Origin of the sequence: Cylindrospermopsis curvispora GIHE-G1, from assembly GCF_014489415.1 — a bacterium.
GTDB lineage: Bacteria > Cyanobacteriota > Cyanobacteriia > Cyanobacteriales > Nostocaceae > Raphidiopsis > Raphidiopsis curvispora_A.
On record NZ_CP060822.1, the window covers coordinates 2,484,213 to 2,945,585 of the forward strand.

409 protein-coding genes, 5 tRNA genes, 8 pseudogenes, 1 CRISPR repeat array and 1 riboswitch (2 of these 424 running past the window's edge) are annotated in these 461,373 nt (G+C 40.0%); of the genes and pseudogenes, 210 read left to right on the top strand and 212 right to left on the bottom strand.

Translation table 11 applies throughout. From position 1 onward, the window contains the following. Positions 1-351: the beginning of an amino acid ABC transporter ATP-binding protein gene (locus IAR63_RS11030; protein WP_057177448.1), read on the bottom strand. Its footprint begins 390 nt before the window's first position; 351 of the gene's 741 nt are visible here — the first part of the coding sequence; it begins with the start codon at positions 349-351; its stop codon lies beyond the left edge, outside the window. Between the two features lie 275 nt (positions 352-626). On the opposite strand from IAR63_RS11030, the gene IAR63_RS11035 reads away from it, so the two are divergent. Continuing rightward, positions 627-4,010, top strand: a complete 3,384-nt coding sequence (locus IAR63_RS11035) for an alkaline phosphatase (protein WP_187705305.1) — start codon at positions 627-629, stop codon at positions 4,008-4,010. Between the two features lie 73 nt (positions 4,011-4,083). Here the strand turns inward: IAR63_RS11035 and IAR63_RS11040 are convergent, their stop codons facing one another. The 3 genes from IAR63_RS11040 to IAR63_RS11050 are packed head-to-tail and all read right to left on the bottom strand — an operon-like array spanning position 4,084 to position 7,174. Then, on the bottom strand, positions 4,084-5,106 hold the full coding sequence (locus IAR63_RS11040; protein ID WP_187705306.1) for an amino acid ABC transporter permease: 1,023 nt from the start codon (positions 5,104-5,106) through the stop codon (positions 4,084-4,086). A 38-nt stretch (positions 5,107-5,144) separates the two neighbouring features. Beyond that, positions 5,145-6,086, bottom strand: a complete 942-nt coding sequence (locus tag IAR63_RS11045) for an amino acid ABC transporter permease (RefSeq protein WP_187705307.1) — start codon at positions 6,084-6,086, stop codon at positions 5,145-5,147. A 32-nt stretch (positions 6,087-6,118) separates the two neighbouring features. Then, entirely contained in the window at positions 6,119-7,174 is a 1,056-nt protein-coding gene (locus IAR63_RS11050; RefSeq protein WP_187705308.1) for an amino acid ABC transporter substrate-binding protein, read from the bottom strand. 381 nt (positions 7,175-7,555) lie between these two features. Between IAR63_RS11050 and IAR63_RS11055 the strand changes: the two genes are divergently transcribed. From IAR63_RS11055 to IAR63_RS11070, 4 genes are all read left to right on the top strand, one after another. Further along, on the top strand, positions 7,556-8,209 hold the full coding sequence (locus IAR63_RS11055; protein WP_096544477.1) for a DUF3318 domain-containing protein: 654 nt from the start codon (positions 7,556-7,558) through the stop codon (positions 8,207-8,209). 349 nt (positions 8,210-8,558) lie between these two features. Beyond that, positions 8,559-9,581: an anti-sigma factor antagonist gene (locus tag IAR63_RS11060; protein ID WP_407927137.1), complete on the top strand. Its 1,023-nt coding sequence runs from the start codon at positions 8,559-8,561 to the stop codon at positions 9,579-9,581. A gap of 219 nt (positions 9,582-9,800) precedes the next feature. After that, positions 9,801-10,610, top strand: coding sequence for a PhzF family phenazine biosynthesis protein (locus IAR63_RS11065; protein WP_187705310.1), 810 nt, complete (start codon positions 9,801-9,803; stop codon positions 10,608-10,610). A 213-nt stretch (positions 10,611-10,823) separates the two neighbouring features. Further along, positions 10,824-13,499: a DEAD/DEAH box helicase gene (locus IAR63_RS11070; protein WP_187705311.1), complete on the top strand. Its 2,676-nt coding sequence runs from the start codon at positions 10,824-10,826 to the stop codon at positions 13,497-13,499. Here IAR63_RS11070 and IAR63_RS11075 read toward each other — a convergent pair. Continuing rightward, the gene (locus tag IAR63_RS11075) at positions 13,461-14,348 is read right to left on the bottom strand and encodes a glutaredoxin family protein (protein WP_187705312.1); all 888 of its coding nucleotides are present in this window, start codon (positions 14,346-14,348) and stop codon (positions 13,461-13,463) included. The two genes, IAR63_RS11070 and IAR63_RS11075, sit on opposite strands and share 39 nt — an antisense overlap. Before the next feature lie 46 nt (positions 14,349-14,394). Here IAR63_RS11075 and IAR63_RS11080 point away from each other — a divergent pair, with 46 nt between their 5' ends. The 7 genes from IAR63_RS11080 to nblS all read left to right on the top strand — a co-directional run bounded on the left by IAR63_RS11080 (position 14,395) and on the right by nblS (position 24,102). Beyond that, positions 14,395-16,857: a hypothetical protein gene (locus IAR63_RS11080; RefSeq protein ID WP_187705313.1), complete on the top strand. Its 2,463-nt coding sequence runs from the start codon at positions 14,395-14,397 to the stop codon at positions 16,855-16,857. A 5-nt stretch (positions 16,858-16,862) separates the two neighbouring features. After that, positions 16,863-17,138, top strand: coding sequence for a type II toxin-antitoxin system RelE family toxin (locus IAR63_RS11085; RefSeq protein WP_187705314.1), 276 nt, complete (start codon positions 16,863-16,865; stop codon positions 17,136-17,138). A gap of 145 nt (positions 17,139-17,283) precedes the next feature. Continuing rightward, positions 17,284-17,523 carry a hypothetical protein gene (locus IAR63_RS11090; RefSeq protein WP_057177100.1) on the top strand — a complete coding sequence of 80 codons (240 nt, stop codon included), beginning with the start codon at positions 17,284-17,286 and terminating at the stop codon, positions 17,521-17,523. A 456-nt stretch (positions 17,524-17,979) separates the two neighbouring features. Continuing rightward, positions 17,980-19,893 carry a hypothetical protein gene (locus IAR63_RS11095; RefSeq protein ID WP_187705315.1) on the top strand — a complete coding sequence of 638 codons (1,914 nt, stop codon included), beginning with the start codon at positions 17,980-17,982 and terminating at the stop codon, positions 19,891-19,893. A gap of 169 nt (positions 19,894-20,062) precedes the next feature. Next, positions 20,063-20,542 carry a DUF29 domain-containing protein gene (locus IAR63_RS11100; protein WP_006276888.1) on the top strand — a complete coding sequence of 160 codons (480 nt, stop codon included), beginning with the start codon at positions 20,063-20,065 and terminating at the stop codon, positions 20,540-20,542. Positions 20,543-20,815: 273 nt separating this feature from the next. Further along, positions 20,816-22,102, top strand: coding sequence for a phosphoribosylamine--glycine ligase (gene purD / locus IAR63_RS11105; RefSeq protein WP_187707444.1), 1,287 nt, complete (start codon positions 20,816-20,818; stop codon positions 22,100-22,102). A gap of 83 nt (positions 22,103-22,185) precedes the next feature. Then, complete coding sequence (gene nblS, locus IAR63_RS11110) at positions 22,186-24,102, top strand: two-component system sensor histidine kinase NblS (RefSeq protein ID WP_187705316.1); 1,917 nt, start codon at positions 22,186-22,188, stop codon at positions 24,100-24,102. Here the strand turns inward: nblS and IAR63_RS11115 are convergent. After that, positions 24,099-25,235, bottom strand: coding sequence for a cob(I)yrinic acid a,c-diamide adenosyltransferase (locus IAR63_RS11115; protein ID WP_187705317.1), 1,137 nt, complete (start codon positions 25,233-25,235; stop codon positions 24,099-24,101). The genes nblS and IAR63_RS11115 overlap by 4 nt on opposite strands. Before the next feature lie 82 nt (positions 25,236-25,317). On the opposite strand from IAR63_RS11115, the gene fraC reads away from it, so the two are divergent. From fraC to IAR63_RS11135, 4 genes are all read left to right on the top strand, one after another. Continuing rightward, positions 25,318-25,863: a filament integrity protein FraC gene (gene fraC, locus IAR63_RS11120; protein ID WP_187705318.1), complete on the top strand. Its 546-nt coding sequence runs from the start codon at positions 25,318-25,320 to the stop codon at positions 25,861-25,863. 28 nt (positions 25,864-25,891) lie between these two features. Next, positions 25,892-26,902: a septal junction protein FraD gene (fraD, locus tag IAR63_RS11125; protein WP_187705319.1), complete on the top strand. Its 1,011-nt coding sequence runs from the start codon at positions 25,892-25,894 to the stop codon at positions 26,900-26,902. A gap of 52 nt (positions 26,903-26,954) precedes the next feature. After that, entirely contained in the window at positions 26,955-27,734 is a 780-nt protein-coding gene (locus tag IAR63_RS11130; RefSeq protein ID WP_187705320.1) for an ABC transporter permease, read from the top strand. Positions 27,735-27,797: 63 nt separating this feature from the next. Then, positions 27,798-28,886 carry a PD-(D/E)XK nuclease family protein gene (locus IAR63_RS11135; protein WP_187705321.1) on the top strand — a complete coding sequence of 363 codons (1,089 nt, stop codon included), beginning with the start codon at positions 27,798-27,800 and terminating at the stop codon, positions 28,884-28,886. Here the strand turns inward: IAR63_RS11135 and IAR63_RS11140 are convergent. After that, the gene (locus IAR63_RS11140) at positions 28,863-29,750 is read right to left on the bottom strand and encodes a carbohydrate ABC transporter permease (RefSeq protein WP_057177104.1); all 888 of its coding nucleotides are present in this window, start codon (positions 29,748-29,750) and stop codon (positions 28,863-28,865) included. The genes IAR63_RS11135 and IAR63_RS11140 overlap by 24 nt on opposite strands. A 36-nt stretch (positions 29,751-29,786) precedes the next feature. Between IAR63_RS11140 and purN the strand changes: the two genes are divergently transcribed. The 3 genes from purN to rdgB are packed head-to-tail and all read left to right on the top strand — an operon-like array spanning position 29,787 to position 32,530. After that, on the top strand, positions 29,787-30,437 hold the full coding sequence (gene purN / locus IAR63_RS11145) for a phosphoribosylglycinamide formyltransferase (protein WP_057177091.1): 651 nt from the start codon (positions 29,787-29,789) through the stop codon (positions 30,435-30,437). A 26-nt stretch (positions 30,438-30,463) separates the two neighbouring features. Beyond that, complete coding sequence (locus tag IAR63_RS11150) at positions 30,464-31,930, top strand: phosphoglucomutase/phosphomannomutase family protein (protein WP_057177090.1); 1,467 nt, start codon at positions 30,464-30,466, stop codon at positions 31,928-31,930. Positions 31,931-31,954: 24 nt separating this feature from the next. Next, entirely contained in the window at positions 31,955-32,530 is a 576-nt protein-coding gene (rdgB, locus tag IAR63_RS11155) for an RdgB/HAM1 family non-canonical purine NTP pyrophosphatase (RefSeq protein ID WP_187705322.1), read from the top strand. 18 nt (positions 32,531-32,548) lie between these two features. On the opposite strand, the gene IAR63_RS11160 is transcribed toward rdgB, so the two are convergent. Further along, positions 32,549-33,319 carry a DUF4231 domain-containing protein gene (locus tag IAR63_RS11160; protein WP_187705323.1) on the bottom strand — a complete coding sequence of 257 codons (771 nt, stop codon included), beginning with the start codon at positions 33,317-33,319 and terminating at the stop codon, positions 32,549-32,551. Between the two features lie 543 nt (positions 33,320-33,862). Here IAR63_RS11160 and IAR63_RS11165 point away from each other — a divergent pair. The 5 genes from IAR63_RS11165 to gatC all read left to right on the top strand — a co-directional run bounded on the left by IAR63_RS11165 (position 33,863) and on the right by gatC (position 37,957). Further along, entirely contained in the window at positions 33,863-35,029 is a 1,167-nt protein-coding gene (locus IAR63_RS11165) for a pyridoxal phosphate-dependent aminotransferase (protein ID WP_187705324.1), read from the top strand. Positions 35,030-35,137: 108 nt separating this feature from the next. Continuing rightward, the gene (locus IAR63_RS11170) at positions 35,138-35,461 is read left to right on the top strand and encodes a glutaredoxin family protein (RefSeq protein WP_187707445.1); all 324 of its coding nucleotides are present in this window, start codon (positions 35,138-35,140) and stop codon (positions 35,459-35,461) included. A gap of 122 nt (positions 35,462-35,583) precedes the next feature. Beyond that, on the top strand, positions 35,584-37,071 hold the full coding sequence (locus IAR63_RS11175) for a UDP-N-acetylmuramoyl-L-alanyl-D-glutamate--2,6-diaminopimelate ligase (protein ID WP_187705325.1): 1,488 nt from the start codon (positions 35,584-35,586) through the stop codon (positions 37,069-37,071). Between the two features lie 30 nt (positions 37,072-37,101). Then, on the top strand, positions 37,102-37,623 hold the full coding sequence (locus tag IAR63_RS11180; RefSeq protein ID WP_187705326.1) for a photosystem I assembly protein Ycf3: 522 nt from the start codon (positions 37,102-37,104) through the stop codon (positions 37,621-37,623). Positions 37,624-37,666: 43 nt separating this feature from the next. Further along, positions 37,667-37,957 (top strand): Asp-tRNA(Asn)/Glu-tRNA(Gln) amidotransferase subunit GatC, encoded by a 291-nt coding sequence (gene gatC, locus IAR63_RS11185; protein WP_187705327.1) that lies wholly within the window; start codon positions 37,667-37,669, stop codon positions 37,955-37,957. 99 nt (positions 37,958-38,056) lie between these two features. Here gatC and pirA read toward each other — a convergent pair whose 3' ends face one another. After that, the gene (pirA, locus tag IAR63_RS11190) at positions 38,057-38,212 is read right to left on the bottom strand and encodes an arginine synthesis PII-interacting regulator PirA (protein WP_187705328.1); all 156 of its coding nucleotides are present in this window, start codon (positions 38,210-38,212) and stop codon (positions 38,057-38,059) included. A gap of 328 nt (positions 38,213-38,540) precedes the next feature. Here pirA and IAR63_RS11195 point away from each other — a divergent pair, with 328 nt between their 5' ends. The 6 genes from IAR63_RS11195 (at position 38,541) to IAR63_RS11220 (ending at position 45,777) form a co-directional block, all read left to right on the top strand. Then, positions 38,541-40,814 (top strand): IMS domain-containing protein, encoded by a 2,274-nt coding sequence (locus tag IAR63_RS11195; protein WP_187705329.1) that lies wholly within the window; start codon positions 38,541-38,543, stop codon positions 40,812-40,814. 98 nt (positions 40,815-40,912) lie between these two features. After that, positions 40,913-42,670, top strand: a complete 1,758-nt coding sequence (gene argS / locus IAR63_RS11200) for an arginine--tRNA ligase (protein WP_187705330.1) — start codon at positions 40,913-40,915, stop codon at positions 42,668-42,670. 22 nt (positions 42,671-42,692) lie between these two features. Then, positions 42,693-43,079, top strand: a complete 387-nt coding sequence (locus IAR63_RS11205; protein WP_187705331.1) for a hypothetical protein — start codon at positions 42,693-42,695, stop codon at positions 43,077-43,079. A 98-nt stretch (positions 43,080-43,177) separates the two neighbouring features. Then, positions 43,178-43,906, top strand: a complete 729-nt coding sequence (locus IAR63_RS11210; protein WP_187705332.1) for an SDR family oxidoreductase — start codon at positions 43,178-43,180, stop codon at positions 43,904-43,906. A 75-nt stretch (positions 43,907-43,981) separates the two neighbouring features. Further along, a complete protein-coding gene (gene hppD, locus IAR63_RS11215) occupies positions 43,982-45,025 on the top strand; it encodes a 4-hydroxyphenylpyruvate dioxygenase (RefSeq protein ID WP_187705333.1) in 1,044 nt (347 codons plus the stop codon). A 71-nt stretch (positions 45,026-45,096) separates the two neighbouring features. Next, on the top strand, positions 45,097-45,777 hold the full coding sequence (locus IAR63_RS11220; protein ID WP_187705334.1) for an HAD family hydrolase: 681 nt from the start codon (positions 45,097-45,099) through the stop codon (positions 45,775-45,777). 19 nt (positions 45,778-45,796) lie between these two features. Here the strand turns inward: IAR63_RS11220 and IAR63_RS11225 are convergent, their stop codons facing one another. From IAR63_RS11225 to IAR63_RS11250, 6 genes are all read right to left on the bottom strand, one after another. Beyond that, a complete protein-coding gene (locus tag IAR63_RS11225) occupies positions 45,797-46,126 on the bottom strand; it encodes a hypothetical protein (RefSeq protein ID WP_187705335.1) in 330 nt (109 codons plus the stop codon). Positions 46,127-46,234: 108 nt separating this feature from the next. Further along, entirely contained in the window at positions 46,235-46,717 is a 483-nt protein-coding gene (locus IAR63_RS11230; protein WP_187705336.1) for a hypothetical protein, read from the bottom strand. 108 nt (positions 46,718-46,825) lie between these two features. After that, positions 46,826-48,259: a glutamate--tRNA ligase gene (gene gltX / locus IAR63_RS11235; protein ID WP_187705337.1), complete on the bottom strand. Its 1,434-nt coding sequence runs from the start codon at positions 48,257-48,259 to the stop codon at positions 46,826-46,828. Between the two features lie 105 nt (positions 48,260-48,364). Beyond that, a tRNA-Asp gene (locus IAR63_RS11240) sits at positions 48,365-48,438 on the bottom strand. Positions 48,439-48,542: 104 nt separating this feature from the next. After that, entirely contained in the window at positions 48,543-50,612 is a 2,070-nt protein-coding gene (locus tag IAR63_RS11245) for a thioredoxin domain-containing protein (RefSeq protein WP_187705338.1), read from the bottom strand. A 67-nt stretch (positions 50,613-50,679) separates the two neighbouring features. Further along, positions 50,680-52,119, bottom strand: a complete 1,440-nt coding sequence (locus IAR63_RS11250; RefSeq protein ID WP_187705339.1) for an FAD-binding domain-containing protein — start codon at positions 52,117-52,119, stop codon at positions 50,680-50,682. 204 nt (positions 52,120-52,323) lie between these two features. Here IAR63_RS11250 and IAR63_RS11255 point away from each other — a divergent pair, with 204 nt between their 5' ends. Continuing rightward, positions 52,324-52,710 (top strand): transposase, encoded by a 387-nt coding sequence (locus IAR63_RS11255; RefSeq protein WP_235678248.1) that lies wholly within the window; start codon positions 52,324-52,326, stop codon positions 52,708-52,710. A gap of 16 nt (positions 52,711-52,726) precedes the next feature. Here IAR63_RS11255 and IAR63_RS11260 read toward each other — a convergent pair whose 3' ends face one another. Continuing rightward, positions 52,727-53,890 (bottom strand): HhoA/HhoB/HtrA family serine endopeptidase, encoded by a 1,164-nt coding sequence (locus IAR63_RS11260; RefSeq protein WP_096544537.1) that lies wholly within the window; start codon positions 53,888-53,890, stop codon positions 52,727-52,729. A gap of 102 nt (positions 53,891-53,992) precedes the next feature. Here IAR63_RS11260 and IAR63_RS11265 point away from each other — a divergent pair, with 102 nt between their 5' ends. After that, positions 53,993-54,385: a metal-sensing transcriptional repressor gene (locus tag IAR63_RS11265; RefSeq protein ID WP_096544539.1), complete on the top strand. Its 393-nt coding sequence runs from the start codon at positions 53,993-53,995 to the stop codon at positions 54,383-54,385. Here IAR63_RS11265 and IAR63_RS11270 read toward each other — a convergent pair. Next, positions 54,382-55,380, bottom strand: a complete 999-nt coding sequence (locus tag IAR63_RS11270) for a DMT family transporter (RefSeq protein WP_187705340.1) — start codon at positions 55,378-55,380, stop codon at positions 54,382-54,384. The two genes, IAR63_RS11265 and IAR63_RS11270, sit on opposite strands and share 4 nt — an antisense overlap. A 111-nt stretch (positions 55,381-55,491) precedes the next feature. Between IAR63_RS11270 and IAR63_RS11275 the strand changes: the two genes are divergently transcribed. Together IAR63_RS11275 and IAR63_RS11280 are read left to right on the top strand one after the other, a co-directional pair. Then, complete coding sequence (locus tag IAR63_RS11275; RefSeq protein ID WP_187705341.1) at positions 55,492-56,604, top strand: ABC transporter ATP-binding protein; 1,113 nt, start codon at positions 55,492-55,494, stop codon at positions 56,602-56,604. Between the two features lie 115 nt (positions 56,605-56,719). Then, entirely contained in the window at positions 56,720-59,377 is a 2,658-nt protein-coding gene (locus tag IAR63_RS11280) for a DNA polymerase III subunit alpha (RefSeq protein ID WP_187705342.1), read from the top strand. A gap of 163 nt (positions 59,378-59,540) precedes the next feature. Here IAR63_RS11280 and IAR63_RS11285 read toward each other — a convergent pair whose 3' ends face one another. Continuing rightward, complete coding sequence (locus IAR63_RS11285; protein WP_187705343.1) at positions 59,541-60,713, bottom strand: helix-turn-helix domain-containing protein; 1,173 nt, start codon at positions 60,711-60,713, stop codon at positions 59,541-59,543. A 608-nt stretch (positions 60,714-61,321) separates the two neighbouring features. Between IAR63_RS11285 and IAR63_RS18875 the strand changes: the two are divergent. From IAR63_RS18875 to bioU, 3 genes and pseudogenes are all read left to right on the top strand, one after another. Beyond that, positions 61,322-61,468: pseudogene (locus IAR63_RS18875) on the top strand (IS607 family transposase); the annotation flags it as partial. Between the two features lie 110 nt (positions 61,469-61,578). After that, positions 61,579-61,788, top strand: coding sequence for a hypothetical protein (locus IAR63_RS11290; protein ID WP_235678250.1), 210 nt, complete (start codon positions 61,579-61,581; stop codon positions 61,786-61,788). A 59-nt stretch (positions 61,789-61,847) separates the two neighbouring features. Next, the gene (gene bioU, locus IAR63_RS11295) at positions 61,848-62,852 is read left to right on the top strand and encodes a (S)-8-amino-7-oxononanoate synthase BioU (RefSeq protein WP_187707447.1); all 1,005 of its coding nucleotides are present in this window, start codon (positions 61,848-61,850) and stop codon (positions 62,850-62,852) included. Positions 62,853-62,880: 28 nt separating this feature from the next. On the opposite strand, the gene IAR63_RS11300 is transcribed toward bioU, so the two are convergent. From IAR63_RS11300 to IAR63_RS11310, 3 genes are read right to left on the bottom strand one after another with little or no spacing between them, the layout of a single operon-like run. Then, on the bottom strand, positions 62,881-64,140 hold the full coding sequence (locus IAR63_RS11300; RefSeq protein WP_187705344.1) for a type II secretion system F family protein: 1,260 nt from the start codon (positions 64,138-64,140) through the stop codon (positions 62,881-62,883). A gap of 28 nt (positions 64,141-64,168) precedes the next feature. Next, positions 64,169-65,245 (bottom strand): type IV pilus twitching motility protein PilT, encoded by a 1,077-nt coding sequence (locus IAR63_RS11305; protein WP_187705345.1) that lies wholly within the window; start codon positions 65,243-65,245, stop codon positions 64,169-64,171. A 17-nt stretch (positions 65,246-65,262) separates the two neighbouring features. Next, positions 65,263-67,254 carry a GspE/PulE family protein gene (locus tag IAR63_RS11310; protein ID WP_187705346.1) on the bottom strand — a complete coding sequence of 664 codons (1,992 nt, stop codon included), beginning with the start codon at positions 67,252-67,254 and terminating at the stop codon, positions 65,263-65,265. A gap of 129 nt (positions 67,255-67,383) precedes the next feature. Between IAR63_RS11310 and IAR63_RS11315 the strand changes: the two genes are divergently transcribed. From IAR63_RS11315 to rsgA, 5 genes are all read left to right on the top strand, one after another. Further along, a complete protein-coding gene (locus IAR63_RS11315; RefSeq protein WP_187705347.1) occupies positions 67,384-67,569 on the top strand; it encodes a hypothetical protein in 186 nt (61 codons plus the stop codon). A gap of 240 nt (positions 67,570-67,809) precedes the next feature. Further along, positions 67,810-68,505 (top strand): nucleotide exchange factor GrpE, encoded by a 696-nt coding sequence (grpE, locus tag IAR63_RS11320; RefSeq protein ID WP_407927138.1) that lies wholly within the window; start codon positions 67,810-67,812, stop codon positions 68,503-68,505. A 296-nt stretch (positions 68,506-68,801) separates the two neighbouring features. Continuing rightward, positions 68,802-69,932 carry a molecular chaperone DnaJ gene (gene dnaJ, locus IAR63_RS11325; RefSeq protein WP_187705349.1) on the top strand — a complete coding sequence of 377 codons (1,131 nt, stop codon included), beginning with the start codon at positions 68,802-68,804 and terminating at the stop codon, positions 69,930-69,932. Positions 69,933-69,942: 10 nt separating this feature from the next. Next, a complete protein-coding gene (locus IAR63_RS11330) occupies positions 69,943-70,194 on the top strand; it encodes a sulfurtransferase TusA family protein (protein ID WP_187705350.1) in 252 nt (83 codons plus the stop codon). Positions 70,195-70,219: 25 nt separating this feature from the next. Further along, positions 70,220-71,278, top strand: coding sequence for a small ribosomal subunit biogenesis GTPase RsgA (gene rsgA / locus IAR63_RS11335; protein WP_187705351.1), 1,059 nt, complete (start codon positions 70,220-70,222; stop codon positions 71,276-71,278). Here rsgA and IAR63_RS11340 read toward each other — a convergent pair. From IAR63_RS11340 to IAR63_RS11355, 4 genes are all read right to left on the bottom strand, one after another. Next, a tRNA-Asn gene (locus IAR63_RS11340) sits at positions 71,279-71,350 on the bottom strand. A gap of 120 nt (positions 71,351-71,470) precedes the next feature. After that, positions 71,471-72,019, bottom strand: a complete 549-nt coding sequence (locus IAR63_RS11345) for an NYN domain-containing protein (RefSeq protein ID WP_061546595.1) — start codon at positions 72,017-72,019, stop codon at positions 71,471-71,473. Positions 72,020-72,133: 114 nt separating this feature from the next. Further along, positions 72,134-72,799, bottom strand: coding sequence for an energy-coupling factor ABC transporter ATP-binding protein (locus tag IAR63_RS11350; protein ID WP_096546615.1), 666 nt, complete (start codon positions 72,797-72,799; stop codon positions 72,134-72,136). 1 nt (position 72,800) lies between these two features. After that, positions 72,801-73,088 (bottom strand): UPF0367 protein family, encoded by a 288-nt coding sequence (locus IAR63_RS11355; protein ID WP_096546613.1) that lies wholly within the window; start codon positions 73,086-73,088, stop codon positions 72,801-72,803. Between the two features lie 303 nt (positions 73,089-73,391). Here IAR63_RS11355 and psbD point away from each other — a divergent pair, with 303 nt between their 5' ends. Then, positions 73,392-74,447: a photosystem II D2 protein (photosystem q(a) protein) gene (psbD, locus tag IAR63_RS11360; protein ID WP_006276274.1), complete on the top strand. Its 1,056-nt coding sequence runs from the start codon at positions 73,392-73,394 to the stop codon at positions 74,445-74,447. Between the two features lie 73 nt (positions 74,448-74,520). Here psbD and IAR63_RS11365 read toward each other — a convergent pair whose 3' ends face one another. Next, positions 74,521-75,954, bottom strand: a complete 1,434-nt coding sequence (locus IAR63_RS11365; protein WP_187705352.1) for a phospholipase D-like domain-containing protein — start codon at positions 75,952-75,954, stop codon at positions 74,521-74,523. 134 nt (positions 75,955-76,088) lie between these two features. On the opposite strand from IAR63_RS11365, the gene IAR63_RS11370 reads away from it, so the two are divergent. The 6 genes from IAR63_RS11370 (at position 76,089) to IAR63_RS11395 (ending at position 80,525) form a co-directional block, all read left to right on the top strand. Further along, positions 76,089-77,237, top strand: a complete 1,149-nt coding sequence (locus tag IAR63_RS11370) for a cysteine desulfurase family protein (protein ID WP_187705353.1) — start codon at positions 76,089-76,091, stop codon at positions 77,235-77,237. Positions 77,238-77,356: 119 nt separating this feature from the next. Then, positions 77,357-77,593 carry a hypothetical protein gene (locus tag IAR63_RS11375; protein WP_235678251.1) on the top strand — a complete coding sequence of 79 codons (237 nt, stop codon included), beginning with the start codon at positions 77,357-77,359 and terminating at the stop codon, positions 77,591-77,593. Positions 77,594-77,708: 115 nt separating this feature from the next. Beyond that, a complete protein-coding gene (gene petP, locus IAR63_RS11380) occupies positions 77,709-77,903 on the top strand; it encodes a cytochrome b6f subunit PetP (protein WP_187705355.1) in 195 nt (64 codons plus the stop codon). Positions 77,904-77,977: 74 nt separating this feature from the next. Continuing rightward, positions 77,978-79,078 carry a Get3/ArsA fold putative tail anchor-mediating ATPase NosAFP gene (locus tag IAR63_RS11385; protein ID WP_187705356.1) on the top strand — a complete coding sequence of 367 codons (1,101 nt, stop codon included), beginning with the start codon at positions 77,978-77,980 and terminating at the stop codon, positions 79,076-79,078. Positions 79,079-79,096: 18 nt separating this feature from the next. Next, entirely contained in the window at positions 79,097-80,143 is a 1,047-nt protein-coding gene (chlG, locus tag IAR63_RS11390; RefSeq protein WP_187705357.1) for a chlorophyll synthase ChlG, read from the top strand. Positions 80,144-80,246: 103 nt separating this feature from the next. Next, positions 80,247-80,525: a hypothetical protein gene (locus IAR63_RS11395; protein WP_187705358.1), complete on the top strand. Its 279-nt coding sequence runs from the start codon at positions 80,247-80,249 to the stop codon at positions 80,523-80,525. Between the two features lie 20 nt (positions 80,526-80,545). Here the strand turns inward: IAR63_RS11395 and IAR63_RS11400 are convergent, their stop codons facing one another. The 4 genes and pseudogenes from IAR63_RS11400 to IAR63_RS11410 all read right to left on the bottom strand — a co-directional run. Continuing rightward, positions 80,546-81,841 (bottom strand): vWA domain-containing protein, encoded by a 1,296-nt coding sequence (locus IAR63_RS11400; RefSeq protein ID WP_187705359.1) that lies wholly within the window; start codon positions 81,839-81,841, stop codon positions 80,546-80,548. Between the two features lie 108 nt (positions 81,842-81,949). Continuing rightward, on the bottom strand, positions 81,950-83,071 hold the full coding sequence (locus IAR63_RS11405) for a hypothetical protein (RefSeq protein ID WP_187705360.1): 1,122 nt from the start codon (positions 83,069-83,071) through the stop codon (positions 81,950-81,952). Positions 83,072-83,176: 105 nt separating this feature from the next. Further along, a pseudogene (locus IAR63_RS18445) lies at positions 83,177-83,332 on the bottom strand (cytochrome d ubiquinol oxidase subunit II); the annotation flags it as partial. After that, positions 83,331-83,829: pseudogene (locus tag IAR63_RS11410) on the bottom strand (cytochrome ubiquinol oxidase subunit I); the annotation flags it as partial. The pseudogenes IAR63_RS18445 and IAR63_RS11410, both read right to left, overlap by 2 nt. A 193-nt stretch (positions 83,830-84,022) precedes the next feature. Here IAR63_RS11410 and IAR63_RS11415 point away from each other — a divergent pair. Together IAR63_RS11415 and IAR63_RS11420 are read left to right on the top strand one after the other, a co-directional pair. After that, positions 84,023-85,414 carry an IctB family putative bicarbonate transporter gene (locus IAR63_RS11415; RefSeq protein WP_187705361.1) on the top strand — a complete coding sequence of 464 codons (1,392 nt, stop codon included), beginning with the start codon at positions 84,023-84,025 and terminating at the stop codon, positions 85,412-85,414. A gap of 17 nt (positions 85,415-85,431) precedes the next feature. Continuing rightward, complete coding sequence (locus IAR63_RS11420; protein ID WP_187705362.1) at positions 85,432-85,893, top strand: DUF29 domain-containing protein; 462 nt, start codon at positions 85,432-85,434, stop codon at positions 85,891-85,893. Positions 85,894-85,932: 39 nt separating this feature from the next. Here the strand turns inward: IAR63_RS11420 and smpB are convergent, their stop codons facing one another. Continuing rightward, positions 85,933-86,400 (bottom strand): SsrA-binding protein SmpB, encoded by a 468-nt coding sequence (smpB, locus tag IAR63_RS11425; protein ID WP_096546657.1) that lies wholly within the window; start codon positions 86,398-86,400, stop codon positions 85,933-85,935. 302 nt (positions 86,401-86,702) lie between these two features. Between smpB and IAR63_RS11430 the strand changes: the two genes are divergently transcribed. Then, positions 86,703-87,398 carry a response regulator transcription factor gene (locus IAR63_RS11430; protein WP_096546655.1) on the top strand — a complete coding sequence of 232 codons (696 nt, stop codon included), beginning with the start codon at positions 86,703-86,705 and terminating at the stop codon, positions 87,396-87,398. A gap of 13 nt (positions 87,399-87,411) precedes the next feature. Here IAR63_RS11430 and IAR63_RS11435 read toward each other — a convergent pair whose 3' ends face one another. Together IAR63_RS11435 and IAR63_RS11440 are read right to left on the bottom strand one after the other, a co-directional pair. Next, the gene (locus tag IAR63_RS11435; RefSeq protein WP_096546653.1) at positions 87,412-87,885 is read right to left on the bottom strand and encodes a low molecular weight protein-tyrosine-phosphatase; all 474 of its coding nucleotides are present in this window, start codon (positions 87,883-87,885) and stop codon (positions 87,412-87,414) included. A gap of 60 nt (positions 87,886-87,945) precedes the next feature. Continuing rightward, complete coding sequence (locus tag IAR63_RS11440; protein ID WP_187705363.1) at positions 87,946-88,884, bottom strand: putative bifunctional lysylphosphatidylglycerol flippase/synthetase; 939 nt, start codon at positions 88,882-88,884, stop codon at positions 87,946-87,948. A 110-nt stretch (positions 88,885-88,994) separates the two neighbouring features. On the opposite strand from IAR63_RS11440, the gene IAR63_RS11445 reads away from it, so the two are divergent. The 3 genes from IAR63_RS11445 (at position 88,995) to IAR63_RS11455 (ending at position 93,788) form a co-directional block, all read left to right on the top strand. Beyond that, positions 88,995-91,247, top strand: a complete 2,253-nt coding sequence (locus IAR63_RS11445; protein WP_115539054.1) for an FdhF/YdeP family oxidoreductase — start codon at positions 88,995-88,997, stop codon at positions 91,245-91,247. A 280-nt stretch (positions 91,248-91,527) separates the two neighbouring features. Continuing rightward, positions 91,528-93,237 (top strand): ABC1 kinase family protein, encoded by a 1,710-nt coding sequence (locus IAR63_RS11450; protein ID WP_187705364.1) that lies wholly within the window; start codon positions 91,528-91,530, stop codon positions 93,235-93,237. A gap of 176 nt (positions 93,238-93,413) precedes the next feature. Continuing rightward, positions 93,414-93,788 carry a hypothetical protein gene (locus IAR63_RS11455; protein WP_006277756.1) on the top strand — a complete coding sequence of 125 codons (375 nt, stop codon included), beginning with the start codon at positions 93,414-93,416 and terminating at the stop codon, positions 93,786-93,788. Positions 93,789-94,003: 215 nt separating this feature from the next. Here IAR63_RS11455 and IAR63_RS11460 read toward each other — a convergent pair whose 3' ends face one another. Beyond that, positions 94,004-95,203 carry an IS4 family transposase gene (locus IAR63_RS11460; RefSeq protein ID WP_187705365.1) on the bottom strand — a complete coding sequence of 400 codons (1,200 nt, stop codon included), beginning with the start codon at positions 95,201-95,203 and terminating at the stop codon, positions 94,004-94,006. A 116-nt stretch (positions 95,204-95,319) separates the two neighbouring features. On the opposite strand from IAR63_RS11460, the gene gloB reads away from it, so the two are divergent. Further along, positions 95,320-96,093 carry a hydroxyacylglutathione hydrolase gene (gene gloB, locus IAR63_RS11465; RefSeq protein WP_187705366.1) on the top strand — a complete coding sequence of 258 codons (774 nt, stop codon included), beginning with the start codon at positions 95,320-95,322 and terminating at the stop codon, positions 96,091-96,093. On the opposite strand, the gene menD is transcribed toward gloB, so the two are convergent. Then, positions 96,090-97,832, bottom strand: a complete 1,743-nt coding sequence (gene menD, locus IAR63_RS11470; RefSeq protein WP_187705367.1) for a 2-succinyl-5-enolpyruvyl-6-hydroxy-3-cyclohexene-1-carboxylic-acid synthase — start codon at positions 97,830-97,832, stop codon at positions 96,090-96,092. The two genes, gloB and menD, sit on opposite strands and share 4 nt — an antisense overlap. A gap of 29 nt (positions 97,833-97,861) precedes the next feature. Here menD and folB point away from each other — a divergent pair, with 29 nt between their 5' ends. Beyond that, positions 97,862-98,236 carry a dihydroneopterin aldolase gene (gene folB, locus IAR63_RS11475; protein WP_057177857.1) on the top strand — a complete coding sequence of 125 codons (375 nt, stop codon included), beginning with the start codon at positions 97,862-97,864 and terminating at the stop codon, positions 98,234-98,236. Beyond that, a complete protein-coding gene (locus tag IAR63_RS11480; protein ID WP_006277760.1) occupies positions 98,237-98,674 on the top strand; it encodes a DUF29 domain-containing protein in 438 nt (145 codons plus the stop codon). 133 nt (positions 98,675-98,807) lie between these two features. On the opposite strand, the gene leuS is transcribed toward IAR63_RS11480, so the two are convergent. Both leuS and IAR63_RS11490 read right to left on the bottom strand, forming a co-directional pair. After that, positions 98,808-101,390 (bottom strand): leucine--tRNA ligase, encoded by a 2,583-nt coding sequence (gene leuS / locus IAR63_RS11485; RefSeq protein WP_187705368.1) that lies wholly within the window; start codon positions 101,388-101,390, stop codon positions 98,808-98,810. 208 nt (positions 101,391-101,598) lie between these two features. Next, complete coding sequence (locus IAR63_RS11490; RefSeq protein WP_057177872.1) at positions 101,599-102,729, bottom strand: TRAP transporter substrate-binding protein; 1,131 nt, start codon at positions 102,727-102,729, stop codon at positions 101,599-101,601. Between the two features lie 194 nt (positions 102,730-102,923). Between IAR63_RS11490 and IAR63_RS11495 the strand changes: the two genes are divergently transcribed. Next, entirely contained in the window at positions 102,924-103,562 is a 639-nt protein-coding gene (locus IAR63_RS11495) for a TRAP transporter small permease subunit (protein WP_235678252.1), read from the top strand. 47 nt (positions 103,563-103,609) lie between these two features. Beyond that, positions 103,610-104,944 carry a TRAP transporter large permease gene (locus IAR63_RS11500; protein ID WP_187705369.1) on the top strand — a complete coding sequence of 445 codons (1,335 nt, stop codon included), beginning with the start codon at positions 103,610-103,612 and terminating at the stop codon, positions 104,942-104,944. 195 nt (positions 104,945-105,139) lie between these two features. On the opposite strand, the gene IAR63_RS11505 is transcribed toward IAR63_RS11500, so the two are convergent. The 6 genes from IAR63_RS11505 to IAR63_RS11530 form a co-directional block, all read right to left on the bottom strand. Then, the gene (locus tag IAR63_RS11505) at positions 105,140-106,396 is read right to left on the bottom strand and encodes a glycosyltransferase family 4 protein (RefSeq protein WP_187705370.1); all 1,257 of its coding nucleotides are present in this window, start codon (positions 106,394-106,396) and stop codon (positions 105,140-105,142) included. A gap of 130 nt (positions 106,397-106,526) precedes the next feature. Then, positions 106,527-107,780 (bottom strand): glycosyltransferase family 2 protein, encoded by a 1,254-nt coding sequence (locus IAR63_RS11510; protein ID WP_187705371.1) that lies wholly within the window; start codon positions 107,778-107,780, stop codon positions 106,527-106,529. Positions 107,781-107,869: 89 nt separating this feature from the next. Next, entirely contained in the window at positions 107,870-108,379 is a 510-nt protein-coding gene (locus IAR63_RS11515; RefSeq protein ID WP_187707449.1) for a DUF2141 domain-containing protein, read from the bottom strand. 66 nt (positions 108,380-108,445) lie between these two features. Continuing rightward, positions 108,446-109,462, bottom strand: a complete 1,017-nt coding sequence (locus IAR63_RS11520; RefSeq protein WP_187707450.1) for an NAD-dependent epimerase/dehydratase family protein — start codon at positions 109,460-109,462, stop codon at positions 108,446-108,448. An 82-nt stretch (positions 109,463-109,544) separates the two neighbouring features. Continuing rightward, positions 109,545-110,723, bottom strand: a complete 1,179-nt coding sequence (gene devC, locus IAR63_RS11525; RefSeq protein WP_187705372.1) for an ABC transporter permease DevC — start codon at positions 110,721-110,723, stop codon at positions 109,545-109,547. Between the two features lie 3 nt (positions 110,724-110,726). Then, positions 110,727-111,935 (bottom strand): ABC exporter membrane fusion protein, encoded by a 1,209-nt coding sequence (locus IAR63_RS11530; protein ID WP_187705373.1) that lies wholly within the window; start codon positions 111,933-111,935, stop codon positions 110,727-110,729. 1,214 nt (positions 111,936-113,149) lie between these two features. Here IAR63_RS11530 and IAR63_RS11535 point away from each other — a divergent pair. The 6 genes from IAR63_RS11535 to IAR63_RS11560 all read left to right on the top strand — a co-directional run bounded on the left by IAR63_RS11535 (position 113,150) and on the right by IAR63_RS11560 (position 128,632). Continuing rightward, the gene (locus IAR63_RS11535; protein ID WP_187707451.1) at positions 113,150-118,459 is read left to right on the top strand and encodes a type I polyketide synthase; all 5,310 of its coding nucleotides are present in this window, start codon (positions 113,150-113,152) and stop codon (positions 118,457-118,459) included. Between the two features lie 184 nt (positions 118,460-118,643). Beyond that, positions 118,644-120,401: an SDR family NAD(P)-dependent oxidoreductase gene (locus tag IAR63_RS11540; protein WP_187705374.1), complete on the top strand. Its 1,758-nt coding sequence runs from the start codon at positions 118,644-118,646 to the stop codon at positions 120,399-120,401. 285 nt (positions 120,402-120,686) lie between these two features. Continuing rightward, positions 120,687-122,048: a beta-ketoacyl [acyl carrier protein] synthase domain-containing protein gene (locus tag IAR63_RS11545; protein WP_187705375.1), complete on the top strand. Its 1,362-nt coding sequence runs from the start codon at positions 120,687-120,689 to the stop codon at positions 122,046-122,048. Beyond that, complete coding sequence (locus IAR63_RS11550; protein ID WP_187705376.1) at positions 122,045-125,353, top strand: PfaB family protein; 3,309 nt, start codon at positions 122,045-122,047, stop codon at positions 125,351-125,353. The genes IAR63_RS11545 and IAR63_RS11550 overlap by 4 nt, the downstream gene beginning before the upstream one ends. 94 nt (positions 125,354-125,447) lie before the next feature. Next, complete coding sequence (locus tag IAR63_RS11555; RefSeq protein ID WP_187705377.1) at positions 125,448-127,124, top strand: PfaD family polyunsaturated fatty acid/polyketide biosynthesis protein; 1,677 nt, start codon at positions 125,448-125,450, stop codon at positions 127,122-127,124. After that, the gene (locus tag IAR63_RS11560) at positions 127,121-128,632 is read left to right on the top strand and encodes a thioester reductase domain-containing protein (protein WP_187705378.1); all 1,512 of its coding nucleotides are present in this window, start codon (positions 127,121-127,123) and stop codon (positions 128,630-128,632) included. The genes IAR63_RS11555 and IAR63_RS11560 overlap by 4 nt, the downstream gene beginning before the upstream one ends. Positions 128,633-128,722: 90 nt before the next feature. On the opposite strand, the gene IAR63_RS11565 is transcribed toward IAR63_RS11560, so the two are convergent. Then, entirely contained in the window at positions 128,723-128,875 is a 153-nt protein-coding gene (locus IAR63_RS11565; RefSeq protein WP_187705379.1) for a hypothetical protein, read from the bottom strand. Positions 128,876-128,901: 26 nt separating this feature from the next. Here IAR63_RS11565 and rpsO point away from each other — a divergent pair, with 26 nt between their 5' ends. From rpsO to aroF, 3 genes are all read left to right on the top strand, one after another. Continuing rightward, positions 128,902-129,171: a 30S ribosomal protein S15 gene (gene rpsO / locus IAR63_RS11570; protein WP_061545324.1), complete on the top strand. Its 270-nt coding sequence runs from the start codon at positions 128,902-128,904 to the stop codon at positions 129,169-129,171. Between the two features lie 12 nt (positions 129,172-129,183). Beyond that, entirely contained in the window at positions 129,184-129,654 is a 471-nt protein-coding gene (locus tag IAR63_RS11575) for a PAM68 family protein (protein ID WP_187705380.1), read from the top strand. 112 nt (positions 129,655-129,766) lie between these two features. Continuing rightward, positions 129,767-130,825, top strand: coding sequence for a 3-deoxy-7-phosphoheptulonate synthase (gene aroF, locus IAR63_RS11580; protein WP_006277782.1), 1,059 nt, complete (start codon positions 129,767-129,769; stop codon positions 130,823-130,825). A 38-nt stretch (positions 130,826-130,863) separates the two neighbouring features. Here aroF and IAR63_RS11585 read toward each other — a convergent pair whose 3' ends face one another. Next, positions 130,864-133,551: a DUF3536 domain-containing protein gene (locus IAR63_RS11585; RefSeq protein ID WP_187705381.1), complete on the bottom strand. Its 2,688-nt coding sequence runs from the start codon at positions 133,549-133,551 to the stop codon at positions 130,864-130,866. Positions 133,552-133,778: 227 nt separating this feature from the next. Between IAR63_RS11585 and cax the strand changes: the two genes are divergently transcribed. Beyond that, the gene (cax, locus tag IAR63_RS11590) at positions 133,779-134,849 is read left to right on the top strand and encodes a calcium/proton exchanger (protein WP_187705382.1); all 1,071 of its coding nucleotides are present in this window, start codon (positions 133,779-133,781) and stop codon (positions 134,847-134,849) included. A 116-nt stretch (positions 134,850-134,965) separates the two neighbouring features. Beyond that, complete coding sequence (locus IAR63_RS11595; RefSeq protein WP_057177844.1) at positions 134,966-135,571, top strand: peptidoglycan-binding domain-containing protein; 606 nt, start codon at positions 134,966-134,968, stop codon at positions 135,569-135,571. A 78-nt stretch (positions 135,572-135,649) separates the two neighbouring features. On the opposite strand, the gene IAR63_RS11600 is transcribed toward IAR63_RS11595, so the two are convergent. Continuing rightward, a complete protein-coding gene (locus tag IAR63_RS11600; protein WP_115539053.1) occupies positions 135,650-136,405 on the bottom strand; it encodes an SIMPL domain-containing protein in 756 nt (251 codons plus the stop codon). Between the two features lie 340 nt (positions 136,406-136,745). Beyond that, positions 136,746-137,101 (bottom strand): annotated as a pseudogene (gene tnpA / locus IAR63_RS11605) (IS200/IS605 family transposase). Positions 137,102-137,180: 79 nt separating this feature from the next. On the opposite strand from tnpA, the gene IAR63_RS11610 reads away from it, so the two are divergent. From IAR63_RS11610 to IAR63_RS11620, 3 genes are read left to right on the top strand one after another with little or no spacing between them, the layout of a single operon-like run. Continuing rightward, positions 137,181-138,452 carry an RNA-guided endonuclease InsQ/TnpB family protein gene (locus tag IAR63_RS11610; RefSeq protein WP_141303381.1) on the top strand — a complete coding sequence of 424 codons (1,272 nt, stop codon included), beginning with the start codon at positions 137,181-137,183 and terminating at the stop codon, positions 138,450-138,452. A gap of 48 nt (positions 138,453-138,500) precedes the next feature. Next, positions 138,501-140,123, top strand: a complete 1,623-nt coding sequence (locus IAR63_RS11615) for an alpha-keto acid decarboxylase family protein (RefSeq protein WP_006277789.1) — start codon at positions 138,501-138,503, stop codon at positions 140,121-140,123. A 27-nt stretch (positions 140,124-140,150) separates the two neighbouring features. Further along, positions 140,151-141,200, top strand: a complete 1,050-nt coding sequence (locus IAR63_RS11620) for a Glu/Leu/Phe/Val dehydrogenase dimerization domain-containing protein (protein ID WP_006277791.1) — start codon at positions 140,151-140,153, stop codon at positions 141,198-141,200. Between the two features lie 9 nt (positions 141,201-141,209). Here the strand turns inward: IAR63_RS11620 and IAR63_RS11625 are convergent, their stop codons facing one another. From IAR63_RS11625 to IAR63_RS11695, 15 genes and pseudogenes are all read right to left on the bottom strand, one after another. After that, positions 141,210-142,760: an AAA-like domain-containing protein gene (locus tag IAR63_RS11625; protein WP_187705383.1), complete on the bottom strand. Its 1,551-nt coding sequence runs from the start codon at positions 142,758-142,760 to the stop codon at positions 141,210-141,212. Between the two features lie 201 nt (positions 142,761-142,961). After that, on the bottom strand, positions 142,962-143,201 hold the full coding sequence (locus IAR63_RS11630; RefSeq protein ID WP_006277793.1) for a ssr2422 family thylakoid membrane protein: 240 nt from the start codon (positions 143,199-143,201) through the stop codon (positions 142,962-142,964). 424 nt (positions 143,202-143,625) lie between these two features. Next, positions 143,626-144,282 (bottom strand): hypothetical protein, encoded by a 657-nt coding sequence (locus IAR63_RS11635; RefSeq protein WP_187705384.1) that lies wholly within the window; start codon positions 144,280-144,282, stop codon positions 143,626-143,628. Positions 144,283-144,724: 442 nt separating this feature from the next. Beyond that, positions 144,725-145,483 carry a hypothetical protein gene (locus IAR63_RS11640; protein WP_187705385.1) on the bottom strand — a complete coding sequence of 253 codons (759 nt, stop codon included), beginning with the start codon at positions 145,481-145,483 and terminating at the stop codon, positions 144,725-144,727. Between the two features lie 56 nt (positions 145,484-145,539). Beyond that, positions 145,540-146,628, bottom strand: a complete 1,089-nt coding sequence (locus IAR63_RS11645) for a hypothetical protein (RefSeq protein WP_187705386.1) — start codon at positions 146,626-146,628, stop codon at positions 145,540-145,542. Between the two features lie 200 nt (positions 146,629-146,828). Further along, positions 146,829-147,395 carry a (2Fe-2S) ferredoxin domain-containing protein gene (locus IAR63_RS11650; protein ID WP_187707452.1) on the bottom strand — a complete coding sequence of 189 codons (567 nt, stop codon included), beginning with the start codon at positions 147,393-147,395 and terminating at the stop codon, positions 146,829-146,831. Between the two features lie 77 nt (positions 147,396-147,472). Continuing rightward, a complete protein-coding gene (gene nifT, locus IAR63_RS11655; RefSeq protein ID WP_006277798.1) occupies positions 147,473-147,676 on the bottom strand; it encodes a putative nitrogen fixation protein NifT in 204 nt (67 codons plus the stop codon). After that, positions 147,651-147,941 carry a nitrogen fixation protein NifZ gene (locus IAR63_RS11660; protein ID WP_187705387.1) on the bottom strand — a complete coding sequence of 97 codons (291 nt, stop codon included), beginning with the start codon at positions 147,939-147,941 and terminating at the stop codon, positions 147,651-147,653. Before IAR63_RS11660 ends, nifT begins: the two co-directional genes overlap by 26 nt. Positions 147,942-148,054: 113 nt before the next feature. Further along, positions 148,055-148,990 (bottom strand): annotated as a pseudogene (gene aksA / locus IAR63_RS11665) (homoaconitate hydratase); the annotation flags it as partial. 292 nt (positions 148,991-149,282) lie between these two features. Next, complete coding sequence (locus IAR63_RS11670; protein WP_187705389.1) at positions 149,283-149,480, bottom strand: DUF2949 domain-containing protein; 198 nt, start codon at positions 149,478-149,480, stop codon at positions 149,283-149,285. Positions 149,481-149,536: 56 nt separating this feature from the next. Continuing rightward, the gene (locus IAR63_RS11675; protein WP_187705390.1) at positions 149,537-149,794 is read right to left on the bottom strand and encodes an Asr1405/Asl0597 family protein; all 258 of its coding nucleotides are present in this window, start codon (positions 149,792-149,794) and stop codon (positions 149,537-149,539) included. 466 nt (positions 149,795-150,260) lie between these two features. Next, positions 150,261-150,671 carry a hypothetical protein gene (locus IAR63_RS11680; RefSeq protein WP_187705391.1) on the bottom strand — a complete coding sequence of 137 codons (411 nt, stop codon included), beginning with the start codon at positions 150,669-150,671 and terminating at the stop codon, positions 150,261-150,263. Positions 150,672-150,985: 314 nt separating this feature from the next. Continuing rightward, on the bottom strand, positions 150,986-151,261 hold the full coding sequence (locus IAR63_RS11685) for a muconolactone Delta-isomerase (RefSeq protein ID WP_235678253.1): 276 nt from the start codon (positions 151,259-151,261) through the stop codon (positions 150,986-150,988). A gap of 385 nt (positions 151,262-151,646) precedes the next feature. Continuing rightward, positions 151,647-154,646 carry a UPF0182 family protein gene (locus tag IAR63_RS11690; RefSeq protein ID WP_187705392.1) on the bottom strand — a complete coding sequence of 1,000 codons (3,000 nt, stop codon included), beginning with the start codon at positions 154,644-154,646 and terminating at the stop codon, positions 151,647-151,649. A 27-nt stretch (positions 154,647-154,673) separates the two neighbouring features. Next, positions 154,674-156,113, bottom strand: coding sequence for a cobyrinic acid a,c-diamide synthase CobB (locus IAR63_RS11695; RefSeq protein ID WP_187705393.1), 1,440 nt, complete (start codon positions 156,111-156,113; stop codon positions 154,674-154,676). Positions 156,114-156,199: 86 nt separating this feature from the next. Between IAR63_RS11695 and sixA the strand changes: the two genes are divergently transcribed. The 7 genes from sixA to IAR63_RS11730 all read left to right on the top strand — a co-directional run bounded on the left by sixA (position 156,200) and on the right by IAR63_RS11730 (position 161,861). After that, the gene (gene sixA, locus IAR63_RS11700) at positions 156,200-156,706 is read left to right on the top strand and encodes a phosphohistidine phosphatase SixA (protein ID WP_187705394.1); all 507 of its coding nucleotides are present in this window, start codon (positions 156,200-156,202) and stop codon (positions 156,704-156,706) included. A gap of 115 nt (positions 156,707-156,821) precedes the next feature. After that, positions 156,822-157,958: a citrate synthase gene (locus tag IAR63_RS11705; protein ID WP_187707453.1), complete on the top strand. Its 1,137-nt coding sequence runs from the start codon at positions 156,822-156,824 to the stop codon at positions 157,956-157,958. Positions 157,959-158,200: 242 nt separating this feature from the next. Next, positions 158,201-159,319 (top strand): NADH-quinone oxidoreductase subunit NuoH, encoded by a 1,119-nt coding sequence (nuoH, locus tag IAR63_RS11710; RefSeq protein WP_187705395.1) that lies wholly within the window; start codon positions 158,201-158,203, stop codon positions 159,317-159,319. A gap of 55 nt (positions 159,320-159,374) precedes the next feature. Beyond that, positions 159,375-159,959, top strand: a complete 585-nt coding sequence (gene ndhI, locus IAR63_RS11715; protein WP_187705396.1) for an NAD(P)H-quinone oxidoreductase subunit I — start codon at positions 159,375-159,377, stop codon at positions 159,957-159,959. A gap of 36 nt (positions 159,960-159,995) precedes the next feature. After that, positions 159,996-160,604 (top strand): NADH-quinone oxidoreductase subunit J, encoded by a 609-nt coding sequence (locus IAR63_RS11720; RefSeq protein WP_187705397.1) that lies wholly within the window; start codon positions 159,996-159,998, stop codon positions 160,602-160,604. 24 nt (positions 160,605-160,628) lie between these two features. Then, on the top strand, positions 160,629-160,934 hold the full coding sequence (nuoK, locus tag IAR63_RS11725; protein WP_006277812.1) for an NADH-quinone oxidoreductase subunit NuoK: 306 nt from the start codon (positions 160,629-160,631) through the stop codon (positions 160,932-160,934). A 6-nt stretch (positions 160,935-160,940) separates the two neighbouring features. Continuing rightward, entirely contained in the window at positions 160,941-161,861 is a 921-nt protein-coding gene (locus IAR63_RS11730; RefSeq protein ID WP_187705398.1) for an NAD(+) kinase, read from the top strand. 26 nt (positions 161,862-161,887) lie between these two features. On the opposite strand, the gene IAR63_RS11735 is transcribed toward IAR63_RS11730, so the two are convergent. Next, complete coding sequence (locus tag IAR63_RS11735) at positions 161,888-162,874, bottom strand: GntR family transcriptional regulator (RefSeq protein WP_057178971.1); 987 nt, start codon at positions 162,872-162,874, stop codon at positions 161,888-161,890. A gap of 160 nt (positions 162,875-163,034) precedes the next feature. On the opposite strand from IAR63_RS11735, the gene IAR63_RS11740 reads away from it, so the two are divergent. Then, positions 163,035-163,799, top strand: a complete 765-nt coding sequence (locus IAR63_RS11740) for a dienelactone hydrolase family protein (RefSeq protein ID WP_187705399.1) — start codon at positions 163,035-163,037, stop codon at positions 163,797-163,799. Positions 163,800-163,869: 70 nt separating this feature from the next. Beyond that, positions 163,870-164,769 carry a S1 RNA-binding domain-containing protein gene (locus tag IAR63_RS11745; protein ID WP_187705400.1) on the top strand — a complete coding sequence of 300 codons (900 nt, stop codon included), beginning with the start codon at positions 163,870-163,872 and terminating at the stop codon, positions 164,767-164,769. A gap of 1 nt (position 164,770) precedes the next feature. On the opposite strand, the gene rimM is transcribed toward IAR63_RS11745, so the two are convergent. From rimM to IAR63_RS11790, 9 genes are all read right to left on the bottom strand, one after another. Continuing rightward, on the bottom strand, positions 164,771-165,406 hold the full coding sequence (rimM, locus tag IAR63_RS11750; protein ID WP_187705401.1) for a ribosome maturation factor RimM: 636 nt from the start codon (positions 165,404-165,406) through the stop codon (positions 164,771-164,773). A 22-nt stretch (positions 165,407-165,428) separates the two neighbouring features. Further along, positions 165,429-166,697: a valine--pyruvate transaminase gene (locus IAR63_RS11755; protein ID WP_187707454.1), complete on the bottom strand. Its 1,269-nt coding sequence runs from the start codon at positions 166,695-166,697 to the stop codon at positions 165,429-165,431. A 151-nt stretch (positions 166,698-166,848) separates the two neighbouring features. Further along, positions 166,849-168,495 (bottom strand): mechanosensitive ion channel family protein, encoded by a 1,647-nt coding sequence (locus IAR63_RS11760; RefSeq protein ID WP_187705402.1) that lies wholly within the window; start codon positions 168,493-168,495, stop codon positions 166,849-166,851. A 325-nt stretch (positions 168,496-168,820) separates the two neighbouring features. After that, a complete protein-coding gene (locus IAR63_RS11765) occupies positions 168,821-169,573 on the bottom strand; it encodes an ABC transporter ATP-binding protein (RefSeq protein ID WP_187705403.1) in 753 nt (250 codons plus the stop codon). Between the two features lie 49 nt (positions 169,574-169,622). Next, on the bottom strand, positions 169,623-170,414 hold the full coding sequence (locus IAR63_RS11770; RefSeq protein WP_187705404.1) for an ABC transporter permease: 792 nt from the start codon (positions 170,412-170,414) through the stop codon (positions 169,623-169,625). A 51-nt stretch (positions 170,415-170,465) separates the two neighbouring features. Next, on the bottom strand, positions 170,466-171,461 hold the full coding sequence (locus IAR63_RS11775) for an ABC transporter substrate-binding protein (RefSeq protein WP_187705405.1): 996 nt from the start codon (positions 171,459-171,461) through the stop codon (positions 170,466-170,468). Beyond that, the gene (hypB, locus tag IAR63_RS11780) at positions 171,462-172,163 is read right to left on the bottom strand and encodes a hydrogenase nickel incorporation protein HypB (RefSeq protein WP_187705406.1); all 702 of its coding nucleotides are present in this window, start codon (positions 172,161-172,163) and stop codon (positions 171,462-171,464) included. Between the two features lie 8 nt (positions 172,164-172,171). After that, positions 172,172-172,513, bottom strand: a complete 342-nt coding sequence (hypA, locus tag IAR63_RS11785; RefSeq protein ID WP_197704917.1) for a hydrogenase maturation nickel metallochaperone HypA — start codon at positions 172,511-172,513, stop codon at positions 172,172-172,174. Positions 172,514-172,531: 18 nt separating this feature from the next. Next, positions 172,532-173,704, bottom strand: a complete 1,173-nt coding sequence (locus IAR63_RS11790; protein WP_040009335.1) for an agmatinase family protein — start codon at positions 173,702-173,704, stop codon at positions 172,532-172,534. 123 nt (positions 173,705-173,827) lie between these two features. Next, positions 173,828-173,946, bottom strand: a riboswitch (guanidine-I (ykkC/yxkD leader). A gap of 158 nt (positions 173,947-174,104) precedes the next feature. Here IAR63_RS11790 and IAR63_RS11795 point away from each other — a divergent pair. From IAR63_RS11795 to psb28, 3 genes are all read left to right on the top strand, one after another. Next, positions 174,105-174,842 (top strand): RNA methyltransferase, encoded by a 738-nt coding sequence (locus IAR63_RS11795; RefSeq protein ID WP_187705407.1) that lies wholly within the window; start codon positions 174,105-174,107, stop codon positions 174,840-174,842. 119 nt (positions 174,843-174,961) lie between these two features. Beyond that, complete coding sequence (locus IAR63_RS11800) at positions 174,962-176,524, top strand: serine hydrolase (protein ID WP_235678399.1); 1,563 nt, start codon at positions 174,962-174,964, stop codon at positions 176,522-176,524. A gap of 9 nt (positions 176,525-176,533) precedes the next feature. Beyond that, positions 176,534-176,896: a photosystem II reaction center protein Psb28 gene (psb28, locus tag IAR63_RS11805; protein ID WP_057178961.1), complete on the top strand. Its 363-nt coding sequence runs from the start codon at positions 176,534-176,536 to the stop codon at positions 176,894-176,896. Positions 176,897-176,906: 10 nt separating this feature from the next. Here psb28 and dprA read toward each other — a convergent pair whose 3' ends face one another. The 5 genes from dprA to IAR63_RS11830 form a co-directional block, all read right to left on the bottom strand. Then, complete coding sequence (dprA, locus tag IAR63_RS11810; protein WP_235678254.1) at positions 176,907-178,034, bottom strand: DNA-processing protein DprA; 1,128 nt, start codon at positions 178,032-178,034, stop codon at positions 176,907-176,909. A gap of 30 nt (positions 178,035-178,064) precedes the next feature. Next, a complete protein-coding gene (locus IAR63_RS11815) occupies positions 178,065-178,511 on the bottom strand; it encodes a ferredoxin (RefSeq protein WP_187705409.1) in 447 nt (148 codons plus the stop codon). Then, complete coding sequence (locus IAR63_RS11820) at positions 178,511-178,897, bottom strand: DUF1257 domain-containing protein (protein WP_187705410.1); 387 nt, start codon at positions 178,895-178,897, stop codon at positions 178,511-178,513. Before IAR63_RS11820 ends, IAR63_RS11815 begins: the two co-directional genes overlap by 1 nt. Before the next feature lie 36 nt (positions 178,898-178,933). After that, positions 178,934-179,146, bottom strand: coding sequence for a DUF2997 domain-containing protein (locus IAR63_RS11825; protein ID WP_187705411.1), 213 nt, complete (start codon positions 179,144-179,146; stop codon positions 178,934-178,936). A 400-nt stretch (positions 179,147-179,546) separates the two neighbouring features. Beyond that, positions 179,547-179,855, bottom strand: coding sequence for a DUF3067 family protein (locus IAR63_RS11830; protein WP_187705412.1), 309 nt, complete (start codon positions 179,853-179,855; stop codon positions 179,547-179,549). A gap of 532 nt (positions 179,856-180,387) precedes the next feature. Here IAR63_RS11830 and IAR63_RS18450 point away from each other — a divergent pair. Further along, positions 180,388-180,672, top strand: coding sequence for a hypothetical protein (locus tag IAR63_RS18450; RefSeq protein WP_235678255.1), 285 nt, complete (start codon positions 180,388-180,390; stop codon positions 180,670-180,672). Between the two features lie 43 nt (positions 180,673-180,715). Here IAR63_RS18450 and IAR63_RS11840 read toward each other — a convergent pair whose 3' ends face one another. From IAR63_RS11840 to IAR63_RS11860, 5 genes are all read right to left on the bottom strand, one after another. Continuing rightward, the gene (locus IAR63_RS11840) at positions 180,716-181,243 is read right to left on the bottom strand and encodes a YdcF family protein (RefSeq protein ID WP_187705414.1); all 528 of its coding nucleotides are present in this window, start codon (positions 181,241-181,243) and stop codon (positions 180,716-180,718) included. Between the two features lie 208 nt (positions 181,244-181,451). Then, positions 181,452-182,672 carry a DUF790 family protein gene (locus IAR63_RS11845; RefSeq protein ID WP_187705415.1) on the bottom strand — a complete coding sequence of 407 codons (1,221 nt, stop codon included), beginning with the start codon at positions 182,670-182,672 and terminating at the stop codon, positions 181,452-181,454. Next, positions 182,659-184,200: a DEAD/DEAH box helicase family protein gene (locus IAR63_RS11850; protein WP_187705416.1), complete on the bottom strand. Its 1,542-nt coding sequence runs from the start codon at positions 184,198-184,200 to the stop codon at positions 182,659-182,661. The genes IAR63_RS11845 and IAR63_RS11850 overlap by 14 nt, the downstream gene beginning before the upstream one ends. Positions 184,201-184,217: 17 nt before the next feature. Beyond that, on the bottom strand, positions 184,218-184,883 hold the full coding sequence (gene msrA / locus IAR63_RS11855) for a peptide-methionine (S)-S-oxide reductase MsrA (RefSeq protein ID WP_187705417.1): 666 nt from the start codon (positions 184,881-184,883) through the stop codon (positions 184,218-184,220). 165 nt (positions 184,884-185,048) lie between these two features. Then, positions 185,049-187,244 (bottom strand): P-loop NTPase family protein, encoded by a 2,196-nt coding sequence (locus IAR63_RS11860; RefSeq protein ID WP_187705418.1) that lies wholly within the window; start codon positions 187,242-187,244, stop codon positions 185,049-185,051. An 80-nt stretch (positions 187,245-187,324) separates the two neighbouring features. Here IAR63_RS11860 and IAR63_RS11865 point away from each other — a divergent pair, with 80 nt between their 5' ends. After that, positions 187,325-188,635, top strand: coding sequence for a proton extrusion protein PcxA (locus tag IAR63_RS11865; protein WP_187705419.1), 1,311 nt, complete (start codon positions 187,325-187,327; stop codon positions 188,633-188,635). 52 nt (positions 188,636-188,687) lie between these two features. After that, positions 188,688-189,974, top strand: coding sequence for a murein transglycosylase A (gene mltA, locus IAR63_RS11870; RefSeq protein WP_187705420.1), 1,287 nt, complete (start codon positions 188,688-188,690; stop codon positions 189,972-189,974). On the opposite strand, the gene modB is transcribed toward mltA, so the two are convergent. Together modB and IAR63_RS11880 are read right to left on the bottom strand one after the other, a co-directional pair. Further along, positions 189,975-191,876 (bottom strand): molybdate ABC transporter permease subunit, encoded by a 1,902-nt coding sequence (gene modB / locus IAR63_RS11875; protein ID WP_187705421.1) that lies wholly within the window; start codon positions 191,874-191,876, stop codon positions 189,975-189,977. Positions 191,877-192,004: 128 nt separating this feature from the next. Next, positions 192,005-192,262 carry a hypothetical protein gene (locus tag IAR63_RS11880; protein WP_057179095.1) on the bottom strand — a complete coding sequence of 86 codons (258 nt, stop codon included), beginning with the start codon at positions 192,260-192,262 and terminating at the stop codon, positions 192,005-192,007. 563 nt (positions 192,263-192,825) lie between these two features. Here IAR63_RS11880 and IAR63_RS11885 point away from each other — a divergent pair. Then, complete coding sequence (locus IAR63_RS11885; protein ID WP_187705422.1) at positions 192,826-193,467, top strand: hypothetical protein; 642 nt, start codon at positions 192,826-192,828, stop codon at positions 193,465-193,467. Positions 193,468-193,493: 26 nt separating this feature from the next. Here IAR63_RS11885 and IAR63_RS11890 read toward each other — a convergent pair whose 3' ends face one another. From IAR63_RS11890 to ruvC, 4 genes are read right to left on the bottom strand one after another with little or no spacing between them, the layout of a single operon-like run. Next, positions 193,494-194,924, bottom strand: coding sequence for a bifunctional orotidine-5'-phosphate decarboxylase/orotate phosphoribosyltransferase (locus IAR63_RS11890; protein WP_115538061.1), 1,431 nt, complete (start codon positions 194,922-194,924; stop codon positions 193,494-193,496). 39 nt (positions 194,925-194,963) lie between these two features. Then, on the bottom strand, positions 194,964-195,713 hold the full coding sequence (locus IAR63_RS11895; protein ID WP_187705423.1) for a molybdopterin-dependent oxidoreductase: 750 nt from the start codon (positions 195,711-195,713) through the stop codon (positions 194,964-194,966). A gap of 41 nt (positions 195,714-195,754) precedes the next feature. Next, entirely contained in the window at positions 195,755-196,360 is a 606-nt protein-coding gene (locus IAR63_RS11900) for a cytochrome b/b6 domain-containing protein (protein WP_187705424.1), read from the bottom strand. A gap of 28 nt (positions 196,361-196,388) precedes the next feature. Continuing rightward, positions 196,389-196,889 (bottom strand): crossover junction endodeoxyribonuclease RuvC, encoded by a 501-nt coding sequence (gene ruvC / locus IAR63_RS11905; protein ID WP_181406992.1) that lies wholly within the window; start codon positions 196,887-196,889, stop codon positions 196,389-196,391. A gap of 148 nt (positions 196,890-197,037) precedes the next feature. Here ruvC and IAR63_RS11910 point away from each other — a divergent pair, with 148 nt between their 5' ends. Together IAR63_RS11910 and tsaE are read left to right on the top strand one after the other, a co-directional pair. Then, positions 197,038-198,408 carry a gluconeogenesis factor YvcK family protein gene (locus IAR63_RS11910; RefSeq protein WP_187705425.1) on the top strand — a complete coding sequence of 457 codons (1,371 nt, stop codon included), beginning with the start codon at positions 197,038-197,040 and terminating at the stop codon, positions 198,406-198,408. 18 nt (positions 198,409-198,426) lie between these two features. Continuing rightward, on the top strand, positions 198,427-198,867 hold the full coding sequence (tsaE, locus tag IAR63_RS11915; RefSeq protein ID WP_096543796.1) for a tRNA (adenosine(37)-N6)-threonylcarbamoyltransferase complex ATPase subunit type 1 TsaE: 441 nt from the start codon (positions 198,427-198,429) through the stop codon (positions 198,865-198,867). On the opposite strand, the gene prmC is transcribed toward tsaE, so the two are convergent. The 5 genes from prmC to IAR63_RS11940 form a co-directional block, all read right to left on the bottom strand. Next, positions 198,852-199,745 carry a peptide chain release factor N(5)-glutamine methyltransferase gene (gene prmC, locus IAR63_RS11920; RefSeq protein WP_187705426.1) on the bottom strand — a complete coding sequence of 298 codons (894 nt, stop codon included), beginning with the start codon at positions 199,743-199,745 and terminating at the stop codon, positions 198,852-198,854. The genes tsaE and prmC overlap by 16 nt on opposite strands. Further along, positions 199,742-200,560, bottom strand: coding sequence for a Tic22 family protein (locus tag IAR63_RS11925; RefSeq protein WP_187705427.1), 819 nt, complete (start codon positions 200,558-200,560; stop codon positions 199,742-199,744). The genes prmC and IAR63_RS11925 overlap by 4 nt, the downstream gene beginning before the upstream one ends. A 128-nt stretch (positions 200,561-200,688) precedes the next feature. Next, entirely contained in the window at positions 200,689-202,737 is a 2,049-nt protein-coding gene (locus IAR63_RS11930) for an NAD(P)H-quinone oxidoreductase subunit 5 (protein ID WP_187707456.1), read from the bottom strand. Between the two features lie 233 nt (positions 202,738-202,970). Continuing rightward, positions 202,971-203,354 (bottom strand): thioredoxin family protein, encoded by a 384-nt coding sequence (locus IAR63_RS11935; protein WP_187707457.1) that lies wholly within the window; start codon positions 203,352-203,354, stop codon positions 202,971-202,973. A gap of 419 nt (positions 203,355-203,773) precedes the next feature. Then, positions 203,774-204,490 carry an NnrU family protein gene (locus IAR63_RS11940; RefSeq protein WP_187705428.1) on the bottom strand — a complete coding sequence of 239 codons (717 nt, stop codon included), beginning with the start codon at positions 204,488-204,490 and terminating at the stop codon, positions 203,774-203,776. A gap of 185 nt (positions 204,491-204,675) precedes the next feature. Between IAR63_RS11940 and IAR63_RS11945 the strand changes: the two genes are divergently transcribed. The 3 genes from IAR63_RS11945 to psaI all read left to right on the top strand — a co-directional run bounded on the left by IAR63_RS11945 (position 204,676) and on the right by psaI (position 207,799). Further along, positions 204,676-205,683 (top strand): LysR family transcriptional regulator, encoded by a 1,008-nt coding sequence (locus IAR63_RS11945; protein WP_187705429.1) that lies wholly within the window; start codon positions 204,676-204,678, stop codon positions 205,681-205,683. A gap of 51 nt (positions 205,684-205,734) precedes the next feature. Beyond that, positions 205,735-207,579 carry a hypothetical protein gene (locus tag IAR63_RS11950; protein WP_187705430.1) on the top strand — a complete coding sequence of 615 codons (1,845 nt, stop codon included), beginning with the start codon at positions 205,735-205,737 and terminating at the stop codon, positions 207,577-207,579. A gap of 79 nt (positions 207,580-207,658) precedes the next feature. After that, a complete protein-coding gene (gene psaI, locus IAR63_RS11955) occupies positions 207,659-207,799 on the top strand; it encodes a photosystem I reaction center subunit VIII (protein WP_071985125.1) in 141 nt (46 codons plus the stop codon). Between the two features lie 51 nt (positions 207,800-207,850). Here the strand turns inward: psaI and IAR63_RS11960 are convergent. After that, positions 207,851-207,935: transfer RNA gene (locus tag IAR63_RS11960), tRNA-Ser, on the bottom strand. A 62-nt stretch (positions 207,936-207,997) separates the two neighbouring features. Then, on the bottom strand, positions 207,998-208,825 hold the full coding sequence (locus IAR63_RS11965; protein ID WP_187705431.1) for a carbohydrate ABC transporter permease: 828 nt from the start codon (positions 208,823-208,825) through the stop codon (positions 207,998-208,000). Between the two features lie 144 nt (positions 208,826-208,969). On the opposite strand from IAR63_RS11965, the gene IAR63_RS11970 reads away from it, so the two are divergent. The 5 genes from IAR63_RS11970 to folE all read left to right on the top strand — a co-directional run bounded on the left by IAR63_RS11970 (position 208,970) and on the right by folE (position 213,808). Then, positions 208,970-209,674: an aldehyde oxygenase (deformylating) gene (locus IAR63_RS11970; protein WP_187705432.1), complete on the top strand. Its 705-nt coding sequence runs from the start codon at positions 208,970-208,972 to the stop codon at positions 209,672-209,674. A 265-nt stretch (positions 209,675-209,939) separates the two neighbouring features. Continuing rightward, complete coding sequence (locus tag IAR63_RS11975) at positions 209,940-210,959, top strand: long-chain acyl-[acyl-carrier-protein] reductase (RefSeq protein ID WP_187705433.1); 1,020 nt, start codon at positions 209,940-209,942, stop codon at positions 210,957-210,959. A 54-nt stretch (positions 210,960-211,013) separates the two neighbouring features. Beyond that, the gene (locus IAR63_RS11980) at positions 211,014-211,994 is read left to right on the top strand and encodes an acetyl-CoA carboxylase carboxyltransferase subunit alpha (RefSeq protein WP_187705434.1); all 981 of its coding nucleotides are present in this window, start codon (positions 211,014-211,016) and stop codon (positions 211,992-211,994) included. A 341-nt stretch (positions 211,995-212,335) separates the two neighbouring features. Further along, entirely contained in the window at positions 212,336-213,061 is a 726-nt protein-coding gene (locus IAR63_RS11985; protein ID WP_187705435.1) for an SDR family oxidoreductase, read from the top strand. A 39-nt stretch (positions 213,062-213,100) separates the two neighbouring features. Continuing rightward, positions 213,101-213,808, top strand: a complete 708-nt coding sequence (gene folE, locus IAR63_RS11990) for a GTP cyclohydrolase I FolE (protein ID WP_187705436.1) — start codon at positions 213,101-213,103, stop codon at positions 213,806-213,808. Between the two features lie 45 nt (positions 213,809-213,853). On the opposite strand, the gene IAR63_RS11995 is transcribed toward folE, so the two are convergent. The 4 genes from IAR63_RS11995 to IAR63_RS18645 form a co-directional block, all read right to left on the bottom strand. Then, a tRNA-Arg gene (locus IAR63_RS11995) sits at positions 213,854-213,927 on the bottom strand. A 38-nt stretch (positions 213,928-213,965) separates the two neighbouring features. Continuing rightward, entirely contained in the window at positions 213,966-215,054 is a 1,089-nt protein-coding gene (locus IAR63_RS12000; RefSeq protein WP_187705437.1) for a tocopherol cyclase family protein, read from the bottom strand. An 80-nt stretch (positions 215,055-215,134) separates the two neighbouring features. Then, on the bottom strand, positions 215,135-215,596 hold the full coding sequence (locus IAR63_RS12005) for a DUF29 domain-containing protein (protein WP_187705438.1): 462 nt from the start codon (positions 215,594-215,596) through the stop codon (positions 215,135-215,137). A gap of 139 nt (positions 215,597-215,735) precedes the next feature. Further along, positions 215,736-215,864, bottom strand: a complete 129-nt coding sequence (locus IAR63_RS18645; RefSeq protein WP_268905657.1) for a hypothetical protein — start codon at positions 215,862-215,864, stop codon at positions 215,736-215,738. Between the two features lie 43 nt (positions 215,865-215,907). Here IAR63_RS18645 and IAR63_RS12010 point away from each other — a divergent pair, with 43 nt between their 5' ends. The 5 genes from IAR63_RS12010 (at position 215,908) to menB (ending at position 222,301) form a co-directional block, all read left to right on the top strand. Further along, positions 215,908-216,159, top strand: coding sequence for a hypothetical protein (locus IAR63_RS12010; protein ID WP_187705439.1), 252 nt, complete (start codon positions 215,908-215,910; stop codon positions 216,157-216,159). Next, positions 216,152-218,365 carry a CHASE2 domain-containing serine/threonine-protein kinase gene (locus IAR63_RS12015; RefSeq protein ID WP_187705440.1) on the top strand — a complete coding sequence of 738 codons (2,214 nt, stop codon included), beginning with the start codon at positions 216,152-216,154 and terminating at the stop codon, positions 218,363-218,365. Before IAR63_RS12010 ends, IAR63_RS12015 begins: the two co-directional genes overlap by 8 nt. Positions 218,366-218,565: 200 nt before the next feature. Further along, entirely contained in the window at positions 218,566-219,957 is a 1,392-nt protein-coding gene (locus IAR63_RS12020; RefSeq protein ID WP_187705441.1) for an ammonium transporter, read from the top strand. Between the two features lie 146 nt (positions 219,958-220,103). Continuing rightward, complete coding sequence (locus tag IAR63_RS12025; protein ID WP_141303675.1) at positions 220,104-221,309, top strand: 4-hydroxy-3-methylbut-2-enyl diphosphate reductase; 1,206 nt, start codon at positions 220,104-220,106, stop codon at positions 221,307-221,309. 158 nt (positions 221,310-221,467) lie between these two features. Further along, complete coding sequence (gene menB / locus IAR63_RS12030; RefSeq protein WP_057177232.1) at positions 221,468-222,301, top strand: 1,4-dihydroxy-2-naphthoyl-CoA synthase; 834 nt, start codon at positions 221,468-221,470, stop codon at positions 222,299-222,301. On the opposite strand, the gene IAR63_RS12035 is transcribed toward menB, so the two are convergent. Then, complete coding sequence (locus IAR63_RS12035) at positions 222,298-222,621, bottom strand: hypothetical protein (protein WP_057177231.1); 324 nt, start codon at positions 222,619-222,621, stop codon at positions 222,298-222,300. The two genes, menB and IAR63_RS12035, sit on opposite strands and share 4 nt — an antisense overlap. A gap of 318 nt (positions 222,622-222,939) precedes the next feature. On the opposite strand from IAR63_RS12035, the gene IAR63_RS12040 reads away from it, so the two are divergent. Further along, entirely contained in the window at positions 222,940-224,013 is a 1,074-nt protein-coding gene (locus IAR63_RS12040; RefSeq protein WP_187705442.1) for a S66 peptidase family protein, read from the top strand. A 48-nt stretch (positions 224,014-224,061) separates the two neighbouring features. On the opposite strand, the gene pstB is transcribed toward IAR63_RS12040, so the two are convergent. The 4 genes from pstB to pstS all read right to left on the bottom strand — a co-directional run bounded on the left by pstB (position 224,062) and on the right by pstS (position 228,073). Beyond that, a complete protein-coding gene (gene pstB, locus IAR63_RS12045) occupies positions 224,062-224,841 on the bottom strand; it encodes a phosphate ABC transporter ATP-binding protein PstB (RefSeq protein ID WP_096543510.1) in 780 nt (259 codons plus the stop codon). Positions 224,842-224,944: 103 nt separating this feature from the next. After that, positions 224,945-225,814 carry a phosphate ABC transporter permease PstA gene (gene pstA, locus IAR63_RS12050; RefSeq protein WP_187705443.1) on the bottom strand — a complete coding sequence of 290 codons (870 nt, stop codon included), beginning with the start codon at positions 225,812-225,814 and terminating at the stop codon, positions 224,945-224,947. A 97-nt stretch (positions 225,815-225,911) separates the two neighbouring features. Further along, positions 225,912-226,910 (bottom strand): phosphate ABC transporter permease subunit PstC, encoded by a 999-nt coding sequence (gene pstC, locus IAR63_RS12055; protein ID WP_187705444.1) that lies wholly within the window; start codon positions 226,908-226,910, stop codon positions 225,912-225,914. A 125-nt stretch (positions 226,911-227,035) separates the two neighbouring features. Then, a complete protein-coding gene (gene pstS / locus IAR63_RS12060; protein WP_187705445.1) occupies positions 227,036-228,073 on the bottom strand; it encodes a phosphate ABC transporter substrate-binding protein PstS in 1,038 nt (345 codons plus the stop codon). A 254-nt stretch (positions 228,074-228,327) separates the two neighbouring features. On the opposite strand from pstS, the gene IAR63_RS12065 reads away from it, so the two are divergent. The 5 genes from IAR63_RS12065 (at position 228,328) to IAR63_RS12085 (ending at position 234,292) form a co-directional block, all read left to right on the top strand. Beyond that, positions 228,328-229,632: an FAD-dependent hydroxylase gene (locus tag IAR63_RS12065; RefSeq protein WP_187705446.1), complete on the top strand. Its 1,305-nt coding sequence runs from the start codon at positions 228,328-228,330 to the stop codon at positions 229,630-229,632. Positions 229,633-229,752: 120 nt separating this feature from the next. Next, a complete protein-coding gene (locus IAR63_RS12070; protein WP_187705447.1) occupies positions 229,753-230,358 on the top strand; it encodes a hypothetical protein in 606 nt (201 codons plus the stop codon). Positions 230,359-230,463: 105 nt separating this feature from the next. Beyond that, positions 230,464-232,638 carry a lytic transglycosylase domain-containing protein gene (locus IAR63_RS12075; protein ID WP_187705448.1) on the top strand — a complete coding sequence of 725 codons (2,175 nt, stop codon included), beginning with the start codon at positions 230,464-230,466 and terminating at the stop codon, positions 232,636-232,638. Positions 232,639-232,698: 60 nt separating this feature from the next. Continuing rightward, positions 232,699-233,487, top strand: coding sequence for a twin-arginine translocase subunit TatC (gene tatC / locus IAR63_RS12080; protein WP_096543523.1), 789 nt, complete (start codon positions 232,699-232,701; stop codon positions 233,485-233,487). A 46-nt stretch (positions 233,488-233,533) separates the two neighbouring features. After that, complete coding sequence (locus tag IAR63_RS12085; protein ID WP_187705449.1) at positions 233,534-234,292, top strand: YebC/PmpR family DNA-binding transcriptional regulator; 759 nt, start codon at positions 233,534-233,536, stop codon at positions 234,290-234,292. Between the two features lie 7 nt (positions 234,293-234,299). On the opposite strand, the gene bioD is transcribed toward IAR63_RS12085, so the two are convergent. Then, entirely contained in the window at positions 234,300-234,992 is a 693-nt protein-coding gene (bioD, locus tag IAR63_RS12090; RefSeq protein WP_187705450.1) for a dethiobiotin synthase, read from the bottom strand. A gap of 254 nt (positions 234,993-235,246) precedes the next feature. Between bioD and IAR63_RS12095 the strand changes: the two genes are divergently transcribed. The 7 genes from IAR63_RS12095 (at position 235,247) to panD (ending at position 241,325) form a co-directional block, all read left to right on the top strand. Next, entirely contained in the window at positions 235,247-236,656 is a 1,410-nt protein-coding gene (locus IAR63_RS12095; RefSeq protein WP_096543529.1) for an aspartate ammonia-lyase, read from the top strand. Positions 236,657-236,744: 88 nt separating this feature from the next. Next, on the top strand, positions 236,745-237,731 hold the full coding sequence (locus tag IAR63_RS12100; RefSeq protein ID WP_187705451.1) for an Npun_F2552 family protein: 987 nt from the start codon (positions 236,745-236,747) through the stop codon (positions 237,729-237,731). A gap of 129 nt (positions 237,732-237,860) precedes the next feature. Continuing rightward, complete coding sequence (locus tag IAR63_RS12105; protein WP_187705452.1) at positions 237,861-238,832, top strand: S1 family peptidase; 972 nt, start codon at positions 237,861-237,863, stop codon at positions 238,830-238,832. 37 nt (positions 238,833-238,869) lie between these two features. Continuing rightward, positions 238,870-239,649, top strand: a complete 780-nt coding sequence (locus IAR63_RS12110; RefSeq protein ID WP_187705453.1) for a hypothetical protein — start codon at positions 238,870-238,872, stop codon at positions 239,647-239,649. Positions 239,650-239,947: 298 nt separating this feature from the next. Then, positions 239,948-240,136 carry a TLTLP motif-containing protein gene (locus IAR63_RS12115; protein WP_057177247.1) on the top strand — a complete coding sequence of 63 codons (189 nt, stop codon included), beginning with the start codon at positions 239,948-239,950 and terminating at the stop codon, positions 240,134-240,136. A gap of 127 nt (positions 240,137-240,263) precedes the next feature. Beyond that, the gene (locus IAR63_RS12120; protein WP_057177217.1) at positions 240,264-240,773 is read left to right on the top strand and encodes an inorganic diphosphatase; all 510 of its coding nucleotides are present in this window, start codon (positions 240,264-240,266) and stop codon (positions 240,771-240,773) included. 147 nt (positions 240,774-240,920) lie between these two features. Beyond that, on the top strand, positions 240,921-241,325 hold the full coding sequence (gene panD / locus IAR63_RS12125; protein ID WP_187705454.1) for an aspartate 1-decarboxylase: 405 nt from the start codon (positions 240,921-240,923) through the stop codon (positions 241,323-241,325). On the opposite strand, the gene IAR63_RS12130 is transcribed toward panD, so the two are convergent. Then, positions 241,294-242,328, bottom strand: a complete 1,035-nt coding sequence (locus IAR63_RS12130; protein ID WP_187705455.1) for an anthranilate phosphoribosyltransferase family protein — start codon at positions 242,326-242,328, stop codon at positions 241,294-241,296. The genes panD and IAR63_RS12130 overlap by 32 nt on opposite strands. 27 nt (positions 242,329-242,355) lie before the next feature. Beyond that, positions 242,356-243,297 (bottom strand): LysR family transcriptional regulator, encoded by a 942-nt coding sequence (locus tag IAR63_RS12135; RefSeq protein ID WP_141303687.1) that lies wholly within the window; start codon positions 243,295-243,297, stop codon positions 242,356-242,358. A gap of 336 nt (positions 243,298-243,633) precedes the next feature. On the opposite strand from IAR63_RS12135, the gene IAR63_RS12140 reads away from it, so the two are divergent. Further along, the gene (locus IAR63_RS12140; protein ID WP_187705456.1) at positions 243,634-244,131 is read left to right on the top strand and encodes an ureidoglycolate lyase; all 498 of its coding nucleotides are present in this window, start codon (positions 243,634-243,636) and stop codon (positions 244,129-244,131) included. 187 nt (positions 244,132-244,318) lie between these two features. On the opposite strand, the gene IAR63_RS12145 is transcribed toward IAR63_RS12140, so the two are convergent. The 3 genes from IAR63_RS12145 to IAR63_RS12155 form a co-directional block, all read right to left on the bottom strand. Beyond that, a complete protein-coding gene (locus tag IAR63_RS12145) occupies positions 244,319-246,214 on the bottom strand; it encodes an ABC transporter ATP-binding protein (protein ID WP_187705457.1) in 1,896 nt (631 codons plus the stop codon). A gap of 20 nt (positions 246,215-246,234) precedes the next feature. Continuing rightward, a complete protein-coding gene (gor, locus tag IAR63_RS12150) occupies positions 246,235-247,587 on the bottom strand; it encodes a glutathione-disulfide reductase (RefSeq protein WP_187705458.1) in 1,353 nt (450 codons plus the stop codon). 142 nt (positions 247,588-247,729) lie between these two features. Beyond that, entirely contained in the window at positions 247,730-248,263 is a 534-nt protein-coding gene (locus IAR63_RS12155) for a peroxiredoxin (RefSeq protein WP_187705459.1), read from the bottom strand. A gap of 185 nt (positions 248,264-248,448) precedes the next feature. Here IAR63_RS12155 and IAR63_RS12160 point away from each other — a divergent pair, with 185 nt between their 5' ends. Next, positions 248,449-248,868 (top strand): Fur family transcriptional regulator, encoded by a 420-nt coding sequence (locus tag IAR63_RS12160; RefSeq protein ID WP_096543550.1) that lies wholly within the window; start codon positions 248,449-248,451, stop codon positions 248,866-248,868. A 10-nt stretch (positions 248,869-248,878) separates the two neighbouring features. Here IAR63_RS12160 and hisG read toward each other — a convergent pair whose 3' ends face one another. After that, positions 248,879-249,517, bottom strand: coding sequence for an ATP phosphoribosyltransferase (gene hisG, locus IAR63_RS12165; RefSeq protein ID WP_096543552.1), 639 nt, complete (start codon positions 249,515-249,517; stop codon positions 248,879-248,881). 49 nt (positions 249,518-249,566) lie between these two features. Between hisG and rppA the strand changes: the two genes are divergently transcribed. Continuing rightward, entirely contained in the window at positions 249,567-250,277 is a 711-nt protein-coding gene (gene rppA / locus IAR63_RS12170; RefSeq protein WP_096547609.1) for a two-component system response regulator RppA, read from the top strand. A 132-nt stretch (positions 250,278-250,409) separates the two neighbouring features. Here rppA and psaM read toward each other — a convergent pair whose 3' ends face one another. Continuing rightward, on the bottom strand, positions 250,410-250,505 hold the full coding sequence (psaM, locus tag IAR63_RS12175; protein WP_015141228.1) for a photosystem I reaction center subunit XII: 96 nt from the start codon (positions 250,503-250,505) through the stop codon (positions 250,410-250,412). 104 nt (positions 250,506-250,609) lie between these two features. Between psaM and IAR63_RS12180 the strand changes: the two genes are divergently transcribed. Further along, on the top strand, positions 250,610-251,017 hold the full coding sequence (locus tag IAR63_RS12180; RefSeq protein ID WP_235678256.1) for an FGGY family carbohydrate kinase: 408 nt from the start codon (positions 250,610-250,612) through the stop codon (positions 251,015-251,017). A 32-nt stretch (positions 251,018-251,049) separates the two neighbouring features. Here the strand turns inward: IAR63_RS12180 and IAR63_RS12185 are convergent, their stop codons facing one another. Together IAR63_RS12185 and fdxB are read right to left on the bottom strand one after the other, a co-directional pair. Further along, positions 251,050-252,576 carry a sensor histidine kinase gene (locus IAR63_RS12185; protein WP_187705460.1) on the bottom strand — a complete coding sequence of 509 codons (1,527 nt, stop codon included), beginning with the start codon at positions 252,574-252,576 and terminating at the stop codon, positions 251,050-251,052. 325 nt (positions 252,577-252,901) lie between these two features. After that, on the bottom strand, positions 252,902-253,195 hold the full coding sequence (fdxB, locus tag IAR63_RS12190) for a ferredoxin III, nif-specific (RefSeq protein WP_187705461.1): 294 nt from the start codon (positions 253,193-253,195) through the stop codon (positions 252,902-252,904). A gap of 430 nt (positions 253,196-253,625) precedes the next feature. Between fdxB and IAR63_RS12195 the strand changes: the two genes are divergently transcribed. Then, positions 253,626-255,212, top strand: coding sequence for a helix-turn-helix domain-containing protein (locus tag IAR63_RS12195; protein ID WP_187705462.1), 1,587 nt, complete (start codon positions 253,626-253,628; stop codon positions 255,210-255,212). Positions 255,213-255,252: 40 nt separating this feature from the next. Here IAR63_RS12195 and IAR63_RS12200 read toward each other — a convergent pair whose 3' ends face one another. Next, the gene (locus IAR63_RS12200) at positions 255,253-255,612 is read right to left on the bottom strand and encodes a four-helix bundle copper-binding protein (RefSeq protein ID WP_187705463.1); all 360 of its coding nucleotides are present in this window, start codon (positions 255,610-255,612) and stop codon (positions 255,253-255,255) included. Between the two features lie 186 nt (positions 255,613-255,798). On the opposite strand from IAR63_RS12200, the gene IAR63_RS12205 reads away from it, so the two are divergent. Further along, entirely contained in the window at positions 255,799-256,170 is a 372-nt protein-coding gene (locus IAR63_RS12205; protein ID WP_096547610.1) for an NINE protein, read from the top strand. An 18-nt stretch (positions 256,171-256,188) separates the two neighbouring features. After that, complete coding sequence (locus IAR63_RS12210; protein WP_187705464.1) at positions 256,189-256,722, top strand: ComEA family DNA-binding protein; 534 nt, start codon at positions 256,189-256,191, stop codon at positions 256,720-256,722. Positions 256,723-256,735: 13 nt separating this feature from the next. Here the strand turns inward: IAR63_RS12210 and lepB are convergent, their stop codons facing one another. Next, complete coding sequence (lepB, locus tag IAR63_RS12215; RefSeq protein WP_096543560.1) at positions 256,736-257,323, bottom strand: signal peptidase I; 588 nt, start codon at positions 257,321-257,323, stop codon at positions 256,736-256,738. A gap of 119 nt (positions 257,324-257,442) precedes the next feature. After that, positions 257,443-258,609, bottom strand: a complete 1,167-nt coding sequence (gene hemW, locus IAR63_RS12220) for a radical SAM family heme chaperone HemW (protein ID WP_096543562.1) — start codon at positions 258,607-258,609, stop codon at positions 257,443-257,445. 276 nt (positions 258,610-258,885) lie between these two features. Here hemW and IAR63_RS12225 point away from each other — a divergent pair, with 276 nt between their 5' ends. Both IAR63_RS12225 and IAR63_RS12230 read left to right on the top strand, forming a co-directional pair. Beyond that, positions 258,886-259,962 (top strand): PIN/TRAM domain-containing protein, encoded by a 1,077-nt coding sequence (locus IAR63_RS12225; RefSeq protein WP_096543564.1) that lies wholly within the window; start codon positions 258,886-258,888, stop codon positions 259,960-259,962. A gap of 115 nt (positions 259,963-260,077) precedes the next feature. Further along, positions 260,078-262,291, top strand: coding sequence for a phosphoketolase family protein (locus IAR63_RS12230; RefSeq protein ID WP_187705465.1), 2,214 nt, complete (start codon positions 260,078-260,080; stop codon positions 262,289-262,291). A 59-nt stretch (positions 262,292-262,350) separates the two neighbouring features. Here IAR63_RS12230 and IAR63_RS12235 read toward each other — a convergent pair whose 3' ends face one another. The 4 genes from IAR63_RS12235 to IAR63_RS12250 form a co-directional block, all read right to left on the bottom strand. Then, positions 262,351-262,941, bottom strand: coding sequence for a 2OG-Fe(II) oxygenase (locus IAR63_RS12235; protein WP_115538349.1), 591 nt, complete (start codon positions 262,939-262,941; stop codon positions 262,351-262,353). 44 nt (positions 262,942-262,985) lie between these two features. Continuing rightward, positions 262,986-263,858 carry a fructosamine kinase family protein gene (locus tag IAR63_RS12240; RefSeq protein ID WP_187705466.1) on the bottom strand — a complete coding sequence of 291 codons (873 nt, stop codon included), beginning with the start codon at positions 263,856-263,858 and terminating at the stop codon, positions 262,986-262,988. Positions 263,859-263,915: 57 nt separating this feature from the next. Then, positions 263,916-265,205 (bottom strand): M16 family metallopeptidase, encoded by a 1,290-nt coding sequence (locus tag IAR63_RS12245; RefSeq protein WP_187707458.1) that lies wholly within the window; start codon positions 265,203-265,205, stop codon positions 263,916-263,918. A 152-nt stretch (positions 265,206-265,357) separates the two neighbouring features. Continuing rightward, positions 265,358-266,077, bottom strand: a complete 720-nt coding sequence (locus IAR63_RS12250; protein WP_057177201.1) for a hypothetical protein — start codon at positions 266,075-266,077, stop codon at positions 265,358-265,360. A 213-nt stretch (positions 266,078-266,290) separates the two neighbouring features. Between IAR63_RS12250 and crtD the strand changes: the two genes are divergently transcribed. After that, on the top strand, positions 266,291-267,820 hold the full coding sequence (gene crtD / locus IAR63_RS12255; protein WP_187705467.1) for a C-3',4' desaturase CrtD: 1,530 nt from the start codon (positions 266,291-266,293) through the stop codon (positions 267,818-267,820). Here crtD and IAR63_RS12260 read toward each other — a convergent pair. Beyond that, entirely contained in the window at positions 267,797-269,866 is a 2,070-nt protein-coding gene (locus IAR63_RS12260) for an AAA family ATPase (RefSeq protein ID WP_187705468.1), read from the bottom strand. The genes crtD and IAR63_RS12260 overlap by 24 nt on opposite strands. A 187-nt stretch (positions 269,867-270,053) precedes the next feature. Continuing rightward, positions 270,054-270,950 (bottom strand): Hsp33 family molecular chaperone HslO, encoded by an 897-nt coding sequence (gene hslO, locus IAR63_RS12265; protein WP_187705469.1) that lies wholly within the window; start codon positions 270,948-270,950, stop codon positions 270,054-270,056. 239 nt (positions 270,951-271,189) lie between these two features. Between hslO and IAR63_RS12270 the strand changes: the two genes are divergently transcribed. Beyond that, positions 271,190-271,570, top strand: a complete 381-nt coding sequence (locus tag IAR63_RS12270; protein ID WP_187705470.1) for a hypothetical protein — start codon at positions 271,190-271,192, stop codon at positions 271,568-271,570. On the opposite strand, the gene IAR63_RS12275 is transcribed toward IAR63_RS12270, so the two are convergent. Next, positions 271,571-271,996, bottom strand: coding sequence for a universal stress protein (locus IAR63_RS12275; protein ID WP_187705471.1), 426 nt, complete (start codon positions 271,994-271,996; stop codon positions 271,571-271,573). 146 nt (positions 271,997-272,142) lie between these two features. Beyond that, on the bottom strand, positions 272,143-273,444 hold the full coding sequence (gene hisD / locus IAR63_RS12280) for a histidinol dehydrogenase (protein WP_187705472.1): 1,302 nt from the start codon (positions 273,442-273,444) through the stop codon (positions 272,143-272,145). Between the two features lie 499 nt (positions 273,445-273,943). Here hisD and rpsT point away from each other — a divergent pair, with 499 nt between their 5' ends. The 11 genes and pseudogenes from rpsT (at position 273,944) to IAR63_RS12330 (ending at position 292,642) form a co-directional block, all read left to right on the top strand. Then, positions 273,944-274,237: a 30S ribosomal protein S20 gene (gene rpsT, locus IAR63_RS12285; RefSeq protein ID WP_006277458.1), complete on the top strand. Its 294-nt coding sequence runs from the start codon at positions 273,944-273,946 to the stop codon at positions 274,235-274,237. A gap of 169 nt (positions 274,238-274,406) precedes the next feature. Next, on the top strand, positions 274,407-275,234 hold the full coding sequence (locus tag IAR63_RS12290; RefSeq protein ID WP_187705473.1) for a TatD family hydrolase: 828 nt from the start codon (positions 274,407-274,409) through the stop codon (positions 275,232-275,234). Positions 275,235-275,480: 246 nt separating this feature from the next. Next, on the top strand, positions 275,481-278,822 hold the full coding sequence (gene rpoB / locus IAR63_RS12295) for a DNA-directed RNA polymerase subunit beta (protein ID WP_187705474.1): 3,342 nt from the start codon (positions 275,481-275,483) through the stop codon (positions 278,820-278,822). 103 nt (positions 278,823-278,925) lie between these two features. Beyond that, complete coding sequence (locus IAR63_RS18715) at positions 278,926-280,803, top strand: DNA-directed RNA polymerase subunit gamma (protein WP_187705475.1); 1,878 nt, start codon at positions 278,926-278,928, stop codon at positions 280,801-280,803. 42 nt (positions 280,804-280,845) lie between these two features. Further along, positions 280,846-284,988 carry a DNA-directed RNA polymerase subunit beta' gene (locus IAR63_RS12305; RefSeq protein WP_187705476.1) on the top strand — a complete coding sequence of 1,381 codons (4,143 nt, stop codon included), beginning with the start codon at positions 280,846-280,848 and terminating at the stop codon, positions 284,986-284,988. Between the two features lie 73 nt (positions 284,989-285,061). After that, positions 285,062-285,592 carry a GIY-YIG nuclease family protein gene (locus IAR63_RS12310; protein WP_187705477.1) on the top strand — a complete coding sequence of 177 codons (531 nt, stop codon included), beginning with the start codon at positions 285,062-285,064 and terminating at the stop codon, positions 285,590-285,592. Positions 285,593-285,714: 122 nt separating this feature from the next. Continuing rightward, positions 285,715-287,676: a molecular chaperone HtpG gene (gene htpG / locus IAR63_RS12315; protein ID WP_187705478.1), complete on the top strand. Its 1,962-nt coding sequence runs from the start codon at positions 285,715-285,717 to the stop codon at positions 287,674-287,676. A gap of 287 nt (positions 287,677-287,963) precedes the next feature. After that, entirely contained in the window at positions 287,964-289,694 is a 1,731-nt protein-coding gene (locus tag IAR63_RS12320; protein WP_187705479.1) for a hypothetical protein, read from the top strand. A 222-nt stretch (positions 289,695-289,916) separates the two neighbouring features. Next, positions 289,917-290,798 (top strand): annotated as a pseudogene (locus IAR63_RS18880) (DMT family transporter); the annotation flags it as partial. Positions 290,799-290,924: 126 nt separating this feature from the next. Continuing rightward, positions 290,925-292,019, top strand: a complete 1,095-nt coding sequence (gene psbA, locus IAR63_RS18460; RefSeq protein ID WP_235678400.1) for a photosystem II q(b) protein — start codon at positions 290,925-290,927, stop codon at positions 292,017-292,019. A gap of 146 nt (positions 292,020-292,165) precedes the next feature. After that, complete coding sequence (locus IAR63_RS12330) at positions 292,166-292,642, top strand: GUN4 domain-containing protein (protein ID WP_235678257.1); 477 nt, start codon at positions 292,166-292,168, stop codon at positions 292,640-292,642. 58 nt (positions 292,643-292,700) lie between these two features. Here the strand turns inward: IAR63_RS12330 and IAR63_RS12335 are convergent, their stop codons facing one another. The 3 genes from IAR63_RS12335 to IAR63_RS12345 form a co-directional block, all read right to left on the bottom strand. Continuing rightward, positions 292,701-293,300: a hypothetical protein gene (locus IAR63_RS12335; protein WP_187705481.1), complete on the bottom strand. Its 600-nt coding sequence runs from the start codon at positions 293,298-293,300 to the stop codon at positions 292,701-292,703. A gap of 15 nt (positions 293,301-293,315) precedes the next feature. After that, positions 293,316-294,542, bottom strand: coding sequence for an urease accessory protein UreH domain-containing protein (locus IAR63_RS12340; RefSeq protein ID WP_187705482.1), 1,227 nt, complete (start codon positions 294,540-294,542; stop codon positions 293,316-293,318). Between the two features lie 125 nt (positions 294,543-294,667). Further along, positions 294,668-295,102 (bottom strand): hypothetical protein, encoded by a 435-nt coding sequence (locus tag IAR63_RS12345; RefSeq protein ID WP_187705483.1) that lies wholly within the window; start codon positions 295,100-295,102, stop codon positions 294,668-294,670. Positions 295,103-295,297: 195 nt separating this feature from the next. Between IAR63_RS12345 and IAR63_RS12350 the strand changes: the two genes are divergently transcribed. Continuing rightward, positions 295,298-296,923, top strand: coding sequence for an alpha/beta hydrolase (locus tag IAR63_RS12350; protein WP_187705484.1), 1,626 nt, complete (start codon positions 295,298-295,300; stop codon positions 296,921-296,923). On the opposite strand, the gene IAR63_RS12355 is transcribed toward IAR63_RS12350, so the two are convergent. Both IAR63_RS12355 and der read right to left on the bottom strand, forming a co-directional pair. Beyond that, positions 296,920-297,873, bottom strand: a complete 954-nt coding sequence (locus IAR63_RS12355) for an energy-coupling factor transporter transmembrane component T family protein (protein WP_187705485.1) — start codon at positions 297,871-297,873, stop codon at positions 296,920-296,922. The genes IAR63_RS12350 and IAR63_RS12355 overlap by 4 nt on opposite strands. A 45-nt stretch (positions 297,874-297,918) precedes the next feature. Further along, positions 297,919-299,280 carry a ribosome biogenesis GTPase Der gene (gene der / locus IAR63_RS12360; protein ID WP_187705486.1) on the bottom strand — a complete coding sequence of 454 codons (1,362 nt, stop codon included), beginning with the start codon at positions 299,278-299,280 and terminating at the stop codon, positions 297,919-297,921. Positions 299,281-299,447: 167 nt separating this feature from the next. Between der and rlmN the strand changes: the two genes are divergently transcribed. Further along, on the top strand, positions 299,448-300,500 hold the full coding sequence (rlmN, locus tag IAR63_RS12365) for a dual-specificity RNA methyltransferase RlmN (RefSeq protein ID WP_187705487.1): 1,053 nt from the start codon (positions 299,448-299,450) through the stop codon (positions 300,498-300,500). Between the two features lie 24 nt (positions 300,501-300,524). Here rlmN and IAR63_RS12370 read toward each other — a convergent pair whose 3' ends face one another. The 3 genes from IAR63_RS12370 to cofH all read right to left on the bottom strand — a co-directional run bounded on the left by IAR63_RS12370 (position 300,525) and on the right by cofH (position 302,859). Beyond that, entirely contained in the window at positions 300,525-300,716 is a 192-nt protein-coding gene (locus tag IAR63_RS12370) for a pyruvate formate lyase-activating protein (protein WP_187705488.1), read from the bottom strand. A 508-nt stretch (positions 300,717-301,224) separates the two neighbouring features. Next, positions 301,225-301,623 (bottom strand): photosystem II protein Psb27, encoded by a 399-nt coding sequence (psb27, locus tag IAR63_RS12375; RefSeq protein WP_187705489.1) that lies wholly within the window; start codon positions 301,621-301,623, stop codon positions 301,225-301,227. A 36-nt stretch (positions 301,624-301,659) separates the two neighbouring features. Next, entirely contained in the window at positions 301,660-302,859 is a 1,200-nt protein-coding gene (gene cofH, locus IAR63_RS12380; protein ID WP_187705490.1) for a 7,8-didemethyl-8-hydroxy-5-deazariboflavin synthase subunit CofH, read from the bottom strand. 166 nt (positions 302,860-303,025) lie between these two features. Between cofH and IAR63_RS12385 the strand changes: the two genes are divergently transcribed. Continuing rightward, positions 303,026-304,264: a glycosyltransferase gene (locus IAR63_RS12385; RefSeq protein WP_187705491.1), complete on the top strand. Its 1,239-nt coding sequence runs from the start codon at positions 303,026-303,028 to the stop codon at positions 304,262-304,264. Here the strand turns inward: IAR63_RS12385 and IAR63_RS12390 are convergent. Both IAR63_RS12390 and IAR63_RS12395 read right to left on the bottom strand, forming a co-directional pair. Continuing rightward, complete coding sequence (locus IAR63_RS12390; RefSeq protein WP_187705492.1) at positions 304,235-306,169, bottom strand: ATP-binding protein; 1,935 nt, start codon at positions 306,167-306,169, stop codon at positions 304,235-304,237. The genes IAR63_RS12385 and IAR63_RS12390 overlap by 30 nt on opposite strands. A gap of 566 nt (positions 306,170-306,735) precedes the next feature. Continuing rightward, on the bottom strand, positions 306,736-307,458 hold the full coding sequence (locus tag IAR63_RS12395) for a 4'-phosphopantetheinyl transferase family protein (protein WP_187705493.1): 723 nt from the start codon (positions 307,456-307,458) through the stop codon (positions 306,736-306,738). Between the two features lie 509 nt (positions 307,459-307,967). On the opposite strand from IAR63_RS12395, the gene IAR63_RS12400 reads away from it, so the two are divergent. Then, positions 307,968-308,711 (top strand): response regulator transcription factor, encoded by a 744-nt coding sequence (locus IAR63_RS12400; protein ID WP_096547518.1) that lies wholly within the window; start codon positions 307,968-307,970, stop codon positions 308,709-308,711. A gap of 59 nt (positions 308,712-308,770) precedes the next feature. Here the strand turns inward: IAR63_RS12400 and IAR63_RS12405 are convergent, their stop codons facing one another. The 7 genes from IAR63_RS12405 to IAR63_RS18790 form a co-directional block, all read right to left on the bottom strand. After that, positions 308,771-309,592: an ABC transporter ATP-binding protein gene (locus tag IAR63_RS12405; protein WP_187705494.1), complete on the bottom strand. Its 822-nt coding sequence runs from the start codon at positions 309,590-309,592 to the stop codon at positions 308,771-308,773. 58 nt (positions 309,593-309,650) lie between these two features. Beyond that, entirely contained in the window at positions 309,651-311,045 is a 1,395-nt protein-coding gene (locus IAR63_RS12410; protein WP_187705495.1) for a CmpA/NrtA family ABC transporter substrate-binding protein, read from the bottom strand. A gap of 18 nt (positions 311,046-311,063) precedes the next feature. Next, entirely contained in the window at positions 311,064-311,888 is an 825-nt protein-coding gene (ntrB, locus tag IAR63_RS12415; RefSeq protein WP_187705496.1) for a nitrate ABC transporter permease, read from the bottom strand. A gap of 242 nt (positions 311,889-312,130) precedes the next feature. Beyond that, on the bottom strand, positions 312,131-312,313 hold the full coding sequence (locus tag IAR63_RS18465) for a hypothetical protein (protein ID WP_235678258.1): 183 nt from the start codon (positions 312,311-312,313) through the stop codon (positions 312,131-312,133). Between the two features lie 2 nt (positions 312,314-312,315). Beyond that, the gene (locus IAR63_RS18885) at positions 312,316-312,411 is read right to left on the bottom strand and encodes a hypothetical protein (RefSeq protein ID WP_456318770.1); all 96 of its coding nucleotides are present in this window, start codon (positions 312,409-312,411) and stop codon (positions 312,316-312,318) included. 30 nt (positions 312,412-312,441) lie between these two features. Next, positions 312,442-312,714: a transposase gene (locus IAR63_RS18470; RefSeq protein ID WP_235678259.1), complete on the bottom strand. Its 273-nt coding sequence runs from the start codon at positions 312,712-312,714 to the stop codon at positions 312,442-312,444. Next, on the bottom strand, positions 312,677-312,832 hold the full coding sequence (locus IAR63_RS18790; RefSeq protein ID WP_235678260.1) for a helix-turn-helix domain-containing protein: 156 nt from the start codon (positions 312,830-312,832) through the stop codon (positions 312,677-312,679). Before IAR63_RS18790 ends, IAR63_RS18470 begins: the two co-directional genes overlap by 38 nt. A 90-nt stretch (positions 312,833-312,922) precedes the next feature. Here IAR63_RS18790 and IAR63_RS12430 point away from each other — a divergent pair, with 90 nt between their 5' ends. Then, complete coding sequence (locus tag IAR63_RS12430; RefSeq protein ID WP_223007659.1) at positions 312,923-313,162, top strand: hypothetical protein; 240 nt, start codon at positions 312,923-312,925, stop codon at positions 313,160-313,162. 280 nt (positions 313,163-313,442) lie between these two features. Here the strand turns inward: IAR63_RS12430 and IAR63_RS12435 are convergent, their stop codons facing one another. Then, positions 313,443-316,874: a helicase-related protein gene (locus IAR63_RS12435; protein ID WP_223007660.1), complete on the bottom strand. Its 3,432-nt coding sequence runs from the start codon at positions 316,872-316,874 to the stop codon at positions 313,443-313,445. Between the two features lie 251 nt (positions 316,875-317,125). Further along, positions 317,126-320,053 (bottom strand): DUF1156 domain-containing protein, encoded by a 2,928-nt coding sequence (locus IAR63_RS12445; RefSeq protein ID WP_187705497.1) that lies wholly within the window; start codon positions 320,051-320,053, stop codon positions 317,126-317,128. A 245-nt stretch (positions 320,054-320,298) separates the two neighbouring features. On the opposite strand from IAR63_RS12445, the gene IAR63_RS12450 reads away from it, so the two are divergent. The 4 genes from IAR63_RS12450 to IAR63_RS12465 all read left to right on the top strand — a co-directional run bounded on the left by IAR63_RS12450 (position 320,299) and on the right by IAR63_RS12465 (position 323,340). After that, a complete protein-coding gene (locus IAR63_RS12450) occupies positions 320,299-320,667 on the top strand; it encodes a helix-turn-helix domain-containing protein (RefSeq protein ID WP_096547519.1) in 369 nt (122 codons plus the stop codon). Next, positions 320,642-321,247, top strand: coding sequence for an IS630 family transposase (locus IAR63_RS12455; protein WP_187707460.1), 606 nt, complete (start codon positions 320,642-320,644; stop codon positions 321,245-321,247). Before IAR63_RS12450 ends, IAR63_RS12455 begins: the two co-directional genes overlap by 26 nt. 226 nt (positions 321,248-321,473) lie before the next feature. Next, positions 321,474-322,442, top strand: coding sequence for a hypothetical protein (locus IAR63_RS18245; RefSeq protein ID WP_223007661.1), 969 nt, complete (start codon positions 321,474-321,476; stop codon positions 322,440-322,442). Continuing rightward, a complete protein-coding gene (locus IAR63_RS12465) occupies positions 322,435-323,340 on the top strand; it encodes a DNA-methyltransferase (RefSeq protein WP_096547523.1) in 906 nt (301 codons plus the stop codon). Before IAR63_RS18245 ends, IAR63_RS12465 begins: the two co-directional genes overlap by 8 nt. Before the next feature lie 628 nt (positions 323,341-323,968). Here IAR63_RS12465 and IAR63_RS12475 read toward each other — a convergent pair. From IAR63_RS12475 to IAR63_RS12500, 7 genes are all read right to left on the bottom strand, one after another. Next, positions 323,969-324,472, bottom strand: coding sequence for a DUF7680 family protein (locus tag IAR63_RS12475; RefSeq protein ID WP_197704906.1), 504 nt, complete (start codon positions 324,470-324,472; stop codon positions 323,969-323,971). Positions 324,473-324,475: 3 nt separating this feature from the next. Next, positions 324,476-327,574: an ATP-binding protein gene (locus IAR63_RS12480; protein WP_187705498.1), complete on the bottom strand. Its 3,099-nt coding sequence runs from the start codon at positions 327,572-327,574 to the stop codon at positions 324,476-324,478. Positions 327,575-328,395: 821 nt separating this feature from the next. Beyond that, positions 328,396-329,385: a CRISPR direct-repeat array (repeat unit 36 nt; unit sequence GTCTTGACCTTCGCAAGAAGGAATAGGTATTGCGAC). Positions 329,386-329,416: 31 nt separating this feature from the next. Beyond that, complete coding sequence (locus tag IAR63_RS18795) at positions 329,417-329,665, bottom strand: phage integrase N-terminal SAM-like domain-containing protein (protein ID WP_407927160.1); 249 nt, start codon at positions 329,663-329,665, stop codon at positions 329,417-329,419. Beyond that, on the bottom strand, positions 329,638-329,763 hold the full coding sequence (locus IAR63_RS18650; RefSeq protein ID WP_268905658.1) for a hypothetical protein: 126 nt from the start codon (positions 329,761-329,763) through the stop codon (positions 329,638-329,640). The genes IAR63_RS18795 and IAR63_RS18650 overlap by 28 nt, the downstream gene beginning before the upstream one ends. 29 nt (positions 329,764-329,792) lie before the next feature. Continuing rightward, on the bottom strand, positions 329,793-330,278 hold the full coding sequence (locus IAR63_RS12490) for a pentapeptide repeat-containing protein (RefSeq protein ID WP_187705499.1): 486 nt from the start codon (positions 330,276-330,278) through the stop codon (positions 329,793-329,795). A gap of 188 nt (positions 330,279-330,466) precedes the next feature. Then, positions 330,467-332,023, bottom strand: coding sequence for an AAA-like domain-containing protein (locus IAR63_RS12495; RefSeq protein WP_096547526.1), 1,557 nt, complete (start codon positions 332,021-332,023; stop codon positions 330,467-330,469). A 326-nt stretch (positions 332,024-332,349) separates the two neighbouring features. Next, the gene (locus IAR63_RS12500; protein WP_096547527.1) at positions 332,350-333,132 is read right to left on the bottom strand and encodes an ABC transporter permease; all 783 of its coding nucleotides are present in this window, start codon (positions 333,130-333,132) and stop codon (positions 332,350-332,352) included. A 36-nt stretch (positions 333,133-333,168) separates the two neighbouring features. Between IAR63_RS12500 and IAR63_RS12505 the strand changes: the two genes are divergently transcribed. Next, complete coding sequence (locus IAR63_RS12505; protein WP_187705500.1) at positions 333,169-334,914, top strand: ABC transporter ATP-binding protein; 1,746 nt, start codon at positions 333,169-333,171, stop codon at positions 334,912-334,914. Positions 334,915-335,199: 285 nt separating this feature from the next. Continuing rightward, on the top strand, positions 335,200-336,273 hold the full coding sequence (gene fba, locus IAR63_RS12510) for a class II fructose-bisphosphate aldolase (protein ID WP_006277166.1): 1,074 nt from the start codon (positions 335,200-335,202) through the stop codon (positions 336,271-336,273). A gap of 98 nt (positions 336,274-336,371) precedes the next feature. Here the strand turns inward: fba and IAR63_RS12515 are convergent, their stop codons facing one another. The 7 genes from IAR63_RS12515 to IAR63_RS12545 all read right to left on the bottom strand — a co-directional run bounded on the left by IAR63_RS12515 (position 336,372) and on the right by IAR63_RS12545 (position 346,042). Further along, complete coding sequence (locus IAR63_RS12515) at positions 336,372-337,184, bottom strand: carbon-nitrogen hydrolase family protein (protein WP_187705501.1); 813 nt, start codon at positions 337,182-337,184, stop codon at positions 336,372-336,374. A 156-nt stretch (positions 337,185-337,340) separates the two neighbouring features. After that, complete coding sequence (locus IAR63_RS12520; protein ID WP_187705502.1) at positions 337,341-338,324, bottom strand: DMT family transporter; 984 nt, start codon at positions 338,322-338,324, stop codon at positions 337,341-337,343. Positions 338,325-338,361: 37 nt separating this feature from the next. Beyond that, positions 338,362-339,006 carry an HAD-IA family hydrolase gene (locus IAR63_RS12525; protein WP_187705503.1) on the bottom strand — a complete coding sequence of 215 codons (645 nt, stop codon included), beginning with the start codon at positions 339,004-339,006 and terminating at the stop codon, positions 338,362-338,364. Between the two features lie 327 nt (positions 339,007-339,333). Next, a complete protein-coding gene (locus IAR63_RS12530; protein WP_057178471.1) occupies positions 339,334-342,387 on the bottom strand; it encodes a helicase-related protein in 3,054 nt (1,017 codons plus the stop codon). Positions 342,388-343,070: 683 nt separating this feature from the next. Further along, positions 343,071-343,319: a hypothetical protein gene (locus IAR63_RS12535; protein WP_187705504.1), complete on the bottom strand. Its 249-nt coding sequence runs from the start codon at positions 343,317-343,319 to the stop codon at positions 343,071-343,073. A 51-nt stretch (positions 343,320-343,370) separates the two neighbouring features. Next, positions 343,371-344,624 carry an AAA family ATPase gene (locus IAR63_RS12540; protein WP_057178468.1) on the bottom strand — a complete coding sequence of 418 codons (1,254 nt, stop codon included), beginning with the start codon at positions 344,622-344,624 and terminating at the stop codon, positions 343,371-343,373. Positions 344,625-344,800: 176 nt separating this feature from the next. Then, positions 344,801-346,042: an NAD(P)/FAD-dependent oxidoreductase gene (locus IAR63_RS12545; protein ID WP_187705505.1), complete on the bottom strand. Its 1,242-nt coding sequence runs from the start codon at positions 346,040-346,042 to the stop codon at positions 344,801-344,803. Between the two features lie 99 nt (positions 346,043-346,141). On the opposite strand from IAR63_RS12545, the gene IAR63_RS12550 reads away from it, so the two are divergent. From IAR63_RS12550 to IAR63_RS12570, 5 genes are all read left to right on the top strand, one after another. Then, the gene (locus IAR63_RS12550) at positions 346,142-347,440 is read left to right on the top strand and encodes an ABC exporter membrane fusion protein (RefSeq protein ID WP_187705506.1); all 1,299 of its coding nucleotides are present in this window, start codon (positions 346,142-346,144) and stop codon (positions 347,438-347,440) included. After that, positions 347,437-348,618: an ABC transporter permease DevC gene (gene devC / locus IAR63_RS12555; protein WP_187705507.1), complete on the top strand. Its 1,182-nt coding sequence runs from the start codon at positions 347,437-347,439 to the stop codon at positions 348,616-348,618. Before IAR63_RS12550 ends, devC (IAR63_RS12555) begins: the two co-directional genes overlap by 4 nt. Positions 348,619-348,675: 57 nt before the next feature. Then, positions 348,676-349,383 (top strand): DevA family ABC transporter ATP-binding protein, encoded by a 708-nt coding sequence (locus IAR63_RS12560; protein ID WP_072149132.1) that lies wholly within the window; start codon positions 348,676-348,678, stop codon positions 349,381-349,383. Positions 349,384-349,708: 325 nt separating this feature from the next. Next, positions 349,709-349,855, top strand: a complete 147-nt coding sequence (locus IAR63_RS12565; RefSeq protein WP_161489525.1) for a hypothetical protein — start codon at positions 349,709-349,711, stop codon at positions 349,853-349,855. Between the two features lie 248 nt (positions 349,856-350,103). Beyond that, positions 350,104-350,562 carry a Panacea domain-containing protein gene (locus tag IAR63_RS12570; RefSeq protein ID WP_057178464.1) on the top strand — a complete coding sequence of 153 codons (459 nt, stop codon included), beginning with the start codon at positions 350,104-350,106 and terminating at the stop codon, positions 350,560-350,562. Positions 350,563-351,013: 451 nt separating this feature from the next. Here the strand turns inward: IAR63_RS12570 and IAR63_RS12575 are convergent, their stop codons facing one another. Then, positions 351,014-352,582 carry an AAA-like domain-containing protein gene (locus IAR63_RS12575; protein ID WP_187705508.1) on the bottom strand — a complete coding sequence of 523 codons (1,569 nt, stop codon included), beginning with the start codon at positions 352,580-352,582 and terminating at the stop codon, positions 351,014-351,016. 331 nt (positions 352,583-352,913) lie between these two features. On the opposite strand from IAR63_RS12575, the gene IAR63_RS12580 reads away from it, so the two are divergent. Together IAR63_RS12580 and IAR63_RS12585 are read left to right on the top strand one after the other, a co-directional pair. Next, positions 352,914-353,165 (top strand): hypothetical protein, encoded by a 252-nt coding sequence (locus tag IAR63_RS12580; RefSeq protein ID WP_006277258.1) that lies wholly within the window; start codon positions 352,914-352,916, stop codon positions 353,163-353,165. Positions 353,166-353,369: 204 nt separating this feature from the next. Then, positions 353,370-356,390, top strand: coding sequence for a tetratricopeptide repeat protein (locus IAR63_RS12585; protein WP_235678261.1), 3,021 nt, complete (start codon positions 353,370-353,372; stop codon positions 356,388-356,390). On the opposite strand, the gene IAR63_RS12590 is transcribed toward IAR63_RS12585, so the two are convergent. The 7 genes from IAR63_RS12590 to IAR63_RS12620 form a co-directional block, all read right to left on the bottom strand. Continuing rightward, a complete protein-coding gene (locus IAR63_RS12590; RefSeq protein WP_187705509.1) occupies positions 356,387-357,361 on the bottom strand; it encodes a cysteine synthase A in 975 nt (324 codons plus the stop codon). The genes IAR63_RS12585 and IAR63_RS12590 overlap by 4 nt on opposite strands. A gap of 125 nt (positions 357,362-357,486) precedes the next feature. Then, the gene (locus tag IAR63_RS12595) at positions 357,487-358,125 is read right to left on the bottom strand and encodes a peroxiredoxin (RefSeq protein WP_009342104.1); all 639 of its coding nucleotides are present in this window, start codon (positions 358,123-358,125) and stop codon (positions 357,487-357,489) included. A gap of 230 nt (positions 358,126-358,355) precedes the next feature. Further along, entirely contained in the window at positions 358,356-358,814 is a 459-nt protein-coding gene (locus IAR63_RS12600; RefSeq protein WP_096545113.1) for a DUF2214 family protein, read from the bottom strand. 56 nt (positions 358,815-358,870) lie between these two features. Continuing rightward, complete coding sequence (gene ygfZ, locus IAR63_RS12605) at positions 358,871-359,854, bottom strand: CAF17-like 4Fe-4S cluster assembly/insertion protein YgfZ (RefSeq protein ID WP_187705510.1); 984 nt, start codon at positions 359,852-359,854, stop codon at positions 358,871-358,873. Between the two features lie 63 nt (positions 359,855-359,917). Beyond that, entirely contained in the window at positions 359,918-360,286 is a 369-nt protein-coding gene (locus tag IAR63_RS12610) for a hypothetical protein (protein ID WP_187705511.1), read from the bottom strand. Between the two features lie 33 nt (positions 360,287-360,319). Then, positions 360,320-361,198: an ABC transporter permease gene (locus tag IAR63_RS12615; RefSeq protein ID WP_096545119.1), complete on the bottom strand. Its 879-nt coding sequence runs from the start codon at positions 361,196-361,198 to the stop codon at positions 360,320-360,322. An 82-nt stretch (positions 361,199-361,280) separates the two neighbouring features. After that, positions 361,281-362,300 (bottom strand): ABC transporter ATP-binding protein, encoded by a 1,020-nt coding sequence (locus IAR63_RS12620; RefSeq protein ID WP_187705512.1) that lies wholly within the window; start codon positions 362,298-362,300, stop codon positions 361,281-361,283. 266 nt (positions 362,301-362,566) lie between these two features. Between IAR63_RS12620 and phnC the strand changes: the two genes are divergently transcribed. The 3 genes and pseudogenes from phnC (at position 362,567) to phnE (ending at position 365,366) form a co-directional block, all read left to right on the top strand. Then, positions 362,567-363,307, top strand: coding sequence for a phosphonate ABC transporter ATP-binding protein (gene phnC, locus IAR63_RS12625; RefSeq protein ID WP_231922759.1), 741 nt, complete (start codon positions 362,567-362,569; stop codon positions 363,305-363,307). 82 nt (positions 363,308-363,389) lie between these two features. Continuing rightward, positions 363,390-364,401: pseudogene (gene phnD / locus IAR63_RS12630) on the top strand (phosphonate ABC transporter substrate-binding protein). 143 nt (positions 364,402-364,544) lie between these two features. After that, a complete protein-coding gene (gene phnE / locus IAR63_RS12635; protein ID WP_187705513.1) occupies positions 364,545-365,366 on the top strand; it encodes a phosphonate ABC transporter, permease protein PhnE in 822 nt (273 codons plus the stop codon). Here phnE and IAR63_RS12640 read toward each other — a convergent pair. The 3 genes from IAR63_RS12640 to IAR63_RS12650 form a co-directional block, all read right to left on the bottom strand. Further along, positions 365,358-366,194, bottom strand: coding sequence for an alpha/beta fold hydrolase (locus IAR63_RS12640; protein WP_187705514.1), 837 nt, complete (start codon positions 366,192-366,194; stop codon positions 365,358-365,360). The two genes, phnE and IAR63_RS12640, sit on opposite strands and share 9 nt — an antisense overlap. Before the next feature lie 12 nt (positions 366,195-366,206). Continuing rightward, positions 366,207-367,451 (bottom strand): glycosyltransferase, encoded by a 1,245-nt coding sequence (locus IAR63_RS12645; protein ID WP_235678262.1) that lies wholly within the window; start codon positions 367,449-367,451, stop codon positions 366,207-366,209. A gap of 70 nt (positions 367,452-367,521) precedes the next feature. Next, positions 367,522-367,866 (bottom strand): hypothetical protein, encoded by a 345-nt coding sequence (locus IAR63_RS12650; protein WP_187705516.1) that lies wholly within the window; start codon positions 367,864-367,866, stop codon positions 367,522-367,524. A 257-nt stretch (positions 367,867-368,123) separates the two neighbouring features. On the opposite strand from IAR63_RS12650, the gene IAR63_RS12655 reads away from it, so the two are divergent. Beyond that, a complete protein-coding gene (locus IAR63_RS12655; RefSeq protein ID WP_006277706.1) occupies positions 368,124-368,768 on the top strand; it encodes a DUF8196 domain-containing protein in 645 nt (214 codons plus the stop codon). A gap of 10 nt (positions 368,769-368,778) precedes the next feature. On the opposite strand, the gene IAR63_RS12660 is transcribed toward IAR63_RS12655, so the two are convergent. Beyond that, complete coding sequence (locus IAR63_RS12660; RefSeq protein ID WP_187705517.1) at positions 368,779-369,858, bottom strand: Gfo/Idh/MocA family protein; 1,080 nt, start codon at positions 369,856-369,858, stop codon at positions 368,779-368,781. A 52-nt stretch (positions 369,859-369,910) separates the two neighbouring features. Continuing rightward, the gene (locus IAR63_RS12665; RefSeq protein ID WP_187705518.1) at positions 369,911-370,501 is read right to left on the bottom strand and encodes a thioredoxin family protein; all 591 of its coding nucleotides are present in this window, start codon (positions 370,499-370,501) and stop codon (positions 369,911-369,913) included. Between the two features lie 81 nt (positions 370,502-370,582). Here IAR63_RS12665 and IAR63_RS12670 point away from each other — a divergent pair, with 81 nt between their 5' ends. Further along, on the top strand, positions 370,583-370,987 hold the full coding sequence (locus IAR63_RS12670) for an NIL domain-containing protein (protein WP_006277702.1): 405 nt from the start codon (positions 370,583-370,585) through the stop codon (positions 370,985-370,987). Next, on the top strand, positions 370,984-371,964 hold the full coding sequence (locus IAR63_RS12675; RefSeq protein WP_187705519.1) for a CHAD domain-containing protein: 981 nt from the start codon (positions 370,984-370,986) through the stop codon (positions 371,962-371,964). Before IAR63_RS12670 ends, IAR63_RS12675 begins: the two co-directional genes overlap by 4 nt. A 40-nt stretch (positions 371,965-372,004) precedes the next feature. Here the strand turns inward: IAR63_RS12675 and IAR63_RS12680 are convergent, their stop codons facing one another. The 3 genes from IAR63_RS12680 to lepA all read right to left on the bottom strand — a co-directional run bounded on the left by IAR63_RS12680 (position 372,005) and on the right by lepA (position 376,468). Beyond that, on the bottom strand, positions 372,005-373,039 hold the full coding sequence (locus IAR63_RS12680) for a cyanophycinase (RefSeq protein WP_187705520.1): 1,035 nt from the start codon (positions 373,037-373,039) through the stop codon (positions 372,005-372,007). 121 nt (positions 373,040-373,160) lie between these two features. Next, entirely contained in the window at positions 373,161-374,345 is a 1,185-nt protein-coding gene (locus IAR63_RS12685; protein ID WP_187705521.1) for a glycosyltransferase family 4 protein, read from the bottom strand. A gap of 311 nt (positions 374,346-374,656) precedes the next feature. Beyond that, positions 374,657-376,468, bottom strand: coding sequence for a translation elongation factor 4 (lepA, locus tag IAR63_RS12690; protein WP_187705522.1), 1,812 nt, complete (start codon positions 376,466-376,468; stop codon positions 374,657-374,659). Positions 376,469-376,695: 227 nt separating this feature from the next. Here lepA and IAR63_RS12695 point away from each other — a divergent pair, with 227 nt between their 5' ends. After that, a complete protein-coding gene (locus IAR63_RS12695; RefSeq protein ID WP_168730143.1) occupies positions 376,696-376,932 on the top strand; it encodes a hypothetical protein in 237 nt (78 codons plus the stop codon). A 79-nt stretch (positions 376,933-377,011) separates the two neighbouring features. Next, positions 377,012-377,242, top strand: coding sequence for a NifU family protein (locus IAR63_RS12700; protein ID WP_187705523.1), 231 nt, complete (start codon positions 377,012-377,014; stop codon positions 377,240-377,242). A gap of 83 nt (positions 377,243-377,325) precedes the next feature. Here IAR63_RS12700 and IAR63_RS12705 read toward each other — a convergent pair whose 3' ends face one another. Beyond that, positions 377,326-377,763 carry a SufE family protein gene (locus IAR63_RS12705; RefSeq protein ID WP_187705524.1) on the bottom strand — a complete coding sequence of 146 codons (438 nt, stop codon included), beginning with the start codon at positions 377,761-377,763 and terminating at the stop codon, positions 377,326-377,328. Between the two features lie 142 nt (positions 377,764-377,905). On the opposite strand from IAR63_RS12705, the gene psaK reads away from it, so the two are divergent. Then, on the top strand, positions 377,906-378,169 hold the full coding sequence (gene psaK, locus IAR63_RS12710; RefSeq protein WP_061546427.1) for a photosystem I reaction center subunit PsaK: 264 nt from the start codon (positions 377,906-377,908) through the stop codon (positions 378,167-378,169). A gap of 127 nt (positions 378,170-378,296) precedes the next feature. Here the strand turns inward: psaK and apcD are convergent, their stop codons facing one another. After that, positions 378,297-378,782 (bottom strand): allophycocyanin subunit alpha-B, encoded by a 486-nt coding sequence (apcD, locus tag IAR63_RS12715; protein ID WP_006277680.1) that lies wholly within the window; start codon positions 378,780-378,782, stop codon positions 378,297-378,299. A 410-nt stretch (positions 378,783-379,192) separates the two neighbouring features. Here apcD and rlmD point away from each other — a divergent pair, with 410 nt between their 5' ends. Further along, positions 379,193-380,560, top strand: a complete 1,368-nt coding sequence (gene rlmD, locus IAR63_RS12720) for a 23S rRNA (uracil(1939)-C(5))-methyltransferase RlmD (RefSeq protein WP_187705525.1) — start codon at positions 379,193-379,195, stop codon at positions 380,558-380,560. On the opposite strand, the gene IAR63_RS12725 is transcribed toward rlmD, so the two are convergent. Further along, positions 380,557-381,069 (bottom strand): IS200/IS605 family accessory protein TnpB-related protein, encoded by a 513-nt coding sequence (locus IAR63_RS12725; RefSeq protein ID WP_258316307.1) that lies wholly within the window; start codon positions 381,067-381,069, stop codon positions 380,557-380,559. The two genes, rlmD and IAR63_RS12725, sit on opposite strands and share 4 nt — an antisense overlap. A 450-nt stretch (positions 381,070-381,519) precedes the next feature. Between IAR63_RS12725 and IAR63_RS12730 the strand changes: the two genes are divergently transcribed. After that, the gene (locus IAR63_RS12730; protein WP_187705526.1) at positions 381,520-381,984 is read left to right on the top strand and encodes an ATP-binding protein; all 465 of its coding nucleotides are present in this window, start codon (positions 381,520-381,522) and stop codon (positions 381,982-381,984) included. Here the strand turns inward: IAR63_RS12730 and IAR63_RS12735 are convergent. Continuing rightward, positions 381,975-382,232: a DUF6439 family protein gene (locus tag IAR63_RS12735; RefSeq protein ID WP_187705527.1), complete on the bottom strand. Its 258-nt coding sequence runs from the start codon at positions 382,230-382,232 to the stop codon at positions 381,975-381,977. The two genes, IAR63_RS12730 and IAR63_RS12735, sit on opposite strands and share 10 nt — an antisense overlap. 84 nt (positions 382,233-382,316) lie before the next feature. On the opposite strand from IAR63_RS12735, the gene IAR63_RS12740 reads away from it, so the two are divergent. Continuing rightward, positions 382,317-382,658: a sll0565 family protein gene (locus tag IAR63_RS12740; RefSeq protein ID WP_187705528.1), complete on the top strand. Its 342-nt coding sequence runs from the start codon at positions 382,317-382,319 to the stop codon at positions 382,656-382,658. Positions 382,659-382,720: 62 nt separating this feature from the next. Continuing rightward, positions 382,721-384,112, top strand: coding sequence for an asparagine--tRNA ligase (gene asnS, locus IAR63_RS12745; RefSeq protein ID WP_187705529.1), 1,392 nt, complete (start codon positions 382,721-382,723; stop codon positions 384,110-384,112). A gap of 67 nt (positions 384,113-384,179) precedes the next feature. Here asnS and IAR63_RS12750 read toward each other — a convergent pair whose 3' ends face one another. Next, the gene (locus tag IAR63_RS12750; protein WP_187705530.1) at positions 384,180-384,689 is read right to left on the bottom strand and encodes a YraN family protein; all 510 of its coding nucleotides are present in this window, start codon (positions 384,687-384,689) and stop codon (positions 384,180-384,182) included. A gap of 34 nt (positions 384,690-384,723) precedes the next feature. On the opposite strand from IAR63_RS12750, the gene IAR63_RS12755 reads away from it, so the two are divergent. The 3 genes from IAR63_RS12755 (at position 384,724) to IAR63_RS12765 (ending at position 388,099) form a co-directional block, all read left to right on the top strand. After that, a complete protein-coding gene (locus IAR63_RS12755) occupies positions 384,724-385,239 on the top strand; it encodes a pentapeptide repeat-containing protein (RefSeq protein WP_115538466.1) in 516 nt (171 codons plus the stop codon). A 216-nt stretch (positions 385,240-385,455) separates the two neighbouring features. Further along, a complete protein-coding gene (locus IAR63_RS12760; protein ID WP_187705531.1) occupies positions 385,456-386,424 on the top strand; it encodes a Tll0287-like domain-containing protein in 969 nt (322 codons plus the stop codon). A gap of 43 nt (positions 386,425-386,467) precedes the next feature. Beyond that, positions 386,468-388,099: a mechanosensitive ion channel domain-containing protein gene (locus IAR63_RS12765; RefSeq protein ID WP_187705532.1), complete on the top strand. Its 1,632-nt coding sequence runs from the start codon at positions 386,468-386,470 to the stop codon at positions 388,097-388,099. A 63-nt stretch (positions 388,100-388,162) separates the two neighbouring features. Here IAR63_RS12765 and IAR63_RS12770 read toward each other — a convergent pair whose 3' ends face one another. Beyond that, positions 388,163-388,525, bottom strand: coding sequence for a hypothetical protein (locus IAR63_RS12770; protein ID WP_187705533.1), 363 nt, complete (start codon positions 388,523-388,525; stop codon positions 388,163-388,165). A 167-nt stretch (positions 388,526-388,692) separates the two neighbouring features. Continuing rightward, positions 388,693-389,679, bottom strand: a complete 987-nt coding sequence (locus IAR63_RS12775) for a cyanophycin synthetase (protein WP_057178030.1) — start codon at positions 389,677-389,679, stop codon at positions 388,693-388,695. A gap of 184 nt (positions 389,680-389,863) precedes the next feature. Here IAR63_RS12775 and IAR63_RS12780 point away from each other — a divergent pair, with 184 nt between their 5' ends. Further along, positions 389,864-390,100, top strand: a complete 237-nt coding sequence (locus IAR63_RS12780; protein WP_057178029.1) for a hypothetical protein — start codon at positions 389,864-389,866, stop codon at positions 390,098-390,100. Between the two features lie 52 nt (positions 390,101-390,152). Here the strand turns inward: IAR63_RS12780 and IAR63_RS12785 are convergent, their stop codons facing one another. From IAR63_RS12785 to IAR63_RS12835, 11 genes are all read right to left on the bottom strand, one after another. After that, complete coding sequence (locus IAR63_RS12785; protein WP_187705534.1) at positions 390,153-390,848, bottom strand: phosphorylase family protein; 696 nt, start codon at positions 390,846-390,848, stop codon at positions 390,153-390,155. A 194-nt stretch (positions 390,849-391,042) separates the two neighbouring features. Next, entirely contained in the window at positions 391,043-391,804 is a 762-nt protein-coding gene (locus IAR63_RS12790) for a phycobilisome rod-core linker polypeptide (protein WP_187705535.1), read from the bottom strand. Between the two features lie 69 nt (positions 391,805-391,873). Then, positions 391,874-392,617 carry a phycobilisome rod-core linker polypeptide gene (locus IAR63_RS12795; protein ID WP_057178026.1) on the bottom strand — a complete coding sequence of 248 codons (744 nt, stop codon included), beginning with the start codon at positions 392,615-392,617 and terminating at the stop codon, positions 391,874-391,876. 33 nt (positions 392,618-392,650) lie between these two features. Further along, positions 392,651-393,490, bottom strand: coding sequence for a phycobilisome rod-core linker polypeptide (locus IAR63_RS12800; protein WP_057178025.1), 840 nt, complete (start codon positions 393,488-393,490; stop codon positions 392,651-392,653). Between the two features lie 22 nt (positions 393,491-393,512). Continuing rightward, a complete protein-coding gene (locus IAR63_RS12805; RefSeq protein WP_187705536.1) occupies positions 393,513-394,163 on the bottom strand; it encodes a HEAT repeat domain-containing protein in 651 nt (216 codons plus the stop codon). Between the two features lie 157 nt (positions 394,164-394,320). Then, on the bottom strand, positions 394,321-395,145 hold the full coding sequence (locus IAR63_RS12810) for a HEAT repeat domain-containing protein (RefSeq protein WP_006277659.1): 825 nt from the start codon (positions 395,143-395,145) through the stop codon (positions 394,321-394,323). 10 nt (positions 395,146-395,155) lie between these two features. Next, on the bottom strand, positions 395,156-395,398 hold the full coding sequence (locus IAR63_RS12815; protein ID WP_006277658.1) for a phycobilisome linker polypeptide: 243 nt from the start codon (positions 395,396-395,398) through the stop codon (positions 395,156-395,158). Between the two features lie 43 nt (positions 395,399-395,441). Further along, entirely contained in the window at positions 395,442-396,302 is an 861-nt protein-coding gene (locus IAR63_RS12820) for a phycobilisome linker polypeptide (RefSeq protein WP_006277657.1), read from the bottom strand. Between the two features lie 170 nt (positions 396,303-396,472). Further along, complete coding sequence (gene cpcA, locus IAR63_RS12825; protein WP_187705537.1) at positions 396,473-396,961, bottom strand: phycocyanin subunit alpha; 489 nt, start codon at positions 396,959-396,961, stop codon at positions 396,473-396,475. Positions 396,962-397,065: 104 nt separating this feature from the next. Next, complete coding sequence (locus tag IAR63_RS12830) at positions 397,066-397,587, bottom strand: phycocyanin subunit beta (RefSeq protein ID WP_187705538.1); 522 nt, start codon at positions 397,585-397,587, stop codon at positions 397,066-397,068. A 573-nt stretch (positions 397,588-398,160) separates the two neighbouring features. After that, positions 398,161-399,141, bottom strand: coding sequence for an RluA family pseudouridine synthase (locus IAR63_RS12835; protein WP_187705539.1), 981 nt, complete (start codon positions 399,139-399,141; stop codon positions 398,161-398,163). 103 nt (positions 399,142-399,244) lie between these two features. On the opposite strand from IAR63_RS12835, the gene IAR63_RS12840 reads away from it, so the two are divergent. Continuing rightward, a complete protein-coding gene (locus IAR63_RS12840) occupies positions 399,245-400,171 on the top strand; it encodes a DUF4388 domain-containing protein (RefSeq protein WP_187705540.1) in 927 nt (308 codons plus the stop codon). Positions 400,172-400,180: 9 nt separating this feature from the next. On the opposite strand, the gene cobA is transcribed toward IAR63_RS12840, so the two are convergent. Together cobA and IAR63_RS12850 are read right to left on the bottom strand one after the other, a co-directional pair. Beyond that, positions 400,181-400,942: a uroporphyrinogen-III C-methyltransferase gene (gene cobA / locus IAR63_RS12845; RefSeq protein WP_187705541.1), complete on the bottom strand. Its 762-nt coding sequence runs from the start codon at positions 400,940-400,942 to the stop codon at positions 400,181-400,183. 4 nt (positions 400,943-400,946) lie between these two features. Then, positions 400,947-401,678, bottom strand: coding sequence for a sirohydrochlorin chelatase (locus IAR63_RS12850; protein ID WP_187705542.1), 732 nt, complete (start codon positions 401,676-401,678; stop codon positions 400,947-400,949). 37 nt (positions 401,679-401,715) lie between these two features. Here IAR63_RS12850 and IAR63_RS12855 point away from each other — a divergent pair, with 37 nt between their 5' ends. Continuing rightward, complete coding sequence (locus tag IAR63_RS12855) at positions 401,716-401,904, top strand: hypothetical protein (protein WP_187705543.1); 189 nt, start codon at positions 401,716-401,718, stop codon at positions 401,902-401,904. Between the two features lie 11 nt (positions 401,905-401,915). Here IAR63_RS12855 and IAR63_RS12860 read toward each other — a convergent pair whose 3' ends face one another. After that, positions 401,916-402,284: a DUF4359 domain-containing protein gene (locus IAR63_RS12860; protein ID WP_235678263.1), complete on the bottom strand. Its 369-nt coding sequence runs from the start codon at positions 402,282-402,284 to the stop codon at positions 401,916-401,918. Positions 402,285-402,401: 117 nt separating this feature from the next. Here IAR63_RS12860 and IAR63_RS12865 point away from each other — a divergent pair. Then, a tRNA-His gene (locus IAR63_RS12865) sits at positions 402,402-402,474 on the top strand. A gap of 74 nt (positions 402,475-402,548) precedes the next feature. On the opposite strand, the pseudogene ssb reads toward IAR63_RS12865, so the two are convergent. After that, positions 402,549-402,848 (bottom strand): annotated as a pseudogene (gene ssb, locus IAR63_RS12870) (single-stranded DNA-binding protein); the annotation flags it as partial. A 1,208-nt stretch (positions 402,849-404,056) separates the two neighbouring features. Between ssb and IAR63_RS12875 the strand changes: the two are divergent. From IAR63_RS12875 to clpB, 5 genes are all read left to right on the top strand, one after another. Next, on the top strand, positions 404,057-405,064 hold the full coding sequence (locus IAR63_RS12875; protein ID WP_187705546.1) for a rod shape-determining protein: 1,008 nt from the start codon (positions 404,057-404,059) through the stop codon (positions 405,062-405,064). 182 nt (positions 405,065-405,246) lie between these two features. Next, complete coding sequence (gene mreC / locus IAR63_RS12880) at positions 405,247-406,053, top strand: rod shape-determining protein MreC (protein ID WP_187705547.1); 807 nt, start codon at positions 405,247-405,249, stop codon at positions 406,051-406,053. A gap of 49 nt (positions 406,054-406,102) precedes the next feature. After that, positions 406,103-406,738: a rod shape-determining protein MreD gene (gene mreD, locus IAR63_RS12885; protein ID WP_187705548.1), complete on the top strand. Its 636-nt coding sequence runs from the start codon at positions 406,103-406,105 to the stop codon at positions 406,736-406,738. Positions 406,739-406,781: 43 nt separating this feature from the next. Further along, positions 406,782-407,939 (top strand): bifunctional diaminohydroxyphosphoribosylaminopyrimidine deaminase/5-amino-6-(5-phosphoribosylamino)uracil reductase RibD, encoded by a 1,158-nt coding sequence (ribD, locus tag IAR63_RS12890; protein ID WP_187705549.1) that lies wholly within the window; start codon positions 406,782-406,784, stop codon positions 407,937-407,939. A gap of 171 nt (positions 407,940-408,110) precedes the next feature. Beyond that, positions 408,111-410,726: an ATP-dependent chaperone ClpB gene (gene clpB, locus IAR63_RS12895; RefSeq protein WP_187705550.1), complete on the top strand. Its 2,616-nt coding sequence runs from the start codon at positions 408,111-408,113 to the stop codon at positions 410,724-410,726. A 13-nt stretch (positions 410,727-410,739) separates the two neighbouring features. Here the strand turns inward: clpB and IAR63_RS12900 are convergent, their stop codons facing one another. Beyond that, positions 410,740-411,267: an SRPBCC family protein gene (locus tag IAR63_RS12900; RefSeq protein ID WP_187705551.1), complete on the bottom strand. Its 528-nt coding sequence runs from the start codon at positions 411,265-411,267 to the stop codon at positions 410,740-410,742. Between the two features lie 110 nt (positions 411,268-411,377). On the opposite strand from IAR63_RS12900, the gene IAR63_RS12905 reads away from it, so the two are divergent. Further along, the gene (locus tag IAR63_RS12905) at positions 411,378-411,572 is read left to right on the top strand and encodes a hypothetical protein (RefSeq protein ID WP_006277638.1); all 195 of its coding nucleotides are present in this window, start codon (positions 411,378-411,380) and stop codon (positions 411,570-411,572) included. 77 nt (positions 411,573-411,649) lie between these two features. Here the strand turns inward: IAR63_RS12905 and rpsU (IAR63_RS12910) are convergent, their stop codons facing one another. Then, the gene (gene rpsU, locus IAR63_RS12910) at positions 411,650-411,829 is read right to left on the bottom strand and encodes a 30S ribosomal protein S21 (RefSeq protein WP_008226419.1); all 180 of its coding nucleotides are present in this window, start codon (positions 411,827-411,829) and stop codon (positions 411,650-411,652) included. A gap of 79 nt (positions 411,830-411,908) precedes the next feature. Next, positions 411,909-412,766 (bottom strand): 16S rRNA (cytidine(1402)-2'-O)-methyltransferase, encoded by an 858-nt coding sequence (gene rsmI / locus IAR63_RS12915; protein ID WP_187707462.1) that lies wholly within the window; start codon positions 412,764-412,766, stop codon positions 411,909-411,911. Positions 412,767-412,855: 89 nt separating this feature from the next. Between rsmI and IAR63_RS12920 the strand changes: the two genes are divergently transcribed. From IAR63_RS12920 to rpsU (IAR63_RS12935), 4 genes are all read left to right on the top strand, one after another. Beyond that, positions 412,856-413,722, top strand: coding sequence for a sugar kinase (locus IAR63_RS12920; protein ID WP_187705552.1), 867 nt, complete (start codon positions 412,856-412,858; stop codon positions 413,720-413,722). Then, the gene (locus IAR63_RS12925) at positions 413,719-414,570 is read left to right on the top strand and encodes a 3'(2'),5'-bisphosphate nucleotidase CysQ family protein (protein WP_187705553.1); all 852 of its coding nucleotides are present in this window, start codon (positions 413,719-413,721) and stop codon (positions 414,568-414,570) included. Before IAR63_RS12920 ends, IAR63_RS12925 begins: the two co-directional genes overlap by 4 nt. A 176-nt stretch (positions 414,571-414,746) precedes the next feature. After that, entirely contained in the window at positions 414,747-415,058 is a 312-nt protein-coding gene (locus tag IAR63_RS12930) for an RNA recognition motif domain-containing protein (RefSeq protein WP_006277633.1), read from the top strand. A 138-nt stretch (positions 415,059-415,196) separates the two neighbouring features. Continuing rightward, positions 415,197-415,391, top strand: a complete 195-nt coding sequence (gene rpsU, locus IAR63_RS12935; protein ID WP_006277632.1) for a 30S ribosomal protein S21 — start codon at positions 415,197-415,199, stop codon at positions 415,389-415,391. Between the two features lie 86 nt (positions 415,392-415,477). Here the strand turns inward: rpsU (IAR63_RS12935) and IAR63_RS12940 are convergent, their stop codons facing one another. Genes IAR63_RS12940 through IAR63_RS12955 form a run of 4 tightly spaced genes read right to left on the bottom strand, consistent with a single transcriptional unit; the run spans position 415,478 to position 418,760 of the window. Continuing rightward, on the bottom strand, positions 415,478-416,692 hold the full coding sequence (locus IAR63_RS12940; protein WP_187705554.1) for a geranylgeranyl reductase family protein: 1,215 nt from the start codon (positions 416,690-416,692) through the stop codon (positions 415,478-415,480). Positions 416,693-416,738: 46 nt separating this feature from the next. Then, complete coding sequence (locus tag IAR63_RS12945) at positions 416,739-417,323, bottom strand: ATP-dependent Clp protease proteolytic subunit (protein WP_187705555.1); 585 nt, start codon at positions 417,321-417,323, stop codon at positions 416,739-416,741. Positions 417,324-417,370: 47 nt separating this feature from the next. Beyond that, positions 417,371-418,015, bottom strand: coding sequence for an ATP-dependent Clp protease proteolytic subunit (locus tag IAR63_RS12950; RefSeq protein WP_096546095.1), 645 nt, complete (start codon positions 418,013-418,015; stop codon positions 417,371-417,373). A gap of 55 nt (positions 418,016-418,070) precedes the next feature. After that, complete coding sequence (locus tag IAR63_RS12955) at positions 418,071-418,760, bottom strand: ATP-dependent Clp protease proteolytic subunit (protein ID WP_006277627.1); 690 nt, start codon at positions 418,758-418,760, stop codon at positions 418,071-418,073. Between the two features lie 246 nt (positions 418,761-419,006). Here IAR63_RS12955 and IAR63_RS12960 point away from each other — a divergent pair, with 246 nt between their 5' ends. The 8 genes from IAR63_RS12960 (at position 419,007) to IAR63_RS12995 (ending at position 429,135) form a co-directional block, all read left to right on the top strand. Beyond that, complete coding sequence (locus IAR63_RS12960; RefSeq protein ID WP_187705556.1) at positions 419,007-420,263, top strand: vWA domain-containing protein; 1,257 nt, start codon at positions 419,007-419,009, stop codon at positions 420,261-420,263. A 7-nt stretch (positions 420,264-420,270) separates the two neighbouring features. Then, complete coding sequence (locus IAR63_RS12965) at positions 420,271-421,551, top strand: vWA domain-containing protein (protein ID WP_187705557.1); 1,281 nt, start codon at positions 420,271-420,273, stop codon at positions 421,549-421,551. 105 nt (positions 421,552-421,656) lie between these two features. Beyond that, positions 421,657-423,138, top strand: a complete 1,482-nt coding sequence (gene glgA, locus IAR63_RS12970) for a glycogen synthase GlgA (protein ID WP_187705558.1) — start codon at positions 421,657-421,659, stop codon at positions 423,136-423,138. A gap of 241 nt (positions 423,139-423,379) precedes the next feature. Further along, a complete protein-coding gene (crtO, locus tag IAR63_RS12975) occupies positions 423,380-425,083 on the top strand; it encodes a beta-carotene ketolase CrtO (RefSeq protein ID WP_187705559.1) in 1,704 nt (567 codons plus the stop codon). Between the two features lie 105 nt (positions 425,084-425,188). Further along, the gene (gene dnaK, locus IAR63_RS12980) at positions 425,189-427,258 is read left to right on the top strand and encodes a molecular chaperone DnaK (protein WP_187705560.1); all 2,070 of its coding nucleotides are present in this window, start codon (positions 425,189-425,191) and stop codon (positions 427,256-427,258) included. 56 nt (positions 427,259-427,314) lie between these two features. Then, on the top strand, positions 427,315-428,292 hold the full coding sequence (locus tag IAR63_RS12985; RefSeq protein WP_187705561.1) for a DnaJ C-terminal domain-containing protein: 978 nt from the start codon (positions 427,315-427,317) through the stop codon (positions 428,290-428,292). Between the two features lie 84 nt (positions 428,293-428,376). Next, a complete protein-coding gene (locus tag IAR63_RS12990) occupies positions 428,377-428,844 on the top strand; it encodes a J domain-containing protein (protein WP_187705562.1) in 468 nt (155 codons plus the stop codon). Positions 428,845-428,868: 24 nt separating this feature from the next. Beyond that, complete coding sequence (locus IAR63_RS12995; protein WP_006277619.1) at positions 428,869-429,135, top strand: DUF3143 domain-containing protein; 267 nt, start codon at positions 428,869-428,871, stop codon at positions 429,133-429,135. 2 nt (positions 429,136-429,137) lie between these two features. Here IAR63_RS12995 and IAR63_RS13000 read toward each other — a convergent pair whose 3' ends face one another. The 3 genes from IAR63_RS13000 to lysA form a co-directional block, all read right to left on the bottom strand. Then, entirely contained in the window at positions 429,138-429,887 is a 750-nt protein-coding gene (locus tag IAR63_RS13000; RefSeq protein ID WP_187705563.1) for an isoprenyl transferase, read from the bottom strand. Beyond that, positions 429,884-430,819: a diadenylate cyclase CdaA gene (cdaA, locus tag IAR63_RS13005; protein ID WP_187705564.1), complete on the bottom strand. Its 936-nt coding sequence runs from the start codon at positions 430,817-430,819 to the stop codon at positions 429,884-429,886. The genes IAR63_RS13000 and cdaA overlap by 4 nt, the downstream gene beginning before the upstream one ends. Positions 430,820-430,917: 98 nt before the next feature. Further along, a complete protein-coding gene (gene lysA / locus IAR63_RS13010; RefSeq protein WP_187705565.1) occupies positions 430,918-432,324 on the bottom strand; it encodes a diaminopimelate decarboxylase in 1,407 nt (468 codons plus the stop codon). A 144-nt stretch (positions 432,325-432,468) separates the two neighbouring features. Here lysA and rimI point away from each other — a divergent pair, with 144 nt between their 5' ends. Next, positions 432,469-433,029, top strand: a complete 561-nt coding sequence (gene rimI, locus IAR63_RS13015) for a ribosomal protein S18-alanine N-acetyltransferase (RefSeq protein ID WP_187705566.1) — start codon at positions 432,469-432,471, stop codon at positions 433,027-433,029. A 363-nt stretch (positions 433,030-433,392) separates the two neighbouring features. Continuing rightward, complete coding sequence (locus IAR63_RS13020; protein ID WP_006277610.1) at positions 433,393-435,864, top strand: ATP-dependent Clp protease ATP-binding subunit; 2,472 nt, start codon at positions 433,393-433,395, stop codon at positions 435,862-435,864. A gap of 72 nt (positions 435,865-435,936) precedes the next feature. Here IAR63_RS13020 and IAR63_RS13025 read toward each other — a convergent pair whose 3' ends face one another. Then, positions 435,937-438,150 (bottom strand): glycoside hydrolase family 57 protein, encoded by a 2,214-nt coding sequence (locus IAR63_RS13025; RefSeq protein ID WP_187705567.1) that lies wholly within the window; start codon positions 438,148-438,150, stop codon positions 435,937-435,939. A 296-nt stretch (positions 438,151-438,446) separates the two neighbouring features. Here IAR63_RS13025 and IAR63_RS13030 point away from each other — a divergent pair, with 296 nt between their 5' ends. The 3 genes from IAR63_RS13030 to IAR63_RS13040 all read left to right on the top strand — a co-directional run bounded on the left by IAR63_RS13030 (position 438,447) and on the right by IAR63_RS13040 (position 441,659). After that, on the top strand, positions 438,447-439,418 hold the full coding sequence (locus IAR63_RS13030) for a CobW family GTP-binding protein (RefSeq protein WP_187705568.1): 972 nt from the start codon (positions 438,447-438,449) through the stop codon (positions 439,416-439,418). Positions 439,419-439,461: 43 nt separating this feature from the next. Next, positions 439,462-440,535, top strand: coding sequence for a WD40 repeat domain-containing protein (locus tag IAR63_RS13035; RefSeq protein WP_141303646.1), 1,074 nt, complete (start codon positions 439,462-439,464; stop codon positions 440,533-440,535). Between the two features lie 251 nt (positions 440,536-440,786). Continuing rightward, on the top strand, positions 440,787-441,659 hold the full coding sequence (locus tag IAR63_RS13040) for a metal ABC transporter solute-binding protein, Zn/Mn family (protein WP_235678264.1): 873 nt from the start codon (positions 440,787-440,789) through the stop codon (positions 441,657-441,659). Here the strand turns inward: IAR63_RS13040 and IAR63_RS13045 are convergent. Then, a complete protein-coding gene (locus IAR63_RS13045; RefSeq protein ID WP_187707463.1) occupies positions 441,630-443,027 on the bottom strand; it encodes a cytochrome P450 in 1,398 nt (465 codons plus the stop codon). The genes IAR63_RS13040 and IAR63_RS13045 overlap by 30 nt on opposite strands. 222 nt (positions 443,028-443,249) lie before the next feature. On the opposite strand from IAR63_RS13045, the gene IAR63_RS13050 reads away from it, so the two are divergent. The 3 genes from IAR63_RS13050 (at position 443,250) to IAR63_RS13060 (ending at position 444,950) form a co-directional block, all read left to right on the top strand. Then, positions 443,250-444,092, top strand: coding sequence for a tetratricopeptide repeat protein (locus tag IAR63_RS13050; RefSeq protein WP_187705569.1), 843 nt, complete (start codon positions 443,250-443,252; stop codon positions 444,090-444,092). A gap of 78 nt (positions 444,093-444,170) precedes the next feature. Next, positions 444,171-444,683 (top strand): DUF192 domain-containing protein, encoded by a 513-nt coding sequence (locus tag IAR63_RS13055; protein WP_187705570.1) that lies wholly within the window; start codon positions 444,171-444,173, stop codon positions 444,681-444,683. Between the two features lie 75 nt (positions 444,684-444,758). Further along, a complete protein-coding gene (locus tag IAR63_RS13060; RefSeq protein WP_006276502.1) occupies positions 444,759-444,950 on the top strand; it encodes a DUF2949 domain-containing protein in 192 nt (63 codons plus the stop codon). A 121-nt stretch (positions 444,951-445,071) separates the two neighbouring features. Here IAR63_RS13060 and IAR63_RS13065 read toward each other — a convergent pair whose 3' ends face one another. Next, positions 445,072-446,568: an LCP family protein gene (locus IAR63_RS13065; protein WP_187705571.1), complete on the bottom strand. Its 1,497-nt coding sequence runs from the start codon at positions 446,566-446,568 to the stop codon at positions 445,072-445,074. A 288-nt stretch (positions 446,569-446,856) separates the two neighbouring features. Here IAR63_RS13065 and IAR63_RS13070 point away from each other — a divergent pair, with 288 nt between their 5' ends. The 3 genes from IAR63_RS13070 to IAR63_RS13080 are packed head-to-tail and all read left to right on the top strand — an operon-like array spanning position 446,857 to position 449,770. After that, positions 446,857-447,921: a mannose-1-phosphate guanylyltransferase gene (locus tag IAR63_RS13070; RefSeq protein WP_187705572.1), complete on the top strand. Its 1,065-nt coding sequence runs from the start codon at positions 446,857-446,859 to the stop codon at positions 447,919-447,921. A gap of 36 nt (positions 447,922-447,957) precedes the next feature. Beyond that, positions 447,958-448,953 carry an ABC transporter ATP-binding protein gene (locus tag IAR63_RS13075; RefSeq protein ID WP_187705573.1) on the top strand — a complete coding sequence of 332 codons (996 nt, stop codon included), beginning with the start codon at positions 447,958-447,960 and terminating at the stop codon, positions 448,951-448,953. Between the two features lie 28 nt (positions 448,954-448,981). Continuing rightward, positions 448,982-449,770 (top strand): ABC transporter permease, encoded by a 789-nt coding sequence (locus IAR63_RS13080; RefSeq protein WP_187705574.1) that lies wholly within the window; start codon positions 448,982-448,984, stop codon positions 449,768-449,770. Here the strand turns inward: IAR63_RS13080 and IAR63_RS13085 are convergent. Beyond that, positions 449,767-451,923 carry a Tex family protein gene (locus IAR63_RS13085; protein WP_187705575.1) on the bottom strand — a complete coding sequence of 719 codons (2,157 nt, stop codon included), beginning with the start codon at positions 451,921-451,923 and terminating at the stop codon, positions 449,767-449,769. The two genes, IAR63_RS13080 and IAR63_RS13085, sit on opposite strands and share 4 nt — an antisense overlap. A 535-nt stretch (positions 451,924-452,458) precedes the next feature. Here IAR63_RS13085 and IAR63_RS13090 point away from each other — a divergent pair. Both IAR63_RS13090 and IAR63_RS13095 read left to right on the top strand, forming a co-directional pair. Next, the gene (locus IAR63_RS13090; protein ID WP_231922536.1) at positions 452,459-452,689 is read left to right on the top strand and encodes a hypothetical protein; all 231 of its coding nucleotides are present in this window, start codon (positions 452,459-452,461) and stop codon (positions 452,687-452,689) included. Between the two features lie 3,627 nt (positions 452,690-456,316). Continuing rightward, complete coding sequence (locus IAR63_RS13095; protein WP_096546047.1) at positions 456,317-456,538, top strand: hypothetical protein; 222 nt, start codon at positions 456,317-456,319, stop codon at positions 456,536-456,538. Positions 456,539-456,549: 11 nt separating this feature from the next. On the opposite strand, the gene IAR63_RS13100 is transcribed toward IAR63_RS13095, so the two are convergent. Further along, on the bottom strand, positions 456,550-459,153 hold the full coding sequence (locus tag IAR63_RS13100; protein WP_187705576.1) for a chloride channel protein: 2,604 nt from the start codon (positions 459,151-459,153) through the stop codon (positions 456,550-456,552). A gap of 19 nt (positions 459,154-459,172) precedes the next feature. After that, positions 459,173-460,501, bottom strand: coding sequence for a TldD/PmbA family protein (locus tag IAR63_RS13105; protein ID WP_057176812.1), 1,329 nt, complete (start codon positions 460,499-460,501; stop codon positions 459,173-459,175). A gap of 328 nt (positions 460,502-460,829) precedes the next feature. Here IAR63_RS13105 and IAR63_RS13110 point away from each other — a divergent pair, with 328 nt between their 5' ends. Further along, positions 460,830-461,373 carry the 5' portion of a DUF1788 domain-containing protein gene (locus tag IAR63_RS13110; RefSeq protein WP_006277879.1) on the top strand. Its footprint extends 68 nt past the window's final position, so only the first 544 of its 612 coding nucleotides appear in the window; the start codon lies at positions 460,830-460,832; its stop codon lies off the right edge, out of view.

Sequence of the window (461,373 nt, forward strand, 5' to 3'; positions counted from 1 at the left end):
AACTTTTGGCAATTTACGCACCCAAATGGGTGCTAGTGTGATGTTTTGTAAGACGGTTAAATGGGGAAATAAGTTAAACTGTTGAAATACCATTCCTGTTTCTGAGCGGATGGCCTCAATATTTTTTAAATCCCTACTCAAGGTAATACCATCAATAATTATTCTCCCCTGTTGATATGCTTCTAGTGCGTTAAATGTACGTATGAAGGTTGACTTTCCTGACCCTGATGGGCCCATTAAGACTACTACCTGTCCTCGATCTACTCTTAAACTCACCCCTTTAAGGACATGGAATTTACCATACCATTTATGTACGTCTTCCGCAATAATAACTGCCTTTGGTGTTTTCATGCCTGATATTTTACATTAATCTCACCTAATTATAGCTGATTTATGGTTAAACAATTAGTATTATTTCCCAACAACTCTAATAGACTTTTATCTATGATATATATCATCTTTATGTTATGGTTATAGGAGAGTTGCTATTTTTTAACCTTTAGTTCATTTACTCTTAATCTAAAAATAAACGCGATTTAACAATAATTCATCAAGGTAGATATGGGTTAAAAATTTATTCGGTTAAATCTTTTAGACTCTATTTGATTAGGAGTTGATCTAAAAATATGGCTGGAAACCACGTTATTTTCATTCACCCGGATGGAACTAGTCCTTCTCACTTCGCTTTTGCTCGCTTTGTAGACAAAGGTCCTGATGGAAGATTAAACTGGGACAACCTAGAAAAGACCGGAGTATATCTTGGTCACATGGAAGATCAACTGGGTGGAACCTCCAATTCAGGAGCAGTCACCCATGCAACAGGAGCCAAGGCCTATGCAGAGTCCTTTGGTTTTGAAGCGGGAAACACTCCGATTGTTTCTCTGGATGGTAGTAATAAAACCATTGTAGAAGCAGCTCGGGATGCTGGTAAGGTAACTGCTCTAGTTCAATCTGGTGCCATTTATGAACCGGGAACTGCGGCCTTTGTCGCCAAAACAAAGGAAATTGTTAATCCTGATGGTTCCCGCATAGTACCCCGGGCTCAAGCTGCAGAAATCGCTAAACAGGTAATTGACTCCGGTGTGGATTTCATTATGGGTGGTGGGGAATTAAACCTATTACCCGTGGGAACCAATGGATTTCATGGTACTGCGGCACAGCTTGATGCTGTAAGTACAAATTCTTTACAGCGCCCCACGGAAAACCTGATAGAGAAAGCTAAAACTCTGGGCTATACGGTTGTTTACAACAAAGACCAACTTAACGCTTTACTTACTCAACCCACACCCCCGACTAAGGTATTAGGTGTTTTCGCAATCGTTCACACTTTCAATGACCGACCTGAAGAAGTATTAGCAGGACAGAACCTCCCCTTATATTCACCAACAGCTCCTACCATTGGGGAGATGTTGGATGTAACCCAAAAGTTGATGGAACGTCATCCCAACTTCAGTAAGGGATCCATTACCATTCTGGAAGAGGAAGGAACAGACAACTTTGGTAATAATAACAATGCTTCTGGAACCCTGGAAGCTCTGCGTCGTACTGATGCGGCTATTGGGGTGGCTATGGACTTTGTTAAAAAGTATGAAAATACGCTGATTATTACCGCTGCAGATAGTGATGCCGGTGGTCTGCAAATCCGTGATCCTCTGGGAACTGGTAATGTGGGTACTATTAACAATAACCCCACCACTGTATCACGAAATGTGCCAACGGATGGTCAAACAGGAGTAGCTAGTCCTCCATTTGTGTCCGCTCCTGATGCTGATGGTGATCGTTTTAACTTTGGTGTGGCCTGGGCGGGTCTTCCTGACTTTAGTGGTTCCATTATCTCCAAAGCCCATGGTCTAAATGCAGATAGGTTACCGCCCACTTTAGATAACACCAAAATCTATGAGTTGATGTACGAGACCTTGTTTGAAAAAGAACTGACGGCTCGTAATCCTGCTGATAATAACTTGGCCGCTCCTGCTGCTACAAAACCAACGGGGAATGTGATATTTATTCATCCGGATGGTACTAGCCCTTCTCACTTCATGGCCCTGCGAAACGTTGATTTGGGACCAGATGGCAGACTCAACTGGGATAAAATGTCCCACGCTGGAGTTTACCTCGGTCACATGGAAAACCAACTCACGGGAACCTCTAATGCAGGAGCTGTTACCCATGCTAATGGTGTCAAGGTGTTTAATGAGTCCTTTGGACTAAATGAAGATAATTCCATTGTTACCCCGGCTTCTGGTAAAGTTGGCTACACCATCCTAGAAGAGGCGATCGCCTCTGGTAAAGCAACAGCCCTCATTCAGTCTGGTCACATTGGTGAGCCTGGAACTGCGGCTTTTGCAGCTGCTACAACCAACCGAGATGGGAACAATATTCGCGCTCGGGATAAAACAGCGGAAATTGCGGAGCAGGTGATTCGCTCTGGTACTCAAATAATCATGGCTGGGGGCGAGGTTTATTTATTACCCAAGGGTACTACTGGTTTCCATGTTACTGCTGCCATTGATGCGGAATACACTGATGCAGCTGATCGTCCAGCAATTAACCTAATCGACCTAGCTAAATCCCTCGGCTACACCGTGGTTTACACGGAGGAGGAAATGAATGCAGCAGTTGCTAATGCTACTGCTAACACCAAGCTCCTAGGGGTTTTTGCCGCCAACCACACCTTTGATGATCGTCGGGAAGAGTCTCTAGGACTGAACACCAACAGTCCTTTACCTCTGTATGTGAGTACAGCTCCCACAGTGGCGGAAATGTTAACAGCATCATTAAAAATTCTTCGTCAAGACCCCCAGGGATTCTTTGTGGTCATAGAAGAGGAAGGAACTGATAACTTTGCCAATAATAACAACGCGGTAGGAACCATAGAAGCTCTACGCCGAACTGATGCGGCTATAGGCGTAGCTATGAACTATGTTAAACAAGACCCTAATACTCTGGTAATAACAGCAGCAGACAGTGATGCTGGTGGGATGCAGGTGTTTCAATTTGCTCCTTACAACCGTCCCAGTGGTAACTTTGATGCTAATAAACCGAATTTAGCTAATAGCCAACCTGAAGTACCATTCATTGGAGTTAACCCGACAACTACCAACAATAACCGGGCATTTTTGGATGGTCCCAAAGGTAGTACTGGTACTGCTGCGGAACCCTGGATTCCCTTTGCTGCTAAGAATAGTATTGATGGACCCATGGGTAATTTTGGGATTGCTTGGGTGGGAACTCCTGATTTTCCTGGTAGTATTGTTTCCAAGGCCTACGGAATGAATGCTGATAAGCTACCCGGTACTGTAGATAATACTCAAATTTATGATCTAATGTATCAAACTCTGTTCGGTGTAACACCAGAATTTGCTGCTACCCAACAGGAAGTAAAATTAGTTTCTGGTACTTCAGGTAATGATGAATTGGTTGCGGGTGCTAACTCCAGTCCTAGGTCCTTTGACGGTATTAATGACCTGGTATTTACTGGTGCGGGCGCTGATACGGTGGATGCTTCTACCGCAGCTTCTGCTATTGCCGGAAATAATAGCGTCTTTACCGGTAGTGGTGGAGATGAAATATATCTCAACAATAGCGATCGCATTTTTGGCGGTAGTGGTAATGATATATTTTATGCCACAGATGCCAGTGGCTACCGTATATCCGGTGGTACTGGGAATGACACATTCCACCTAGGTGCTAATGGTCGTGGTTTAGGTGGTGATGGTGATGACCGGTTCTTTGTGGGTGAAGGTGGAGGTAATGTAATCTCCGGTGGTGCTGGTGTAGATCAGTTTTGGATTCTCACAGATGACCCCACTCTGTTGAAAACTCCCAATACAATTGTTGACTACACAATTGGTACTGACGTAATTGGCATTAGTAACCAGTTTGCCGACTCTGTAAGCGACTTGACCTTTAGTGGTAGTAATATCAGCATCAACGGTGTGTTAGTTGCTACTTTAAATGGTGTAAATGCTGCAAGTGCAACTTTCGTTTTTGCTAGTCCTAACATTTAATTACGAATTAAGTTAGAGCAATCTTGGTTGTGCGTTCCCTGGGTCTTTTACGAAGATCCAGGGAACTTCCATTCTAGGTTTCTAACCTACGTGCAGCTAGGGACATGGAATAACAAAATAGCCAATACACTGCGCCAATAAATATATAAACCTCCATGTATGTACCCAGAAATTGTGGTTGTGCTAAAATAGAGCGGGCAATTCCGGTTAATTCCACTAAACCCACTAGGGACAGTAATGAGGTATCCTTGAATAAACCAATAAACTGTCCTACAATTGTAGGGATTACCACTCGTAAAGCTTGAGGTAATATAACCAGTATCAGGAGTAAAAAGGTATTTAAACCCAATGCTCTTGCTGCTTCAAATTGTCCTCTGGGTATGGATTGCAGTCCCCCGCGCACATTTTCAGCCATATAAGCAGCACTAAATAAAACTAGCCCCGCAACACCCCTGACTAATCTATCTAAACGCCAGTCGGCGGGTAGAAATAGAGGTAACATCACCTGGGCAATAAACAAAATTCCTATGAGCGGTAAACCTCTAACTAGCTCAATGTAGAGAATAGAAAACCAGCGAATTACAGGCAATTCACTGTTTCTTCCCAATGCTAATAGTACACCCAGAGGAAAGGAAAGTGCTATACTAACGAATGCCATTAACAAGGTTAATAAAAGTCCATTCCAGAGATTTGTAGGAACAGATTGTAACCCAAAACCGCCACCAAGTAACCAAATAGTAATGATAAAAGTTAATAACCATATAGGTGCTAACAGAGGTCTAATTAACTGATAAGCTTTTTGAAGTAATTGGTTTTTAGGCAAATGGTATTTTTGCATCAACCCATGCCAAGTTATCAACCCTATAATAGAATTGATTGCCAAAGCTAGCCAGATTCGCCAATATAAAGCCCGGGGGAATCTCCCAACCAGAAATAAATGGATATTTGCCTTGACAACTTGCCATTTGGCTTGATTAAATATCCAAAATAATATGCCTTTACCTAGGAAAAATAAAGCAATTACACAAACTATAGTTAATACCCCATTGTACCAGTTATTAAATAGATTTTTTCTAAGCCAAATTAGCTGATCCATAATTTAGTTATCCATAACTAGTTTGAGCAAAGTGATTATTATCTTTCTTTAATTTGAACAGTGCGATTGACTATATTCATTAATATAGAAATAGTTAAGCTTAAAGTTAAATAGGTGATCATCAATAAAATCATGACTTCCACAGCTTTTCCTGTTTGGTTAAAGGTGGTAGAAGCGACAAAATAAATATCTGGATAACCAATAGCGATGGCTAAACTAGAATTTTTCATCAAATTCAAATATTGACTGGTAAGTGGGGGAACAATCAGCTTTAAAGCCTGGGGAAAGATTATCAACCTCATTAACAAACCAGGTCTTAACCCTAGAGATAATCCCGCTTCCCGCTGTCCCTGGGAGACTGACTTTATACCCGCTCTGACAATTTCTGCAATAAAAGCACCGGTGTAAAATGTCAGACCTAATAACAGGGTACAAAATTCTGGAGTTAGGTTAACTCCCTCATAGGTGAGGGCGGGTAAATCTATGCCATTTCGACTCAGGTAACCTAAACCAAAAAGAGAAATTTTATTTTCTGGTTTTGGTAGAGATAGAAAAACTCCAAAATACCAAAATAACAACTGCAATAATAAAGGGGTGTTTCTAAAAATCTCCACGTAAACTAAACTGATATTTCTTACTAACCAATTATCAGATAAACGCCCTATACCAGCAGTTATTCCCACAACCGTAGCGAACAAAATTCCTAAAGTTGCTACTCGCAAGGAATTAACTAGTCCCACAGCTAAAGCTCGCCCATAGGAGTCTGTGGGATGATACTTAACTAGGGTTTCGCCAATGTCAAAAGATGCTTGTTGCCCAAGAAAATCCCACCCCAAACTAATACCCAACTGTCGTAAATTATGGCTGGCATTGTTCCACAGGATATTCACTACACCAAAAGCTAGAATTATGGCTAAAACCTGTATGGCAACTTGCCAAAAACGATAATTACGCCATATTGGTGGTTGGGAATTAGTCATTGGTTATCTTCTCCAATATCACTGGTTGGGAACTAACGAAATGGTGGAGAATAGAGTAAGCCACCTTTGCTATAAAGTTCATTTTGTCCACGAGGGAGATTCAGTTTGGTTTTAGACCCTAAATTGCGATCGTAAATTTCCCCGTAGTTACCAACATGCTTAATTATTCGAGCGGCAAAATCATTGGTTAAACCTATACCTTGACCTAGGTTACCTTCTGTGCCTAAAAAACGTTTAATTTCCGGATCCTTACTATTAGCAAATTGGGATATATTTTGAGAGTTAATGCCTAACTCTTCAGCCTTGATTAGAGCGTAAACACTCCATTTAACAATGTTATGCCATTGGGGGTCTCCCTGAGCAACTGCAGGAGCTAAAGGTTCTGAAGAAAGTAATTCATTCAGAATAATATTATCCTCAGGTTTGGGTAAGGTAGTACGTCGGGAAATTAAGGCTGAACGATCAGCTGTTATGGCATCACAACGACCTTCCGAATAGGTGGCAAAGGTAACGTTAATTTCTTCAAAAACTACGGGTTTATAACTAATACCCCGCTTCCGCATTTGGTCAGCTAAATTTTGTTCCGTGGTTGTACCTGTTTGGGTGCAGATGGCCTTATTTTTTAAATCAGCTAAGGAATTAATCCCACTATTTTTACGGACCATAATCCCCTGACCATCGTATAGTACCACAGGTGAGAAGTATATACCAATAGAGGTGTCACGACTAAAAGTCCATGTGGTGTTGCGACTGAGTAAGTCTATTTCACCAGTTTGTAAAGCAGTAAATCTTTCTTTGGCACTAAGATTACGAAACTCTACTTTGTCCGGATTGTCAAATAGGGCAGCTGCAACAGCGCGACAAACATCTACGTCAATACCAGCGTATTTACCATCAGTTTGCACAAAGCTGAATCCAGGTAGCTCACCACTAACACCACAAACTAAACGGAGATTGGTTTTAACTTTACCAGTGGTATTGCGTGGTTGTACTGTTTCTGTAGGCGTGCTGCTACTAGGACTGCTATTGCAACCTAAAAGGGCAAAAATAAGAGGAGCAACTACTAAAAACAAAGATGATTTTGCCATAAATAATTATGCTACAGTTAGGAGTATCAGGATAAACTCGGAGCAAATTATAGTAAATTTTCCTAAGTCCTGTCAATAGTTTCAACGATATAATCTTAGCTTTACCAGAATAAATCCTATGGTGTTAAACAGCAGTTGTAGCCATTCTCACATTTTTTAAATTAATGGTTGATGCTCAAACTAGATCCAATTATGTAAGTTTTGAAACTAAACCCAAAATAGTAGGATTCGACCACTTCACTTTCTATTAAAAATATCCATAGCAAGTTAAGATAGTTGTGGTAGAGTTTCCAAATTCTCTCCCCGGTCATGATACCACCATGACTATCCACATAGTCGTTTTTTAGTAAATATTAACAAACTGATATCGCTTGAATTTTTATGACATCATACACAACTTCCTCTGCTAAGGCAGAAATGAGCGAACTTAGACGATTAAAGAGTCTACTTCCACCAGAATTACAAAGTTGGGTAATTGTGGAAGGAACAACAGAGGTCACTCCTCCTTTGATTCGTTCTGAAGAAATTGGTAAAGACCAAGTGGAGATTCAAATTGATTTAATTAAGTGGGATGCCTTAGCTATGGACCAGCGTAACCTCCTGTTTTGGCATGAGGTGGGACGTATTCAAAATGATACTATTCCTAAAGATGGTTGGGAAATGGCTGCGTTGGCTATTGGTTTAGGTGGTGCTGTAGGTGAATTGTGGGTGCAGGATGGATTATTATTAGTTTTAGCTTTAGCTCTTTGTGGAGTTTCTGGCTGGCGACTATATCAAAAAAATAATGGCGCAAAGCAAATAAAAGAGTTAATTGATGCTGATGAAAAAGCAATTACTTTAGCTACGCGATTTGGTTATACTTTACCCAATGCCTATAAAAGTTTAGGTAGTGCTCTTAAAACCTTAATTGATACTACCCCGAGTAAGCGTCAGCGTTCCCGTTACGAAGCTAGGCTTTCTGCTCTCAAACGTAGTGCTAATAAAGCTAAATCTAGATCTAGCAATTCTAACAATGTAGTAGATGAAAACTACTAATTCAAATATAAAGTTTTGTGTTGTTCTAGTGGAAAAAATGAAAGTTTATTGACATTTCCAAAAAAGGTAAGCATGATACTTTTCGTCAAGATAGGGAAATTTATCATAGGATCAAACAGTCTAAACTGTTTTCTACTCGCAAAGTAGCCACTAGCATCTATCCTTGGAAAGACAATTATCAGTTGAAACTAGTTGAGAACCTCTACCCCTTGGGTAGGGGATAAAAACAGGGGGAAAGATTTACCCTGTAGATGTTTATTTTCTTTCTAGCCAAAACTAAACATTGTGGTTGGGTGAGCGTGGCGGAATCTTAGCTTAATCTTAGATGGTAACCCAAGTTGATAGCTTCATGACTGGAAAATTCGCAGAAATAGATCTTCCGGTTCATTATCTGGAAGGTATGATGGTAGTGCAGGCTTCAAATCGTCTGAGCGTAAATGAAGCCACTTGCTTTAAAAAGACCTGCCGAGATCTAATTGAGTCTAACCTGGATTCTAAAGTTCTATTGATAGACTTTAATAACACAACTTTTATGGATAGTAGTGGGCTAGGGGCTTTAGTCAGTAGTTTTAAGTCCGCTCAAGAAAAGGAGATAGAATTTATACTTGATAATGTAACCCCACAAGTGATGGCAGTCCTGAATTTAACGGGATTAGATCAGGTATTTATAATTAAATCTTCTGTAGGCAATAAAGCCTCAGGATTGACTAACTCCGGAAACAGTCGCGCCAGTAATTGTAGTCTAGAAGACCTACCAGCAACTCATCCTTGCGTAAAATCTCGGATGAAAAGAATTATTGATATAGTTGGGTCTCTAGTAGGGTTAGTAATTACAGCATGTTTATTGATTCCCATTGGGATTGCCATCAGCATCAATGATCCAGGTCCGATTTTTTTTAAACAGATCCGTTGTGGGTGGATGGGTAAACGTTTTTATATTTGGAAGTTTCGTTCCATGTGTGTAGATGCGGAAGCCAAAAAGTCCCAGGTAGAAAATCAAGTAGCTGGGGCATTTTTTAAAAATGATCATGACCCTAGAATCACCAAGGTAGGAAGTTTTTTGCGTCGCACCAGTCTGGATGAACTGCCACAATTTTGGAACGTGTTAAAAGGGGAAATGAGTTTAGTTGGTACTCGTCCACCCACCCCTGATGAGGTGGAACTATACGAAGTACCAGAATGGCAACGCTTAGACGTGAAACCAGGGATGACTGGGGAATGGCAAGTAAATGGTCGCTCCAAAGTACGCAATTTTGAGGATGTTATTCGTTTAGACCTACAGTATCAGAAAAATTGGAGTTTAGTTTACGATTTGCAATTAATTGTTAAAACTATATCCATTTTATTTAATAAAAACAGTGGTGCTGTTTAAATCGTTGGACAAATCCTGAAAATAGTCTGTTATGGTTAGTTTCTGGATCCTCTGGCATATCTTTAAAGACGTTCATGGGAGCGTCTTTAAAATTGAGGGCAATTGTAAGTAAGTAGGTGGGTGGAATTAAATATAATATGAACTTAGGTTGAGTTTAATACTAAAATACTAAACCCATCCTAAAAATAATTGTGCCTCCCTACTTATTATAACAATAACATGAGAACCACTAACCAAAAAATTATCCAGGTTGACGCTTTTACCAACAAACCATTCCAAGGTAACCCTGCTGCAGTTTGCGTCTTGACCAATTCTCAATCTGACGAGTGGATGCAGCAAGTAGCTCAAGAAATGAATTTATCAGAAACAGCTTTTTTGCTAGCAGAAAATGACGGTTTCAATTTACGGTGGTTCACGCCAACCACAGAAGTTCCCCTGTGCGGTCATGCTACCTTAGCTAGTGCTTATGTTCTCTGGTCAGAAGGATATTTATCACCCGAACAAACAGCTCGATTTTACACTAAAAGTGGCCTATTAATTGCCAAAAAACAAGATGATTGGATTGAATTAGATTTTCCCGTTAATCATTCCCAAATTGTGGAACCACCACCTTTATTAAATGAGGTTTTAGGAGTTGATTACAAATCAGTTTATTTGAACTCCCTTGGTTATTTAGTGGAATTGGCCTCCCCACAATTAGTCCGACAAATACAGCCAGATTTGCAACAAATGAGACTGTTACCAGTCAGGAACGTGATTGTTACCAGTACTGGTGATCTGGAATATGATTTTGTATCTCGTTTTTTTGCCCCCGGTTTTGGTATTGACGAAGATCCAGTAACTGGTGCTGCACATTGTTGTTTAGCGCCCTTTTGGCGACATAAACTGCAAAAAGATAGTTTTTTAGCTTATCAAGCTTCTCAACGGGGCGGAATAGTGAAAGTGACCTATTCAGGAGGAAATCGGGTTTTTTTAAGCGGACAGGCTATTACCATCATCCGTGGTGAATTATTAAGTGGGACTTACTGAAAACCCCCCATCCTCCACCATATCCATTTATAATGGTGGGAAGTACAGTTCCTCCAGTATGTGCAGGGGGCACACAGTCACCCACAAATATTGTTCAACAATCCGCAAATTCAGGATGGTTACAGTTATGAATTTTCAGGTGGCGAATCAATTCGCCCAGATGTTACTTCCAGGTCTTGTGATAGCATCATCCTCCTCAGAGTGGAGGTTCTAGTGAACAATCACACTCCATCCCCTTTAGAAATTGACCTACAGTCAATTTTTCCCTTTGAACTCGATCAATTTCAACTAGATGCGATCGCATCTTTAAATGATGGAAGATCAGTAGTTGTCTGTGCTCCGACAGGATCTGGTAAGACCTTAATTGGTGAATATGCCATTTATCGGGCTTTATCTCGTGGTAAAAGGGTATTTTACACTACTCCCCTAAAAGCCTTATCCAATCAAAAGTTACGGGACTTTCGAGAAAAATTTGGTTTTGAGCAGGTGGGACTGCTCACGGGAGATGCTTCTGTAAACCGGGAAGCACCGATTATTGTGATGACCACGGAAATTTTCCGTAATATGCTTTATGGTACCCCTATAGGACAAATTGGGGTATCTTTGACCAATGTTGAGGCTGTGGTCTTAGATGAATGCCACTACATGAATGATCAGCAGCGAGGTACGGTTTGGGAGGAATCCATAATTTACTGTCCCCAGGAGGTCCAGTTGGTTGCTCTTTCTGCTACTGTGGAAAATAGCGACCAACTAACGGATTGGTTAAATCGGGTTCATGGTCAGACAGATTTAATTTACTCTGATTTTCGTCCCGTTCCCCTGGAGTTTCACTTCTGCAACCCCAAAGGTTTATTTCCCCTACTCAATGAGAGTAAGACCAAAATTAATTCCAGGTTAATCAAACGGGGTAAAAAAGGAATTGGGGAAAGAGGTTATGGTAATCGTCCTGAACCACCAACCATAGTTTATACCCTCAATCAATTATTCGAGAGGGATATGTTACCAGCAATTTTCTTTATTTTCAGCCGTCGTGGTTGTGATAAAGCCGTTTCAGAAGTTAGCGACCTATGGCTGGTCAATAATGAAGAATCCCAAATATTACGAGTACAAATTGATGAATTTTTAACCCGCAATCCGGAAGCTGGACGTTCTGGACAAATTGCTCCCCTGTATAAAGGTATTGCAGCACACCATGCAGGCATATTACCAGCTTGGAAGTTACTAGTTGAAGAGCTATTTCAGCAGGGTCTAATTAAAGTTGTATTTGCCACAGAGACTTTAGCGGCAGGTATTAACATGCCTGCGCGAACCACAGTAATATCAACTCTTTCCAAACGAACTGATAATGGACATCGACTATTGAAGGCTTCTGAGTTTTTACAGATGTCCGGTCGTGCAGGTAGAAGAGGAATGGATAAACAGGGTCACGTAGTAACCCTACAAACACCCTTTGAGGGAGCAAGAGAAGCTGCATATTTAGCCACATCCCCTGCGGATCCCCTAGTGAGTCAGTTTACCCCCAGTTATGGCATGGTGTTAAACCTGTTGCAAACCCATACATTAGAACAAGCTAAGGAACTAATAGAGCGCAGTTTTGGTCAGTACATGGCGACTTTATATTTAAAGCCAGAATACGACGAAATTGAGGAAATTAAGGCAGAACTGGCAAAAATTGAGGAAGAATTAAGTGCCATAGACGAAAATGAAATTACCCTTTATGAAAAGTTGAAACAGATTTTAAAGGTAGAGCTACATATATTTAGAACCTTACAGGAGCAACTAAGGGAAGAAAGAGAGTCTGAATTGTATATGATGCTAGAATTTGCCGTCAAAGGTACCCTTTTGAGCTTGAGAGATAAAAACACGACAGCTACCCTACCAATGACAGCCATATTATATAGTAAAGTGCCAGAAACTGGTCCAAGTTCCTTCATTATTTGCTTGGGCAAGAATAATCGTTGGTATTCAGCTACAAACTCAGATGTAATTGAAGTACATGCTCACATATCTAGGGTAGAAGTGCCAGAAAGTATTATACCCCCTATAGAGCTAGGATTAAAAAAGGGTTATTCTTGGCGAGGAGATGCACAGACAGCACAAATAGCGGATCTTATTCCAGATACGACAGAGTTTTTGTACATGACACCGGAGTTAGCAAATCAACTCAATCGGGTAGTGTCTATACAGTCACAAATGGAAAAGAATTCCGTACATCAGTCGGGGAAAATTGGGCATATATTTAAGCAGAAAGCCGAGTTTGTGGAATTAAAATCATATCTGGAGGGTTTAGAGAAGAAGGTAAAACGAAACTCTGAGGAACATTGGGAGCAGTTTCTGAACTTGATTAGGATTCTACAACATTTTGATGCCCTAGACAATTTGGCACCCACACACTTGGGACAAATGGCGTCCACCATTAGGGGTGAGAATGAATTATGGTTAGGATTAGCTATAGATAGTGGTGAACTAGATAATTTAGATCCCCATCACTTAGCAGCAGCAGTAGCAGCACTAGTCACGGAAACACCACGACCTGATAGTAGGGTAAGTTTTAATTTGAGTAATGAGGTAGGGAGTGCCCTGTCAAAGTTGCGTAATATTAGACGTAAGTTATTTCAGATTCAACATCGTTATCATGTTGCTCTACCTATATGGTTAGAATTTGAACTGATTGCTATTGTGGAACAATGGGCACTGGGAACCAAATGGTTACAACTTTGTGCTATGACCACTTTAGATGAGGGTGATGTGGTTAGGTTATTAAGGCGAACTCTTGATTTGTTATCACAAATTCCTCATGCTCCCTTTGTGAGCGAGTCTTTGCGGAAAAATGCTGGAAGGGCGATGCAGTTAATCGACCGTTTTCCTGTAAATGAGGTGATGGATTGACGCTCGCTCGATAAATCGGGGGATGAATCGCGGTTTAGGATAAATTGGATATACTAATTTTTGTGGTTGGTGATAACCAATTTCCGGTGAAACAGTGTTGGGGGAAACCATAGATTTTATGGACTGGGGACTGAGCGATGAAAAAATTAGCATAGCACCCATAATCGTCATAATGCCATTTTCTGCAAAGCTGACAATTCCCAAGGGCGCTTTGGAATTTCCACCAATACAGGCACAGTTCAATGCCATTTTGTCTATATATACCGCCTTGAAAACAGACACAACACCACTCATGCCCAATATTAATGAGCCAACTCCGGTAAATAGCGGCGCTATATTCGATAGAAATCCCAAACCAATGGCCAGCTCCGCAAAGGGATAGAGTTTGCCATAGTGGTGGAACCGCTGGGTAATTAGGTCATACTTCTTAAAGCTGGTGGTAAAGCTATCAATATCCATCAATTTCAAGGAGGCCAGCATGGAAAGGGAAATACCCATAAATCCAGTTAGTCCCAAGGAGGTAGAAAGTGCTACTAATCCTGCAGTGGAAAATAGAGCAATCACCGGTGTGTAGGAGTACTCAGGAGTGATTGCTTGCACGGAAAAATACTTGGCAAGATCTGAATATCCACCTAAGCGCCGATCTCCAATAAAGATTTGGGGGGTGGTAGAAACTCCGTATTGTGCCTTAAAAGCATCAACTTCTATCTGTGAACGCAGCAGAATATCCTCAAAGGGAATGCCATGCTCAGTCAGCAATTTAATTGCCCGTAGTCCCCAAGGACACTGATGTTCAGGGGTTGACATTCGGTAGACTTTCACTGGTGCATTGAATAAAACATTAGTCATTTATGTTAGTGTATATATTGTCCTCCATACAATATACAATAAACTAATGGCACAAGTAAAAATTGTCAAGAGAGCATTCAAGGAAATGCAGAAGCTATACCATGAAGATCTAGAAACTGTTAGGAACATAATTAAGGGTTTTAGTGAAGATCTTCCTGGTGATTGTAAACAACTAGAAGGTTATGGAAACTTATGTCGTACCAGGCAAAATGACATCAGAGTAATCTGGAGACGAGATGAAAATAATGATTTTCTGGTTGTTAAGGTGGGAAGAAGAGACAAGGTTTATCAACAAATCAACAGGAATCGAAACCTAGATAATCCCCTAGCTTGGTCAGATATTCTTGATCTACCAGAAGACAGAGTAGAGAGTATTCCCACATATAAGGTATCCGATCAAAATTACTCATCCTGGTATCAGTTTGTTTATGGTGGCTATCTTTATTCACCAATTCTCACCCCAGAACAACATAGAACAATTTATAGTCACCTAAACACATTGACTAACAATTTGAGGGAAAGGAGGGACGAAATAATTCCCAGCTTGTTGTTGCAGAGTGCACCAGGTACGGGTAAAACAGTTTGTGCTGCACTATTCGCTTGTAACCAATACACACAACCACAACAAGGTTGGAACATCATCCTAATTCTACCACCTGCTCTCTGTGAGGAAGTGAAACAATTTACCTGTATTAAAGAACTTGATCTAAAAGATGATCAATTTTTCTTTGTTGGTACTTTTCAAGAATGGCATAGAAGTGTAAATTCTGAACTACATAATCAGGTTGCCACCAATGAAGAAGAATTAGATGCTCTTACTAAAGAGGCCAGAAGGATCCATGTTATTAGTAATAATGAGTATCTGTCAGACCACGACTTGACACTATACAGAAGCTTTGTTTATGAAAGAGATAGTATAAACGTAAAAAATCCCATTTATAGAAACAACGAACTGAGAGTTAAAAAATTAATAAAAATTAAGCAAGGTAGGGAAGGATACAAGAAACATCTCAACAACAAACTAGTTTGGTTAGACGCTTTGAGAAAAACAACTCAAGAACTCAATCTCACAGATATAATGACCCCCGAACAGATAACAAGACAGACCCTGTTCATTTTTGATGAAGCACAGGATTATTTACTTAGAGAATTAGATGACGTTATACAAATGCTCACAAGGTGGCGGAACCAATTTTTACCACCTATAATTTGGTTACTAGGTGATCTGAATCAACGGATTAAACCGGTTGATTTTGATTGGGGAAGTCTACATCTTAACCAACGAATTCATCTTAAATACAACTACCGCAACACCCAAAAAATACTGGAATTTGCTGAAATATTGCACAATTTTGCCAAGAGCGCCAATGCTGGTGGTAGACACCTTCCTGATCCTTCCAATCCAGAACATGCTTTTGAAATAGGTGAAAAAGTTGCCATATTAGAAGTTGACTCCATGGATGATGCTAGAAATTTTCTCCAGCAGTTAAGTGACAACATTAGTGCTTCAACCCAGCAAGATGACAGATATTTACTGCGTAAGTTATCGCGCCAAGTTCATTTAATTTATAAACATAATCATGAGCTTGTGGCAAACTGCTTACCTGGAATTAGTTATCTGAAAGCTGAGGAAGCCAAGGGAAGAGAATTTGATGCTTGCATTGGTTTTTTGATATTTCAAGGTGAAGGTCACCCCTCCTTTGAAGAGGCTAATATTTGGTACACCATCGCCACCCGGGCAAAATCTAGACTGTTAATCATAGCAACCCCTGGGGAATTGGAAAGGTTAGGAGGAAGAGATAAATTTACCAACTGTGATTGGTATACCTCCATGGATGGTAACTTTTTGATTAGTTGGATTTCCGAGTTATCTGGTGCTGAAGATTTCTCAGAAGATGTGGATGCAGTTGACCGGTTAATTAATGATGCTGTAAATTCTGATCCCCCCCTAATACATTGGGATATGTATACCGTTCTTCGCACAGCTGCAGATGATAGAATCAATGAAATTGAATCTAAGTTAATAGCAAGATTATCCCAGTGTAACCCAGATTTTTTGGACAGGGAATTGAAGCAAGCTGATAACAATATTACCGATTTTTATAATAGGATTGCCATAAAGTGTTTACTTCTGAGAAGTTCCCGCCGATTTTGGGATGCTATTACTCAAGCAAATGAATTAAAGAGAACCATGGCCAATGCTTATAACCGTATTATTAATGCCATAGCTCAAGATCTTGAGGATAGGTTTTTACCCTACGAAGCAGCTCGTGTAAGAATGAATTTAGGTCAGCAGTTTCCCGCAGACTATCCATTTAGCAGTCTAATATCAAACAATAATTTCCATAATTTGTCCCCAGTGTCTAATTTATGTCAGATGGCGATCGAAAGTATCTCAGAAAGTGAGCTTTTGCTAGAATCACTTGATGAGATTCAAGCTGCTTATAATGATTATCAAGTAGGAAACTTTATAACTTTTGATGAATACAAGTCACAACGATTACATTAATCACCATGTCCCACATTAATAAAATTTACACTATAGTTGTACCTAGACGTGTGCAAAGACAGCTAGATGCTTTGCCAAGAGATGTCTATGATCGGATCGCTCCCAGAATTGAAGGACTTAGGCAAGATCCTCGTCCCCATGGAGTCATGACAATGAGAGGACATGAAAATGAATATCGTATTCGCATTGGTGATTATCGCGTTCGCTACGAAATTGATGATAGAAAATTAATTATTCTTCTGGTTCAATGTAGGCATAGAATAGATGTGTATACAGTATAGATCTACATTCTACAATATTTATAGATGTGGAAAATTACAGCATATATGTCCATGAGGTTTAAGTCTCAATCTTTGGGAGTCTATGTCTATATAGTACATTAGTGCCAAATAAATTTAGATAGAATCAAAGTGGAGGTAAGTTTTAATGGCCGAAAATACTGTGAAAGTAGATGTCCTATTCCCAGCATTGTTAAAAGCAATTTCCTCACTAGGAATTGATGAAAAACATCAACTTTGGGAATTGTTGGAAGCTGAGTTATTCCCTGATGATGAAGACTCCCCGGAAGATCTTGATGACATTCAAGCTGCTCGTAGTGATTACCAAGCAGGAAACTTTATGACTTTCGATGAATATCAGATTTATCGCAATAATCTCCCGAATTGACCATCAAACACATCACGGTAACCACCTGTGACGCGTAGTTTAAGCATCATTGGTTGGGGTTGAGGGACGAAACCCCAGGAACGCCAACAAAAAGAAAAACTAGCTGCTTATCTACGTTCCCTTGGTATTGACCCGGAGAAAATATAAAATCCTGCCAACTCCATATCCTGTGCCTTTTGGCTCCAGCACATTAAGCCTTATCTAGGCGTTGCTAAACGACAGAATGATTTAACCAACATCACAATAGCATATAAGGTATCAATTATGCCGATAACGTGCAGATGATTAGCCCCTAACCAGCGTTATTGGCGATCGCACGGTGAGTGGGAAAGATTATAGAAATGGGATCTGGGGAGTGCTTAGACATCGCCCGTTTTTAAAAACATTCTATCCTAATTGCTGATATACTCTATCTATCAGCTGAAACTTGTTCTCACTATAGGAATATAAAAATAGATGAATGTTCAACATAAAACAGATTTAGATGTTGCTAGAGATCTTAAAAAATTATGTGACGTGATAAATGAGGCAATTGAAGATGCAAGAGATGTCCTAAAAGATGCAAGAGATATTTTACAAAATGCACAAGTAGTGAAAAGTGACCTGGAAGAGATTGAAACCCGTAGTCTTGCTAATTATGATCACGCTGAAAAGATTAATTCAGAACTACAGAGCTTAAGGGACTTGCCAAATCAAATTAGTGAACTAGGTGTTACCCCTGATTTATGGACGAATATTCAACAAGTCCTGGCTAGTATCAAAGAGCTTGAAGAATATCATAAGATTTATACACAAATTGAAACTAAATATATAGAAGTCAGTCAAGCAAATAAAAATATTGAATCTAACTTAGGTCAAATTAATCAAATTCTGTTAGATATAGGAGGAATGGAAAATTTAAGACAGCTCCTAGATCAGTCCATAACGGCACAAACTTCATTGGATGGAACCAAACAAGAGGCGATCGCACTTCATGACCAAATTAGTCAAATTCTTTTAGAGATCGGGGGCGTAGAAAATTTAAGACAGCTCCTAGACCAGTCCACAACGGTACAAACTTCACTGGATAGAACTAGACAGGAGGCGATCGCATTTCAAAATCAAATTATTGAACTAGGTATTACCTCTGATTTCTGGGCAAATATCCAACAATTTTTAAGTAAGATTCAACAACTAGATAGTTCTTCCCAACTCACCTATCAGGATATACAAAATATTCAACAAAACTTACAATCTATTGAAGCAGTAGTACAAAGTAGATCACAGGAACTAGCTAGTCAATATAATCAATTACAAACCTATATTAGCCAATCGGAAACCAGGTTGGAAAATTTGATTCAAACCTACGGGAGGATTTCCACGGAAATTGAAACTAATTATGGATATATTAATCAAGCCAATGAGAATATTGAGTCCAACCTAGGTCAAATTAATCAAATTTTGTTGGAAACAGGAGGAATAGAAAATTTAAGACAGCTGCTGGATCAATCTAGAAGTGTACAGACTTCATTAGATATAAGCAAACAAGGGGCGATCGCCGTTCATAATCAAATTAGTCAAATTTTGTTGGAAACAGGAGGGACAGAAAATTTAAGACAGTTGCTGGATCAGTCTAGAAATATACAAACTTCGTTGGACAGAATTAAACAAGAGGCGATCGCCGTTTATAATCAAATTAGTCAACTGGGTATTACTCCTAACTTATGGGCAGATATTCAACAAGTCTTGACTAATATCCAACAAGCCGAGAATTCTTCCCAACTTACTTACCGAAACATACAACATATTCAACAAAACTTACAATCTATCGAAGCAGCAGCACAAACTAGATCACAGGAAGTAGCTAGTCAATATAATCAGTTACAAACCTATCTTAGCCAATCGGAAACCAGGTTGGAAAATTTGATTCAAACCTACGGGGGGATTTCCACGGAAATTGCAACCCACTATAGATATATTAATCAGGCCAATCAAAATATTGAGTCCAACCTAGGTCAAATTAATCAAATTTTGTTGGAAACAGGAGGAATAGAAAATTTAAGACAGCTGCTGGATCAATCTAGAAGTGTACAGACTTCATTAGATATAAGCAAACAAGGGGCGATCGCCGTTCATAATCAAATTAGTCAAATTTTGTTGGAAACAGGGGGGGTAGAAAATTTAAGACAGCTCCTAGATCAGTACACAAGGGTACAAAATTCACTGGATAGAAACAGACAAGAAGCGATCGCCGTTCGCAGTCTTGATGCGTATTTGATGGAATTCCGCAAACATAGGAACCATAGAGAACTAAGAAAGTTTTTGTGGAATGAGTTAGGATTTGTAGGACTAATAATCTATTTCCTCAGATTAATAACTCCAAGAAAATAATACGACAAAACAAATTGAAATCTCTATATATGAATGCAGGGTCCTTCATCCTTTGATTTTTGGTAAAGAAATGTAAACTAAACGCCATATCCCCTTGACCTATACAACAAATCTGATATACTGTCGGTGTTGAGGTAACTAGTGCTGACAGTAAAATCGGTAATTTTTTATGCCTGACTCTTCCTTGTATATCACGGATTTCTTAACCTGGTTAAATCACCAGGTTTCAGCGTTGAAGCATAGAAATGGCGATGTTTTAGATTGGGATAATTTGGCTGAAGAATTAACGTTAATGGGCATTAGTGAAAAAAATGAGTTAAAGAGTCGTTTAATTGTTCTACTCTCCCATTTACTCAAGTGGCAATATCAAGCTGATAAGCGGTCTATCAGTTGGTTTACCACAATTGCTAACCAACGAGACGATCTTCAAGATTTGTTAGAAGAAAATCCTGGTTTAGGAAAGTATATTCCTGACTTGGTAAGTAAAGCTTACCGAAATGCTCGTCGAGAAGCAGCAGCAGAAACAGGAATGGAGTTGGCTATATTCCCTGATGTTTGTTGTTACAAAATTGAGCAAATTTTAAATCCACAATTTATCTGTAATACGACTAAAGATTTTCAAAAAGCAATCATCGAGGCCCAACAATAAGTGGGTCAGTGGAATTAAATATAAGATGAACGTAGGTTGGGTTGAAGTATGAAACCCAACACCCCCATGGGTTACCCTACAGCTAACCCATCCTACAAATAATTGTGCCTCTCTACTTAAATCTGAAATTGTCACCGAAAAAAAATAAATGGTGCTGTGAGGTGCTATAATTTAGTCCAGCTTGTGGAGTAGAGAGTTTTTTGTTGCCAAATAATAGCTCTAGTACATCCACTCTAACTTTTATCTATTTTTGTGGCAAAGGTATTAGAACAGGTGAAGGTTTTAGTTATTGGTAATGGGGGAAGAGAACACGCTCTAGCGTGGAAACTGCTACAGTCTGAGCGGGTTAATCAGGTGGTTTGCGTACCCGGAAATGGTGGTACTGCAAATCTCAAGGGTTGTCAAAACCTACCCCTATCAGTAAACGACTTTCCTGCTATAGGCAAATTCGCCCTAGAACATAACATTTCCTTGGTGGTCGTTGGTCCAGAAGTCCCCTTGGCAAATGGCATCACTGACTACTTACAAAAACTAGGACTCATGGTATTTGGTCCTAATCGCAAAGGGGCGCAAATTGAGGCAAGTAAGTCCTGGGCTAAATCGTTAATGCAAGAAGCAGGGGTGCCTACAGCTAAAGCTGCTGTATTTGACCAAGCTCATCCAGCAAAGGTCTATGTTCAACAGCAGGGAATACCCATAGTCATTAAAGCTGATGGTTTAGCTGCTGGTAAGGGTGTGACCGTGGCTGAAACTCTCACACAAGCTGAAATGGCTATAGATGCTATTTTTCAAGGACAGTTTGGTAGTGCGGGTAATTCTGTGGTCATTGAGGAATACCTCCCAGGTCAAGAAGTATCTGTCTTAGCCATTACAGACGGAGTGACTATTAGACCCCTCTTACCTGCACAAGACCATAAACGTATAGGTGAAGGTGATACGGGAGAAAATACTGGCGGTATGGGAGCATATGCACCAACTCCTATCGCTACACCAGACCTAATGTCACGAGTGCAAACGGAAGTTTTAGAAAATACTATTTCGGCTTTAAATCAAAGAGGGATTGACTATCGTGGGATTTTGTACGCTGGCCTAATGGTTGCAGATAATGGTGACTTCCGTGTTTTAGAGTTTAACTGTCGCTTTGGCGACCCTGAAACCCAAGTGATTCTACCTCTATTAGAAACCCCTTTAGATGAACTGATCCTAGCTTGTGTTCACCAGCGTTTGGCACACATACCACCCTTAGTGTGGAAATCGGGTGCAGCAGCTACCATTGTCGCAGCTTCCGCTGGCTATCCCGGTAATTACCAAACAGGTGAGCTGATTGCTGGTATTCCAAATGCAGAAACATCCTTTACAAAAGTGTTTCATGCTGGCACTAAATTAAATGCCCAAAGGGAAATTATCTCCGACGGTGGTAGAGTGTTAAATGTTACTGGATGGGGAGAAAATTTTCAGCAGGCGATCGCCCAAGCATACCATGGAATTCAACAGATTGAATTTTCTGGAATGTACTACCGTCGGGATATTGGTCATCGTGTCCTCAAGTTTATTGGCTAATCCCCGCTAGTCAATAAATTTGATGATGTCAATAAATTTGATGATAGGCTAAGAATGTAATCAAACATATTGGTGGTCGAACAATGTTAATTGTAACAATTCGTAATGTGATTAATCATTGGTGGTATGAGTTTACCCTACAAACTAAGCTCCTAGCAGTTGCTACCTTAGTGGTTTCCCTATTTATGAGTGGATTAACCTTTTGGGCGGTTAATACAATTCAACAAGATGAATGGTTAAATGACACAAGATTTGGCAGAGACTTGGGACTGCTGTTAGCTTCTAACGTTACACCACTAGTTGCAGAAAAAAACTTCACGGAGGTGGCACAGTTTTCCCAGCGCTTTTACAGTAGCACATCTAGCGTGCGCTATATGCTGTATGCTGATGAAACGGGGGAAATCTTTTTTGGCATTCCCTTCTGGGATCCCCAGGTAGAAAGTTCCTTGACGATTAAACAAGAAATGTTACCACCAGAAGACTATCTTGATGATGAACAAAAACCAATAGTTCGTCAACATAATACGCCTGATGGTTTGGTCACAGATGTATTTATCCCTTTGATGGCAAATAAGCGATATTTGGGTATGCTGGCCATTGGCATTAATCCCAATCCCAAAGCGGTAATTTCCTCCAATTTTACCCGTGATGTGACTATTGCGGTTTTTATCACAATTTGGGTCATGGTAATTTTGGCGGGAGTAATTAACGCTTTGACCATTACCAAACCAATTAAAGAATTACTAGCAGGGGTAAAGCAAATAGCAGCGGGAAATTTTAAACAGCGCATAGATTTACCCTTGGGAGGAGAATTAGGGGAACTAATTTTCAGCTTTAATGATATGGCCGAAAGACTAGAAAGGTATGAGGAACAAAATATAGAGGAATTAACTGCGGAAAAAGCTAAATTGGAAACTTTAGTTTCTACTATTGCTGATGGTGCAGTACTAATTGATAATAACATGCAGGTAATTTTGGTTAATCCCACAGCCAGACGTATTTTTGCCTGGGAAGGAACAGATGTGGTGGGTCAAAATCTTTTGAATTACCTACCACATAGTGTACAAATGGAAATAACTCGCACTTTGTATGAAATGGCCAGTGGTGAGAGTGAAAGTGCGGAATTTCGCATCCCCCTCCCAGAACCAACTAAACGTACCATTCGCATTCTTTTGACTACCGTTCTTGACTCCCAAAGAGAAAGCATTAAGGGTATTGCTATTACTGTGCAAGATATCACCCGGGAAGTGGAATTAAATGAAGCTAAAAGTCAATTTATTAGTAATATTTCCCACGAGTTGCGCACTCCCCTGTTTAATATTAAAACCTATATTGAAACTCTTCATGATTATGGTGATGACCTAGGTGCCAAAGAGCGTCAAGAATTTTTGGCAACCGTAAATCATGAAACTGATAGACTTACCCGCTTAGTTAATGATGTTTTGGATTTATCAAAACTAGAGTCTGGTCGAACCTATCATTTTGATGGTGTTGACTTAGCACAAGCATTAGAACAAACATTGAGAACTTATCAACTTAATGCTAAGGAAAAGGGTATTAACCTGGTTCAGGAACTAACACCTAATTTACCACTGGTGATAGGTAATTATGATTTATTGCTGCAAGTGTTCGGCAATTTAATCGGTAATGCTTTGAAATTTACACCATCAGGAGGCATAGTAGCCATTCGTGCCTACAGAGTAGATGCAAATAGGTCTGGTCACAATTCTCCATTAGTTCGCATTGAGATTAGTGATACGGGTATAGGTATTGCTCCAGAAGACCAACAGGCAATTTTTGATCGCTTTTTCCGGGTGGAAAATCGGGTTCATACCCTAGAGGGTACTGGATTGGGTTTATCTATTGTCAGAAATATCATGGAAAGACACCATAGTCAAGTGCATTTGGTTAGTGAAGTTGGAGTAGGTACTACCTTTTGGTTTGATTTGGCTTTGTTTGATGAAGAAAAACCCATGGTCAACCTAACTCCCCTCCCTTAAAAATCTACCCCTCTTTTTAATTCGATTCCTCGGTTGGCGTAATGTTTATGACAATAAACTTCAGAATGAATACTTGCCAAATCAAAATAGGCTGGTTGATTTTGACAACGCCCGGTAATAATGATTTCCGTACCTTTAGGTTTACGCAATAGGGCTTGTAGGATAGGCTCTACGGAGAGTAACTCAAGGTCAACCGTGGGATTTAGTTCATCAAGAATGATAGTTTTATACACCCCAGATGCGATCGCAGTTTTGGCAATTTCCCAACCTCGTTCTGCTTCCACATAGTCCAAATGTTGTCGGGAATTGCGCCACACGATCGCATCCCGACCGCAGCGTAAGTGATCTACCACATCGGGATAGGATTGCTGTAAAGCGGCGATCGCTGCATCTTCAGTATATCCAGTACCACCTTTCAACCATTGCATAATCAATACACGAGCAGATCCGGGGTGATTAATTCCCCTACCGATGGATTTTAGAGCCTTACCCAAAGCACTAGTAGACTTACCTTTTCCTGAACCAGTATAAATTTCTATACCATCCAAGAGTAATTCTGCTGCTTGAGGATGATGGTGGGGTTTCATTTCCGAGTGCAGGTCAGCAATATCCAGTAATTGTTGTGGAGCTGCTCGACCGGTAGTAATAATTTCCAGTTCTTGAGGTTTAGATTTTAAGGTTTCTACGACCTCTTGAACTGGGAGCAGTCCCAAATCTAAAACCGGGTTAATTTCATCCAGAACCACCACGGAATAAAGATCAGAAGCAAGAGCCCCCTTAGCCACATCCCAACCCCTTGCTGCTTCTGCTCGGTCAAAGGGAGTAATTTGATCATGTCCGAAATACTCAGCCCTACCCGTACGCACCTGGTCAATCAAATGAGGAAAACCCCTTTGTAAAGCTGCGATCGCTCCATCTTCGTCATAATCTCTTCCTGGTCCTTTCAAAAAACGTAATAGCAAAACGCGATTACAATTGCTCTTAGTATTGATACCCAGGCCAATAGAGCGCAAGACCACCCCCAGAGCAGCTTGAGATTTACCCTTTCCTGCACCATCATAAACGTGAATTTGACCTGTCAGTCGTTCTGAACGTGCTTGTGCTGTCAGAATACCGATTCCATTTCTTGTCATCTTCTTTTCTAGCCATTTTCTCCCAAGTTATGTATATTCTATTATATTGAATGGTTGTTCCATGAGTTTTTAACCCCACCTTATGCTTGATGAATTATCACTACCCAAAGTCCTCCCTGTGGGTACGATTGTCTTTCAAACTTTATTTTTGCTGGTTGCTATTCCTATAGAGTCCTATATTCTCCATAAGGCAATCAAATTTGACAAAAAGACCAGTATTTTTTATGCTATAGCGATTAACGTTCTCTCTACTGTTCTTGGGTGGAACGTCTTTTTCCTTTTGGAACCAATCCTACCCGTCAAGGCGAAATCAGAATTAATGAGCTATGTATTCTTTAACACTTTTCAAGATAATCTCAAAACCAATCTGTTTCTCATAGGGTTTGTGATTTTCCTGGGGACTTTTGTAATCGAGGTCCTGTTTTTAAAAATACTAATGATTATTTTGCGTGAGGGTAGGAATCAGTTAGACTTGGCGGAAATGACCCAAAGAGAGAAGAGTCTGGCGAAACAAAAGCTGAAAATGCAAAATAATAACCTGATTACCACCATGCTCATCGCTAATACAATCAGCTATAGTGCCATTAGCCTACTTATTTTAGCACGGGACTTTCTTAAAAGAAGTTAAAATCTACCACTCTCCCTAGGTAAAAATTATGAACTTTCCATTATTGAAAGAAATCATCCAGTTATTCACATTTATTAAAGATCTGTTTGTAGGCATTCAAAAACTATTAATGCCCCCCAGATCTTTTTCTTGGCAGACGTTTATATATCTAAGTGTTTTCTCCTGGGGAATTTCATCTCTAGCCACCGGTATAATCAAAGATATTATTGCTTTCACGGGTTGGATATTTTTATTCACCGGAACCGCCTGGTATACAACAGATTCTCCCGTAAGAATCCCAGGAACTTTTATGCCTGTGGGTGCTTTGTTGACAGGATTTATATTTAGTGTATTTGCCTTTGGAAATGGAGAAAACCCAATCACAGTCAGAACCATAGTTTTGTGGCCCACAATTGCTGCCCTAATTACAGCACTACCACAGTTTTTTACGGGGGATGGCATATCGCCAAAAGCAACTCTCCCTAAGTTGGAAGTCAGACAAAAAATCATTTTGCTGCTAAGTTGGTCAATGTTAATTAGTTGCTGGTTGCAATTTAACTTTGTCACAGATAAATGGCTAAAAGAATATCCCAGTTTATCTGCACAGAGTTTTCAACGCAGCAATTTTGTAATTAAATTTGAACCAAAAGCAAGCAAACCAGAACCGGGCAATGTAATTTTAAATAGAATTGAACCACTAATTCTACAGCAAATCACTAATAGACCTTGGTCAGAAGTAGAAAGGTGGCTATTGGAGGCTAATCAACAAGTGGGTAACTTAGGAAAAATAATGATTAATAAAAACCTGCGAGAATTTGAAGAGAAGGGACTATGGAAAATCGAACCTCGTGTGGTTAATATCAAATCAGGTTACCGATTAGATCTTCTCAGTATTTGGCAAGGACCGACTGATAGTAAAAAGGGGTTTTATTTACGCAAATCTTGTTACATTGAACCAATTGCTTCCGAGTACACCACCGATAATAAAAATGTGAAGGCAAAAATTAAATGCGATCCCAAAACGAAATTTTTTAGAGGTTCGCCACCAGCACAACAGTAGGCAAAGATACTTCATAATTACCATCTATTAACAGGTGACAACTATCTCCAAGATGAACATTATTACAACTCTTGTTATAGCCAAAAATCTACTCCAACAAGTAGTAAGAGATCGCCTTCTATATATCCTAGTTTTTTACGCAGTTATTCTTGCCCTTGCTAATCGAGTGATTTTTCAATTTGCAGCAGCAACCCAAGACAAAATCTTTTTGGATGTAGGTTTGGGGATAATGAACATTATAGGTTTGATTGTAGCAGTATTTATCGGTACTAGCATGATGAATCAGGAAATAGAAAAAAGGACAATCCTGACCATTCTTGCTAAACCAATTAGCCGTGGTCAATTGATTATCAGTAAATACTTAGGTTTATGTGGGGTATTGCTGTTGCTTCTGACATGTATGACAATCATCTACCTAGGATTTTTGCAATTTCAGAAAATTACCTACAATCCATATACAATCATTTTGGCGGTGATATTCTTATTTTTGCAGTTAAGTTTAATCACCACCGTTGCCATAACTTTGGGAGTATTCACTAGTACCTTACTAGCTACTTTCCTTTCAATTGCTATCTACTTAATAGGTAACACTACTACCGACCTAGTCAACCTGGTACGTGCGGGTGAAAACCCGTTTATTGTAAATATTGTTACTATTTTATATCTAACTCTGCCGGATTTGTCCCGCCTGGATCTAAAAAATGATGTCGTTTATGGATGGGAAGCCATACCTGACACTATCACCTTATTCAGTAATGCAGGTTATGGATTAACCTATAGTTTGATGCTATTGGCGATCGCCATTTTCATCTTTTCTCGAAAAGAATTTTAGAAGGAGTATCAAATCTGTGGACCTGTGGTATAATGGTACTGTAGTTAATGATGTGTACATATCATGACCATAAATGATATGGATTTTAAACAGCTCCTAAAACAACAGTTACCTGCATTAATACAAGAGGATGTGGAAGTGCGGGATTTGCTGGTGAGGGCAATTTCCAGCTATTTTGCTGGAAGCTTGGAGACGGAAAGTCACTTTGATTTAGTATTGGGGGAAATACGACGGGATAGGGAAGAGCAGTCTCGCAAGTGGGATGAAAACAAACGGGAACTGGAACTTGACCGTCAGGAACAAGCTCGTAAGTGGGATGAAAACAAACAGGAACTGGAACTTGACCGTCAGGAACAAGCTCGCAAATGGGGTGAAAACAAACAGGAATTTGACCGAGTATTCGCCCAAATGGAACTTGACCGTCAGGAACAAGCTCGCAAATGGGATGAAAACAAACAGGAATTTGACCGAGTATTCGCCCAAATGGAACTTGACCGTCAGGAACAAGCTCGCAAATGGGATGAAAACAGACGAGAATTTGACCAGGTCATCACCCAAATGGAACTTGATCGTCAGGAACAAGCTCGTAAGTGGGATGAAAACAAACGGGAACTGGAACTTGACCGTCAGGAACAAGCTCGTAAGTGGGATGAGCAAACTGGTAAATGGAATGAAAACAGACAGGAATTTGACCGAGTTATCGCAGCAATAGATCGCATGAGTCGTAAGCATGACATTGCTATTAGCGGACTCGGTTCACGGTGGGGCCTATGTTCTGAGTCCTCGTTTCGTAATGGTCTAAAAGCAATCTTAGAAGAGTCTTTTGGCGTAGAAGTTTTGAATATAGTGGAGTATGATGATCAAGGAATAGTATTTGGTAGACCAGACCAAGTGGAACTGGATTTGATTATCAGAAATGGGGAACTAATCATTTGTGAGATCAAATCATCCGTAAGCAAAGCTGACTTGTACACGTTTTACCGGAAAGTAGACTTTTATCAGCAACAACATCAAAGACAAGCTACGAGAAAGATTGTAATTTCACCCATGGTTCACCCCAGTGCCAATTCCATAGCTTCTAAATTAGGAATTGAAATTTACAGCTCTAGTGAAGATGTTTCCGCAGAATTACCCCCTTCCCCAAGTTTGTAATTGAAAGTAAACTAGTAGGAGGGTTATTACTAATAAAACACTAGCAACTGCAGCAGCATAACCGAAATCAAATTGGGCAAAAGCTTCTTGATAGGTGTAGTAAACCAACAAATTAGTAGAATTTAAAGGACCGCCACCAGTAATTACATAAACAGGCTCAAAACTGCGAAATGTGAAAATAGAAGTGGTGACAGTAGCAAAAATTAAAGTTGGTCTTAGTCCTGGCAAAGTAATATGCCAAAACTGTTGCCAGTCACCTGCTCCGTCCAGCTCTGCTGCTTCGTAAAGAGTTGATGAAATGGCTTGTAAACCAGCTAAAAAAACCACCATGTTGAAACCAATTTGCTTCCAAATACTAAACAAAATTAAAACTGGCATGGCCCAAAAAGTATCACCTAACCAAGATATGGGAGGAAACCCAAAAAACTCCAACATTCCATTTACAGGACCAGTATTCTGAAACAACCAACGAAAACCTAAACCAGCAGCAACCAAAGAAATAATAGAAGGTAAAAAATAGAAACTACGTAAAATTCCCCGCCAAGGTAGCACACGATTTAATAATACTGCTAACCCTAGGGGAATTACTAAACTGGGAATCACCGTACCCAAAGTGAAATAGGCAGTGTTAAATAAGACCTGCCAAAAATCCGAATTTAATAACAGACGCCAGTAGTTCTTCAAACCTACCCAATAAATACCCTTAGACGTAAAACTACCAGCAGTGAAACTCAGATAAAATAAATAGACAATTGGCCAAATTATAAACAAACCTAATAATACCAGCGCCGGAGCTAGAAAAGTCCAAGCAGCAATGGTATGATTATCTAAGAGTTGACTGAGGGAAAACCGCCATCTTTTCATGATAATCTTGTTGACCGGGAGAATATCAGTAACTTTATGATTCAATCTTACTCCATGAATAGCACCTCTAGTCTAATTTCCCCTGATGTTTCAGGTTACCAGTCCCATGACATAAAACCTGTAAAATTAGGAGTCATGGCCTCTGGGAATGGGAGCAATTTTGAGGTGGTTGCTCAAGCAATCAAATCGGGGGATCTTAATGCCCAAATTCAAGTTTTAATTTATAATAATCCCCTAGCAAAAGCAGCAGAAAGGGCTCTCAATCATGGAGTAGAAGCAATATTGCTCAATCATCGTCATTACCAAAAGCGAGAAGATTTGGATCGGGAAATTGTCAGCACTCTACGCCAATATCAAGTTGATTTAGTAGTTATGGCCGGTTGGATGCGTTTAGTTACCCAAGAACTAATAGATGCTTTTCCGAATCACATTATTAATATCCACCCCAGTTTATTACCTAGTTTTAAAGGTGTTAGAGCTGTAGAGCAAGCCTTAGAAGCAGGTGTAAAAATAACAGGTTGTACAGTTCACCTGCTGAGATTAGAAATGGACAGCGGTCCAATTTTGATGCAAGCTGCAGTTCCAGTATTGCCAAACGATACAGCAGAAACCCTACATGCGAGAATCCAAGTTCAGGAACACCGGATCTTACCATTGGCCATTGCTCAGGTAGCTGATAAAATCTAAAAGATTAGAAATTATAGCTTATATCCATGCCCATATTAACCAATATGCTTCTTAGTCCTATCAAGTTTGGTACTGATGGATGGCGAGGAGTAATCGCTGATGAGTTTACTTTTGAACGTCTGACTTTAGTTGCTTCCGTAGCAGCTAAAGTGTTATATAATACATATTATTCCCTGACCGGTAGCCGTACCATTGTAGTCGGATATGACCGTCGCTTTATGGCGGAAAATTTTGCCCGCGTTGTGGCTGATGCTATTAAAGCTTTAGGATTTGATGTTCTATTTAGTCAGGACTATGCACCAACACCTGCTTTTAGTTGGGCTGCTAAAGATTTTAATGCTTTGGGAGCTTTAGTGATCACAGCTAGTCATAACCCTGGCTCCTATTTGGGGTTAAAAGTCAAGAGTGCTTTTGGGGGTTCAGTCCCTCCAGAAGTTACTCAGGAAATAGAAAGATTATTAACTGTAGAATTTTCCCCAGTAGGTAATCTAGGAAAAGAAGAGACGTTTGATCCCTGGATAAGTTATTGTCAAGCATTGGCAAAGAAAGTGAATATTGAGGCAATTCAGGAAGCAATATCCTCGGATAAATTAACACTATTTGTTGATGTGATGCATGGTGCAGCAGCTAGTGGTTTGGGGAGGCTATTAGGGCAAAAAGTGAAAGAAATTAATGGCAATCGAGATCCCCTATTTGGCGGAAAACCACCAGAACCTTTGCCTAAATATATTTCTGAAATTTCAGCTGAAATTAAAAATTATACAGAAATTCATCACCAACAAAATCGGTCAACATTAACGGTTGGTTTAGTATTTGATGGAGATGGCGATCGCATTGCGGCGTTGGATAGAAATGGCAATTTTCTAAGTTCTCAGATATTGATTCCAATTTTGATAGATCACCTAAAAACCAGACGCAATTTTACCGGAGAAATTGTCAAAACCGTCAGTGGGTCTGACTTAATTCCCAGTGTAGCCAGATCCCTAGGTTTATCAATATTTGAAACTGCTGTTGGTTATAAATACATTGCTGATAGAATGTTGATGACAGAAGTTTTATTAGGTGGTGAAGAATCCGGGGGGATTGGTTATGGTAGCCACATTCCTGAGCGGGATGCTCTATTATCTGCATTGTACGTATTAGAAGCAGTTGTGGATTCTGGTTTAGATTTGGGTGAATATTATCAGCAATTACAGGAAAAGAATAATTTCTTCTCTGCTTATGATCGGATAGATTTACCATTGGCAAGTATGCAGATCCGCGATAGATTACTACAACAACTAAAAACTCAGAAATTAACAGAAATTGCCGGTAAAAAAGTCATTGATTGTCAGACCATAGATGGTTATAAATTTCGTCTTGCGGATGAAAGTTGGTTGATGATTCGATTTAGTGGCACTGAACCAGTTTTAAGACTTTACTGTGAAGCATCTACCATAGAACAAGTTCACCAAACATTAAATTGGGCAAAAACCTGGGCAGAATCAAATTAACATTTACCAACATTTACTAGTACAATGAAAAAAACACTTGTGGTAGGGACGGGAAATCTGGGAAAATTAAGGGAAATGGAGGCTTATTTATCCGATTCTGGTTGGGAACTAACTCCCAAACCCCCTGATTTAGATGTGGATGAAACTGGAACCACCTTTGCTGAAAACGCCTGCTTGAAAGCTGTTGAGGTTGCAAAATATACATCTCAATGGGCGATCGCTGATGATTCTGGCTTGTGGGTAGACTCGTTAAATGGTGCGCCTGGTGTATATTCTGCCCGGTATGGAAACACGGACGAAGAAAGGATTGGAAGGTTACTACGGGAACTAGCAAACACGGAAACCCGGCAAGCCAAATTTATCTGTGCCATAGCTGTTGCTAACCCCCAGGGAGAAATTATTTTCCAGTCTGAGGGTAGTTGTGGGGGGGAAATTCTGTATGAAGTGAGGGGAGAGGGAGGTTTTGGTTACGATCCGATTTTTTATGTACCGGAAAAAAAATTGACCTTTGCTCAAATGTCACCGGAGTTGAAAAAAAGCATTAGTCACCGGGGTCATGCTCTCAGAAAGATAATTCCCCAGTTGCTTGGAGTTGACTAATTTCCCATTTCCCGGAATCTAATTTAACGCAGGATCTTGAGTCTTAGTTTCTTCTTTCCTTTTGTCGGACTGCTGTTCAGTTGCTTGTTGAACTTGTTGCAAGTGAATACTATTAACTTGGTTGATGAATAGTTCTACAGCTTGACTGGCTTTTTGTTGTTGTTCTTGGTCACCAAAAACATCATAACAACGGTATGCGGGTGTAATTCCTAAAATGAATTTTTCTTGTTCTGCTTCTAATAACTCTACAATTGTATTGGCTGTAACCCAATTCTTTTGAAAGGGAAAAGATGTAACAATGCTAGCGACAATAGATGCTACTGCAGGACAAATGACAGGTAGCCACTTCAACCAGGGTTGTCCAGTTTCTAGTTTATCAACCAGGACTAAAATTGGTGTGACACCTGAGAGAATTACAGTGGAAATTTGCAAGACATAGTAAAGAGATCTAGCTATATTCCTGGTTTTTTTATAGTCATTGATCAAATCTTGACAATATTCCAGGGCTTTTGCTCTTGCAGGGATAATAGTGTTATGTTCCAAGGAATTGCTATTCTGTAACAGGGATGTGTAAAGTTCAGCTTTTTTGGTGAATTCGTTTTTCTTGGCTTGTTTTTCCGCTGCGCCTACTGAGTTTCTGTTGATAAGGAACAGCAAAATGGCTACTGCGGAAGCTCCAATTCCAGCTAGCAAGTAGGGCTGATTATTAGAGTCGAAATAAATGATCAACGCTGCACCAATAAAAATAGCAGCTAATAGATAATCAATCAGTTTTAAAAACAACAACATTTTTGCAAAAGGTTAGGAAAATAAATTGGATGTAGATAATTATGACTCAACTTATCATTGGGTCGATTTGGGGGAAAACACGGTTTTTCCGCAACAATTACACCATGTTAACCTAGTCTTTGCCAATATGTCCATTTTTAACCTGATATTTAACAATAAATAATATATGGTCTTATGTCATCAATTATTTAAAAAAAGTTTAAAAAAAGTATTTTTAAAAAAAGTTAAATTCAATTAACACATAATTGAATATGTTACGATGAAACTCTTACAGCAATTTCAAATGACGAACTGCTCCTATTATAGAGTCAGTTACAGCTCATCTGGTGCATAAATGGCGTGGGTAAATCCACTATTGTTGATGTCTTGAGAGTTGCAATGTCACAATTACCTAAGTAGCAGTACAAGCGTTGGGAAGCTATTCATAGACAATCATCAAGTACATAGGCTATCTACTCTCAACTTACCAGAAAGAAAATACAAATTTCAACCGAATTTCTGAGATATCCTTATATATGATAGAGATTGACTCAGAAAAGTAGAATGAAACTGGCAGCAAGAGTAGGTCAGGTAACACCCTCCATTACCCTGGCTATTACAGCTAAAGCTAAGGGTATGAGAACAGAGGGTATAGATGTTTGTAGCTTCAGCGCTGGAGAGCCGGATTTTGATACTCCAGCCCACGTTAGAGATGCAGCTATAAAAGCTTTAAAAGAAGGCAAAACCAAATACGGTCCGGCCGGTGGTGAGCTAAAGCTAAGAGAAGCTATTGCTAACAAGCTAAAAAGCGATAATGGTTTAGACTATAAACCAGAAAACGTCTTGGTTACTAATGGGGGTAAACATTCCCTATATAATCTCATGATGGCATTAATTGAACCAGGAGATGAGGTAATTATCCCTGCTCCCTATTGGTTGAGTTATCCAGAAATGGTTACTTTAGCAGGTGGTAGGTCAGTAATTGTACCAACCTATGCTGACAATGGCTATAAAATTAGTGCCCAACAGCTCAAACAAGCTATTACCTCAAAAACTAAGTTATTTGTCCTTAATTCCCCTTCTAACCCCACTGGGATGGTGTACACATTAGAAGAAATTCGGGATCTAGCTCAGGTGATTGTGGAGGCGGATATTTTCGTGGTTTCTGATGAAATTTACGAAAAGATTCTCTATGATGGCTCACAACATGTTAGTATTGGTTCCCTAAATGAGGAAATTTTTTCCAGGACCTTAATTAGTAATGGATTTGCTAAGGGTTATTCCATGACTGGTTGGCGTTTGGGTTATTTGGCAGGACCTTTAGAAATTATTAAAGCTGCTACTACTATTCAAGGACATAGCACTTCTAATGTCTGTACTTTTGCTCAATATGGTGCGATCGCTGCTCTGGAAGGTTCACAAGACTGTGTGGAGGAAATGCGTCAAGCCTTTGCCGAACGTCGTCAGGTTATGTATGATGGAATCAACTCCATTCCTGGGTTGACTTGTGCGCGACCTGATGGGGCTTTTTATTTATTTCCTGACATCAGTAAAACCGGTTTAAAGTCTCTGGAGTTTTGCGATGCTTTATTAGAATCCCATCAAGTTGCTGTTATTCCAGGGGTAGCTTTCGGAGCTGATAACAACATTCGTTTTTCCTATGCTACAGATATGACTACAATTAAGAAGGGAGTGGAACGACTAGACAAGTTTGTTCGTTCCCTGTCTTAAAAATATAGCCCTAGCCACCTGCAAGGGATGGACCCCGTCCTGAGCGCTGGCTAAAGCTATAAATCCATAGATTTGTAGAGAGAGCCAATAACTAATATGATTCACATAATGCAAATTATCCTGTATGGTAAACCTGGTTGTCATCTTTGTGAAGGGTTAATAGAAAAGTTAGAACAAATCACTGATAATAAAGACAGTAATAAAAGTGCTAATATTAGTTTTACCTTAGAGGTCCGTGATATTACCACCCGTGAAGATTGGTTTGCCGCCTATCAGTATGAAATTCCCGTGTTGTTTCTATGGGATTCCAGTAAAGGAACAGAGTATTTGCAATCTTTACCCCGTCCTTCTCCCCGTGCAAGTGTTCAGCAATTAGAGAACTTATTATTTACCACAGCTACTAAGTTGTTGATGTTACCAGATCAGGGATGAATAGTCCAATAAAACACAGGAGATGGAATTGCCAGTTGCCAATTTGTTAGGTACTGTGGTTAAAATCGTGCAAAATAGACACAAGATATCTGCCAGATCTTTTCGCGATGAGGTATAAGATAATGAATTTAAGAGAATTATTGGCTGTTATTGATGGCGTGGAATACCAGGGTGAAGATGTGGAAGTTCGCGGGATCAAAACCAATTCCCACGCTTGTGGTGAGGGGGATTTATTTATTGGCATACCTGGAAGCAGAGTTGATGGAGGTGAGTTCTGGCCCGGTGCTTTAGCTGCTGGTGCGGTTGCGGCTATTATCTCCCCACAAGCAGCATCCAAAACTCCCCCCACCTCAGATGCTCTCTTAATTACTGCTACCAACCTTAATAAAGTCTGTGCCCAGGTTTGTGCAGCTTTTTATGGCTATCCAGCGGAAAAACTGCAAATCGTTGGCGTAACTGGGACTAATGGCAAAACTACTACTACTCATTTAATTGAGTATTTTCTCAATCAAGCTAATTTGCCAGCGGCTTTACTCGGTACTCTTTATACTCGCTGGCCTGGTTTTTCTCAAGTTGCTAACCATACCACTCCCTTTGCAATTGACTTACAGCATAATTTAGCTCAAGCTGTTGACGCTGGTTGTCAGTTGGGGGTTATGGAGGTTAGTTCCCACTCCTTAGCCCAAGATAGGGTTTTTGGCTGTCACTTTGAGGTTTCTGTATTTACTAATCTCACTCAAGATCATCTTGATTATCACCAGGATATGGAAGATTATTTTCGAGCGAAGGCTTTGTTATTTACTCCTGACTATCTCCAAGGAAGAGCTGTTATTAATATTGATGATCAATATGGACAACGTTTAACTATTGGTTTGGATAAACAGCAGCTTTGGACATACAGCATTAATAATACTAGTGCTGATTTCTGGGTGAGTGATCTGAATTATCAACCTCATGGTGTCAGTGGTATTTTACATACTCCTGAGGGTAATTCCCCTTTTAGCTCTCCCCTGGTGGGACAGTATAACTTAGAAAATCTTTTGGCAGCTGTAGCTGCAGTCCTACATCTGGGGTTGGATTTGGAAACTGTGGTAGATTGTATACCTAATTTTTCAGGCGTCCCTGGCAGAATGGAACGAATTCAAATCAATCCTCACCAGGATATTAGCGTTATTGTGGATTATGCTCATACCCCTGATAGTCTGGAAAATTTACTTAAAGCTGCTCGTCCATTTATACCAGGAAGAATGATTTGCGTCTTTGGGTGTGGAGGAGATAGGGATAAAACAAAACGTCCAAAAATGGGTAGAATTGCGGCGGATTTGGCAGATGTGGTCGTGATAACCTCGGATAATCCACGCACTGAAAACCCAGATGCAATATTAGAAGATATCTTGACTGGTATACCAGAGGATGTGTCAAGACTGGTAATTGGCGATCGCGCTAGAGCTATTCATACTGCTATACTGGAAGCTCAACCAGGTGATGGTGTATTATTAGCAGGTAAAGGTCACGAAGATTATCAAATTCTCGGCACCGAAAAAATCCATTTTGATGATAGAGAACAAGCTCGTGATGCCTTACATTTAAGAGCAGCTCAGAATAGCTAAATTTGCAATGATGTTACTTTAGGGGTAAATATGCCAAGAACACAGAAAAACGATAATTTTGTTGACAAGTCTTTTACCGTTATGGCAGATTTAATCCTGAAACTTCTGCCAACTAATAAAAAGGCTAAAGAGGCCTTTGTCTACTATCGAGATGGTATGTCAGCACAGGCTGAAGGGGAATACGCCGAAGCCCTAGAATATTACGAAGAGGCTCTATCTTTGGAAGAGGATACTAATGATAGAAGTTTTATCTTGTACAACATGGGACTGATACATGCCAGCAATGGGGATCATGATCGGGCGCTGGATTTCTATCATAAAGCCATTGATTTGAATCCTCGGTTACCTCAAGCCTTAAATAACATCGCTGTGATTTATCACTATAAGGGCGAAAAAGCAAAGGAAGAAGGTGACAACGATGGGGGAGAAGCACTATTTGACCAGGCCGCAGACTATTGGATTAGGGCAATTCGTCTAGCTCCTAATAACTACATTGAAGCTCAAAACTGGTTAAAAACTACCGGGCGATCGCAAATTGATGTATTCTTTTAACCAATAACCAAATTTTAAATAACCAATTATTTATTGCTAAAACATGATTGATCGCGAACAGGTCCGCAAAGTAGCCAACCTAGCTCGGCTAGAATTAACAGCAGAGGAGGAGGAACAATTTACCTTCCAGCTAGGAAGCATTTTGGAGTATGTGGAACAACTGGGGGAACTTGATGTGAGCAACGTCCTTCCTACCACCAGAGCCATTGACTTGAGCAATGTAACCAGGGAAGACAAACTAAAACCCTACCCGGAAAGGGAGGCTATACTTAGGGGTGCTCCCCAACAGGAGGGTGACTTTTTCAAAGTTCCCAAAATCCTCAATGCGGAGTAAAGACCAGGACACCTAAAAAAATTGCCGAAGGACAACACCTGAACTGGGACAGGAAGTACCAACGGCGGTTTTATTGTTCTTAAAAAGACTAGAACCAGTCTACTGATAAGAGGACTGCTCGGCTTCTAATTGGCGAATTAGACTCTCGTCACCTTTTATTCTTGCCGCTTCCAGTCGGTGCTCAAGATTTTTGAGTATATTTTGTCTGTGTACTTGTTCAGCCTTTTTAGCTGCTTGTGATCTAGAACTAATCATTTCTGTAACCTCTTGTCTTCAATTCAGATGGTAGACCTTAACCACTCAAACCCAATGTTCCGTAACCTAAGTTACAGAAAAATAATATAATATCTGAAACTGAGGGTCAAGATATATTAGGTAAAGAAATGTTGCAGACCATTCTTGGGTTGGGATCCCCACCCCAGGAATAAAATTTAGTTCAGGCGCTGGGCGGTTAAACTGGCATTGCTTAATAGAAATAGTTGTCGTAAAATTAAGTAGTCCTTTCCGTTAGAGACGGCTTTTTAGTACAATATTGTGTGCAAATAGTCCAGGTTAAATATCTCTAGAATGGGGATTAAACACGGTGCAGGGGAAGCAAGCTGTGCAAATCGCGCTCGATTATTACCGAATTTTAGGACTCCCATTGGCTGCAACCGAGGAGCAACTGCGTCAGGCCTATAATGATCGCATTCTGCAACTGCCACAACGGGAATATTCTACCTTGGCAATAGCTGCTCGCAAGCGAATCCTGGAACAAGCCTATATGGTTCTCTCAGATCCGAAAGAGCGTAGCAAATACGATCAAGCATATCTAGCATACGCATACGATCAGACAAAAATAGAGATCGGACCGGAATTGGAGGGGAATGGGGAAACAGCTAACCAAAATCATAATCCTCAACCTCTAACTATAGACGTTGCTAAAGAAAACTTAGTTGGTGCATTAGTACTCCTTCAAGAGTTGGGTGAATATGAGTTGGTACTAAGATTAGGTCAGCCATACTTGACGAATAGGTCCCCAGGTAAGTCTGATCGTGAATCTAAAAGGCGTACGTTAACCAATGCTGATGAGTTGCCAGACGTTATTCTAACAGTTGCTTTGTCTTGTCTGGAATTAGGACGGGAACAATGGCAACAAGGTAATTATGAGAACGCCGCCATCTCCCTGGAAACAGGGGAAGAACTGCTGCTGCGGGAGAGAATGTTTACTAGTGTACAGTCGGAAATTACAGCGGATGTATGTAGACTCAGACCTTATAGAATTTTAGATCTATTAGCTCTACCGATGGAGCGGACCAAGGATCGTCATCAGGGTTGGGAATTACTACAAAACATTCTCGACCAAAGAGGTGGCATTGATGGTGTGGGGAATGATCAGACAGGTTTGAATGTGGACGATTTTCTCCGGTTTATTCAACAGCTACGACACCACTTAACAGTATCGGAACAACATAAACTTTTTGAATCTGAAAGTAAAAGACCTTCTACCGTAGCAACCTACCTATTTGTTTACACACTAATTGCTAAAGGATTTTGCCAAAGGCAACCAGCTTTGATTCGTCAAGCTAAACAAATTTTGCTTCGTTTGGCCAAACGTCAAGATGTACATCTAGAACAAGCTCTGTGTGCTTTACTACTGGGACAAACGGAAGAAGCAACCCGTGTTTTAGAACTAAGTCAGGAATATGAACAATTGACTATAATCAGACAGCAGTCTCAAGATTCACCAGATTTGTTACCAGGACTGTGTTTGTACTGCGAGCAATGGTTAGAGCAAGAGGTATTTCCCCATTTTCGAGACTTAACTAAACAGCAAGCTTCCTTAAAAGATTATTTTGCTGATAAACAGGTACAAGCATACTTGGAGCAATTACCAGCCGATCCATATACAACTGAGGAACTAAGGACAGTCAACAGTCAGGTTGGTTCAGGGATTGGCATTCCCCATACTAGCTTTAGAGAAGATGAACACCTACCCGTTGTGAGTCCCGTAGCAACCAGCTCCCAAAACCTAGAGGAATGGAAGGAATCTAAGGTGGAGGTAGCTTCTCAAATTTCCACTCCTCATCAACACCAGAGAGCAAGACAGTGGAAGATCTCGGGATATGGTCACGAATCTCATAGTTCCTTCACAGAGGAGGGAACAAAGCAATCCAGTAAGTATAAACATCGTAGACGAGGTTCAACTAGTCTTCAAGAAGAACAGATAGAAGAGAAACATTCACATACTCATTTACATAATAAGTATAGACAAAGTTTTACTCGTAAATTTCCTGCTCTAACTCGATTAAATACATTTTTCCTGATAGGAGGTATATTAGGGATGTGGATTTTAATACCTACGATTTGGGGGAGGTTAAACAGTACAATGGTAGACGAGCCAAATTTACAGGGAGGAAAACTTGTCGTACAGTTGAATCAACCAACCGTTGTTATACCTACACTCCCTCGTCAACCAGGATCACCATCCGGTCAACTCACAAAGGCGATCGCTCAAACACTAATTGAAACCTGGTTGTCGACGAAAGCAGCAGCAATGGGTCCCAATCATGAGATAAAACGATTAGACAAGATTTTAATAGATCCAGCCTTATCCCAATGGCAATCTATAGTTAGACAGGATATGGCTATAAAGCGCTATCGTAAGTATGAACATGAAGTGAAAATAGAACTTGTTCGTCATGAGGGGAATACCTCGAACAATGCGTTAGTGGAAGCTACAGTTAAAGAAATTACCCATTTTTACCGAGGGGGAAATCTCCAGACATCTGGTCGAGAAGCATTGCGAGTTAGATATGATTTAAACCGCCAGCAAAACTCTTGGCGCATCCGCAATATGACCATAGTGGAATCCTAAACATAAAATTGTGAGCGATCCGTTAAAATAGTTAGATAGCAGTGAACCAAAATCAACCGGGTTTTAGATTTTTCCACACCAATAGACTTGATTAAAATATGAACGCTACACAACAAAAACTGAAACTGAAACTACAGCAAGCATTAGTGGCTAGATTTGGCGAAGAGTATATACAGGTAGATCCCATTTTAGTAGCAGCAAGTAATCCTAAATTTGGTGATTTTCAGGCCAATGTGGCATTATCCCTGAGTAAAAAATTGGGAATGCAGCCCAGGGCTATTGCTACAGCTATAGTAGAGGAATTAGACGTATCAGATCTATGTGAAGTACCAGAAATTGCCGGACCTGGATTCATTAATCTAAAATTACAAACATCCTATTTAGAATCACAACTGAATGCCATTAAAACAGATCCCCGTTTAGGAGTTCCTAGGGCCGATCAACCTGAAAAGCAGATAGTTGATTTTTCCAGTCCAAACATAGCTAAAGAAATGCACGTTGGACATTTGCGTTCCACAATTATTGGTGATTGTATTGCCAGAATTTTAGAGTTTCGTGGTCATCAGGTATTAAGACTAAATCATGTAGGTGATTGGGGGACACAATTTGGCATGTTGATTGCCTATTTACGTGAGGTATACCCGCAAGCGCTCACCACTGCCAATGTTCTAAATATAGGAGATTTGGTCAGTTTTTATCGTCAAGCCAAGCAGAGATTTGATGCAGATACAACTTTTCAAGAAACAGCACGTCAAGAGGTGGTTAGGCTACAAACGGGAGCAGAAGATACAACTCATGCCTGGAATTTATTGTGTGCACAATCACGTAAAGAATTTCAGACAATTTACGACCTGTTAAATATTAAAATAATTGAAAGAGGAGAATCATTTTATAATCCCTTTCTATCAAAAATAGTGGAAGATTTAGAAAAAGCAGGACTAGTCGAAGAAAATCAAGGAGCAAAATGTGTTTTCTTAGAGGGATTTACTAATAGAGAGGGAGAAGCACTACCATTAATCGTGCAGAAATCAGATGGTGGTTATAACTACGCAACAACAGATTTAGCAGCATTACTTTACCGTATTCGGGAAGACCAGGCTAAACGGATAATTTACGTTACCGATGCAGGACAAGCAAATCACTTTGCCCAATTTTTTCAAGTTGCTCAAAAAGCTGGATGGATACCCGATGATGTGGAATTGGTTCACATTCCCTTTGGGTTAGTCTTGGGTGAAGATGGCAAAAAATTCAAAACTCGTTCTGGAGACACGGTAAGATTAAAGGACCTATTGGATGAAGCAGTTTTACGCGCTCGCGCAGATTTAGAAGCTAGATTACAACAAGAAGGTAGACAAGAAACCCCGGAATTTATACAGAATGTGGCTCAAACAGTTGGCATAAGCGCAGTCAAATATGCGGATTTGAGTCAAAATCGTACTAGTAGCTATGTTTTTAGTTATGATAAGATGCTTTCTCTAAAAGGCAATACAGCACCATATATGCTATATGCTTATGTCCGAACTCAGGGTATTAGTCGGGAAGGTAAAATTGATTTTGAAAACTTGGCTCCCGATGCCAAAATTATTCTTCAAGAAGAGACGGAACTAAATCTAGCCAAGCATTTGTTACAATTAGATGAGATCCTTTATCAGGTAGAACAGGATCTATTACCCAATCGTCTATGTGAGTATTTGTATAGTCTCAGCGAGAAATTTAATAAATTCTATGACAGGTGTCCAGTACTTAAAACAGAAGACCCCATTCGAACTTCTAGATTGATGTTATGTTATGTAACAGCAAGAACACTGCGATTAGGACTGGATTTATTAGGTATTAAGGTGGTTGAAAGAATCTAGACAATTTACACACAGAGGAAAAATGAAACTATTAGTTATCAAAACGCTCATTACATCTATAGGGTTGCTAGGGTTATTTAACCCCAATCAAGCATCAGCACAACTGATTCCCGAACCTTGGGTAGCGGTAGGGTCTAAGGATAGCGCCATCACCTACGCAGGGGGGGTCAAGGTTTTTGGTTTTGGTTTAGAAGTGGGAACTGGTAAAGATGGTGTGACGGGTACGGATGTTCTTAAATTCATTAATCTACCATTTATATCGCCATATATTGGAGTGGGGTATTATTCAACTAAGCAAGAAGTATCACTTTCTGGTGGCATACACGTAGAAACAAGTAAACACATTTTTATTGGAGCTGGATATAATTCTGTTCGGGGATTTAACGGACAAATAGGGATCAAACTTTAACTCAACTTGATCCAATGGCGGTTTTCTTGAGTTCACTTGTTGAGCAGAACCTATATCTGTTATACTACCTCGAGTAGTTTGACCTCGTTATAACTCTCATGCAGGATCAAGTTCAGAACCGACTCAAGGATCAAGTTATAGTCATCGTTGGTGCTACTGGTGGCATTGGTTCAGCTTTAACCCGTAAATTAGCACCCACGGGAGCAAGGTTGGTGCTATCTAGTAGGGATGGGATAAGGTTACAAAACCTGGTGAGCGATTTATCATCGGAATCGCTGGTAGTGCCAACAGATATTACTCAACCAGAACAGGTAGAAGCACTAATACAAACAACCATAGCCAATTTTGGTAAAGTTGATGTTTTGGTCAATGCAGCAGGAATGGGAATTCTTAAAGCATATAATAACATAAACCCGGAAGAATTAAATCGAATTCTAGATTTGAACCTAAAGGGTTGTTTTTATACTTGTCAAGCAGCTGCTAAAGAAATGCAAAAACGTAAATCTGGTCATATTTGTAATGTAGTGGGTATATTAGGTAAACATTCAATGCCTATGGCAGCAGCTTACTCTGCTTCTAAATTTGGTGTAGTAGGATTTAGCAAGTCCATGGCAGAAGAATTAAAACGGTTTGGCGTCAAGTTTACATTGTTTTATTTTGGTGGAATAGATTCCCCTTTCTGGGATCATGTCAGCATGAAGGTAGATAGAACAAAAATGTTAAGTTGTGAAACCGCAGCCAATGCAATTTTTTATGCTTTATCATTAGAACCTCAAGCAGTACCAATGGAAATTAATATTCAACCCGATAGTCATTTATTTTTTTAGGGGGATTTTTTACAAAATTAGGTGATCTTAAATAGTTACGTACTGAGCAAAAGTATTTAATCAATAAAAACTAATATGCTGCAAATTGATCATGTTCACTTTTATGTAGAAAATGCCCACAGGTGGCGAGATTGGTTTGTCAACAATTTAGGTTTTGAAAGAGTTCCCCATCAGGGGATTTCTTCCAGTTTGATAAATCACAAAAAATTGGCTGATACTGATACCCAAGTGGTGAGAAGTGGTAATGTTTGTTTTTTAATTTCTTCACCATTATTGGAGACTAGTCCTGTGGCAAATTTTTTATTTCATCATCCCCCTGGTGTAGCAGACGTAGCTTTTCGCGTAGAGAATATAGAAACAGTTACAGCAAGAGTCATCAGTTATGGTGGCATAGTTTTACAACCTATTCAAAAAACCCAATCTGGTAAATATTGCCAAATAAAAGGTTGGGGAAATCTGAGTCATTCATTAATTGAGTTACCCGGGGGAGCAATTATTGAAGAAGATAATTTTTTGGATATGGATCATGTGGTGCTAAATGTTGAATCTGGAGATTTAATAAAAGCAGCTCAATGGTATGAAAATATTTTGGAATTTAAGCCTCAACAAAGTTTTAATATTCACACGGGAATCTCAGGACTAAACAGTCAGGTTATGATCTCTGGTAACGGTAAAGTTAAATTGCCTATTAATCAACCAACATCTAATAATTCTCAAATCCAGGAGTTTTTACATTTCAATCGTGGTTCCGGTGTGCAACATATCGCCCTAGGTACTAAAAATATTGTCCAGGCGATCGCCCGCTTTCGTGCTGCTGGTGTGACCTTTCTTTCCATACCTCAAAGTTATTACTCACAACTAGATCAGCGGTTCCAATCTGTTTTGTCTCCCTCAGAATTTCAGGCGATCGCCCAGCAAGAAATTTTGGTTGATTCTCAGGGATCTACAAATGGCTTATTGTTGCAGATCTTTACCCAGCCAATTTTTAAGGAACCGACGTTTTTTCTGGAATTTATTGAACGTCGTTCCCATCCTTCTGGTTTTGGTGAAGGTAATTTTCGCGCCCTATTCACAGCTATGGAAAGCGAGCAGATTAAACGTGGTTTCGTGAGCAGTTAAAGGTTTTTAAAAACCTTTGGTTGTTGTTCCAATTTCTGGGATAATGATGAAAAAATTAATTTGAATAGCCAATGCTGAGACTAATTACTGATTTTGACGGACCCATTATGGATGTGTCTGAACGATACTATCAAGTCTATTTGTTGTGTTTACAAAAAACCAAGTACCCATCCCAGGTCATCCATAAACTAACAAAAGAAGAATTTTGGCAATTCAAGCGATCGCATACTGCTGAAAAACAAATAGCCTTTAAATCAGGACTGGATGCGGAACAAGCACAGGAGTTCGCTAAAATTCGCAAAGAAACCGTACATACAGAGCCTTATTTTGACTATGATGTAATGGTTCCTGGAGCTTTAGAAGCTTTAGTTAAGGTAAAGGAAGCAGGAATTGACTTAGTAGTGATGACCATGCGACGGGTAAGGGAATTAAACTATGCTTTTGACAAGTTTAATTTAGACAAATTTTTTCCAAAAGATCGCCGTTATTGTCTGAGTAATGACTATATAAAAACCCGTGATATTGAAGATAAGCCATTGTTAATGGCTAAAGCGATCAAAGAACTTCCTCCTGCTACTGAAATATGGATGGTGGGGGATACAGAAGCAGACATTACAGCAGCTAAGAAACATGGTGTCAAGATGATTGGGGTAGAGAGTGGAATTCGAGATCGGACTCAATTAGAACTCTATGAACCAGATTTCATCTTGGAAGATTTAAAAGCTGCTGTTAATTTCATTAATCGGTTTTGACCTCTTCCGGGGTGAATATCTAATGAGGAGATGGAGTGCCATATCTAAAATTGACCCGCCAAACTATTGCTCCCAAGTTAGTCAGTAGACAAGTAGTTCCTAAACTCAGTAAAATATAGGTCGGGGGCATAATTACACCAATACTAAACCAAGTATACACATGCCACACCATGAAAAAACTAAACACAGATGCAATTCCAGCGGATTGAAATACTTGCCATCTTGGTCTATTAACAAATGTCAGGAAAAGTGTCATTACAGTTGCTAGTATGTTAGCAGGAACTAGAAAAGCACAAATCCCCACACAATTTGACCGAGAAAATTCAGATAAGCTGTGGAATTCTAACATTGGTAACTCTAGGGTTTAGTTTGTATAATGTGGACTCTGCTGCAGACCAGCTTAACATAAAAGTAAGTAATCACATTGAGTATTTTACAAAACTTAATCAAAACTCAATTACTTAACTTCCGTAATTTTTAAAGTATAGGGAAAATATTTTCCTTGTTGATAGGATCCAACCCAAATTTTATAAGTACCTTGTAACCATTCACCACTAATCCCCGGATTCTTGCCATCCAAATCATCATTACACCAGGTTCCACCCACTCCACTAATCATAATGGTTGTATCTTCTGGACTCTCCACTTGTAGCTTTAAGTAATCAAACTTACTAGTTAATTTCAGAATATGGTCTGGTGTTTCATCCACAAATCCACTACAAGGACCAGTGGGAGTATTATCCATACGATTAACTTCACCTGCTGGAACTAAACCACCACTCATTCCTCTTACCAGCAATGGATCCGGGGAGAATTGATGGCTAATCTGTACATCTCCAAACATAGTTGGCATTTGTTGACCATTGGCAAAATCATCATTTACGAATGTCACTCCTAGACCAACTGTGACTATTAATATTCTAATTGATCTAATTGGCATATTCAGACTTTTTTTCCATTGTATTTCTACTTTGATCTTTACTGAGATTATTTCCAAGACGAAAATTCTGGACTCTCAGTTCCCAACCACCCATTTCCCCTTCTCCTTCTATATTATGGCTTGACTCAGTCTTGGTTTATCCAAACCAATCTTATTTAACAGTACCCAGGATTCAATTAAGTCTGGACCATGCACATCCCCTGTTAAAGCTACTCTCAAGGAACGCATGACTAAACCCTTTTTTACTCCCTGTTCTTTGACTACTTGCTTGAGGATATTTTGGGCTGTGTCCCCTGTTACCGTATTAATATCTAAAGCCACCAAAATTGCTTTCAGTAAGGCTTTTACCCCTTCTTGATCCAGTTGTTGTCTCCCTTCTTCTGTCAACTCTACTCCATTAGTAAAAAAGATCTTGGTCATAGGTAGAGCATCCACCAAGCGGGTTAGACTGGGTGCTATTAAACTCACTAACTGCTCTAACCATGGACGATCCCTACCATCGGTCAAGCTATACCCTGCATCTTGCCAAAAGGGTATTAATAAATCCGTTAGTTTTTCTATTGGCATATTATGAATGTACTGACTATTAATCCAGTCCAGTTTATCCCAGTCGAATTTTGCTCCCGCTTTGTTCACCCTGTCAAAGGTAAATTCCCTTGCTGCTTCTTCTAAGGTAAATATTTCCTGGGTTGAATCCGGTGCTGACCATCCCAATAAAGTCATATAATTGACTAGTGCTGGTGCAGTAAAACCCATCTTCTGGAAGTCTGAAATGGAGGTTACCCCATCTCGTTTTGATAGTTTTCTCCCCTCTTGGTTTAAAATTAGGGGTGTGTGGGCAAAGTCGGGAATGTTTGCTCCCAGTGCTTGATACAACAAAATTTGTTTAGCTGTATTAGCAATATGGTCTTCTCCACGAATAACATGGGTGATTTCCATATCAATGTCATCTACTACAACCACGAAGTTATATAGGGGTTGACCAATCCCATTATCACTAGCACGAGCAATCACCATATCACCACCTAGGTCACTACCACGCCAACACACTTCTCCCCTCACTAGGTCATTCCAGAGGATTTGTCGCTGGTCGTCTATTTTAAACCTAATTACGTGTGAACGTCCTTGTTTGACAAATTCTGCTTCCTGTTCTTTGGTCAAGTCGCGGTGACGGTTATCATATCTGGGCGCTTCATTTCTCGCCTTTTGCAGTTCCCTGAGAGCTTCTAATTCTTCCGTTGTGGTATAACAACGATAGGCTAAACCTTGGTCTAATAGTTTCTTCACTGCTAACTGGTATAGTTCTAACCTTTGAGACTGGAAAAAGGGACCTTCATCCCAATTTAATCCTAACCAGCTTAGTCCTTGTAAAATGTTATCAGTGTATTCGGGACGAGACCTCTCTAAGTCTGTATCCTCAATGCGTAAAATGAACTTTCCACCTTGGTGATGGGCAAACAAATAGTTAAATACAGCCGTTCTGGCTGTACCAATGTGCAAATTCCCAGTGGGACTGGGCGCAATACGAACTCTCACAGACACGCTTAATTCTCTCTTTCTAATTAATATACAACTTTAACCTAGATTGCTCTAGGATTTATCTCCCTATTACCCCGTGAGAATCCTAGCACTATCTCACATCCAGAACGGGACTGACGGGGCTCGAACCCGCAACTTCCGCCGTGACAGGGCGGTGCTCTAACCAATTGAACTACAGTCCCATAAGGTTTTTGTTGTTTTCACCAACTCCTAATATTATTACTAAATATTTTTTCCCTGTCAAGTGGTTAGGGGCAAAATTTTCTGAAAAACTTTCTGCCCCCTCTCAACTCAATCTATTGTGACTCCTTTGTACTTGAGCTAATAGTTCATCAAGATTTGCCGGTGCTGGTAAACATTTTAAACCTTGACACACTAGTCCTATAGTATTACTTGGTAATTTTGATATGACATCAAAAACCGTTGTTGGTAAGTATTTGCTGGCTAGTATTTTTATATTATCAATATTACTGCGAACTAAAGTCGAATTTCTATACCAATCACTAGCTATCAACAAACTAGGACAAGATTGGGGAGACTTTTCTATTATGGTGCTGAATGCTTTTAAAGCTGACTCGGCTAAATCCAAATAGTATAAGTTGTCTGTCAGTAAAGATAATTTAATCAAATTGGCGATCGCCACTCCATTAGCTGAAGGTGTGGCATTATCAACGAAGTTTCTCTCCCGAATAATTAAATCTTGACTATTATCACTGGATGTGTTGAAATATCCTCCCAATTCCACGCTCAAGAGAAATTCGTTAAATTCATCTTGAAGAGCGATCGCCTGTTCTAACCAGTTAGAACTACCAGGGTCAGCTTGGTGTAGATCTAGTAGGGCCTTAATAAATAAAGCATAGTCCTCAGACTGAGCTAAAACAGTAGGTTCACCATCATAGTTAAGCCTATGAAAACGTCCGTTTACAAACTGATGGTCTAAAATAAAGCGAGTAGCCTTCACAGCCAATTGTAAATAACTAGGTTGTTGAAAAACCTGACTAGCTCTAGCCAAACCAGAGATCATTAAACTATTCCAGGCCACAATCATCTTAGTATCCGTAACAGGTGGAATACGACCATGCCAAGGATTAGTTTTTGCGTCATGATTATTTCGTGCTGGGGGGAAAATTGTCAAATTTTCAGCAGTCTGACCATAACGGGAAAGAAATAATCTCCCCAAGATCAATTCCAAACTTGAACTTAGTTCTCCTCCAGATAAACGCTGTAAAACATTCTTACCCTCAAAGTTACCTTCCAAACTTAAAGAGAAATGCTCCTTTAGTTCCAGTAACTCTTGGTCACTTAACAGCTCTTGTAATTCCCGATAACTCCACACATAGAAAGCACCTTCTTCCGGTTCCATATCAGTGGAACAGTTAAAACTATCCGCATCCTGAGCAGCATAAAAATAACCTGTAGGGGATATCATTTCCCGTTCTAACCAACTTACTGTGCCAGCCACTGCACGTTTAAAAGCTGATTCTTCCACCCCTGCACTCCACAAATTAGCCAAATATTCAACAATTTGACCATTGTCATAAAGCATCTTTTCAAAATGGGGCACAGTCCAGGTAGCATCAACCGTATAGCGATGGAAACCACCACCTACATGGTCATAAATTCCCCCCAGGGCCAGATCCAGACCTCGTTGGGTAGCCATTTGCAGTCCATCATTTGCAGATGGGTAGTTAAAGCGAGTACCTTGTAAAACCAACTGACAATAGGGAATCATCGGAAAACTATTACCCATTTGTTTGGGAGTAATCACCCCCATAGCAGTTTCCCAACCTTGTTTTAAAAACCTGTGGAATTGACTATGGGCAAATTGAGCTGGATCATGGTTTTGCAACACAGTAGAACTGAGCAAAGCTTCTAAAATAGATGCTTTGCGCTGACGAAAGTCCTCTTTTTGATGATCATAATAATGACGGATAGCTTGTAGTACTTCCAGGAAACCCGGACGACCATAACGGGGAGCAACAGGAAAATAGGTCCCAGCATAAAAGGGGATTAAATCATCAGGAGAGAGAAAAGCATTCAGTGGCCAACCACCCTGTCCAGTCATCATCTGTAGACTCTGCATATAGATACTATCAATATCAGGTCTTTCTTCCCTGTCCACCTTAATGGGAATAAAATTGGCATTCATATATTCGGCAATTGCCAAATCAGAAAATGCTTCTCCCTCCATAACTGTGCACCAATGGCAACTAGAATAGCCAATGGAAAGGAAAATTGGTTTATCTTCAGTTTGAGCCATTGACAATGCTTCATTACACCAAGGCCACCAATCAATGGGGTTATCAGCATGTTTTCTCAAGTAAAGACTTCTAGTTGCAGCTAAACGGTTGGTCATAAGACAGTTTATAATTAAATATGGTATAGTATGGCTTCTTCTGGGTGGGTTATGGTATGAAAATAATCTAACCAAAACCCACTTTCTGCTGTTGATACAATTGTTTAAATAGAGCTTGCTGTTTTTTATGGTCTACAATAGGTGGGGGATAACCAACACTTTGGCGTTCCAAGGGTGTTATATTACCACCAATTAAATATTCCGTATCCACAGATGCCAATTCCCCTACCCAGTGTCTAATATATTCCCCATCGCTATCAAATTTTTGTGCTTGGCTAGACGGGTTAAAAATTCTTAATGGTTTAGGATCCATTCCGCTAGATGCGCTCCATTGCCATCCTCCATTATTAGCAGATAAATCACCATCAATGAGTTTCTGCATAAAATACTTCTCCCCCCACTGAGGATTAATAATTAAATCCTTAGTTAAAAAACTGGCTACTATCATTCTACACCTATTGTGCATCCAACCAGTCTCATTTAATTGTCGCATAGCAGCATCCACAATCGGATAACCAGTTTTTCCTTCATACCAAGCCTGAAAATGCTCTTGGTTATCAGACCAGGGAAAGTTTTTAAAAACATCCCTATAGACGCCTTCAGCTAATTCAGGAAAGTGGTACATGGCATGCTGATAAAATTCCCGCCAGGCTAATTCTTTTTGCCAAGTGATAATACCATTACTAAACTCTTGACTGTTGCTTATGGCTAATAACTCCTGAGTTTTTTGCCAGATAGTCCTAATTCCAATTACCCCAAATTTCAGGGCGGGACTTAACAAAGATGTGCCATCAATAGCCGGATAGTTTCTCTTTTCTTCATATTCATCAATAGCACAATCCAGAAAATCTGTTAGTCTTTCCCAAGCTGCTACTTCCCCCGGTTCAAGTATTAGTTCCCCACTCCAGATAAAACCTAAATCTCTGGCAGTGGGCAATTTAATTACCCCTGATTTTTCAGCTATTTCCTCTTCTCTAGCTGTTAAGTTCTCACAGTTGGCTAAGATTTCTATTGGTTCCACTTTTGGTTGACTATGCCACTTTTTCCAAAAGGGAGTATAAACTGTATAGGGTGTCCCCGCACCACTGAGAATTGTGTCCGGTGAATGCAGTAATTGATCCCAATTTTTCTCTAAGGTTTCAATACCTCTGGTTTTTAGTGCCAGAGTTACATCCCGATCTCGTATTTGTGCATAGGGTTCCACATCCCAATTCCAAAAAACTGCCTTCGCTTCCAGGGCTTCAGCTAAATTGGGAATGGCTCTCACCGGATTATCATGTAAAATTAGTAACTGGCTGCCAGCTTGTAAATATAGACTCTCTAATGATTTCAAACAGCCAATCATGTAGGTTATTCTAGCAGGTGCTATATCATCCTGTCCTAATATGTTAGGGTCTAAGCAGAAAACACCTACTACTTTTTTGGTTTTTTCCCTGGCAACTCCTAGTCCCGTATTGTCAGAAGTACGTAAGTCTCGGCGATGCCAAAATAAAATTAAATCTGACATGGTCAAATAACCTATGTGAAAGGACTTGCAAGCGTTTTCCTCGCGGAAAAACTAAGTGTGGCCTACTTATCTTTGAAGAGGTGCACAACGCTAACTGTAACATATATTTTTGACAAAGTTGAGTAACTCGGCAAAATATTTCCCATAAACCCAGCACTAAATTCATCCCCGGATTTCACGGGAGATGAAAAAGATAGTATTGATTTGGGGTCTAAAAACAATCAGAAGTTTGTCCAAATTCCCACAGCAAGATTAAAAGACCGTATTGCTCAATTATGTAAACAATACGGAATAGATTTTATTGAAACAGAAGAATCATACACTTCTCAATCATCGTTTTTTGATTGCGACAATATACCTAAATTCGGTGAAAAACCCCAAGGGTGGGAAGCAAGCGGGAAACGAGTTAGTCGTGGAGTATATGAAACTTCTGATGGGTTCAAAATTAATGCGGACTGTAATGGTGCTGCTAATATTTTGAAAAAAGTAGCGGTGATGCTAGGAATTGATCTTAGCGGAATCAGTAGAGGCTGTTTAAGCCAGCCTCAGAAAGTTCGTTTATGGACTCTTCAGAAATCTCCGTGTCTTTAGACCGGAGAAGCTTAATCTAGGAAATATTTTGCAATTCAGCGGTTGTCACCGAAAGATTTTGGGTTTTATTACCTCTTTGGACTTTCACTCGCAAAATCTGACCTAGACGACTATCCTCAACCACCTGTTGTAGTTGTTCAGCATTACTTATGGGTTGGTCATCAATCGCCACAATCACATCCCCACGTCGAACTCCACCCTCAGCAGCAGGGGAGTTAGGTACAACTCTCATTACTAATACCCCATTTACTTCTGGTAGTTCAAAGGTAGAGTTGGGATCGGTGTTATTTTGTCTAGCTAATTGGGGTGTTAAGGTAATCATCTGCACTCCTAAATAAGGATGGGCAACCTTACCGTTCTTTTGTAATTCGGCCGCAATTACTTTGGCTTTATCAATAGGTATGGCAAAACCTATACCCATAGCATCAGCACGAATAGCTGTATTAATACCAATTACTTCGCCCTCCGCATTTAATAATGGACCACCAGAGTTACCAGGATTAATTGCTGCGTCAGTTTGAATGAAGTCTAGTCTTTTATCACTGATTCCTACCTGGGCGCTGGAACGTTTTAAGGTACTAACAATTCCTAATGTGACTGTATTATCAAATCCTAAAGGATTTCCTACTGCGATCGCCCAATCTCCTACTTGTACATTATTAGAAGAACCTAATGCAGCTACTGGTAAGTCTTTACCTGCATTGACTTTAACTACTGCTAAGTCTGTTACTTCATCAATGCCTTGGACTTTGCCTTCAAAAGTTCTACCATCTTTTAATCTCACCGTCACTTTATCCGCTTGATCCACCACGTGGGCATTGGTCAATACTAAGCCGCTCTTATCAATAATGAAACCAGAACCTAAACCTCTTAACTGCTCTGTTGGTGACATGGGTGGGAAGGTATCACCAAAAAAGCGTCGGAAGAATGGATCTTCCATAATGGGGTCAACGGGACGAGAAATGGTTTTTTCGGTGTCAATTCTCACTACAGCAGGCCCGACGCGATTAACTGCGGCAGTCACAAAACTGCTTTTACCAATTGCATCAGTTACAGCAGGTATCGATTGTGCTTGGGAGGGTGAAACTAACAGACTGGAAACTATTAACATCACACCCATGAACATTGCTACCACACGAGAGGTAATTGGGGAATGACGAACTTCAGGAAATCGCATCATTAAAACCTAATCTACAATTTTTATCTTGTTCTACTTACCAATTTAGCTAAAGTTATTATTGAGGTGGAAGCTCAAAAATTCAAGTTCAGCAGTTTATAATCTATGAATCCGTCAAATACTTTAGCTGATGATTTTTCCCAGGATGTACATACTCACCATCATAACCATGACCATCAACAACATCCAGGTCACAATTCGGGGTTGGTGGGACCAGGTCATCCTCATGTTCATACGGAAGAATCACTAAGACGAATTGTCAACCGAATATCCCGCATAGAGGGACACATTCGCGGTATTAAAACCATGGTGCAACAGAATAGCCCCTGTCCGGAGGTATTATTACAAATAGCTGCGGTTCGAGGTGCATTAGATAAAGTTGCTCGCATCGTCCTGGATGAACATTTAACCGAATGTATTAGCCGAGCTGCCCAAAATGGTAACATTGATGCGGAAATGGAGCAACTAAAAGCTGCTTTAGACCGCTTCTTTCATTAGCCATTAATGGTCTCCACTTTCCGGTCTTCCTGTCCTGGTAGATTTTCTCTTTGATTAATTAAATAGATGCTAATCAGTGTGATCATAACTCCTATCCATTGGATCCCAGTCAAAACCTCTCCCAGTAAAATACGACCAAATATTAATGCAAATACCGGGGTGAGAAAGGTTAAAGAACTTAAACTTGTTAGGTTGCCAGTGGAGGCAAAGTAAAAGAATAAACCGTATGCGATCGCACTGCCTAATACGGTAGCATAAGTTAATGCCACCCAATCAGCGGGTAGTATATTTTGCCATTGGTCAACTTCTAGGAAAGAAGAAATTCCCCAAAGTGGTATTCCTCCCAAAATCATGTGCCATCCGGTAGCTATTACAGGGTCAGTATATTTACTAACAAAACGAATTAATATTGTTCCCAGTGCCATGGATAAAGCTGCCAGTAACATTAACCATTCGCCACTAGCAAATAAGGGTAATGAATTATCAAACAAATTATTGTTGGTACTATTGGTCACCACACCTGGGTGAATAAAATGCCAGATCCACTCCTGGGGTAACCCAATTAAACTGATACCAATCACTCCTAATGCCAGTCCTAACCATCCCCATAGACCAATACGTTCTTGAAACAACCACCATGATAATAGAGCAACAGCTAAAGGTTGGGAATCAATCATTACAGAACCCAAACCCGCACTGGTTCTAGCTAACCCCTCCGCCAGAAAACCTTGGAATAGGGTGCCATCAACCACGGCAAATAATCCAATCCATAACCATGCTAACCATCCTTTAGGTTGATGTCTACCCATAAATGCACCGACTATTAAAATAAGCACTCCTGCTGGCACTAAACGCACACCTGCCATAAATAGAGGTGTGGTATGGGGAATTACTCCTTTCATAGCTACCATTGCCGTACCCCAAAGGAAAAATGGGGCAATTAATAATAAAGAAGAAGCTAGTATAGATCTGGATTCTCTTATTTGGAATTGCATTAAATTAATTAGATATTAAAATTTGAGATTTGGATGTTGGTGGTCAATTTTGCCATCCATCGGTTAGGTACATATAATATCATAGAAAATATAAAGTGAGGAAATGAAGGCATGGCTAAAGTTGTTTTGGATGATGTCAAACGGAAATTTGACAAAGTTACAGCAATTGAGAATATTTCCTTTGAAGTTCCAGATGGTGAGTTCTGGGTGTTGGTTGGTCCTTCAGGATGTGGCAAATCCACCATTCTGAGAACTATTGCAGGCCTAGAAACCATAACTTCAGGTAGTTTATATATAGGCGATCGCCTGGTTAATAATATACCAGCTAGATCCCGGGATGTGGCGATGGTGTTTCAAAATTACGCCCTTTATCCTCATAAAACCGTTGCTGAGAATATAGCTTTCGGTCTGGAAATGCGCCAGGTTGACCGCAAAACTATTCAATCTAGGATCATGTCCGTTGCTAAGGCCCTCTCCTTAGAACATCTTCTAGACAGAAAACCAAAGCAATTATCCGGGGGTCAACAACAAAGAGTAGCATTAGGCAGGGCGATCGCCCGTCAACCTCAAGTATTTTTACTGGATGAACCCTTGTCTAATCTGGATACACAGTTACGGGATGATACAAGAACTGAGTTAAAACAACTACATCAAAAACTGAATATTACCACTATTTATGTTACCCATGACCAGGTGGAAGCAATGACCTTAGCGGACAAAATTGTAGTCTTAAATGGGGGCAAAATTCAACAAATTGGGGATCCTCAGAGCATATATGGCCTACCCGCAAATCGGATGGTAGCGACTTTTTTGGGTAATCCACCTATGAACATTATACCTGCTACGGTGAAAGAGGATATGTTTGATGTGGGTGGAGAGTTATTAGCTATTCCCAATCAGATTGCAGCTGTTAGCGCAGTTTATCCTGGACAAAATTATCACTTAGGTATTCGTCCAGAGCATATTCGTATAAGTTGTCAAGGAGCAGATTCCCAGAATATACTGAGAGAACAAGGAGAACTATGGGTAGAAGTGAAAGTTGTAGAGCCTTTAGGAAAGGAAATATTAGTTCGTGTGGAGTTACCTAGTTGTCCAGGATTGATTAACATGCAGGTAGAGAGAGATAGACATTTACACCCCGGAGAAAAATTAAAAATATGTTTGGATTTAAACAACCTGTTTGTCTTTGAAACCAGTGATGGTGTGCGCATCTTCCCCCTATAGTTGAGTTTTTTTAGTTTTTTACCGGGTGGCAATAATTGTGAAAAAGGCTATAATAGAAGCCTCAATAATTAACTTTAACCAAGTTAAACTAACTTCAACCAGTAAAAATTAGTTTATGTCCTTTGTACCTTTACACCTTCATAGTGACTACAGTTTACTAGACGGCGCTAGTCAAATACCAGAGTTAGTAGAGCAGGCGATCGCCCTAGGGATGAACAGTTTAGCATTGACAGACCATGGCGTAATGTATGGAGCGATAGAGCTAATTAAAATCTGTCGTAGCAAACCAGGATTTAAGCCAATAATAGGTAACGAGATGTATATCATCAATGGAGACATTGAAAAACAAGAACGTCGTGCGAGATACCATCAAGTTGTGTTGGCAAAAAACACCAAAGGTTATAAAAACCTGGTCAAACTAACCACCATTTCTCATCTAAAAGGAACCCAGGGAAAAGGAATTTTTTCTCGTCCTTGTATTAATAAAGACTTGCTCAAAGAACATAAAGAAGGTCTAATAGTAACGAGCGCTTGTTTAGCAGGAGAAATTCCCCAAGCAGTACTGGGAGGGAAATTAGAGAAAGCAAGAAAAGTTGCCACCTGGTATAAAGAAGTATTTGGAGAAGACTTTTATTTAGAAATTCAAGATCATGGCTCTCAGGAAGATAGAATTGTCAATGTAGAACTTGTAAAAATTGCCCGAGAACTAGACATTAAATTTATTGCCACCAATGATTCCCATTACATATCCTGTTTTGACGTAGAAGCCCATGATGCCCTACTTTGTATTCAAACTGGTAAACTAATTGCAGATGATAAGCGAATGCGGTATAGCGGTACTGAGTACCTAAAATCCACTCAAGAAATGCAGTTACTATTTCGAGATCACCTAACAGATGATGTAATTGCTGAAGCCATTGCTACCACAATAGAAGTAGCAGAGAAAGTGGAAGCCTATAATATTATGGACGAACCCAAAATTCCCGCACCACCCATTCCCACAGGACACACACCGGATACTTATACAGAAGAAGTAGCTTGGCAAGGACTATTAAAAAGATTAAATCGTAAATCTCGTAACGAGGTGGATACTGTATACAAAGAAAGACTAGAATATGAACTAAAAATGATTGAGCAAATGGGTTTTTCCAGCTACTTTTTAGTGGTTTGGGACTACATTAAATTTGCCCGAGATCATAACATTCCTGTAGGTCCAGGTCGAGGGTCAGCAGCTGGTTCATTGGTGGCTTATGCTATGGGAATTACCAATATTGATCCCGTACATCACGGACTACTATTTGAGCGATTTTTGAACCCAGAGCGCAAATCTATGCCTGATATTGATACAGACTTTTGTATTGAAAAACGGGATGAAGTCATTAGTTATGTAACAGAAAAATATGGTGCGGATAAGGTCGCCCAAATCATTACCTTTAACCGTTTAACATCAAAAGCAGTCCTTAAAGATGTAGCTAGGGTATTAGATATACCCTATGGTGAAGCAGACAAAATGGCCAAGATGATTCCCGTAGTTAGAGGAAAACCCACAAAACTCAAGGTAATGATTTCCGATGAAACTCCAGAACCAGAATTCAAGGCCAAATATGATAACGAACAGCATGTTCGTCGTTGGATAGATATGGCCATGCGGATTGAGGGAACTAACAAAACCTTCGGTGTTCATGCAGCAGGAGTGGTAATTTCCTCTGAGCCATTAGATGAAATTGTGCCATTGCAGAAGAACAATGATGGTTCGGTTATTACTCAATATTTTATGGAGGATTTGGAGTCTCTAGGCTTGTTGAAAATGGACTTTTTGGGTCTGAGAAATCTGACCCTAATTCAAAAAACTATAGATTTAATTGAACAAAACCGAGGTTATACAATAGATCCAGATGATATTACCCGTCAAGAAAGAAAAGCTCAAAAGATCCTAGCTAAAGGTGAATATAGCACCTTACCTAAAGATGTAGCTCAAGCCTATTCTCTGCTGGAATCAGGAGATTTAGAGGGTGTATTTCAATTAGAATCTTCGGGAATGAAACAAATTGTTAGAGATCTAAAACCCTCCAATATTGAAGATATCTCTTCAATTTTAGCTCTATATAGACCCGGTCCCCTAGATGCTGGGTTGATTCCTAAGTTTATTAATCGTAAACATGGTCGGGAATCTATTGATTACGAATCCCAGATTTTACAGCCCATACTAAATGAAACCTACGGAATTATGGTCTATCAAGAGCAGATTATGAAAATTGCTCAAGATATGGCTGGTTACTCTCTCGGACAAGCGGATCTGCTACGTCGGGCCATGGGGAAAAAGAAGGTAGCAGAAATGCAAAAACAGCAGGAAAAATTTATTGATGGAGCAACAAAAAACGGGGTCAAAAAACAAGTTGCTGAACAATTATTTGCGGATATGTTAAAATTTGCTGAGTATTGTTTAAGTTATGAAACGGAAGTTTTAACTCTGGAGTATGGATTTTTGCCCATTGGAGAAATTGTGGATAAGCAAATGGTCTGTACAGTATTTAGTCTGAACGATAGTGGTAACGTCTACACCCAACCTATCGGTCAATGGCATGATAGAGGAGTGCAGGATTTATACGAATACTGTTTAGACGATGGTTCAACAATCAGAGCAACGAAGGATCACAAATTTATGACCACCCAAGGGGAAATGGTATCGATTGACGAAATATTTCATCAAGGTTGGGAGCTAGTTCAGGTTTCTGGAATAAGTAAGTTGGCGCGAAAAGACCAAACTAAGTAGGGAGACACAATATTTATTTTTGATTTTTTTCCAATGGTGGGGGTTGACTATTGATCCTTGAACGTTATACGCTTATCTCGTTAGTTTGTTGGGTTTCGTATTAAACTCAACCCACGAAAATCTATTGCTACGTCCCGTGGGTGATTGTTGACAACGCTACCTTTCATCGTGGTGGACTGCAAATTATAATATGCTTATTAGCATCGTACTTTATTTTTCCCTGTTTCTGTAGTTTGTTGAGTAAGCGAGTAATGGTTACTCTTGTGGAATTACAAGCAGTGGCAATATCCTCGTGAGTTAGGCGAAAAAGTAACCTTGTTCCTTCTACTACTGGTTCGCCAAGTTCTAATTTTAACATTTCTAATAAACTGCTTAATCTATCCTCCACATTATAATGACTAATGATAAATAAAAAAGACTCTGTTTGTTGTAATCGCTGTTTAATTTTTGGTAAGAGCATTTGATTCAAATTAGGAATAGCTCGCATTTCCGATACATAAATTAGGACTAGCTCAACATCAGAAATAGCTGTAGCTTCGTAAAGTGGTAGATTGGTCATAGTGGAACCAAAAACCATTCCTGAGGTTGCCAAACCTATGAGAATTTCTGTACCTGTTTGACTTAATGTACTCAGTTTCACCAAACCCTGTATAACATATCCAAAGAATGTATTATCTAAGGCAATATTATCCCCCTTAGAATATTTATGTATTTGGCGATCTTGCAATATTTCTTCGTCCATATCAATTGTTGTCATGCCCACAATTTGTGATGTAGATGATTTTTGAATTAGCCAGTATAAATTGCTTTTATTTATATGGAAATTAAAGGAAGATCTAACTATCAAAGAGGCATTAAAAGGACCATTATAGCGCGGTTTCAAAACTAAAAATAATTGTCTAACTTGATCGGACTTAGATAATTCAATAAGTTCACGACAAAAATACTGTTGGCATTCCTGAACAATAAAACTAATCAGGGGTTTACCAACTAAAAATTTTGGACTAATGTTTAATAATCTTCCTGCTTCTTGATTAGCATCTTCAATTATTCCCTGGAGGTTAGTGTGTAAATAACCTACTGGTAAATACTCAAATAATTCCTGATAGTGTTGACGTTCTATTTCTACTAAATTGCGAGTTTGTACAAATTCTTCATTTTGTTGATGAAGTTCATCTATAGCTGCAAGCAGCATTTTTAGTGTGGTATGTAGCTCTTTAAAAGTTTGTGGTAATAAATCGGAAGGGATCCATGGCAAGGCTATAGTAGTTTGATATAAATTTAATAAATGTTGCCGCATAACTCCCGTTCGCTGAAATAATCCTTCTATATTCACTTAATCACTCCCGTTTTATTACAATATATCTGCCGTAAATTCATTATTTTGCCTTTATAAAAAATGCAAACTACTTGTCAAGTCTATTTACATCACTTGACAAGGTGAGTTAATAAAAATTGACTTATTTAAAGGTTTGTACTTTTTACGTTTTTAAGTTTGATATTTTTTGTTGTAACCGCTGTTGCATATAGTTGTTTTGTAATTCAAGCCACTCACCTATACAGTAATTTGACCAACAAAAGCAGTATTCATTCCAGCAGAAGTCGCACAGACTAGAATTTTTGATTTGTCCATTACTAGTATAAATTGTTAAAGGGTTTTTAGGACAGGGGTAGTAATTGCTCATGGATCTTCAAAGTGGTAGATATGTACTAAGTATCTGTCTGTAGAATCACACATCTTAAAGGTGTGGTGATTGTTGACACTTTACGATAACTTACTAGGCAGAGTTACAACAATTAAAGAGACATCTCCGGAAAAATGGAAAAATATTTATGAATAAGTGGGGGGATAGAAATGAAACTTTGGGCTAGAAGCTGAAAGAAAATTTCTACCCAGATATTGACAAATCTACCAAAATATCTACATACTAAAATGTATTGTGTATTATCGTTGAGTTCAATGAAGAAATCAATTTTGAACAAGAACTTGTGCAAGACATGATAGACTTGATTCAAGTGTTTTACAGTCGCCTTTATGGCGCTGGAAGTCACAAAAACAAAAAGTTGATTGAGGAGCAGTTAATGAGGTGAAATAATGCTACTGGGTAACTCACTTATGATCTCGCTAAAAACCACAGCGTTATCAAAATTGAGGACTTGAGTATCAAAGCATTTTTAACGAGTTTACGTTTGTCCTGAATGTGGACACACCCAAGACAGAGATCGCGGCAAAAAATCTAGAACGATGGTTTGAAGGAATTCAGATTCCGATTCGTTCGGATCAAACGGTAAGCTCTACCGAGATAGCTTGTGGAGTAGACAAACCTCTCAAGAATCATCTTGAGACTACGATGAAACAGGAAGTAGGTTCTAAAGTCCAGATCTGTAAAGGTTTGGGTATCTTTGGGTAGATCCTATAGAGCGGTAAAATGAAGCATAATTAACCATGATCCAAGATACAAAAACCACAATGAATACAGGAATCACTAGTCAACCTCTTCGCATTGGAGTATTGGGCTTTGGTGGACTCGGACAAGCAGCAGCTAAAGTTCTATCTGGAAAACGGGAAATGCTTCTAGTAGCAGTTGCAGATCAAAAAGGCTACGCCTACTCAACAGTTGGTTTAAACACAAACTTCGCCATTACCACTTATCAACAACAGGGATCCGTTGGTTACTTGCAGTCCCATGGTAATTTAAGTAATCACAGCATTAAGGATTTAATTGCTAATGCTCCAGGGGTGGATGCCTATTTTCTGGCTTTACCTAACCTTCCTAATGACTTTATCCCCAAAGTTACCCAACAATTTATCACTGCTGGTTGGCAAGGTGTGTTGGTGGATGCTATTAAACGCACGAGCGCAGTAGAGCAGCTTCTTGCCATGAAAAAAGAACTGGAGATGGCGCAAATTACCTATATGACCGGTTGTGGAGCAACTCCTGGACTTTTAACTGCTGCTGCTGCTTTAGCAGCTCAAAGCTATGCTGAAATTCATAAAGTAGAAATTACTTTTGGTGTAGGTATTGCTAATTGGGAAGCTTATCGTGCTACTATTAGGGAGGACATTGCGCACATACCTGGTTATAACGTAGAAATTGCCAGAGCAATGACCGACGAGGAAGTAGAAGTACTACTGGACAAAACTAATGGAGTGTTGACCCTGGAAAATATGGAACATGCTGATGATGTAATGCTAGAAATTGCCGGTATATGTCCACGGGATAGGGTAACAGTGGGTGGTGTGGTTGATACGCGTAACTCGAAAAAGCCCCTTAGTACTAATGTCAAAATTACTGGACGCACTTTTGAAGGCAGAATTTCTACTCATACCTTTACATTAGGAGATGAGACTAGTATGGCTGCTAATGTATCTGGACCCGCTTTTGGTTACTTGAAAGCAGGTTATCAATTCCACAAAAAAGGTATTTACGGTTTGTTTACCGCAGCAGAAGTTATGCCTCAATTTGTTCGTTAGAAAGTGGAAGTGGGGAGATGGGTACTGGCTATCCTATGTTTTCAAACATTCTAAACATTGGCAAGTACATAGCAAGTAAAATTGTCGCTACCATCCCTCCCAAGAGTACAATCATGATTGGTTCCAATATACTGAGAATTGATTTTATAGTTTGCTCCACTTCATGTTCATAAAAATCCGCAATTTTCATTAGCATTTCATCTAGTTCCCCGGTTTCTTCCCCAATGATCATCATTTGAATTGCCATTTGTGGAAACACCCCGCTTTTATTCAGAGATTGACTGAGCATACCTCCTTTTTCTAGGTCTTTCCTAGCATAATCAATAGCATTAGCAATGACCTGATTTCCCGATGTATTTTTGACTATTACTAAACTGGTGATCATGGGTACTCCAGAACGAATCAAGGAGGCAAAGGTTCTGCTGAATTTAGCTACAAAAGACTTTTGCATTAGTTTTCCCAGTAGGGGAATTTTTAAAAATAGCCAATCAATCTTTAGTTTGCCCCCATTGGTTTTATAATATTGTTGAATAGCAACTAATCCCATAGTTATTAGTGCAATTATTACCAGAAAAACCCAGCTATTCAAAGTTTGACTAAAACTGATTAAAATTTTTGTGATTATTGGTAATTCTACTCCCATGTTTTTAAAAATATTGGCGAAAATGGGGATGATAAAAATTGTCATTGCCAAAGCAATAGCTATGGCGAAACAACCTACAAATATAGGATAGGAGAGAGCAGATTTAATTTGATTTTGCAGTTTAGCTAGGTCTTCTAATAATTTGGCCAACCGATGTAAAACATCATCAAGTACTCCTCCTGCTTCTCCAGCTTGCACCATACTAATATATAAATTATCGAAACAATCGGGGTGCTTTTTCATGGAATCGGAAAGATTTATTCCCGTTTTAATATCCGTAGATATTTGATTTAGGGCTTTTTTCAATTTGGGGTTAGAACACTGTGGAGAAATAATATCCAGAGATTTTATGATTGTCACCCCTGAATTAACTAAGGTAGCAAATTGCCGAGAAAAAATCGCCTTATCTTGGACGGTTACCCTCACGAAATAATGGGAAAAATCGTCCTGTAACTTTTGCCAATATAAATGTGAGTTTAATCTATGAGATTTTTTTATGGATGGTTTTGAGTATTTATTGAGAGCTTTCACCATTAGTCCCCGACTGCGGAGTTTATTTTGTGCTTCAGTTAGGGAATTAGCCATTAATTTTTGGGTTTGGGTTTTACCTTGAGAGTTTTGAACAACAGCAATGTAAATATCCATAGTTTTCTAGGTAGGAGATTTTTAGTAATTACAAAATACCAATTAACCGTTGCACTTCATCCGGTCTAGAAGTCCTAGAAAGTGCTAGTTCTTGAGAAATAAGACCAGCTTTAAATAGCTCACATAGGGCTTTTTCTAAGGTTTGCATTCCCAATTTACCTCCTGTTTGAATAAATGAATATATCTGGGCTATTTTTCCCTCCCTTATTAAGTTAGCAATTGCTGGAGTAACTATCATAATTTCCTGTGCCATCACCCGACTAGATCCACCTGGTTTAACGTTTTTTCTAGGTACTAGGATTTGACTGAAAACTGCCAACAGGGAGTTAGATAATTGTACTCTAATTTGCATTTGTCGTTCCGCTGGAAAAACATCAATGATTCTATCAATGGTCTGTGCTGCTGAATTAGTATGTAATGTGGCTAAGACCAAATGACCTGTTTCTGCAGCAGAAATAGCTAGAGAAATCGTTTCTAGGTCTCGCATTTCCCCCACGAGAATAATATCTGGATCTTCCCGTAAAGCTGCTTTTAAGGCATTGGCAAAACTCCGTGTATCTTCACCTAATTGTCGTTGGTGGATTAAACTTTTAATTGGCTCATGCACAAATTCTATTGGGTCTTCTATGGTTAGAATATGTTCAGCTCGATTTTGGTTGATTAAATCAATCATTGCAGCTAGGGTAGTGGTTTTACCAGAACCGGTTGGACCTGTAACAAGAATTAGTCCTCTGGGTTTTTCTGCTATTTCTCGAATAATCTTGGGTAAACCTAACTCTTCAAAATTGGGAATTTTATAACTTAAAACCCGTAAACAAGCTGCATAATTGCCCCTTTCTTTATAGACGTTAACTCGAAAACGTGCTAGACCTTTGATTTCATAAGAACAATCTAACTCCCAGGTTTTTTCTAACCTGTGACGCTGGTCCTTATTCAACATACTAAAAATCAGTTTTTCACATTCATCTGGTGTTAATATCTCATTACCTAAGGGAGTGAGTTTTCCACCAATGCGAAAATAGGGTCTTAAACCTGCAGATAGATGCAGGTCTGAACCACCCATATCTACTAAATTTTGCAGCAGTTCTTTAATTGTGTATTCCATATGTAATAGGGAATTTCTCAATTAATTAATCTAGGGGTCAAACAATAAGGACAATCTAACCACTCTGGTTTTAGGGTAGCATCACAACATTGACATGTGAGACTCTTCTGTCGTGAGACTTTTAATTCCCTTATCAATTCCCTATCTGTATATACCACCCGCTCCACTTCTTCTAAGGTCGTTATGCCTTGACGAACTAGATTGAGACTATAACCCAATAGGGTTATCATTCCCTCTTCTAAAGCTGCTTCTTTAATTTTTTCTGTGTCAGCTTCTTGATTAATTAAATTTTGTAGTTTTTGCGTAACTGCCATAACTTCATACACTCCACAACGCCCTTTGTAGCCAGTACCATAACAGTTAGGACAAACTTTGATTTTATTCGGGCTTTTTCCTATAAGTTCTGATGATATGGTATTAGCTTTATAGAAAATGACATTGCCTTCTTGCACTAGGGATAAACCATATCTCCCTAGTTCTTGAACTGTAGGATTATAGGGAATTCGACATGTGGGACACAGTCTACGCACTAACCTCTGGGCTAATACACCAATTAGAGAACTAGAAATCATAAATGGTTCAATACCCATTTCCAGTAAGCGGGCGATCGCTCCTGCAGCATCTATAGTATGCAAGGTAGTGAATACTAGATGTCCGGTTAGTGCTGCTTCAATTGCGGTTTTCGCAGTTTCCCCATCTCGTGTTTCTCCCACCAATAACACGTCTGGGTCTTGTCGCAGAAAAGCTCGCAGAACTGTGGCAAAGTCTAATCCCTTTTCTCGAATTACCTGCACTTGAGTCAGTCCCGGTAAACTGTATTCTACGGGATCTTCAACTGTACTAATATTAATTCCCGGATCATTTAATTCTGCTAGAGCAGAATATAAGGAGGTAGTTTTTCCAGAACCGGTTGGACCTGTGACTAAAATTAAACCTAGGGGTTTATGAATAATATTTTTAAATACCTGCAAAGTATGGGGATCAGTAATTATTTGATCTAGGGGTAATTTAGTGGAGGAATTGTCTAAAATCCTCAGACAGATTTTTTCTCCGTAGCGGTTGGGTAAGGTGCTGACTCGGATATCTACCTTTTTACCATCAAATACTCTGCGAATTCTGCCATCTTGGGGCAATCTCTTTTCGGCAATATCTAGATTAGAGATAATTTTAATTCGCGCAGTAACTGCAGGAATAATATGTTTGGGAATGGGGGGAATAGATTCCGACTCCCGCAGTACTCCATCGTTGCGAAACCGAATTCGTAAATATTCTTCTTGAGGTTCAACGTGAATATCAGAAGCACCATCTCGCAGAGCTAAAAAGAGAATTTTATTCACAAGATTAATAATCGGCTCATCCTGAGCTTCTTTCATGGCTACTGTCAAATCTACATCTCCTTCTTCTAGTCTCTGCTCCATAACCTCAAGACTTAAACTTTCTAGATCTTGGCTAATATCTGTGAATTGAGTTTGCTCTTTTGTGTATTGATTAATTAATATTTCGTAATCTTCCGCAGCAATTACTAGACGTTTAAATTGCCAGTTTGGCGGTTGTAATATCCTATTAAGGTAATCACATGCCGCTAAATTATCTGGCTCAACCATTGCTACTAACACCTGGGGTGGATTCTGATTTTCTTCCTTTCCTAATGGTAATAATCCATAACTACGACAAATATCTATTGGTATTAAACTCTCGATCAATTCTCTGATAATATTCCAGTTCATTTGATTGACTTCTGGATCTATATATTCTACACCATATAGTATTTTTAATTCAAATAAATGCTGTTTTTTACATTCTCTGATTAACTGAGGATCTAACTTCCCTCTGGCTATAGATTGTAAAACATCTGTTAATACTTTCCCAGATTCAAGACTTTCCATCACGGCTAGCTTCATCTGTTCCCTATGAATATGACCAGATTTAACTAGTTTGTTTAGTACAGGAAGAGTGTTAACTTGAATAGCACTAGTTTTATCTAAACGTTTTTTAACTGAGTAAATCATAGCAAGGTATATTAAGTTATGTTTTTACTGTTTTTAGCTTTTTTACCGAAACAAGGGATTCTACTTTAGAAACATTATATACTACATTTATAACAGTGTAGTTTTTATTATCCTTCAAATACTCTACCTTTGATTAAAACACGTAAAAAGTCTGTAAGGTTGGTAGCCCTTAGCTTTCAAGCAGGGGCGGAAAACCGACTCAAGCGGATTTATCCGCAGTCAAGTATTGACACCTATCAGTCAGGATGGTATGGTAAAGAAAAATATGGACAATATTTGGAGTTGATTCAAGTGGAGTCAGTAAGGCGTTTTTGACTGCGCCAATTAGAGCACGCTTGTAAAACAAAAACGGTTCTAATGAACCTCCGTCTCTTTAGAGCGTAGAGAAGTCAATTGCCATATATAAACACCAATTGTATAATGTTCAAGTGGTGGTTGTTGAACAGGCTCCTCCCGCAAAATATACAAATAGTCAAAACGGGCAAAATCATCGTGTCGTCGAGACCTGAGGTTTTTGTCCGATTTTTAGGTAAATTAAGTAAACCATATTAGTTAGTGATTGGAAGAACCAATAGAGGTAAAGCAATGACAGGCGACTACCCAACCGGGATCAATTCTCAAGAATCTGACAGCACCGTGAGTGACCATCAACCTCCGGATGCGAATTTGTCGGAACAATCTACCGTCGGCGAGGAAAATGGTGTCGCTGCAGTGGAAGAAGTAGTAGATAGGGATCTAATTACTCAACTAACTCAACAAAATCAGTCTCTAAAGGCTCAACTTGAGGAGCGTAGTTCTCAGTACATGCGAATTGCAGCAGATTTTGAGAACTATCGCAGACGGGTCTCCAAAGAAAAAGAAGACACAGAAACACAGGTGAAAAGAAACACAATTATGGAGTTGTTACCTGTGGTGGATAACTTTGAGCGAGCAAGGGCACACCTTAAACCACAAGATGATGGTGAAATGACAATCCATAAGAGTTATCAAGGAGTTTATAAACAGTTGGTAGATTCCTTGAAGAAAATGGGAGTGTCACCTATGCGTCCTGAAGGTCAGGAATTTGACCCAAATCTCCATGAAGCAGTTATGCGAGAACAGACAAGCGAACATCCCGAAGGAACTGTTTTAGAAGAGTTGGTTCGCGGCTATTTTTTGGGCGATCGCGTGCTGCGTCATGCCATGGTGAAGGTAGCTGCTGCCATAGAGGATACATCTACGGAAGAAAAAGGCCAGTCAGATCAGGATTAGACACAGCAAGTCAACCCGGAGATTACCATTTATCTCCGGGTTGATAAGTTCGGGAACAGATGACGGATTTCCACACCTACTGGTACGGTTACTTCCTGTAAGAGGTGGGCTGGTTTTTGTCACGGTAGGTAGCACAATTATAATATAGAAGGTTTAATGTTGCACCTATCAATAACTTTCGTGAAAGACCGATTATAGGTTATGGTTAAGGTGTAATAAGTTCATTAACAAAAATTAACTATTGTCCGTCTGAATTCCAATTTTGCTCTCTTAGTTCTTACTCTTAAGCATAGTATATGGCCCGCGACTATTATGAAATCCTAGGTGTCTCCCGTGATGCCGACAAAGAACAAATTAAACAAGCTTATCGCCGTCAAGCCCGGAAGTATCACCCAGATGTGAATAAAGAACCGGGGGCGGAAGAAAAGTTCAAAGAGATTAACCGTGCTTATGAAGTGTTATCAGAAGCGGACACGCGAGAGCGCTATAACCGATTTGGGGAAGCTGGAGTATCGGGTGCTGCTGGATTCCAGGACATGGGGGATGCTGGGGGGTTTGCCGACATATTTGAAAGCATTTTTAGTGGTTTTGCTGGGGGAATGGGGGGACCTACTCAACAGCAAAGGCGAAGAGGTGGACCGGTTCGTGGTGATGATCTCCGATTAGACCTGAAGTTGGAATTTCGGGAAGCGGTATTTGGTGGGGAAAAGGAAATTCGTATTGCCCATCAGGAGACCTGTGAGGTGTGTGGTGGAACGGGGGCCAAACCAGGAACCCGTCCCCGCACCTGTGGTACATGTAGCGGATCTGGTCAGGTGCGCCGCGTGACTAGGACACCCTTTGGCAGTTTTACTCAAGTTTCTACTTGTCCTACCTGTAATGGAACAGGCTCAGTTATAGAAGATAAGTGTGAGTCCTGTGATGGTAAGGGAATGAAGCAGGTAACTAAGAAGCTGAAAGTGACAATTCCCGCAGGTGTGGATAACGGAACCCGTCTGCGCATTTCTCAAGAAGGAGATTCCGGTCAGCGGGGTGGTCCAGCAGGGGACTTATATGTTTATCTGTTTGTTAATGATGATGAGGAATTTCAACGGGATGGAATTAACATTCTTTCGGAGTTGAAAATTAGCTATCTACAAGCAATTTTGGGTTGTCGAATAGATGTGAATACTGTGGATGGTCCGGTGGAGTTAACTATCCCCCCTGGGACTCAACCCAACACAGTGATGAAACTGGAAAATCGGGGAGTACCTCGGTTGGGTAATGCGGTAAGTCGAGGGGATCATCTGCTGACAGTGTTAATTGATATTCCTACCAAGGTCACTCCCGAGGAACGAGAACTACTGGAAAAATTGGCTAAGATTAAGGGAGACCGCACCGGTAAGGGTGGTTTGGAAGGTTTCTTAGGTAATCTATTTAAAGCATGAGTGTGTGAACATGAGCTTGTCCTTTCTGATGACCCCTGATGACCAATTGGATTTACGTGGGACCCCTTGTCCTATTAATTTTGTACGGACGAAGTTGCGCCTGGAACAAATGTCTGATGGCAGTTTACTCGAGGTATGGCTGGATCCAGGTGAACCAATTGAGCAGGTTCCCGACAGCCTGACTATGGCTGGGTTTCAGGTAGAAAATATTACTGACAAATGTGAGTATTTTTCCTTATTAGTACGTCGTCCCCCAGCCTGATGATATCATTAAACTTTATGAGATTATGACAGGACATAGGATTGCTACCAATCAAGAGTTGGTGGGTACGGTCTTGGCTGTGCAGGCCAATTTTTATCGTGTGCAGTTACAGGGGGGACTAATTCCCACTCTCCTGTGCACTCGCAGAACCAGATTGAAGAAAATTGGTCAGCAGGTAATGGTGGGGGATCAGGTACTGGTGGAAGAACCTGACTGGATGGGGGGAAGAGGTGCGATCGCTGATGTTTTACCGCGAAAAACTGAATTGGATAGACCAGCGATCGCCAATGTAAATCAAATTCTATTAGTTTTTGCACTTGCGGATCCCCCTTTGGAACCTCTACAGTTAAGTAGATTTTTAATTAAGGGCGAGTCTACTGGTATAGATCTTCGGTTATGTTTAAATAAATGTGACTTAATCCAAGAGGATGAAAGAAGGGCAATTGGCGATCGCTTAGAGAGTTGGGGATACAAGCCAATTTTTTTGAGCGTCCAAGAGGGTATGAATATTGAGGAAGCTAGGGAATATTTAAAAAATAAAATCACGGTAATTGCTGGTCCTTCCGGTGTGGGGAAGTCCAGTTTGATTAACCAATTAATTCCTCAGGGAAACTTGAGGGTGGGAAAGGTTTCTGGTAAGTTGGCCCGTGGTCGTCATACCACTCGTCATGTAGAATTATTCGAGTTACCCAATGGTGGTTTGTTAGCGGACACCCCGGGGTTTAATCAACCAGATTTGGGTTTCATTCCAGAAGAGTTAATCTACTATTTTCCCGAAGGTAGAAAATTGCTAGAGAAGGGGAGTTGTAGATTTAGTGATTGTTTACATCGAGACGAACCAGGTTGTATAGTCACTAGCGATTGGGAAAGATATGAACACTACCTGGAATTTTTGCAAGAGGCGATGGCCTACCAAACCTTTTGTCAACAGCAGTCTGACCCTGAGTCAACCCTGAAATTAAAGACTAAAGGTCAGGGTGAGAATCATTACGAGCCAAAACTGGAAAGCAAGAAATATCGACGGGTTTCCCGTAGGGTGCAGGTACAAAACCTCCACCATTGGTATACAGAAAACCAGGAATAACTCCCCAGGCCGGATTCGAACCAGCGACCAATCGATTAACAGTCGATCGCTCTACCGCTGAGCTACTGAGGAAAACTCATCATGTTTAATAATACTAAACCAACATTCAGACAATGTCAAGTACCTCGGCGAAAATTTTTTCATTGATTTGCCAATTTTGTTTTTCAGCGATGGACTCACACAGAACCAAGCCTACAGACCCATTCTTAGACGAATTAACTTTTGTCTAGCTTCATCATTTATAGAATGGGACAAAAATCTACCTTTAGATTTTTTTCGTGATTGGTGTTGATTACGCATCTGACAAACCTTTGCTTCTACCTGGTTACATAATTGTCTGGCTGATAACCACTCCGCACCATAGCCCTGAACTACTAACTGTTGGGCCCGGTCTGAAGTGGCCACAATCACACGAGAAACTAAACATTGTGCAACTTGGTGACGTAGACCCGCACAGACCTTTTCGATATAGGTATCAGCAGTCTGTCCAAACTCTGTATAGTGGACGGTGAGGAAATCAGTAATCATTTCCCTATTGCTGGGGGTATTCTGATAATGGGCGTCAAAAACTATATGAGACTCGTATCCTTCAAACGCGCTATAGTTGGTGATTAGTTCCACCAAATGGTCGCGAGCTGCTTCCAAGCTGGAATCATCACGGGTTTTTTTGAGACAAGGCCATGAGCCTATAATGTTGTAGCCATCCACCAGCAGAATGGATGGAATAGTAGAAGGGGGCATGGTTTCTAATCACAATTACTAAAATAGACAAAAATCATCCATAAGATTCATAGTAATTGAAGAATTGAAGCAATGCTGATTACACCATGCTACAGAGAACAAAAAAATCTGCTTTCATTGGGATCCGGTTAACCGCTGTTTCAGGAGTTCTGGATCCCCAGCTGCTACTAAAACCCCCTGTTCTAATAAAAAAGCACCATCACAATAATTCAACTCCTCTAGTCTATGGGTAACCCACAAAGTAGCAATAGACCGAGCTTTCACCAATTGACGCACAGTCGTCACTAATTCTAATTGACTATCAGGGTCTAATAAAGCGGTGGGTTCATCCAATAATAAGACTTCACAATGACGAGCGATCGCTCCAGCAATAGCCACACGCTGTTTCTGTCCACCAGAAAGGGCATAAATGGGTCGGCGTTCCACAGAGAGCAAATTAACCGCTTGCAAAGCGTCCTCTACTCTGGCCCTAACCATAGGAGTAGAAAGTTTTTCCCCGACCAGTCCAAAAGCCACATCAGCTCCCACAGTAGGCATAACTAACTGGTGATCGGGATTTTGGAAGACAAAACCCAGAGGAGATAGAACATCAATCCTACCGGATTGTGGAACTAATAAACCGGCAATTAACCTCAAAAGAGTTGACTTCCCACTACCATTAGTCCCTAAAAGCATCCAAAATTCACCTTTAGGGACAGTAAGAGAGCAAGATTTAATTGCCTGCTCTCCATTAGGCCAAAAGAAGTTTAAATGTTCAACTTCGATGCCTGATGATGTCATCTTATACCTGAGTTTCCTCCTTAACGGTAAAGGCGGCAAAACCAGGAAGTTTGCCACTACTACTAGCAACACCATCCTTCTGGATGATTTGTACTCCCGAAATTTCACTGGCTAGGACAGCAATTTTCTTTTCAGTTTTGCCCTCACACTTAAGTTCCACAATAGCAGGACTGCCAGATCCCATAGCCGCCAAAATCAGTTGGTAAACAGCCTCGGCATCTTCCGCTGATTTACGCTGTACTGACATAGAGAAGGCGGTGTTTCTAATGCTTATGTCGATAGTAAACATTTACAAATAATTAAATTTGACTGATCGTAGGAACTATTCTAACCTGTTCATAGCCATCCTACCGCTGTTCTGTCAGGGGAAAAAATTAAAAAAAATTAAGGAAAATTAAAAAAAACCAAAAAAAAATTTATTACCCCTAGAAAAATTAGAGATTTGCACTTATGATAATTTACAGACAGTAAAAAATTGTAAACTGGATTATACAGTCCAGTTGAAAGTCCGCTTGGGGAAGGTCGTATTATAACCATCTACAACCGTCCACACGCTTTCTAGAATCGTAATTATAAGATACGGAGATTTTCCATGACTATTGCAGTTGGACGCGCCCCTTCCAGAGGGTGGTTTGACGTGTTAGATGACTGGTTAAAACGCGATCGCTTTGTATTTGTAGGTTGGTCAGGAGTATTACTATTTCCCTGTGCCTTTCTAGCTTTAGGCGGTTGGTTAACCGGTACTACTTTCGTTACATCTTGGTACACCCATGGTTTAGCTTCCTCCTACTTAGAAGGAGCTAACTTCTTAACAGTAGCAGTATCCACCCCTGCAGACAGTATGGGACACTCCCTATTATTCCTGTGGGGTCCAGAAGCTCAGGGTGATTTTACCCGCTGGTGTCAACTGGGTGGTTTATGGCCCTTTGTTGCTTTACATGGTGCCTTTGGATTAATTGGCTTCATGTTGCGTCAATTTGAAATTGCTAGACTAGTAGGTATTCGTCCTTATAACGCCCTGGCATTTTCTGGTCCGATTGCCGTATTTGTTAGCGTTTTCTTGATGTACCCCTTGGGACAATCCAGCTGGTTCTTTGCACCTAGTTTTGGCGTAGCAGCCATATTCCGCTTCCTATTATTCCTCCAAGGTTTCCACAACTGGACCTTAAACCCCTTCCACATGATGGGTGTAGCAGGAATCTTAGGTGGAGCTTTACTATGTGCTATCCATGGTGCAACAGTAGAAAACACCCTATTTGAAGATGGAGAAGGTTCCAACACCTTCCCCGCATTCAATCCTACCCAATCAGAAGAAACCTACTCCATGGTGACAGCAAACCGTTTCTGGTCACAGATTTTCGGGATTGCTTTTTCCAACAAGCGCTGGTTACACTTCTTCATGTTGTTTGTACCCGTTACCGGATTGTGGATGAGTGCTGTAGGGATTGTAGGTTTAGCATTAAACCTGCGAGCTTATGACTTCGTATCCCAAGAACTACGGGCAGCAGAAGACCCAGAGTTTGAAACATTCTATACCAAAAACATTTTATTAAACGAGGGTATCCGAGCTTGGATGGCGCCCCAAGACCAACCTCATGAACAGTTTGTGTTCCCCGAGGAAGTATTGCCACGTGGTAATGCTCTGTAAGATGTTCACAATTCAATAAGGTATTCAATAAACTCCATCTCTATCTTTATCAACAAGATAGAGATTTTTTTTGTTAAAGATTTTCTCTTTGTGTTTCTACTGGCAAACATTCTTGTATTTCCTGGTCTATTTTAGCTTTGATTGCAGAAGGTAATTCTGGTTTAATAGTTTGGTAAAGACGATGGAATTCCCTTTGAAAATGTGCTGCTACCGTGGGATTTTCCACAATAATTAAACTTTCATCATTGTTATGATTTGCAGCTTCTGACCAGTTATGAGAACCAGTAATTACTATTTGCTGGTCAATAACTGCAAACTTATGATGTAGTACATCCCCTGGTAATAAACTGGGTACTCCTACCGTGGTAATAGGATTTTGCCAGGGGCGATTATCCTTTTCATATTTACAGTTATCACTAATAGATATACCCATCATATCTAAACCTTCACTGTAGTAGCGGTAAGCAAATTGAGCATCTATTAAAGCTCGGATATTAACATTTTGATTATGGCGATTTTCCAAGATGTTGGCAATTTTTTGGTCAGAAAACACAAATAATGCCATATCTATATTTTCAATTGCCATATTAAGAGTTCTACCGATTAATCCATTAGTAGACTTGCTCCAGATTTGGGTACGGGAAAGAGGGGAAAACTTTACGGTTATTTGGCTATTACCTACGGTAATCTTTTGCCACGAACGCTGAGGTTTTTTCAGTCCGAATTTGCTATCTAATTTACCTCCTGGTCCATCACCCCACATAATGTTAAATTCTTGGGTGAATAAATTGGCCAGTTCTGGACTGTTAATTTTCACTAAGTTATTAGCATTGCCGAAACTATGGGGATTATTCACATCTCCAAAAGTATCACTAGGGGTGAAATTGGCAGAACTAATAATCACGAATTTACCATCTATAACCATAAACTTATGGTGCATTAAACCACTACCTTTAGAACCATCAGCAGTATCATCTATCCAGGGAATTTGGCTATTCTGAATCATGGCTATGGCATCTCGTTGTTTAATTTCCTCAGAGGTAATTTTCTCGTCTTTATTAATATCTATAAGGGATCTCAATGTTTGGTGTTGGTTCTTCTCTCTCCAAGGTAACTTTTGTACTGCCCGAGAGTTTAAATCTTGCCAAGGAAAAGAATACTGGTTTTCTAAGATTAACCTAATTTGCACACCAGCCCGTTGTTTTTCTATTAATGATTCGGCAATTTTTGGTAATCTTAATTCCTGCACAGCTACATCTATGGTGGATTCTGCTTGTAAAATGCTATGGATGATTTGTTTTTCTAAATCATCCCCTAAACGGGTTTGCAAACGGTAGCTTTCTTGATACTCTGAAGATTGGGCATGATTGAAGTAAACTTGAATCAATGGATCCTGGGGTAGGGGTGGTAGAAGCTGACGGGAGGATGGGATTTTTTGACAACCACTGATGGTGGAAACAAATAAGAGGATATAAAAGGAATTTTTCAACTTAGATGGTATGGACATAGTCAGCTGATAAAATTTTTAAAAAACATTCCTAAAGCCATTTTTAAAAACAAGTATCACCGTTATACAATATGTTATTATAGGGCAATACAGCACTTCTGGCCACCTTTCCCCCCACTATTAATGCTAATGCTATGCAAATTTATTTAGATTACAGTGCAACTACTCCAACCCGTCCAGAAGCCATTGCCATAATGGAATCAGTGTTAAAAGAACAATGGGGTAACCCCTCCAGCTTGCACCAATGGGGTAATCGTGCAGCATTAATTTTGGAAACTGCCAGAATACAAGTAGCAGGGTTAATCAATGCTGTTCCAGAATCCATCATTTTCACTTCGGGGGGAACTGAATCAGACAATTTAGCAGTTATGGGCGTGGCACAATATTATCACCAACCTCAACATATCATTATCTCCAGTGTGGAACACTCGGCAATTTCGGCACCCATAAGCATGCTGGAAAGTTGGGGTTGGCAGATTACCCGGTTACAAGTGGATAGAAAAGCTAGGGTTAATCCGGAAGATCTAAAATTAGCCTTTAGGGATAACACTGTTCTAGTATCTATCATTTATGGACAAAGTGAAGTGGGTACGGTGCAACCCATATTGGACCTGGCTAAAATAACTAAGTCAAACAATGTTTTATTTCATACTGATGCCGTACAAGTTGGCGGAAGATTACCATTAGATGTCAATAGTCTACCAGTAGATCTATTAAGCTTATCTAGTCATAAAATTTATGGTCCTTTGGGTGCAGGTGCTTTATATGTTCGTCCAGGGGTGGAGTTAATACCCCTACTAGGTGGAGGAGGTCAAGAGAATAATCTCCGCTCTGGTACACAAGCACTACCAGCTATAGCAGGTTTTGGGGTAGCTGCAAAATTGGCAGGTCAAGAACTGGAAATAGAAAGACCACGATTAATTCAGTTGCGCGATCGCCTGTTTAGTAAGTTAGCAGATATTCCGGGTTTAATTCCCACGGGGGACATGGTGGAAAGATTGCCACACCATGTTAGTTTTTGTATAGAGTATGCGGACGGAGAAAAAATCAGTGGTAAGACTCTAGTACGTCAGTTAAATTTAGCTGGTATTGGTATTAGTGCGGGTGCAGCTTGTAACAGCGGTAAATTAACTCCCAGTCCAGTGTTAGTGGCCATGGGTTACGGTGAGAGATTGGCTTTAGGAGGAATTAGATTAACCATAGGGAAAGAAACCACAGTAGCGGATATTGATTGGACTGCTGCAGTCTTGCAGCAAATCTTACATAGATTGTTGAGATATTAACCAACCAGCATTTTCTGGATCATGGGTAAATGGTTGATTTTTGTGGTTCATATTTTAGTTCAAGAATTAAGTATTTGATATATTATGGTTTTATTAATACCAAAGAAAAGGTTGAATCTATGACAGCCAAAGACTTGTTCAACAATCATGAGGACATTACTGATCCCCGCCACAAAAAAAACCATCAGTTTACTATCAGCGCTAAAGCTGAGAGTGGAGAACTCTACACTGACTTAGATCATGATCAGTGGAAAGCATCCATGGAGGCAATGTATCAACACAAGAATACTAAAATTGTCTTTGAAATGAGTGAAAAAAGCATGACTGCAACAATACAAGGGAGTTGGGAATGGTGATTTACATAGTTGGGTTCTGGAACCTCTGTTCCCGAAAAATTTTCACGAAAATGCTGTCTGTAAATAAGGTACTAGATTCAGGTAAAATAAAATTTGGACTATTGGAGTGTCACCTATGAAAGTTGGACAGGAAGTAAAAGTGTTTCGTTTGCGCGATCGCGTATCCTCTGATATAGCTGGAAAATTAGGGAAGGTTGGTGTCATCGAGGATTATAAAATAACCGATGGTAGTGGTGTGGGTTTTGTAGTTACATTTGAGGATAAGACCAGCACTTGGTTTTTTGAGGATGAACTCAAACCAGTCTCCTAAATATACTTCAAAGCATAAGCTAAAATCTCCTAGTTAGTGTTAAATTGGAGTTGACAGTATTTGGAACTTACGCGATGGCATTGATACTAACATTTTTAGGTAAAAATGGTATTGGTCGCAGCAAAATAGCGATCGCTGCGGCCCGGTTTTTGGCAAATCAGGGAAAACGGGTACTTCTAGCAGGACTAGCGGATCCCACACTACCGATTTTATTAGGAACTAGTCTATCTGTGGACCCTGAACAAATTGCTCCTAATTTAGAAGCAGTGCAGTTTCAGGTCTCTGTTATGCTAGAGCGAAATTGGGAAGAGGTAAAAAAGCTAGAGGCACAATATCTACGTACGCCCATTATTCAAGACGTGTACGGACAGGAATTGGTAGTATTGCCAGGTATGGACAATGCTCTAGCGCTCAATGCTATTCGTGAATATGATGCCAGTGGCAAATATGACGTAATTATCTATGATGGTACTGGCGATATTTTTACCTTGAGGATGCTGGGAATGCCTGAATCTCTTAGCTGGTATATTCGACGTTTTCGTCAGTTGTTAGCGAATTCTGATTTAGGTAGGGCAATTTCTGAGTCACCACTGATTCAACCGGTAATTACTAGCCTGTTTAATGTGAATTGGACTGCTGAAAACTTTGCTCAGCCAGCTAACCAAATCAATAACTTTCTTGATCAGGGGAAAGCAGCCTTAGCTGATCCTACTCGTGTCTGTGGCTTTTTAGTGACAACAGCAGACTCTATTGATGTAGCCAATGCCCGTTATCTTTGGGGGACTGCCCAACAAGTTGGTTTAACTGTTGGGGGAATAATTCTCTTATCTGCCGATACAAGCAATAATTTATCCACAGAGTTTGCTCCCTTACCCGTTAGTATGGTTCCCGATATATGCTCGGGAAACTGGCAACCAATGATTGATGCTTTACCAAACTTTGTTGAACAAGCAGCTAAGGCTCCTAAGCCGATAGAAATAGACGTACATAATAAACAGGTACGACTGTTTTTACCAGGATTTGACAAAAAACAGGTGAAACTAACTCAATCTGGTCCGGAGGTGACCATAGAAGCAGGAGACCATCGCCGCAATATCTTTTTACCCCCAGCACTTAGTGGTAAACCCATTACCGGAGCTAAGTTTCAAAATAGTTATTTGATTATTTCTTTTTAAAAAGATTAAGTAGGTCTTATGTCTGAATCCGCCCCTGTAAATCACAATTCTCAGCCCCCAACAGTGGAATCCATAAATCAAGAATCCATAGATACAGAAAATTCAGGAGAACGCACATCTAAAACTCGTCAACTTTTAGGAATGAAAGGTGCAGCATCCGGAGAAACATCCATCTGGAAAATTCGGTTACAGTTGATGAAACCTATTACCTGGATTCCCTTAATTTGGGGCGTGGTCTGTGGTGCAGCTTCTTCTGGTAACTACAGCTGGAGCTTAGAAAATGTTTTGAAAGCAGCACTTTGTATGTTACTTTCAGGTCCCTTACTAACTGGTTACACCCAAACCATTAATGATTATTATGACCGAGAAATAGATGCTATCAATGAACCTTACCGCCCGATTCCTTCCGGAGCAATTTCTGAAAAACAAGTAGTTAGTCAGTTTGTAATTTTATTATTATTGGGTTATGGAGTTGCTTATATTTTAGATATATGGGCAGGTCACACATTTCCTAATGTTTTGATGCTGTCGGTTTTTGGCTCTTTCGTTGCCTATATTTATTCAGCTCCTCCATTGAAGTTAAAACAAAATGGTTGGTTGGGTAACTATGCTTTGGGTGCTAGTTATATTGCCTTACCTTGGTGGGCGGGTCATGCTTTATTTGGTGAATTAAATTGGAAAATTGTGGTTCTTACCCTATTTTACAGTTTGGCTGGTTTGGGTATTGCTATTGTCAATGACTTTAAAAGTGTGGAAGGCGATCGCCAGTTAGGTTTAAATTCATTACCTGTGATGTTTGGCATTCAAACTGCGGCCCTAATTTGTGTGGTAATGATAGATTTATTCCAAGGTTTAGTAGCAGGTTATCTAGTCAGCATTCATGAAAATCTATATGCGGCAATTTTGGCATTATTAATCATTCCCCAAATTACTTTCCAGGATATGTATTTCCTGAGAGATCCTATCGCTAATGATGTCAAATATCAGGCCAGTGCCCAACCGTTTCTAGTTTTGGGAATGCTAGTTACCGGTCTAGCACTGGGCCATGGGGGAGGTGTTATGTGATATTAGTCCTTGGTTATTAACTGAATATTCTCCGAGGTATAAAGCTGACGGAAGATAAAACGCCAGATTAACCCCACAATGCTACCTTACTGGACTTGTTACCATGTTAAATTTATTTTCTGCTCTGATTCAGATAATTGACATTCTACAACCATTGTTAATCCCTATTTGCTTTGTGATGGCATGGAGTATAATAGCCCTACTGTTAGTAAATTTGTGGACTGCAACTAAGGATACCGTAGAAATCGCCCAAAAAATGCACCAGATCCCTTGTCCCAATTGTCAGTTCTTTACCAATAATTATCGTCTCAAATGCACGGTTAATCCTTACACAGCTAATACCGAAGCAGCTATTGGTTGTAAGGACTATACTGGCAATTAGGAACAACAACTAAACTAGCACTAATTCGCTTGTGCCTCCCGCTTGAGATATTCTCCCCAGTAATAAAAGGGAATTATTCCCCCAACTACTACAATAAACAATATGGATATGACCATAAATAAACGGTTTGCAAAAGGGAGCGATCGCCCAAATACGGGCATAATATATTCAATTGACTTTGAGTCACCTTGACTATTGCCATCTTTCACTCGTACCTGGACTTTATGTAAAGTTCCTCGTTCTGCATTGGGTTGGATATAGCTAATTTGGTATTCTCCTAATAGGGCGTTGAGAAACAATTGTAAATTCTCTGCTATTGCTTTCTCGTCTCCAGAAAACTCTGAAATTCCACCGGTCAACTTAGCAATTTCTGCCAATCTTGTTTGATCGACAAATTCTGCTTCAGGAACCTTACCTGCATTAACATCTTGACGGGTAGCTGGTCGATTGAGTCCATATTTTGCCCCCAATTGTTCTGGTGTTAATCCATATCCTAAAGTGTGTACAGTAATATTTTCATAATCTTTCAAAAGGGATTTTAATTCACTAAAATCTCGATATTCATTCATGGCATTGTGATAGCCATCGGATAACAGAATGATTGATAGTCTTGGTGGGGAAGCTGATGAATTTTCTGGTAGGGTAAACCGGGGGTCTTCTGGATTACCTAAAAACTGCAAGGCCTTCTTTAAAGGTTGATATAAATTGGTAGATCCACAAGGGTTCAAACTAGATAAATATTCCAAACTATTTTGCAGTTTAAAATCACTAGCTGATATAAATTTGTCCAACGTATCCTTATCTACAGGATATTCTGGACAATTTTTCCCCGCTTCACCAAAGGGAACTATGGAGATTTGTGTATCTCCTCCCCTCTCACTAGAAACTTTAGCAAATTGCCCAATTGCATTAATTGCACCTGTGATTTTCTTACTACCACCACTATCTGTCTGATTCATGCTACCACTAAAATCTAGTAAAACAATAATCCAAGCGGGGGGCGGTACTGTTTCTTCTGGACTTTTCCAGTCCTTGGGTTTAAATTTGAGTTTTTTGCCATCCAGTTTTAACTCAAAATTATTTCTCTGTAAACCCATCACTGGCCTACTTTCTTCTCCTAACACTTTGATTTTAATGGTAACCCTATCATCTTTAATAGTAGGACTATCCACAATCTCAGCCTTTTTAATTCCCGCTAAGGTGGGACTAATTAAACTGCTGATTAAAAACAAAGATAGAGTCAAAGATTTGCCAATTAAACAAGTTTTTAACCGGAAATAACTCCATATGTAATTTTTTTTAACTAGATTCAACATTTCTACCTCCTAATATTGGGTTAGTCCTTATTCTTCCTCATATTGACTTTGAATTTCAATATGAATTAACACCCACATTTCTTCCCCATTAACTTGGGTACAGCTATATTATGCCTGGGGATCAAGAAAACGATTGTAGTAGACAAAACGATAATATTTCTCTTGCTTGACACCTGCTTGATTAACTGTGTATAAAGTCAATAGGTAATTATGCCTTAAAGAAACTTGGCGATTGTGCCTGAGGGTAACCCCATTAACTGCGATCGCCTGGAAAAATTCACTATCAGGAATCAAATTAGCAGCTCTTTTTTGTATTTCAATATCGGCAATGTGGGGAGGTAATCCAGGAATGGTAATATCTGTATTCATGCTATCAGATCCTATTCTGATTCTTCCCCTAGCAGGTAGTTGAATAGATAAACCTTCTTGAATCTCATTGGACTTAATATCATTAGTTTCTTCATTTTCTTCCACATTGTTAACAAATGACAGTTGATGGCTATTACTATTAATCAATGGATAGGAAAAATAAGATTGATCTTCTGTTAGAACATCTTGGGTATCTTCTCTAAAGTCTTTATACTCAAAACCTTTACCTGCTCGTAAAGCTGCAATATAACTAGGAGAATTAGTCACACTAAAAACCGCACCCAATAATAGGCCTAGAATGCTGAAACCAATGATGTCTTCTATACTCTTCAAATCTGGTGGCATTTTACCCATAGCCAAACGGACTATTTCAAATAAAACTGCTGCGATTAAACTTGCTCCACTTGCAGCAATAACACTAATTTTCAGTCTTTGTTGCAGGCGTTTTTTCCCTGATGCTTCCATGCTGTGCCAACGCCAAGTTAAGCCCTCCGCTAAACCAACGGAAACCCCGATTAATAACCATCCTAGGGTTCTAACAATAGGAGTAGGTACGCGAATCACTGGCCAAAACAGAATTTGCGATATAATACCAGCCACTAAGCCAGAAATAATACCTAATCCCGTGGCAATTAATAGAGGTGGTTTAGCAGTCTCAAAACTGCGTTTCACCCTAGTAGGATTACTGATGAATATTTCGTTGAGCACCATACTACAGGAAAGGGAAACTGCTATACAGGGAAACAGAGTAATTTCTGGATATTGGGGAAACAAACCTAGGTCAGTGATGAAAAACTGTCCTATATTCCAACCCAGCAGAGCGGAACTGATACCAGCTAAAAGATAAAGGTAAAGTTTCATAATACGTGTAATCGCAGTAGTTTACCGCTATTATTGCCTAAGCTTTTTGTGCTCATCAAATAGACTACTCTAGTTTGCAGATCTATATGATGAGCAATTATATCACTACTCCTGGTTAATAATTTTGCCTCGAAATACTACGTAGTTATAAGTGTTATAAAACAAAACTACGGGAATAAGAAAACTGATAAGTGTCAACATAAATACCAAAGAACTTGGTGCTGCTGCTGCTTAATAAATGGTCACACTGGGAGGAATGATTGGCGATCGCTTGGAAGTAGTCTTTAACAACAAACTTACCGGAGAAGCTTAACGCCTGCTGGGGTCTGTAGCCAAGAATTTGCTGATAGAATCCAGAAGGTAGAGAGATTAGCTCCAAAAGCCACTAGAATGGTGGATATCCAATGAATAACTGGTGGGACTCGATCCCAGCCAAATAGCATAAATGCCATTGTGCCTTCAAAACCCAGGACGGTACCAAAAAAATCTCCCACTTACTCGGAAAAGGGTGCCCAAGAACAAATTGGAATGCCATCGTTAACCCAGATGCAACACCAATGCCAAAGTTGAGAACATATAATTTAGACCAGAAGCGGGCGTGGTGGTAGTATTCTAGGCTGCGAGTTTTTAACCACAATCCCTCGATTACCACTAAGTATATGGCCATTTGTTAGCACTGGCCAGAGCATGTGGAATATTGCGGTTAGTGTAAACTGTATGCGTGACAATGTTACCGTGTTCGAGATGAGTTCTTCCATTGCTGTAGTTAAAATGATGTTAGTTACTGTCAGTCTGTATTGTTTAGTGTTATAGCTAAAGCTATAATTACAATTAGAACTATTACCACCATAGTTTTAGTTTATGCAAGCGACACCATGTCAAAATTCATAGAAATTACAGATTTTCTTTGGGATCGTCAGTTTTAACCTAATTTTGTGGGTATCACCATTTATGAATTTACTTTGGGAAAGATTTACACTATCCTCCTTACCCCTAAAAGAATATGTCAATACTAGCTATCTACATAAGTTGGTGGGTATTCTAAGTCCTTGGCGTCAAACCAGCTGGCTGATGCAATGGGGAGATATGCTCTCTGCTGCTTTAATCAGCCTAATTTACGGATTGTCACCTTTTGTGTCTAGCACTTTAACTGGAATATTGCTACTAGCAGCTGCAGCATTATGGTTAATATTAACTATATCAGATGAAACTAATCTATCTAAAATTTCCTTTACCCCAATTCATCTGGTGGTTCTGCTCTATTGGTTTATCACCGTGGTCTCAGCGGGTTTATCCCCTGTCAAAAAGGCAGCTTTTAGCGATTTGGCAACTTTAACACTCTATTTACTGCTTTTTGCCCTGTGTGCTAGATCCCTGAGAATTCACCGCGTTCGCACCTGGTTAATTACCCTGTATTTACATGTATCCCTCCTTGTTAGTGTATATGGCATTCGACAATGGTTTTTCGGGGCTAAGGCCTTGGCTACCTGGGTTGATCCAGAATCAACTTTATCTAAAACCACTAGGGTTTACAGTTATCTAGGTAATCCCAATTTATTGGCTGGGTATCTCATCCCCGCAGTGGCTTTAAGTTTAGTGGCCATTTTCGCCTGGCACGGTTGGATTAGAAAGTCTCTAGCCGTAATTATGTTAGCCGCAAATGCTTCTTGCTTGGTTTTGACCTTTAGTCGCGGTGGCTGGATCGGTATGCTAATCGCTATTTTGGCTGCTATGCTGTTGTTAGCTTATTGGTGGAGTGTACAACTGTCTCCATTTTGGCGCACTTGGTTATTGCCAATTCTACTGGGAACTTTTATCGGCGCTCTTCTGCTGGCAGTAATTTTTGTTGAACCAGTTAGACTGCGATTGGTTAGTATTTTTGCTGACCGTCAGGATAGTAGTAATAATTTTCGCCGTAATGTCTGGGATGCAGTTTTGGAAATGATTCGCGATCGCCCAATTATTGGTATTGGTCCAGGACATAATTCTTTTAATAAAATCTATCCCCTTTACCAACGTCCCCGCTATAGTGCTTTGAGTGCCTATTCAATTTTCCTAGAAACAGCTGTAGAAAGTGGTTTTGTTGGTTTGTCTTGTTTTATCTGGTTGATTATTGTCATTATCAACTCAGGACTGGTTCAAATGCGCCAGTTTCTCAAGGTGAGAAATCAGGATGGACTTTGGTTAATAGGAGCGATCGCGGCTATATTTGGTATGCTAGGTCATGGTACTGTAGATACGGTATGGTATCGTCCAGAGGTGAATACTCTTTGGTGGTTAATGGTGGCCATAGTGGCTAGCTACTGGAATCCCTTGACCGAAAACCGTGGAGAAATAAATTAGGACGGAGCATATCGCCTATGAACTCTGAAGTTCCTCCCCAATACGAACAAGACTTTTATGGTTGGATTCAATGGCAACTCAGAGCAATTTCCCAAAGACAAGTATCTCAACTGGACTGGGAAAATTTGCAGACGGAGTTAGAAGGGTTGGGAAGACAGGAATATCGGGAACTAGTTAGTCGTCTTACGGTTTTGTTGGGACACCTGCTCAAGTGGGAATACCAACCGGAGAATCGTTGTCGCAGTTGGTTTCTAACTATTAGAGAACAGCGCCGTGCTATCCACCGTCATTTTCAACGTAATCCCACCTTAAAATCCCGCATCCCCCACGCTTTGGAGGATGCTTTTGAAGGGGGAGTTGATTTAGCTCTACGAGAAACTAACCTACCATTGAGAACTTTTCCCCAAGTTTGTCCCTACCAGTTTGAACAAGCGATTTCCCATGGATTTATGTGCGATACTAGTCAAGACTGGCAATAAGAAAAACAAGGTGGAAAACTATCCACTCGATTAGTGCAATTAGTAATTCTTCATCGCCCGCTGAATATCACGCTGATCTTGACGACGCTTTAAATCTTCCCGTTTATCATGGACTTTCTTCCCTCTGCATAAACCAATGCTGATCTTTACCCAGCCCCTTTTGAAGTACATTTTTAATGGGATCAAGGTTAAACCTTGTTGTTCCACTTTGCCTATCAGCTTACGAATTTCTAGTCGGTGTAGGAGCAGTTTTCGGGTGCGTCTCGGCTCATGATTGAAATATTGTCCACTGGCTGTATAAGGAGAAATATGAGCATTGATTAGCCATGCTTCTCCATTGCGCAGCAAGGCGTATCCATCCTGTAGGTTGACTTTACCCGCTCGTATTGATTTCACTTCCGTACCAGTTAGCTGAATTCCTGCTTCGTAGGTTTCTAGGATTTCATACAAATAACGGGCCTGTCTATTATCACTAATAATCTTGTAACCTTCGTTTTTATCACTCATTGAAAATTTTACTTCTGTACTGTAAAGAAAATATACCTGACAAGTACGTGTAAATACTCGTCATTTTATTTGCCTAATTTGCCTGCTAAGACCAATATGAGTTCAGAGCAACACTATAACATTATATTCTTAAATAGTGTTGGTATGAAGTAACTATATCTTTGACTATACTAGTAAATCATCTTTCTGGGGAATGGCGTTAATTTCCTAAAAGTGGTAAGTGTGCTAAGTTTAGATATATATTCTTGTTCAATTATTATCTTTAAATATTCCGTAATAAAAATGCTGGGGATCCGGTTTTAATGCCTTTAAAAATCCTTGTGGTCGATGATGACATTGGCACTAGTCTCTCGATTAGTGATTATTTGGAACTGTGTGGGTATTCCGTACTGACAGCTGATAATGGTGAAAACGCCCTATCCATTATAAAACAAGAACATCTGGATTTGATGGTGACAGATATTATTATGCCACGTATGAATGGTTATGAATTGGTTCGTCAAGTACGTCAAAACATTGAGTTTCGTCTGTTACCTGTTATTCTCTTGACTGCTAGAACCAAAACTCAAGAGAGAATTCTCGGTTATCAGTCGGGATGTGATTTATATTTACCTAAGCCTTTTGAGTTGGAGGAGTTGGCCGCTGCTATTCGTAATCTGTTAGGGCGATCGCAAATTATTCAATCGGAATATTGTTTATCCAGTCAGATCCCTGGCAGTTTTTCCCCTGATGATAAAACCAGAGCTGTTTCCCCATCTATTCCTATGATTGAGACTTTAAATCATCCGGACTCTCACATACTCATGTCCATAAGTACCAGAGAACGAGAGGTTTTGGAGTTGTTGACTCATGGGCTATCTAATGCAGAAATTGGCAGTAAATTATATTTGAGTCCACGTACAGTAGAGAAATATGTCAGTAGTTTATTGAGAAAAACTTCTAGTAATAACAGAGCTGAACTGGTAAGATTTGCTATAAAGCATGGTATAGTAGATTAGTTGAGGAATGGGATTATTGATTTTTTATATGTTTTAACAGTCCATTACAAGCATCCATAAGTAAATCTATTACTTGATTAAATCCCTCCGGTCCTCCATAATAGGGGTCAGGGACTTCCTGGAAACTATGTTCAGAGCAAAAGTCGCACATAAGACGGACTTTGTGATGATACCTTCCTGAAGGGTCTAGAGAAAGAATATCTCCATAGTTATGTTTATCCATAGCCAAAATCAGGTCAAAATCCTCAAAGTCAGATCTTTGGAACTGACGGGCTTTTCCAAGTAGGTCAATACCCAATTTAGCAGATGCTGCCGCGCTCATTCTTCTATCGGGTGGACTGCCAATGTGATAGTTGGAAGTACCAGCTGAATCGCAATGAATTTCATTACTTAGACCTGCTTTATCGATCAGATAATTCATAATATTCTCCGCTGATGGAGAACGACAAATATTGCCAAGACAGACAAAAAGTAACTTAGATGACATGATTTAGGAGTTTAGCAACAGCACCATAGTACCACCGGATGGGCAAATTTAGCAAAAAAACTAGATTAGGTAGCCAATACCAGCACCAATTGTTTCCGCTAAAATGCTGATAAGACGATACAATGCGATCGCGCTAAGTAGGATAGCAGGTGGGAAAACATCGTCTAGAACCAGAATAGCAGTGGCTTCAAATACACCTATACCGCCTGGAGCACCAGGGATGATTAGACCCAAAACCCAGGACAGACTAAAAGAACCCATTAATACAGGGATTTGACTCATATCCACATTACTGACAGCAGAAATAGTTAAAATAAACCCTGTTCCCCGTAAGTATACAAATATCAATTCACCCATTAAAGGTAATAAAGGATAGTGCTCAAGAATTAAATTATTAATGGGCTGAATCGAGGAATTTACTGGAAGGGGAGTTTTCTTAGGTAACTTAATTTTACTCTTTATCTGATATAGTATGCCCAGTGCGGGATTTAGGACCGCTGGATGTATGGCACCTAGCAGTAGACATAAACTGATAAATTGCAGAATTTGGGGTGGAATATGATTAAAAGTAAGAGATATAAAAGATAATTTATTAGGGAGTAAAATAATATTAAATAAAGCTGCTGTAGCCATGAGTAGGGGTTCTAACAGGACACTCAAGGTGGCTACCAGTGTGGGAATATTGGTATTTTTAGCTGTTAGTATTCTTCCATAATAATGCCAAACATTTCCAGGCAAATATTTAGCGACATTAGTTTTTAAATACACTCGGATAAATAGACCAGTAGGTACAGACTGATTTAAATCTTTCAGAATCCATGTCCATACCCACCCCGCCCAAGTGTGTGCAAGTAATGTCACTATGGTGGCTAGAATCAAAGTTTTCCACTTAATTGTAACTAGACTCAGAGAGTTCACTTCCAACCAATGATTTTGGAGAGTTTTGGCTAAAAAAAGCAAAGTCACTCCAAAAACAACCCAGCGCGAGAATTTCGCCATAATCCTAATATTATCTACAATCTTCTTTTGCAGTTACTTGTTAGTCAACGGAATTCAACTTAATGTCCTATACTATAAGGTACTTAGGTCAAGAAATTGAGTTAGATTTTATGGATGATTTAACCGCAAATTCAAAATCTCCCTCCGGAGGAGGAATACCTGTAATTCAATACTGGGTAGAAAAAACCCTCACCCCCCAAGGACCTAAATTATGGCAAACCCTGAATCATAAAAGTGCCTGTTTATCCTGCGCCTGGGGAACTGGTGGACAAAAAGGCGGATTTGTTAATGAGTCGGGAGAATACTTACAACGTTGTGCTAAAAGTGTAGAGGCGATCGCTGCTGAATTGCAACCGGGAATCAAACTAGAATTTTTTGAGCAGTACACTATTAACGAATTACAACAACTTACTTCCCAACAATGCGACAAATTGGGTAGATTAACCTATCCACTTATTCTCAGATCTGGAGCATCCCACTATCAACCTATCAGCTGGTCAGAGGTTTATCAAATTGCTCGAAAATCTTTCAGTATCACACCACAGAGAATTGCCAGTTACAGCTCTGGGCGTTCTTCTAACGAAGCAGCTTACCTGTTGCAATTATTCATGCGATCGCTGGGGAGTAATAATTTAGCTGACTGTTCAGATTTGTGTCACGCTCCTTCAACCGTGGGGTTAAAGCAAGTTTTTGGTTCTGGCACTTCCATGGTCAGTTTAGAGAGCTTAAAACACAGTGACTGCATAGTTTTAGTTGGATCTAATGCGCCTGCTAATCATCCAAGATTAATGAACGAGTTAATCAAATTACGGGACAGGGGAGGTAAGATAATTATTATCAATCCCCAGATAGAAGTTGGCTTGGTCAAATTTGGTTCTCCTGCTTTTCCCATCAAATTACTACTCACTGGTGGTTCGGATATATCAACTTTATATTTACAGCCTATTCCTGGTAGTGATGTTGCCCTATTTGTTGGTTTGCAAAAATCCCTAATTGAGCAAAATTTAATTCAAAATAACTACCTACAATCTCACACAAAAAATTGGCAAGAAATCCTAGATTATGCCCAACACACATCTTGGGAAGAAATTACTAAAACCTGCGGATTATCTCAGGAAGAAATTAGTGCAGCAGCTTATTTAATTGGTAAATCAAAAAACGTAGTTTTTGCCTGGGCAATGGGTATAACCCAACATAAGAACGCAGTCGAGAACATATTCAGCATTGCAAATACTGCCTTGATGACAGGTAATGCTGGTAAAATCGGAGCGGGAACAATGCCCATTCGGGGCCATTCCAATGTTCAAGGATTTGGCTCTATGGGTGTAACTGTAAACTTGCGGGAAGAAGTTAGGGAAGCACTATCCCAATTGCTGGGAAAACCCCTCAATAATACCCCTGGCTATCATACCCGTGATTTAATCACAGCAGCAGAAAAAGGTCGGGTAGATACCCTGTTTTGTTTGGGAGGCAATTTATATGCAGCTAATCCAGATTTACAACAGGCTAAAAAGGCATTATCTGAAATAGAAACTATATTTTATGTGGGGACAAAACCCAATCTAGGACATTTTCATGGATTGGCAAAGGTTCAGACCCTAATCTTACCAGTTTTTAACAGATTTGAAAATCCCCACCAGACCACTACGGAATCGGGAAACAATTTTGTGCGATTAAATGATGCAGGTAGAACACATCTATCTTCCCGGGAGTCTGATTTAATTTCAGAAGTAGAGTTAATTACAGAAATTGCCCATATTTCCCATCAAGAAGGTCCAATCAATTGGCGTAAATTGCAAGATCCAATCTATATCAGAGAACTTATCGCCAAAACCATTCCCGGTTATCAAAAAATTGGGCAGATTGACCAAACTCAAGAAGAATTTACCATTGATGGGCGAGTCTTTTCAGAACCAAAATTTAATACTCCCGATGGTAAAGCACAAATGTTTGTCACAACCCTACCACAATTATCTTTACCAAATAAATCCTATTTTGGAGTTCCAGAAAATCATCCGGGAACTGTTTTAATACTGGGAACTGGACGCAGTTATGGTCAGCATAATACCGTGGTATATCGTGATGAAGATAAGTATAGAAATATGCCCCATCGCCATTGTATTTTGATGAATGCTGAGGATATTGCCGCAGCAGGATTCAAAGAAAATGATCGGGTCACAGTTAAAGGTAATGCGGGGGAACTAAATAGCATTGAAGTTATTTGTGGTAGAATTCGTCAAGGCGTGGCATTTATGTTTTATCCAGAGGCAAATCTGTTATTTAAAGCAGAAATTGATATAAATAGCGGTACACCTGCATATAAAAGAGTGCCTGTGCTAGTTTATGGTGCTTATCGCTCTTAACAGATGGCTACGTCTACACGTAAGGTAAAATCAGGTAATAGTTAAGAAAAGATAAAATACCCTTGCTATCAGACCAAAGTTTGTAGTTTTATAAAGTATAATTAACAAAAAGATAAACTAACCTAGGTAATAAAAACCGCCCTATGATGGCTAATATTGCCTGGAAATGGGTGATTGGCAATTATTTTATGGGATATCTAAATCCCATGAAAGGGGGCAATATACCCACGTAAACAGTTAGTAAATAAAAGCTCAAATTCCCAGTTGTAGAGGCAAAGACGTGGGTCATTACCAACCTGCTCAATTAAAGCAGTACAATCCAGAAGCGATCGCAAGTTACTATCGTTACCGTCCCTGGTTAGCTTTAGTAAGACTGCTGAGAATCCTGTTTTCTTTTGCGGTCTTTATATTCAGCCTTAAGTGGGATGAATGGCGAAATCAGGTTGAGCAAAATAGGGGAAAAAGAGCCACCCAGTTGCGAAAACTGTTAACCAACTTAGGTCCAACATTTATCAAAGTTGGTCAAGCTCTATCCACTCGACCAGATTTAATCCGTAAGGACTTTTTGGAGGAACTGGTAAAACTGCAAGACCAGTTACCACCGTTTGATCACGATATAGCCCTAAGTATTATAGAAACTGATCTCAATAGGTCCATTGATGAGATATTTACCAAACTATCACCCCAACCAGTAGCAGCAGCTAGTTTGGGCCAGGTATATAGGGGAACTTTAGTAACAGGTGAAGAAATCGCTGTAAAGGTACAACGCCCTAACCTGAGACCAATCATTACAAAAGACCTATACTTAATGCGGTGGGCAGCTACTTGGTTAAGTCCATGGTTACCTCTCAATCTTGGTCATGACCTAACACTAATTGTCGATGAATTTGGCACCAAATTATTTGAAGAAATAGACTACATGAATGAAGGGCGTAATGCAGAGAAATTCGCCCATAATTTTCGCAACAACCCCCAAGTAAAAGTACCAGTTATTTACTGGAGTTATAGTAGTCATCGAGTTTTAACCCTGGAATGGATTAACGGTTATAAACTGACGGATACAGAAAGGATTCGTCAAGCTGGTTTAAATCCTGAAGGTATTATTCAAATTGGGGTGACTTCTGGTTTACAACAGCTATTAGAATATGGCTTTTTCCATGCAGATCCCCATCCGGGTAATTTATTTGCGGTGGATGATGGTCGCATGGCCTACATTGACTTTGGCATGATGGATCAGTTGGAGGAAACTACTAAGGAAACCTTGGTGGATGCGCTGGTGCATCTTGTGAATAAGGATTACGCCGACCTAGCTGAAGATTTTGTCAGTTTGGGTTTTTTAGCCCCCGGGACAAATATTAGTCCTATTGTTCCAGCGTTAGAAGCGGTTTTGGGGAATGCGATTGGTAAGAATGTTGGGGATTTTAACTTTAAAACTATCACTGATGAGTTTTCGGAATTAATGTATGATTACCCCTTCCGAGTTCCCGCCAAATTTGCTTTAATTATTCGTTCCCTGGTAACCCAGGAAGGGATTGCGTTGAGTCTTAACCGCAATTTTAAAATTGTGGAAGTTGGCTATCCATACATAGCACGTCGTCTACTGACTGGTGAATCACCTGCTTTAAGAAGACGGTTGTTGAACGTACTATTTAAAAATGGTAAGTTCCAATGGCAAAGGTTAGAGAATTTGATTTCCATTGCTCGTACAGATGGGGAGTTTGATGTAGTTCCCACGGCGAAAATGGGTCTACAGTATTTACTTTCTGAAGAAGGTAAATTCTTGCGTCGTCAATTGGTTTTAGCGTTGACTGAAGACGACCGTTTGCATACTGATGAGGTACAAAGATTATGGGAGTTAGTCAAAGATGATTTACCCCCCAATCGTTTATTCAACGTAGCTCTCAATATGTTGACCGAGTTCTCGCGGGAAAGTGTAGCAGCTATTTTACCCAGAGCAAGTTCTTTTCTTTCCTCTGTCATCGCTGAATAATAAGTAGGGAGGTAGGGAGGCACAATTATTTGTAGGATGAGTTAGCGGTAGCGTAACCGGTGCGGGTGTTGGGTTTCATACTTCAAACCAACCTACGTTCATCTTATATTTAATTCCACCCACCCACTTAGTCCAGTTCGTTTTTGTTGGTTAGTTTTTAAAAATCAGGAGTTTTCATGTATTACTATCCTCTCCAACCACCTTATATTTTACTACTGGTAGGTTTTCTGGCCGCATTAACTTCTGGTTTTGCTTTATCTGGTACCTTAAAGGTAATTGTACAGAAGTGGCCAGCTAATCAGATAGAACCCATTAAATCATCCGGTTCTTTAAAACAATTGTTATTGCCATTTATAGGAATTACAGGGGGCGTTTGTTTATTTATGTCTTCTGGATTGGAAATATTTGGTTTTCCCTCCCCCCTCGCTTTGGGTATAGGTCTACCATTGAGTCTGGCAACTTGTTTGTTTGTCTGGTTCCAACTGGGTAGTTTACTAGAGTTTGTTAGTAATCGTGGGATGCAATCTCTTGATTTAGATTCTTGGTCTTGAAGGTAAGTAGGGAGGCACAATTATTTGTAGGATGGCTTAGTGGTAGGGTAACCCGTGGGGGCGTTGGGTTTCGTTCCTCAACCCAACCTACCTTCATCTTATGTTTAATTCCACTCACCGACTTACTCAAGAATCTTTGTTAAATCTCTCTTCTTAAAGTAGAGAGATTTGATAATTTTTATTTATATAAATGAGCTTACCGGGTGACAAAGTGGTCAAACAGCTTGTTTCATAAGGGATAGAGCCTGAAAGCCACGCTTGAAAAAGCGGCGTTTATGAGGTTTAAGACTAATTAAGCTTAGAGCTAAATCAGCCCATAGTTCCATGCCATAAATCCATAATTGTCCGTAAACAGCAAAGCTAAAATCACTCTGACGTGGGTAATTGTCCTGATGTTGTTGAATCCGTCCGGCATAAGTCTCTATCCCTAATTTTTTCATCCGTTGACCGTACATAGTGGCTAAACTATAAGCAATCACAATTAATAAAACTAAGGCTAAAAAACGAGTTTCATTTACTTTAGTATCCTCTAGATTATAACCACCTGTTTTACAATCTTTGAAAAATTGTTCAATTCCCCATCGACATCTATAGAGGCATAAAGTTTGTTTGAGATTTGGTAGATTCGTTAAGATATACCAAGGTTCTTTTGGTCCTTTATGACGATATTTTCTCTTCCAATAAACAGCGATATTAAATAACCCTAATTCATCTCCTTTACCACATTTAACTCCCTGATAAAACTTTGACATCCCCGGCTTAAATCCTTGGTTTTTAAGAACTTGATATTCAAGTCCTATTTCTTCTTGAAAATGAAGGTCTTTTTTCTGACGTAAAGCAAAGTAAACTCCTTGCTCATCAAGCCACTTAGCCAGTTTTGCACTATGAAATTCTCTATCTGCCAACACCACAATTCGACATTTTTTCAACAACTTTATTGCTGTCTTTATCAATCTTTTTTGGGTTGATAAGTTACTATTTCCTACATGATTTAATGTTTCCCAATATAGTGGTAAGGCATGAGTACCCCATACCAATGTCACCATAAATATATTCCGTCCTTTCCACTGTGTTCTATCCAGTGCTACCATCCAGTAACCATATTTTTGATATTGTTTTTTATGAAAAAAGCGGCGCTGTTCTCGATTCAATTGTTGTGGTGTTAACGATTGTCTAATCCAATATTTTATCAAGGGAAACCATAATAATTTTACGCAGAGTTTATTTATTCCTAAAAATCTTTGTAAATTACGTTTCCTGCTTTCATATTTAATTGGTTGGGGAAACAAACTCGCCAATTTTGACAGTTTTACTTGGCGATAAGCTTGTATCAATAATAACAATATCTCCAGTGTCAAATACTGCTGTTCACTCAAATGCTTTCGGAAAATTTTGTGATATGATTGTGGTAACATTTTGTTGTTTTGGGGCTCCCTTGCCCCTATTTTTTTACCCCCTTATTTTCTCAAATTATTGCCACATCTCATCTTCAACGCCCTTGTCACCCGGTAAGATAAATGAGGTAAAAATAATGCAAATCATTCAATTATCAGCACTGTCTGATAACTATATATTTCTCCTCTACGATTCATATCATAATATTGCTGCTGTTGTCGATCCCGCCCAACCAGAACCGGTTATGGAAAAACTTACAGAATTACAGTGCAATTTGGTCGCTATTTTTAATACCCATCATCATCATGACCATGTGGGAGGTAATCAGAAATTAATTGAAAAATTTCCCCAGGTGACCATATATGGTGGTATTCAAGACCGAGGAAGAATTCCTGGACAGCAGGTGTTTCTACAAGCAAATGATATTGTTAAATTTGGCGATCGCCAGGCAATAGTATTATTTATACCTGGTCATACTCGTGCTCATATTGCCTATTATTTCCCCCCTGTCACACCCGGTGACACAGGAGAGTTATTTTGTGGTGACACTCTTTTTGCTGGTGGTTGTGGTCGTCTATTTGAAGGTACACCAGCACAAATGGTGGAGTCTTTGACTCAACTGAGAGCTTTACCTGATAACACCCGGGTTTGGTGCGCCCATGAGTACACCTGGAATAACCTACGCTTTGCGCTAACAGTAGATAGTGAAAACCAAGAATTACAAAAACGTTTTACAGAAGTAACAGCTCTTCGTCAACTTCAACAACCTACAGTTCCCTCTCTCCTGGGTACAGAAAAATTAACAAATCCCTTTTTACGTTGGGATCAACCCTCATTACAATTAGCAGTCAAAAGTAGTGACCCCATACAAACCTTTGCCAAAATTCGGGGAATGAAAGATAAATACTAAAGCAAGGACATTTTTCCTAAACACTGCTTTCTCCATTGAGCATCCCTTTTTCTGTTGGTGGGAATTTCTAAAACCCTAATTCCCTGACTGGGCAAAATTCTCAATCTTTCTTCTAACTGATGCCAAGAACTAATTAGCTCATAGTCCACACCATAGGTAACACATAGATCAGCAAAGTTAATATTTTGGGGGGTGGCAAAAAAATCTTCAAAGGGCGGATCAAAATTGGCAATAGGCAACATTTCAAAAATACCACCACCATTATTATTGATTAACACAATGGTCAGATGTCCCAGGAACTTATTTCTGAGCAAAAAACCATTGGTGTCATGTAATAGAGCTAGGTCTCCTGTGAGCATTACACCACCAAGACTTGTGTGATGTTGATGGACTATTCCCAAAGCGGTGGAAAGACTACCGTCAATACCATTAGCACCTCGATTAAAGTAGGGTTTGATTCTTAAACTATTGGGTTTCCAAAAGAATTCTACATCCCTTACTGGCATACTATTAGCAATAAATAATGGAGTGTTTTCTGGGAGTAGCTGAGAAATTAACCAAGCAGCTTTACTTTCGGTTAACTCTTCAGTTTTTAAAAACATATCATCAATATTTTTTCTCACTGCTGCTTCCATGGCACACCATTGTTGTAAATACTCTTGTAAACATAAACTCGCCATGCTATCCCACACTCCTTCTCCCCCAAAGTCTAAATCCTCTACAGATATTTTCAGGTGTACCGTTTTTCCATGCAGGGGGTCTATATTTTCAAAAGAATTATCAATGACAAAACGCTGAGCATTGACCTCCACTAACCAATGGCGTAATTCTTTGCTAGTGGGCATTTCCCCAATTTGAATTATTATTTGTGGAGTTAATTCCTGACGCAGTTGTGGATTACGTAAAATCAGATCGTATGTGGAAATTAAATAAGGACATAAATCCGCATAATTCCTCACCGGAGAAAGTCCTTCTGCGAGAACTGGCCATTGTAAGGTTTGAGAAAGACAAGAAATAGCCTGACAATATTTTTCCGGGTCTTGAGGTTGTGCTACCCCTGCAATAATAATACCCCGTTCATATTTTTTCCATTCTAAGGTTAATGGATAATTGACAGTTGGTAAGGGGGTGGGAATGATTCCCCTGAAAAATTCTTCCGTGTCCAATATAAAATCAGTTCCATCAGCAACTGGTGCAAGAGGATCACGAAAGGGTATATTCAAGTGTACAACTCCTCCCCTAGGAAACTGACAACGTTTCCAAGCATGAATTATGGTTTGTCGCAAATAACTTAACATCTGTATTTCAGCAAGGGGAGTTGCTAACTCCGTTTGCCAATTGGGATAATTACCGTATAATTTCACCTGGTCAATAGTTTGTCCAGAATGACAATCTCGTAATTCTGGTGGTCTATCAGTGGTTAGGATTAACAGGGGTACATGACTTTCCTTAGCTTCGATTACTGCAGGGTAAAAATTTGCCCCCGCTGTTCCAGAAGTACACACTAGCACTACGGGTTTTCCCGTAGCTTTCGCCCTTCCCAGGGCAAAAAAAGCCCCTGAACGTTCGTCCAGAATTGGTATAGGTTCAATATCTGATCCTTCTTGACAAAATGCCAAAGTTAAGGGAGTGGAACGGGAACCAGGACATAAAATGGCAAAATCCAACCCCAAATGCTTTAGGGTGGAGACTACCACATAGGACCACAACTGATTGACATTTTTAAAAACCAAGTGCATTAAAGGAATTCTAGAACCGGAAGATTTTTATGGACTGTATTAATTTAACAGGTATTCGCAGTTATGGCTATATTGGGTACTTACCAGAAGAAAAGATTTTAGGACAATGGTTTGAGGTGGATTTAAAATTGTGGATGGATCTTTCCCAAGCTGCGGTTACTGATAATATACATCATACTGTGGACTACCGCAGTGTGATTGATTTGGTACAAAATTTGGTAAAAGCGTCTAGTTTTGATTTGTTGGAGCGTTTAGCGGGAGCTATTGCTCATGAGATTCTTGAGTACAATGATATGATTAGTCAGGTGCAAGTTACGGTTATTAAACCTACAGCACCTATTCCTGACTTTAGTGGTAGAATCAGCGTACAAATTACTAAGTGTAAGGACGAAAAAGGATTATAAATGACTATTCAAACCCTCTATGAAAAAGACTTTCATCTTTGGATAGAACAAACTATCAATTCCCTTCAAAATGGAGACCTAACCAACCTAGACCGAGAAAACTTAATCGAAGAAATCAAATCCATGGGGAATAGTGAAAAACGGGAAACGTTCAGTCGTTTGAAAATATTAGTCCTGCACCTATTAAAGTGGAAATATCAGCCCCAAAAAAGAACTTCTAGCTGGTTGAATACTATTGATGAACAAAGAGAACAATTGGAATTAATTCTGAAAGATAGTCCCAGTTTAAAACCTTACTTGCAAACAATTTTGTCCGATTGTTATCAAAAAGCTGTTCGGGCCACTGTTAATGAAACTAATCTTTCCCATAACACTTTTCCCTGTGAATGTCCCTTTACCCCAGAACAAATCCTAGATGCTGACTATTTTCCCAATTAAGTAGGGAGGCACAATTATTTGTAGGATGGGTTAGTGGTGGCTTAACCCATGCAGGTGTTGGGTTTCATACTTCAACCCAACCTACGTTCATATTATGTTTAATTCCACCCACCCAATTAAAAGGTGACCCCAGCTATTCCTTCTGGTCTAGGACAAAATTCACCAGCTTACCGGGAACAACAATGACCTTTTTGACTTCTTTCCCCTCAATATAACGTTTTGCCACCTCTGATTCCCGCGCATATTTTTCCAAGGCCATTTTATCTATTTGGGAAGGAACTTGAATTGCACCACGGGTTTTCCCCATAATTTGAATTACTAGGGTAATTTCATCAGCTATCAAAGCTGCTGGGTCAAAACTTGGCCAACCTTGCTGATGTACTGAACCCTTATTCCCCAGTGAACTCCATAACTCATCAGCAATATGGGGTGCAAAAGGAGCTAACATAATCACTAAATTTTTAATCCCTTCTGCATAAATTGGTGAATTATGACATTTTCCATCAGTGAGAGCATTGCTCAATTTCATGAGTTCTGAAATTGCTGTGTTAAACTGATATTCGTCTTCTACATCTTCCGTAATTGCTTTAATAGCTAAGTGAGTTGTCCTTCTTAAATCTTTCTCTTCCTTTGTCAATTTCTCTAAATCAACTTTTTTTCCACAGACTCCCATATTGGCATAATCATTCACCAATCTCCAAACACGATTTAAAAATCGAAATTGTCCTTCAACATCAGCTTCATCCCATTCCAAATCTTTCTCAGGTGGTGCTTTGAATAAAATAAACATCCGCGCTGTGTCAACACCATACTTAGAAATTACGTCTTCTGGTGCTACCCCATTACCTTTTGATTTAGACATGGTTGCATAAACACGTTGTAAAGGTTCCCTTGTTTGAGGATCCACAGGATGATTAGCATCAACTAAATGGGAAGGAACCCATTTGTCTTTACCACTTTTGTTGGGGTTCATATATGTTAAACCCTGTACCATTCCCTGGGTTAATAACCTTTGAAATGGTTCATCAAAATTCAATAAACCCCTATCTCTTAACACCTTGGTGAAGAAACGAGAATACAACAAATGCAAAATGGCATGCTCAATACCACCCACATATTGATCCACTGGCATCCAATCATTTACCCGACTGCTATCAAAAATTTGTTGGGCATTTTTGGCATCAGTATAACGTAAGAAATACCAAGAAGAATCGATAAAAGTATCCATAGTGTCCGTCTCTCTTTTGGCTGGAGTACCACAATTAGGACAGGGTACATTCAACCAACTTTCTAACTGAGCTAAGGGCGATCCACCACGACCGGTAAATTCCACTTCTTCTGGTAATTCTACGGGTAAATCCGCTTCTGGTACTGGAACCATACCACATTCAGGACAATGAATCACTGGAATAGGCGCACCCCAATAACGTTGACGAGAAATTAACCAATCTCGTAGGCGATATTGAACTTTCTGGCTACCAAAACCCTGCTCTTGAGCATATTCAATAATTGCCTTTTTGCCGTCTGCTGAATTCATGCCATTAAACTGACCGGAGTTAACTAAAACTCCCCCTTCTGTATAGGCTTTAGTTAGGGTTTCCTGATTACCAATTTCTGGTACAATTACTACCTTAATCTCTAAATTTTGCTCCCGGGCAAATTTGAAATCCCGTGCATCATGAGCAGGTACACCCATCACCGCACCAGTCCCATACTCATAAAGTACGTAGTCGGCAATCCAGATGGGTACTTCCTGTTGGGTGAAAGGGTTGATAGCCTTCCCACCAGTAGGAATACCCCGCTTAGGTTTGTCCTCTGCAGTCCTTTCTAACTCACTTTGACTACTTACTTCTGCAATAAACGCTTCCACCGCTGCTTTTTGTTCCGCATTGGTTACCATTTTAGTTAAGGGGTGCTCGGGAGCTAATACAATATAACTCACTCCATAAACCGTATCGGGACGAGTGGTATAAACACCAATTTTTTCCCTTAACCCCACAATAGGAAATTCTAAATATGCACCTGTAGATTTGCCAATCCAGTTGGCCTGCATTATCTTTACCCGTTCGGGCCAACCGGGTAAATGTTCTAGATCATTTAATAGTTCCTCCGCATAGGCTGTAATTTTGAGAAACCATTGACGCAACATCTTACGTTCTACGATCGCACCACTACGCCAAGATCTTCCTTCAGCATCTACTTGTTCATTAGCTAATACAGTTTGGTCTATAGGATCCCAATTAACAGCCGCCTCTTTTTGATAGGCTAAACCAGCTGCTAAAAATTGCAGAAAAATCCATTGTGTCCAGCGATAATAATCGGATGAGCAAGTAGCAACTTCAGCTTCCCAGTCTAAGGATAAACCCAGACGTTTCAATTGTTGTCTCATCTGGTCAATATTTTGGTATGTCCACTTCGCTGGAGGAACACCCCTATCAATAGCTGCATTTTCTGCTGGCAATCCAAAGGCATCCCAACCCATTGGATGTAATACACGATACCCTTGCATTCTTTTCAGGCGAGCGATCACATCTGTAATCGTGTAGTTACGCACATGACCCATGTGCAAGCTACCTGAAGGGTAGGGGAACATAGAAAGGGCGTAGAATTTTGGTTGGTTTTTGTCTTGAGGTGTTTTATCCAAACCTAGTTCTGACCATAACTGTTGCCATTTTTCTTCAATTGCTGCTGGGTCGTATAATGTTTTGGACTCCACAAATAAAACTCCTAATGTTTTTTTTTCGCTATTGTGGCATAATCCAGACTTGTGCAATTTTACAGCTAATCAAAAGGATTAAAATTGATTAACCATCCCATCGGTCAATTCTGGTAAGCCAGAAAGCACGATTGTATCATAGCTTCCGGCAAAGCTACCCAAAGATGAAAGAAAATATCGTGCATATCTTAACACTAATTACTGTTGATTAGCTTTTAAGCTTACTATAAACATAACGACTAAAACTGCCCTCATTTAAATTGTTCCAAGCATAAACTCGATCCCTAAAAGGCTTCCACTCGTCATAAATGGCCTTGAAATCCGCATCTTTGGCAGCAAATTCATCATACAGGGCAAAAGATTCTTTTTCCGCAACTGCTAAAATCTCCTGACTGTAAGCACGAACCTCCGTACCACCCTTTAACAATCTTTCTAGTGCTTGATTATTTTTGGCATCGTAACGAGCCAACATTGTTAGGTTGGATTGATATGCTGCGGTTTCTAAAGCTGCTTGATATTGAGGTGGTAATTTCTTCCACTCATCTAAATTAATTTGCACTTCTAAAGTTGGACCTGGTTCCCACCAACCGGGATAATAGTAATACTTAGCAACTTTATTTAAACCCAACTTCTCGTCGTCGTAGGGTCCTACCCACTCAGCAGCATCAATAGCACCAGTTTGTAATGCCTGAAATATCTCCCCCCCAGGAACATTTTGTACTGTCACCCCCAGTTTAGCCATTACCTGTCCACCTAAACCAGGAATACGCATTTTCAATCCTTTTAGATCATTAATGGTTTTGATTTCTCGGCGAAACCACCCCCCCATCTGTGTACCTGTGTTACCAGCAGGAAATTGAATGACATTGAATTTACGGGCGTAAAGCTCTTGTAATTTAGCTAGACCGCCACCTTCGTATAACCAGGCATTTTGCTGTTGTGCATTCAATCCAAAAGGTACTGATGTACCAAAAGCTAGGGCTGGGGTTTTGCCAATATAGTAGTAGGATCCCGTATGTCCTGACTGTACCGCACCCTGGGAAACCACGTTCAACACTTCCAAACCAGGAGCTATGTCTCCAGCGGGACGAGGTTCTATGATAAATTTCCCATTAGTAAGGGCTTTTACCCTATCAGCTAAAACCTGTGCTCCACCAAAAATAATTTCTAAGGACAAAGGCCAACTGGTGGCCATTTGCCACTTTACCGTTGGTAGTTTATCTGTATTAAATCCACTTGCTTCTTGGTTTTGAGCTTTTTGACAACCTCCAACAATTGCTACCCCTGTAGCGCCAATGGCACTTTGAGATAATCTCGTAACAAGGTCTCGACGTTTCATAAATAAAACCTGACTTGGATAATTTTTGGATAATTTTTAAAAAGTATTTGCCATTGAGCTGAAAATACCACCACACTCTACCATATTGTTTAGGGAAAAAATATGAATAATTAAAAATAAGTATAAAGAAGTATAACGAAATTTCCATAATATCTTCTATCAGTCTTAGTTTAGTGTAGTGTGGGAAATTATTTGTGAGTGAAATCATGATGCACGAATCCAGAAAATGGCTATTTGTTAGCAGATTATTAAGGATTTCCGAGTTTATTGATAAATATACGGATAAATTGGGATGGTTTTGCAATTGGCTGGTTTTAATCACCATTGGAGTAGGTTTTTTTAACGTTGTTGCTCGCTATTTAGGACGCTTTTTAGGACTACAATTATCTTCGAACGCGCTTTTAGAACTACAATGGTATTTATTTTCTATGACGTTTTTACTTGGCTTTGCCTATATTTTACGTCATGGAGACAATGTTAGAGTAGATTTTTTGTATACTAATATGAATGAGAAGAAACGAGCATTGATTGATTTTTGGGGAACAATATTATTTTTAATTCCCTTTTGTTTAATTGGTATTTGGGTAACATTTAATCCCGTCTTACAGTCCTGGGGTAGATTAAGTGATGGTAATTGGGGAAGTTGGGAAGTTTCTTCCGATGCTAATGGTTTACCTCGTGCACCCATTAAAACAATACTTCCCTTGGGATTATTATTTCTCCTTTTACAGAGTATTTCTCAAGCCATTAAATATTTGGCCATACTCCTAGGCTATGAACAGGTATCAGAAAAAGTTCGACTGGAAACTTCAGAAAATATCAAAATTGAATAGTCAATCTTAAATAATTATTAAACTGTTAGTAATTTATCAGGTGATTTATGGGTTTTGAATGGTTATCTATTTTGATGTTTCTGGGCTTTTTTCTAATTTTAATGACTGGATACCCGGTTGCATTTTCTTTTGCGGGAACAGCAATTGTTTTTGGCATCATCGGTATGACAGTCGGAGCATTTAATCCTGCACGTTTGTTATCCTTGCCAAATATTTGGTTTGGCACCATGTCCAATTTCACCCTCCTGGCTATTCCCTTTTTTGTGTTTCTAGGTGCTATTTTAGAAAAGTCAGGTTTAGCCGAGGAATTATTAGAAACTGTAGGTATTTTATTCAGTCGTATACGAGGTGGTTTAGCCCTAGCAGTTGTCTTAGTAGGAACTATTCTAGCAGCGACTACAGGAGTTGTAGCTGCTACAGTAATTGTCATGGGAATGTTATCCTTACCGGTGATGATTCGCTATGGTTATGACAAGAAACTAGCTGCTGGAGTAATTATTGCATCGGGTACTTTAGCTCAGCTAATTCCCCCCAGTTTAGTACTCGTAATTCTCAGTGACCAAATTGGTGTGTCGGTAGGAGATTTATTTTTAGGGGCTTTAATTCCAGGTTTAATGTTATCTGGTTCTTATATTCTCTATATTCTGGCACTAGCTTTTTTTCAGCCAGACAAAGTTCCGAATATTCCTGCTAATGTGGAAATTCTTACAGGTACTAAGTTACTCAAAAAAGTCATCAAGGCTGTTATCCCCCCAATTTTATTGATTTTTGCTGTTTTAGGGAGTATTTTCTTTGGCATTGCTACGCCTACAGAAGCTGGTGCTGTTGGTGCTGTTGGTGCTTCTTTGCTGGCCGCTTTCAATAAACGGTTAACACCTCAATTAGTTCGTGATTCTGCTCACTCCACGGCAGTTATTACCGCTTTAGTGGTGATGATTTTATTTGCTTCATCCATGTTTAGTTTAGTATTTGATGCTCTGGGGGGTAAAACTTTAATTACTGAACTTCTAACCAGTTTACCTGGAGGTTATTGGGGATTTTTAATTGTCAGTAATTTGGCAATTTTTGCTCTGGGAGTCTTCCTAGAATTCATGGAAATTTGCTTTATTGCCATGCCATTATTTGTGCCTGCAGCCCAAGCTTTAAATATTGATATGGTATGGTTTGGTGTGGTCATGGCGATTAATTTACAAACCGCCTTTATTTCCCCTCCTGTAGGATTTTCTTTGTTTTATTTACAAAGTGTAGCACCTAAAGAAGTTAGCACTTTCGATATTCATAAAAGTGCCATTCCTTTTATGGTGTTACAGTTTGTGGTGTTGTTAATTGTCATTATTTTCCCCCAGACTGTACGCTGGTTAATTGATATTTCCGCTGTTTAATTTCATTTGATTTAATAGAGTGATCTAGATTTCTTACAGGAAACCCCTGATCACCCTACTACCATACCTGTACTCCCCAGCTAAGTAGGGAGGCACAATTATTTGTAGGATGGGTCGAGTAACGAGACCCGTGGTGTTGGGTTTCATACTTCAACCCAACCTACGTTGATCTTATATTTAATTCCACTCACCCACTTAGAAGAATTCCATCTCATTTACATTTACTAACTCATATAATTTATCCTCAAACTTCTGACTGCAATTTGACCAGTCAAATTGTAAAATTGAGGAACGAGCTTGGCTAGACAATTGGTTTTTGAGATCGGGATTTTGCAGGATTGTTACTATTTTGTCGGCAAAATCTTTAGGGTTATTAGGTTGTGCAAGTAGTCCATTATAACCAACAATTACTTGTTCAGCAGTAGAGGGAGCCATTACTGCTACTACTGGTGTTCCAGAAGCTAAAGCTTCGTTATTAGTGGTGCAGAAATTTTCTGTAACTGAGGGGTTAATAAAAACATCTGCTCTGGCAAACCATCCTAAAAGTTCTGTGCCATGAGATTCACCCCAAATTGTCACACCATCAGCAAATTTTTGGGCGCGATGGCGAATTTCTTGGTCTAGGGGACCGCTACCAACTATGACTAAATGCACCTGGGGAATTTTAGCTGCAATTAAGGGATAGGCTTCTAAAATTTGAGTAACATTCTTTTCTGCAGTGATACGTCCTACAAATAAAATAGTCGGTCTTTTATCATTGGGAATTGGGTCATGACAAATGTTGCGAGGATGAAATTTTTCACAGTTAATTCCCTGATAGGGGACATATTCACATCTTTGACATTGCAGTTTTTGGTACTTTGTCAGTTGCTCTCTGGAAGGAAATATGTTGAGGGTATATTGATCGCTAAATTGTCTGACTAGTAGAGGAATTATGGGACTCGTTAGTCTGAATAAAATGTCGCCTAAATAATATTTAATATAGGCAACTATATCCGTGTGAAAAACGGAGATAATAGGGGTTTTAGTACGTTTGGCATAGTCAACTCCTACCGCCCTACCATAACCTTGTAGAAAAATAGAATATAGCCCTCTCATCTGGGCTGCTTCCTCCACAACAATAATATCAGGTTGAAAGTTTTCTAAAAGTTTAGTATCGTTCCAATGACGATAATTTAAAGGTTGCGGTAGGGATTTATAAAAAATTAGTGGTTGGGTAGGAAAAGCATAGGAAGAGAAGTTAGAAAAAATTTGTAGTTCTGATAATCCTAACATGGGACGATTGCCCACTTGTTGACTATACTGCTTATTAATTTGTGGATGGATCAGAAAAACTTCATGCCCTTGTTCTAGTAACCAATGAACTCGTTGGTGTACAGCAACAGATACTCCCGTTAAAAAAGGAGCATATAAACCAGTGAATAAGGCAATGCGCAAGGGTTTCTTTTCCATGTTTAATTCCTCTGTTTGGGTAAGAAAGTTGAATTAATTAGGATTTACGCATTGACAGACCTCAGTTAATCCAGCGGATAATTAACACAATTACCCAACAAGGATACTAGAAATAAGAAAATCAATAAAATTAGAGAGACATTTTTGGATCGGTCGGTTGATCTAACCATTGATAAGGATGATATGCAACTAAGTTAATATTTCCCTTATCATTGATTTTATAAGTGATTCCACGCCAGGTTAGGGTTGATGTGGATATGGAAGATAGGATTGCTAAACCATAAAGTAACTGGGTTAAAGGAATGGCAATCAACATTTTAACAATGGTGGTTAGTGAAATTTCAGTAATTGGTTGTTGCTGCTGATAAATTATTTTTTCAACCCTCCTCTGTGTGACTAAAATCAGCAGGAGCAGTCCCAGGATATAAAGGCTATAGGATTGCAGTAAAGACAATACTTTTTCTCCTTCAGTTACTAGTAACATTCCTAGAGTTAATAAAAGTGTCAGCCCAGGAAAAACTATGCTAGAAACAGCTTCACAGATTAATGCTAACCACTTAGGGTGATAAAGTCGAGAACAAAGTATTAGACGTTGTAGAGAGGGAAGTAACTCAGATAAGTTAATTTCTTCTCGGTTGATAATTAGCGCAGAAGGAATAAATTTAATTTTCCATCCCTGTTTTTGGAGAATTTTATGCATTGGTATGTCATCACTAAGTGCTTGTCCCCATTTCTCTATCAGTTGGGTTTCTTCAATAACACTTTTTTTGATTGCTAAACTACCACCCCAAGGAATTTGAAAGAGAAACATTTGTATGACGGTAGAAATATTCCCTGTGTAACGTACTAGGGAACCCCAATATTTTCCTGTGGGTACATACCAACGGTTTCCTGTGGTTACTCCTGTTGTTCCATCCATCAGCGGAATGACCAATTCTTTTAACCAGTTACTATGAACTATGGTGTCAGCATCTACTAATGCCACTACCTGATATGATTCATCTAAATCTGAAACCCCCTGTATTAAAGCACTACATTTAAGACTACAGTTATGACGCACTGTCTTCAAAATGCTAACTTCAATATTTTTTGCCCCTGTTTCATTAATTACTTCTTGAACAATTTTAAACGCTGGATCTTCCCTACTATCTATAATTAACTTCAGGTCATACTCGGGATAGTTTTGATTCAATAGCGATCGCACGCAGTGAGGTAAAAAAGGATCAGCACCACGTAAGCATAAAATTACTGCCGTTTTTGGTAGTTCACTATCCGATGGTTGTTGGTAGGTTTCTAGATACCATAAAAATATTAGAGTTAAACCTACTTGAATGATTAACCAAACCATCAGGGACTCAGATAAAAATTTAGTCAGGTCTGACATGATTAGGTTACCACTTAGTACTGGTGATAAAAGGAAAAAAATTAGAATTCGTCATTTACCATTCCCACGTCCCCATCTAATTACTTTGCCTAGGGGTCTAAAGAATATTTCATAGTGATATCAATGGTGGTATTCTGGGTCATTTTAAAACTAGCGCGACGAAATTTTGGCATACCAGTTCGGATAGAAACTATGGGATCTCGAGAAATGCCAAATCCTTCTGTGGGAATGCCAAAAAAGTCCCTGTTCAGTTTCCTGTCCCCATTTTGATCGTCCATTACTGCTACTGCATAGGTTCCCGGTTTTAATCCAGAGAATACGGTTTTTACAGAACTACCAGTAATTTTTGTACAGCCACTTTTCACTTCACTAGAACCATTCGTAAGGAAGCCAACTTCTGAGTTATAAACTCTTAGACAAATATCACCAGTTTTGTTAAGTATTCCGTTCACTATTATGGTCAGTTCTGTGGTTGATGGGGTTGATACTGGAGGATTTATTTGCAATATTGTTCCAGGTGTTGCTCCCACTGGATGAGGAAAACTCAAACTTAATAGGGTGGTTACCAGTAAATGAGAAATTCTCAAAATCTTAGACATTGTTGACATAAGCTCCTGAATGACATTGGTTAGTTAACTGCTTGAATTCTGATTTTTTAGCAATCCCTATTTAATAAGTTTTTGAATATCAGTTGTCTGTAACCATTGATGGGTAGTATTCATACCTGCTTCCAGACTAATTTTTGGTTGATAGTTCAATATACTCCTAGCCTTAGCAATTGAATAAGAATATGGACGGCTCATAAAATCAACAGATTCTGGGAGAATATCCACCTTCTTTCTAAACAATTTTTGTCCCTGATTACGTACTTTTAAAAATAACCTCATTTCTTCCTTGGGAAGAGACATAGGAATAGGTAAACCTTCCATAGCTGCCAGGTGAATAAAATATTCTTTCCATGAGGTATTTTCCCCATCTGTAATATTAAAAATTTCTCCATATGGTTGTTGTACCATTGCTAAAAATATGGCATCAATTAAGTTATCAACATATAGGTGATTCATCACTCCTTTACCATCATTAGGATAGGCAAATAACTTTTGTCTCATCATCAGAACTGGGCGAACAATCCAAGGAACACTACCTGGCCCATACACATCTCCTGCACGAATAATAGTCACCCCAAAATCCGGAGGTGAGTTAAGTTTTAAAATCTCTATTTCCGCTTCTATTTTAGTTTGACAATAGGGATTGTTCTCCCCAGATAATATCCCAGTTTCCGCCACATTATCGGTGTAATTGAATCCATAAACTAAGGCACTGGAAAGGTGTATAAATGTTTTCACTTTTGCCTGTTTTGCTGCTTGGGCAATATTACAAGTTCCACCAACATTAATTTCTCGGAATTTTTTTATGTCTCCCCCCTCCTCCGTTAGTTGACTAGTATGTAAAACTATATCTACTCCCTGGCAAACTTTTGTAGCTATCCCTGGATCATTGATGCTACCAATTATAATCTCTACTCCCAACTTTTCTAGACTTTCACCTACAGCTCTATCTAGAAATGGGGAACCCTGTAAAGCTCTTACCTTCAAACCTTGACCTACTGCTAACTCTGCTGCGCGGGAGCCAATAAATTCATCTGTACCTGTAATAAGAATAGTTTTGTTGTTGAGATTCATCATATTGATCTGGTAGGATTTAATGTTATGGGAGTTATTAGAATTATTGGAAATAAAATTTTCCAAATCAGTTGGTCATAAGTTAGAAAATATCCGCAGGGTCAGCAGATCGCAGTTTATTAATTGCTAATGCTCCTGACGTCATAGAAATTAACACTGTAGAAGTTAAAACAATTATGGCATTATTAGAAGTCATGATAATTGGTAATTGGGTAGCTTTCATTGCAAAATCATATAGACCCACAGAAATCAAAAATCCAGGTATATATGCTAGTAATGCCAATATCAGGGCTTGTTGAAAAACCACATTCAACAAATAACCATTAGCGTAGCCAATGGCTTTTAACGTGGCATAGGCGATAAATTGGGTGGCAATATTACTATAGAGAATCTGATAGACAATGACCACACCTACTACCGAAGCCATAGTTAACATCAAATTGAGAATAAATCCAATGGGTGTTCTTGCTGCCCAATATTGCTTTTCAAAATCAATGAATTGTTGTTTGGTAAAAATCTGCACATCATGGGGTAAATTAACCCGTAAGTTTTTTAAAACTTGATTTGGGTCAGCTTCTGGTTTTAGTTTAATAATACCAACATCTATTTTTTCAGAAGGACGAAGTAGGGGATTAATTCTCACGAAGGTGGAGTCACTAACAATCAAGTTACCATCCACCCCAAAGGAGGGACCTAAACTAAATAACCCCCCCACTCTAACTCGATAGCCCTGCAGAGAATCAAAAGAGAAAATTTCAATTGTTTGTTCTGTTTTCCCTTGGTCAAATCTTTTAGCGATTGGACCAAATTCCGGTCGGGAATCTCTGTCAAATAACATCATATCGGGAATTTTCAGTTTATCCAGATTCTCTTCAACCTCTGGAATATTCATTAAGGATTTTGCCGGATCAAATCCAATTACATAAATTGAGTATTTTTCTCCGGTTTCTGGGTTTTTTAATTTGGCAAATTGTAAGTACATGGGATTGACTGATTCTACACCATTAAATCCCAAAGTTTGGTATAAACGACTGCGAGAAAAACTTTGATTTGAGGTCAAAGATTTATATTGGGAACTGACTATAAATAAATCTCCCTTGAGATTTTGATGTACTGCTGTTGCACTGGAATATAGTGCATCTTGAAAACCCAGTTGAATGAACATTAAAAGTACGATAAAAGCAATCCCAGCTATAGCTACAACAAAACGTAGTTTTTGCTGGGCTAACTGTAGCCACGCTAAAGGAATTTTTAGATTCATAAACTAAATTTCAATGGCAACATCTACCTGTAAATTGGTTAGTCGATATACTTTTTGGCTATCATCTGGAGAATCAATGACTAATCTAACATGAACAATTCTCCGATCTGTATCTGAACTTGGGTTAATACTAAAGATGCTTTGTTTGTCAACTTGCCAACCAATCTCTTTCACTGTTGCTCGTATTTTATCAGAAAATGCTCCACTAGTAATAACCGCTTTTTGTCCAATTCTCACTTTTTGAATATCGGTCTGATAAACTTCAGCAATGACATTCATTGGCGAAGTTTTTCCTAGCTCTGCAAATCCAGAAGTACCTATAATTTCTCCATTTTTGGCATGAATTTTTAAAATTCTGGCATCTATGGGTGATTTAATATAAGTTAAATCATGATCTGCTTTTGCCTGCTCAATAGCAGTTTCTGCACTCTCAACCTCGCTCTGTGCTAAAGCTATATCTACATTTCTTACCTCTTTAATACTGTCTAATCTGGCCTTAGCTTCTTGAATTTGATTTTCTAATGTATTCTTACTACTTTCTAGTGTAGCTTTAGCTTCCATTAATTTTTGTTGTGATGTCTTCAATTGTAGCACTTTAGTATCTAAAACAGCAGCAGAAATTGCCCCATCTTGGTATAACTTTTGATAGCGCTCACTCTCTTTGGTAGCATTTTCCACTTCAGCTTGAATACGATTTATTGTCGCTGTTTGTGTGGTCACTTCACCTTCTAACTGTGAGTATAATCTGGTCACCACTGCTTTTTGAGAATTCACATCTCCTGCTTTTGCTCCTGCTTTAACTTGTGCTAGTCTTGATTTAACAATTAGTAGTTTATTGAATGCTTGTTTTACTGCAGCTTTTGATCGTTCATAATTCTCTAGATATGCTAAAGTTTCCCCAGCTTGTACTTCCTTACCCTCTTCCACTAATAGCTTTTCTACGCGCACACCGTTAATAGAATTGGGAGCAGATAAATAGGTAATTTCTCCCTGTGGTTGTAGTCTTCCTAAAGCGGTGACATAAAATTTCACTTTGGGCGCTTTTTGGGTTTTTACTTGGGAAGAGTTGATAGGAAAGTTAGGTTTTAGTTTTAACTGAGAAAAGCTAGAGAAAGATGCTAAACCAGCAGCTATAGCAAGGGAAGCAGCAATGATTATTTTCCACTTCTTAGCAGCATGTATTAATAATTGATTTTGTTTGCTCGTTACCATACTTGCTCCTGTTCTTTTCTACTGAGGTGTAATTTCAATGTTTTCTTTTCACAAACTCCTAATAAGCGAAAATTTAATTGTAAATAGACGTTAAACCAACTTCTAATTACACTTATTTCTATCTTGAATTAGAGTACAACAAAGTAACCATAAATACGAATCGCTAAAAAAAGATCTGAGTTACAGAGATGACTAAATCATGAGATTAATTTTTCATAATCTCTCAAAAATAGTTGATCACACTAATTGAGAACAAATAAAAACTCTACTTCTTATTCTGCCAAAGGCTCAGAATTTTGTCAATCTATTAAATTAAGTAAATTAACTCATTTATGATGAGTTCTCTACATAATTACCGAATGTTAACTAGAATCTATTTCCATTGAAATATATAATCATTTCATCACAATGTCAGTCTATTACTATTAATAGTTAATTACATTCACAAGTTAAGATTTGCTCACTAAATAACTATCGAAAGCCAAGATGTGAGATATATTATGAATTCATCAAATATCAAAGATAAATTATCATGTTTTTTTGATAAAATATGAGCAAGTTTATCTGGAACAGGAGTGTATTTGCTAATTCGTAAGTTAGATTACAGATATGATCAAAGCATTGATATCTCAATTTTCTATAGGGGAGAAAGGGTTGAATTTACTCACATAATCAGATAGATTTTAGTTCAGGAGTATACTGTCAAATGCAACAGGGAAATACAAATCATTACCTCAAGTAGAAATATTTATCCCAATTCAGTGTAAGCAAACTATTGAATTTCTTTAAATTGTGCTATTCTTTAAATTAATTCAACAGGCGAAAGTAGGAAATGAATCATTCTCTTAATTTCTCTAAGTTCCGAGTCAGACCCCTGGACAATAAATATTATTTCTGTAGCAGATGTAGCGGGTTATATTCCCAGAATGTCATAAAATAGATTATCCGAACTTGCTTGCTAAGTCAATGCCAGCATAAAGTTGAGAAAGCTACGGTAATTATGAAATCCGCTAATTAATCACTGATAATGTTTCTAAACAAACAAGAAAAGGAAAGGCAATAGTGTATAGTATTATTTCATGTGATTCCCAAATTTGATTTCTTTCCGGGATCAATTATCCCATTAAGAAAACATGATTGCTTGATTAATATCCCCGCTATAGAAATTACTGTAGCTGAAAAGTTACCATTCCCCAAAATTACCCTATGCCATGATGTCTGCTGATTCAATAAATACCGCCTTAGCAGAGTTAGAGAAGCTAATTAACAGTTGTGAAAATGATTTGATTAGATTTATAGAGGCAAGAAAAATGAATTCAGGAAACGAAATCTCAACTAAGAAAGTTAACAGACAACTGCAACAGAACCCCATTGCTATTGTGGGGATGGCTTCTCTACTACCACAGTCGAGAAATTTAAGACAATATTGGCAAAATATTGTGAGTAAAGCTGATTGTATTACTGATGTTCCAGAGAGCCACTGGAGTGTTAAAGATTACTACGATCCCAATCCTAGAACACCGGAGGATAAAACCTATTGTAAGCGGGGTGGATTTATTCCTGAAGTTGATTTTAACCCCATGGAATTTGGCATTCCTCCTAGCATTTTAGAAGTTACTGATGTATCGCAACTCTTGAGTTTAATAGTTGCCAAAGAAGCAATGGAAGATGCTGGTTATGGTGAAGCTCGTGAATTTGATCGAGAGAGTGTGGGGGTAATCCTAGGGGTAGCAATGGCTAAACAATTAGGTATGCCATTATCAGCTAGATTAGAGTATCCCGTATGGGAAAAAGTGCTTACAAGTAGTGGTTTATCACCGGAAGATACTGAAAAAATAGTCGAAAAAATCAAAAGTGCCTACATTAAGTGGGATGAAAATGCTTTTCCCGGAATGTTAGCAAATGTTGTAGCAGGACGTATTGCCAACCGATTGAATTTTGGTGGTATGAACTGTGTTGTTGATGCTGCTTGTGCCAGTTCCTTTGGTGCTTTAAAAATGGCTATTAGTGAACTGGTAGAATATCGGAGCGATATGATGTTAACCGGTGGTGTAGATACAGATAACACCATCATGGCTTACATTTCTTTTAGTAAAACTCCTGCGGTTTCTCCTGGTGAAAATGTTAAACCGTTTGATGCTAAATCCGATGGGATGATGTTGGGTGAAGGTATCGCCATGTTAGTTCTCAAAAGGCTAGAAGATGCACAAAAAGATGGTGATAGAATTTATGCTGTAATTAAGGGTATTGGAACTTCCAGTGATGGACGCTATAAGAGCATTTATGCTCCCAGAAAGGAAGGACAAGTGAAAGCTTTGGAACGAGCTTATAATGATGCTGGCTTTTCTCCTGCCACATTAGGACTAATGGAAGCACATGGTACAGGAACTATGGCTGGAGATCCGACGGAGTTCGCTTCCTTGCAAAGCTTCTTCAGTAAACATGATGAAAGAAAGCAATATATTGCCCTAGGTAGTGTCAAATCCCAAATTGGGCATACGAAAGCAGCAGCAGGTGCAGCAAGTTTAGTGAAAACAGCTTTGGCACTATATCATAAGATATTACCGCCGACTATCAATATTACCGAACCTAATCCTAAGTTAGATATTGAAAATTCCTGCTTTTATTTGAACACTGAAACTCGACCTTGGATACGTGGAGAGAGTGAATCACCCAGAAGAGCGGGAGTTAGCTCCTTTGGTTTTGGTGGTACCAATTATCATTTGGTTTTGGAAGAATATCAACAGGAACAACAACAACCTTATCGTCTACATGATGTGGCCAGTCAAATTTTATTTTTTGCTCCCAATCCCAGTGAGCTAATTAAAAATTTAGAGACAAGTTTACAGAATTTACAAGCTGGGGATAGTGACAGATACTATTCTCAGTTAGTTGAGGAATGCAGGAATATTCAGATTCCTCAAAATGCGGCAAGAATTGGCTTTGTAGCTGGGAATAAAGCGGATACTTGTAAATTGTTAGCTCTGAGCATTGATCTATTAAAAAATAAACAATCTACCTTGAACTGGGAACATCCTCAAGGAATTTATTATCGAGCTTCTGGTATTAACTTAAGGGGGAAAGTAGTAGCCCTATTTTCAGGTCAAGGTTCTCAATATTTAGAGATGGGTAAAGAAGTTGTGATGAACTTCCCAACTTTACGTCGCCTATATGGATTAATGGATAGCCTGTTAATTGAGGATAATTTACAGCCAATTTCCCAAGTAGTTTTTCCCCATCCTACCTTTAACCAAACAGAGAAAGCTGACCAAATTGCCACTTTACAAAGAACTGAATATGCACAACCTGCTATAGGTGTTTTTAGTGCTGGTCTATATTCTATTTTTCAGCAAGCTGGGTTTAAATCTGATTTCACTGCTGGTCATAGTTTTGGGGAATTGACTGCTTTACTAGCAGCAGGAGTTTTGAGTGAATCAGATTATTTATACTTAGTAAAAGCTCGGGGAAAGGCAATGGCTGCACCCAAAGATCCTGACCATGATGCAGGTAGTATGTTAGCAGTCAAGGAAGAAATTAGCAAGGTAGAATTAGTACTGAAAAATTTCCCAAAAATTACGATTGCTAATTTTAACTCTCCTAACCAAGTTGTTTTAGCTGGTCCTAGCCATGAAATTCAAAAAATTCATCAGAAATTTCAAGATTTAGGCTATGGTGCTGTACTCCTACCTGTTGCTGCTGCTTTCCACACTCCCCTAATTGCATTTGCCCAAAAATCCTTTGCTATTGCTACTAAATCTGTTAAATTACTCAATCCTAAGATTCCCGTTTTTAGCAATGTTACAGCTCAACAGTATCCTCAAGAATCGGATAAGATTCAACGGATATTAGAAAGTCATCTGGCCAGTTCAGTTAATTTTACACAACAAATAGAAAATATCTATGCTGCTGGTGGTTATTGCTTTGTGGAATTTGGACCAAAGCGGATTCTGACTAACCTAGTTAAGGATATTTTGGGAGAACGTCCACATATTACTATATCTTTGAATCCTAGCACTCATAAAAGTAGTGATATCTCCGTTAGAGAAGCAGCGGTCCAACTACAGGTTCTGGGTATGGAATTAGGTAATATTGACCCATATCAATTACCAGAAACATTCTCTAAAGAAATCAGCCAAAAAAGTTTAAATGTTAAACTCAAAGGTATTAATTACGTTTCAGAAAAAACTAAAAATGCCTTTGAAAAAGCACTAAGTGATGGGTTTAAAATTCAAGGTTTTCCACAAATTCAACCGGTTTCAGTAATTGATAAACCTTCCGAAATTACACCAGTAAAGGAAGTAGTTGAAACAGTACATACTAGTAATGGCAATGGTAAGAGACATAAACAAACATCAATTATCAGTTCTTTACCAACGGACTCCCAAATGAATTCTGCTAATCCTATTAATTCCAGCCTTCGAGCTGAAGAACAGTTACCCATATTAACTTACCCAATGGTACAGGTTTTAGGAGGGAAAATGACAACGTCAGATAAAAATACTGAGTTTCAACAAGTTTTAGCTAGTTTAGAAAATCTCCTTAGCCAATTTCAAAATAGCCAAAGTGATAACTTACAGATTCATGACACTTACCTTCAGCATCAAATGGAATATGCCAGGACATTTTTTCAATTGGTACAGCAACAGAATACCTTGTTTATGAATAATAAATCTACTGAAACTGGGGAAACTAAAAAATCAATCATGGATAGCTTTGAGCGTAGCATGATGCAATTTCATCATCAGCAAGCGGAAACTCTGCGCATTCATGAACAATACTTACGGGAACAGTTAGAACACACAAAGAATCTTTTCCACCTCATCCAACAGGAATATTCACTGCTAATTGACGGTGCAGAACTAACACCTGTGATTCCTCTCCAACTTACGGATATACACACGGAAAATCTGCGAGAGATTTCGTCGCCACAAAATCCCCAACTAACTGTGCCAGAAATGGTTGTTAGCTCTACCAGTAAAACATTGGAAGTAGAAATTCCACAACCAATTATAGAAACTCAGCCAGTTATAACACCCGTCCCAGAGACCAGGGTTGAAAAACCACCTGCATCAGTTACGGAAATTGCTATAAGTTCCCAAACGAAAAAATCCGCAATTGATATTCAAGACATAGGTAAAAGTCTTCTATCTATCACCAGCGAAAAAACTGGTTATCCCATAGAAATGTTAGAGTTTGACATGGATATGGAAGCTGACTTAGGAATTGACTCTATCAAACGGGTGGAAATATTAGGTGGGTTACAGGAATTATATCCCGATTTACCCAAACCTAATCTGGAAGAACTAGCGGAAAAACGCACCATTGGTCAAATAGTTGAATATCTAGAAAAACAAGTTGTAACCAACGCGACTACTAATCAGATAAATCATTCTGAGCATATAGTTAAGAATGTGGATCCCAAAGTAACACCCGAATTAATCATTCCTTCTCCAGTTGACATTCCCCAGTCCTCCGCTATCAGTAATGAATACAGTAGTATAGCTGAAACCTTGTTAAAAATTACCAGTGAAAAAACTGGTTATCCAGTAGAGATGTTAGAACTAGATATGGACATGGAAGCTGACCTGGGGATAGATTCCATAAAAAGGGTAGAAATATTAGGGGGAATGCAAGAAGTATACCCAGATTTACCTAAACCTAACTTAGAGGAATTAGGAGACCTGCGGACAATTAGACAGATAGTTAGCTACCTCCAAAGTCTGGTGGTGGTTGAAAAAAAAAATCTTGATTTTGAGCAAATAAAAGCCACGGCGGTGGATTTAACTCCACCACCTACTGTTGACCCCAATCTTCCCCGTCGTCCAGTTAAATTGAAAATCTTACCGGAACCCGATTTTTGGGAATGCCAATTACCTGGAGGACATATAGGACTAGTTACTGACGATGGTTCTCTAACTACCACAAAATTAGTTCATGGGTTGATAGACAAAGGTTGGAAGGTAGTAGTTTTAAGTTTTCCCGAATCAATTGTTCCAGAACGGTCACCATTACCAGCAGGAGTCACTCGCATCAATCTAGCAAATATGAGCGAAGAACATCTACAATTACTACTGCAAAGTATCAGTGTTCAATATGGTAAAATTGGAGCATTTATTCATCTTCATCCGTGCTTTTCAACTACCAATCTTGCCTATTTAGAAACCGAAAAGGTAATTGTTAAACATATCTTTTTGATAGCTAAACACCTGAAACAATCACTGAATAATGCTGCCAATCTGGAAGGAAGAGTTAGTTTTTGCACAGTTGTTCATCTTGACGGTGCATTTGGTTTAGATCATACAGAAAACTTCGGAATTATTGGAGGAGGATTATTTGGATTGACCAAGAGTTTGAGATGGGAATGGCCAAAGGTATTTTTGAGAGCGATCGATTTAAGTCCTAAGTTAGAACCACACCAGTCAGCAGAATATATTGTAGCCGAATTATATGATTCTAACCGATATATTGGCGAGGTTGGTTATGGTTCTAAAGGAAGAGTGACTCTTGTAGCAACAGCTGATTAGTAAGTGGGTGGGTGGAATTAAATATAAGATGAACGTAGGTTGGGTTTCGTTCCTCAACCCATCCTACAAATAATTGTACCTCCCTAGTTAGTCATTTATAGGGAACCAGGAATTATAGGTTTAGCCAGAAAATATATATTCCCTGTTCCTTGTCTCCTAAGTTCAATAATAGAGTGAGAAATATATGATAACAACTTTTCAAATTCCTCCATCATCGGTGTTTGTGGTTAGTGGTGGAGCTAAGGGAATTACTGCCCAGTGTACGGTTAAATTGGCACAAAGTCAAATTGGTAATTTCGGTAGTTTGAGTAACTCTGGCATTTTTATTCTTTTAGGTCGTTCAGAAATTACTCCAGAACCTGGTTACGCTCATGATTGCTTGGAAGACTCCGTATTAAAAAAACGCATCATGGAAAATTTAATCTCCCAAGGTGAAAAACCCACACCCATGATGGTACAGAAAATATTCAATCAAATTAATTCTGTCCGGGAAATTAAAAAGACTTTAGCAGCAATCGAACAAACAGGAGCAAAAGCTGAATATATTAATGTTGATGTTACTGATGGGAAAGTCTTACAAGATAAACTCCGTGATGTTTGCCAAAAATTTGGTAAAATTACAGGTGTTATCCACGGAGCTGGAAATTTAGCAGATAAATTAATTGAAAAGAAAACCCCTGACGATTTTGAAAAAGTTTATAATGCCAAAGTCCAGGGTTTGCAAAACATACTTAACTGTTGTGATCCTTACCATTTAAAGCATTTAGTACTCTTCTCTTCTGTGAGTGGTTTTTATGGCAATATTGGTCAGAGTGATTATGCTATAGCTAATGAAATTCTGAATAAATCGGCTCATCAATTTAAAAAACATTATCCTCAAACTCATGTAGTTGCTATTAACTGGGGTGGTTGGGATAGTGGTATGGTAACACCACAATTAAAGAAGGCTTTTACCGAACGAGGAATTGATATTATTCCTGTGGAAACCGGTACTCAAATGCTGGTTAATGAGCTGCATCCGGCGTTTGAAAATCAATCCCAAGTTGTCATTGGTAGTCCGATGAACTTGCCTCCCACACCCCTGGATAGTGAATTGAAAAGCTACCGTATCTATCGCAGAATGACCTTGGAGCAAAATCCCTTTTTATATGATCATACTATTGCAGGTGTACAGGTATTACCAGCCACTTGTGCTATGTCTTGGATGGTTCATGCTTGTGAAGAAATTTATCCGGGATATCGCTACTTACATTGTCGGGAATTCAAGGTGCTAAAAGGTATCTCTTTCAACTCCACATTAGGATCAGATTACATTCTAGAAATTCAGGAAATCTCCAAAGTAGATGGTGAGTTAATTGAATTTCAAACCAAAATTTTGAGTAAAAATCCTCAAGGTAAAACCCATTTTCATTTCTCTGCTATTGTCACAGTGGTAGGGAAAATACCAAAAGCACCAATTTATGAGTCCCTGAATCTAACGGAGGACAATATTATCACTACTAGGGGCAAACAATTTTATCAAAATGGTGATTCTTCCTTGTTTCACGGTCCAGCATTCCAGGAAATTACTAGGGTTCTAAATGTAAACCCACAGAAAATCACTGTGGAGTGTTGTTGGCAAGCAATTTCCGAAACCGATCAGGGGCAATTTCCGGTCAAATGGCATAATCCCTACACCACAGATATTAGTACCCAATCATTGTGGATTTGGTTAAATCATTTTCATCAGCAGGTCTGTCTACCAGGACAGTTGACTTATTGGGAACAATTTCTAACTATTCCTTGTAATTCACCATTTTATGTTTCCTGTGAAGTGGAAAATAAAACTGATACAGGGGTAACAGCCAACTTTATTTTGCATAGTCAATCAGGAGAAATCTACTCCCGAATTTTGGGGGCAAAAGCGGTTATTTGGCCTATGAAAATGTTGAGCAAGAAGTAACAGATAATGTAGATATAAGTGGGTGGGTGGAATTAAATATAAGATGAACGTAGGTTGGGTTGAAGTATGAAACCCAACACCACGGGTCTCGTTACTCGACCCATCCTACAAATAATTGTGCCTCCCTACTTAGGAATCTAGTAATCACGTTTGGGGAATCGCGTAAATCCTAATCAAAATCTGGGTAAGTGGCAGTGTAATAACTGAACCTAAAGAATTGAACAACAAGATTTAGGTTTGAACATCATTAAACTACCTTACCTTAACCCAAACGAGGATTTAACTGTGGAAAAAATAGCCATTATTGGATTATCATGCCTCTTTCCGGATGCGAATAATCCTGAGCAATTCTGGCATAATCTCAGCCAAGAAAAAGACGTAACTGCCAATATTAGTATTGATGAATTGGGAGTAGATCCCTCAATATTTTATGATCCTAATAAAGGCACACCGGAGAAATTCTACTTTTTAAAAGGTGGATTTATCCGCAATTTAGATTTTAATCCCTATGAGTATAATCTACCTGGGGAATTTATTGAAAGTCTAGATGATACTTTCAAATGGTCACTGTATGCAGCTAAACAGGCAATTATTCATAGTGGCTATTGGGGAAATCAATCTGCTCTGTCGGAATGTGGGGTAATTTTAGGAACTCTAGCTTTACCTACTAAAGCATCTAATCAATTGTTTACCCCCATTTATCATCAAACAATTGAACCCGCAATTCAAGAACTTTTACAGGAGAAACACTTCCATCTAGGTGGTAAATTAACCCTATCTAAAACATCACCATATAATGCTATGGTTTCTGGGTTACCTGCTGGTATGGTTTCCCGTGCTTTCAATCTTTCTGAAATTCATTGCTGTATAGATGCAGCCTGTTCATCATCATTTTATGCCATCAAATTAGCATCCTATTATCTACAATCTGGTAAAGCAGATTTAATGTTAGCTGGTGCTATTAGTGCTTCCGATCCTCTATTTGTCAGAATGTTATTTTCTGGTCTACAAGCATACCCAGAAAATGGTAGTAGTTTTCCTCTTGATAAAACATCACGGGGCTTAATTACCTCTGAAGGTATCGGTATGGTAATGCTCAAAAGATATGACAAAGCTGTCAGAGATGGAGATAAAATTCTGGCTACAATTTGTGGTAATGGTTTATCTAATGATGGTAAGGGTAAACATCTTTTAAGCCCTAATCTCCAAGGACAAAATACTGCTTATCAAAGAGCATATCAAGAAGCAAAACTTGACCCACAAGAAATTCAATATCTGGAGTGTCATGCCACGGGTACTCCTTTGGGAGATACTACTGAATCTAAATCTATTCAAGGCTTTTTTGGGGGGAAAAATTCCCAGCTATTAGTAGGATCTACTAAAAATAATGTTGGTCATTTATTGGTCGCAGCTGGCATGGTGGGAATGACTAAAACTATTTTAGGAATGTCCCATAACCTAATTCCAGCAACTATTAATGTCAGCGAACCTATAGGTTGTGAAAATAGTGTGGTATCGCCACAGAACATTGTCACAACAACTAGACCTTGGCCAGCTAAAAAAACTAAATACGCAGCTTTGAGTGCATTTGGATTTGGTGGAACTAACTCTCATTTAATTCTTGAACAAGGGGAAGTAAACAAATGAATATGCCAGTAAATAACACTACAAAAATGGCAATTGTGGGCATGGATGCCTTTTTTGGTGAATGTGATGGATTGGATGCCTTTGAAAGTAGTATTTATGATGGAAAACAACATTTTATTACTCTACCACAAACTAGATGGTTGGGAATTAATGAACACCAAGAATTACTGCAACAATATGGTTTAGAAACCGGAACACCACCTCAAGGCGCATACATTCAAGATTTTGAAATTGACACATTATCCCAGAAAATTCCTCCCAATGAGGTGACTAAAATTAACCCCCAACACACCTTATTATTAAAGGTGTGCGATCGCGCATTAAAAGATAGTAATATACAGCCTAATAGTAATGTTGCTGTAATTATCGCTGCGGAAACAGAATTATCAGTCCACCAACTAGAACAAAGATGGAATTTATCTTGGCAAATTAAAGATGGGGTAAATGGAGCTGAAATTCCCCTGAGTCCAGAAAAAATCTCCCAGTTAGAAACTATAGTCCAAGATAGTATTCACCATCCAGTTGAGATTGCAGAGTATATCAGTTATGTGGGTAACACCATGGCCAGTCGGGTTTCTTCCCTATGGAATTTCTCTGGACCATCTTTTACCATTAGTGCGGTAGAAACTGCTACTTTTAAGGCTTTAGAATTAGCGGAAATGCTATTAGCTACTGAGGAAGTGACAGCAGTGGTTGTAGGTGCAGTTGACCTAGCTGGTGGGGTAGAAAATGTCCTCTTGAGAAGTCAATTTGGCAAAATAAATACGGGTGTAAATACCCTAAGTTTTGATCAAAATGCTAATGGTTGGAATGTGGGGGAAGGTGCAGGTGCAGTAGTTTTGCAAAGACAGGATACGGCATTAAAAAATAAACAACGTATTTATGCAGTAATTGAAGCTTTAAGCATTGGACAGTCCCCTTCCATGGCCATAGATAGCAGGACTATTAGCAATGTTTGTAAGAAAGCATTTAAACAAGCTGGAATTAAACCTGAAGAAGTTAACTACTTAGAGGTTTCCGGTAGTGGAATACCGGAGGAAGACACAGCAGAAATTGAGGGAATATTAGCAGCTTATCCTTCTGTTGGTAATGGTCTACACTGTGCCCTAGGTAGCATCAAAGCAAACATAGGTCATACCTTTGTTGCTTCCGGTATTGCTAGTTTGATTAAAACTGCTTTAAGTTTATATTATAAATATATACCTGGAACTCCCAAATGGTCAGGTGTGAAAACCCCTCAGATGTGGGAAGGTAGTCCCTTCTATGTTGCGACAGAATCCCGACCTTGGTTCTTACAAAAAGAAGTAAAATGTCGAATTTCTGCCATTAATAGTATGGGTTGTGACGGTTCCTTTTCTCATATTTTGCTGTCAGAAGAAACCCAACAGGAACCACGTCCTAGTAAATATTTAGAATCCCGACCCTATCATCTCTTTCCTATTTCTGGAGACAGTGAAACCAGTCTAATTACGGCCTTAAATAACCTAGAAAAAACCCTTGAGGATGGCGAGTGCTTGTCAAAAGTAGCTAGTGAAACATTTAGCAGTTTTCAAAAAAAATCTTCTGCCAATTATACCCTATCCATCACCGGACGCAACCAAAAAGAAGTACTCAAAGAAATCAACTCTGCCAAAAAAGGTATAACAGACGCCTTCATAAATAAAAAAGATTGGGCCACACCAATAGGTAGTTACTTCACACCTAAACCCTTGGGAAAAAATGGTGAAGTTGCCTTTGTTTACCCTGCTGCTGTCAACACTTATGTAGGAATTGGTAGAACCTTATTTCGATTATTTCCTAAAGCCTTCGATGACACAGTTATCAAAACTCTATACCGACGAGCAGCGGATGTTGAGAAACTAGTGTTTCCTAGAAGTTTGAGGAAACTGGAAATTAGGGAATTAGAAAACCTAGAAAAGAAATTGCTGGATGATTCCCTCGCAATGTTGGAAGCAGAAATTCTGTTTACCAGATTTATCACCAACATTCTCACAGAAGATTTTCAAATCACACCCAAATATATGTTTGGTTATAGCTTAGGGGAAACCAGTATGATGGTTGCCCAGGGGATTTGGAGTGATTGCTATAAAGCAAGTAATACCTTCAACTCATCATCATTATTTGGCGATAGACTATCAGGACCGAAAAATGCAGTGCGAGAGTATTGGGGAATAGACAAAAACTCTTCAGAGCATGACAAATTATGGGCTAATTATGTTTTAATTACTACAGCTGATCAAGTCAGGGAAGTTTTAAAAACAGAAAATCGGGTTTACCTCACTCAAATTAATACCTCGCAAGAAGTATTAATAGCTGGTGAACCTTTAGCTTGTGAAAGAGTGATTAATAAACTGGGTTGTAACGCCTTTTTAGCACCATTTGATCATGTGATTCATGCGCCGACTATGGAATCAGAATACCCAGAGCTATATCGAATCCATAACTTACCAGCTCAGGCAATTCCTGGGATTATCTGTTACTCAGCAGCAGAATATCAACCCATAGCACTAGAGAGCGAAACTATTGCTCACAGTATTGCCAAAGGATTATGTCAACAACTAGATTTTCCTCGCTTGGTAAATCGAGTTTATGAAGATGGAGCAAAAGTATTTATCGAAGCTGGAGCTGGTGGTATTTGTTCACGGTGGATAGATAAAATATTAGACAAACGGGAACATATTACCATATCTTTAAACCGCCGTGGGATAGATGATCACACATCCTTAGTTAAAGCCTTGGCAAAACTGATTAGTCATGGAGTTAAATTAGATCTTTCTCCCCTATATGATCTTTCTTTAGATACTAAAAAAACCAACAAATCAGCACTCAAGAAAATTACCCTGGGTGGCAAATCCATTACCGATCAAATTTTACAGACAGATCATCGTCAACTGTTCTCAAAATATAATCAGCAAGATCTACAACTCCTTACCAAGGACTTGGATGTTAAGATCATCAACTCTCTTCAACCAGCATACCAAATACCCCCCCGGGAAATTTATGGTAAACCGGAAAAAAATTCTGTGAAAACTATCATAGATGACCATTTAAATCATGAAGAGCAACTAAACTTTTCACAACTACCTTGCAAAGAAACCCCCAAAGTAACCTCCAAACAAGTGAACCATATAATTCCCATGAATGATTTAAAGATAGCCCAGTATGAAAAATTCACAAGTAACAACACCAAATTGATAAAAGCACACAGTGATTTTCTAGAAGCTAGAAAAGATTTCAGCCAGCAAATGAGCGAAATAATTAAAATGCAATTAGCTTGTGCTGAAAAATTGTTGATAGATCAATAAAAATAATTTTTCCAGTATCATAGTCTGGATTGTAACCCAGACTATGAACTATCCCTGTCTCACAAATTGCCCATTAATTAAGGAAAAAATTACCGTGACAACATTTAATACGGTACTGAACAAACCAAACAACGGATTAGCATTTTTAAAAACTGCTCCCCATCATACCTACAGCTGGAAGGGTTCAACAGACTGCGTTGAATTTGAGCAAAATGCCATCAAGCAAAAATTACTAACCCTAGAAAAACCCTGCCATATTCTTAAAGTAGCAGGTGAAATAGGTGTTAGTAATGATGGCTATATAACCTCAAATTATAATATTCCATCGGAACCCAACCAGCTATTAGTATCATTACCACCATTAACAGTAGAACAATTTGGTGATCCCACCTTTTTGAAAATCCACAATGTTAAATGTGCCTATATGACAGGTGCTATGGCGGGGGGAATAGCATCAGAAGAAATGATAATTGCTTTAGGCAAACAAAGACTTTTGGGTTCCTTTGGTTCGGGCGGACTGTCACCAGAAAGACTAGAAATAGCTATTCAAAAAATACAAGCTGCTCTACCTAACGGTCCCTATTGTTTCAACCTAATTCATAGTCCCAATGAACCAAAAATAGAAAGACAGGCTGTAGAATTATACTTAAAATATGCAGTTCACACGGTTGAAGCCTCGGCATTTTTAGACCTAACTCCCAATATTGTTTATTATCGAATTGCTGGTTTAAGTTTAGATGCTAATCACCAAATTCAAATCAAAAATAAAGTAATTGCCAAAATTTCTCGCCGGGAAGTTGCCACCAAATTTATGCAACCACCCCCTGAAAGAATGATCAAGGAATTACTAGCACAAAATCTAATTACGGAACTACAAGCTCACTTAGCAAGTAAAGTTCCTATGGCTGATGATATTACTGTGGAAGCAGACTCTGGAGGTCATACAGATAATCGTCCTCTGGTATGTCTACTCCCTTCTATTATTAGTTTAAGGGATGAAATTCAAGCTAAATATAATTATGATAGAATAATTAGAATTGGGGTAGCTGGGGGAATTGGTACGCCGGAATCAGCATTGGCAGCTTTTGTCATGGGAGCTGGATATATTGTTACTGGTTCTATTAATCAATCCTGTGTTGAATCGGGGGCTTGTGAATACACAAAAAAATTATTATCTCAAGCAGAAATGGCGGATGTAATGATGGCCCCTGCTGCGGACATGTTTGAAATGGGAGTCAAATTACAGGTCTTAAAACGAGGAACAATGTTTCCCATGCGGGCACAAAAATTGTATGAGTTGTACCGCAATTATGAATCTATTGAAGATATTCCTTTGGCGGAAAGGGAGAAATTAGAAAAACAAATCTTCCGTAAAAGTATTGCTGAAGTTTGGGAGGGAACCGCCGCCTATTTGTCTCAAAAAAATCCCGAAAAATTGGGCAAGGCTGTCAATAATTCTAAGTTAAAAATGGCATTGATTTTCCGCTGGTATCTGGGTTTATCTTCCCGATGGTCTAGTAGTGGAGAGAAGGGAAGAGAAACAGATTATCAAATTTGGTGTGGTCCAGCTATGGGTAGTTTTAATGACTGGGTAAAAGCTACCTATTTAGCTGAACCTCAAAACCGCCATGTGGTAGATATTGCTCATCACATTATGCTAGGAACTGCCTTTTTATATCGAATTCAGTCCCTTAAATTTCAAGGTTTACAGCTTTCTAGTTTTTACGGTCAATATCAACCTGTTCACCCTATATTGGAGATGAAAAAATGAGTTTAACAAACATGCTAACTACCTATGGTTCAGAGGAAATTCAATCTTTTATGGTGCATAACTTGGCAGAGTTGCTAGGAAAAACACCTGCAGAAATTGATGTGGATGAACATTTGGAAAATTATGGTTTAGATTCTGCTCAAGCCATGGTTATAATTAGTAAGTTGGAAGATTTACTTGGTTTTAAACCGTCTCCAGTCTTATTATGGCACTACCCAACTATCGCCACACTGGCTCAACGTTTATCAGAAGAAAAAGCTGGAGGTTCTCAAGCAGATAATCAGGGGAATAATGTGAATATTCCCATCCCATTTTTGGACCTAGGTGCGGAAGCAGTTCTGGACTCTACCATTCAACCAGTGGGTAGTTATATGGGTTCTCTCGCTAATCCGAAAAATATCTTTATAACGGGAGCAACTGGTTATTTAGGAGCTTTTATTATTAAGGAATTATTAGCAGAAACCCAAGCCAATATTTACTGTTTGGTACGGGCTAAGAATGTGAATGAAGCACAAGATAAACTCATCCATAATCTCCAACAATATGGAATTTGGGAGGATCAGTACCTTAAGCGACTTGTCCCAGTTCTTGGTGATTTATCTCTACCACTTTTAGGAATTACCAAGGAAGAGTTTGACCAGTTAAGTGCTAACATAGATACTATTTATCACAGTGGGGCATTACTAAATTATGTCTATCCCTACTCTGCTTTAAAGTCAGCAAATGTTTTAGGGACTCAGGAAGTGCTAAGACTGGCTTGTCAAACTAAAGTTAAACCTGTACACTATGTTTCCAGCGTCGCTGTATTTGAATCAAGTGTATATGCAGGTAAAGTAGTAAGTGAACAAGATAGCTTTGACGATTGGCAAGGTATTTTCTTGGGTTATTCTCAAACAAAATGGGTAGCAGAAAAACTAGTCAAAATTGCCCGCGATCGCGGACTACCAGTAACGATTTATAGACCACCCTTAATTGCTGGGGATAGTAAGACAGGGATTTGTAACACCCACGATTTCATCAACCTAATGATTAAAGGTTGTTTACAGATGGGATGTTTTCCAGATGTGGACTATATGTTAGACATGTCTCCTGTAGACTATGTAAGCAAAGCTGTTGTTTACCTATCAAGAGAAGAAACATGTATTGGTAAGGCTTTCCATTTACAGCATCCCCAACCTGCTTCTTTAAAATCTTTAGTGGAATGGATACGCACCTTTGGCTTTAAGCTAGAAATGATTAGTTATGAAGAGTGGCAGAACAAACTAGCTAACATAACAGATCAAGAAAATCCACTCTATACTCTTAAACCGTTTTTATTAGAGCGGTGGTCTAAAGAGAAAATTACCATTCCTGATTTGTATTTGCAGTCAAGAAGACCAGTAATTAGTTGTCAGGAAACCCTAGCTGCACTAAAGGGAAGCTCAATTATTTGTCCTCAAATCGATTCTCAATTGTTGATAACTTATACCTCCTATTTAATGCAAACCGGTTTCTTGAGTCTTATTTAACGCCTGAATGCCCATTTGATTGTAGACAAAACTAGAATTTTCTACCACATCTCATCTTAACGACAATGTGCGGGTAAAATGCCCGCTTTTTTACTGATATTTTTTTCTTTCCGTATTTTCAGCCAGAATGATAAAATGGTATATAATAGGAATAGCTACCTTAACCACCCATAAATTCTCCCTTTTGGCACCTCTAGCAATTACTCTAATTGCTGTGATATTATAGGTGACTGATGCATACACTTGAAAAAATAAAAGTTTAATTAATCATGGCTCTGACGCAACTGCGCAAACAGGAACTGATCTCTGGATTCCAAGTACACGAAACTGACACCGGATCTGCCGATGTTCAGATTGCTATGCTCACTGAACGAATTAATCGTCTTAGTCAGCACCTGCAAGCAAACAAGAAAGACCACTCATCTCGTAGAGGACTATTAAAGATGATTGGCGAACGTAAAAGACTTTTGAATTATATCCAAAAGAACAACTCGGATAAATATCAATCCCTGATTTCACGTCTTGGTATTCGTGGTTAGGAACTACCAATTATGTCTGCTCAAGAATCAGAACCCAGTCGTCTACCATTTGAACCAAACAAAAAGCGTCAAAAACCTTCAAAAGTGTCTACCAAACCGGTAGTTAAGACAGAGGAATCGCCACAAAAATTGCCGAACCAACCCCCCTTTACTAAAGAGGAGATGGCGATTCCCCAAGTAGTAAGCCAAAGAATGATCCGCAGAGTGGCAACCTTTTCTGGCATACCTACAGGTTTAGGTATTAGCACACTGGTGGTCAGCTATTTGTTGGTTAGTTATGCTCACATTCAACTACCCCCCATTGCGGTGTTACTGGTAAATATGGGACTGTTCGGGTTGGGAGTGTTGGGAATAACTTACGGTGTGCTTTCTGCTTCCTGGGATGAAGATAATCCGGGTACTTTACTGGGTGTAGGTGAATTTGGCACCAATTGGAGTAGAATGGTTGAAGTCTGGCGCGAAACTCGAAAAAAGAAGGTCTGACCAACCGCGCTCAGGTATCTGGACGGTGCCTGACGCAACAATGCTCCCATTCGCCTGCGTCTAAATGTATTAATGTATAGATCAATAATAGTTGAAATACGGGGCTGTTAAAATGATCATTGTCATGAAAGTAGGTTCCCCAAAGGTGGAAATAGACCGTTTAAGTTCAGATTTAACTGGATGGGGTTTAACACCGGAAAAAATCATTGGTAAACACAAGGTAGTAATAGGTCTAGTAGGAGAAACAGCAGATTTAGACCCATTACAAATTCAAGAACTTAGTCCATGGATAGAACAGGTTTTAAGGGTAGAAGTACCTTATAAAAGAGCTAGTAGGCAATTTCGTCATGGTGAAGCTTCAGAAGTAGTAGTCACCACTCCCAATGGAAATGTGGTGTTTGGCGAACATCATCCTATAGTGGTGGTAGCAGGACCATGTTCTGTGGAAAATGAAGCTATGATTGTGGAAACCGCCTTGAGAGTGAAAGTTGGCGGTGCCAAGTTTTTGCGGGGTGGAGCATATAAACCCCGCACCTCACCATATGCTTTTCAAGGACATGGTGAAAGTGCTTTAGAGTTGTTGGCAAAAGCACGGGAGGTCAGTGGACTAGGAATCATTACTGAGGTAATGGATGGTGCGGATTTGGAGAAAATCGCCCAAGTTGCTGATGTGATTCAGGTTGGGGCCAGAAATATGCAGAATTTCTCCTTACTCAAACAAGTGGGAGCCCAGTCAAAGCCAGTGTTATTAAAACGCGGTATGGCCGCAACCATTGAAGACTGGCTCATGGCCGCCGAGTATATATTGGCAGCGGGTAACCCTAATGTAATCTTGTGTGAGCGAGGAATTAGAACCTTTGATCGTCAATATACACGGAACACTCTGGATTTATCCGTAGTCCCAGTATTAAGAAAACTCACCCATCTACCAATAATGATTGATCCCAGCCATGGTGTGGGTTGGGCAGAATTTGTGCCTTCTATGGCTATGGCAGCAATTGCTGCTGGTACTGATTCCTTAATGATAGAAGTCCATCCTAACCCAGCTAAGGCTCTTTCCGATGGACCTCAATCCATTACACCAGATAGGTTCGACCAGTTAATGCAAGAACTTTCCGTAATTGGTCAAGCTGTGGGCCGTTGGCATCAGCCAGTTCTTTCACCAGTTTAACTGGTTTAATTACAGGGGGGATTTATCCCCCCTATTTTTTAACTAGCTATAGTCACATCAATACCTAATTTACCACCCAGCTTGAGCAACTGACGGTATTGTGCAGCTTCCCCTGAGTCCTTGAGTTGATTGAGATATTGAGGAATAATTTGGCTGTGCAAACAGCTAAAGTACAGCTCCTGGGATTTATCCAAAGAGATACCCAGGTTTAAGTCATTGCCAACATCAATTAACTTTTCCAGTCTGGTAATATCCATGTATCCGGTAGATCCATGTAGTAATTGCCATAATAGACGCATAATTAATTGTTCTAAAATTTGTTTTCCTTCGGGAATTTTTAATTGACAACGTAAATGTTTTGCCTCCGTGGCGATCGCCTGTAACTGTAAGACATGAGAATAACTCAACTGAGGTTCGTTAATATCCTGTTCCAGAGAGCGCAAGATAGTCAAACAACGATAACCGAGAGCAATTTCAGCAGCTACTTGTAATTCTTGGGGGACTGTTAAACCATCTCGATGAAAAGCCATAATTACCCCATAATTTTCCCGATAGGTTTGGGTGTAGAGTTGGTCTAACCTAGTTAAGGTCTCCTGACTTAGCAAGCGCATAATCCGGTGGCGTTCCTCTGCAAAAAGATTTTGTAAACTAAATGCCTGTTCCCCAAACATCTTAGTCATCATAACAATGGCATGAGCTGCACTTGCTTGTTGTAGCGATGCCAAAAGATTTTCCTTGAGGTGACCATAATCTCGTCTTCCGGTAAACTGCTGAATACAGCAGTGGAAATCCCAACCTCCCAAATGCAAAACTGCAAACACCAGATTTTCGCTTTCCCATGTGATTTCCGACACTAACTTTAAGTGACCAACTGCCATGGTTAGGGATCCCATCCGCTGCATTTGATAATCTAACTGATCAGCAGCGTAGCAATAGACACGTTTTTGATGACCTTCCAAGTGTTTTCTAGACTCTTGGATAGGGAGAGCACCACCGTGATGATTAAACAAAGAAGTAATAGCATAGTGAGCTGCAACTTGTTTAAAACCGATTTGAGCGGTCCGTACCAACTGATGATAAACTTCACTACCATGTTTAAACTGTTCTACATTACTAGGAGCTAGACTCAATCGTTTGAGGAAACCCTTTTCCAGCTGTACACCCGCAATATCACCAGCCAACTCCAAAGCGCGAGCAGCATAACGAAGAATCTGAGTTCCTTCCGGTCTAGATAACTCCTCAAAAAACCAACCGCAGCTGGTAAACATAAATAGGGAGTGACGCTGCATTTCCAATAACCGCAAAGCATCCACCTGTTCAGTGGGAGTCAGTTTGTGAGTTTGATGACGGGAGAGAAAACGATGAACATTAGCAGTAGAGCGGTCTCGGAGAATATCTATATATTCGTCCCGTGCCAACCAGGGGTCATGAAATAACCTTCTACCATAATCCTCATAGACTGCAACTAACTCATCTCGCAACCAATTGAGAGCTTCACGTAGAGGTCGGCGCCATTTTTGATGCCAGACTCCCCCTTCACCACCGCAACCACAATCATCTTGCCAACGGTCCACACCATGGGCACAACTCCAAGCTGTAACAGGTTTTAACTCCACTTCCCAGGTGGGGGGATATAAACTTAAATAGTGAGCGAAATTAGTTACAGTCCAACCATGACGGGGGAACTCACCAATAAAAGCGTACGCCAAAGTTTTCTCAGTACCCTTTTTATGGTGTCCAAAAGTTTCTCCATCAGTAGCCACAGATATTAACTGAGCAAGACGATGATCGCCACGAATAGCAGCGCCTACCCGCCCGGCAAAATGACTAGAACTATAAACCACATCAGTAAAACCCATATCCCGTGATATAGGTCCATCGTAGAAAAAGATATCAATATAAGGCAACTCATCCGGACTCTGTAGGGAGGTTATTTTACTCACACTTAAAGGTGAAGAAGTGGTTTGGAAACCAGGTTTTAAATAACAACGATAGGGACGGGTAGGATCGATTTGACTACCACCCACCTCATGCCATTCCGGATGGGGATCATGGTCTGTAGGGAAAGGACGACAGCGTTGAGCTTGGGAGGGAGCAAGAATAATAAACTTAATTCCTTCGGAGATCAAAGCTGCTATGGTTGCATAATCTATAGCCGTTTCTGCCAACCAAATACCTTCTGGATCCCGACCAAACCTAGATTTAAAGTCTGCCTTACCCCAGCGAATTTGAGTGTATTTATCCCTTTCATTTGCCAAAGGCATAATTATGTGATTATAGACTTGGGCAATAGCATTGCCATGACCATTGAGCCTTTGACTACTCCTAATATCAGCCTCTAATATTCTTTGATAAACTTCCATATCATAGCGTTCCAGCCAAGACATAAGAGTGGGACCGATATTAAAACTCATGTACTCATAATTATTGACGATCCCCAATAATTCACCCCGGTCATTTAAGACTCTAGCAAAGGCATTAGGACGATAACATTCCCAATGAATACGCTCATTCCAGTCATGGAAAGGAGTAGCACTAGGTTGACGTTCAATGGCATCCAAATAGGGATTTTCCCTTGGTGGTTGATAGAAGTGACCATGGACAGTCACATAGACACCATGGGGTTTAGTCAGGGGATCATAACTAACTGTGGATTGGTCATTCTCATCCACTTGGAAAGTGAGAGTTGATGCAAGATTTACTGAAGATTCAGCGGCGGATGTCATATATTCTTAACCTAGAGAAAAATTGTGGTTGTAGGGAAAATCTTTTGATATCGACTCGATATTTGCCTTGATATTTACATTTTTACACCTGTTTGCTACCAAAATCCGGTATAAACAATGTGAGCAGCAATCTTAAAAAAACTTAAAGAACAATGGGATTTTACATGGGACAAATAAAATTGTATGATAGTTGTGTGACAATTGAAACCAAATAACTAACAACTCTAATGTCAACTAAAAATATCATCTTCCTGACTTTGCTAGTTTTCATCCCTATTTCCTTAGCCGCACACTTCTTAGAGTGGGGAGATTTGGTAGTATTCATCACTGCTGGATTAGCAATTTTACCATTAGCTGCTTGGATGGGCACAGCCACCGAAGAAATAGCAGTGGTTGTGGGCCCGGTGTTAGGAGGTTTATTAAATGCCACTTTTGGCAATGCCACAGAATTAATTATAGCTCTAGTCGCGCTCAATGCTGGACTGATAGATGTGGTGAAAGCCAGTATTACGGGATCAATTATCGGTAACCTGCTTCTGGTTATGGGGCTTTCAATGTTTTTAGGTGGAATACGTTATAAAGAGCAGAGTTTTGAATCTGTAGTTGCAAGAGTTAATGCTTCTTCAATGAATTTGGCGGTAATAGCCATTTTACTACCAACTGCAGTCAATTATACTTCTATAGGAATTAGTGAGAATGTGCTACAAAATCTTTCTCTTGCTGTAGCGGTAGTGCTCATTTTAGTTTACGGACTAACACTGCTTTTTTCTATGAAAACCCACGCTTACCTATATGATGTAGGTTTAGCAGATACGGAAGAGGAAAATAACCATCAAAAACCAAATATTGCATTGTGGACTGGTGTGTTATTGGTTTGTACCTTATTAGTGGCGTTGGAATCAGAACTATTAGTGGACTCACTAGAAGTGGCTACATCTAAACTAGGACTAACAGCCTTATTCACAGGGGTGATATTAGTACCAATTGTAGGTAACGCGGCAGAACATGCCACAGCAGTAACTGTAGCGATGAAAAATAAAATGGACCTTTCACTGTCAGTAGCTGTTGGCTCAAGTATGCAGATAGCTTTATTTGTAGCACCTGTACTAGTAATATCCGGATGGTTCATGAAACAACCAATGGATTTAGACTTTAACCCTTTTGAACTAGTAGCAGTAGCTGTGTCAGTTTTAATTGCTAATAGCATTAGCTCCGATGGCAAATCCAATTGGTTAGAAGGCACTTTATTATTGGCAGCATATACGGTTTTGGGCTTTGCATTTTATTTCCATCCATAAATTTGGTCAACCCAAAAAAAGTCTCATGGATGGAGAATGAACAGTTATTTGTCCAGTAAACTATATATTAAGTCATTTTTTCAGTTCAAAAGTTCCTTAATATGAGATAAACAGAAATGACCGAAATTGGAATGCTGATTATGGGGGAATTCAACTATAAACAGACGAATTTACCCCATTTACTAGATGAACAGCTATTAAAAGCGGAAAATGCCCAATATAAGACAAAAAATAGCCATTTTTCCCAATTACCTCATGGCATTACATCCAAGATTACAGCTCCCGAATTCATGACAGTGGGAGTCACGGAAAAAATAGCTATATCCAGAACCATTAGGACAGGGTTGATGGACAAAAATGAGGGACGCGTGGCTATTCCGGATCGCTATAGATGGCAGCAAGCATCTAAACGGACAAAAAAGCGCCAATTACCCCCACAATTTCAATTGGCTGACAGGTCAAATCTACCCAAACGAAGACCCACCCCAACAGACTACTTGGCATACAATAGACCTCAAATGCCAACCCTCCGATTTGGTGATTCTGGTCTATCCATTAGAGTCTTACAGCGTTTGTTAATATCCAATGGCTATAATGTGCGAGTTGATGGCGTATTTGGGGCGCTGACTGAAACAGCTATTAAGGCTTTTCAAAGTCAGCGTAATTTATCAGTAGATGGTGTTGTAGGTCCTAAGACTTGGTCTCAACTATGCAGCATTTAAATGCCTTTCGCCAAAACGCTATAGATAAATTTAATAGTGTGACCAGTATGTAGCTTAACCATTATGGATAGCTATAAACTAATAGCTAATTTGCAGAGTTACAGATGCTTCTACTTGTTGTTCACCACCCACTATAGGAGTGACTGCATCTGGAGCGGAAGCCTTAACCATTTGGGATCTTTGTAGCATAGGTGGAGGAGGTGCACTAGCATTGTTAATTTGAATGCTAATTATTTCTTTGGTTTGGAAACCTAAACTGCTGAGAACTGCTTCGGCTTGCTTTTTAGCCTCCTGGGTTGCTTTTCTTAGAGCTTGTTTTTGTGCTTCATTAATAGCCTCATCCGTAGCAACAAAACTAATACCATTAATTTCGCTTGCTCCAGTTTTGATCGCTTCATCTAACAAGGAACCAACCTTGTCAGTAGAAAAGCGAAAACTCACCGTGTTACTAGCAGCATAGCCAGTAATTCTTTGTATATTGTTCGTATAACTATAGACTGGATTAAGCCTGACACCGGTAGTTTCCAACTTTTCAACTTTACGGGACTTGAGTAAATTCACCACCGCAGAGGATCTGCGAGCAGCTTCCTGTTGGACCTCTTGAGCAGTTTTTCCCTGAACTTCTACGCCCAAACTCACTCTTGTTAAAGTGGTGGCTATGGTTTCTACCCCGCTACCACTAACAGTTAATGTGCGCCATAATTGAGCTTTTTCCTGAGCTGATGCTGGTAAGGTAAATATGCTGGAAATTAGTAAACTGAAATAGGCAATTTTCCCCAGTTGCTTAAACTGAAACCCAGATGGTAGTGAAATATTTCTATATATCCTAGACATTGGACGTGCACTCCTCGGCTACTGGTACATTAATACGTTAATTTGTGAATCAAACCACAAAACATTTTGGGATCTGGATAATTAACAATTTGCCATGATCTGGAGAAAAATTTTCTTTGGTTACACTTTTAGCAACAAAGTCAACCGGTTCAACTTTGTATCTCAAGAATGAGGATGATCCCGCTAGAAACTTGTACAACAAGGATAATAAAAAACATTATACATGTAGCTGAATACACAGAAAATCCAAGGATTTAGTCACAAGAAAATCGCCGAAAGGCACGGAAGCCACTTGGCTTTAGACAGGAAGTGCCAACGGCGAATTTATTCGCCTTGATATTTAACCGTGATGCGGATCTTCAATATACCTTTTAATAACATCTGCTGAAACCTGTCCAGCAGTGGAATAAAAATAACTATTAGTCCATAGGCTAGGAAGTTTAAGTAATTCAGGAAATTTTCGTCTTAACAAGCAAGATGACCGTCCTTTAAAAGCTTTAACCACCTGATTTATAGCATGGTTGATGTTCTACAAATAAATGAACATGGTGCAACCTCAAGAGCGAGGATATCCCAGTCTTTTTCTTTGGCTAGTTCGTAAATTATCTGTCGAAGGCGTTTAGGTATCCATACAAGATGCACTACTGCATTACCTTTTGAGTGATTTCCTATTCTGTATTCCAGTGTTGTCTTCATATTGTTTCGTGGCTGCTATTGACAAGTAAATCATATCTCAACTATACTTTTGAAATCAACAAACATTGAAGGTCGAACAATGTACGGATGCCAACAAGTTCTTATCAAGTCCGATAAATCAATAACAGCCATATTGGAGTACCTCTGCACAGAAGCTAAAAAGCTGACAAATTGTGGCGTTTACTATTCTAGGCAGATGTACTTTAAAACTGGTTATATTCCTAGTAGACCAGATTTGCATAAACAACTAGGAACTTATCAGAAAAACGTTCATTATCAGGCATTGTATTCTGATACTTCTCAACAAATACTAACCAGTGTAGCTGAATCCTTTAAATCGTACATTGAGCTAGTAAAAGCTGCAAAAAAGGGCGAAGTTTCCCAAAAACCAAAATTACCTAATTACTGTAAAAGTGTTATGACTGTAGCTACTTTTACGGGCAGGTCATTAAAGTTAATTGATGGGATGATTAGGTTTCCTTTGGGAACAAAAGTTAAGGCATGGTTTGGGATAGATTCTTTTTGTCTACCAATGCCATCTAACCTTGACTTCAAATCAATTAGAGAAGTACGTATTTTACCTAGAAATAGACAATTTTATGCAGAATTTGTCTATCAGGTAGATGAAATAAAATCTGATGTTGATAGAAATAATGTTTTAGGGATTGACCACGGGTTAAATAACTGGTTAACTTGTGTTTCTAATCTGGGAACATCATTTATTGTTGATGGACTTCATTTAAAAAGTTTAAATCAGTGGTACAACAAATCAGTAGCTAAACTTAAAAGTGATAAACCCCAGGGTTTTTGGTCTAACAGATTAGCTGCTATTACCGAAAAAAGAAACCGACAAATGCGTGATGCAGTTAACAAAGCTGCAAGAATAGTCGTTAACCACTGTATTGAAAATAAGATTGGTGCTATTGTTTTTGGATGGAATAAAGGACAAAAAGATAGTATTGATTTGGGGTCTAAAAACAATCAGAAGTTTGTCCAAATTCCCACAGCAAGATTAAAAGACCGTATTGCTCAATTATGTAAACAATACGGAATAGATTTTATTGAAACAGAAGAATCATACACTTCTCAATCATCGTTTTTTGATTGCGACAATATACCTAAATTCGGTGAAAAACCCGAAGGGTGGAAAGCAAGCGGGAAACGAGTTAGTCGTGGAGTATATGAAACTTCTGATGGGTTCAAAATTAATGCGGACTGTAATGGTGCTGCTAATATTTTGAAAAAAGTAGCGGTGATGCTAGGAATTGATCTTAGCGGAATCAGTAGAGGCTGTTTAAGCCAGCCTCAGAAAGTTCGTTTATGGACTCTTCAGAAATCTCCGTGTCTTTAGACCGGAGAAGCTTAATAACATAACTCAACCAATGTGGGAAAAATAAAAATGCTGCAATTAGCACCTCATATATTTCATATCTTACACCAGCACGGTATAGAACACGCATTTGGCATACCCGGTGATTTTGCCCTTACCTTGTATGATGCCTTAAAAGAAAGCAAAATTAAGCCAGTAATTATGACCCATGAACCAAGTGTAGGTTTTGCTGCTGACGTTTATGCCCGTATTCGTGGTTTAGGTTTGGCAGTAGTTACCTATGGAGTAGGTGGCTTAAACATGGTTAATGCTGTAGCAGGTGCCTATGCAGAGAAGTCACCATTAGTAATTTTAAGTGGTAGTCCAGGAATAAAAGAAAGAAGACAGGATAGCTTACTACACCACAAAGTAAAAACCTTTGACAGTCAAAGACGAGTTTATGAAGAAGTAACAGTTTATGCTAGTGCTATTACTGATATAGAAACAGCCGAGAGAAAAATACATCGTGCTATTGATTATGCAAAAACGTTTAAACGTCCTGTATATTTAGAAATACCCCGTGATATGGTATACGCGGAGTTACCGGAGGCGGAGTATGAACGAGTACCAATAAAGCACACGGATAGAGATACCTTAAAGGAGGCGGTATCAGAGACATTAGAAATACTAGAAAAAGCCAAATCACCAGTAATTATAGCGGGTGTGGAAGTACACCGTTTTGGGTTACAAGTAGAACTGTTAGCACTTGCAGAAAAATTGGGCGTACCGATTTGTGCCACCATGTTAGGAAAATCAGTATTTCCAGAAACCCATCCCCAATATCTAGGGATTTACAATGGTGAAGCGGGAGACGAAAATATTAACAAAATAGTGGAAGAATCCGACTGTTTATTAATGTTAGGGGTATTCATGACAGATATTAACCTAGGAATGTTTACTGCCCATATTAACCAAAAACATACCATATCTGCCACCTCAGAACGGATTGCTATTAAACATCATGAATATCAGAACATTTTATTTACCGACTTCATTGCGGGACTATTAAAAAATCCCCATTTACCACATTTTCAATTCCCAAATACTTATAGGATGCACCCGCGAGTAGAGGAAAAAATAGATAATATATCTATGGGTGGATTAATTTATGAAATTAATCAATTTATTGATCATAAAACCATAATTATTACCGATGTAGGAGACAGTTTATTTGCAGCAGATGATATTCAAACCAAACAAGGAACAAGCTATTTAGCTCCGGCTTTTTATGCGAGCATGGGTTTTGCCATTCCGGGAATAATAGGTGCTCAATTAGCAGATCCCTTTCGTCGGGTGTTGGCATTAGTTGGTGATGGTGCATTCCAAATGACAGGAATGGAACTATTAACAGCTAAAAGACTGGGAATGAACCCCATAGTAATTATTATTAATAATGGTTCTTTTGCTTCTTTAAGAGCCATGGGACATGAGGATGCGGACTTCGTAAATATTAGTACAATTGACTATGCTGATTTGGCTAAAGTTTTAGGAGGCAATGGCTTTGTAATTCATACAGGATTAGAACTAAGAAGAGCCTTGAGTGTAGCGAAAGACAGTGAAAATTTTAGCATTTTAGATGTGAGAATTTCTGCAGATGATATTTCACCAGCTTTACAAAGACTAAAAACTCTATTTACTCAAACTTTGAAATAAAACACAATAAGGAGTAAGGGAAATACCATGGAAATATTTTTAAAAATTGCTGAAATGGGACACAAGCAAGTAACATTCTGTTATGACCAAGAATCAGGATTGAAAGCTATTGTCGCCATCCACAATACTAATTTAGGTTCGGGGGTAGCCCTAGGGGGGACAAGATTATTGCCATATTCCACAGAAGAAGATGCTCTCAAAGATGTCCTGCGTTTGAGTTATGCCATGACCTATAAAGCAGCTTGTGCCAATATTCCCATGGGTGGTGGTAAAGCAGTAATCATAGCAGATCCCGAACAGAAAACCGATAAGTTATTTAATGCCTATGGAAGTTTTGTCAATAGTTTTGGAGGGAGTTTTATTACTGGACAAGATGTAAATATTTCCTGGGAAGATGCCCATAAAATAGGTGAAAAAACACCCTATATGATTGGGTTAATATCCACATACGGTGGTTCTAGCTATCCTACCGCAGTGGGAGTAGAAGCGGGGATGAAAGCAGCAGTAGATTTTTACTGGGGGAAGAAAAATCTCCAAGGCTTAAAAGTGGCTATTCAAGGAGTAGGCAAAGTGGGTAAAAACCTTTGTGAAATTTTATCCCACCAGGAAGTGGAAATTTTTGTCAGCGATATATCTAATCATAAACTGGCAGAAGTTGAGAAGTTATATCCGGTAAATATTGTAGATGTGGAAGAAATTTATGAATTAGATGTTGATATATTTGCTCCCTGTGCTTTAGGGGGGATCATTAATAGTTGTACCATTCCCAAATTGCAAGCTAAAATTATTGCAGGAGCAGCCAACAACCAACTGGAGAATGAGGAATTAGATAGTCAGCTATTAGTAGATAGAAATATAGTCTATTGTCCAGATTATGTAATTAACGCTGGAGGTTTAATTCATGTTTATGATGGCATGATAGGGCTAAGTGAAGAAAGTTCCTTGGCAAGAGTGAGGAATATATATAATACATTAAAACAGGTATTTGCAATTTCTAAAGAATACAATATTACTCCACTAACTGCATCAAGACAGTTAGCGGAGAGTCGGTTTTTAAATAATAAAACTCAAAATTAAATTGACATATTAACCTCTAATCACTATGATCGCTCTACCCCCTGGACTGACCACTTCTTCTGTAGTAGTACGTTCTTCAATGGGGGGTAAATCAGGGCGACGATCAAAAATCACTAACCAACCCGTATCCAGTCCTAGTCCTGCCAAATATTTATCTAACTGTTGGAGTCCCTGGGGGAGTGGATCTTTCTTACCAGGTTTCCACACCTTCAGTTCCATGCCCATCACCACCACACCATAGCGTAAACAAATATCCATGCGACCCGAACCGATCGCGTACTCTCGCTCTAACGTACCGCCCCCATTCACGATACGGTGTAAGAATGCCATTAATACCAGATGGGGGGCAATCTCGTGGTAGGGCACACTTTTCAGTAACGGTTCTCCATGTTGTCGCCAGAAGTCAAGAAAAGCATTTAAGAGTTTTTCAGGATTTAAACTATGGTCGGTGTTTAACCAACTGGGTTGAATTTGGGGCAAACTATCCTGACTACCTTGAGATAACACGCGAGGAATCACTTCCTGGTAAATGGGATTGGCAATAGTTAGTCCACCCAAAGAACTACGCTTCAGTAAGCCTAAATCCAGTACAAAACGGCGATCATCTTCTGGAGTATCCGGTAAGTCTGATCCCGCTAATATAGGCTGAATAATCGCTTTAACCCGATCTTCCCGCAGTCTTTCCGCAAGGCTATCTAAATGGGTATCTTGACGCTGAATAAGGATTTCCTTAGCTTGTTTAATCACATCAATCGTAATAGGTTGATTGACATCTTTTACTAAAACAGTTGTAGCTTGACGAGCTAAAGCATTAACTAACCAGGGTTGTCCATCGGTTAAATAAAAGGCATGATGAATCGCTTCGGGAGTGAAGATTTGCCCCGTGGCTTCTGTATGTTGTAAATAGAGTTCTTGAACTTCATCAAAACTAAAATTAGAGAGGGTTAAGGACTCTGCTGTAATGTTAAAAGGGCTGGCGCTATTTAGGCGTTCACTGCCCCCAGATTTTACTTTATAATCCCGCACATCTCGCATTCCAATTAACCCCAAAGAATGGGGAAATCCGTGAGGACGATTAGGAAAACCAGAACGCAATTGTCGTAATACAAATATTAATGTTTCGTCGCTAAGTGCATCAATTTCATCCAGAAAAACAGCTAAAGGACGATCAGCCGTTGCTGCCCAGTTACTCAAAAAGGTGCTCAGTTGAGAACTACTTTCCGTCGCTGGCCATTCAGTGGGTTGTAAATCTGGAGGTAACCGAAAGCGGAGTGACTGTCGCCATTCCGCTAAAATAGACTGCTCGGCTTTGTGCGGATCCTGGGAAAAAGGTGCCCCCACCTCTAAGGACAGCATCACAGAAGTATAGTGGCCACTCGCAGTTAATTCCTGGGCAAGGGCTATCATAGCAGTGGTTTTGCCCACTTGTCGCGGGGCATGGATGATAAAGTAATTGCGTCCATCAATTAAGGCTTTCAACTCAGGCAGTCGCGCTGTGGGAGATAGCATATAGTGGATATCGGATTGGCATGGGCCAGCAGTGTTAAAGTGTTTAGGCATAGTTTTAATAATTAATAATTATGAAAGCAGCGATCGTTTATTGACTTTATATCTTCCGAGAATAAATCGGGACGCAATTACTAAATGCCAGTCTCACAACGATCGCTTTTGGGGATCCCGCGATCGCATCCGACTCCAGAAAGGAACACAATTCTTAGTGAAACTTAAGGGAAATCGTTTTTAAGTTTTTAAGATAAAATTCTATTTTCGTAAGACCGACGTGATGATGATCGTAATTGTGGCACTGGCAATCAAAGTAAAGGCAAGTTGCACAACCCACTGGGTGGCCTGTTGATAGTTACTAAAACGATCATTGAATTTCTCATTGTCTGCGGATAGCTTTCCCACGGTGCTGGACAACTGATCTACAGTATTAGACAAGTGATCTAGTTTTTGCTCAATGCGATCGAGGCGATCTTCACTGATGGTTGATTGGGTCATGTTGAATCTCGAGATAAGTTTTAGATCCCCATTCTAACAAAAATGATTGCTCTTCTCACCTTCTAGCGCTTTTTAGGGGATCCCACGATCGCGTATTTATTATAGGTACAAGACGGTTGAGGGCCAAGCATCGCTCCCAATTCCTGAAAGGATCCCCCTTCAACAAATTCAGGATTTTTCCTTGAGAAGAAACTGGGGATTTATGGAATAGTGGCAATTGAGGCGCGATCGCTAAAACCAGTCGGTTTTCAACCGACTTGCGCTTTGAGACCGGGAATTAATTCCCGGTCTCCCCCACAGACAGTGCTTTACAATCGCCCATTTTTAAAAACATTCTACCATAACTAGTAAAACACATATTGGGTTGAGGAAGGAAACCCAACCTACGTTCTTTACCGCTAACCCACTTATCTGAATTATTAAATTATATAGTACCTCTTCTAAGTGTTTTCAGAATCTTGCTGATCTTGAGAAAATGTGGATTACGTGACAGCTTGATGATAGTTGGGTCGTCAGTTTCTAGAACAATTTTGTTATAAATGTCAATCACCTGCATCAAATTGTCATAATCCAAAATTAACGCTGTTTCACCCTCCGCAAGATGATCTTGAACCAGATTTGTACTGGCTACCAATTTTTCTCCATTTAAGTTGGTAGCAGAAAAATTATTCCCAGGAATATCTAACTGGGATAGAACTTTTACAAATAACCCTAATAGCGTATCAGTATACAAGGGTGAAACTCCATCAGAGATTAAGGATGATCTGATGGAGAAAATGCCACTTGCTGACAAGGAATCACTACTATTGGGAATCAATTCCTGGATGGCATTTCTTAACTCCCGTAGGTTATTAGCAGAAACCACAACAGTGATTTTTTCCTGATTATTAGTTGGGTTAGAGTCAATACCAGTAGTAACAGGAGATCCCTCTTGAACCTTGCTAGACTCGGATGTAGAAGTAGCAGTTCCAACCATCTTGGCATCAGGTGAACTAACTTGGGCAAAACTCGTAAGCTGATGAAATAAAACTATTAAAGGTGAAAAAGTCAATGTAATAATCAAGGTTTTGATTTTGAACATGGTTATCCTCTTGCTTGAGTAATAGAATAGTTTGTTGGTTAATATTTCCTTGGTATGATCATCCCTAAGAATTGGAAAATCCAAGTGTGAGAGTAATTTACTAGTAACAGATGCTTGATATGGAATTTCTACCACTCAATTTTTAAAAATCCCGGAGAGCTGACTAAGTATATAAATATCTTGACTGTTTTTTTACAATTGAGACTTAGGAACTGATTAAGTTTTCACAAAATTAAAGGATAGCGGGTAAGTGGGTGGGTGGAATTAAATATAAGATGAACGTAGGATGGGTTGAAGGATGAAACCCAACGCCCCCATTGGTTTCGTTTCTCACCCATCCTACAAATAATTGTGCCTCCCTACTTAGATAATAGCCCGCCATCTAATTTGACTATCTTTGCTCAAACAAAAAGAAATTATTTCTCAGTCAATCATGAACAAGTTATATAATACCTGAACGAAGGGTTTTGAGAATCTTACTAATTTTGAGAAAGTCTCGGTTACGTGATAGCTTAATAATAGTTGGATCGTCACTTTCTAGGACAATTTTATTATAGATATTGATTGCCTCTGTCAAGTTGTTAGAATCCAAAATTAAGGCTATTTCACCTGCAGCGAGACTATCTTGGGCTATAGTCACAGTAGGTTTGAAAATTTTTGTGCTCGCCACTAATTTTTCCGTATTTAAGTTGGTAGCGGAAAAATTGGTATTAGGAACACCCAACTGAGATAATACCCTGGAAAAAGAAACTATTAGCTGATCAGTATGCGCAGGGGAAACACCATCGGAAATTAAAGATGCTCTCAGGGATGAAAAAGTAATCGGTGACAGAGAATCACTACCGCTAGAAACTATTTGACCAATAGCATTTCTTAACTCCCGTAAGTTATTGGTAGAAACTATAACGGTAATGTTATCGGAACCTGTAGATCCACCACCACTCATGGATCCTGCTGTCCCTAAACTGGGAGCAGAAATGCCATTAGAACCTGTAGATCCACCACCGCTCATGGATCCTGCTGTCCCTAAACTGGGAGCAGAAATGGGATTGTTATCAGAACCCGTAGCTCCACCACCGCTTACAGATCCTGCTGTCCCTAAACTGGGAGAACTGACTTGAGCCCGACCTGTTAATTGGGTAGAAAGCACTATAAATGGTGTAAAAGTAAGAACAAAAATTACAGTTTTAAGGTTCAACATGATTAGTCTCCAAATTAAAAAGTTACAGCAATTTGCTTACGTAGCTATAGCTCTACTTACTTACCGACAAAATTGAAACCATAACCGACCGTGAGAACAAGTATCCTACCACCCACACTGTTATCAGTAAGATCTGCACCCTGAGCTGTGATTGCAAAGGGAATACTGGCTAGGGGAACTACGGATATACCAGCATTTAGACCCACACCGCTCCAACCTATACCCATACCTATTTGGGGGTGAACCTGCACACCAAAACCCGCAAATACTCCCGTAGTATCTTTACCCTGTCGGAAGTCACCACCTCCTGCTCCCAAGGAAAAAGAAAGGGCCATAGGATTAACAGGGTTATCAGGTTGTAAAAAAGAATAACTGGTTACCACACCGTAAACACCAGACGGTCTTATACCTTCAGTACCATACTGAGCAAAAGTTCTCCAACCAGCAGCAACACCTATAGCATGGTTTGTTTTTCTGTAGACAATGCGATGAGCTTTTAGGTCAAAGGTACCATTGTAACCAAAATTTTTGACACTCCCGTTGTTAAATGCTAGTTCTAAACCAATCAGGTTATAAGGATCGCCTAATCCAAAACCAGCAGTCATGCTCCCATCTGGATTACCATCACGACTTTTACCTGGTGTTGCAGCACCCGCTCCTATAAATATGTCACCCCAACTAGCACCAAAAGCACTGGGAGCACCAAAACTCAGTCCGGGTGTATAGGTTCGAGAGCTTTTCTGTTGTGATGTTTGTTTTTTGGGAACTGGTTCAGGTCTGGGAATTGTAGGGAGGACTGGTTCAATTAATAGGTCTCGACCCAATTTTTCTGCATTCTGAACAATCTCCATTTTCTCGTCTATCTTTTGTTCAGCATCTACCTGTTGGGCGATAGTTTGAGATTGGATGGGTAAGGGTTGATTAGCCCTTTTTTGACCAGTCTCTCTCAAACTATCAATAAATTCGGTAGTATGGTTTACCTTTATAGATTCTTCATTTGATGGGTCTATTTTTTTGTTCAATAATCCTTGATTATTCTCGCTTATGGAATCATTTGCTGAAACTGCTTTAATCCCAACAGATGTGGAAAAGAAGAGGAAACTTAATAAGTTTAGGGATAACAAACAGAGCCAATAATTAACCATTATTCTGGCTAATCGGTACTTGTACACAATATTTCTCATTAGGTTTTATAGAAGTTAATTATTGAGAAAATAGATTTTTATTCTAGTCTCATTCAGGAGATAGTTTCGATAAATTTCAATGAATTATGGCTGATATATTATGAAGAGATGCTAAATTTATCACCATGTTTATTGATAATGATATTTTTATATAAAATTTACTATATATTATTTGCAAAAAAGTGGGTTTCTAGTAAACTGGCTATTGCTTCTGGTTCTAGCTTACTATATTGTTCCTTTCCCAACATTAATATACAATTGGGAGCTGTACTACAAGTTTTCTGGCAATTGGTATGTTCAATTTTAACTTTATCTAATAAACCGCGATCGCACAGGGTTTTTTCTAGGTTGGCCAATAAAGATTTGCCTCCATGTTTGAGACATCCAGATTTTTGACAAACCATAATTTTAGCGTTATTTTCCTTTGATGAATAATCTCTAGGACAAAATCCTACAGACCTAACTCCATAAGCTGTAAGTTTAATTTTACCCTTGATCCGATTTAATTTCTTTACCACACTCACACAAATTTGTTCCCCAGTTAACAAATTCCTCAAAGAGCAACGTAAATATTTGGGAATCTTAATTTTTACATCTTGGGTAGAAGTTTTTAAATACAAGTGTTTGTATTTTATTTTACACTTACCCCCATCACTTCCCCGTGAACTAAAACCTAAAAATTGTCCCTCTATATTCAATTGTGATAAGGTTAGATACTTTTTACCCATGTTAATTACATAAATTAAGTTACTCAAGATATAGATACCTGCATTATTATATAATTCAGGTATCTTTTTGTGTCAGGTTAGTGTAGAAGTTTAGCTTCTACGGTTTGAGGCAAATTTTCTCGTGGGGGAATTTGACTAAATTCTAATTGCCAACCATTAGCTAAAGTAAGAACCTTGCCTGCTTCACTATCTGTTTGTTTAACAACTTCTTCTTCTAAGTCCTTTTTGGCGACATAGACAACTAAAGTTCCAGCATCATTTACCCGTAGCATTACTTTCATAAGATATTTCCTCAGCGGATTCTAGTTCTCTTTTGCGACAACCGATAATGTACCCCGTATCTAAGAAATGCACAGCATATATATAATATGCCTGTAGAAAAGTTCCTATACTCGCCACATAACCCACGTCTCCGATCCTGGCTAAAACTTCTCCAATTTCTCGACCAGGAAAAGTACCATCATTTTTAATCAGTTTTTTGACCCGTACTTTTTGCCCAATTTCAAACACAGGTGGAGAGTTTAATTCTATTTCTTCCTGTTGCATTAACACCTCTATTAGCTTAAATTTTTCTTCTTATTTTTTTTCCTATTTAAAGGTATTAATTTCCTTATAGACTTTTCCTATAGTATTGATTTAATCCTAAGACTAGATTACCACTCGTCTGGTAGTGCAAATTTCCTATATACCTCCGGGTTTTTGACTATACTATGACGATCAATCCCTGACCAGCCATCACGAGTATTTTTACTCATTGTGTTTTTACCTACTATGGCCTTCCAAGGTGGAACATTGGATCCGACTGCATTAGCGACTAATTGAGATAGCTCCGAAAAGTTATCTGTGTTTATTCCTAAATCAACTCCATATATGTATTTTAAAGCCATAATAACCTCTTCTAAAGCTGCGTTCCCCGCTCTTTCACCCAGTCCATTAACGGTAGTATTTACAGACAGGGCACCACCCCTAATAGCAGCAATAGCATTAGCAGTAGCGAGTCCAAAATCGTTATGGGTATGAATTTCTATGGGAATTGATAATCGAGAGACTAGTCGTTTAATTTTTAGGTGGGTTCTAAAGGGTTCTAACACACCCACCGTATCGCAAAAGCGAAATCTTGATGCACCCCATTCTTGAGCATACAAAGCAACATCTTCCAGAAAACCTTCATCTGCTCTGGAACAGTCTTCTCCTCCCACTCCTACCCAAAGATTGTGATCCAGTGCAAAGTGAATACAGTCTTGCAGTCTTTGTAAACTAACTCGCCATTGTCCATGGAATTTGGTAGCAATTTGGATTCCAGAAACGGGAATAGCGATGTGTATTCTTTTGATCCCACAGGAGAGAGAAGCTTTAATATCTGAAATAACTGCTCGGTTCCAAGCTAGTAATTTGGCATTTAGATCTAAATCATTAATAGCTCTAATGGCATTAATTTGTTCTTCCCCCATAGCAGGTATACCTACTTCTAATTCTGGAATACCAATGGCATCCAAAAATTGGGCGATCGCCACTTTTTCTTTGAGTGTAAAAGTAACTCTTGCCGCTTGTTCACCATCACGTAATGTAGTATCGTTAATATTAATTTTACCCATCACAAATATTCCTCTAGGGGATTTTTATGGAGACTAACTGGTTTACATAGCAGTGATTAAAGTCACTTATTTATGTTTGATTATGCCTCAATTTTTGCACCATATCTGTATGCTAAACCACCAAATTTAGATATAAACTAAGATGGTTTGTTAGTGGGTTGATCAGAATCTTTTATGAATAATCTATGACTAATATAGCTATTAGTCATTCCCGTAATCACCAAAATAGTTAATCCAGCAATTAAAGTAGTAATCATGGTATGTACCTTTTAGAGTTGGGGATAGAAATTGATTAAACATTTTCCGCTAACCAATCAAAAATCCTTTCTAGTTGTTTTAGATCTATTAGTCCATATTGCCAAAGCAACATGGGAATTGGTGCTTCATCAAACTTACGGTGTCGTAGAGCGACAGCAATATCAGCTTGGGAAAGTTCTAACTCATAATAGAGAAATTGGAGCAGCTTCTTGTCCCTCTTGCAGTTAACCATAGAATTAGTAAGGTATAAAAAGTATTACGAATATCAGCAATAGCTATTAACAACAACTAGTGATTGTAACCGCAATACCAACAAGTTTCCAACCATTCTACTAGTTCCTCCCGGGATCCCAAAAATTGCAGAATGGTGTTTTGCACAATCACTGCTTCCCTGATGCTGTTTACTTGTACTCGCAATGAACCATCAAGTTCAAAATTACAAGCAATCATTAATTCTTGTAACCGATCAAGTATTTCTGAGCGATCGCTCAAAGGAACCTCCAAAAATTGTTCACCCAAAGCCAAAAAGTTACCATGAAAGGACATAAGTTACTCTTGATAATAAATTAGATAGTCCACACCAAATCTATTTTTCCAGCTTGGTCAAGGAATTTGGTGCATGTTCTGCTTATAGCAGTTGACCTTCAACCCAAAAAAATTGTGCATAGGGATTAAATTTATTGAATTTATTGAGATTGTACTCACTGGGTTTAAAACTATAGTCAGTACAATCTTAATATTTTTTTTGGGTGATAGGGACTAGTTTTTTATGAAGGGGGCACTAGTATTTATCAGTTAGGGTTTGAGTTTTATACTACTCTATTAAATCCCTGACTTTATGGGGTACCACAAAGTTCTAGTCAAAGCTATATTAACTGTACTCACTATTGGGACTATGAAGTAAAATACTATGAACGTGATTATAATAGGGGCAAAATCTATGTATTGACTTTTACTATTAACAGTTTAGATTTCTGATCGCTAAAAAACCAATTTCTTTATTTTCTTTTAATTATCTAAAAAATCTCCTCGGAGTAAACTTGGTTTTTTTAGGACAATACTCAGAACAGTCTATAGCTGCTTCCGTAAGGACTATATCTGGTTTTACTGCGCACTTGAGATAATGGTTATTAGAAAAGAATTTACAGTTTTTACAGGGGACTTGACTGACTCCCTTGACAGTCAATGACACTCTTTCCTCCAAAGCAGAGCGAATTTTTTGGAGTATTAATAAAAATACTGCCCAGACAATTACAAAGCCCAAGGGACTTAAACTAATAGCTATATCAGAAATACTGAGCCACTGGCTCATATCTTGTTTTTGACCACTTTCTTGGACACCTTCCCTTTGTTTGAGGTAATCAAATTTCTGATTTATTGTCACAGTTTCCACCTGAGTTTGTAATATACTTTTTGTATACATATCATTTACCTTTGGTGATAGCGTTGGTGATCTTGAGAGAGTTTTGTATAATTTCCAAAGTTATTTTCATGTTTTGATATAACCCAAATGCAGGTTTTTAAAAACCTCATAAGAATTTTCTTAATTTCATAATTATTTTTCAATCATCTTTTCAATTATATGTTTAGCATAATAAAAGTTTACCTATATCTTTCGATAGGTTTGATTGTAAATATCAAAATCTCTATCTCAAGAAATAACTTACTCCTCAAATAACCCAACTAAATTCCCACCTGCAACGAAGTGAGGTGGGAACTATCGGACTATATAAATGCTTAATTATTTGATAGACGTGCTTTTACATCCGTTGCAAAGTCTTCATATCTTCTCAAAGGAGTGACTTGTACATGGACATTTTGACCCATTTTTTTCATAATGGGTAAATCCAAGAGGATTTGATCCAGAGTATCGGGTGTGGGAACATCTACAATGGCGATTACCCGACGAGTTCCCACACACTTCCATAGATCCACTACCACTCCCGCTTGTTTAGCTTGTAGTGCGGTATCTGCTTCTTCGCTCCAGATATTAAACAGCTCCCCCTGTGTCATATTTGGGTATTCAACATGAAAATCCAAATGGTATAACATATCGCTCCTGTATAATTGGACTTGTGCTATTATAACAAAAATAGTTGCTACGTAGCGCAGGATATTTTTTAACTGTTTTTTGACCAAACTTATGGATTTAAGTGGGCAAAACCTAACAAATTTTGTTAAAATGTTATTGTTATAAAAACTAATGACCATTAGGAATCAAATTCATGCCGGAAATTACCAGATTTTACGGAATTATCATTAAACTGTTTTTTGCAGATTATCCTCCTGCTCATTTTCATGCAATTTATGGTGAGTATGAAATTTGGACTAATGGTCAACACTGTAGCCAAAACCTTGAACCGTAAGTTAAATTCTACCCAGAGATAGAACAGGTTTTTCAATTGGGTGGGATTCCCTCCTCCTCAACAGGACGAATGATTGCTGGAGCTGGTGTAACTTCTGCTCTAAATATTGCTTCCAATGCTGTTTCTAAACTTTGTGCCATGATAATACGGTTCTCATAAGCTACAATCACTCTAGCTAATGTTGGCAAACTATTTTGAGTTGCTTCCAAATAAATTGGCTCTACGTACAATAAGGATTGCTCAATGGGAATAATAAGAAGATTACCCTGTACTGCTTTCGATCCCTGACGATTCCATAGGGAAATTTGCTGAGAAATGACCGGATCCTGATTAATCCTAGCTTCTATTTGTTCTGGACCATAAATCAACCTTTCTTTGGGAAAATTGTACAATAGTAGCTTACCGTAGTTCTCACCGTCAGAACGTGCTGCTAACCAGGCAATTAAGTTTGTTCTTTGCTTTGGCGTGTAGGGGAGCAGTAAGATAAACTCTTCAAAGGGAACACTAGGTAAACTAGTTATCAAATAATAGGGTTCAACTTGACGGGACTCTCCGCTATAGATTTCATTGGGAATTTGCCATTGGTCTTCCCGGTTATAAAACACTTGGGGATTGATCACATGATATGTCATTAATCGTTCCGATTGTATTTTAAACAAGTCCACTGGATAGCGAACATGACTGCGGAGATTTTCAGGCATATTTATCAAAGGTTGGAACATTTTAGGGAAGATTTTTGACCAGGAAATAATTAAAGGATCCTCTGGTTTAGCCATATAAAATCTTACCGTACCATTATAAGCGTCAATGATAACTTTTACCGAATTACGAATGTAGTTAATACCATTTTCATTGCGATCTGAGTAAGGGTAACTACTGCTATTAGTATAGCCATCAATTATCCAATAAAGATAGTTTTTCCCAGCTTTAATTTGTTTATCTTTATCATTAAAATTACCATCTGCTGCTACTAAATAGGGTTCGCTATCAAATTGTAAAAAAGGAGCGATCGCCTGAATTCTTTGACTAATATTACGCCTAAACAATATCTTAGTTTCTGGTAAAAAATCCCGTGTAAAAATCATTGGCCAATCTTTGAAATACATGGCAAATAACCAACGTTTCCATCCAGATCCAATTTGAATTCCTCCTCGACCATCGTAGGTATTATAAACATTATCTGCACCGCTAGGATAATCTAATTCTTTAACCCTAGTTCCGGTCATGACATGAGTATTAGAAATTTCTCCATAATAAATTCGTGGCTCACCAATAGGTATACTCTGATCAATAGCTGTATTAGCTGTAGTTAGTGCCTTACCATTACCACTGATATCTTTAACAAAGTATTCTGGCAAACCTCCAGGTGCAGCTGTATTGACAGGACTAACTGTAAATCCATAACCATGGGTGTAGACTAAACTGCGATTAACCCAAGTTTGTGCTTGTGAGGGAACAGCATCATAATCTAATTCTCGTGCAGCAATTAGGACTTGACGTTTTTCTGGAACTGTCTGTGGTTGTGTTTGAGTTTCTGTGCTAATTTCTCTTTTAATCATGTAGCGGTCAACATCCGCGTCAGGAAACCGGTAATAGGGACGAATTTGCTGTAATTGACGATTAGTTTTTAAAAGTGGTTCTTGATCCCATAGTCGAATATTCCTAATAGTTAAATCATTAGCCTTTAGATCAGACCTAGTCAGGTTTTCTTGGGGGTTAAAGGTTTGAGCGTCAATGGAGTCTAAATCAAATGCTTGACGGGTAAGAGCAATAGTACGTTCTATATAAGGTTTTTCTCTTTCCAACTCATTGGGTTGTACTACCAGATACTGCATGACATTGGGTATCATCCAGTCAGTGAGGATTATTAATCCTACATAAATCCCTAACCCATAAATTCCCCATTGATGATGGGGAGATTTGCGATGCCAAAATAAACTTTGCCATAATAGGTAAAACGCTAGAATCACCGCGCCCACACAAAGTGTGGTATTAGCTGGTAACTGAAAATGAACATCGGTAAAACTGGCGCCAAAACTCACTCCCCGGGGTGAATAAACTAGCTGATAGCGCGCTAACCAATAACTGAAACCTACTACCAGCATCATTCCGCCAGCTAGGGTGAATAAATGACGTTTCTGTTTGGGTGCAAACCCAGGAAATATACCCTGACTAAGACTATTGCCTGATTGTAAATAGGTAAGAGTAACTGATATAATTGCATATATACATAATCCTAAAAACCAAAAACAGAGAATTTCTGCTACTGGTAAAGAAAATACGTAAAAGCTGACATCTTTGCCAAATAAAGGTTCTGTTTGATTAAAATTTGTAGGATAAAAGTATAATAAAATTGTATTCCATCTTTGACATACTAACCAGCCAAAACCACAACTGATAATTATGGCGATCGCCCACAGCAAAAATTCCCCATACACTAAAATAGCTATCCCTATGCCTAATGCCAATATAAAATACCTAAACTGAGATATTATCTTGATTAAGATTTGGGGAATTATTTCAGATCTAAATATAATTGTTGAATCGTACAAATCATCAATTCCAGTACCTGGGTTTTGCCAATAGCTGATGACGAATTGCCCATACCAGATTAATATTATTCCTATTAATAAGCTCAAACCCAAGCTCAATGGTAATAGCCAAATAAATTTAATGGGTGGGGTTCCAGTTTCTATGTTTTCTGGTTGATATATTTGGGGATATTGGGGACTCAGAAAATTTTTGATTCTGCTGCTTAACTTATTTTTTTCTGTAATTGCTGGATCTATCTTCAACCCTTGAGGATATTGCCATTTTTTCGCTAGGGAAAGGTTTCCCCAGAAATAAATTATGCTGATCCCAGTAACAATCACCCAGATCATACCCTGAGTTATTAGTCGCATCAGTAAGTTTGGTAAATAACCCACTTCCTGAAACCAAAAAATTTCTGCTCCTAAGGAGCACGCCAAGTCTAAACTTAGCCACAACCCCAAAGCACCAATAATAAATTTAACGCACCACTTCCAAAACATCTATTTTTTGGGAAAAACTCTTTATACCTACATTTTACTTCTGGTTTTTAAAAACTTTACACATTCTCCCAAAAAGTTTTGGGGAATCTCTATACTCTCACCCCAGTGTTGATGTATATAGGAAGCGTGCACATTGGCTAGATTCCATCCTTCCCATCCCATATTTTCCTCACAGTCATAACGGAAAGTATTAAATAAGGGACATGTGGTTTCACTATTTAAACAAGAACGATGAAACTCATGTCCATAAATGTTTTTTCCTGCATGGTGTAAAAAACTGTTTTCTAAAACTACTGCGCGACGATAACCTAGAGTTAGTTTTTTATCCATTTTCGCCGATGCTGGTATTATTCCTACCATAGGCCAGGGTTGATTATCAAAGTCAATAATGCTTTCACATAAATACATTAAACCTCCACATTCTGCGATGGTTGGTATTCCAGATAAGATTATATTTTTCACCTGACCCATCACCTGAATATTCCCAGCCAGATCTTGGGCAAATACTTCGGGAAAACCACCCCCAAAATACATCCCCTGAATGTTTTTAGGTAATTGATCATCATTGGTAGGACTCCAAAATACTAATTCTGCTCCCAGTTCCTGTAATAGGTCCAGGTTGTCTTGATAATAAAAGTTAAAGGCTTTGTCCCGGGCTACCGCAATTCTAATTCTATAACCTGATTGTTGAATATTAACCCCCATACTAACTTCGGTTAACCCGGCTAATTTAGGTTCCTTGAGCTGATTCACCCGCAACAGTGGTAATAATAATTCCCAATCAAAACAATTATCTCCTAACTTTGCCAACTGGTCAATCACCCTGTCTAGGGCGGTTAATTCTCCTGTGGGCACTAAACCCAAATGACGATCAGGAATGCTTATATTATCTTCCCTTTTTAGTACACCAACAATAGGTAAACCAAGATTTTTGAGAGAACTTTTTAATAAAGATAAATGGCGATCGCTCCCCACCCTATTCAATACCAATCCAGCAATTTTTATTCTGGGATCTAAATAACAGTAACCATGAGCAATAGCAGCTACAGAACCAGACAGACGACCACAGTCAATCACTAATATGACGGGAACATCTAATAATCTAGCTACATGAGCGGTACTGGCAAAATCCACCGGGTAATTAATCTTATCACTGTTATTATCAATAATTAGTGACGAAGCACCTACACCGTCGAACAAACCCATTACTCCTTCAATCAAAGCGTATTCAGATTTATTACTGTGAAGTTTAAAACATTTCTTAATATACCGCTCAGAGGTCAAAACCGCATCTAAATTACGACAGGGTTGATTGGTTACATACTGATGAAACATAGGATCAATATAATCCGGACCAACCTTAAAAGATTGAACACTAACTCCCTGACGACATAGGGATGATAAAAGTGAGAGTGTTACAGTAGTTTTACCCACCCCACTCCGCTCTCCAGCGATAATCACGGTCATGAATTTTGATGACTAATAATCCAAGGTCTCTAAATTATAATACCAATATCATTAAACTAATAAACTAATAACCACCTTATTAACATATGTACCTATACCTAATCCGTCATGGTATTGCTGAAGAACATCAATCAGATATTAAAGACGAAGAGCGATCGCTCACTACAGAAGGTAGAAAGAAAACGGAAAAAATTGCCCAAAGACTAATCCAACTCAAATTTAAATTCGATTTAATCTTAACTAGTCCTTTAGTTCGCGCCAAACAAACGGCAGAAATACTTATGCAAGCTGGACTGGGTTCCCAATTAGAAACTTCATTACATTTGAGCTGGGAAGGGAATGTTCACAGTTGGATACAAGAATGGTTAGAACCGAGAAGACATGATCAAAAATATGACCAGCAAACTCATTTAGCATTAGTGGGACATGAACCATGTTTAAGCAGTTGGGCGGAAATTCTTATCTGGGGAGAAGCAAAAGAAAAACTCATCCTCAAAAAAGCAGGTATGATAGGAATAGAGGTGCCAGATAATGGCTCTATAGTGGGTCGTAGTCAAATGTTTTGGTTGACACCCCCGAAATACCTGCTATAACAGTTTTTTTGAGCTTTCGCATACAATGGTTGTTAAATCAACAACTATTAACTGTGAGGGGGATCCCTGGTAAGTTAGCTTGTTGCTGATATTTCATAAGGTAAATGGTGTAGCCATGACGGTGTGCGAGTATAAGCCAGGTTTAGAAGGAATTCCTGCAGCCCAGTCTAGTATTAGTCATGTGGACGGGCAAAAGGGAATTTTAGAGTATCGTGGCATTAGAATTGAGGAACTGGCAGCTAAAAGTACCTTCTTAGAGACTGCCTATCTCCTCATCTGGGGCAAACTACCCACTAAAGAGGAACTAGTAGACTTTGAAAAGGAAATTGTCAGCCATAGACGGATAAAATACCGTATTCGAGATATGATGAAATGCTTTCCTGAAAGCGGACATCCAATGGATGCCTTACAAGCTTCAGCAGCAGCATTAGGATTATTCTATTCTCGTCGAGATCTCCATAATCCGGTATACATCCGAGATGCAGTAGTGCGGTTAATAGCCACAATCCCTACCATGGTAGCGGCATTTCAACTAATGCGCAAGGGCAATGATCCAGTCAAACCTAGGGATGATCTAAATTATGCTGCCAACTTCTTGTACATGCTCAATGAAAAAGAGCCTGATCCCTTAGCGGCAAGAATTTTCGATGTTTGCTTAATTCTTCATGTTGAGCATACCATGAACGCATCTACTTTTAGTGCACGAGTCACAGCTTCCACACTAACTGATCCCTATGCTGTTGTAGCCAGTGCGGTAGGTACTTTGGGTGGACCATTACATGGGGGTGCTAATGAAGAAGTTATACAGATGTTAGAAGAAATTGGCTCTGTAGATAATGTTGCACCCTATTTAGAAGAACGTCTGCAAAAAAAAGCCAAAATTATGGGCTTCGGACATCGTGTCTACAAAGTTAAAGACCCCAGAGCCACAATTCTACAAGACTTGGCCCTACAACTATTCGATAAGTTTGGATCTGACAAATATTATGCTATTGCTCAGGAAGTAGAAAGAATCATGACCGAGAAAGTTGGCAATAAGGGAATATATCCTAACGTTGACTTTTATTCCGGTCTAGTCTACAGAAAGATGGGCATTCCGACAGACTTATTTACGCCCGTATTTGCGATCGCTCGTGTTGCTGGTTGGTTAGCCCACTGGAAAGAACAACTAGAAGAAAATCGCATTTTCCGTCCCACCCAGGTTTATAACGGTCTACATGGAATAGCTTACACTGCTATAGATCAGCGTTAATGGCGAGGGGGGGAAATAAAACTTTGTTCCCCCCTTAGAACCAATCTCAATCATAAGTAGAAGTTGTTATCTGGGATCAATTGACGAAACCCATCTAAAGATATACTAGACTCAGTAATTGGCAACAAGTCTGCCATTAGCCACCATCTCAGTTGAGATGATATACCAGTAAATTTACCTTTATTAATTTACCTAATATTCGTAGATTTACGATGAGTTGACGACTACAAAGAGTAGCAAAAATGAATGCAGGAATAGACCTCCAAGGAACTTTTATTCAATCGGTGAAGGATTTAGGAATCCCAGCCGGGGTAGCCAAAGCTATTTGGATGCCATTGCCGATGATCTTAATGTTGATTGGGGCCACAGTAGGCGTGTTAGTTGCTACTTGGCTAGAGCGGAAGATATCCGCTGCTGTACAGCAAAGAATTGGTCCAGAATATCAAGGTCCATTTGGTTTGCTAGTACCTGTAGCCGATGGTCTAAAACTGATATTTAAAGAAGACATAGTACCAGCTAAAGCGGATGCCTGGTTATTCACATTAGGACCGATTATTGTAGTAATCCCGGTATTTTTGTCATTTTTGATAGTACCGTTTGGGGAAAATATCGTTATCACTAATGTGGGCCTAGGTGTGTTTTTATGGATTGCCCTATCAAGTATTCAACCCATAGGGTTATTAATGGCTGGTTACGCATCTAATAACAAATACTCCTTGTTGGGGGGACTGCGAGCAGCAGCACAGTCGATCAGTTATGAAATACCCCTAGCATTGAGCGTTTTGGCCATAGCCATGATGTCCAATAGCTTAAGTACAATTGATATAGTCAACCAACAATCTCACCTGGGGATTTTAGGTTGGAACGTTTGGAGACAACCACTGGGTTTTATCATCTTTTGGATTGCAGCTTTGGCGGAATGCGAACGTTTACCCTTTGACCTACCAGAAGCAGAGGAAGAACTAGTAGCTGGATATCAAACCGAATATGCGGGAATGAAATTCGGTTTGTTTTACCTAGGTTCCTACATTAACCTCATCCTCTCCGCCCTACTAGTAGCAATTTTGTACTTGGGAGGTTGGCATTTACCTATACCAGTTAGCCTCCTAGGTCAATGGTTAGGACTGAGTGAAACCAGCTCGATTTTACAAGTCATCACAGCGGCTTTAGGTATTACCATGACAGTATTAAAAGCTTACTTTTTGGTATTCCTAGCCATTTTAATTCGCTGGACAGTGCCCAGGGTAAGAATTGACCAGTTATTAGATTTGGGGTGGAAATTTCTACTGCCAATTGGATTAGTCAACCTGCTGTTAACCGCAGCCCTAAAATTAGCCTTTCCCAGTGTTTTCGGTGGTTAAGAGCAATAATTCCTGAACGCCAATCATCATTAAAGGACTACAGAAGAGATAAACCATGCTAAAGTTCCTCAAACAAGTTGGTGATTACGCCAAAGAAGCAGTACAATCGGCCCGTTATATCGGACAGGGTTTAGCAGTAACCTTTGATCACATGCAGCGGCGTCCTGTTACTGTACAATATCCCTACGAAAAATTGATTCCTGGTGAGCGGTTTCGCGGTAGAATCCACTATGAATTTGATAAATGCATTGCCTGTGAGGTTTGTGTCAGGGTTTGTCCCATTAACCTACCAGTGGTGGACTGGGAAATGGACAAAGCTACCAAGAAGAAAAAGCTTAAACACTACAGCATAGACTTTGGAGTTTGTATTTTCTGTGGCAATTGTGTAGAATACTGTCCTACTAATTGTTTGTCCATGACAGAAGAATATGAATTAGCCACCTACGATCGCCACGAACTCAACTATGACAATGTTGCGCTTGGAAGATTACCCTACAAAGTCACCAATGACCCCATGGTGACACCGCTGCGGGAACTAGTTTACCTACCCAAGGGAGTCACCGAACCCCATGGAGTCCCTGCTGATGCTCCCCGTGCTGGTTCCTTTCCGCAAGACCTAGTGGAAAGTGGTCGTGAGTAATTGGTTATTTGTCAAATATCAAAAGGATCGAAAACAGTGAATTTAGGCGAAGGAGTACAATCGGTTTCATTTGGCATATTGGGTGCAATGATGATTGGTGCAGCACTGGGTGTAGTGCTGTTCTCTAATATTGTTTATTCTGCTTTTTTGCTAGGTGGTGTGTTTATCAGCATGGCTGGACTATACCTATTGCTCAATGGCGATTTTGTGGCAGCAGCCCAGGTGTTGATATATGTAGGGGCTATTAACGTCCTCATATTGTTTGCTATTATGTTAGTAAACAAGCGTCAAGACTTTGCCGCCCTACCTAGTGCTGGTTTACGAAAAATAGTCACAGGTGTGGTTAGCTTGGGACTATTTGCCCTTTTAAGCGCCATGGTGTTAGCAACACCCTGGGGTAACACCACCACACCACCAGCAACCCAAAATTCCGTAGTTGTAATAGGTGTTCACCTATTTAGTGACTTCCTGCTACCCTTTGAATTGGCTTCAATCTTATTATTGATAGCCATGGTGGGGGCAATTATTCTAGCTCGACGGGAATACCTACCAGATCAGGTTACCCCATCTGAGCTACCACAAACCATCCTCACCTTGCCAGAGCGTCCCAGAGAATTGGTATCTACTACTGGTAATCAGGAATAAATTTCCATCAGCAATTGGTCAATCATGCAACTTCAATACTTTTTACTACTTGCAGCAGCTTTGTTTTGTATTGGCATTTATGGCTTAATTACCAGTCGTAACGCCGTTCGGGTACTTATGTCCATTGAATTGTTGTTAAATGCCGTGAATCTAAATTTAATGGCATTTTCCAATTTCCTGGATTCAACTTTAATTAAAGGCCAGGTATTCACAGTTTTTGTGATTACCGTAGCAGCTGCAGAAGCAGCGGTAGGTTTAGCAATAGTTTTAACTATTTACCGTAACCGTAATACCGTTGATATGGAGCAGTTTAACCTACTCAAGTGGTAACATTGCGTGCAACTCAAGCAGGTAATCATTGCTTACAAAGCACGGGACTCTCAAAGTAAACGTTGGGCAGAACTCTGTGCAAAACAACTAGAGAAGCGTCATTGTCAAGTTTTGGTTGGACCAAGTGGACCTAAAGATAACCCCTATCCCGTATTTTTAGCCTCCGCCACCCAACCTATTGACCTGGCTCTAGTATTGGGTGGAGATGGCACAGTTTTAACTAGTGCTAGACATTTGGCTCCAGCTGGTATCCCCATTTTAGGGGTAAATGTGGGTGGTCATCTGGGGTTTTTAACTGAGTCCACGGATGAGTTTCAGGAACCGGAACAAGTTTGGGATCGACTATTAGAGGATCGCTATGCCCTACAAAGACGGATGATGTTACAAGCAGCTGTTTATGAGGGACCTAGGATTAATCTGGAACCGGTGACTGAAAAATTCCTCGCATTAAATGAGTTTTGTATTAAACCCGCTTCTGCGGATAGGATGATAACCTCAATTCTAGAAATGGAAATTGATGGAGAAGTGGTTGATCAGTATGTGGGAGATGGATTAATTGTTTCTACCCCCACTGGGTCTACTGGTTATACGGTTTCTGCCAATGGTCCAATTATGCACGATGGCATGGAGGCTATTACCGTTACCCCCATTTGTCCTATGAGTCTTTCCAGTCGTCCCTTAGTGTTACCACCTGGTTCCGTGGTCAGTGTTTGGCCCCTAGGTGATTATGATTTAAGCACAAAGTTGTGGATGGATGGAGTCTTATCCACTTCTATTTGGCCCGGTCATCGTGTGGATGTGCGCATGACTGACTGTCGGGCTAAGTTTATTATCTTGCGGGCCAATAATTCTTATTATCAGACCCTGCGGGAGAAGTTACTTTGGGCTGGTACTAGGGTTCACTACTCTAATAACCATCGTAATTAGATGGGGAAAAACATTTGGAAAAAGCTCTAAATTAATCCCAATTCCCTCTGTAGTAAATTCACTGATTGTAGAGCAATATAATTTGCACAGCGAATTAGTTTGGGAGGGCGAATGATATCTTCTGCTATGCCCTGTACTACCGTTTGTACACCAGAATGACTTGTGGCGTCAGTACAAAAAATCACCTCGCATCGCTTGGCGATCGCATTTAACTTATAAGCATCCTTGGGTTGGGCGGTCATGACTAGTAAATCATCACCACGTAACCCATGTAGTATTACTTCTGTAGCTCTTAGAATACCGGGACTAAGACTAACTATACCGACACAACTGGATCTAGGGAGGTTTTTAACTACATTTAGTTCTTTATTATAGTCATGAATATCAAGAGGAATAACACGCACTGCTTTGGGAGCAGCAATTGCTTCCACATCCCCTATAAAGTATCTACTTGTCACCAAGGTAGCGGAGGTAGTTTCTTCTAGGACTGCGGCCAATTCTTCCATGGCCACTAGCTCTACGGGAATTTCTAGGGACTCTTCCAATTCGTCAACCATTAATTGTCCAACCCCAATATCCTGTAATGGTACTGCTACCAAAACCCTAGCACTGCATCGCAGACGCCAATCTACCTCAGCTAAGAATAGCTCTCTAGCTTGATTGAGGGAACAACCTTGATTGAGTAGTTCGTCTAGGGTTTGTTGGATGGATTTAAATGCTTGGGGATATTGTTGCAAAATTGGTAGTTGTAAACGACTACCAGTTTCGTGGCCTTGAACCCGAACATAAATTCCTGAACCTGCTAAACTCTCGACAAATCCTTCTTCCTCCAATTGACGATACACTTTGCTAATTGTATTGCGGTGCAGTCCCGTTTGTATAGCTAAGGCTCTGGTGCTGGGTAGTTTGTAACCAGAACCATACTGTCCACAGGCGATCGCAAAGCGAATTTGATTAAATAATTGACTAGAAGCGGGAATTTCACTGTCTGGCTGAATACGGAATTGAATCATTACCAATTCTCCTGATGACTGTAGCTGTTGTTAACAGTCTTGAACTTTGTATATCTACTTTCTATCTGTTACTTGTTTAAGATAGCAATGTCAGAACTTAGTTAGAATATTCTTCAAATCAATTCATCTACTTTTTGCATTCCCTTATATTTTTTTGATCATGACGGAAAATTATCCTCGAGCGATAAATGCCAAAAAAGTTCAAATTCACGGTCTAGACGGTTCCATAGATGGTTATTTGGCAGAACCCGTAGCAACTGGTATCTATCCAGGAATTGTGGTTTTGCAAGAGATATTTGGCGTAAATGAACATATTCGCGATGTCACTGAACGAATTGCCAGGTTAGGGTATGTGGCCATCGCCCCTGCTCTTTTTCAACGCCAAGCACCAGGATTTGAAGCAGGATACAGCCCAGATGAAATTGAGATCGGTAGAAAATATGCTTGGTCACAAACTAAAGCTACAGAGCTACTGGGTGATATAGGAGCCAGCATTAATTATCTCAAAACCTTGGAGAACGTGCAACCAGCTAATTTTGGTTGTATAGGATTTTGCTTTGGGGGACATGTAGCCTATTTAGCAGCAACTCTCCCGGATATTAAGGCTACAGCCTCCTTTTATGGGGCTGGAATCCCTACCCGCACCCCCGGAGGTAATCACCCTACTCTACTCCGTACATCGGAAATTTCTGGCACTATTTATCTGTTTTTTGGCATGGAAGATGCTAGTATACCCCAGGAACAGGTAGATGAAATTGAGGATACTTTAAAAAAACACCGCGTTCCCCATCGGATCTTTCGCTACGATGGAGCTAATCACGGATTTTTTTGCGATCACCGCGCCAGTTATAATGTTAAAGCTGCTGCTGAAGCTTGGGAACAAGTTCAACAACTGTTTAGCCTACTGGTGACAACTAATGATTGATCAATAACAAACTATCTGGAAATTGTCTACCATTAATCCATTAAATATCTTGCCCTCATCTTCAAAAATCATGACTTCTCCATCCGAATCTTCTCAAATAGCTACCTCATCTTTTTCCATGGATGATTTTGCTAAGGCTTTAGAAAAACACGATTACCAATTTCAAAAAGGACAAATTGTACGCGGTAAAGTATTTCAACTTGACCATGACGGAGCCTATGTTGATATTGGCGGTAAATCATCAGCATTCCTTCCCCGAGATGAAGCTTCTTTGAGAACAGTCACGGATTTATCGGAAATTCTTCCCCTAAATGAGGAGATGGAGTTTTTGATTGTTCGTGAGCAAGATGCGGAAGGTCAAGTTACTATTTCCCGTAGACAGCTGGAAATTCAGCACATTTGGGAAAAAGTTGCTCAAATGCAAGAAAATTCCCAAAGCATCCCCGTAAGAGTTATTGGTGTGAATAAGGGTGGTGTGAATGTGGAGGTTCTTTCCCTACGCGGTTTTATCCCCAAATCCCACTTGCTGGAACGGGAAAATCTAGAAGCTCTCAAGGGACAAACCCTTACTGTTGGTTTTTTAGAGGTAAACCGCGCTAACAAGAAGCTAATTCTTTCTCAACGATTGGCAACTCGTTCCAGTAACCTCAGTTTATTACAGACTGATCAGTTGGTCACTGGTAAGGTCACTGGGATTAAGCCATTTGGTGTGTTTGTTGATTTGGACGGGGTGAGCGCCCTACTCCATATCAAGCAAGTTAGTCAGAAATTTACTGAGTCTTTGGAAAAGGTCTTCCAAATCGGTCAGGAAATTAAGGGTATTGTTATTGATATAGATGAAAGTAAGGGGAGAGTTGCTATTTCTACCAGAAAATTGGAAAACTATCCCGGTGAGGTGTTGGAAAATTTAGCAGAAGTTATGAATTCTGCTGATGCTCGCGCTAATAGGGTCAATAGCAGTCCCGAATAGCTCATTCATTGATTGACAATAAACCAGGGGGAGGAGTAATTTCAATCCGTCTATTGGCTAAATCTACCACGGGGACAATTTCCATCACAAAGGGAATTAAAACCGTCTTTCCCCCTAAGTTTTTATTCCAAGATGGATCACATTTTACCTCCAATAAGTCGTGTCCAGAAGGTAATATATCCGTCACATCCCCTATCCTCTCCCCAGATTCTTGCATAAATACAGGTAGTCCTATCAAGTCTATAACGTGAAACTCTCCTGGACCTAATTCCGGGCGATCGCTTATTGGTACAAATAGTCTACCCTCCCTCAGGTTTTCTGCAGCAGTGCGATCGCCTATACCATGCAATTTAATTACATATAGATTTTTGCCTTCTACATACCGACCATGTAATAACTGTACCGGTTGAGGTGATGGTTCTCCCGGGAGCAATAACCAGCGAGTCCCCGGTTCTTCAAACCTTTCTGGAAAATCAGTCTGGGGATAAACCCGCATTTCCCCAGTTAACCCTTGAGGTGCAACGATTTTACCAATCTCGATCCAATCATCTAGGTTGGGGAATGGGAAACTCTGATTTGTTTCCCCCTTTTTTTGATCTCCAATTTCTTGTTTTCTGTTTTTATTTTCCCGCTTCATTGTGATTCATTTAGTCTGAACACTATTGATGATAAACCTCTTGGGCAATCTTCGCCAAACGCTGCATACCAATACTAATTTCCTCATCAGTACCTGTCAAACTAATGCGTAGACATTGATGTTTGTGTTCCCAATTCTCCTCTAACCCGGGAAAGAAACTACTACCTGGTACAACTATCACACCAACTTTCTTTAACTGTTGGTAAAATTCCCAGTCACTAATGGGTAATTCCTGTAGCCATAACCAGGCAAAAATCGCTCCCTCGCCCCGATGTAAAAACCATGGTAAATCCTTGGGCATTACCGCATCTAAAGTGCTTTCCAATACATCAAATTTATGCTGATAAAATGGTCTAATCACAGTTTCCGCAATATTTGCCAAGGCCCCCGATTCTATGGCACGGGTGGCGATCGCCTGACCATATCTAGAAGAATGAATACCAGCATTAGTTTGAAAACACTCTAAAACCTGTAATAATTTTTCCTCACCGATAGCCACCCCAATTCTTTCTCCTGGCAACCCAGCTTTTGATAAACTGATACAGTGGATAATATTTTCGCCAAATACGGGTTTCATCTCGGTAAAATTCAAAGCTGGGAAAGGGGGCGCATAGGCGGAATCTATGAAGACTGGTACATCATGGGGCGTGGCCAGGGCGGCAATTTTTTCCACCTCTTCATTGCTCAACACATTACCTGTGGGGTTACAGGGACGAGAAAAAATCACACAACCTGTTTCCTGAGTAATAGAAAGCTGGGTAAAATCAGGACGGTATTTAAAACGATGATTTACACCATCAACATCCAGAGCTGGTTTATAGGCAATTAAAGATTCTGGACAGATACTCACACCACCATATCCTGTATAATCTGGACTGAGGGGCAAAACAATTTTTTTCAATTTGCACTCCTCAGTATATCCACCGTAAGCATTAGCTGCATAGAAGTAAATAGTTTGACTACCAGCCGTGACTAAAATATTACGTTCTGTTAACTGCAAGCCATAACGCTGATTGAAATCCTTAACGATAGCAGCAATAAAGGGCGCGTAACCCTGAGAAGAACCATAGCGACAGACAACCTCCCCATACTCCGCACTGGACAGTAAATCTGCTGTGCAGTCTCGCCATAATTGCTCTACTTCTGGTAGTATCAAGGGATTGCCAGCACTGAGATTATATAATACCTGCCCTTGATTTGCTCTGAGTGTTTCATTTATATCTTTCATAATTGCTCTAACGCCAGTTAAGTTAGACATTTGAGCGCCAATTTTAGTTAGGGCAGGTTTGATCATAGTTGTTACAACAGTTACAAATTTTAGGGGTTGTAGGATGTAATATGGTATAACCATATCACATCCCAGCTAGTTTAACATTAAAAACAAAGCTCCACCCTGATTATGCTGTTAAAGCACCAGGAGTGGAGACCGAAAAAATTGACAGTTAGCCAGTGTAAATATGAGCTAATCTTAATCGTCGAATCATTTCTCGGCGTACTTCATTTTTAACCCGTTCACCACGTCGCCAATGTTCCAGCTGAATATTATCAACGTAGAACCTGACAGCAAATTCCATGGAAGATCCCTGAATATTGGTGATTTGTACTTGTGGTTCCTTCCAAGCTGTAGAAGACTCCTTAAAGCTGGATTCTAGCCATTCGGCAAAGTTTTCCACATAATTGTCCAATCGAGTTTCCTTAACTCCTGGATTAGAAATGATCTGAAATAGTTTATTCAGTTTAAGTTTGAGCAGGTCAATTTTCTGCTCCCATTCATCAGGTAAGATCTGACGGTCTTCCATAACTAAATCTGGATCTTCTAACCAAGTGCGATACCAGATTCTGACTAAAGAAATGAGGTTTGTTTTTTGGCTAGATTCCTCTTCTAACCTAGAGCGCTGTCGTTTACCCTTGCGCTCTGTTACAATTACCATACCCACCAGTTCCAAAATATCCATGTAAGTTTTTTGGAGAACTATTAATTCCTGTGACTCTAAACCACCTCTTTCCAGAACCTTAATTTCTTCCAGCAGTGTTTCAAATGCAGCACCAATCTTTTTCAACTGTAGGCTAATTTCTCTGTCTAATTCTAGACGGTTCCGCCCCGCTTCTTTTTTAGAAGGTTTGTTATCCTGAGCTTCCTTCAATCCATAAAATGAATCCAAGTATCTTAGCTTATCATCAAAATTGGCTATGGTGTCTGGATGTCCAATCACAATTTCCTTCAAGATATTGGTTGCTAAAGCAGAATCGGCATCAATTCTCACAGACACGGGAATTTTATAAGCATAGTGGGTTGTAGGACGACTCAAGTTAGTAATACTCTGATTGCTTAGAGTAGCATTAGGTACATACTTTTCGCAATGCTCTTCAATCAGATACAATTTGGTAACTCGAATACCGATTTCCTTGATAATTGCCAGGGAACCATCAAAAACAATCACATCTCCGAATTCAAATGGTGTGTCAATTAGCAAGACCAGACCACTGAAAAAATTGCTTAAAATGTCCCTGACTGCTAAACCTAATACCAAGGTAATACTACCCAAGGCTAATCCTATTCCCGATAGGTCTACACCCAGAACGGTAAAAAATAGGGAGAAGCCAATAATATAAGTCAGAACTGGGATGAAATTCTTCAAAAGGGGTACTAAAACATCATCCCAAACCGCTTCAGTTTGTCTAGCATAGGATTTTAAGTAGACAACCACCAATTCAGTGAGTATCTGAGTAATCCAATAGGTAAATGCGGCTATGAGAAAAGCTGTAGCAAATTTTTGGATCCATTCAATGATTTCCCCGGAACTGCTAAAATTGACTAGGGAAATTTTGAGACTAGACAATACCAAAACTGCGGACAGAGGAGCTTGAGAAAGACCGAGAACGAGAATCCATGTATCTTTTTCTAACTTACGGACAATAGGTCGCAGGACATAAAAAAGTCCCAGATAAATTGCTACGGAAATTCCCGCACACAAACCCAAAGTTAAAATGAACTTAGTCAATTGTGCACCTGTTGGCGGGATGAAAAGCTCGCCTAATAGATAGTTTGTCAGTGCAGAAGATGGTAACACTGTTGAAATGTGAGTCATTCTTGATTACTTTGTTTGGTGAGTTTCATCTATATATCTATATCAGTTTGCCTTGTGAGCAAGGTGGATGTAATCCCTGGAACCTATAATACTATGATCATTCAAGGGAATATTGATCGAAAATTAAGACTTTCTAATTTTTTCCTGACACTAAATGTGTGGTTAAGTAGGGAGGCACAATTATTTGTAGGGTGGGTTGAGGAACGAAACCCGCGCGGGCGTTGGGTTTCATACTTCAATCCAACCTACGTTCATCTTATATTTAATTCCACCCACCCAGTTATCCAAAAACATGCACGGCATTTTATTATGAGTTTAATACCACTCAATAACCACTTAATAAGTTGAAAATCAAACGTTTGTAATTTTGAAATTCCCAACTTTGCTTGACTTGGTCATATTCCTTTTCTGGTAAAACAATATTAATTTCCTGGCGAATTTTGCCAGGACGGGAAGTTAGCACATAAATACGTTGGGAAAGGAAAATTGCCTCCTCCACATCGTGGGTAATCATCAAAATTGTGGTTCCAGTTTGTTGCCAAATCTGACGTAAAAATTTCTGCATTGATTCTTTGGTTTGCACGTCCAAAGCTCCAAATGGTTCATCCATTAATAGTATTTTTGGTTGTGATGCTAATGCGCGGGCAATGGCTACTCTTTGTTTCATTCCCCCTGATAATTGCCTAGGTAAAGCTTGAGCAAATTCACTTAAACCAACTACTTCTAAATAGTAAGAAATCGATTGTTTGCGTTTGATGGGGGGAATACCTTGTAGTTTCAGTCCGAAACCGACGTTATCAGCGACATTCATCCAGGGATAAAGGGTATAACTTTGAAAGACTAAACCTCGTTCCCTCCCAGGTCCTTTAACAGGAACACCATCAACCAAAATTTCACCAGCAGTTGGTGTATCCAGTCCAGAAATCAAGCGTAGCAGGGTTGTTTTACCAGAACCAGAAGCACCTACAGCACAAACAAACTCTCCTTGGTCAATATGTAGGTTAATGTTTTCTAGAGCATTGAGAGTGCCGCGTCTAGTTTTAAATTGTTTATGTAGTTGACAGACCTGTAAATGCATAACTTTGAAACTTGATATCTTGATATAGTTAAACTCAATGTATTTTCTGCTAATTATGAGCCCATTTACAGACTATACGATGTAACATAACCAGAAAAATGTCAATAACCACACCAATCACACCAATGACAATCAACCCAGCAAAAATCTCATCTGTTTTAAGGAATCTTTGAGCTACGCTAATGCGCCTACCCAGTCCATCCGTTGCAGCTACCAACTCTGCTACGATCACCAAATTCCAAGAAGCTGCCATATTAACTCGACAAGCATCAATGATATTCGGCACAATAAAAGGCAAAATCACTTGCAATAAAATCTGATGGTGTTGACCACCTAATGTATAAGAAGTCTCAATCAATTCTCGAGAAACAAACTTTACCGCGTCCATAATCATCAGAGTGTTAAAGAACACTGTACCAATAAATATCAACAGTATTTTTGGTGTTTCTCCTAAACCGAAATACAAAATTAGCAGGGGAATAAACGCGGGTGCAGGCATGTAGCGAAAAATACTAATAGCAGGCTCCAATAAAGCTCGAACTACCGGAAAACTCCCCATTAATACGCCCAAAGGGATAGAGATAACAGCAGCTAATAAAAACCCACCTAAAACCCGTAATAAACTAAATCCAATATCTGTTTGCAGGTCACCGGTTGCCCACAGTTTTTGTAAAGCAGAAAGAACTGCTTGAGGGGTTGGCAAAAACAATGATTTAACTAAACCAGAGTTGGAAACGACCAACCAAATAAAAACCGGAATAGTGATTGATAAAATCATGAACAACCAGGTTGAATTATCACCAATACCCCAGGAAACGGCGGGAGAATTATTTTTTCTCATTAATCCTTTGATTGTTTATGAGTTTTTGGTATACTAGTATATTATCTCTACCTATTTTTGCTTGGCAGCGTAGGCTTTGACAAAACGATCATCAAATATTTGACTAAGGTCAGGCACTTTTTTAGCAAGTTTTGCCTCAACGATAAATTTAGCAATTTCCTGAGCTGTATATTTCAATGACACTATATTGCTAGTAGAACTAAAAGCTTGAAGATTATCCTCAACACTAAAAATTTTAGTTCCCTCGGCGTATTTTTTGTATTCATCAACAGTGACTCCAGCTCTTTTTGCCATGATTTCATTGCTTTTTTCTGGATTAGCTTTGATGTAGTCTAGGGTCTCAAACCAAGTATTAACTAGAGCTTGCACATCTTGAGGACGTTCTTTAATTAATTGGCGGGTCACTACCAGATGATCGGGAATCGCTCCAGGAAAATCTCGCGAACTGAACAATTCTTTACTACCAGGACGTTCTAAAGCTTTATTAGTAAAGGGTGCAAACACACCAACAGCATCAACCTGACCAGCAACAAATGCTGCGGATGCTGCACCGGTTTCCAAGGGTTGCAAAATAATATCATTTGAGGTCAATCCAGCCTTTTTCATGCCCAGAAGTAATAAGAAATGGTCAACAGTTCCCTCTTCCACTGCTACTTTTTTTCCCTTCAAATCCGCAATGGTGTTAATACCTTCTCGAACAATAATCTTATCATTGCCAGTGGAATTATCGTTTACTAAGACAATCACTTGATCTGATCCTGCTGCTACGGAGCTAATAGTATCATTGAGGGTTTGGCTATTGGCATCCAATTTCCCAGAATTTAAGGCATTAATTGAGTCTAAATAACCATCAAACCACTTGAGATTTACCTGTATATTATTGGCAGTAAATAGGTTTTCGTTTGCAGCTATTTGCCATGGTAGCCATCCAGGCCATACACTAAAACCTACCTGAATTTCTCTACTATCTCCACCATAAGGTGTACAACTAATTGCTAGCAATAAGCTAAGTACAAATAGTGTGCATAGGGAAAGTGATTTTCGCATTTATTTAGTACCTTTTATATCTAAATGGTAATTTGACTTAACCTGGGTTTTCACCCAATCACACCAAGTATCCAGTCCCTCATCTGTTTTAGCTGAGAAAGGAATAATTTTAACTCCCGGATTCATCTGTCGGACATTGGCTACAATGTGATTAATATCAGTGTCTAAATAGGGCGATAAGTCTATCTTGGTAATTAACAAACAGTCTGCTGCTTGAAACATAATTGGATACTTAAGAGGTTTATCTTCTCCCTCTGTGATGCTTAATAAAGCAACTTTAAAGTGTTCACCAACTTCAAATTCAGCTGGACATACTAAATTGCCCACATTTTCCACCAAGACTAAATCTAGTTCAGTTGGATTATGTTTGTTTTCTAGTTGATGAATTCCACCAGCTACCATTTGGGAATCTAAGTGACAAGAACGACCTGTATTAATTGCAATTACCGGAATACCATATTGACGTAAGCGGTTGGCATCTAGTTCTGTGTTCATATCTCCTTCAATCACTGCAATTTTCAACTCGCTTGTTAAAACAGATAAGGTTCTTTCCAATAGAGTGGTTTTACCTGCTCCCGGACTGCTCATAATATTTAGACAAGTGATACCCCAACTGTTGAAGTGGGAACGATTGTGATCTGCTCCTTCTTGGTTAGCATGAAGTAAATTAATTTCCAATGCAGCACTATGGGTTTGGTGCATAATCCTCTCTACTCTTCTAAACTATATTCAATCCGCTCTATTTTTAGTTCCCTACCCGAGCGAATATCCTCCATGGGATGATAACAACGCGGACAGCTATATTGCTGACCAATTTCCGGAAGATACTCTAATTGACAGGGATGACAAAAGGCAATTAAGGGAATTTCCTTGATTACTAATTTTACTCCATCCAAAAATGTGTTACGTGTTTGTACTTGAAAGGTAAATTGCAAACTCCCAGGTTCCACACAGGTGAACTTACCAATCATCAGGTGAATTGCGGAAATACGCGGACAACTAGGCTGGGATTCCCACCATTGTTTAATAGTGATAATCAATGCCTTGGTCATGTCAGTTTCATGCAAGGTTTAACTCCAATCCACTATCGATTCTTGTCGTGCTTCCATTTCAATGTAAGCGGGTTTATCTTTTCTTGGTAATTGACCAGATTTAATTAAATGTCCCATGGTGTCACAAATAACACGAGTGGCCATAAGTGAAGTAATGTCACTAATATCGTAAGGAGGCGACACTTCTACTACTTCTAGTCCACAAATTGGGGCGCGCTGAACAATTTTACCTAGAATATAAAGTGCTTCCCGAGGCATAAAACCACCTGGTTCTGGCCAACCAGTTCCCGGAACAAATCCAGCATCAATACAGTCAATATCAAAACTGATATAAACACAATCTGTACCATCTAAAGCTCTTTCTAGGGCAAATTCCACCGCATAATCCAGTCCCTTTTCAACAATGTCAGTGATTGTGAGAATATTAGTAGACCTTTGGCGACAAATTTTTACCCCCTGACGTGGTACTTGCCATCCACCAATTCCCAATTGAACTAGATTTTGGGCAGGGGCATTTTTCATATTGGTGGCATGGAACCATGGACAAGTGTGCATCCTTTCGTCTAAGTCTGTCTCTTGTGTATCCACATGGCGATCAAAATGAATAATACCCATTTTTTTATCTCCCAAATGTCGGCAAATACCTCTAACAGTTGGGTAGCCAATAGAGTGATCACCGCCCATAATAATGGGAAATGCACCGGAACTAAAAATGTGGGCAATTCCTTTAGATATCTGGTCGAATGACTTCTCATTATTAGCAGGGATGGTAAAAATATCCCCTACATCACATAGAGTAATTTGCTCCCTTAGATCTATCCCTAATTCAAAGTTATAGGGGGTATATAAAGCGGAAATCCGGCGGATTCCCTGAGGTCCAAATCTAGTTCCAGGACGGTAAGTGGTTCCAGAGTCATGGGGAACCCCCACAATGGCTACGTCATATTCTCCTACTTTCCAGATATCTTCTAAATAGGGGGCCTTCAAAAAAGTATTAATTCCAGCATAATGAGGTAGTTCACCACGAGCAAATGTGGAAATAGTCCGGTCATTAATGCTTGCTGCTGCTTCTAGTCCTAACTCTAAACTGCGAGAAACTTCTTGCTGCCAACCAGTTAGTGGTAGTTGTCTTTCTAGTTCTAAGGCTTGTTGCGCTTCACTTTCGGGTATGGGCGGTTGGAATTCGTTCATAATATCATTAGATTGAGAATTTTGGATTTTAATTTCTAGACCTAGAATTTGCATTGGGATTGGATATGGCTTAAAAACCACAAAGCCCAGGAGAGCAAATACAGTGCCATGACTGCCATTCACTTCTCCCGGGCTTTTTTCCCTCCGTGTAGTTACTGTCTAATGCTAGAAAGTAACTTGCCTCTCTCGGACCTGCATTTTGTTTGGTAATTAAACAAACCGGAACCCTAGAGGCTATTTGTTGATTTTTCTCACCTAACAATATAGTTCAAAACACCACGTGCGAGCTGAACTTATTGTACATTTAGTTGTGATCATAACATGTTAGTAGTAGTAAACTGTATATAAAACTACAGAATTATCGGGAATTTTCAGAAAAAACCGTCAACAATTTTCATATATGGAAACAGAAAGGTCAGTTCTAGAAAAAATCAAAGTCATTTTAGTTGAACCTGCGGGATGTTTAAATTTAGGTTCTATAGCTAGGGTAATGAAAAACTTCGGGTTATGTGATTTGATTTTAGTCAATCCTCAGTGTGACCCTACTTCCTTAGAATCCCTAAGAATGGCAGTTCATGCTCCAGAAATATTAGAAAACGCCCAAATAGTGGATAATTTAACCACAGCACTAGCTGGATGCGATCGCGCTATTGCTACTATAGGTAGGGATTATAATGGGGAGTTACCCATAGAAAGTCCTCGTCATGCTTTACCCTGGTTATTAGCAGGGTCAGAAAAACCAGCAGGTTTGATTTTTGGTAGGGAAGACCGAGGTTTAACTAATCAGGAAATTAATTATGCCCAAAAACTAGTGTTTATCCCCACTAGTCCGGAATATACCTCCTTAAATTTGGCTACAGCAGTATCTATCTGTTGTTATGAATTATCACAATCTCTAATCACTATGGAAACAGGGAAAATTTCCACCAGAGATATTGCTACCTTGGATGTGCTTGAATCTTACTACCAAGAGTTGGAATCTTTACTGCTATCTATCGGTTATCTTTACCCCCACACAGCGTCTAGTCGGATGGAAAAGTTCCGCCATTTGTACAATCGCAGTGAGCTAACAACCACGGAAGTGGCTATGCTCAGGGGTATTTTAAAACAGGTACAATGGGCAATTAAAAATTATTGAAAAATGTTACATGTTCGGAAATGAGGATCTAAAATAAGGGAACTATAATAAATTTGGTTTATATTTAGTAAACAAGTGGGCAATTTTAAGGAGTAGCAGTGTCAAAACCTAGCGACAAAATGATAACTGTGTCCGGGGACCAATCTCCCAAGATTCGTCGTCGTCACCATACACAAAAGACAACTGCAAAAACTACCCAAAGGACACAATCAAAACCACCTCTCCAACCTACGGGTCCAAATAATCAACAAGACGTGAAAATATTACCCGTAAGTTCTCCTAGAAATCATAGACCAAATGAAACTGATCAAACAAGGCGATCACAACGTTTGGTAGTGTCCAGTACTGTCAGGCCCACTCCCAGACCTGGAAATAAGCTATCTGGCAAAATGACAGGGAGTAACCCCAAGGTCAAAACCCTGCGTGTCCCCAAGCAAGGACACCCCCAAAAATATGCCTATCCATCCCGAAAGGCAAGGTTAAAACCAGCAGCTAATATTATTTTGTATGCCTTGCGACTGTTAATTGTGGGTGTGGGTTTGGGTGCAATTGTGGGCACCCTATTATCAGTGCTAGACCCGGCCAATCGAATTACCACTAACTCCATTAATCCACCTGTAACCCCAAGTTCTTCTCCCCAGTCTTCCATTAATAATTCCGGACTGGTCATATCTAGGGAAATTACCCCCCTGAAAACCACTATCGAAAACCTATCAGCAGCTAACCCCAATCTCATCCCCGGTGTGTTTATAGTGGATATAGATTCCGGTGGATATGTGGATGTTAGTGGGAACAAGAATTTCCCCGCAGCTAGTACCATTAAGATACCAGTTCTAGTGGCTTTTTTAGAAGATGTTGATAGGGGCAAAATTCGTCTCGATGAAATCTTAACTATGGAGCAAGAAATGGTAGCAGGAGGTTCTGGTAATTTAAGAACTATGCCTGTAGGTACTAAGCTGAAATCCATTGAAGTAGCTACCAAAATGATGACTATCAGTGACAACACTGCTACAAATATGCTGATTAGTAAATTGGGAGGGAAAGAGTTATTAAACGCCCGTTTTCGTAGTTGGGGACTAGTAAATACTGCCATTCAAAGTCCATTACCAGATTTAGAGGGTACTAATACTACCTCTCCTAAAGAGTTGGCAAACTTAATTGCCAAAGTTAATCAGGGTGAATTAATATCCATGCGATCGCGTGATTTGATGTTAGATATTATGCGACGTACCCAAAGGGATGATTTATTACCTGCTGGTTTAGGGGAAGGAGCGACAGCATATCATAAAACGGGTGATATTGGGACAATGCTAGCGGATGCTGGTTTGATTGATGTTCCTACGGGTAAGCGTTACATTGCTAGTATTATGGTGAAACGTCCTCATAATGAACCTGCTGCAGCAAAGTTAATCAATTCCATATCTGAGGCAACTTATTCTTATTTAAGTCAGAGTAATTTACCCCCTGATGGTTCTACCAATAATCAACCATCAAACAATCAACCGTTAAATAATTCTTCCACCCCAGTTCCCCAACTTCAACCATTTACTCAACCATTTCTCCAACCTCAAGGTGGCAATTCAAATATTCCTAATGCTACAATCAACAATGTACCCCTGGGAAATTATCAGTCTCCTCTGAATAATCCCCCATATTATCCACCACAATCTCATCGGAACTAACAGGGAATTATGACATCTCCATCAATTCAATTTTTTGCGGGTTTATTTGAAGAAATGAGTAATGTAAGTTTACGTCGAGAAGTCAGGACTGGTAAATTGATTGTTGTTCTACAATTTGAGCAATTGAAAGCCATATCAGGATTTAACAGTTTTACTAAACAGTCATTGAACTCCCTATTATTAATTGACGAAGAAGGAGAAATTCGGGTTACCCCTTCGGGAACTAAATTTATTTTCGGTGGGGATGAAGGGGATGAATTAAAAAGAGTTGATTGTAAATTTGTAGTTGATCCTGGCGAAGGTTTTGATAGAATTATGCGTTTTTTACACCGTTATGCTGATGCTAATGGTATGGAATATGCGGAGAATTAGGAGTTGGCAATTAATAGAACTTCTGATATCGCATTCCAGGAAGTTGGGAAACTAAACCCATCAATTCCAATTGCAATAAACAACCGGAAACCAAACCAGATCCCATCTTAGCCTTTTCCACAATCATATCAAACGGTAAAGCATCCACTGTAAGAATATTCATTACCTGTTGTAATTCTGGCTCCAAATTACCAAGAAAGGGATCGGATTTAACAGCAGGGGTATCAATATGTATCTTAGGAATAGCACCTAACATTGTCAATAATTCATTTAATTCCTGACTAATTAATCCCGCACCCTGACTAATTAGCTTTAAACAACCCTGAGAAGGTTCATCATCCACTCTTCCTGGTAAAGCATAAATATCCCGAGAAAATTCGTTAGCATAGGTAGCAGTGATCAGAGCACCAGACTTGTTTCCCGCTTCCATGACTAAAACCGCACGGGACAAACCCGCAATGATCCGATTGCGACGGGGAAAATGAGTGCGGTTGGGTGAGGTCTTAGTCGGATGTTCACTCATGACTATCCCAGATCTCAGAATTTGCCTATATAAGTCCTTATTCTTATATGGATAAATCACATCTACACCCGTTCCTACCACTGCTATGGTTCTACCCCCAGCTTTAATCGCTGCACTATGACTTTCAGCGTCTATTCCATCAGCCATACCTGAAACAATGGTGAAACCATTTTGGGCTAAAACAGTGCTAATGTGACGGGTCCATTTTCTGCCATATTCTGTAGGCTTTCGAGTACCAACAATTCCTACCAGCGGTTTTCTACCTCTATTTTCCTCCAGATCAAACTCTCCCCTATAATACAATATGGGGGGAGGCGTGGAAATTTCTCTTAGCAATTTTGGATATTCCACATCTGCTGGTGTCCAAAAATGGGGGTTGATTTTTTCATGTTCAATAAGCAGTTTCTCTGGATTAATTTTGCCTCTATACTGAACTATTTTTTGCAAAATGTGAAAACCAACACCCTCTATTTTTCCTAACTCTGCAGGACTCGATTTCCAAGCATTCTCTAAATTACCAAAGTGTTGTTGTAATCTTTGTAGTAGTATTGGTCCAACCCCGGCAATTTTTGACCATGCTAACCAGTATTGACGATCTTCAGTAATAGTAGACATTTTTAGTAAAAAGACCTAATTTTTGACACTTTACTTGTTTAGTCTTTGCTTTTTGCGTCTTTTTTCCGTAACAGCAACCCCATGATCCACCGGATAACCCGCAACCGGAATCACCTGGTATTTACGATCCGCTTCTAAATTTTTCAGCTCTGTATAATCAACCCAGTGAATACAGTCCACCGGACAAGTGTCTATGGCCTCTTGTATGACCTCTTCTATATCCCCATCCTGACGCACCACCCGGGAACGTCCATAATCCGGTTCAATATAAAAAGTGTTCCTAGCAACATGGGCGCAGTGCTTACATCCTATACAGGTGATTTCATCTACATAAACCCCCTTTTGTCGCAGCAGACCGCCTAGTTCCGGTTCAAATCCAGATGTTTCTGGTTGATCCCGCAAAAGACCACCTAGTTCTGGCTCTAAACCGGAAAGATTATTACTTAAATCTTCTGAGAACGGCTGCAATTCAGACATTACGCACTCCAACGTTGTAATACTAAACTAATGGAACCATCAGCATTCTTCTGCTCTTGGCTAATTTGAAAACCCACTTTAGCAGTTTCTTTCATCACTGTTTGGTAAGCATAACGCTGGGTAATCTGGCGCAAAAACCCATCCACTGATAAATTCTGTTGCCAGTATTGAAGGTCTGCTACCAGCTCATATTCTTGACCATTCCACTTAAAACCGATGTCATAACCATTGTCTTGTTCAATAGTGACTTCGGCGGTATGGGTTTGGCCACGATAACCGCGCACCTCCCTAGAACCGGATTTCCAATCTATTCCTAAATCGGAAAGGGCGTCCTTTAAGGATTCTAGATTACGGATTTGAGTTTTAATTTGGCTAAAGTGTGACATATCGGTTTTTAATCAATGAAAATATAGTTGATAAAGCTACCACTCACTAAAGGTGGCTTGGGTATTCACCGTTCCAGATTCCTGGAGGTGATTAGGGGTGAAATATTCTGAGGTTGACTCCCGATTGAGCACTCGTCCCAGTTGTGCTTCTATAGCTGCTGTTACCTCCGCACAAGAAGCGCCAATGACACCAGTGACTTTCTCCTGTACTCTCCCATCTGGATAAATGATGAATTCTAATGTTTCCATTTTTTCTAGCCAACCTCGAATTGTATCCTTGAACTTTTCGTACTGGAGCAGGGTTAGTTTTCGGTCAGGAACTTTAGAAATAACCTAACCATTTGTTAACTAATGTTCCATATCGGGAAAAGATATATTGCAGAATCTTTACAAAAATTATTAATTGAACTAGTGTTTACACTCGTCCTGGTTTAGTTTCCCTTAATATGAGCCATTAGTCAAGGTAAAACCAACTTGGTGATTTCTAAGTCTAAAATCGCCAGACATTAATCAACATCTAGCTTTCAGCTATTATGTAACCAACAAGAAATTCTGAAAAAATCCTAAACTTGATTGGAAATTCTTATTATTATTATTGGTTATTATTGGGTTTGGGTGATTATGCTTATTAAATAGCTATAGCTTATCACTATATTATCCATTCGGATGCGCGATCGCCTAGTTCAATGGGAATACTAATAGCCTTACCTAGTCGAGGTCGCTCCTTAGTTTGGACGATAAAGTTTTCTACTTGACTTGTTCCCCCTAAAGCATTAAGGTAGTTAGCAATAGTGTTCAAATGTTCTTGATATTCGGACTCGCTCAAAGGAAAAGAAGCTTGTTCCACATACTTCCACATAATTTGGAGAAAGATTTTGCCCTGGGTGCGACGAAACTGAACATCATAAGAGTATCCCCACTTATTCACTAACATCTGACGCAATTCACTTCCTGTCATTTTTAAATACTCCTTAATCAACTATCTGGAGATCGTCCGTACCATTTTACTATTTTTAGTGGTACAAGATACTAGAAAATGCCAAATACCACACTTGATCCAGAATGGAAATAATGAGATGAATAATAAATTGTTCGTGTGCTGTAAATCATTTTGAGGTTATATGTTATCCCAATTGTCATCCAAATTAAATTGTTTAACTTGTGGGTCTTATGTAAATGCTGAAAAGGTAAACAGTTATAAGATGGAAGTTCAGGATGATCACCCTATCTTTAATTCTTGGGGTGGAACAGTTACAACCTATAATGAGTTTACATTTCTTAAATGTCCTCAATGCTTTCAACCTTTTCTCACTTGTAAGGAATATTGTAATGGATCAGAGTCTTATAATGATTTTGAGTATGCTCAAGTAAAAACTTTATATCCAATATCAAATACTAGTAGCATATATAGAGTACCTACATACATAAGAAAATCATTTCAAGAAGCTTTCTTGTGTCTAAATGCCAAGGCATTTTCAGCATGTGTAGCCATGTGTATAAAAACTATAGATTCTATATGTGAGGAGCATAAAATTGAGGGTAATTCTCTGAAAGAAAAGCTGGAAATAATGAGACAGCAAGAAATTATTAATCACCATCTTTATAACTGGGCCAGTAATTTAAGACTACAGGATTTGTCCCACGAAGTGGACATAAACTTTAATCAGAATGATGCTCAACAGATAGTTGAGTTGACTGATTTACTGATTGAGTACATTTTCAGGTACAGGAAGAATTTTGAGTTGTTTAAGAAAACAAAACTTGGTGACAAATAAAAACAAAATAACAAAATAGCTTGTAGCTGAGTTTATACAAGACCTATTTAGTGTTTTCACCTTCTGCTCCCGTATAACCGGTACCAACCCACACAACAGCGCGAAATACATCACGAATAACCTTTTCTATTGGTTCTGAATCTGTTTTAGAAGGAACAGATATTGGTTTAAGACTAATATCTCTAGTGCCCAAAATAATTTCGCCAACTACACGAGCGCGACGCATGTGAAAATCGGATGTAATTAAATAAACACTTTTAATCTTTTTGTCTTGTAAATCATCTACTATAGTAGTAAAGTTAGTCACCGTGTCTACTGCTTCATAATCTAAATGTAAACGACTTAAATTAACTCCAGCTTTTGCAAACACCTTTTTTGTATGGTCAGGTGGACTCCCACCAGTAATCCATATTGGTATGTTGGGGTGTTTTTTAGCAAAATTGGCAGCAAACCTCTCTCGCTCTAAACGCTTACTAGAACCACCCAAAACCAAAACAGCTTGTGGGATTGAAAATTGGTTCTGCACTTCTCTGTATCCCCACCAGATAAAAATTGGCAGAATAAAGAACATAATGGGCAAAGATTTACCTTTAAACAATGGCTTTTTCCGGTGTGTAAATTCCACCCCAATTGTATTTCGTCAAGAGAATTTTTGGTAAGGACGAAAATCACTATTTTTTTAAAAACGACTTATCCAGTCTCTACTTAGCGTTTTTTACATAAGTAGATCTTATATTTAATTCCGCCCACCCACGTATAGCCATATTTCCAGAAATGGATTAAACCTCTTCCATTAGTGCTAAAACCGCTTTGGGTAATAATTTTTCCTTAAACCAAATAATTTTGGCAGGAACATTATCCAACTTCACCCCGGATTTTTCCAGGTTCAACTTTTCAGAAATTGCCAGAATTAGGTTGTGACAATTTGCTCTTTTCACCTGAGCAAATTTCTTTTTTAAATATTCTGGTCGCCAATAACCAACAACTTCTAACAAAAAACTCCTTCCATCGGGATGCACAAGACGAAAGTCTGGTATGATTACACTTCCAGGGATGGGAATTAAATCTACTTCTCTTTCTAAAAACCAACCACTTTTCATAGCATCCCATTTATCAGCGAAGGACTGGTCTAACAAGCTGTCGTATGGTTTACCTTGGGGATAATGGGAGATTAGACCACATTCAGAATTTAGGGTAAATCTACCGGTTTTCCATTCCTGTGTATGTAGGTCTTTTATTTGCAAAGTGGTCGATAAACTCCATTTAGTTACATGGAGTAAAGCTGGAATCATTTTAGCAATGGATAATCCGTATCGCGTACTGGAGGTAAATAAACTTGTTGGACCATCAATGGTGATAGTAAAACCATGGTTCGCGTCACCCTCAATATAGGCCATTAACTGAAATAATTTTAGATATCGAAATAATAGTTTATATTCTCTTGGTACATTACGGTGAGCATTTAAGATTAATTGGGTGGCTTTATAGAAAATACCTTGCACCTGGGATAAGTTATAACGGTGTAATAGATCTTCTGGTTTAGGAGCATCAAATGCGGTGAGGATTCTATTTTCCAAGAGATCAGCATAAAGACCTTCAGCAATCTGAATTGGTAAAATTTCCCTTTCCAGTTCTTGACTAAGATTGGTAGCAATTTGGCTAAAAATTATCTCGGTGTTTTGGAGACTAGCAACTGATTGAGCTGCTAGGGTGAATACCTTTTCCCTTAACATTTGTGGTTCTAGGGGACTGATAATTTCAAAAGTGCAAAAACTACTTTTGAGGATGTGGCCTAAACCGCGTTTCATTCTATAGTCTGTGGTCTCACCCTCAAAATTTATAAGTTGTCTTTCCAAATATCCTTGGGTTTTTCCTAGAGCATCTTGAAAAAAGTTAATTAAATCATTTGCTATGGCTAAATGTTTATCATCCAGTTTCAGTCTCTTGGGAATGATTTCTTCTCCAGTTTGACAATGAATCAGTAGTTCAGTCGGTAACATCTTTTTGATGCTTTGATTTCGTTGATTTCTTGGTCGAGTAGTTAATTTCTACCGGTTGGGCAACTTTTGGTTCCGGTTCTTGATTATCCCCATACACAATGCCTAATTCACCTTTTTTGCTTTTCTCCTCTGGTCTATTTCCAAAAGGGGTTTCCATACCTCTTAATCCCTTTCTTCTGATTGATGTTCCTTCTTCACTAGTATCTTCTGCTATGACTTCATATAAAATCGCCCGTTTATTTTCTTGATTTCCTTTCCTTAGAATTCTTCCTAACCTCTGAGTATATTCCCTGATAGAACCAGTACCAGAAAGAATAATAGCCACCCCAGCAGCAGGAACATCTACCCCCTCGTTTAAAACATGGGAAGCTACCAGGGTATTATATATTCCTTGCTTAAATTTGGTGAGAATTTCGTGTCTTTCTTTAACTGGGGTTTGATGGGTAATTGCAGGAATTAACAACTCCCGGGAAATACGATAAACCATGGTGTTATCAGCTGTAAAAATCAACACCATTTCTGGATAGTGATCACTCAGTAGGTCAGCTAAAACTCTCATTTTCCCCTCCGTTCCCAAAGCAATCTCTTTTGCTTGTCGATGCGCTAACATAGCTCTACGTCCGTCCTGCGATCGCCCACTGACCTGTACAAAAGTTTGCCATCCTTGTAAACTACGTAAAGAAATTCGGGAATGCTTTAAAAAATCATTGCGAGTTTGAATTAACCGATTATATTTTTCTCGTTCCGTTGGTGAAAGTTTAATCTTAATTTGGATGATTTCATGATCTGCTAGTACCTTACCTGCTAGATCCTCCACCTGCTGACGATAAACCTCTTTTCCAATCAAAAAATCCAAATCCACATGTTTACCATCTGGACGCTCTGGTGTCGCAGAAAGTCCTAATCTATAGGGAGCGATCGCATATTCAGCAATTACCCGATTAAAATCAGTAGGTAGATGATGACATTCATCAAAAATAATTAAACCATATTTATCACCGAGACTTTCAGCGTAAATAGCTGCACTATCATAGGTAGCGACTAAAATTGCCGTTTTGTCTCGTGAACCTCCTCCCAGCAAACCTAACTCCGCATCAGGGAAGGCTGCTTTTAAATGCGCATACCACTGGTGCATCAAGTCTAGGGTAGGAACAACAATGAGGGTACTGCGTGGAGTTGCTTCCATAGCCATTTGGGCCAGGTAGGTTTTCCCAGCTGCTGTTGGTAGCACCACCAGACCCTGTCTACCAGCCAATTTCCAAGCCACCAGGGCCTGGGTTTGATGGGGGTAGGGAATCATCTGCACACTGGGAACCAACTCTAAGGGATAAAACTTTTTAGCCTCATCTATAAAATCAGTATCATCAGCTTCTAGAGTTTCCACTAAACAGCGGTATTTAATAGCTGGGATGCGGAACTTTTCGATTCTGTCATCCCAGGTGGCAAAGTATATCCAGGACTTACTACGGGGAGGAGGGTGTAAAATCAATGTACCCCGGTCAAATGTTAAAATGGGGGTTGAACCCATCTCAATAGTTCTCCCGCTTAACTGACTGAGGTGGAAAAAACGCTAACTGGACAGGAGACATTAGTACCGCCTAAACCGCAATACCCACCGGGATTCTTAGCCAAATATTGTTGATGATAATCTTCAGCATAATAGAACTCGGGTGCATCTAAAATCTCTGTGGTGATTTTGCCATATCCTGCATTTGTTAAAGCCTGTTGGTAAGCATTCATAGATGATTCTGCTAGTTGTTTTTGTTCTGGGGAATATGAATAAATTCCAGAGCGGTATTGAGTACCCACATCATTACCTTGACGCATTCCCTGGGTGGGGTCATGACTTTCCCAAAAGACCTTTAATAATTGGGAATAGGTGATGATTTTTGGGTTGAAGACCACAAATACCACTTCATTGTGACCAGTCATTCCCGTGCACACCTCCCTATAGGTAGGATTAGGGGTATAGCCAGCAGCATACCCCACAGCAGTGCTATAGACTCCCTGTTGTTGCCAAAATTTACGTTCAGCACCCCAAAAACAACCCAGACCAAACATGGCAGTTTCCATTTCTGGAGGAAAGGGAGGTTGTAAGGGGTTATTATTGACGTAATGGGTTGCAGGTACGGGCATTTTTTGTTGGCGACCTGGCAAAGCTTGGTCAGGTGTTGGCATTGCTACTTTTTTATTAAATCCAAATAGTCCCATTGTTTGACCGTCTTTTTTTTAGATTCTTATCTGCCATATTATACATTATAATTGGAGTTTTACCAAGTGAGTGGGTGGAATTAAATATAAGATGAACTTAGGATGGGTTGAGGAACGAAACCCATCCTACAAGTAATTGTGCTTCCCTACTTAAAATCATTTACATCAAAGGCTATAAATCAAAGATAATAAAGGTCCGATTTGCTCTTGTCCATTAACCGCTAGATCGCTGTGACAGAGGTAAATTTTTTCTGAAACCCTTCCTAGTAAATCCACAATGATTCTCTCTAGTCTTTGGGTTTCAGCTATGTCTTCATCTGCTGCTGTCCATGATTTTCCTCTTCTATCTTGTAAAAATATATGGTATCCGAATAAACTGGCTGCACCACCTTTAGACCATAGTGGTGAACCTATATCCATCCAAAAGTGCCATTTATGATATCTATAACTGGCTCGGTATTGAAATACTGTAGCTAGGGTAATGGCTTTTTTGCTTTGTCCCAGGGTGCGCACCGGATAGGGATTAGCTGTAATTGTCCCTTGGCGCAATAAGCTAATGAATTCATTAATGCTGTTGGTTAGTCTCTTTTGGTCGTAGGGTGTGAGCGGATCTTCAGTTTGCTTGACTCTTTGCTCTATTTCCCAGTAGTGTTGAGCAGTTTCTAATAGTTCTCTGAGTTCTGATAGGATGCCAAATGAGGGAGTTTGGTTTTTAAAAATGAATTTCTCCATGGCTGCATATAACAGAAAAACTGGCGTGCTAGATGGGGTTTGTTGATTTTGCTGCTGCTCTATCCATGTTAATATCTCTCTATAAGCTGTGCTGGCTACATAACCAATTCTATCCCAACGATCAAAGACTCTAATATCCAATAGGCGCGGGTTCTCTGGATCGGGAACAAAACAATTGTCCACTATTATTCCCGCGCGCACTGGATCAATTTTTGGATGTGAATATTCCTCTTGATTGTTTTGTTCTTTATTTTCTCTTCTCTGGCTATCACTATAATTCCTACTCAGCACCACTAACATTTCTGCTACTTGATCTCTATTTACCAGTCTCCCTAGTCCTGGATAAACTAGAGTTAGTAATGTTAATAATCCTCTAACATTAGCGGAACTAATTAATGGTCTCTGTTCATTTAGGGAGTCTACTTCAATATGGTGCTTGGTGAAAGTTTCTATTATCTGATAACGGGCGATCGCATCCAATCCAGGGGCAAGAATGGCTATGTCTTCTGGTTGAACTCTACCTGCTGTAATTTCTCTAATTATTAGCTGGGTTGTTTGTTGTAAAAGTTCTGCACGAGAAATTGTTTGAATACTCTCTACTGTGTCAGGTAATGTGAATATTATCATCTCTTCTCTGACTAGTTTAATCATTGGTTGAGCTAGTTCAGTTACTAAATTTCCTTCTCCATCACAGACTAAATTTTCTACTTGACAACGGCTTTCTAGTCTTTTTAAAAATTCTGGATCAGCTCCCAGTCCTAATCTGACGCACCCATAGGGGTTATAGCCAAAAGCTCCCACTGCTCCTTTGTCTAACAAAAACTCCAATAGGTAATAATATATGGCTGGATAATTATCCACATCATCAGCTATGACTAGTTGATAACGGTTTTTTAAATGTTCTTGATACTGAATATTTTTAAATAAATACTTGTAATAAAGTTCTGTAATTAAACCATAAGTTAACAATCCTCTTTGTAAACACCACTGGCGCCAACCTACTAACAAAGATGTTAAAAGTTCGGCCTCTAAATCTAAAGTGTGAATGTCTTTTTCTAAACCTTGGTGAAAAATCTCTCCAATATCCTCACCAGCAATACCAGCATAAGTCCCCAATTGCCATAAATCTAATATCCGTCTCACTAAACCATATTGACTAGTTCCCCCATTAGTTAGGGCGTTCAACTCGGACTTCCACAGCTTTGTAGCCAGTTCCTGCTCTGTTTCTGGACGTAATATTAAGGGAAATTGAGCTTTGATTTCCAGCATCTCTACTATTAAGGGCCAAAATAACATCACTTCATCTTGTATAAATCCCGATGTGGTTTTTGTTTCTAGTATATATTTGCCTTTATTCAAGGTAGCAATTTTATTACTTAAATATACGCGACCATCATGATTGGATGTTAAAACTAAAACTCGAGGTTCTCTCCATAAAGGATTTAGAGTTTGAATTCTGTTTTCGGACTGGTTGTAATTTGGATTTTTCGTATAAAATGTCCATATCTCTGGTTTGCCAATTCTTTCCACCCAATCAGAAAAATACCGAGCTAAACGAGTAGTTTTACCACTACGACTTGCACCCACAACCCAGATAGAATCAAAAACCACTAATTTACTCCTAATCACTTTACACCCCTTTCCTAATCGTCCTAGCTGATAGTAACTTATCCGAATTCCCCCGGTTTCTTAAATCTCATCAGTCACCAATGAATGATTCTGTGTTTGCTCGAAAAATATACTTGTCTTTACTTTCTGCTTACCGATGGTATTTGCTAACACCAGAGCGTGCTCTAGAGGAAGCATATAAATCAGCATTAAAAATTCAGGATATTGAACGTCAACATTTTAATGGTAATAAAATTTCCAGAAATGCTGATCTTTACAGCAGTAGTGTAATGGACTACTTTCAGTCTGATTTAAACAAACTATTGAAAAATGTGAGAATGCGCTTAACCGAGTTCAAAGCCAGTCGGTGGTTTTCCAATGAAAGTAAACAAGCAGCAGCAGATAAAGCAGGTATAGAATATTCTAGTCTCACCATAGTTTTACAAAAACTGGACTTTATAGATCAGGTGGTTAACAAGTACAAAAGTGAGCAGTTAGACACTTCTGTGATGAGTTTTGTCAACGAGTCTTCTGATGGAGTAGGGGATAAAGGTCGTAATCAAGGAGAAATGGTAGGTTCCAGTAAAAACCATGGGGAGAAACCAAAAAGAAAAGCAAACTCCACAAGCATTTTACCACGATCTATTTTCACTACCATTAGTCGTCTGCAAACAGAATTAGATCCCAATGCGGAAGTGGAAGTGGTGCGGAGCTTTCGTCAAACCCAGAAAATGACAATTATCTCCATCAGATTTATCTTGCTATTAATTATCGTACCTTTACTCACATATCAAATATCTAAAGTATTAGTGGTGGGTCCCATAGTTGATAGTTTAAGACACGAAGAATCACAACAGATTTTCATTAACGAAGAAATGGAAGAGGAAGCATTAACAGAATTAGAAAAGTTTGCAGAAAGGATTAAATTTGAAAGCATGATTACTAATACACCACCTTTATCATCAACGCTATTAGAGGCTAAGATGTCCGAAAAAGCTCAGGAAATAGCCAGAGAATTTCGCCAATCTGGGTCAAATGCGATTAAGAATGTATTTTGTGATATTCTATCAGTTTTTGCGTTTATCTGTTTGCTACTGACTAGTAAATCTTCTATTTTAGTTCTAAAAGACTTTTTTGATTATGTAGTGTATGGATTAAGTGACAGTGCCAAAGCATTTATCATTATATTATTTACTGATATATTTGTCGGTTTCCACTCCCCCCATGGGTGGGAGGTGATTTTGGAAGGATTATCACATCATTGGGGTTTACCTGCAAACCGTGATTTTATTTTTCTATTTATTGCCACATTTCCAGTAATTTTAGATACAATATTCAAATATTGGATTTTCCGTTATTTGAACCGCATTTCTCCCTCTGCTGTTGCGACTTACCACAATATGAACGAGTAAGTTGATTATTTCTTGATTATTTTTTGTTTCCATCCCTAGACCTAACCAAATCATGAGAAAAATATTTCAAACAACCGTCAGTTTACCATTCTTTTTAACGATATTTTTTTTAGAAATTCCGTCAACTAAAAATATCGATACCAACCAATATAAAGTTCCTGCTGGTTGTGAAGTCAGTAAGTGGGATTTACCCCCAGATGTCAAGGCTGAAAATAGCAGCAAGCTACCAACACTCGTAAAAAGATTTGCCATTGGTTGTTGTGAAAATGATCCCTCTTGTTTGGATGAAAGAATCTTTGGTGGTACGGGGGAAGAAGTAGCTGATAGAGAACAGCTTTTAAAAGCTACAGATGAAAGCTTAAAATTTTTAAAAACCCGTCGAGCAGCGATCGCCTATCAAAAACATAAGAACCTGGGGATTACTAGATACAGAGTCTATCATAGCTTGAAAAGATTTAGGGAATTATTATTATCCACCAATTCTGCTCAGGAATTACACCAAGCCATTGCCAAAGAGTTCATTTACTATCAATCAACTGGTAGAGATAATCAAGGCACAGTTTTGTTCACCGCTTATTATGAACCATTATATGTGGCGAGTCGCAAACCTACAGCAGAATTTAAATATCCCGTTTATAGATTGCCACCTGATTTAGCATCATGGTCTAAACCTCACCCCACCCGACTAGAATTAGAAGGTGCAGATGGGTTACAAGGTTCCCGGGGCAAATTAAAGGGATTAGAATTATTTTGGTTAAGAGATAGATTTGAACCTTATATTATTCAAATTCAAGGTTCTGCTCGGTTAAAATTAACAGATGGCACAGAAACAAGTATAGGTTATGCAGGGAATACAGCCCATAATTATAAAAGCCTAGGTCGTACATTAATAGAAGCAGGAAAGCTACCCGAAAAGGGTGTAACCATGCCGAAAATTTTTGAGTATTTTCAAAAATATCCGCAAGATTTAAACATTTACCTCCCCAAAAATAATAGCTTTGTTTTCTTTCAAGAAACACACGGGGAACCTGCTTATGGTTATGTGGGTGTACCTTTAACTCCAGAACGTTCCATAGCTACGGATAAATCCTTAATGCCTCCGGGTGCTTTAGCATTAATTCGTGCGCCTTTTCCCTTTATAAAAAATGGCAAACTGGAAAATCGCATTGTTAGTCGGTTTGTCCTAGACCAGGATACAGGTGGCGCGATTAAAGGACCGGGTAGGGTAGATTACTATTTGGGCACTGGTGATATTGCGGGAAGTCGTGCAGGTGTAACAGTTAGTGATGGACAGTTATTTTATCTGTTGCTCAAATCTCCAGCACCGGTAAAACCCTAACTACTGCATTAACATTAGTCTGTTAGGACCTAAATATATATACCAAGGGAAATCTTGGTCTTTTATTGTCACCCATTTTTCTTTATAAACTTCCGCTTGTAGGTGATAGTCATGGATATTTTTTCCTGGTGAATATAACTTTAAAAATAAAGTTACTCGGTGGGGGGTTTCACTACTTCTCACCAACCAACAGGGAAAGATATTTTTGCTGGGGAGATCTTTTCCTAGAAGGTTGTTTTTAAAAACTATTTGATGGGCCCGAATGCCAACATGAGATGGAACATCAGATAGTTGATTGGCACGAAACTCCTCAACTTCCAAAACACAACCCCAATCTACTGCTTCCACAGTTTGAGAACTAGTAATAATAGCACGAGAGAAATTTTTACAACCGGTAATTTTAGCAACATTAATAGTTGTTGGGTGTTGAAAAATCTCAGATTTAGACCCATATTGTGCTATTTTGCCTCCTTCCAAGACTAATAAATTAGGACAAATCCGATAAGCTTCTTCCATATTGTGGGTGACAAATAAAGTCACACCAGCATAATCAGCTAAAGTCTCTGTCATTTGTTGCTCTAAATGACTGCGTAAATAGGTATCAAGAGCGGAAAATGGCTCATCTAACAGTAGTGCTTCTGGACGACTGGCCAAAGCTCTAGCTAGAGCTACCCTTTGTTGTTGTCCTCCAGAAAGTTGGTGGGGATAGCGATTACCTAAACTCCATAACTGCATATCCCCTAATTGTTTCTCTACCTGTAATTTAACCTGATGGGAGGATAATCCTGTAGGTAAACCAAAAGCGATATTTTGAGCCACATTCAAATGGGGAAACAGGGCATAATTCTGAAATAAAAACCCAATTTTTCGGTCACGACTAGGAAGATTAATACCTTGCTCTGAATCAAATAAAACTCTACCATTAAGGACAATTTTTCCCTGAGAGGGTGTTTCAATTCCTGCTAGACAACGCAAAATCATACTTTTCCCTGCACCAGAACCACCTAATAAACCTAAAGGTTGATTATGGGTGGCAAAATTCACCCGTAAATGAAAAGTGGGCAATTTTTTCTCAATATCTATCAATAATTGGGCAACACTCAAATTATGAACTGGAGCAAAAGAAGTATTTTGTAATCCCCATAATTCTGAAGATTCTGTAACTTCCGCATCTTTAGATTTTTGAAAACCCTGGTCAAGAAAATTCTCACCACTAACCTGGGAAGTAATCTGAGAATTGACAAAATGTTTCCTTTCTTGCCAAAAATTAGTCAGCATTATCCCTGACAAAGAAATTGACAAAATAAATACAGCCCAAAACCAAGCTTCTTGTGTATCTCCAGCTTCCACAGCAAAATAGATTGCCATTGGTATATTCTGGGTTTGTCCAGGAATATTACCAGCTATCATTAAAGTAGCACCAAATTCCCCCAAAGCACGAGCAAAAGCTAATGTTGCACCGGCCAAAATTCCAGGAAAAGCCAAAGGTAAACTAACTCGCCAAAATATCTTCCACTCCCCAGCACCTAGGGTTCTTGCTACTCGCAATAAATTAGCATCAATTTGATTAAAAGCACCTAAAGCAGTTCTATACATTAAGGGGAACGAAACCACTGTTGCAGCTATAGCAGCACCATACCAGGTAAAAACAACTGTGATGTTAAAAGACTGTAGTAGTCTACCACCAAAACCATGTTTACCAAAAAATAGTAACAACAAAAAACCCACAACTGTGGGTGGTAGAATTAGGGGAGAAATCAATATTCCCTCAATCAGAGATTTTCCCTTACCTTGATATCCTAACATCCAGTAAGCAGCAGCAATACCTAAAAAAAAGGTAATGAGGGTTGCTAAACCGGAGGTTCTTAGAGATATCCAAAGGGGTGATAAGTCCTGTGGCATAATTTTAACTTGTATTAATTCCCACAATGGCTACCAAAATTACTCAAAATAGCACCATGAGGAAATGCTAAGCATATTTTTAATATACTCCCCATGGTAAAGATGTGGCTATTTTTAGTATGGTTAAATTATTTCTGTATACTTGACTCCACTAAATCACGACTAAACTCCTCTGCTCTAGCACTGGGAACCAAGGTCCAACCCGCTTTCAATAGTTTCTGATAGGTTGCCCACCCCTTAGACCCACCAGGTATGGGATAATCAGGAACGGAAAATTGCGGAAAAGCTGTATAAGGTCGCCATGGTTGACCTGCAGCAATTTGCAGGTGTAAGATTTTCTCCCCATCACCGCTAAATTTAGATAACCAACACATTTGTCGAATCATCGCCAACTCCTTGGAATATTATACACAGTCGTGTGAGGGCAAAAATATAGATTTCAAGGAAAATTGTGGAAAAACATCAGCTCCTATTTAAAATTTGACCTAAAATTTGGGGTTTTCTAAGATGTCTCGCCTTTTGTTGAAGTTACCGACAGAGCTACAAACTGGAGTTAATTTGTAGGTGTCATGACCTGTCTTTCGTAGCCAACCTTACCTGATGGTAGGTAACTCTTTTTTATAGCAGAGTCATGCACGCTCACCCCACCTACCCAGATTGTTAATATCTGGGTAGGTTTGGGTAGATATTAATGAGCGGTACTAACAGGAGAGTTTTCAAAAGTTGCTGTCAAAATGCTTTCTCTCGGTACTAAGTTTTTTTCATGTTAACCACGGTTTTTTTCAGTGGATGTAACAATGACTACGATTTCACCCAAATTTGGTAAAAAAGGCAAAAAAGCCCATTTGTTCCCAAGTTTTACTCGTTGATGGTAATCATAGATGATAACTATTGGACTCAATTTTGGGATTGTGGTAGATTGTCAAGGTCATTTAATTTACTCTATAATATGCAACCTAACTTCCGAAAAAATTTACATACCAATATTTCTGTCACCGCAGCTGCGATCGCATTGTTGATTGCTAGTCCAGTTGCAAACTCAAATATTGCTAATGCCCAAACTAATACAACTAATACCCGCCCAGCTGCATCCATTGAAAAACCAACAGTAATTAATATATCTATTACTGAGGCACAGGTATTAGCTGCTCAAAAGGCTTGGGGAGATGCATTAGTTAGTATCAGCACTACCTATGAACAAAAGGGAATAGCTGCTGCTAGGGAATTAGCAGGAAAAATTATTGACCAAGCTTATGGCTATCAGTTTGGAGCAGTATTGTTTAAACCAACTTTAGCAAAACCACCACAAACATACCGCACCACACGCCAAGGTGCTCTTGCTTACTTTGTTGGTGGTGATCCTGCATTCCCCTCCGATAGTGGTTTTGCTCTCAAAGGGTGGCGTAAAGTAGAAATCCGTAATGCTGGAATTTTCATTAATGGTGACACGGCCATGAGTCTAGCAACTGTGGTGTTGACTGACAAGTCTGGTAAGGTTACAAGCGTGGATAAAACTTGGGGTTTCATAAAAGATAGTAGCGGTAAGTTACGTATTATATTGCATCACTCATCCTTACCTTACGGTAGTTAAGAACTAAAAAGATGGGAAGATTGCAACTACTCTTGTTGAAAAGCCAACAACTGCTGTTGATTAATTCTTCCTGCTTCATGTAAAGTATTAACAATTTCGGAAATAGTTAATACTGAATGACCACAATAACCGTTTTCTTTTAGTTTGTCTTTCACTCCCTTTTCGTGGTCAATGAAAACTACAATATCATTGACCCTTAATCCCACAGATTTAATTTTTTCAGCTCCTTCCATTACACTTTTACCACTAATAAGAATATCATCAACCACTGCGATGGTTTCTCCGGGAAGAAAATTTCCTTCAATTGCTTTGCGCGTGCCATGTGCTTTCACCTCCTTGCGGGGAAAAATCATGGGATAACCTAATCTTAATGACAACCCGGTTGCAGTAGGTAGAGAACCATAGGGAATACCAGCTAATCGGTCAAAAGTCAAACCAGCTAGTATTTTCTCATAAGCACCAATCACCTGACTAAATACCTGGGGATTGGAAATAATTTTCCGCAAGTCAATATAATAGGGAAATATGGCTCCCGATGCTTGAATAAACTCCCCAAACATGATACAACCAATGTCAAAAAGTTGTAGAATTAAGTCCTGATGGGGGTGTTTATCCTTTATATTGACATCGGGAAACCACACATCACAACTAGAAGTAGAATTAATCAAATCGCTTCTAATTTGGTTCAATTCCGTCCTTAGAGAGCGAATTTCCTGGGATAGGTTAGTGCTGCTTAACATATCTTGAGGAACCGGAATTAACAATCCATCACCATGATTGTCTAAACCCGCTGCCAAAATTGGTTGAATACTATTCTCTTGTGACCAAACACTTCGTACCATGATTATTCTTTCTGGTGCGACAGCGCGAATAGATTTTAAAATTTCAGGATTGGTTGTTCCTACTTCCAAACATAACTGTTCAGGAGTTCCCCAAGTTTTGGACTCTTGGACTACTTGCAAATAAAAGGGAGAAGTAGTAGGGTATTGTTGTAAAATAGCTGCACTAGGATTAGAAGTACAGCATAAAATAAAGACAGCTTTATCGGGATATACTAAAAATGGTGCAATATGGTCTTGTCCAGCATAAGGATTTAATGTTACCGCGTCAACTTCCCAATCTACAAATATGGAATGGGCAAACATGCTGGTAGTATTGAGATCGCCATGTTTAGCATCTAAAATAATGGGAACTTCCCCGGGAATAGATGCCATTATTTTGATTAACAGTTCTATACCTCTGACTCCTAGAGCTTGATAAAAGCCCAGGGTAGGTTTGTAAGCACAAACAAAATCTGCAGTTTCCGCAATCACAAATTGTAACCAGTTCTCTAAACTGGCGAGCAAATCAGAGCCTTGATAACGCTCTGGAATCATTTCTGGGTTAGGGTCAAGTCCTACAAAAAACAGACTCTGTTTGTCAGTAATATTTTGGTTTAATTTATCTAAAAAAATCATTTTTCACCCACCATTGTATTTTATTTGAACTGTTCTTACTTACAATCCTGCAAACCACTCATAACCTTGGTCTTCCCAATAACCTTTAAAATTTGTTAGTTCAGAAGTTAAGGTCACTCTTGTTACCCATTTACTTTGTTTATAACCCAATTTAATTGGTGTAGCTAATCGCAAGGGCGCGCCATTTTCTCTGGGTAATTTCTCGCCATTTTTTTCGTAGGCCAACAAGGTTTGTGGATGGGTGACAGAAGGTAAATCCCAACTCTCGTAATAACCATCTGCTGATTGAAAATATACGTACTTTGCATTTACATGGGGTTGAGCCAAAGCAAGTAAATCACGCAGACGAACCCCTCCCCATTGTACAATGGCCGCCCATCCCTCTACACAAACATGACGAATAATCATGGATGTGTAAGGTAAACTTTGAATTTCCCTCATATTCAGGTTTAGGGGATGATTAACTTGACCGTCAATAATCAGACGATATTTTTCTAGGTCAATAATCGGTGTACCCCGAAAGCTGTTAATGATTAGGGATTTTGGTTCAATTTGATTGGAGCTAAATTCCGGTACTGGTTTTTGTGGTTGAAATATTAACTGCTCAACTTTTTGATTCCATGGTTCTGATATTTTGCCCACTAAGTCTTCTAATGCTGGTGTACCACAACCAGTTAGGAAAAAACCCATACCTGAAATTCCCCATGTTTTTAAAAACTGACGGCGGGATACTTCCGGATTGATGACCTTAATTAGCTCTCTTTCTATTTCCTGTTGATTATGGTTCATGATTATGGTTCAATGATTTTCAATTAATTAAAAATACCAGTCTACCAAAACATGGATTCAATTAATTTATCTCCTCCTGCTCTTTTACCTAGTTGCCAATGAATGACTACAAATATAATTATCAACGGTACGGAAGCAAAATGCACAATTCTTAATCCTTGCCAGTTGCCAAATATATCCACTAGCCATGGAAATTGGGCTGGTTTATACATCCCCATACCTGTGAATGTTGCTAACAAGAGAATGGGAATAATAGCTGTGTAAACAATGCGATGCCAGCTATAGGTAAGACGTTTAATATTGTCGGTTTTCTGCAAAGCTTTAATGTCATTATTCCCCACAAATCTGTGTTGCCAACGTCTGGTCAATAAAATGTACATTCCATAGCTAAAAAGATTCACTGAAAATAGCCACATAGCTGCAAAATGCCAGTGTCTACCCCCTGCTAACCAAGCTCCTAAGGTAAAAATAGGGGGAATGTGTAATCCTCCACGACCACCAAAAACCGGATTGGCATTGTAAATTTGTAGTCCACTAGTAATCATCAGAAAAAGACTGACTATATTCAAACTGTGAAATATTTTGACCGCAAGATCTTGCTTGGGCAATTTCTGAGTTTTTCTGGTGGAGTTCCTATCTATATCCATATTCAAATTTTACTGCCTCATGTTTATATTAGTCATCTGTTAATTTAAATGCAGCGGTTAAAGCTAAAGCTAGGGCATCTGCTGCATCATCAGGTTGAGGAATTTCTTCTAAATCTAACTCCCGCATCACAGCCTCTTGTACTTCTATCTTTTCAGCTTTGCCATAACTGGTTAAAGCCTGTTTAATTTGGGGAGGGGCAAACTCCAAATAGGGAAGTCTCCGTTGTCCCAAAACCAACATGATCACACCTCTTGCTTGTGCTACTAAAATTGTGTTGGCCATTCGGTAAAAAAACAACCTTTCAATAGCAACTACATCTGGTTGTAGTTGGTCTAGGAGGGTGTGTAAATCATCAAATAAGGTACATAGTCGTTGGGTGATTTCCATATCAGAGGGGGTGCGAATCACACCGAAATCAACCATTTTTATGGTGGTATCCGACAATTTGGCTGACCTTTGCTCCAGGGAAATCGCACCAAACCCGACTATTGCTAATCCTGGATCTAATCCTAAAATTTGCCGTGTCATAAATAATAATTCCGGTTTCTGGATTGAAATTTGGTTGACCCAGGACTTGGTCGGGAGTTTCCGGTTAGCAATGGCCAAATCGTGAAGGATTAAACACCAGATAGTATATAATTTTAAACACTTCCTGTACCATACTCCCTTTTTAGGTATGTCCATCGGTTTTCTGAAACAGGCTATTAATGCTATACACAACCAACCATATAGCAGCACTACCCATCGGGTCAACCAATGGTTTAAATGGTTATCTCCTGGAATATCGGTTAAACGGTGGTTTATGGTCACTGTCAGCGGTGTCCTCCTAGCCATTTTGGGTTTGGCCATTTGGATGAAGCTAACCCCCATCTTTTGGATCTTAGAGTTACTCAAGGGTTTATTAGCCCTCTTAACAGACATTTTACCCCACTATGTGAGTGGACCATTAGTTTTGTTATTGGGTGGACTCCTAGTGCTTTGGGGACAATCTCGCACCGTGGGTTCCATTACTCAAGCTTTAAGACCACAGGGATCCCAAGAGGAACTCATAGATGTAATTTTAGCACATCATCGTTTGTATCGTGGTCCAAAAATTGTGGTTGTTGGCGGTGGTACTGGACTTTCTACCCTATTAAGGGGACTGAAAACTTATAGCGCCAATATTACTGCCATTGTCACTGTTGCTGATGATGGCGGATCTTCTGGTAGGTTACGTCAGGAATTCGGTGTTTTGCCACCGGGTGATATTCGCAATTGTTTAGCTGCTCTTGCAGATGAAGAAAAGTTATTAACTGAATTATTTCAATATCGTTTTCGAGCTGGTGATGGACTCACGGGACATAGCTTTGGTAATTTGTTCTTAACTGCTATGAGTGACATCACAGGAGATTTAGAACAAGCAGTGGCAGCTAGCTCTAAGGTATTGGCGGTTAGAGGACAGGTTCTACCTGCTACCTTGAGTGATGTGCGCCTTTGGGCAGAAATGGCTGATGGTCGTCGTATAGAAGGGGAATCTAGCATTCCTAAAGCTGGAGGTAAAATTGTCAAGATTGGCTGTCTCCCCGCCAACCCTCCTGCCATACCCGCAGCTATTAAAGCTATTCGCAGTGCTGATTATATTATTATTGGACCTGGTAGTTTATATACTAGCCTCATCCCCAACTTGCTAGTGCCTGAAATTACCCAGGCGATCGCCTGTGCTAATGTACCTCGTATTTATATCTGTAATATTATGACCCAGCCAGGGGAAACTGAGGGCTATAGTGTATCCGAACATATTCGGGCTATTGACCGTGCTTGTGGCGATCGCAAACTTTTTGATGCTGTCCTGGTCCATAGAAGGAGTCCCTCAGCTCAAGCTTTAATCCGCTATGCTCAGCAAAATTCCCACCCCGTATTTCTGGACACGGAAGCTGTTTCCCGATTAGGAAGACGCATTGTCCCTGCTAATGTACTATATGAGGACGAAACGGGTTTTGTTCGTCATGACCCCCAAAAACTAGCTAGGGTTCTATTAAAATGGTATGGTGCTGCAAGTAAAAAATAGGATCCACAAATTATTGTTATGACTAGGATCTACCTGCAAGATGCAAAAGCTACACGGGAATTTGGCATTAATTTAGCAAAAACCCTGAAGCCAGGTACGGTAATTTTATTACAGGGCGATTTAGGTGCAGGTAAAACTACTCTGGTGCAAGCCATAGGGGAAGGTTTAGGTATCAGTGACCCAATTGTCAGTCCTACCTTTACCCTAATTAATGAATACACTGATGGCATCCTACCTTTTTATCACCTGGATTTGTATCGCCTAGAACCTCAGGACGTAGCCAATCTCTATTTAGAAAACTACTGGGAAGGAATAGACACTACCCTGGGAATTGTGGCTATTGAATGGCCTGAACGCATGCCATACCTACCACCTAGCTATTTAAAGCTGATTCTGAATTATGAAAAAGATAACTCCCGTTATGTAGAAATTATTAGCTCTGACTACCTTGATACATGAGCTAGAGCAAAACGCTTAATTCCAGCTAGGTCAGTATGAATAGAAATATGGGAATAATTGCCATTATTTATCAGCATTTCCCTAACTATTTCGTCTTGTCCAGCCATCATTTCAATTAACCATACACCACCCGGGAGCAAATAGTGGGGAGAAACTTGTACTAGATAACGAATTGCTTCTAAACCGTCCACACCTCCATCTAAAGCTAAATGGGGTTCATGTTTGGCTACTTCCGGTTCTAGGGTTCCTATCATATCACTAGGAATATAAGGTGGATTGGACACCATACCACTAATTTTACCTTTGAGGTGATTTAGAGGTTCCCACCAGCACCCCTGGTGGAATTCCACCCGCTGTGTAAAACCTAGATTCCTTGCGTTTGTCTTAGCAACTGCCAAAGCCTGTTCGCTTATGTCCGTAGCATAAATCTTAGCGTTTGTCAATACCTCTGCCAAACCCAGGGCGATCGCTCCACTACCAGTACCTAAATCCACCCAGATTCCCGATTGCAGCTCCTGGTTACCAGCTTCCATCACCAAGTCAATGAGTATCTCCGTTTCTGGTCTGGGGATTAACACTGCGTCGGACACAGCAAGGGTAAATTTTCGCCAAGGGGTTTTACCTGCAAGATACTGAATTGGCACTCTTTGTTGTAACCGCTTTTGCCACAGAGTGTCTAATTCAGTTAAGGATAGCACCATGGTGATTTCCTGGTAGTCTTTAAAAGATTCCAAACGCAGTGTTAATTTATCTACTCTTGCTATCTCTTGTAATAGCCAATCTACCTCTCGTGGTGAAATACCCTTACCTAAAGCAGTGGTTATAGCCGAATTTCGCCATTTCCATAGTTCAATTCCACTAGTTAGTTGATTAATCATGAGCGTGGTTTTGGGGGTATGGTTTTTGGCTGGGCGCTATTGGAACGCAGACTATTAAGGTGTTGTCTAGATTCGGGAGATGGAATCAAAACCAGCTGTTTTAACCAGGTATCATTCTTTTGAGTCAAGGTATTAATTAATCCGTCCACACCTACAACTTGAATATAAGCCTGGGGGAACCTTCCCTTCACCTTAGTCAGTAAATTTTGGGCATCTTGTTTACTAAAAAACAAAGGAATTATGGTTTGAGGTTTTCCCCCACCTACTTGAATAGTAATGTGACTTTTATCCTTCCCAGATATGACCATAAAAATCGGCACACTTTTTAACTGCTCTACCCGTTGACCACTAGCTTTCATTAGCTGTGCTGCTCCCGTCATTTCTTGGGAGACCGGGTTAAAAGAAAACAAAAGCTGATTGGGTTGATTTTGTTGTTTTTGCTGTTTTTGATATATAAGTCCCAAAGGTACGGTAGTAACCTGCAACGTTTTGAGCATTTCCTGGGTTTTTGGGTTCTTGTCTTTCCCTAGGATTTGCCTAAACTTTTGCACAAAGTTTAAAGCTTCTTGACGGCTCATGTATACATCCGTCATTGCTCTCTCCTGTTTTCTATCTGGGGAAGATATCATGCGACTTAAAGGTGTACCCTGATCATTAGTTATCAAGTACACCGGAACTGCATCTAATTTACCCTTAATTTCTTGTGGTGGTAAGGCAAATACGGTGCGACCATAGCTTAAAGTAAGCCCTGAAGTACTAGCGATCAAACCCAAGTTAATACCCACACCAACTAATGACTGGATAAATGATTTCATAACTGCTTCTGTCTAATTGCGCTTTATTACCAAAAACGGGTGGAGGAAAATCCTCACACCCCTTGACATTAATTTCTTGACATTAGTTTCATGGTCAAGATATTTATATCAAGCTATATCAAGCTACATCAAGTTACGCCAAAAACAATAACTAAGCCCAGAACAGCTCCGAATACAATCAGAGCATAAAACTGAGCCCGACCATTTTCTAGGTACTTGAGACCTTCACCACTGACCAGGGTAAAAAACCCAGTCAAATTAACTGCACCATCCACAACTCGAAAATCAACTTCCATAACTTGTCGAGCTACACGACGTAAACCAAGAACAAACACCCGATGATAGATATGGTCAAAATACCATTTATTCAACGATAACTCGTACAGAGACTGGAACTTAGCCGCGATCGCACTGGGGTCAATTTTCTTAGCCCAATACATGAGAATTGCCAAAGTAATGCCCACCACAGAAATGGCCACAGAACTACCCGCCATGAGATAAAACTCATGGGGGTCAAATTTTGCTGCTTTTTCCATTACTTCTGTCAGAGTTTCGGTTGGGGAAAAAATAAACTGCTCAAAATAGTTAGCATAGGGAGTTCCCACCAGTCCAATCAGAATAGAAGGAATAGCCAATACTAGCAAGGGTAGAGTCATCGTCCAAGGAGACTCATGGGGTGAGTGACCATGACTTTCCAACTCGCCTTTTTTCATTGCTCCTGGTCCAAAATTAGGTTGTAATTCCCCGCCTAACTTAGCAGTAGCTTGTTTGAGCATGGTTTTGATTGTTTGGTCATTACCCCGGAATTGACCTTCAAATGTTGAGAAATACATTCTAAACATGTAAAAGGCGGTGATTCCAGCAGTTACCCAACCAATCAACCATAGTAGAGGATTTGCAGCAAAAGCTGCACCCAATATTTCATCTTTAGACCAGAACCCAGCAAAGGGCGGAATCCCAGCAATTGCCAAACAACCTATTAAAAAGGTAATCCCCGTGGCTGGCATATATTTCCTTAATCCGCCCATTAAGCGCATATCCTGAGCTAAAGCTGGGTCGTGACCCACCACTCCTTCCATACCATGAATCACTGACCCAGAACCCAAAAACAGCATTGCTTTAAAATAAGCATGGGTCATCAGGTGAAATAAACCCGCACTGTAAGCACCCACTCCCATAGCCATGACCATATAACCCAATTGAGAAATGGTGGAGTAGGCCAGTCCCTTTTTAATGTCATTTTGGGTAATGGCAATAGTCGCTCCCAAAAATGCTGTAAATGCTCCCGTAAAGGCAATCACATTCATAGCAGCTGGAACGTGCTCAAACACCGGATACATTCGCGCAATTAAAAATACACCCGCTGCCACCATTGTAGCTGCATGGATAAGCGCAGAAATCGGTGTGGGACCTTCCATCGCATCTGGGAGCCACACATGCAGGGGGAATTGGGCTGATTTGGCTACTGGACCGAGGAACACCAAAATGGCAAACAGAATGGCCAATGCATTGCTAATAGTACCCGATTCTACCAATTCTCCTAGACGATCGCCCATGATGGTAAAATCAAAGCTACCTGTGGCCCAAAACAGTCCTAGAATCCCCAGCAGTAACCCAAAATCCCCTACTCGGTTGGTTACAAATGCCTTTTGACAGGCCTCTGCTGCTGGTTTGCGGTCATACCAAAAACCCACCAGTAGGTAGGAACACATCCCTACCAATTCCCAAAAGATGTAAACTTGTACCAAATTAGGACTCAGTACCAACCCTAACATCGAAGAGCCGAATAAACTCAGATAAGCATAAAACCGCACGTAACCTGGGTCATGGGACATGTAGCCATCTGTGTAAATCATCACCAAGAAAGCCACCGTGGTCACCACCACTAACATCATAGCTGTCAGGTGGTCAATAGTATAGCCCATATTTAGGTGAAAGTTACCTGCTGATGCCCATTCCAGAGTAATTGTGTAGGGAGCATGACCTTGGTATTGACTCCATAACAAGACCATAGAGAGACCCATGGCAATTCCCATCAGGGAGACAATTAGAACAGCATTTAGCTGTCGCAGGCGATTTGTTGTTTGGTTTAACGAGATTAGTCCTAGACCTACCAGCATCGCTCCTAAGAGGGGTAAAACTGGAATTATCCAGGCATACTGATAGATTACTTCCATCACTCACGCCTCAAAATTTTGACCATTTGAGGACAATAATGCCATAACTTTCCCGTTGATGACTGTACATTAGGAAATGAGAGCAAATCAAAATTTTGTTTTTTTCACCCCTCCTATATCCAGGATGCAACAACTGGGCGGGAATTGCCTCACTCACATTCTAACCCGTCTGAACTTAGGAAAGAATTGTCAGGTCACTTCCATTAATAGGACTTTCTTATGTTCAAGATACTTTATATGGGTACGCCTATTTTTTTGCCTGTTTCCCTTTTTCTCTTGTCCATGTTACTAATATATCTGTATTTTATTTCTCCCAATGCTTGACGTAAATCATCCCGACTACGAAAACCCTCTAAACGTTCCCGGACAATTCCCTTTTCTATTAGTAGTAGGGTTGGTAGGGATTTCAGTCTATAGGTCGTAGACAACTTAAAATTTTGGTCGGCATTAACCCCTACCAGTTTCACGCCTACCCCGCATTCAGCTTGAAACTGTAGCAACAAGGGGTGGATAAGACGACACAATCCACACCAGGGGGCCTCAAAATTAACTAACACAGGTACTGAGGATTCTAAAACTTCTTCAGTAAATGTTCGATCACTAACCGATAACACCATGACGCCTCTTGATTTATAAGGTTTTTTATCACCAGCAACTATCACCGACAGGTCTAAAAAAGTCAGATTTTTACGTGAAATTGGGGTATTGACCACCCGCAATTTTTGACCTTCTTTTGCTCCGACACCAAAAATATTTAAGGACAGTTATAAAATTACTGTCAGGATATGCATGGCATCTTATCGCATTAAACAGTTTCTATTTTTGTTATTGGTTTTATCCAAACCAAGATATCTATCGGCTAGTCACCATGCATTAACTATGTTTTGGGTTTGCTTCATTGATAATCCGGGTAATAATTAGTATGACACAATTTGGGGATCATTAACCGCTTTTAAGAAAGGCGGATAATTTAACCAATGGTCTAGCCAACTTAGTGAAATTGAAATTCTATGGCAACAGTAGGGATCGTTGCTAACTACCATAATACCATATTGCTGGCCAGGATTAACAAAGGATGAGACCACCACAATAAACCTACAAAAATGGCCACCCCCAAGTAAGCAGGACGAATAAATTCCTGCCACTTTAACGATTGTCGACCATCAAAAATTGCTTGAAAGGGAATAACAGAAGTGCGCTGTCTGACTAGCTCAAAAGCTTCACCATATCTTTGACTCAACCGGTGATCTCCATGCCAAACTCCAAATAAATGGTGTAAAATTAAACCCAGTGATGTCACCAAAGTGAAGCTGGTGCCAATCCAAAGGGTGTGGGCAATACACCAGATCACTTGTCCTACCATTTGTGGGTGACGAGTAATCCGAATAATACCTGTTTCATAAAGGTGGACTTGAGGCTTTTGAATGGCAGCAATTTCTAGTAAATTGAAGGTAGCAGGATATAAAAATAAGAAGGAAATGGCTGATAATACCCAAACGGTTAACTTTACTCCCCCCATATCTTGTAATTGCCATAGTTGCCAACCATCATAACGATGATTAAAAAAGTAGCTAATTAAAACTGTTGCTAGGGGTAAGCTGACAAGTGCAAATGCGACTCGATATAATCTAGGTCCAACCTGTTTTTCTGCCCAGGGACGCAAAGCAGCACCCCCACTGTGGGCGATCGCAAAAATTAACTGTAAACCCAACATGATAAAATGACTGGTGGTCAACCAAGAATTGGAGATCATAAAGTACAATTCGAATCCAACATTTACAATACCTCAGTGTAGCTAAGTGCAGGTAACAAATATAGAGCTAAAAATAGCTAACCGGTAAATGATATAACAGTCATATAAATCATTGCCCATGTTACAACTACCCGCGCCAATTAATTTTGCAAGATGCTCTTTCCCTAGTTTATAGGTTAAGCCCTATGTCTGACCTTCCTTTTACTTTAGACCAGTTACGCATTCTCAAAGCCATCGCCCAAGAAGGGAGCTTTAAACGTGCTGCTGAGAGTCTTTATGTCTCCCAACCAGCTGTCAGCTTGCAAGTACAAAACCTGGAACGTCAGTTGGATGTTCCCCTATTTGACCGGGGTGGGAGACGGGCCCAACTGACTGAAGCTGGACATCTCCTCCTTAACTATGGTGAAAAAATCTTGGGTTTGTGCCAAGAAACTTGCCGTGCAATTGAGGATTTACAAAACCTTCAAGGTGGTACCCTGATTGTCGGTGCTTCTCAAACTACGGGAACATACTTGCTACCACGCATGATTGGTATGTTTCGTCAAAAATACCCCGATGTGGCGGTACAACTTCATGTTCACTCGACCCGTCGTACAGCATGGAGCGTGGCTAATGGACAGGTTGATTTGGCAATTATTGGTGGTGAAATACCCACGGAACTGGCAGAATATTTGGAGGTTCTCCCATACGCTGAAGATGAATTAGCCCTGATCTTACCTACCTTCCACCCTTTTACCAAACTCCATACCATTCAAAAGGAAGACCTATATAAACTACAGTTTATTGCCCTCGATTCCCAATCTACTATCCGTAAAGTTATTGACCATGTGCTAATACGTTGTGGTCTTGATACTAGAAGATTTAAATTTGAAATGGAGCTAAATTCCATTGAAGCTATTAAAAATGCTGTTCAATCCGGTCTGGGCGCAGCCTTTGTTTCTACCTCAGCTATTGTTAAGGAGTTACAAATGGGCATGCTCCATCGCTCAACCATTGAGGATGTAATTGTCAAACGCACACTGTGGTTGATTTTTAACCCCAATCGCTATCGTTCTAAGGCTGCAGAAGCTTTCAGTGAAGAAATTCTTCCCCGCTTTGCTAATCCCGGATGGAATGCAAATGCCTTAAAAACCTCACCACCTACTACCAGTCTGTTAGATATAGACACAGATAATGACAGTTTATTTGCATAAGATTCGGAATAACTCACATTAACTTACATCCTGGGCTGCTTAATTACTTTTATGGAAAACTGGCAATTTCTAATCCAGAAACAGGGCGATCGCCATTGGCAAAGTCTCGATTCCTCCCGTTTGGAAATTTCGCTGGGTAGATATAGGGTCTTGGCTCGTTCTCATCTTGTTAATCAGCAGGTGGAGGTACTAGTAACCCATTCTCTTCCCTGGACAGATCAATCTAAAAAGCTGATTGTTCAAGGTACTCGTCGGTCTAATCAGAATGGTTTGATCGCCGTTTTACCTTTTACTGACCTCCAGGAGGGAATTTGGGAATTACAATGCTGGGGAAGGGTAGGGGAGGATGAATCTTGGCAATACAGTCTGGTACTGGGGGTTTCTTCCCCTGATGAACATGGGTTAACGGAAAATAACAGTCAGATTGATACTGAAACTGAGTATAGTGAATATGGATCTGACGATGCTGGTGGTGATCCTATTTCATCCAATATGGAAGATTTGATCAATCAACCAGCTAGTCCTGTGTTTTCTGAAGGAAAAACTGCGGAAGAAATTTTCCAAAGAGTAATAGATTTCACCAGTCCCCAATCCCAGGGTGAATATTTATCCGGGACATCTGTTCATCAGTCCCCATCTCTACCTCTAGAACTGTTTTTGGAACAGAATACCTACATCGTCAACTGGGGTAAGCCGTTTAGTATTAACGGTTATGGAATTTTATCAAGCAGCAAACAACTCACATCTCCCTCATTATCTCCCGTTAAAATATATCAGGTTCATCTGTCGGTTCAGGTGCGATCTCCTGGTGAATCCAAAATTCTCTTTGATTTCCCACAGCACCTCTCCACAGAAGAACTCTTACCTTTTGCTTTTAGTCACAACCTTACTATTCCCCATGACTGCATATCACAATTACTTTTGGCCACCGTAAATCTGTGTGGAAGTTTTACTCCCCATGATCAGGTTATCCTACTGGCCAGCTATCCCTTTACCATCACAGCTGAATTTGATCAGTTACTACCTCTAATCTCACAAACCTCTCTGGTACTTTCTACTTCACCGGGTCATTATACTGGGATTTTATCCCCTCCTTCATCTTCTCCATCACATCTAGGGTTAGAACTGTTTAATCTGGTCAAAAAACCCGAATTAGCCCATTTTCACGTTTTGGAACCAGCTCCTCACCAACCACTCCCTCCCAAAATTCAACCAGTATCTAAAGAGAGTAGGTTATCACTGGTACCGGTGGAAATAGACCAGGAACTTTATCCGGTAGATATGGAGTTAGGACCAACCCTGGAAGTATCAAAACAGAAGATTTTCCAACCAGAGCAGTTAAATGTTGAAACTTCACTTTTAAAGAATACTGTCAATTTACCGGGTGATGAAATAGTTATTGATGATGTAAGTATTGATATAATTACTAATCCGGAAGAACAGGGGCAGTATGATAGTGCTAATCAATCCCTGGAGTTGGAAAAACAACCATGGAACGATGTAAAAACTGGACAAGAGATGCTAGATTCAGTAAGTCTACCTACCCCCGGACTGTTTTTACCCAGTGGTGAGTTACTAGCTGGATCTTTGATCAAGATTCGCTTAGAAGTTGATCAGATGTATCCAAACTTAACCATCAAACTATGGTTAGAAGACTGCCAAAACCGGGAGTTGTTAGATGGTCCCCATGTACTGACAGATTTCCAACCCCATTCCCTGGGAAAGTGGCAAACAATTACCCAGTTGGTTGTACCCCTGGGTTGTACCCAAATTCTCCTGGGGGCGATCGCTGTGGAGTCTAACAGTCAAAGGGAAAGTCATAAGGTCACAGCTATCAGGAACATAATGGTAAATCCACAAGCTCCCGTTCCCATATCAAATCACGATCTTTGTTAAAAATCTTGACCATTTGTCAAAGGGGTGAAAATTGTGCAGTAAACTCCTAAGATGACCTCGATTTTCAAGGATCCTTACTATGTCAGGTTCATTATTGCCCTCTATTTTGGCTTATTCTTCATTTTTGCCTTCGATTTTCGTTCCTTTAACTGGTTTAGTTTTACCAGCAGTTGCCTTCGCTTCTTTGTTTTTATATATTGAAAGCGAAGATATTGGCTAGTTGAGGCTCCTACCGACCCAAAAAGTCGGTGGGTGTGTTTTGATGCTTGAACGGAGAGGGGGAGATTCGAACTCCCGGAGGTTTTAGCCTCATCCGATTTCAAGTCGGACGCAATCGACCACTCTGCCACCTCTCCAGATTATTAAAATATAACATACCACATCATAACCAATAATTTAATTTTTGGCAATGGTTGGTCTAACTTTTGATTCCCGTAGATCCAATCCCCTGAATCAATTGCTTTTGTCCCACAAAGAATAATACTAATACTGGTACAGTAGCAATGGTAACTGCTGCCATCATTAATGGCCAGTTATTTGTAAACTGCTCTTGAAATCCTGCTAAAGCTAGTTGTACCGTCATCAATTCTGGTCTAGTGGTAAACATTAAAGGTTTAAATAAATCGTTCCATTCACCAATAAAAGTAAATAAAAATAAAGTTACCAAGGCCGGACGTGATAAAGGTAGAAGGATATGCCAGAGGATTTGTAAGGGATTAGCTCCATCTAAAATGGCAGCTTCCTCTAATTCTAAGGGAATGGTGGCAAAATATTGGCGTAGGAGAAAAATCCCAAAGCCATTGGCGGCGGTAGGTAAAATCATTGCCCAGTAAGTGTTAATCATATTTCCCCACTTTAACAGGAGGAAAATGGGAATAACCAAGAGCTGAAAGGGAATAACCAAAGTTGCTAGAATTAGGAGCAATATAGCCTGTTTACCCCGAAATTGTAACCGAGATAGGGCGTAACCAGCTAAAGCAGAGGTAATAATCTGAAAAGCTGTAACTGCGATCGCCACTAGGGTAGAATTAGCAAAAGCCAGTAGAAACCGACCTCTTTCCCAGGACTCCAGATAATTGGCCCAAGTCCAACTTTTCCCTGTCAACCCCAGACTTTCACCCGCTGAAGAAAAAGAGGTGAGAAAAACAACGATCAAAGGTAGTAAAATGATAAGTGATCCAAGCAATAAGAGGAAAAAACTCCAAAAATGTTTGACCTTACCATTCCAGATCAGATGCAACAACATTGTTTATGACTCCATTTATGACTCAAAAATCATTGGTTTTTCCTAGTCTTACCATAGAAGTAAGGGTGGATGAGCGGGGTACAGAATTGTTTCTATCCTTAAAATTTCAGTCTCAATATAATAGAGTGATGGAGTAAACATATCATGCAACAGCTAGTTGAACAAATTGAAAAAACTGGTTTTCAGAGCGCGAAATATAAAGACGCTTATAGCCGAATTAATGCCATAGTAATTGAGGGTGAGCAAGAAGCACATGAAAACTACCTCACCCTAGGCGAACTACTGCCACCAAATAAAGAGGAGCTGATCAAGTTATCTAAGATGGAAAGTAGACACAAAAAGGGTTTTGAGTCCTGCGGGCGAAATCTATCTGTTAACCCGGATATGGAATTTGCCCGTCAGTTTTTCTCCCCCCTACATAATAACTTTCAAATCGCGGCTCAACAACCTAAACCTAAAGTTGTCACCTGTCTACTGATCCAATCCCTAATTATTGAATGCTTTGCGATCGCCGCTTATAATATATATATTCCTGTAGCAGATCCGTTCGCCCGTAAAATCACTGAGGGAGTAGTAAAAGAAGAATACACCCATCTTAACTTTGGTGAAGTTTGGTTAAAAGAGAACTTTGAAGCGTCCAAGGAGGAGCTGGAGGTGGGGAACCGTGAAAATCTGCCCATAGTATGGCAAATGCTCAATCAAGTGGCTGACGATGCCAAGGTTTTGGGGATGGAGAAGGATGCCCTAGTGGAAGACTTTATGATTCAATACGGAGAAGCATTAAGTAATATTGGGTTTACCACCCGTGATATCATGCGTCTTTCGGCTTACGGACTGGCAACCATATAGCCACAGGCCATTAAATCCTCGGTTGTAAAACCGGGGTTAGTAATTACTAATAAGTAAGTTGCTCCAAAGAGACGGGGGTTCATTAGAGCCGTTTTTGTTTCACAAGCGTAACCTAGTTAAATATTATCCGTGCTTCCTTCTGGATACCATATTGACTGAATGGATGTCAATACATCAACAAAAAATTATGAGAAAAGATTTAGGTGTTACTATAGAAAAATTGGTTCTGATTTCTAGCTTTTAATTGCACAATCTTATATCACTAATGTTTGGTCTAATTGGACATCTGACAAGTTTAGAACACGCCCAATCCGTGGCTCAGGATTTGGGATACCCGGAATATGCCGATCAAGGGCTGGATTTCTGGTGTAGCGCCCCTCCACAAATTGTGGACAGTATCACAGTGACCAGCGTCACGGGTCAAAAAATCGAAGGAAAATATGTGGAATCCTGCTTTTTACCAGAAATGCTAGCCACTAGACGTATTAAAGCAGCGACGCGAAAAATATTAAATGCCATGGCTCATGCCCAAAAGCATAATATTAACATTACAGCTTTAGGCGGATTTTCTTCTATAATTTTTGAGAATTTTAATTTAGAGCAGTTTAAACAAGTTCGTAACCTGACCTTGGAGTTTGAAAGGTTTACGACCGGTAATACCCACACAGCTTATATTATTTGCCAACAGGTAGAGGTGGCAGCTAAACAGCTAGGTATAGAATTGAGCAAGGCGACTGTAGCAGTGTGTGGAGCAACGGGTGATATTGGGAGTGCAGTTACGCGCTGGTTAGATAAAAAAACGGATGTGCAAGAACTGTTGTTGATCGCCCGCAACCAGGAACGTTTAGAGAAACTACAAGCGGAACTAGGGCGGGGGAAAATCATGGATCTACACCAAGCTCTACCCCAAGCGGATATTGTGGTTTGGGTAGCAAGTATGCCCAAGGGGGTGGAAATTGACCCAAAAGTTCTCAAACAGCCATGCTTACTAATTGACGGGGGTTACCCGAAAAATCTGGGGACAAAAATTCAACATCCAGGGGTACATGTGTTAAACGGAGGAATTGTGGAACACTCTTTGGATATTGAGTGGAAGATTATGAAAATAGTCAATATGGATGTCCCTTCACGTCAGTTGTTCGCCTGTTTTGCTGAATCAATGTTGTTGGAATTTGAGAAGTTATACACTAACTTTTCTTGGGGAAGGAATCAGATTACAGTAGACAAAATGGAGCATATAGGTCAACTATCCCTCAAGCACGGTTTTAGACCATTATTAGTTTAGTAATGATGGAAAATACCCGATAATCAATAACTGATAACCGATAACTGACAGACCATGGCAAACACTGAGCGCAAACCCCTACTGTTGGATTTTGAAAAGCCTTTGGCAGAACTGGCCAAACGGATTGACCAAATTCGCGAATTGGCAGATGAAAATGGTGTGGACGTATCCGGGCAAATCCGCCAACTGGAAACTAGGGCAATGCAACTGCGGGAGGAAATATTTAGCAGTTTAACACCTGCTCAAAAACTTCAGGTGGCTCGTCACCCCCGAAGACCAAGCACCCTGGACTATATCCAGTCTATCAGTGATGAGTGGATGGAATTACATGGCGATCGCTGTGGAGGAGACGATCCAGCTCTGGTGGGTGGTGTGGCACGTCTAGGCGGACAGCCAGTAGTGATGTTAGGCCATCAAAAAGGTCGGGATACTAAGGATAACGTGGCCCGTAATTTTGGTATGGCAGCTCCGGGAGGATATCGCAAGGCCCTCAGACTGATGGAACATGCCAATAAGTTTTCTATGCCTATTATCACTTTTATTGACACTCCCGGTGCTTGGGCAGGTATAGAAGCAGAACATCAAGGACAAGGAGAGGCGATCGCCTATAATTTAAGACAGATGTTCTGTTTTGACGTACCAATTATTTGTACAGTAATTGGTGAAGGTGGGTCCGGTGGTGCTTTGGGTATTGGAGTGGGAGACAGACTGTTAATGTTTGAACATTCAGTGTACACCGTTGCTACTCCGGAAGCATGTGCAGCAATTCTGTGGAAAGATGCCAGCAAAGCTCCACAAGCTGCGGTAGCACTGAAAATCATTTCTCAAGATCTGAAAAATTTAGGTATTATTGATCAGATTTTGCCAGAACCTTTAGGTGGAGCTCATGCAGATCCCCTAACGGCAGCGAACAATCTTAAACAAGCCCTGTTAAATAGCTTAGACGAATTGAACCGATTAACACCAGCGGAACGCCGCCAACTCCGTTATGACAAATTTAGAAAAATAGGTGTGTTTCATGAGTTAGGTCACTAGTACATTGTACAATAAATTTTCTCCCAAAAATAACAACTAACTATATCTAACACGGCAACAATGTTATAATTACTGGTGGAGTCTTAAAGATTCTTAACAGTCTAGAAAGGACACTTGTCAAAATGCCAACTGATCTATGACAAAGCGCGCAAAAAGCACCCCTGTGTTGACCCTTTCCAATAGCGGTAAACACATACAAGCTTATTTCAGCTTTTCAAGATATATTCTAATATGGCCCTAACCACTTACAGGAGGTGCGATGGGATCCGGAACGCCTACCCTGCTATCCGTCGTGTCTATTAGGAAAATAACGGAATTAATAGGCAAAAATTGGAGATAGAATGAGTTTTGAGAAGAAAAAACGTGCTTTAATTACTGGTGCAAGTGCTGGAATTGGCAAAGGGACAGCTATAGCCTTTGCTAAAGAGGGGATAGATGTTGCATTAGTGAGCCGTTCCCAAGAAAAATTACAGGGGGTAGTAGCAGCAGCAAGAGCAGCAGGAGTGGAAGCAAAAGCTTTCGCGGTTGATTTAAGTTGTGTTTCCCAGGTAAAAGCCAAAATTCAGGCGATCGCTGATGAATTTGGAGACATAGATATTTTGGTCAACAATGCTGGTATGGGATACACAGGCAATTTAAGTGACACTTCCCTAGAAGATTGGCGGAGAGTAATAGACTTAAATCTCACCAGTGTATTTCAGTGTACAATGGGGATTTTGCCCAGAATGAGACAAAGAGGAAAAGGGACAATTATTAACATAGCCTCTATAGCAGCTAAACAGGCCTTTGCTGGGTGGGGGGTTTACTGTGTGAGCAAAGCTGGTTTACTGGCCCTATCTCAGACTTTAGCCCAGGAGGAGAGGGTTCACGGTATTCGAGTGAGCGCAATTTGTCCTGGGGCGGTCAACACCGAAATTTGGGATACAGAAACAGTAAATGCCAACTTTGACCGCAGTAAGATGTTGACTGCACAGACAGTAGCACAGACAATTCTACATAGTGCTTTATTACCCCAGGAAGCAGTAATTGAAGAATTAACTCTGATGTCTAACGCCGGCGTGCTTTGACTTGACAATAACCAATGACCAATTATCAAGACTAATACCATGACCATTGCTAGTTCTAACGGTTCCAGTCGCTTAGAATCTCCGCTGATTCCTGATTTATCACAAGCTATCAGTACTAGACCTGACCGGAACACTCATAATGGTAAGCAGCCAGAACTGCACCAACCTTCCGAAGAAAGCATAGAGCAGATGAAAGCAGCTGTGCGAACCATGCTCATAGGTGTAGGAGAAGATCCGGAGCGAGAAGGACTTCTGAAAACACCCAAGCGTGTAGCAGAAGCGATGAAATTTCTCACCAGTGGTTATAATCAGTCCTTAGAGGAACTGGTCAACGGTGCGATTTTTGACGAAGGCCATGAAGAGATGGTGTTAGTGCGAGATATCAACTTCTTCAGTCTTTGTGAACATCACATGCTACCATTTATGGGTAGGGCACACGTTGCTTACATTCCCAATCAAAAAGTAGTTGGGTTAAGTAAACTAGCCAGAATTGTAGAGATGTATGCTCGTCGTTTACAAGTGCAAGAAAGATTAACCCGACAAATTGCAGAAGCGGTTCAAACTATTCTTGAACCCAAGGGTGTGGCCGTGGTGATGGAGGCTACCCACATGTGTATGGTAATGCGGGGGGTACAAAAACCCGGTTCCTGGACCGTTACCAGCTCTATGATTGGAGCATTCCAAGAAGAGCAGAAAACCCGGGAAGAATTTTTGAACTTGATTCGTCATCAAGCAGCATTCTTTTAGGTTTAGGGGGAAATGGGGAATTTGGGGGAATATGAAACAGGGACACGGGACTGGTGCGACTTGAACGCACGACCTGTCGCTTAGGAGGCGACCGCTCTATCCAACTGAGCTACAACCCCAAAAAAAATTGCTCCCCAGCAATTATAACCTAGTTTTATTAAAATTGCCAACTATTTTCCCAACTACCACCGCCTACTTCCAAACCACAAACATCACTACTAGCTTTGACAATAACTGTGGAGTGGTTTTGATGTAAACGGCGCAATTCCAGAGTCACTTTTCCTTGCATCGTATCTCGACAACAGATGGTTAGTCCTTGGTTAGTGGGAGCCCGTAGCCATGTACCAGGTAGGTCAGTTATTCCGGTCACTGTCACTTCATAATTACAGTTTCTAGCTTGCATTTGCCAACTACCCCAAGGTTCAATTTGCCACCTGACCTGGGAATTCCAGGGGACAAACTCGTAAAAATGTCCCTGATAATGAATGCCAATCATTCCTACCGATTCCATCCACCACAATACACCACGCTTTCCCCCACCAGCAGTCAAAGCTAAATCCGTTTCGTGGTCAAAACAGTTACAATTGATCCAAAACCATTTCTGAGGGAAAGCTCCCCCCCAGTTTTTCTCTCCATAAGCTGGTGCGTTTGTGAATTGGTATATTTTACCATGCCAGTCTATATAACCACTAGCCAAACCATGAGCCATTAAGATTTGCCACCCTGGTTCAAATATTTGTAAAAAAGATAACCATCCTGCTGTAGATTGTTGGCGGTGTTTGGGATGACCCCAACCATAAATAGGTTTGATTTCGTACTGCCAGCGACAGTAATTACCGGTTCCAGGGTCGCTGATTATCCCTTGATTGAGAGTAGCTGTAGCTTGATAACCCTGTTGAATATGGGTTGTAAATTCATGGGGGGTAAGATATTGGGGTGTAATCTGTAGGTCAGTTTTTCCCCAATGTCCTAAAGCTAAAACGTCTGGACTAGCCCAAAAGGCTTTTACATCGGGAAACGTGCGCAACAAATAGCTATCATTTGGACCTAGAACTTGAGCAGCGCCCCCACTATAAGGTTGATTACATATTGGGTCTTCAATGGAATACATGAAGGCAAATGTTTGGTCAATTTCTGGGAGTGTCACACGATTATACCACCCTTCAAAAAATCTTCTACTTGTACCATCCCAGTGGTAACCGCTGTGGGGTGTTTGGTTTAATAACAGGTTGCTTATATTGAGCATGATCTTCGATGATTTATAATATTTAGTTTGAAAACTTTGGCAACCGCGATCACTGTTTGGGGATATACAGGCACAACTCCTCAGTCAATGGGACAATACCAGAAAATGTTGTTTAATAAGGTGTCAATATCACGATCAAACTGCCATAAATCAGGAAACTCATACTGTGGATAATCCTCTCGGACTTCTTTAAGTACATCTTGCCAAATTTCGTCAAAAATTTCCGGCAAATAATTTTTAAGACTAGGTGACTTTGCTAAACGTCGTTTAATTTGCTTCCTTTGTTCTCTAATAGTTCTTTCCCAACCATTGTAATCATTTGGTAAAGAAACATATAATCGTTTTAAAATGTGTGATAACAACACATCTAAACGACTTTCTAGTTCATCTCGATAAGATCGCCCCAAATCCTGAATCTCCTCTATTAAATTCTCAATATCCACATTGTCAAAGTCTCTAGCTTTTAATTTAGCTATGGTCTCTTGAGTCCAATCTAAATAATCGGATTCATATAAGGATTTTTTGGCAATCAGTTGAGTCATTAACTTGTAACTCCTTTAATACAACCAGTACTATATTAACATAGTTGCTAATCACATAGCTATGGAAAAAAGTGATCGCGCTGACTTGTTAGTTTGCTTGGAAAGATATCCGAGGAGAAGCCTTAAGAATGCTCACTGTTCACGTGTTGTCTTGTAGAGAAGGTGTCGCTTTTAGGAATACGGGAATGCGATCGCCTGGTAGAAGGAGAGTTTCCTTTTGAGCTAGGTGTGGTTGGTGGTTTTGGGTATTGCCCAATTTAGACACCATGATTTAGCATGGGTTTAGATGTTTGCATTCCAGGGGAGAAAAAATGACAGTTTGGTTGATATGCTTCTTCTTACTATTTGCTATAGCGGAGATATTTAGTTGGGCCTTTGACTGGTTAGGAAACTTATCTTTACCTTTACCCATGAATATTTTGGCCGGATCATTTTTAGCCGTTGCTTCCAATTATGATAAGATACTAGCTGCTGAGAATTATAATGGAGAGTTGTTAGCAAGAAGCTCCAAATTTGATAATGCTACATCAGAGATAATTGTTTCCCCAGTTGAGCATGATTAGTCGATTTGTTACAAAAATGCGTATTGCTTCTATTACTAATAGAAACACTATTAATAAGAGTAAACATAATTTCGTGTCGGTTATTCTCGTCACCAGTATGGGAGTAACAGGTGTCATATGGGGAATGGGGGAAATGAAGTGGTTACAAAGTATGGAGTTAGGAATTTATGATCGAATGTTGCGACTCCGTCATCGAGAACCCATGGATCCAAGACTGTTGTTAGTTACAATTGCAGAGGAAGATATAAAACGGGAAAAATGGCCCCTATCAGATCAAACTGTCAATCAACTACTGAAAAAATTGGCGTCTTATCAACCAAGAGTAGTGGGGTTAAATATTTATCGTCCTCAACAAAAAGATTTAGGTAACAATTTAACGCCATCAGGTCAAGTAATTGCCACTTGTCTATTAAGTAATATTGGCAGGTCAGAAGTTCCTCCTCCTGGTAACATTCCCACAGATAATATCGGGTTTGATGATGTGGTTAGTGATAATCAGGTGGATCAGGTGATTCGTCGGGCTTTATTATTTGCTGAACCCACGGAGAAAGACGAAAAATGCCAAACAGAATTTTCCTTTGGCACCTTATTAGCTATTACATATTTAGATCGGCAGGGTATAAGATACACCTTCGGTCAAAATCAAGAGTTGCAAATAGGTAAAGCCGTATTTCACCGCTTAGATAAAAATGGGGGAGGTTATCAACATGTGGATACAAATGGCTATCAAATTTTATTAAACTATCGTCATCCCCAGGATCTAGCCCAACAGGTTACACTTACACAAGTAATGACAGGTAAAGTTAAACCAAGTTGGGTAAAGGATCGCTTGGTAATTATAGGTGCTATCGCTAATAGTGTACATCCGGGATATTACACACCCTATAGTAGTTTATCTGAGCAAAGCCCCAGACTGTCCCGTATGATGATCCATGCCCAGGTGGCCAGTCAAATCATTAGTGCAGCACTGGATGGTAGAGCTGTAATTAATTATTGGTCAGACTGGTTAGAATGGTTATGGATTTGGAGTTATGCAGTTATTGGTGCAATTTTGACCAGAAAATGGCATCATCCTATCCCCGTAACAATAGCACTAACTGTGGTGATTTTGCTGACTTTAGCTATTGTCACTATTTTGTCTTGGCAAGCTATATGGATACCCTTTTTTCGACCAGTTTTATGTTTGATTATGAGTAGCATTGCTATGATAAGCTATACTAGCTACCGGGTGCAAAAACAGAACCAGATAATTCTTGCCCAGGTGCAAAAACAACAACAAGCAATTGAGGAAATGAGTTTGCTATGGGAGCAAAAAACCCAACTTCCCACCCACGTTGACCAGTTTGATTTTGTTGATGCGGTCACATCTGGAGATACGGATTTACTTTTAGCTGGACGCTATCAGATCATGAGAAATCTGGGTTCAGGAGGTTTTGGCAGGACTTATTTAGTAGAAGATACTCAAAACCAAAACAAGGATCAGCATCATACCTGTGTGATTAAGCAATTAATGCCAGCCCGGAGAGATGACAAGTTTTTGCAGGTTGCTCGTAGACTATTTAACACTGAAGCGGAAATTTTAGCCATTGTAGGTCAACACCCGCAAATTCCCCAACTGTTGGGTTATTTTGAGGATAGACAGGAGTTTTATCTAGTTCAAGAGTATATAGTAGGTCATACTTTAAGTCAAGAGTTACCTCCAGTAACGGGTGCTAAAAGCCAGAGCTTTGTTATTGCTATGTTACTAGAAATCTTAGAGATTTTATCTTTTATACATCAACACCATGTAATTCACCGAGATATTAAACCTAGCAATATTATGCGACGCCATCAAGATAATCGTCTGTGTTTAATAGATTTTGGCGCGGTGAAATTAATTCAACCTCAAATTAATCCTGGCACTGAGTCAGCTACGGTTTCCATAGGTACAAGGGGGTATTCACCACCCGAACAATTGGCTGGTCATCCCCGCTTATCTAGCGATATTTATGCCCTGGGTATGATTGGTATTCAAGCTGTGACCGGAAATTTTCCCCAAGAATTGCCGTTGGATCCCCAAACTGGCAATGTGGTTTGGCGACACCTTGGTATAGTTAGTGATCAGTTGGCAAGTATTTTAGACAAAATGGTTTGTTATAATTTTGGCGATCGCTATTTGTCCGCTAGGGCGGTTATTGAAGATTTAAACTGCAGCTTCTCACCTTAGTTGCAGGGTAGTCATATATATTCAAAAAGTACATAAGAAAATCAATAATTTGTAGTCTAACTAACTATTATAAAAATAATTTCTTTGTTAAGTTTCTAGTATGCTTAATCTAGGTAACTTCTGATCTGTACAAGTTTCAAATCTGATGCTATGTACTGACAAGTAGTACAAGACAATTGACTACATAGGAACAAAAACAAGTGCGGAAAAAATTTTTGCTCATCGGGGGTTTGACAGTACTTTTCACGACAGTGCCACTGGTAAGTGGTGCTTTGGCTGAAACGGCAAAAAGTGCCCCACCTCCTGATACAGGAGACACAACATTTGTCCTGATTTCTTCCGCTTTGGTGCTATTGATGACACCGGGGTTGGCCTTCTTTTATGGTGGATTTGTGCGATCACGCAACATCCTCAACACCTTAATGATGAGTTTTGTGTTGATGGCAATTGTGGGGGTAACCTGGGTACTATGGGGCTATAGTTTATCCTTTGCTCCTGGGTTGCCATTTATTGGGGGTTTACAGTGGTTTGGTTTAAATGGTGTGGGTTTGGAAACAACAGGATATCTAGCAGGTTCAGCACCGCAGGAAGTAGTTTCTTACGCATCAACAATACCCCATCAAGCATACATGATCTATCAAGCCATGTTTGCAATTATCACTCCAGCTTTAATTTCTGGAGCGATCGCGGAGCGGATGAGTTTTCGCGCCTACTGTCTATTTGTGCTGCTGTGGTCGACCTTTATTTACACACCTTTAGCTCATGCGGTATGGGCTAAGGGTGGATTTCTAGGTCTATATGGTGGTTTAGGTGCCTTAGACTTTGCTGGTGGGACTGTAGTACATATTAGTTCTGGCGTGTCTGCTCTTGTAGCAGCAATTGTACTTGGTCCTCGCAAAAACCATCCCGATCGTCTCGCACCACCTCATAATGTCCCCTTTATTTTATTAGGTGCAGGTCTGTTATGGTTTGGCTGGTTTGGTTTTAATGCTGGTAGTGCCCTATCTGCTGGCACTATTGCTACAGTAGCATTTGTTGCAACTAATACATCTGCCGCCGCAGGAGCATTAATGTGGTTAATCTTGGAAACTAGTCTAAGAGGGAAACCCACTGCTGTAGGAGCAGCTACGGGTGCAGTAGCAGGTCTAGTAGGTATCACCCCCGCTGCAGGATTTGTCACTCCACTCGCGGCAATATTAATTGGTTTCATTACTTCCTTTGTGTGCTTCTATGCAGTTAGTTTAAAGCATAAACTAAATGTAGATGATGCTTTAGATACCTATCCCGTACATGGTGTGGGAGGAACACTAGGAGCAATTTTAACCGCTATATTTGCCACTACTGAGGTTAATTCAGGAGGAAAGGACGGATTACTACGTGGGAATTTTGGGGAATTATTCGTCGAATTAGGGGCGATCGCCATAGCTTATGTTATGTCAGCTGTGGGAACATATCTGATTTTGAAATTCATTTCAGCCACTGTAGGACTGCGGGTGCAAGAGGAAGCGGAGCAACAGGGTCTAGATGTTAACGAACACGGAGAAGAAGGTTATAACTCTGAGTTCGGCGATCGCATTAACATTTTAGAGTAGTGAAAGAGGGCAAAGGGGATCGGCCCACCTAGCCCTCATTTTCATAAGTTAACTCTTTACTAAGCGTTTTGCTCAAAGCTATAAATTGAAAAATCATGGAAAATTATAAGAAAATAAGAAGTATTAATTTTAGTAGACAGTAAAAAATGGATACCAAAACTTTTAAACGTACACTACAACACTCAGAAAACTACAATCGCAAAGGGTTTGGGCACAAAGAAGAAGTGTCTACACAGTTACAATCTGAGTATGAAAGTAGTCTAATTCAAGAAATACGCAATAGTAACTACACGATTAAAAAAGGCAATACTACTATCCGACTAGCTCAAGCCTTTGGATTTTGTTGGGGTGTGGAGCGCGCAGTAGCGATGGCATACGAAACTCGTCAACACTTTCCCACAGAAAGGATTTGGATCACCAATGAAATAATTCACAATCCCTCGGTTAATCAACGTATGCAAGAAATGGGAGTGGGATTTATCCCCGTAACTACTAATAAAAAAGATTTTTCAGTAGTTGAACAAGGGGATGTAGTTATTTTACCCGCCTTCGGTGCTAGTGTACAAGAAATGCAAATCTTACATGACAAAGGTTGTCAAATTGTGGATACAACTTGTCCATGGGTTTCTAAAGTGTGGAACACAGTGGAAAAGCACAAAAAAGGTGAATTTACCTCAATCATTCATGGCAAGTACAAACACGAAGAAACAGTAGCTACCAGTTCCTTCGCTGGCAAATACTTGATTGTGTTAAATTTACAAGAAGCCGAGTATGTAAGCAACTATATCCTCCATGGTGGTGACCGGGAGGAATTTTTAACCAAGTTTGCCAAAGCCTATTCAGCGAATTTTGACCCAGATAAAGACTTAGAAAAAGTAGGGATTGCCAACCAAACTACCATGCTCAAAGGAGAAACAGAACAAATTGGCAAAATCTTTGAAAAGACTATGATGCAAAAATATGGCACATTAGCACTGAACGATCATTTTCAAAGTTTTAACACTATATGTGATGCTACCCAGGAAAGACAAGATGCCATGTTAGAACTAGTTGAACATGAATTAGACCTGATAATAGTAATTGGTGGGTTTAATTCATCGAACACCACCCAATTACAACAAATAGCTATTAACAGAAATATTCCTTCCTATCACATTGACAGTGTGGCCAGAATTAAATCCAGTAATGCAATTGAACATCGGCAATTAAACGGAGAAATAGCAACCACAACAAACTGGTTACCCAGAGAAGAAACAATTGTTGGTGTGACTTCTGGTGCTTCCACACCTGATAAGGTCGTAGAAGACATTATCGAGAAAATTTTTAGCCTAAAGGCGTTCAACATCAACTGACTTATTGGCATTTTGGCAATTATCTATTTTTCCGATTCTATATATTTGATAAGTTACCAAAATGTTTTTTAATTTTTGTTTGCAGACGGATACAAATCCGTCTGTTTTGTTACAGAATAAAAGTCAACTAATGTTTTCACCCTAATATGATGAGCCATATGAAACCCGACTGGAAAACCGTTAAACATTACGAGGACATACTCTATGAAAAAATAGATGGTATTGCTAAGATAACCATCAATCGCCCCCATAAGCGCAATGCATTTCGTCCAGAAACAATATTTGAAATATATGAAGCTTTTTGTGATGCTCGTGAGGATACAAATATTGGCGTAGTGCTGCTAACAGGTGCAGGACCTCATACCGATGGTAAATATGCTTTCTGTTCCGGGGGAGACCAAAGCGTGAGGGGAGAAGGCGGTTATGTTGACCACACTGGAATTCCGCGCCTAAACGTGTTAGATCTACAACGTCTGATTCGTTCTCTACCTAAAGTAGTGATTGCTTTAGTAGCGGGATATGCTATTGGTGGAGGTCATGTTCTGCATCTAGTGTGCGATCTAACCATAGCAGCAGATAATGCGATTTTTGGGCAAACAGGACCGAAAGTAGGTAGCTTTGATGGTGGTTTTGGTGCTAGTTACCTAGCGCGAATAGTTGGACAGAAAAAAGCTCGGGAAATTTGGTTCCTCTGTCGTCAATACAATGCACAACAAGCCTTAGAAATGGGTTTAATTAATACCATTGTTCCGGTTCAGGATCTAGAAATGGAGGGAATAAACTGGGCTAAAGAAATTCTAGACAAAAGTCCTATTGCCATACGTTGTCTAAAAGCGGCATTTAACGCAGACTGCGATGGACAAGCTGGAATACAAGAGCTTGCTGGTAACGCCACTTTACTTTATTATATGACCACAGAAGCAGCAGAGGGTAAACAGGCATTTTTGCAAAAACGCCCCCCAAATTTTCGGGATTTCCCTTGGTTACCCTAGCGAGAACCGGGGAGAGTGGAAAAAGCAGTTTCCTCAATGCTTGTAATTTCTTGAACTTCTGGAACTGGGAGATTCTCAGTCCTAGTATCTAGATGACCGGGAACGGATAAAATTGGTAACATTGGTTTAGTCAGTGGTAAATTCCAACTTTCCTCCAAAGACTCCCATGTAGGTGCGAAAGCGGGAACAGCTAAAGAGCAGGCCTTCCAACAACCTTGTACGGGTGCGCTTAACTGACTACAAACACCACCTCTACGTCCTTCCGGTTGATAATGGCGACAGTACCTACAAGCTGATGCTAACGGGTTGATTGGTTTCATAATCGTTACTCTTGACGGTGGTTGATAACTATTTCCAGTGGTATTTAATATTGTGATCCCAAGAGAAATAGACCAAAAAGCCGAGGAGTTATTATGTGTTGGGGGTTTTAGCTATTTTTACTGAAAAATAATTTTTATTATATTTTTATATTCTTGTTATATTTCTATATGATTGGTGAAGTAACCACATACTTGTTTTAGCTGAAAGCCATTGGGGATCAAGGACAAATATTAAACTTTGGATTATGTCAGGTTGTTAACTTAATACCTTATATTCGGCATTTTGGGGCGATCATTTAGTTAATATAGGTGTCAACAATGAAATTGAACCGTCGTCAATTCCTCACCGTTTCGCTGGCCAGTCTAGCATCCTTTTCGCCACTGGGTTACAGCTTCCCTACCCTGGGAACCACTACTAATAGTACCATCAAACCACGAAGACTAAAAACTGGTAATGGCGTTGGTCTAATTAGTCCTGCTGGTGCAACCTTTTTACCAGAGGAGGTGGAAATAGTCCAGGATGCTGTTAAAGCATTGGGAATGACTCCCTATCTTGCTCCTAATCTTTTAGCACGCTATGGCTATTTGGGGGGAACAGATCTACACAGAGCAGCTGATATCAATCAGTTTTTTGCTGATGGTAAAATCTCCATGTTATTACCAATCCGTGGAGGTTGGGGTTGTGCCAGGATTTTGCCCTATTTGGACTACCAAGTAATTAGAAGAAATCCCAAAGTGTTAGTGGGCTTTAGCGACTTAACGGCATTAAATTTAGCAATTTATGCTAAAACTGGCTTAATCACCTTCCATGGTCCCAATGGTTTAACATCCTGGCGTGCTGAACAGGTAAATTGGTTTCGACGGGTTCTATTTGCTGGGGAAAAGCTTAATTTTGGCAATGAAGCAGACCCAGATGATAGGGGAAGGTTGATGAGGATAAAAAACCGTGTTCAAACCATTACCCATGGAAAAGCACGGGGGCGATTAGTCGGAGGCAATCTTTCGGTTATTTCAGCCATGGTAGGATCCGCTTATTTGCCCAGTTTTGAAGGGGCAATTTTATTTGTGGAAGATGTGGGGGAGAGTATTTACCGTATAGATAGGATGTTAACACACCTGAAATTGGCAGGAATTTTACAAAATTTACGGGGGTTTATTTTTGGTCAGTGTACTGATTGTGCACCAGATGGAGGATATGCTTCCCTAACCCTAAAAGAAGTTGTCCGTGACCACGTTCAACCGTTGGCAATCCCTGCTTGTATGGGATTGCAAATTGGACATCTGGAGAATATTGTCACTTTGCCTATTGGTATCGAGGTGGAAATGGATGCTACCTCTGGAACAATTGTTATGTTAGATTCAGCTGTAGTTACTCAAACTACCTCCAGTTAGTTTGGAAACTGTCGGTAGTTCATAACATCCAACCGTTTGGGTAAAAGCTCAACCAAATCGCCCCGCAACATAATCGCGGGTACGCTCGTCTATGGGACTGCCAAATATTTGGGTTGTAGCACCAAATTCTACCATTTGTCCAATACGACTTTCATCCGTACTGAAGAAAGCTGTAAAATCAGCAACTCGTGTCGCTTGCTGCATATTGTGGGTAACAATAGCTATGGTCAGTTCTGAGCGCAAACTGTGGATTAGTTCCTCCACTTTTAGGGTAGCAATGGGATCTAATGCTGAACATGGTTCATCCATTAATAAAACTTTGGGTTTTACTGCTAAAGCACGAGCAATACAGAGTCTTTGTTGCTGTCCACCAGAAAGTCCTAAAGCAGATGAGTTCAGTTTATCTTTTACCTCATTCCACAAAGCAGCACCTTTGAGAGCAGACTCCACAATGTCATCTAATTGAAATTTTGGGGCTCCACCAGAAATTCTCACCCCGTAAGCAACATTCTCATAAATGCTCATGGGAAAAGGGTTTGGCTTTTGAAATACCATGCCGATTTCCCTTCTCAACCGATTAATGTTAATCCGGGAATCGTAAATGCTCTGCCCAAAAAATTCTACGCTCCCATCCACCTTGACTTTACCTTCTAATTCACTAATGCGATTTAGGGCTTTGATAAATGTAGATTTACCACAACCACTAGGACCTATTAGTGCGGTAACTCGATTCTTGTAAATATCTAACGATATGTTCTCGATAGCTTTGTAGTTACCGTAGTAAAAACTGAGGTTTTTAATCTTGATAGCTGGAGTCAGATTAGTCATTTTAGATTATCTCCCATACTGAATTCTTTGTTTTCCCAAACCAGGACACGCCTTACAATCATTAGATATCTCACAGACCTTTCCAAATCACTCACAAACTTCACTAACGCAATTTACTCTTGCGACCTAAAAAACGAGAGAGCAAACTAAAAAATAAAACTAAACTCAGTAGTATTATAGAGGTAGTCCAAACCAATTGATTAACTTTAGGATCGGGACTATTGTACAAATTAAAAATTAATACTGGTAAGGACGCTGTGGGACTGATTAGACCATCTGACCAGTTTTGACTAAATAGCGCTGTAAAAATCAATGGCGCAGTTTCACCAGCTGCACGAGCGATCGCCAGGGATATACCAGTGGTAATTCCAGGTACAGCTGATTTTACCACTATTCTAAATGTGGTTTGCAGTTTTGTTCCCCCTAAAGCTGCAGAAGCTAGTCTTTGATGAACAGGAACCAATTTTAATGCTTCCTCTGTGGTCAGTGTAATGACAGGTAACATGATTACGGAAAGGGCAAATCCCCCCGCTAAAGCACTAAACTCTTTAGTAGTTAGCACAACCACACCATAGGCAAACATGCCCACTACAATGGAGGGTACACCGGTGAGTATGGAGGTGAGGAATCGTACCAATCTATTGATTTGGCTATTCTTGGCAAATTCCGCCAAAAAGATACCGGTTATAATTCCCACGGGTACACTTAGTAGAGTAGCAATACTAACCATAAGTAGAGTACCCAGAATTGCATTGGCAAAGCCATTATCAATTAGGGGTAGATAGAACATTTCTAGTTTTAGACTAGAACTTCCCCGGGATATAATTTCCCATATAATTGATCCTAATGGTAAAAATGCCAACAGACTTAATATGAAGGATAAACCATTCATCAAATAACTAAATAACAGTCTATTAGGTGGTAGGGGATCTAATAATTCCCTAGCAAAAGATTCATCTGTTCCGGAATTCATATAGGTAAATGGTAGGTAAACTGAGTGATTTGTGATGGGTAATTTTATGTGGGCAATTTTCGGCGCAAACTAAATCAGAATTTCTATTGGCATACCACTAAGAGTTCTTTTTGCCAACCCACTGAACTAATAGTACAGCAGCAATATTCACAGCTAGAGTTAATACAAACAAAATTAGTCCTAAATAACTTAATGCACCAATATGTAATCCCGGCTCCGCTTCGGCAAATTCATTAGCTATAACAGCGGGAATTGTATAGGCTGGATCAAGCAAAGAAAGACTAATTTGGGCTGAGTTACCAATTACCATAGTTACTGCCATGGTCTCACCCAAAGCACGTCCTAAAGCCAACATGGCCGCACTTACCATACCTGAAAATCCCGCAGGTAATAACACTCGAAATATGGTTTCCCAGCGTGTTCCACCTAAAGCCATGGATGCGGTTCTTAATTCCCGGGGAACTACCATTAACACATCACGAGAAATGGCAGCCATCGTGGGTAAAATCATAATAGACAAGATAATTCCAGCGGTCAACATATTATTACCTGCTGGATCCTGAGTGTTAAATAAAGGTATAAATCGGAGAAAGTTACTAATCCCCTTTTGTAAAGGCTCTATTACAGGGATAAATACAAATATTCCCCATAAACCAATAATTACACTGGGAATAGCTGCAATTAGTTCTACCACAAAAGCAATGGTGTTTCTAACTGGTAAGGGCAAAAAGTCCTCACTCGTAACCAAGGCCACAGATATACCCACAGGTACAGTTAACAAAATAGCGATCGCACTGCTGACTAAAGTTCCATAAATATAAGTTAATGCTCCAAACAACTGATTACCCGTATCCCAATCTTGACTCCAGAGAAATCCCAAACCAAATTGGAGAATAGCAGGTTGAGCTTCTTTGAAAATAACTAAGGTCATGACAATTAATATTGTCACAGTGACCGCAGCAAAGAAATAAACTAAAAATGTGAATCCCTGATCAAGGCGGAAATTTAATCCACCACTTACCTGTAGGTCTAAATTTTGATCACCACTCACATAGGCGCGGGAGTGGTCTTTACTTGGTGGAAATGATTCATTCATGGTGGGAAATCATATTAAAAAAAGAACAAAAATTTGAGTGACTGCTCGAGTTGATATAGAGTGACTAAAGGGGGATGGGGCTCGTTAAAAGCCAAACCACCTTTCCCCCATCTTTTAAAAAAGCCTTACTTAACAGTGCTATTCACAGTTTGTAAAACCCGGTTAACCACGTCCTGAGGTATTTTTGTGTAATTTAGGTCGTCATTAAACTGTTGACCATCTTTAAGTACCCAGTTAATCCACTTTTTGATAGCATCAGCTTTAGAAGGATTAGAGTACTTTTGATAAATCATCATCCAGGTTAAACCAACAATGGGATAACCCTGGGCTGGATCACCAACAAATACGCGATAGTTTGCAGGAAAGGTCACGGTTGATAGAGCTGCATTAGAAGCTGCTAAGGAAGGAGCGACAAATTCTCCTTTCCTGTTCTGTATTTCTGCAGATCTGAGGTTGTTTTTGGTAGCATAGTCATATTCTACATAACCAATAGACCCAGGAGTACGAGCTACTAAAGCAGCTACACCAGGATTTCCTTTTCCTTTTAAAACGTTGGGTAGAGTCCATTTTGGTGCGGTATTAGCTCCTATTCTACCCTTAAAATAAGGATTTATAGAACTGAGATGATTGGTGAAGATAAAGGTTGTACCGCTACCATCCGCACGAACTGCAAATCTGATTGGTTGATTTGGTAGGTTAACACCAGGGTTATCTGCTTTAATTTGCTGATCATTCCAATTAGTAATTTTACCAGAAAAGATGTCAGGTAAGGTTTTACGAGACAGTCTTAGTCTATTGACTCCTGGTAGGTTATAAACCACGGAAACCGCACCACCAGCTGTTGGTACTAAAATTACACCGTTTTTAACTTTAGCTATTTCGTCATCTTTCATAGCTGCATCGCTGGCACCAAAATCTACTGTGCCCGCAATAGTTTGACGAATACCACCACCACTACCAATCGCTTGGTAATTAACTTTCAATTCTGGATGTTTCTTTCTCACTTCCCTTGCATAACGCTCATACAAAGGAGCAGGAAAGGTCGCACCTGCACCATTTAATGTCTCAGCTTGAGCAATTGCTGTTAATAATGGACTAAAACCTAGGACTGTTGTTAGTGCTGCTGTAGAAACTACCGGACGGAAAATAGTGGTTAATGTCATGTTACCTCGTGTTTAAGGGATATTATACTAGCCATTGTTTGCTTGACGAAGTTACGTCCCAAATCTAGCTTTATGCCCACTGATTAAGATTTTTTTAATAAAAGCTAAATAAAAGATTAAGGTTTGGTTAAGATTTGATTGAGGATTTTTTAAGTATATTGGAATACGGAAAGTAACCCGTTCCAGCTGATTCAGGTTGCTCTCCAAGAAGAGTTAGGTAAAAATAGAAGGTAAGAGGTTTTCTGAGGTTAAAAATGTCGTTTTCATCATTTGAAGTTGCTCAAACTCCCAACTCCCGACTAACCACCACAGAAAGCCATGATTATGATTTGATGATTGTGGGTGGTGGTATTGTTGGTTTAACTTTAGCTGCTGCTTTGAAGGATTCAGGCTTAACTGTTCTTTTGGTGGAAGCTCAGGTGACATCCACAGCAGTAGCTAAGGGACAAGCTTATGCTATACACATGTTATCAGCACGTATTTTTCAGGGTATTGGTATTTGGGGAAAAATTCTCCCTCACATTGCCAAGTATAGACAAGTGTTTCTATCGGATGCTGAATATCCAAATGTAGTCAAATTTCAAACATCCGATTTGGGGGGAGAAACACCGGAACTGGGTTATGTGGCAGAGCATTTTGCCCTGTTGGAACCCCTCCAGGAATTTGTCAGAACTTGTGCCAATGTGACTTATTTGTGTCCTGCTACTGTGGTTAGCACTAAAACTAGTGGGGACATAGTAACTGTAAATATTCAAATAAATGGTGCAGATCAAGTGTTTCGCACTAAATTAATGGTAGCTGCTGATGGTTCTAAGTCCCCTCTTCGTCAAGCTGCAGGAATTAAAACGAAGGGTTGGAAATATTGGCAGTCTTGTATAGTCGCTTTTGTCAGACCTGAGAAATCCCACAACTACACCGCTTATGAAAAGTTTTGGCAGAGCGGGCCCTTTGCCATTTTACCCCTACCTGGTAATAGGTGTCGTATTGTGTGGACTGCTCCCCATGAAGAAGCTAAGACCCTGTGCGCTTTAAGTGATGAGGAGTTTTTGGCAGAATTGACTCGTCGCTATGGTCACCAGATGGGTAAATTAGAATTGCTGGGAGAGCGGTTTGTTTTTCAGGTACAGTTAATGCAAAGCGATCGCTATGTTCTCCCCCGGTTGGCTTTGGTGGGTGATGCAGCTCATAACTGTCATCCCGTGGGTGGACAGGGTTTAAATTTAGGTATCCGGGATGCTGCTGCTTTAGCTGAAGTTATTCAAACAGCTCACCAGCAAGGAAAAGATATTGGTAACATCCAGATTCTGCAGCAGTATGAACGCTGGCGCAAAAATGAAAATTTGGCGATTTTAGGGTTTACAGACCTATTAGACCGTATATTCTCCAATAACATCTTACCTATGGTCATTATTCGTCGTCTAGGTTTATGGTTAATGCAGAGGATACCCATATTAAAGGTTTTTGCCCTAAAATTAATGATTGGTTTCCAGGGTAGAACCCCCCAATTAGCTCAATTATCGCTAAATACCAACTTCCATGGACTAAATAACCAGTTATGATTAAGTGGGTGAGTGGAATTAAATATAAGACCAACGTAGGTTGGGTTGAAGTATGAAACCCAACACCACGGGTCTCGTTACTCGACCCATCCTACAAATAATTGTGCCTCCCTACTTACTATGATTACAAAAACTACTAAATTGATATCGCTTGTATCGGTTATTTCACTTCCCTTAGTTAGTTTGTTTATACATAATCACTACACAACTGGTCAAACTCCAACTATTAGCCAATTAGCACAAGTAAAATCCATATGGCAGCGGTTTTCCTCCCAGGAAGGAAAATTTAGCGTGTTGTTTCCGGGTACACCAAGGCTTAGCCAGCAAAAGATGACCAGTGATAATGGGGAACTACAGGTAAATCTATTTACCGTAAATCGTCCCCAGGAGGAGGCAAAATATACGGTTGCCTACATTGATTATCCAGCACAATATATTCAATTGTTACGAAGTAGAAATCTGGTAGAACAAGCTATAGAGCAGGGCAAAAGTACAGCATTACAGAGAGTTCGGGGAACTATTGTCAGTGAAGAAAAAAAGACCTTGGGTGATAATGTGGGCATGGAAGTGAATTATACTACTCCTGACGGTAAAGTTGTCAAGCAGAGAATATTTTTAGTTGACAACAGATTTTATCAGATTACTGCGGAAACCACTCAAAAAAGACAAAGGTTTTTGACTAGAAGTATGCAGGGTTTTTGTGATTCTTTTAAGTTGTTACCATAAAGTTATGTTCCCGAATATCCTATGAAATGGCAGATTGATTCCCAAAGTTTTTGAGCTAGTGCTAGATTGGCAAAAAACCGTTGGCTAGGCTAGAAGTAAGTATTCATGTTAAAAAAACTACAAAACAAGCAAGTCTATTTAATTACAGGAGCAGGGCTGGGCGCCTTTCTCTTAGGTGTGGGGTTCTCATTTCCCCAGGCGCAAAAAACCTTGAGCAAATGGTTTGACCCCAGTCAGGTAGAAGCAAATCAGTCAATTCAAATGGACCAATCTCCTTCAGCTATTGGCATGACTGTGGCTCAATCTTTACCAGAAAGATCGAGTAAGCTCAGGGAAATTGCTGAAAAAGGAAACTCTCCAGACCGAGAAAGGGCCCGCTATGTGTTGGCTAGTGATTATATTCAAACTAATCAAGGTAAACCAGCGTTGGAATTATTGGTGGGTTTGGAAAAAGATTATCCAGTTTTGGCACCTTATATTTTATTGAAACAAGCCCAGGCTCAAGATATGTTGGGGGAAAAAGGGTTAGCTTCTGACCTGCGTCAAAGGGTATTAAGGGATTATGCAAAAAGTCCCGCAGCGGTGAAAGCTATGTATCTCATTGGACAGCCAAAACTACAGGAACGGGCGATCGCCGAATTTCCTTCCCATCCGCTAACCTGGGAAATTATCCGCAATCGTCTGCGAGAAAACCCTAATCAACCCAAATTACAATTAATATTGGCTAAGTATGCTGGTGATGAACCAGGAACTGTAGGTTTTTTACATAGCTTGGTTCCCCAATCTTCACTTACCCCAGCAGATTGGGAAGTGATTGGTGCAGCATATTGGGATAATAATGAGTTTGTTAAAGCCAGCAGTGCTTACAAAAATGCTCCTCAAACTGCTAAAAATCTATATCGTATTGCCAGGGGCTTACAAATAGACAACAAACGGGAATCAGCAATTGTAATTTATAAACAACAAGTCAAGCTGTTTCCTAAAGAGAAAGAAACAGGAACAGCCCTATTAAGACTGGCAGAAATGGCTTCTGGGAAGGATGCCATACCCTATCTTGACCAAATAATTGCTCAATTCCCTTCTCAAGCACCACAAGCACTAGCACAAAAGGCTAAATTGCTGACCAGTCTCAAGGATAATCAGTCAGCTAATCAAACCTGGAAATTACTTCTAAGTAAATATAGCAGTTCTGATGCTGCCACAGAATACCGTTGGCAAACTGCCCTGAATAAAGCTAAAAACCGGGATTATATTGGTGCATGGGAGTGGGCACAACCAATTCCTACCCAGAATCCTGGCAGCATTTTGGCACCAAGAGCCAGTTTTTGGGTAGGTAAATGGGCAAGTCTACTGGGTAAAAACGAGGAAGCTCGTAAGTCCTATGAGTACGTACTCGCTAACTTTCCCCAGTCCTATTATGCTTGGCGTTCCGCTAGAATCCTGGGATGGGATGTGGGTGATTTTAATAATTTACGCCTACTCAATCCCCAAATTACCTCACCCCAACGTCCTTTACCCCCTGCTGGTACGGATACTTTCAAAGAACTGTATTTAATGGCACAAGATCGGGATGCCTGGTATGAATGGGAGACGGGATTTAAAAATAACAATCAGCCCACGGTAAAAGAACAGTTCACGGAAGGATTGATGCGTTTAGTAAAGGGTGATAACCTAATTGGGATTGCTAAGATATCTCGATTAGAAGATAGGGAAACCCCGGAGGAGAGGGCGGAATATGGTGCTTTAAGTAAACAAATTACTTATTGGCAAGCACGTTATCCCATGTTGTACTTAGAACCAATACAGAAGTGGGCTTCATCTCGTCAGTTGAATCCGCTGCTGGTAATAGCTTTAATGAGACAGGAATCAATGTTCCAACCTAAAATTAAATCAGTAGCCGGTGCTGTGGGTTTAATGCAAGTGATGCCAAATACAGCTAAATGGATAGCACCACAAATTAGTGTGGATATGAAGACTATTAACCTGGAAGACCCCAATGATAATATTATGTTGGGAACTTGGTATTTAGATCATACCCACCAGCAATATAATAATAATTCCATGTTGGCGATCGCCAGTTATAATGCAGGCCCTGGCAACGTTGCCAAGTGGTTACGAACCATACCCAAACAGGATCCCGACGAATTTGTGGAAGAAATACCCTTTGGGGAAACCAGAAATTATGTGCGTCAGGTGTTGGGGAATTATTGGAATTACTTACGGTTGTATAACCCAGAGATTTCAGCGCTAGTTAGTAAATACGCCAAATCTGGAAATTAACCAACGGTAAAAAGATAAAATGTAAAATAGTTAAGGAATGTTGCCAACTCAACCCAACTCATGACACCTTTACCAGAAACAGAGACAGAAACCATAGATTTTGCTGAGGACACCAGTAATTTACCTGTGGACCCCCTAGATGAACTCCCAGACGAAGTGGAAATGCCGTTTTTTGACCATCTGGAAGAACTGCGACGGCGGATTTTCTATTCTTTAATTGCGGTGGTAGTAGGTATTGTGGGTTGTTTTCTAGTAGTCAAACCCCTGGTGCGACTACTAGAAATACCAGCTCAAGGGATTAAATTTTTGCAATTAGCACCGGGAGAGTATTTTTTCGTCTCCCTCAAGGTTGCTGGTTATAGCGGGTTAGTTCTATCCAGTCCCGTGATTCTTTACCAAATTATTCAATTTGTCTTACCCGGTTTAACTCGTCGTGAACGCCGACTATTAGCTCCCATAGTTTTTGGCTCTAGTATATTGTTTTTAGGTGGATTAGTATTTGCCTATTTATTACTTATTCCTGCCGCTTTACAATTTTTTGTTAAGTATGGAGCTGACGTAGTAGAACAGCTATGGTCAATTGAAAAATATTTTGAATTTATTCTGTTGCTATTATTTAGTACTGGTTTAGCCTTTCAAATTCCAGTTATTCAATTATTGCTAAGCAAGTTAGGAATTGTTTCGTCACAGCAAATGCTCAATGGTTGGAGACTGGTGATTATGTTATCTATGATTTTAGGAGCAGTGTTAACACCCTCCACCGATCCCCTCACCCAAAGTCTATTAGCAGGAGCAGTCCTGGCTTTATATTTTGGTGGTGTTGGTTTAGTCAAACTAACGGAGAAATAACCGTTTAGTATTAGTTTAGTCTTAATTAGTGTTGTTGGTGCTGGTTATGGCAGGACATAGTAAATGGGCAAATATTAAACGTCAAAAAGCGGTAGTAGATGCCAAAAAAGGCAGTGTTTTCACTCAACTTTCCCGGGCAATTATTATTGCTGCTAAAAATGGCATACCAGATCCCACAGGAAATTTCCAACTGCGAACAGCTATTGATAAAGCTAAAGCAGCAGGTATCCCCAATGATAATATTGAAAGGGCGATCGCCAAAGGAGCGGGTACTTTAGGTAGTGATAGTAATAGTTTGGAAGAGATTCGCTACGAAGGTTATGGACCAGGTGGGGTAGCCATATTAGTGGAAGCATTAACAGACAACCGCAATCGAACCGCAGCGGATTTACGGGTTGCTTTCAGTAAAAATGGGGGAAATCTGGGAGAAACTGGTTGTGTCAGTTGGATGTTTACCCAAAGGGGAGTTTGTATAGTTACAGGGGTGGAGGATGAAGAAAACCTATTAGAAGCATCCCTTGTCGGTGATGCTGAGAGCTATGAAATGATTGACCAACAAGTAGCTGAGGTTTTCACCCAGGTGTCCAACCTAGAGAAATTGAGTCAAACACTCAAAGCTAAAGACTTTAAACTCACAGAGGTGGAAATACGTTGGATTCCGCAAACTGAAGTGGAAGTTACCCATGTAGACCAAGCTAAGTCCCTGCTAAAACTGATTGACACCCTGGAAGGGTTGGATGATGTGCAAAGTGTAACAGCTAATTTTGATATGGCGGAAAATATTATCCAAGCATTTGCTAGATGAATCGAACTCAACCAACCTTTAATCGAGACAGTACAGGAATTGTCAAGTTGGATCCAACCTCAGCCAGTGTTTCTAAGTCATTAACATTTTCTAGGTATGGTAAACAACCCAAAACTGGAAAGTTAGTTAAAGACTCAATTAAATGGGTCGGAGTTAAATCCCCTATTTCTTCTTCCGAACGAGGTTGGTTACAATTCAAAACAATCCCCAATAAGTTTATTTTGGCTTGTCTAGCCAAAGCCGCATTAGCTACGGATTGAGCGATCGCACCTAATCTAACAGGAACAACCAAAACCGTTGGTAAACGCCATTCTCCCGCCAAATCAGCTACGGTCAATTCATCCGTTACGGGTGAACCTAAACCCCCGAGGGACTCCACCAGTAAAAAATCCCTTTCCCTTTGTAATTTGAGAAAAGTTCGCCAAACCAAACCCAAATCAATGGTCCGATTTTCCTTGGCCGCAGCAATTGGGGGTGCCAACGGTGCTTGGAAATACAAAGGGGTGATTTCTTCCTCGGACTGATCTAAGGTAAAAAGTGACTGGTAGGTTTCTTTATCACCTACACCAGACTGTAAAGGTTTCATGATTCCCAAGCGACTTTGGGGAAAGTATTTTAGCCAGTAAGCCGCTATAGAACAGGTTAATATGGTCTTGCCAGCACCTGTATCAGTTCCAGCGATTAGTAGTGTGTTAGACAATTTATTAGCGGGTATTCAGGTATGTTTCACAGTGAACAAATGGAAAAGGAGGATCCTAACACTACTATAGTATCACTTATGGGATAATTTATATTTTGGCGTAAGTAGGGAGGCACAATTATTTGTAGGATGGGTCGAGTAACGAGACCCATGGGGGTGTTGGGTTTCATATTTCAACCCAACCTACGTTCATCTTATATTTAATTCCACCCACCCACCTAATCTCCAATAAACTATCATTAACTATGTGAGTAATTATGAGTAATATAGATTTTCGCATTGAACGGGATTCCATGGGCGATCGCCAAATTCCCAATAACGTATATTATGGGATCCAAACCCAACGCGCCCTGGAGAACTTCCCCATAAGTGGAATCAAGCCACTAGCCAGCTATGTAGATGCCTGTTTGTACATTAAGAAAGCAACTGCAATAGTTAATGGTGAGTTGAGTTGTATACCCTTAGATATAAGTAAAGCCATAGTTCAAGCGACAGACGAAATACTAGGGGGGAAATTACGGGATCAGTTTGTGGTAGATGTTTACCAAGCAGGAGCAGGTACATCCCACCACATGAACATCAACGAAGTTCTAGCCAATCGAGCCCTAGAAATTTTGGGGGATGAGAAAGGAAATTACCAGCGGGTTAGTCCTAACGATCATGTTAACTATGGTCAGTCTACCAATGATGTCATTCCCACAGCTATTAGACTAGGTGGTTTATTGGCCCTAACCCAAACCCTACATCCCGTATTAGAAAAGGCAATTGCCACCCTAGAAGCAAAAGCGGTGGAATTTCAACACATTGTTAAATCGGGAAGAACCCACCTTCAGGACGCGGTTCCAGTGCGGTTAGGGGAGAATTTTCGAGCTTGGTCCCATATTCTTAGTGAACATCAAAATCGCATATACACTGCTTCTGGGGATTTGATGGTCTTGGGTTTAGGGGGAAGTGCAGCTGGTACGGGAATGAACACTCACCCCGAATACCGCAAAAGGGTAGTGGAAGTGCTTTCCCAATTATTAGAAATTCCCCTGGAACCAGCGCCCCATTTAATGGCTGTTATGCAAAGTATGGGAGCATTTGTTAATACTTCTGGTGCAGTGCGCAATCTGGCACAGGATATGGTGAAAATTTCCCATGATTTACGCTTGATGGATTCTGGACCCAAAACCGGATTTAAAGAGATTCAATTACCACCCGTACAACCAGGGTCTTCTATTATGCCAGGTAAGTATAATCCAGTTATGGCAGAAATGACATCTATGGTTTGTTTTCAGGTTATGGGATATGACCAGGCGATCGCTCTTGCTGCCCAAGCGGGACAATTAGAATTAAATGTGATGATGCCGCTTATAGCCTATAACTTGATTCATAGTATTGAGATATTAGGTAATACAATTAGAGCTTTGACAGATAATTGTATTCAGGGTATTATTGCCAACAGAGAAAGATGTTTAGGTTATGCTGAGGGAAGTTTAGCTTTAGTTACAGCATTAAATACTCATATTGGTTATTTAAATGCTGCTGCTGTAGCCAAGGAGTCCTTAGAAACGGGGAAATCTCTAAGACAAATTGTTTTGGAAAGGGGTCTAATGACTGAAGAACAACTGGCCTTGGTTTTAGATTTGGAACAAATGAGTACTATTGTTCCACTGTGCTAATTTTTTGGGGGAATGGGGAAACTTGAAACTCGCCTTTACAATCAATTTAAAATGAATTAAGTAAAATCAATTAACCACTCCTTAACTTATGCTGACAACAAAACCACAAGTTAGTTTAATTAGAGCCACATCCTACCAACAGGATGCTTTAAAAGAATCCCTAACCACCCTATTAGATCCCCTGGGGGGAATAGGAGCTTTTGTTAAACCTGGAAACCGGGTACTATTGAAACCCAATTTATTAACAGGTGCCCGACCCACCAAGGAATGTACCACTCGTCCAGAACTGATTCGCGCTGTTGCGCAGCAAGTGATAGAAGCTGGTGGCAAACCTTTTCTAGGAGATAGTCCGGCGTTTGGTACTGCTAAGGGCGTGGCCACGGCCAATGGATTGCTGCCACTTTTAGAGGAGTTGAACATTCCCATTGTGGAATTTCGTGGTCAACGTTATACCTGTCCTGAGGGTTCCGGAAAAAGCTATGAATTTAATCATCTGCTCTTGTCGAAGGAAGCTATGGAAGCAGATGTGATTATTAATTTACCAAAAGTGAAATCCCACATGCAATTAACAGTCACTATGGGAGTAAAGAATTTGTTTGGTTGTGTCCCAGGAAAGATGAAAGCTTGGTGGCACATGGAAGCAGGTAAAGATGCCAAAAAATTCGGAGAAATGTTGGTAGAAACTGCTAGAACAATTAATCCTAGTTTGACTATTTTGGATGGGATTATTGGTCATGAAGGTAATGGACCGAGTGGTGGTGAACCTCGTCAGCTAGGTGTTTTAGGCGCATCAGAGAATGTGTTTGCCCTAGACCGAGCAGTATTAGAAATACTCAAAGTTGATCCCATGCAAGTACCTACCATGGTAGCTGCCCAAAATTTGGGTATTTCTCCTGAATTGACAGATATAGAATTTCCCCATTTATCTCCAGATTTGTTACAAATAGAAGACTGGCGATTACCTGATAATTTAATGCCCATTGATTTTGCTATGCCCCGGGTAATTAAGTCAACTTTCAAACATCTTTATATCCGGTTTATCAAGGAACCAATGGGTGCTTACAGTCGAGGTTAAAAGCCAAAGGGGTGGGAGTGGGGACTTATGGAAATGTGAAGTACGAGGAAAACAAAGATAAAGTAGGTGACAAATCTTGTATGTAATTTATATAATGTGGTTGAGGTAGAGTTAAGGTTTTAACTAGCCATGAACAGGGGTTTACTTAATCAAATACTAGTAAAAAATTACATGGTGTCAGGATTTACTCTTTTAGTTTTTATGGCTACTGGGGTACAAGTGTGCTTGGCAGCAGGGGGAGTGGAAGAAATAGCGGAAAAAACCACCGTTAAAATCAATATCTTTGATAATCAAAAGGGCGAGGAAGCGGATGGAGGTTCAGGTGTAATTATTAATAAATCAGGTAGAATTTACACCGTATTAACCGCAAATCACGTTGTCTGCGATCTTGATGAAATCGCACTGGCGAGAAAAAGGGTAGCATGCGAAACGGGTCTTAAGTACACTATTCAGACCAGTACGGGTAAGGAATATCCTATTAAAGATCGTCAGGTACTACAGAAAGGACCAAGTGATCCAGATTTAGCAACAGTAACTTTTGAATCAGGGGAAAATTATGCCGTAGCTGTTCTGGGAAACTCCGGTCAGGTGAAACTAGGTACTGATGTGATTGTGGCCGGATTTCCTGCCATTTTTGGCAACAAAGGTAAAAATAGGACTTTCACTATTACGCCCGGTAAATTAGCTACTTTGAATCCCAAGGGACAAATGGGTTATAGTTTGGTATATAGTGCTGCTACTTATATTGGTAATAGTGGCGGGCCAGTGTTTGATGGTTCTGGTAGAGTTATTGGTATTCACGGATTAGCAGATATTGATCAGGATAGTGGTGAATCAGAAACCCGGGGTCGTAAACGCCCAAGAATTAGCGAAATAATTGGACAGAGGGAAACAGGAGCATCTTCCGGGAGAAAGACAGGGTTTAATGCGGGTATTCCCATTAATACCTTTTTCTCGTTGACGGGACAACAACCTCCCACCAGCGCTGTACAACCGGTACTTCCCCCTCCTCCACCAGTAGCTCCCGGTGATTCTCCCAGAAGACCCACTAGATACAAACCACCTAGTGTACCAGCAGTTTGCCCGGGTACTGTTTGTTAGATTTGCAAAATTTAAGATTACACAGGAGGAGAATACTATGTGGAAGAATTGTTTAAGTACCGTTTCATCAGTAATGCTCGTTTTAGGTTGTTTCTATACCAATCAGCAACAGGCGATCGCCCAATCCCAACCTGTAATAGATCAGGATAGTTTAAATGTAGCCAAGGGAATACCCTGGGGTGCAGGTGGTTTCCCCTTTAGTCAAGTAGCCAACATTAAGGACTCTTTGGTTGATATTATTTCAGGGAAGGTTGTTATAGACCGACACGGAGAACCAGAGAGTGGTTTGTCCGGACCATTTTCTCAGCCTTTTCCAGGTAGGTTTGTGATTGTTTCCCTTTGGGGAAGCAATGTAGATGGATGTTTTTTACAAGTGGTGGTGCAAAAATCACCCAATGATGGTCAAGCGGAATTACAGCAATTAGTCCCCAAAACCCTAGAGATAGGAGTTAATAATCAAATTATAGAACTGGAACGGAACCCCAGCACCCAAGTGAGAGGATTTAAGGTTCCTTATACCTATACCCAAGCACAGGGAACTAGTGTGAATAACCTTATAGGTAGAATTTTCTTTGGTGGAAACAATCAACCAGCAGAAAACTCCAACAAGCAAATATCTAGCAATTGGTACATGGCTACTACTCTTTTTGCAGTAGATCAGGGCACTGCCAACTTCCTCAGAAGTGCACAACCAAGAGAAATACGGATTCGCTTAAGATTCGAAAATGGTGACGCTAGAATTGTGAGAATTGGCAAGGGCACAGTGGAAAAGTGGCCGGAAGTCTACGGATTTAATTCCAGATGTGTTCCTCAATAAGCTTTACTTCTAAGTGGGTGAGTGGAATTAAATATAAGATTAACGTAGGTTGGGTTTCGTTCCTCAACCCAACACCCCCATGGGTTACCGCTAACCCGTCCTGCAAATAATTGCGCCTCCCTACTTAGTCAACTCTGATAGATGATTAATAGGTTCCACACTTTCTTAAAAGTAAAGTGGAGAATTAAGTTTTTTAAAACCACTGACCCAAACCAAGAAAAGTAGCTAGAATGGAAGGGAAACTCTCTTTTAAACAAGAAGAGTGGAACCACTAGGGAAAACCCAAACCAAACTTTTTATGGATTCAAATGGCCCGTCTACTAACCTGTCTAACACATACTCCCAACGTGTAGCAGATATTGTGGGAACGGTAATTGCTCTTTTAACCCTAATTATGCCTGTACTAATCATCTCCCATTATTCCTCAGCGGAAGTTCAGAATCCACCACAACCGGTAATCTACAATTTGACAACAGATAAACCATAGCCATGAACTAACCAGATATAAAATCAGATTTCTCAAAAAGGATGTGAACATAGCACAATTATCCTAAAATCTAGCAAGAGAACCTCCGGGTTCTAAATAAATTAACTGTTAGTACGGGAGTTTTGTTGTGGATTTATCTCTTATTCCTGCTCAACCTAAACCAGGTGTGATTAATGTGCTGATTGAAATTGCTGGTGGGAGTCAGAATAAATACGAATTTGATAAGGAATTAAATGCTTTCGCCTTGGACCGGGTGCTTTATTCTTCCGTCAAATACCCTTATGACTATGGTTTTATTCCTAACACCCTAGCTGAGGATGGAGATCCCCTAGATGGAATGGTGATCATGGATGAACCAACTTTCCCTGGTTGTGTTATCCCAGCTAGACCTATTGGTTTTCTGGAAATGATTGATGGTGGTGAACGGGATGAAAAAATCCTTTGTGTCCCCGTCAAGGATCCTCGCTACGCCCATGTAAACTCGCTGAAGGATATCCCTCCTCATAGGTTGGAAGAAATTGCGGAGTTTTTCCGTAGTTATAAAAATTTGGAGAAGAAGGTGACACAAATTCTCGGTTGGCATGATGCGGATAAGGTTGCACCTTTAGTGCAAAAGTGTGTCGCTGCTGCTAAGTAGGGACGCAACAACAGGTTCTTTGGTGGATGTGGAAAACAAAAAAGAGGCTTGTGCGCACTACTTCAGTCCCAATCTGGCACTTTTTTCGTTTTTTGCCCACCTTTTTCCCCTTTCCCCTATATATGTTGGCAAACAACTTTTAAGGAAATGCAGCGTACTCTACTTTTGGCTAAAGTTCACAACTGTACCCTAACTGGTGCAAATGTTAATTATGTGGGTAGTATCAGTGTTGACCTAGTTCTTTTACATGAGGCTGGTATTCTACCATACGAGCAGGTACAAGTGGTGAATAAGAACAATGGCAAGCGGTTCATTACTTATGCGATCGCAGCACCAGCTAACTCGGGGATCATTGAGTTGAACGGAGCAGCAGCTAGATTGGGCGTAACGGGCGATCGCCTGATTATCATGACCTATGGGCAATTTACTGAGGAAGAATTAAAGGAGTATTGTCCTAGGGTGGTAATTGTCAACGAGAAGAATCAAATCCTAGAGGTGAGAAATTATGATGATCAGTACATTAGGGGATCTGGAGTAATTGGTGTAGTTTAGCAGCTACTAGACCGCTATGGAGTAGTTCTCTAGCTTTATCTATTCCTGCTGACATGTGTGGACTAATACCACTGTGCCATAAGTAAAAACCTCCGTTCCAAATAGCTGTCTCCATCAACTCATTGCTTTCTCCTCCAATAATAGATTTGATGTCTGTCATGAGCTGCTCTGGACTATGTAAGGGTACATTCTTATTGCTGAATTCATAGTCCCGGGATGCCAAATTCAGTCTTTGTAATTCCTGGGAAGCTGATGTGCCAATAATCGCAGTCCGATCCTTTGGTAAATCCGTACTACCTTCCAACCCTTTGATAAAGGTATATTGTTTCACTCCTCTCATCTCTAAAGCTGTTTGCAACATCCCCTCTGTGGGAGGATGGACAAAGCCAGCAATAATATGGGCATTACCTACATAAGGACACCAAATTAATTCCATTGTTGCTAGTGGTGGACGTTTCCCCAGTTGTTCCCTATATTCCCAAAGACTTTTAGTTAAGCTAAAATGACTGGGTGTATGTATAAAACCAATACCGGTTATGTTAAATATTTTTTGAGTGGTTTCTAAGCATACCTTAGCCCAATTAATTCCTAAGTTTTGCCAAATTTCTATTAGGGGTAAACCATACTTGGTGGGATAGCGATCGCCTCCGTGCATGATTACAGGTTTACCCGCTGCTGTCAACAATAAAGCAGTAATGATATTAACTGGAGCTGTGCGGACTCTACCATCATAGGGTATACCAAAAACTATGGGATTTTCATGATAGTTAGTTAGGTTCAATTTAGGACCTAGTTCATCATAAGCATCTAGCATACCTGCTAGTTCTTCACCTGTGGGACGTTTAATCCGATGGGCAATTAAAAATGCGCCTATTTGTACAGGTGTGGGTTCAGATAATAACATCATCTTCATAGCTGTATAAGCTTCTTGACGACTGAGATTTTCTGAGGTGTGGTTTCCGCTACCAATTTTGCGGATAAATTCTCTAAATATATGGGACATAAGAAACTGTGAATGGTTAATGGGGAATCAAGACAAAGACTGCTTTGGAGGGATATGGTCAGCTACTAATTGCCAAAAGTGTTCTATGGGGGGTATTTTTAACCGATCCTGGGTAGTTACCATCACCACCCGACGAGTGAAACTAGAATCCCCTCCTAATTCATGATCTTTATCCTCATTATTGTTGAGAGAACGTACTACTAGACTAGGATCAAACTTGGCTTCAATTAGCGCTGAATGAGGTAATAAAGCTATCAGTTTCCCCTGTCTCACCACACCCCGAAAAGCATCTAAAGTATTCACTTCTAATGCTGCTTTTAATACTGCTCCTAGCTGATCAAACTTCTCTTGAATTAGTCGCTGCATTCCATAACCATCCTTAAATACCACCTGGGGATATTTAACTAGTTCACTCCACGGTATGGATCTAAATTCCGCTAAAGGATGATTGATTCCTACTAATACTTCTATTGGCTCTTCATATAGGTTTTTTACCACCATTTCCTTACCAGTAATTAGAAACTTGTTGTACATCACAATTGCCAAATCTACTAGACCATCTTTCAATACTTTTAAAGAGCGATCGCTACCTAATGAGGTGACTCTTAATTGTACTTGAGGATAGTTGTGACAAAACATTTGTAACACTTCCGGTAAATAGGAACTACAAATAGAGTGGATTGCTGCAACACATAATTCTGGTTGTTTTCCGCTGATTAAATCCGTTAGTTCCTGGGTTGCAAATTCCCATTCTTGGCAAATTTTTCTCACACGCGGTAGTAATCTTTCACCACCTAATGTTAACTTAGCATGAGTGTTTCTATGAAACAACTCTACACCTAAATCTGCCTCTAAACCCTGAATTTGCCTACTGATCGTAGATTGGGTGACCCCACATTTTTTGGCAGCTTGTTGGAAACTACCTGTTTGGGCGATCGCTAAAAAGGCTTGCAACTGCTCTAAACGCATAATTAACAGGAATTGTATCCCGAGTTTTTGACTTAAAATTCTGATTCCATCATTTTAGTAGGTTATGATACAAACTTTTGACAATTTTTGTTGTAATAGCAATCGACTCAATATTTGAGTATTAACCTAGTATTAGTTTTATCTGCAAGGGGGGAGGGCTATATATTGGTTTTGTATTAACCTTGTATTAACTGGGCATTAATTGATCATTAATTCATTATTAACTCAAGCTCATAAATATGGGGGGAGGTGTATGACCCCACAAATGATCCACCCTTGAAGCAGGTGACTAGGGCTATAATATTTTTGACTAAATTTGTATCTAGGGAGTATTTCGTGAACACAGCTGTAAAATTGCAGGAGTTAATGGCACAATTTATCACTCCAGAAAGTTTCCAACCTTATGGACAGGTGATCTTTCCTTGTAAAGACGATAAAATTTTTGACTATACAGATGCTCAACTAAGTTTAGAGAATGGTATTACACGCTTCTATATTATGCGCTTAAAAAAACAAGGAACACGATTTCATAAGATAACTCGTCATGTTGAATGTACTCAGTGTCTAGGTTCTCTGGAAGGGAAGGATTGGTTTATGGCAGTTTGTCCACCAGAGAATAATAATAGGGAACCCATTTTAGATAAGTTAGTGGTCTTTCACATTCCCGGTAACTGTTTTATCAAACTAGAAGTAGGAACTTGGCACGCAGGTCCCTATTTCTATCATGATTTTGTTGATTTTTATAATTTAGAACTTAGTGATACGAATCTTGTTGATCATTTCACCCATGATTTTTTAAAAACTAATGGATTAACCTTTCAGATTGTACTGTAGTCTAGCAATAGGTATGTGAATACACCTCATATAATACATAATATATATTAATTATCCCCCTATCCTCTTGCTCTAACTCTAAGTAAGGAGGCACAATTATTTGTAGGATGGGTTAACCCATGGGGGCGTTGGGTTTCATACTTCAACCCAACCTAGGTTCATCTTATATTTAATTCCACCCACCCACTTAACTGCCTAACATTTGTAAATTATGTAAAGTTGCATAAAGTCCCCCTTGATTGATTAGTTCCTGATGACTTCCCTGTTCAATTAATTCACCTCTTTTTAAAACAAAAATTCTATCCACATTTCTAATAGTTGACAACCGGTGGGCAATTATTATAGCTGTCCTTGCAGTTAACAACTGATTTAACGCTTGTTGAATTAGTGCTTCAGTTCCCACATCTAAGTTGGCAGTTGCTTCATCTAAAATCAAAATTTGTGGATTACGAATGGCTGCTCTCGCAAATGCTAATAGTTGTTTTTGTCCCCCTGAAATATTTGTGCCTCTCTCTCTTAATTCCGTATTATAACCTTGAGGTAACTCTTGAATGAAACTGGCAACATTGGTTTTTTCTGCAGCGCTCTCAATCTCTTCTGATGTGTAGTTATCTCCTAAACTAATATTACTTTTTACGTCACCAGCAAACAAAAAGACTTCCTGCAAAATTACTGCCATGTAACGTCTTAGCTCAATTTGTGGTATCTCCTGAATATCTATACCATCAATTAGAATACGTCCTTTTGTGGGTTCATAAAGTCTACACAAAAGACGAATGATTGAACTTTTACCCGCTCCAGTAGGACCCACTAAGGCTATTTTCTCTCCAGGGTGAATGACAAAATCTAAATTTTTGAGTACATAATCATCATCTTTGTACGCAAACCACACGTTCTCAAAGCGAATTTCTCCTAATGCTGAAGGGGTGATAAAGTTCTGTTCTTCTAAGTTCTTAATGGTCTCACCTATATAGTTACCCTGATTGTCTAATAGTGAAAATTTAGGACTGACCCGGTCTTTAATTTCTATGGGTTCATCTAAAATGTTGCTGACTCTTTCAATGGCAGTAAATCCACCCTGAATAATTGTGAATTTCTCAGCAAAGTTTCGTAAGGGGTCAAATAGCTGTTGAGCATACAGTATAAATGCTGATAAAATACCAAAGGTTATGCTTCGCCCCAATAATAAATAACCTCCAACCCATAAAACACCCGCTATAGCAATTAAGCTAACCCATTCTAATGTGGCGGAAACCGCTGAATCATACCAGATGGTAGTGTCAACTTGTTCAACATATTTTGTGTTGGTGGCACGAAATAATTCCGCATTTAATTTCTGTCGTCGGAATAACTGCACTACGTTAATACCAGCAATATTTTCTTGCAGTTGAGAATTTATCTTTGATAGCTCCTCTCTCGATTTATAATTTGCTTGACGATATTCTTTCTGAAAGTAGATAATTAACCAGGAAATTGGCACTAAAATCAATATTAGTAAACAGGCAAGTTGCCACTGAATTGTGAACATTAAAATGGTAATCACTAACATCGAAAATATATCAGAAATAATACCAATAGCACCTGTGGCAAATACATCTCCTAAACTTTCTACGTCACTAACCAATCTAGTAACCAATTTTCCTACCGGGGTAGATTCAAAAAACCTCAAGGATAGAGATGTTACATGACTAAATAAGTCTTGACGAATTGCAGCAGTAATTCTCTGCCCCACTTTTTGGACTAAATAACTCTGAACCCCTACCAAGGATAGTCTCACTACCATTGTTGCTAGTAGTAGTGCTTGTATGATTCCTAGTCCTTCCCATAAACTGCGACTGGTCAGAAATTTGTAAGTCCCCGGTTCTTGACGAATTAATGATATTGCTTGTCCAATTAGTAATGGTTGTATGGAATTGGCGATCGCAATCGGTACAAGCAAAAGTAGCGATAATGCAAGTAGATATTTACTGTTACGACCATAGGGAACTAAACGCAAAAATAACCGCCAGTCATTTTGATTTTGGCGGTAGTCTGGTTTGCGGGGCTTTTTGTCGGATTTTTTCTGAAATGGGTAGATGATCATCTTAGTGATTGTCGCGTTGATTATCGCATGGTGACAAATTCTTCAGCTGAACTTGGATGAATCCCTACGGTAGCATCAAAGTTGGCTTTAGTTGCTCCCATTTTAATAGCAATTGCAATTCCTTGAATAATTTCTGCTGCATTATTTCCCACCATGTGAGCCCCCAGGACTAAATCACTGGTTTGCTCCACCACTAATTTTATCAAGGTTTTTTCTTCTTTCCCTGGTAGGGTATAGTACATGGGACGAAAACGACTGCGATAAACTTTCACTGCGTCACCATATTTCTCCCGCGCTTGTTCTTCTGTGAGTCCCACTGTAGCTGCTTCTGGTGTGGTGAAAATTGCTGTGGGCACATTTTCATAACTCATGGTGCGAGACTTACCTCCGAAGACAGTATCAGCAAATGCCCTACCTTCATTTATCGCTACCGGGGTTAAGTTAATTTTGTTGGTACAGTCACCTACAGCATAAATATTCTCCTCTTCTGTGCGACTATACTCATCTACCACGATCGCCCCCTGGTCTAATTGGATTTTGGTGTTTTCCAATCCCAAATTTTCAGTTTTTGGTTTGCGACCTAAAGCTGCTAAACTTACCGCATCAACAATTACCGTGTCTTCTTGTTGTCCATCCTGACGGAATTTAACTTGGAATGTTTCACCTTGTTTTTCTATGGCGATTATTTGAGCATGATTAATAATATTAATACCATGGTTACTCATACCCTGTTGAATTTCATTTCGTAAATCATGGTCAAAACCACGTAAAATCATATCACCACGAATAATTTGAGTGACTTCCGTGCCCAATCCATTCATAATACAGGCAAACTCGCTCCCAATATAACCACCACCCAAGATCACCATTTTTTGCGGTTGGGTTTTCAGGTGGAACATGTCATCAGATACAATGGCATGTTCAATTCCAGGGGTATTTGGTCTAGTTGGATAACCACCTACTGCAATTAGTATTTTGTTTGCTGTGATTTGCCGTTCACCAACTGTAATGGTATGAGTGTCAACAAGTTTGGCATACCCCCGTATAACCTCCACTTGGGAATTATCTAACATTCTCTGATAAATCCCATTCAAACGGGTTACCTCGTTATTGACTGCGTTAATCATCTTTTCCCAATCTAGGGAACTGGTAACCCTACCCCACCCATACCCCACAGCATCAGAAAACAATCCCGGAAAATGGGAAGCATAAACCATCAGCTTCTTGGGCACACAACCACGATTTACACAGGTTCCACCTAATCTATCAAACTCAGCAATTCCTACCCTTGCTCCATATTCTGCTGCTCTTCTAGCTGTAGCAATACCACCAGAACCTGCACCAATTACAAATAAGTCAAAATCGTAATTCATCTTTATAATCTCTTAATTAATAATCTCTTAATTACTATCGGTTTAATTAGTAAACCATAAGTGGGTCGGTGGAATTAAATAATTGCGCCTCCCTACTTACAAGTTGGTGAGAAGGAATCATTCCTTCCCACTTTTTATTCTCCTATTTTACGCTTTGCAGGTATTTTAGCATGGTGTCTGCATCGGAAACTTCAAAGGGATCAGTAGGACAATTATCTTCGTAACCAGGTTCAATAAATATTTTTTCTATCTGACAGTTATTCACTACCATGGAATAACGCCAAGACCTCATTCCAAAACCCAGGTTGGACTTGTCCACTAACATACCCATTTTGCGGGTAAATTCTCCATTACCATCTGGTAACAAAAATACTTTCTGCGCTCCCTGTTGTTTACCCCATTGGTACATAACAAAAGCATCATTCACAGATACACAAATTACCTCATCTATGCCCAATCTCTTAAACTCGTCATACAGTTCTTCATAGCGTGGTAAGTGAGAAGTAGAACAAGTGGGAGTAAAAGCTCCTGGTAATGAAAAGACAACTACACGCTTACCAGCAAACAACTGCTCTGTAGTCCGATCCTGCCAACGGAAAGGATTGGGACCACCTATCAGCTCGTCACGAACACGGGTTTTGAAAACAACCTCGGGAACGGTTTGAATTACAGCCATGTTAACCTCTTCGTTTAATTGATAAATTTGTGTTTATGTCTATTCTTATCTCAGAATAATTCTGATTTAATAAAAAGTCAATAGTAATAAATACTTATTTTTTTTATTAAATAGTAAATGGCATTAATTTTGGGATATGCTAGACTAGGCCCAATCCAAAAATTTTCATCAATAAGATTAAGATCATGCAGGAGCAAGCAAACGCAATTATTAAAACCTTAAAATCTAAGGGATTGAGGGTGACTCCCCAGCGCTTTGCAGTGTATGCAAATTTGTTATCTCGCACCGATCACCCCACAGTGGATCAAATCTTGACGGATCTGAATAAAGACTTTCCGGTTTCATCCCAAGCGACCATATATAGCTCTTTACAAGCTCTAAGGGAAGTGGGACTAGTTAGGGAGGTGCTCCTACAGGAGGGGGTATCTCGCTATGATGCAAATACACAACCCCATCATCATTTTTGCTGTCAGCGTTGTGGAGGAATTGAAGATATAGCTTGGGATACCTTTGAATGTATAGAACTAAAAAATCTCCGTCCTGGTTTGCGGGGAAAGACTTACCAGGTTACGGTTCATGGAACATGCGATAATTGTCGAGAATAGAAAAGACACATCAGGAATTAACTGATGATTTGACACTTTGCGCCAAATTATATATCCCTCCCAAATCTAAACGATAGCTCAGGGGATGAACAATTAATCGAGCAGTACTTTCATACAAGGTGGCAATTTCTACCAGTCCGTTTTCCCGGAGAGTCTTTCCGGTGGAAACAATATCCACAATCGCTTCCGACATCCCCGTAATTGGTCCTAGTTCCACTGAACCATATAAAGGTACTATTTCCACTGGTAAGTCCAAACTTTCAAAATACTCCCGAGCGCAGTTGACATATTTAGAAGCTACACGACCGTGAGCAGGTAGGTCTAGGGGTGATTTATAAGAACTGGTAGACTTTACCGCCACGGACATTCGACAATACCCAAACTTTAAGTCAACTAATTGTCCCACTTGTGGTTTTTTTTCTTTTAGCACATCACAACCAACAATACCCAGTTGTGCCTGACCATATTCGACATATACAGGTACATCCTGCGCTCTGACTAACAGTCCTTTAGCTTTTCCACTAGCATCATAAATTTGCAATTGACGGTTTCCAGCATCTAGGAAGGCACTAAAATCCAAACCAGCAGATTGCATTAGTTGAATGCTATTTTTAAGTAATTCCCCTTTTGGTAGTGCAACAGTCAGCATTATTTTTTTTGATATGTTTGTCTTTGGGGTTTATTATCTCACTAGGAGCATGAAAATTTTATTAGTTGATGATGAAGTGGAACTAACGGATCCTCTAGGGCGAATATTGACCCGGGAAGGATATATAGTAGACATAACATATAATGGGAAAAGCGGTAGTGAACTAGCACAAACAAGAACCTATGATCTATTGATTTTAGATTGGATGTTACCGGAAAAAACTGGGTTGGAAATTTGCCAGGAATTGCGTCATCAAGGGAAAAATATTCCCGTTTTATTCCTCACTGCTAAGGACACCCTAGATAACCGAGTTCAGGGTTTAGATGCGGGTGGAGATGATTATCTAGTCAAGCCATTTGAGCTGAGGGAGTTACTGGCCAGGGTTCGTGCCCTCCTGCGTCGTTCCAGTGTTGATAGTTGTACCACAACGGGAAAGTTGGCATTGGGAGATTTAGAACTAGATATGGAAAATCAGGTTGCCCATCGTCAGGGAAGAATAATAGAGCTATCAGAAAAAGAAAGTCAACTCCTAAAATATTTTATGGAAAATCCAGAACAATTACTAACCCATGGTCAAATTATGCAACATCTGTGGAAAGGGGAAAAACTACCGGAAAGTAACGTCATTGCTGCGTTAATTCGTCTGTTACGACGTAAGATTGAGTTAGGTGGAGAGTCTATGTTAATTCACACCGTCTATGGCAAAGGATATCGTTTTAGTTACCATAACTGCACGTTACATCCCAACCCAAAACCATAGTGGTCACGAGAAGTCAAATTGGTTTAATGGCTGCAATTGTGTTAAAACCGAATAGCCCTGTAGCGGTTGACCCGCTACAGACTCACAATTTTATACAAATTGTTTGAACGGTTACAAACCGGTGCACTGGTATTACTTGTAAAGTTCAGTAGCTAAACGCCAAGCCAAAATACCTGGAATTAAAGCTACGGCCAAGGCAATGTAAACTTGAGTATCTGAGATAGACATGGTGGTAACCCTCCAAAAAACAGGATGAATTGACATCTCCCAGCTATTTTACGGTTTTACCACAATTGAGACACATATTTTTACAAGACGCAACATGAACCAAAATGACATTATATTTAGGTATTGATTTTGGTACTTCCGGTGCCCGGGGCATAGTAATTGATGAAGATTCCACGATTAGGGGAGAAATTCGTCGTCTTTGCCATCCCCATGGGGGTGATGGAAGTGATTGCTGGCGAGCGACTTTATGGGAGCTTTTAGGGGCAATTTCCCAGGACTCCCGTCGACAAATCAGGGGAATTGCCATTAATGGCACTTCTTCTACTGTTTTACTAAGGGATGCTATTGGTGAACCGGTGTGCCCACCCCTATTATACAACGATGGAAGGGGGTCAGTTTTTATTAAGCGTTTGGCAGAGGTGGCTCCCCCCAACCATACTGTTCTCAGTGCTACCTCTACCCTAGCTAAATTATTATGGATGCAGCAGTTACCTACTTTTTCTCAAGTATGAAACCCATCCTACAAATAATTGCGCCTTCCTAATTAGTAGAGGTGTTTATGATCAATTTCCAACGGTAGAAATATTGTCATTACCTCACCATGTTGGGAATTTTGCCGCACAATCAACTTGCCACCTATAGACTGAAATAGGTGTTTAGTCGCGGCAACATTTAAACTAATAGTGCCAGTCTCCGGTTGAAAGATTAACAATTGACCCAGAGCTTTGCGAATGGGTAAGTGAACATCCTTAGTAGAATTATGACAACCCAACCGAGGTAATAACTGTAATTTGAGTTGATGACCCGCAGGAACAACTTGAACTTGAATAGAACTACCAGGAGGTAAACTGCGGGTAAAATTCTCCATCAAGCCAGTCAGTACGCGATCTAGCATGGCCGGATTACTAACTACTGTTGGCAATTGTTGAGGTAAAGCTACATCTAAAGTCAAATTACGTCGAGTTGCTGCTTGTTGCCAACGGGGAATAATTTGTTCTAGGATCTGGTCTAAGCACATGGGTGTGAGCTGAGAACCAATTTGGGTAGTTTGGGACTTTGGGGTTTGAGAAGTTTCCAAAGTTTCTAACTCAGCAGCTTTAAATAACAACTCCATACGGTCAATCTGCTCCGTACATTCGTGATCAATAACTTCCAACCGTTTGATAACAGTTCCAGGTAGATCCTGTCGCTTTAACAGCAGTCGTGTCATAGTACGAATAGTTGCCAAGGGTGTGCGCACTTCATGGGAGAATGCCTGCAGTAGTTCCACATCAGAACGAGAAGGAGGTTTTGCAGATGGTAAAACGGGGTCATGAGGAAAGGAAAAGATAGGAAAAGAATGGGTGGGCCTATCAATTGATTCTGGTAATTCAGCAAGCAGAAATTGACTAAATTGAATAATGGTTTGATAGTTTGGTGCAGTTAGGGGGTAATTCTCAACCCTAGCATCTAACTGGGAAAACAATTCTGGATTAGTCAAAACTAATCTTGTTCCTAATGCTTGCCAAGCTTGTTTAACCACATCCGGCTCAAAAGAAAATAAAAACTTTTTTTTACTACCAGTGGGAGCTGACAATACTAAAGCTAGTGTAAACTTTTCTGTAAATACTAAGCAAAACTGCTCATTTCCCAAGGGATCGGGGGCTAATAAAGGTAAAATAGAATCATCGGGGAGAATGGTATTATTGTTATTATACAGATGAGAATGGTAAGTATTATTTCTAATAGTAGTATGTTGGTCAAAGAACAAGTTGCCCTGATTCGCTAACACTTTTGGCGGTACATCAAATGGCATTAAAGCCAACGGGTTAAAAGGTTTAGTTGCAAAGGTGACTGTTTGTAGGTTTTGGGTCAGATTGGGTTGACCGAACAGAGGAGTTGGTGCAGTCAAAACTAAACCTGGAGTGGTATGATGGGGTGTTTTTGGTGTTAGAGTCGTTAGGAGGAGATGTTCTGCAGCAGCAAGACCGACACGCCATTGTTGTTCTGCTTTTTCAGATGAACATGGAACTGTGTGAGATTGGCTTTGATCCAGAATTTCTGCCAAACTTGGTAAAATCCATTGGTACACAGGTTTTCACCCTTTGATTGACTATGAGACGATTATTGGAACTATAGTTAAAGTATACACTGCACTACATAATTTCTAGCTTATAGTCTTTTGTCTATTCATGGGAGTGGTATAACCGAACTCCACAGGTGGAATTTACCCAATTCTCTTAGAATACCTCACAATAGCTCTAATGTAAATGCGTATTACCATAGGTCTTAACTGAAATAGATTGAATTTCGTCAAATAAGTCTAAATAAAACCACATAGGATTTAAAATTCCCCTCATAAAAGACAATCTTCAGAGCTACATCAGTAGTAGCTGATTAATTACGAACGCTAAAAACTACTTTTCCAACACTGTATGGGAATAACAGTTCTTAGGACAAATACGAGAACATGCTTGGCAACCAACACAATTTTCCGGTTGAGTAACAACCATCACCTTACGTTCAATTTCTTCATCATCTTCATCCTCTACAAATTCACCCTCTTCATTCAAGGCCATCAAACCTAAAACATTGTAACCACAAACCTTCATACATCTGCCACAACCAATACATTTGTCCTTATCAATACCTTGGGCAAATTTAGGTGTCCAAGTTCCACCACCAAATGTCAATCCTGTTAATGTTGCCATGACTCTAACCTGAGCAATTTTACTTACAATTTTTTAGTTACTTCTTTCTTGATAATAGTCTCATATTTTTACTTTTTAATGTTAAATGTTAACTTTTTTGTCAAATTTTATGGGCCTGGTGATTTACCGTTATTTACTGAAATATTTATGTTTTATTGACAATTATTTTTATTTACCCCCTACTAAATATCTGACGAATGTCAGAAAACAAAATTAATAAATAGTTGCTAGTTCATGATGAACAATATTATCAAAATCTTTATGAAATTTATAGTTAATGAAGAACTAATAAAGTTTAAATTTCCGGGTATGAATAGGGAGACAAATCACAATCTACAGTTAACAGGGAAAAGTTAACTATGAATCAAAATGAGACATCGAGGGTTAATTTAAGTCAACCATCTAGGCAATTTAACTAGGAAGTAGCCCTATGCCTTATATAATTCCTAATAAAAATTGCAATAGATGTGATAAATGCCGCCCCCAATGTCCCACGGGTGCCATCAAAATCGAAAATAATGAATATTGGATAGATCCTTGTCTTTGTAATAATTGTGAGGGTTATTATCCCGAACCACAATGCGTAATTGCTTGTCCTACCCAATCTCCTATACCCTGGCAAGCTAAAAAAGGCAGATGCAAAGTTGAAGTAAGAGAATCTACCAGTCTGGATTTATTTTCTAATGGTAAAAACCACCCATTTGCTTCCGCTATAGTCATTTGGGAGGCGTGCAATATATTAGCACAACGTAAATCATTACATTGGGCACAGGATGGGGGAGGTAATTTATACTATAGTCGTCAAGTCAATCAAGGTCGAGGTAATATTTCTTTTGCTATTCAAGACCCTTCTGAATCTGGTTTCGTCAGAGATTTATCAACCATCGAAAATCTCGATATTCGTGCTGCCTGTATTCACCTGATTTTTGCAGCATACGCTACCACTTTGGACCAACCTTGGGAACAGGAATTTACCATTGATGAACGGCAAATTGAAGCATATTTGGGACTAGAAAAACGGAAAGATCTGAACAAAACTACAAGGTTATGTTTGATTAAGAGTATTGTTCAACAGGTCTGTTCTTTGGTTGTTTCCATTGATTGGCAAGCTAGAGGTAAAGTCCCCGCTTTTTCTGTGGAGAAGAGTTATCTATGGCATTTAACGGATATTGAACATCATTTTCAGGAAGATGAACGAGGTTGTAAATATCTCATTGGTTTGACTTTTAAGGTGAAAGCTGGTCTGTGGTCCAGGCACTTTTTAAATAAACAGGGCTGTAAAGAAAGTTTGGCATTCTATCAATATGGTAGTTTACCAAAAACATTATTGACTACGGTGATGAGTCTTTGGCAACAACATGAAGGTGCAGTTAGGTTGATGTTATGGTTACTTTTTAAAACTAAAATGGGCAGGGAACAAAGAATTACTGTTCCTACCTTATTGCGCGTTGGTTATGGTGAGGAAAAAATTCATCTTGCTTCTAGATCCCGGGATGAGCGTAAACGTTTGCTACGCACTTTTGAAAATGATTTGGAGGTACTTAATCACTATGGTATTAAAGTGATTTTTGACCCCGTTACTTACCCGGTAGAAATTCAGCCCCTTTGGGCAAAATTAGTTGATATTCCTGAAGATCCAGATGAGGCCTTAGAATTTTGGATTAATGATGGTAGTGGTGAGCATCGTCTGACTGATAGCGGTCCCCGTGGTAAGTGGAATATGTTGATGAATGCTCGAATTTTGTCTTTTGAATTACCTTCAGATTGGGAAAACGTCACTCCACAGTCCCATCGTAAACAACATCGTTCCGTTAAGGGTAAAAGGTCTGTGAAACCTCATGATGATTTATTGGGGGAACAGGTATTACAAGCTCGCAAAGCTATTAGTATCTCTCAACGGGAATTAGCAAAGTTGGCTGGTAAAAGTCAAAGTTGGATCCGCGATGTGGAAAATGGCCGTCTCAAACCTAAATCGGAAGATCAGCTTTTGCTTAGGAGAATACTAAATATTCTCTAATCCGATCTTCAACTATATTCCCTGTCCCCCCTTTATAAAATTACACCCCTACTTTTACTCCTCGACAAGCTTCTGCACAATTGCGACAAGCACTGGCACAAGCTATCATTTTTTTATCAGTAGATATGGTCTCACAAGCTAATGCACAGCGATCGCATATTTCTGCACAAAGTGCACAAGTCTTTTCAGCAAATATGGAACCGCTGATTAGCATATTAGTACATATCATACAGAATTCTGAGCAGTCACGCATGGCGCTGATGAGATTGGCACTCATATATTTACCACCTTGACTCATACAGTAGGTCATGGTTTCTAAACAGATTTTATGACATTCTGTGGTAGCATTGACGCAGTTTTGCATTTCTGTGGTCAAGGATTCAGTCATCATCATCATCATAATCAACACTCCTGATTTGTTTGGGGGTCAATTCCAAAAATTCATCCTAGCTAAGGTCTGGAGGTCAAGCTGGCCGCTTTGGCAGTAGTTTTTTCGGAGAATTCCCCCCTCCCTAATTAGTTTGTGCTACCCTAGGAATCAAAGTGTTTTTTAAGCAAACTTTAGGTGGGTTTTGTGCAATTGGGTATGCTCCTTAAACGGAAAAACCGCGCCATTGCAGCTGTGCTGGCCTTTTCCGGTGCGATCGCTATTTCCGGATTACACAAGTTTTATTTGGGACAACCAGTGTGGGGAATTCTGTATGTGTTATTGTCCTGGACACCAATTCCCAAAATAGCTAGTGCTATAGAGGGGGTGTGGTATCTCACACAGGATGAGGAGACTTTTAACAGGAAGTTTAATTCTGGTCAATCAGTTAGCAGTTCCCCGGAAGTGGGTGCCCATGTGGAATCGGTGGCTAATGCTTTACGTGAGTTGGATGCTTTGCGTGAGGAGGGGTTGATTTCTGAATATGAATTCGAGCAAAAACGTCGTCAATTGATAGACCGTATCTCTTAGTGGGGACTATAATTTCCGATGATTAGCTGGTTTCCTTGGAATCTCAAGTTACAAAAATTACGACACAAACTTCTTCATGATCCCTACTATCGCTTACAGTCGGGAGAGGAAATACATCTTGCTGCACAATTGGGTATGCGGATTGATGTTAATCAAGCCAATGTGGATGACTGGTTACGATTACCTGGTTTATCTATTCATCAGGGTCGCTCTTTGGTGGCATTGTCCCGCTCTGGGGTGAAGTTTTATTGTATTGAAGATATTGCTGCAGCTTTAAGTATACCCATTCACCGACTAGAACCACTCAAACCTTTGCTCAGTTTTACTTATTATGATGAACACTCCTTAGTACACCAACAATCAATCAATATTAATACGGCATCTATAGAAACTCTATTGGAAATTCCAACGATAGATATGGACCTAGCAGAGGCGGTGGTAAAAAACCGCCTCGCTGGTGGTGCTTATCGTAATCTGGTGGATTTTCAACAAAGGTTGGGATTATCTGGTGACCTGGTCTCCAAACTAATGTACTATTTGCACTTTCAATAGTATTACCATACCCCTAACCAATCAAACCCAATCGATTTAATGGCCAAAAGCGAAATGCTGCGTGACCAATCAGGTTCTTTCGCGGTAAAAAACCCCAGTATCGAGAATCATTACTGTCATTGCGATTGTCTCCCATCACAAAGAACTTGTCCTCTGGAATTTTGATCAGGGGGAATGGTTGATTTGCTGGTTCAGCAATGTAGTCTTCTTCCAACCGTTTGCCATTCACATAAACTTGACCATTCACTATACCAACTATATCTCCTGGAATACCTATAATCCGTTTAATAAAAGCTTGATTGTCATCATACCCACGCTGTTGTAATTCAGGAGGTGTCTGAAAAACCACGATGTCACCAGCTTGAGGAGGATGAAGTCGGTAGGATATTTTCTCTACTACTAATCTATCCCCTATTTGCAGGGTGGGATACATTGATGCGGAAGGAATTAAACGAGGTTCTGCAATAAATACTCTGATCAATAGGGCTAAAATCAGTGCCACCCCTATTAAAGTTAGATTTTCTTGCCAACCCCCCTGTTTATTTAAATTGTTTAAAGATGTGGAAGTTTCCTCAATACTCTTCTTTTCCGGATCATTCATACTCTGTTGACGATTGTTTCTGGCAAAATTACAATTCCTGGTGTGCAGGATTTTAGTTCCCCGCTAATTTTAACATACCACGGTTTGAAGAACCGCTCTATAGGATCTTTGAGCTTTTCTCAACTTAGTTTGGCAAATAAATCTCCTAAAACTACATTAGAAAACAAAAAACCCTGGGGGTCATTTAAACATAATCTATCTTTGGTCAATTTTACCCAACCTGGAATCACATGGGGTTGTAAACACTTTTGTATTTTCTCAACTTTTTGGTCACCAAACTTTTCTGCTAATACTCCTAGATTTAAACCTTCTGCTAAACGCATCCCCAACATTATAGTCTCTAATAGTTCTTCATCTTCATGTATAACTTCAACATCAATTATTGCACCATCATTTAACCATTGATAATATTCCTGGATCCTTCGAGGACGAGAAAAGCGTTTACCTTCTATATAGCTGGTAGCACCCATGCCAAAACCATAGTAAGCAAGATTCTGCCAGTAAACCCGATTATGCTTACATTGATGCCCTTGCTTAGCATAATTAGAAATTTCATAATGTTCATAACCCGCACCCGTGAGAATCTCTTGTCCTAGTTCATACATCTTTACTGTAATCTCATCCGCTGGTAGAGGGTGATCCCCAGGTTGATAATAACGACCAAACACTGTGCCCGGTTCTATGGTTAAATCATAAATGGAAATATGGGTAGGAGCAATTTCTACCCCTTTGGTTAAAGAATTTTGCCATTGCTCTATAGACTGATGTGGCAAACCCGAAATCAGGTCTATGCTAAATTCGGGTATCTCCACTTGGTTAACCATATCAATAGCTGCAAAAATATCTTCAACCGAGTGCGATCGCCCAGCAGTTTTTAACAATTCTGGGGTAAAGGTCTGCACCCCTAAACTGACTCTGTTTACTCCTGCATTTTTATAACCTTGAATATGAGCTAAATCAAATGTACCTGGATCTATCTCCATAGAAATTTCCATCTTTGGTTCCATGGCAAATCTCTTTTCCAAACTCCTCAATATTTGCTCTAGTTGTTTGGCCGACAATAGGGAAGGTGTACCACCACCAAAAAAAACCGTTCTCAAAGGTTGACTAAAAGTCGGTGTGATGCTGATCTCATGGCAAATGCTATCTACATACTGACTAATTGTATGAGATGCTTCCCCTCGCACGCGATCGCCCGTTACATACACGGGAAAATCACAATAAAAGCACCTGCGCCGACAGAAGGGGATATGTACATAAGCAGCGGTGGGGATTGGAAAACTCATGGAAAAAATTCATTGATAGAACTGTTGACAAAAATCACATTTTGTAGTTAAAAGTAACGCAATCCTGAAGACACTAGTATATCCAAAAACCCGTGGAAGTTTACAGGTAAACCTAAACCACTAAGATATAATAGCCACATATATTTTCAGAATTCTCAGACCTGTAGGCTAGATGCAGTTTGATAATTATTCCGTCCTTCATATTAACCAATCCACATTTGACCGAAAAAATGCCTTAAAGTCGCACAGACAAACATTATTCAGGAAAAATAAATCATGCTTGATTTCACCATCATTATCTCATTTATTATAGCCTCTGCGGGAATAGGTTATTTCAGTACCGACTTACTACCACCAGGAAGTCTCAAAGGAGTAACCAATTTAGATGCTTTGCGTTTAGTAGTAGCTGTCTTCGCTGCTCTCATTGGTGGCGCGGTTGGACTGAGTTTCCAGACCAGCTATAGGCGATTAGAAGCACAAGTGAAGGAAATGCCCATAGAAGTCATTTTAACTCGTGCTATCGGCTTAGTCATTGGGCTATTACTAGCCAATTTAATGTTAGCTCCCCTGTTCCTACTCCCCATCCCTGCAGATTTTAGCTTTATTAAACCTTTAGTAGCAGTAGTTGGCAGTATAATCCTATCCGTAACGGGAATGAATTTAGCTGATACCCATGGTAGAGGTTTGTTACGATTAATTAATCCTAATACGGTGGAGACCCTAGTAGTAGAAGGAACTCTCAAACCAGCTAATACCAAAGTTTTAGACACCAGCTGCATTATAGATGGTCGGATTGAATTACTGCTAGAAACGGGATTTTTAGAAGGATTAATTATCGTACCCCAATTTATTTTGCAGGAGCTACAGCAAGTAGCAGATGCAACCAAGGATGTAAAACGAGTACGAGGAAGAAGAGGTTTAGAAATTCTCAATCGTATTAGGGAAAACTATCCAGAAAGGATAGTAATCAACTCGGTAGAGTACGATGATTTAAGCACGGTAGACACAAAACTAGTAAAGTTCGCCCAGGAAATTAATGGTACTCTATTAACCAACGACTACAATTTATCCAAGGTAGCCAGTGTTCAAAAAGTGCCAGTATTGAATGTGAATGATTTGGTAAATGCAGTTCGTCCTTCCTACTTACCGGGGGATAACATTGACATCAAAATCCTCAAAGAGGGGAAAGAGCCCAGTCAAGGCATTGGTTATTTAGATGATGGCACAATGGTTGTGGTAGAAGAAGGCAGTGGTTATGTGGGTGGTGAAGTGCGAGTAGTGGTCACCAGTGCTCTACAAACCTCCGCTGGCAGAATGATCTTTGCCAAACCGCAAGCCTCGGCTTTAGCGTAAGATAGCCAGTTGAAGGTTAGTTCATAGTGTAGATTGATGTTGGTCAATCGAAAACACCTATCAAATCTGAGAACCAGGAAGATGTAAAATTTTAGCATTTATTAAGGTACTCAGCATGACAGTAAACACAACCAAGACATCTTCCACCGTTCCCAGTTTTTGTGAGGGAATTCAATATTTTGGGGAACCATTGCCAAACTTTCAAACCTATGGTGCAAAGCCAGTCATAGAATCTGGTAGCGTGTCCATAGCTGACATTAACCATACAGCAGCAGCTTATCAAACCTTACTAGTGGCGGATGCCCTACGCTATCTCACCTTACAAATCACTGGTAGTAAAGCTTCAGGACATCCAGGAGGCTTTGCTAGTCAAGCCGAAGCTTATGCAGCATTAGTCATGCTGGGACACAAAAATATTATTACGGAAGTGGGACATCATGCTCCCGGTTTTTATAGTGCCATGTTTTTAGATCGGTCCTTAGAAGACATGGGCATATTTACTGTACAACAACTGCGCGATCGCTTTCGGGAGAAACACGGACTAATAGGACACCTATCGGGTTATATTCCTGGAATTTTGGCACCTGCAGGACCATTGGGACAGGGACAACATTTTGCCATGGCAGCAGCTTTATTACACCGGGACAAACTGTTTCCCTTCACCGTGGGAGATGGGGGATTAGGTGAACCTTACATCATGAGTTCCATGGCTCATTTTCACACCGCCTATCCTCAAGTTACCAATTTCTTACCCATTTTAGTGTGGAACGGTTATAGTCAAGAGCACCATAGTATGGTGTCCTTAAAAACCAACAAAGAAATGACCGCTTATTGGCAAGGCAATGGTTTTAAGGAAGTAATCATCGTAGATGCCAAAGAATTTGACGACCAGAATCAATCGGGAGATTATGTAGACAGCACCATATTTTCCTGGGAAAGAAGACTAGAATTTACCAGAGAAGTATTAATAGGCATTAATCAAGCGACTAATTTAGCCCTCAATGGTACACTAACAGTATTTATTATCAAACAACTTAAAGGTGCGGGTGTGCACGCATTAGGAGCAAAGTCACATAATCTTTATCCTAAAGATACTTTAGATGCACCCCATATTGCCAAAGCTCTACAAAAAAGAGCCTTATCTATAGAAGCATGGCAAACAGTTCGTACCAATGCTGAACGCGCTGGAGGTGGTCCAGCAGCAAAAACAGTAGTGACGGAATTTGAATTACCCCTAGCACCCATCGGGGAATTACCACTGGAAGAATATGCGGTTGGTGGTGAGCCAAAGGTTTCCACCACAGCTATGGGTAGATTAGTAGGAATAGTAGGAAGTAAGGATCAAAACTTTCTGGTGACCAATGCGGATGGTAATGAAGCATCCGGGATTGGTAATATTAACCAAGCTCTGAAAATCAACCATCCCACAGCAGATGAACTATATAACCAAATTCCCGGAGGTCAAGTTTATGAACCCCTGAGTGAAGATGCTTGTGCAGGATTAGCAGTGGGATTATCCCTGATGGGTGGAAGAACCCTATGGTGTTCTTATGAATCATTTGCCATAAATGGACTGCCAATTTGGCAAACTGTGACCCAAGCTATGGCCGAATTAAGAAGAAAAACCCCATCCACAATTACCTTATTTACAGCAGGTGCATTGGAGCAGGGGCGTAACGGTTGGACCCATCAAAGACCAGAAGTGGAAGCATACTTTGCTGCTATGATGAGGAATGGTAATGTCTTCCCCGTTTTCCCTCCCGATGCTAATAGTATCCAGGTTTGTTATGATTGGGCTTTGACCACCAAAAATAAAGGTATTGTAATTACTGCTAGTAAATCACCTTTACCCATTAGAACCACTCTAGAACAAACTAAACAAGGACTGGAAAAGGGGGCAATTTTATTACATCAGGTTCCAGGGGGAAAACAAGTTGTATTTGCCGTGATTGGCGATATGACCCTAGTACCAGTGTTTGAAGCAGCAGCATTTTTAGAAACTGAGGGTATAGGGGTAAAAATAATTTCTGTGATTAATCCTCGTCGTTTATATCGTCCTGATGACACTGCTTGGGATACTTGTTCCCAACCGGATGGGGAGTTTTTAGCTGATGAAGAGTTTGAGGAGTTATTTAGTGGGGATGGGTTAATTGCTGTGACTGGTGGTGCGAGTGCTATGTTAGAGCCAGTTATGTTACGCAGTTCTATTAAACGGGATACTTTTGCTTGGAAGCGAGGAGAGACCACAGCTAGTGCAGGTGAGTTAATGTCCTTTAATGGCTTAACTGCGGAAGCGTTGACAAAGCGCGCTATTGAGTTAGTGCATTAGAGTTAGGTGTAGATCCTTCTTTGATTAGGGGTGGGGAAAATCTCCCCACATCCGTTAAATTAATAAATTGCTCTTGATTCTAGGGTATAAACGGGGATATGCACAATTTCTCTATCTGTCAAATCGTACTGCTCACAAACCAGACTTAAACGATTCCCCGATGTTTTCATCGGATTAACAGAATGGGTCAAATTTCCCTGAAAGCAAACTAAGGTGTTGGTTTGGGGTTTAATCTTCTGAATGTGGCGATTATTTGATTTCAATACTAATTCCCCCCCTTCCATGTTTTCCGGTACTCGCACATAAAGAACCGTCACCAGATTTGGTGGTTCAATGGTTTTACAATAGGAGCGCAATGAACGATCTATATGTGGATCAACCCGAGAACCTTCTTGAAGTAGTAAAGGATTAAGATAAAATGCATTACAACTTGATTGTAGTGCCAATTCTAAATAGGGTTTAAAAAAGGGAAACTTCTCCTGGACAATTTTTATTCCCTGTCTTTGGAAAACCACAGAAAATCCTTTTGTCTGAATAAAGTCTCTATTGAGGTTATTGGTAGTAAAGTATGGACTGGCTTGGATTTCTCCCCCTAGGTCTTTCAGGTAACTACTTGGAAAAATATTGCTTTGTATTTGGTAGTATTTCACAGATTCCTATCTAAATTTATTTTTAGGTTTATTTTTAAAAACTATTACCCAATACTTTCTAAAATCCTCCCTATCATACCATTAGCTTGGCTGCCATAACCACCCCCGAATAAATTAAAGTGATTTAAAATATGATACAAATTATAAAGTATTTTTCGTTTTTCATAGCCTGGTGTTAGGGGAAATTCTTCCTCATATCCTCGGTAAAAACTGGGAGGGAAGCCACCAAAAAGTTCCGTCATGGCAATATCAACTTCCCGATCGCCAAAATAAGTGGCTGGATCAAAAATCACTGGCTCACCATTAATTGTAAATCCCACATTTCCTCCCCATAAATCGCCATGAACTAGGGATGGTTCTGCTTCGTGGTCAGCTAATAAGCTAGGAATGACACCTAATAATTTTTGTTCTCCAGGAAAATTGCCACCGCGTCTTCTTGCTAACTGAAATTGGTAACCCAGTCGGTTTTTAAAAAAAAATTCATCCCAATTTAACATCCAACTATTAATTTGTGGTGTGGAACCAATAGTATTGTTTATATGCCAACCAAAACCTTGTTCACTGGTAGTTTTGTGCATTGCTGCTAAATTTCTCCCCATTTGTTGCCAGCTTTTATTATTGCCAGCTGACATGTGCAACCATTCTAATACTATGTAACTACAATTATCTATAGTCCCCCAACATAATGGTTGAGGAACCCGGATAGTTTTGGTTTCATACATTTGTCGTAAACCCAGCATTTCTGCTGCAAACATTTCTCCCTGGGATGCTTGATTGATTTTGACGAAGTAGGTGATTTTACCATTGCCAATGGCATAACCCTGGTTAATACATCCACCACTCACTGATGATCTTTGGGTAGTTTGGAACTTTTGCCCAGTTACCTCACTTATTTGCCGATCTATTTCTTGCCACATCACCCCGTTTTGAACCTCGCGTTTTTCAACTGTTTCCTTAGTAATTAACCTTATTTATTATCTTGGTTTAATAATAACTGCTCTATAGTCCTGTGGCGAAAGATATTTTTGTGCAGCTTTCATTAAGTCATGCTGATTCTGCATTTGGATGTGTTGAGGATAATTGAATGCTGGATCCAAATCACCAAGTAAACACTGATAATAACCATATAATCCACAACGCTCTCCCGGTGTTTCATTATTGAAAATAAATCTATTTGCTACTCTTGTTTGCACTCGGAGAATTTCTGATTCTTGGACTAATTCCGTTTGCAGTTTCTCCAAATGTCCAACTATACCTGTTTCTACTGCTGCTAAATCTTCCACATTACACTTGGCGGAAATCGTGAATAGTCCCTGTAGTTTATAATTACTATTACTGACGGAAATTGTGGAAACCAATCCCCTTTCTTCCCGTAAGTCCTGTACCAATCTAGAGCTACGTCCTTGTCCTAATATCCCCGCTAAAACATCTAAGGCATAAGTGTTTTTTATTTCGCCCAATCCTGGTACTCGCCATAAAACAATTAGTCTAGCCTCTTGCAAATTTTCATCCGTAAATTCGTGACGGGTAATTCCTGTAAATGCTGGTTCCTGATTATCTATAACCTCTAAAGGTGGACGAGCTAGGTATTTTGAAGACCTTGCCATCTTTTCTTCAAACCCCTCAGCTACAATTTCTATCAGCTGGTCCACTGGTAAGTTACCAACAGCTACAGCGGTTAGAGAAGAAGGTTGATACCAGGTGTCATGGAATTCTCCCATTTGTTGGGGTGTCAACTGAGAAATTATGCTTTCTAAACCCAGTATTGGACGACGATAAGGCAAAAAATCAAAGGCCGTTTCCATTAGACGGCGAGAAATTCGCCTTCCTATACTATCCTGTGAACGTCTAATCTCTTCCAAAACCACTAATCTTTCGGTTTCAAAACCATCTGGGGGAATGGACGGGTTACAAACTAGATCTATTTGCAGTGGTACCAAATCCTTAAAGTCTTTAGGCGCACTGGTTATATAAAATTGGGTATAGTCTTGACTTGTGGCTGCATTAGCAATGGCACCTCGCTCTTCAACACGACGCTCAAATTCACCACTGGCTAAGTTTTCTGTCCCCTTAAATATAATATGTTCTAAAAAATGGGCCATTCCATTAATGGAATCGGACTCTACAGCAGAACCAACATTTATCCACACATTTAAACTAACTGCTTCAATTGGCATTTGTTCCGCAATGATGTTTAACCCATTGCACAGGGAATGTACTCTGGGTTTTTGAAGAGGTGGAGTTTTTGGCAAGGTTAATATCATTTGTGGTGGCAAGGTCTGCATTACTACTCATATCCTAACTACTCATATCCTAGGTTTATTGAATTGACTTTCCCCCAGGTTAAAAGCCCACTTCTACTATAGCAGATAGTTTGGTAATCCTTCAAGATTACCAAACTATCACTCAATTAGGCTCACACCGGAAGCGCTGATGGAAAAACGGAAACATTAGCCGTCGCATCAGTAAAGTTTAGGAACTTTTCAATTAGTAGTTGCTCAAATATATTGAATGAGTCGTGCCAATTTGCTACTATTTGTTGCAAGTCCTGTATTTTCTGTGAGGGACTATTTCCCAAGAGGGGATAGTTAAAGTTACCAGAAAATAAGATTGCCCCTACCACTTTATCAGGAAATTGAACTGTTGCTTGGTTAATACTCAAGTTCAAAACTCCCCTTTCTAAAGGATAACTTAACTGTAGACTTGCTCCCACTCTCTTCCCTCCAAATTCTTGCCATGGACCTGGTGCTAATAGCCTGCTATGGATGTATTTATAGGCATCTGCTTCAGAATTGAAAAGAACAAATCCCCTCGGATTGATACCAACCTGTTTATACTCTACTTGAGAGAGTTTTTCTACTAGTTTATGAGTAATATTTGATACTTGAATTTCCTCTTGAGGTTTTTGCGATAGGTTTTCAACCATAGTCACACCATTGGGATGGACAAAAATGCCCAATCCTGTATTAAACAAAATTTGTAACACTCCATTGTTGTAAACCGGTTGTTTGGCTAACTCCCATTCGCTAGGAATGATACCAGTGTATTTTAAAAAGTCAGGATTAACTACTGCGGGATTCAAGTCCTTGGCATTAATAGAGATTGCCAATTCCTGAAGTTGTAAATTTGCACTCATCGTTGTTATTGCCTATTGTTATTAATCCAGCAATACTGGATCTCAAATAGTCATTTTACATACAATTACTTTCTCATTTCTATAAATTTCTATGTCTTCCAATTTAATTTTATAGCCTATTTGTTGATGGCTATTGCTCCCGGGATAAACGGTGCCCTGGAAGTGGGTAAGGCTATACAATTATGAGTGGTAGTATTAAGAATTGTAAATTAAATGTCCAGTTCATCTCTAAACATCAAGCAGTCTCGTGTTATTGTTGTTGGTGGGGGAATAGGTGGCCTTACCGCAGCAGCTCTATTAGCACGTAGAGGTTATCAGGTTTTAATTGTGGATCAAGCTTTGGTTCCTGGTGGTTGTGCTTCAACTTTTAAACGTCAGGGATTTATTTTTGATGTGGGTGCAACTCAGGTTGCAGGTCTGGAACCCGGAGGAATTCATTACCGGATTTTTCAGGAACTAGATATAGATCTACCCCCAGCTACACCCTGCGATCCCGCTTGTGCGGTTTTTCTTCCAGGAGAAACAACTCCAATCAATGTGTGGCGCGATCCGCAAAAATGGCAACAGGAACGTCAACAGCAATTCCCCGGAAGTGAACCCTTTTGGCAATTATTAGCTACTTTATTCCGTGCTAGTTGGGAATTCCAGGGAAGAGACCCTATTTTACCACCGGGTAATTTGTGGGATCTCTTACAGTTGGTTAAAGCTGTGACTCCTAGCACTTTTATTACTGCTCCGTTTACTTTTATGACTGTGGGTGATGCTCTCAGGTTATATGGTTTAGACCATGATATAAGACTGAGAACATTCTTAGATCTACAACTGAAATTATATTCCCAGGTTAGCGCCCAAGAAACTGCTCTCCTCTACGCTGCTACGGCTTTAAGTATATCCCAACTTCCTCAAGGACTATATCATTTACAAGGTAGTATGCAAGTGCTGAGCGATCGCCTAGTGACATCTTTGGAAAAAAATGGCGGTCAATTATTAATGCGTCATACGGTGGAAGGGATTAATGTGGAAGATGGCAAGGCTAAAGGTGTAATAATCCGCAATCAAAGGACTGGACAAATATTTACAGAGAAAGCGGATCACGTGATTGCTAATGTCACGGTGCAAAACCTGATGGAACTATTGGGAGAAAAGGTCCCTCATAGATACAAAACAAGAATTGAAAACCTACCCCCTGCTTCCGGTGCATTTGTGGTATATCTGGGTGTGGAACAAAGTGCTATCCCCCAGAATTGTCCACCTCACTTACAATTTATGTATGATATTAATGGCCCAGTTGGGGAAAACAATTCCCTATTTGTTTCTGTCAGTCATGAGGGGGATGGTCGGGCACCTGCGGGAAAAGCAACAATTATAGCTTCATCCTTTGTGGATTTCGCTCCCTGGTGGAATAGTGACAATTATCAACAACTAAAGGCAAAATTTACTCAGGAGGCCATTTCTCGACTCGCTGAATATTTTTATTTGAACCCAGAAACAATTATTCTCATCGAAGCTGCTACACCAAAAACCTTTGCTGACTACACCGCTAGACACAAAGGAATCGTGGGTGGTATTGGTCAAAGAATTTCTACTTTTGGACCTTTTGGTTTTGCCAATCGTACACCCATTAGGAACTTGTGGTTAGTTGGTGATTCTACCCATCCAGGGGAAGGTACTGCTGGGGTGAGTTACTCAGCTCTCACAGTAGTTAGACAAATTGATGACCTACGGGAAAGGTTGTCCCGGTGATAGAAATGGGGTTGTGGGCACTACTTCCGGAACTAGTTGTTCTTTCCACGTCCTAATTTGTGCTTGAGCATCCTCATAAGCAGAACTACTACGAGGGACTAATCTAGCAGTTTCAATACTCTTGGCCAGGTCAACTTGGCTTTGGGAACGGGCGATTTCTAATATTTGCTGACCCCACCGGTCAATGGCAATGTTGATATCCATACGTAAAACATTACGCCGGGAAACACGGTTAGCTGTCCGTATGGCTTCGGACAAGGCTTCCGCCGTGCCAATGCTGGCTAGATCCCTAGCTTTTCTCCAATTCTCTTTGGCGCGTATTTGCTCTTCCCATGTATCAATTGCTGCTTGTGCTTCACCGGCTAATGCTCTCCCGGATATGGCAATTTTTCTCGCTTCCTGCACAGCACTATTCAAGTCCCCGCTCTCAGCTAACACTATGGCCCTATCTAAATAGGGTTGATCTTCAATACGCTGAATACTGGCATTCCAGGCGCGGATTCTCCTTCGTGATCTTGAGTATAGGGCCCGACCTGAAGAAATTTGACTGGCTTCGGCGATCGCACTTTGTAAAGAGTTAATATCTCCGACATTAGCAATTTGTTCTGCTCGGTCTAAGTAAGGTTTGTCTTGAATAATTTCTATTTGGTCATTCCAACGATTAATCTGGGTTTGAGCTTCTTGGGCGCGAGGGTTTTGAGATGGAATTTGTTGCGCTTGAGATATGGCAGATCTTAAATCCTCAATGGTGCCCCCACTAGCTAGATCCCGAGCTTGTTCTAACTTAGTTACATCCTCAATTTCCAATTGCCAAAGGGAAATAAGTTCTTGAGCTCGACCGTATATTCCTCGAGAAGGATCTATCTGTTGGGCTTGAGAAATGGCATTCTCCAAGCCTAAAATCGTTCCTAACCAAGCATTTCTTTGGGCTTCTCCGAAATCTATAAAATCATCAATTTCCGATTGTAAGGAGGGAATAGGAGGGATTTTTCCGGCAATTTCCAAACCCTTATCTGCATCTCTTATATCCATTTGAGCTTGTGCTAATTTCAGCATTTTTCGCCCAAATTGAGGAACTAATTCCTGAGCCTTCTTGTACAAGTAGCTTTCTGGTTTAACCGATTTTGCTAACTTAATGGCTGCTAAAATATCATTAACAGAATTACGTTCGGCTAAGGAATCAGCCTTATCTAGTTTATCACCATCTTCCCGCGCAGTTACAATAATTTGATTTAACTGGTCATATTTCGTAGTCGACCAAAATCTATTATTAATGCGGAGTAGTTTGGATGATAGCATAAAAGCTGATTGCCAACGCCTGTTTTCTAATTCTCCAATGGAGGACTGGTAGATTTCCTCAGCTGTTGACCAAGTAGATTGCCATTTGAGAATTTTCTCTTCCACAAACTGACGATCTTCCAAATTTTCTGGAATTTGTTTAGCAGTAGCTATTGCTTCCTCCAAATTTCCTAATTGGAAGCTCTTCTCCGCCAAATTTATAATGTCCCGTGACCACTCCTGCAATAGATCATTAATTTGTCCTCGTAAAGGATGATCCTGTGGTAAATCCTTCACTAAGGCTATAGCTTGCAATAAGTCACTAACCGTCTGTTTGGAAGCAGCCAGGGTGGCACAGTGGACGCGCATAGAAGCACTGGCCAAAGGCCAGAATATTCTAGGACAGTTGGGAGCGGAGGGTAGTTTAAGTAAGATTGATACTGATATAATACCTATGCTGCTGGGAATAAACGCTAGGACGAAAAACCACCATATCCAGCTTTTCTTCCACATTGCTAATTCCCATATCTTACCGGACAAAACAAAGTTAACAGGTCTATACCAATTGTTCTCTTTACCTTCTTCGTGTAAGCCATTGTTATTTTGTTGCTGCATTAATGACCCAAAATTGCGATCGCTATCCTGAATAGCGTTCCCACCGGATGATTGATTGACCTGGACTTCTGAATCTGGGGACAATCTTGGATTTTGCTCTGGTTTTGTGGTCTCAACCGGAGAAAAACCTCCTGAAATATCCTGATCTGTCATCTCTCACACCACACTAAATTGATTAACAGTCCATTCTGACAAATTTACCCCATCAACTCCAGAAGGTAGTGCAGGTGCGGTCCACTCTATAGACTGACACCCACTCCGCTCTGTAAAACTTATCCAAAAATATATACCTCAGGGAATATGCTTAATTGTAGTATTATTTTACCATATTTAGAATAGCTTAACCTTTAACATTTTGTAAATCCACAATTAGTTGAGCCAGATTATCACTGCTTGCTTGATAAACACTACCACAAAAATCGCAGGTAGCTTCAGCTCCGTTGTCCTTGAGAATCATATCTTGTAATTCGGACTCTCCCAACATTTTCAACGCTCCTAGCACGCGCTCAAAGGAACAACCACAATGAAAGCGCAGAAGCTGACTTTCAGGAAAAATTGTCAGTTCCATATCCCCCAATAAATCCTCGAAAATGTCGGTTAAGCTTTTACCTGCTTGTAATAATGGTGTAAATCCAGATAATGCTGACACTCTCGATTCTAGTGTTTCCACAAGAGCTTCGTCTCTGGCAACTTTTGGCAGAACTTGAATTAAAATTCCCCCAGCTGCAGTTACACCACCCGAACCAACAAACACACCTAATACCAAAGCGGAAGGGGTTTGCTCAGAGTTAACTAGGTAATGGGTGACATCATCCCCAATTTCTCCGGACACTAGTTCTACCGTGCTAGAATAGGGATAGCCATAGCCAACATCTTTAACCACATACAAATATCCTTTTCCTACAGCACCTCCCACGTCCAGTTTGCCCTTGGTGTTGGGTGGTAGTTCTATGGATGGGTTGCCCACGTAACCCCTGACCGTGCCATCCAGTCCAGCATCTACTAATATACCGCCTAATGGTCCATCTCCCTTCACTCGCAGGTTAATTCTCGAACCTGAGCGTTTCATCCCCGAAGCCATTAACAAACCTGCTGACATAGTTCTTCCCAGAGCTGCTGTGGCTACATAGGAAAGTTTATGGCGCACTCTTGCCTCTTCGGCTAACTTTGTGGTGATTACACCCACCGCTCGAATGCCACCATTTGCTGCTGTGGCCCGCACTAGTTTGTCCGCCATAAACACCTTTACTATTCACAAAAAACTGCTCAGTGTGACCAGTTGGCTTTAAACACCGGAGAAAATTCTCTCCTATAATCATTATTAAGTATATCATAGTTAGTGCTGACTTTCCTCCAAAAATTGGGCTAGAAGCTGTCGATTCTGGTATAATCCTAGCCACCCACAAGATTCACAAAGCCTACTGGTCACTTTTGGGTCTATACCGTTTTTACTAAAACTATAAAATAACAACTATTATGTTAGGAACTTTTCAACAAAGCCAATTGCGTATAGAAATAGAAGCATCCTCCCAAGCTATTCATGATAGTCTTGTCTTTCCTACAAAACTACGTGAATGGCTACCATTTGGAGGCCTTCCCCCATCCATGCCAGAAAAATTGACCCCCGGTTTTGATTTCACTACTTCTATGGGATACGTAACCATATATCATCATGTGGATGTTTTGAGGGTTAATTGTTTACGCCTACTTCTTAGTGGTGCTATTGATGGTTTTCATGAGTGGTACTGGGGAGAAGGTTGGCTACAGTCCCGACTGGAGGGTGTGTCACTCTTACCCTTGAATTTGGGTCAAACTCTCAGTTTGTTGAGACTACGTCATTTTTTGACCCTTCCCTAGTTACCTGTGCGACTTAACTACTAATACAGAGCAATGCGCTTCTTCCATTACTTGTGTACTGACGGAGCGCAAAACGATTTTTTTCACGCCTGTTAATCCACGGTTCCCAATCACCACTAGATCGGCTTTGTAAATATTTGCTAGTCTGATTATTTCATCCGCAGGATCCCCTGATACTAGTTCTAGTTGGCTTTTTACCCCCAATTTTTCTTGGTAGGTTTGCAATTGCTTTTCTACCTGAAAATAAGACAATTTGGGCGAGTCTGGATGAGGACGATCAGCTGGCAATTCCGTGGAGTCCGATGATGGAAATACGTGACAAAGAATCACCTGCGCATTCCGGGAAAGCATAAGACTCTCTAAAGTCTCTATCACTCTTTCCGCAATTTCTGAATCATCTAAAGCCACTAAAATAGTATTTAACACCGCTTTTACTTCCTTAACTCAAAATCACCCTAGTTTTTTTAGTTTACTCTGTTCCACCTCATTTCTAATTAATCCTGATGAAGGAATTCCCCCGCAGTTGTAATCTGGGGGAATATGGTCAGGAATGAGAAAGTCTATTTATGCTTCTAGCCATCAGCATCAAATCTTATCCGCACTGAATCCGCATGAGAGGGTAAACCCTCCGCCATAGCTAAGGTGCTAATGGCACTGGCTACTTTGGCAAGTGCACCTCGAGAGTATTGTATAATACTTGAGTGTTTAAGGAAGGTTTCTACACATAGAGCGGAGGCATAACGAGCAGCACCGGATGTAGGTAGGGTATGATTGGGACCAGCTAAATAGTCACCTACCGCCTCTGGTGTAGAATCGCCCAAGAAAATCGCTCCTGCATGACGGATATGCTCAATTAGTGACCAAGGGTCTTTTACCTCCAATTCCAAATGTTCCGGGGCAAACATATTAGAAAATTCCGCCGCTGCTTCCAAAGATTCCACAATTACGACCAGTCCATAATGGGCGATCGCCTTTTCTGTGTCTATCCTTCTGGGGTGATCTACTAATTGTCTATCTACCTCTAACTGAACCTTTTTGGCTAAACCAGTATCCGTAGTCAATAAAATTGCCGCTGCCATGGGATCATGTTCCGCTTGGGCTAACATATCTGCCGCCACATGTTTGGGATTAGCAGTTTCATCGGCAATAATTAACACCTCACTCGGTCCAGCCAAGGAGTCAATACCCACAGTCCCATATACTAGTTTTTTGGCCAGGGTGACATAAATATTACCAGGACCTGTAATTACATCTACCTTGGGAATGGTTTCTGTACCGTATGCTAGAGCTGCGATCGCCTGGGATCCCCCAATGCGATAAATTTCAGCTACTCCAGCTTCTTGAGCAGCTACCAACACTGCCGGATTAATTACCTTATCACGACCTGGTGGCGTGACCATGACTATGCGAGGTACACCTGCTACTTTAGCCGGTATGGCATTCATTAACACTGTACTAGGATAGCAGGCCCTACCACCGGGAATATATAGACCCGCCCTATCTACGGGTGTGTAGCGTTTACCTAAAACTACTTCATCTTCCCCAAAGTGCACCCAGGTTTTTGGTACTCTCTGACGATGAAAAGCTTCTATTCGTTCACAGGCCAGCTTAATTGATGCCAACAAATCCTTTGATATTTGTTGGTAAGCCACGTCCATCTCAGAACCTTTTACCCTCAATTCCCCCGGTTCCAAGGTTTGGTGATCAAACTCGGCTGTGTAGTGGAGTACGGCTTTGTCGCCCTGGTTTTTTACAGACAGCAAAACTTCTCTTACTGTTGCTTCTTTATTAAACACCTGTTCGTCGTGGGTACGTTCGCAGATGCGTTGTAGTTCGGATACAACATCTGCCTGCTGAGTGATAATTCGCAGCATGGAGTAGACAGTGCCAAAATTAGAATTTTTTCCCTTGTGATCATTAGTTTGGCTTTTTATTCTTGCGGATAAACAGCTGCCACTAATTTTCTTCTCTAGCTTAACCTGCTTTTTTTTGATCCCACCAGTATTTCAACCTATCATTTATCGCTGTAAAAGCTCTAAAAACAGTTTGATGATCTTATACTCCCAGTCTGTGATATACTGGAGGAGTTTGGGGACCAGTTTGGCGGTATTAATCGTGAGTTTTTTATTGTTAGAGTCTATTATAACCTATTTTTCAAAATCCCTGACCCCATGCTATTGCCAATTTCTGGTGGACTGGAACTTTTTCCATCTTTACCAACTCTTCACAACACTTTACAAAAATTTTGTTAAAAGTTGTAAAATTTTTCCTAAAATTTTTCTGTGGAATTGCAGCACTTGCAAATTTCGTGCTATCCTAGTATTTCTAGTAGTGTGTGTACATATTAATTGATAGTTTTTTTGGGAACTGACCGTGGCAAACACAAAATCAGCACTTAAACGCGCCCAAATCGCGGAGCGTAACCAACTACACAACAAAGCATACAAATCAGCAGTAAAGACGCTGATGAAGAAATACTTTGCTGCAGTGGAGGCCTATGCTTCCAACCCTACGAGCGAGTCTAAACAGTTGGTAGATGAGAGGATGTCACAAGCCTACAGCAAAATTGACAAAGCTGTTAAAAGGGGAGTGTTGCATCCAAACAGTGGGGCTAGAAAAAAATCTAGATTAGCGCGGAAGCTCAAACCATTGACCCAACCGGTTTAGGAGTCAGAATAGTCACTAATTCGTAATTCGTAATAGGAAAAAGCTAAGATAAGTCGTTAAATCAAAAAAACCGGTTGATTTTGGTTTAGTGGCCACTTAGAACCTGGTTATGGATTATGGATTAGCAAATTATGGCAAATCATGAGTTGTTGTCACTGGTAACTTAAAAATGCAATTAATAGATAGCCACGTACATCTAAACTTTGAAACTTTTAAGCCAGATTTAGAGGCAGTGAGACACCGTTGGCAAGAAGCAGGGGTAGCGCACCTGGTGCATTCCTGTGTTCATCCAGGGGAATTTGCCAGCATTTGGTCTATAGCTAAACAGTTCCCGGAGGTGAGTTTTGCCATTGGGTTACATCCTTTGGATGCTGATAGATGGGAAGATCACACAGGGGCTGAAATAAGAAATTTAGTCCACCTATCTAACCAGTCAAATGCGCCCGTTGTGGCAATTGGGGAAATGGGATTAGACTTTTACAAAGCCAGCAACCGTCAGCAACAACATAAGGTATTTGAAGCTCAACTGGCGATCGCCACGGAACTAGGTCTACCAGTAATAGTCCATTGTCGGGAAGCTGCTGTAGAAGCGAGAGAGGTGCTAGAAAAATGGCGAGAAAGGGAAGGAGAGAAGGTGCGGGGTGTAATGCATTGTTGGGGAGGAACACCAGAGGAAACCCAGTGGTTTTTAGATCTGGGTTTTTACATTAGCTTTAGTGGTACAGTTACCTTTAAGAATGCGAAAGCTATACAATCCTCAGCAGCGATGGTAAGTAAAGATAGGATTTTGATTGAAACTGACTGTCCATTTTTGTCACCCACACCCAAGAGAGGAGAGAAGCGTAACGAGCCAGCGTATGTAGGCTATGTAGCAGCGCAGTTAGCAAAAATCCGAGGAGAAACCGTAGAATCCATAGCTAACCAAACGACTGCCAATGCTTGTAGACTGTTTGGGATTAGACTAGAGGGGACAAAAATTCAGCCAAATCCATCCTGATACCGAGAATAACCTGGCGGATCCTTGATTTTTGGTGTGTCAGAACGAGTGTAGATGAGGTCTGGATAAATAGTATGAACAGAGAATTAATGAGCAAAATGTACGTAATGAGTAGACAAATCACCCACCACTCGTCAACAGTTAGCAGGAGCAAGGTTTCCACGTCTATCTAATTTTATTTTTTTATTGGGTTTATTCGCCCACCGTTCTCAGAACAAGTTTAACCAGGTTGATAAAGGTAGAGGCATGAACAACGAGAATTATATGGAACCATCCTTTCTATTACCAGATCTAATTGAAATTCAGCGTTCTAGCTTTCGCTGGTTTTTAGAAGAGGGTTTAATAGAAGAGCTGAACTCATTTAGTCCTATTACGGACTATACAGGGAAATTAGAACTCCATTTTTTAGGACATAACTATAAGCTAAAAGAACCGAAATATAGCGTAGAAGAGTCAAAAAGAAGAGATAGCACATACGGTGTACAAATGTATGTGCCCACAAGACTTCTTAATAAAGAAACAGGTGATATTAAAGAACAGGAAGTATTTATAGGTGATCTACCGTTAATGACGGATAGAGGAACCTTTATTATTAACGGAGCCGAGCGGGTAATAGTCAACCAAATCGTGCGATCGCCCGGGGTATATTACAAATCAGAGATTGATAAAAACGGGAGAAGAACATATTCTGCCAGTCTAATTCCCAACCGAGGGGCATGGCTAAAATTTGAGACAGACCGTAATGATTTGGTGTGGGTAAGAATAGACAAGACCCGCAAATTGTCAGTTCAGGTACTACTTAAAGCACTAGGACTATCAGACAACGAAATTTTGGATGCTTTAAGGCATCCAGAGTACTTTCAGAAGACCATTGAAAAAGAGGGACAATTCTCCGAAGAGGAAGCCCTTCTGGAGCTGTACAGAAAGCTGAGACCTGGAGAACCACCCACAGTTATGGGGGGACAACAGCTATTAGAATCGCGCTTTTTCGATCCCAAACGTTACGACCTAGGTAGGGTAGGTAGATATAAACTCAACAAGAAACTGCGCCTTTCCGTTCCTGACACCACTAGGGTTCTCACCCCAGGAGATATTCTATCTGCTGTGGACTATCTCATCAACCTAGAATACGACATTGGTAGCATTGATGACATTGACCATTTAGGAAATCGCCGAGTTAGAAGCGTTGGTGAACTGCTTCAGAACCAAGTAAGAGTTGGTTTAAACCGTTTAGAGAGGATCATTAGAGAAAGAATGACCGTCTCCGATGCGGAAGTTTTAACACCAGCATCACTAGTCAACCCCAAACCCCTAGTAGCAGCCATAAAAGAGTTTTTTGGTTCCAGCCAGCTAAGTCAATTCATGGATCAAACCAACCCCTTAGCGGAACTAACCCATAAACGACGCTTGAGTGCTTTAGGTCCTGGTGGACTAACCAGAGAGAGAGCTGGTTTTGCCGTGCGAGATATTCATCCCAGCCATTACGGACGCATTTGCCCTATTGAAACGCCAGAAGGTCCAAATGCGGGGTTAATTGGTTCCCTAGCCACCCATGCTCGTGTTAACCAGTATGGATTTTTAGAGACACCTTTCAGACCCGTAGAAAACGGAAGAGTTTGCTACGAAAAACCTCCTGTTTACATGACAGCAGATGAGGAAGATGACCTGCGAGTTGCACCTGGTGACATTCCCGTAGATGACAACGGACAAATACTAGGAATTCAAGTACCCGTTCGTTATCGCCAGGAATTTTCCACCACTACTCCCGAACAGGTAGACTACGTAGCTGTGTCACCAGTACAAATCGTCTCAGTAGCCACCAGCATGATTCCCTTTTTGGAGCACGATGATGCCAACCGAGCCTTAATGGGTTCTAACATGCAAAGGCAAGCAGTACCCTTATTGAAACCCGAGCGTCCCCTGGTGGGAACTGGACTGGAAGCCCAAGGTGCCAGAGACTCAGGTATGGTAATTGTTTCCCGTACTGACGGAGATGTGGTGTATGTAGATGCGACCGAGATTCGTGTTCGGGTCAAAGAAAAAGCCGCTCTTACCAACCGTGAAAGCGAAAGTATTCCCCATAAACCCCAGGAAATAAAATACGTTCTCTCCAAATATCAACGTTCTAACCAGGACACCTGTCTCAATCAAAAACCCCTAGTGCGGATTGGGGAAAAAGTCATAGCAGGTCAGGTATTAGCAGATGGTTCATCCACAGAAGGGGGAGAATTAGCATTAGGGCAAAATGTTATTGTTGCCTACATGCCCTGGGAAGGGTATAACTACGAAGACGCAATTTTAATTTCCGAAAGACTGGTACAAGAAGACGTTTACACATCAATACACATTGAGAAATTTGAAATAGAAGCAAGACAAACCAAACTAGGTCCTGAAGAGATTACCAGAGAAATACCCAACGTTGGGGAAGACGCCCTCAGACAATTAGACGAACAGGGGATAATCAGAGTAGGGGCCTGGGTAGAATCAGGAGACATTCTAGTGGGGAAAGTAACTCCTAAAGGAGAATCAGATCAACCACCGGAGGAAAAACTACTCAGAGCGATTTTCGGAGAGAAAGCTCGCGACGTGAGGGACAACTCCCTGCGGGTTCCCAATGGGGAAAAAGGAAGAGTAGTAGATGTGCGACTATTTACCAGAGAGCAGGGGGATGAACTTCCACCGGGAGCCAATATGGTAGTGCGAGTGTATGTAGCCCAGAAACGTAAAATCCAGGTTGGTGACAAAATGGCTGGGAGACATGGGAATAAAGGCATCATTTCCCGAATTTTGCCCTTAGAAGACATGCCATACCTTCCCGATGGCACCCCAGTAGATATAGTCCTCAACCCCCTAGGTGTACCTAGTCGAATGAACGTAGGACAGGTGTTTGAATGCCTATTGGGTTGGGCGGGTCACAACCTGGGAGTACGCTTTAAAATCACCCCCTTTGATGAAATGTACGGAGAAGAATCTTCCCGACGTATAGTTCACGGCAAATTATGGGAAGCTAGGGAAGAAACCAGTAGGGATTGGGTATATAATCCCGAAAACCCGGGTAAAATCATGGTTTATGATGGACGCACCGGCGAACCCTTTGATCGTGCAGTCACAGTGGGGATAGCCTACATGCTCAAACTTGTCCATTTAGTTGATGATAAAATTCATGCTCGCTCCACAGGTCCTTATTCCTTAGTCACCCAGCAACCCTTGGGTGGTAAAGCACAACAAGGAGGTCAAAGATTTGGAGAGATGGAAGTGTGGGCACTAGAGGCATTTGGCGCTGCTTATACATTACAGGAACTGTTAACTGTTAAATCAGATGATATGCAGGGACGTAATGAAGCATTAAACGCCATTGTTAAAGGAAAAGCTATTCCTCGTCCTGGCACCCCTGAGTCCTTCAAAGTGTTAATGAGAGAATTACAATCTTTAGGATTGGATATTGCGGTACATAAAGTAGAAACCCAAACTGATGGTAGTTCGCTGGATGTAGAAGTGGACTTGATGGCCGATCAAATATCTCGTCGCACTCCTCCCCGTCCAACATACGAATCCTTTTCTCGTGATTCCCTGGATGAGGACGAGTAATTAATCAGTAATTACAATGGGGAGAGGGGACTCACTTGAGGTGGCAAATATAAATCTCATAAATCACAAACTTAGAACAACCTAGAACTAAATTTACTCAACTATGCGCTCCGTTCAATCTAATCAATTTGATTACGTCAAAATTGGCATTGCTTCACCAGAACGTATCCGCGCTTGGGGGGAACGTACCTTACCTAATGGTCAGGTGGTTGGTGAGGTGACAAAACCTGAAACCATTAACTACCGTACCCTCAAGCCAGAAATGGATGGTTTGTTTTGCGAGCGGATCTTTGGCCCTGCTAAGGATTGGGAATGTCACTGTGGTAAATATAAACGGGTTCGTCATAGAGGTATTGTGTGCGAGCGCTGTGGAGTGGAGGTAACGGAATCACGAGTTCGCCGCCATAGAATGGGTTTCATTAAGTTGGCAGCACCTGTGGCCCATGTTTGGTATCTCAAAGGCATTCCTAGTTATATTGCCATACTATTAGACATGCCCCTACGAGATGTTGAGCAAATCGTCTACTTTAACTCCTATGTAGTTTTAGCTCCTGGTAATGCCGAAACCCTTGTTTATAAGCAGTTATTAACAGAAGACCAATGGTTAGAGATTGAGGATAAAATTTACAGTGAAGATTCTCAACTAGTAGGTGTAGAAGTAGGAATTGGTGCGGAGGCTTTACTACGTTTATTATCAGATATTAATTTAGAAGAAGAAGCAGAAAAACTGCGGGGGGAAATTGAATCAGCAAAGGGACAAAAACGGGCTAAATTGATTAAACGTCTACGGGTGATTGACAATTTCATCGCCACTGGTTCCCAACCGGAATGGATGGTGATGTCAGCCATTCCAGTCATTCCACCCGATCTCCGTCCCATGGTACAACTAGACGGTGGTAGATTTGCTACCAGCGATTTAAACGACCTCTATCGTCGGGTAATCAATCGCAATAATCGTTTAGCTAGACTACAGGAAATCCTGGCCCCGGAAATCATTGTCCGCAATGAAAAACGCATGTTACAGGAAGCAGTAGATGCTTTAATTGACAATGGTCGGAGAGGACGTACGGTGGTAGGAGCCAATAACCGTCCCTTAAAGTCCCTATCAGATATCATAGAAGGTAAACAGGGGCGATTCCGGCAAAACCTCCTGGGTAAAAGAGTAGACTACTCAGGACGTTCCGTTATTGTAGTTGGTCCCAAATTGCAAATTCACCAGTGTGGGCTCCCCAGGGAAATGGCCATAGAATTGTTTCAGCCATTTGTGATTAACCGTTTAATTAGATCGGGAATAGTTAACAATATTAAAGCAGCCAAAAAGCTCATTTCTCGTAATGACCCCAGTGTTTGGGATGTTTTGGAAGAAGTCATAGAAGGGCACCCGGTTATGTTAAACCGCGCTCCTACACTGCATAGACTGGGAATTCAGGCTTTTGAACCCATATTAGTAGAGGGAAGAGCGATACAGTTACATCCTCTTGTTTGTCCGGCATTCAATGCTGACTTTGATGGAGATCAGATGGCTGTTCACGTTCCCTTGTCTTTAGAAAGCCAAGCGGAAGCAAGACTGTTAATGTTAGCATCCAACAACATTCTTTCACCTGCTACGGGTAAACCTATCGTCACACCCAGCCAAGACATGGTTTTGGGAGCCTATTACCTCACTGCTGAAAATCCCAATGCTACCAAGGGAGCAGGCAAATACTTTGCCTCCCTAGACGATGTAATTATGGCATATCAACAAGATCAAGTGGAACTACATGCATATATTTATGTTCGATTCGATGGCGATGTGCAAACAGGACAACCAGATAACGAACCCTTGGAAGTCACAGAAAACGAAGATGGCAGCCGTACTGTCTTGTATAAATTCCGTCGAGTGCGAGAAGATGCCCAAGGGAATTTAATTTCCCAATATATTTATACAACCCCTGGCAGAGTGATTTATAACAAAGCAATTCAAGATGCTTTAGCCAGCTAATTATCCGTCCCGTTTTTCCTATTCTCCATTTCTTAACCCACCATGACAGAAAAAATGATTTTCCGTAACCTTGTTGTCAACAAAGGTCAATTAAGAAACTTAATTTCCTGGGCATTTACCCACTATGGTACGGCCCGGACAGCTGTGATGGCCGATAAACTAAAAGACCTAGGATTCCGGTTTGCGACCAAAGCCGGTGTATCCATTAGTGTAGACGATTTAATGGTTCCTCCCTCTAAGAAGTCCCTTTTACAGGCAGCTGAGGCGGAAATCTTGAGTACAGAGGCGAAATTTAAGCGTGGTGAAATTACGGAAGTAGAGCGTTTCCAAAAAGTAATTGATACATGGAATAGTACCTCGGAAAATCTCAAAGACGAAGTAGTTAATCACTTTAAAACTACAAATCCTCTTAATTCAGTTTATATGATGGCCTTTTCCGGAGCCAGAGGAAACATATCCCAAGTGCGACAACTAGTGGGAATGCGCGGACTAATGGCAGATCCCCAGGGAGAAATTATTGACTTGCCAATTAAGACCAATTTTCGGGAAGGACTAACAGTTACCGAATACATTATCTCCAGTTATGGTGCGAGAAAGGGATTAGTGGACACAGCACTACGAACCGCCGACTCAGGTTATTTAACCCGACGGTTAGTGGATGTTTCCCAAGACGTGATTATTAGGGAAGTAGACTGTGGAACCCTAAGAGGTGTACCCGTACGGGACATGACAGAAGGGGCAAAAGTATTAATTCCCTTAGGGACAAGACTAGTAGGGAGAGTTGTAGCTAAAGATGTTATTCATCCTACAACTGGGGAGATTTTGGCAGCCCGGAATACACCAATTTCCGACGAACTAGCAGCGGAAATCCACAAAGCAGGAGTAAAAGAAGTATTAGTAAGATCACCATTAACCTGTGAAGCTGCCCGTTCCGTATGTCAACATTGTTACGGGTGGAGCCTGGCCTACGCCAAAATGGTGGATTTGGGCGAAGCAGTGGGAATTATTGCAGCTCAAAGTATTGGGGAGCCCGGAACTCAATTAACCATGCGGACCTTCCACACTGGTGGGGTATTTACAGGAGAAGTTGCCCAACAGGTGAGAGCCAAAATCCCAGGAACCATCAAATTTTCCCGCAGCTTAAAGACCCGTCCCTATCGGACTCGTCATGGAGAAGATGCTTTATATGCGGAAACCAATGGCAATTTGATCCTAGAAAGTACTACCCAAGAGCATCAAGAAATTTCTGTGACCCAGGGTTCCACACTATATATTGTCCCGGGACAAAGGGTTGAGGTGTCGGAATTGCTGGCCGAAGTGGCCCTAGGAGGTAAAACCACTAAAGCTAATACAGAAAAAGCAGTTAAAGATGTGGCTTCTGATTTGGCGGGTGAAGTAGTATTTGCTGATGTTTTGGCAGAACAAAAAACTGACCGTCAGGGAAACACCACCACCACAGCAACAAGAGGTGGTTTGATTTGGATTTTGTCGGGAGAAGTTTATAATTTGCCCCCCGGTGCAGAGTTGGTAGTCAAAAATGGAGATAAGATTACTGCCAATGGGGTGTTGGCGGAAACTAGACTCAATACCGTACATGGAGGAGTAGTCCGCCTACCTGAACCCATTCCTGGTCGTCCCACCAGAGAAATTGAAATCATTACAGCTTCCGTAATTTTAGACCAAGCAACAGTTACAGTTCATAGTTCCCAAGGTAAAAATAATTATTTGATTCATACTGGTCTAAGAGGGAGACACCAGGAAGAAATCTCCAAAGAGAGTGAGGGGTCTTTCCAATCTCAAACATTTAATCTCAGGGCCACACCCGGGACCAAAGTACAAAATGGTCAAGTTGTAGCTGAATTGATTGACGATAGATATCGCACTACCACGGGAGGAATGTTAAAATTTGCTGGAATTGAAGTCCAGAAAAAAGGCAAAGCTAAACTCGGTTACGAGGTGGTAACTGGAGGGACCTTGTTGTGGATACCCGAAGAAACCCACGAAGTTAATAAGGATATTTCTCTACTTTTAGTAGAAGATGGACAATTTGTGGAAGCCAGCACAGAAGTAGTTAAAGATATATTCTGTCAAACCAGTGGAGTGGTGGAAATTACCCAGAAAAACGACATTCTGCGGGAAATAGTCATTAAACCCGGCGAACTTTTGATGGTAGATGATCCAGAAGCAGTGCTGGGGAGAGATAATACCTTTGTTCACCCCGGCGAGGAGTTGCTAGGGACTACTGTAACGGAAATGCGTTACATTCAATATGTGGAATCTCCTGAAGGACCAGCTCTTTTGAGTCGTCCCGTGGTCGAATTTGAGGTCTCATCCCACCCTGATTTGCCTTCCACTACTTCCGTTAGTCAACAAACAGGAAGATCGATACAATTAAGAGCGGTACAGCGGTTGCCATACAAAGACGGGGAACGAGTAAAAGCTGTAGATGGAGTTGAATTACTCAGAACCCAACTAGTATTAGAGGTTGAACAGGATGGAGAGCAAGATCATGCTTCTCCTTTAGCAGCAGATATTGAATTAGTCCCTGATAGTGAAAACCCTGAGATTCAACGCCTGCAGTTAGTGATTTTGGAATCTCTGGCACTCAGGCGAGATATGGCAGCTGATGCCACCCAAGGTAGTACTCATACTACCTTAGAGGTAGAAGATGGTATTACCATTCCACCTGGATCCGTAGTAGCAAGAACTCAGATCCTGTCCAAGGAGGGAGGAATCATACGAGGGGTAAGGCCAGGTGCGGAAGCTGTTCGACGCTGTCTCATTCTCAGAGATACCGACATGATTATCGTTAAGACTAATCTTCCACCCACTGTGAAAAAGGGAGATCTATTAGTACAAGGCACAGAAATTGCTCCAGGAATAACAGCTCCCGTTTCTGGACAGTTGGTGGATATTAGTCATCAATTACCTCCCAACAACAATCAACAAGAACAGCTTGTACAAGCAGCATACTTCTTGAAAATTCGCACGGGTCGTCCCTATCGGGTTAGTCCGGGAGCAGTCTTACAAATAGAAGACGGTGGATTGGTACAAAGGGGAGATAATTTAGTTCTATTGGTGTTTGAACGCGCAAAAACAGGAGATATTATCCAAGGGTTACCAAGAATTGAAGAATTGTTGGAAGCTCGTAAACCCAAAGAAGCATGTATTTTATCCCGTCGTTCTGGGGAAGTAAAAGTAGTTTATGGGGAAGGGGATGAAAACCTAGTCAGTCGGGAAGCATATTCAGTCAAAGTTGTAGAGTCTGATGGTGTGGTAATAGACTATCCTTTAGGACCAGGACAGAATTTAATCGTTCCCGATGGTGCCATGGTGGAAGCTGGTCAACCATTAACTGACGGACCTTCTAACCCCCATGAAATTTTAGAAATCTTCTTCAGTTTGGGGTCTGAGGATGGACTTTACGCTTGTGCTAGTCATGCTCTACAAAAAGTGCAAAGCTTTTTAGTGAATGAAGTACAAATGGTATACCAGTCTCAAGGAATTGACATTGCAGACAAACACATTGAAGTCATAGTCCGACAAATGACTAACAAAGTGCGCATTGATGATGGTGGTGACACCATTATGTTACCTGGGGAACTAGTTGAATTAAAACAGGTAGAGCAGGTAAATGAGGCCATGTCAATTACCGGCGGTGCTAGATCCCAGTACACACCAGTATTATTGGGTATAACTAAAGCATCATTGAATACAGATAGTTTTATTTCAGCAGCCTCCTTCCAAGAAACCACAAGGGTGCTGACAGAAGCAGCAATTGAGGGTAAATCTGACTGGTTAAGAGGACTAAAAGAGAACGTTATCATAGGAAGATTGATTCCCGCTGGTACTGGTTATAATACTTATGAAGAGGTAGGAGCAATTGAGGACTATGGCACAGATGTGACTACGAGTGTATTAGATGAGGTAGATGATCCATTAGATATGGTTTTAGATGACCGAACCGCCAAGCTGTATAGTTTAGATAGCTCTGGACTAGATGGCACTTATGATGATGGCTACGATAACGATAATACGTATGGTAGTAACCATGGTACAGCTTTAGAGGATGAAGATGAAGATCTAATTACTGATGAAGTAATTACGGGTGTAGATGAGGATGAAGATGAGGATGATTACGAAGACGAGGATGAAGACGATTTTGATATAGATATAGATCTGTAATCATTGATGTTTAACCATTCATAACGTATGGGGGGAACTATTTCCCCTTTTCTTTCTCCATTCCTAGAGTAATATGAATTCCAACCTAGAAAATTTAGAGTTTATTGATTATATTGACCATAATGGTGAATTACCCATACAACTTGAAGGTAAGATAGGGGTTTACGCAATTTTTAATCAGGAAAAAATTTTGCAATTCATTGGTTATTCTCGTGATGTTTATCTCAGTTGTAAGCAACATTTAGTTCGTCAACCCCATAAATGTTATTGGTTAAAAGTCCACACCATTGAACGTCCTGACCGAAAAATTCTATCAGAGATTGAAAATAGCTGGATTGCCCAAAATGGTAGTCTACCACCGGGTAATGGTGAGCATAAGCAAATATGGACTAATGCCATTAATGTCCAAGAGTTAATGAATGATACAGAAAAAGAGAATTATCAAAATCCATTAATTGATGATTTAGCTAAGACTAAAGTGTTAAAGAATGTATCGCGTCGAGTAGAGTCAGAAATATTAGAACTGTTGACAGCAAGAGGGTTAAAAACTCAAATTCGCTTTAACCCCAAGTTGAAAGAGGAGGGTTTACTAGATTTAAAATAACCTCACCTCCAGATGGTAGTGTAATCCGAATTATAAGTTAGAGGAATTCCCTACCCAGGAAAAGAGCTCTCTAGTCCAAAATGGATCATCATAATTACCTTTAAACAGTCAAACAGATAACCATGCTAGAACAAGGTACTATCAGTATACACACTGAGAATATTTTCCCCATTATCAAGAAATCCCTCTATTCCGATCATCAGATATTCCTGCGCGAACTCATATCTAACGCGGTAGATGCAATCCAAAAAATCAAAATGGTATCCCGTGCTGGGGAGTATGGTGGAGATATAGGGGAACCGGAAATTACCATTGCCATTGACAAGGACAAGAAAACCCTTTCTATCTCCGATAATGGTATTGGGATGACCGGGGAAGAAGTAAAAAAATATATTAACCAAGTAGCTTTTTCTAGCGCGGAAGAGTTTATTCATAAGTATGAAGGAAAAGCTGATCAACCAATTATTGGTCATTTTGGTTTAGGCTTCTATTCTTCCTTTATGGTTGCTAAGAAGGTTGAGATAGATACCCTTTCTTACAAAGAGGGTTCGCAAGCAGTACATTGGAGTTGTGATGGTTCACCAGAATTTACTTTAGATGAATCTTCTCGCAATAGTCGTGGTACAACGGTGACTTTAACATTAATGCCCGATGAAGAAGATTATTTAGAGACAGCTAGAATTAAAAACTTGGTTAAAACCTACTGTGATTTTATGCCAGTTCCCATCAAACTGGATGGGGAGGTGTTGAATAAACAAAAAGCACCTTGGCGAGAATCTCCTAGCAGTTTAACTCAGGAAGATTATTTGGAATTTTACCGCTACCTTTATCCCTTTCAGGAAGAACCTTTATTGTGGGTCCATTTGAATACGGACTATCCATTTATTATTAATGGGATTTTGTATTTCCCTAAAATGCGTCCTGATGTGGATGTGACTAAGGGACAAACTAAGTTGTTCTGTAATCAGGTTTTCGTTAGTGATAATTGTGATGAAATCATTCCCCAATTTTTGATTCCTATGCGGGGTGTTATTGATAGTACAGATATTCCTTTGAACGTTTCTCGTAGTGCATTGCAAGGCGATCGCACGGTGAAGAAAATAGGAGATTATATCGCTAAAAAGGTAGGTGATAGGCTAAAAGAACTCTACAGGAGCGATCGGGAACAATATATCAAAGCTTGGAAGGATTTAGGGACTTTTGTTAAGTTTGGAGTTCTCAATGACGAGAAATTTAAAAAACAAGTGGAAGACATAATTGTTTTCCGAACTACTGCTAAATTCACTGAAAACCCCGGAAATGAACCAGCAGTTGAGGTACAGTCAGCGGAGGGTGATATTTGGCAAGATGTCAACAAGAGCAACACCAATACTTTGCCCTACACCACCCTGAAGGAATATCTGGAGCGCAACAAAGAGCATCAGGAAAATAAGGTGTTTTATAGCACTGATGAAGCTAGCCAAGCTACATATATAGAGTTACACAAAAATCAAGGTTTAGAAGTTCTATTTATGGACTCATTCATTGATACTCACTTTATTAATTTTCTAGAAAGGGAATATCAGGATGTTAAATTTACCAGGGTAGATTCTGACCTAGATAACACATTATTAGATGATAAATCGGGGGAAATTGTAGACCCGACAACACAGAAAACCAAAAGTGAAACCATCAAGGAGCTATTTGAGAAATCTCTCAACAAACCCAAGGTAAATATTCGGACCGAAGCATTGAAATCTGATGATCCTCAAGGGACACCACCAGCAATAGTGTTATTACCAGAAATTCTTCGTCGTCTACGGGAAATGAATGCCATGATGCAACAACAAAATGCCGATTTTCCTGAAGATCACATTTTGTTGGTGAATACGGCCCATCCTTTGATTCAAAACCTGGTTAGCTTGAATCAAGGTAGCATTATTCAAGGTAGTGGTGAATCACCAACAGGAAAATTGGTGAAAATGATTTGTCAGCACGTTTATGATTTGGCATTGATGTCTCAAAAAGGTTTTGATGCAGAAGGAATGAAGTCCTTTGTTGAACGTTCTAACGAGGTGTTAACTAAGTTAACTTCAGCAAGTTAAATACTCGTTAATAGTCCTATTCAATCTCCCCATGGCAATAGCCAATTTTTCCAGGGGACAGGGAATTCATTCCCCGTATCTTGCAAAGGTTTTACCTTTCATCTGGCGTTCAGGCGATCTCGCGTAGCGAGATCGCCTACCCATTTCTCCTCAAGGGAAAATAGCGAAAATGTTTTACTAATAATTAAGAATGGAGAAGAGTTATGCTGAAGTTAAGAAAGCTTTAGAATTAGTTAATAATCGTCCTGGAAAATGTGTTGACTATCGAACCCCTTTTGAGATATTTTATGAATTATCGTCAGACCTTGATCCACTTCATTTTTGAATTGGCGCAAGGGGCTATCTATCAAGTGTCAATCACCATGCAGCCTGAAGCCAATCTTTTTTTCATCAACGCTAAAGAATATATCAATCTAAATATATACATTTATGAAATTGAGATACCCGATGTTGCCACAGTTTTTTTGGCTGTTAACCGGCAATCAGTAGATAATCCTCAAGCGTTTATAAACCCTGACAATAGTAAAATAGTTGATCCGAAAAACCTAAAACCAGTTTTAAACTTTAATTCTTCCTATGGAGGTACACGTGCAGAACCTCCAGTAAAAGGTGACGACAAACAAAGCCGTCTCAATGCGCTAAAATCCTTAGTTAAGCTGGCATTTTATGAAAGTCATGTCAAACACAATTACCTGAGTACAGCTACTCGTAAGGGTGCATTGGATGAATTAATTTCAGCGGAAGGTAGAATTTTAAAATATTTGAAAGCTCAAAATGAAGCACAAACAGATATTCCTGATGGCTACCAGTTTTCCAGAGATTTTATGAGGCTGGAATTTCAAGGTGGTAGAGCAGTAATTCTAGCAAATAATCACGAAATCCACGAGATTATTGTGAATGCAAATCATCCACAGGCGTATGAAGTGTACACTATGATTTTTGAGCAAGTAGGAGCATTTCTGAACGGACGGAGAGGGGCTACGAAAGTAGATAACAAGGGAGATATTGTAGAAGAAAACTCTTACATACCTGCTGGAGCCTTATTTATTACGCCTGATTTTGGCCCAAATAAAAAATTGGCTGATTATGCACACGAACATACACCCCAAGTTTTGGGTGTTGATGCATCTGTTGGTGGTGGAGGTGGTAAAGCAGCCTATACAGTCACTGGACTTTTAGGTGGGTTTGATGCAGCTAGTGAGTATGGGTTATTCGATGCTTCTGATAAGAATCTTCCCATATCGCTTATTGGCTCTGCAGGCGCAATGGGGTCTGACTTAGCTACACGACTAGCAGAGCAAGGATTTAATAATGTATTAGTGTCAGATATCGCTTATGACTATACCAAATCTATCAAGATAGACACTGAAACAAAAGAAAAACTCGTTCCTATTTTAGAAAACGAGAGATACCGTATGAATGGTGAAGAGTACCAGAGAATTCCTGTTAGTTGGGATGTTGTCCCCGCAGAGCCTGGAAAATTCACTGATGAAGCTTTAGGCAAAAATGGAAGACCTAGAGTAATTATTACAACTACATTTGGCAAAGCACTGGAGAATTCCAACCTTAACGCTATTCCAGATAATTCAACATTATTGCTGTCAGAAAACTGGTCACTTCCTTCTGGTGATAGGGGAGTGATAATAGCAAGAAATCTCAAGCTTAGAGGTATTATCACCTTCCCAGGTCAAACGATGACTCCAGGTGGAGCTGGGAATTCTAAAGTAGAAATATTTTTTAGAGTAACGACAAATGGGGGTATCACCAAAGCGATGGAATGTGAAGAAACACCTGCCTATTATAAGCGTTTAGGGCATGAAATTGTATACAGACAAATAAAACAAGGTGTGAGTGATCTGATTACCATAGCATGTCAGCAAGACATCACAATTATAGAAGCTCTAGCACAATATACTAGCCTACCAGTGTTATCACAGGAGCTAATCACTCTTAAATTTGATTTGGCAGTAACTGAAGCACAATTTAATAGTTCAGATAAAACAGCACAATTAGTTTAGGAAACGAGTCACTCAGGTTATATCTCATTTTTATTTATTATTGAATTCGATACGAAGAGTGACATCATTTCTCTGTTAAATATTCCATCTTAATACTGCTCGGTTCGGTGAAGAATATTTGTAGATTTGCTTGAAAAAATCCAATCTACATATTTTTTATCCCTAATACAACCAGTATTTTATATTTATAAAAACTAATCACCAGAACCATTAAGCGAAGCAATGAAAAACAAAAACGAAGACTTTATTAATAATGAAGAACATCAAAAAAAGCATGATAAGACTGAGTATTCGTTCAATTTTAAAGTCGTTGGAGTATTGCTTGTTATTATTGCCGCATCTGCATTTGCCTTGAAAGGAATTTTTGTAAAACTTGCTTTTGAAGAAGGTATCAGTGTTATTGCATTATTGTTATTACGAAATGCAATATCTGCACCATTATTTTGGCTAGGGTTTTTTGCAGTCCAACGACGTAATAATATTCCCATAAAACTAAAACATCTTATAGAGTGCTTTTTGACAGGTTTTTTATATTTTTTATCTATACTAACAGACTTAACAGGAATATCGTTGCTTGATGTTAGTGTCGAGCGAGTTATTTTCTTTACTTATCCTGCTATGATTCTCATCTTTACTGCAATAGCCAGCCGTAAATTACCTGCCAAAAATCATTTAGGTGCTTTTATAATTACTTATACTGGAATTGGTATAATTGTGGGAATTACCAGCAAATGGTCTATATTCATCAACAATCTTGAAGGTAGTGTTTGGGCAATTATGGCAGCTAGTTCCTATGCACTTTATCTCATTAAAAGCCAATCTATTATTAAATCCATAGGTTCTATTAAATTCACAACTATTTCTAATACATTTACATTTTTATGCTTATGTGTATACGCTTTATGCTTTGGTGTATGGCCGGAATTCAATTTTAATTTTAATGAATACTATTATACTACTATAATTGCAGTTTTTTGTACTGTTATACCTTTCTTTATTTTATTTGAAGGTATAAAGCGTATTGGCTCTTCACAGTCGGCAATTATTAGTATGATTGGTCCAGCAATCACTTTACTAGCTGCCCATACAATTTTAAATGAACAATTAGAAATAAATCAATTCATAGGAGTTGTGATAACAATATTAGGAATTTTTATGATTATAGGAGATAATATTTTAAATACCGCTTGGGAAAATTTATATAAAAAATTTAACCGCAATCATAAGTCTATGAGAGCCATATTACATTCGTGTCAAATGGCTAATACATGGGAGCAGTTCTGTAACTGGATTACCAGCACCAACAAGCGTCTATACATTGGTTGGTTCGGTGTCCTGATGATTCCCACCCTCCTAGTTGCAACCACCTGTTTCGTCATCGCCTTCATCGCTGCTCCTCCTGTAGACATTGATGGTATGCACGAACCAGTAGCAGGTTCCTTACTCTACAGAAATAACATCATCTCTGGTGCAGTTGTTCCTTCCTCTAACGCTATAGGCCTACACTTCTACCCCATTTGGGAAGCTGCTTCCTTAGATGAGTGGCTGTATAACGGTGGACCATACCAATTGGTAATTTTCCACTTTTTAATTGGCGTATTATGCTACCTCGGTCGTGAGTGGGAATTGTCCTACCGCTTAGGTATGCGTCCTTGGATTTGCCTAGCATTTTCTGCTCCTGTAGCAGCAGCTATCGCAGTCTTTTTAATTTACCCCATTGGTCAAGGTTCCTTCTGTGATGGTATGCCTTTGGGTATATCTGGAACCTTTAACTTCATGATCATATTCCAAGCAGAACACAACATCTTGATGCATCCCTTCCATATGTTAGGTGTAGCTGGTGTATTCGGTGGTTCTTTCTTTTCTGCAATACACGGAAGCTTGGTAACTTCCTCCTTGGTACGTGAAAACACTGTAAACGAATCGCAAAACAACGGTTACAAGTTCGGTCACGAAGAAGAAATATACAATATCGTAGCTGCTCACAGTTACTTGGGTCGCCTCATCTTCCGATATACTCCCTTCAAGAATAGCCGTTCTCTGCATTTCTGGTTAGCAGTTTGGCCTGTCATAGGTATCTGGTTTACCACATTGGGTGTCATCACAATGGCGTTCAACTTGAATGGTTTTAAATTCAACCAGTCTGTGATTGATTCTACTGGTCCTGTTATCAGTACTTGGGCTGATGTGATCAACCGCGCTAACCTGGGTATACAAGTAATGCATGAGCCTAACGCTCAGAACTTTCCCTTAGACCTTTCTACGGGTGTTGTTATTCCTGTTGCTAATTCATCTGGCAGATATGCAACACCAAGACTGGGTTGATATAGATAATCCTGATGATGCAGATAAGTTTATTAGGCTATCAGAGCAATCTGGGATCCAAACTTAAAGGTAGTAGGCAGTATATTTAAAGTATCCTTAAAATAAAATTTACATCTTATGCTGTCGAACAAAATGGAGTGGCAAAAATGAACAGATACACAAAATTAGAAAACCTATTAAAAGCTCAAGACTTTAAAGAAGCAGATTTAGAAACAAATAGAGTAATAGTAGAAGTAGCTAACAGAGAAAGGGAAGGTTATTTAAGAGAAGAAGATGCAGAAAAATTTCCTTGTAAAGAATTGCGCGCCATTGATAATCTGTGGCTAAAATATAGTCAGGGTAAATTTGGTATATCTGTCCAACAAAAAATATATAAAAACCTGGGCGGCACAAAACAATTTGATGAAAAGGTATGGGAATCCTTCGCAGATAGGGTAGGATGGAGAAGATTGGGATCATGGCTCTCTTACAAAGACTTAAATTTTTCACTGTCCGCACCAATTGGTCAACTCCCAGCTGCTATCGGGTCAGTGTGCGGAGTTAAGGGTGAGTGTGTGGGTGGTCCGTGTGGTGGCGTCTTGCCATATGGTATCGCATCACTCCCCTCCTGTGAAGACATGTAGAGTGAAACCTTTAAAGGTTTCACTCCCAGGTGTTGAGACATTAAACTCAATATCTACATTATAGGTTTACCAAAAAAACTATAATCCCTATTGATGAAAGTATAATTGCCCCTATAAGCACCGGTTTAACTAGGTCTAAACCTTTTGATGACTGACCGCTTTTATGGGCTGTATTTTCTAGTCCCTGTGCTAGTATTGGCTTCCCCGTGGCCACCATCACCTCGAATTTTAACTCAAAGGGTTGCCAATTCTCTCCTGTCCTTGGTTTTCCCGTGAGTTGCAGTTCATAAACTCCTGGTTTAGGAAATGTAATTTCCGCGCCTGGTATACCCTCATATCTTTCCACATTCATAGGTTTTAACGGTGGTTCAAGCAGTGCAGGTTCCCCAGGTGTATGTGGTTGGGCATAAATTGCTAAGTGACAATTACAGTCCCTTAGGGACACGGTCTTGCCACCTTTTTGAGTTAAAGCAAACCATACTGGTGCAACTTCTCCAGCACGAGCCCGATCATTGGGTTCAATGTGAATAGTAGCTCCTATATCGTTTGATACTTTTACCGTATGAGCTTTAACTATATTGGTTAATGTTGCTGTTAGTAGTATAAACAACAAGAGTGATATTTTTTTATATCCGTAGCTACCTGATTTAACAATCATATCTGTAAATGTCAACTATTCCTTTTGCTTTAAAGGAGTATAAAATTCTTTTAACTTAAAAATTGACCAAACTAAGGGCGATCGCATCATTAAAACCGCGAGTATAATGAATACTAATAATAAGGTTGCCATCTGATTAAAGATAGTTAACTTTAAAGCTCCTAAATAGGTGGAACCAATCAAAACTGCATGAATAGTAGTCAATATCAAAGCTGGAACAGTCAAAAGATGGATTCGACGCCAGTTTGGACCTAGAGACTTTTGCATAAAGTCAAAACTTGTAAAAGCAGCAGGGGTCATAAAAATTAAAGCCAAAATACCTGCACCCATTCCCCACTGAAATTCCACTGGTAAAAACCAAATGGCTGACACATTCCATGCTAAAAAGTGTTCTAATTTGTGAACTGTATGTACTAAAGATAGCATAAATGCTCCTACACCCAATCCTCGACGATAACGTATAAGAGCTGGCAATAGAACACGTGTGGGACGGGCGATTAAAGCCAAAATTAAGCAAATTAGGGCAGCATAACCACTATAGTCAACCATGGTTTCCCCTGTGCGGGATATGGTAATTATACCAATAATCATACTTACCCACCCCCCCATGCGAAATAGTTGACTACGTTGATCTTTACTCATTAGGGAAGTGGAAATACTTACTCCTAACATAGTTGGTAGAGTACCCAAACCAAATGCCAACATAGTTATTGCCCCATGCCATCCATTTCCCGTAGCTGCTGCTTTAATTTGAGCAGCATATAAAAAACCACAGGGCATTAGCCCCCAGGTCATACCTAAAAGTGCTGGTGTCCACCATTTTGTATGTAATGATAGATTGACCATTACAGCACTTAACCGATTATGTAAACTATTTTGTAATAAAGGGTGAAAAATGGGAATTTTAGGTATTAAATGTGGTTTGACCTGTGTCAATCCTATCCAGATCAACATCACTCCAGTAATTATTGCTATCCATCTACGTAAATCACTACCAACTCCTCCTAATTGTCCACCTTGCACCAATGCGGAACCAAGTAAGCCTATAGCAGTGCCAACTAGAGCATAGCTGAATACTCTCCCTAAATTTAAAAGAATGTGAAATTGTACCTGTCGTTGCCAGGATTGTATTTTCTCCGGGTAAGAAAAAGAAAAAGCTATTGCTAAAGGTCCACACATGCCAATACAGTGACCAAAGCTCCCCAGAAAACCCAGGATAGTAATTAGCACTAAGTCCAACATAAGTAAAGTTCTCAATCCCTGAGTAGTTAGGTGATGATGTTGATTTGAACATACTTAGTATGTTGGAATCAGGTTGGTAATTTTGTCAAAAGACAAGCTGTAAAACTTATTCTTGGTTACTATTCCTAGGATGTTTTTATGGGAAAGGTCAAGCTCCAGTTTTGAGGATTGTTTAATTCAAAAAATAGCCCTTGAAAAATCATTTTTGTACCAATACGAGTGGGCACATAGTATCTAATGAGAATATTTCCAGGTTGAGCAAATACATCATCGTAATTTTCACTGTATCCGAAAGGACGAGCGCAGTATTGACGACCTCCGGGAATAGATAACATAAAAAACTGACTTTCTTTATACGAATCGGGGACTTGAAATATTCCATATATATGATGTTGACCCAACCAAGGTCTAACACTAACTTTAGTAGCTGTGACTTGAAAATTGTCTTTCTTTAATTTTGCCAAGGTGATGAAACTGCAATTAGAATCATTAACCGGCCACCAGATAATCACTAGGCAAGAAAGTATAAAAATTAAACCATAGATAATCAAACGACGCATATTGATACAATTTTCTTACAAATAGGTAACAAACATGAAGTTTTTGTAAAGTTATCCAATCTAGTCGTTTCCACCAGAAGAGGTTACAATCACTGTAAAATCGCCGAAACGCACGCAAATCCTTAATTTTTAGATGGTGGAGCAAGTGCCAAAGGCGAATTTATTTCCCATGATAGTTAACTGTAATTAAAAACCATGATCAATAAAGTTACCATATTTACAGGATTATTAAGTGCGATCGCCTGGACACCATATTTGACAATGTGTCCGACCGCTCATGGAGCAGATAAGGTAACCATACGTTATGGATTTCTGGAAGAATCAACTTCCCTTACGGAGCTGAAAAAAGCCACGGAAACTGGGCAATTGCCAGGTAGTCTACAGATTTATACTAGCAGACTAAGCCAAGAACAACGTAACTGGTTGGTACAAGGACTAAGAGCTAGAATACCCATAAATGTGGTGACCTTAAATTGGTTACTGAATACTCAATTAGGTCAAACAGTAATCAATGAAATAGCAGCGGTTTTTGATCGTCGTCAAGATCAATCAGGGGTACAAGCAGTTAGAGCGGGTTTAATATTAGCTGCTAGTTCACCAGAGGGGTTATCTATACTGAGTTTTATTGCAGCATATCCAAGTCAAACCCTAAAACTGAATTTAGCGGAGGTTTTGACAGTGGCAAAGTTTTTAAATATGGATTTTTTGCAAACTCAGCAATTTCTGCTGATGAATGGTTCCCAAACTGATGGACAAAAACTATCAGTCAACATTCCCCTTGATCCCACCCAACCAGGAACCGAGAAAGTAGAAATATCTAAGTTAAACTTAAATGATGATAAACGTAAACGTAATATCATCGTGGATATTTATCGGTCAAATTCTGCCAATAATGAAAACAACATTGAAAAACCCTTGATTGTCTTTTCTCATAGCTCCAGTTTAGTGGGTACAGACCTGCAATATCTAGCCCAACATCTTGCTTCTTATGGTTATACAGTTGCAGCTTTACAAAGTCCTAGCAGTAATTTTTTTGGCAATAAAAGTAAAGTTGGCTTGAACCCTCAAGAATTTTTAGCTCTTCCCCAAGATGTAAGTTTTGTCTTGGATGAGTTGGCAAAATTAAACCAGAATCCCAATAATTCTTTACGGGGAAAATTAGCCACTAATAAGGTCATGGTTGTTGGTTACTCCCTGGGTGGAACCACAGCATTAGCATTAGCTGGTGGGGAACTACAAATTGCCAGTCTCAAAAGCACTTGTGAAAAAAACACTGGTAAATTGAGTGATGTTCAAAGTTTTATGTGCTTGGCCAGACAATTGCCAGAAAATAACTATCAACTGCAAGATCAAAGGGTTAAACAAATAGTAGCTCTAAAACCAGCTTCCTCCCTATTATTTGGTGAAACTGGTTTGACAAAGATAAAAGTTCCTACCTTAGTATTTACTGCATCTGCTGACTATGTCACCCCAAGTTTGACTGAGCAAATTAATGGTTTTAACCGTATTCCATCTCCCAAGTGGTTAGCTGCTGCGGTGGGCGCCAGCCATCTTAGTGTGGTGGATCCCCTAGTGATCAATACTTTTTTAAGTAGAACTAACCCCTCCATTACCAGTCGAGAAGTGGTAGGAGACAAATCAGCGGATGTGCGCAATTATGTTAAGACGATTACTTTAGCTATGGCTGCACAATTGACACCAGATGCCAATAAGTATAATGTTTTTCTCACTCCCCAATATGCCCAGGTAGCTTCTACTCCTTTGTTCCCATTTCGTCTAATTAAATCCTCTTCTGGTATAAATACTACACAAAAAAACTAGTTAAGAGAGCCAAAAGCTATTCTTAATCCCCAAAATACAATTAAAACTGCCACAGCCAACCAATCTGGCAGTTTTAATTGTAGTTGATGCCATTTGACCTGGTGTTCGCTGGGACTGGTAAAACCCCTCACTGTCATCGCATTTGCGATTTGTTCTGCTCTTAATAGGAGGTTTTCTAGTAGTCTTTCCATGACAACTAACCAGACTCTTGTACCCCCTTTTAGTCCCAGTTTTTTCCAGTTGATCGCCCTTGTCATTACAGAACGGATCAAATTTTGAATCTCTTCTAAAACCAGGGGAATAAATCGCAATGATAGGGTTAGTGTGAGGGTAATTTCTGTGACGGGAACCTGCAACTTTTTTAAAGGCTGCATTAAGCTCTCTATACCTGATGTTATCTCCTCTGGTGCAGTTGTTAACAAGTATAAGTTACTGCTATAGATTAATGTAAATACAATAGTACTTAAACTAATTGCTAAATTCAAGGAACGCCGACTAATTGTAACCGGACCTTGGTGAAATAGTATGTACTTATACTTCTGATATTCATGGCGTTTTTCATAGTTTTCCCTTGCTGGTGAGGGCAATTTAGTTCCATTTTCAGATTTTGCAAATGGTACTGGACTTAACACTTGTTCACTTGTTGGTAAGCGTGGTTGATAACCTATGCTCATACCATCTGGGCTAATGGCAATAATGGCTAGTACCATAGTTGATAGCACTAATAACCACCCCATTTGTTGACGCCATACCCTGAGAGGAATTCGGGCAACTAAGGTAACAACCATCAGCAGTAATACCAACAACACACGCCAGTAGTTGTTGGCAAATACATAGCTGGTCAAAAAACTTAACAACCAAATTAGTTTTACCCGTGAATCTAATTTATGTAGCCAAGTTTGAGGAGCATCTAAATATAGTCCTAGAGGAAGCGATCGCAATAAGTCCATCTGTCAATTCCTAAATTCCCAACTAACTTTCTATGAAAAGGTGTCTCAGACACGAGTTGCTCGGTTAAGAGTACCCACTTCCATTTCTCGAACTTTTTTGCTACGCCATAAGATGCGGATGGGTGTTCCCTCAAAACCCAATTGCTTGCGAAACTGTCTTTCTATATAACGTCTATAATTTTCATTAAACCGTTTAGCATCATTAACAAACAATGCAAATGTAGGTGGTTGGCTACTTACCTGAGTACCATAATAAATTTTACCCTGTTTACCACTACGTGAAGCTGGTGGTGAGTGCCAACTGACTGCGTCTGTGAGAACTTCATTAACCACAGATGTGCTGACACGGCGCTTATGGGCTTCAGCAGCTTTGTTAACCAGGTCTAAAATTTTTTCTACTCTTTGTCCAGTTATAGCACTGACAAATATGGTGTCTGCCCATTCAGTAAAGTGTAATCTTGCCTCTAAGCTTTTTTCATGGTCATATATGGTATAAGAGTCTTTCTCCACAGCATCCCATTTATTGACCACAATTACGCAAGCACGTCCATCTTCAATAATCCGTCCAGCTAATTTTTGATCCTGTTCTGTGACACCATCCAAAGCATCCAGCACTAATAGCACCACATCAGCACGGCGGATTGCTTTAAAGGCGCGATTAATACTGAAAAATTCCGTCCCGTATTCCACATGTTTCTTCTTCCTAATTCCCGCAGTGTCAATCAAACGGTAGGCTTGTCCCTCTCGTTCAATTAGCGTATCAATAGTATCCCTGGTAGTTCCAGAAATTGGACTAACTATTGCCCTTTCCTCACCGACAAAAGCATTTAATAGACTGGATTTACCAACATTAGGACGGCCAATGATAGCCACCTTAACTTCAGTATTCTCCTGTAAGTTTTCAGAGTGAGGAATATATTGAATCAACTCATCTAGCAAATCACCCGTACCACTCCCGTGAATAGCGGATATGGGATAAGGTTCTCCCAATCCCAACTCCCAAAATTCACTAGCTTGAATAATACCTTGCTCTGGCGATTCACATTTGTTCACAGCTAAGAGGGTGGGAACAGTCTGTTGACGTAACCATTCAGCAATTTCTTCATCTGCAGGAGTTAGACCAGCTTGTCCATCTACAACAAATATGGCAGCGCAAGCTTCTGAAAGTGCAGTGATTGCTTGTTGACGTATCAAGGGGAGAAATTCCGTATCATCATTAAACACTAGACCTCCAGTATCAACTACCAAAAACTCCCGATTTTGCCAAAATGCTGGACGATAGGTACGATCTCGTGTTACACCAGGTTCATCATGAACTATTGCTGTTTGATCCCCTGCTAAACGGTTCACAAAAGTAGATTTGCCCACATTGGGGCGGCCGATAATTGCTACAATTGGCAGTGCCATAAATTCAATTCCGAATGCGGATTGTGCAGACGTACTGGGTTATCTATATTTTTCACCCAGCACAATAGAAAACTACTTATGATATCATAGCCTTTGACATTTGTCATCGCCAGCAAACTTCCTCCAGCTGGTGAAAAAATCGCCAATTTAGGTAGGAGTGCCCATAAATGTCTATAAGTCAAACACCAGGTCCCCTTAAAACTCCTCTGCTCCCACCCCTACTTGGTGCTTCAGTGGATGAATTAACCACCTGGGTACAACAGCAGGGACAACCGGGATATAGGGGTAAGCAACTGCATAATTGGATTTACCACCAGGGCGTACGTAAAATTGGTGATATATCTGTATTTCCTAAAACTTGGCGCGAACAGGTTGCTGATGTTTCCATAGGTCGCTCATCGGTTGACTATCAGTCTTTAGCCACCGATGGTACAGTAAAATATTTACTCCAACTAGCAGATGGCGAAATTATCGAAACTGTTGGGATTCCCAGTGATAATAGGCTAACAGTCTGTGTTTCTACTCAGGTGGGTTGCCCAATGGCTTGTGACTTTTGTGCTACTGGTAAAGGTGGGTTTAAACGCAATCTCAATCGTGGGGAAATTGTTGACCAGGTACTCACAGTACAAGAAAATTTTCAACAACGGGTAAGTCATGTTGTATTTATGGGAATGGGTGAACCATTATTAAACACAGAAAATGTGATTCTAGCTCTCAAGTGTTTAAATCAAGATTTAGGAATTGGACAGCGCTCTTTGACAGTTTCTACTGTAGGTATTCCAGATCGTATTCGTCAACTGGCTCAACACCATTTACAAGTTACTCTTGCTGTTAGTCTACACGCACCCAACCAGACCTTAAGAGAACAAATAATTCCCAGTGCTAAAACCTACCCCATAGAACAATTATTAGCGGAATGTCGAGAATATGTGCAAATTACAGGAAGAAGGGTCACTTTTGAGTACATTCTTTTAGCTGGTGTTAATGATTTACCGGAACAAGCTTTGGAGTTATCCCAACAGTTGCGGGGTTTTCAAAATCACGTCAATTTAATCCCTTACAATCCCATTCAAGAAGCAGACTATCAGCGTCCAAACCGGGATAGGATCAATGCTTTTGTGAATGTTCTGCAAAAGCAAAAAATAGCGGTCAGCATCAGATATTCTCGCGGTTTGGAAGCAGACGCGGCTTGCGGTCAACTCAGAAGGGGTAAAAAGTGATACAGAAGTTTTATGTATCCCGGGCTAAACCGGTATCTTGCTAGCATAAATACCTGGTGCGTAAGCTTCAATCACCCTACCCGTACGAGTACAGTTGATCATTAAATAGTCACAAGCTGGACATTGAGTTCTAGTAACTTGACTCTCAGCTATAAAATAGCGGTCGGCCATTTTACCACAATTGGGACAGTGGACTTTATTTTGTAAGATTTGCATTTTAAACTCCCTGGATTAAATAACTTTTTGCTAATTTTTCACCGAAACCAAAAAAATCTTTTTTCGATTTTGCTCATCATCTCTGAGCCAATCTTATTAATCCTCATTCTTGAGATATATAAATTTATATGAGCTGTTCTATCTTACCGGGTTAGTTACTGATCCCTAGAACTTAATCTTTGAGACACTGTATCTTAGCCTGCACTATAAAAGTATGACCTTATTTAATTCAACAGCTACAAATATGAAAAAACTGTATTACAAGTCACAGAATTTTTTTCTTAATAATCTATTAATCATATCAGTAATTTATTCATGCACTACAGATATTCATTCGATATGATGTGTATTAATATGATGTCCTTTGGCATTACGTTATTACACTTGTAATAATTACAATTTGATTATCTTTATATATAGAATTACGAAAAATTTAAATTCAATGTAGAAAAAGCAGGACAAGCCTGCTTATAAAAAATACTTAACCTGATCAAATTGGAAACGATAATTAGTAACCACGCTTGAGTGCCAATTCAACACGATTAAACTCCAATTCCAAACGATCTTTTAGCTTTTGGGGGACAGGACGATTGGGGTAGGAACTGTAATGACCTGCCAAAGCATTGAGGGCAGTGCGCATAGTCGTAAAGGAGCTTAAACTAGAAACCGAACTGGAACGCTGATAACGGGCAGAAAAGTCATTGATTTTTTGACGTGCTTCCGCTTGAATTGCTGCTTTATTAGGGTCATCAGGTGATACTTCCACGGCCTGTCTCATCACTTTAACAACTGCTAGAGTGTCTTGACGATAATCTCCAGTCAAACTATCGGGAGTACCGGAACAACCCATCAAACCAATGGTAATCACTAAAATCAGTGCCAGCAGACGCGACCAATAACTCTTCATATCCAATTAAAACAAAAACAATAGGTAAATCAAGTTTCATCCTATCTTGGATTGGTATCCGGGGATTGACTTCTCTGTGGTGTTTAAACCTGAAGATAAGCGAAAATACAGAGTATTACGCTGTTGATAGGGTCTATTTAAAGACAGGATGGCACTTTGTAGAGTTTCTACTTCCATACATGTGCCCCCAATTGCACCAGCCATAGTAGTAATGTGTTCTTCCATTAAAGTTCCTCCAATATCATTACAACCCCAATTTAAAGCCTCCATAGCACCGGTTAATCCTAACTTAACCCAGCTTGGTTGATGATTGGGTATGTACTTTCCCAAAAATATTCTTGCTACTGCTGTTAATAAGAGTGCATCAGCTAAAATGGGTTGGTCTCTACCAACTCGACGACGTAGGGGTTTTGGTACGTCTTGACCAACAAACGGAAGGAGAATAAATTCGGTAATTTGCCCTGGATATTCTTTTTTGTGTGCTGCTTGCTGGAGTTGGCGCAGTTTTTCTAGATGTGTAATTTGCTCTTCTGGAGTTTCAATATGTCCCGACAACATGGTGCTGGTGGTACATAAACCCAATTGGTGGGCCGTAGTGATAATTTCCAGCCATGTTGCTGTATTGATTTTTTCGGGACATAATACTTTTCTCACCTCATCATCCAACACTTCTGCTGCTGTTCCTGGTATGGAACCCAAACCTACATCTCTTAAAGCTGTAATTACCTGCGCATAAGAAATACTGTCTAGTCTTGCAATAAATTGTATCTCTTGAGGAGAAAAAGCATGTATATGTAGCTGAGGAAAGTTTTGTTTAATAGTTTCTATTAGTTTAATGTAATACGGTAGAGACCTACCATGGATTTGGGCTTTTGGGTTTAGTCCTCCCTGCATACAAATTTCTGTTGCGCCTCGACTTACCGCATCCGCAGACTTTTCCAAAATTTGTGACCAATCTAGCCAATAGGCATCCTCATCACTATCATCTCTCCGAAATGCACAAAAACTACAATGTTGTTCACATATGTTGGTAAAGTTAATATTCCTATTGATAACATAGGTGACCACCTCTCCTGCTTGTTTTTGGCGGAGCTTGTCAGCTGTTTCCCGAATAGTATTTATAGTTTCTGGATCAGTTTGCTTTAGTAAAATTACTGCTTCTGATGGTGATATATCTGATCCTAGTAGCGATCGCTCTAAAATAGAGTTGATAGGAGTTAATGTTATATTATTCACTGGTTTTGATTTTTTTGGTAGGACAAGTAGTATGTAAATAAGTAAATAAGCGGAAAAACAAAAATTAACTATGGTTAACCTAATTTAACATTAAAAGCCGATTTTATATCTTATGTATTTGCGGTATGATGTTCCAGCGTCAAAGTCATGGAAATAGCATTAACTTGTGGAAAAATCAAAGCTAATTACCCCCACGGGTCCCTTAAAAATTGCCGAATATCCAGCTTTGGAGTTGGGGTGGGATGATGATGTTGTTCTCTTATCCTTGGTAATTCCCACCTATCAAGAGCGAGAAAACATTCATAAAATGATTAACATCATCAACAGCATACTAGAGGAAAGTATTCCCAATAACTACGAATTAATAGTAGTTGATGATAATAGTCCCGACTTGACATGGCAAGTAGCAGAATCGTTAATTCCAGAGTATCCCCAATTGCGAGTGATGCGTCGTCAACAGGAAAGAGGTTTGTCCTCAGCAGTAATTAGAGGTTGGCAAGCTGCCAAAGGGCAAATTTTAGGGGTAATAGATGGGGATTTACAGCATCCTCCAGAGATACTATTACAACTGTTATCCCAAATAAAAAGAGGTGCTGATTTGGCCGTGGCCAGTCGTCATGTGAATGGTGGTGGTGTTAGTAGCTGGAACGTGGTCAGACGATTTCTATCCCGTGGAGCCCAAATTTTAGGGTTGGTTATCTTACCACATATCCTAGGTAAAGTTAGTGACCCCATGAGTGGCTATTTTATGGTACGTCGAAATGCGATCGCTGGAGTAGAAATGAACCCCATAGGCTATAAAATTATTTTAGAAGTAATTGCGAGAGGGAAGATCAAAAAAATTGGGGAAGTTGGTTATGTATTCTGTGAACGCGAGGAGGGGGAAAGTAAAGTAACTTGGAAGCAATATCTAGAATACATTCAACACCTCATACGTCTACGTTTATCTACGGGAAGATTAGGAAAAATCAGTCAGAACTTTAACTTACAAATTACCCCTCCTCTAAGTAGATTTATGCGATTTGGTTTAGTGGGACTAAGTGGGGTGTTTGTAGATACGGCCGTGCTTTACCTATTGAGTGATACTTTAGCTTTACCCCTAATTGGTAGCAAAATCCTAGCTGGGGAGCTGGCAATTTTCAATAATTTCCTGTGGAATGATGTATGGACATTTGGGGATATTTCTATCCAACAACGGAGTTGGAAACAGCGAATAAAGAGATTTTATAAATTCAACTTGATTTGTTTAGCAGGTTTAATCATAAATGTATTGATATTAAAATTTCTGGTTCACTTTTTAATTTCCAATCGTTATATTGCCAATCTCATAGCAATTGGCGTGACAACAATTTGGAATTTTTGGCTTAATTTAAAATTAAGTTGGCGGGTAACAGACGTCAAGTGACATCAAAATAAATTGTGAAATCCTCTGGAGATAAAGACTGGAAAATCCCCTATCTGATGTAACTATTAAATTTTCAATGACCCCCTTATGTCGGATAGAAATATTATTTTCATGTCTGGTAATAACTACAGAACCATCTATGGCATCCCTTAACAATATCATCTCAGTTTCAGTGGGATGATCTAAAATAACAATATCACTACCTTTGTAAACCATTCCCCTACTTTCCAAAATATCCCCAGAATATTCAGCAATAAATAAATCCAATTGGGGATGACGTAATAAACTTTGAACATTGCGATTATAATCTTCATGAAAAAATCTTTGAGCAAGATTTAAAAACGAACCTTCACGAGAAACACCACCGATTTTTAATTTTGGATATTCTGACAATAAGTAGGCAATAGTATCCAGTAAAGCCTTCTTAGTAATTCGATTAAAAGTTATAATCGGGATTCTAGCATCCTCAGCAGAGGGAAAAAACTCTGATAGAATATAGTGTGGAACATCAACACTTTTACCAATAGCAGGATTAAGATGCATAAAAATACCCGGTGCTGCATTAATTTCCAAAACAGCAAAATTACCATATCGCCAAGAATGGGCAATATTTTTAGCGATTACATCAATCCCCAAACAAGTGAGGCGAAAATTTTGGGCAATTTCCTCTGCAAGAATAATATTATCTGGATGAATTTTATCGGTAGCATTAATGCTAACACCACCAGAAGAGATATTAGCAACATCAGAAAGATAAACACTGCGATTTTTCTCAATTACACTATCTAAATCTAATCTTTGACTATATAAATATCGTTCCATAGCCCGATCAATCACAATCTTACTCATAGAAGAAGTAGGAGTATCTCTTCTTTGTGGTTGATTATTTTCCCTGGCAATTAGTTCCTCAATTGTTGAATACCCATCCCCAATTACCGACGGTTGACGGCGTTCTGTTGCAGCAACAAATTTACCATTCACACACAATAAACGAAAATCTTTCCCCCAGATACTTTCTTCAACAATTACTCTAATTGACTGGTCTTTAGGAATTGCTGAAACTGCCAACTCATAAGCAGATTTTAATTTTCTCGAGTCCCTTATATTGGGGGTGACACCAATCCCCTTATGACCAGACACAGGTTTAATTGCAACAGGGTAACCAATTTCTTGAGCTACAGCTATAGCTTGTTTTTCTGAAGTTACAATATCACCTTTGGGGACAGGAAAACCCAATCGGTCTAAAAATTCCTTACAGTCATCTTTACGAGTGGTAAATTCCGAATCCAGATGACTATCAACATCAAAGGTGGTCGCAATTCCCCTCAGCTGTTTTTTTCCGTAACCATATTGCATTAACCCCTCTTCCCATAGATAAAAAGTAGGAATACCCTGTTGGTAAGCAGTTTGCCATAAAGCATAGACAGTCGGTCCACCATAAACAGATTTGCGAAATTGATCTTGTAATTTTATCAGTCTCTCTTCAAGGGGGAAATACCGTTCTTTACTAATATTTTCAAACCAGTCCCAAACCAGGTAAACTACTGATTTGGCTGTATGTTCATGCAATGCTTGAATGGCAATCTTTACATAGGAATCATGGGAATTTATACTGTAAAGATTGAAATATAGGGACATATCTAACTTATTAACTTCTGATACAACCTGAGCAAATAAATTAGCATATAATTCATAGGTTTGTTTAGCTACCTGGGGATAAAAATCACTAATAGTGTGAACATAATCTTCCATTGGCAGAGGATCTTGATGTTCAGTTAAGGCAAAGTCAAATACTATGGCTGCTGTATCTAAATAGGGATTTGGTCCAATATAATACTTGAAGTTAAAAATATCGAATACATCTGTTTTTCTAGCATTTACACGCGTTGTTCGTTCTTGAACCATTGATTTTCAGTTATCCTTAGATTGGGAAAGAATTGTGGAGGAATAACAAAAATTAATTAGATGCTAGGTTTTCACCCTTCCTGTATTTCTTATTGCTACCATTGGAGGCGCTATATAAGCCCTATATATTTTTACCCTGACATTATTTCACATTGATATACCTAACCAATGACATGCTGCTCCCATAACAACTCCTAGTCTTTGTTTTATCAAATCATCTCTAGTCATTCTGTAGGATAATTTCAATTTACCTCAAGTTTATTAGTTATTCATAAGTTAATCAAGTTTTTCAATCTCAAATTTGGAATGTAGTTTAAGCTATTGGTTATTTCCTCAAAGATAGAGAACCAATAGTCGTAATACATTTGGAACTCTTCAAGTTCCACTGCATGAGGATAAATTGTGCCGTCTTCCAACTCAAACTCAGTTTTTGTAACACGGATTACCTTTTTGCTGTTCATAGCAATTTACTCCAATACATATATATCATATACTATGAGATTTTGGTAATATTTAGTAGGATTTATCAGATCTGCTTTTTACTGCCTAAAACCCCTATTCTTTCTTCAAGGTTCCCAAAACCTAAACCTGTCTAAATGATTATGATTAGCTATAACAACTGCTGCTGCAAAATTCTCTGCTGGTACTAGTTCTTTTAATTGCCAATTTCCTACTATGCACAATTTAGCAGATTTATTTAGCGCTAAGTCTATCTCTACTTGAGCTAGTTCAGATATACCTTTCCCAGTAGCTTTTAAATAAGCCTCCTTACAAGTCCAATAACGGAAGAATATCTCCTGTTGTTCTTCCGGAGCTACTGATTTAATTACCTCATATTCCCTAACTGAAAAAAAGCGCTTGGCTAAGTTTTCTATGTCTGATGTGTGACGAATACTTTCTAAATCTACTCCTATTAGTCTATTATGACTCACACCACATAAACCTAGGTCTTGAGAATGGGATAAATTAAAGCATATTCCACAATGCTTAAACTTCAAGCCTAATAATGGCTTTCCTCTCTCTTCATACTCAAATTCTATTTCTTTTGCTTCTACGTTTATATACTTCGACAGGATTTTTCTAAGAAAGGCACGACCAACAATAAAACGCTCTTGGTGTTGTGGAAAATAAAATTTTTCTGCACGAGCTATTTCATCACCAGATAAAACCCTGCGGTAAAATTCCATTTCCGATGGTGATACCTTCAGGTTAATCTTCCAGATATGTACTTCCTGAGCGCACAGCTGGAAATTTTCAGGCGCCCGTTGCCAAACAATACACTGATTCACAACTAATTCCAGTTCTTAGGGTTTTAAGTAGGGAGGCACAATTATTTGTAGGATGGGCTAGGGGTAGCGTAACCCATGTGGGCGTTGGGTTTCATACTTCAACCCAACCTACCTTAATTTTATATTAAATTCCACCCACCCACTTATATCCTAAATTTTATAACCTAGATTTTACAAATTGTAAATAATTATTGTTTTTATGTTATTTTTGTGCATTAATAACAAATAAGTAAAAAGATATACTTTATTTATTCCGTATGTGATGATCAACTTGACTCCTGACTCAATGTGACCTCGAAAAAATATGGTTAGAAACTGTAATTTGTGAATTACATCTGGTGGTGTAAACTGATATTATTTCCATGTCTTTAATTGTGAACCTAAGTCCTTTACCACATTAGTCCTTATGTTCAATTTTAAATGTTCTTGTCCATCAAAAAAGTAATCTTTGTATATATCAAAGATTCTTAATTTATCGTTAAATATAAGGTAGTCATAATTTTTTAATAATGCCCAGGATTCTTGTCATAGACGATGACCCAGCGATTTCAGAACTTGTTGCCGTCAACTTGGAAATGGCTGGCTACGATGTTAATCAAGCTGAAGACGGTATTAAAGGTCAGGCGCTAGCTCTCCAACTACAACCCGACTTGATTTTACTTGACCTGATGTTGCCAAGAGTAGATGGATTTACCATTTGCCAAAGACTGCGTCGGGATGAGCGTACTGCTGAAATTCCCGTCTTAATGTTGACCGCTTTAAACCAAACTCAATACAAAGTAGAGGGATTTAACGCTGGTGCGGATGACTACCTGACCAAACCTTTTGAAGTAGAGGAGATGTTGGCTCGAGTCAGAGCTTTGTTGCGGCGAGCCGATCGCATACCCCAAGCTGCCAAGCACAGTGAAATTCTCAATCATGGCCCCTTGACTCTGGTCCCAGAAAGGTTTGAAGCTATCTGGTTCCATGAAACCGTGAAACTGACTCATCTGGAATTTGAGTTACTTCACTGTTTACTTCAACGTCATGGTCAGACCGTCTCTCCCAGTGAAATTCTGCGAGAAGTTTGGGGTTATGACCCTGATGATGATATTGAAACCATTCGTGTTCACATTCGCCATCTCAGAACTAAACTTGAACCTGATCCTCGTCGTCCTCGTTATATTAAAACGGTTTACGGTGCAGGTTATTGTTTAGAGTTACCTGCTGTACCTCCATCTGGTGAAGCAAGTAACATGACACTGGTAGAATGATTTGACCAGGGATTAAGCTTTCTTGATTCCCCGATTGAAACACGGGGTTTCTCAGCATATTATTGATATCTTTCTAAGAAATCCAAAGCATAATTTCGCAGTTCATAGTATTCCTTAGATTCCCGTAATTCGTATCTGTCACGAGGACGGGGAAGAGGAATATGTAAGACCTGACCAATAGTTGCGCCAGGTCCATTAGTCATCATTGCCACCCGATCGGACATAAAAATAGCCTCATCTACATCATGGGTGATCATCATCACAGCTTGAGGGTGTTGTCTCCAGATTTCCAAAACATCCTGTTGTAATTTGGGTCTGGTCAAAGCATCAAGTGCCCCAAAAGGCTCATCCAAAAGCAACATTTTCGGTCGAGTTGCCAGGGCCCGGGCCACACCTACCCGCTGTTTCATTCCACCAGAAAGCTCATGGGGATACTTATCAGCAGCTGCAGACAGTTTTACCATCTGGATATGCTCATTTACAATGGCCACTTTTTCCGGTCGAGACATGGTTTTAAACACTTCATCTACTGCCATACGAATGTTTTCTCGCACTGTGAGCCAAGGTAACAAAGCGTAGCCCTGAAATACCATCATTCTTTCCGCACTTGGCTTAGTAATGGCTTTACCCTCTAAAGTAACTAGTCCGGAGGTGGGTTTTTCCAGTCCTGCAACAATCCGCATAAGGGTTGATTTTCCGCATCCTGAATGCCCAATGACTGATACATATTCCTGTTTACCAATAGCAAGATCAATACCGTTGAGAACAACAAACTGTTCACCACTGGGGTGGCGATAGGTCTTGATGACTTGCTCGATACTCAAAAACGGATGACTATCCTTGGGTTGAGAAGGGTCAATTGATTGCATTGTGAATGTCATAAACCATCTAGGTATGAAAGTGAAGGAAAGTTAAGGTGAGTTGCCAAAAACAAAACCATCAGGTAATATAGAATGATTGCGCATTCCTGACCCGAATATCAAAACTCCTGATATACCCAACAGGATCGCCAGGGTCAAAGGACTTACCATCAATAAAAGCTGTTCCAGCTTCTGGTTTGTAGTCCTCCGATGGGCATGGAATACCCATCTCTTGGGCAATTTCCCGGTAGAGGTCTGTTCTCCAAGCTTGACGTGCGATCGCCTCAGCTTTTTGGGGAAATTCTGCAATTTGTCCCCAGCGAGTGGCTTGGGTCATCAGCCAAAGACATTGGGACTGCCATAGAAAGGTGGAATGGTCGTTGGCTACCTGAGAAACTGAGGTTGGTAAATCAAAGAATAAGGTAGTTTCTGGATCATTAACTAACCGGGATTGGTTGTCGAAACCACCATAATCAAAGTTACCAACGATTCCGGGCTGGGTATATTTGACAGCAGCTCCCGTAAAGGTGCGCCGGGAAATTAGGTTGGCTACCTCAAACCGATTGGCAGGATTGCTGCAATATTGACAAGCCTCGATCATTGATTTCACTAATGACCGATAGGTCTTAGGATAGTCATTAATAAAAGATTCCCGAACTGCTAATACCCGATCTGGGTGTCCCCGCCAAATTTCCCTTCCTTGGACAAATGTAAAGCCCACACCCTCATTCCTGGAAATGGCACGGGTGTTCCAGGGTTCGGCTACCATGTATGCTTGCATGGAACCAATACGCATATTGCTGACCATTTGTGGTGGTGGGGTTATAATTAATCGAAGTTGACTAATTGGGTCAATCCCCACTGCTCCTAATAGATAACGCACAAGGTATTCGTAAATGGATGAGCTAAGCACCACTGCCCACACACGATTATCAACCGGTGTATTTTGCCAATACTTGCTTAGATCACGTCCAAAAGATTCTAGGTTGTTATTATAGGTGTACCAAGGCCTAACTCCATCATTCCAAAGTTGGCGATTCATGGTTAAACCATTGCCATGGCGGTGGATTGTCATGGCTGCACACAGCGGAAATGGTCGCGCTCCTTCAGCTCCTATACGCGCATTGGTAACAGCTCCCGACACCACTGGGGAAGCATCCAACCTGCCAAAGATGATCCCGTCCCGGGAATTAGCCCAACTGGCTTCACGACTAAGGGTAACATTTAGACCATATTTATGGAAAAAGCCTTTTGTTACAGCAATAGCAAAGGGAGCACAGTCGTTTACAGGTACAAATCCAATGGTTAGGTTAGGTTTTTCTAAACTGGCTGGATCAACAATAGGTTTCTCTGTATAATTAACAGATAAATCAGTAGAATTTTTAACTTGACTTTGACAGGAAGAAAAGGCGATCGCTGCTGTAGTGGCACCAATTCCCTCTAGAAAGGCACGCCGAGTCCGGGGTATATTCATCAGATCTCCAGTACCTAGCTAGGAAGAATATTTTAGAATGGCCTGTAGTTTAGTCAGGGCATAGTCTAATACCAGACCAGTTAAACCAATGACGAAGACGGCTAAAAAGACGGAACTCACATTCAACCTATTCCACTCATCCCATACAAAAAAGCCAATGCCAACTCCCCCAGTTAGCATTTCAACAGCTACAATTACTAGCCAGGCAATGCCCAAACTAATCCGTAATCCTGTAAATATATAGGGGAGACTAGCCGGTAAAACTACTTTCACCAGCTGCTTCCATCGTGGCATCTCCAACAGCTGTACCACCTCCAAATATTCTTTGGGGACGTTTCTAACCCCTTCAGCTGTATTGATGATAGTTGACCAAAGAGATGTAATAAAAATTACAAATATTGCTGATGGTTCTGCTGCATTAAAAATGGCTAGGGCAATGGGCAACCACACTAGGGGAGATACGGGTTTAAATACCTGAATAATAGGGTTAATTGCTAACCAAGCTGCGTGAGATAAACCAATCCAAATACCAATGGGGATAGCAACTATTGCCCCTAGGGAAAAACCGATACAGACTCGACGCAAGCTGGCTAGTAGTAGCCATCCCAGTCCCAGATCACCTGGTCCTCGGCGATAGAATGGATGTAAAATAAAGTCTAAATTTTTTACCAAGGCTTCTGGTGGGGTTGGCATCATTTCTTGACGAAACAAGGCAATAATCCACCATAAGGCAATGATACCCACAAAACCAGTGACCGGTAGGAGGATATGGGGTTGAAAAAAGCCCCGCAAAGTTTTGAACGTTAAAGTCTTTGCGCGACGAACAAGACTCACTGAAGACATGAGAAAATACCCCTTTCAGGATGGACTACATAGCCGAGAGTCTTAAAAGAATTCTGGTTTTGACCTGACGTGCTTTTAAATTAAGACCGGGAAGCCATAATTGCACGGGGTCATGTAATCACAGTCTTCTTTCAATGCTGACGAGGTTAGCTGACGGGCTAGGACTGAGAGATGTCCCTCTTTAATAAGGTCATGTTAAAGATAAGCCGCTCTATAGGATCTACCCAAAGCTACCCAGACCTTTACAGATCTGGACTACCTACTTCCTGTTTCATCGTAGTCTCAAGATGATTCTTGAGAGGTTTGTCTACTCCACAAGCTATCTCGGTAGAGCTTACCGTTTGATCCGAACGAATCGGAATATGAATTCCTTCAAACCATCGTTCTAGATTTTTTGCTGCGATCTCTGTCTTGGGTGTGTCCACATTCAGGACAAACGTAAACTCTTTCGCGGCATTTTGTGGCGGTGCTTACCACAGTTTGAGCAAATTTGAGAACTGGGAAACATGCGGTCAACTAACACTAATTGACTAGAAAACTTCTCAGTTTTATACTATAATTGGCGCTTGAATTCGTACATTCCACAATCCGCAATTGCACCAGCTAGTTTGTGATTCTTCAAAAATGCTTTGATACTCAATTCTTCAATTTTGATAACGCTGTGGTTTTTAGCGAGATCATAAGTGAGTTTATGAATGGCATCTTTGCGAATATTTGACACTTTAGCGTGAGTTTTAGCCAGTTTAGAAATAGCCTTATCTCGATTCTTAGAACCTTTGACTTTGCGACTAACAGATCGCTGTTGACGCTTCAGTTTCTTGTTCATTACCAAAGTTGTAAGCATGTCTAGCTACTCCGCAATGTTGACGGAATAGAGTCACCTGTTTGTTATTGGGTTTTAATTCCCCTAAGTTTACAAACAATTTGGTTCCCCCGCTTTTCATTTAACTGGACTTAATTTTTACGCGCCCTGTCAAAAGGAAAATTAAGCTGACTTACTCACCATTTCCAATTTTAACACAGTTGTCTTAATTATGTCAATCATTCCCCAAAGAGCCAACTTTAAAGGAAATTCAGGCGGATTATCTTTGACCATTAACTTGGATCGGGAAAAGCCTGGGTATACTAGAAATGATGAGTACTTTGTGTTGCGTGTTCTCAATGGTATGAATCCAGCTTTGTTTAAACTCAAGAAAGATAATCCCAACCAGTTGAAGGTAACATTTGATTGGGATGACTATGAAAAGGATAACGGTGGGATTAGGGATTATTAAGCTTCTCCGTGTCTTTAGACCGGAGAAGCTTAAGAAATTGTCATCAGAGTCTGGTAGGTGCGTATGGTCTGGTAGGTCGAGGGGTTCCCCAGGGGGGGTTACATCTTGGGTGGTGGTTGAAGATTGGGGCACGGTAAGAGGGGGTACGGGGTTCATTTTTGCCCTCAGCTAGGGGGATTTAACCTAATTTTAGCAACTGTTTTTGGTTTCGTGTTGTTTTTTTGACCGGGGAAATATCTGATAGTTTGGAACCTTTACAACCCAATCTACTAGTGGAGTTTTAACTGTTTTGAAAATTCATTCCCTGTGTCTCTATGGGAAACAAGGGACTGCCAGGAGACCATAATTCCATACTCCCTGGATGCTCTTCAAAATATTCGGCTTTGGTTGTAATGCGCAAACTCTCTCTCATCCCTGGCATGGAAAATTTATACTCCCCTTCCTGCATCGGTTTTACATCAATTCCCCCTGGCAGTAAGGCAGGATTCTGTAGTAATTCGTCTAGGGTTTTTAAATCATATAGCGCTTCTAAATGTTTCGGCTCTTCTAACTCTACGTCTGTTATGCTATCTAGGTCAAATCCTTCTGCTTCTACTTGAGTGATGCTGTCATTTAATTTGCTCACTATGGTATATCTTTGCTCTTCTTTTTGAGAATGGCTCGATAAAGCAGCTGTGGCAATACTCCTGGGTAGGGTGGCTAAAATCGGTTGTAGTTTGCCTACATACTGGGAGAATAAGCCTATTCTTTCTCTTAATGCTAGGTAAACATCTGTCTCTACTGTATCTTGATAGTGTAGGTTAATAATTTTAATCTTCTCATAGTTTTGTCCTAGTCTGTCAATTCTCCCAATCCTCTGCTCTACACGCATGGGATTCCAAGGCATATCATAGTTAATTAATGCTCCACAAAATTGAAAGTTTAAACCTTCTGCTGCTGCATCTGTACACAGGAGAATATCGGCTTTCCCTTCTTTAAAGATGCGTTTAATTTCATCCCGGGAAATAATTCTCCAGGTGTTATTCCCTCCTGCTAATTCTCCTCCCCTCCCTGAAAAACAAATTACTTTATATTCCCCTGTCTTTATTAAATACTGTCTCAAAAAATCCATTGTGTCTGTATATTGTGTAAATACAATCACTTGCTGATATTCTTGTCTGATTTCTCCTAGTTTCTGCCACAATTTCTGTGCTTTACTATCTGTTGGTAGTCTTTCAACTTGTTTTAATAAAAATTCTAGTTCTCTTACTTCTTCTGCTTTTAAAGCTTCTATTTCTAATTGATTGGCTTCTTCTGTATCCATTGTTTCATCGGTAGTTTCATCATCAGAAATGTCTTCTTCATTGAGTTCTAGTTGGGAAAATTGACGACTTTTAAGGGTGGTGACTCGTTGGCTAAGGGTACTTTTTAAGGCACTAAAACTACTGGCTAAACGACGACGATAAATTGTCATCACAAAACCTACGGCATTTTTATCAGCTGCTGAGGCTTTATTATAGGTGCTAGAAATATAATCTTCTACTGCTTCATAAACTTTTCTTTCTTCTAAGGTTAGGGAAACAAATTCATCTTCAACAAGGCGGGTGGCAATACGAGTGCTAATTTTTCCGGTTTCATAGTAGTGACGTAAAAGTTCACGGGTATGGCGGGAAATCAAACGGTTTACAGGAGTATTACAACGCATTATGGAAATGGCTGCTCGTCTTTTTTCACCGGTGAGTTGTTTTCTGGGAAGGGTGGCTTTGTCTCTTAGGGCTTGTAGTATTTTTTTGGTGGCTAGTTTGCTACCACTTGAAACAAATTTTTGGGCGCTCTCTGCACTTGTTTCCCCAAATTCTTTTTCTACTTCCTGAAATAATTGGGCCATAAATTCTAATTGACTATCGCTGGGGTTGGCTATATTGGCATAATCAAAAAAGTGTTTAAAGTTATTTAAATCCCATTTTTGTGGGAGTCCTAATAAATTTAGTAGATCCCAAATTTCTATGGGGCTTACTTGCATGGGGGTGGCAGTTAATAATACTAATCCTTGAGTTTTTGGTTTTAACCGCTGCATTAAATTTAGTAATTGATTTGCCCCTTTTGGTTGATTACTACTCACTCCTTGACGACGGGCATGATGGGCTTCATCTAATAAGATTAAATCGTAGGGTTCTGCTGTATTGATTAATTCTTTGGATCTATCTATTCTCCGCATTAGGTGGCTAGAAGTAATCACTATGGGTTCTTGATGCCATTCTTCACGATTGACAGTTTTAATAATGGGTTTACCTAATACTTTCAAGGCTGGGCAATCATACCAAGTTAATTTTTTACCGTCGTAAATAGGAATGTTGAGGTTAAATTTTTCCCTTAATTCTATTTGCCATTGGGTCAGGACTGCTTTGGGTGCAAGGATAAGAATGCGTTTGGCTTTCCCTGCTAACCATGCTTGACGAATTAATAAGCCAGCTTGTATGGTTTTACCTAATCCAACTTCGTCGGCGATGAGAAGTTTGGGGGGCCAGTTAAAATAAAGGCGTTGGAAGGCACTAATTTGGTGAGGATAGGGTGTAATAGCACAGGTGGCCATGCCAATATAATCTCCTGCTCCTGATATGGTGGCCCCAGTTTGAATCATCTCCCAAATCTGTTTGATTTTCTCTGGTAAATCTACTGGTGTGTTATTATTATTTTCTGTTTCTTCTATCTGTAAATTATTATTTATATTATTGATATTATTTAATTCTTCTTTGTTTTGATTATCTGTAAAGTCTGAATGAGGATAGTTATTTGGGTGCTGGTTATGGTGAATGTGTGTTAAGTTTTGAGAAGAAGGATTAAATTCTTCACCAGTTTGGCTGGGGGACTGATTATGGCTTAAGTTTTGATGGAGATGATTATCTATGGCTTCAATTTTTTGATTATGTGTTGAATGGGAAGGGGAAGGAAGATTTAGCACAGAGGGATTTTGATGATCAATTAATGGTATATTGCTCTGGGAATAATGGTTTGTTATTATTTCTAATCGTTTGGGTTTTTGGTCGTTAGCTGGTAAAAAGGTAAGTAGTTTATCTCTAATTGCTGTGGGAACATCAACAATAAGGCAGTGTTTAGCTTGATTATTCCAGAGTTTATTAAATCCTACTTCTTCATCATCTACATAGGTTTTTGTGCCGCCCCAGTCTGTAAACACATGAAAACTTTCCCAGTTTCCTTTCCAACCCCTAGCTGTTTCGTTGACGCTACCATTAAATGCTAGTCTGTTTCCTGCTTTATCTTCAATAATTCCAGCTTTTTCATGGAAGATACCTTGCACGGGTATTGGTTGGCGTTCTAAGGAGCAGGGAACGGCTAATTTTACTTGTAAGTAATCTTTTACTATCATCCATGATAGCAGTTCTAAAGCATTTGCTTCTCCTATGTCATCCGGAATTAATGGTAGTTTTACTAGGGCATTTTCTACTACGTCTTTCAGTTTTTCTCCCCTGGCGATCGCTTCTGTTTCTTCTTCTTGGAGGGTACAACCAATAATTAACCGCATAGTTCCATGGTTACGAATTAAACCTTCAATTCCTATGGCGGCTAGGGTAAGAATACGGGCGGAAAAATAGCCTGTGGAACGGTGGTAGCGGACTGCACATTTTAAAGCTGGTTCATAAAATTCTTGAATCAGACCTAGGGTGTCTGAGTCGTATTTTGTTGCCCAGGTATAATCTGTCAGTAAGCTCATAGGAACTACTCCAATTTATAGTATGGCTTGGGGGTTTTGGCGGGAAAAATATGGAACATGGGTGCTGTAAGTGGGTGGGTGTAAGTATGAAACCCAACGCCCCCATGGGTTATGCTAAGTAGGTGAGTGGAATTAAATATAAGATCAACGTAGGTTGGGTTGAAGCATGAAACCCAACACCCCCATGGGTCTCGTTACTCGACCCATCCTACAAATAATTGTACCTCCCTACTTATAAGTACCTGATGTAATTAAACATTTAACCACAATTCTAGCTGTTTAGGTTGAGGTACTTTTTCACTAAATGCTAAACGTCGTAAATTTTCTAAAACATCAAAGTCTTTGGCAGCTTCAGCAATGTCTCCTTCTTCTTCTATCATTCCTGTATAAGTGCCAGAAACTGGTAATACTTCTAAAACTGCTAATAGTGCCATTTGGAAGTCAGGGTTTTTCTCAACTTGGTTACTTTCTAAAAGTTTGATGGCAGCTTCTAACCCATTGCTACGGGCGCGGGTAGCAGCGTGATGTAGGGCATCTATCATAGCACGATTACCATCTGGTGAACCTAAGGAACCTTTGGCAGCGCGTTGGTTACTGTCTAGTAGAATTAGGTCGCTGCTTTGTTTTTGGGCTAGTTTACCTACAATATCTCGGTCTAGGTCTACACCCACTACTCTGGCTAAACGTAATGCTTCATCGTAGGGAAATCGAGGTGATTTAAAAGCATCCCAAGCTAGTACGAACCATTCTGTAATTGAGTCTAAAGTAGTTTGGCGTTTTGTGCCTAAAAGTTGTTGCATGCGCCATTGTTTTACTTCTTTTCTAGCGGTGTCTAAAGCATCTTCTGGGGTTACGCTGTAGGGGTCAAATTCATCGCGTAGGGTAGTTTGTTTAGTTTTTTTTGTAGTTTGGGGTGAGGGTTTGGGTGTGCCCCGAGTGAGTGGCCAATGTTGGGAGAGTTCTTGTAAAGCTGGACCAAAGCAGGAGAGATATAAATCAACGCCTTTGATGCCATATTTTTGGAATTCTTCTACTCGGTTTCTGACTGTTTTGGCAATGTCTTTTTCTATATCTTCCCAGTAAATGGTATGGTCTTCTGGTTTGATTTTTCTGGGACGACAAACAAGAAATATGGTGCTTTTAGCCGCAGCTTTATCTTTAATATGTAAGCTACCTTCTGCTTCTGTATTGACAGGCCAGGAAGCAGTGATGACAAAGCCAGCTTCTAGCAAACCACTGGCTAAAGCATCCCAAGCACCTTGAGCTTTATGGGTAAACATTAAGGTCAGAATACCATTTTCTTTAAGTACACGTCCACATTCTTTAAAGATATTAGCCATGCGTTCTTGATAGTCTTTTGTTGCTAGTGCTTTTGCGCCTTTTTCGCCTGGGAATTTAGCGGGGTTGGCTACTGCTTCGTTTTCTTTGTCTGTGAGTTGACGGGTGAAAAATTCAGGATAAATATATCCAGCTGTGCGTTTTAGCCAAACGTAAAAGAAATCACTTAATTCTGCATACATTACGTTATCATAATAGGGAGGGTCAAAGACTACTGCATCTATGCTATTATCATCTAGATGATAAAGGTTATCTCCTGATTCGTTGGTAATGGTAATGTTAGGTGGAGTAAAAGATGGGGAATTTAATAAGTTTAGTTGTTGACCTTTATTGTTAGCTTTTTTAATATCAATATCAGGGCGACTTAATTCAACTAGTTCTTCAATACATTTTCCTGTTTGTTCAATTGCCCAATCATAACCTAATCCAGTAATAAGAGGAGCCATTTCTGAATAAGACCAACAAAAAGCAAAATCATGTCGGTTAAAAGTATTGGCTACAACTTCTCTTGTTGGCATCCAAATAGACATTCGAGAGTTGTAATTTAGCATTTTATCTAAAGCAAAACTTAAATAGGTAAATGCTGCTTTTGTAGTTTCTTCTAATGCTCCTTTAGATTCTTCTTTTTCTAATAATTCTCGAAATACTTCTACACTTGTTCCATGACACAGAAGTTGTCTGGGGGAGAAAAAACTCCTCCAATAATATAATCCATAGCGTAAAGCTTCGTCAGTCTTAGATCCTTCTAATACTATTTCATTAGGAATAATATCTAGTGCTTCCCAATCAGTTAATTTTTCTTCTAACTTGTCTTTTATTTCTGCTGTATTATCATCACTGGGTAAAGGTGAGCGATATCCTCGTTCCCACTTTTCTCTACTTTTTCCCGTTTTGGTTGTAGTAACTATTCTTTGTTTATAAACTACAGCAAATAATTGGTCGCCCATTTCTCCCCCTTGGGCTTGGGCTTTTATTTCATCTCCTGAAACAACTCTATTACAGTCAGGATAGGGACATTGGGCATCACCTCTGGTGACTGTTCCAGGTGATTGGTCTTTAGCTTTACTAACAATTTCAAATTCACAAATCCGTTTATTTATATCAGGGTTTAATCGCACTCCTGTACCATCTGATGCGAGTTTCCAGTTAGGAGACAGTGGGATAATTCCATCACAATAAGGACACCGTATAGTCCGGGCGTAAAGATAAGTAGCATCACTTATTGATTCATTCTTATTTTTAGGAAATAAGTCTTGTAATCTTTCCTCCATATGTTTACGCCATTCTAAACTTATACGATTATAGACTTCAAGTATTTGTAAATCATATTTTATAGGAAAATCAATAGTTGCTTTTAAAATAATAGAAGCGACAGGATTTATATCATTAGCAAGAGAATTAAAACCTAGTCTAACTGTTTCAAAAGGAATACTTCCTCCTCCTGCTGTTACATCAAGCACCGATATTTGATTTAAATCATAAATATTTAATTCCGTTTTTAGCCATGTGATATCATCAGTACCTAAGCAGTACTTAAATGCTCTCTCATAACCATAAGGGTCTTTTACTCTTTCTCCAGTTCTTCGTGCTTTTTGCATTAAATATTGTGCTTGAACTGGGTCGCCATGAATACCTAAAACGTGCAAGAATTTCTGTTTATCAGCATCCGCAGGTAATAAAGAAGCTAAAACCGCAGCCCGTGACGCTACTAAAGGTCTTCTAGCCCACCAAACATGAAGTCTATTTGGTGCAGGAAAAGGAGTCATTGGTGTTCTTTCTCTGAGGCTTTCTAATCCAATTTCAGCGACGGGTAGCCATTCTTCAATTAATCTTTTGGTCACGGTATTTTCCAGGTACGTGCGTAGCATCACTTTAGCTATAATCCTTTTTAACATTAAATGTGACAATTATCCTATTCTCTGTTACAATTCTTCACATATAGTTTAGTAACTTTTATATATCAGATAGATATCACATTTTACTGAGTGGGACCCCTATAGCGATTTTCATGTAGTTAAACTCCAAAATAAGATAAGCTATAATAGGGGTAATAAACTAAAATAAAGTAGAAGTGCTGTCAAATTATATGCCAAAACCTTATTCAATAGATTTGCGTAATCGCGTGATTGTAGCATGGGTTGCTCAAGAGGGATCTCAACGCCAGTTGGCAGAAAGATTCAAGGTCAGCTTATCATTTGTGAGAAATTTAGTACGTCGTTATCGTGAAACTGGGCAAGTTGAGCCAAAGCAATGTGGAGGATATGAAAAGCCTATAATTGCAGGCCAATATTTAAACATGATCAAGTCTTGGCTGGATGAGAAAAATGATTTACTACTTTCAGAATTGTGCGATCGCCTGAGAGAAACGACGGGCACTAGTGTTAGTATCACAACCATGCATCGAGCCTTAGAAAAGTTGGGTATACGTCATAAAAAAAAGTCTAAATGCCAGTGAACAGGAGACTCCACGTGTTCAAGAATTAAGGCATGATTATCGTCGTTGGGTAGATACAGTTGATATTAGAAACTTAGTGTTTTTAGATGAATCGGGGATAAATTTAGGGATGTCAAGGTTGTTTGCCAGAAGCCAAGATGGACAAAGAGCAATTGGTAGCGTACCAGGAAACAAGGGCAAAAATATTTCTCTGATTGGCGCTTTAAATATGGATGGAATTCTGGCAGCAATGACTGTAGAGGGAAGCACAAATACAGAAGTATTTCTCACTTATGTAAATCAGGTTTTAGTACCTCAATTATGGAAAGGGGCTATTGTTGTTATGGATAATTTAAAGGTTCATTATGCTGAGCGCGTGAGATTGTCAATTGAATCAGTCGGTGCAAAAGTTAAGTTTTTACCCCCCTATTCTCCAGACTTATCTCCGATAGAATTGTGTTGGTCAAAATTAAAGCAATTTCTCCGTAGTCGTGAGGCACGAACATTAGAAACCCTAAATGAGTCCATGACAAGTGCAGTAAATTATATTACAGCAAAGGATGCGCTTAATTGGTTCAATTATTGTGGTTTATTTACATGAAAACCGCTGTAAGCTAGTCGTTGTTGTCACTCGGCTCCTATAACTTTCGAGCATTTGGACACTGGTTCTCCGACAGGGGACTTTCACCCCATGAGTTCACGCCCATGCTGGGCGTACACAATCGCAATGCACCGGAACCTTGAAGTATACTGGGGTCTAGTAGATGTTATCTCCGTCCGGTGATTGCAAGCGTTATGTGCCGTAAAAACACCCAAAGGAAGTTTGTATGAATGAAGTAATAGTCCATCAAGTTGATGTTACTCACTACCGCTTGGTAGAGCTATCTAAGCTTGCCGACCAAGCAAAACCTTTCTATGATTGGGTTGAAAAAACCGCAAAGAGAATAACCAGTTCGCATAAAGAGCTGAATGAAATTCTAATGTCAGCAAATAGGAATGATATCGCCGCTATTATCAATGCGTGTTATTCTGAAGCGGAAGACAAACAGCCGCTATTATTTGATGGTATTGGGAGAGTTTATCCACATGAGAAAGCATGCTTTTACTTCTTTGCATGGATAATTAGGGACGCACCCCAGCAGAGGCTGGCACCGCTTATAGCCCGAATGAGAAAAATGGAAGATATCGACAGAATAGTCGCCGAATCTGACACAATAGTTGAATTGATAAACGAATACAGAACATGCGTCAAAAGTTTTAGTTGGCTAACAGTGCGTGAGGTAGTTATAGACCGACTTGAAGGATCACGCCGTAGTATTAAGGGGCATCAGCTTGAAGCTAGTGTAAGAACGGCGTTAATCACGGCATTTCAAAACTACTTTTCTATACATGGTAACTATGGACAATACAAGAAGATCAAAATCGCCGATAGGCAGATCAAGATTGGAAATCATACCATTGATGTTTCTGCCGAACTTACACCAACCGGTAATGGACCAAATGAAACACTCTTATTGCCAATCAAAACGAGAGAGACCGAAGGTGGCGGGCATTCTCATATATTTACACGAGATATAATTGCGGCAGTGCGTGAATTGAAAGAAGACAGAAACAGGTATCACATGATTGCTGTTATTGTTGCGCTCAATTGGTCCGTTACCGAATTAGATAATATTGATGATCAAATTGATAAGGTCTTTCATTTCAACATGAACCCAAATAAGTTCGTGGGGTTTGATGAGGCATCGCAAATCCAATTGAACAGATACATTCAAGGAGTTTTAGATAATGGATAATTTAAGCAGAATCATTAATAAAGTTCTTTGTGGCGACATCCGGGATGTTGCCTCATCTATTCCTGATAATTATATTCAAGCGATTGTAACAAGCCCTCCATATTTCGGTCACAGAAATTACAGTGGAAATGAAGCCTCCGTCCGAGAAATAGGACGAGAAGGCAATTTATTAAACTATGTAAAAAATGTTATTGATTGTTTTGAGGCATTGAAACCGAAGCTTAGGAATGATGGATTATTGTGGCTTAACATAGGAGACACTTACCGGAATAAAGAACTCCAAGGCGTTCCTTGGCGTGTAGCATTTGCGCTGAAAGACACGGGATGGATTCTCAGAAGCGATATCATTTGGAAAAAACCTAATGCAATGCCATCTTCCGTTAAGAACAGGCCAACTACTGATCATGAGTATGTTTTTCTTTTTTCTAAATCTGCTGATTATTACTATGATGCCGATTCCATAAGAGAGCCACATGTAACATTTTCAGAAAACTCAAAAATGAGAGGTGGTAGAAATCACTTAGGTAAACGTAACGGCACACCAGAAAATGGCAAGAATGCAGGAAACCAAAATTTGCATGATGGCCGATGGGATCAGGCTTTTCATCCTATGGGGAGAAATAAAAGAACTGTCTGGGAAATTCCGTTAGGAAAATTTCGGGATGCACATTTTGCAGTCTTTCCTGAAGCATTGGTCGAAACATGCGTATTAGCTTCTACAAAAAAAGGTGATGTTGTATTTGATCCTTTTACCGGCTCTGGCACTACAGGGGTGGTTGCATTGAGGAATGATCGAAAGTTTATTGGGTGCGATTTGGTAAAAGAATATCAGGAAATGGCACAAAAAAGAATTGATGAAATCCTAGCTCAACCAAGTCTTTTCCGATATGGCACATAATCGGGTCGAGGCAGGTGTTTCTCCTGCCCATCCCACAGCACCCATCATGCGGGTTCGCAATGGGCGGTTCATGAAGGTCTTGACCTTCGTAAGAAGGAATAGGTATAGGTATTGCAACTAGCTGTTCAATCACAAGAGGCAATCCCTTTTGTGGTTGTTCAAGTCTTGACCCTAATAATACAGCGATTTTCATGTAGTTAAACTCCAAAATAAAATAAGCTATAATAAGGGTAATAAGTTAAAATAGAGTAAAAGTGCTGTCAAATTATATGCCAAAACCTTATTCAATAGATTTGCGTAATCGCGTGATTGTAGCATGGGTTGCTCGAGAGGGATCTCAACGCCAGTTGGCAGAAAGATTCAAGGTCAGCTTATCATTTGTGAGAAATTTAGTACGTCGTTATCGTGAAACTGGGCAAGTTGAGCCAAAGCAATGTGGAGGATATGAAAAGCCTATAATTGCAGGCCAATATTTAAACATGATCAAGTCTTGGCTGGATGAGAAAAATGATTTACTACTTTCAGAATTGTGCGATCGCCTGAGAGAAACGACGGGCACTAGTGTTAGTATCACAACCATGCATCGAGCCTTAGAAAAGTTGGGTATACGTCATAAAAAAAAGGAATATTACTTATTGGGGTCAGTTAATAAACAACGTAGTGCCATTAGTACGCGGCGGGGATTTTTTCGGTGCATTGCCATCCCTAACCAATATGCAGCTTCTTCTTTACCCATAGCTTCAATCCCTTCTGCACAACAACACATATTTTCTCGGTTTCTCATTGGTGCTAATACCCGAAACATTAATCCCATCCTCAAGGCGTTCTCTTCATCAATTTCAAACTCTTTCTTTTTGCCCCTTTGCATGTTTGGTAAATCGATGTTTATAAATTTTAACTGTCGCAGCAGGCGATTTTCAATTAAGGCTAAATTTCTGCCTTTTAGCCCTGCAATGCGTCGAGGATGTTTTAGATGTGGTGTGGCTGGTGCTGGTAACTGGTAAATTTCTAGGGATAAATCACTACCTGAGTGTTTTTCAACTTGTAGTTGGTAATGTGGTTTACTTAAAAATTGAGGTAAGTTATCAGTGTGATTTCTCAGTTGAACTAGGGGAGAAATGGAAGTGGTCATTGTTTAAATCGCCTCTGCGTAAGCTTCTATAAAAGCAGCACCTGTGGCAAATCTGGCTAACTTTTCTGTCATTTTTTCTGGTTGGTCTCCATTAAGGTCTAAACCATCAGGATATGTTAAAGTTAGGGTTAATTCCACATTTGTTTCTGAAGCTGCGCGCAGTTGGGGTTGTAGAAATTCTTTAACTGGTGAAATATCACTTACCTGTCCCTCAAATTCCATTTTGAAACTACTGCCATTTTTGCTTTCATATTCAGCTGTTAGCTTGACCTGTTTTTCGGCGTTTGTAGCATGGTTGATGCCTCCTATTAGCTTAAAACCATCATTACTGTCAAAAATTCTTAAACTCAGTAGACTGATTTTTTTAACTTGTGCACTTCTGGCATCCTCCCAGATATTAATTAAAGCTTGTCGCAATGGAGCTTCAGCTCTAAAAACGCGCGGGTGGGGAGCTGCTGGGGTAGATGAGGTCTGATAATTGTGTGTGTCTGTATTGGTAGAGTCTGTTCCAGAAATATAAGTCCCTCCTAATTTTTCCCCTGCTTTACTTGTTCTGGTAGCACCACTACTACTGCTTGCGGTGTTTCCGTAACTGGTGTTAGCTGGGTTTGGGTTATCTGGTGAGGTGACTGAAGGACGTGGCCAAATACCTTTTTCTTTGGCATATTCTATGGTGAAAATAATTGACTGTTCATCTATTTTAATTTCTGCATAGGGATCATCTTTTCCGTTAAGTAAATCTCCATTTTGATAAATATAAATACCTTGCTCTATGCCTTTACGCACCATTTTAATAAAGGTCTCATCACTTAACATGATGGAAAAACGGGGATTTTTACGAAATTCAGCTCTTAATTGAGCAGTGCTAATTTGTCCTTTTTTTAGGGGTGTATTGTCTCTAATATAGTTAGGTGCGGGAGGCTCACTACTTTCTGTAAGTAGTTTACTTGCATCTGATAAGGCTTTAATAACTTGCTGTTGTCCTATACCTGGTTTTTGGGAAGTAGAAGGTAAATCAATTGATATATGAGCTAAGTCTATATTGGTATTATCTAGGCGAGTTTTGGAAGGGTAAAATAAGTGCCGATAGCATTGTTGAATGATAATGGCTAGTTCTTGTTCTGATTTTTGATACAGTTCGTTGACTTTATCTTGTTGATGTTGTGGTAATTGTGATAGTCTATCTGGTGTTCTCATTGCTGCCAATGCTAAGCGATAGACCATTTTATCTTTCATTTCATCACGGGTGGCATCCTCAGCAACTAAAAATACTAAGTTATTCTTTAAATCGCGGTATTTACCCTGGGAACCTTGGCTTATGTAAATATTTTCTACTAACTGTGGTACTGTTACTTCTTCATTGCGCACTGTTTCTGCATCGTAACTAATAACAACTAGTTTCGGTTTGCCATCTTCTATATCATCACTCACATCATAAGCACCACCAGGAAATAGGTTGAGATTAAAAGTATTACCTTTAAAAATTTGCTGAATGCGGTCTTTGAGTTGGGTTCTAGCTTCGTCAAGGTTTACTTGCCTTTTCTGCTGGCTAATTAAAACAGTGAGGTTGACTTCTGTGAGAAATCGTAACGGTGCTGTGGGGCGATCATCTAAGTAACCAGATTCGGCAATAAATTTTTGGCGAGCATCATTGATAAAGCCCATATCCATTGCAGGAGCTAAAATGCTATAGCGTAAATTTACTTCATCTATCCCTTGTAGATTTTCATTAAAAACAAAGGTATGCCAAAGAATATTACGGGCAACAAAGGAAGCGTAGGGTGGTAAACCAGCATACCATTTAGTATCTAATTCTTCTGCTAAGGATACTCTTGCGGGAGAAGTACTTCCTGTATTTGCTGCTACGTCGTTTTGAATGACTGGGTCGAATCTTCCTAATTCTAAACGAGTGTTAATTTCATCTCGAATAGGGTTATAACCAGGGTTCACATGATGTAGATGAATGGCATAAGTGGAGGTGGGTTGTTCTTGCCAAAGATGGGCTATGGTGCGGGTTAATAATCTCAACATTCCCCGCACCCGTTGGAAGGTGCTTAAAGTAGAGAGTTTATCAGTGAGTAAATCCATTAATGCAGGATGAAAAGGAAACCCATTTTGAAAGTCTGTTTCTCTATTAGCATTTACTCGTTCGGTGGGTAGGTCACTACGATAGGTAATCCACAATTGGTTATAGGTATTAACTACCTCCTTCACTGCATTTTGGTCTATGTGGGCGAATAAACGACGGCGTAATACTTGAACTGTTTCTTGTTCGGTGGTGGGGTTAAGGAGGGTGGAAACCCTTGCTGCGACTTTGCCCCATTCTTCTATTTTTTTATCTAGAAGTTCATTTTCTTGGGAATAGGCATCTGTGGCTTTCCCTTCCTTACCGACTGCTATGGTAAATACGACACAAGCTTTTTCAGTAGAACTAACAGCTTTAAATAGGGAGGTGAGAAATGGTGCAAGTTGATCTTGCTCTTCTGTACCTTTGACTTTTCGCAAGTAGATGGATAATTCGTCTAATAAAATTAAAACTGGGTCATTGCCAAATAATTCTTGTAAGGTAGCTGCTCCTGGTGATCTTCTTGTGGTGGTATCACTTTCACGGACTTTTTCATAGCCTGCGACACCATCTAGTGCATAAGCTATTTCTCCCCAAGGGGTGTAAGCTCTTAAACCATTACCCAAGGGTCTGCCATTGATAGGGTCAGCATTTTCACCATCAAAGGAAGCTAGTCTGACTTTAACTGTGGGGACAAGAGTGGGATCTATAAATTCTTGTACATTGGTTACACCTTGCATACCTTGGGCAGCGTGGGTAAGGGCAATAAGGCTATGGGTTTTTCCTCCGCCATATTGAGTGTCTAAACGCAAAACAGCACAACCATCATTTCCTTGTAGCCGTTCACATACAGTTTTTAATAATGTTTTTAAACCTTGGGTGGGGTGGGTATTAGCGAAGAATAGATCTGGGTGAGCATATTCTGGGGGAGCTGTACCATTGATTACCTGAGCCAAATCCGCAGCAAAATCAGATTCACGAATATTCCCTTGTAATATCTCGGGACGGGGGGTGCAAATTTCAAATAAGGTTTTCATGTATCTGATTGTCTAATTCTGTAGAAAGATTGATGGAAAACGTTTTGCGTCAGCAACTAAAGCAATGACACCTTAGTTGATTATAACATTTCGTTTCATCTATCTTTAGATAGATATTTAGCCCGGCTTTGGCAGGGATTGTTCCCCAGGTAAACACGGAATGAATTCCCTGTCTGAAGTGCAACCTGAAAAGGGTCTTTCTGTTACTGGGTGCCTACTCTCTTGCTCTCGTGTAAAAGACTTTTTAACAGAGTCCAAGAAATACCTCCAGAAGATAGCCTGAAACTGCGATCGCTCGTGAATGCGATCGTGTGGGTTGGGTTGAGGAATGAAACTCAACTGGGATAATTATAATTAATTGGGTGGAGTTGTGCGATTCAGGTTTATGTTTTATGACATTCAATCCGAACTACAAATTTTTATACGGGTGTTAAAATGCAGCCTAAACATTTCGTACCCGCTAACCTACAGTATGGCATTCACAATAAAAAATAAAATATACATAAGTTTTAGACAATTATTTTCCCATAAGTGTGTTATAATATTGGAATATTTAGGGAAAAGCTCGATATAAATATTTAAGTAATAACAAACAACAATGATAAAAATAAAGACAAAAAAATCAGTAATTAACGAAGAAAGTGCGAAGGTCAGAGAAAAACGCTGGAATGCCTATTATTTCGTCGGGAACCTCGCAGCCTTGTGGTGTAAAGGTTTCAGCCATTATTTTGAGGGTGGTGGAGGTGAAAAACAGAGAAATTTTGTTGACCTTCGCAAAGTGGGTCTAGACACCAGTCAGGGTAAGGGGTTAAAATGGAGGGGTCTTGACCTTCGCAAGAAGGAATAGGTATTGCGACATGACATGGTTTTACTGGCCGTTACTGGACAAAAAGTCTTGACCTTCGCAAGAAGGAATAGGTATTGCGACGGTATGTTTGGAGCGCCTACTACTTTTCCTGATACTGTGTCTTGACCTTCGCAAGAAGGAATAGGTATTGCGACTGGTTTCTTTCTAGCCATGCTTGGGGTGGTTCGTACAGTCTTGACCTTCGCAAGAAGGAATAGGTATTGCGACTTATATCTGAAAATCCAGACTACCTTCAATACAGAGGTCTTGACCTTCGCAAGAAGGAATAGGTATTGCGACTAATCGTGATTGTAGGTTATGTATCTATTACATATGGGAGGTCTTGACCTTCGCAAGAAGGAATAGGTATTGCGACAGACTGGACTTTAGCGAAAGGTTCGCTTACAATTCGGTCTTGACCTTCGCAAGAAGGAATAGGTATTGCGACAGCAAAGCCTTCTGAAGAGAAGAGAAGCTAACCAAGGAGTTGTCTTGACCTTCGCAAGAAGGAATAGGTATTGCGACAGCCTATAATGATTTGCTCAATCTCATCCACCGTTGGGGTCTTGACCTTCGCAAGAAGGAATAGGTATTGCGACCTTTCAACCCAAGCTTGGGGTGGCTGATACGTTGAAGTCTTGACCTTCGCAAGAAGGAATAGGTATTGCGACATCAGTTATAGCCTCATTACCCACAGTTGTTATAAAGTCTTGACCTTCGCAAGAAGGAATAGGTATTGCGACTTGAATTGTTATCAGCAGAACTTAGAAAACGCCTGATGTCTTGACCTTCGCAAGAAGGAATAGGTATTGCGACTCCCTAAGCCTTTCGGCTTCTTCTTTAGAAGAAGCCCGTCTTGACCTTCGCAAGAAGGAATAGGTATTGCGACGTAAAGGTTCCAATGAACTTCTCATCCGCACGGGGATGGGTCTTGACCTTCGCAAGAAGGAATAGGTATTGCGACATCACAGGGAGCTGCTCTAAAACAGCGAATATTACATTTGTCTTGACCTTTGCAAGAAAGATTTTATTATATTGGTGTAAGTGTTAATAGTATTAATAGTTTTACCGGATTGATAGAGATATTCCTGGTAATCTCTAAAATTAGCAGCAGTACAATTAGCTATATGGATGTCACTTAAATAAGATATGTAACTACGAATTATCCTATTATAATTTATTCTAGAGTGTTTAGATTTACCATCTAACCATTGATTTATAGCATTAGTAATGGCGATCGCCAGTAGTTTAAGGGAGGAAAGTGACCTAGGGAATGAATTCCCAAAGGTGGTTTTTCGGGATGATTTACCAAAAATTTTTCAATGTTTTCAGATATTTTCATCCCGTAAATATGTAAGTCAGAGAATGTGATTACTGGATGGCATCATAGAGGCTAGCACCTTTAGCACCAGAGAGGCTAGCACCTCTGAGGAAAGCATGTCTGAGTTTAGCACCTCTGAGGTTAGCATCAATGAGGAAAGCATCTTCGAGGTCAGCACCTTCGAGGTTAGCATCAGAGAGGTTAGCATCAGAGAGGATAGCACTTGTGAGCCTAGCACCTTCGAGGCTAGCACTTGTGAGCCTAGCACCTTCGAGGCTAGCACTTGTGAGCCTAGCACCTTCGAGGTTAGCACCTGTGAGGTTAGCACCTTGGAGGTTAGCATAAAAGAGGTCAGCACCTTTGAGGTTAGCATCAGAGAGGTCAGCACCAGAGAGGTCACATTCTAGACACTGACGAGTTTCTAAAAGTCTGTCTAGGTCAGACTGGCTATAAGCATAACTAGGACTAGTGCCAAGGCTAAAAGAGGAAACAAGAAACAAAGTCAATGTCAGCGCTAATGTGAGAAATTTTTTCATTGTCTTAAATCCGTAACCAAATTATCGAGGTAAATTATACATGACTGTTCTTATCCATAAAAGAGCAACTAATAGAAATAAGGGCAGGGTAATGAGTAAGATATTTAACGTCAACAAGTTTTATCTTTACTCAAGTTCCATTCAATAAGTTAGTATTAAGCTTCTCCGGTCTGAAGACACGGAGAAGCTTAAGCCCGAATCACAGTAATTCTATATTGATTTTCTGTCACTACCACATCAGTTGATAACCTTTCTTCCATAGGTAAGGCATTTTTCCGTCTATCAAAGATAAATAACCAACCAAAATCTAAACCCAAACGCCCTAAATAAGATTCTAATTGTTCAATTCCATCACCTTGAGGATCGCGTTTTTTATCCCGCCACACTTTTAATTCAATCCCTAAAATAACATCTTTATACTGCAAACACAAATCCATTCTATCACTACCAATGGCATATTCCCTTTCTAAAACTCCTCCACCATTAATCACACGATGTAAAAAAGCCATTAATACTATATGTGGTGCAATTTCATGATATCCTGTGCTACCTAATAATGGTTCTCCATGTTGTCGCCAAAACTTGAGAAATGCAGTTAATAAAGCATCAATATTTAATTCACCTGCTGATGTTAACCAAGTGGGTGCAATTATGGGTAAAGAAGCCATTGGTGTCACAGTTAAAACTCTGGGTAACACTTCCCGATAAATGGGATTAGCAATAGTTAATCCTCCATAGGGGTGCATTTTACATAATCCTAAATCCATGACAAATTGAATATCATCATTAGGTATATTCCCTAATTCTAAACCTGCTAACATTGGTTCAATAATTGCTTTTATTCTTGGTTCTCTTAACCTTTCTGCTAAACTATCTAAATGAGTATCTTGACGAGTAATCAATATTTCTTTAGCTGTTAAAATATGTTCTTTAGTAATAGTAATGCTTCTATCTTTTACCATTTTTTCTACAATTTCTTTAGCTAAAGCATTCACTAACCAAGGTTGTCCTTGGGTTAAATCATAAGCTGTTTCTATGGCTTCTGGTGTGAAAATTTGCCCAGTTGCTGTTGTATGTTGTTGATATAATTCTCCTACTTCTGCAAGATTAAAATTTCTCATAGTTAGAGAAGCAACCTTTATATTAAAAGGACTAGAAGTATTTAATCTGTCACTACCTCCCGATGCTACTTTATAATCTCTCACATCTCGCAAGCCAATTAAACCTACTGATGAGGGAAAATTTTCTGGACGGTTAGGAAAACCATCTCTTAATTGTCTTAAAACTGAAATTAATGTTTGATCTTGTAAAGAATCAATTTCATCTATAAATAATACTAAAGGGCGGTTTAAAGATGTTGCCCAATTTGATAAAAAAGCCTTAATTCTGCTTCCTGGTTCTTCCTGTTGCCATTGTTTAACAGGTGGTTGTAATTCCTTGGGTAAACGAATATTTATTGTATTATACCAAGTTCCTAAAATTGCTAATTCGGCGGCGATGGGATCATGATTAAATGCACTGCCTACTTCTACTGACACCATGACTGCGGCATAATTTCCAGTGTCGGTAAGTTGTTTTGCTAGGGATAACATGGCGGTGGTTTTCCCTGTTTGTCGTGGTGCGTGTAGGACAAAGTAACTACGTTGTTGAATTAACGCCTCTAAGTCTGGTAATCTGACTGTGGGAGATAGGACATAGTGAATATCGTTTGAACATGGACCTGCAATATTAAACCAGCGAGTCATAAAATTTTGACAATAGGTGAACTCTTTAAGTTTACATATTTATTCTGAATGGTGGGCGATCGCGAAGCACTCGCACTCGCGAGATCAATCTCCCCGAGGAACGAGAATTCATGTTCAGGTGTATTCCATGGTCGGTTCCCAATTTATAAAGGATTGACGGTAAACGTTTTCCGTCATGGGATAAAGCCATTATTCCAAGGGTTTTGGTGTATACAGTTGCTTTATAGTGGTTACAACCTACCAGATTAGTTCTTTGCCAATCTTCTGGGTTGAGGAGAGAATTATTTTCCGGTAATCTCTAAAATTAGCAGCAGTAGAATTAGCTGTTAACTGGAAGCACTAGTATAAAATCTTAGGGCAAATCGCCAAAACCAAGTGGAAAGAAAAAATAAAAACATGGCTAAAAAAACAGCACTTATTAGCCAAACCACCTGGATTTGACCCAACATGGCTTGAGCGGGAACGGTAGTCAGAAAAAATACTGGAACTACAAAAGTAAAAAAAACTCGATAGCCCATGGGATATGCTGACATGGGATACCTACCCGCCTCCAATAGTCCCCGTAATACCTCGGTGGTATTATAAACCTTTGTAAACCAAATGCTGGTTGATCCTAACATGAACCATAAACTATAGAGAATGACTAGACTACAACCCAAAGGTAATATGCCCAAAATATAGTCGTTTACTCCCAGACCTAGATTTTTACCTGCATAGCTAATTATGATAAAACCAAATAGTAGATCCGGTAGTCCCCAGAGGGAAAGAATATGAGTTGACAACCAAAACTGACTACGGATGGGTTTTAATAAAACAAAATCTAATGTACCCTCTTGTACATGACGCACAATCCGGTTTAAGTTAGGAGCTAGAAAGCTAGACCAAAAACCCTGCAACAGAGTAAAAACCCCCAACACAAGTAGGGCTGAATCCCATGACCATCCACTAAAGGTGTAACCAGTGCGATAAAATAAGAACAACCCAAAAATCCCCCCGGAAAGATTCCCTAAGCTACTCAGGGCGGCTATGATGAAATTTAAACGATATTCCATTTCAGCAGCAATAGCTGCACCCCAAAATAATCTGATGACCTTTAAATATCTTTGCATTTTGATGATTAATGGTTGACCTTTGATTTACCAAACATGACCCAACAAATTCCCCAACAGTTTTTTAATTATCGTTTACTTCTACCCTATCTCCAGCAACAGTGGCCAACTATCTCTAGAGGATTTATTGGCATTATAGGGTACGTTTTCGCTACTTTAACCTTGATTCACTTAGCTGGTAAGTTGGCTTTACCTTTTGGAGAGGGTAATGTGGTGGCGATCGCCCAGTTAACGGGTGTATGTGCTTTGGTATTTCTTGTCCGGGGCTTTTTTCAGTCCGTTCAAGACTTGTATATGTCCAAGGTTGCTTTGAGGGTAGCTTTTCATCTCAGGCAAAATGTCTACACACACTTGCAAAAACTGAATTTGAGTTATTTTGAAACAGCAAAAGCCGGGGATTTGTCTTATCGCTTAACAGAAGATGTGGATAGGGTAGGTGAGGTTGTCAATAAGTTGTTTCATGATTTTATCCCCTGTGTTTTACAACTGATTGCCATTCCCATCTACATGATTTATTTAAATTGGCAGTTGACTTTAGCTACGGTGATAGTGGCACCAATTATGGGGGTTTTAATTGGTTGGTTTGGGGAGCGTTTACGTAAGTATGCTCTCAAAAGTCAAAATCGCATTTCTGATTTATCTGCTATTTTAACCGAGGTTTTTAGTGGTATTCGCTTAATTCAAGCCTTTGCAGCGGAAAAGTATGAAATTGCTAGATTCACTCACGAAGCTCAAAGAACCCTCAAGGCTAAATATTCCGCTGAAAAACTAAAGGCGATTCAAATTCCTATTGTAGGGTTTTTAGAAGCCTTGAGTGCTTTATCCCTCATTATGGTGGGAGTATGGCAGATTTCCCAGAAGAATCTTACTGTGGGTGAGTTTTTTAGTTATTTAGCCGCAGCAGCTTTACTAATTGATCCTATTGGTCATACTACCCATAACTATAATGAGTTCAAACAGGGTGAGGCTTCTTTGGAACGAGTATTTGAACTGTTGGCTATTAAACCAACAGTCCTAGAAAATCCTATTGCTATGACTCTTCCCAGTATTAATGGCAAGATTGAATACCGTGGTGTTAGTTTTGCTTATAAACCGGGTGAGCTAGTTTTAAATCACGTCAGTCTGTTTATCAGTCCTGGTGAGTCCATTGCTTTAGTTGGTGCTTCCGGTGCTGGTAAAACCACTTTCGTCAATTTACTCCCCAGATTTTACGATCCTAAATTGGGTAATATTTTTATAGATGATGTCAATATTCGTGATGTCACATTAAACAGTTTAAGAAAGCAAATTGGTATTGTTCCGCAAGAAACAATTATGTTTTCAGGAACTATAGCTCAAAATATTGCTTTTGGACAAGACAACTTCGACCAAAAAGCAGTAGAAGCAGCCGCCCGGGTGGCCAATGCCCATGACTTTATTATGCAATTACCAGCAGGTTATCAAACTTGGGTGGGTGAACGGGGCGTCAACCTATCCGGGGGACAACGACAAAGAATTGCCATCGCCCGCGCGGTGCTATTAAACCCCAAAATTTTGATACTCGATGAGGCAACCTCAGCTTTAGATTCCGAGTCCGAAGCTCTCGTGCAGCAGGCTTTAGAAAGATTAATGCAAAATCGTACTGTATTAATTATTGCTCATAGATTGTCAACGGTAAGAAAATGCGATCGCATTTTAGTCCTAGAAAAAGGGCAAATTGTGGAATCGGGGAATCATGAACAATTATTGTCCCTAGAAGGTAAATATGCACATTTTTATGCGCAACAATTTAGTCAGAGTTAGTTTTAGCACAGCTGCAAAAAGAGCGATTTACATCCTAAAAACCAGATTTTTGTATTGTTAGATACTGAAATAACTGCCATTGACAGTATTAGGGGTAACAACAGTGAATATAAAACACAAGATACACTGAAAAATGATAGGGAGTGGGGGCGCAAAGTTTTTCAACATAAACACCCCATACTATATATAATTTCCTAATAAGTTGAAAAAACTAATTCTTATTTAGCGTAAACCTTACGCCTGTCTGAAACTACCCAGCTGAAAAACACATTAGGAGGATTATCTATGGCGCTTGTACCTATGCGGTTGCTTTTAGATCACGCTGCTGAAAATGGTTATGGCATTCCCGCTTTTAACGTTAACAACTTAGAACAGATTCAATCAATCATGAAGGCAGCTGCTGAAACAGATAGCCCCGTGATTTTACAAGCCTCTCGTGGCGCTCGTAACTATGCTGGTGAAAATTTCTTACGCCACTTGATTTTGGCTGCGGTAGAAACATACCCACAAATTCCCATTGTGATGCACCAAGATCACGGTAATGCTCCTTCTACCTGCTATTCTGCCATCAAGAACAATTTCACCAGTGTAATGATGGATGGTTCCTTAGAAGCTGATGCAAAAACTCCTGCCAGCTTTGAATATAACGTCGCAGTTACCCGTGAAGTTGTTAATGTTGCCCACTCTTTAGGTGTGAGCGTTGAAGGTGAACTAGGTTGTTTAGGATCTTTAGAAACTGGTGCTGGTGAAGCAGAAGATGGTCACGGTTTTGAAGGTACCCTTGACCACTCTCAATTATTAACCGATCCTGATCAAGCAGTCGACTTTGTAGAAGCTACCCAAGTAGATGCTTTAGCTGTTGCTATTGGTACTAGCCATGGTGCTTACAAATTCACCCGCAAGCCCACTGGTGAAATTTTGGCCATTAGCCGCATCGAAGAAATTCACCGTCGCCTACCTAACACCCACTTGGTAATGCACGGATCTTCTTCCGTACCCGAAGATTTAATTGCACTGATTAACGAATTTGGTGGTGCTATCCCCGAAACCTATGGTGTACCCGTAGAAGAAATTCAAAAAGGCATCAAGAGCGGCGTACGTAAAGTTAATATCGATACCGACAACCGTCTGGCTATCACTGCTGCTGTTCGTGAAGCTCTGGCTAAAAATCCCAAAGAATTTGACCCCCGTCATTTCTTAAAGCCTTCCATTAAGTACATGCAGAAGGTTTGTGCTGACCGTTATGAACAGTTTGGCACTGCTGGTAATGCGAGCAAAATCAAACAAGTTAGCCTAGAAGATTTTGCTGCTAAGTATGCTAAAGGCGAATTAGCTGTGAAAGCTGCTGCTGCAGTTTAATTGAACAAACTTATGGGGGCTGGGTTCCACCTAGACCCCAACTTGACCAAACCGGGGTGTTAATCCCGGTTTTTCATGGTCGGTTTCCAAAGTCTTGCCTAAAAAACTCGGTGTTGTAAAGAGGGCATTTGACGACGCACCTGTTCCAGTCTAGTAGGTTTAATTTCGGCAATAGCGACTCCTGGTTTATCTCCTGCATCAGCTAAAATTGTTCCCCATGGGTCAACAATCATGGCATGTCCATGGGTTTGACGACGGGCATAATTAGTACCTGTTTGGGCTGGGGCGATTATGTAGTAAGTGTTTTCAATCGCTCGGGCCTGTAATAACACTTGCCAGTGGTCTTTTCCCGTAAAAGCCGTGAAAGCAGCAGGAATAAAAACTACATCAGCCTCCCTAGCTGCCAGATCTCGATATAATTCTGGAAAGCGCACATCATAACAAATAGAGAGACCTATTTTGCCCAAGGTTGGCGAAACATATACTGGTGGCAATTCTCGTCCAGCCATAACCGTACTAGATTCTTGATAAGTATTACCATCAGGAACATTCACATCAAATAGATGCACCTTGTGGTAACGACCAATTTCCTGTCCGTTAGGGTCAACTAGTAAAGCAGTGTTGTAAACTTTACTTGTACTATCTACGGGAACAGGAAAGCCGCCGCCGAGAATGGTAATTTGATACCGTTGTGCCATTTGCTTGAGAAACGTTTCTGTTTGCTGGGCAATAATACTGGCTTGGGCAAGTTTATCTTTTTCCTCTCCCATAAAGGAGAAATTTTCTGGCAACCCTAATAACTGGACACCCTGGCGCACGGCCAGGTCAATAAACTCTTCTGCTTGTGCCAAGTTTTTTTGTAAATCAGGCACACTGGTCATTTGAATGGCGGCGGCTAAATAAGACTTCATAGATTCAAAAACAAACAGTAGATAAGGTATCTAGCAGTTATTAATAATCTCTGTAAATTATTTAAATCTGCTGTTAGGGTAATTGACACGGGATAATTGCAGGAGTCAATGTCTTTTTTAGACCTTGGTCTATTACCACCGATATCATACAAAAATTCAGGTCAAAGGTGAGTCAATTGTTGCTTCATATTGACCTACTATGGTTAAATATATGCCAATAAGAACGATCAAACAAGCTATACTTTTGATGAGACTGATTTGTTCGCCCAAGATTAGCCAGGCGGAAATTGTGCTAATGACCGGATCCACAAACATTATCATTGCCACAGTGGAAGAGGATAATGAATTGAGGGAATAGGCAATTAGTCCTTGTCCCAAGACCTGACAGATTAAAGCTAGGGAAATTACAGAAAACCATCCTTGCCAAGAAACTGGGAATAGGTTATCTCCCGTCATTAGTAAAACAGGTAAGGTAGTTGCTGCTCCAATAGCGCAACAGAGGAATACTAGGGTTTTTGTTGCAAACTGGGTCAGGAGCTTTTCCATGAGCAGTAAATAACATGGCAACAAAATTGCCGATATTAAGGAGAAGAAGTCTCCCTTCAACTCATTGGTAGAGACAGAAAAATCTTGGAAGCTGATGGCGATCGCACCTGTAATAGAAATAATCATGCCAACCACAAATTGTAGTTTCACACGATGACGAAAGATAATCCACCCCCCTATAGCAGTTAATAACGGTACTACTGCGTGAATAATTGCAACCGAGCTAGCCACACTAGTCTGAGTTAGTGACTTAGCCCAAAACAGCTGTCTTGCTGCAAATATAATACCAAGTAAAAAAAACAAGCCCCATGCTGATAATGTATATAAATTATTAGTTGGCGATGGTTTAGAACTTAAATTGTGTTGACGAATTAAAGAAAATCCGATCCAAGTGCCAAAGAAAACGCTAGATATCCACAAACGATTAAATATAGTTGCTGCAGCACTAATTTCGCTTTCACTCCATCTGATAAAAATAGGCGCAAAGCCCATTGACACAGCTCCCAGCACCAGTAAACCAACGGATATAAATTTAAATTGTTTGTCTGATAACTCAACTGGTAACTGATTCAATTTGTCTAATTGGTTTCTCATTAGTTTATAAACTTACTTTTTTACATTTATTATAAGTTCAATGCCTATTAATCCAAATACCTCTTAACCCAGCCTTTCTCGCGCCATGATAATCATCAGTAATACTATCACCAATGTGCCAAGCTGATTGTGGTATACAATTGTGACTTTTCAAAGCTATATGAAAAATTTTTGGATCCGGTTTAGCTGCAAGAGCCTGGGTAGAAACAGTAATAGACTTAAAATAGTCCCTAAGACCTAGACTTTGTAAAACCGGGTATATGCGAGAGTCAAAATTAGAAACCACTCCCAATTCTATCCCCAACCTTGACCAATTGGCCAACGCCAGGGGAACGTCAGGATAGACAAACCATGGTTCAGCAGTACCGAAATGAATATAGAGTTGACCGAAAAAATCAGAAAAATTCCCAAATTTCCCCCGTACTCCCGCACCCTGAAACGTGTTTGAAACAACATCGTACCACCAGTTAAATTCCTTGTCAGGTATAACTTCCACATCACAATTGAGGAATATGGGAGGTGGTGCAGCTGCAAAACTTTTGTGAAACTCCCGATTTAAAATTTCCGGGGTCACCGTGACACCAAATTCTGCAGCAATTTGGCTATAAACCTCACCCACACTACCCTTGACACCGAAGATTGTACCTACCGCATCTAAAAAAATCACTTTTGGGTTTTCCATGAGGTTGAAGCTGGATGAAATCAGTCAATTTCATAATTATAATCACCTCATCACAGTAGGTTGAGTTTAATACGAAACTTAACATCAACATTTAATCATAAGTAAGGAGGCACAATTATTTGTAGGATGGGTTTCATACTTCAGCCCAACCTACGTTCATTTTATATTTACACCCACTTAAAACTAATTGGTTAACAATCCCTTAGCTGTTTCATGAACGACTTCAAGAATTGCTTAACAGCCAAACAAGTCTCTACAGCTAAGAAAAATGTATCTATTTAGCCTTTATAATACAGTATTTGTACTCCTATTCATCCTCATTCGCGCTTAGGGGATAATAGAAACAAGAGCAATTGGAATTGGTAGAAAGTAATTTTTTTCCGTCAAACTAGGTAATTTTGCTGATTTTTTTAACCACATACTTATTTTCTCTCCCGCTTCTTTTGCCATATCAAGGATATCTTCCTGGAGTGCTGTAGAAGCTATTGTAATCGCATCATCTTCTAACAGCGAAATTAAGTTATAAACTTCTTCTCCTGTTGCACCTTCTTCCTTTAAAGGATGAGATAGATCACTGTTGAAAGTGTAGAACGTCAGATAGGAATAAGAGTTTGACGTCATATTATTTTCTAACTCACGCAAGGGATGAGTGACAAATAGAACGTACTGAATGTTTTGACTTTGTAAATCGGGAAAACACCCATAAAATCTTTTAGCTGAGATTGTTGTGAAATCAGCTTGAACCTTTCTGGATAGAGAACGTGCAAGACATCCTATTGGATCTAAATCATGAAGAGGTATATGTTCACTCCCATCTTCTTTTTTGACCCATGGGCAAAGACCAGCGAGCTTGATATTTTCTTTTTCCTGTCCAAACAGGTTAAATTCTGGATCGAAGGTGAATTTTTTGTTGAGAATGGTAGCAATCTTAGTTTCGGTCGTTTTTATTACCGTACCTTCGTTTTCAAATACGGGACGATTCCATTTCTTAGTGCTAAAATTTAAATTATACTTGTGGTCAATGGAGCATAAACCTAATTCCATCCATTTTTCCAGGCGGGTTTCTAGTTCTTTCCTGCTAATTACCCATTGTCGTTTCACTTCTGTTTGAACCTCTTTTAGTTGTTTTTCCATGTCATTATGAGCAGATTCAGCTTTCTTTAAAATATCGTCAATTAGTGAGACCTTATTTTCTTCGATATCTTTAAAGATTTTCTCTTCATCTTCCGAGCTGAGTAAACCCAGAATCTTGAGCCGCATTCTTTCATCTTGAATGCCCATTTGTGTAAAGCGATCAACAAGAGCTCGTTCTCTCTTTTCCTCATGGGTATCAGCAATAATTAGGTAATAAGCAATCACATCTGAAATTTGTCCTAGTCGTGCAACTCGACCATTCCGTTGCATTAGCACTGCTGGGTTTGGAGTTAAATCCCAATGAATGACGCGGTTCGCCGTTTGAAAATCAAAGCCTTCATCCGCAGCTGAAGTTGCCACTAATACTCTTATATTTGAACCTCTTTCACCTAAACCGCGTAACCTTGCAACAGTATCCTCTCTTTGAGAAAGGCTCATATCACCAGTTAGTTTTCCACTATATCCTGGAAGAGCCTTAATGATAATTTCACAAGTTTGTAGGCTTTCAGTAAAAATTAGAAATTTTGATTCGGGATCCCTATTAAGCATCTCTTTAAGCCAATCCAGTTTAGCATTTTCTACTCCGGGTTGACCATTAGTAAAACTTAAAAGTTCTAGCGCAAGTTGTGTTAATTCTAAAATTTCACCATTGTCAGCTATGAAGGTGCTATCTTCTTCTTCGTCTTCGTGAAGATGCTTGCTAAAATTATAAATCTCAGGTATGGTATTATTTGGTTGTGCTATTGCTCTGGCTTGAAAAGTAAAATTATTATCACTGGGGAAGGAAACATCTACGTGTTCAGATTTTATGCTTTCATTGTAGACAGCAAGCTTTTGAGAAATCGCTTTAATAAGCTTACGAAGATTTTCTGTACTATCTGATTTGTCTTGTTTATAGACAGTTTGGTTGTCCCATTTTGTATGTTTAATACACCATCTAAACAGCCAAATTGCACCACTAATTGTGCTACTAGTGAGTCTTGTTTCCAATTGTCTAACTGAAAATCCACTAAACCTTTGATTGTGATTCTTGCGAATCTCTTGAACTTTTCTCCGAATCTTTTTAATTAACTGTAGATATTCATCACTGACCCTAAGATTTGGGCGTTCAATAGTCAATGTGGGAAACATCTTCTCATTATTCCAATTACGAACGGTATCTTGTTGTCGCCAAATTAATGCGATAGGTGATTGATCGCTAGCTAAAAGGTTAACAAGTTTTTGCTGATAGATATCATCTGAGTATGAATTCTCAATTACTGAGGTTCGATGAGTGAGAAGACGTAATAGATTAATAAATTGATTTTCAGAACTAAAAGGTGTAGCACTCATTAAAATTACCAGTTCAGGAGGATTAGAATTATTCCAGAACTCTCCAGTTATCATTTGATAAGCGGCTTGATAGGCTTTTGTTGTTCGTTTTCGTCCTATGAACTGTGGGTTGGTCAATCGGTCTTCACTTGCGCAATGATGTGCTTCATCAATAATTATAATTTTAGGTTTTATTCCTGGTGGTAAATTTTTTTTATCAGATTTTTCCACATAGCGTCTTGCAGCATCCATACTGGCAATGTGAATCCCATCAGTTCTCCGTTTACCATATTCCACAAACCGGTTTTCAACTTCAATAATACTTTGATTATCCATCCCAGGAATGAGGGATTCAAGCTTTTGCTTGACATCATCTAAAAGCCCGCCTTTTGTAAGATAAAGACAGTGAATTTGACGTTGAGCAATGAGCAAATCTCTTAGTATTAGACCAACTTCAATAGTCTTTCCCAGTCCAACCTCATCCGCAATTAGTACGCGCTTTACTCTCAACTGATGGGTCTTCATATACTGTTGTAATGCCAATTGGTGAGGAAAAGGATCTTTGTTACTAACAGTAATTCGACCCGAAAAAATGTTACCAAGGATTTCTAATGCACCAAGTCGCATGACTGTATTAATACGGAATGTAGGATTTAAATCTTTGCTATTATTAAGCACACTCCCACCGGGGAAATATGCTTTTTTTTGCTCAAGCATTTCTCTGACATAGGGAAATTTGTGGAATAGATCTTCCCATGGGCGAAGTTGGCTAAACCAAATACCACGCCGATCCATTAGCTCATTAGCATTAGCACTAGCGCCTATGGTAAATGCGTAATGAGAGTAAGCGGGTGCATTAGAGTTTTCAGGATCTGCATAGACTACATCTGCATGATGACCTTTGAGAGAAGGAATCTCAAATAACTGATAAGGCATAATTAGGTTCTTAATTTTGTTACAATCTAAGTCTAAATGTAAACAAAATTACTTTAATTAATCCTAATTTTTTCCCGCATCTATCTTTAGATAGATATTTGGTCTTAAAGCGTTGCTCGCTGAATATCAATCATGATTGGAGCAGTCTTGTCAGGGTAAGCTGAGTCTATGAATGAAGAACTCCCATCTCTTTAGGGCTGGGGAGTGTCAAAAAATTCTATTCCTATCGGAACGGAAAGTAACTGATAGGCTTGTTCCCATAAATGTTTTGTATCCGAATCCAAAAAAATAATTTTTTTATCTATATTCTGCTCTCTCCAAAAGTTATCGACCCATTTATCTAAGTTGATAACTTCTATTCGATCTATTTCGCTTTGTGGTAAGTAGAGAGGCACAATTATTTGTAGGATGGGTTAGGGGTAGCATAACCCATGGGTGTGTTGGGTTTCATGCTTCAACCCAACCTACCTTCATCTTATATTTAATTCCACTTATTTACTATAGTTTCCAAATTTGATCTAATATCTAAGCTTAAATTAGTGCTAAAAGTAGTAAATAGTATGCGATCACTTGAATTATTAAATCGGTTATTGGAGCTGAGTTTACCATTAATATGTGAAGTATTAGTTTATGGATTATCTGATGAGTGGGTGGAAAAACTCAGGTTATCTGTGATTATAATTTTAGATTATGATCTTATTTTCAATTTTTAATATGAAACCTGTATCATCCTTAAATCTTTGCATTCTTTCTTTGTGAGACTGGTGAAATTCTGGCTTTTTTGCATTTGCTATATATGCCCTTTTTGTCACAAATTTTTCTGAATTTTTATTCTCTATAAACACGCTAATTGTACTTTTTAGTTGTATTTCTGCCTTCTTGATCAAGTTTCTATAGTTTCTACCACTAGGTTTTCTTTCTTTCAATTCCACCTCCATGAAATTATATAATACTCCTTACAAAAATTAAATATTCACAATTCTCTACACTACTGATGATAGTATTTCTTCCTCAATTTCTAATAAATCACTGAAAAATCGATTGGTTTCTGCTAAACAACTATTCAAATAATTTTCATCGGAAGGTAGTCCTTCATAGGTAGAAAGTTTTCTAATTTCTCCACTATCTGTTAGCTCATATACAATTGAATCTTCTGGAAATATGGAAGAATTCAAAGGAACAATATTTTTGAGTTTAGTTTTTAAAAACTCTCCCTTCGGTAAATTATCAAAAGTTTGTAAAATTTGCTGTGCTTTAATTGCTAAGGTAAGATAGTCAATAATGTAAGGACTATGAGTGGTCATAATTAGTGTGTTACCAGCTGTAATATTGACGAATTCCAATAACTTATACAATATATCTCTTTGTGATGTAGGAAATAAATTTTGTTCAAGTTCTTCCACAATATTAAGAAAACATTCATTTCTATACTTGGAAGATAATAACTCTAAAGCAGCTTTTTTAACTTCTTTAGACAAATTTTCATCATTGATAATTGCTTGTATTTCAGTAGTGAGTCTTTTTTGTTCTTCTGCACTTAGTTCGCTTTGAGAAGAACCTTGATTTTGATTAATAGACAAGGCGATATTCCTAGAGACTAAAAACGCTGGAACCAAGGATTGAAAACCACTAGAAGCCTCAGAAATATTCAATTTATAGTTATCGCCTCTAAGAATTAAATTTTGACTAGTTTGATCAAACTCCAGCTTCACATTTCCTACTGGCAAGTCTAAAGTTTCTGATAACTCCTGTTGAGACCTTTCCAATTCTTTGAAAAAGTCAAGCAGCATGAGAGGTAAACCTTTTACTTTTTCCGCTTTCTTGATTACACTGAAAAAATTCCTCTCCGCTGGAATATACATAATTTTAGGTAACACATATTTCCTAGGAGTATTATCACTGCGATTAATAGTTAACTTACTATCAGCATAAGTCATTGTATAAGCACTACCGCGATATTCTATTTCAGTTCCAGATCTAAAGTATTTCTTTAAGTTGTTATAGTTACAATATATATTCACAAGTCGGTTGCGAGATATTACATCTTTCTCGTCTAAACTACCTCGGTATAATTGTTTTTCCAGCCAACTAAACATGGAAATCAATTTTGCAATACTACTTTTTCCTGTCCCTTGATTACCAATAAAAACAGTAATTTTACGAATATCCACCAAGCCATCATTTTCCACAAGTCCTGATTTAATAGGTCCGAAGTTTTGAACTTTTATTTGAGCCATAGATTACTCCTTTTTAATAAGTCTTGGATATGGTGAAGTTTCCGTTGGTGTTGCATATTTGCGGGATGAACTAGCATGCGAAATCATTGAAAAATCCCTCTTGGGTTGAGGAACTAAACCCAACCCATGGCTAAACTAGTTGTTTTAAAACCAACTTAAACTTTCCGCTAGGGAATTCATTCCCTGGACCCCTGGGAAAGCGTTTTAATAATTGGAGTCAGTAACCAACTAAAACCCACCTTTAACTGATGTTCTAAAGTCGGTAATCTATACAAATAGACTAAGCGCCGCACAAGATAACCTAAATAACCATCTAATGTAATCCCTAAAGCTGTAAGAGTAGCATTATCTACCCCCAAAGCCATAACTTCCCCTAATGCTTGATAGCGGAAGGGAAGTAGGGGGCGATCGGTTAAAGATGCCCAAATATTCCATGCTGCATAATCTGCTTGCTGAAAAGCTACCTGAGCAGTACCAGGTAGTTGTTGTTCTTCTATGTCCTTACAGTCTGCCAAGTCTCCCAGGGCAAAAATTTCTGGATGCTCTATAACTTGTAGGGTGGGAGTGCAGGTTATTTGTCCCCTTTGGTTATGTGCTAGGGGAAGATTTTGCACCAGAGAAGAAATTCTCGTTCCCACAGTCCAAATGACTAAATCTACGGGAATTTCATCTATTTGATTTTTGTACTCTAAGGAGATAGTATTTTCCCCTATAGATACCACTTTGGTTTCTAAGTCTATAAATACACTTTTCTGTTCTAATGCTTTTTTAGCCTGTTGGCGATTAAATTCCGAAGAAGTGCGCAGAATTTGATCCCCAGTTTCTATCAAGCGCAATCTACCTTTTTCTCCCAGTCTATCTGCGAGTTTACAAGCCAATTCTACTCCGCTGTAACCTGCACCCACTATGGCTACACGAATTTTTTCCGGGTCCGTAGCCGTCAAAACTCTCAGTCTTTCTTCTAACCTATGAACATCAGCAAGAGTACGAAATGGGTAGGCGTAACTGACAACACCAGGAACCAGATCCAAATTGGTTTCACTCCCCAATGCCAACACTAACCTGTCATATTGCAATGTTTTTCCATCACATAATTTCACTTGTTGATTATCCGTGTCAACTTCACTAACCTTGGCTTGATGGAAATGTACTCCGGTATTTTCTAATATCTCCTGATATGAGGGTGCTATCTCCCAGGTTTGCAGTTCATTGGTCAGTAGTTCATACAATAGGGGTGAAAAAATAAAGCGATCGCCTTGATCTATTAAAACGATTTCTGGCTTTTCTGTATTTCCCCAATCTAGCTGGCTTAAACGTAAAGCGGTGTAAAGTCCGCCAAAACCGCCACCTAGGATACAGATTGTTTTAGGTGTTTGTATATGTACTTGTGTAGATATTTCTGTAAGTATTTGATTCATAGTCTTAAAAGTGAGCCAAAAGATATTAATATGATAACGAGTTGAAAGAACAATCTTCAATTTTGGGAATGGGTGGCAAGTAAATTCGAGGTAAAAGCTATGGTAGGTGATCTAGAGTCTAAGCCAAATCCACAAGTGCTAAGATCATTAGTTATCCTAGGAACTGCCATAATTATGGGAGTTGGTGGGTTGCAGCTGTACAAGATTTTGCTAACCCAACATTCTAAAGCTAATCAAACACCAACGAGTGAAAGTACCATACCACCAATTCATACTGTCACTGCTTTAGGAAGACTTGAACCGAGAGGAAAAGTGATTAAACTTTCTGCATCCACCTTAACTCAGGGAAGTAGGGTTGAGAGACTGTTGGTAAAAGAGGGAGATATGGTAAAGGTTGGACAAATAATAGCAATTTTAGACAACAAACCTCGATTACAAGCAGCATACGAAGAAGCAGAAGCAGCGATAAAAATAGCCCAGATTAACGTAGAAAAAGTACAACAGGGGGCAAAAATTGGAGAACTGAATGCCCAAAAAGCGGAAATTGGCAGAATAGAAGCACAAAGAGTAGGGGATGAACGTGGACAGGAAACAGTAGTATTAAGACTAGAAGCTCAATGGCAAGGTGAAACGGCAGTACAAAGAGCAACAATCAATAGACTACAAGTGCAACTAAAAAATGCCCAAGTGGAACTAGAAAGATACCAACAACTATATAAGGATGGAGCAATTTCTCAGTCGTTGTTAGATAGTAAAACCCTAAGCGTTGACACTATTACCCAACAGTTGAGGGAAGCAACAGCAAACCTACAACGTATAGATAATACTAGCAGAAAGCAAATTGAAGAGGCAAAAACTGCTCTAAATCGAATCCGTTCTACAGGTGGGGAGCAAATTATCTCAGCCAAAGCTATTTTGAATAAAATTGCGGAAGTACGTCCTATAGATATAGCAGCAGCGAGGGCAGAACTAAATCGTGCCAAAGCAGCAGCACAGCAAGCAAAGGTCAATTTGGATCAAGCCTATATTAAATCTCCTCAAAAGGGAGTAGTATTTGAGATCCATACCCGCGCTGGAGAGCTAGTGGGGAATGAGGGGATAGTAGAAATTGGCGAAACTAGTCAGATGTACGCAGTAGCGGAAGTCTACCAGAGTGACATTAGTAAAATCCTTCCTCAGCAGCAGGTGAAAATATCTAGTAGTTCTCTTGAGGGAGAATTGCAGGGATCAGTAGAGAGAATTGGCTGGGAAGTGAAAAGACAAAACGTGATTAATTCTGATCCTAGTGAAAATATTGATGCAAGAGTTGTGGAAGTTTACATTAAACTAGATCATTTATCTAGTCAGAAAGCCCAAAAACTGACCAATTTACAAATTAAGGCAGTAATTCATCTATGAGAGGACTGATTGAAGAAATACAAAGACGCACACCCTTGGGATGGTTACAACTGAGTCATCATAGAGGTCGATTATTAGTTGCCATATCTGGTATAGCTTTTGCTGATGTATTAATGTTCATGCAGTTAGGGTTTCAAAATGCCCTATATGATAGCAATACTAGATTAAACCGGGCAATGATTGGGGACATTGTTTTAATTAGTCCCCAGAGTAAAAACATGCAAAATATGTCCACCTTTTCCCGCAGGAGACTATTACAAGCGGAGGATGTGCCTGGTGTAAAATCCGCCAGGGCAATGTATGTGGGTTTAGTAGCATGGAAAAATCCCCAAACCCAACGAAAAACCTCTGTACAGGCCCTGGGATTTAGTCCTGAACAATCATTATTAAATGTACCGGCCATTAAAAATCAATTGGATACGATTAAACTACCTGATTACTTTTTATTTGATCGTGGTGCTAGGGGAGAATACAAACAAATGTTTGCCAAAATAGATCAAGGGAAAATTGTCAGTACAGAAATAGAAAAGAGGACAATTCATGTAGGTGGATTGTTTAAATTAGGAGCTTCTTTTGGTGCAGATGGAATATTAGTTTCCAGTGATGAGAACTTTTTACGAATCTTTCCTAGAAGACAAGCAGGAAGTGTCAATTTGGGATTAATTAGTGTAGAACCAGGGTATGAAATTTCTCAGGTAGCAGCAGCAGTGAAATCTCGCCTACAGAAAAATGAAGACGTAAAGGTTTTGACTTTTCCAGAATATATCAAATTTGAGGAAGCCTATTGGAAGAAAGAAAGTCCTATTGGGTTTATTTTCAGTTTGGGGGTAGCCATGGGATTTATGGTAGGAGTTATAATTGTATATCAAGTTCTATCAACTGATGTGAATTCCCATCTAAAAGAATATGCCACCTTTAAAGCTATGGGATATAATAACATGTATTTATTAGGAGTAATTTTTGAAGAAGCAATTATTTTAGCTACTCTGGGATTTGTACCCGGATTTATCATCCCTATGGGATTATACCAAATGGCAAAAAATGCCACTAATTTGCCCATATATATGACCCTGTCTAGAGCTATATTTGTTTTGACCTTGACGTTGATTATGTGTATGATTTCTGGAGCTACAGCAACTGGGAAACTACAATCAGCAGATCCGGCGGATATGTTTTGATTGATCATGGTTTTTAAAAACTAGATGTTGGCACATATTAAATAACATGAAAATAACATGAAAAATTCTGAATTAGTATCAATGGGACTACCAGTAATTGATATCCAGAATCTGGACTATTATTTTGGATCAGGATACCTGAAAAAGCAAATATTATTCAATATTAACCTGACGATTAATGCGGGGGAGATAGTGATTATGACTGGTCCTTCAGGTTCGGGAAAAACCACCCTGTTAACCCTGGTGGGAGGTTTACGCTCTGTACAGTCTGGAAGTTTGAAAGTTTTAGGTAAGGATTTGAGTAAAGCTAGTTTGAAACAATTGACCCAATCTAGAATAAGTAATGGTTATATTTTCCAGTCCCATGGGTTGCATGGTAGTTTAACAGCAGTGCAAAACGTAAGAATGGGTTTAGAAGTTCATCCTAGAATTCCCGCTTCGGAAATGATGATCCGTTCCCGTCAAATTTTAGAAGCGGTTGGTTTAGGAGACAGAGTTAATTATTATCCAGATAACCTATCGGGGGGACAAAAACAAAGAGTGGCGATCGCCCGTGCATTAGTGAGCGATCCTAAAATTGTGTTAGCGGATGAACCAACTGCTGCATTAGATAAACAATCGGGTAGGGATGTGGTGGAGTTGATGCAGAAATTAGCGAAGGAACACAATTCAACGATTTTACTGGTTACCCATGACCATCGGATTTTAGATATAGCTGATCGGATTATTTATATGGAGGATGGTCATTTGAGTGCAGGTGGTTGAAGGAAGAAATGGAGGTTGTGTACTAGACCTGTTGGGAAATAGTGATTAAAATACCAGAAATCCTTATGGAGTCCATCTTTGAGGGATTTCACGGTATAATTCCCGAAATCCTTGTCGGAAAAGCCTTTCAGGAATATTCTGGATTATTACCCAACAAATCTATTTATGCTTGACAAGTCTAAAAGATTTACAAGCTTTATTAATTTATTTTCAATAAACTTCTTGCATATTTAGTCAAGTAGTTTTATATTTAAAGGTAAGGTGATCGAGGCCTTCCTCCAAGAAATCCGGATCACCTTACACCCCTTTTAGAGGTAATCAAATTATGGCACAGACTAGGAATTTTACTGGCAATGTTAATGACACTACTGTAGTTGGCATCGTGGTAGTTCCAGAATGCGATCGCAGGGAACCATTAAAGCGATTAGACATCTCCGGAAATAGCCAAAGCGTTACCAATACTACTTTTTAAGGTGAGACACCCCAATACAAAAGTAGCTGACTGGTATGCTAAAATAAGCGTTAGAGATGCCTCTTGTTGGGAATTAACCAAAAGATAACACCTATGTGTACACTGCAGAAGCTATCGACAAAAACAAAGAGTGGTGATCGTCAGCAATTCTAAATTTAACTTGACTTTTGATGCACCTATTGTTATGATTACCCTATGTTAAGTGTGGGGAATTCTTGGTTCTTGTCCTGGTTTAAAGGGGGAAAAACATGCTTACTTGTTTTGATGTAGCACGTTATTTCATTCACCTGGCAAACGAAACTGGTTCATATATTAGCAACCTCAAATTACAAAAGCTGGTTTACTATGCTCAGGCCTGGCATTTAGCGCTCTACGATACTGCTCTGTTTGAAGAAGAATTTGAGGCCTGGGTTCATGGGCCGGTCATTCCTGTGCTGTATCAGCAATATAAGGGTTTTGGATGGCGTCCCATCCAACAAGAAGTAGAGGAGCCTAACTTGCCTGAAAATATCAGAAGTTTTTTGGATGAGGTTGTGGAAGTGTACTTCCAGTGCGATGCTTACGAATTAGAACGCATGACCCACCAAGAAACCCCTTGGATTGAAGCAAGAGCAAGGGGTTCCCTACCTATGGATGCTCCCTGTAATGAAATTATTACCAAGGAATCTATCAGGGAGTATTACAAAGTACGTGCCGAAGAAGAATAAGATTAAGAAGACTGAACTTCAAAATCAGTCTCCTTCTAAAATAAAGCCCACTGTCACAGAGAATTGGTCAAAAGGAATAAGCTTCTCATACAAGTACTTTCAGAGTGACCACAGGGATTTTTCAGTTGTGGGTAGGAACTCCGATTACTTGCTTGGTCTTCTTGAAAGACTTAGAGATATTTCTAGTTGGACGGCTCAGGAACTTATCAGCAACCGTAGTAAAGCGTTACGCTGCCATCCAATTACTTGGGAGGATACAACTGAATCGGGCTTTGGTATCCCTGGAGAAGAACAGATAGTGGATACACCTTATCAATTTTCTATTTGTTCCAATGAACATGGCAGGGTGCACGGCTTCTTTATTGAAGAAATCTTTTACATTGTGTGGCTAGATCCAGACCATCTACTTTACCGACGGTAGATTACACTGGGCGATCGCATCAACAGTTGGCTAGACGAAGACAGCAGTAAGACGTTTGCCACGGTGAACAATTTTCCGTGTATCGTAGGCCTTGTTTTTATTAAAATTGAATACAATTATATGTCCCTCGTTCAACCTGTACGAATCTAGGTAGCTACAAAGCTGATCAAGTCCATCCTGGAGCCGCTTTTCACCGTACCAGATTTTCAGTTCGATCACATAACGCTGGTTGTTATAGGTAACCACCAAATCCATCCTACGGTCTTCCGCAGTCACATTCTCCTTAAATAGGTATCCCTTACCATTGATGATCGGGCGAAAGAAAGACATGAGCAACATACGCCCATTGGACTCAAGAAAATCGTTGTCTTTAGATGAATGATGCTCCCGCATGAACCACTGGAATCTCTCCAAGATTAGCTCAATATTGAGTCTTCCACCAGATATGAATCCGCTGTCTCGGTATCGGTCAAGGAGGCCATGGTCAGTTTCCTGCTTAGAAAGTAGGTAGTCAAGAATTCGGTATTCATAGATTTTATTGCTGATATCGCAGAGACCCTGCTCGTTTCCCCTTAGTATTCCATAGACTTTGCCCTTGCCAATAACTGGATTGCTGACATTGAACTTCAATGCCATACCATTGATCACAATATCTTTGACCAGGTGGAAAAGATCTTCGTTGTTTTCCAGGTTTTTGTCAATATCATCAAAGTGGGTGGTGGTATAAGCTCCATCCACTAGGTATGTGTAGGCTGCGTCGATGTCCTCAGATGCCCAAGGTCGTTTATTTTCATGCATATAAACTTCATCAATGACCTGGCACATCTTGCTAATAAGGAAAGGATTACCATTGGTATAGTAAAACAGAAGCCGAGCCAATAAATGAGAGTCTATGGTGAGTATATGCTCACGGGCATATTCCACGAGCATGGGTTCAATTTCCTGCTGGGTGAAGGTGAATTCGATATCCAAGTCTACAGCAATGTTCCAAGGACTGTTCAGCTTGCGCTCCTCACCCGTGGTAAGCTTTAACTTCAAGGTCTTCACATCATGGATACCAATCAGTACTACGGAATGAAAGGTGGCATCTCGACCTTGTGCTGCTGCTAGGTATTTGTCCCGTAACAAGGACAGGAAATTGATGAACACCTGGTTATTGCTGGCTTTGTCAATTTCGTCCAGCAGCAAAACAATTTTTAGCCCAGACTTACTAACCCAATCGCTGATAAATCTTGAAAGTTGTTGGAAGTTTTCTATTTTCCTGGCTTCACCTTCAAGCCAGTCCGCTAGTTCCGGGTGGTTGAAGAACAATCCTTTGGCAAAAACCACAGGTATCATGCCCGCCAGATTTTTCTCACTTTCAAATGGTAGGTCGCCAATCCCCTCGAAACTGGTGCTGATTACCAGATATGTTTCCACCTTCTCAAAGCTTTTTGCCAGCAGATTCTGCATGGTGGTCTTCCCATGTTGGCGGGGGAAATTGATGGCAAAATATTTGCCACTTTCTATCAGTTGACTACATCTATTGAATTTTGCTGTCACATCGCACATGTAGTGCTTTTCTATCTGACAAATGCCGACTGTATTGAACTCTTTCATATAAAATCTAAGGCCATATAGAAAATTAAGTATATAAGTGTATCCTATATGGCAAGGTTAAAATGGCATAACTATTACAGCAGTTTTCTTTATTGACCACAATTTACAGTGTAAACCATCCTTGTGGTTCCCAGGGAATTGGGTGAGTCCAAATTTCTTATATTTTTCAGTTATGCTTGACAAGTCTAAAAGATTTACAAATTTTATTAATTTTTTTCAATAAACCTCTTGCATATTTAGTCAAGTAGTTTTATACTTAAAGGTAAGGTGATCGAGGCCTTCCTGCAAGAAATCCGGATCACCTTACACCCCTTTTAGAGGTAATCAAATTATGGCACAGACTAGGAATTTTATCGGCAATGTTAATGACACCACAGTAGTTGGCAGTGTAGTGGTTCCAGAATGCGATCGCAGGGAACCATTAAAGCACCTATTGATTGGATCGAAAAAGACAGTTATTAGTACGATTCACTATCTACACGTGCTAGGTTATGCCCATGCAACTGATTGGAGTGATCTGATACCGACTAGTAATCCAGGGGAGGTCATGAGTATCCTGGTAAAACAGATTCTGATTAATTGACATCCACCGGTGGGTTTGACTCAATAATGAGATAGGGAATTCATTCCCTATCTCAATTGTGTGTACACCAGCTATGGGGGCAAAAACAAAGAGTGGCGATCGGGTATTAGGTAAACAATCGGATAGGGATGGGGTATAGTTGAAGAATAATGTTCTGTTCACATATTTGTTTTACAGCTGAGACCTTTATCCAGTGAATAAATTATGGTAAATGATAATGATGATATCCAAATTCTAATTAATAAAACTGAGCGTTTCCTCAAAGTTTCGAGGAGCGATCAAGCTATTAAAGATATTAAAGGGGTGTTGAAGGATTTTGAAAAAGTTTTGGAAACTGACCCTGATAACCTTCATATTCTTAAGGTTTATGCTGAATGTTTAGTTAAATTGCATGAATTAAGGAAGGCATTGGAAGTTTTTAAAAAACTTATGGAATTATCTCCAATCAATGTGAGTATTATGAGGAATTATGCCAGTGCATTGTTCGATAATGGTGAAAGTAAAGAAGCATTAAATGTTCTTGAATCTGCCCTCCATATTGAGCCAAAAAATGTAAAAGTATTGAGTACATATAGCAAGATTTTGCTGAGACTCACTGATTATAAGAAAGCGTGTGAAATATTTGAGCGTTCTCTACAAATTGAACCAGATAACACAATAGCTTTAAATAGTTATGGGAAAGCTCTCGCTGATTCTGGTGATTATAAAAAAGCCTGTGAAATATTTCAGCGTTCTTTACAAATTAACCCAGATAACACAATAACTTTAAATAGTTATAGGAAAGCTCTCGCTGATTCTGGTGATTATAAAAAAGCCTGTGAAATATTTGAGCGTTCCTTGCAAATTAACCCAGATAACATAATAGCTTTAACTAGTTACGGGAAAGCTCTCGCTGATTCTGGTGATTATAAAAAAGCCTGTGAAATATTTGAGCGTTCCCTACAAATTGAACCAGATAACACAATAACTTTAAATACTTATGGAAAAGCTCTCGCTGATTCTGGTGATTATAAAAAAGCCTGTGAAATATTTGAGCGTTCCCTACAAATTGAACCAGATAACACAATAGCTTTAAATAGTTATCGGAAAGCTCTCGCTGATTCTGGTGATTATAAAAAAGTCTGTGAAATATTTGAGCGTTCCTTGCAAATTAACCCAGATAACATAATAGCTTTAACTCGTTGCGGGAAAGCTCTCGCTGATTCTGGTGATTATAAAAAAGCCTGTGAAATATTTGAGCGTTCCTTGCAAATTAACCCAGATAACATAATAGCTTTAACTAGTTACGGGAAAGCTCTCGCTGATTCTGGTGATTATAAAAAAGCCTGTGAAATATTTGAGCGTTCTTTACAAATCAACCCAGATGATACAATAGCTTTAACTAGTTACGGGAAAGCTCTCGCTGATTCTGGTGATTATAAAAAAGCCTGTGAAATATTTGAGCGTTCTTTACAAATCAACCCAGATGATACAATAACTTTAACTAGTTACGGGAAAGCTCTCGCTGATTCTGGTGATTGTAAAAAAGCCCGGGAAATATTTGAGCATTCTCTACAAATTAAACCAGATAACACAATAACTTTAACTAGTTATGGGAAAGCTCTGGCTGATTCTGGTGATTGTAAAAAAGCCTGTGAAATATTTGAGCGTTCTTTACAAATCAACCCAGATGATACAATAGCTTTAACCAGTTATGGGAAAGCTCTGGCTGATTCTGGTGATTATAAGAAAGCCTGTGAAATATTTGAGCGTTCTTTACAAATTAAACCAGATAACATAATAGCTTTAACTAGTTACGGGAAAGCTCTGGCTGATTCTGGTGATTATAAGAAAGCCTGTGAAATACTTCAGCGTTCCTTACAAATTCAACCTGATAATTATATATTTTTTATATTCGCTAAGTGTTTAGAACAGCTAGGAAGATATAAGGATGCAATCACTCAAATTGAGCAGATAGACACTAGAAAATTAAAACAATATGATGTTAATGTTATTCATATTACCTTAGGTAGACTATATTACTGTCTTAAATTGTACCAAAAAGGTGATTCTTACTTTAACTTAGCAATTGATAAGTCAGATGATAAGGAGAAGTCCATACTATCTAGTGCGAGAAGTATCCTAGCTAATAATCCTCATAACGAGAATGCTGTAAAAATGTTACGACAAATTACTGAAGATTCACCAAGATATGGTGAGGCCTGGGAAATGTTAAGACTAAACACTAGTCAAAAAGAATATTTTGAAATGGTTCATCCTGATTATGATCATGCTTTAAATGATGCTCAAATTCTTAATAGATCAATTTATCACAAAATTGCTAATGAGATTAGTATGCTTAAAGCAATTGCTTACAGAATATTACGTGCTTGCAAAGATGAAAATGAGGTACTCACTTCTATTATTGCAAGCATTGAAGATGTATTGGAACAGATTAACAGTCGTCGCGCAGCAGAAAAATCAGAACTTGAATTTTTTAGTACCGACGAAACTATTGCCAATACCAATAATAAATATCAACATATCCTAGAAGTCGTTGCTAAAACCGCTCATGATATTTCTGATTTTGTTAACAACGAATTAGCAATTATTGAATCTAAAACTCGACGTATGATTAAGAAAACTCCCTATGAAGACCCTCAGTATATTCAATTCAACAAACTGTTAATACAGCTAGAGTTGAGTCAAGCTGCTCTTAATGATTTAAAAGCAATTAATGAAGGTATTAAACTTAAAAAACATCACTTTCCAGTTAGGAAACTATTTGAAAAATGGGAATCTAATACTCAAATTGATAATGCTTGTATTACTCTAAATATCCAAAATGGTGACTCATATTTTAATGGTGATGAAGAAAAAATTAAGAGTGTTATCAATGAATTAGTAGAAAATTCCATCAAACATAACTCTCAAAAAGCAGATTTGCAAATTCAGATTATTTCCCGAGATACTGTCAATCCTTCAGGAATTCGTGGTGCTAGGATTCCCGGTTCACAGAAATATCTATTTATTGAGTTTAATGATAACGGTCAAGGTATCAGTCCCAGTAGGAAAGATTGGATATTTCAACCTATGAACACTACAGCAACAGAAGGTTATGGTAGCGGTTTGGGATTATTCATTATCCGCAAAACATTAATTCAGATGAATGGATATATTCAGGAAACTGGACAGAAAGGAGCTACATTTGAAATTTATATTCCCTATACTGAAGACAATCCCTAACCCATTACCAAACCTTTAGTCGCTAACCACTCGGGATTAAATATACGCGACTGATAACGAGACCCACTATCACATAAAATAGTCACAATAGTATGTCCTGGACCCAACTCCCTAGCTAAAGCTACAGCTGCACCAACATTAATCCCCGTTGAACCACCCATTAATAAACCATCTTTTCTTAACAACTGATATACCACTCTCAAAGCTTCCTGATCATTAATTTGAATCGCATCATCAATGGGAACATCCTCCATATTCGCTGTAATCCTACTATTACCAATTCCCTCGGTGATGGAATTACCCTCTATACTTATCTTACCAGTTTTAATATAACTATATAAACCACTACCCAAGGGATCAGCAACCACACATTTAATATTAGAATTCTTTTCTTTTAAGCACATTGCCACCCCAGCATAAGTTCCCCCTGTTCCAGTTGCTGCTACCCAACCATCTATTTTACCACCTGTCTGTTGCCAAATTTCCTCCCCCGTGGTCTCGTAATGAGCACAACGATTGGCTAAATTGTCAAATTGATTCGCCCAAATGGCATTAGACATTTCCTCAGCTATTCTACCAGACAGTCGCACGTAGTTGTTAGGATCTTTATAGGGCACTGCTGGTACTGGACGAACTTCCGCCCCTAATGTTGTCAGCGCCTCTATTTTTTCCTGGGACTGGGTATTGGGAATAATGATCAAACATTTATAACCTTTAGCATTACATATATGAGCTAATCCAATCCCTGTGTTACCCGCAGTTCCCTCTACCACAGTACCACCAGGTCTTAATAAACCCTTTTTTTCTGCATCTTCAATTATGTACAGTGCAGCTCGATCCTTCACAGATCCCCCAGGATTGAGAAATTCTGCTTTACCTAAAATCTCACAACCGGTTTCTTCACTAAAGCTGTTCAGTCTGATTAGTGGAGTGTTGCCAATTGCGCCAATAAATCCTCTCTTGATATCCATATTAATAAACTTATTGTTTTATAGTTTCCCCTAATATATACTCTATATATACTCCCACTTTTAGTGATTATATGCCAGGCGAGTCAGCGGGAGCTTGACACGTCCTGGACTTGAAGATCCAATCCCTACCTATTGGGTTGGGGGGTCAACCGTAAATAGGGTTTGATTTCTTGATAACCCTTGGGAAATTTCTCTTTCAGAACTTCTGGGTCTTTTAGGGATGGTACAATTACGCAATCATCTCCGTCTTTCCAATCCGCTGGAGTTGCTACACTGTAGTTATCAGTTAATTGCAGGGAATCAATGACTCGCAACAGCTCATCAAAGTTACGTCCGGTGCTGGGAGGATAGGTGAAGGAAAGACGAAGTTTTTTATTGGGATCAATGACAAATACGGAGCGCACTGTAATATTGGCCGCCGCATTTGGGTGAATCATATCATATAGCTCGGAAACCTTTTTGTCTGGATCCGCTATAATTGGATAGTTTAATGTGGTGCTTTGGGTTTCTTCAATATCCCCTACCCATCCTTGGTGGGATTCTACATCGTCCACACTCAATGCGATCGCCTTGACGTTACGTTTGTCAAATTCGGGTTTTAATTTAGCAACTGTGCCTAATTCTGTGGTACAAACAGGTGTGTAATCAGCGGGATGGGAAAACAGCACTACCCAGCTGTCACCCGCCCACTCATAAAAGTTGATTTCACCATGTGTTGATGCTTGTGTAAAGTTTGGTACTGTATCACCAAGATGGAGAGCCATACTAGATTCCCTGTAATTAGAAAAGATAATTATTTTGCGCTACCACTATAACATAAATCGGTCTTTATCGTAAACGGACTTTACTAGTTGCAACAAATTTTTACAAACTCTCTACATACCCTATCTCGTTGTGTGGGTTTAATGTCTGCAAGCATTTTTTACAGCTGTAGCATCCCACAACCGAGCTGGGCTGGAACACCAGCACCTACGCTATGAAACCTTAAGGTTTATCATAATCCTAGTCTAATTCCTCTTGCCATCATTGAAGCAAACAGGGGAATTACACTAAATCCCACAAGCTCTAGACGAATAATAGTTTTGAGTAGGTTTATTTTCTCGGGACTGACTTCCGGGGAATTCTGATTACGGAGATTTTTAATCCACATCAAAAATGAAAAGGTGGGATACAAGGATAATAACCCAACCAGGATAAATATGGATATTTTCAACCAGAAAACCGGTTGATGAGTATAGTATGCTGCTCCTTTCTCTAAATATAAAACCCTAAGAACACCTGTGATTAACACCGTAACCCCTGCAATTCCGTAGGCGCTATCAGCTATGAGAACTCGCCATCCTTCTTTATTGGTTAGGTCTGGTTTAAGGGTAAATAGTTCTGTACATAAGGAACCAAATATAATTGCTAAGCTCAAATAGTGTAAATAGGCGACTATCGCATTAATCAACATAAATTCATCCTAAATGAAATCCTAAATTAAAAACCTCATAAATTGCCCTACCTCAATTATTGAGGATACTCCCGGGAAACAAAGGGGACTGGCACAATTTCTCCTTGAGTTTCTCCCACTTCTACAGTTAAACCCACACCTCCTGCTTTCGCACGAATATAACCTAACCCAAAGTGTCCTTCGGGAGTTTCTATGTAGCTGGTAAGCTTACCAACTTTTTCCCCCGATATGGTAATTATAGTTCCCGGTTGTGCACAATTTTTTAGCTTAATTCCCCATAAATGTTGTTTTACCCCTTTGTAAGTATTTAGTCTGGCAATGGTCTCTTGACCAATGTAACAACCCTTATTAAACGAAACTGTCTGCCAAAGACCAACTTCTAAGGGATTATAATCATCCGTTAACTCCGCATCGGGAGCGGGCCGACCTTGCGAAATCCGCAACATTTCCCAATGGCGATCGCTCAGTTTGACTGCTCCCCAATCTAGGAGTTGCTGCCAAATTTGCTGTTTTTCTGCTCTGGGGAGAATTAGGGTATAGCCAGGTATAGCTAATCCAGTACCAACGGCAAAAATGATGCCATTGATTGAAATGTGATGGCCGTCAGGTTGACTCAGAAGTGATGCTGCACCCAGTTTGCTGATTATGGTATCACTTTCTGGACCTAGGAGGGTGAATGTTGCTGTTTGGTCAGTTATGTCCGTCAGGGTCACCTGGTCTGCGAAAAATATATAACGGTCTAACCAGGAGAGTAAAAATTCCCGCCGATTGGGTGAGACTAGTAGTAATACTCTATCTTCTAGGACATATCCAGTCACTAAATCTATAGTTCTAGCTGTGGAAGTGACCATCACAGTGTCACAGCCACTACCTGGTTGTAAAGATTGAAAGTTATTAGTGCTTTGATTGTGTAAAAAACGCAATCTATCTTCACCAGTAACTTCAATTCTTCCCCAATGGGAGCGATCGCAAATAGCAGTTCTGGTTTTAGCTGCATAAACAGCTGCTCTATCTTCGCTATCAATTAAAGATGTTAACATAATCACCCACCTATTTATTTTTATTCGCTTTGTGCGTTACAAAACGGTAACGCACAAAAACAACTACTTTCTTTCTGTATTACTACCATCAGTATTGTCACCAGATCTATTTTCTTCTACTTTTACCTTTGATGGCTGCTGATTTTGCAATATCTGATTTTGACGGGCTTTAAAGGCTGCTGCTGCATCTTCTAACTGTTGATTTTGCTGATTAGGATCCCAGTTCAATGGGCCGAAGTTCAACCGATGAATTATATTGAACATATCAAGTCCCGAATCATTTGCCAAAGGATTTGTATTATCCGGACTACTCAAAGGTTGACTTGTATTAGCGATATTAGCAAAACTTGGTTGTGGCGCAAACGAACTAATAAGACCTATTCCCGCACCACAAGCCAGCAAAAGTTTACCCATCAAAAAGTACTTGTTCATGATTTCCCTCCATTTTTGTCTGTTTTAACAAGGTTAGGCTAATGTTTTGCGTAGTTGGGGTTGAATGCTTACTAAAGCCACTATTGCAAATCCCAATAATACTAACAAGGATCCTCCAAAGCTAACATTACCCCAAAACACCTCCATCACCACATCATTTAGTCCCCAATTACTATTGAGATATAAATGCCTAATTGGCTCTATGGCATAGCTCAAAGGGTTCAGGGCAACTACAATTTTTAACCATTCTGGCATAAAAGATAATGGAGCTAAGGCTGTACTGGCAAATAACAGAGGCAAATTAGTTACAAAAATTACTGCTATTAGTTCAATATGTCCAGGTAAAGCAAAGGCCAAACCCAGGGAAATAGCTGTAACTCCTAGTGCCAGTAAAAATACGATCAAGGCGATCGCCACCAATCCATTAATATCTGGTAGTCCTGCTCCTAGCATTGCTGCTGCACCGACTATCACTGCTGCTTGAAGTAAACTTTGGCTAATGATGAAAATAGCAGAAGCAAACACAATAGAAAACCGAGAAGCTAAAGGTGCTACCAGTAACCGGTTTAAAAAGCCAAATTCCCGATCAAACATGACAGGTAACCCGGCATTTAAAGCGCCAGCAAAAGCGGTAAATACTATCACACCAGCAGCTAAAAATTGTCCGTAATTAGCAGTAGAACCAAATAAACCCTGGGGGGCATTTTGGAACAATGCGCCGAATAACACTAACCACATTACCGGTTGAATAATACCAGCTATGAGGGTAGAAGGACGACGCTGTAGTTGAATAAATAGACGACGGGTTAGGGCTAAGGTTTCTTGGGTGATTTCCCCAATAAAACTAGATCCAGTTTCAGAAACCATAAGCGAGGGAGAAGTAACTGATGGTAAATTGATATCTGTCTTCATAATGATTTAGAAGTGGTAACTTTATCGATGAATATATGAGGATTCTTAGATCCCCTGTGGGATGGGTTGAAATTTTCCCAACCTATCTCATATTTTGCTTTTTCTCCGCTTTAGGATCACGATTAGCCACTGCTGCTAATTCCGCATCCATTAATGTCTTACCAGTAGCAGCCAAGTAAACATCATCTAAACTGGGACGGGATTGGGCAATACCAAAAATTGGTAGACCTACATTACTTAAAGTCTGCTGAATAGTAATTAGGGCATCATTTTGCGGGGTAACTACTAAATTCAGAGAATTACCCTGAGCAGAATTAATGATTATTTCCTGCACAAAAGGTAGAGTTGCCAATAAATTCTTGGCCTTGTCTACTTCCTCCTGATGTGAAAACTCCCGGATGCGCAAAGTAATGCGATCGCCTCCCACTTGATCTTTTAATTGAGCAGGTGTACCAGTAGCAATTACCAGACCCTTATCTATAATTGCCACTTTATCTGCCAAAGCATCAATCTCTTCTAAATAGTGACTAGTGATGACTACAGTAGTACCAGCGGCTCGTAATTTCCGCAAGAAATCCCAGACTACAATTCGACTTTCTATGTCCAATCCCACCGTTGGTTCATCCAAAACTAACACATCTGGGGAATGTAACAACCCAGCTGCTAAATCTAGACGTTTACGTAAACCACCAGAATAGGTTCCAGTTTTTTGATCTGCATATTCCTGTAAACCAAGCAATTCCAACACCTTAGCAATCCGTTCCTTGATTGCTGCACCGGGTAGATGATAAAGAGCTGCTTGCAGTTGTAATAGTTCTCTACCTGTTAATATCTTATCTATGGCTACCTCCTGAGCGACATAACCCAACCTTTGTCGTGCCAATTTGGGATGGTCCACAACAGATATACCCGAAACTTGAACTTTTCCAGCATCTGGGGTAGTCAGAGTACAAAGAGCGCGGAGAGTAGTAGTTTTACCTGCACCATTGGGACCAAGTAAACCAAAGATTTCTCCCGATTGTACCTCAAAAGAGACATCTTTGACTGCGACGACCTTACCGTAGCTTTTCCTTAGATGTTCGATTAAAACGGCTGAAGCCATAGTCCTATACGTTTCCCAACAATTTATCTCCCATTTTACCGAAAAAATCAGTTTCACGCTTTGCCATTTCCTGTAGTTTGGGTGATTGTTAGTAATGGTTAGTCTTCATCGAATGTTAAGAAATCCAATATCACATCTAAAATTATCCTTTACTTAACTATTACTTAACCAACCGCTGTTAACTTGATGTCAGACTAGACTATGAATAAACAATAACCACAGTGAGTATTACGATTGACAATGTTTCCAAGGATTTTAAAGGCAAAGTGGCACTGAAACAAGTGTCATGTAGCATACATGAGGGAGACATGGTCGCCCTAATTGGTGCGTCTGGTTCAGGAAAGTCCACACTCTTGCGGCACATTAATGGCTTACAAACTGCTGATGCTGGTGAAGTCACCGTATATGGTACCACCTTGCAAAGTCAGGGAAAACTACATTCAAAAGTCAGACTATTACGCAGTCGCATTGGTTGTATTTTCCAGCAGTTTAATCTAGTAAATCGGTTAACAGTAATTGAGAATGTTTTGGTTGGTAACCTGGCCAGAGTGTCTCCTTTACGTTCAACACTACATTTGTTTACTAAAGAAGAAAAAATTCAAGCCCTAGCTGCGCTGGAACAGGTCGGAATTCTCGAGCATGCTTACAAACGAGCCTCTACGATTTCGGGAGGACAACAGCAAAGGGTAGCCATTGCTCGTTGTTTAGTTCAGAGGGCAAAGATTATATTAGCGGATGAACCGATTGCTTCATTAGACCCAGAGTCAGCACGTAAAGTAATGGAGTTGCTGGTACAGCTCAACCGAGATAATGGAATTAGTATAGTAGCTTCTTTACATCAAATTCAAATGGTAAGAAACTACTTTAGTAGGGTAATTGCCTTGAAGGATGGAGAAGTAAAATTCGATGGACCAACCGTAGAATTGGATGATAGGAAACTAAATCAAATTTATGGTGCAGCTGTCGAAGAATTGGTAATGAGAGGACATGGTGAAGTGTTGCTATAATTCCTAAACTCAAGTTTTTCCGCATTTAAATCTTGCGCACCACCAGAAAATATCACTTATAAAACATCACTGAGGAATAGCCATGAAACGCAGATCATTCATTGAAAGCTCCGCCTTATTTGGTGCGTCTTTATTAGGTACTCAAGCCATTGCCACCATTGGTAACAGAGGTATTGAGCCAGTACAAGCCCAACAAATAAAAGAACTGAACTTCGGTATCATTTCCACAGAATCCCAAGCCAATCAAAGACCCCTTTGGGAACCATTTATTGCGGCGTTATCAAGTTCCATAGGCATTCCTGTGAGAGCTTTTTATGCTACTCAATATGCAGGGGTAATTGAAGCCATGCGTTTCGGTCAGGTGCAAATAGCTTGGTATGGTGGTAAATCCTATATTGAAGCTGCTAAAATTGCCAATGCAGAAGCCTTTGCCCAAACTGTTTCTAGCGATGGAAAAAAAGGTTACTATGCTCATCTGATTGCCAATAAGAGTAATCCGATTACAGCAGCAGCTAAAAAGCAGGGTGGGGATAAATATGTGATCCGAAATGCGAGTAAATTAACTTTTGCATTTAATGATCCTAACTCTACTTCTGGGTTTTTAGTACCTAGCTACTATGTATTTGGCAAAAATAAAGTTGACCCTAAGAAAATTTTTAAACGGTTAATTTTCTCAGGTAGTCACGAAGCTACAGCTTTAGCAGTGGCAAATAACCAGGTAGATGTAGCCACTAATAATAATGAGTCTCTGGAAAGATTGGAAAAAACTAATCCTTCAGCCAGACAGAAAATTTGAGATCATCTGGACATCACCAATTATCCCTAGTGACCCCATAGCTTATCGTAAAGATTTACCAGCTGATGTGAAGAAAAAACTGCAGAATTTTTTCTACAATTTCAAAGACAAAAAAATCTTAGAACCTTTGCAGTGGTCAGCCTTGGTCCCAGCTAATGATAAAACCTGGAACCCTATTCGAGAGTTAGACCTTGCTAAACAGGTTTTAGACCTCCAGTCTAAAACGGATTTAACTGCTGCAGATAAACAAAAATTAAACAACTTAAATAGCCAACTGCGAAAACTGCAAGGACGTTAATACCACTTAATTGCCAGTAATTATCAGCTGTTGATTTTTAAAAACTAAGTTAGAGATCAACAGCTACCTGAAAAAAGAGAAAGTCTACTCTCAATAAATAACTTGACCAAATATAATAGTATTAAATCTAGGCGTATACGAGCATGTCCCCGAAATCAGAATCCCCAGTTTCTTCTCCTAATGTCTTGGCAATGTTAGAGAAAGAAGCCAAACTTGTCACTACCAAAAAAGTTCTGTTAGTTTTAGCAATTGCTGTGGCCCTTATTGCCTCCTATCTACAAAGTGAATTAAATTTCTTGGTGCTTCTGCAACGTGGAGACAATATGGTGGAGTATGTTAAATCATATTTTCTACCAGACTTTTCCGACTGGGGATATTACTTTTCTGAAACTGTAATTACAATTTCTATGGGACTCTGGGGAACCCTAATGGCGGCGATCGTTTCTGTTCCCTTATCCATCCTAGCATCCAATAATATGTGCCCAATATGGATTGTGCAACCAACAAGACGAATATTAGATGCCATGCGTGCTATTAATGAAATAGTGTTTGCATTGATATTTGTAGTGGCAGTGGGGTTGGGTCCCTTTGCAGGGGTGTTGTCCTTATTTGTACACACCACTGGAGTATTAGGTAAATTGTTCTCCGAAGCGGTAGAATCTATTGAACCAGGTCCAGTGGATGGGATTAGAGCTACTGGTGCTAGTCACATTCAAGAGGTCATTTATGGTGTGATTCCCCAGGTTATGCCTTTGTGGACTTCTTTCACGCTTTATAGATTTGAATCTAATGTCCGCTCCGCTTCTGTTCTGGGCATAGTGGGAGCTGGTGGCATAGGTGTTTCACTTTATCAAAGCTTTGGCGCTTTCCAATATCAAAAAGTCTGTGCGATTTTAATTGTTTTAGTAGCAGCTACAGCTATAATTGATTTATTATCTGCTAAGATAAGAAATTGGTTAGTCTAGTTCAACCACGGATGAAATAAAACCAGATTTCGTAAAAAAAGAATGAACTAGGCGGCAAATATCCGGAGCATGAGTATTAACAAAGTCATGTTCAGCACCTGGGATAACATAAAAAGCGGTTTGGGGAATGGTTTTTGCATAGGTTTCACTGTGCCATTGGGGAATAGTAGTATCATTTTCCGCAGCAATAACTATTGTTGGTGTGGAAATTTGATGGATATGTTTTTCCACCGTATTCAGAGCATTTGTTGCTTTTAATATGCTGTTTAACATAGCAGCAGCACTGGGTTGAGTCATCAGCATATGACGTGCTTGGGCAATTTTTTGGTAACCATTCCTGTTCCCGCTAAAGTAGGCAAAAGGTTTATATAGGGCGATCGCCAAATCCACAAGTTTTGTCTGCCAAAGTAGTGGTTTAAGGTGGTCATAGCGTCCAACAAAACCATCATCACGAATACCTGCGGGGCCAATTAAACCTAAACCGTGTAGACTAAATGAGTAATGAACAGCATATGCTGAAGCGATCCATGCACCGTAGGAATAACCAGCTAAATAAAACTTTTGTAGTTGAAGATTATCTACAAATTGCTTGAGAAAAGCAACTTGGTCCTCAATTAAATAATTAATTTTGGGTTTATTGGATTTAGAACAGTCACCAAAGCCTAACAGTTCTAAGCTAAAACATTGAAATTGAGATTGTAATTGGTCCACCAGACAATTTAGGGATGACGCATCACCGAAAAACCCATGTAATAAAACTAATGGTTCACCTTTACCTTTAAGGGTGTAGGCGGCCTGATAATCATCAAGTTTAAGGAATTGTTTCATATTTAATAATTTTTAATAACTAAAATTGTCAAATATAACCGGGGCGCAGTCCACCACAGGTTGTTGAGTTGAGATAGCTTGTTCAATAATGGCGATCGCCTGATTAATACCTCCAGAATGGTTAATTTCCTGTTGAAATTGTCGGGCACGATCTCGATAGCTGGGGACCTCTAAAACCCGTTTTACCTTTTCACGTAATTTCTGCACTGTTAATTGTTTTAATTCGAGGAATTCGCCGCAACCAGACCATTGAATTCTAGCTGCGATACCTGGTTGATCATTAGTAATAGGAATAGCCAGGAGAGGAACACCATGAGTCAAAGATTCAAGAGTGGTATTCATACCTCCATGAGTAATTGTTAAACTCGCTCGCTGGAGTAGTTCAATTTGAGGAGCATAACGAACAACCAGGGGATGACCCGGTAGGGGTGGTAGATCTTCAGGATTAGCAGAACCACCCAGAGAAATCACTAATTGAATATCCAAATTCTCACAAGCTGCAGCAATGGTTTGAAAGGTATTTTTCAGGCGATTTTGCAATGTTCCCATGGAGGCATAAATTAGGGGTTTATCAGATAATTTTTCCCAGGGAAAATCAACAAATTTGCGGCTTGTTGTGGTATGAAATGGTCCAGTAAAATGAAAGTTATCAGGCAAGGTTTTTCGGGGATATTCCAGAGATTTTGGTTGATGACAGATAATTGCCAGGGAAGAATCAAAAGTTGTTGGTATGGGCAACTGATTATTTTTTAAAAACTGGTTTGCTGGTTCGTGGATAATTTTTCCTATCAAAGAACCTACATAATTAGTCAATTGATTTCTCAATTTGAAAAACCATGAGTCACCATATTGCCATGTTGTAAAAACAGGTGGAATTCCAGCTTCTTGGTTAAATGGTAAAGCACTACAGACTGTAACATAGGGAATATTCAAAATTTTGGCGATCGCCACTGCTTCGGTACTGGTTTGATCAATGACCATTCCATCCAGGTTGAGATCTTTACAGGCGATCGCCCCATCTTGGAGAACCATATATGAAACGTGTCGAAAGATTCCTATGGTGTAAAGTAGAGCGGATAGACCTTCTCTTTTACCCAAGGTTTCAAAGATTTTCTCTATACTCCCTTGGGGAAAGGATTCCATGGCCACTGGAAAAAAATGAATACCAAGTGCTTCAACTCTTGCTTGAGCATCGGGTATACCTACAAAGGTTACCCTGTGACCTTTTAGGAGTAAGGCTTCACCAATCGGTAACATGGTATTTAGATGGCCTGTTTCAACCGGGCAATATAAACCAATATGCATAACTAATATATCTGTCCCCAGTTTACCTTTTCCCGTTCACTTGGGAAACCGAGATAATTTTATAAGTACCAGATGTGGATTCAGGAATACCCTTGGGAATAGGTTTAACTATTTGGAGCTGGGCTTTTCCCATGCATGGCTTATTGCGCTTACAGATACTAATAATTTTTTTACCCACAGGGGATTGGGTTTCAAAGAAATAAACTAGTGTGTCTCCACTTTCTTTACCAAAATAAAAAACATGGGAGTGGGTTTTACCAATCTGGAGATTCCCGTTAAATTCTCCTGCAAATTTCTCCTGAGCGAACAACTCTCCTGCGTTTAGCGCAATTACGGTTGTTGGCAATAATGCCCAAAGTATTTTCATCACCAATATACCAGTAAAATTTACTTCAACAACAGTACCACGGTTCCATCCTACAATTGCCAATTTTCTCAAACAGGTCTGAAAACCAATAAAATTGTGGTGACATCAATGGGGTATTAAGGACCTGCATACAATATTGTCACAACTAGACTTTTAATTTAAAATAAGTTTTGTGAATACACATGCGATCGCACTTCCTGTGTACAATAACGAAATAGGTTAGAATGGAAGATATTTTTACCTAAGGTTATAGACTTATGAGTAGCGAAAACATTACACTTGCGGATATTTTTGCCCTATTTAAAGAAAGCGAAAGACAACGAGAAGTAGAACAACTTCTATATCAAGAACGTCAACGGGAATATGAACAACGTCAACGAGAATATGAACAACGCCAAAGAAAACATGAAGAAGAGATGGACCAATTCCGTATATCTATGGAAGAAACTAGGAAGATGGTGGCTGAAACTAATAAGCATATGGGATCCATCACTAGTAGATGGGGTGAGTTTGTAGAAAACTTAGTTAGACCTGCTGCGGTGCGATTATTTAAAGAACAGGGTATTGATGTCCACTATACCTCCCTTCAGGTAAAAGCTCATGATTATGCAGGTTCCATAGAAATTGATATTTGGGCAGAAAATGATGGTCAAATTGTAGCTATTGAAGTTAAGTCTCACTTAAAGGTACGAGATATTAAACGATTTATAAAAGTACTTGATCGGTTCAAGGATGTATTTCCTAAATATAAAAAATATAAGCTTTATGGAGCAGTGGCGGGTATTAAAGTGGATGAAAAAGCAGATCAATACGCCTTAGAACAAGGTCTATTTCTAATCCGTCCAGCGGGAGATTCGGTAGCTATTGACGTGAAAAAGGATTTTCAAGCCAAGGTGTGGTAGGTCACAATCATTACCAACTTGGCACGTCTACCCAGGTTCTGGAATGAGATGATTGATGACACAGATCCATCAACAGTTGGGAATAAACTCCCTGTTTCAATGACGGAACAATCTCCTTTTGGGTTTCTATTCCATTCACCCATTGGTCTACAACTCGCAAAAATGCACTAATCCTACCATCAGTGTAGTCTTGGGGAAATAATAATTGTTTAGGAATCTCCAATTCGGTGAAACTTCCCCCAATTTCACAACCCCAAACTCTAAACCCATAAATATAATCCTTTTGATTCTCACTCGCTATAATTAATGTCCCTTTGTCTCCATACACTTCGATAGCATGAGTTCTCTTGGCTTGCACTACTGCACTAATACAAACTTGACAAGGTATTCCTTTCTCTAACTCTAATGAAATTAAACAATTATCATCACTATTCACTACCTTTAACTCTCCATCCACCGGATCTCTTCTTTGGGTAATTGCTGTGGTTAAATAGGCGTTAAGTCTTATTACCTCTCCAAATAACCAGCTAATATAATCAAAAGCATGGGAACCTAAAGAACCTAAAGCTCCACCACCTTGCTCTCTTTGGGAATACCAATTCCAAGGACGATCTGTGTTAGCACGAGATGACCCTAACCAATCAATTTTAATTAGTCTAATATTTCCTACATAGTTGTTATTTAATAACTGATGTAAATATTGCCATGCTGGAACAAAACGAAATTCAAAATCTACCGTGGCAATAATGTTTTTTTGCTTTGCTAGTTGATATAGTTCCTTAGCTTGAGTTACATTTAGGGTGGTCGGTTTTTCTAATAAGAGGTGTTTACCCGCTGCTAATACTTGTTTACCCATGGAGTAATGTAAAAACGGTGGTGTGGATATACTCACCGCTTGCACTTCTGGTAATGCCAAAATTTCTTCTAGATTGTCGCTATGGTGGGGGATATTATAAGCTCTTGCTAAAGAATGGGCCTGCTTAATATCTCTGTGATAAATGCTGAGTATTTTAGTTTTGTGATGGGAACTAAATGCAGGAATATGTACTTTTTGTCCGAATCCGCTCCCAACTATTGCTACGCCAATCATAATTTTAGTTTTTAGATTTGTTTTAACAACTTTTGTCCCCATTCCCCCTCTACTAATTAACTACTTGTGCACCATGACTACGAGGATCGTCTTGATTGATTGAAGCTGGAGTGGAAAACTGAGAAGCTCTGCCATTCATTTGAGCATAGGGAAGGGGAGAACCTGTGATTAATGCGTCTAAGTTACTATCCATAATGGTGCGGGGTGTATCACCAATCGCTTCAGCTATGGTTTCCCCCTGGTTACCTAAAAAGACGAAGTGGGGTATGCCATCTACTCGATATTTAAGCATTTCTGGTAGCCATTTACTGTTATCCACATTCAACATGACAAAATTCATCTTGTCACCATATTTATCTTTCAATTTTGCTATGTCCGATGCCATCTTTTGGCAAACTGTACACCAGTCAGCGTAAAATTCTACTAGACTGGGTCGATTGTTGGTTATGGCCATTTCTAAAGGGGTAGATGCTTGGTCTAGTTCCTGAAGGGAAACCGCACTGGTTTGGTTTCTCAGTCCTAAAAATAAGAGTCCAGTGAGGGCGATCGCTACAATTACTATGAGTAAGTTTCTGACCCGATTTCCCAGGGTTGACTGGGTGGAGGTGTTTGGGTTGGGATCAAGGGGTGCATCTGGAATCATGGTTTATTTATTAATAATTATTAAGCAATTAGGCATTTTCCAGATCTAGTCTATCAAATTTAGCCAAATGTGGTTTTTTCTATGAAGAAACGAGTGACCCTGACTTTTCCTAAACGTGCGATCCAGATCCCTGTTACTTACCGACTGGCGAGGGATTTTAACGTAGCTGCTAACATTATCCGCGCTCAGGTTGCTCCTAATCAAATTGGTAAACTGGTGGTCGAATTATCGGGTGATATTGACCAGTTAGATGCAGCTATTGACTGGATGCGATCGCAACATATTGCTGTTTCTCATAATTTGGGTGAAATAGTTATTGATGATCAACTATGTGTTGACTGTGGACTGTGTACGGGAGTTTGTCCCACGGAGGCATTATCTTTGAATCGAGAAACATACAAACTAACATTCACGCGATCGCGGTGTATTGTCTGTGAGCAGTGTATTTCTTCTTGTCCATTACAAGCTATTTCGACTAATTTATGAAACTAGATAAAGTATCTATAAAAACATTATCCGTGACCAGCTTAGGATACTTGGGGCATCAAGCATTGACAAAAATCGCTGAGAAAACCCTTGAATATGAAAAATCGGTCAAAAAAGACAAGGACCCCAGGGCATTACATCAAATGCGAGTAGGAATGCGTCGTTTACGTACTGCCATTACCAGTTTTAGTTCTTTTTTAGATCTACCTTCATCCGTGAATGATCAAAGTATTGGTAAAATTGCCAGAACTTTAGGAAAACTCAGGGATTTAGATGTGTTAAAAGAAATTCTAGAGCAGGACTATCAACCATACCTATCACCCCGTCAACAAACTTACTTGAAAAAGGCTTTTTCTGTTATATCACAGGAGCGAGAATCAGTCTGTTTATCGGTGCAGAAAATCTTCAAATCTGAACTATATAAATCCTTTAAACAAGACTTGCTGGAGTGGCTAAAAAGCCCGATGTACAATCCTTTAGCTGAATTACAAATTCAGCAAGCAGTACCAGAACTCCTTCTACCACAAATCAGTAGATTTCTATTACATCCAGGGTGGATGATTGGTATAGAAACCCTAGATCCAGCTGGAATTACATCAGTAAAATGGAATCCTGAAGAGCTAGAAAAAAACCTACAAATCCAGGGAGAAATTCTTCATGACCTGCGAAAACATGCCAAAAGAGTGCGCTATCAAATAGATCTATTTGACAACCTATACCAACACTCCTTCACACAGGAGCTTGGCCAAATCAAACAAGTTCAAGAAATTTTAGGTAATCTCCAAGATAGCATGGTTTTAAACCAGTGGTTGGTAGATATCTTTAAATCAGAAGGTGAATCCAGTTTAACTGAAATGATGACCCTGCTAGCTACTAATCGCTATCAATTATGGCAGCAGTGGCAACCCTTACAAATGGAATTTTTAAAAACAGAGACCAGAAAGAATTTATACCTAACAGCATTACACCTGCAGTAATTTCCATCGGAAGATCTCCCGAGATTTATCACCTTGGAAGCTAGTAGGGGTCACGATCAAATTTACCCCGCTTAACACTTCTGAAATAATATCCGGTGGATGGTGGGTGCTTTAAATTGAAGATTTCACCTCGAATCAAACGCCAAATTTTATACTCGTAGTAAGTTAGGGGTTGACCGGGTTGACAGACTTGAGGAGGATGATCTCCTAACACGAAATAGACTGCACCCCTTCCCACTACTTTAGCCATACCATTTTTATCTACTAATAAAGATGTTTGCTCACTAATAGCTATGCCTAAAGCATCCGTAGATATACCATCTTGTATTTGTCGCGCAATAAAAACCATAATTCTCCCCATACGTTTACGTTCATCAAAATGAGTGTCAATTATAGTTCTTTTTAAATGCTTCCATTGGAAAAAGTTATAAGTAAAGGTGATATTTCTGTAGGGATCATTGAGCGCTTCCCAAGTTTCAATACTCTCCTCGCAAGCACAAGAATCATAAACAAACTCGCTTTGAATCATTGCTCCTGCACTTGTTCCACCCACTGCTCCCCCCTTATCATAAACTGATTTGATTGCAGCTTCCAATTTGGTATTTTTCCAGTGACGTATATATTCACATTGATCCCCACCTGCAAAGAAAATTACTCCAGCGTTTCTGACCTGATCAAAAATATCATTTCTATTGGCTTCTTGTCGGTTTTTAACAATTAGGGTTTTTACATAATTTACTCCCCGCATGCGATAAATTAGTTCGTTGTAGTTATCATTTCCACTAGCACGAATCACTAAAACATTCACTTTTTGGTTAGAGTTGTCACCACCCCTAACTTGATTGATCATCCATTGAATTGCATCGTCCACATCCACACCACCACCCCCTAAATTATGTACTGGTCCAGCTAGTTGGGGTTGAGTATGGGAAGACTTATTGTATGCAGGATAGGACGTTACTCCTTCCCTGTCTATTTTCTCCAGGTAGCGCTTGAAGTTAGCTGTTAGGTGGGATAGGAGGGAGGTTCCCATCTTCAACAAGATATCAATTGCTGTTTTCAACCATTTGGCCATACTCGGAAGTTGCAAACACCTATTATTTCTAATTATCTCCAATTATCTTTAAATCTTGCACTTCCCCACAGAAATTCCCACCGTAAGGTATTAGTGTTTTTTGAACCTTCCAGTTGGTATCCTACCAATCAATTTGCGATCGCTCTTTTAATACTTTCTCATAAACCTCAACGGTTTTTTGGGCCAATTGTGTCCAGCAAAAACGGCGCTCCAACTCCTGATATGCATTATCTACTAACCATTTTCCATAACCGGGATTTTTCAAAACTTCTAAGATTCCCCGTGCTAATGAGCGGGGATTATTTACCTGAGTGATAATTCCTGTTTTTGTATGTTCAATAACTTCCGGGAAACCACCAGTATCCGATACTATCACTGGTACTCTCGCAGCAAAACTCTCTAAGGCCACAATGCCAAAGGGTTCATATAAACTGGGGAAAACCGCACAATCAGCTAGGGTTTGAAATTTATCTAAATAATCATCAGAAAGGAAACCTGTGAAATAACATTTGTCCCAAATTCCTAAATCCCAAGCTTGTTGTTTTAAATGATCCGTATTCCCACCACCAATGATCACAAATTTAACATAACCACCCATTTCCCAGAGAATTTGAGGAGCAGCGTTGAGTAATACAGGTATGCCCTTTTCGTGGGTTATTCTCCCAACATAATACACTATTTTTTCATGATCAGCTGCAAATTGCCGACGAAAATTTTGGGCATGAAAATCCCGATGATGACGTTTTTTCTCCGGACGAATCCCATTATAAATTATGTCTATTTTATCTGGGGGACTTTGCAAAGCTCTGATCACTTCCTTTTGCATATATTCAGTGCAAACAATAATCCGCCAAGCATTATATGCCAATTCATTTTCTTTACTATGAACATAGTTTTGGATATCATTATGAATCCCGTTACATCTTCCATATTCTGTTGCATGAATGGTAGCAACTAAAGGAATTTTGAAATTGTGTTTTAGGGCGATCGCCGCATCTCCTACTAACCAATCATGGGCATGAATAATATCAAAATATCCTTCCTTAATTAATTTACCACCGTAATGACCCATACTCTGATTTAAATTGACTATCCAGTGAAAAAAATCATGGCTATGGGCTACTGGTACTCGGTGGACATAAATACCTTCCACCACTTCATAAGGGGATGCTTGTTTCACGTCGGGTGTAATTAGGTGAATTTCATGTCCTAACTTCACCAGTTCTGGGTACAGCTCTCCCACATGACGAGCAATACCTCCAACTATCCTTGGTGGAAATTCCCAACTTAGTACCAGTATCTTCATTCTTTTGACTCCCCGATACTTTACAAAAATTCAAATAACTAACAGGAATTTGAGACTTTATTTTTTATCAACCTCTGATCTGGTTTTTGGCTCTCTAGGTCTCACAAAACGCTACACCAATAATATAGCTTTAGCCATAAAACCTAGGATGGGTTTTGATTTTCCTCATGCTTTGTTTATAGTCTGCTCATAGTTTTTATCCACTTTCCAGGTAGGTGAGTATGGAGTCAGGAATTTTCGGGGGATTTTGCTCCCCCTCCCTTGGGTAACTTTTTGATGCTTGATACACACACCAATTGATCTCATATTGACTAGCTTTGATCTAACTTTAACACCGCCATAAAAGCTTCTTGAGGTACATCCACCGTCCCTACAGCCTTCATCCGTTTCTTACCCTTAGCTTGTTTTTGCAAGAGCTTTTTCTTACGGCTAATATCACCACCATAGCACTTAGCCAAAACATCCTTTCTCAAAGCGGGAATGTGTTCACTAGCAATCACTTTACTACCTATAGCAGCTTGGATAGGAACTTTAAACTGATGACGTGGAATTAATTCCTTCAATTTTTCGGCCATGGATCTACCCACATTGTAGGCTTTATCTCGGTGAACGATCATTGCTAGGGAGTCTACCGGGTCACCATTGATCATAATATCCAATTTTACCAAAGGATTTTCACGGTAGCCAATTAGATGATATTCCATACTAGCATAGCCACGGGATCGGGACTTCATCTGATCAAAAAAGTCCGTCACTACTTCAGCTAGAGGAAGTTCGTATGTAAGAGTGGTTCTACCTTGGGTAAGATATTTCATATCCTTAAACACACCCCGACGATTTTGTGATAACTCCATTAGAGTTCCCACAAAGGTTTCTGGAGTAATCATTTCTACTTGCACGTAGGGTTCTTCTATTCTTTCTCGATCATTAGGTGCTGGTAGGTGGCTTGGATTATCAATATAGAGTTCCTCACCCTTAATAGTAATTACCTTATAAACCACGGAAGGAGCAGTAATAATCAAATCCAGATTATATTCCCGTTCTAACCGCTCCTGCACAATTTCCATGTGCAGTAAACCTAAAAACCCACATCGGAAGCCAAATCCCATGGCACTGGAAGTTTCTGGTTCATATTGCAAAGCCGCATCATTCAATCTTAGCTTTTCTAAAGCCTCCCGCAAGTCTTCAAATTGGTCTGCATCTATGGGAAACATACCACAAAACACCATGGGATTAGCTTCAGTATAACCTGGCAAAGCTTCAGCAGCTTTAGCCTTTGCTAATGTAATAGTATCACCTACTCGTGCATCAGCTACCGCTTTAATCGCCGCAGCTAGATAACCTACCTCCCCTGCGTGCAATTCTTCTACCTGGGTTTGGTTGGGACAAAGAACTCCTAACTCGTCAATTTCATATTCCTTATCGGAGGCCATCAAATAAATGCGATCGCCTTTTTTGACTGTGCCATCCATTACCCGGAAATAAACTATTACTCCCCGGTAGCTATCATAATAGCTATCAAAGATCAAGGCCCTTAATCGTTGACTAACAGTATCAGCTGCTGGGGGTACGCGCTCGACTATAGCCTCTAAAATTTCTGGAATACCTATTCCTTCTTTAGCGGAGGCTAAAATTGCCCCACTACAATCTAGTCCAATAATTTCCTCAATTTCTCCAATGACCCGATCTGGTTCTGCTCCCGGTAAATCAATTTTATTTAACACGGGGATAATTTCCAGATCATGTTCCAAGGCCAGGTACACATTGGCCAAGGTTTGGGCCTCTACCCCCTGGGAAGCATCAACTACCAATAAAGCACCTTCACAAGCAGCTAAAGAGCGTGAAACTTCATAGGAAAAGTCTACATGACCAGGAGTGTCAATTAAGTTCAACACATACTGCTGTCCATCCTTAGCGGTATAATTCATGCGGGCAGCTTGTAGCTTAATTGTAATGCCACGCTCCCGTTCTAGATCCATATTATCTAGGAACTGCTCTTTCATTTGTCGGTCTTCTACGGTCCCAGTGGCCTGCAGTAAACGATCAGCCAGGGTGGACTTCCCATGATCTATATGAGCGATAATACAGAAGTTGCGAATGCGAATGGCGGGAACCTCAGTCATATACCATCTTTGCTTGATTAGCAGTCAAAATTTAAAAGTATTCACTTCATGTATTTTAATGCTTTATTGGGCAATGGGTAATACATGATTGGCAATTCCCCCTCTTCTCTACTAAATCGGTAAATTGATTTTCAGGATATGATGTCACTGGATATAAAAACTGCCAGTTACAAATTGGTTATCTGGGGTTGGGCAATGTTGGGCAATTTTTTTGGGAATATAAACCTATGAATATGGAAAAACATCACAATAAAGCGGATAATACAAACGCCGAAAAAATAGAAATAGCATTACGTCTGGACTCGGAATTGATCGCTCAGATTCAACATCTCACCAATGACCCCAGTAAGGTCATAGAGGTTGCTATTCGTCAGTGGTTACGGGGAGATTTTCCCAGGGATGATGAACTGACTCGTACTCCCATGCGCACCCCTGTCCCCCCCAGGGGTGAATGGAATGATTGAGTCTAGACTTTCAACTACCCTACTATAAGAAAAATCGGGTAAGCTTAAAGCTATCCCCTACTAAACAGGTATCAAAACCATGGAACTAACTCTTGAAAACGTTGAAACTGTACTAGATGAAATGCGACCCTACTTAATGTCTGATGGGGGCAATGTGGAAGTGGTAGAATTAGATGGACCAATTGTGAAACTACGTTTACAAGGAGCTTGTGGTTCTTGTCCTAGTTCTACTATGACCCTAAGAATGGGTATTGAACGCCGTCTCAGAGAAGAGATTCCTGAAATTAGCGAAGTAGAACAGGTCATTTAAGAGCTAATGTAAAATTGCAAGAGGCACAAGGGATGCGTTGGTAAGCTAATTCCCATCATCCCCCGCCCTTCCTATTTGACTTTCTACTGGGCTTTTGCATCACATTCTAGCGCCTTTTTTTGCATGGTTCTGAAGATGTTGTAAAAACCATTGGCCCGGGAAGGTGTGAGACTAACGTTTAATCCCGTTGCCTGGATAAATTCGGGGTTTAGTTGTATAATTTCTTTAGGAGTTAATCCATTTAGTCCTTCTATTAACAGTGCTAATAATCCCTTGGTTAGCTGAGAATCTGAATCTCCTGCAAAAATTACCTTCCTGTCATTAAGTGTAGCTGTAACATATACCTGAGAAACACAACCGGGAACTTTGTTTTCTGGTACTTTGTTTGCTTGGGCAAACTCAGGTAGTTTCTGTGCATACCAAATTAGCTGTTCATAGCGGCGCTTAGGATCGGAAGCACGTTGAAATCTTTGAACGATCTTCCCCAGAGCTGGTGGTAAGGAATCAGGACTCAAGGACATAGTAAATTGAGAAAGTGATTTAGTGAAACCAACTGTGGGCAGTTGATCATATAATTTTACTGGATTGATATGGACATTCCTGCAACTTCATGCGGAATGTCAGCCCTTATTATCTGTTCACATCACTGAAGGAGAATATCTAGTGTTAACTTCCGCCCTGCTCGCTGTTACCGCAACTGCTCCCCTAACCTGGAGCCCCACCGTTGGCATTATCATGTTGGTGGCTAATATTTTTGCTGCTGCTTTCGGTAAATTTACCATTGAGTACCCCAGCGCACCTCCCTCTACACCATCTCCTAATTTCTTTGGCGGGTTCGGTTTACCAGCAGTTCTGGCAACCACTGCTTTTGGTCATATCCTCGGCGCAGGTGTGATATTAGGACTTCACAGCATCGGTAAAATTTAAGTTCTAGTACTCTCCCAAACATTGATAGTAGCTCAACAATACCTTAATAATGGTCTTGCCCTAGCCACTATCAAGCTTGGGGCTGACTACTGAGCAATAGCCCACTTGGAAGTTTATTAGGGTGGTTCTAGGACATGGATTGGATTATATAGTCAAAGTATGGTTGGGTAGCTGCTGCATCTTCTCCACTTAATAGGTCTAAAGACGCTTGTTTGAGGCAACTAATCGCTTCTACCATACCCGGTACTGGCACACCCAGGGAATTGTACATTTCCCGCACACCAATTAGACCAATCTTTTCAATGGGCTCTTTGTCCCCTGCTAAAACTCCATAAGTGATTAGACGTAAGTACCATCCAAAATCACGGATACATAGAGAACGCTGTTTATCACCGTAGGCATTGCCACCAGGAGAAATAAAGTCAGGGCGCTTCTGCCAAAGTTTTTTGGTGGCTTCCTGAACAATCTTTTTTTCGTTTTCCGCTAGGGTAGCAGCGATTCTTGTTCGCTGAACTCCTGTTTGAAAAAAATCTTTGATGCTTTTGAGTTCGCCACTGCTAGGATAACGCAGCTCATCATCAGCTTGGAGAATAACTTGGCTAATTACAGTCATGATTATGTAGTCACGGAAAATATATTATTTCCTATTTTAACCATTTTCGGGTACAGAATTAAGCTTCTCCGGTCTAAAGACACGGAGATTTCTGAAGAGTCCATAAACGAACTTTCTGAGGCTGGCTTAAACAGCCTCTACTGATTCTGCTAAAATTAATTCTTAGCATCACCGCTACTTTAAGTTGATTTCGAAAGTATAGCTCAGATAAGACTTACTTGTCAATAGCAGCCACAAAATAACATAAAGACAACACTGGAATATTGAAGAACCGCATCACGGTTAAATATCAAGGCGAATAAATTCGCCGTTGGCACTTCCTGTCTAAAGCCAAGTGGCTTCCGTGCCTTTCGGCGATTTTCTTGTGAACGGTATAGTTGGTATTATTAAGTAAAATGTAGTAATGAATAATGAATAATAATGATATAGTTTGGCAACAGGGAAAAATTATAGAGCTGGAAATTTCCGATCTCAACGACAATGGGGAAGGAGTGGGAAGGTTTGAAGGTAGGGTTGTTTTTGTACCCGATACTGTGGTGGGCGATCGCTTGCTGGTTCGTTTACTCAGGGTGAAGAATAAATATGCCCATGGTGTTGTCACAGCTATTTTCCAACCTTCTTTGCAAAGGACTCGTCCTCAATGTATTGTCGCTGATAAATGTGGTGGCTGTCAATGGCAACACATAAATTATGAATATCAATTACAGGTTAAGCAACACCAGGTAATTCAGGCTTTAGAAAGAATCGGCAATTTTGTTAACCCACCAGTAGCACCAGTGTTAACCACAAATTCACCCTTGGGTTATCGTAACAAAGCTACTTATCCTATAAAAGTCTCATCTACAGGACAAGTTCAAGCTGGTTACTATCAAAAAGGCAGTCATTTACTAATCAATTTAAATCAGTGTCCAGTACAAGACCCTCGATTAAATCCCCTGTTGACAGAAATTAAACAGGATATTCAAAAGCAAGGTTGGTCAGTATATGATGAGAACCGTCATCAAGGGGAAATTCGCCATCTGGGTTTACGGATTGGCCGTTATACGGGGGAAATTCTGTTGACCCTGGTAGTCAAAAATGGTCAGTTACCAGGAATTGAAACCCAAGCACATCAATGGTTACAGCGTTACCCTCAACTGGTGGGAATTTGTTTGAATCATAACGGCGATCGCACGAATGCCATATTTGGAAAGGTAACAACCTGCATTGCAGGAGTCCCTTATATCAGGGAACGATTTGCTGGACTGGAATTTAAGGTGCGACCGGACACTTTTTTTCAAGTTTACACCGAAACAGCAGAAGCACTTCTGGAAGTGATTCAATCACAACTTAATTTACAGGGAGATGAAATTCTTGTTGATGCTTATTGCGGTATTGGTACTTTAACTCTACCACTCGCAAAACAAGCACGTCAAACTATTGGCTTAGAAATACAACCAGAAGCAGTAGAGCAAGCTATATACAATGCTCAACATAACGGGATCACTAATGCCAAATTCCAAATAGGAGCAGTAGAGGATATTTTACCCAAATTAGAGACACTGCCAGACATTGTCCTTCTTGATCCACCACGCAAGGGATGTGAACCTACAGTGCTAGAGTCCTTACTAAAGCTAAAACCTAAGAAAATAGCTTACATAAGTTGTAAAGCATCCACTTTATCTCGTGACTTGGGTTTATTATGCGCCAGTGGAGAGTATAAACTAAAAAAAGTGCAACCAGCGGACTTTTTCCCTCAGACACCCCACGTGGAAACAGTGGCCTTTCTAGAAAGTTAAGCTTCTCCGGTCTGAAGACACGGAGATTTCTGAAGAGTCCATAAACGAACTTTCTGAGGCTGGCTTAAACAACCTCTACTGATTCCGCTAAGATCAATTCCTAGCATCACCGCTACTTTTTTCAAAATATTAGCAGCACCATTACAGTCCGCATTAATTTTGAACCCATCAGAAGTTTCATATACTCCACGACTAACTCGTTTCCCGCTTGCTTCCCACCCTTCGGGTTTTTCACCGAATTTAGGTATATTGTCGCAATCAAAAAACGATGATTGAGAAGTGTATGATTCTTCTGTTTCAATAAAATCTATTCCGTATTGTTTACATAATTGAGCAATACGGTCTTTTAATCTTGCTGTGGGAATTTGGACAAACTTCTGATTGTTTTTAGACCCCAAATCAATACTATCTTTTTGTCCTTTATTCCATCCAAAAACAATAGCACCAATCTTATTTTCAATACAGTGGTTAACGACTATTCTTGCAGCTTTGTTAACTGCATCACGCATTTGTCGGTTTCTTTAGATGTTATTAAAAGGTATATTGAAGATCCGCATCACGGTTAAATATCAAGGCGAATAAATTCGCCGTTGACACTTCCTGTCTAAAGCCAAGTGGCTTCCGTGCCTTTCGGCGATTTTCTTGTGAACCAACAGAAAAACGGAAAATCTTTGAAAGACCACTAGACTATTGAGTAATAGCAATGCTAAAATCAAAGCAAGGTAGGAAGGGTACACCTGGTTACCTTGGGCCGGCCCACCCTCTTCACTAACAAGTGTTCCCAAACCCTTTTGCTAGCTGGAGAGTGCGGTTTTGGTTTGCCTGGTCGCAATTCATATTACAAATTAGTTTTATGTTTTTATTAGAGTTAAAAGTGTAGTTAAGCTTAAGATTCGAAGAAGCGCGTATTGAAACAGCGAATTAATGTCTAGCTAACCAGAGGCTACGGGGTTTCTCTTGTGATTACCATTTCTTTTAAACCGTGCTCGTGGGGTACTATTAGTTTTGCCTCAACCCTTTATTTATGTCCCATACTAGATCTATTATTAGCAGATATTCCCAAAAATCTACAGCCAGAAATTAGGCTAGGACTACAAGAAGCCCTAGTGAATGCAGCCAAGCATGGGAATAATCTGGATCCTAGTAAACTGGTGGTGGTACGTTTTTCCTTCACAGATGATCAGTATTGGTGGATCATATCAGACCAGGGGAATGGATTTACACCCTGTTGTCGCAAACTGGGCGATCCCAGTGATTATTTACCACCAGATGAATCAGAGAGCGGGAGGGGTATGGGCTTATTACATCAAATATTTGATCAGGTAGAATGGAACCATAAAGGCACAGAACTAAGACTGTGCAAGCACGTAGAAATTAGGAGGTTTTGGCATACAAACCTGGTTCCGGTTTTGGGCTATAAGTGACGACTGGGACAAGGGGGAGCGGATATGGACTTATCCAACCAACCCAAAGCCTGATTTAACCTAGCTTGAGCTTCCAAAGGTTCATTTTTGACCAAGAATACCATTGCCGCAGCCACAAGCTCACTAGCCCGGGCATTGCGGTGAGATTTGAGACGATGCCAATCTTCGGGGGAGATGCTTAATTTTGCCATCAAAGCTTGAGCCAATTCCAGGGTGCTGTAATTATTTAACTCAGTGTTTAAAGACATAATACTTAGGGCCTAATATACAAAAGTAGAAGAGTTATGATATTTGACCATTATAGCGAATAATCCAACACCAGTCTATAACCAATGACTAACTCAGAGGAAAACTATCAACGAGACATTGAGCAACAACTAGAGCAATTAGACAAAGAACTGATGCTGTTAAAACAAAGATATACTCAAATACAAAGGGATCAACAAAAAAAAGCTGAATGGCAACAAAAAGCTAAAGATATTCAACAGAATAAAAACCAGACTAGGGAAATGCGACTTGAGTTGAGGCGTATAGAAAAAGAGATAGAACTAATAGAAATTAACTTAGAAAGTAAATTAATTTCTTGGAGAAGTCTAAACAAACCCTTTTGGCAAGTTATTCGATTTGGTGGTCTAGGCATTCTTATAGGTTGGTGGTTAAAATCATGGATGTGAGCCATTAGTAGCAAGCTCTAATGCGCACAGCAAAGCTATATAAAAGAACCCAGTTGTAGAAAATGATTGAACATCGAATTGCCACAATACTAAGAAGTAGTCAACCTGAAGAAACCCTAGTAGTACATGGTTGGGTAAGAACTAAACGAGAACTTAAGGGATTTACCTTTTTAGAAATTAATGATGGTTCATGTTTAGCCAACTTACAGATAGTTATTAATCAGGATCTACCCCACTACCAGACAATCATAAAACAAATAAATACAGGTGCTTCGGTGGAAGTTGGGGGAGTCTTAGTTGCATCCCAAGGGAAGGGACAGAGAATAGAGCTAAAAGCGGAAGCTGTACAAGTGTACGGGGACGCGGATCCAGAAACTTATCCTTTACAAAAGAAACGTCATTCCTTTGAGTTTTTGAGAAGTATTGCCCACCTACGTAGTAGAACCAACTCCTTTGGGGCGGTATTTCGGGTGAGAAATGCTTGTGCGACTGCCATACATCAGTTTTTCCAACAGAGGGGTTTTATGTGGGTCCACACCCCCATTTTAACTGCTAGTGATTGTGAAGGAGCAGGAGAATTATTTAGCGTCACCAGCTTGAATTTGCAAGATATTCCCCGGAAAGAGAACCAAGAGGTTGATTACAGTCAAGATTTTTTTGGTAAACCCACCTATTTAACAGTGAGTGGGCAATTAGAAGCAGAAATTATGGCCATGGCATTTACCAACGTTTATACCTTTGGACCAACATTTAGAGCAGAAAATTCTCACACTTCTAGACATTTGGCAGAGTTTTGGATGGTAGAGCCAGAAATGGCCTTTTGCGACTTAGAAGGTGATATGAACTTAGCAGAAGAATTTCTTAAACATATTTTCCGATATGTGATGGAAAACTGTGAACAAGATATGGAGTTTTTCAATCAAAGAATTGACAACACCGTATTAGAGACAGCGGAAAATATTGTTAACAACCAGTTTGAGAGATTGAGCTATACAGATGCCATCCAAATTTTAGAGAAAGCAGAAGTCAAATTTGATTACCCGGTAGAATGGGGCTTAGATTTGCAGTCAGAACACGAGCGTTACCTAGCAGAGCAGCTTTTTAAAAAGCCAGTAATTGTTACGGATTATCCTGCACAAATCAAGGCATTTTATATGAAATTAAATAATGATGAGAAAACCGTACGTGCCATGGATATTTTAGCTCCTAAAATAGGGGAAATTATTGGTGGTTCCCAAAGGGAAGAAAGACTGGATATTTTAGAGAGAAGGGTTTTAGCCCAGGGGATGAAACCAGAAGATTTATGGTGGTATTTGGATCTACGTCGTTACGGAACCGTACCCCATGCGGGTTTTGGTTTAGGATTTGAAAGGTTAGTTCAATTTATGACGGGTATGGGAAATATTAGAGATGTCATTCCCTTTCCTCGTACGCCACAGAGTGCAGAGTTTTAATTTGGATACAACTTATTTAGGGTACGTTGATTATGGCGTGGGATAACCCCACACCTTCCATTTCACCCTAAATACTACTTAATCTTGCTGATATATCAAAAGCGGATTCTATATAATCCAATAGTATGAACTCGTATTCTTGAGTAGACAAACTAGCCAATCCTTTTGGTTGGATTACCTGGTTTTTAGGAATAGACTTTTTATAAAAAACACTAGCTAGGTCAAAGCGACAAGAGTAGTCTGCTTTGTCTGGATGGTTAGTTAAAAACATTTCGGCCGCGATCAAGATTTTCCTTTGTTTGTTCGTGGTAACCGATTCTTTCCCTCCCGCATCCCAATTACCAGCGCTACGGGTTTTCACCTCTACAAAGGCGATGAGGGGTGTTCTGCGATTAATATCTGTTGGTGTTGGTGTAAGAGTTTTATTATCATACTGGGCAATAATATCCACCTCACCCCAAAGACAAGAAAAACGACGATGGAGAATTTGCCAACCGTTGGATTTTAACCATTGGGTCACTAGATCTTCTCCTGTGAGACCAATTTTGCCATAATTAGATGAAGGAAGTTTAGACATCAATTACAATTCAGGTGATTACTAATCCATTCTTATGAATATTAAACGAGTTTTTAAAAATCAGATTTTTCTAGTGATCCTCAGTTTATCGTTGTTGGTAATCATACCCCTAACTTGTTTAGTAGGTATAACATCAACAGCTTTAGCACTAGAATACAACAAAGAAATTTTGATCGGAGCAAATTTTTCCCAAAGGGACTTAAGAGATTCTAGTTTTACCAAAGCCAATCTTCGTCAAAGTGATTTTAGTGGTTCTAATCTCAGCGGGGTCAGTTTCTTTGCTGCTAATCTCGAATCAGCAAATTTCACTGGTGCTGATTTAACCAATGCCACTTTAGATTCTGCACGTTTTATTAGAGCTAATTTGACTAATGCTATTTTAGAAGGTGCATTTGCAGCTAGTGCTAAATTTGATGGTGCAATTATTGTAGGTGCGGACTTTACTGATGTGTTGTTACGTCGTGATGAACAAAATAAACTATGTGAAGTAGCAAAGGGAATTAACCCCACTACAGGTAGAGATACAAGAGAGACTCTACTTTGTCGGTAGTGTACCACTCAAAATAAACTTGGAATTATCTGTATGATATTATGATATAGTGTCCTGGGATTTGCCTAACAATATATTCATTTAGAGTGTAACTAGGGGCTAAAAGCTCAAAGGAAATGCGAGAAACAAACGTTGAAACATCTAAATAGGTACTCCCAACCTTGCACTTTCGTTAGCGATCGCCAGATAAAATTGAGAAACTAGGTTTTAAATTTTATGAAGCAACTACAAACAAGACTAGTATTTATCATATTTAGTATTTTTTTCACCGGATGGTTGATCTGTGGACTATCAATATGGTCCCTGGAATTTAATAAAGCCAAAAAAGATATCCTTCGCACTGCGGGAATCCTTTTAGATACAGCAGCAGCAGTTAGGGATTATACGTCTAATCAGGTTCAACCCCAATTTAGCCTGATTGAAACATCATTAAAAGCTCCTGCTGCTGATCAGGCTATCCAAGGCGGTAATAATCAAGCCCAAGGCTACCAACAAACAGAAACGGAAGTACCTGAGTTTAATAGAGTTACTGTTCCTTCCTATGCTGCTCAACAGGTTTTAAACCAATTGGAGAAAAATAAGAACGGATATAGCTATCGTGAGACTGCCATAAATCCAACTAATCGCAAAGATTTAGCAGCACCTTGGGAACTGGAAATTATTAATTACTTTGCTGAAAATCCCAAAGCACCACCAAAAATGGGCGAAAGGTTTGACACTTTGACTAAGCAAAAAACCTATTATATTGCCAAGCCAATTCAAATCACTAAAGAAAGCTGTTTGGTATGTCACAGTACACCTGAAAGGGCACCTGCTTCCCTAATCAAGACCTATGGTAGTGAAAATGGTTTTGGGTGGAAGTTAAATGAGGTGGTGGGAGCTAGAATAATCTCTGTCCCCTCTATTGTTCAGTACAACGAAGCTCGCAGATCTATTGGCTCTTATTTGTTGGCGATTGCTAGTATATTTTTAGTCGCATACACAGCAGTAATAGTAATTATATATCGTTGGGTAACCAAACCACTAGATTTTATCACCCACCTCTTAGAAGAAGTTAGCCTACATCAAGCGGAGGGGGCACAATTACCAGAGGATAAATCTAACCCCCTACATCATCTAAACCGATCGATTAATCGTCTTTTGATCAGTCTTAATAAGGCTTTAAAATCACCACAACAACAGTAAATATGCAATGTTTTTGTTAAATAATCAGTAATTGGTGGCGGACATGAAAAATTTTCTTCTGCTTTTTCAAGCTGGATTGACTGGATGTCTTTTGTTCTCTTATGTTTTCGTATTGAGTAACCCCGAACAGATTTTGCCAGTAATCATCGAAATACTCAAGATTGTTGTTTTAATTAGCATTGCTGTGGTGTTTGTTAACACACTTTCTTTTTTAATCATTGATTTTTGGTTCACCCACAAGCAAGGAAAACAGCCATCTAAGTTATTGAAGTTTACAGTTTCCGTCGTTCTTTATGGCATAGCTGCTGCTGTAGTTTTACAAGTTTTAGGAAAAGACACAACTCAATTCTTTACTACATCTGCCTTATTCGCAGCAGTGGTTGGGTTTGCCATGCAAGAACCCTTAGGTAATTTGCTCTCGGGTGTTTTTCTGCAAATAAACCAACCTTTTCAAATTGGTGATTGGATTGAATTTCAAGCACTAGATGGCATGATGGTAGAAGGGGTTGTAGAATCAGTTGATTGGGATTCTACAGATATTCGCCAAAAATCCGGTGAAATTACTTATATTCCTAACGGGTCAATAGCTAAAAACCTAGTAAAAATGGCAGCTGCGGGTAACGTCTATCGTATGGTGGACTTCACCGTTCCTCCCAATATTCCCCCCAACCAGGTTATGGATATTGCCTGCAAAGCCTTAATTAATCAACCTCCAGCAAATGTTAATCTGGATAAGCCTTTATTTGCTAGAATGTGGTCCTATGGTTTGGAGGAAATAAACTACAAACTCTTCTACTATCCGAAAAACTACAGTGAGGCGGAAACCCATACAGATCCGGAAATTCGTTGTCGACTTTGGTACGCTCTCAATCGTGCTGGTTTAACTACTGAATATCAGCAGTCGGAAAAACAACATCTATTGCAACTGGTTAATGCTGTTGAGTTTTTTAGAGATTTAAGTCTGGAAGCTAAAAGCTTAATCATTGAGGAATCTAAAACTTTGTTGTTTGACAGAGAGGAGTTATTGGATAATCAACAACTATTTTCCGGGGCCATGTTTCTGGTAGTAAGCGGCTCTATTTTGGTACAAAATGAATTAATTCATACTTCAGAGGGTAATATTACTATTCCCCTAAATCGAAACCCACAAAATGATTATCGCGCCAGTCTTGCTCTCAAACCACCAGTGATTGAGCAGGTATCCGTACAACTAGCTAAGTACATAGGCCCAGTGGCCTTTTCCCTAACTAAAGAAGCAGCTAAAACAGCTCCCTCTCTATATAGTCTTTATTCAACCCTCTCCACTGAGATTCACAATCCACAACAAAGAGAAGAGTTTCTCCTGCACCAACCACTAGCTCCCACGGAGGAATTGATAGCAGGAGATTTCTTTGGGGAGATGAGTCTTTTCCTTGGACAACCTTTACCCAAGATCAAAATCACTACCATAGAGGAAAGCCAAATTTTGGGTATCACTCCCAATGCACTTTTGAGCGCCCTAGACCGGGATGGTATAGCTATTAGTGTCATCGCTGAACAAGTTAGCCAATATTACCATACTTATTTAAGTGGTTCTCTCCAAGAACTACCAGCGGATATGTTAGATAAAAAGGGTATTGTTGAACAAATACAGCAATATTTTGAGTCACGTATGGCACTGAATTTGAGATCTTGATTTTAGAATTGCTTAGACTTATTACCATTCCCCCAGCTTTAGCTCTGGGGGATACTAAGTCTGTCAAGACCCATAACCCAATAAAGATTCAAATTCTGCCTGCAAGGCTTTTATATCTGCTAGTCTAGCTACTAACAAGTTATCCCTACCCGCATCTTTCAATCTAGTTTTCCAATATTGAATAGTATCCGGATTATGCAACCAAAACTCAATGACGGTGTTGACCACCTCATCCAAATTCCAACTCTTGGTGTTGACCACGGATTCTGCGGATTGGAGAAATTCATCCAGGGTACAAATTTGAGTTCCCAAATATTCAACCCGTTGGTTTCGTGGTTTAGTTAGGTTTCTATCTAAACTTTGCTGTTGATGATTGAAAAAGTACAGTACTGGAGACACCCCTATAATATCAAAAGTGTACCTCATTCCCATCCTCCAATTTAGCTGTTCAGTTATTAAGTTGACAGACTTCACATTTAACTATAAATTAACTATAACTGGAAAAATAGACGGTTTTTACCTCAATAAATGATTTTTAAAATTTCTTAAAAACTTAGCAATTAGAAGTGGAGAGTGCTAATTTCTATCTTAAATTATCCCTTTTCCAATTCTTGGAGAATTTTGCGATATAGATGTTCCACCTGCTGTCTTTGCTTTTCCCCCAGGGAAGCATAATGAGTCAACCCAGGAGCGCTGTTAACCTCCAAGAGGGTGTAGTCTACTAGTGGTTGGGTAATATTTTGAGTGAGAATATCCACACCTGCTAATCTTAAACCCATATCCTTAGTAATATTAATCGCCAGTTGTTGAAAATCAGGATGGATGTTGTCAGTCATATCTACTGCTTGACCACCTGCGGAGAGATTGGCATTATCTAACAGATAAACTATCATCCCTTGGGGAACTATACTCTCAAAAGTGAGATTTTGTTTTTGGAGGTTTTTAAAAATTCGGAAGTCAGCTAGATCAATTGATATCTTTTCAACTTTTTTGACCAATTCTTCCTGTTTTATTGTGAGTAGTTCTAAAATGGTGGACTTGCCATTCCCAATTATGGATAGGGGAATTCTCTGATAAGCAGCCATAACTTCATTATCTAGGACTAAAATTCTAAAATCATTACCAAGATAAAATCTTTCCACAATTAGGACTGATTGTACATTAAATATTTTTTTTGCCACTTCATAATATTCGTTTTTATTATATACCTTAGTGACTAGAATTCCTGAACTGAGATTCAAAGGTTTCACAATAACAGGTAGACCTAATTTCTCCGCGTATTGCCAACCTTCATCTATGTTTCTGGGATTAGCTACCTTTTGACACATTTTATCGCTGAAAAATGTCTTGCCTTCTGTTACTTTATAACCAAGAGTACCCAAAAAGTAATTAGAAAAGGCCTTATCTTGGGCTAAATTAGCTGAGCCAAATCCATTAATATTAAATCTTGTATTACGAAAGACTGTTCTCTTACCATTGCGAAAGGTTATGTGGCCTATTAGTTCATATTCCGGTTCTATCAAAATCTTTGCACCTATTTCTGTGGCTATCTTCTGCAAAACCGATGCTGTAAATCTCATAGTTTCTTTAATATGGTTATTAATATTACCGTTTAGCTGTATTATAAATATACAGTTGCACTAAGTGTTGACAATTAAAAAATTATATAATAACAAAGTGGCATCGTCAATCAATTAAAGGCGCTAGTGTTTCCCCCCTAAGAGATACACTAACGCCGATCAAATTCATAGGGATAGTATAATTATGCCACAAGATACCGGATACAAAAACACAAAACTAGAAAAAAAGGCGATTTCTTATAAAAATCGCCTCAATGGTTGGACTGTAGCTCGTGTAGCAGAAGATGATCAGCGTGTTGTTGTTGCCCGCTTTCGCAGTAAGTCAGATGCGGATGGCTATATTCAGCATCTGCGTCAACTTGTGCCTGATGGTTATTTTGAAATGTTTTTTGATTCTCAAGTACTAATAGCTTCAATGTGAATATGAAATTATTCTTTAATCAGCGTTCTAGCTAAAGTCATACCTCAGAGACTTATTGCTGCCAAGTTGCTAAACACCTAGCCAACTTTTCTAATTGTTTTAATCCCCGCAATGAACCGCTAATTAAGTGACTAGCAGCTATGGGTTGTTGAGTTAAAGCTATAAGCAAGGGTAAAATTTCTAGTGAACCATTGGGGTTGATAGTTTTAGACAAGTCTGGTATGTTATGGGTGGAGTCGTCACTGACAACTCTTAGTATGGCGGTGGATACCTCTGTTCCCTGGAAAAACTCCACGAATCCAAATCCTTCCATATCCACCACATCAACCCCAAATTTTCGATGCAGACCCCCTTTTTCCATAGATTTGGAAACTACGGTGTCACTCGTTATTCCCTTAACTCCCCTTACTAAAAATGCCTGATCTTTAAGATGCTTATATATATCTTTGGTTAGATTTACATCGCAATTTATCCGGTTTACTTGATTTGTTTCATATATACAAGTTTCATATAGTACAATATTACCAACTCCATAATCTGAGTGTAAACTACCACATAGGCCCATTAATAAAACCTGTTGGTTTAGGTATGGATTCCAGTGTGGGTAATTGTTTCTGAGAAACGGTTTCAGTGATGAAATTCCTATGGGAATGCCAATAACCTGTATTTTGGCACTGGGGACTCGATTTATTCCTCGACAAACTACTTGGTATTCTGCTCCCCGGGGAACTAAAATTGTACTGATCATATGAAATTACGAAAAGTCACCGACTTTAACATATACTTTAATTAATAGTGCTGGAGTTTGATGCTGTTCGCTGATTTGTGAACTTGACATTTTTTTATCTTAATTTTACACGTAAGACTCCATAACTGCCCATTTATCCGTAGGAGCTATGGAGTCCGTGGAATCAACTTTGCCCCGGATACAACCAGCTGATTTTAGCGTCTACCGCGATAGGGAACAGCATTCAAATAGTCAATATCAAAAGAAGAGATTCTTTGAGCATAATTGCCCTTACCAGACACAGAAGCTGCCATAGCTGCAAATCTGCCGGGATCGCCTTCTTTGAGACGTTTTGCTTTGGCTTTCTCGCTGTAGAAGTTTGCCAAAACAAATCGCCAATCTGTTTTGACCGTGCCCGCAGTTTCTTGGAAGTCCTCACCATAACGAGGTGTGACTAAATTATAGGGACGACCTTCCATCCGTTTGCGCTGGTAAGGTACTGTATTGTCACCAAAACTTGAAGTATATTCTTCACTATCAACTAAAGCATCAACAAAACCACCAAATCCCTTGGTACCAATGATAATTGACCAAGCTATTTCCTCTTCTTTGTTATAAGCAGAACGACCTAGTAGGCGTTTTAGGGTAATATCTACTAAACGATAGTTGTTATTAACAGAAACCACTAGACGATAAAAAGCTTCAGACTTAGCTAACCCCCGAATAAAATCCCTAACGGACAAAGAACCCGTCTTGAGTTGAGATTCTAAGGTGATTTGGCGGTTAAATTTTAAAATCTCGTGTTCGCTGAAAACCTGACGATAGGATGCCCAGATAATAGATTGAATGTCAGTATAAGAACTAACATCCTCCAAACGATAGATGTAAGGTGTATCCTCATTTTGATCAGCAACACCGAAACTGCTAACACGGTGGTTTTGAGTAGTAGGTTTGTATTGAAGTAATGGCAGTGCCATGCTGTATTCCTCTGGTTGATAAATTTGACTTTAATTATTTTCCCCCATTAGGTTACACACCTAGGGGATTTATTTGACGGGGAAGTTAGCACTGGGGCTAATAGACACAGGTATGCCTGTAGGTACTGTTTCCCTGGTGGTCTTAGGAATTGCAATGTTAGCTGTGTTCACAGGTGTATAAGTGACAGTTCTGATACTCACGGAAGCAGCCATTTTCATAAAGTCACTAATGCTACCAGGCTTGTAACGTCCTGCTTCTATCTTATCGCGCCAGTAGTTGGCGTAACGAGGTGTAACTAAATTAAAGGGTCTATCTTTGTAGCGCCGTCTTTGGTAAGGAATAATGTTTTCACCGAAACTGTTTTGATATTCCTCTGAATCTACCAGAGCATCTACAAAACCATCCCAACCGTTGGTGGCAATTTTAATCGACCAAGCGATTTCTTCCTCTTTGTTATAAGGAGCACGACCTAATAACCGTTTCAGTGCAATTTCTACCAACCGATAATTGGAATTGGTCTTAATGACTAAATCGTCAAAAGCTTGGGATTTGGCCAAACCCCGAACGAAGTCCCGCACGGTGATGGCTTTGTTTTTTAACTGGGATTCTAAATTGCCTTGACGGTAGAATTTGAGAATTACATGTTCGCTAAACAATTGTCTATAAGCTGCCCAAATTAACTCTTCCACCTCACCAGTAAAAGCATAATCTTCTATACGGTAAATTCTGGGGGTGTCTTCATTAGGTACTTCGTAACCAGCTACTCTTTGATTTTGAGAACTGGGTTTGTATTGGAGTAGGGGTATGGCCATATTAGGGGGTTGTTTTTGTTGGTTAACTAATGACTAATTTTTGGAGATGGGTGGGATATAGCTGTAGGGTAAAGATACTGCTACTGGTTTAATAGTCACCTCTGGGGTGGAAACTTCCCTAGATGTATCCGGAATTTCCAGGGATCCAATTTGGGTAGTAACTGAAGCAATTGTTCTTTGGTAATTACGCTCGGGAGTAATGATTTTTCCCGCCATGGCAAAGAAGTTAGCTGGAATCGATTTCCGAATATCCTCGGAGGTGGCGGTACCATAAGTGCGAGCACTGTAGAAGGAACGATAATCTAGGACACGCATACTTTGGGTATCTCGCCAATAGGAGCTATAGCGAGGATTTACCAGATTAAAAGGACGTGACCCAAATCTTCTCCGTTGATAGGGTACTATATCATCACCAAAGTTGTTTATGTACTCTTCAGATTCCAATAGGGCATCAATAAATCCATGTACGCCTTTAGTGCCAATTACTATAGACCAGGCTATCTCTTCTTCCCTATTGTAGGCTTTTCTACCTAAAAATCTCTGCAGGATAATATCTACTAACCGATAGTTAGAGTTAACTTCTGCTATTTGAGTACGAAAAACTTCGGATTTTCCTAAACCTCTAATGAAGTCCCTAACATTAATTGCCCGATTCCGCAGTTGAGATTCTAAAAACTTTTGCCGATAGCTGGTTAAAATCAGATGCTCGCTGAAAACTTGTCTGTATGATGCCCAAATAATCTCATCAATTTCTTGATCTGATGTGGCATAATTTAGCTTGTACACCGTGGGTGTGTCTTCATTTGCAACTTCATACCCTTCTACACGCTGATTTTGTGATGAAGGTGAGTATTCTAACAATGGTATTGACATCTTTTTACCTTTTTAATCATCGTTAATTATCTCTAGTTACCTTACTGGTCGCCAATTGAATCCGAATCCTGATACTTTTTTCTTCCTCATTAGCTATCATTTCTCGGAATTTGTTCAAGATTGTCTCCCTTCTGGTTTTTCCTAGGTGTTCCAGTCCCACAATGGCTGCATACCGAATTGACCAGTCTGTATCCTGGTAAATTAACAATAGTGCCTCCAAAGCTCGTTCTATAGCTAAATCACGTTCATTATCCCCCAATTGGGACCAGTTTAAGTTTCCTAGCCCTTTGGCCGCAGCACGACGCACACTAGGCGCAAAATCTCTCACCGCAGCAGTGATCAATACATCTAAAGCACGGGTATCTGCGATCGCAGCTAGAGTGCGAATCGAATAAGCCCGTGCGCCATAGTTATAATCATCTATTTGTGCGAGCAGGCTAGGGACTGCTACTGTTCCTAAGTCGGTAAGTGCGGCTAGGGCCACTCCTGCTGCTGGTGGGTTATTATAGCCAAAGACGGCAATTAGGGTGGCAATAGCAGCGGGACTTTTGGCAGCAGCTAGGTTTCTGACTGCTGTTACCATTTCAAGTGGTGTTTCAGCCTGATTAACCGCATCAATTAACTGATTTAATTGCTCCACCCCACCCAATGCACCAATTAATTCCTGGGTCATTATGCTAGGTAATTTTTCAAAGGTCAATAAGAACTAAGTGGGTGAGTGGAATTAAACATGAACGTAGGTTGGGTTGAGGAGTGCGAAACCCAACGCCCCCACGAGTTACCCTACCACTAACCAATCCTACAAATAATTATGCCTCCCTACTTAGTGACTATAAAAGTGAGTCCATAAGATTCATGACCAGAATTGCTGACTCAGAAATACCTTGTGACACATCTTTTAAATGATGTTCCAACAATCCCTTTAATGCCATGAGTTTAAAGCTATTTTCCGCCTTGCCTTGGAAAATCGCTTCCGCAGCACCTATATAGCCAATTGCCCCCAAATCACCCAAAATCACCCTTTGCAATTTCAGGTCGCTGTTTCGTAGCATTTCCACCAAGTATTCCCCATATTGGGAATCTTGGGTGAGTTGATACATGGCCCTAGCAGCGGCACATTTTACTCGGGGAACGGAATGCTCTAAAAAGGGTTCAACTAGACCAATGGCCTCAGTCGCACCAAGAGAACCCAAAGCCTCTAATACTGCTTCATAGGGTTGAACTAGATGGGGACGACCTGGCACTTGCACAGCTTGGGCCAAACCCCCACCTAGCATTTTTATCAGTTCCGGTACTGCGGTTTTGGCGTTAAGCATGGCTAAAGACTCAGCTGCTGCTTCTCGCACATAAAAGTCTTCACAGTTTAAGGAACTAATCAATCCCTCTATAGCCTGGGAACTCCCTAATTTACCTAAAGCTCTGGCTGCATTGCGTCGGAGTGGATACCCCCCCAACTCCGTTCTATCAGCTTCATCTGTTAAGGCTTTGATTAGCGCCTCTATAGCTTCTGGCTGATTAATACGGAACTTACCCAACCACCAGGCGGCATAATAGCGGAGACTTAAATCCGATGATTGCAGATTAGCTATGGCTTGCTCTGGTGTCAACTGTGCCCCACTTTCCGGAGATACTTCGGATATACTGGGTTCTATCATCACCAGGTATTTAGGATTCTGCTGCTGTCAGGGCTTCAATTTTGACGATTTTGCCACCCAGTCGGTTGATCCGCTGCATTTCTTCTGTCATCCGACTGTAGGGCACTGTAATAAACACACTACCACTGCGTCTGATGCTGAATTTGTTCTTGTCCGTTTCTTGGTTTTGTTTCAACCCTACAACTTCGTAACGAAATACACGACTTGCAGATGAAGAAACGCTACTAGCACCTAGTGTTGTTTGACCAAACATTACCTCTCTATCTCCTCTTCATGGGTAATATCAACTACTTACCTTACGTGGCTGTAATACTGACGATTTTTCCACCTTGTTTGTGAATTTGCTGAATCTTGTCAGAAAGACGCTCGTAAGGTACTATGAATGCTGTGCTGCTGCGGCGCACGCTGGGGTATCCTGGACTGCGAATGCCTGCTACTTCAATTCGGTAAACGCGATCAGATTGCCCCACAGCATTACCCAAATTCTGTTTGGGAGCATTGTCTGCTGATGGACGGAATGACCAGTTGTCATTACTTCCTGATGGACCAACTATGGAAGATGCTTTCTTACCAGCAAGTTCCCTGGCTAATCTGGATTTGCTTCCCTCTACCTGGGCTGTGTCGCTGTTGGCATATCCACGGTATAATCTGAACATCCGTGTAAATCCCACACTGGTTTGCCCTGGTTGAAAATCAAACCCCCGATAGTAGGGAACTATATTTTCTCCAAAGTTGTTTTGATACTCCACTGAATCTATGTAAGAGTCGATTTCTGCATCGTACCCTTTGTTGTTATATAAGTCTAAGTGGTATACCACTTCTGACTCATCCAATGGAGCCCTACCCAACAGGTGTTTATAGTTCAGCTCTATCAGTCTGGTCTGAAAGCTGTTATAGAAGAACTTTACTTTGTAGAGTTCAGATTTAGCGATCGCTCTTACGAACTCACGAACGGTCAAATTGCCATCACGCAAAAGCGACTCCGCACTGACAAGTCTATCTGATGCCAGTATATAGTCATTGCCTAATACTTGCCGATAGGCCGTTCTAATAACCAATTCCACCTCTTCGCGACTGGCACTGGGGCGCAGCTCAACCCGACGCGCTTCGCTAAATGGTTCTGTTCCCAGTCTAGACGCTGCTGTTGTAATTGCCATTGTTTTCCCCTTGGTTACTACATCTGTACATAAAACTATGCCCGGAGCAAGATTCAACTGCTAGGTGATTCAGTCACCCGCAGGAATATCACATCCCCACGCACAACTGACTAAACCCCAAAGGGATCTTCTCATCCAGCACTTGTACCCCTCTCCGGGCAAGGATCTATCTAGCTTAGAGCGTTGATAGCGTAGTCAATGTAGGTATTAGCTTCATTAGCAGCTTGACCGCTCAATCCATGGTTAGCTTTGATATATTTTAAAGCTTCCACATACCAGCTGGGGGATAGGTTAAAAGCACCGTTGATTTCAGCCAAACCAGCAATCAGGAACTCATCCAAGGGACCTGTACCACCAGCAACTAAGCTATAAGTAACAATGCGGAGGTAGTGACCAACGTCACGAGCGCACTTGGATTTACCACGAGCATCAGCAGCATACTGAGGGCCGGGAGTGGAAGTGGTGTAGGGGAACTTTTGGTATACAGCGTTGGTAGCACCATCAATTAATTTTTGAGCATTAGCTGTTAAACCACGGGCGGCTTCCATGCTGGCAGCAGCACGTACAAAACGACCGTTAACTGCTTGTAATTCGGTATTGCTCAAAAAGCGTCCTTGGGTATCAGCAGCTGCAATAGCTTCGGTAATGGGGGTTTTCATGGTTAATTTTCTCCTTGATTGGTTTCGTATCTTGTTGGGAGTAATAAAGCAGAACTAGGATTTCTAGCTTCTGGACTACTTGTAGTTGACTAATAGGTAATTGACTACGCAACAGCTGCTGCTGCACGATCAAAGTAGCCAGCCAATTCAGAAACTATCTGACTGCAATCGCCCTTGGTAATACCATTGGGATCGTTAACTATCTTGATCGCAGCTTCTTTCATCTTGCCAACACCAACAGCTACGGATGCACCAGGAGTACCCAAAGCTATATAGGTTTCGCGTAAGCCATTCAGGCAACGGTCATCGAGAACACTAGCGTCACCAGCTAATGCAGCGTAGGTAACATAGCGTAAGATGATTTCCATATCGCGCAGACAAGCAGCCATGCGACGGTTGGTGTAAGCATTACCACCAGGAGCAATTAGTTGGGGCTGTTCATCAAACAGTGCACGAGCAGCATCGGTAACGATAGTAGAAGCATTGCTTGTAATACGGTTAACAGTGTCTAGACGTTTGCTGCCGGAAGCTACAACTGCTGTCAAAGCGTCTAACTGTTCAGTGCTCAAAAATTCGCCTCTGGCGTCAGCTTGGGAAACAACCTTGGAAAATACATCTAATGTCATGGACTCTAATCTCCTAATTACTTAGTTGAGAGATGGGCTGATCAAAACAACCAGGGATGAATGATCAAAAACTTTGAGCTCATTAGCGCTAACCTTCTCCCTATCCCCTGGGTCTTGGTGTTTCATCTAGCTCCAGACTGAAATTCTGAGAACCACAGGGAATTTTATGAGAAGCCAGCTAACTCAACCCGATTGGTTGTCTTATTTAACTTTGCTCTGGTTTTGAACCCCTTTCTGATTAGTTTATACAATGCCATAGATACTTTATTTGTTACAATTTATGAATAAATGAGTCAAGAGAGAAAAAAACTCCGAAATCCTTTATTTACAAGGCTTATATGCCCTAAAAGTTTCTCGGTTTTGTTACACAACTTCATGAAGTTTCGAGAGTTTGGCAAATTCTGTCCTCTTTATACTAATTTAAGAATTCTGTGAAAATCCACCAAGACTGAACTGGATTGATATTCCTGTTCTGTCTTGATAGGGTGATCATTATTAAGTAATGTGAACTGGACATTGTAAATTTTACATTTCGAGATATTTCGATATGTTGCTCCATCTTTAGCCAATCTGTCAGCGTCGACGTAAAACCTCGATTAATTTTGTCAAGCTATCAGGAAGTGGAGCGGTTACTTCTACCCATTCTCCAGAGGTGGGATGTTGTAGTTTTAGTTGCCAAGCATGTAATGCTTGTCCTGGCAAGTTTACCCCCACGGAACGACCAGAACTATATACCGGATCCCCGACTATAGGATGACCTATTTTGGCACTATGCACTCTAATTTGATGGGTACGCCCAGTTTCTAGTTGAAAATGAATTAGTGTATAATTACCTAATCTCTCTTTAATGTACCAGTTAGTAATTGCATTTCTACCTCCCTGCTCTACTGGAACTATGGCCATTTTTTTCCGCTGCTGAGGGTGACGACCAATAGGTAGGTCTATTGTCCCACTTTCACTTTTAGGCGCACCATAAACTACTCCTAAGTATTCCCGTCTTGCCATCTTAGATTGTAACTGTAATTGCAAATGTCTATAAGCAATTTCTGTTTTTGCAATAGCAATTGCTCCTGTAGTATCTTTGTCAAGCCTATGTACAATACCGGGACGTTGCACACCTCCAATCCCTGGTAAATTGGGACAGTGGTCCAACAGAGCATGAACCAGCGTACCTTCCAAATGACCCGGTGCTGGATGAACGACTAAACCTGCGGGTTTATTGAGAATTAGTAATTGTTCATCTTCGTAGAGAATATCCAGGGGAATATGTTGTGCTACTAGTTGAGCAGCTTGCACTGGGGGAATTTCTACTTCCACATATTCTCCCCCATCCAGGGTAATATTCTTGGAGTAACAGACTTTTCCATTTAACTGAACATAACCTTGTTCAATTAGGTCTTGGATTCGAGAACGAGATAGGTCTGGTATTACAGATGACAAATAACGGTCTAATCGTTGGGTTTTTTCCGTAATAGAAAGATGAATTTTAACCACAATTAGTGAATGGTGATTTGCGATGTTCTTGCCATTTTGCCAGCATCCTGTGCAAATCATAGCAAAATTCTACGCTAATTTTGCTATAAATATGGTAGGGAAAATAAAGTAAACAATTAACAGGTGTTGTTAAGTTTTGTATTTACACTCATACTCACAAATTATGCCAACTACTATCCCCATTAATAGATATAGATTTTTTCAAAAAATACAACCCCTATCCATACTAGTGAAAATTGCCAATAAGTCTAACACTGGTTGTTTACAAGTTTTTAGTCCTTATGGAACCTGGTCAATATATTTACAAGAAGGTAATCTTGTTTACGCTAGTCGGTCAGAAAACATCTGGGAACCGCTTTATCGAAATTTGGAGCGTTTAATTTGGAGAAACTCAAATTTGAGGGAGATTAATGAGAAGTTAGGGAACTTTGTGGAGCAATGTGTACAAAATCAGACTATTTCCCATCCGGACTATTTAGCCATTTGCTGGTTAGTGAATGAGCAGTATATTAGCTTTGTAGAAGCAGGGACGCTGATTGAAAAATTAGCTTTAGAGTTTTTAGAATCATTTTTTCAAATTGACCAAGGGAGCTATGAATTTATTCCTCAAAGTTTTTTAGATCCCCTACCCAAATTCTGCCACTTAAATGTCAACTCCTTGGTGCAAACGTACAAATCAGGAATCCAGGTTTCCCTAGAAGAATCTGGGCCAGATTCCCAAAATCTTTCCCCGACCTATACAATTGCTTGTGCTAGTCAGAATATATTTTTATTAAACTCTATTAGAAAACTATTAAATCAAACAATATTTAACATCATAGATATAACGGACCCAGATGGGATGGAAGTTTCTGTCATTAGACCGGACATGATTATTCTGGATGTAGCCACGCCAAATCTCAGCAGCTATGCTACTGTTTTATTATTACGCAAACAATCTTCTTTGAAAGGCATACCAATAGTCCTAATAACAAAGAAAAATAACTTAATTAATAGACTTACAACCAGACTAGTAGGAGCTACTGCTTGCTTGGGTAAACCCTTCAATCAAGATGAGTTAGTGAAAGTGATTTTTGAAAACATCAATTGACTCCACCTTCTAGCTACACAGTTTCAAAACGCCCTGGGGAACAGATAAGACACTGTGCATTTTTACCACTGAGCCAATAACAGCTATAGCTGGAGCGCTAAATCCCGTTTTTGCCATCTGTTGAATAATAGTTCCCAACTCACCGATTAATTCTTCCTGTTCTGGACGAGTTCCCCAGCGAACTAAAGCAATAGGAGTTTGTGAACTCATTCCTACCCTCATCAACTGTTCCAGGATATAGGGAAGATTGTGGATACCCATATAAATCACAATGGTTTCTGAACTTTGGGCAATTGCGTACCAATTGACCGCTGGTCGGTACTTACCCATGGCTTCATGTCCAGTAACAAATGTCACAGAAGAACTATACAAACGATGGGTTAAGGGAATGCCAGCGTAAGCTGCTGCTGCAATACCAGCAGTAATCCCTGGAACAACTTCTACGCTAATTCCCCCAGCTATCAACTCAGCCATTTCCTCACCACCACGCCCAAAGATAAAAGGGTCACCGCCCTTCAATCGCACGACAATTTCATGTTCTTGAGCTTTTTCCATAAGTAGTTGAGTAGTTTCCTCCTGTAAGAGTGAATGTCTTCCCATCCGCTTACCAGCATCTATTTTTTCCGCTTGGGGACTAATCATGTCCAAGACTTGTGGACTAACCAACGCATCATAGATAACCACGTTAGCGCGTTCCAATAAACCCTTACCTTTGAGAGTCATCAGTCCTGGATCACCAGGTCCAGCACCAACTAAATACACCTTACCCAAAAATTTATTCCTCTTGTGTTGCTAAATCCCAGATTATATCAACTAATTGGGAATTTACTCCCAAAGGTGAGGCCAACTCTAACTTGATTTCTGGAAATTTTAATGTTAGCCTTTCCACCGTAATAACAATCTCATCCGTAATCCCTCCGGAAAAGAGAAAGTATGGTAAAATGCCAATCTGTTGATAACCAGCACTCACCAGGTCTATGACTCTAGCTTCCAAGCTGGGGGGAACTGACCAGTAGGCGCTAAATGCACCTAACTTGTTGGCAATGGTTTCTACGGGGCGATGGGAATTTGCACGCCTACTACCATGGGCTAAAAGAATGAATGCTTCTGCTGATATTTGAGCCATTCCCCGAGCCAATAATTTCCACATCATGGCATGACTACCTAAATATGGTTTAATTGCAATGGGGAGGTTATTCCCCAGGGAATTTTGGGCCAGTTTCACCTCCATGGGAAGATCCGACATCAGATGGACCCCCGGTAGCAGAAACAGGGGTATGACTTGAATGGACTTGCAGTTATAAGCCACAGCTCTTTGGGCAAAGTCCCCTATTTGTCCACTTAATGGCTGACTATTGAATTCTAGAGTGCCTACACCCACTAGGTGCCTTTCTGGATCTTCTTCAGCTTTTAATTTCTCAAGCAATAACCTTGCCAGTTCTTCTATGGCTAGATTTGGTCGGGAGTCTTTACTACCATGGGACACTAAGAGGTAAGCTGATGACATTAGATTTTATAGATTTTATACTTTACAAGAGGTTTTTATGAATGAACCAACCCACGCTATAGAACATTTGGTTGATGAACTCACACTGGCGGCAGTTTTAGAGATCTTAGAACGAATTTGCCATAAAAAAGCGGAAAACCTCCGCACTCACTGGGACGATGAAGATACTGCTAAACAATGGGAAAAAGCAGCTAAACAAATTGAGAGCATCAATGTAAATGTGTAAATTCTTTTTTCCTACTCCTGTTTTACTCTGTAAGTGTAAAAACTATTGAACGCCCCTAGGGTCTCAAAAGTGTAACCTGGTAGGGAGTCATGAATTTTTAAGTTGGTGATATATATACTCAGCAACACATAGTCTTGTCTTTTTGTAGTAGCAACCACCACATCCCTAATCTGTGACTTAGCGGAATCAACCAGCTGATTACAGTCAAATTTAACCAGGTTGCGCAAGAAAATCGGCACTTTCTGACAACCATCGGTCTTGAGTACAATTGTTATTTTTTTAACCGCGTATTCCTGATAAGTTACTTCCCTGGGATTGGTATGGGCCATAGTCACTCCCAAACTAGTTATTGCTAGTGCACTTAGAGATGTGATGATCACAGAGAGTTTCATATCAAGTGAAAGAGGTACTTTCTGATTAATTTAACAAAAAAGATAAATTTTTACTAAGGAACTTGATCTTTTTTATGTGGTCGTGTTAATTTAGAAAAGTTGGTGGCGAGCGTAGCCAAGTGGTTAAGGCAGTGGATTGTGGTTCCACCACTCGTGGGTTCAAGTCCCATCGTTCGCCCTTCCCCCATTCCAAAAAGTTCAGATGGCAGACTGGAGTTCACCAGTCTGCTCGAGTTTTTCCCTTTTTGGTACCTAGAAATTCTCCGCTGGCATATCAGCCATCCCACCTTCGCTATCTCGTTTAGAACCTAGCAATTCTAGTTGTTCTACTTGAATAACGGGCTTGGAACGGTTTGTACCAGTCTGGCGATCGCTCCAGGTATCAAACTTAAGGAAACCCTTAATGCCAATCAATGCACCTTTGCGGACATAATTATTAGCGACCTCTGCTGTTTTGCCCCAGATTTCCAGATTAAACCAGTCTGGTTGGTCACTATTACGAGTTCTGCGATTAACTGCTAAAGTCAACTCGCACTTGACAGTTCCCGACTGTTACAGTCGATAAACAGGTCACCCTGGTTACCTCTGCTTCAAAACCGTGCATGCGACTTTCACCGCACACGGCTCCTCAATAACTCAATGGGACGTATTTTGAGTTATTGTGGCTCTGTCTGCATATCCTTTGGCTTTCCCAAAGGCCTTGGCTTCTGAGCCAATCCTTCCCCCCAAAATCATGCGGGTGACTCCCTACTCAGCAATAGAACATTGAGAGAGAAATTGGGGGGTTATCCCGTTCCTAGCTCCTGCTTGACGATGGGGTTAGAGTCCTACTATCCGCCGGGTTTATGCGGGAATGCCCTAGGTCAAATTTTGGATTGCCTAGCCCAAATCCTTGCCTTTTGGCACAGCCAATAACCTGTGTAGGCTGATATCAATGACGACGGCTCCAACATAGGTTCAGATTACCTTACTCATACCCATCTCTACTCAGAGGGATTCCTTGCCAGGTTCAAAGTTACCTCCTTTACTCCCCGCTTCACCCTTGGTGATTGTCAGTCCCAAAAGTGGGGGCGTTGCATCTTCTGGCATCTAGAAGGAGGGAATTGAAGTTCTAAGGAACTTATTAAAGATTTTAATCTATGAGTATTGCTTGACATTTGTTATAGTTTTCTCACATTGCTTAGAAATCTCACCCTCTCAGGAGCTAAGTTTCAAGGTAAAGTAGGCAAAAGCCACATCCTTGTAATGGTTTCCAGGCTGGGCCATGGTTTCCCATTTAACGGGTCGCACCAAAATACTTGATATTGGGATCGCCGCCAGCACGTCCTACTAGAGTGACAACATTAATGCTCATTCATCTTACCCTTATGTTAACTTGTTTCCAAAAAGAAATGCCACTACATGATAACAGAAAAATGTGGCTCCTGTGTCTTTGGGAGATTTTCTTGTGAAAACCGAGAAAATATGGTAGTTAATTCTTGGGAGTATATTTCAACTTTGAGGTCTATATAGAAACATTTCTACATACACCAAAGTTTCATGATTGTTAAGTAACTAAAGGAGAGAGTAAAGGAGATGCTTGTGACCAATTACCAAAAATATTGACAAAACTACCGAAAAAATAGTCTGATCAACTGGAGTTAGACTAGGATGTGTCTGAGATCCAGAATAATAACACCTAACTGTTAACATTGAAATTAATGAAATTTGGGGGCATAGGCGTGGTTCCTTTCTTTAGAAACTTCCGCTCGTCATGGGATATGGGTATCGATCTCGGTACAGCTAACACCTTAGTATACGTGTCTGGTAAAGGCATAGTATTACAGGAACCATCAGTAGTGGCGATTGATCATAATGAAAAAATAGCCTTAGCAGTGGGAGAGGATGCCAAAAGGATGCTGGGCCGAACTCCAGGCAATATTACGGCAGTTCGACCCCTTCGTGATGGTGTTATAGCCGACTTTGACACAGCCGAGCTAATGTTAAAAAGCTTCATTCAAAGGGTAAATGAAGGCAAACCTCTGCTCCTTCCGAGGATTGTTATTGGCATTCCCAGTGGAGTAACGGGAGTAGAGAGAAGAGCTGTTATGGATGCAGCTGCTCAAGCGGGGGCCAGGGAAGTATATCTAATTGATGAGCCAGTAGCAGCAGCCATTGGTGCTGGTTTGCCAGTAGCAGAGCCCACTGGTAATATGATTATCGATATTGGTGGAGGTACTACGGAAGTAGCTGTACTTAGCTTACAGGGAACAGTGGTCAGCGAGTCAGTTCGGATTGCTGGTGATGAGCTAACCGATTCCATCACTCAGTACATGAAGAAAGTTCATAATTTGGTAATTGGGGAAAGAACAGCAGAGGACATTAAAATCCGCATTGGTTCCGCCTATCCCAGCACTGATGAAGATCAGGGGACTATGGAAGTTCGAGGTCTCCATCTGCTTTCTGGGTTGCCAAGAACAGTCACAGTGCAAGGGCAAGAAGTACGTGAAAGCATGCTAGAACCATTAGCAATTATAGTAGAAGCAGTCAAACGCACTCTGGAAAGAACACCTCCAGAACTGGCAGCCGATATTATTGATAGGGGAATCATGTTGGCAGGAGGTGGTGCGCTACTTAAAGGCTTAGACACACTAATTAGTCATGAAACTGGTATAGTAACCCACATAGCTGCGGATCCCTTGAGCTGTGTAGTCTTGGGAACTGGACGTGTCCTGGAAAACTTCAAGCAGCTTGAACGTGTATTTAGTGGAAGGTCCCGTAACACATAAAAATCTTAATGCTACCGTAGTGGATACCTGGATCCATCTAAATTATTGGAATTGGATAGTATCCACTAAGTAATAACAAAGGGTGAAAATCATTATGGAAATGTTTGGTGGGTACTGTTATTACTATTTTTTTTACTAAAACACTGATTGACTAATCAATTACATGTTAAAATAAGGAACAAATGTTTACTATAAAACGTTGGTGGGAGCATAAGACATTACAGCTAGCATTCTTAGGTTTAATATTGGGTGGTGCTTGGACATTGAAGGAGACAAATGGTGAGTTATTAATGGAGCTATACCAATCTTTTATCTCTCCTTTAACCACCTTGCAATCTATTAATCCTACGGAGAATAGAATTCGGGATGCTAAACTCATGGAGTTACAAACTCGCATAGTGGAATTACAAACCCAAAATCAAAGACTACAAAATTTACTGGGCTATGTAGAGAAGAGGGTAACTTCCAATCGCCCAGTAGTAGCAAGAGTAGTTGGACGTAGTGCAGATCACTGGTGGCAACAAGTAACTGTAAATAGGGGGGCAAAAGTAGGAATTAAACCTGGTTTTGTAGTCAAAGCAGAAGGTGGGCTAGTGGGTTTGGTGCGCACAGTTACCCCCCATACTAGCCGCGTCCTACTAATTAGCGATGCCACAAGTCAAGTAGGAGTAACTATTAGTCGAACTGCAGCTAAAGGTATTTTGCGGGGTGATTATTCCGGGGAGGGGGTGTTGGAATTTTATGAGAAAGTCCCTAATATTAAGATAGGGGATGTAGTATCCACTTCCACCTACAGTCGAAAATTTCCACCCGGTGAACCCGTGGGGAGAATAAAGTCTTTAGATTTAAAGAAATTGCCAGCCCCGTTAGCCAAAGTGGAATTGTTTCCACCAATTCGCTACTTGGACTGGGTGACAATATATCCCCATGTACCAGATAATCTGGAGGAAATACCAAACAACATTAACGATAACCAGAGCAATAAATAATTAAAGCACCCTTGAGAACCTGAACATTTCTACTCAATCTGGTAAAACAATGAAAATTTCTGGATTTTTTAGCGGTAAAAATCTCAATTCAACCAAAAAATACCAAGAATCCAAGCCCTTAATTCCTCCACTGAAGTACTGGTACCCCTGGTCACGGGAAGTTTTAAACTGGATAGTTATATTTATATCTGTGCTTCTATGCTTATTAATATCACCAACTAGATTTTTGGGTACGGAGTTGTTGGGAATAGCACCCAACTGGCCATTAATTTGGCTAGTCGCTTGGAGTGTGAAACGTCCTGCGATTTCTGGTGCGTTCGCGGGTATAATTATGGGACTGTTGCAAGATGCTTTAACATATCCTCATCCTTCCCACACTGTAAGCCTAGCAATTGTGGGGATATTAACTGGTCGACTGCAAAAACAGCGTTTTATTCAGGAGGATTTTATTTCCATTGCCCTCATAGTATTTATTATGGTTCTTATATCAAATACTGTTTTTGTTGTTCAGTTATTCTTTACGAATAATAGTTGTAGACCTAATTGTTTCCAAATGATTGAGGATATCTGGATATACTACCAGAGATCTACTCTTTCTTCTGCTATTCTCAGCAGTCTTTGGGCTCCTGTAGTGTATTATCCTCTTAATCATTGGTGGCAAAAAATCAAGTTGACTCGTAATTAATAACTCATAATTCATCATGTAGTTATCAGGTGGAAAATAGCTGATGTTAACCCCACTCACGGTACCATCAAATATATTAGATAGCGAGTTTGACGCGCTAATGATGCAAAGGTGTTTACAACTGGCAAGATTAGCTTTAGGACGCACCTCACCCAATCCCCTAGTGGGAGCAGTGGTGGTGAAAGATGGAGAAATTGTCGGCGAAGGTTTTCATCCCCGTGCTGGCGATCCCCACGGGGAAGTTTTTGCCTTGAGAGCTGCTGGGGAAAGGGCTCGTGGAGCTACTATTTATGTGAGTCTGGAACCATGTAACCATTATGGAAGAACTCCTCCCTGTTCTCTATCTCTAATTAACGCGGGTGTGGCTAAAGTAGTTGTGGGGATGGTTGATCCCAACCCATTGGTAGCTGGCGCTGGTATTGCTAGACTACGTGCAGCAGGTATAGAAGTAATTGTAGGCGTAGAAGAAGAAGCTTGTCAAAAACTGAATGAGGGTTTTGTCTATCGTGTTCTACACAAAAAACCTTTAGGCATTTTAAAGTATGCCATGACCTTAGATGGCAAAATTGCCAGTAATTCTGGACACAGCACCTGGATTACAAACAACCAGGCCCGCAGCGAAGTCCATCAACTCAGAGCAGCTTGTGATGCTGTAATTGTTGGTGGCAATACAGTGAGACGGGATAATCCCCACTTAACAACTCACCAACAGCAAGGACATAATCCTTTACGGGTGGTGATGAGTGCCAGTTTGAATTTGCCAGAAAATGCCCATCTTTGGGACACCGGGGTGGCTCCTACCTTGGTCTTGACCCGGGAAGGTAGTTCACCTAATTTTCAGCAAATGTTACTCCAAAAAGGTGTAGAAGTGCTGGAATTCCCCCTATTAACACCAGACCTGGTAATGGCTCATCTCTATGACCGTGGCTTTTGTAGCGTGCTGTGGGAATGTGGGGGAACTTTAGCTGCAAGAGCAATTGCTGAAAATGCAGTGCAAAAAGTCCTAGCTTTTATTGCTCCTAAAATTATTGGTGGCTTAGACGCACCCACACCCGTTGGTGACTTGGGTTTGAGCTCTATGACTGAATCTTTGGTTTTAGAACGGGTTAATTGGCGTACAGTTGGTTGTGACTGTTTAGTTGAGGGTTATTTGCCGCAAAAGACTGTTAATCAGCAGTTAAAAACCACGTCCTCAACTTAAAAACATTTTGTGTTGTGCAACCATTGGGCTAAAAAGGGATCTCAATAAAGGTCTGAGTAGCTTTGGGTAGATCCTATGGAGCGGATAATACTACATTATCAGGCCAGGAAGACCGATCCCAAAACAGCTCAATCCCCCATTAGAATTAAACAAAGTTATTTATGAAAAAATATGCAGCCAAATAATCCTAACCAATTTACAGAAAAAGTCTGGGAAGCTATTGCTCACACTCCTGATATAGCTAAACAGTACCAACAACAACAGCTAGAAAGTGAGCATTTAATGAAAGCCTTGTTAGAACAAGATGGATTGGGGAATGCAATTTTTACCAAAGCTGGAACCAATATTAAAAAAATCAGAGATTATACTGAGCAATTTATTATTCGTCAGCCTAAAGTATCAGGAACTAGCACATCCGTATATTTAGGACGGAGTTTAGATACATTATTGGATCGGGCAGAAAAATATCGTCAGGAATTCAAAGATGAATATATTTCTGTAGAGCATATATTATTGGGATATTGTAAAGACGATCGGTTTGGCAAAAATCTATTGCAAGAAGCGGGTCTGGATGAGGGAAAATTAAAAAATATTATTAAACAAATTCGAGGGAGTCAAAAAGTGACAGATCAAAGTCCAGAGGGAAAATATCAATCACTGGAAAAATATGGCCGTGACCTCACAGAAGCAGCTAAAAAAGGTCAGCTAGATCCGGTGATTGGTCGGGATGATGAAATTAGGAGAACCATTCAAATTCTCTCCCGCAGAACTAAAAATAATCCCGTATTAATTGGTGAACCAGGAGTGGGTAAGACAGCTATTGCTGAAGGGTTAGCTCAAAGAATAGTCGCCGGGGATGTACCCCAATCTTTAAAAGATAGAAAACTCATCGCTTTAGATATGGGAGCTTTAATTGCTGGGGCTAAGTTTAGGGGCGAATTTGAAGAAAGACTCAAGGCCGTATTAAAGGAAGTTACTGAATCCGGTGGCAATATTGTATTATTTATAGATGAAATTCACACGGTGGTTGGTGCGGGTGCTACCCAAGGAGCAATGGATGCGGGGAACCTTTTAAAACCAATGTTGGCACGAGGGGAATTGCGCTGTATTGGAGCCACAACTTTGGATGAATATCGGAAATATATCGAAAAAGATGCAGCTTTGGAAAGACGCTTTCAACAGGTTTATGTTGATCAACCAGATGTACCAGAGACAATCTCTATTCTCCGAGGGTTAAAGGAAAGGTATGAGGTGCATCATGGTGTGAGGATTTCTGATAGTTCTTTGGTTGCTGCTGCTACTTTATCTAGTCGTTATATTAGCGATCGCTTTTTACCGGATAAGGCCATTGATTTAGTGGATGAAGCTGCTGCCAGATTAAAAATGGAAATTACCTCCAAACCGGAAGAATTAGACGAAATTGACCGCAAAATTCTCCAGTTAGAAATGGAGAAGTTATCTTTACAAAAGGAAAGCGATCCTGCTTCTCGTGAGCGTTTAGAAAGGTTAGAAAAGGAGCTGGCTGATTTCAAAGAAGAGCAGGCAGTTTTGAGGATTCAATGGCAGTCAGAAAAAGATATTATCACCAAAATTCAATCAATTAAGGAGGAGATTGATAAGGTTAATTTAGAAATTCAACAAGCGGAAAGAAATTATGATCTTAATCGTGCTGCTGAGTTGAAATATGGGAACCTGGCTAACCTCAATCAACAATTGGAAAATATCGAAACCGAACTGGCTAATACCCAAAGAACTGGTAAATCTTTATTACGAGAAGAAGTGACTCCCGGGGATATTGCGGAGGTTATTTCTAAGTGGACTGGTATTCCCATTAGCAAATTAGTCGAATCAGAAAAAGAAAAATTACTGCATTTAGAAGAGGAACTGCACCAGCGTGTAATTGGTCAATTTGAAGCTGTAACTGCGGTAGCGGATGCGATTCAACGTTCCCGTGCAGGACTTGCAGATCCTAATCGTCCCATTGCCAGTTTTATTTTCCTGGGACCTACGGGTGTGGGTAAAACAGAACTAGCTAAGGCCCTAGCTGCTTATATGTTTGACACGGAAGAATCTTTGGTGAGAATTGACATGTCAGAATATATGGAGAAGCATACAGTTTCTAGACTAATTGGTGCTCCTCCTGGTTATGTTGGTTATGAAGAGGGTGGACAACTAACAGAAATTATTCGTCGTCGTCCCTACGCGGTAATTTTATTTGATGAGATTGAAAAAGCTCACCCAGATGTATTTAATATTTTTCTGCAAATCCTAGATGATGGTCGGGTGACTGACTCCCAAGGTCGAACCGTGGATTTTAAAAATACGATTATTATCATGACCAGTAACATCGGTTCCCAGTATATTCTTGATGTTGCTGGAGATGATTCCCGCTACGATGAAATGCGCCATCGAGTTATGGAAACCATGAGAAATAGTTTCCGTCCTGAATTCCTCAATCGTATTGATGAAATTATTATTTTCCACAGTTTACAAAAGTCCGAGTTACGGAAAATTGTACAACTACAGGTACAAAGACTTAGAGAAAGATTAAGTGACAGGAAAATGTCTCTAGAACTTTCTGGATCCGCTCTGGACTTTTTAGCGGAAGTTGGATATGACCCTGTATATGGTGCTAGACCACTTAAACGTGCTCTCCAACGAGAGTTAGAAACTCAAATTGCTAAGGCCATCTTGCGGGGTGAATTTGATGAAGGGGATACAATTTTTGTCCATGTCCAAAACGAACGTCTAGCTTTCAGTCGTTTATCCGTGGGAGTCCCCGGTTAATTTGTACAGTCGCTCACACTCGACTACACAAAAATTGCCGCATTTTGCGCAGGTTATCCGGTAATCCCCAGCACATTCCCTGTTCAATTAACATGGAGGGAATAGGAATATTTGGTGTTGCTTCTACCATATATATTAGTAAGGTACCATTTCCCATATCCTGAAATTGTAGGTTGGCATAAAAATCTTCAAATGTTCCTCTCTCCATCCTAAACTGTATTTGCTTTCCCAAAACTTCTACCACACTTAGATAAATCTCTACTTCAGCTGTGAAAAATAAGAAGGCCTTCTGGGCACTCTGGTATAAAAACTTAACATTTCCTTTACTACTATTTCCCTTGGATATGACTTCGCTTTTAGTCAAATCGGGAAAATACTGTACCCACCGTGAATATTGTGTTATTTGCTCCCACACATAAGAACGCACTAAAGGTAAATACATGGAAGCAGTGACAGCACCACCCCAAGCATTATGGGGGCGAGTTTGTACTAGGATTTCCCCCTCCATGAGTGATTTTTGTTTGTCTTGACTCAAAAACATATATTTCCGCCTAGCTACAATAGTTGTTACATACCTCTCCAATTAATTACATTCTGCTGAGTGGATTTTCTGGATATGATTTGAGCAGAATCAGTTTCAGGAATAGTTAAGTGAAACAATCTTCTTTCAATCGTCAGTTAACTCAGTTTGTGGGTATCCTTATAGGTATGGGAATAGCCTTGTTCATACTTAGGGGTTTACGAATTATTACTTTTCTACCCGGTGGCGTCATTGGACTATTATTTTTGGGGGCGATCGCAATTGGTGTTTTAAGCTACCTACAAACAAAATGGTGGCGATTTTAAATTTGTGTATTATTAAACAAGCCAACCTGCGGCATCCACTGGGGGTGCATGGCAGGTGGCTAGGCTATATAATAAACTTATTTAAAACGGCGTTTCCGTCTGGCGGCCACAGCTTTCCGTTTGCGCTTTTCCAGGGGGGTCTCAAAGTGACGATGATACTTAACGTCAGCTAAAATACCAGCTTTAGAAACCTGGCGTTTGAACCGACGTAGGGCTGAATCTATTCCTTCGTTTTCTCCTAGAACCACTTGGGTCATTCTTGGTCTGTCCTCAATTTATCAATAATATCCATTGTCATATTACTCCCAAATCTAGGGAGCTGGTTGCAAACCGGTTTCAAACACTCTCTTGGTCAATAGAAAGTGCTAACTGGTACAAATAACGGCGAGAAATAGATGTTTCTTGAGCCAACTGTCTGCTGGCCTGGGAGCGAGACACTCCCTGTTTGATTATTTGTGAGAGTTCAGCCCTCAGTTGAGCTTCTGTAATTTCAGGTTGACTCGGTGACGCTCCCGCTACTACTAAAGTATATTCCCCCTGGGGATCCTTTTCCTGGTAATAAGCGATCGCCTCTTTTATGTCTCCCCGCCAAATTTCTTCATATAATTTAGTTAACTCCCTAGCCATCACCATGGTTCTATTTACACCTAGAATCTGTCCCAAATCCCCCAGTGTCTCTCTTAACCGATGGGGTGATTCATAAAACACCAAAGTTCTAGTTTCCGTTAACAAGGTTTCCAAATATTCTCGTCTATGCTGACGCTTAGCCGGTAAAAATCCATCAAAAACAAAGTTACTTGTTGCCAACCCAGAAACACTTAAAGCCGTAATAGCCGCTGTAGCACCGGGAATAGGAACAACATCAATTCCTGCAGCGATACAAGCTGTAATTAACTCATGACCTGGGTCAGAAATTCCTGGCATTCCCGCATCACTCACCAAGGCGATCGCCTTACCATAATGTAAATAGGTCAAAATTTCGGGAATGCGGCCAGTGCGATTATGTTCGTGATAACTGATTTGGGGGGTGTGAACTTGAAAATGCTGTAATAATTTTCCTGTGTGTCTAGTATCTTCCGCTGCAATTATGTCCACAGCTTGTAAAATTCGTACCGCCCGAAAGGTCATATCCTCCAAATTTCCAATGGGAGTGCCAACGATATATAATGTTCCCGGTTTTGGTTCAGCTTGCATAAATTTCATTTCCAAACAACTACTCAGGGGAGAACGCCTACCCAAATGTCATGTTTATCCATCAAACGGTTTGATACCCATGATTTCCGATGAAAAAATCTGCTTTATTTATTGGTTTAATCACCCTGGACCTAATTTACCTAGCCGAATCACCACCTAAGAATAATCAAAAATTAGTTGCCATGGACTATACTGTAGCAGCTGGTGGGCCTGCAACCAACGCTTCCGTTACATTTAGTTATCTAGATAATAACTCTACAATTTTAGGTGTTTTAGGTTCCCATCATCTGACAAAATTAATTAGCACAGACTTAGCCAACTATGAAGTCAAAATAATCGACTTATATCCTCATAAAAACACACCGCCTCCCGTATCCTCAATTATTGTTACCCAACAAACAGGGGAGCGGGCAGTAATTTCCCTGAATGCGGTCAAAAGTCCTGGGGAGATCAGCTCAATTCCCAGCAACATATTAGAGGGTATAGATCTAATTTTAATTGATGGACATCAAATGGTTGCCAGTAAAACCCTCGTCATGAAGGCCAAAAATCAGAACATTCCCATTGTCATGGATGGAGGTAGCTGGAAAGAAGGACTGGAAGAAATTTTGCCCTATATCGACTATGCCATTTGTTCAGCCAACTTTCAACCTCCTCCATGTGAAACCCGTCAAGATATTTTTACCTATCTCATGGGATTTAACATTCCCTATATAGCAATCACCCAAGGAGAAAAACCTATAGAGTATTATAGCATTGGTCAAACAGGTTCTATCCATGTACCTCAAATCAAAACTGTTGACACCTTGGGCGCTGGAGATATTTTCCATGGTGCTTTTTGCCATTACATTCTACAATCTAGTTTTACCATGGCCTTGGCATTAGCCAGTCAAATTGCAGCTAAATCCTGTGAACTATTTGGCACACGGCGGTGGATGGAGGAGCAAAAACCGTGATCGATTTACAACACATACTAAAAATCACTCGTGGAGTCAGCTGGGGAGCAGCCAACCTACTCAGGTCCTATTATCGGGGAACCGTGGGGGATGGAAACCTAGATATTAAATATGAACAGGATGCTCCTGTAACCATAGCAGATCTGGCAGTTAGTGAGTACATACTCTCACGGTTGCAAGCAGCTTTTGGTCAAGAAAAATTTGGTTATATCTGTGAAGAAACTTATAAAAGTCAACCGGGTCAACACCCTGCAGAATTGGTTTGGATTATAGACCCCCTAGATGGGACAAAGGATTTTATTGGTAAAACCGGAGAATATGCCCTACATATTGCTTTAGTACAAAACAACAGAGCAATTTTAGCAGTTGTAGCTATACCAGAAGCAGAAAAAATCTATTATGCTACCAAAGGTGGTGGTACTTTTATGGAAACAGCCAATGGCTGCCAGCAACTAAAAGTAAGTAACAACAAACTAATAGAAGATTTAATTCTGGTAGTCACCCGTTCCCACAGAAATGAGAGGTTAGAATATTTACTGGCAAATCTTCCTTGTAAACAACAAAAAGCTATTGGTAGTGTGGGTTGCAAAGTGACCGCTATTGTTGAAGCACAAGCAGACGTTTACATTTCCCTCTCCGGTAAGTCCGCCCCCAAGGACTGGGATATAGCTGCTCCCGAACTAATTTTAACGGAAGCAGGAGGTAAATTTACTCATTTAGATGGCAGTCCCTTAGAATATAACACCGGTGATGTGAACCAATGGGGTTGTTTACTGGCTAGTAACTTTCCGGAACATGAAATACTATCCCAGAAAGCCAAAGAAATATTAACTGAATTTGCAACATAGCACTAAAGCAAAACTTTTTGAGAAAATGTTACTCATTTTTAAGTTCATCGCCAAAAACTATGCTATACTTACGGATAAAAGAATTATTTTCGGTTGAGTAATTCGTTTTAAAATTACTTTAATGCGTCTCTCCGAATCTAACTCTCTACACTGTCGGTTTGGGAGACCATTACTTTATGTCGATTTATGTTGGAAACCTGTCCTATGATGTGACATTAGAAGATCTGAAAAGTGCTTTCTCTAAATATGGCAACGTGAGCAAAGTGCAGCTACCTACTGATAAGGAAACAGGTCGTCCACGGGGGTTTGGTTTTGTAGATATGTCCAGTGAAGCTGAAGAGAACGCAGCAATTGATGCTTTAAATGGTGCAGAATGGATGGGTAGACAACTAAAAGTAAACAAGGCTAGACCCCGTGAAGAAAGATCTTCCCAGGGTACTTGGGGAGGAGGACGTTCTGGCGGTGGTGGTCGCGACCGTCGTTATTAATCCTGATTAATCCTGTAAGGAAAGATTTTTAAATATGGGGTTGTAAAGGTTATGGACTCAGTTCAGTACCTGTTAGAACTTGCCTTCGGCATTTTTACTGTCTAGTTTGTAAGTATTAACTAAAAAGGAGCAACAATAATGACACAAGTAGTTTTAGGGGAAAATGAAGGAATTGAGTCAGCTTTGCGTAGGTTTAAGCGGGAAGTTTCCAAAGCGGGAATTTTCCAGGACATGCGCAAAAACCGTCATTTTGAAACCCCATTAGAAAAAGAAAAGCGAAAAGCAATAGCTAGACACAAGCAACGTCGTCAGCAAAGAACTCGCTTGAAGTAGTAGCGGTTTGAAGCACTCCCCGACCGGAAGGTACGGGGAATACTCATATATAATATAAACAAATCCTAAATAGTTCTACTATTGTACTAAAACATCAAACCGCGCATTTTGCCTATCATTCGCTCCGCAATTTGATGGAAAGGAGTTTCTCCATAGAGCAAACGAGCGGCAATATGGGTGGCGGTGGGGCGAGTAACTATTTGCTGGTAGCAAAAGTGAGGCCATTGATAGTAAAATCGCGCCATTTGCAGTGCCGCGTCAAAGTTAGCAGCAAACTCATGGTGAATTCGCTGGGTATAACTAGAAGTGGTGTTTGTAGCAACGCACTCAGCTGCAAGCATTCCACTTTTAACCGCATGTAAAATTCCGTCCCCAAAAAAGGGATTAATTAGTCCCGCAGCATCCCCAGCTAAAAGAATTTTGCCATCAGGAGTGTGGCATTTTTCCCTACCATCCCATATGGGTAAAGGATGACCATGAAAACGGATTAATTCTGGGTTGTAAGAGATATCCATAAAGTCTAGATACTGACAGATAGCCTGCTGGAGCTGGTCACGAATGCTGTGGTCACTACGACAGTCACGGCGATCGGGTCGAAACAGTCCCGCCCCCACATTCAAATGGTCTTCTTTCGGGAAGATCCACCCATAGCCATTAGGAACAGCACCGTATTCCAAGTGGATCACATCTGGACGTAGATCCTTGGGGTGATCCTGCGTCCAATTATAAGGGTATTCCACCTCCATGGCCAGGGCCATGGTCCTCTCTCGTCTCAAGTTAGCTATTTTGGCTGTGATCCCATTAGCTCCGTCTGCTCCAATCACATAAGGAGCATAAGCTACAAATTCCCCCCCTCCTATTCCACTATCACTCTTAAAAGATCGGGCACGAACAATGACACCATGGGAGTCAATTTCTAAAGACTTAACTGCTAGTCCATCCCGTAAATCCGCTCCTGCTTGTGCTGCTTGTCGCGCTAAGGCATTATCAAATACTGAACGCTGCACCATCCACAACTTGAATTCTGGTTCGCTCCCCGGTGGGTTAATTGCACCTAAAATTGGATGGTCAAACTTCCATGTGTGCCGCATATAGTTGACTTGACAAGCCACTACTGCTTCCGGGACTAAATCAGGTAATAGATTCCCTAATACAGCAGGCATTCCTCCACCGCATGTCTTGTGACGTGGTAGAGGGTACTTTTCAATTAGCGCTACTTTAAGTCCTGTTTTAGCTGCCATCCATGCTGCCGTTGTACCGGCTGGACCTGCTCCACAGACAATCACATCGTAGTTTAACACAGCAAATTTACCCCCGGTGTTGTAAAGTCCCCATTCCCCAAGTGGTTTATTCGATCACACGGTCAATTAAACCATATTCTTTGGCTTCTTGGGCTGACATAAAGAAATCCCTATCCATATCCTTTTCAATTTTAGATAGGACTTGACCAGTATTGTCAGCATAAATTTGGTTGAGCTGATGACGGATACGTAGAATTTCCCTAGCTTCGATTTCAATGTCAGAAGCTTGGCCACGAGTACCACCGGAAGGTTGGTGAATCATAATTCGGGAATGGGGTAGAGCTAAACGTTTACCCTTCGCTCCAGCAGATAGGAGGAAGGATCCCATGGAAGCAGCTAAACCAACACAAATTGTAATGACTTCCGATTTAATGTACTGTATAGTATCATAAATTGCCATTCCTGCAGTTACAGATCCACCAGGAGAATTGATATACAGGTAAATCGGCTTGGTCTGATCATCGGAATCTAAGTAAAGCAAATAGGCAACAATGGCATTAGCTATACCATCATCTACCTCTTCAGTGAGGAAAATAATTCGCTCCCGAAATAGACGATCCTCTAGATCAATCCATTGCTCGTAATTACTACCAGGAAGACGATAGGGAACTTTGGGAATACCAATGGGCATGACAGTTTAATAGAATAATTAGGGTTTAGACGTACTTTATCTGTGGGTTATAGCTGCTTAGTATTTTCTAAGACACGATCAATTAACCCATATTCCCTAGCTTCTGGAGGGGTCATGTAAAAAATACGCTCACTATCCTGAGCAATTTTCTCGCGAGACTGTCCAGTATTGTGGGAAAAAATATCCAGAATCAGGGATTTTTTGCGTAGAACCTCCTGTGCATTCACTTGAATATCCGTAGCTTGACCCCGGGTAGCGCTGCGGAACTGTGCCAAAGCAATACTGCAATGGGGTAGACTCACCCGTTTGCCCTTGGCACCAGAGGAAAGCAACAAAGCAGCCATAGATACAGCTTGTCCCAAGCAAATGGTAACAATTTCTGATTTAACGTGTTGGATAGTATCATAAATTGCCAAACAAGCATTTGTGGACTCCATTCCCGCCATCTCACTAATCATACCAGCCATAACAGGATCACCAAAGGAGTTGATGTAAAGGTAGATAGGTTTGCTTGAGTCCTCTGAGTCAAGATACAGCAGGGAAGAAATAAGAGAATTGGCCAGATCGGTGGTGAGTGGCTGATTCAAAAACAAAATTCGTTCCTGAGCCATACGGGTGTATATATTTACCCATTGCCAGGAATTACTACCGGGAATGTTATAGGGGACTCGGAGGGCGGCATTGACGGACATACGGATAATAAAAAACGACTAGAGATTTGGGCAGCAACCGGGGTTAGTTTTCGTTCTAAACAGGTATGGGCAGGGGCTTAGGCAAATCCTTCATACTTTCCAAAACACGGTCTATTAAACCGTATTCTTTGGCAGCTTGTGGAGTCAAATAGAACATTCTTTCCATATCCTTAGAGATTTTTTCCGGTTGCTGTCCCGTGTTTTTGGAGAAAATATCTAGAATTGCCGCTTTGTTGGCCAGGACTTCCTTGGCATAAATTTGAATATCCGTAGCTTGACCTCTTGTACCGCTACGGGGTTGATTGAGAACTATTGTAGCATGGGGCAAACTGGCACGAAACCCTTTAGTGCCACAGGAGAGAATTAGTGCTGCTGTACCTATGGCCTGACCAATACAGATAGTATGTACAGGAGTCTTAATGTAGTCTATGGTATCACAAATGGCAAAGGCTTCCGTTTCATAGCCAATAGCATCTCCAGTGTACCAAGATGTACCTGTAGAGTTGATGTAGAAAAAGATGGGTTTGTCTGGGTTGTCAAACTTGAGATACAGTAGTTGGGCAATAATCAACTTGGTGACATCAACCCCCATTTGGCGTTTATATTCGTCTGGAGAAACCAAGGGTGTGCCCAGATAGACTATTCTTTCCTTTAGCAGTAGGGAGGCTAGGTCTGGTGGTGGTGTGCGGTACCAGTTGTCGCTGTAGTAGGAGGTTTGGACAGCTTTGATGGGAGAAGTTTCCATGAACTAAATTGCCTGAGTCTATATTCTTAACTGTATGTATTACATCCTAGCGCGATCCTCAGATTAGTGAATTATTTGCCCACTAAGATTAGTTCTAAGATTTAGTTAATGGTGCATGAGTTGAGTCGAGGTTAGAATTATCTTGTGTAGCGGAGTTTGATTAGATCCTTTTTCCCATACCTTTCTGTATTACATCTACTTCAGTGTGAAATTATTTAGTATATAATCTGTTTAGGATAATGGTTTATGAAGGTCAATTTACAGCCCAGTCTCAATAATACTAATGTGGATGCCAGTAAATCTGGTAGTCAACGCCTGGTGGCTATTTCTGTTTCCGCTGTTGGAGAAACTATAGATTCAAGAGTCCCTTTGAACCTATGTTTGATTTTAGACCACAGTGGTTCCATGAAGGGCCAACCTGTGGAAAATGTCAAACGAGCTGCTTGGTTACTGGTTGATAAGCTTAGGGATCAGGATAGATTAAGCATTGTGGTGTTTAATCACCGGGCAGAAGTATTGCTGTCTAATCAAACTGTTGTAAATAGAGATTACATTAAACAACAAATTAATCGTCTGTCAGCAAATGGGGGAACATCCATTGATGAGGGATTACGATTGGGAATTGAGGAGTTGGCTAAGGGAAGAAAGCATACTATTTCCCAAGCCTTTTTGCTCACAGATGGGGAAAATGAACATGGTGACAATAATCGCTGTTTAAAATTTGCCCAGTTAGCTGCTGATTATAATTTGACTGTTAACACCTTGGGATTTGGCAATAATTGGAATCAGCATATTTTGGAGAAAATTTCTGACGCTGGACTGGGAAGTTTATCTCATATTGAACACCCCGATCAGGCAATGGATAAGTTTAATAGTTTGTTGACGCGAATGCAAACTGTGGGACTGACTAATGCTTGTTTGTTATTTTCACTAGCACCAAATGTGCGTTTGGCTGAATTTAAACCTGTTGCTCAAGTGGCTCCAGATACGATTGAATTACCAGTGCAAATGGAACCAGATGGACGGTTTGCGGTTAGGTTAGGAGATTTAATGAAAGATGTGGAACGGGTGATATTAACTAATATTTATCTGGAACAATTGCCCGAAGGTCAACAGGCGATCGCTAATGTACAAGTACGTTACGATGATCCTTCTGTAGATAAAACCGGATTATATTCCTCAAATCTACCAGTGTATGTCAACGTGGAACGCACCTACCAAGAAAATATTAGTCCAAAAGTGCAAAACTACATTCTAGCTTTAGCTAAGTATCGTCAAACCCAGTTAGCAGAAGATAGATTGCAGCAGGGAGACCGTTTGGGAGCAGCAACTATGTTACAAACGGCCGCAAAAACAGCTTTGCAAATGGGTGATGCTAATGCAGGGACGGTACTACAAAATTATGCAACTCGTTTACAAGCTGGAGAGGATTTGTCAGCAAGCGATCGCAAGAAAACCAAAATTGTCTCAAAGACCGTATTACAGGATCCTACCTCTACATAAACCTTCAATGAAAATTCAACTACTGTCTGCACTGAACAACACTAATATAGACGCTTCCCAAGGCAATAGTCAGCGTCAACTAGAAGTTTCCATTTCGGCCATTGCTGATGAACTAGACACCAGTTTAACCTTGAATTTGTGTCTGATTTTAGATAAAAGTGGGTCTATGCATGGTGAATCTATGAGCATGGTAATTCATGCAGTAGAGCAGTTAATAGACCAACTCCAGTCTGGGGATAGAATTGCCATTGTGGCTTTTGCTGGGAGTGGGGAAGTAATTATTCCCAATCAGATAGTTAAAGACCCAAAAACCATTAAATCTCAGCTACACAACCAACTAAAAGCTGGGGGAGGGACCATAATTAGTGAGGGACTTTCCCTGGGAATTACAGAACTACTCAAAGGAAGTAAAGGTGCTTGTTCTCACGCTTTTCTACTGACAGATGGGTATGGTGATAATGGGTTCAAAATTTGGCGGTTGCAAATAGGACCAAATGACAATCAACGCTGTTTGGAACTAGCACAAAAAGCTGCCAGACTCAATCTCACTATTAACAGCTTTGGCTTTGGTGATCAATGGAATCAGGATCTGCTAGAAAAAATCGCCGATGCTGGCGGAGGTACTCTAGCTTACATAGAAACTCCGCAAAAAGCTATAGAGCAGTTTAACCGGATATTTAAACGCATTCAATCCGTGGGATTGACTAACGCCCATTTGTTATTATCCCTGGTTCCCGGTGTGCGACTAGCTCAGCTCAAACCAGTGGCCCAAGTCGCTCCAGAAACCATTGAATTGCCAATTAGTACAGAACCCAATGGCACCTTTGTCTTTCGGTTGGGAGATTTAATGAAAGACGGAACACGGAGAGTGTTAGCAAATATTTATTTAGGTAGCTTGCCAGAAGGTGAGCAAATAATTGGACATATTCAAGTTCGTTACGATAATCCGGCTGTGAATAAAGAAGCTATCCTTTCACCCCTTATCCCAGTATATGCTAATGTTACCAAAACTTACCAGCCAGCCAATAATCCAGACGTATTAAATTCAGTTTTAGCATTAGCCAAATATCGCCAAACCCAAGTCGCAGAAACAAAACTAGAATCAGGCGATCGCACAGGAGCGATAACCATGTTACAAACAGCTGCCAAGACAGCATTACAAATTGGTGACAGTCGTGGTGCAACCGTATTACAGAGTTCTGCGACCCGTCTGCAAAATGGAGAAGAACTTACAGATGGGGAGCGGAAAAAAACGAGAATTGCTTCTAAAACAATATTAATGGATTAGATGGATTAGTCAGAGATGGGGATAAAAACAAGAATGCAAATGAGTAATAATTACTATATATTATTAAATGATATTAAATAAAGTTTTGTGAAGTGAGGGCTAGGAATGTACATAGTACAAATTGCCTCAGAATGCGCTCCAGTAATTAAAGCTGGGGGGTTAGGGGATGTTGTCTACGGACTTAGCAGGGAATTGGAAGGGAGGGGAAATACAGTTGAACTAATACTACCCATGTACGACTGTATGCGATATGACCATGTATGGGGATTACATGATGCTTATTTAAATTTGTGGGTGCCTTGGTTTGGCGCAGCAATTCACTGTTCAGTATATTGTGGTTGGGTACATGGTAGAGTGTGTTTCTTCATTCAACCCCACAGTCAAGACAACTTCTTTAATAGGGGTTGTTACTACGGTTGTAATGATGACAATATGCGATTTGCCTTTTTCAGTAAAGCCGCCCTGGAGTTTTTATTACAGAGTAATAAAAGGCCAGACATAATTCATTGTCACGACTGGCAAACCGGACTAATTCCCGTCATGTTGTATGAAATTTATAAATACCATGGCATGGAATATCAAAGAGTGTGCTACACCATTCACAACTTTAAACATCAGGGAATGGGGGGTGTAGAAACCCTGCAAGCAACCAACTTAAACCGACCGGAATATTACTTTCAGTACGATAAACTAAGAGATAACTTTAACCCCTTTGCCATCAACTTTATGAAGGCGGGGATCAACTATGCCAATGCCATCACCACAGTTTCACCAAATCATGCTGTAGAAGCACAAACCACAGAAGTAGGTTGCGGACTGGGACACACATTGTATTTGCAAAAAGACAAATTTAGTGGAGTTCTAAACGGTATTGATTATGACTTTTGGAATGCGGAAATTGACCGTTATATTCCTCATAATTACAGCTGGGATGATTTTGAGCAAAAAGCCTATAACAAAAAAGCCTTACGAGAACGACTGATGTTACAGGATGATGATAGCAAACCCATCATCGCCTATATTGGTCGCTTGGATAATCAAAAGGGTGTACATCTTGTGCACCATGCCATTTATTATGCCCTAAATCAAGGAGCGCAATTTGTACTTTTAGGTTCAGCCACCGAACCAGCAATCAACGCTCATTTTCAACATGAAAAACAATTTTTAAATAGTAACCCAGATGTTCATTTAGAACTAGGATTTAACGAAGAACTATCCCATCTAATTTATGCGGGATCGGATATGATAGTTGTCCCCAGTAATTATGAACCCTGTGGATTAACTCAGATGATTGGGTTAAAATATGGCACAGTTCCCATAGTTAGAGGTGTGGGTGGATTAGTAAACACGGTTTTTGACAGAGATTACGAAAAAAACCTACCCCCAGAAAGGCGTAATGGTTACGTGTTTTATAACCAAAACGATCAAGGTCTAGAGTCAGCCATGGGTAGAGCTATTGACCTATGGAAGGAGCAACCAAAGGAGTTTGAAAAGTTGGCCATTCAGGGTATGCAGTATGACTACTCCTGGAATCTTCCCGGGAAAAAATACTTAGAGATCTATGATTGGATAAGACACAAATGGTAAATTTGGTAAATCTTCTGATATAAGGTAGGAGGGGGAAGTTTTTTTGTCAACTCCCCTCTCCAACAACTCTATTTTTGAGTTACCATACTTGGGTTATAACACTTGAGTTAGAATACTTACAGTAAACTAAGTGGGTGGGTGGAATTAAATATAGGATGGGTTTCATACTTCAACCCGTCCTACAAATAGTTGTGCTTACCTACTTACACGCAGTATATATTAATTAGTATATTAATGCTACATGAACCATAAAGATGAATATGATGTAATAATTATTGGTGCTGGACACAATGGTTTAGTATGTGCCTCTTACCTGCTCAAAGCTGGTTATAGTGTTCTACTACTAGAAAAGCGTTCCGTTCCCGGTGGTGCAGCTACCACAGAGGAATGTATTCCAGACCAAGCACCAGGGTTTAAATTTAATCTTTGTGCCATTGACCATGAGTTTATTCACCTAGGTCCAGTGGTGGAAGAATTGGAGCTAGAAAAATATGGTTTGGAATATCTAGAGTGCGATCCAGTGGTTTTCTGTCCCCATCCAGATGGTAAGTACTTCCTAGCTCATAAATCCCTAGAAAAAACCTGCGCGGAAATCGCCAGATACAGTCCCAAGGACGCTAAAAAATACGCAGAATTTACTCAATATTGGCAAAGAGTAATTAATGCCATGATGCCCATTTTTAATGCTCCACCAAAATCAGTTGTAGAGATTTTTGGTAACTACAATCTGGAAAAATTCAAAGATTTATTTTCTGTTGTTGGCTCTACTCAAAAAAGTTTAGATTTTATTCGCACCATGCTTACAAGTGCAGAAGATATTTTAAACGAATGGTTTGATGAAGAGTTTTTAAAAGCTCCCCTATCAAGACTAGCATCAGAACTGGGAGCACCACCATCGCAAAAAAACCTAGCTATAGGCGTAATGATGATGTCCATGCGTCACCACCCAGGAATGAGTAGACCCCGGGGAGGTACGGGTGCTTTAATCAAGGCACTAGTAAATTTAGTTACTGCTAAGCAAGGTAAAATCCTCACGGATCAGTTGGTAGAAAAAGTCCTCATTGACAATGGTGAAGCCGTGGGCGTGCGGGTAGCTGGTGGTAAGGAATATCGTGCTAAATATGGAGTAATTTCTAACATTGATGCTCAACGATTGTTTTTACAACTAGTCGATCCCACCGAAGTAGACGATGCGGATCCCCAACTGCGAGAAAGATTAGAAAGACGGATCGTCAACAATAATGAAACTATTTTAAAGATAGATTTAGCCTTGGATGAGCCTTTACGTTTCCCCTACCATGAACATAAAGATGAATATTTGGCTGGGTCCATTCTAATTGCGGACTCCATGCATCATGTAGAACAAGCTCATAGTAAATGCACTTTGGGGGAAATTCCCGACAGCAACCCGTCCATGTACGTGGTAGTGCCTAGCTTTTTAGACCCCAGTTTAGCTCCAGAGGGAAAACACACGGTGTGGATTGAATTTTTTGCCCCCTATCAAATTGCCAATGCCCAAGGTAAGGGTATAAAGGGAACAGGTTGGACTGATGAATTAAAAAATCGGGTAGCAGATAAAGTGGTAGAAAAGTTGGCCACCTATGCTCCTAATGTGAAAACCGCCACTATTGCTAGAAGGGTAGAAAGTCCAGCCGAATTGGGGGAAAGACTAGGAGCTTATAAAGGTAATTATTATCATATTGACATGACCTTAGACCAAATGATATTCTTTAGGCCCCTACCGGAATTGGCCAATTATAAAACTCCTATTAACAATTTATTTTTAACGGGTGCGGGAACCCATCCTGGTGGATCCATTTCGGGAATGCCCGGACGTAATTGTGCCAAGGTGTTTCTCCAGTCCAAACATCCCCTTACCCAGACCCTTAAAGACGCGGGAAACTCCATCAAGTCTACCATGGCTTCTGTGTTTGGCATTAGTTAACCTGGGTCAATTGATGCCGAGTAAACGGGGGACAATGGCAAAACCACCATAATAGAATAATATCATATAAATCTAGTTGAACAGAAAACAGGAGAAAAAAAACCCATGGGCAAGGTAGTCGGCATCGACTTGGGTACAACCAACTCAGTAGTCGCCGTGATGGAGGGTGGCAAGCCGGTGGTGATTGCTAATGCTGAAGGTATGCGAACTACTCCCTCAGTTGTAGGTTTCAGCAAGGAAGGTGAAAGAGTTGTAGGACAAATGGCCAGAAGGCAAACAGTTCTCAATCCCCAAAACACGTTTTTTGCCGTCAAACGATTTATTGGACGTAGATATGGAGAACTGAATCCCGATTCTAAGCGTGTACCCTACACCATTCGTAAGGATGAAATGGGCAATATTAAGGTTGCCTGTCCCAGATTAAATAAGGACTTTGCCCCGGAAGAAATTTCGGCAATGGTGTTGAAGAAATTGGCCACTGATGCTAGTCGCTATTTGGGTCAACCCGTCACTGGGGCCGTAATCACCGTGCCTGCCTATTTTAATGATTCTCAACGGCAAGCCACCCGCGATGCTGGTAGAATTGCCGGGTTGGAGGTGCTGCGTATTCTTAATGAACCTACTGCTGCTTCCCTAGCATACGGATTAGAACGAGGTGATTTGGAAACCATACTTGTTTTTGATTTGGGGGGTGGCACTTTTGATGTCTCCATACTAGACGTGGGTGATGGTGTGTTTGAGGTTAAATCCACTAGTGGTGATACTCAGTTAGGTGGTAATGATTTTGACAAAAAAATAGTGGATTGGTTAGCGGAACAGTTTTTAGCCACAGAAGAGGTAGATTTAAGAAAGGATAGACAAGCTTTACAACGTTTAATGGAAGCAGCGGAAAAGGCAAAAATTGAACTTTCTAATGTGAGTGTTACGGACATTAATCTGCCTTTTATTACTGCAACAGAGGATGGACCAAAACATCTGGAAACTAGACTAACTCGCTCCCAGTTTGAAGGTTTATGTAGTGATTTACTCACTAGGATTCGTAACCCAGTTAAACGGGCACTTAAAGATGCCGGAATTTCACCTGTGGATATAGAAGAGGTAGTATTAGTTGGAGGGTCTACCCGAATGCCAATGGTGAAGCAGCTAGTGCGGGATTTAATTGGCATTGAACCTAGTGAGAATGTTAATCCGGATGAGGTAGTAGCTGTGGGCGCGGCCATTCAAGCAGGGATTCTGGCTGGGGAAATGAAAGATGTTCTACTTTTGGATGTTACTCCTCTTTCCCTAGGTTTGGAAACTATTGGCGGTCTGATGAAAAAACTGATTCCCCGTAATACTACTATTCCCGTTAGGCGGTCCGATATTTTTTCCACATCAGAAAATAATCAAAACAGTGTGGAAATTCATGTGGTTCAGGGTGAAAGGGAAATGGCGTCGGATAATAAATCCTTGGGAAGGTTTAAGTTATATGGCATCCCTCCCGCTCCTCGAGGTATACCTCAAATTCAAGTATCTTTCGATATAGATGCTAATGGTATTTTGCAGGTCATGGCCTTAGACCGCACCACTGGTAGGGAACAAAGTATTACTATTCAAGGTGCTTCTACTTTAAGTGAATCCGAAATTAACAGAATGATTCAGGATGCTCAGAAGTTTGCTGATGTTGATCGTGAGCGGAGAGAGAGAGTGGAAAAACGCACTCGATCTGAGGCTCTCATCTTACAAGCAGAAAGACAGTTAAGAGAAGTGGCCTTGGAAATGGGTATGCAGTTTGCCCGCAACCGTCGTCAGCGTATTGATAATATTTGTCGTGAACTGCGGGAAGGTCTCAAAGAAAATGATGACCGGGGTATTGATCAGGCTTACTCAGACCTGCAAGATGCTCTGTACGAGCTAAATCGCGAAGTGCGGGAGTATTATGCTGAGGATGAAGATGAGGATTTGTTTGGTGCTATCCGCGAGATTTTCATGGGTGAAAAAGAAAAACAGCCAGAATATCCCAGAGAACCCTATCGGGAATCCCGTTCCTATAACAGAGACTATGGTAGGGATAGTACCAGGGGTCAGAACTATGGTCAAAACAACCGTTCCTCCCCATCTTATAATAATGAGCCCCGTCCCACCCGTCCCAGTTACCAAGATAATTGGGATGACGAGGATGATGATTGGCTATAAATTCCCTAACCAAAATCAAAATATCTGTTTCCCTACCCCACCACTGATAACTGATTATGCAAAATTTGCAGAATTTCCGTGATTATTACGAAATTTTGGGAGTGCCCAAGGATGCTTCCAATGAAGAAATTAAAAAGGTTTATCGTCGATTGGCTAGACAGTATCACCCCGATCTCAACCCCGGTAATAAGGAGTCCGAGGAAAAGTTTAAGATGATTGGGGAGGCCTATGAAATACTTTCCGATTCTGCTCGTAGATCCCAATATGACCAGTTTAGTCGCTACTGGCAACAAAGAGGTTTTACAGGTGCTAAAACAGCTGCTAGATCTAAGAGCTGGGGTAGTAACCGCCCTAGTGAATCTAGTAACCAGGGTGTCAATCCAGCTGATTTTCCAGATTTTGAAAGTTTTATTAATCAGGTTATAGGTGTTAGTAGTCGTAAGGAGGCTAAGAAAAGCCCTCATACAACTACTCAGGACCCTTTTGGTAATCCTCGTACTAAAGTCGCTTATACTGTTAATAATCGTACTCCCCCTAGAGATATTGAAGCTAGATTGACTTTGCCTTTAGAAAAGGCTTATCAAGGCGGTAATGAAAGAATACGCCTGGAAGATGGGCGATCTTTGGAAGTGACTATGCCACCTGCTATGCTCACAGGACAAACTATCCGCTTACGCAATCAGGGAATTAGTGGGGGTGATTTATATTTAAAAATTACTGTTGAACCTCACCCGTTATTTAAAATGGAGGGCTTTAACATTTCTTGTCAGGTACCTGTAACCCCCAGTGAGGCGGTTTTAGGTGGCCAGGTGGAAGCACCTACTTTAGATGGTCCGGTAAAAATGACTATTCCTCCCGCAGTCAGGTCTGGTCAAAGATTCCGGTTGGCAAACAAGGGTTATCCTATGGAAGGTGGTAAACGTGGTGACCAATTAGTGGAAATTCAAATCATCACCCCCAAAAATATTAGTGATGAGGAGAGACAACTTTATGAGAAGTTACGGGAAATAGAAAGCTTAAAGCCTACCAGATAGGTGGGTCTGTTCTTGACTAAGTGAAAGAAATAAGTTATAATCCCCTTCTGTAAATGCCAAGTGCAATTAAGGTGAACCACAACTGTGAATCAAACTGGAGAAGAAGTACAAAGCGATCGCCCTAACTATTACACTTTGTTGGGACTTCACCCCTGGGCATCAGTAATTGATATCCGCCGCGCTTACCGGGAAATGAGTAAACACTATCATCCAGATACTACGGAACTTCCCGCGCAGGTTGCTACTGCTAAATTCCAGCAGATTAACGAAGCTTATGCTACTTTGAGTAATCCTGAACGTCGTTTGAGTTATGATTTAAAAATTGGTTATTACAGATTTGGGGTTATTCCATCACCTACAAATTTCAATGATTCAATTCCCAAACCCCATGATTATTCTAAGTCTATGTATTTAGAGGCGAGCGATCGCCCTTTATCATCTGGAGAACTATTTATACTGCTTGTACTAGGTCTAACAATAATAGGTTGTTTGATACTAGTAATCTTAGTGGCAGTTATAAGAGGTGAGCCAGGTTTTTCCATTGATCTATAGTGATTTATTGATTTTTAATTATCTATGTTATCCCCAGAGACCCCCCTATATAATCATCCTTTACCACAAATTGAAGAGTGGTTAAAGCACCAAGGTTGTCAACAAGACGAAACAGAACTACATTGTTGGCGTTTAAAAAAGCAAACATGGCAGGCAGAATTATGGCTAGATATCGAGCAGCTGACAGTAAGGTACATTCAAGCGGGAGAAAATGGTCAAGATATCCAACGTTCCTTTAGGTATTCCCTAAGTCGGAAAGATATAGAGCAAGCGGTTTTTTCCGGTCCTTGATTTTATACCCCACCGAACCGTCGTTCTCTTTGTTGATAAGCACGTAGAGCTTGATGGAATTGGTTCCTGTCAAAATCTGGCCATAAAGTATCAGTGATATAAATTTCTGCATAAGCCATTTGCCAAAGCAAGAAATTAGATAAGCGCATTTCTCCACTGGTACGGATGAGTAAATCCGGGTCTGCAATTCCTGCTGTGTACAAGTGACCAGCAAATAACTCCTCAGAAATTTCCTCTGGGTTTAATAAGCCCTCTTTAACTTTTTGAGCAATAGCTTGACAAGCTTGTACAATTTCTTGTCTACCACCATAATTGGTAGCCACAGTAAACTTAATACTTTGATTACCCCGAGTTTGTGCCATAGAGTGGGAGATTTCCCGCTGCAGTGCTACAGGTAAGGCCTGTAAATTACCAACAAACTGAATTTCCACATTTTCCTCAACCATTTCCCGTAGTTCTTGACGTAGGACCCCTTGGAAAAGAGTCATTAAAAATTCCACCTCTTCATGTGGTCTATTCCAGTTTTCCGTAGAAAAAGCATAAGCAGTTAGAGCTTGAATTCCCCAATCCTTACAACAGCGTAGCAAGTTCTTGAGAGCGTCCACACCCCGCTTGTGACCCATAATTCTAGGAAGACCCTGACCTTTAGCCCATCGACCATTGCCATCCATAATTACGGCCACATGTTTAGGCAATAATTCTGATTTTAAATCGGGAGGTAAATATAGAAGTTCAGTTTGTTGTATTGTCATTTTTCAGTCTGATTTTTTTTGGCAAAAGATAATGGTAATCTAAATAAACGGAAAACAAATCTAAAAATTTGACTAGCAATTTGACTAACTAAACCGAAAACACCAGGTGCAACGACTTCCCGATCTACAGTAGTAGAAAAACGAACCTCCAGAGACTCCTTCAGCTTTCTAATTGTCAGTGGTCTATATAAGGTTCCCCGTTCCGCTAGGGAAATAGAACCAGTTTCTTCTGATACAACAACACAAATACAATTTTCTACTCGTTCAGTGATTCCCATAGCTGCTCGGTGTCTTGTTCCCAACTGACGGGAGGCCGTACGTCCCGAAAGTGGTAAAATTATACCCGATGAAATAATCCGTGAACCACGAATTAAAGTTGCTCCATCGTGTAATAGGGTTTTAGGCTGAAAAATCGTCTGTAGAAGTTCTTTAGATACTTGTGCATTTAACTTTACTCCTGGTACGGAAAAGTGCCGCTCATCGATAGGTTCAGTAGTCTCCAAAATTAACAAAGCACCAATACGATTTTTGGAGAGTTCTTTGATAGCATCAACAATTTCATCAATTACGCTGTCAGATTTAGTTACTGTTAATCGGTGAGGTTGAAATAACTGTCCAAACTCCCCTCTTCCTAGTTGTTCTAGGAACCGGCGAAATTCCAACTGTAATGACACGGCCATGGCCACCGCACAACCAATAACTAGCTTCTCTAAAACAAAATTGAGTAAAAGGAGGTTTAAAGCTCCACTTATTGCTGAAGCCAACATTAAAAAAATAAACCCCCTCACCATCCATAATGTTCGACGTTCGCTAATAATTACCAGAATCATATATGTCAAACCGACTACCAAGAGAATATCCAGAGTCCCAATCAGCAAGGACTGTGACCATCCTAAGTTTGTCGTCAGCCATTGCTTCCACCAGTTTCTCATGACATCTGGATAAACTAAGGTTAATAACCACCGCTCTATAGGATCTACCCAAAGCTACAAGGGACTCGCTCCTTGATGACTCTCTCAATTACTTCTAATTATTTGAGTCTTTCCGGTAAACAATCTTGTCGGATGATGTCTTGATAGGTTTCCCGTTGCAAAATTAAATTTGCCTCTCCATTGGCTACTAGAACAGCTGCTGGACGGGGTAAACGATTGTAGTTGGAGGCCATACTGTAATTATATGCTCCCGTTGTCATAACTACCAGCACATCCCCTGGCTCAGTTTTTGGCAGTTGGACATTTTTAATCAGAATATCTCCCGATTCACAGTGTTTACCCGCTAATGTAACCGTTTCTGTGAGAGGGGCAGACATTTTATTGGCTACCACTGCTCGATAGACCGATTGATATGTAATTGGACGGGGATTATCGGACATCCCTCCGTCAATTGTTACATAGGTACGAATATCCGGAATGGTCTTAGTTGAACCAATAGTATAAGCAGTTACACCAGCTGTAGCAATAAGCGATCGCCCGGGTTCACACAAAAGTTTAGGTAAGGGTAAGTTTTCTTCAGCGCAAACATTTTGAACTACTTCACAAATTGCCCTAGACCATTCTTCAATACTTGGGGGATCATCGGACTCGGTATACTTAATTCCCAGACCACCACCAACATTTAGCTCTGCCAATTCTAGATTGTATTGTTTTGCTTCACGCAACCACTGTACCATTACAGCGGCTAAATCTCGATGGGGTTGACGTTCAAAAATTTGGGAACCAATGTGAGCATGTACACCCACACAGTATAGCCTTGACTGTTGACTGACAAAGCTAAATACCTCTGGTAAGTCATTGGGGTCAAAACCAAATTTGCTATCTAAATGTCCAGTACGGATATATTCATGGGTATGACATTCAATTCCCGGGGTTAACCGTAACATGATCCTGATTTTTTTAGCCTGGTCCTGTTCATCCTGCTCTAGGATAGCTACCAGAGTCTTTAATTCGTACCAGTTATCAACTACAATTGTGCAGCCTGTCTCCACGGCAAAAATCAGTTCATGGTAAGATTTATTATTGCCATGAAGGTAGATTTTGTCCGCACTCATACCCGCAGCTAAAGCAGTGTAAAGTTCCCCACCAGATACCACATCTATTCCTAAACCTTCTGAAGCAACAATGGCACAAACTGCTAAACAGTTCCATGCTTTAGAAGCATACAATACTTGGGATTGTCCTTTGTAATATTTATTAAAGGCGTCTCGATATTGTTGACAAGCGGTGCGCACAGTTAGTTCATCGAGGATATAGAGGGGAGAGCCAAACTGTTGGACCAGAGTTTTAACATCACACCCGCCAATTTCCAGGAAATCATGATCAATAACTTTGGCACTTACAGGTAGAAGTTGCTGATTAGGAGAAACACTGGTAGGAACATCTACAATAGATAGATACTGATGACCGGAAGGTTGAACCTTGACAGGGTAAGTCGATACCATAATTAATTAAAATTTGTCCTGATTAAAGCGTTGATTTTTGAGTTGGTTAGGGTTAACTTTTGATGGTGGGAGCTAAACTCCTGAATTCCACTTTATCAAAAAACCTAGCCAAAAGCTCTAAAAAGAAGATAGAACAGGAGAAGTATGGTGAAATTATCGGAATTAAAAATTGAACCCGTGACCTTAGAACATTTAACTGACCTGCTAGAACTTGATCAGGCTTGTTTTGATGGTCTGTGGACAATAGAGGGCTATCGCCAAGAAATAGAAAATATTAGTAGTCACTTCCTCGGTTTATTTTCACTAATTCCCGGCCATGACTTGCTAGGAATAGGTTGTTTTTGGTCAGTTTTGGAAGAAGCACACATTACCATTTTAGCTGTGCATCCGGAATATCAGGGTCAAGGTCTAGGACAAGCCCTATTATACTCTCTGATAAAAGACGCAGTAGATATGGGATTAGAACGGGCTACACTAGAAGTTCGTGTTTCTAACGCCCCAGCAATTTCCTTGTATAAAAAGTTTGGGTGGAAAACTGCTGGCATTAGACCCCGTTATTATCAGGATAATCAGGAAGATGGTTTAATTTTATGGATTTCTCAGTTACAACACCCCCATTTTCTCCAAACATTAGAGAAATGGCATGTTCTTGTCCAAGAGCGTCTGCGTCAATTCTCCTGGCTATTAATACAAGAGGAGAATTAGTAGATCAATCATCAACAATTGAAAATTCTTCTCTGTTTTGGATAACAATATCTTATGTAAAGTTTTACTAACTTTTAATAAAATTATTATAGATTGACAAAGCAGCGACCAGTGTGATATTGGATTTCATTTGGGAATAAAGGTGAAAAAATAGGAGAAAAAGTAGTCTGTCCTTGAGCCTAGTGGGGAAAAAGCTAGTGAATTAGACCTCCACAGCCAACTAGCTGCCAAAAAAGTCCAAGGATCAACCCATGGGCAAAAGTGATAGTTACTGGATATCTATTTTGGCAACAGGGATATCCAAAAGTTTTGCTTGTGCTAAAATCGACGTACCGGCACGACGCAGGTGATGGGAAGGATGCCATGTTTGAACGCTTCACAGAAAAAGCCATTAAGGTAATCATGCTGGCCCAAGAAGAGGCCCGCCGTTTGGGTCACAACTTTGTCGGAACCGAACAGATCCTCCTGGGTCTGATAGGGGAAGGAACAGGGGTGGCCGCCAAGGTGCTAAAGTCAATGGGTGTCAATCTCAAAGATGCCCGAATTGAGGTAGAAAAAATCATAGGTCGGGGATCCGGCTTTGTGGCTGTAGAAATTCCGTTTACACCACGAGCCAAAAGGGTTCTGGAGCTATCCTTAGAAGAAGCACGCCAACTAGGGCATAACTACATAGGCACCGAGCATCTGCTGTTGGGTCTCATCCGTGAAGGGGAAGGCGTAGCAGCCAGGGTGCTAGAGAACCTGGGTGTAGATTTGTCAAAGGTGAGAACCCAAGTAATTAGGATGTTAGGAGAAACTGCGGAAGTTACTCCTGGCGGTTCTTCGGGTCGCACAAAAACCCCGACCTTGGATGAATTCGGCTCTAATTTGACTCAAATGGCCGTAGATAACAAGCTTGATCCCGTGGTGGGACGCGCCAAGGAAATCGAGCGTGTGATTCAAATTTTGGGTCGCCGGACTAAAAATAATCCGGTGCTGATTGGTGAACCTGGGGTTGGTAAAACGGCCATTGCTGAAGGTTTGGCCAGCCGCATCGCTAACAAAGATGTCCCGGACATCTTAGAGGATAAGCGTGTTGTTACCCTCGATATTGGTCTCCTGGTAGCAGGAACTAAGTATCGTGGGGAATTTGAAGAGCGCCTAAAGAAAATCATGGATGAAATCCGCCAAGCGGGTAATGTCATCCTGGTAATTGACGAGGTTCATACCTTAATCGGTGCAGGTGCTGCTGAAGGAGCTATTGATGCTGCTAATATTCTCAAACCAGCTTTAGCCAGGGGCGAATTACAGTGCATCGGTGCTACTACCTTGGATGAGTATAGGAAGCACATCGAACGAGATGCAGCCTTGGAAAGACGTTTCCAACCTGTAATGGTGGGCGAACCCTCTGTTGATGAAACAATAGAAATTTTATATGGGTTGCGCGATCGATATGAAGCGCATCACAAGTTAAAAATCTCTGATGAAGCTTTAGTAGCAGCAGCGAAATTATCTGATAGATATATTAGCGATCGCTATTTGCCAGATAAGGCTATCGACCTAGTTGATGAAGCAGGTTCTCGTGTTCGTCTAATTAATTCTCAGTTACCTCCAGCAGCTAAGGAGCTAGATAAGGAACTGCGGCAAATATTAAAAGAAAAAGATGATGCTGTGCGTTCCCAAGACTTTGACCGTGCGGGAGAACTGCGTGACAGAGAAATGGAAATTAAGGCGGAAATTAGGTCGATCGCCCAAAACAAAGCTAATGGAACCAGTGCGGAGGGGGTTGAACCGGTAGTAACTGAGGAAGATATCGCTCATATTGTGGCTTCCTGGACCGGTGTACCAGTGAATAAACTCACTGAATCCGAATCGGAAAAGTTACTACACATGGAAGATACCCTACATCAGCGTCTTATTGGTCAAGAGGATGCGGTTAAGGCCGTTTCTCGAGCCATTCGTCGCGCTCGTGTGGGTCTAAAAAATCCCAATCGCCCAATTGCCAGTTTTGTCTTCTCTGGTCCCACTGGAGTAGGTAAAACCGAATTAGCTAAATCTCTGGCGTCTTACTTCTTCGGATCGGAAGAAGCAATGATTCGCTTAGACATGTCCGAGTACATGGAGCGTCATACCGTTAGTAAGTTAATTGGTTCGCCTCCAGGTTATGTCGGCTACAATGAAGGTGGTCAACTCACGGAAGCGGTACGCCGTCGTCCCTATACTGTAGTGCTGTTTGACGAAATCGAAAAGGCACACCCGGATGTATTCAATATGCTGCTGCAAATTTTAGAAGATGGTCGTTTGACCGATGCTAAAGGACGCACAGTGGACTTTAAGAACACCTTGTTAATTTTGACTTCTAACATTGGTTCTAAGGTAATTGAAAAAGGTGGTAGCGGTATTGGCTTTGAGTTTGCCGAAGATGCAGCTGAATCTCAGTACAATCGTATTCGTTCCTTGGTGAATGAAGAACTCAAGCAGTATTTCCGTCCTGAGTTCTTAAACCGTCTGGATGAAATTATTGTCTTCCGTCAGTTGAACAAGGCTGAAGTCACCGAAATTGCCGACATCATGCTCAAGGAAGTGTTTGGTCGATTGACGGAAAAAGGTATTGCCTTAGAAGTGAGCGATCGCTTTAAAGACCGTCTAATCCAAGAAGGTTATAGTCCTAGCTATGGTGCCAGACCATTACGTCGAGCAATTATGCGATTACTCGAGGATAGTTTAGCAGAAGAGATTCTGTCTGGACGAATCAAGGATGGGGACATTGCTTACGTTGACATAGACGAAAATGGTGTTGTCCAAGTAACAGCTAGACAGCGACCGGAGTTACTTGCTCCAACTATTGAGCTGTAGTCCGGAGTTTTTAAAAACTGAAACACCTTAAAAACCAGTAAACGGTGGGGAAATCTAACTCCCCACCGTTTTTTAGGGAACCTCAATAGGAATCAGGGCGTTTTCTGGTAAATAACTATGGAAACAGCCATCATCAGCTAAAACCAAAATTAACCGCAGAGGATAATCAGGAGGAACCTGTAAATCTACCCATGGCACTGCTACTTCCAAACAGGTATCCAAAGCAACCTGAGCCCGACTAGCACGGGGTAACCATTGATAATTCTCTACAGCTTCCCGAAATTGAACCGCTTGGGAAATCAAATTAATTTCTAAGTGATGGTGGAACAAATAATTAACCGGAGCCATATCCGGAACCTCCGCTAGAGGTATGGAACTGTTCACCATTGGTCTGTCTGGATAGTACCACAGTAAATTTAATTCCGGTGGCAATTCCTTTCCAGGGGTAAGTCCATTTTTAAAATCCACTCGCAAATAGAAGTTGAGATGATCTACCCCATACCAAAGACGCTGGATTAGACTACTTTGGTGCATTGTTCCCCTAGCGCCACCCACTTCTACCCTACCAGCCTTGTCCCAATCTTGCTCATCCCCTTTACCATCAACAACTGGATGAATAAAACTTTCTGGGCGACGGTCCGCTTTCACTTCATGCAGTTCTAGGGGCGAATTTAAATAAGCAGGTATGGGTTCATTTAGTGCTTTATAAATGCCATAAAGATGCTCTCTAAATAACTGGTCAAATATGGCATCTTGATTTGATGAATGTCCTTCACCAAACCACCAAAACCAGTCCGATCCCTCAGCAGCATATAAAGCCTCCCATGCGGCGGGATTATTTTCTTCCGTAGCTTCCGGGTGTCTAGCCAAAGTTTGTCTAGCTTGAACAAGATAATCCCAAGCTCGGTTTTTTACCGGATCTCCTATCCAAGTGGTAAAACTACCATCTACCCAGGAACCACTATGCAACCTATCTCCATTAATAGTAGCTGTAGGAGGATACTTGTCTAAAAATTCAGAAACCGTTACCAGTTGAATATTGGGTTCGTGACTTAGGGTTTGATATAGAGTTTCTAAAAAGGGTTTGCCATCCTCCGGGTAAAATTCCCAGCAGTTTTCCCCATCCAAAGCAATAGTGACCAACCAGGGTTGTTCAGTTGACCTCTCTCTTTGCTGTCTAGAAATTGCCTCTAAATGTCCAACCAAGTTGGCAACCGCTTGCCTAGGTTGCATAGAACTATAAGTAAACCCGATTAAATCCGATAATCTATGATCCCGAAAAACAATAGACACCTCACCTTCGGGAGTTTGTAATCTATAGGGACGGTATAGTAGTTCTGGTTCCTGGACATTTCCTGCTCCATCTCGATGGAAAAAATGTCTTGTAGTCCAACCCAAAACCGCCTCATCTGAGCAAATCCACTTGAATCCTTGTTTTATCACATGGGGCAAAATCTCCGGACTAACGGACTGCTCCGAAGGCCATAAACCCCTTGGCACCCGACCAAATCTTTCTTGGTAGAAATCCCAGGATTTTTGTAAATGACGAGGAATATCTTCGGCCCAGTTAAACCGAGAACTGGGCAATGTCATATTTGCCACCGCTACCCTGCCAGCATTAGTATCTGCTAATAGGGGTAATATGGGGTGGGTATAGGGAGTAGTAGTCACCTCCAACTGTCCAGTTTCCTGCATTTTCCGATGTTGAGGAATAATGCGACTTAGTATTTCTTTCTGTTTAGAATAGATCCTTTGGCGATCGCCCAAACTAAAATCCCGTCCCTGTTTTAACCAGGCCGAAATTTCCGGGTCATCCCAAAATAGGGGGTCAATCCAAGCCAAATTATGCCAAGCCAATAAATCACCGTAATCCACTGATTGCCAATTTGACAAACACCAGTCCTGTCCTTTTTCCTGTCTTTGGTGGTATAACTGTCCGTAGCGGGGATGGGGGTCAATTAAAGTGTGGTGATTAGCATCAAAAAAGTGTTGGATAATGAATTTTTTCTGTTCTATGGTCAAATTTTCCACAGGGGTCAAACTGGCCGTCAGATAGGGGTCAAAAGCATCACCCTTGATATAATCTTCCAACTGGAGAATTAGAGACGGGACCAAATTTACTGTTTGGTGCAATTTAGGGTATTTTTCCAGTAATAGGATTAAATCTAAATAGTCCTTTGTGCCATGTAACCTCACCCAGGGCAAATGATAGTGGTTATTAACGGGTGACTTATACAGGGGTTGATGTTGATGCCAGATAAAAGCGACGTATAACGGATAAGACATAGGAACTGACCAACTACTTGGTATCCGAGATTTTACGAAAGTTAGTACAAGACTTAGTTTTAGGAGTTAGCTTGATTATTTAGTTCTAGTTCTCTAAATATTTCTTTCACATTTAACCCACCATTTCGCCCCCTAGCATACCACCTTCATCTCAACTCCTGCAACAACTATGAGCAAATTGTTGCTAAACTTTACAAAACTTCAAACAAATCTATGATTCCTCCCAGAAAACAAGGCTCCCAACTGCCAAAACTTATGTTAAAAAAAGAATGATTATCAAAAACTGGGGATAAATTATGATGGCTTCAGAAATTTCAACTACCATACCTGTAACTGTTTTAACAGGCTATTTAGGGGCAGGAAAAACCACCCTACTGAATCACATTCTTACCTACGAGCACGGTAAAAAAGTAGCTGTAATCATCAATGAATTTGGGGAGGTGGGCATTGATAATCAACTAGTGATTGATGCGGACGAAGAAATCTTTGAAATGAACAACGGCTGTATTTGCTGTACAGTACGTGGGGATTTAATTCGGATCATTGGTAACTTAATGAAACGGCGGGATAAATTCGACCATTTAGTGATTGAAACCACCGGATTAGCAGATCCTGCGCCTGTAATTCAGACCTTCTTTGTAGATGAGGACATGCAAAATCAACTATCATTAGATGCAGTAGTAACAGTTGTAGATGCCAAACATATTTGGCAACACTGGGAAGCGGATGAAGCTCAGGAGCAAATAGCCTTTGCCGATGTGATTTTACTAAATAAAACTGATTTAGCTTCCCCGGAAATTTTGGAGGAACTAGAAAAGCGGATTCGTGCCATGAACGCCATGGCTAAAATTTATCAGACCCAGAATTCCGAGCTATCCATGGATGCTCTATTAGGTGTGAGAGCCTTTGATTTAGGCAGAGCATTGGAAATAGATCCCAACTTTTTAGGTGAAGATACCCATGAACATGATAATAGCGTAGGTTCAGTAGCTTTAGTAGAATTGGGTGCCTTAGATGGGGAGAAATTAAATGCTTGGTTAGGGGAATTATTGCGCAATCAAGGGCAAGATATTTTTCGGATGAAAGGGATTTTAAATATTGCTGGTGAAGAGGAGCGTTTTGTCTTTCAGGGGGTACACATGATATTTGATGGTAGACCAGATAGACCCTGGAAATATGGCGAAACTAGGAAGAATGAATTAGTTTTTATCGGAAGGAATCTAGATGAAACCAAATTAAAACAAGATTTCTTATCCTGTATGCTATAATTAACGACACAATTGATATTCCCAATTCTCATCTTTCCCATATATGAATTTCACGACCAACAAACCGCAAAAATTCACCACCCATTATTCAGAAAAGCTAACAGAATATGTAACATCCTTGAATTGGTCTAAATCCGGTCACAAGCTGGCCGTTACCTCCGCATCAGGAGAGGTAATCATCTGGCAAAACGAAACAATTACCAATCTCCAAACTTCCACAGGTAAATCCCTAGACTGTGGAGGTTTCTCAGCTGATGACCAGTACTTGGCTGTGGGTGGCCAGGACGGAAACATAAAAATCTGGAGGGACAAAGAGTTAATTCAAACCCTAGCAAACGCTCCAGCTTGGATTGATAAATTAGCGTGGAACCATACCAATAATCTGTTAGCTTTTAGTTTAGGTCGTTATGTTCAAGTGTGGGATGTGGATGCGCAGGAACTGGTGGTCACCCTCAACTTTGAAAACTCATCAATTTTAGGAATTGATTGGCGTCAGGATGGAAAGTATTTGGCTATTAGCGGTTATAAAGGAGTTAAGGTTTGGAATAGGGAAAGTTGGGATGAGGAACCTTATATACTGTCGACAAATACAGTCAGTACGGGTGTGGCATGGTCTGCTGATGGTAAATATTTAGCTTCAGCAAATATGGATCGCAGTATCACAGTATTAGAGTGGGAAAATCCCGATCCCTGGCTAATGCGTGGTTTCCCCGGCAAAATTCGTCAATTGGTTTGGTCCAATAAAACAAGTGATACAGGAGATCCCGTCTTAGCTTGTGCTAGTGTGGAAGGTGTAGTGCTATGGCATAAATCTGTTGATGATTCTGTAGGTTGGGAGTCAACCATTTTGACTAATCACTTCGATATTATAACTGCGATCGCCTACCCACCCCAGTCCTTAAATTATAGATTGCCAAATAATGAGTTAATACTTGCTTCTGCTGGTGCTGATGGTTGGTTGTGTTTATGGGATGAAAATTTTCAAGTATGGGAAATTCTGTCAGGTGTGACTGAAGGTTTTTCTACCCTAGCTTGGCAACCCCAAGGCAAATTTTTGGCAGCGGGTGGAAACCAAGGGGAATTAATTATTTGGTCATCTGATAATTCCCAGTTGTGAAGTTAAGTGGGTGGGTGGAATTAAATATAAGATGAACGTACAAATAATTGTGCCTCCCTACTTAGTTTGGTATTTTCACGCCAACTTACTTATAGGCTAGAATAATTGTGATGAATAGATTGTTAAAATGTAATTTCTGCAATATTTGTTTACCAATTGGCCTACCAATAATACTAGCAATTTTAGGTTGTAATCATAGGACTCTAAATAATAACTATACTCAAGATCAGCAGAGTCAGCAGAATCAAAAGATGAGTCAAAATCTACCCCAAGTTGTAGTAACTACAACCATACTCTGCGATATTACTAACCAAATAGCCCAAGAAAGTATTAATCTAATTTGTTTAGTTCCTCCCGGTTTGGAACCTCCTATATATCAGCCAACACCAGAAGATATCAGATCGATTAAAAAAGCAGATCTGATTTTATATCACGGCTATAATTTTGAGCCTAACCTAATTAAGTCATTGAAAAATAGTCGAAAAAATATAGCCAAAATATCAGTTGGTCAACGTGCTGTTAAACAACCACAAAAACTGCGCCAAAATGGCAAAATTATTAACGAACCACATATTTGGCATGATGTGAGAAATGCCATCAAAATGGTAGAAGTAGTGAATTTTCAATTGGGCAAACTGTCACCGGAAAATCAACAGAGATATAATAGTAATACTCGCCAACTAACTCGAGAATTAAAGCAATTAAACCAATGGATTAAATCTACTCTTTCCACCATTCCTGATAAAAACCGGAAATTGCTGACCACCCATGGGGCTATGATTTATTACGTCAAGGCTTATGGGTTAGCTTATAAAGGAACCTTACCAGACATGAGCAATGAAGATAAATTAACAGCTAACAAAGCTAAAAGTTTAGCTGAATATATCAAAAAAACCCAAGCACCAATAATTTTTGCTGATAGAGCATTTAATACAATGTTACTTGCGCCAATTGCTAAAAAAACAAAGGTGAAAATTTTTCCTCGACCACTTTATATTGATGGATTAGGTGAACCAGGTAGTGAGGGAGAAACCTATCAAAAAATGATGGATGCAAATACTCGCAGCATTGTGGAAGGTTTAGGGGGTACATATTTAAAATTTGCGCCCAACATTGGTAGATAAATTGGCTTTTCCAGTTGCTACCAACCATTTACCAGCGGAAGGAGCTAGGGTAACACCTCTCCTGAGAGGTTTAACCTTGATATTATCAACCAGGCTTAAATTTAGCTCCGATAGTATGGTAGCTAATACCAATTTCATTTCAAACATAGCAAAAGCCATCCCAATACACCGACGATTTCCACCGCCAAAGGGAATGTACTCATATTGGGAATATTGCCTTTTTAAAAACCTTTCCGGGTCAAATTCCTCCGGATTGTCATATATATCCGCTCGATGGTGGGTCAAATATATACAGGGTGCTAGCAATGTTCCAGGCGTAAATTCATGATCCATAATTCTTATTTGTTTTTTTACCATGCGGGGGAAAGTAATCATGGCAATGGGATATATTCTTAGTGTTTCCTGACAAACGGCATTTAAGTAAGGCAATCGATAAATTCCATTTGCATCTAAAACTGAACCTGTATTTTGATTACTTGGATTAGTTAATAGATTATTTAACTCATCTAGCAACTTATCTTTAACCGAGGGTAAACGATGAATCCAATACAATGACCATGTTAATGCAGAAGCAGTGGTTTCATGACCTGCAAACAATAAAGTCATTAACTCATCCCGCAGTTCTACATCAGTCATTGGTTGACCATTTTCATCCCGAGAGGACATCATTAAGGTCAATATATCATTGCCAGATATATCAAAATTAGCTCGACGTTCTGTAATTTCACTTTGCAAAATTTGATAAATGGTCTCCTTTTGGCGTAAAAACCTTCCCCAAGGACTCCAACTACCCAGATCTATTTGCAAAATTGGGAAAAATGTCATCATGGAACGTAAGGGAGATCCACTCAGTTCTAATAATGAGCGCAATAGTTGTTCTAGTTTTGTAAAACGCTCTCCTGCGGATAAACCAAACACCGCTTGTAAAATTACCCGCAAAGAAATCTCTTGCATAAAATCCCGCACAGAAAATGGTTTTCCTATTTCCCATTGCTTAATTACTTCTTGGGTAATACTTGTGATAATCTCTGAGTATGCTTTCATCCTTTCTCCATGAAATGGAGGGATTAATAATTTTCTTTGCCTCCGATGGGTTTCACCATCTATTAATACTAGGGAATTTTCCCCCAGCAAAGGTTTAAGTAACTTGTTAGATACTCCTGCATCAAAATTTTCTAATGGTGCCGTAAAAATCTCTTGGATCGCTTGTGGGTTGCTAATAAATACTATTGGTTCTTTACTGGATAAGTTGAGTGTAAAAAAATCCCCGTAGGCTTGGGCAGATTTTTCCATTAATTGCACGGGATTAAAAACCCAGTTGATCCTCTGTAGAAATCTAGGAGCTTGGGACTGACCCGGTAGTTTCATCATGTTTCACCATAGTTAGTATTATTGGTAAGCTGTAATATGAGATGGCCTATTATGGCTTTTCTTGGGGTTTAATCCTGTTTTAGCCATCTCCTCCTAGTATAACATATCAATTGAACATTATGCCATATTAGTAATGAAACTGTTTATACATTAAAATGTTTAATTATTTGGTTAAATTTAGGAGAAAGTAAGTGGGTGGAAAGTCATTAATAGGAACTTATGAAATGGCAGTTATTGACACATAATAAGCAAGTGCTAGGCAAAATATTCACAATATTAGTCTTTACTGGGTTAACTGGAATTTTATGCGTTTCTTGTAATCGCAATCAGGATCTTTTGGTAACTGAAATAGGGGTCAATCCCCCTAAACGTCCCACCCGTAAAACCTCTGGTGCAGGAGAATTTTATCTTCAGGGACAAAATCAGCACTCGAGAGGCAATTTTCAAGCTGCTATTGCTGCTTATAGTAAGTCTATCAGTTTAAATTCTGAGTATGCACCTGCATTTAAGGCTCGTGGTTTAGCTTATTTTGACTTAAATAATAAAGAAAGAGCAATTAATGATTATAATCAGTCTCTGCAAATTAATCCTAATGACCCAGAAACTTACAACTATAGGGGTAATGCTCGTGCTTCTTTAGGAGACCAAAAAGGTGCTATAGAAGATTATAACGAAGCTATTCGTTTATCGCCTAACTATGCCGAGGCTTTCAATAATAGAGGCAATTCCCATGCTGCTCAAGGAAATAAAAATGCAGCTCTGGAAGATTATACTCAAGCTATTCGCATTGACCAAAATTATTCTGTTGCTTATAATAATCGTGGTAATGCCTATTCTAGTCTGGGAAATACATCAAAAGCGATCGCTGATTATAATCAAGCTATTCGGTTAAATCCCCAGTTTGCTCCTGCTTATAATAATCGTGGTAATGCTTTTGCCTCTTCTGGAGATAAACGTCGCGCTTTACAAGACTTGCAAAAAGCAGCAACTATTTTTGACCAAGAGGGTAACAGGGGATTATATCAACAGACCATGAAAAACATTCAGGAGTTGGGAAAGTAATTGTGCACTAACTATTAGATATTAGTTGAGTATATCTTAGATATTTAGATATTGAATGGATGAGATATTTCATAACTTATGTTACACTGTCTTACCATATGTTATTTACTGTTGAGTATTTTGCTCGTTAGCTGTTCTGCTCCGAGTTCGGCCCAACTCAATGCCACCTTAAATGCTCAGTTACCCCAGTCAAACACTAAAGGTCAATACTTGCCAGTTTCCGCTCAAATGACTATTGCCAATGGCAAAAAAATTGATTTGGAAGTTGCAAAAACACCAGAACAGCAGATGATGGGGTTAATGTATCGTCCAGCTTTACCAGATAACCGGGGTATGTTGTTTGTATTTCCCTCACCCCAACCAGTAGGATTTTGGATGAAGAATGTACCAGTGTCATTAGACATGGTATTTATTAACAGAGGAGTGGTTCAATATATCAAGACCGCCCCCCCCTGCAAAAATGAACCCTGTCCTACCTATGGTCCGAGAGTGCTAATAGACCAAGTGGTTGAATTAAGAGCTGAACGAGCCCGGGAATTGGGCCTCAAAATAGGACATAGGGTGAAAATTGAGGTGTTCAAACCGCTTTAAATACTGTCTTTATGTAACTAAGAAAAAAGAAACGATATAAGATAATGTGTTTTACCCCCAGGAGGTGAGATAGAAATGGTACAATCGAGATACACCCGTCTGATCAATTTCCTGCAGGAGGATTTAGCGATTTCAGCAGCTTCCCTAGCTGTCGCTTTGCGTCATCCTGAACAAGATACTGGATCCCTAACCATGATCCTGTGGCAATATGGACTAATAACTCTAGATCAATTAGAGCAAATCTATGACTGGTTAGAAACTATCTAAATTCCACCCAGGTGTAGTTAAATACATTCAGACTTTTCCCACCTTTTTGACATACTCCCCGACCTGAGGTACGGGGAATATTGACAGTCGACCTCAAATTTGACTTTTCATTTATTTCTAACTATTTCCAATCTTCACCAATGCGAATGGTGAGATCTGCATCTAAATCTCCTTGAGCGGAAACTTCAATTTGACCCACACCCAATATTGTCTGTAGCTCTACTCCCGGTTGTCGAGTTCCCCTGCGAACAAAGATCTGAGTTTGGCGCTGGTTTTCAGCCCAATCGGGAACGGTGTAAATATTAGCAAAACCCTTGGATTTGAGGAGGTTGATAACTTTTGCAGTCACTTGAGGTTGACTGCTGGCATTTTGAATGGCAATTTTTAGCTGAGAAACTGAACGAGAGTCTGACTTGACTTGATAGATATCTACCCCAACATAATTTTTCAACAGGTTTTGTTGTCCAGTGAGATTCAACCAGTAACTTTCTGGATCTTTACTGAACTTACTAAAGGTACCAGGAAGCATGGTCATTTGAAAATTATCCCGTTCCACATTGACAGCAAAATTGGCCAGGGCCATCATCTCTTCCATTTTCAAGTTGGTGTCAAAATACTTGCGCATCATACGAGTAAGTTGGGGTAACCGAGGTAGGACCACGGGATTATTTAAGCGTTGAACCAGTCCACCAATCAGAGCTTGTTGTCTTTGCACCCTAGCTATATCTCCCAGACTAGATTCCCGAAAACGAGCAAATAATTCCGCCTGTTCTCCGTTTAGGGTTTGCCACCCACTCACCAAATTTATCGCTGTTCCCCCAGTTTGCTCCTGAGAGGTCATAGACTGGGGTACAAATATATCTACTCCCCCCAACTGATCCACCAGTTCTCGTAAACCACTGGTGGAAATACGAATATACCGATCTATAGGGGCATTACTAAAAGTGCGACTGATTACCCGTGCAGCTAATACCGGACCACCCTTGGCATTAGCTTCTGATATCTTGCTGAGTCCATCTTCCGGTAAGGACACCATTGTCCCCTTAGGAATGGAAAGCACCCGTATGGATTTATCACTAGGGTTTAACCGCACTAGTAACATGGTGTCACTACTACCGGCAAAACTTTCTGGTGAACCATCTAGGGTACCTTTAATCGGTTCAACACCCATTACTAAGATATTCATGGGTCTGGACAGTTGGTAAAGGGAAAGTTTATTCCATAAACCATCCGATACTTTTAAATGATCTCTATTACTTGGTGTAAACCCGTCATCTTCTGCTTGCTCTAGGTTACTCCATAGGGGAGTCCATAAAGCAACTGCTGACATGAATAGCCCTGATAAGGTGATGCTTATAGAAAAGGTTAATACCCACAATAGCCAACGAGGCATACTTAATCCTAATTTGTCAAAAAGCTGATATGGAACGGATCCCATTAATTCAGCGACTGTTCGTTGACTATTTATACCCCCTGCTGTTACCTCCGCTCCCAATCCCGGATTTGATACGGTCTGAGTTTCAACTGACATAAATTGCTGCAGTTGCACCTCATGCTCTAAAGCAGTTACCTGTTGAATTCCAAGTTGACTTTCTAACCACTGAACTTGTTTGATCACAATTACCTCCCCACTCAATCACTTTTCAATAAGAATATGTTCATATAAGCTACAAATTTCTGTTATCGCAGGTTAGAACTCAGACGGTGCAGGGGAAATTAGGTTTGTAAGGAACCCAGTTGAACAACCCAAACCAACCTTGATCTGAAATTAATGTAGACTACTAGATTTTTTATTCAATAATTCCCCATTGGCCAGATGGATTCAGTCAAGATTATCCCAAATGGCATGAATAATAAATATAGACTTAATATTGTTTCACAGTAGTTCCCATTTTCTGACAACAACATGACTAGTTCCATGATCCCTGTTATTTTGGCTGGTGGTAAGGGCGAACGTTTTTGGCCCCTAAGTCGCAAAGACAAACCTAAACAGTTCTTAAATCTGGATGGCAGTTCCCAAAGTTTACTGCAATCCACAGCCAAGCGACTGCTAAATGTCTCTGGAGGTTGGGATAATCTGTGGGTAATCACTTCCAGCCAAATATGTCAGGGTGTAGAACAGCAATTGCCCAACCTGTTACCCTCAAACCTGTTAGTTGAATTAGAGGGTAGGGATACAGCAGCTGCGATCGCCTGGGCAAGTTTGGAAATCCAGAAGCGTCATGGGGATGACACTGTGATTGGATTTTTCCCTGCTGATCACTGGATTGCTGACCAAGAGGCGTTTGAAAACACTCTCAGTGCTGCTACCCAATTAGCAACCAGCACAGAGGCGATCGTCACTTTGGGGATTAAGCCTAGTTTTCCATCCACTGCTTATGGCTATATTGAACAGGGTGAAAAGGTTGGTAAATTTAATGATCTACCAGTCTATCACGTTAACCGGTTTACTGAAAAGCCCAACCGAGAAATAGCTGAACATTTTTTATCTACAGGACGTTTTAGCTGGAATAGTGGCATGTTTGTATTTCGCGCTGGAGTCATACTACAAGAATTACACACCCATACTCCAGAAATTGTCATCCCTTTAGCAGAACATGGACCTGAGATTTATCCTTCGTTGCCTAAGCAAAGCATAGATTATGCCCTCATGGAAAAGACTAATTTGGCTTATGTCTTACCGGTGGAATTTGGTTGGGATGATTTGGGGGACTGGAATGCCATTGAACGTCTACTCAAAACTCAGGACAGTGAAAATGTAGAATTAGCTACCCATGTCGGTCTCCATACTCAAGGAACTATTATTTATGCTTCCGATCCCAACGATTTAGTTGTCACTATCGGTTTAGAAAATTTGGTGATTGTGCGCGATCGCAATGTTACTCTAATAGTTGACAAGGATCGAACTCAGGAAATTAAGCAGGTGTTAAAGAAACTACAGAGTGATCCCCGATTTACGGATCTCTTGTAGGCGAAGGCTTTATGTTTCAGCACATATTCTAATGTTATGTCGATTATCCAAGCTCAAAATCTTAGCAAATCATATTCAGTTGCCATTAAACAACCTGGTTTTGTTGGTACAATAAATCACTTCTTCAATCGTCAGTATCGTCACATTCAAGCTGTTAAGGGTGTAACCTTTACCATAGAACCTGGAGAAATAGTGGGGTTTTTAGGGCCCAATGGTGCGGGTAAAACCACGACCTTAAAAATGCTGACTGGTCTGATTCATCCTTCCAGCGGATCACTAAAAGTAGGGGGATTCAGTCCTTTTCGTCGTCAAGAAGCATTTTTGCAGAGAATTACCCTAGTTATGGGACAAAAGCAGCAATTATTATGGGATTTACCAGCCATAGATTCCCTAAAAATCAATGCTGCAGTATATAATATATCCGATAGAGAATTTCAGCAGCGAGTTGGTGAGCTGACAGAAATGCTTTCCCTGGGCGGCAAACTAAACCAACCAGTCAGGAAACTGTCTCTAGGCGAAAGAATGAAGGCAGAAATTTTAGCTGCTCTTTTACACCGTCCCCAGGTTCTATTTTTAGATGAGCCAACTCTGGGACTAGATATTAACGCCCAAGTTAACGTAAGAGATTTCTTAAGAGACTATAACCACATCTATCAATCTACCATATTGTTGACAAGTCACTACATGGCGGATATCACAGCCCTTTGTGAAAGAGTGTTAGTAATTCACCAGGGCGAACTCATGTATGATGGCAGACTGGAAGAATTAATACAGAAATTTGCCCCCTATCGTCAAATCTATATAGAATTGTCCCAGTCACTACCTATTGAAAAACTTACTTACTATGGAGAGGTAGAACATCTGGAAGGTAGAAGAGTTAGTTTACTGGTGCAAAGGGAAGGTCTAACCCGCACCGTAGCGCAAATATTAGCGGATTTAGACGTAGTAGATTTAACTGTCACCGAACCACCAGTAGAAGAAGTAATAGGTAGAGTTTTTCAGTCCGTTCTTATGTCACCAACCCACCGCTAAAGGGAGGGTTCCCAGGAGGTAAATAAAGATGAAGTATTTTTTCAGGAAGGCCCACATCCTCCTCACAGTGTATTACGCCTACATGTTAGAATATCGCTCAGAACTACTGTTATGGGTTTTATCTGGTTCCTTACCCATAATAATTATGGGTGTGTGGAATAAAGCAGCACAGGGGGGAAACTTTGGTTTAAGTCCACTTGACTTTACCCGCTATTTTTTTGCAGTATTTCTATTTAGACAACTGACGGTTGTTTGGGTAATTTATGATTTTGAAAGAGAAGTGGTCGAGGGGAAACTTTCCAATCGATTATTACAACCCTTAGACCCGGTATTTCATCATCTTGCTGGTCATATTGGTGAAAGATTTGCCAGAATGCCATTTATTTTTATAATTGTGGGAATATTCTTTGCCTTTTACCCCCAAGCTTTCTGGATACCCAGTTTTACTAACTTTTTTTGGTTTACCCTAGCTGCAGTCCTATCTTTTGCATTGAGGTTCTTGATTCAGTATACTCTAGGAATGTTAGCCTTTTGGACTGAAAGAGCTACATCCCTAGAAAACTTCTGGTTCTTATTATTTCTGTTTCTATCAGGTATGATTGCACCCTTAGAGGTTTTTCCCCCAGCGGTCAAGAACTTCGCTTTATGGACACCATTTCCCTACCTAATTCATTTTCCTGCAAGCATTTTAGTTGGTCTACCCGTAGATTTACCCAGGGGATTTTTATCCATCTTAGCTTGGTTGTGCATATTTGGGGTAGCCAATCGCCTACTATGGCGCTTAGGGTTAAAGCAGTATTCAGGTATGGGAGCTTAATTAGCCTTTCTCATAGATAAACTAATACGTTTTAACTTTTCATTCACCTCCAGCACCCTCACCCTTACCAACTGTCCCACCTTAACTATGGTTTTGGGATCCTCCACAAATCTATCCGCTAATTGGGATATGTGAACCAATCCATCCTGATGAACTCCAATATCAACAAATGCACCAAAATTAGCCACATTAGTAATAATTCCTTCCAATTCCATACCCACGGTTAAGTCCCTAATTTCCTTAATTCCCTCCCGGAAGGTGGCATATTTAAATTCCGCACGAGGGTCTCTTCCTGGTTTTTCCAGTTCCCTGAGAATATCTCGCAAAGTAGGCTCTCCGATGGCATCAGTCAGGTATTTTTTGATGCCAGTTTTTTTCAGCTGTTCTGCTATTTGGGTAACTTGATTTAATGGTACCTGTAAATCCCCTGCTATCTTTTCTACCAGGGGATAACTTTCCGGATGAACTGCGGTATTATCCAGGGGATTTTCCCCATTTCTAATTTTTAAAAACCCTGCTGACTGTTCAAATGCTTTCGGACCGAGTTTTGGCACTTTCAACAGTTGTTGACGATTTTTAAATGCCCCATGTTGATTACGATAGGTGATAATATTATTGGCAACTGTAGGGGTAATTCCGGAAACAAATGTCAACAGTTCTTTAGAAGCAGTATTCAAGTCTACCCCCACATAATTGACACAACTTTCAACAGTTTCATGTAGTTTTTTCTTCAGGAGTTTTTGATCCACATCATGCTGATATTGTCCCACCCCAATGGATTTGGGGTCAATTTTTACCAATTCAGCCAGGGGATCTTGCAATCTTCTCCCAATACTAATTGCACCTCTGACAGTTATATCTAAATCAGGAAATTCCTCTCTAGCTACTTCACTAGCTGAATATATGGATGCACCGGATTCATTGACTATAACCTTAATTGGTTTGGAATCACAATCTCTTAAAACCTCGGTGATAAATTCATCCGTTTCCCGAGATGCTGTGCCATTACCAATTGCTATCAGTTGAATCTGATATTTCTCTATGAGCTTTTTTACCATCTGAACCGCTTTTTGCCTCTGTTCCCCTCCCTGGTGGGGAAAAATAGCTTGATATTCTAAGAATTTACCCGTTGGATCTAAAATCGCTGTCTTACAACCCGTTCTGAACCCTGGATCTATGGCTAAGGTGGGTTTCATTCCTGCGGGTGCAGATAATAATAACTCTCTCAGATTTGCTTCAAAGGTTTTAATGGATTCAATATCAGAATAGGTTTTCTTTTCACTAATTACTTCATTAATTAATGAGGTTTTCATCAAGCGGTTAAAAGCATCCTTTAACATAGCTTGGTAGAACTGTCTGATACTTTGTGTCCGGGTGTGAATTTCCTGAGATTCCAAATAAGAAAGTAGAAAATCCTGGTCAAAATCAATGTCAAAGACTAAGAGTTTTTCCCCTTCTCCCCTACTTAAAGCTAACATATTATGGGGAGCAATATTTTTGACTTTGACCTGATAGTTACGGTACATTTCAAATTTAGTTGTTCCTTCCCCATATTCCTCTTTGATTCGGGAAATAATCACACCCGTTTCCAACACATATTCCCTGATATAGGCTCTTAGATGAGCCTTCTCAGCTATTTCTTCCGCTAAAATGTCACTAGCGCCTTTTAACGCCTCTTCATTGGTATTCACGCCTTTTTCCTGATCAACATATTTACCTGCTATGGAATCCAGGGAAATGGATGGACCATTTTTCACATTTAATGATTTAATGAATGCTGCTAAGGGTTCCAGACCTTTTTCTCGGGCAATGGTAGCACGAGTGCGACGTTTGGGTTTGTAGGGTAAGTATAAATCCTCTAATTCCGTTTTCTGTAAACAGGAGCTGATTTTCTCTTCCAGTTGGTCCGTGAGTTTACCTTGGTCTGATATGGCGCTTAAAACTGCCCGCTTTCTCTCTTCTAGTTCTGTTAGGTATGTATATCTATCGGATAAATCTCGTAGTTGTACTTCCGTCATTTCTTGGGTAAGTTCCTTACGGTAACGTGCAATAAAGGGAATGGTTGCACCTTCAGCTAAGAGATCTAAGGCGTTTTGTACCTGGTTAATTTTAAGTCCTAATTCAAGAGCGACTAATTGGGGAATATTCAACATATTTTTAGTAATCAATAATACTGAAAACGTTAAAGTCCTCACAAAATGGAAAGTTCACATAACTGGCAATTATAGCTGTAGCCATCAACATTAGGACATAAACTATAAGAGTTCCCATAGCGTCTACCCCATTTCAATGACTAAACCATATAGTTGCGAAGCATTCCCAACCTGGAGACTGTCTGTGGGGGAGAAAGGGAATCAATTCCCTTACCCGACAGCCCAAGTCGGTTTTCAACTGACTGGTTTTGTAGGTTAGGTTGAGGGACGAAACCCAACATGTGTTTTACTAATTACGGTACAATGTCAATCTCTTTTAAATGAAAAGGGCGATTGCGAAGCACTCCCTGTGAGAGATCGCAATAAAGAATATTACAAACTCATATTACATATCAAATGATAGTTGTCTTTATGTAAAACTATTATGGTGAGATAATTTCAAGCATTCCCTTAGAATTAATGTTGATATTATTAACTGAGTATAAATCAAGAATAAAAGTTATATTAATGACATTAAATCAGTAATTAACGAATAATGTGGGAAGGTCAGCAAAAACGCTGGAATGCCTATTATTTCCTCGGGAACCTCACAGCTTTGTGGTGTAAAGGTTTCAGCCATTATTTTCAGTCTGGTAGAGGTGAAAAGGAGAGAAATTTTGCTGACCTTCGCAAAGTGGGTCTAGACACCAGTCAGGGTAAGGGCTTAAAATGGAGGGAACCCCGCTTACCTCAAAGTAAGTGGAATCAGTGGAAACTGCACAAATGAACCGTTTAGGTTTAAAGTAATGAAAACCCGGGCGTTGCATATTTGCGGGATGAACCGGTGTTTGAAACTATTGAAAAATCGTTGAAAACTTGGTTAAATCATCCCATAATTCAGCAACGCCAAAACCTGCTTACCTTGAGAGAAGCACTCTTTTACTTATCCTTTAACTTATTACTAGGCGCACTTTCTTTTGGGAAGTGATCTTAAATTGGCGATCGCAAACAAAAATAAACTAACTTGTGATATTTACATAAAAAATAGTAGATCAATCTTGCTGTCTACACTTGAATAGTTTAGAGATGTGTGTTTTCATTTAAGACAGATTGACATTGTACCGTAATTACTAAAACACCTGTTGGGTTTCGTATTAAACTCAACCTAGGAAAATCTATTGCTATGTCCCGTGGGTGATTGTTGATAACGCTACCTTTTATCGTAGTGGTGCGATTGCTCAATACTTATTATGATTTGTAAATCACAGTCAAAAAGCGCTTTTGGTGAGGGTATGTGCTGCGCACCAATTTTTTTCGATGGTGGGGGTTGACTATTGACCCTTGGACGTGATACCCTAATAATGGAAATATTTGCACTTTTTTTGCAAATGCTCACACTCCATTATATTCAACCTTCATAGTACCACATTTTTATCCCTTCGACCATAAAAAAACTTATCTCATCCCCCCATAAATATAATTTTTTCTTATTATTTATCTCTATACATACATGAATGTAGATGGATAAATTTTATCCCGCAATCCCTTTGGTTTGTTGGGTTTCGTATTAAACTCAACCTAGGAAAATCTATTGCTATGTCCCGTAGGTGATTGTTGATAACGCTACCTTTTATCGTAGTGGTGCGATTGCTCAATACTTATTATAATTTGTAAATCACAGTCAAAAAGCGCTTTTGGTGAGGGTATGTGCTGCGCACCAATTTTTTTCGATGGTGGGGGTTGACTATTGACCCTTGGACGTGATACCCTAATAATGGAAATATTTGCACTTTTTTTGCAAATGCTCACACTCCATTATATTTAACCTTCATAGTACCACATTTTTATCCCTTCGACCATAAAAAAACTTATCTCATCCCCTCATAAATATAATTTTTTCTTATTATTTATCTCTATACATACATGAATGTAGATGGATAAATTTTATCCCGCAATCCCTTTGGTTTGTTGGGTTTCGTATTAAACTCAACCTAGGAAAATCTATTGCTATGTCCCGTAGGTGATTGTTGATAACGCTACCTTTTATCGTAGTGGTGCGATTGCTCAATACTTATTATAATTTGTAAATCACAGTCAAAAAGCGCTTTTGGTGAGGGTATGTGCTGCGCACCAATTTTTTTCGATGGTGGGGGTTGACTATTGACCCTTGGACGTGATACCCTAATAATGGAAATATTTGCACTTTTTTTGCAAATGCTCACACTCCATTATATTTAACCTTCATAGTACCACATTTTTATCCCTTCGACCATAAAAAAACTTATCTCATCCCCTCATAAATATAATTTTTTCTTATTATTTATCTCTATACATACATGAATGTAGATGGATAAATTTTATCCCGCAATCCCTTTGGTTTGTTGGGTTTCGTATTAAACTCAACCTAGGAAAATCTATTGCTACGTCCCGTGGGTGATTGTTGATAACGCTACCTTTTATCGTAGTGGTGCGATTGCTCAATACTTATTATAATTTGTAAATCACAGTCAAAAAGCGCTTTTGGTGAGGGTATGTGCTGCGCACCAATTTTTTTCGATGGTGGGGGTTGACTATTGACCCTTGGACGTGATACCCTAATAATGGAAATATTTGCACTTTTTTTGCAAATGCTCACACTCCATTATATTTAACCTTCATAGTACCACATTTTTATCCCTTCGACCATAAAAAAACTTATCTCATCCCCCCATAAATATAATTTTTTCTTATTATTTATCTCTATACATACATGAATGTAGATGGATAAATTTTATCCCGCAATCCCGTTGGTTTGTTGGGTTTCGTATTAAACTCAACCTAGGAAAATCTATTGCTACGTCCCGTAGGTGATTGTTGATAACGCTACCTTTTATCGTAGTGGTGCGATTGCTCAATACTTATTATAATTTGTCAATCACAGTCAAAAAGCGCTTTTGGTGAGGGTATGTGCTGCGCACCAATTTTTTTCGATGGTGGGGGTTGACTATTGACCCTTGGACGTGATACCCTCATAATGGAAATATTTGCACTTTTTTTGCAAATGCTCACACTCCATTATACTCAACCTTCATAGTACCACATTTTTATCCCTTCGACCATAAAAAAACTTATCTCATCCCCCCATAAATATAATTTTTTCTTATTATTTATCTCTATACATACATGAATGTAGATGGATAAATTTTATCCCGCAATCCCGTTGGTTTGTTGGGTTTCGTATTAAACTCAACCTAGGAAAATCTATTGCTACGTCCCGTGGGTGATTGTTGATAACGCTACCTTTTATCGTAGTGGTGCGATTGCTCAATACTTATTATAATTTGTCAATCACAGTCAAAAAGCGCTTTTGGTGAGGTATGTGCTGCGCACCAATTTTTTTCGATGGTGGGGGTTGACTATTGACCCTTGGACGTGATACCCTAATAATGGAAATATTTGCACTTTTTTTGCAAATGCTCACACTCCATTATATTTAACCTTCATAGTACCACATTTTTATCCCTTCGACCATAAAAAAACTTATCTCATCCCCCCATAAATATAATTTTTTCTTATTATTTATCTCTATACATACATGAATGTAGATGGATAAATTTTATCCCGCAATCCCGTTGGTTTGTTGGGTTTCGTATTAAACTCAACCTAGGAAAATCTATTGCTATGTCCCGTGGGTGATTGCTGATAACGCTACCTTTCATCGTAGTGGTTCGATTGCTCAATATTTATTGAGATTTGTAAATCACAGTCAAAAAGCGCTTTTGGTGAGGGTATGTGCTGCGCACCAATTTTTTTCGATGGTGGGGGTTGACTATTGACCCTTGGACATGATACCCTGATAATGGAAATATTTGCACTTTTTTTGCAAATGCTCGCACTCCATTATACTCAACCTTCATAGTACCACATTTTTATCCCTTCGACCATAAAAAAACTTATCTCATCCCCCCATAAATATAATTTTTTCTTATTATTTATCTCTATATATACATACATGAATGTAGATGGATAAATTTTATCCCGCAATCCCCTTGGTTTGTTGAGTTTCGTATTAAACTCAACCTAGGAAAATCTATTGCTACGTCCCGTGGGTGATTGCTGATAACGCTACCTTTCATCGTAGTGGTCCGATTGCTCAATTAGGCGTTTTGTACCTGGTTGACTTTCAGTCCTAATTCAAGAGGGATTAATTGGGCAATATTCAACATATTTTTAGTGATTAATAATACTAAAAATGGTAGAGTCCTGACAGAATGGAAAGTTCACATAATTGGCAAATCATTCAAATGTCAACTAATTAACATATTTAGATCCCCCAGCTATTGTAAAGGAAAGTTAATCAATTATATAATTTCTTCTTATTTCCAGTGCGGGTTGAGTTTTTCAACCTCGTGTTTTAGTTCAGGATGTGATTAAAATGCCCTTGTTTTTTCTAGTTCCAGTACTTACCGCTTGTATAACTGGTTATTTTTTCAATAAAAAAAATCTGGAGATTGCTTATATTGCTGGTATATTAACAGCTGTTACCCTGGTGGTGAGCCTGTTTTTAGCATCCTGGCAACTTCAGTTAGTGTTATTGGCAGTGATAATTTTCTTTTCTAACCAACTGTTGGCTAAAATTAACACCAATGACCGTTGATTCTGTGACCTCTAAATTTCCCCTCTGACTAGTATGACCGTACTATTAACACCCGAGGCAATAGTTTCAGGAATATTACCGTGGATTGCCTGTTGTAATAGTCCCTCCCGGGAAGCACCTAAAACCACCACATCGAAACCTTCTGTGTTAACTAGTTCAATCACTGCTTGACTAACCGACTCACCTTGTAAAGACGCAGCAATTACTTGACCATGAATGTTTCGGTTACGAATTAGTTGGCGAGTAGACTCCTCTAAAACGTGCATATCCGGTTCCTTTTCCCAGGGTTTGACCACCTGGGTAAGGCGAATTTCTGGATTTTCTACTAAGCTTACTAAAGCTGGTAATAATTTAATAGCTACGGGTGCATTTGGTCCTCCAGCCATGGGTACTAACCATCGATGAAAATTAGCAAGGTATGATTTACTATGTAAGCTACTTAATTTGACCAAAACGACATCACAGGTGGCTTGACGAATAATCGTATCTACCACAGTACCAAAAATTCTTCCTGGTGTGGAGGTGTTTCCTTTCCAACCCATAAAAATTAAATCTATATGTCGTTCCTTAATGGTTTCTAGAATGGCCTGGGCCACATCATGAGCAACCCGTATTTGGGTGTGGATGGGAATTTGCCATGTTTTGGCTAAGGATTCGGCGTGTCTAAGTATCCTTCTGCTTTTTGTCGTTTTGACCTTGGTTTCAGAAGGAGAACTATGACGAGACACTAAAATAATCTGTAAGCATTCTAATTCATAATGGCGTTCTTGAGCAATCCTGGCAGCCATTTCTAATAGAGTTTCCGCTGTGTCTGGATTAGATAGGGTAACTAATAGTCTACCTCTTCCAGTGCTAGGCGATCGCGTTTGATATACCAGATATGATGGTTCTGGCTGAGGTCCAGAGGAGATATTTTTACAGTTAATGCTATCTGCTTCTGCTCTAATAATATCGCCACGAGTAATAATACCAAGAATTTTTTGTTTTTCTACCACCGGTAAGCGACTAATTTGGTGACGGTCTAGTAGGTATAAAACTTCGCTTAGGCGTTGGTCTGGTTGCACGGTCACAGGTCCCGGTGTCATAATTTCCCGTAAAGTAGTATGCTGAAACGGGTAAATGTTTTTAATATCTGACTGGGTGATAATTCCCACTAATTGACCCTGATCTACCACTGGAAACCCTCGATGATGAGAACGAGAAAAAGCTTGAATAACCTCTTTTATGGACATGTGGGCATCCAAGGTTTCTACTCGTTTTTGCATTACATCTTCAGCTTTTAATTTAGTTAAAACACCTTCAATGGGACTGTTTTTTTCAATGGTAATCCCATTCAGTTTCAGTAATTCATCATAGAGTGAACCTGGTACAAAGTAATCTGCAACCAAATAAGCTGTTACAGCAACAATCATTAAAGGTAATACTAAATTAAAGTCCGTAGTTAGTTCAAAAACAATGACAATAGCAGTAATAGGAACTTTAGATACTGCACTAAAGAACCCACCCATTCCTGCTAAAGCATAGGTATTAAGGGAACCAAAACCCAAAAATTGCACCTCAAAAACGCCGATAATATGACCCAAACAAGAACCCAAAATCAAGCTGGGGGCAAATAATCCCCCTGGTGCACCCGAAGCAAAGCCAATTAGGGTGAGAATAAATTGACTAATAAAGGTAATAGTAGCTAATGACAGATTAGGCTCACTGGCAATCATGTATGCTCGCAAACCAGCATTATCTCTATAGTATTCTGGTAGCAAAGCCACAATCAAACCAGAAATTAGACCTGCTAGAGCTACTCGTAAAGGTAAGGTAATATGCAGTCTTTGATAAATTTTCAGACTCAGTCTTAGCCCATGACGAAACACAGCACTGAATAGGCCAATAATTACCCCTAAAAGCAGGAAAACGGGGATTTCTGGGAGATAAAACTGAGCAGAATAGTTAATCAGTTCTCGATTCAGTTGTAAAGTACCACCACCTAGCAATCTAGAAATTACCCCCCCAATAAAACAGGCAATAATAGCAGTTCCCAGAGTTAATTCCGACAGGTCTTTCAGTAGTTCCTCAATAATAAATAATACTCCAGTAATGGGAGCATTAAAAGCAGCAGATAACCCCGCACCCGCACCTGCAGCAATCATTTGGCGACGATGTTCAGGAGATGTGGGAACTAGACGGCTCATCCCCGCAGCTAAACCCGCACCAACCTGTATAGTCGGTCCCTGTCTCCCCAAGATTAAACCTGATCCCAAGGCAAAAATAGTACTGATTAACTTTATCCCCGCCACTTGCCAAGATAACCTGATGGGAACATTACCTAAACTGGCTTTCACTTGGGGTATACCACTACCAGCAGCTTCCGGAGCAAATCGTTGGATTAACCAACCAGCAAAAAACCCGAACCCCATGCCAATCAACGGTAATGCTACCCAAGCTGGTAAAATATGGGTGCTGTGAATACGCCATGTTCCTAACCATCCCGAACCCTGTTTGAGTAAAACAGCTGATAAAGCAGCTACAATACCAATAATAGAAGCCTCCGCGATCGCCAAACCCTTTCTGGGTCGCCAGATTTGACGAAACTGTTGAGCGAGTTGATCAACAATCAACATATAGCAACGTATAGACTTTTTAATAGGTTGTATTTATTCCATTTTTACCGATAATGGAAAGGCCTTCTACTACAAGAGAAGGAGTATAACAAGAACCATTCCAATCAGCATCACTACCGATCTTAACTACCTGCTTGAGTGCGGTATAAACATTACCAGCAACCATAGTATCCTTAACTCGACCTATAACTTCTCCTTTTTCCACTACATATCCCAAATCAACATTAATAGCAAAATCTCCAGAAATTCCCCCGCTCCCACCCAGCATTTGATCCACAATTAAACCCGTATCCATAGATTTAATTAACTCCAGCAGGGATTCTCCACCGGGTTGGATGAGAAAATTAAACATACCAGGAGCGGGGTAGCTACCTAGACCTGGACGAAAGCCATTACCCGTAGTTCCCATACTTAGGAGACCACCAGTAGTGCGATCGCTGTAGAAGTTGCGTAAAACCCCCTGATCAACAAATATCAAAGATCGGGTAGGGGTGCCTTCATCATCAAAAGGACAGCTATAGGGACCTGCTTGAGGATCCTGATATATAGTAAGATTAGGTGTCATAATTGACTGGCCCAATCTATCAGACCAGGGAGAAGCTCCTTCCCACACTTGTTTAGCATTTAGGGCAGCCTGTACAGTTCCCCAAAGCATATCAGCAGCTTTAGAGGTAAACAAAATAGGCGATCGCCGGGTGGGGGTGGGAACATTTTGTTCAGCCCAGGTTAATCGCTGAAGGATTTGATGTGCCACTTTTAGGGGGTCAAGTTGACCGCGTTGAGTTTGTCCATCAGCAACGCTTAAAAAATCATCACCTCTAACCCATTCGGCGGACATATAGCAACTGAGAGTAGTGTCACTGTAATCACAGTTTAGACCCTGACTATTAATTAACCTAATACTTTCCACATCGCATTCCCAGTCACCATTACAGACAACATCGGGATAGATATCACGTACCTGAGCGATCGCAGTTTTGCCCCAATTTATCAGTTGTTCTACGGATACGGAAATACCTATATCAAGGTAAGATTGGGGAGAATGGGTTCCCAGTTCTACTGATTCTGGTTCATTTAGTTGACTCAGGGCCAGGGCCCGTTCTACCATCCCTGGGGGGTCTAAAGGACCGTAGGCCACAGTAAGTCCTGGACGCCCATTTTTCCACAGTCGGAGTGCAGCACCTTCGGATTGACTAGTTTCTAATTGTTTAAGACGATTAGCCTCAAAAAACACGGGACGAGAAAGTGAACGGGACTGATATACTTCTGCGGCCTCGGCCCCGGATTTTAAGGCTAGTTCCAGCAGCTGTTCAGCTTGTGTATCGTGGGAAAAGTTTGCAGGACCCATGTTCCTTAATTCATGATATGTGTTGACTTCTCCCCGCCCTAAAGAGACGGGGATTCATTAGAACCGTTTTTGTGCGGAGGTTCGTTATGCCGAAAGTTCCACAAGCGTACTCTAATTGGCGCAGTCAAAGTCGCCTTACTGACTCCATCTAGAGCTAGTCCAAATATTGTCCATACTTTTGTGTTGCACCTACAAACAGCTTATCAAACCGGGGGAAAAAATTAGCAATTTCTTCCCCAAAAAGCAGGATCTCACAGTTGAAATAGTTTTTAAAAAATCCTAAACACATCCTTGTTTGGAAATAAAGATATAGAAGAGAATAAAGTTTATGGCACTAGATATAGAAACACAACCAATACAAGAGAGATTTCAGCACCTGCTAAAAGTTATTTCTGGCGATCGCTTTCTGAAAAAGCAGGGTTTAGGAAACGAAGTGCCATTTTTTATCTGTCCCTATAGACCAGAAGAGTCAGTAGAAATGGAACACATTCAGCAACAACTTACCAAGAGCCTCAATCAAGCTGGGCTTGGCGTGCTGGAAATTAACTTGTATAATCTTTCCATTGAGCTTTTACAAAAGCGAGGTGTGTGGGAGCAAATTCTTGACATTGAGCCTTCAGTTTCTAAAGAGCAACTCAGGGAGCTACTGCAAGGGGTTCTTGATCCCGAAAAGCATCTTGTACCAGCTATTGCGGAAAAAATGGCCCAGAGGGAATTCGCTGTTATGTTTATTTCCGGGGTGGGTGAGGTATTTCCTTACATTCGCTCCCATAATGTTCTCAACAACCTCCAAAGCACTGCCAAGGAGCACCCCACGGTAATGTTCTTCCCAGGGGCCTACACCCATTCCTTAGAAACCGGTCCATCCCTGG

What these genes read in the sequence shown, in the direction of transcription:
- IAR63_RS12670 (WP_006277702.1), top strand. Translation starts at nt 370,583, where the DNA reads ATGAAGAAACGAGTGACCCTGACTTTTCCTAAACGTGCGATCCAGATC.
- IAR63_RS12320 (WP_187705479.1), top strand. Translation starts at nt 287,964, where the DNA reads ATGAATTATCGTCAGACCTTGATCCACTTCATTTTTGAATTGGCGCAA.
- IAR63_RS11540 (WP_187705374.1), top strand. Translation starts at nt 118,644, where the DNA reads ATGATAACAACTTTTCAAATTCCTCCATCATCGGTGTTTGTGGTTAGT.
- hypA (WP_197704917.1), bottom strand. Translation starts at nt 172,513, where the DNA reads ATGACCAAGGCATTGATTATCACTATTAAACAATGGTGGGAATCCCAG.
- IAR63_RS11705 (WP_187707453.1), top strand. Translation starts at nt 156,822, where the DNA reads ATGACGGTGTGCGAGTATAAGCCAGGTTTAGAAGGAATTCCTGCAGCC.
- pstS (WP_187705445.1), bottom strand. Translation starts at nt 228,073, where the DNA reads ATGACATTAACCACTATTTTCCGTCCGGTAGTTTCTACAGCAGCACTA.
- clpB (WP_187705550.1), top strand. Translation starts at nt 408,111, where the DNA reads ATGCAGCCAAATAATCCTAACCAATTTACAGAAAAAGTCTGGGAAGCT.
- IAR63_RS11885 (WP_187705422.1), top strand. Translation starts at nt 192,826, where the DNA reads ATGCAACCTAACTTCCGAAAAAATTTACATACCAATATTTCTGTCACC.
- IAR63_RS12820 (WP_006277657.1), bottom strand. Translation starts at nt 396,302, where the DNA reads ATGGCAATTACAACAGCAGCGTCTAGACTGGGAACAGAACCATTTAGC.
- IAR63_RS13095 (WP_096546047.1), top strand. Translation starts at nt 456,317, where the DNA reads ATGCCCTTGTTTTTTCTAGTTCCAGTACTTACCGCTTGTATAACTGGT.
- hypB (WP_187705406.1), bottom strand. Translation starts at nt 172,163, where the DNA reads ATGCACCAAACCCATAGTGCTGCATTGGAAATTAATTTACTTCATGCT.
- IAR63_RS12400 (WP_096547518.1), top strand. Translation starts at nt 307,968, where the DNA reads ATGCCCAGGATTCTTGTCATAGACGATGACCCAGCGATTTCAGAACTT.
- IAR63_RS13060 (WP_006276502.1), top strand. Translation starts at nt 444,759, where the DNA reads ATGGTACAATCGAGATACACCCGTCTGATCAATTTCCTGCAGGAGGAT.
- IAR63_RS11615 (WP_006277789.1), top strand. Translation starts at nt 138,501, where the DNA reads ATGCTGCAATTAGCACCTCATATATTTCATATCTTACACCAGCACGGT.
- rppA (WP_096547609.1), top strand. Translation starts at nt 249,567, where the DNA reads ATGAAAATTTTATTAGTTGATGATGAAGTGGAACTAACGGATCCTCTA.
- menD (WP_187705367.1), bottom strand. Translation starts at nt 97,832, where the DNA reads ATGCACTTGGTTTTTAAAAATGTCAATCAGTTGTGGTCCTATGTGGTA.
- IAR63_RS11060 (WP_407927137.1), top strand. Translation starts at nt 8,559, where the DNA reads ATGACTGGAAAATTCGCAGAAATAGATCTTCCGGTTCATTATCTGGAA.
- psaM (WP_015141228.1), bottom strand. Translation starts at nt 250,505, where the DNA reads ATGTCTATCTCAGATACTCAAGTTTACATTGCCTTGGCCGTAGCTTTA.
- rpsU (WP_008226419.1), bottom strand. Translation starts at nt 411,829, where the DNA reads ATGACCCAAGTGGTTCTAGGAGAAAACGAAGGAATAGATTCAGCCCTA.
- IAR63_RS11480 (WP_006277760.1), top strand. Translation starts at nt 98,237, where the DNA reads ATGACTATTCAAACCCTCTATGAAAAAGACTTTCATCTTTGGATAGAA.
- rsgA (WP_187705351.1), top strand. Translation starts at nt 70,220, where the DNA reads ATGACAGGACATAGGATTGCTACCAATCAAGAGTTGGTGGGTACGGTC.
- prmC (WP_187705426.1), bottom strand. Translation starts at nt 199,745, where the DNA reads ATGATTAATCAACTAACTAGTGGAATTGAACTATGGAAATGGCGAAAT.
- IAR63_RS11845 (WP_187705415.1), bottom strand. Translation starts at nt 182,672, where the DNA reads ATGTTACCGACTGAACTACTGATTCATTGTCAAACTGGAGAAGAAATC.
- IAR63_RS12210 (WP_187705464.1), top strand. Translation starts at nt 256,189, where the DNA reads ATGATTAGCTGGTTTCCTTGGAATCTCAAGTTACAAAAATTACGACAC.
- rpoB (WP_187705474.1), top strand. Translation starts at nt 275,481, where the DNA reads ATGAACAACGAGAATTATATGGAACCATCCTTTCTATTACCAGATCTA.
- IAR63_RS12545 (WP_187705505.1), bottom strand. Translation starts at nt 346,042, where the DNA reads ATGAATCAAATACTTACAGAAATATCTACACAAGTACATATACAAACA.
- IAR63_RS13100 (WP_187705576.1), bottom strand. Translation starts at nt 459,153, where the DNA reads ATGTTGATTGTTGATCAACTCGCTCAACAGTTTCGTCAAATCTGGCGA.
- IAR63_RS11935 (WP_187707457.1), bottom strand. Translation starts at nt 203,354, where the DNA reads ATGGTGTTATCGGTTAGTGATCGAACATTTACTGAAGAAGTTTTAGAA.
- dprA (WP_235678254.1), bottom strand. Translation starts at nt 178,034, where the DNA reads ATGTCTACTATTACTGAAGATCGTCAATACTGGTTAGCATGGTCAAAA.
- IAR63_RS11440 (WP_187705363.1), bottom strand. Translation starts at nt 88,884, where the DNA reads ATGGCGAAATTCTCGCGCTGGGTTGTTTTTGGAGTGACTTTGCTTTTT.
- IAR63_RS11170 (WP_187707445.1), top strand. Translation starts at nt 35,138, where the DNA reads ATGCAAATTATCCTGTATGGTAAACCTGGTTGTCATCTTTGTGAAGGG.
- IAR63_RS12615 (WP_096545119.1), bottom strand. Translation starts at nt 361,198, where the DNA reads ATGAAGACAGATATCAATTTACCATCAGTTACTTCTCCCTCGCTTATG.
- petP (WP_187705355.1), top strand. Translation starts at nt 77,709, where the DNA reads ATGAAAGTTGGACAGGAAGTAAAAGTGTTTCGTTTGCGCGATCGCGTA.
- IAR63_RS12705 (WP_187705524.1), bottom strand. Translation starts at nt 377,763, where the DNA reads ATGTCCTTGAGTCCTGATTCCTTACCACCAGCTCTGGGGAAGATCGTT.
- IAR63_RS13020 (WP_006277610.1), top strand. Translation starts at nt 433,393, where the DNA reads ATGTTTGAACGCTTCACAGAAAAAGCCATTAAGGTAATCATGCTGGCC.
- psbD (WP_006276274.1), top strand. Translation starts at nt 73,392, where the DNA reads ATGACTATTGCAGTTGGACGCGCCCCTTCCAGAGGGTGGTTTGACGTG.
- crtO (WP_187705559.1), top strand. Translation starts at nt 423,380, where the DNA reads ATGAACCATAAAGATGAATATGATGTAATAATTATTGGTGCTGGACAC.
- IAR63_RS11620 (WP_006277791.1), top strand. Translation starts at nt 140,151, where the DNA reads ATGGAAATATTTTTAAAAATTGCTGAAATGGGACACAAGCAAGTAACA.
- IAR63_RS12430 (WP_223007659.1), top strand. Translation starts at nt 312,923, where the DNA reads ATGTCAATCATTCCCCAAAGAGCCAACTTTAAAGGAAATTCAGGCGGA.
- IAR63_RS12340 (WP_187705482.1), bottom strand. Translation starts at nt 294,542, where the DNA reads ATGTTGGACTTAGTGCTAATTACTATCCTGGGTTTTCTGGGGAGCTTT.
- IAR63_RS11260 (WP_096544537.1), bottom strand. Translation starts at nt 53,890, where the DNA reads ATGATGCGATTTCCTGAAGTTCGTCATTCCCCAATTACCTCTCGTGTG.
- IAR63_RS11050 (WP_187705308.1), bottom strand. Translation starts at nt 7,174, where the DNA reads ATGGCAAAATCATCTTTGTTTTTAGTAGTTGCTCCTCTTATTTTTGCC.
- lepA (WP_187705522.1), bottom strand. Translation starts at nt 376,468, where the DNA reads ATGACTGAGGTTCCCGCCATTCGCATTCGCAACTTCTGTATTATCGCT.
- gor (WP_187705458.1), bottom strand. Translation starts at nt 247,587, where the DNA reads ATGAATTACGATTTTGACTTATTTGTAATTGGTGCAGGTTCTGGTGGT.
- IAR63_RS11455 (WP_006277756.1), top strand. Translation starts at nt 93,414, where the DNA reads ATGTATTACTATCCTCTCCAACCACCTTATATTTTACTACTGGTAGGT.
- IAR63_RS11740 (WP_187705399.1), top strand. Translation starts at nt 163,035, where the DNA reads ATGACGGAAAATTATCCTCGAGCGATAAATGCCAAAAAAGTTCAAATT.
- hppD (WP_187705333.1), top strand. Translation starts at nt 43,982, where the DNA reads ATGCTGCAAATTGATCATGTTCACTTTTATGTAGAAAATGCCCACAGG.
- IAR63_RS12250 (WP_057177201.1), bottom strand. Translation starts at nt 266,077, where the DNA reads ATGAGTGCAAATTTACAACTTCAGGAATTGGCAATCTCTATTAATGCC.
- rimM (WP_187705401.1), bottom strand. Translation starts at nt 165,406, where the DNA reads ATGAAGCGGGAAAATAAAAACAGAAAACAAGAAATTGGAGATCAAAAA.
- IAR63_RS18715 (WP_187705475.1), top strand. Translation starts at nt 278,926, where the DNA reads ATGCGCTCCGTTCAATCTAATCAATTTGATTACGTCAAAATTGGCATT.
- ntrB (WP_187705496.1), bottom strand. Translation starts at nt 311,888, where the DNA reads ATGTCTTCAGTGAGTCTTGTTCGTCGCGCAAAGACTTTAACGTTCAAA.
- asnS (WP_187705529.1), top strand. Translation starts at nt 382,721, where the DNA reads ATGATTGAACATCGAATTGCCACAATACTAAGAAGTAGTCAACCTGAA.
- IAR63_RS11210 (WP_187705332.1), top strand. Translation starts at nt 43,178, where the DNA reads ATGCAGGATCAAGTTCAGAACCGACTCAAGGATCAAGTTATAGTCATC.
- IAR63_RS12350 (WP_187705484.1), top strand. Translation starts at nt 295,298, where the DNA reads ATGATCAATAAAGTTACCATATTTACAGGATTATTAAGTGCGATCGCC.
- IAR63_RS12405 (WP_187705494.1), bottom strand. Translation starts at nt 309,592, where the DNA reads ATGACATTCACAATGCAATCAATTGACCCTTCTCAACCCAAGGATAGT.
- IAR63_RS12240 (WP_187705466.1), bottom strand. Translation starts at nt 263,858, where the DNA reads ATGTGGCAAGAAATAGATCGGCAAATAAGTGAGGTAACTGGGCAAAAG.
- IAR63_RS12835 (WP_187705539.1), bottom strand. Translation starts at nt 399,141, where the DNA reads ATGATTTGCACAGGATGCTGGCAAAATGGCAAGAACATCGCAAATCAC.
- IAR63_RS12195 (WP_187705462.1), top strand. Translation starts at nt 253,626, where the DNA reads ATGCCTTATATAATTCCTAATAAAAATTGCAATAGATGTGATAAATGC.
- IAR63_RS11675 (WP_187705390.1), bottom strand. Translation starts at nt 149,794, where the DNA reads ATGTCCTTTCATGGTAACTTTTTGGCTTTGGGTGAACAATTTTTGGAG.
- pstC (WP_187705444.1), bottom strand. Translation starts at nt 226,910, where the DNA reads ATGAATGAATCATTTCCACCAAGTAAAGACCACTCCCGCGCCTATGTG.
- IAR63_RS11090 (WP_057177100.1), top strand. Translation starts at nt 17,284, where the DNA reads ATGGCCGAAAATACTGTGAAAGTAGATGTCCTATTCCCAGCATTGTTA.
- IAR63_RS12755 (WP_115538466.1), top strand. Translation starts at nt 384,724, where the DNA reads ATGAATATTAAACGAGTTTTTAAAAATCAGATTTTTCTAGTGATCCTC.
- IAR63_RS11820 (WP_187705410.1), bottom strand. Translation starts at nt 178,897, where the DNA reads ATGTCACACTTTAGCCAAATTAAAACTCAAATCCGTAATCTAGAATCC.
- IAR63_RS12790 (WP_187705535.1), bottom strand. Translation starts at nt 391,804, where the DNA reads ATGGCACTGCCATTACTTCAATACAAACCTACTACTCAAAACCACCGT.
- psb28 (WP_057178961.1), top strand. Translation starts at nt 176,534, where the DNA reads ATGACATCTCCATCAATTCAATTTTTTGCGGGTTTATTTGAAGAAATG.
- IAR63_RS11445 (WP_115539054.1), top strand. Translation starts at nt 88,995, where the DNA reads ATGGATGATTTAACCGCAAATTCAAAATCTCCCTCCGGAGGAGGAATA.
- IAR63_RS13090 (WP_231922536.1), top strand. Translation starts at nt 452,459, where the DNA reads ATGTGGGAAGGTCAGCAAAAACGCTGGAATGCCTATTATTTCCTCGGG.
- IAR63_RS12585 (WP_235678261.1), top strand. Translation starts at nt 353,370, where the DNA reads ATGGTAAATGATAATGATGATATCCAAATTCTAATTAATAAAACTGAG.
- devC (WP_187705372.1), bottom strand. Translation starts at nt 110,723, where the DNA reads ATGAATCTAAAAATTCCTTTAGCGTGGCTACAGTTAGCCCAGCAAAAA.
- cpcA (WP_187705537.1), bottom strand. Translation starts at nt 396,961, where the DNA reads ATGAAAACCCCCATTACCGAAGCTATTGCAGCTGCTGATACCCAAGGA.
- IAR63_RS12800 (WP_057178025.1), bottom strand. Translation starts at nt 393,490, where the DNA reads ATGTCAATACCATTGTTAGAATACTCACCTTCATCACAAAATCAGCGT.
- folE (WP_187705436.1), top strand. Translation starts at nt 213,101, where the DNA reads ATGACCATTGCTAGTTCTAACGGTTCCAGTCGCTTAGAATCTCCGCTG.
- IAR63_RS11180 (WP_187705326.1), top strand. Translation starts at nt 37,102, where the DNA reads ATGCCAAGAACACAGAAAAACGATAATTTTGTTGACAAGTCTTTTACC.
- psb27 (WP_187705489.1), bottom strand. Translation starts at nt 301,623, where the DNA reads ATGAAGAGTTATTGGTCGCGTCTGCTGGCACTGATTTTAGTGATTACC.
- IAR63_RS11790 (WP_040009335.1), bottom strand. Translation starts at nt 173,704, where the DNA reads ATGAACGAATTCCAACCGCCCATACCCGAAAGTGAAGCGCAACAAGCC.
- msrA (WP_187705417.1), bottom strand. Translation starts at nt 184,883, where the DNA reads ATGGGACTATTTGGATTTAATAAAAAAGTAGCAATGCCAACACCTGAC.
- IAR63_RS12695 (WP_168730143.1), top strand. Translation starts at nt 376,696, where the DNA reads ATGAATATGGAAAAACATCACAATAAAGCGGATAATACAAACGCCGAA.
- IAR63_RS11035 (WP_187705305.1), top strand. Translation starts at nt 627, where the DNA reads ATGGCTGGAAACCACGTTATTTTCATTCACCCGGATGGAACTAGTCCT.
- IAR63_RS11370 (WP_187705353.1), top strand. Translation starts at nt 76,089, where the DNA reads ATGCAAATTTATTTAGATTACAGTGCAACTACTCCAACCCGTCCAGAA.
- IAR63_RS11770 (WP_187705404.1), bottom strand. Translation starts at nt 170,414, where the DNA reads ATGAGAAAAAATAATTCTCCCGCCGTTTCCTGGGGTATTGGTGATAAT.
- IAR63_RS11970 (WP_187705432.1), top strand. Translation starts at nt 208,970, where the DNA reads ATGCAACAGCTAGTTGAACAAATTGAAAAAACTGGTTTTCAGAGCGCG.
- IAR63_RS12840 (WP_187705540.1), top strand. Translation starts at nt 399,245, where the DNA reads ATGCCAACTACTATCCCCATTAATAGATATAGATTTTTTCAAAAAATA.
- IAR63_RS12100 (WP_187705451.1), top strand. Translation starts at nt 236,745, where the DNA reads ATGCTGACAACAAAACCACAAGTTAGTTTAATTAGAGCCACATCCTAC.
- IAR63_RS11405 (WP_187705360.1), bottom strand. Translation starts at nt 83,071, where the DNA reads ATGAAACTTTACCTTTATCTTTTAGCTGGTATCAGTTCCGCTCTGCTG.
- IAR63_RS11100 (WP_006276888.1), top strand. Translation starts at nt 20,063, where the DNA reads ATGCCTGACTCTTCCTTGTATATCACGGATTTCTTAACCTGGTTAAAT.
- IAR63_RS12505 (WP_187705500.1), top strand. Translation starts at nt 333,169, where the DNA reads ATGACCCAACAAATTCCCCAACAGTTTTTTAATTATCGTTTACTTCTA.
- IAR63_RS12070 (WP_187705447.1), top strand. Translation starts at nt 229,753, where the DNA reads ATGATTACAAAAACTACTAAATTGATATCGCTTGTATCGGTTATTTCA.
- IAR63_RS12955 (WP_006277627.1), bottom strand. Translation starts at nt 418,760, where the DNA reads ATGGAAACTTCTCCCATCAAAGCTGTCCAAACCTCCTACTACAGCGAC.
- IAR63_RS11420 (WP_187705362.1), top strand. Translation starts at nt 85,432, where the DNA reads ATGAACTCTGAAGTTCCTCCCCAATACGAACAAGACTTTTATGGTTGG.
- IAR63_RS11650 (WP_187707452.1), bottom strand. Translation starts at nt 147,395, where the DNA reads ATGGGTAAAAAGTATCTAACCTTATCACAATTGAATATAGAGGGACAA.
- IAR63_RS11550 (WP_187705376.1), top strand. Translation starts at nt 122,045, where the DNA reads ATGAATATGCCAGTAAATAACACTACAAAAATGGCAATTGTGGGCATG.
- IAR63_RS12805 (WP_187705536.1), bottom strand. Translation starts at nt 394,163, where the DNA reads ATGACCCAGGAATTAATTGGTGCATTGGGTGGGGTGGAGCAATTAAAT.
- IAR63_RS12005 (WP_187705438.1), bottom strand. Translation starts at nt 215,596, where the DNA reads ATGACTCAACTGATTGCCAAAAAATCCTTATATGAATCCGATTATTTA.
- IAR63_RS12335 (WP_187705481.1), bottom strand. Translation starts at nt 293,300, where the DNA reads ATGATTGTTAAATCAGGTAGCTACGGATATAAAAAAATATCACTCTTG.
- pstB (WP_096543510.1), bottom strand. Translation starts at nt 224,841, where the DNA reads ATGACTAATCTGACTCCAGCTATCAAGATTAAAAACCTCAGTTTTTAC.
- hemW (WP_096543562.1), bottom strand. Translation starts at nt 258,609, where the DNA reads ATGAGTTTTCCAATCCCCACCGCTGCTTATGTACATATCCCCTTCTGT.
- IAR63_RS12665 (WP_187705518.1), bottom strand. Translation starts at nt 370,501, where the DNA reads ATGATTCCAGATGCACCCCTTGATCCCAACCCAAACACCTCCACCCAG.
- mreD (WP_187705548.1), top strand. Translation starts at nt 406,103, where the DNA reads ATGAAAATTTCTGGATTTTTTAGCGGTAAAAATCTCAATTCAACCAAA.
- IAR63_RS12435 (WP_223007660.1), bottom strand. Translation starts at nt 316,874, where the DNA reads ATGAGCTTACTGACAGATTATACCTGGGCAACAAAATACGACTCAGAC.
- IAR63_RS12525 (WP_187705503.1), bottom strand. Translation starts at nt 339,006, where the DNA reads ATGGAAAACCCAAAAGTGATTTTTTTAGATGCGGTAGGTACAATCTTC.
- IAR63_RS12660 (WP_187705517.1), bottom strand. Translation starts at nt 369,858, where the DNA reads ATGATTGGCGTAGCAATAGTTGGGAGCGGATTCGGACAAAAAGTACAT.
- tsaE (WP_096543796.1), top strand. Translation starts at nt 198,427, where the DNA reads ATGACTAGGATCTACCTGCAAGATGCAAAAGCTACACGGGAATTTGGC.
- IAR63_RS18450 (WP_235678255.1), top strand. Translation starts at nt 180,388, where the DNA reads ATGTGTATAAAAACTATAGATTCTATATGTGAGGAGCATAAAATTGAG.
- IAR63_RS12200 (WP_187705463.1), bottom strand. Translation starts at nt 255,612, where the DNA reads ATGATGATGATGATGACTGAATCCTTGACCACAGAAATGCAAAACTGC.
- IAR63_RS18790 (WP_235678260.1), bottom strand. Translation starts at nt 312,832, where the DNA reads ATGAAAAGCGGGGGAACCAAATTGTTTGTAAACTTAGGGGAATTAAAA.
- dnaJ (WP_187705349.1), top strand. Translation starts at nt 68,802, where the DNA reads ATGGCCCGCGACTATTATGAAATCCTAGGTGTCTCCCGTGATGCCGAC.
- IAR63_RS11640 (WP_187705385.1), bottom strand. Translation starts at nt 145,483, where the DNA reads ATGTTGAACCTTAAAACTGTAATTTTTGTTCTTACTTTTACACCATTT.
- IAR63_RS11330 (WP_187705350.1), top strand. Translation starts at nt 69,943, where the DNA reads ATGAGCTTGTCCTTTCTGATGACCCCTGATGACCAATTGGATTTACGT.
- IAR63_RS11865 (WP_187705419.1), top strand. Translation starts at nt 187,325, where the DNA reads ATGAATGATTCTGTGTTTGCTCGAAAAATATACTTGTCTTTACTTTCT.
- IAR63_RS11685 (WP_235678253.1), bottom strand. Translation starts at nt 151,261, where the DNA reads ATGACACAGGGGGAGCTGTTTAATATCTGGAGCGAAGAAGCAGATACC.
- IAR63_RS12065 (WP_187705446.1), top strand. Translation starts at nt 228,328, where the DNA reads ATGTCGTTTTCATCATTTGAAGTTGCTCAAACTCCCAACTCCCGACTA.
- IAR63_RS12115 (WP_057177247.1), top strand. Translation starts at nt 239,948, where the DNA reads ATGGATTCAAATGGCCCGTCTACTAACCTGTCTAACACATACTCCCAA.
- IAR63_RS12765 (WP_187705532.1), top strand. Translation starts at nt 386,468, where the DNA reads ATGAAAAATTTTCTTCTGCTTTTTCAAGCTGGATTGACTGGATGTCTT.
- IAR63_RS12950 (WP_096546095.1), bottom strand. Translation starts at nt 418,015, where the DNA reads ATGTCCGTCAATGCCGCCCTCCGAGTCCCCTATAACATTCCCGGTAGT.
- IAR63_RS13070 (WP_187705572.1), top strand. Translation starts at nt 446,857, where the DNA reads ATGACTAGTTCCATGATCCCTGTTATTTTGGCTGGTGGTAAGGGCGAA.
- IAR63_RS11825 (WP_187705411.1), bottom strand. Translation starts at nt 179,146, where the DNA reads ATGGAAACATTAGAATTCATCATTTATCCAGATGGGAGAGTACAGGAG.
- IAR63_RS12985 (WP_187705561.1), top strand. Translation starts at nt 427,315, where the DNA reads ATGCAAAATTTGCAGAATTTCCGTGATTATTACGAAATTTTGGGAGTG.
- IAR63_RS12540 (WP_057178468.1), bottom strand. Translation starts at nt 344,624, where the DNA reads ATGGCTCAAATAAAAGTTCAAAACTTCGGACCTATTAAATCAGGACTT.
- IAR63_RS12900 (WP_187705551.1), bottom strand. Translation starts at nt 411,267, where the DNA reads ATGTTTTTGAGTCAAGACAAACAAAAATCACTCATGGAGGGGGAAATC.
- IAR63_RS11345 (WP_061546595.1), bottom strand. Translation starts at nt 72,019, where the DNA reads ATGCCCCCTTCTACTATTCCATCCATTCTGCTGGTGGATGGCTACAAC.
- purN (WP_057177091.1), top strand. Translation starts at nt 29,787, where the DNA reads ATGATTCAATCTTACTCCATGAATAGCACCTCTAGTCTAATTTCCCCT.
- IAR63_RS11415 (WP_187705361.1), top strand. Translation starts at nt 84,023, where the DNA reads ATGAATTTACTTTGGGAAAGATTTACACTATCCTCCTTACCCCTAAAA.
- IAR63_RS11115 (WP_187705317.1), bottom strand. Translation starts at nt 25,235, where the DNA reads ATGACAAGAAATGGAATCGGTATTCTGACAGCACAAGCACGTTCAGAA.
- IAR63_RS11925 (WP_187705427.1), bottom strand. Translation starts at nt 200,560, where the DNA reads ATGAAATCATTTATCCAGTCATTAGTTGGTGTGGGTATTAACTTGGGT.
- crtD (WP_187705467.1), top strand. Translation starts at nt 266,291, where the DNA reads ATGTCCAGTTCATCTCTAAACATCAAGCAGTCTCGTGTTATTGTTGTT.
- rpsO (WP_061545324.1), top strand. Translation starts at nt 128,902, where the DNA reads ATGGCTCTGACGCAACTGCGCAAACAGGAACTGATCTCTGGATTCCAA.
- IAR63_RS12345 (WP_187705483.1), bottom strand. Translation starts at nt 295,102, where the DNA reads ATGCGTCGTTTGATTATCTATGGTTTAATTTTTATACTTTCTTGCCTA.
- lepB (WP_096543560.1), bottom strand. Translation starts at nt 257,323, where the DNA reads ATGAATGATCCGGAAAAGAAGAGTATTGAGGAAACTTCCACATCTTTA.
- IAR63_RS12025 (WP_141303675.1), top strand. Translation starts at nt 220,104, where the DNA reads ATGGATACCAAAACTTTTAAACGTACACTACAACACTCAGAAAACTAC.
- IAR63_RS11975 (WP_187705433.1), top strand. Translation starts at nt 209,940, where the DNA reads ATGTTTGGTCTAATTGGACATCTGACAAGTTTAGAACACGCCCAATCC.
- IAR63_RS11980 (WP_187705434.1), top strand. Translation starts at nt 211,014, where the DNA reads ATGGCAAACACTGAGCGCAAACCCCTACTGTTGGATTTTGAAAAGCCT.
- IAR63_RS12305 (WP_187705476.1), top strand. Translation starts at nt 280,846, where the DNA reads ATGACAGAAAAAATGATTTTCCGTAACCTTGTTGTCAACAAAGGTCAA.
- IAR63_RS13055 (WP_187705570.1), top strand. Translation starts at nt 444,171, where the DNA reads ATGTTACACTGTCTTACCATATGTTATTTACTGTTGAGTATTTTGCTC.
- IAR63_RS11625 (WP_187705383.1), bottom strand. Translation starts at nt 142,760, where the DNA reads ATGCCTAAACACTTTAACACTGCTGGCCCATGCCAATCCGATATCCAC.
- IAR63_RS11505 (WP_187705370.1), bottom strand. Translation starts at nt 106,396, where the DNA reads ATGGAAAAGAAACCCTTGCGCATTGCCTTATTCACTGGTTTATATGCT.
- IAR63_RS12570 (WP_057178464.1), top strand. Translation starts at nt 350,104, where the DNA reads ATGCTTACTTGTTTTGATGTAGCACGTTATTTCATTCACCTGGCAAAC.
- gloB (WP_187705366.1), top strand. Translation starts at nt 95,320, where the DNA reads ATGCAAATCATTCAATTATCAGCACTGTCTGATAACTATATATTTCTC.
- IAR63_RS11160 (WP_187705323.1), bottom strand. Translation starts at nt 33,319, where the DNA reads ATGTTGTTGTTTTTAAAACTGATTGATTATCTATTAGCTGCTATTTTT.
- IAR63_RS13085 (WP_187705575.1), bottom strand. Translation starts at nt 451,923, where the DNA reads ATGTTGAATATTCCCCAATTAGTCGCTCTTGAATTAGGACTTAAAATT.
- IAR63_RS11745 (WP_187705400.1), top strand. Translation starts at nt 163,870, where the DNA reads ATGACTTCTCCATCCGAATCTTCTCAAATAGCTACCTCATCTTTTTCC.
- IAR63_RS11585 (WP_187705381.1), bottom strand. Translation starts at nt 133,551, where the DNA reads ATGACATCCGCCGCTGAATCTTCAGTAAATCTTGCATCAACTCTCACT.
- IAR63_RS11775 (WP_187705405.1), bottom strand. Translation starts at nt 171,461, where the DNA reads ATGCGAAAATCACTTTCCCTATGCACACTATTTGTACTTAGCTTATTG.
- IAR63_RS11270 (WP_187705340.1), bottom strand. Translation starts at nt 55,380, where the DNA reads ATGCAATTCCAAATAAGAGAATCCAGATCTATACTAGCTTCTTCTTTA.
- mreC (WP_187705547.1), top strand. Translation starts at nt 405,247, where the DNA reads ATGTTTACTATAAAACGTTGGTGGGAGCATAAGACATTACAGCTAGCA.
- IAR63_RS12355 (WP_187705485.1), bottom strand. Translation starts at nt 297,873, where the DNA reads ATGGACTTATTGCGATCGCTTCCTCTAGGACTATATTTAGATGCTCCT.
- IAR63_RS11660 (WP_187705387.1), bottom strand. Translation starts at nt 147,941, where the DNA reads ATGCAACAGGAAGAAATAGAATTAAACTCTCCACCTGTGTTTGAAATT.
- IAR63_RS12040 (WP_187705442.1), top strand. Translation starts at nt 222,940, where the DNA reads ATGAAATTGAACCGTCGTCAATTCCTCACCGTTTCGCTGGCCAGTCTA.
- IAR63_RS12530 (WP_057178471.1), bottom strand. Translation starts at nt 342,387, where the DNA reads ATGCCTTATCAGTTATTTGAGATTCCTTCTCTCAAAGGTCATCATGCA.
- IAR63_RS12675 (WP_187705519.1), top strand. Translation starts at nt 370,984, where the DNA reads ATGAAACTAGATAAAGTATCTATAAAAACATTATCCGTGACCAGCTTA.
- IAR63_RS11355 (WP_096546613.1), bottom strand. Translation starts at nt 73,088, where the DNA reads ATGTTTACTATCGACATAAGCATTAGAAACACCGCCTTCTCTATGTCA.
- IAR63_RS18645 (WP_268905657.1), bottom strand. Translation starts at nt 215,864, where the DNA reads ATGGTGTCTAAATTGGGCAATACCCAAAACCACCAACCACACCTAGCT.
- nuoK (WP_006277812.1), top strand. Translation starts at nt 160,629, where the DNA reads ATGCAACTTCAATACTTTTTACTACTTGCAGCAGCTTTGTTTTGTATT.
- IAR63_RS12700 (WP_187705523.1), top strand. Translation starts at nt 377,012, where the DNA reads ATGGAACTAACTCTTGAAAACGTTGAAACTGTACTAGATGAAATGCGA.
- IAR63_RS12575 (WP_187705508.1), bottom strand. Translation starts at nt 352,582, where the DNA reads ATGAAAGAGTTCAATACAGTCGGCATTTGTCAGATAGAAAAGCACTAC.
- IAR63_RS11150 (WP_057177090.1), top strand. Translation starts at nt 30,464, where the DNA reads ATGCCCATATTAACCAATATGCTTCTTAGTCCTATCAAGTTTGGTACT.
- IAR63_RS12500 (WP_096547527.1), bottom strand. Translation starts at nt 333,132, where the DNA reads ATGCAAAGATATTTAAAGGTCATCAGATTATTTTGGGGTGCAGCTATT.
- IAR63_RS12770 (WP_187705533.1), bottom strand. Translation starts at nt 388,525, where the DNA reads ATGAGGTACACTTTTGATATTATAGGGGTGTCTCCAGTACTGTACTTT.
- IAR63_RS18470 (WP_235678259.1), bottom strand. Translation starts at nt 312,714, where the DNA reads ATGAACAAGAAACTGAAGCGTCAACAGCGATCTGTTAGTCGCAAAGTC.
- IAR63_RS18650 (WP_268905658.1), bottom strand. Translation starts at nt 329,763, where the DNA reads ATGAAAATATCTGAAAACATTGAAAAATTTTTGGTAAATCATCCCGAA.
- IAR63_RS12590 (WP_187705509.1), bottom strand. Translation starts at nt 357,361, where the DNA reads ATGGATATCAAGAGAGGATTTATTGGCGCAATTGGCAACACTCCACTA.
- IAR63_RS11965 (WP_187705431.1), bottom strand. Translation starts at nt 208,825, where the DNA reads ATGTTGTTGCATCTGATCTGGAATGGTAAGGTCAAACATTTTTGGAGT.
- ndhI (WP_187705396.1), top strand. Translation starts at nt 159,375, where the DNA reads ATGCTAAAGTTCCTCAAACAAGTTGGTGATTACGCCAAAGAAGCAGTA.
- IAR63_RS12160 (WP_096543550.1), top strand. Translation starts at nt 248,449, where the DNA reads ATGCAGGAGCAAGCAAACGCAATTATTAAAACCTTAAAATCTAAGGGA.
- IAR63_RS12480 (WP_187705498.1), bottom strand. Translation starts at nt 327,574, where the DNA reads ATGAAAACCTTATTTGAAATTTGCACCCCCCGTCCCGAGATATTACAA.
- IAR63_RS12450 (WP_096547519.1), top strand. Translation starts at nt 320,299, where the DNA reads ATGCCAAAACCTTATTCAATAGATTTGCGTAATCGCGTGATTGTAGCA.
- IAR63_RS11435 (WP_096546653.1), bottom strand. Translation starts at nt 87,885, where the DNA reads ATGTCATCTAAGTTACTTTTTGTCTGTCTTGGCAATATTTGTCGTTCT.
- IAR63_RS11795 (WP_187705407.1), top strand. Translation starts at nt 174,105, where the DNA reads ATGGAAACAGAAAGGTCAGTTCTAGAAAAAATCAAAGTCATTTTAGTT.
- IAR63_RS12515 (WP_187705501.1), bottom strand. Translation starts at nt 337,184, where the DNA reads ATGAAGTCTTATTTAGCCGCCGCCATTCAAATGACCAGTGTGCCTGAT.
- IAR63_RS12550 (WP_187705506.1), top strand. Translation starts at nt 346,142, where the DNA reads ATGGTAGGTGATCTAGAGTCTAAGCCAAATCCACAAGTGCTAAGATCA.
- folB (WP_057177857.1), top strand. Translation starts at nt 97,862, where the DNA reads ATGGACTGTATTAATTTAACAGGTATTCGCAGTTATGGCTATATTGGG.
- aroF (WP_006277782.1), top strand. Translation starts at nt 129,767, where the DNA reads ATGATCATTGTCATGAAAGTAGGTTCCCCAAAGGTGGAAATAGACCGT.
- phnE (WP_187705513.1), top strand. Translation starts at nt 364,545, where the DNA reads ATGTCCCCGAAATCAGAATCCCCAGTTTCTTCTCCTAATGTCTTGGCA.
- ribD (WP_187705549.1), top strand. Translation starts at nt 406,782, where the DNA reads ATGTTAACCCCACTCACGGTACCATCAAATATATTAGATAGCGAGTTT.
- IAR63_RS11760 (WP_187705402.1), bottom strand. Translation starts at nt 168,495, where the DNA reads ATGACTCACATTTCAACAGTGTTACCATCTTCTGCACTGACAAACTAT.
- der (WP_187705486.1), bottom strand. Translation starts at nt 299,280, where the DNA reads ATGGCACTGCCAATTGTAGCAATTATCGGCCGCCCCAATGTGGGCAAA.
- IAR63_RS11575 (WP_187705380.1), top strand. Translation starts at nt 129,184, where the DNA reads ATGTCTGCTCAAGAATCAGAACCCAGTCGTCTACCATTTGAACCAAAC.
- IAR63_RS11815 (WP_187705409.1), bottom strand. Translation starts at nt 178,511, where the DNA reads ATGTCTGAATTGCAGCCGTTCTCAGAAGATTTAAGTAATAATCTTTCC.
- IAR63_RS11395 (WP_187705358.1), top strand. Translation starts at nt 80,247, where the DNA reads ATGTTAAATTTATTTTCTGCTCTGATTCAGATAATTGACATTCTACAA.
- rlmN (WP_187705487.1), top strand. Translation starts at nt 299,448, where the DNA reads ATGTCTATAAGTCAAACACCAGGTCCCCTTAAAACTCCTCTGCTCCCA.
- IAR63_RS12875 (WP_187705546.1), top strand. Translation starts at nt 404,057, where the DNA reads ATGGGTATCGATCTCGGTACAGCTAACACCTTAGTATACGTGTCTGGT.
- IAR63_RS11305 (WP_187705345.1), bottom strand. Translation starts at nt 65,245, where the DNA reads ATGGAATACACAATTAAAGAACTGCTGCAAAATTTAGTAGATATGGGT.
- IAR63_RS11880 (WP_057179095.1), bottom strand. Translation starts at nt 192,262, where the DNA reads ATGATTCGACAAATGTGTTGGTTATCTAAATTTAGCGGTGATGGGGAG.
- IAR63_RS11095 (WP_187705315.1), top strand. Translation starts at nt 17,980, where the DNA reads ATGAATGTTCAACATAAAACAGATTTAGATGTTGCTAGAGATCTTAAA.
- IAR63_RS11065 (WP_187705310.1), top strand. Translation starts at nt 9,801, where the DNA reads ATGAGAACCACTAACCAAAAAATTATCCAGGTTGACGCTTTTACCAAC.
- fdxB (WP_187705461.1), bottom strand. Translation starts at nt 253,195, where the DNA reads ATGGCAACATTAACAGGATTGACATTTGGTGGTGGAACTTGGACACCT.
- hslO (WP_187705469.1), bottom strand. Translation starts at nt 270,950, where the DNA reads ATGGCGGACAAACTAGTGCGGGCCACAGCAGCAAATGGTGGCATTCGA.
- IAR63_RS12945 (WP_187705555.1), bottom strand. Translation starts at nt 417,323, where the DNA reads ATGCCCATTGGTATTCCCAAAGTTCCCTATCGTCTTCCTGGTAGTAAT.
- IAR63_RS12410 (WP_187705495.1), bottom strand. Translation starts at nt 311,045, where the DNA reads ATGAATATACCCCGGACTCGGCGTGCCTTTCTAGAGGGAATTGGTGCC.
- IAR63_RS11135 (WP_187705321.1), top strand. Translation starts at nt 27,798, where the DNA reads ATGACCATAAATGATATGGATTTTAAACAGCTCCTAAAACAACAGTTA.
- IAR63_RS12965 (WP_187705557.1), top strand. Translation starts at nt 420,271, where the DNA reads ATGAAAATTCAACTACTGTCTGCACTGAACAACACTAATATAGACGCT.
- IAR63_RS11895 (WP_187705423.1), bottom strand. Translation starts at nt 195,713, where the DNA reads ATGAACCATAATCAACAGGAAATAGAAAGAGAGCTAATTAAGGTCATC.
- IAR63_RS13030 (WP_187705568.1), top strand. Translation starts at nt 438,447, where the DNA reads ATGATGGCTTCAGAAATTTCAACTACCATACCTGTAACTGTTTTAACA.
- fraD (WP_187705319.1), top strand. Translation starts at nt 25,892, where the DNA reads ATGAACTTTCCATTATTGAAAGAAATCATCCAGTTATTCACATTTATT.
- IAR63_RS11165 (WP_187705324.1), top strand. Translation starts at nt 33,863, where the DNA reads ATGAAACTGGCAGCAAGAGTAGGTCAGGTAACACCCTCCATTACCCTG.
- IAR63_RS11945 (WP_187705429.1), top strand. Translation starts at nt 204,676, where the DNA reads ATGTCTGACCTTCCTTTTACTTTAGACCAGTTACGCATTCTCAAAGCC.
- IAR63_RS11850 (WP_187705416.1), bottom strand. Translation starts at nt 184,200, where the DNA reads ATGGGTTCAACCCCCATTTTAACATTTGACCGGGGTACATTGATTTTA.
- IAR63_RS12075 (WP_187705448.1), top strand. Translation starts at nt 230,464, where the DNA reads ATGTTAAAAAAACTACAAAACAAGCAAGTCTATTTAATTACAGGAGCA.
- IAR63_RS11220 (WP_187705334.1), top strand. Translation starts at nt 45,097, where the DNA reads ATGCTGAGACTAATTACTGATTTTGACGGACCCATTATGGATGTGTCT.
- IAR63_RS11460 (WP_187705365.1), bottom strand. Translation starts at nt 95,203, where the DNA reads ATGTTACCACAATCATATCACAAAATTTTCCGAAAGCATTTGAGTGAA.
- IAR63_RS11430 (WP_096546655.1), top strand. Translation starts at nt 86,703, where the DNA reads ATGCCTTTAAAAATCCTTGTGGTCGATGATGACATTGGCACTAGTCTC.
- modB (WP_187705421.1), bottom strand. Translation starts at nt 191,876, where the DNA reads ATGCCACAGGACTTATCACCCCTTTGGATATCTCTAAGAACCTCCGGT.
- IAR63_RS13050 (WP_187705569.1), top strand. Translation starts at nt 443,250, where the DNA reads ATGAAATGGCAGTTATTGACACATAATAAGCAAGTGCTAGGCAAAATA.
- IAR63_RS11085 (WP_187705314.1), top strand. Translation starts at nt 16,863, where the DNA reads ATGTCCCACATTAATAAAATTTACACTATAGTTGTACCTAGACGTGTG.
- IAR63_RS12565 (WP_161489525.1), top strand. Translation starts at nt 349,709, where the DNA reads ATGGCACAGACTAGGAATTTTACTGGCAATGTTAATGACACTACTGTA.
- IAR63_RS11040 (WP_187705306.1), bottom strand. Translation starts at nt 5,106, where the DNA reads ATGGATCAGCTAATTTGGCTTAGAAAAAATCTATTTAATAACTGGTAC.
- IAR63_RS12105 (WP_187705452.1), top strand. Translation starts at nt 237,861, where the DNA reads ATGAACAGGGGTTTACTTAATCAAATACTAGTAAAAAATTACATGGTG.
- IAR63_RS11690 (WP_187705392.1), bottom strand. Translation starts at nt 154,646, where the DNA reads ATGTTTTGGAAGTGGTGCGTTAAATTTATTATTGGTGCTTTGGGGTTG.
- IAR63_RS13035 (WP_141303646.1), top strand. Translation starts at nt 439,462, where the DNA reads ATGAATTTCACGACCAACAAACCGCAAAAATTCACCACCCATTATTCA.
- IAR63_RS11600 (WP_115539053.1), bottom strand. Translation starts at nt 136,405, where the DNA reads ATGTCTAGGATATATAGAAATATTTCACTACCATCTGGGTTTCAGTTT.
- IAR63_RS11275 (WP_187705341.1), top strand. Translation starts at nt 55,492, where the DNA reads ATGGCTAAAGTTGTTTTGGATGATGTCAAACGGAAATTTGACAAAGTT.
- IAR63_RS11985 (WP_187705435.1), top strand. Translation starts at nt 212,336, where the DNA reads ATGAGTTTTGAGAAGAAAAAACGTGCTTTAATTACTGGTGCAAGTGCT.
- IAR63_RS12310 (WP_187705477.1), top strand. Translation starts at nt 285,062, where the DNA reads ATGAATTCCAACCTAGAAAATTTAGAGTTTATTGATTATATTGACCAT.
- IAR63_RS11560 (WP_187705378.1), top strand. Translation starts at nt 127,121, where the DNA reads ATGAGTTTAACAAACATGCTAACTACCTATGGTTCAGAGGAAATTCAA.
- panD (WP_187705454.1), top strand. Translation starts at nt 240,921, where the DNA reads ATGCAGCGTACTCTACTTTTGGCTAAAGTTCACAACTGTACCCTAACT.
- IAR63_RS11630 (WP_006277793.1), bottom strand. Translation starts at nt 143,201, where the DNA reads ATGACCCAATCAACCATCAGTGAAGATCGCCTCGATCGCATTGAGCAA.
- IAR63_RS12205 (WP_096547610.1), top strand. Translation starts at nt 255,799, where the DNA reads ATGCTCCTTAAACGGAAAAACCGCGCCATTGCAGCTGTGCTGGCCTTT.
- IAR63_RS12010 (WP_187705439.1), top strand. Translation starts at nt 215,908, where the DNA reads ATGACAGTTTGGTTGATATGCTTCTTCTTACTATTTGCTATAGCGGAG.
- IAR63_RS13040 (WP_235678264.1), top strand. Translation starts at nt 440,787, where the DNA reads ATGAGTCAAAATCTACCCCAAGTTGTAGTAACTACAACCATACTCTGC.
- IAR63_RS12180 (WP_235678256.1), top strand. Translation starts at nt 250,610, where the DNA reads ATGACATTATATTTAGGTATTGATTTTGGTACTTCCGGTGCCCGGGGC.
- IAR63_RS11735 (WP_057178971.1), bottom strand. Translation starts at nt 162,874, where the DNA reads ATGATTCAATTCCGTATTCAGCCAGACAGTGAAATTCCCGCTTCTAGT.
- IAR63_RS12000 (WP_187705437.1), bottom strand. Translation starts at nt 215,054, where the DNA reads ATGCTCAATATAAGCAACCTGTTATTAAACCAAACACCCCACAGCGGT.
- IAR63_RS11930 (WP_187707456.1), bottom strand. Translation starts at nt 202,737, where the DNA reads ATGGAAGTAATCTATCAGTATGCCTGGATAATTCCAGTTTTACCCCTC.
- IAR63_RS12780 (WP_057178029.1), top strand. Translation starts at nt 389,864, where the DNA reads ATGCCACAAGATACCGGATACAAAAACACAAAACTAGAAAAAAAGGCG.
- IAR63_RS12155 (WP_187705459.1), bottom strand. Translation starts at nt 248,263, where the DNA reads ATGGCTGTAATTCAAACCGTTCCCGAGGTTGTTTTCAAAACCCGTGTT.
- IAR63_RS11045 (WP_187705307.1), bottom strand. Translation starts at nt 6,086, where the DNA reads ATGACTAATTCCCAACCACCAATATGGCGTAATTATCGTTTTTGGCAA.
- hisD (WP_187705472.1), bottom strand. Translation starts at nt 273,444, where the DNA reads ATGCTGCGAATTATCACTCAGCAGGCAGATGTTGTATCCGAACTACAA.
- ruvC (WP_181406992.1), bottom strand. Translation starts at nt 196,889, where the DNA reads ATGACACGGCAAATTTTAGGATTAGATCCAGGATTAGCAATAGTCGGG.
- IAR63_RS12475 (WP_197704906.1), bottom strand. Translation starts at nt 324,472, where the DNA reads ATGACCACTTCCATTTCTCCCCTAGTTCAACTGAGAAATCACACTGAT.
- sixA (WP_187705394.1), top strand. Translation starts at nt 156,200, where the DNA reads ATGTACCTATACCTAATCCGTCATGGTATTGCTGAAGAACATCAATCA.
- ygfZ (WP_187705510.1), bottom strand. Translation starts at nt 359,854, where the DNA reads ATGTTAACATCTTTAATTGATAGCGAAGATAGAGCAGCTGTTTATGCA.
- IAR63_RS12920 (WP_187705552.1), top strand. Translation starts at nt 412,856, where the DNA reads ATGAAAAAATCTGCTTTATTTATTGGTTTAATCACCCTGGACCTAATT.
- IAR63_RS12620 (WP_187705512.1), bottom strand. Translation starts at nt 362,300, where the DNA reads ATGGCTTCAGCCGTTTTAATCGAACATCTAAGGAAAAGCTACGGTAAG.
- IAR63_RS11225 (WP_187705335.1), bottom strand. Translation starts at nt 46,126, where the DNA reads ATGTTAGAATTCCACAGCTTATCTGAATTTTCTCGGTCAAATTGTGTG.
- IAR63_RS12495 (WP_096547526.1), bottom strand. Translation starts at nt 332,023, where the DNA reads ATGACTCGCTGGTTTAATATTGCAGGTCCATGTTCAAACGATATTCAC.
- IAR63_RS11375 (WP_235678251.1), top strand. Translation starts at nt 77,357, where the DNA reads ATGACAGCCAAAGACTTGTTCAACAATCATGAGGACATTACTGATCCC.
- menB (WP_057177232.1), top strand. Translation starts at nt 221,468, where the DNA reads ATGAAACCCGACTGGAAAACCGTTAAACATTACGAGGACATACTCTAT.
- IAR63_RS11350 (WP_096546615.1), bottom strand. Translation starts at nt 72,799, where the DNA reads ATGACATCATCAGGCATCGAAGTTGAACATTTAAACTTCTTTTGGCCT.
- IAR63_RS13045 (WP_187707463.1), bottom strand. Translation starts at nt 443,027, where the DNA reads ATGAAACTACCGGGTCAGTCCCAAGCTCCTAGATTTCTACAGAGGATC.
- IAR63_RS12145 (WP_187705457.1), bottom strand. Translation starts at nt 246,214, where the DNA reads ATGATCATCTACCCATTTCAGAAAAAATCCGACAAAAAGCCCCGCAAA.
- IAR63_RS11140 (WP_057177104.1), bottom strand. Translation starts at nt 29,750, where the DNA reads ATGAAAAGATGGCGGTTTTCCCTCAGTCAACTCTTAGATAATCATACC.
- IAR63_RS12245 (WP_187707458.1), bottom strand. Translation starts at nt 265,205, where the DNA reads ATGATATTAACCTTGCCAAAAACTCCACCTCTTCAAAAACCCAGAGTA.
- rdgB (WP_187705322.1), top strand. Translation starts at nt 31,955, where the DNA reads ATGAAAAAAACACTTGTGGTAGGGACGGGAAATCTGGGAAAATTAAGG.
- hisG (WP_096543552.1), bottom strand. Translation starts at nt 249,517, where the DNA reads ATGCTGACTGTTGCACTACCAAAAGGGGAATTACTTAAAAATAGCATT.
- nblS (WP_187705316.1), top strand. Translation starts at nt 22,186, where the DNA reads ATGTTAATTGTAACAATTCGTAATGTGATTAATCATTGGTGGTATGAG.
- IAR63_RS12390 (WP_187705492.1), bottom strand. Translation starts at nt 306,169, where the DNA reads ATGGTTCAAGAACGAACAACGCGTGTAAATGCTAGAAAAACAGATGTA.
- IAR63_RS12850 (WP_187705542.1), bottom strand. Translation starts at nt 401,678, where the DNA reads ATGTCATCAGCTTACCTCTTAGTGTCCCATGGTAGTAAAGACTCCCGA.
- IAR63_RS12520 (WP_187705502.1), bottom strand. Translation starts at nt 338,324, where the DNA reads ATGAGAAACCAATTAGACAAATTGAATCAGTTACCAGTTGAGTTATCA.
- IAR63_RS11680 (WP_187705391.1), bottom strand. Translation starts at nt 150,671, where the DNA reads ATGTATACAAAAAGTATATTACAAACTCAGGTGGAAACTGTGACAATA.
- fba (WP_006277166.1), top strand. Translation starts at nt 335,200, where the DNA reads ATGGCGCTTGTACCTATGCGGTTGCTTTTAGATCACGCTGCTGAAAAT.
- IAR63_RS11635 (WP_187705384.1), bottom strand. Translation starts at nt 144,282, where the DNA reads ATGTTCAAAATCAAAACCTTGATTATTACATTGACTTTTTCACCTTTA.
- IAR63_RS11520 (WP_187707450.1), bottom strand. Translation starts at nt 109,462, where the DNA reads ATGAATCTCAACAACAAAACTATTCTTATTACAGGTACAGATGAATTT.
- cdaA (WP_187705564.1), bottom strand. Translation starts at nt 430,819, where the DNA reads ATGAGAAACTGGTGGAAGCAATGGCTGACGACAAACTTAGGATGGTCA.
- IAR63_RS12560 (WP_072149132.1), top strand. Translation starts at nt 348,676, where the DNA reads ATGAAAAATTCTGAATTAGTATCAATGGGACTACCAGTAATTGATATC.
- IAR63_RS12270 (WP_187705470.1), top strand. Translation starts at nt 271,190, where the DNA reads ATGTTAGGAACTTTTCAACAAAGCCAATTGCGTATAGAAATAGAAGCA.
- IAR63_RS12465 (WP_096547523.1), top strand. Translation starts at nt 322,435, where the DNA reads ATGGATAATTTAAGCAGAATCATTAATAAAGTTCTTTGTGGCGACATC.
- chlG (WP_187705357.1), top strand. Translation starts at nt 79,097, where the DNA reads ATGTCTGAATCCGCCCCTGTAAATCACAATTCTCAGCCCCCAACAGTG.
- mltA (WP_187705420.1), top strand. Translation starts at nt 188,688, where the DNA reads ATGAGAAAAATATTTCAAACAACCGTCAGTTTACCATTCTTTTTAACG.
- IAR63_RS11890 (WP_115538061.1), bottom strand. Translation starts at nt 194,924, where the DNA reads ATGATTTTTTTAGATAAATTAAACCAAAATATTACTGACAAACAGAGT.
- lysA (WP_187705565.1), bottom strand. Translation starts at nt 432,324, where the DNA reads ATGGTATCGACTTACCCTGTCAAGGTTCAACCTTCCGGTCATCAGTAT.
- IAR63_RS11500 (WP_187705369.1), top strand. Translation starts at nt 103,610, where the DNA reads ATGGGTTTTGAATGGTTATCTATTTTGATGTTTCTGGGCTTTTTTCTA.
- IAR63_RS12810 (WP_006277659.1), bottom strand. Translation starts at nt 395,145, where the DNA reads ATGATAGAACCCAGTATATCCGAAGTATCTCCGGAAAGTGGGGCACAG.
- IAR63_RS12760 (WP_187705531.1), top strand. Translation starts at nt 385,456, where the DNA reads ATGAAGCAACTACAAACAAGACTAGTATTTATCATATTTAGTATTTTT.
- IAR63_RS11385 (WP_187705356.1), top strand. Translation starts at nt 77,978, where the DNA reads ATGGCATTGATACTAACATTTTTAGGTAAAAATGGTATTGGTCGCAGC.
- IAR63_RS11940 (WP_187705428.1), bottom strand. Translation starts at nt 204,490, where the DNA reads ATGATCTCCAATTCTTGGTTGACCACCAGTCATTTTATCATGTTGGGT.
- IAR63_RS13105 (WP_057176812.1), bottom strand. Translation starts at nt 460,501, where the DNA reads ATGGGTCCTGCAAACTTTTCCCACGATACACAAGCTGAACAGCTGCTG.
- nifT (WP_006277798.1), bottom strand. Translation starts at nt 147,676, where the DNA reads ATGAAAGTAATGCTACGGGTAAATGATGCTGGAACTTTAGTTGTCTAT.
- IAR63_RS11595 (WP_057177844.1), top strand. Translation starts at nt 134,966, where the DNA reads ATGACCGAAATTGGAATGCTGATTATGGGGGAATTCAACTATAAACAG.
- IAR63_RS12680 (WP_187705520.1), bottom strand. Translation starts at nt 373,039, where the DNA reads ATGGCCAAATGGTTGAAAACAGCAATTGATATCTTGTTGAAGATGGGA.
- htpG (WP_187705478.1), top strand. Translation starts at nt 285,715, where the DNA reads ATGCTAGAACAAGGTACTATCAGTATACACACTGAGAATATTTTCCCC.
- IAR63_RS11910 (WP_187705425.1), top strand. Translation starts at nt 197,038, where the DNA reads ATGTCCATCGGTTTTCTGAAACAGGCTATTAATGCTATACACAACCAA.
- IAR63_RS12855 (WP_187705543.1), top strand. Translation starts at nt 401,716, where the DNA reads ATGAATGAACCAACCCACGCTATAGAACATTTGGTTGATGAACTCACA.
- IAR63_RS12685 (WP_187705521.1), bottom strand. Translation starts at nt 374,345, where the DNA reads ATGAAGATACTGGTACTAAGTTGGGAATTTCCACCAAGGATAGTTGGA.
- cax (WP_187705382.1), top strand. Translation starts at nt 133,779, where the DNA reads ATGTCAACTAAAAATATCATCTTCCTGACTTTGCTAGTTTTCATCCCT.
- IAR63_RS11075 (WP_187705312.1), bottom strand. Translation starts at nt 14,348, where the DNA reads ATGACTAATGTTTTATTCAATGCACCAGTGAAAGTCTACCGAATGTCA.
- smpB (WP_096546657.1), bottom strand. Translation starts at nt 86,400, where the DNA reads ATGAGTGATAAAAACGAAGGTTACAAGATTATTAGTGATAATAGACAG.
- IAR63_RS11175 (WP_187705325.1), top strand. Translation starts at nt 35,584, where the DNA reads ATGAATTTAAGAGAATTATTGGCTGTTATTGATGGCGTGGAATACCAG.
- IAR63_RS11510 (WP_187705371.1), bottom strand. Translation starts at nt 107,780, where the DNA reads ATGTCAGACCTGACTAAATTTTTATCTGAGTCCCTGATGGTTTGGTTA.
- dnaK (WP_187705560.1), top strand. Translation starts at nt 425,189, where the DNA reads ATGGGCAAGGTAGTCGGCATCGACTTGGGTACAACCAACTCAGTAGTC.
- psaI (WP_071985125.1), top strand. Translation starts at nt 207,659, where the DNA reads ATGTCAGGTTCATTATTGCCCTCTATTTTGGCTTATTCTTCATTTTTG.
- IAR63_RS12650 (WP_187705516.1), bottom strand. Translation starts at nt 367,866, where the DNA reads ATGAAAATACTTTGGGCATTATTGCCAACAACCGTAATTGCGCTAAAC.
- apcD (WP_006277680.1), bottom strand. Translation starts at nt 378,782, where the DNA reads ATGACTGTAATTAGCCAAGTTATTCTCCAAGCTGATGATGAGCTGCGT.
- IAR63_RS11205 (WP_187705331.1), top strand. Translation starts at nt 42,693, where the DNA reads ATGAAACTATTAGTTATCAAAACGCTCATTACATCTATAGGGTTGCTA.
- IAR63_RS13075 (WP_187705573.1), top strand. Translation starts at nt 447,958, where the DNA reads ATGTCGATTATCCAAGCTCAAAATCTTAGCAAATCATATTCAGTTGCC.
- IAR63_RS11515 (WP_187707449.1), bottom strand. Translation starts at nt 108,379, where the DNA reads ATGTCTAAGATTTTGAGAATTTCTCATTTACTGGTAACCACCCTATTA.
- IAR63_RS12130 (WP_187705455.1), bottom strand. Translation starts at nt 242,328, where the DNA reads ATGTCCCATATATTTAGAGAATTTATCCGCAAAATTGGTAGCGGAAAC.
- IAR63_RS12830 (WP_187705538.1), bottom strand. Translation starts at nt 397,587, where the DNA reads ATGACATTAGATGTATTTTCCAAGGTTGTTTCCCAAGCTGACGCCAGA.
- IAR63_RS11310 (WP_187705346.1), bottom strand. Translation starts at nt 67,254, where the DNA reads ATGATTTACTCAGTTAAAAAACGTTTAGATAAAACTAGTGCTATTCAA.
- IAR63_RS11400 (WP_187705359.1), bottom strand. Translation starts at nt 81,841, where the DNA reads ATGTTGAATCTAGTTAAAAAAAATTACATATGGAGTTATTTCCGGTTA.
- IAR63_RS12930 (WP_006277633.1), top strand. Translation starts at nt 414,747, where the DNA reads ATGTCGATTTATGTTGGAAACCTGTCCTATGATGTGACATTAGAAGAT.
- IAR63_RS12785 (WP_187705534.1), bottom strand. Translation starts at nt 390,848, where the DNA reads ATGATCAGTACAATTTTAGTTCCCCGGGGAGCAGAATACCAAGTAGTT.
- IAR63_RS11250 (WP_187705339.1), bottom strand. Translation starts at nt 52,119, where the DNA reads ATGTCAGATTTAATTTTATTTTGGCATCGCCGAGACTTACGTACTTCT.
- IAR63_RS12290 (WP_187705473.1), top strand. Translation starts at nt 274,407, where the DNA reads ATGCAATTAATAGATAGCCACGTACATCTAAACTTTGAAACTTTTAAG.
- IAR63_RS12995 (WP_006277619.1), top strand. Translation starts at nt 428,869, where the DNA reads ATGTTATCCCCAGAGACCCCCCTATATAATCATCCTTTACCACAAATT.
- argS (WP_187705330.1), top strand. Translation starts at nt 40,913, where the DNA reads ATGAACGCTACACAACAAAAACTGAAACTGAAACTACAGCAAGCATTA.
- fraC (WP_187705318.1), top strand. Translation starts at nt 25,318, where the DNA reads ATGCTTGATGAATTATCACTACCCAAAGTCCTCCCTGTGGGTACGATT.
- IAR63_RS11365 (WP_187705352.1), bottom strand. Translation starts at nt 75,954, where the DNA reads ATGTCCATACCATCTAAGTTGAAAAATTCCTTTTATATCCTCTTATTT.
- IAR63_RS12960 (WP_187705556.1), top strand. Translation starts at nt 419,007, where the DNA reads ATGAAGGTCAATTTACAGCCCAGTCTCAATAATACTAATGTGGATGCC.
- IAR63_RS11280 (WP_187705342.1), top strand. Translation starts at nt 56,720, where the DNA reads ATGTCCTTTGTACCTTTACACCTTCATAGTGACTACAGTTTACTAGAC.
- IAR63_RS11265 (WP_096544539.1), top strand. Translation starts at nt 53,993, where the DNA reads ATGAATCCGTCAAATACTTTAGCTGATGATTTTTCCCAGGATGTACAT.
- IAR63_RS11900 (WP_187705424.1), bottom strand. Translation starts at nt 196,360, where the DNA reads ATGGATATAGATAGGAACTCCACCAGAAAAACTCAGAAATTGCCCAAG.
- rlmD (WP_187705525.1), top strand. Translation starts at nt 379,193, where the DNA reads ATGAATAATAATGATATAGTTTGGCAACAGGGAAAAATTATAGAGCTG.
- IAR63_RS12260 (WP_187705468.1), bottom strand. Translation starts at nt 269,866, where the DNA reads ATGACAGATCAGGATATTTCAGGAGGTTTTTCTCCGGTTGAGACCACA.
- IAR63_RS11080 (WP_187705313.1), top strand. Translation starts at nt 14,395, where the DNA reads ATGGCACAAGTAAAAATTGTCAAGAGAGCATTCAAGGAAATGCAGAAG.
- IAR63_RS11535 (WP_187707451.1), top strand. Translation starts at nt 113,150, where the DNA reads ATGTCTGCTGATTCAATAAATACCGCCTTAGCAGAGTTAGAGAAGCTA.
- IAR63_RS12740 (WP_187705528.1), top strand. Translation starts at nt 382,317, where the DNA reads ATGACTAACTCAGAGGAAAACTATCAACGAGACATTGAGCAACAACTA.
- IAR63_RS13080 (WP_187705574.1), top strand. Translation starts at nt 448,982, where the DNA reads ATGAAGTATTTTTTCAGGAAGGCCCACATCCTCCTCACAGTGTATTAC.
- IAR63_RS12330 (WP_235678257.1), top strand. Translation starts at nt 292,166, where the DNA reads ATGAACAGATACACAAAATTAGAAAACCTATTAAAAGCTCAAGACTTT.
- pirA (WP_187705328.1), bottom strand. Translation starts at nt 38,212, where the DNA reads ATGATTAGTTCTAGATCACAAGCAGCTAAAAAGGCTGAACAAGTACAC.
- rsmI (WP_187707462.1), bottom strand. Translation starts at nt 412,766, where the DNA reads ATGCAAGCTGAACCAAAACCGGGAACATTATATATCGTTGGCACTCCC.
- IAR63_RS12595 (WP_009342104.1), bottom strand. Translation starts at nt 358,125, where the DNA reads ATGGCTCTCCATCTTGGTGATACAGTACCAAACTTTACACAAGCATCA.
- IAR63_RS11830 (WP_187705412.1), bottom strand. Translation starts at nt 179,855, where the DNA reads ATGACAGGAAGTGAATTGCGTCAGATGTTAGTGAATAAGTGGGGATAC.
- glgA (WP_187705558.1), top strand. Translation starts at nt 421,657, where the DNA reads ATGTACATAGTACAAATTGCCTCAGAATGCGCTCCAGTAATTAAAGCT.
- IAR63_RS13025 (WP_187705567.1), bottom strand. Translation starts at nt 438,150, where the DNA reads ATGTCTTATCCGTTATACGTCGCTTTTATCTGGCATCAACATCAACCC.
- IAR63_RS13000 (WP_187705563.1), bottom strand. Translation starts at nt 429,887, where the DNA reads ATGACAATACAACAAACTGAACTTCTATATTTACCTCCCGATTTAAAA.
- IAR63_RS12225 (WP_096543564.1), top strand. Translation starts at nt 258,886, where the DNA reads ATGCTTGATTTCACCATCATTATCTCATTTATTATAGCCTCTGCGGGA.
- IAR63_RS12815 (WP_006277658.1), bottom strand. Translation starts at nt 395,398, where the DNA reads ATGTTTGGTCAAACAACACTAGGTGCTAGTAGCGTTTCTTCATCTGCA.
- rpsU (WP_006277632.1), top strand. Translation starts at nt 415,197, where the DNA reads ATGACACAAGTAGTTTTAGGGGAAAATGAAGGAATTGAGTCAGCTTTG.
- IAR63_RS12035 (WP_057177231.1), bottom strand. Translation starts at nt 222,621, where the DNA reads ATGAAACCAATCAACCCGTTAGCATCAGCTTGTAGGTACTGTCGCCAT.
- tatC (WP_096543523.1), top strand. Translation starts at nt 232,699, where the DNA reads ATGACACCTTTACCAGAAACAGAGACAGAAACCATAGATTTTGCTGAG.
- nuoH (WP_187705395.1), top strand. Translation starts at nt 158,201, where the DNA reads ATGAATGCAGGAATAGACCTCCAAGGAACTTTTATTCAATCGGTGAAG.
- IAR63_RS12580 (WP_006277258.1), top strand. Translation starts at nt 352,914, where the DNA reads ATGGCACAGACTAGGAATTTTATCGGCAATGTTAATGACACCACAGTA.
- IAR63_RS12775 (WP_057178030.1), bottom strand. Translation starts at nt 389,679, where the DNA reads ATGAGATTTACAGCATCGGTTTTGCAGAAGATAGCCACAGAAATAGGT.
- psbA (WP_235678400.1), top strand. Translation starts at nt 290,925, where the DNA reads ATGAGAGCCATATTACATTCGTGTCAAATGGCTAATACATGGGAGCAG.
- IAR63_RS11610 (WP_141303381.1), top strand. Translation starts at nt 137,181, where the DNA reads ATGTACGGATGCCAACAAGTTCTTATCAAGTCCGATAAATCAATAACA.
- IAR63_RS11800 (WP_235678399.1), top strand. Translation starts at nt 174,962, where the DNA reads ATGATAACTGTGTCCGGGGACCAATCTCCCAAGATTCGTCGTCGTCAC.
- IAR63_RS12610 (WP_187705511.1), bottom strand. Translation starts at nt 360,286, where the DNA reads ATGAACAAGTACTTTTTGATGGGTAAACTTTTGCTGGCTTGTGGTGCG.
- IAR63_RS12370 (WP_187705488.1), bottom strand. Translation starts at nt 300,716, where the DNA reads ATGCAAATCTTACAAAATAAAGTCCACTGTCCCAATTGTGGTAAAATG.
- IAR63_RS12645 (WP_235678262.1), bottom strand. Translation starts at nt 367,451, where the DNA reads ATGTTACCGATTGGTGAAGCCTTACTCCTAAAAGGTCACAGGGTAACC.
- IAR63_RS11645 (WP_187705386.1), bottom strand. Translation starts at nt 146,628, where the DNA reads ATGGTTAATTATTGGCTCTGTTTGTTATCCCTAAACTTATTAAGTTTC.
- IAR63_RS11695 (WP_187705393.1), bottom strand. Translation starts at nt 156,113, where the DNA reads ATGACCGTGATTATCGCTGGAGAGCGGAGTGGGGTGGGTAAAACTACT.
- IAR63_RS12750 (WP_187705530.1), bottom strand. Translation starts at nt 384,689, where the DNA reads ATGTCTAAACTTCCTTCATCTAATTATGGCAAAATTGGTCTCACAGGA.
- IAR63_RS11130 (WP_187705320.1), top strand. Translation starts at nt 26,955, where the DNA reads ATGAACATTATTACAACTCTTGTTATAGCCAAAAATCTACTCCAACAA.
- pstA (WP_187705443.1), bottom strand. Translation starts at nt 225,814, where the DNA reads ATGAATTCCGGAACAGATGAATCTTTTGCTAGGGAATTATTAGATCCC.
- IAR63_RS12110 (WP_187705453.1), top strand. Translation starts at nt 238,870, where the DNA reads ATGTGGAAGAATTGTTTAAGTACCGTTTCATCAGTAATGCTCGTTTTA.
- IAR63_RS12795 (WP_057178026.1), bottom strand. Translation starts at nt 392,617, where the DNA reads ATGGCCATACCCCTACTCCAATACAAACCCAGTTCTCAAAATCAAAGA.
- IAR63_RS11765 (WP_187705403.1), bottom strand. Translation starts at nt 169,573, where the DNA reads ATGCATTTACAGGTCTGTCAACTACATAAACAATTTAAAACTAGACGC.
- IAR63_RS12490 (WP_187705499.1), bottom strand. Translation starts at nt 330,278, where the DNA reads ATGAAAAAATTTCTCACATTAGCGCTGACATTGACTTTGTTTCTTGTT.
- IAR63_RS11055 (WP_096544477.1), top strand. Translation starts at nt 7,556, where the DNA reads ATGACATCATACACAACTTCCTCTGCTAAGGCAGAAATGAGCGAACTT.
- IAR63_RS11950 (WP_187705430.1), top strand. Translation starts at nt 205,735, where the DNA reads ATGGAAAACTGGCAATTTCTAATCCAGAAACAGGGCGATCGCCATTGG.
- bioU (WP_187707447.1), top strand. Translation starts at nt 61,848, where the DNA reads ATGAATACAGGAATCACTAGTCAACCTCTTCGCATTGGAGTATTGGGC.
- IAR63_RS12085 (WP_187705449.1), top strand. Translation starts at nt 233,534, where the DNA reads ATGGCAGGACATAGTAAATGGGCAAATATTAAACGTCAAAAAGCGGTA.
- IAR63_RS12640 (WP_187705514.1), bottom strand. Translation starts at nt 366,194, where the DNA reads ATGAAACAATTCCTTAAACTTGATGATTATCAGGCCGCCTACACCCTT.
- IAR63_RS11230 (WP_187705336.1), bottom strand. Translation starts at nt 46,717, where the DNA reads ATGCCAATTAGATCAATTAGAATATTAATAGTCACAGTTGGTCTAGGA.
- IAR63_RS12015 (WP_187705440.1), top strand. Translation starts at nt 216,152, where the DNA reads ATGATTAGTCGATTTGTTACAAAAATGCGTATTGCTTCTATTACTAAT.
- IAR63_RS11490 (WP_057177872.1), bottom strand. Translation starts at nt 102,729, where the DNA reads ATGAAACGTCGAGACCTTGTTACGAGATTATCTCAAAGTGCCATTGGC.
- IAR63_RS11245 (WP_187705338.1), bottom strand. Translation starts at nt 50,612, where the DNA reads ATGACCAACCGTTTAGCTGCAACTAGAAGTCTTTACTTGAGAAAACAT.
- IAR63_RS18245 (WP_223007661.1), top strand. Translation starts at nt 321,474, where the DNA reads ATGAATGAAGTAATAGTCCATCAAGTTGATGTTACTCACTACCGCTTG.
- gatC (WP_187705327.1), top strand. Translation starts at nt 37,667, where the DNA reads ATGATTGATCGCGAACAGGTCCGCAAAGTAGCCAACCTAGCTCGGCTA.
- IAR63_RS12135 (WP_141303687.1), bottom strand. Translation starts at nt 243,297, where the DNA reads ATGCGTTTAGAGCAGTTGCAAGCCTTTTTAGCGATCGCCCAAACAGGT.
- rimI (WP_187705566.1), top strand. Translation starts at nt 432,469, where the DNA reads ATGGTGAAATTATCGGAATTAAAAATTGAACCCGTGACCTTAGAACAT.
- IAR63_RS12655 (WP_006277706.1), top strand. Translation starts at nt 368,124, where the DNA reads ATGAGTAGCGAAAACATTACACTTGCGGATATTTTTGCCCTATTTAAA.
- IAR63_RS11530 (WP_187705373.1), bottom strand. Translation starts at nt 111,935, where the DNA reads ATGGTAACGAGCAAACAAAATCAATTATTAATACATGCTGCTAAGAAG.
- IAR63_RS12230 (WP_187705465.1), top strand. Translation starts at nt 260,078, where the DNA reads ATGACAGTAAACACAACCAAGACATCTTCCACCGTTCCCAGTTTTTGT.
- IAR63_RS12735 (WP_187705527.1), bottom strand. Translation starts at nt 382,232, where the DNA reads ATGTCTTTAAACACTGAGTTAAATAATTACAGCACCCTGGAATTGGCT.
- IAR63_RS12725 (WP_258316307.1), bottom strand. Translation starts at nt 381,069, where the DNA reads ATGCGTGATGCAGTTAACAAAGCTGCAAGAATAGTCGTTAACCACTGT.
- IAR63_RS12600 (WP_096545113.1), bottom strand. Translation starts at nt 358,814, where the DNA reads ATGTTGATTAATGCGATAGTCGCCTATTTACACTATTTGAGCTTAGCA.
- devC (WP_187705507.1), top strand. Translation starts at nt 347,437, where the DNA reads ATGAGAGGACTGATTGAAGAAATACAAAGACGCACACCCTTGGGATGG.
- IAR63_RS11300 (WP_187705344.1), bottom strand. Translation starts at nt 64,140, where the DNA reads ATGGATATTTACATTGCTGTTGTTCAAAACTCTCAAGGTAAAACCCAA.
- IAR63_RS11840 (WP_187705414.1), bottom strand. Translation starts at nt 181,243, where the DNA reads ATGTTCTTTATTCTGCCAATTTTTATCTGGTGGGGATACAGAGAAGTG.
- IAR63_RS11670 (WP_187705389.1), bottom strand. Translation starts at nt 149,480, where the DNA reads ATGGTTAACTGCAAGAGGGACAAGAAGCTGCTCCAATTTCTCTATTAT.